General features: G+C 60.0%; 425 protein-coding genes and 9 pseudogenes (2 of these 434 cut by a window edge). 221 read left to right on the forward strand and 213 right to left on the reverse strand.

All coding sequences use genetic code 11. The annotated features are described in order from the left end of the window. The 6 genes in view from ACA046_RS15890 to ACA046_RS15915 are tightly spaced (at most 12 nt apart) and all read left to right on the forward strand, a layout consistent with a single transcriptional unit that may run on beyond the window. Positions 1-2,612, forward strand: the 3' portion of a protein-coding gene (locus ACA046_RS15890) for a non-ribosomal peptide synthetase (RefSeq protein ID WP_497676997.1). Its footprint begins 796 nt before the window's first position; only the last 2,612 of its 3,408 coding nucleotides appear in the window; its start codon lies off the left edge, out of view; the stop codon is at positions 2,610-2,612. After that, entirely contained in the window at positions 2,609-8,032 is a 5,424-nt protein-coding gene (locus tag ACA046_RS15895) for a non-ribosomal peptide synthetase (RefSeq protein WP_497676998.1), read from the forward strand. Before ACA046_RS15890 ends, ACA046_RS15895 begins: the two co-directional genes overlap by 4 nt. After that, positions 8,029-9,117 (forward strand): saccharopine dehydrogenase NADP-binding domain-containing protein, encoded by a 1,089-nt coding sequence (locus ACA046_RS15900; RefSeq protein ID WP_497676999.1) that lies wholly within the window; start codon positions 8,029-8,031, stop codon positions 9,115-9,117. Before ACA046_RS15895 ends, ACA046_RS15900 begins: the two co-directional genes overlap by 4 nt. After that, a complete protein-coding gene (locus ACA046_RS15905; protein ID WP_497677000.1) occupies positions 9,114-9,893 on the forward strand; it encodes a thioesterase II family protein in 780 nt (259 codons plus the stop codon). The genes ACA046_RS15900 and ACA046_RS15905 overlap by 4 nt, the downstream gene beginning before the upstream one ends. 12 nt (positions 9,894-9,905) lie before the next feature. Next, positions 9,906-10,220 carry an isochorismate lyase gene (locus ACA046_RS15910; RefSeq protein ID WP_003218417.1) on the forward strand — a complete coding sequence of 105 codons (315 nt, stop codon included), beginning with the start codon at positions 9,906-9,908 and terminating at the stop codon, positions 10,218-10,220. Further along, the gene (locus ACA046_RS15915) at positions 10,213-11,622 is read left to right on the forward strand and encodes an isochorismate synthase (protein ID WP_497677001.1); all 1,410 of its coding nucleotides are present in this window, start codon (positions 10,213-10,215) and stop codon (positions 11,620-11,622) included. Before ACA046_RS15910 ends, ACA046_RS15915 begins: the two co-directional genes overlap by 8 nt. Positions 11,623-11,669: 47 nt before the next feature. Here ACA046_RS15915 and ACA046_RS15920 read toward each other — a convergent pair. From ACA046_RS15920 to efeU, 6 genes and pseudogenes are all read right to left on the reverse strand, one after another. Further along, a pseudogene (locus ACA046_RS15920) lies at positions 11,670-11,924 on the reverse strand (imelysin family protein); the annotation flags it as partial. A gap of 26 nt (positions 11,925-11,950) precedes the next feature. Then, the gene (locus tag ACA046_RS15925) at positions 11,951-12,427 is read right to left on the reverse strand and encodes a hypothetical protein (RefSeq protein ID WP_459021055.1); all 477 of its coding nucleotides are present in this window, start codon (positions 12,425-12,427) and stop codon (positions 11,951-11,953) included. Between the two features lie 172 nt (positions 12,428-12,599). Next, the gene (gene efeO, locus ACA046_RS15930; protein WP_167664238.1) at positions 12,600-13,418 is read right to left on the reverse strand and encodes an iron uptake system protein EfeO; all 819 of its coding nucleotides are present in this window, start codon (positions 13,416-13,418) and stop codon (positions 12,600-12,602) included. Between the two features lie 27 nt (positions 13,419-13,445). Continuing rightward, entirely contained in the window at positions 13,446-14,753 is a 1,308-nt protein-coding gene (gene efeB, locus ACA046_RS15935) for an iron uptake transporter deferrochelatase/peroxidase subunit (protein ID WP_497677002.1), read from the reverse strand. A 14-nt stretch (positions 14,754-14,767) separates the two neighbouring features. Next, entirely contained in the window at positions 14,768-15,970 is a 1,203-nt protein-coding gene (gene efeO / locus ACA046_RS15940; RefSeq protein WP_497677003.1) for an iron uptake system protein EfeO, read from the reverse strand. Positions 15,971-15,980: 10 nt separating this feature from the next. Beyond that, positions 15,981-16,829 (reverse strand): iron uptake transporter permease EfeU, encoded by an 849-nt coding sequence (gene efeU, locus ACA046_RS15945; RefSeq protein ID WP_459021048.1) that lies wholly within the window; start codon positions 16,827-16,829, stop codon positions 15,981-15,983. A 168-nt stretch (positions 16,830-16,997) separates the two neighbouring features. Between efeU and ACA046_RS15950 the strand changes: the two genes are divergently transcribed. The 3 genes from ACA046_RS15950 to ACA046_RS15960 all read left to right on the forward strand — a co-directional run bounded on the left by ACA046_RS15950 (position 16,998) and on the right by ACA046_RS15960 (position 20,777). Further along, positions 16,998-18,020 carry an AraC family transcriptional regulator gene (locus ACA046_RS15950; RefSeq protein ID WP_459021046.1) on the forward strand — a complete coding sequence of 341 codons (1,023 nt, stop codon included), beginning with the start codon at positions 16,998-17,000 and terminating at the stop codon, positions 18,018-18,020. Positions 18,021-18,178: 158 nt separating this feature from the next. After that, the gene (locus tag ACA046_RS15955; RefSeq protein WP_497677004.1) at positions 18,179-19,318 is read left to right on the forward strand and encodes a hypothetical protein; all 1,140 of its coding nucleotides are present in this window, start codon (positions 18,179-18,181) and stop codon (positions 19,316-19,318) included. Then, positions 19,218-20,777 (forward strand): M35 family metalloendopeptidase, encoded by a 1,560-nt coding sequence (locus ACA046_RS15960; RefSeq protein ID WP_497677005.1) that lies wholly within the window; start codon positions 19,218-19,220, stop codon positions 20,775-20,777. The genes ACA046_RS15955 and ACA046_RS15960 overlap by 101 nt, the downstream gene beginning before the upstream one ends. Positions 20,778-21,425: 648 nt before the next feature. On the opposite strand, the gene ACA046_RS15965 is transcribed toward ACA046_RS15960, so the two are convergent. The 5 genes from ACA046_RS15965 to ACA046_RS15985 form a co-directional block, all read right to left on the reverse strand. Continuing rightward, a complete protein-coding gene (locus tag ACA046_RS15965) occupies positions 21,426-22,841 on the reverse strand; it encodes an efflux transporter outer membrane subunit (RefSeq protein ID WP_076013564.1) in 1,416 nt (471 codons plus the stop codon). Then, positions 22,838-26,017, reverse strand: a complete 3,180-nt coding sequence (locus ACA046_RS15970; RefSeq protein ID WP_497677006.1) for an efflux RND transporter permease subunit — start codon at positions 26,015-26,017, stop codon at positions 22,838-22,840. The genes ACA046_RS15965 and ACA046_RS15970 overlap by 4 nt, the downstream gene beginning before the upstream one ends. Positions 26,018-26,032: 15 nt before the next feature. Beyond that, positions 26,033-27,274, reverse strand: a complete 1,242-nt coding sequence (gene mexE, locus ACA046_RS15975; protein WP_445575117.1) for a multidrug efflux RND transporter periplasmic adaptor subunit MexE — start codon at positions 27,272-27,274, stop codon at positions 26,033-26,035. 225 nt (positions 27,275-27,499) lie between these two features. Continuing rightward, positions 27,500-27,910 (reverse strand): hypothetical protein, encoded by a 411-nt coding sequence (locus ACA046_RS15980; RefSeq protein WP_497677007.1) that lies wholly within the window; start codon positions 27,908-27,910, stop codon positions 27,500-27,502. 68 nt (positions 27,911-27,978) lie between these two features. Beyond that, entirely contained in the window at positions 27,979-28,365 is a 387-nt protein-coding gene (locus tag ACA046_RS15985; RefSeq protein ID WP_497677008.1) for a cupin domain-containing protein, read from the reverse strand. A gap of 265 nt (positions 28,366-28,630) precedes the next feature. On the opposite strand from ACA046_RS15985, the gene ACA046_RS15990 reads away from it, so the two are divergent. From ACA046_RS15990 to ACA046_RS16005, 4 genes are read left to right on the forward strand one after another with little or no spacing between them, the layout of a single operon-like run. Next, positions 28,631-29,617, forward strand: coding sequence for a sugar ABC transporter substrate-binding protein (locus tag ACA046_RS15990; protein ID WP_497677009.1), 987 nt, complete (start codon positions 28,631-28,633; stop codon positions 29,615-29,617). Beyond that, on the forward strand, positions 29,617-31,152 hold the full coding sequence (locus ACA046_RS15995; protein WP_497677010.1) for a sugar ABC transporter ATP-binding protein: 1,536 nt from the start codon (positions 29,617-29,619) through the stop codon (positions 31,150-31,152). Before ACA046_RS15990 ends, ACA046_RS15995 begins: the two co-directional genes overlap by 1 nt. Beyond that, complete coding sequence (locus ACA046_RS16000; protein ID WP_497677011.1) at positions 31,139-32,131, forward strand: ABC transporter permease; 993 nt, start codon at positions 31,139-31,141, stop codon at positions 32,129-32,131. Before ACA046_RS15995 ends, ACA046_RS16000 begins: the two co-directional genes overlap by 14 nt. Beyond that, positions 32,128-33,105, forward strand: a complete 978-nt coding sequence (locus tag ACA046_RS16005; RefSeq protein ID WP_497677012.1) for an ABC transporter permease — start codon at positions 32,128-32,130, stop codon at positions 33,103-33,105. The genes ACA046_RS16000 and ACA046_RS16005 overlap by 4 nt, the downstream gene beginning before the upstream one ends. A 30-nt stretch (positions 33,106-33,135) precedes the next feature. On the opposite strand, the gene ACA046_RS16010 is transcribed toward ACA046_RS16005, so the two are convergent. Both ACA046_RS16010 and ACA046_RS16015 read right to left on the reverse strand, forming a co-directional pair. Beyond that, a complete protein-coding gene (locus ACA046_RS16010; protein WP_177084923.1) occupies positions 33,136-33,987 on the reverse strand; it encodes an urea carboxylase-associated family protein in 852 nt (283 codons plus the stop codon). A gap of 14 nt (positions 33,988-34,001) precedes the next feature. Next, positions 34,002-34,667, reverse strand: a complete 666-nt coding sequence (locus tag ACA046_RS16015; RefSeq protein ID WP_497677013.1) for a GntR family transcriptional regulator — start codon at positions 34,665-34,667, stop codon at positions 34,002-34,004. Positions 34,668-34,946: 279 nt separating this feature from the next. Between ACA046_RS16015 and ACA046_RS16020 the strand changes: the two genes are divergently transcribed. The 8 genes from ACA046_RS16020 to ACA046_RS16055 all read left to right on the forward strand — a co-directional run bounded on the left by ACA046_RS16020 (position 34,947) and on the right by ACA046_RS16055 (position 43,845). Then, positions 34,947-36,347, forward strand: coding sequence for a DHA2 family efflux MFS transporter permease subunit (locus ACA046_RS16020; RefSeq protein ID WP_497677014.1), 1,401 nt, complete (start codon positions 34,947-34,949; stop codon positions 36,345-36,347). A 118-nt stretch (positions 36,348-36,465) separates the two neighbouring features. Further along, on the forward strand, positions 36,466-37,425 hold the full coding sequence (locus tag ACA046_RS16025) for an AraC family transcriptional regulator (protein WP_497677015.1): 960 nt from the start codon (positions 36,466-36,468) through the stop codon (positions 37,423-37,425). 85 nt (positions 37,426-37,510) lie between these two features. Continuing rightward, positions 37,511-38,887, forward strand: a complete 1,377-nt coding sequence (locus ACA046_RS16030; RefSeq protein ID WP_497677016.1) for a Rieske 2Fe-2S domain-containing protein — start codon at positions 37,511-37,513, stop codon at positions 38,885-38,887. Further along, entirely contained in the window at positions 38,884-39,372 is a 489-nt protein-coding gene (gene benB, locus ACA046_RS16035) for a benzoate 1,2-dioxygenase small subunit (RefSeq protein ID WP_322144997.1), read from the forward strand. Before ACA046_RS16030 ends, benB begins: the two co-directional genes overlap by 4 nt. A 10-nt stretch (positions 39,373-39,382) precedes the next feature. After that, entirely contained in the window at positions 39,383-40,405 is a 1,023-nt protein-coding gene (gene benC / locus ACA046_RS16040; RefSeq protein ID WP_497677017.1) for a benzoate 1,2-dioxygenase electron transfer component BenC, read from the forward strand. Positions 40,406-40,415: 10 nt separating this feature from the next. Continuing rightward, positions 40,416-41,177, forward strand: coding sequence for a 1,6-dihydroxycyclohexa-2,4-diene-1-carboxylate dehydrogenase (locus tag ACA046_RS16045; protein ID WP_497677018.1), 762 nt, complete (start codon positions 40,416-40,418; stop codon positions 41,175-41,177). A 55-nt stretch (positions 41,178-41,232) separates the two neighbouring features. Then, positions 41,233-42,567: an MFS transporter gene (locus tag ACA046_RS16050; protein WP_497677019.1), complete on the forward strand. Its 1,335-nt coding sequence runs from the start codon at positions 41,233-41,235 to the stop codon at positions 42,565-42,567. A gap of 30 nt (positions 42,568-42,597) precedes the next feature. After that, positions 42,598-43,845 (forward strand): OprD family porin, encoded by a 1,248-nt coding sequence (locus tag ACA046_RS16055; RefSeq protein ID WP_497677020.1) that lies wholly within the window; start codon positions 42,598-42,600, stop codon positions 43,843-43,845. Here the strand turns inward: ACA046_RS16055 and ACA046_RS16060 are convergent. After that, complete coding sequence (locus ACA046_RS16060) at positions 43,842-44,060, reverse strand: DUF2790 domain-containing protein (RefSeq protein WP_421552984.1); 219 nt, start codon at positions 44,058-44,060, stop codon at positions 43,842-43,844. The two genes, ACA046_RS16055 and ACA046_RS16060, sit on opposite strands and share 4 nt — an antisense overlap. A gap of 110 nt (positions 44,061-44,170) precedes the next feature. On the opposite strand from ACA046_RS16060, the gene ACA046_RS16065 reads away from it, so the two are divergent. Together ACA046_RS16065 and ACA046_RS16070 are read left to right on the forward strand one after the other, a co-directional pair. After that, on the forward strand, positions 44,171-45,094 hold the full coding sequence (locus ACA046_RS16065; RefSeq protein WP_497677021.1) for a LysR family transcriptional regulator: 924 nt from the start codon (positions 44,171-44,173) through the stop codon (positions 45,092-45,094). Between the two features lie 91 nt (positions 45,095-45,185). Beyond that, a complete protein-coding gene (locus ACA046_RS16070) occupies positions 45,186-46,019 on the forward strand; it encodes an oxidoreductase (RefSeq protein WP_497677022.1) in 834 nt (277 codons plus the stop codon). Positions 46,020-46,027: 8 nt separating this feature from the next. Here the strand turns inward: ACA046_RS16070 and ACA046_RS16075 are convergent, their stop codons facing one another. Further along, entirely contained in the window at positions 46,028-46,942 is a 915-nt protein-coding gene (locus ACA046_RS16075) for a LysR family transcriptional regulator (RefSeq protein ID WP_003217142.1), read from the reverse strand. A 248-nt stretch (positions 46,943-47,190) separates the two neighbouring features. Between ACA046_RS16075 and ACA046_RS16080 the strand changes: the two genes are divergently transcribed. The 4 genes from ACA046_RS16080 (at position 47,191) to pgm (ending at position 53,469) form a co-directional block, all read left to right on the forward strand. Beyond that, the gene (locus tag ACA046_RS16080) at positions 47,191-48,213 is read left to right on the forward strand and encodes a zinc-dependent alcohol dehydrogenase family protein (RefSeq protein WP_076013528.1); all 1,023 of its coding nucleotides are present in this window, start codon (positions 47,191-47,193) and stop codon (positions 48,211-48,213) included. A gap of 654 nt (positions 48,214-48,867) precedes the next feature. Next, a complete protein-coding gene (locus tag ACA046_RS16085) occupies positions 48,868-50,289 on the forward strand; it encodes a hypothetical protein (protein ID WP_497677023.1) in 1,422 nt (473 codons plus the stop codon). Between the two features lie 24 nt (positions 50,290-50,313). Beyond that, positions 50,314-51,723, forward strand: a complete 1,410-nt coding sequence (locus ACA046_RS16090) for an aminotransferase-like domain-containing protein (protein WP_497677024.1) — start codon at positions 50,314-50,316, stop codon at positions 51,721-51,723. Positions 51,724-51,822: 99 nt separating this feature from the next. After that, entirely contained in the window at positions 51,823-53,469 is a 1,647-nt protein-coding gene (gene pgm / locus ACA046_RS16095) for a phosphoglucomutase (alpha-D-glucose-1,6-bisphosphate-dependent) (RefSeq protein WP_459020992.1), read from the forward strand. A 125-nt stretch (positions 53,470-53,594) separates the two neighbouring features. On the opposite strand, the gene ACA046_RS16100 is transcribed toward pgm, so the two are convergent. Beyond that, the gene (locus ACA046_RS16100; RefSeq protein ID WP_497677025.1) at positions 53,595-54,290 is read right to left on the reverse strand and encodes a pirin family protein; all 696 of its coding nucleotides are present in this window, start codon (positions 54,288-54,290) and stop codon (positions 53,595-53,597) included. Between the two features lie 218 nt (positions 54,291-54,508). On the opposite strand from ACA046_RS16100, the gene ACA046_RS16105 reads away from it, so the two are divergent. Then, complete coding sequence (locus ACA046_RS16105) at positions 54,509-56,977, forward strand: UvrD-helicase domain-containing protein (RefSeq protein ID WP_497677026.1); 2,469 nt, start codon at positions 54,509-54,511, stop codon at positions 56,975-56,977. A gap of 116 nt (positions 56,978-57,093) precedes the next feature. On the opposite strand, the gene ACA046_RS16110 is transcribed toward ACA046_RS16105, so the two are convergent. Then, on the reverse strand, positions 57,094-57,366 hold the full coding sequence (locus ACA046_RS16110; RefSeq protein ID WP_497677027.1) for a DUF1652 domain-containing protein: 273 nt from the start codon (positions 57,364-57,366) through the stop codon (positions 57,094-57,096). Between the two features lie 260 nt (positions 57,367-57,626). Between ACA046_RS16110 and ACA046_RS16115 the strand changes: the two genes are divergently transcribed. The 6 genes from ACA046_RS16115 to ACA046_RS16140 all read left to right on the forward strand — a co-directional run bounded on the left by ACA046_RS16115 (position 57,627) and on the right by ACA046_RS16140 (position 62,593). After that, entirely contained in the window at positions 57,627-58,442 is an 816-nt protein-coding gene (locus tag ACA046_RS16115) for a helix-turn-helix transcriptional regulator (protein WP_497677028.1), read from the forward strand. A gap of 49 nt (positions 58,443-58,491) precedes the next feature. Further along, entirely contained in the window at positions 58,492-59,898 is a 1,407-nt protein-coding gene (locus tag ACA046_RS16120) for an NAD(P)/FAD-dependent oxidoreductase (RefSeq protein ID WP_497677029.1), read from the forward strand. Between the two features lie 27 nt (positions 59,899-59,925). Continuing rightward, entirely contained in the window at positions 59,926-60,267 is a 342-nt protein-coding gene (locus tag ACA046_RS16125; RefSeq protein WP_003217122.1) for a cupin domain-containing protein, read from the forward strand. A gap of 60 nt (positions 60,268-60,327) precedes the next feature. After that, complete coding sequence (locus ACA046_RS16130) at positions 60,328-61,407, forward strand: polyamine ABC transporter substrate-binding protein (protein WP_404605639.1); 1,080 nt, start codon at positions 60,328-60,330, stop codon at positions 61,405-61,407. Positions 61,408-61,523: 116 nt separating this feature from the next. Beyond that, entirely contained in the window at positions 61,524-61,967 is a 444-nt protein-coding gene (locus tag ACA046_RS16135) for a hypothetical protein (protein WP_497677030.1), read from the forward strand. 167 nt (positions 61,968-62,134) lie between these two features. Next, positions 62,135-62,593, forward strand: a complete 459-nt coding sequence (locus ACA046_RS16140) for an REP-associated tyrosine transposase (RefSeq protein WP_497674372.1) — start codon at positions 62,135-62,137, stop codon at positions 62,591-62,593. 149 nt (positions 62,594-62,742) lie between these two features. On the opposite strand, the gene ACA046_RS16145 is transcribed toward ACA046_RS16140, so the two are convergent. Beyond that, positions 62,743-63,537: a helix-turn-helix transcriptional regulator gene (locus tag ACA046_RS16145; RefSeq protein ID WP_497674373.1), complete on the reverse strand. Its 795-nt coding sequence runs from the start codon at positions 63,535-63,537 to the stop codon at positions 62,743-62,745. 197 nt (positions 63,538-63,734) lie between these two features. Here ACA046_RS16145 and ACA046_RS16150 point away from each other — a divergent pair, with 197 nt between their 5' ends. The 11 genes and pseudogenes from ACA046_RS16150 to ACA046_RS16200 all read left to right on the forward strand — a co-directional run bounded on the left by ACA046_RS16150 (position 63,735) and on the right by ACA046_RS16200 (position 81,091). Next, entirely contained in the window at positions 63,735-65,099 is a 1,365-nt protein-coding gene (locus tag ACA046_RS16150; protein ID WP_497674374.1) for an APC family permease, read from the forward strand. 9 nt (positions 65,100-65,108) lie between these two features. Next, positions 65,109-66,209, forward strand: a complete 1,101-nt coding sequence (locus tag ACA046_RS16155) for a DmpA family aminopeptidase (protein WP_497674375.1) — start codon at positions 65,109-65,111, stop codon at positions 66,207-66,209. Positions 66,210-66,573: 364 nt separating this feature from the next. After that, on the forward strand, positions 66,574-68,022 hold the full coding sequence (locus ACA046_RS16160; RefSeq protein ID WP_497674376.1) for a serralysin family metalloprotease: 1,449 nt from the start codon (positions 66,574-66,576) through the stop codon (positions 68,020-68,022). A 74-nt stretch (positions 68,023-68,096) separates the two neighbouring features. Beyond that, complete coding sequence (locus tag ACA046_RS16165) at positions 68,097-68,468, forward strand: AprI/Inh family metalloprotease inhibitor (protein ID WP_459020970.1); 372 nt, start codon at positions 68,097-68,099, stop codon at positions 68,466-68,468. Between the two features lie 101 nt (positions 68,469-68,569). Continuing rightward, entirely contained in the window at positions 68,570-70,294 is a 1,725-nt protein-coding gene (locus tag ACA046_RS16170) for a type I secretion system permease/ATPase (protein WP_459020968.1), read from the forward strand. Next, positions 70,275-70,364: pseudogene (locus ACA046_RS16175) on the forward strand (outer membrane lipoprotein carrier protein LolA); the annotation flags it as partial. The gene ACA046_RS16170 and the pseudogene ACA046_RS16175, both read left to right, overlap by 20 nt. Positions 70,365-70,391: 27 nt before the next feature. Next, positions 70,392-71,726, forward strand: a complete 1,335-nt coding sequence (locus ACA046_RS16180) for an HlyD family type I secretion periplasmic adaptor subunit (RefSeq protein WP_167664268.1) — start codon at positions 70,392-70,394, stop codon at positions 71,724-71,726. A 2-nt stretch (positions 71,727-71,728) separates the two neighbouring features. Then, positions 71,729-73,066, forward strand: coding sequence for a TolC family outer membrane protein (locus ACA046_RS16185; RefSeq protein ID WP_076013512.1), 1,338 nt, complete (start codon positions 71,729-71,731; stop codon positions 73,064-73,066). A 219-nt stretch (positions 73,067-73,285) separates the two neighbouring features. Further along, positions 73,286-76,243 carry an autotransporter serine peptidase EprS gene (gene eprS, locus ACA046_RS16190; protein ID WP_497674377.1) on the forward strand — a complete coding sequence of 986 codons (2,958 nt, stop codon included), beginning with the start codon at positions 73,286-73,288 and terminating at the stop codon, positions 76,241-76,243. Between the two features lie 127 nt (positions 76,244-76,370). After that, complete coding sequence (locus ACA046_RS16195) at positions 76,371-79,481, forward strand: autotransporter domain-containing protein (RefSeq protein WP_497674378.1); 3,111 nt, start codon at positions 76,371-76,373, stop codon at positions 79,479-79,481. 179 nt (positions 79,482-79,660) lie between these two features. Next, entirely contained in the window at positions 79,661-81,091 is a 1,431-nt protein-coding gene (locus ACA046_RS16200; RefSeq protein ID WP_497674379.1) for a polyurethane esterase, read from the forward strand. A 159-nt stretch (positions 81,092-81,250) separates the two neighbouring features. Here ACA046_RS16200 and ACA046_RS16205 read toward each other — a convergent pair whose 3' ends face one another. Further along, the gene (locus ACA046_RS16205; protein WP_076013508.1) at positions 81,251-81,475 is read right to left on the reverse strand and encodes a YgdI/YgdR family lipoprotein; all 225 of its coding nucleotides are present in this window, start codon (positions 81,473-81,475) and stop codon (positions 81,251-81,253) included. 188 nt (positions 81,476-81,663) lie between these two features. Between ACA046_RS16205 and ACA046_RS16210 the strand changes: the two genes are divergently transcribed. Together ACA046_RS16210 and ACA046_RS16215 are read left to right on the forward strand one after the other, a co-directional pair. Continuing rightward, positions 81,664-83,313, forward strand: coding sequence for a VRR-NUC domain-containing protein (locus ACA046_RS16210; protein ID WP_497674380.1), 1,650 nt, complete (start codon positions 81,664-81,666; stop codon positions 83,311-83,313). Then, positions 83,310-85,598 (forward strand): ATP-dependent DNA helicase, encoded by a 2,289-nt coding sequence (locus ACA046_RS16215; protein WP_497674381.1) that lies wholly within the window; start codon positions 83,310-83,312, stop codon positions 85,596-85,598. Before ACA046_RS16210 ends, ACA046_RS16215 begins: the two co-directional genes overlap by 4 nt. On the opposite strand, the gene ACA046_RS16220 is transcribed toward ACA046_RS16215, so the two are convergent. Next, entirely contained in the window at positions 85,558-86,766 is a 1,209-nt protein-coding gene (locus tag ACA046_RS16220) for a serine hydrolase domain-containing protein (RefSeq protein WP_459020954.1), read from the reverse strand. The genes ACA046_RS16215 and ACA046_RS16220 overlap by 41 nt on opposite strands. A 58-nt stretch (positions 86,767-86,824) precedes the next feature. Continuing rightward, the gene (locus tag ACA046_RS16225; RefSeq protein WP_497674382.1) at positions 86,825-87,784 is read right to left on the reverse strand and encodes an oxidoreductase; all 960 of its coding nucleotides are present in this window, start codon (positions 87,782-87,784) and stop codon (positions 86,825-86,827) included. 99 nt (positions 87,785-87,883) lie between these two features. Between ACA046_RS16225 and ACA046_RS16230 the strand changes: the two genes are divergently transcribed. Further along, a complete protein-coding gene (locus tag ACA046_RS16230; RefSeq protein WP_459020950.1) occupies positions 87,884-88,789 on the forward strand; it encodes an AraC family transcriptional regulator in 906 nt (301 codons plus the stop codon). 6 nt (positions 88,790-88,795) lie between these two features. Here the strand turns inward: ACA046_RS16230 and ACA046_RS16235 are convergent, their stop codons facing one another. From ACA046_RS16235 to ACA046_RS16250, 4 genes are all read right to left on the reverse strand, one after another. Next, a complete protein-coding gene (locus ACA046_RS16235; protein WP_497674383.1) occupies positions 88,796-89,584 on the reverse strand; it encodes a hypothetical protein in 789 nt (262 codons plus the stop codon). After that, positions 89,541-90,620 (reverse strand): hypothetical protein, encoded by a 1,080-nt coding sequence (locus tag ACA046_RS16240; protein WP_497674384.1) that lies wholly within the window; start codon positions 90,618-90,620, stop codon positions 89,541-89,543. Before ACA046_RS16240 ends, ACA046_RS16235 begins: the two co-directional genes overlap by 44 nt. Positions 90,621-90,799: 179 nt before the next feature. Further along, positions 90,800-91,690, reverse strand: coding sequence for a hypothetical protein (locus tag ACA046_RS16245; protein ID WP_497674385.1), 891 nt, complete (start codon positions 91,688-91,690; stop codon positions 90,800-90,802). Beyond that, positions 91,668-92,261: a hypothetical protein gene (locus tag ACA046_RS16250; protein WP_497674386.1), complete on the reverse strand. Its 594-nt coding sequence runs from the start codon at positions 92,259-92,261 to the stop codon at positions 91,668-91,670. Before ACA046_RS16250 ends, ACA046_RS16245 begins: the two co-directional genes overlap by 23 nt. A gap of 213 nt (positions 92,262-92,474) precedes the next feature. Here ACA046_RS16250 and ACA046_RS16255 point away from each other — a divergent pair, with 213 nt between their 5' ends. The 3 genes from ACA046_RS16255 to ACA046_RS16265 are packed head-to-tail and all read left to right on the forward strand — an operon-like array spanning position 92,475 to position 95,719. Beyond that, positions 92,475-95,372, forward strand: a complete 2,898-nt coding sequence (locus ACA046_RS16255; protein ID WP_497674387.1) for a hypothetical protein — start codon at positions 92,475-92,477, stop codon at positions 95,370-95,372. Positions 95,373-95,409: 37 nt separating this feature from the next. Then, positions 95,410-95,574, forward strand: a complete 165-nt coding sequence (locus tag ACA046_RS16260) for a hypothetical protein (protein WP_497674388.1) — start codon at positions 95,410-95,412, stop codon at positions 95,572-95,574. Then, positions 95,561-95,719 carry a hypothetical protein gene (locus tag ACA046_RS16265; RefSeq protein WP_497674389.1) on the forward strand — a complete coding sequence of 53 codons (159 nt, stop codon included), beginning with the start codon at positions 95,561-95,563 and terminating at the stop codon, positions 95,717-95,719. Before ACA046_RS16260 ends, ACA046_RS16265 begins: the two co-directional genes overlap by 14 nt. Before the next feature lie 42 nt (positions 95,720-95,761). Here the strand turns inward: ACA046_RS16265 and ACA046_RS16270 are convergent, their stop codons facing one another. After that, positions 95,762-97,219: a sensor histidine kinase gene (locus ACA046_RS16270; RefSeq protein WP_497674390.1), complete on the reverse strand. Its 1,458-nt coding sequence runs from the start codon at positions 97,217-97,219 to the stop codon at positions 95,762-95,764. Then, positions 97,216-97,926 carry a response regulator transcription factor gene (locus ACA046_RS16275; RefSeq protein ID WP_497674391.1) on the reverse strand — a complete coding sequence of 237 codons (711 nt, stop codon included), beginning with the start codon at positions 97,924-97,926 and terminating at the stop codon, positions 97,216-97,218. The genes ACA046_RS16270 and ACA046_RS16275 overlap by 4 nt, the downstream gene beginning before the upstream one ends. Before the next feature lie 301 nt (positions 97,927-98,227). On the opposite strand from ACA046_RS16275, the gene msrB reads away from it, so the two are divergent. The 3 genes from msrB to msrA all read left to right on the forward strand — a co-directional run bounded on the left by msrB (position 98,228) and on the right by msrA (position 101,368). Then, positions 98,228-98,740 (forward strand): peptide-methionine (R)-S-oxide reductase MsrB, encoded by a 513-nt coding sequence (gene msrB, locus ACA046_RS16280; RefSeq protein ID WP_497674392.1) that lies wholly within the window; start codon positions 98,228-98,230, stop codon positions 98,738-98,740. Positions 98,741-98,769: 29 nt separating this feature from the next. Continuing rightward, the gene (locus ACA046_RS16285; protein ID WP_497674393.1) at positions 98,770-100,527 is read left to right on the forward strand and encodes a cytochrome c biogenesis protein DipZ; all 1,758 of its coding nucleotides are present in this window, start codon (positions 98,770-98,772) and stop codon (positions 100,525-100,527) included. Between the two features lie 145 nt (positions 100,528-100,672). Continuing rightward, a complete protein-coding gene (gene msrA / locus ACA046_RS16290) occupies positions 100,673-101,368 on the forward strand; it encodes a peptide-methionine (S)-S-oxide reductase MsrA (protein ID WP_497674394.1) in 696 nt (231 codons plus the stop codon). A 90-nt stretch (positions 101,369-101,458) separates the two neighbouring features. Here msrA and ACA046_RS16295 read toward each other — a convergent pair whose 3' ends face one another. From ACA046_RS16295 to ACA046_RS16305, 3 genes are all read right to left on the reverse strand, one after another. Next, positions 101,459-101,884 (reverse strand): nuclear transport factor 2 family protein, encoded by a 426-nt coding sequence (locus ACA046_RS16295; protein ID WP_459020920.1) that lies wholly within the window; start codon positions 101,882-101,884, stop codon positions 101,459-101,461. A 110-nt stretch (positions 101,885-101,994) separates the two neighbouring features. Then, positions 101,995-102,945, reverse strand: coding sequence for an alpha-E domain-containing protein (locus tag ACA046_RS16300; RefSeq protein WP_078742360.1), 951 nt, complete (start codon positions 102,943-102,945; stop codon positions 101,995-101,997). 2 nt (positions 102,946-102,947) lie between these two features. Beyond that, positions 102,948-104,357 carry a circularly permuted type 2 ATP-grasp protein gene (locus ACA046_RS16305; RefSeq protein WP_063030304.1) on the reverse strand — a complete coding sequence of 470 codons (1,410 nt, stop codon included), beginning with the start codon at positions 104,355-104,357 and terminating at the stop codon, positions 102,948-102,950. A 400-nt stretch (positions 104,358-104,757) separates the two neighbouring features. On the opposite strand from ACA046_RS16305, the gene ACA046_RS16310 reads away from it, so the two are divergent. From ACA046_RS16310 to ACA046_RS16320, 3 genes are all read left to right on the forward strand, one after another. Beyond that, positions 104,758-105,303: a hypothetical protein gene (locus ACA046_RS16310; protein WP_459020918.1), complete on the forward strand. Its 546-nt coding sequence runs from the start codon at positions 104,758-104,760 to the stop codon at positions 105,301-105,303. A 72-nt stretch (positions 105,304-105,375) separates the two neighbouring features. Beyond that, complete coding sequence (locus ACA046_RS16315) at positions 105,376-105,588, forward strand: hypothetical protein (protein ID WP_076013493.1); 213 nt, start codon at positions 105,376-105,378, stop codon at positions 105,586-105,588. An 11-nt stretch (positions 105,589-105,599) separates the two neighbouring features. Continuing rightward, positions 105,600-105,740: a hypothetical protein gene (locus ACA046_RS16320; RefSeq protein ID WP_003217070.1), complete on the forward strand. Its 141-nt coding sequence runs from the start codon at positions 105,600-105,602 to the stop codon at positions 105,738-105,740. Positions 105,741-105,743: 3 nt separating this feature from the next. Here ACA046_RS16320 and ACA046_RS16325 read toward each other — a convergent pair whose 3' ends face one another. Together ACA046_RS16325 and ACA046_RS16330 are read right to left on the reverse strand one after the other, a co-directional pair. Then, a complete protein-coding gene (locus ACA046_RS16325; RefSeq protein WP_459020915.1) occupies positions 105,744-107,090 on the reverse strand; it encodes a cation:proton antiporter in 1,347 nt (448 codons plus the stop codon). A gap of 57 nt (positions 107,091-107,147) precedes the next feature. Then, the gene (locus ACA046_RS16330; protein ID WP_497674395.1) at positions 107,148-108,074 is read right to left on the reverse strand and encodes a LysR family transcriptional regulator; all 927 of its coding nucleotides are present in this window, start codon (positions 108,072-108,074) and stop codon (positions 107,148-107,150) included. 112 nt (positions 108,075-108,186) lie between these two features. Here ACA046_RS16330 and ACA046_RS16335 point away from each other — a divergent pair, with 112 nt between their 5' ends. The 7 genes from ACA046_RS16335 to ACA046_RS16365 all read left to right on the forward strand — a co-directional run bounded on the left by ACA046_RS16335 (position 108,187) and on the right by ACA046_RS16365 (position 115,544). Continuing rightward, positions 108,187-109,170 carry an aldo/keto reductase gene (locus ACA046_RS16335; protein ID WP_497674396.1) on the forward strand — a complete coding sequence of 328 codons (984 nt, stop codon included), beginning with the start codon at positions 108,187-108,189 and terminating at the stop codon, positions 109,168-109,170. A gap of 69 nt (positions 109,171-109,239) precedes the next feature. Beyond that, entirely contained in the window at positions 109,240-110,031 is a 792-nt protein-coding gene (locus ACA046_RS16340; RefSeq protein WP_459020909.1) for a CDP-diacylglycerol diphosphatase, read from the forward strand. A 103-nt stretch (positions 110,032-110,134) separates the two neighbouring features. Next, entirely contained in the window at positions 110,135-112,129 is a 1,995-nt protein-coding gene (locus ACA046_RS16345; RefSeq protein ID WP_497674397.1) for an aminotransferase class I/II-fold pyridoxal phosphate-dependent enzyme, read from the forward strand. Between the two features lie 24 nt (positions 112,130-112,153). After that, on the forward strand, positions 112,154-112,990 hold the full coding sequence (locus ACA046_RS16350; protein WP_076013487.1) for a transporter substrate-binding domain-containing protein: 837 nt from the start codon (positions 112,154-112,156) through the stop codon (positions 112,988-112,990). Positions 112,991-113,138: 148 nt separating this feature from the next. Continuing rightward, positions 113,139-113,843 (forward strand): ABC transporter permease, encoded by a 705-nt coding sequence (locus tag ACA046_RS16355; protein WP_063030286.1) that lies wholly within the window; start codon positions 113,139-113,141, stop codon positions 113,841-113,843. Positions 113,844-113,850: 7 nt separating this feature from the next. Further along, on the forward strand, positions 113,851-114,549 hold the full coding sequence (locus ACA046_RS16360; RefSeq protein ID WP_063030284.1) for an ABC transporter permease: 699 nt from the start codon (positions 113,851-113,853) through the stop codon (positions 114,547-114,549). After that, positions 114,546-115,544 carry a DMT family transporter gene (locus ACA046_RS16365; RefSeq protein ID WP_318302301.1) on the forward strand — a complete coding sequence of 333 codons (999 nt, stop codon included), beginning with the start codon at positions 114,546-114,548 and terminating at the stop codon, positions 115,542-115,544. Before ACA046_RS16360 ends, ACA046_RS16365 begins: the two co-directional genes overlap by 4 nt. On the opposite strand, the pseudogene ACA046_RS16370 reads toward ACA046_RS16365, so the two are convergent. Next, positions 115,500-116,012, reverse strand: a pseudogene (locus ACA046_RS16370) (TetR family transcriptional regulator C-terminal domain-containing protein); the annotation flags it as partial. The gene ACA046_RS16365 and the pseudogene ACA046_RS16370 sit on opposite strands and share 45 nt — an antisense overlap. Before the next feature lie 64 nt (positions 116,013-116,076). Between ACA046_RS16370 and ACA046_RS16375 the strand changes: the two are divergent. From ACA046_RS16375 to ACA046_RS16385, 3 genes are all read left to right on the forward strand, one after another. Then, positions 116,077-117,072, forward strand: a complete 996-nt coding sequence (locus tag ACA046_RS16375; RefSeq protein ID WP_459020900.1) for a M14 family metallopeptidase — start codon at positions 116,077-116,079, stop codon at positions 117,070-117,072. A gap of 118 nt (positions 117,073-117,190) precedes the next feature. After that, complete coding sequence (locus ACA046_RS16380; RefSeq protein WP_497674398.1) at positions 117,191-118,441, forward strand: IS256 family transposase; 1,251 nt, start codon at positions 117,191-117,193, stop codon at positions 118,439-118,441. Positions 118,442-120,952: 2,511 nt separating this feature from the next. Further along, complete coding sequence (locus ACA046_RS16385; RefSeq protein WP_497677092.1) at positions 120,953-121,588, forward strand: methyl-accepting chemotaxis protein; 636 nt, start codon at positions 120,953-120,955, stop codon at positions 121,586-121,588. Here the strand turns inward: ACA046_RS16385 and ACA046_RS16390 are convergent. The 3 genes from ACA046_RS16390 to ACA046_RS16400 are packed head-to-tail and all read right to left on the reverse strand — an operon-like array spanning position 121,569 to position 124,576. Next, positions 121,569-122,837, reverse strand: a complete 1,269-nt coding sequence (locus ACA046_RS16390) for an EAL domain-containing response regulator (protein WP_459020896.1) — start codon at positions 122,835-122,837, stop codon at positions 121,569-121,571. The genes ACA046_RS16385 and ACA046_RS16390 overlap by 20 nt on opposite strands. Positions 122,838-122,846: 9 nt before the next feature. Next, positions 122,847-123,230 carry a response regulator gene (locus ACA046_RS16395; RefSeq protein ID WP_167664300.1) on the reverse strand — a complete coding sequence of 128 codons (384 nt, stop codon included), beginning with the start codon at positions 123,228-123,230 and terminating at the stop codon, positions 122,847-122,849. After that, the gene (locus tag ACA046_RS16400; RefSeq protein ID WP_497674399.1) at positions 123,215-124,576 is read right to left on the reverse strand and encodes a sensor histidine kinase; all 1,362 of its coding nucleotides are present in this window, start codon (positions 124,574-124,576) and stop codon (positions 123,215-123,217) included. The genes ACA046_RS16395 and ACA046_RS16400 overlap by 16 nt, the downstream gene beginning before the upstream one ends. Positions 124,577-124,966: 390 nt before the next feature. Here ACA046_RS16400 and ACA046_RS16405 point away from each other — a divergent pair, with 390 nt between their 5' ends. The 5 genes from ACA046_RS16405 to xylB are packed head-to-tail and all read left to right on the forward strand — an operon-like array spanning position 124,967 to position 130,959. Continuing rightward, positions 124,967-126,499 carry a sugar ABC transporter ATP-binding protein gene (locus ACA046_RS16405; protein WP_459020891.1) on the forward strand — a complete coding sequence of 511 codons (1,533 nt, stop codon included), beginning with the start codon at positions 124,967-124,969 and terminating at the stop codon, positions 126,497-126,499. Between the two features lie 25 nt (positions 126,500-126,524). Further along, the gene (locus ACA046_RS16410) at positions 126,525-127,493 is read left to right on the forward strand and encodes an ABC transporter permease subunit (protein ID WP_497674400.1); all 969 of its coding nucleotides are present in this window, start codon (positions 126,525-126,527) and stop codon (positions 127,491-127,493) included. A 33-nt stretch (positions 127,494-127,526) separates the two neighbouring features. Further along, positions 127,527-128,468, forward strand: coding sequence for an ABC transporter substrate-binding protein (locus tag ACA046_RS16415; RefSeq protein WP_459020889.1), 942 nt, complete (start codon positions 127,527-127,529; stop codon positions 128,466-128,468). A 21-nt stretch (positions 128,469-128,489) separates the two neighbouring features. Beyond that, on the forward strand, positions 128,490-129,482 hold the full coding sequence (locus tag ACA046_RS16420; protein WP_063033971.1) for a LacI family DNA-binding transcriptional regulator: 993 nt from the start codon (positions 128,490-128,492) through the stop codon (positions 129,480-129,482). Between the two features lies 1 nt (position 129,483). Continuing rightward, positions 129,484-130,959, forward strand: coding sequence for a xylulokinase (xylB, locus tag ACA046_RS16425; protein ID WP_497674401.1), 1,476 nt, complete (start codon positions 129,484-129,486; stop codon positions 130,957-130,959). A 108-nt stretch (positions 130,960-131,067) separates the two neighbouring features. Here xylB and ACA046_RS16430 read toward each other — a convergent pair whose 3' ends face one another. The 3 genes from ACA046_RS16430 to ACA046_RS16440 all read right to left on the reverse strand — a co-directional run bounded on the left by ACA046_RS16430 (position 131,068) and on the right by ACA046_RS16440 (position 134,566). Next, on the reverse strand, positions 131,068-132,318 hold the full coding sequence (locus ACA046_RS16430; RefSeq protein ID WP_497674398.1) for an IS256 family transposase: 1,251 nt from the start codon (positions 132,316-132,318) through the stop codon (positions 131,068-131,070). 853 nt (positions 132,319-133,171) lie between these two features. Beyond that, positions 133,172-134,026: an NmrA family NAD(P)-binding protein gene (locus ACA046_RS16435; protein WP_497674402.1), complete on the reverse strand. Its 855-nt coding sequence runs from the start codon at positions 134,024-134,026 to the stop codon at positions 133,172-133,174. Positions 134,027-134,122: 96 nt separating this feature from the next. Further along, positions 134,123-134,566 (reverse strand): Lrp/AsnC family transcriptional regulator, encoded by a 444-nt coding sequence (locus ACA046_RS16440; RefSeq protein WP_003217805.1) that lies wholly within the window; start codon positions 134,564-134,566, stop codon positions 134,123-134,125. A 130-nt stretch (positions 134,567-134,696) separates the two neighbouring features. Between ACA046_RS16440 and ACA046_RS16445 the strand changes: the two genes are divergently transcribed. Next, entirely contained in the window at positions 134,697-135,596 is a 900-nt protein-coding gene (locus ACA046_RS16445; RefSeq protein WP_497674403.1) for a DMT family transporter, read from the forward strand. Positions 135,597-135,615: 19 nt separating this feature from the next. On the opposite strand, the gene ACA046_RS16450 is transcribed toward ACA046_RS16445, so the two are convergent. Both ACA046_RS16450 and ACA046_RS16455 read right to left on the reverse strand, forming a co-directional pair. Beyond that, the gene (locus tag ACA046_RS16450; protein WP_497674404.1) at positions 135,616-137,604 is read right to left on the reverse strand and encodes a peptidase U32 family protein; all 1,989 of its coding nucleotides are present in this window, start codon (positions 137,602-137,604) and stop codon (positions 135,616-135,618) included. A 238-nt stretch (positions 137,605-137,842) separates the two neighbouring features. Continuing rightward, entirely contained in the window at positions 137,843-138,223 is a 381-nt protein-coding gene (locus tag ACA046_RS16455) for a RidA family protein (protein WP_003217799.1), read from the reverse strand. A 116-nt stretch (positions 138,224-138,339) separates the two neighbouring features. Between ACA046_RS16455 and ACA046_RS16460 the strand changes: the two genes are divergently transcribed. Together ACA046_RS16460 and ACA046_RS16465 are read left to right on the forward strand one after the other, a co-directional pair. Beyond that, positions 138,340-138,924, forward strand: a complete 585-nt coding sequence (locus tag ACA046_RS16460) for a hypothetical protein (protein WP_497674405.1) — start codon at positions 138,340-138,342, stop codon at positions 138,922-138,924. Between the two features lie 431 nt (positions 138,925-139,355). Continuing rightward, complete coding sequence (locus tag ACA046_RS16465) at positions 139,356-140,297, forward strand: cupin (RefSeq protein WP_497674406.1); 942 nt, start codon at positions 139,356-139,358, stop codon at positions 140,295-140,297. Here ACA046_RS16465 and ACA046_RS16470 read toward each other — a convergent pair. The 3 genes from ACA046_RS16470 to ACA046_RS16480 are packed head-to-tail and all read right to left on the reverse strand — an operon-like array spanning position 140,290 to position 143,755. Beyond that, complete coding sequence (locus ACA046_RS16470) at positions 140,290-141,204, reverse strand: LysR family transcriptional regulator (RefSeq protein WP_497674407.1); 915 nt, start codon at positions 141,202-141,204, stop codon at positions 140,290-140,292. The two genes, ACA046_RS16465 and ACA046_RS16470, sit on opposite strands and share 8 nt — an antisense overlap. A 35-nt stretch (positions 141,205-141,239) precedes the next feature. Then, positions 141,240-141,962 carry a FadR/GntR family transcriptional regulator gene (locus tag ACA046_RS16475; protein ID WP_076013470.1) on the reverse strand — a complete coding sequence of 241 codons (723 nt, stop codon included), beginning with the start codon at positions 141,960-141,962 and terminating at the stop codon, positions 141,240-141,242. A gap of 56 nt (positions 141,963-142,018) precedes the next feature. Then, entirely contained in the window at positions 142,019-143,755 is a 1,737-nt protein-coding gene (locus ACA046_RS16480; RefSeq protein ID WP_497674408.1) for an IlvD/Edd family dehydratase, read from the reverse strand. A 192-nt stretch (positions 143,756-143,947) separates the two neighbouring features. Here ACA046_RS16480 and ACA046_RS16485 point away from each other — a divergent pair, with 192 nt between their 5' ends. From ACA046_RS16485 to araH, 7 genes are all read left to right on the forward strand, one after another. Beyond that, entirely contained in the window at positions 143,948-145,270 is a 1,323-nt protein-coding gene (locus tag ACA046_RS16485) for an MFS transporter (protein ID WP_076013469.1), read from the forward strand. A 21-nt stretch (positions 145,271-145,291) separates the two neighbouring features. Further along, positions 145,292-146,284, forward strand: coding sequence for an AraD1 family protein (gene araD1, locus ACA046_RS16490; protein WP_497674409.1), 993 nt, complete (start codon positions 145,292-145,294; stop codon positions 146,282-146,284). Positions 146,285-146,295: 11 nt separating this feature from the next. Continuing rightward, positions 146,296-147,876 carry an aldehyde dehydrogenase (NADP(+)) gene (locus ACA046_RS16495; RefSeq protein ID WP_497674410.1) on the forward strand — a complete coding sequence of 527 codons (1,581 nt, stop codon included), beginning with the start codon at positions 146,296-146,298 and terminating at the stop codon, positions 147,874-147,876. 39 nt (positions 147,877-147,915) lie between these two features. Further along, entirely contained in the window at positions 147,916-148,791 is an 876-nt protein-coding gene (locus tag ACA046_RS16500; RefSeq protein WP_497674411.1) for an SMP-30/gluconolactonase/LRE family protein, read from the forward strand. Between the two features lie 56 nt (positions 148,792-148,847). Further along, entirely contained in the window at positions 148,848-149,852 is a 1,005-nt protein-coding gene (locus ACA046_RS16505; protein WP_076013465.1) for a substrate-binding domain-containing protein, read from the forward strand. A gap of 64 nt (positions 149,853-149,916) precedes the next feature. Beyond that, positions 149,917-151,458, forward strand: coding sequence for an L-arabinose ABC transporter ATP-binding protein AraG (gene araG / locus ACA046_RS16510; protein WP_497674412.1), 1,542 nt, complete (start codon positions 149,917-149,919; stop codon positions 151,456-151,458). Positions 151,459-151,468: 10 nt separating this feature from the next. Further along, the gene (gene araH, locus ACA046_RS16515) at positions 151,469-152,437 is read left to right on the forward strand and encodes an L-arabinose ABC transporter permease AraH (RefSeq protein WP_459020847.1); all 969 of its coding nucleotides are present in this window, start codon (positions 151,469-151,471) and stop codon (positions 152,435-152,437) included. 53 nt (positions 152,438-152,490) lie between these two features. Here the strand turns inward: araH and ACA046_RS16520 are convergent, their stop codons facing one another. After that, positions 152,491-153,639, reverse strand: a complete 1,149-nt coding sequence (locus ACA046_RS16520; RefSeq protein WP_497674413.1) for an aldose epimerase family protein — start codon at positions 153,637-153,639, stop codon at positions 152,491-152,493. 139 nt (positions 153,640-153,778) lie between these two features. Here ACA046_RS16520 and ACA046_RS16525 point away from each other — a divergent pair, with 139 nt between their 5' ends. Then, positions 153,779-154,561 (forward strand): SDR family NAD(P)-dependent oxidoreductase, encoded by a 783-nt coding sequence (locus ACA046_RS16525; protein ID WP_497674414.1) that lies wholly within the window; start codon positions 153,779-153,781, stop codon positions 154,559-154,561. A 121-nt stretch (positions 154,562-154,682) separates the two neighbouring features. Next, a complete protein-coding gene (gene treS, locus ACA046_RS16530; protein ID WP_497674415.1) occupies positions 154,683-156,734 on the forward strand; it encodes a maltose alpha-D-glucosyltransferase in 2,052 nt (683 codons plus the stop codon). A 108-nt stretch (positions 156,735-156,842) separates the two neighbouring features. Here the strand turns inward: treS and ACA046_RS16535 are convergent, their stop codons facing one another. Genes ACA046_RS16535 through ACA046_RS16545 form a run of 3 tightly spaced genes read right to left on the reverse strand, consistent with a single transcriptional unit; the run spans position 156,843 to position 162,742 of the window. After that, positions 156,843-159,890 carry an efflux RND transporter permease subunit gene (locus tag ACA046_RS16535; RefSeq protein ID WP_497674416.1) on the reverse strand — a complete coding sequence of 1,016 codons (3,048 nt, stop codon included), beginning with the start codon at positions 159,888-159,890 and terminating at the stop codon, positions 156,843-156,845. Positions 159,891-159,899: 9 nt separating this feature from the next. After that, complete coding sequence (locus ACA046_RS16540) at positions 159,900-161,087, reverse strand: efflux RND transporter periplasmic adaptor subunit (RefSeq protein ID WP_459029147.1); 1,188 nt, start codon at positions 161,085-161,087, stop codon at positions 159,900-159,902. A gap of 29 nt (positions 161,088-161,116) precedes the next feature. Beyond that, on the reverse strand, positions 161,117-162,742 hold the full coding sequence (locus tag ACA046_RS16545; protein ID WP_459029145.1) for an efflux transporter outer membrane subunit: 1,626 nt from the start codon (positions 162,740-162,742) through the stop codon (positions 161,117-161,119). Positions 162,743-163,036: 294 nt separating this feature from the next. Between ACA046_RS16545 and ACA046_RS16550 the strand changes: the two genes are divergently transcribed. The 5 genes from ACA046_RS16550 to ACA046_RS16570 all read left to right on the forward strand — a co-directional run bounded on the left by ACA046_RS16550 (position 163,037) and on the right by ACA046_RS16570 (position 168,844). Further along, positions 163,037-163,672 (forward strand): hypothetical protein, encoded by a 636-nt coding sequence (locus tag ACA046_RS16550; RefSeq protein WP_318302551.1) that lies wholly within the window; start codon positions 163,037-163,039, stop codon positions 163,670-163,672. A 184-nt stretch (positions 163,673-163,856) separates the two neighbouring features. Next, positions 163,857-164,810: an ABC transporter substrate-binding protein gene (locus ACA046_RS16555; protein ID WP_497674417.1), complete on the forward strand. Its 954-nt coding sequence runs from the start codon at positions 163,857-163,859 to the stop codon at positions 164,808-164,810. Between the two features lie 23 nt (positions 164,811-164,833). After that, positions 164,834-166,165 carry an LLM class flavin-dependent oxidoreductase gene (locus ACA046_RS16560; protein WP_497674418.1) on the forward strand — a complete coding sequence of 444 codons (1,332 nt, stop codon included), beginning with the start codon at positions 164,834-164,836 and terminating at the stop codon, positions 166,163-166,165. A gap of 97 nt (positions 166,166-166,262) precedes the next feature. Beyond that, positions 166,263-168,209: a hybrid sensor histidine kinase/response regulator gene (locus ACA046_RS16565; protein WP_497674419.1), complete on the forward strand. Its 1,947-nt coding sequence runs from the start codon at positions 166,263-166,265 to the stop codon at positions 168,207-168,209. 32 nt (positions 168,210-168,241) lie between these two features. Beyond that, entirely contained in the window at positions 168,242-168,844 is a 603-nt protein-coding gene (locus ACA046_RS16570; protein ID WP_497677093.1) for a dTMP kinase, read from the forward strand. Here the strand turns inward: ACA046_RS16570 and ACA046_RS16575 are convergent. Together ACA046_RS16575 and ACA046_RS16580 are read right to left on the reverse strand one after the other, a co-directional pair. Continuing rightward, positions 168,827-174,283: a WGR domain-containing protein gene (locus tag ACA046_RS16575; protein WP_497674420.1), complete on the reverse strand. Its 5,457-nt coding sequence runs from the start codon at positions 174,281-174,283 to the stop codon at positions 168,827-168,829. The genes ACA046_RS16570 and ACA046_RS16575 overlap by 18 nt on opposite strands. Further along, the gene (locus ACA046_RS16580) at positions 174,271-175,473 is read right to left on the reverse strand and encodes a M48 family metalloprotease (RefSeq protein WP_497674421.1); all 1,203 of its coding nucleotides are present in this window, start codon (positions 175,471-175,473) and stop codon (positions 174,271-174,273) included. The genes ACA046_RS16575 and ACA046_RS16580 overlap by 13 nt, the downstream gene beginning before the upstream one ends. Positions 175,474-175,759: 286 nt before the next feature. Here ACA046_RS16580 and ACA046_RS16585 point away from each other — a divergent pair, with 286 nt between their 5' ends. Genes ACA046_RS16585 through ACA046_RS16600 form a run of 4 tightly spaced genes read left to right on the forward strand, consistent with a single transcriptional unit; the run spans position 175,760 to position 180,055 of the window. Then, entirely contained in the window at positions 175,760-176,158 is a 399-nt protein-coding gene (locus ACA046_RS16585; RefSeq protein ID WP_152416432.1) for a cytidine deaminase, read from the forward strand. Between the two features lie 54 nt (positions 176,159-176,212). Beyond that, entirely contained in the window at positions 176,213-177,478 is a 1,266-nt protein-coding gene (locus ACA046_RS16590; RefSeq protein WP_497674422.1) for a NupC/NupG family nucleoside CNT transporter, read from the forward strand. A gap of 10 nt (positions 177,479-177,488) precedes the next feature. Next, the gene (gene deoA, locus ACA046_RS16595; protein WP_497674423.1) at positions 177,489-178,796 is read left to right on the forward strand and encodes a thymidine phosphorylase; all 1,308 of its coding nucleotides are present in this window, start codon (positions 177,489-177,491) and stop codon (positions 178,794-178,796) included. Beyond that, positions 178,793-180,055 (forward strand): phosphopentomutase, encoded by a 1,263-nt coding sequence (locus ACA046_RS16600; protein WP_497674424.1) that lies wholly within the window; start codon positions 178,793-178,795, stop codon positions 180,053-180,055. The genes deoA and ACA046_RS16600 overlap by 4 nt, the downstream gene beginning before the upstream one ends. A 346-nt stretch (positions 180,056-180,401) precedes the next feature. On the opposite strand, the gene ACA046_RS16605 is transcribed toward ACA046_RS16600, so the two are convergent. Continuing rightward, positions 180,402-181,151 carry an SDR family NAD(P)-dependent oxidoreductase gene (locus ACA046_RS16605; protein WP_497674425.1) on the reverse strand — a complete coding sequence of 250 codons (750 nt, stop codon included), beginning with the start codon at positions 181,149-181,151 and terminating at the stop codon, positions 180,402-180,404. A gap of 98 nt (positions 181,152-181,249) precedes the next feature. Between ACA046_RS16605 and ACA046_RS16610 the strand changes: the two genes are divergently transcribed. The 4 genes from ACA046_RS16610 (at position 181,250) to ACA046_RS16625 (ending at position 184,367) form a co-directional block, all read left to right on the forward strand. Then, on the forward strand, positions 181,250-181,609 hold the full coding sequence (locus tag ACA046_RS16610; protein WP_497674426.1) for a winged helix-turn-helix transcriptional regulator: 360 nt from the start codon (positions 181,250-181,252) through the stop codon (positions 181,607-181,609). A 198-nt stretch (positions 181,610-181,807) separates the two neighbouring features. Further along, positions 181,808-183,007 carry a multidrug effflux MFS transporter gene (locus ACA046_RS16615; RefSeq protein WP_459028969.1) on the forward strand — a complete coding sequence of 400 codons (1,200 nt, stop codon included), beginning with the start codon at positions 181,808-181,810 and terminating at the stop codon, positions 183,005-183,007. 130 nt (positions 183,008-183,137) lie between these two features. Then, positions 183,138-183,410, forward strand: coding sequence for a DUF2790 domain-containing protein (locus ACA046_RS16620; RefSeq protein ID WP_459028968.1), 273 nt, complete (start codon positions 183,138-183,140; stop codon positions 183,408-183,410). A gap of 99 nt (positions 183,411-183,509) precedes the next feature. Continuing rightward, a complete protein-coding gene (locus ACA046_RS16625; RefSeq protein ID WP_459028966.1) occupies positions 183,510-184,367 on the forward strand; it encodes an SDR family oxidoreductase in 858 nt (285 codons plus the stop codon). Positions 184,368-184,486: 119 nt separating this feature from the next. Here ACA046_RS16625 and ACA046_RS16630 read toward each other — a convergent pair whose 3' ends face one another. Further along, on the reverse strand, positions 184,487-184,711 hold the full coding sequence (locus ACA046_RS16630) for a DUF2188 domain-containing protein (RefSeq protein ID WP_003217639.1): 225 nt from the start codon (positions 184,709-184,711) through the stop codon (positions 184,487-184,489). Positions 184,712-184,848: 137 nt separating this feature from the next. Continuing rightward, positions 184,849-185,532: a deoxyribose-phosphate aldolase gene (gene deoC, locus ACA046_RS16635; protein ID WP_459028963.1), complete on the reverse strand. Its 684-nt coding sequence runs from the start codon at positions 185,530-185,532 to the stop codon at positions 184,849-184,851. 129 nt (positions 185,533-185,661) lie between these two features. Between deoC and deoR the strand changes: the two genes are divergently transcribed. Continuing rightward, positions 185,662-186,420 (forward strand): DNA-binding transcriptional repressor DeoR, encoded by a 759-nt coding sequence (deoR, locus tag ACA046_RS16640; RefSeq protein WP_076013433.1) that lies wholly within the window; start codon positions 185,662-185,664, stop codon positions 186,418-186,420. Here deoR and ACA046_RS16645 read toward each other — a convergent pair. The 5 genes from ACA046_RS16645 to ACA046_RS16665 form a co-directional block, all read right to left on the reverse strand. Further along, a complete protein-coding gene (locus ACA046_RS16645) occupies positions 186,417-187,463 on the reverse strand; it encodes an aldose 1-epimerase family protein (protein WP_497674427.1) in 1,047 nt (348 codons plus the stop codon). The two genes, deoR and ACA046_RS16645, sit on opposite strands and share 4 nt — an antisense overlap. After that, the gene (gene fucP, locus ACA046_RS16650; RefSeq protein WP_076013431.1) at positions 187,460-188,791 is read right to left on the reverse strand and encodes an L-fucose:H+ symporter permease; all 1,332 of its coding nucleotides are present in this window, start codon (positions 188,789-188,791) and stop codon (positions 187,460-187,462) included. Before fucP ends, ACA046_RS16645 begins: the two co-directional genes overlap by 4 nt. 28 nt (positions 188,792-188,819) lie before the next feature. Then, positions 188,820-189,740: a ribokinase gene (gene rbsK, locus ACA046_RS16655; protein ID WP_497674428.1), complete on the reverse strand. Its 921-nt coding sequence runs from the start codon at positions 189,738-189,740 to the stop codon at positions 188,820-188,822. A gap of 105 nt (positions 189,741-189,845) precedes the next feature. Further along, a complete protein-coding gene (locus ACA046_RS16660; protein ID WP_459028955.1) occupies positions 189,846-190,760 on the reverse strand; it encodes a site-specific integrase in 915 nt (304 codons plus the stop codon). A gap of 103 nt (positions 190,761-190,863) precedes the next feature. Next, a complete protein-coding gene (locus ACA046_RS16665; RefSeq protein ID WP_497674429.1) occupies positions 190,864-191,652 on the reverse strand; it encodes a M949_RS01915 family surface polysaccharide biosynthesis protein in 789 nt (262 codons plus the stop codon). A gap of 470 nt (positions 191,653-192,122) precedes the next feature. On the opposite strand from ACA046_RS16665, the gene arnC reads away from it, so the two are divergent. The 12 genes from arnC (at position 192,123) to ACA046_RS16725 (ending at position 205,415) form a co-directional block, all read left to right on the forward strand. Further along, positions 192,123-193,157 carry an undecaprenyl-phosphate 4-deoxy-4-formamido-L-arabinose transferase gene (gene arnC, locus ACA046_RS16670; protein ID WP_318302518.1) on the forward strand — a complete coding sequence of 345 codons (1,035 nt, stop codon included), beginning with the start codon at positions 192,123-192,125 and terminating at the stop codon, positions 193,155-193,157. After that, complete coding sequence (gene arnA / locus ACA046_RS16675) at positions 193,154-195,145, forward strand: bifunctional UDP-4-amino-4-deoxy-L-arabinose formyltransferase/UDP-glucuronic acid oxidase ArnA (protein WP_459028951.1); 1,992 nt, start codon at positions 193,154-193,156, stop codon at positions 195,143-195,145. Before arnC ends, arnA begins: the two co-directional genes overlap by 4 nt. Continuing rightward, positions 195,145-196,029 carry a 4-deoxy-4-formamido-L-arabinose-phosphoundecaprenol deformylase gene (arnD, locus tag ACA046_RS16680; protein ID WP_497674430.1) on the forward strand — a complete coding sequence of 295 codons (885 nt, stop codon included), beginning with the start codon at positions 195,145-195,147 and terminating at the stop codon, positions 196,027-196,029. The genes arnA and arnD overlap by 1 nt, the downstream gene beginning before the upstream one ends. Further along, on the forward strand, positions 196,026-197,681 hold the full coding sequence (gene arnT / locus ACA046_RS16685) for a lipid IV(A) 4-amino-4-deoxy-L-arabinosyltransferase (RefSeq protein ID WP_459028947.1): 1,656 nt from the start codon (positions 196,026-196,028) through the stop codon (positions 197,679-197,681). Before arnD ends, arnT begins: the two co-directional genes overlap by 4 nt. Next, positions 197,678-198,025 (forward strand): 4-amino-4-deoxy-L-arabinose-phosphoundecaprenol flippase subunit ArnE, encoded by a 348-nt coding sequence (gene arnE, locus ACA046_RS16690; RefSeq protein WP_003217625.1) that lies wholly within the window; start codon positions 197,678-197,680, stop codon positions 198,023-198,025. The genes arnT and arnE overlap by 4 nt, the downstream gene beginning before the upstream one ends. Continuing rightward, positions 198,022-198,435: a 4-amino-4-deoxy-L-arabinose-phosphoundecaprenol flippase subunit ArnF gene (gene arnF, locus ACA046_RS16695; protein ID WP_497674431.1), complete on the forward strand. Its 414-nt coding sequence runs from the start codon at positions 198,022-198,024 to the stop codon at positions 198,433-198,435. Before arnE ends, arnF begins: the two co-directional genes overlap by 4 nt. Beyond that, positions 198,432-199,811: a UDP-glucose dehydrogenase family protein gene (locus ACA046_RS16700; protein ID WP_497674432.1), complete on the forward strand. Its 1,380-nt coding sequence runs from the start codon at positions 198,432-198,434 to the stop codon at positions 199,809-199,811. The genes arnF and ACA046_RS16700 overlap by 4 nt, the downstream gene beginning before the upstream one ends. A gap of 3 nt (positions 199,812-199,814) precedes the next feature. Next, positions 199,815-201,437: an ArnT family glycosyltransferase gene (locus tag ACA046_RS16705; RefSeq protein ID WP_459028941.1), complete on the forward strand. Its 1,623-nt coding sequence runs from the start codon at positions 199,815-199,817 to the stop codon at positions 201,435-201,437. Positions 201,438-201,957: 520 nt separating this feature from the next. Then, on the forward strand, positions 201,958-202,137 hold the full coding sequence (locus tag ACA046_RS16710; protein ID WP_256576841.1) for a type VI secretion system contractile sheath small subunit: 180 nt from the start codon (positions 201,958-201,960) through the stop codon (positions 202,135-202,137). A gap of 178 nt (positions 202,138-202,315) precedes the next feature. Beyond that, positions 202,316-203,014, forward strand: a complete 699-nt coding sequence (locus ACA046_RS16715) for an HPP family protein (protein ID WP_497674433.1) — start codon at positions 202,316-202,318, stop codon at positions 203,012-203,014. A gap of 142 nt (positions 203,015-203,156) precedes the next feature. Beyond that, positions 203,157-204,260, forward strand: coding sequence for an enoyl-CoA hydratase/isomerase family protein (locus ACA046_RS16720; protein ID WP_497674434.1), 1,104 nt, complete (start codon positions 203,157-203,159; stop codon positions 204,258-204,260). A gap of 3 nt (positions 204,261-204,263) precedes the next feature. After that, positions 204,264-205,415: an acyl-CoA dehydrogenase family protein gene (locus tag ACA046_RS16725; protein WP_497674435.1), complete on the forward strand. Its 1,152-nt coding sequence runs from the start codon at positions 204,264-204,266 to the stop codon at positions 205,413-205,415. 140 nt (positions 205,416-205,555) lie between these two features. On the opposite strand, the gene ACA046_RS16730 is transcribed toward ACA046_RS16725, so the two are convergent. From ACA046_RS16730 to ACA046_RS16750, 5 genes are read right to left on the reverse strand one after another with little or no spacing between them, the layout of a single operon-like run. Next, the gene (locus ACA046_RS16730; RefSeq protein WP_010171088.1) at positions 205,556-206,329 is read right to left on the reverse strand and encodes an enoyl-CoA hydratase; all 774 of its coding nucleotides are present in this window, start codon (positions 206,327-206,329) and stop codon (positions 205,556-205,558) included. Positions 206,330-206,338: 9 nt separating this feature from the next. After that, positions 206,339-207,466: an acyl-CoA dehydrogenase gene (locus tag ACA046_RS16735; protein ID WP_017480351.1), complete on the reverse strand. Its 1,128-nt coding sequence runs from the start codon at positions 207,464-207,466 to the stop codon at positions 206,339-206,341. A 9-nt stretch (positions 207,467-207,475) separates the two neighbouring features. Beyond that, positions 207,476-208,660: an acetyl-CoA C-acyltransferase gene (locus ACA046_RS16740; protein WP_063030094.1), complete on the reverse strand. Its 1,185-nt coding sequence runs from the start codon at positions 208,658-208,660 to the stop codon at positions 207,476-207,478. A gap of 10 nt (positions 208,661-208,670) precedes the next feature. Then, positions 208,671-209,438, reverse strand: a complete 768-nt coding sequence (locus tag ACA046_RS16745) for an SDR family NAD(P)-dependent oxidoreductase (RefSeq protein WP_076013416.1) — start codon at positions 209,436-209,438, stop codon at positions 208,671-208,673. 22 nt (positions 209,439-209,460) lie between these two features. After that, positions 209,461-211,110 carry an AMP-binding protein gene (locus ACA046_RS16750; RefSeq protein WP_459028931.1) on the reverse strand — a complete coding sequence of 550 codons (1,650 nt, stop codon included), beginning with the start codon at positions 211,108-211,110 and terminating at the stop codon, positions 209,461-209,463. Positions 211,111-212,095: 985 nt separating this feature from the next. Here ACA046_RS16750 and ACA046_RS16755 point away from each other — a divergent pair. From ACA046_RS16755 to ACA046_RS16770, 4 genes and pseudogenes are all read left to right on the forward strand, one after another. Beyond that, positions 212,096-212,987: pseudogene (locus ACA046_RS16755) on the forward strand (bestrophin family protein). A gap of 75 nt (positions 212,988-213,062) precedes the next feature. Next, positions 213,063-214,121, forward strand: coding sequence for a tetratricopeptide repeat protein (locus ACA046_RS16760; RefSeq protein ID WP_459028927.1), 1,059 nt, complete (start codon positions 213,063-213,065; stop codon positions 214,119-214,121). Between the two features lie 121 nt (positions 214,122-214,242). Then, positions 214,243-215,745: an ATPase domain-containing protein gene (locus ACA046_RS16765; protein ID WP_459028925.1), complete on the forward strand. Its 1,503-nt coding sequence runs from the start codon at positions 214,243-214,245 to the stop codon at positions 215,743-215,745. Further along, positions 215,742-217,412 carry a response regulator gene (locus tag ACA046_RS16770; RefSeq protein WP_497674436.1) on the forward strand — a complete coding sequence of 557 codons (1,671 nt, stop codon included), beginning with the start codon at positions 215,742-215,744 and terminating at the stop codon, positions 217,410-217,412. The genes ACA046_RS16765 and ACA046_RS16770 overlap by 4 nt, the downstream gene beginning before the upstream one ends. 30 nt (positions 217,413-217,442) lie before the next feature. Here ACA046_RS16770 and ACA046_RS16775 read toward each other — a convergent pair whose 3' ends face one another. The 5 genes from ACA046_RS16775 to ACA046_RS16795 all read right to left on the reverse strand — a co-directional run bounded on the left by ACA046_RS16775 (position 217,443) and on the right by ACA046_RS16795 (position 223,995). After that, on the reverse strand, positions 217,443-217,820 hold the full coding sequence (locus ACA046_RS16775; protein ID WP_010171103.1) for a response regulator: 378 nt from the start codon (positions 217,818-217,820) through the stop codon (positions 217,443-217,445). Positions 217,821-217,898: 78 nt separating this feature from the next. Continuing rightward, positions 217,899-219,092: a hybrid sensor histidine kinase/response regulator gene (locus ACA046_RS16780; RefSeq protein ID WP_459028921.1), complete on the reverse strand. Its 1,194-nt coding sequence runs from the start codon at positions 219,090-219,092 to the stop codon at positions 217,899-217,901. After that, the gene (locus ACA046_RS16785) at positions 219,086-219,685 is read right to left on the reverse strand and encodes a chemotaxis protein CheB (protein ID WP_459028919.1); all 600 of its coding nucleotides are present in this window, start codon (positions 219,683-219,685) and stop codon (positions 219,086-219,088) included. Before ACA046_RS16785 ends, ACA046_RS16780 begins: the two co-directional genes overlap by 7 nt. Continuing rightward, entirely contained in the window at positions 219,682-220,497 is an 816-nt protein-coding gene (locus ACA046_RS16790; RefSeq protein ID WP_063030076.1) for a CheR family methyltransferase, read from the reverse strand. Before ACA046_RS16790 ends, ACA046_RS16785 begins: the two co-directional genes overlap by 4 nt. Next, positions 220,498-223,995, reverse strand: a complete 3,498-nt coding sequence (locus tag ACA046_RS16795; protein WP_497674437.1) for a response regulator — start codon at positions 223,993-223,995, stop codon at positions 220,498-220,500. Between the two features lie 256 nt (positions 223,996-224,251). Between ACA046_RS16795 and ACA046_RS16800 the strand changes: the two genes are divergently transcribed. Together ACA046_RS16800 and ACA046_RS16805 are read left to right on the forward strand one after the other, a co-directional pair. Continuing rightward, positions 224,252-224,611, forward strand: a complete 360-nt coding sequence (locus ACA046_RS16800; RefSeq protein WP_459028914.1) for a response regulator — start codon at positions 224,252-224,254, stop codon at positions 224,609-224,611. A 233-nt stretch (positions 224,612-224,844) separates the two neighbouring features. Beyond that, complete coding sequence (locus tag ACA046_RS16805) at positions 224,845-226,245, forward strand: DUF1254 domain-containing protein (protein WP_497674438.1); 1,401 nt, start codon at positions 224,845-224,847, stop codon at positions 226,243-226,245. 30 nt (positions 226,246-226,275) lie between these two features. Here the strand turns inward: ACA046_RS16805 and ACA046_RS16810 are convergent, their stop codons facing one another. Continuing rightward, positions 226,276-226,947 (reverse strand): DUF3313 domain-containing protein, encoded by a 672-nt coding sequence (locus ACA046_RS16810; RefSeq protein ID WP_459028910.1) that lies wholly within the window; start codon positions 226,945-226,947, stop codon positions 226,276-226,278. A gap of 195 nt (positions 226,948-227,142) precedes the next feature. Here ACA046_RS16810 and ACA046_RS16815 point away from each other — a divergent pair, with 195 nt between their 5' ends. Both ACA046_RS16815 and ACA046_RS16820 read left to right on the forward strand, forming a co-directional pair. Beyond that, a complete protein-coding gene (locus ACA046_RS16815) occupies positions 227,143-228,966 on the forward strand; it encodes a serine hydrolase domain-containing protein (RefSeq protein WP_459028908.1) in 1,824 nt (607 codons plus the stop codon). Between the two features lie 6 nt (positions 228,967-228,972). Further along, positions 228,973-229,776 carry a MipA/OmpV family protein gene (locus ACA046_RS16820; RefSeq protein ID WP_459028906.1) on the forward strand — a complete coding sequence of 268 codons (804 nt, stop codon included), beginning with the start codon at positions 228,973-228,975 and terminating at the stop codon, positions 229,774-229,776. Between the two features lie 132 nt (positions 229,777-229,908). On the opposite strand, the gene ACA046_RS16825 is transcribed toward ACA046_RS16820, so the two are convergent. Both ACA046_RS16825 and ACA046_RS16830 read right to left on the reverse strand, forming a co-directional pair. Beyond that, positions 229,909-231,186 carry an ATP-binding protein gene (locus ACA046_RS16825; protein ID WP_459028904.1) on the reverse strand — a complete coding sequence of 426 codons (1,278 nt, stop codon included), beginning with the start codon at positions 231,184-231,186 and terminating at the stop codon, positions 229,909-229,911. After that, positions 231,187-231,894, reverse strand: coding sequence for a winged helix-turn-helix domain-containing protein (locus ACA046_RS16830; RefSeq protein ID WP_497674439.1), 708 nt, complete (start codon positions 231,892-231,894; stop codon positions 231,187-231,189). Between the two features lie 246 nt (positions 231,895-232,140). On the opposite strand from ACA046_RS16830, the gene ACA046_RS16835 reads away from it, so the two are divergent. Together ACA046_RS16835 and ACA046_RS16840 are read left to right on the forward strand one after the other, a co-directional pair. Then, on the forward strand, positions 232,141-232,527 hold the full coding sequence (locus tag ACA046_RS16835; protein WP_178904123.1) for an ectoine synthase: 387 nt from the start codon (positions 232,141-232,143) through the stop codon (positions 232,525-232,527). Between the two features lie 31 nt (positions 232,528-232,558). After that, the gene (locus ACA046_RS16840) at positions 232,559-233,758 is read left to right on the forward strand and encodes an MFS transporter (RefSeq protein WP_497674440.1); all 1,200 of its coding nucleotides are present in this window, start codon (positions 232,559-232,561) and stop codon (positions 233,756-233,758) included. Here ACA046_RS16840 and ACA046_RS16845 read toward each other — a convergent pair. Beyond that, entirely contained in the window at positions 233,714-234,316 is a 603-nt protein-coding gene (locus tag ACA046_RS16845; protein ID WP_459028899.1) for a MiaE family protein, read from the reverse strand. The two genes, ACA046_RS16840 and ACA046_RS16845, sit on opposite strands and share 45 nt — an antisense overlap. A 151-nt stretch (positions 234,317-234,467) precedes the next feature. Between ACA046_RS16845 and uspL the strand changes: the two genes are divergently transcribed. After that, a complete protein-coding gene (gene uspL / locus ACA046_RS16850) occupies positions 234,468-235,328 on the forward strand; it encodes a universal stress protein UspL (RefSeq protein ID WP_459028897.1) in 861 nt (286 codons plus the stop codon). 851 nt (positions 235,329-236,179) lie between these two features. Here the strand turns inward: uspL and ACA046_RS16855 are convergent. Beyond that, entirely contained in the window at positions 236,180-236,650 is a 471-nt protein-coding gene (locus ACA046_RS16855) for a DUF1289 domain-containing protein (protein ID WP_076013382.1), read from the reverse strand. 394 nt (positions 236,651-237,044) lie between these two features. Here ACA046_RS16855 and acnB point away from each other — a divergent pair, with 394 nt between their 5' ends. Beyond that, positions 237,045-239,645: a bifunctional aconitate hydratase 2/2-methylisocitrate dehydratase gene (gene acnB, locus ACA046_RS16860; RefSeq protein ID WP_459029295.1), complete on the forward strand. Its 2,601-nt coding sequence runs from the start codon at positions 237,045-237,047 to the stop codon at positions 239,643-239,645. A gap of 35 nt (positions 239,646-239,680) precedes the next feature. Here the strand turns inward: acnB and ACA046_RS16865 are convergent, their stop codons facing one another. Then, positions 239,681-240,103 carry a MerR family transcriptional regulator gene (locus ACA046_RS16865; protein WP_497674441.1) on the reverse strand — a complete coding sequence of 141 codons (423 nt, stop codon included), beginning with the start codon at positions 240,101-240,103 and terminating at the stop codon, positions 239,681-239,683. A 69-nt stretch (positions 240,104-240,172) separates the two neighbouring features. On the opposite strand from ACA046_RS16865, the gene ACA046_RS16870 reads away from it, so the two are divergent. Together ACA046_RS16870 and poxB are read left to right on the forward strand one after the other, a co-directional pair. Continuing rightward, the gene (locus ACA046_RS16870) at positions 240,173-241,405 is read left to right on the forward strand and encodes an NADH:flavin oxidoreductase/NADH oxidase family protein (protein WP_497674442.1); all 1,233 of its coding nucleotides are present in this window, start codon (positions 240,173-240,175) and stop codon (positions 241,403-241,405) included. A 78-nt stretch (positions 241,406-241,483) separates the two neighbouring features. After that, positions 241,484-243,208 carry a ubiquinone-dependent pyruvate dehydrogenase gene (gene poxB, locus ACA046_RS16875; RefSeq protein WP_497674443.1) on the forward strand — a complete coding sequence of 575 codons (1,725 nt, stop codon included), beginning with the start codon at positions 241,484-241,486 and terminating at the stop codon, positions 243,206-243,208. A 116-nt stretch (positions 243,209-243,324) separates the two neighbouring features. Here poxB and ACA046_RS16880 read toward each other — a convergent pair whose 3' ends face one another. Then, a complete protein-coding gene (locus ACA046_RS16880; protein ID WP_497674444.1) occupies positions 243,325-243,882 on the reverse strand; it encodes an NADPH-dependent FMN reductase in 558 nt (185 codons plus the stop codon). 228 nt (positions 243,883-244,110) lie between these two features. Between ACA046_RS16880 and ACA046_RS16885 the strand changes: the two genes are divergently transcribed. After that, a complete protein-coding gene (locus tag ACA046_RS16885) occupies positions 244,111-244,347 on the forward strand; it encodes a hypothetical protein (protein WP_076013376.1) in 237 nt (78 codons plus the stop codon). Between the two features lie 4 nt (positions 244,348-244,351). Here the strand turns inward: ACA046_RS16885 and gspG are convergent, their stop codons facing one another. Continuing rightward, a complete protein-coding gene (gene gspG, locus ACA046_RS16890; RefSeq protein ID WP_497674445.1) occupies positions 244,352-244,780 on the reverse strand; it encodes a type II secretion system major pseudopilin GspG in 429 nt (142 codons plus the stop codon). Between the two features lie 176 nt (positions 244,781-244,956). Here gspG and ACA046_RS16895 point away from each other — a divergent pair, with 176 nt between their 5' ends. After that, positions 244,957-245,859, forward strand: a complete 903-nt coding sequence (locus tag ACA046_RS16895) for a LysR substrate-binding domain-containing protein (protein ID WP_459028885.1) — start codon at positions 244,957-244,959, stop codon at positions 245,857-245,859. 226 nt (positions 245,860-246,085) lie between these two features. Here the strand turns inward: ACA046_RS16895 and ACA046_RS16900 are convergent, their stop codons facing one another. The 3 genes from ACA046_RS16900 to pdxR all read right to left on the reverse strand — a co-directional run bounded on the left by ACA046_RS16900 (position 246,086) and on the right by pdxR (position 250,386). Continuing rightward, positions 246,086-246,655: a GNAT family N-acetyltransferase gene (locus ACA046_RS16900; protein WP_497677094.1), complete on the reverse strand. Its 570-nt coding sequence runs from the start codon at positions 246,653-246,655 to the stop codon at positions 246,086-246,088. A gap of 20 nt (positions 246,656-246,675) precedes the next feature. Next, entirely contained in the window at positions 246,676-248,931 is a 2,256-nt protein-coding gene (locus ACA046_RS16905; RefSeq protein ID WP_497674446.1) for an Orn/Lys/Arg family decarboxylase, read from the reverse strand. An 81-nt stretch (positions 248,932-249,012) separates the two neighbouring features. Next, entirely contained in the window at positions 249,013-250,386 is a 1,374-nt protein-coding gene (pdxR, locus tag ACA046_RS16910) for a MocR-like pyridoxine biosynthesis transcription factor PdxR (RefSeq protein ID WP_497674447.1), read from the reverse strand. A gap of 134 nt (positions 250,387-250,520) precedes the next feature. On the opposite strand from pdxR, the gene ACA046_RS16915 reads away from it, so the two are divergent. From ACA046_RS16915 to ACA046_RS16935, 5 genes are all read left to right on the forward strand, one after another. After that, positions 250,521-250,997, forward strand: coding sequence for a carboxymuconolactone decarboxylase family protein (locus tag ACA046_RS16915; protein ID WP_497674448.1), 477 nt, complete (start codon positions 250,521-250,523; stop codon positions 250,995-250,997). Further along, complete coding sequence (locus tag ACA046_RS16920) at positions 250,990-251,430, forward strand: GNAT family N-acetyltransferase (RefSeq protein WP_459028877.1); 441 nt, start codon at positions 250,990-250,992, stop codon at positions 251,428-251,430. The genes ACA046_RS16915 and ACA046_RS16920 overlap by 8 nt, the downstream gene beginning before the upstream one ends. Then, the gene (locus tag ACA046_RS16925; RefSeq protein WP_497674449.1) at positions 251,427-252,050 is read left to right on the forward strand and encodes an FMN-dependent NADH-azoreductase; all 624 of its coding nucleotides are present in this window, start codon (positions 251,427-251,429) and stop codon (positions 252,048-252,050) included. Before ACA046_RS16920 ends, ACA046_RS16925 begins: the two co-directional genes overlap by 4 nt. A gap of 59 nt (positions 252,051-252,109) precedes the next feature. Further along, positions 252,110-253,258, forward strand: a complete 1,149-nt coding sequence (locus tag ACA046_RS16930; RefSeq protein ID WP_497674450.1) for a MalY/PatB family protein — start codon at positions 252,110-252,112, stop codon at positions 253,256-253,258. A 94-nt stretch (positions 253,259-253,352) separates the two neighbouring features. Then, the gene (locus ACA046_RS16935) at positions 253,353-256,700 is read left to right on the forward strand and encodes a hypothetical protein (RefSeq protein ID WP_497674451.1); all 3,348 of its coding nucleotides are present in this window, start codon (positions 253,353-253,355) and stop codon (positions 256,698-256,700) included. A gap of 138 nt (positions 256,701-256,838) precedes the next feature. Here ACA046_RS16935 and ACA046_RS16940 read toward each other — a convergent pair whose 3' ends face one another. Continuing rightward, positions 256,839-257,054 (reverse strand): TOBE domain-containing protein, encoded by a 216-nt coding sequence (locus tag ACA046_RS16940; RefSeq protein WP_003217010.1) that lies wholly within the window; start codon positions 257,052-257,054, stop codon positions 256,839-256,841. A gap of 413 nt (positions 257,055-257,467) precedes the next feature. Between ACA046_RS16940 and ACA046_RS16945 the strand changes: the two genes are divergently transcribed. Genes ACA046_RS16945 through ACA046_RS16955 form a run of 3 tightly spaced genes read left to right on the forward strand, consistent with a single transcriptional unit; the run spans position 257,468 to position 259,999 of the window. Further along, entirely contained in the window at positions 257,468-258,439 is a 972-nt protein-coding gene (locus ACA046_RS16945; protein WP_459028869.1) for an aliphatic sulfonate ABC transporter substrate-binding protein, read from the forward strand. 10 nt (positions 258,440-258,449) lie between these two features. Next, positions 258,450-259,283 (forward strand): ABC transporter permease, encoded by an 834-nt coding sequence (locus ACA046_RS16950; protein WP_076013365.1) that lies wholly within the window; start codon positions 258,450-258,452, stop codon positions 259,281-259,283. Between the two features lie 2 nt (positions 259,284-259,285). Next, on the forward strand, positions 259,286-259,999 hold the full coding sequence (locus ACA046_RS16955; RefSeq protein ID WP_459028867.1) for an ABC transporter ATP-binding protein: 714 nt from the start codon (positions 259,286-259,288) through the stop codon (positions 259,997-259,999). Between the two features lie 915 nt (positions 260,000-260,914). Here the strand turns inward: ACA046_RS16955 and ACA046_RS16960 are convergent. The 3 genes from ACA046_RS16960 to ACA046_RS16970 all read right to left on the reverse strand — a co-directional run bounded on the left by ACA046_RS16960 (position 260,915) and on the right by ACA046_RS16970 (position 263,399). After that, a complete protein-coding gene (locus ACA046_RS16960) occupies positions 260,915-261,850 on the reverse strand; it encodes a FecR domain-containing protein (protein ID WP_497674452.1) in 936 nt (311 codons plus the stop codon). Then, positions 261,847-262,365 (reverse strand): sigma-70 family RNA polymerase sigma factor, encoded by a 519-nt coding sequence (locus ACA046_RS16965; protein ID WP_459028863.1) that lies wholly within the window; start codon positions 262,363-262,365, stop codon positions 261,847-261,849. Before ACA046_RS16965 ends, ACA046_RS16960 begins: the two co-directional genes overlap by 4 nt. 92 nt (positions 262,366-262,457) lie before the next feature. After that, positions 262,458-263,399, reverse strand: coding sequence for a LysR family transcriptional regulator (locus ACA046_RS16970; RefSeq protein ID WP_497674453.1), 942 nt, complete (start codon positions 263,397-263,399; stop codon positions 262,458-262,460). A 116-nt stretch (positions 263,400-263,515) separates the two neighbouring features. Between ACA046_RS16970 and ACA046_RS16975 the strand changes: the two genes are divergently transcribed. The 8 genes from ACA046_RS16975 (at position 263,516) to lra1 (ending at position 271,436) form a co-directional block, all read left to right on the forward strand. Next, entirely contained in the window at positions 263,516-264,811 is a 1,296-nt protein-coding gene (locus ACA046_RS16975) for an MFS transporter (protein WP_497674454.1), read from the forward strand. A 15-nt stretch (positions 264,812-264,826) separates the two neighbouring features. After that, a complete protein-coding gene (gene rhmD / locus ACA046_RS16980; RefSeq protein WP_459028857.1) occupies positions 264,827-266,011 on the forward strand; it encodes an L-rhamnonate dehydratase in 1,185 nt (394 codons plus the stop codon). Between the two features lie 11 nt (positions 266,012-266,022). After that, positions 266,023-266,823 carry an aldolase/citrate lyase family protein gene (locus ACA046_RS16985; protein ID WP_093197188.1) on the forward strand — a complete coding sequence of 267 codons (801 nt, stop codon included), beginning with the start codon at positions 266,023-266,025 and terminating at the stop codon, positions 266,821-266,823. A gap of 10 nt (positions 266,824-266,833) precedes the next feature. Continuing rightward, positions 266,834-268,267 carry an aldehyde dehydrogenase gene (gene aldA, locus ACA046_RS16990; protein WP_459028853.1) on the forward strand — a complete coding sequence of 478 codons (1,434 nt, stop codon included), beginning with the start codon at positions 266,834-266,836 and terminating at the stop codon, positions 268,265-268,267. A gap of 70 nt (positions 268,268-268,337) precedes the next feature. Beyond that, positions 268,338-269,243, forward strand: a complete 906-nt coding sequence (locus tag ACA046_RS16995) for an amidohydrolase family protein (protein ID WP_459028851.1) — start codon at positions 268,338-268,340, stop codon at positions 269,241-269,243. After that, positions 269,219-269,539, forward strand: coding sequence for an L-rhamnose mutarotase (gene rhaM, locus ACA046_RS17000; protein ID WP_459028849.1), 321 nt, complete (start codon positions 269,219-269,221; stop codon positions 269,537-269,539). Before ACA046_RS16995 ends, rhaM begins: the two co-directional genes overlap by 25 nt. Before the next feature lie 40 nt (positions 269,540-269,579). Continuing rightward, complete coding sequence (gene rhaT, locus ACA046_RS17005) at positions 269,580-270,638, forward strand: L-rhamnose/proton symporter RhaT (RefSeq protein ID WP_167664405.1); 1,059 nt, start codon at positions 269,580-269,582, stop codon at positions 270,636-270,638. Between the two features lie 27 nt (positions 270,639-270,665). After that, entirely contained in the window at positions 270,666-271,436 is a 771-nt protein-coding gene (lra1, locus tag ACA046_RS17010) for an L-rhamnose 1-dehydrogenase Lra1 (RefSeq protein ID WP_497674455.1), read from the forward strand. Between the two features lie 872 nt (positions 271,437-272,308). On the opposite strand, the gene ACA046_RS17015 is transcribed toward lra1, so the two are convergent. Next, positions 272,309-272,920 carry an LbetaH domain-containing protein gene (locus ACA046_RS17015; protein ID WP_167664939.1) on the reverse strand — a complete coding sequence of 204 codons (612 nt, stop codon included), beginning with the start codon at positions 272,918-272,920 and terminating at the stop codon, positions 272,309-272,311. A 114-nt stretch (positions 272,921-273,034) separates the two neighbouring features. Here ACA046_RS17015 and ACA046_RS17020 point away from each other — a divergent pair, with 114 nt between their 5' ends. Both ACA046_RS17020 and ACA046_RS17025 read left to right on the forward strand, forming a co-directional pair. Further along, positions 273,035-274,000: a threo-3-hydroxy-L-aspartate ammonia-lyase gene (locus ACA046_RS17020; RefSeq protein ID WP_497674456.1), complete on the forward strand. Its 966-nt coding sequence runs from the start codon at positions 273,035-273,037 to the stop codon at positions 273,998-274,000. Then, on the forward strand, positions 273,997-274,374 hold the full coding sequence (locus ACA046_RS17025) for a RidA family protein (protein ID WP_497674457.1): 378 nt from the start codon (positions 273,997-273,999) through the stop codon (positions 274,372-274,374). The genes ACA046_RS17020 and ACA046_RS17025 overlap by 4 nt, the downstream gene beginning before the upstream one ends. 1 nt (position 274,375) lies before the next feature. Here ACA046_RS17025 and ACA046_RS17030 read toward each other — a convergent pair whose 3' ends face one another. Beyond that, positions 274,376-275,002 (reverse strand): helix-turn-helix transcriptional regulator, encoded by a 627-nt coding sequence (locus tag ACA046_RS17030; RefSeq protein WP_459028844.1) that lies wholly within the window; start codon positions 275,000-275,002, stop codon positions 274,376-274,378. 926 nt (positions 275,003-275,928) lie between these two features. Here ACA046_RS17030 and ACA046_RS17035 point away from each other — a divergent pair. Both ACA046_RS17035 and ACA046_RS17040 read left to right on the forward strand, forming a co-directional pair. Continuing rightward, the gene (locus tag ACA046_RS17035) at positions 275,929-277,332 is read left to right on the forward strand and encodes a sodium:solute symporter family protein (RefSeq protein WP_497674458.1); all 1,404 of its coding nucleotides are present in this window, start codon (positions 275,929-275,931) and stop codon (positions 277,330-277,332) included. 37 nt (positions 277,333-277,369) lie between these two features. After that, positions 277,370-278,296, forward strand: coding sequence for a pyridoxal-phosphate dependent enzyme (locus ACA046_RS17040; protein WP_497674459.1), 927 nt, complete (start codon positions 277,370-277,372; stop codon positions 278,294-278,296). Between the two features lie 111 nt (positions 278,297-278,407). Here ACA046_RS17040 and ACA046_RS17045 read toward each other — a convergent pair whose 3' ends face one another. The 4 genes from ACA046_RS17045 to aldA (ACA046_RS17060) all read right to left on the reverse strand — a co-directional run bounded on the left by ACA046_RS17045 (position 278,408) and on the right by aldA (ACA046_RS17060) (position 284,075). Then, a complete protein-coding gene (locus ACA046_RS17045) occupies positions 278,408-280,018 on the reverse strand; it encodes a GMC family oxidoreductase (protein ID WP_497674460.1) in 1,611 nt (536 codons plus the stop codon). Between the two features lie 26 nt (positions 280,019-280,044). Then, positions 280,045-281,262 carry a mandelate racemase/muconate lactonizing enzyme family protein gene (locus ACA046_RS17050; protein ID WP_459028836.1) on the reverse strand — a complete coding sequence of 406 codons (1,218 nt, stop codon included), beginning with the start codon at positions 281,260-281,262 and terminating at the stop codon, positions 280,045-280,047. Position 281,263: 1 nt separating this feature from the next. Beyond that, positions 281,264-282,574, reverse strand: coding sequence for an MFS transporter (locus tag ACA046_RS17055; RefSeq protein WP_459028834.1), 1,311 nt, complete (start codon positions 282,572-282,574; stop codon positions 281,264-281,266). A 76-nt stretch (positions 282,575-282,650) separates the two neighbouring features. Further along, the gene (gene aldA, locus ACA046_RS17060; RefSeq protein WP_459028832.1) at positions 282,651-284,075 is read right to left on the reverse strand and encodes an aldehyde dehydrogenase; all 1,425 of its coding nucleotides are present in this window, start codon (positions 284,073-284,075) and stop codon (positions 282,651-282,653) included. A gap of 208 nt (positions 284,076-284,283) precedes the next feature. Here aldA (ACA046_RS17060) and ccoN point away from each other — a divergent pair, with 208 nt between their 5' ends. Together ccoN and ACA046_RS17070 are read left to right on the forward strand one after the other, a co-directional pair. Beyond that, a complete protein-coding gene (gene ccoN / locus ACA046_RS17065; RefSeq protein ID WP_497674461.1) occupies positions 284,284-285,711 on the forward strand; it encodes a cytochrome-c oxidase, cbb3-type subunit I in 1,428 nt (475 codons plus the stop codon). Continuing rightward, positions 285,711-285,932 carry a cbb3-type cytochrome c oxidase subunit 3 gene (locus ACA046_RS17070; protein ID WP_459028828.1) on the forward strand — a complete coding sequence of 74 codons (222 nt, stop codon included), beginning with the start codon at positions 285,711-285,713 and terminating at the stop codon, positions 285,930-285,932. The genes ccoN and ACA046_RS17070 overlap by 1 nt, the downstream gene beginning before the upstream one ends. 112 nt (positions 285,933-286,044) lie before the next feature. Here ACA046_RS17070 and ACA046_RS17075 read toward each other — a convergent pair whose 3' ends face one another. Then, positions 286,045-286,539: a hypothetical protein gene (locus tag ACA046_RS17075; RefSeq protein ID WP_459028826.1), complete on the reverse strand. Its 495-nt coding sequence runs from the start codon at positions 286,537-286,539 to the stop codon at positions 286,045-286,047. Positions 286,540-286,665: 126 nt separating this feature from the next. Here ACA046_RS17075 and ACA046_RS17080 point away from each other — a divergent pair, with 126 nt between their 5' ends. Next, entirely contained in the window at positions 286,666-287,361 is a 696-nt protein-coding gene (locus tag ACA046_RS17080) for an aspartate/glutamate racemase family protein (protein ID WP_459028824.1), read from the forward strand. Here ACA046_RS17080 and ACA046_RS17085 read toward each other — a convergent pair. From ACA046_RS17085 to ACA046_RS17095, 3 genes are all read right to left on the reverse strand, one after another. Further along, positions 287,358-287,870, reverse strand: coding sequence for a GNAT family N-acetyltransferase (locus tag ACA046_RS17085; protein WP_459028822.1), 513 nt, complete (start codon positions 287,868-287,870; stop codon positions 287,358-287,360). The genes ACA046_RS17080 and ACA046_RS17085 overlap by 4 nt on opposite strands. An 80-nt stretch (positions 287,871-287,950) precedes the next feature. Further along, the gene (locus ACA046_RS17090; RefSeq protein ID WP_497674462.1) at positions 287,951-289,093 is read right to left on the reverse strand and encodes a glycerate kinase; all 1,143 of its coding nucleotides are present in this window, start codon (positions 289,091-289,093) and stop codon (positions 287,951-287,953) included. 91 nt (positions 289,094-289,184) lie between these two features. Beyond that, entirely contained in the window at positions 289,185-290,291 is a 1,107-nt protein-coding gene (locus tag ACA046_RS17095; RefSeq protein WP_497674463.1) for a sugar diacid recognition domain-containing protein, read from the reverse strand. Positions 290,292-290,450: 159 nt separating this feature from the next. Between ACA046_RS17095 and ACA046_RS17100 the strand changes: the two genes are divergently transcribed. After that, on the forward strand, positions 290,451-291,761 hold the full coding sequence (locus ACA046_RS17100) for an MFS transporter (protein WP_076016173.1): 1,311 nt from the start codon (positions 290,451-290,453) through the stop codon (positions 291,759-291,761). A gap of 50 nt (positions 291,762-291,811) precedes the next feature. Here ACA046_RS17100 and ACA046_RS17105 read toward each other — a convergent pair whose 3' ends face one another. Beyond that, a complete protein-coding gene (locus ACA046_RS17105) occupies positions 291,812-292,516 on the reverse strand; it encodes an SDR family oxidoreductase (RefSeq protein WP_497674464.1) in 705 nt (234 codons plus the stop codon). Between the two features lie 99 nt (positions 292,517-292,615). Between ACA046_RS17105 and ACA046_RS17110 the strand changes: the two genes are divergently transcribed. The 3 genes from ACA046_RS17110 (at position 292,616) to rarD (ending at position 295,691) form a co-directional block, all read left to right on the forward strand. Then, positions 292,616-293,518: a LysR family transcriptional regulator gene (locus ACA046_RS17110; RefSeq protein WP_497674465.1), complete on the forward strand. Its 903-nt coding sequence runs from the start codon at positions 292,616-292,618 to the stop codon at positions 293,516-293,518. 77 nt (positions 293,519-293,595) lie between these two features. Next, a complete protein-coding gene (locus ACA046_RS17115; RefSeq protein ID WP_459028812.1) occupies positions 293,596-294,603 on the forward strand; it encodes an aldo/keto reductase in 1,008 nt (335 codons plus the stop codon). 206 nt (positions 294,604-294,809) lie between these two features. Then, positions 294,810-295,691: an EamA family transporter RarD gene (gene rarD, locus ACA046_RS17120; protein ID WP_459028810.1), complete on the forward strand. Its 882-nt coding sequence runs from the start codon at positions 294,810-294,812 to the stop codon at positions 295,689-295,691. Positions 295,692-295,751: 60 nt separating this feature from the next. Here the strand turns inward: rarD and hppD are convergent, their stop codons facing one another. After that, positions 295,752-296,828, reverse strand: coding sequence for a 4-hydroxyphenylpyruvate dioxygenase (gene hppD, locus ACA046_RS17125; protein ID WP_258346195.1), 1,077 nt, complete (start codon positions 296,826-296,828; stop codon positions 295,752-295,754). A 245-nt stretch (positions 296,829-297,073) separates the two neighbouring features. Next, positions 297,074-297,997 (reverse strand): DMT family transporter, encoded by a 924-nt coding sequence (locus tag ACA046_RS17130; protein ID WP_497674466.1) that lies wholly within the window; start codon positions 297,995-297,997, stop codon positions 297,074-297,076. A 77-nt stretch (positions 297,998-298,074) separates the two neighbouring features. Here ACA046_RS17130 and ACA046_RS17135 point away from each other — a divergent pair, with 77 nt between their 5' ends. The 3 genes from ACA046_RS17135 (at position 298,075) to ACA046_RS17145 (ending at position 301,165) form a co-directional block, all read left to right on the forward strand. Continuing rightward, a complete protein-coding gene (locus tag ACA046_RS17135; RefSeq protein WP_459028806.1) occupies positions 298,075-298,947 on the forward strand; it encodes a LysR family transcriptional regulator in 873 nt (290 codons plus the stop codon). Between the two features lie 111 nt (positions 298,948-299,058). Further along, the gene (locus tag ACA046_RS17140) at positions 299,059-300,603 is read left to right on the forward strand and encodes an EAL domain-containing protein (protein ID WP_497674467.1); all 1,545 of its coding nucleotides are present in this window, start codon (positions 299,059-299,061) and stop codon (positions 300,601-300,603) included. 196 nt (positions 300,604-300,799) lie between these two features. Then, the gene (locus ACA046_RS17145) at positions 300,800-301,165 is read left to right on the forward strand and encodes a histone-like nucleoid-structuring protein, MvaT/MvaU family (protein WP_076016182.1); all 366 of its coding nucleotides are present in this window, start codon (positions 300,800-300,802) and stop codon (positions 301,163-301,165) included. Positions 301,166-301,334: 169 nt separating this feature from the next. Here the strand turns inward: ACA046_RS17145 and ACA046_RS17150 are convergent, their stop codons facing one another. After that, positions 301,335-301,871, reverse strand: coding sequence for a DUF4946 domain-containing protein (locus ACA046_RS17150; RefSeq protein ID WP_497677095.1), 537 nt, complete (start codon positions 301,869-301,871; stop codon positions 301,335-301,337). Between the two features lie 194 nt (positions 301,872-302,065). On the opposite strand from ACA046_RS17150, the gene gloA reads away from it, so the two are divergent. After that, positions 302,066-302,587 carry a lactoylglutathione lyase gene (gloA, locus tag ACA046_RS17155; RefSeq protein WP_076016184.1) on the forward strand — a complete coding sequence of 174 codons (522 nt, stop codon included), beginning with the start codon at positions 302,066-302,068 and terminating at the stop codon, positions 302,585-302,587. Between the two features lie 52 nt (positions 302,588-302,639). Here the strand turns inward: gloA and ahpF are convergent, their stop codons facing one another. The 3 genes from ahpF to ACA046_RS17170 form a co-directional block, all read right to left on the reverse strand. After that, complete coding sequence (gene ahpF / locus ACA046_RS17160; RefSeq protein ID WP_497674468.1) at positions 302,640-304,193, reverse strand: alkyl hydroperoxide reductase subunit F; 1,554 nt, start codon at positions 304,191-304,193, stop codon at positions 302,640-302,642. 127 nt (positions 304,194-304,320) lie between these two features. After that, positions 304,321-304,884 carry an alkyl hydroperoxide reductase subunit C gene (gene ahpC / locus ACA046_RS17165; protein WP_003173835.1) on the reverse strand — a complete coding sequence of 188 codons (564 nt, stop codon included), beginning with the start codon at positions 304,882-304,884 and terminating at the stop codon, positions 304,321-304,323. Between the two features lie 149 nt (positions 304,885-305,033). Beyond that, on the reverse strand, positions 305,034-305,960 hold the full coding sequence (locus tag ACA046_RS17170; RefSeq protein ID WP_497674469.1) for a site-specific integrase: 927 nt from the start codon (positions 305,958-305,960) through the stop codon (positions 305,034-305,036). Positions 305,961-306,121: 161 nt separating this feature from the next. Between ACA046_RS17170 and ACA046_RS17175 the strand changes: the two genes are divergently transcribed. Then, positions 306,122-307,129 carry a DNA-binding protein gene (locus tag ACA046_RS17175; RefSeq protein ID WP_497674470.1) on the forward strand — a complete coding sequence of 336 codons (1,008 nt, stop codon included), beginning with the start codon at positions 306,122-306,124 and terminating at the stop codon, positions 307,127-307,129. Here the strand turns inward: ACA046_RS17175 and gorA are convergent, their stop codons facing one another. Continuing rightward, entirely contained in the window at positions 307,130-308,488 is a 1,359-nt protein-coding gene (gene gorA / locus ACA046_RS17180; RefSeq protein WP_459028797.1) for a glutathione-disulfide reductase, read from the reverse strand. A gap of 103 nt (positions 308,489-308,591) precedes the next feature. Continuing rightward, entirely contained in the window at positions 308,592-309,431 is an 840-nt protein-coding gene (galU, locus tag ACA046_RS17185) for a UTP--glucose-1-phosphate uridylyltransferase GalU (RefSeq protein WP_003212579.1), read from the reverse strand. 307 nt (positions 309,432-309,738) lie between these two features. Here galU and ACA046_RS17190 point away from each other — a divergent pair, with 307 nt between their 5' ends. Beyond that, positions 309,739-309,924: a hypothetical protein gene (locus tag ACA046_RS17190; RefSeq protein WP_003212580.1), complete on the forward strand. Its 186-nt coding sequence runs from the start codon at positions 309,739-309,741 to the stop codon at positions 309,922-309,924. A 145-nt stretch (positions 309,925-310,069) separates the two neighbouring features. After that, positions 310,070-310,354 (forward strand): hypothetical protein, encoded by a 285-nt coding sequence (locus ACA046_RS17195; RefSeq protein WP_003212581.1) that lies wholly within the window; start codon positions 310,070-310,072, stop codon positions 310,352-310,354. On the opposite strand, the gene ACA046_RS17200 is transcribed toward ACA046_RS17195, so the two are convergent. The 4 genes from ACA046_RS17200 to ACA046_RS17215 all read right to left on the reverse strand — a co-directional run bounded on the left by ACA046_RS17200 (position 310,355) and on the right by ACA046_RS17215 (position 312,755). Further along, positions 310,355-310,585: a hypothetical protein gene (locus tag ACA046_RS17200; RefSeq protein WP_003212582.1), complete on the reverse strand. Its 231-nt coding sequence runs from the start codon at positions 310,583-310,585 to the stop codon at positions 310,355-310,357. Positions 310,586-310,648: 63 nt separating this feature from the next. Continuing rightward, entirely contained in the window at positions 310,649-311,560 is a 912-nt protein-coding gene (locus tag ACA046_RS17205; protein ID WP_497674471.1) for a c-type cytochrome, read from the reverse strand. Beyond that, positions 311,557-312,207, reverse strand: a complete 651-nt coding sequence (locus ACA046_RS17210; RefSeq protein ID WP_497674472.1) for a c-type cytochrome — start codon at positions 312,205-312,207, stop codon at positions 311,557-311,559. Before ACA046_RS17210 ends, ACA046_RS17205 begins: the two co-directional genes overlap by 4 nt. Before the next feature lie 197 nt (positions 312,208-312,404). Then, a complete protein-coding gene (locus ACA046_RS17215) occupies positions 312,405-312,755 on the reverse strand; it encodes a hypothetical protein (protein ID WP_010171399.1) in 351 nt (116 codons plus the stop codon). 213 nt (positions 312,756-312,968) lie between these two features. Here ACA046_RS17215 and ACA046_RS17220 point away from each other — a divergent pair, with 213 nt between their 5' ends. The 5 genes from ACA046_RS17220 (at position 312,969) to ada (ending at position 316,057) form a co-directional block, all read left to right on the forward strand. Continuing rightward, complete coding sequence (locus tag ACA046_RS17220; protein ID WP_003212586.1) at positions 312,969-313,271, forward strand: DUF1883 domain-containing protein; 303 nt, start codon at positions 312,969-312,971, stop codon at positions 313,269-313,271. Between the two features lie 11 nt (positions 313,272-313,282). After that, positions 313,283-313,447 carry a hypothetical protein gene (locus ACA046_RS17225; protein ID WP_167664902.1) on the forward strand — a complete coding sequence of 55 codons (165 nt, stop codon included), beginning with the start codon at positions 313,283-313,285 and terminating at the stop codon, positions 313,445-313,447. Between the two features lie 82 nt (positions 313,448-313,529). After that, positions 313,530-314,246 (forward strand): 2OG-Fe(II) oxygenase, encoded by a 717-nt coding sequence (locus tag ACA046_RS17230; protein ID WP_459028789.1) that lies wholly within the window; start codon positions 313,530-313,532, stop codon positions 314,244-314,246. After that, the gene (alkB, locus tag ACA046_RS17235) at positions 314,236-314,916 is read left to right on the forward strand and encodes a DNA oxidative demethylase AlkB (protein ID WP_459028787.1); all 681 of its coding nucleotides are present in this window, start codon (positions 314,236-314,238) and stop codon (positions 314,914-314,916) included. Before ACA046_RS17230 ends, alkB begins: the two co-directional genes overlap by 11 nt. Positions 314,917-314,992: 76 nt before the next feature. Next, positions 314,993-316,057: a bifunctional DNA-binding transcriptional regulator/O6-methylguanine-DNA methyltransferase Ada gene (ada, locus tag ACA046_RS17240; RefSeq protein WP_497674473.1), complete on the forward strand. Its 1,065-nt coding sequence runs from the start codon at positions 314,993-314,995 to the stop codon at positions 316,055-316,057. A 6-nt stretch (positions 316,058-316,063) separates the two neighbouring features. On the opposite strand, the gene ACA046_RS17245 is transcribed toward ada, so the two are convergent. Next, a complete protein-coding gene (locus ACA046_RS17245; RefSeq protein WP_459028783.1) occupies positions 316,064-316,648 on the reverse strand; it encodes a CGNR zinc finger domain-containing protein in 585 nt (194 codons plus the stop codon). Between the two features lie 176 nt (positions 316,649-316,824). On the opposite strand from ACA046_RS17245, the gene ACA046_RS17250 reads away from it, so the two are divergent. From ACA046_RS17250 to modC, 5 genes are all read left to right on the forward strand, one after another. Beyond that, the gene (locus ACA046_RS17250; RefSeq protein ID WP_497674474.1) at positions 316,825-317,703 is read left to right on the forward strand and encodes an alpha/beta fold hydrolase; all 879 of its coding nucleotides are present in this window, start codon (positions 316,825-316,827) and stop codon (positions 317,701-317,703) included. A gap of 110 nt (positions 317,704-317,813) precedes the next feature. Continuing rightward, positions 317,814-318,878, forward strand: coding sequence for an NAD(P)H-dependent flavin oxidoreductase (locus ACA046_RS17255; RefSeq protein ID WP_459028779.1), 1,065 nt, complete (start codon positions 317,814-317,816; stop codon positions 318,876-318,878). 127 nt (positions 318,879-319,005) lie between these two features. Beyond that, the gene (gene modA, locus ACA046_RS17260; protein ID WP_318302012.1) at positions 319,006-319,773 is read left to right on the forward strand and encodes a molybdate ABC transporter substrate-binding protein; all 768 of its coding nucleotides are present in this window, start codon (positions 319,006-319,008) and stop codon (positions 319,771-319,773) included. Then, on the forward strand, positions 319,774-320,454 hold the full coding sequence (gene modB, locus ACA046_RS17265; RefSeq protein WP_076016198.1) for a molybdate ABC transporter permease subunit: 681 nt from the start codon (positions 319,774-319,776) through the stop codon (positions 320,452-320,454). It abuts the gene before it with no gap. A 5-nt stretch (positions 320,455-320,459) separates the two neighbouring features. Beyond that, entirely contained in the window at positions 320,460-321,539 is a 1,080-nt protein-coding gene (gene modC / locus ACA046_RS17270; RefSeq protein WP_497677096.1) for a molybdenum ABC transporter ATP-binding protein, read from the forward strand. 51 nt (positions 321,540-321,590) lie between these two features. Here the strand turns inward: modC and ACA046_RS17275 are convergent, their stop codons facing one another. The 21 genes from ACA046_RS17275 to tssB form a co-directional block, all read right to left on the reverse strand. Further along, a complete protein-coding gene (locus tag ACA046_RS17275) occupies positions 321,591-322,718 on the reverse strand; it encodes an OmpA family protein (RefSeq protein WP_497674475.1) in 1,128 nt (375 codons plus the stop codon). A 23-nt stretch (positions 322,719-322,741) separates the two neighbouring features. Continuing rightward, positions 322,742-323,182: a type VI secretion system baseplate subunit TssE gene (gene tssE / locus ACA046_RS17280; protein ID WP_497674476.1), complete on the reverse strand. Its 441-nt coding sequence runs from the start codon at positions 323,180-323,182 to the stop codon at positions 322,742-322,744. Between the two features lie 3 nt (positions 323,183-323,185). Continuing rightward, a complete protein-coding gene (tssJ, locus tag ACA046_RS17285; RefSeq protein WP_459028769.1) occupies positions 323,186-323,722 on the reverse strand; it encodes a type VI secretion system lipoprotein TssJ in 537 nt (178 codons plus the stop codon). Next, entirely contained in the window at positions 323,703-324,800 is a 1,098-nt protein-coding gene (tssG, locus tag ACA046_RS17290; RefSeq protein WP_459028767.1) for a type VI secretion system baseplate subunit TssG, read from the reverse strand. Before tssG ends, tssJ begins: the two co-directional genes overlap by 20 nt. Beyond that, positions 324,764-326,533, reverse strand: a complete 1,770-nt coding sequence (gene tssF / locus ACA046_RS17295; RefSeq protein ID WP_497674477.1) for a type VI secretion system baseplate subunit TssF — start codon at positions 326,531-326,533, stop codon at positions 324,764-324,766. Before tssF ends, tssG begins: the two co-directional genes overlap by 37 nt. 24 nt (positions 326,534-326,557) lie before the next feature. Further along, on the reverse strand, positions 326,558-328,144 hold the full coding sequence (tssA, locus tag ACA046_RS17300) for a type VI secretion system protein TssA (protein WP_497674478.1): 1,587 nt from the start codon (positions 328,142-328,144) through the stop codon (positions 326,558-326,560). After that, positions 328,141-331,476, reverse strand: coding sequence for an ImcF-related family protein (locus ACA046_RS17305; RefSeq protein ID WP_497674479.1), 3,336 nt, complete (start codon positions 331,474-331,476; stop codon positions 328,141-328,143). Before ACA046_RS17305 ends, tssA begins: the two co-directional genes overlap by 4 nt. A 9-nt stretch (positions 331,477-331,485) precedes the next feature. Continuing rightward, positions 331,486-332,712 carry a KPHS_23130 family T6SS system protein gene (locus ACA046_RS17310; RefSeq protein ID WP_497674480.1) on the reverse strand — a complete coding sequence of 409 codons (1,227 nt, stop codon included), beginning with the start codon at positions 332,710-332,712 and terminating at the stop codon, positions 331,486-331,488. Positions 332,713-332,714: 2 nt separating this feature from the next. Then, on the reverse strand, positions 332,715-332,978 hold the full coding sequence (locus tag ACA046_RS17315; protein ID WP_497674481.1) for a PAAR domain-containing protein: 264 nt from the start codon (positions 332,976-332,978) through the stop codon (positions 332,715-332,717). A 65-nt stretch (positions 332,979-333,043) separates the two neighbouring features. Further along, a complete protein-coding gene (locus tag ACA046_RS17320; protein WP_497674482.1) occupies positions 333,044-333,499 on the reverse strand; it encodes a hypothetical protein in 456 nt (151 codons plus the stop codon). A 369-nt stretch (positions 333,500-333,868) separates the two neighbouring features. After that, positions 333,869-334,660: a hypothetical protein gene (locus tag ACA046_RS17325; protein WP_497674483.1), complete on the reverse strand. Its 792-nt coding sequence runs from the start codon at positions 334,658-334,660 to the stop codon at positions 333,869-333,871. Beyond that, positions 334,657-336,669, reverse strand: a complete 2,013-nt coding sequence (locus ACA046_RS17330; protein ID WP_497677097.1) for a glycoside hydrolase family 19 protein — start codon at positions 336,667-336,669, stop codon at positions 334,657-334,659. Before ACA046_RS17330 ends, ACA046_RS17325 begins: the two co-directional genes overlap by 4 nt. 2 nt (positions 336,670-336,671) lie before the next feature. Further along, positions 336,672-337,319, reverse strand: a complete 648-nt coding sequence (locus ACA046_RS17335) for a hypothetical protein (protein ID WP_497674484.1) — start codon at positions 337,317-337,319, stop codon at positions 336,672-336,674. Positions 337,320-337,349: 30 nt separating this feature from the next. Then, positions 337,350-339,725, reverse strand: coding sequence for a type VI secretion system Vgr family protein (locus tag ACA046_RS17340; protein WP_497674485.1), 2,376 nt, complete (start codon positions 339,723-339,725; stop codon positions 337,350-337,352). Beyond that, entirely contained in the window at positions 339,719-342,376 is a 2,658-nt protein-coding gene (gene tssH, locus ACA046_RS17345) for a type VI secretion system ATPase TssH (protein WP_497674486.1), read from the reverse strand. The genes ACA046_RS17340 and tssH overlap by 7 nt, the downstream gene beginning before the upstream one ends. Positions 342,377-342,519: 143 nt before the next feature. Further along, positions 342,520-343,011: an Hcp family type VI secretion system effector gene (locus ACA046_RS17350; protein ID WP_177048981.1), complete on the reverse strand. Its 492-nt coding sequence runs from the start codon at positions 343,009-343,011 to the stop codon at positions 342,520-342,522. Positions 343,012-343,026: 15 nt separating this feature from the next. Then, complete coding sequence (locus tag ACA046_RS17355) at positions 343,027-344,754, reverse strand: OmpA family protein (RefSeq protein ID WP_497677098.1); 1,728 nt, start codon at positions 344,752-344,754, stop codon at positions 343,027-343,029. Positions 344,755-344,760: 6 nt separating this feature from the next. Then, on the reverse strand, positions 344,761-345,441 hold the full coding sequence (tssL, locus tag ACA046_RS17360) for a type VI secretion system protein TssL, short form (RefSeq protein WP_497674487.1): 681 nt from the start codon (positions 345,439-345,441) through the stop codon (positions 344,761-344,763). Then, complete coding sequence (gene tssK, locus ACA046_RS17365; RefSeq protein ID WP_497674488.1) at positions 345,438-346,793, reverse strand: type VI secretion system baseplate subunit TssK; 1,356 nt, start codon at positions 346,791-346,793, stop codon at positions 345,438-345,440. Before tssK ends, tssL begins: the two co-directional genes overlap by 4 nt. A 24-nt stretch (positions 346,794-346,817) precedes the next feature. Further along, the gene (tssC, locus tag ACA046_RS17370; RefSeq protein WP_497674489.1) at positions 346,818-348,359 is read right to left on the reverse strand and encodes a type VI secretion system contractile sheath large subunit; all 1,542 of its coding nucleotides are present in this window, start codon (positions 348,357-348,359) and stop codon (positions 346,818-346,820) included. A 35-nt stretch (positions 348,360-348,394) separates the two neighbouring features. Then, positions 348,395-348,898 (reverse strand): type VI secretion system contractile sheath small subunit, encoded by a 504-nt coding sequence (tssB, locus tag ACA046_RS17375; protein ID WP_459028734.1) that lies wholly within the window; start codon positions 348,896-348,898, stop codon positions 348,395-348,397. Positions 348,899-349,358: 460 nt separating this feature from the next. On the opposite strand from tssB, the gene ACA046_RS17380 reads away from it, so the two are divergent. The 3 genes from ACA046_RS17380 (at position 349,359) to ACA046_RS17390 (ending at position 352,953) form a co-directional block, all read left to right on the forward strand. Further along, positions 349,359-350,387 (forward strand): DNA topoisomerase IB, encoded by a 1,029-nt coding sequence (locus ACA046_RS17380; RefSeq protein ID WP_459028732.1) that lies wholly within the window; start codon positions 349,359-349,361, stop codon positions 350,385-350,387. Positions 350,388-350,531: 144 nt separating this feature from the next. Continuing rightward, positions 350,532-352,166 carry an ABC-F family ATP-binding cassette domain-containing protein gene (locus ACA046_RS17385; protein ID WP_497674490.1) on the forward strand — a complete coding sequence of 545 codons (1,635 nt, stop codon included), beginning with the start codon at positions 350,532-350,534 and terminating at the stop codon, positions 352,164-352,166. Between the two features lie 82 nt (positions 352,167-352,248). Next, positions 352,249-352,953: a YoaK family protein gene (locus ACA046_RS17390; RefSeq protein WP_497674491.1), complete on the forward strand. Its 705-nt coding sequence runs from the start codon at positions 352,249-352,251 to the stop codon at positions 352,951-352,953. A 141-nt stretch (positions 352,954-353,094) separates the two neighbouring features. Here ACA046_RS17390 and ACA046_RS17395 read toward each other — a convergent pair whose 3' ends face one another. Then, the gene (locus ACA046_RS17395) at positions 353,095-353,448 is read right to left on the reverse strand and encodes a hypothetical protein (RefSeq protein ID WP_459028726.1); all 354 of its coding nucleotides are present in this window, start codon (positions 353,446-353,448) and stop codon (positions 353,095-353,097) included. Between the two features lie 109 nt (positions 353,449-353,557). On the opposite strand from ACA046_RS17395, the gene ACA046_RS17400 reads away from it, so the two are divergent. Both ACA046_RS17400 and ACA046_RS17405 read left to right on the forward strand, forming a co-directional pair. Then, the gene (locus tag ACA046_RS17400; RefSeq protein ID WP_076016201.1) at positions 353,558-353,827 is read left to right on the forward strand and encodes a hypothetical protein; all 270 of its coding nucleotides are present in this window, start codon (positions 353,558-353,560) and stop codon (positions 353,825-353,827) included. 79 nt (positions 353,828-353,906) lie between these two features. Then, complete coding sequence (locus ACA046_RS17405; RefSeq protein ID WP_497674492.1) at positions 353,907-354,122, forward strand: hypothetical protein; 216 nt, start codon at positions 353,907-353,909, stop codon at positions 354,120-354,122. Positions 354,123-354,478: 356 nt separating this feature from the next. Here ACA046_RS17405 and ACA046_RS17410 read toward each other — a convergent pair whose 3' ends face one another. The 3 genes from ACA046_RS17410 to ACA046_RS17420 form a co-directional block, all read right to left on the reverse strand. Then, complete coding sequence (locus ACA046_RS17410) at positions 354,479-354,790, reverse strand: AzlD domain-containing protein (protein WP_063030469.1); 312 nt, start codon at positions 354,788-354,790, stop codon at positions 354,479-354,481. Then, positions 354,787-355,482 (reverse strand): AzlC family ABC transporter permease, encoded by a 696-nt coding sequence (locus tag ACA046_RS17415; protein WP_076016203.1) that lies wholly within the window; start codon positions 355,480-355,482, stop codon positions 354,787-354,789. Before ACA046_RS17415 ends, ACA046_RS17410 begins: the two co-directional genes overlap by 4 nt. 72 nt (positions 355,483-355,554) lie before the next feature. Next, complete coding sequence (locus tag ACA046_RS17420) at positions 355,555-355,770, reverse strand: hypothetical protein (protein WP_003212603.1); 216 nt, start codon at positions 355,768-355,770, stop codon at positions 355,555-355,557. A gap of 177 nt (positions 355,771-355,947) precedes the next feature. On the opposite strand from ACA046_RS17420, the gene ACA046_RS17425 reads away from it, so the two are divergent. The 11 genes from ACA046_RS17425 (at position 355,948) to ACA046_RS17475 (ending at position 366,363) form a co-directional block, all read left to right on the forward strand. Next, positions 355,948-356,304 carry a metalloregulator ArsR/SmtB family transcription factor gene (locus ACA046_RS17425; RefSeq protein ID WP_063030473.1) on the forward strand — a complete coding sequence of 119 codons (357 nt, stop codon included), beginning with the start codon at positions 355,948-355,950 and terminating at the stop codon, positions 356,302-356,304. An 18-nt stretch (positions 356,305-356,322) separates the two neighbouring features. After that, positions 356,323-357,606, forward strand: a complete 1,284-nt coding sequence (locus ACA046_RS17430) for an arsenic transporter (protein ID WP_459028719.1) — start codon at positions 356,323-356,325, stop codon at positions 357,604-357,606. 13 nt (positions 357,607-357,619) lie between these two features. Beyond that, the gene (locus tag ACA046_RS17435) at positions 357,620-358,090 is read left to right on the forward strand and encodes an arsenate reductase ArsC (RefSeq protein WP_497674493.1); all 471 of its coding nucleotides are present in this window, start codon (positions 357,620-357,622) and stop codon (positions 358,088-358,090) included. A gap of 12 nt (positions 358,091-358,102) precedes the next feature. Continuing rightward, positions 358,103-358,783 (forward strand): arsenical resistance protein ArsH, encoded by a 681-nt coding sequence (gene arsH / locus ACA046_RS17440; RefSeq protein WP_497674494.1) that lies wholly within the window; start codon positions 358,103-358,105, stop codon positions 358,781-358,783. Positions 358,784-358,834: 51 nt separating this feature from the next. Then, positions 358,835-359,626: an AraC family ligand binding domain-containing protein gene (locus tag ACA046_RS17445; protein WP_497674495.1), complete on the forward strand. Its 792-nt coding sequence runs from the start codon at positions 358,835-358,837 to the stop codon at positions 359,624-359,626. 170 nt (positions 359,627-359,796) lie between these two features. Beyond that, positions 359,797-360,408, forward strand: coding sequence for a LysE family transporter (locus ACA046_RS17450; RefSeq protein WP_459028711.1), 612 nt, complete (start codon positions 359,797-359,799; stop codon positions 360,406-360,408). Between the two features lie 1,110 nt (positions 360,409-361,518). Then, positions 361,519-361,812, forward strand: coding sequence for a hypothetical protein (locus ACA046_RS17455; RefSeq protein WP_459028709.1), 294 nt, complete (start codon positions 361,519-361,521; stop codon positions 361,810-361,812). 246 nt (positions 361,813-362,058) lie between these two features. Next, positions 362,059-364,773, forward strand: coding sequence for a magnesium-translocating P-type ATPase (gene mgtA / locus ACA046_RS17460; RefSeq protein WP_497674496.1), 2,715 nt, complete (start codon positions 362,059-362,061; stop codon positions 364,771-364,773). 59 nt (positions 364,774-364,832) lie between these two features. Further along, positions 364,833-365,036 carry a hypothetical protein gene (locus tag ACA046_RS17465; protein WP_497674497.1) on the forward strand — a complete coding sequence of 68 codons (204 nt, stop codon included), beginning with the start codon at positions 364,833-364,835 and terminating at the stop codon, positions 365,034-365,036. Between the two features lie 31 nt (positions 365,037-365,067). Beyond that, positions 365,068-365,415 carry a DUF2493 domain-containing protein gene (locus ACA046_RS17470; protein ID WP_459028703.1) on the forward strand — a complete coding sequence of 116 codons (348 nt, stop codon included), beginning with the start codon at positions 365,068-365,070 and terminating at the stop codon, positions 365,413-365,415. A gap of 144 nt (positions 365,416-365,559) precedes the next feature. Then, positions 365,560-366,363 (forward strand): PA4824 family protein, encoded by an 804-nt coding sequence (locus tag ACA046_RS17475; RefSeq protein ID WP_459028701.1) that lies wholly within the window; start codon positions 365,560-365,562, stop codon positions 366,361-366,363. A 177-nt stretch (positions 366,364-366,540) separates the two neighbouring features. On the opposite strand, the gene ACA046_RS17480 is transcribed toward ACA046_RS17475, so the two are convergent. Continuing rightward, positions 366,541-367,260, reverse strand: coding sequence for a tellurite resistance TerB family protein (locus tag ACA046_RS17480; RefSeq protein WP_497674498.1), 720 nt, complete (start codon positions 367,258-367,260; stop codon positions 366,541-366,543). A gap of 124 nt (positions 367,261-367,384) precedes the next feature. On the opposite strand from ACA046_RS17480, the gene ACA046_RS17485 reads away from it, so the two are divergent. Next, positions 367,385-367,912, forward strand: a complete 528-nt coding sequence (locus tag ACA046_RS17485; RefSeq protein ID WP_497674499.1) for a DinB family protein — start codon at positions 367,385-367,387, stop codon at positions 367,910-367,912. A gap of 1 nt (position 367,913) precedes the next feature. Here the strand turns inward: ACA046_RS17485 and ACA046_RS17490 are convergent, their stop codons facing one another. Then, complete coding sequence (locus tag ACA046_RS17490; RefSeq protein WP_497674500.1) at positions 367,914-368,369, reverse strand: GFA family protein; 456 nt, start codon at positions 368,367-368,369, stop codon at positions 367,914-367,916. A gap of 232 nt (positions 368,370-368,601) precedes the next feature. Here ACA046_RS17490 and ACA046_RS17495 point away from each other — a divergent pair, with 232 nt between their 5' ends. Further along, positions 368,602-368,886: a hypothetical protein gene (locus ACA046_RS17495; RefSeq protein WP_167664945.1), complete on the forward strand. Its 285-nt coding sequence runs from the start codon at positions 368,602-368,604 to the stop codon at positions 368,884-368,886. 1 nt (position 368,887) lies between these two features. Here the strand turns inward: ACA046_RS17495 and ACA046_RS17500 are convergent, their stop codons facing one another. After that, entirely contained in the window at positions 368,888-369,523 is a 636-nt protein-coding gene (locus ACA046_RS17500; RefSeq protein ID WP_497674501.1) for a LysE family translocator, read from the reverse strand. An 88-nt stretch (positions 369,524-369,611) separates the two neighbouring features. After that, on the reverse strand, positions 369,612-369,803 hold the full coding sequence (locus ACA046_RS17505; RefSeq protein ID WP_023658809.1) for a hypothetical protein: 192 nt from the start codon (positions 369,801-369,803) through the stop codon (positions 369,612-369,614). 114 nt (positions 369,804-369,917) lie between these two features. On the opposite strand from ACA046_RS17505, the gene ACA046_RS17510 reads away from it, so the two are divergent. Next, positions 369,918-370,439: a GNAT family N-acetyltransferase gene (locus ACA046_RS17510; protein ID WP_497674502.1), complete on the forward strand. Its 522-nt coding sequence runs from the start codon at positions 369,918-369,920 to the stop codon at positions 370,437-370,439. 61 nt (positions 370,440-370,500) lie between these two features. On the opposite strand, the gene ACA046_RS17515 is transcribed toward ACA046_RS17510, so the two are convergent. Further along, complete coding sequence (locus ACA046_RS17515) at positions 370,501-371,043, reverse strand: hypothetical protein (RefSeq protein WP_318304652.1); 543 nt, start codon at positions 371,041-371,043, stop codon at positions 370,501-370,503. Between the two features lie 140 nt (positions 371,044-371,183). After that, on the reverse strand, positions 371,184-371,327 hold the full coding sequence (locus tag ACA046_RS17520) for a hypothetical protein (protein ID WP_177071663.1): 144 nt from the start codon (positions 371,325-371,327) through the stop codon (positions 371,184-371,186). Positions 371,328-371,501: 174 nt separating this feature from the next. Between ACA046_RS17520 and ACA046_RS17525 the strand changes: the two genes are divergently transcribed. Next, complete coding sequence (locus tag ACA046_RS17525) at positions 371,502-371,966, forward strand: GNAT family N-acetyltransferase (protein ID WP_459028689.1); 465 nt, start codon at positions 371,502-371,504, stop codon at positions 371,964-371,966. Positions 371,967-372,111: 145 nt separating this feature from the next. On the opposite strand, the gene ACA046_RS17530 is transcribed toward ACA046_RS17525, so the two are convergent. From ACA046_RS17530 to ACA046_RS17550, 5 genes are all read right to left on the reverse strand, one after another. Continuing rightward, positions 372,112-372,516, reverse strand: a complete 405-nt coding sequence (locus tag ACA046_RS17530) for a TonB family protein (RefSeq protein ID WP_497674503.1) — start codon at positions 372,514-372,516, stop codon at positions 372,112-372,114. Positions 372,517-372,691: 175 nt separating this feature from the next. Further along, a complete protein-coding gene (locus tag ACA046_RS17535) occupies positions 372,692-373,534 on the reverse strand; it encodes a sugar phosphate isomerase/epimerase family protein (protein ID WP_076013978.1) in 843 nt (280 codons plus the stop codon). Position 373,535: 1 nt separating this feature from the next. Beyond that, positions 373,536-374,777 carry an NAD(P)/FAD-dependent oxidoreductase gene (locus tag ACA046_RS17540; RefSeq protein WP_497674504.1) on the reverse strand — a complete coding sequence of 414 codons (1,242 nt, stop codon included), beginning with the start codon at positions 374,775-374,777 and terminating at the stop codon, positions 373,536-373,538. 18 nt (positions 374,778-374,795) lie between these two features. After that, entirely contained in the window at positions 374,796-375,116 is a 321-nt protein-coding gene (locus ACA046_RS17545) for a MocE family 2Fe-2S type ferredoxin (RefSeq protein ID WP_076013976.1), read from the reverse strand. Positions 375,117-375,154: 38 nt separating this feature from the next. Then, positions 375,155-376,255, reverse strand: coding sequence for a fatty acid desaturase family protein (locus ACA046_RS17550; RefSeq protein ID WP_459028681.1), 1,101 nt, complete (start codon positions 376,253-376,255; stop codon positions 375,155-375,157). A 183-nt stretch (positions 376,256-376,438) separates the two neighbouring features. On the opposite strand from ACA046_RS17550, the gene ACA046_RS17555 reads away from it, so the two are divergent. Then, the gene (locus ACA046_RS17555; RefSeq protein ID WP_076013973.1) at positions 376,439-377,488 is read left to right on the forward strand and encodes a LacI family DNA-binding transcriptional regulator; all 1,050 of its coding nucleotides are present in this window, start codon (positions 376,439-376,441) and stop codon (positions 377,486-377,488) included. On the opposite strand, the gene ACA046_RS17560 is transcribed toward ACA046_RS17555, so the two are convergent. Continuing rightward, a complete protein-coding gene (locus ACA046_RS17560; protein ID WP_497677099.1) occupies positions 377,468-379,459 on the reverse strand; it encodes a sigma-54 interaction domain-containing protein in 1,992 nt (663 codons plus the stop codon). The two genes, ACA046_RS17555 and ACA046_RS17560, sit on opposite strands and share 21 nt — an antisense overlap. A 198-nt stretch (positions 379,460-379,657) precedes the next feature. Between ACA046_RS17560 and ACA046_RS17565 the strand changes: the two genes are divergently transcribed. The 3 genes from ACA046_RS17565 to ACA046_RS17575 are packed head-to-tail and all read left to right on the forward strand — an operon-like array spanning position 379,658 to position 382,428. After that, entirely contained in the window at positions 379,658-380,680 is a 1,023-nt protein-coding gene (locus ACA046_RS17565; protein ID WP_497674505.1) for a Gfo/Idh/MocA family oxidoreductase, read from the forward strand. Next, positions 380,677-381,465 (forward strand): TIM barrel protein, encoded by a 789-nt coding sequence (locus tag ACA046_RS17570; protein ID WP_459028675.1) that lies wholly within the window; start codon positions 380,677-380,679, stop codon positions 381,463-381,465. The genes ACA046_RS17565 and ACA046_RS17570 overlap by 4 nt, the downstream gene beginning before the upstream one ends. Positions 381,466-381,501: 36 nt before the next feature. Further along, a complete protein-coding gene (locus tag ACA046_RS17575) occupies positions 381,502-382,428 on the forward strand; it encodes a sugar ABC transporter substrate-binding protein (protein WP_076013969.1) in 927 nt (308 codons plus the stop codon). Positions 382,429-382,467: 39 nt separating this feature from the next. On the opposite strand, the gene ACA046_RS17580 is transcribed toward ACA046_RS17575, so the two are convergent. From ACA046_RS17580 to ACA046_RS17605, 6 genes are all read right to left on the reverse strand, one after another. Beyond that, the gene (locus ACA046_RS17580) at positions 382,468-383,649 is read right to left on the reverse strand and encodes an MFS transporter (RefSeq protein ID WP_497674506.1); all 1,182 of its coding nucleotides are present in this window, start codon (positions 383,647-383,649) and stop codon (positions 382,468-382,470) included. A gap of 87 nt (positions 383,650-383,736) precedes the next feature. Continuing rightward, a complete protein-coding gene (locus ACA046_RS17585; RefSeq protein WP_459029287.1) occupies positions 383,737-384,054 on the reverse strand; it encodes a hypothetical protein in 318 nt (105 codons plus the stop codon). Positions 384,055-384,059: 5 nt separating this feature from the next. Continuing rightward, the gene (locus tag ACA046_RS17590) at positions 384,060-384,221 is read right to left on the reverse strand and encodes a hypothetical protein (protein ID WP_167664954.1); all 162 of its coding nucleotides are present in this window, start codon (positions 384,219-384,221) and stop codon (positions 384,060-384,062) included. A gap of 137 nt (positions 384,222-384,358) precedes the next feature. After that, positions 384,359-385,381: an alpha/beta hydrolase gene (locus tag ACA046_RS17595; protein ID WP_497674507.1), complete on the reverse strand. Its 1,023-nt coding sequence runs from the start codon at positions 385,379-385,381 to the stop codon at positions 384,359-384,361. Between the two features lie 268 nt (positions 385,382-385,649). Further along, positions 385,650-385,904, reverse strand: coding sequence for a helix-hairpin-helix domain-containing protein (locus ACA046_RS17600; RefSeq protein ID WP_459028667.1), 255 nt, complete (start codon positions 385,902-385,904; stop codon positions 385,650-385,652). Between the two features lie 72 nt (positions 385,905-385,976). Continuing rightward, the gene (locus ACA046_RS17605) at positions 385,977-386,174 is read right to left on the reverse strand and encodes a DUF4113 domain-containing protein (protein ID WP_497674508.1); all 198 of its coding nucleotides are present in this window, start codon (positions 386,172-386,174) and stop codon (positions 385,977-385,979) included. On the opposite strand from ACA046_RS17605, the gene ACA046_RS17610 reads away from it, so the two are divergent. Together ACA046_RS17610 and ACA046_RS17615 are read left to right on the forward strand one after the other, a co-directional pair. Further along, positions 386,165-386,668 carry a YkgB family protein gene (locus ACA046_RS17610; protein ID WP_459028665.1) on the forward strand — a complete coding sequence of 168 codons (504 nt, stop codon included), beginning with the start codon at positions 386,165-386,167 and terminating at the stop codon, positions 386,666-386,668. The two genes, ACA046_RS17605 and ACA046_RS17610, sit on opposite strands and share 10 nt — an antisense overlap. Before the next feature lie 246 nt (positions 386,669-386,914). Then, positions 386,915-387,346 (forward strand): hypothetical protein, encoded by a 432-nt coding sequence (locus ACA046_RS17615; RefSeq protein ID WP_497674509.1) that lies wholly within the window; start codon positions 386,915-386,917, stop codon positions 387,344-387,346. A gap of 296 nt (positions 387,347-387,642) precedes the next feature. Here the strand turns inward: ACA046_RS17615 and ACA046_RS17620 are convergent, their stop codons facing one another. Then, positions 387,643-388,290 carry a hypothetical protein gene (locus ACA046_RS17620; RefSeq protein ID WP_497674510.1) on the reverse strand — a complete coding sequence of 216 codons (648 nt, stop codon included), beginning with the start codon at positions 388,288-388,290 and terminating at the stop codon, positions 387,643-387,645. Between the two features lie 561 nt (positions 388,291-388,851). Here ACA046_RS17620 and ACA046_RS17625 point away from each other — a divergent pair. Next, positions 388,852-389,013 (forward strand): annotated as a pseudogene (locus tag ACA046_RS17625) (site-specific integrase); the annotation flags it as partial. 4 nt (positions 389,014-389,017) lie between these two features. On the opposite strand, the gene ACA046_RS17630 reads toward ACA046_RS17625, so the two are convergent. Continuing rightward, positions 389,018-389,251: a hypothetical protein gene (locus tag ACA046_RS17630; RefSeq protein WP_497674511.1), complete on the reverse strand. Its 234-nt coding sequence runs from the start codon at positions 389,249-389,251 to the stop codon at positions 389,018-389,020. Continuing rightward, entirely contained in the window at positions 389,248-389,700 is a 453-nt protein-coding gene (locus tag ACA046_RS17635; protein WP_497674512.1) for a hypothetical protein, read from the reverse strand. Before ACA046_RS17635 ends, ACA046_RS17630 begins: the two co-directional genes overlap by 4 nt. A gap of 624 nt (positions 389,701-390,324) precedes the next feature. Between ACA046_RS17635 and ACA046_RS17640 the strand changes: the two are divergent. Together ACA046_RS17640 and ACA046_RS17645 are read left to right on the forward strand one after the other, a co-directional pair. Next, positions 390,325-391,107: pseudogene (locus ACA046_RS17640) on the forward strand (MCP four helix bundle domain-containing protein); the annotation flags it as partial. Continuing rightward, positions 391,099-391,962, forward strand: a complete 864-nt coding sequence (locus ACA046_RS17645; protein WP_497677100.1) for a methyl-accepting chemotaxis protein — start codon at positions 391,099-391,101, stop codon at positions 391,960-391,962. The pseudogene ACA046_RS17640 and the gene ACA046_RS17645, both read left to right, overlap by 9 nt. A 427-nt stretch (positions 391,963-392,389) precedes the next feature. Here ACA046_RS17645 and ACA046_RS17650 read toward each other — a convergent pair whose 3' ends face one another. Continuing rightward, complete coding sequence (locus ACA046_RS17650; protein WP_497674513.1) at positions 392,390-393,163, reverse strand: SDR family oxidoreductase; 774 nt, start codon at positions 393,161-393,163, stop codon at positions 392,390-392,392. 205 nt (positions 393,164-393,368) lie between these two features. Between ACA046_RS17650 and ACA046_RS17655 the strand changes: the two genes are divergently transcribed. The 5 genes from ACA046_RS17655 to ACA046_RS17675 all read left to right on the forward strand — a co-directional run bounded on the left by ACA046_RS17655 (position 393,369) and on the right by ACA046_RS17675 (position 396,072). Further along, on the forward strand, positions 393,369-394,271 hold the full coding sequence (locus ACA046_RS17655) for a LysR family transcriptional regulator (protein WP_497674514.1): 903 nt from the start codon (positions 393,369-393,371) through the stop codon (positions 394,269-394,271). Further along, positions 394,253-394,474, forward strand: coding sequence for an ATP-binding protein (locus tag ACA046_RS17660; protein WP_497677101.1), 222 nt, complete (start codon positions 394,253-394,255; stop codon positions 394,472-394,474). Before ACA046_RS17655 ends, ACA046_RS17660 begins: the two co-directional genes overlap by 19 nt. A gap of 307 nt (positions 394,475-394,781) precedes the next feature. Continuing rightward, entirely contained in the window at positions 394,782-395,273 is a 492-nt protein-coding gene (locus ACA046_RS17665; RefSeq protein ID WP_497674515.1) for a GNAT family N-acetyltransferase, read from the forward strand. Positions 395,274-395,415: 142 nt separating this feature from the next. Then, positions 395,416-395,625 carry a hypothetical protein gene (locus ACA046_RS17670; RefSeq protein WP_046383000.1) on the forward strand — a complete coding sequence of 70 codons (210 nt, stop codon included), beginning with the start codon at positions 395,416-395,418 and terminating at the stop codon, positions 395,623-395,625. Between the two features lie 93 nt (positions 395,626-395,718). Next, positions 395,719-396,072, forward strand: coding sequence for a hypothetical protein (locus ACA046_RS17675; protein ID WP_497674516.1), 354 nt, complete (start codon positions 395,719-395,721; stop codon positions 396,070-396,072). Here the strand turns inward: ACA046_RS17675 and ACA046_RS17680 are convergent. After that, positions 396,064-396,273 carry a hypothetical protein gene (locus ACA046_RS17680; RefSeq protein ID WP_497674517.1) on the reverse strand — a complete coding sequence of 70 codons (210 nt, stop codon included), beginning with the start codon at positions 396,271-396,273 and terminating at the stop codon, positions 396,064-396,066. The genes ACA046_RS17675 and ACA046_RS17680 overlap by 9 nt on opposite strands. Positions 396,274-396,998: 725 nt before the next feature. Between ACA046_RS17680 and ACA046_RS17685 the strand changes: the two genes are divergently transcribed. Together ACA046_RS17685 and ACA046_RS17690 are read left to right on the forward strand one after the other, a co-directional pair. Then, positions 396,999-398,474 (forward strand): sensor domain-containing diguanylate cyclase, encoded by a 1,476-nt coding sequence (locus tag ACA046_RS17685; RefSeq protein WP_497674518.1) that lies wholly within the window; start codon positions 396,999-397,001, stop codon positions 398,472-398,474. A 194-nt stretch (positions 398,475-398,668) separates the two neighbouring features. Then, positions 398,669-399,352 carry an SOS response-associated peptidase family protein gene (locus ACA046_RS17690; RefSeq protein WP_497674519.1) on the forward strand — a complete coding sequence of 228 codons (684 nt, stop codon included), beginning with the start codon at positions 398,669-398,671 and terminating at the stop codon, positions 399,350-399,352. 118 nt (positions 399,353-399,470) lie between these two features. Here the strand turns inward: ACA046_RS17690 and ACA046_RS17695 are convergent, their stop codons facing one another. The 34 genes from ACA046_RS17695 to ACA046_RS17860 all read right to left on the reverse strand — a co-directional run bounded on the left by ACA046_RS17695 (position 399,471) and on the right by ACA046_RS17860 (position 426,705). Then, the gene (locus tag ACA046_RS17695) at positions 399,471-399,758 is read right to left on the reverse strand and encodes a helix-turn-helix domain-containing protein (protein WP_017479651.1); all 288 of its coding nucleotides are present in this window, start codon (positions 399,756-399,758) and stop codon (positions 399,471-399,473) included. Positions 399,759-399,987: 229 nt separating this feature from the next. Then, positions 399,988-400,494, reverse strand: coding sequence for a lysis system spanin subunit (locus ACA046_RS17700; protein ID WP_497674520.1), 507 nt, complete (start codon positions 400,492-400,494; stop codon positions 399,988-399,990). Then, a complete protein-coding gene (locus tag ACA046_RS17705; RefSeq protein ID WP_497674521.1) occupies positions 400,491-401,024 on the reverse strand; it encodes a glycoside hydrolase family 19 protein in 534 nt (177 codons plus the stop codon). The genes ACA046_RS17700 and ACA046_RS17705 overlap by 4 nt, the downstream gene beginning before the upstream one ends. Before the next feature lie 58 nt (positions 401,025-401,082). Continuing rightward, the gene (locus ACA046_RS17710) at positions 401,083-401,325 is read right to left on the reverse strand and encodes a hypothetical protein (RefSeq protein ID WP_497674522.1); all 243 of its coding nucleotides are present in this window, start codon (positions 401,323-401,325) and stop codon (positions 401,083-401,085) included. Further along, entirely contained in the window at positions 401,322-401,612 is a 291-nt protein-coding gene (locus ACA046_RS17715) for a hypothetical protein (RefSeq protein WP_497674523.1), read from the reverse strand. The genes ACA046_RS17710 and ACA046_RS17715 overlap by 4 nt, the downstream gene beginning before the upstream one ends. Further along, a complete protein-coding gene (locus ACA046_RS17720) occupies positions 401,612-402,385 on the reverse strand; it encodes a phage tail protein (protein ID WP_497674524.1) in 774 nt (257 codons plus the stop codon). Before ACA046_RS17720 ends, ACA046_RS17715 begins: the two co-directional genes overlap by 1 nt. A 63-nt stretch (positions 402,386-402,448) precedes the next feature. Further along, positions 402,449-403,138: a hypothetical protein gene (locus tag ACA046_RS17725; protein WP_497674525.1), complete on the reverse strand. Its 690-nt coding sequence runs from the start codon at positions 403,136-403,138 to the stop codon at positions 402,449-402,451. A 336-nt stretch (positions 403,139-403,474) separates the two neighbouring features. Then, positions 403,475-407,242, reverse strand: a complete 3,768-nt coding sequence (locus tag ACA046_RS17730) for a TipJ family phage tail tip protein (RefSeq protein ID WP_497674526.1) — start codon at positions 407,240-407,242, stop codon at positions 403,475-403,477. A gap of 59 nt (positions 407,243-407,301) precedes the next feature. Continuing rightward, on the reverse strand, positions 407,302-407,913 hold the full coding sequence (locus ACA046_RS17735) for a tail assembly protein (RefSeq protein WP_497674527.1): 612 nt from the start codon (positions 407,911-407,913) through the stop codon (positions 407,302-407,304). A 63-nt stretch (positions 407,914-407,976) separates the two neighbouring features. Continuing rightward, entirely contained in the window at positions 407,977-408,327 is a 351-nt protein-coding gene (locus tag ACA046_RS17740) for a hypothetical protein (RefSeq protein ID WP_497674528.1), read from the reverse strand. Between the two features lie 89 nt (positions 408,328-408,416). Next, positions 408,417-408,752 (reverse strand): hypothetical protein, encoded by a 336-nt coding sequence (locus ACA046_RS17745; protein WP_497674529.1) that lies wholly within the window; start codon positions 408,750-408,752, stop codon positions 408,417-408,419. A gap of 66 nt (positions 408,753-408,818) precedes the next feature. Continuing rightward, positions 408,819-409,196, reverse strand: a complete 378-nt coding sequence (locus ACA046_RS17750; protein WP_497674530.1) for a hypothetical protein — start codon at positions 409,194-409,196, stop codon at positions 408,819-408,821. 349 nt (positions 409,197-409,545) lie between these two features. Further along, positions 409,546-409,800, reverse strand: a complete 255-nt coding sequence (locus tag ACA046_RS17755) for a hypothetical protein (RefSeq protein WP_497674531.1) — start codon at positions 409,798-409,800, stop codon at positions 409,546-409,548. 25 nt (positions 409,801-409,825) lie between these two features. After that, the gene (locus ACA046_RS17760; protein ID WP_497674532.1) at positions 409,826-410,587 is read right to left on the reverse strand and encodes a C40 family peptidase; all 762 of its coding nucleotides are present in this window, start codon (positions 410,585-410,587) and stop codon (positions 409,826-409,828) included. A 2-nt stretch (positions 410,588-410,589) separates the two neighbouring features. Next, complete coding sequence (locus ACA046_RS17765) at positions 410,590-411,342, reverse strand: phage minor tail protein L (protein WP_497674533.1); 753 nt, start codon at positions 411,340-411,342, stop codon at positions 410,590-410,592. Positions 411,343-411,353: 11 nt separating this feature from the next. Then, positions 411,354-411,692: a phage tail protein gene (locus tag ACA046_RS17770; RefSeq protein ID WP_134326538.1), complete on the reverse strand. Its 339-nt coding sequence runs from the start codon at positions 411,690-411,692 to the stop codon at positions 411,354-411,356. A gap of 3 nt (positions 411,693-411,695) precedes the next feature. Further along, a complete protein-coding gene (locus ACA046_RS17775; protein ID WP_497674534.1) occupies positions 411,696-415,145 on the reverse strand; it encodes a phage tail tape measure protein in 3,450 nt (1,149 codons plus the stop codon). A 10-nt stretch (positions 415,146-415,155) separates the two neighbouring features. Beyond that, entirely contained in the window at positions 415,156-415,449 is a 294-nt protein-coding gene (locus ACA046_RS17780) for a DUF1799 domain-containing protein (RefSeq protein WP_092236086.1), read from the reverse strand. A gap of 17 nt (positions 415,450-415,466) precedes the next feature. After that, on the reverse strand, positions 415,467-415,856 hold the full coding sequence (locus ACA046_RS17785; RefSeq protein ID WP_497674535.1) for a phage tail assembly chaperone: 390 nt from the start codon (positions 415,854-415,856) through the stop codon (positions 415,467-415,469). A 2-nt stretch (positions 415,857-415,858) separates the two neighbouring features. After that, entirely contained in the window at positions 415,859-416,530 is a 672-nt protein-coding gene (locus ACA046_RS17790) for a phage tail protein (protein WP_198864794.1), read from the reverse strand. A gap of 68 nt (positions 416,531-416,598) precedes the next feature. Beyond that, on the reverse strand, positions 416,599-417,018 hold the full coding sequence (locus tag ACA046_RS17795) for a phage tail terminator-like protein (RefSeq protein ID WP_497674536.1): 420 nt from the start codon (positions 417,016-417,018) through the stop codon (positions 416,599-416,601). Continuing rightward, the gene (locus ACA046_RS17800; protein ID WP_497674537.1) at positions 417,015-417,611 is read right to left on the reverse strand and encodes a hypothetical protein; all 597 of its coding nucleotides are present in this window, start codon (positions 417,609-417,611) and stop codon (positions 417,015-417,017) included. The genes ACA046_RS17795 and ACA046_RS17800 overlap by 4 nt, the downstream gene beginning before the upstream one ends. Further along, positions 417,608-417,976 carry a hypothetical protein gene (locus tag ACA046_RS17805; RefSeq protein ID WP_497674538.1) on the reverse strand — a complete coding sequence of 123 codons (369 nt, stop codon included), beginning with the start codon at positions 417,974-417,976 and terminating at the stop codon, positions 417,608-417,610. Before ACA046_RS17805 ends, ACA046_RS17800 begins: the two co-directional genes overlap by 4 nt. Positions 417,977-418,022: 46 nt before the next feature. Beyond that, positions 418,023-418,217 carry a hypothetical protein gene (locus ACA046_RS17810; protein WP_069868588.1) on the reverse strand — a complete coding sequence of 65 codons (195 nt, stop codon included), beginning with the start codon at positions 418,215-418,217 and terminating at the stop codon, positions 418,023-418,025. A 38-nt stretch (positions 418,218-418,255) separates the two neighbouring features. After that, entirely contained in the window at positions 418,256-418,759 is a 504-nt protein-coding gene (locus ACA046_RS17815; protein WP_497674539.1) for a DnaT-like ssDNA-binding protein, read from the reverse strand. A 59-nt stretch (positions 418,760-418,818) separates the two neighbouring features. Beyond that, positions 418,819-419,403 carry a hypothetical protein gene (locus ACA046_RS17820; protein WP_497674540.1) on the reverse strand — a complete coding sequence of 195 codons (585 nt, stop codon included), beginning with the start codon at positions 419,401-419,403 and terminating at the stop codon, positions 418,819-418,821. 47 nt (positions 419,404-419,450) lie between these two features. After that, positions 419,451-420,416, reverse strand: a complete 966-nt coding sequence (locus ACA046_RS17825; protein WP_497674541.1) for a major capsid protein — start codon at positions 420,414-420,416, stop codon at positions 419,451-419,453. A gap of 12 nt (positions 420,417-420,428) precedes the next feature. After that, complete coding sequence (locus tag ACA046_RS17830) at positions 420,429-421,157, reverse strand: hypothetical protein (RefSeq protein WP_017479625.1); 729 nt, start codon at positions 421,155-421,157, stop codon at positions 420,429-420,431. Positions 421,158-421,242: 85 nt separating this feature from the next. Next, complete coding sequence (locus ACA046_RS17835) at positions 421,243-421,746, reverse strand: hypothetical protein (protein WP_497674542.1); 504 nt, start codon at positions 421,744-421,746, stop codon at positions 421,243-421,245. 43 nt (positions 421,747-421,789) lie between these two features. After that, positions 421,790-422,887: a minor capsid protein gene (locus ACA046_RS17840; RefSeq protein ID WP_497674543.1), complete on the reverse strand. Its 1,098-nt coding sequence runs from the start codon at positions 422,885-422,887 to the stop codon at positions 421,790-421,792. Next, positions 422,862-424,280 carry a DUF4055 domain-containing protein gene (locus ACA046_RS17845; protein WP_497674544.1) on the reverse strand — a complete coding sequence of 473 codons (1,419 nt, stop codon included), beginning with the start codon at positions 424,278-424,280 and terminating at the stop codon, positions 422,862-422,864. Before ACA046_RS17845 ends, ACA046_RS17840 begins: the two co-directional genes overlap by 26 nt. Further along, positions 424,277-425,599, reverse strand: a complete 1,323-nt coding sequence (locus ACA046_RS17850; RefSeq protein ID WP_177071698.1) for a phage terminase large subunit family protein — start codon at positions 425,597-425,599, stop codon at positions 424,277-424,279. The genes ACA046_RS17845 and ACA046_RS17850 overlap by 4 nt, the downstream gene beginning before the upstream one ends. Next, positions 425,574-426,050: a DUF2280 domain-containing protein gene (locus ACA046_RS17855; RefSeq protein WP_497674545.1), complete on the reverse strand. Its 477-nt coding sequence runs from the start codon at positions 426,048-426,050 to the stop codon at positions 425,574-425,576. The genes ACA046_RS17850 and ACA046_RS17855 overlap by 26 nt, the downstream gene beginning before the upstream one ends. 31 nt (positions 426,051-426,081) lie before the next feature. Further along, positions 426,082-426,705 carry a putative metallopeptidase gene (locus ACA046_RS17860; RefSeq protein WP_497677102.1) on the reverse strand — a complete coding sequence of 208 codons (624 nt, stop codon included), beginning with the start codon at positions 426,703-426,705 and terminating at the stop codon, positions 426,082-426,084. A gap of 118 nt (positions 426,706-426,823) precedes the next feature. On the opposite strand from ACA046_RS17860, the gene ACA046_RS17865 reads away from it, so the two are divergent. Then, positions 426,824-427,309, forward strand: a complete 486-nt coding sequence (locus ACA046_RS17865; RefSeq protein ID WP_497674546.1) for a hypothetical protein — start codon at positions 426,824-426,826, stop codon at positions 427,307-427,309. A 99-nt stretch (positions 427,310-427,408) separates the two neighbouring features. On the opposite strand, the gene ACA046_RS17870 is transcribed toward ACA046_RS17865, so the two are convergent. The 15 genes and pseudogenes from ACA046_RS17870 to ACA046_RS17940 all read right to left on the reverse strand — a co-directional run bounded on the left by ACA046_RS17870 (position 427,409) and on the right by ACA046_RS17940 (position 434,652). Continuing rightward, the gene (locus tag ACA046_RS17870) at positions 427,409-427,840 is read right to left on the reverse strand and encodes an Ntn hydrolase family protein (protein WP_497674547.1); all 432 of its coding nucleotides are present in this window, start codon (positions 427,838-427,840) and stop codon (positions 427,409-427,411) included. Positions 427,841-427,896: 56 nt separating this feature from the next. Further along, positions 427,897-428,241 (reverse strand): hypothetical protein, encoded by a 345-nt coding sequence (locus ACA046_RS17875; RefSeq protein WP_497674548.1) that lies wholly within the window; start codon positions 428,239-428,241, stop codon positions 427,897-427,899. Next, positions 428,238-428,576, reverse strand: a complete 339-nt coding sequence (locus tag ACA046_RS17880; RefSeq protein ID WP_497674549.1) for an MFS transporter — start codon at positions 428,574-428,576, stop codon at positions 428,238-428,240. The genes ACA046_RS17875 and ACA046_RS17880 overlap by 4 nt, the downstream gene beginning before the upstream one ends. Before the next feature lie 195 nt (positions 428,577-428,771). After that, positions 428,772-429,104: a 3-methyladenine DNA glycosylase gene (locus ACA046_RS17885; RefSeq protein ID WP_497674550.1), complete on the reverse strand. Its 333-nt coding sequence runs from the start codon at positions 429,102-429,104 to the stop codon at positions 428,772-428,774. Positions 429,105-429,113: 9 nt separating this feature from the next. Next, the gene (locus tag ACA046_RS17890; protein WP_497674551.1) at positions 429,114-429,299 is read right to left on the reverse strand and encodes a zinc finger domain-containing protein; all 186 of its coding nucleotides are present in this window, start codon (positions 429,297-429,299) and stop codon (positions 429,114-429,116) included. Between the two features lie 76 nt (positions 429,300-429,375). Continuing rightward, the gene (locus tag ACA046_RS17895; RefSeq protein WP_044288146.1) at positions 429,376-429,609 is read right to left on the reverse strand and encodes a hypothetical protein; all 234 of its coding nucleotides are present in this window, start codon (positions 429,607-429,609) and stop codon (positions 429,376-429,378) included. Between the two features lie 170 nt (positions 429,610-429,779). Continuing rightward, a complete protein-coding gene (locus tag ACA046_RS17900; RefSeq protein WP_497674552.1) occupies positions 429,780-430,325 on the reverse strand; it encodes a hypothetical protein in 546 nt (181 codons plus the stop codon). Next, a complete protein-coding gene (locus ACA046_RS17905) occupies positions 430,322-430,912 on the reverse strand; it encodes a recombination protein NinG (RefSeq protein WP_497674553.1) in 591 nt (196 codons plus the stop codon). Before ACA046_RS17905 ends, ACA046_RS17900 begins: the two co-directional genes overlap by 4 nt. Next, positions 430,909-431,379: a hypothetical protein gene (locus ACA046_RS17910; RefSeq protein ID WP_497674554.1), complete on the reverse strand. Its 471-nt coding sequence runs from the start codon at positions 431,377-431,379 to the stop codon at positions 430,909-430,911. The genes ACA046_RS17905 and ACA046_RS17910 overlap by 4 nt, the downstream gene beginning before the upstream one ends. Beyond that, entirely contained in the window at positions 431,376-432,173 is a 798-nt protein-coding gene (locus ACA046_RS17915) for a hypothetical protein (protein ID WP_497674555.1), read from the reverse strand. The genes ACA046_RS17910 and ACA046_RS17915 overlap by 4 nt, the downstream gene beginning before the upstream one ends. Next, a complete protein-coding gene (locus ACA046_RS17920; RefSeq protein WP_497674556.1) occupies positions 432,160-433,089 on the reverse strand; it encodes a helix-turn-helix domain-containing protein in 930 nt (309 codons plus the stop codon). Before ACA046_RS17920 ends, ACA046_RS17915 begins: the two co-directional genes overlap by 14 nt. Next, positions 433,086-433,295 carry an HNH endonuclease gene (locus ACA046_RS17925; RefSeq protein WP_497677103.1) on the reverse strand — a complete coding sequence of 70 codons (210 nt, stop codon included), beginning with the start codon at positions 433,293-433,295 and terminating at the stop codon, positions 433,086-433,088. Before ACA046_RS17925 ends, ACA046_RS17920 begins: the two co-directional genes overlap by 4 nt. Then, positions 433,287-433,673 (reverse strand): annotated as a pseudogene (locus ACA046_RS17930) (phage replication protein); the annotation flags it as partial. The gene ACA046_RS17925 and the pseudogene ACA046_RS17930, both read right to left, overlap by 9 nt. Positions 433,674-433,935: 262 nt before the next feature. Continuing rightward, positions 433,936-434,358 carry a phage regulatory CII family protein gene (locus ACA046_RS17935; RefSeq protein ID WP_497674557.1) on the reverse strand — a complete coding sequence of 141 codons (423 nt, stop codon included), beginning with the start codon at positions 434,356-434,358 and terminating at the stop codon, positions 433,936-433,938. A gap of 81 nt (positions 434,359-434,439) precedes the next feature. Continuing rightward, the gene (locus ACA046_RS17940; protein ID WP_178964894.1) at positions 434,440-434,652 is read right to left on the reverse strand and encodes a transcriptional regulator; all 213 of its coding nucleotides are present in this window, start codon (positions 434,650-434,652) and stop codon (positions 434,440-434,442) included. 88 nt (positions 434,653-434,740) lie between these two features. On the opposite strand from ACA046_RS17940, the gene ACA046_RS17945 reads away from it, so the two are divergent. The 11 genes from ACA046_RS17945 (at position 434,741) to ACA046_RS17995 (ending at position 442,941) form a co-directional block, all read left to right on the forward strand. After that, positions 434,741-435,400 carry a LexA family protein gene (locus ACA046_RS17945; RefSeq protein ID WP_184744050.1) on the forward strand — a complete coding sequence of 220 codons (660 nt, stop codon included), beginning with the start codon at positions 434,741-434,743 and terminating at the stop codon, positions 435,398-435,400. 54 nt (positions 435,401-435,454) lie between these two features. Beyond that, entirely contained in the window at positions 435,455-435,967 is a 513-nt protein-coding gene (locus tag ACA046_RS17950) for a DUF4823 domain-containing protein (RefSeq protein ID WP_497674558.1), read from the forward strand. Positions 435,968-436,006: 39 nt separating this feature from the next. After that, a complete protein-coding gene (locus ACA046_RS17955) occupies positions 436,007-436,246 on the forward strand; it encodes a hypothetical protein (RefSeq protein ID WP_497674559.1) in 240 nt (79 codons plus the stop codon). Positions 436,247-436,321: 75 nt separating this feature from the next. Beyond that, entirely contained in the window at positions 436,322-436,630 is a 309-nt protein-coding gene (locus ACA046_RS17960; protein ID WP_497674560.1) for a hypothetical protein, read from the forward strand. A 454-nt stretch (positions 436,631-437,084) separates the two neighbouring features. Further along, positions 437,085-437,303: a hypothetical protein gene (locus ACA046_RS17965; RefSeq protein ID WP_497674561.1), complete on the forward strand. Its 219-nt coding sequence runs from the start codon at positions 437,085-437,087 to the stop codon at positions 437,301-437,303. Between the two features lie 175 nt (positions 437,304-437,478). Beyond that, entirely contained in the window at positions 437,479-438,189 is a 711-nt protein-coding gene (locus ACA046_RS17970) for a hypothetical protein (protein ID WP_497674562.1), read from the forward strand. Position 438,190: 1 nt separating this feature from the next. Next, positions 438,191-438,712 (forward strand): type II toxin-antitoxin system VapC family toxin, encoded by a 522-nt coding sequence (locus ACA046_RS17975; RefSeq protein WP_497674563.1) that lies wholly within the window; start codon positions 438,191-438,193, stop codon positions 438,710-438,712. 86 nt (positions 438,713-438,798) lie between these two features. Beyond that, positions 438,799-439,272: a hypothetical protein gene (locus tag ACA046_RS17980; RefSeq protein ID WP_497674564.1), complete on the forward strand. Its 474-nt coding sequence runs from the start codon at positions 438,799-438,801 to the stop codon at positions 439,270-439,272. A gap of 2,018 nt (positions 439,273-441,290) precedes the next feature. Then, the gene (locus ACA046_RS17985) at positions 441,291-441,542 is read left to right on the forward strand and encodes a DUF1654 domain-containing protein (protein WP_169868912.1); all 252 of its coding nucleotides are present in this window, start codon (positions 441,291-441,293) and stop codon (positions 441,540-441,542) included. Positions 441,543-442,200: 658 nt separating this feature from the next. Further along, positions 442,201-442,494: a hypothetical protein gene (locus tag ACA046_RS17990; RefSeq protein ID WP_497674565.1), complete on the forward strand. Its 294-nt coding sequence runs from the start codon at positions 442,201-442,203 to the stop codon at positions 442,492-442,494. A 63-nt stretch (positions 442,495-442,557) separates the two neighbouring features. Next, a complete protein-coding gene (locus ACA046_RS17995; RefSeq protein ID WP_497674566.1) occupies positions 442,558-442,941 on the forward strand; it encodes a response regulator transcription factor in 384 nt (127 codons plus the stop codon). Between the two features lie 91 nt (positions 442,942-443,032). Here the strand turns inward: ACA046_RS17995 and ACA046_RS18000 are convergent, their stop codons facing one another. Beyond that, complete coding sequence (locus ACA046_RS18000) at positions 443,033-443,563, reverse strand: hypothetical protein (protein ID WP_497674567.1); 531 nt, start codon at positions 443,561-443,563, stop codon at positions 443,033-443,035. 139 nt (positions 443,564-443,702) lie between these two features. On the opposite strand from ACA046_RS18000, the gene ACA046_RS18005 reads away from it, so the two are divergent. From ACA046_RS18005 to ACA046_RS18015, 3 genes are all read left to right on the forward strand, one after another. Continuing rightward, a complete protein-coding gene (locus ACA046_RS18005; RefSeq protein ID WP_497674568.1) occupies positions 443,703-443,975 on the forward strand; it encodes a hypothetical protein in 273 nt (90 codons plus the stop codon). A gap of 40 nt (positions 443,976-444,015) precedes the next feature. Further along, positions 444,016-445,166, forward strand: a protein-coding gene (locus ACA046_RS18010) for an IS3 family transposase (protein WP_497674569.1) whose coding sequence is annotated in 2 segments (ribosomal slippage) — positions 444,016-444,250 and positions 444,250-445,166 — 1,152 coding nt in all. Because the reading frame shifts where the segments join, the coding sequence is not laid out codon by codon here. Positions 445,167-445,740: 574 nt separating this feature from the next. Beyond that, positions 445,741-448,365 (forward strand): autotransporter family protein, encoded by a 2,625-nt coding sequence (locus tag ACA046_RS18015; RefSeq protein ID WP_497674570.1) that lies wholly within the window; start codon positions 445,741-445,743, stop codon positions 448,363-448,365. Between the two features lie 159 nt (positions 448,366-448,524). Here the strand turns inward: ACA046_RS18015 and tssI are convergent. The 8 genes and pseudogenes from tssI to ACA046_RS18055 all read right to left on the reverse strand — a co-directional run. Next, positions 448,525-450,180 (reverse strand): annotated as a pseudogene (tssI, locus tag ACA046_RS18020) (type VI secretion system tip protein TssI/VgrG); the annotation flags it as partial. Between the two features lie 234 nt (positions 450,181-450,414). After that, positions 450,415-451,308 (reverse strand): annotated as a pseudogene (locus ACA046_RS18025) (T6SS effector phospholipase Tle3 domain-containing protein); the annotation flags it as partial. A gap of 629 nt (positions 451,309-451,937) precedes the next feature. Next, positions 451,938-452,300 carry a T6SS amidase immunity protein Tai4 family protein gene (locus tag ACA046_RS18030; protein ID WP_497674571.1) on the reverse strand — a complete coding sequence of 121 codons (363 nt, stop codon included), beginning with the start codon at positions 452,298-452,300 and terminating at the stop codon, positions 451,938-451,940. Next, the gene (locus ACA046_RS18035; RefSeq protein WP_497674572.1) at positions 452,300-452,830 is read right to left on the reverse strand and encodes a type VI secretion system amidase effector protein Tae4; all 531 of its coding nucleotides are present in this window, start codon (positions 452,828-452,830) and stop codon (positions 452,300-452,302) included. The genes ACA046_RS18030 and ACA046_RS18035 overlap by 1 nt, the downstream gene beginning before the upstream one ends. A 14-nt stretch (positions 452,831-452,844) precedes the next feature. Then, entirely contained in the window at positions 452,845-455,640 is a 2,796-nt protein-coding gene (locus tag ACA046_RS18040) for a type VI secretion system Vgr family protein (RefSeq protein ID WP_497674573.1), read from the reverse strand. A 220-nt stretch (positions 455,641-455,860) separates the two neighbouring features. Next, entirely contained in the window at positions 455,861-456,043 is a 183-nt protein-coding gene (locus ACA046_RS18045) for a hypothetical protein (RefSeq protein WP_497674574.1), read from the reverse strand. Beyond that, complete coding sequence (locus tag ACA046_RS18050; protein WP_497674575.1) at positions 456,022-456,192, reverse strand: autotransporter outer membrane beta-barrel domain-containing protein; 171 nt, start codon at positions 456,190-456,192, stop codon at positions 456,022-456,024. Before ACA046_RS18050 ends, ACA046_RS18045 begins: the two co-directional genes overlap by 22 nt. Next, positions 456,141-456,384, reverse strand: the 3' portion of a protein-coding gene (locus ACA046_RS18055) for an autotransporter outer membrane beta-barrel domain-containing protein (protein WP_497677104.1). The gene runs 11 nt beyond the window's last position; 244 of the gene's 255 nt are visible here — the last part of the coding sequence; the start codon falls outside the window, past its right edge — the gene reads right to left on this strand; it ends in the stop codon at positions 456,141-456,143. Before ACA046_RS18055 ends, ACA046_RS18050 begins: the two co-directional genes overlap by 52 nt.

A 456,384-nucleotide genomic window follows, 5' to 3' on the forward strand; every position in this document is an offset into this window, starting at 1 on the left:
TGGGCGCCACCCGAACCAGCGATGCCGGCGAGCGGGACTACTGGCTGCAACGCCTGGATGACCTGCCCGACGGCCCGCAACTACCCTTGGCACAAGAGCCGCAATCCCTCGGCCCGCCGCGTTTTCGTCGCCTGGCGATGCGCCTCGGCCGCGCCCAGTTGCGAGCCCTGGAAGACCAGGCCCGGCAACACGGCCTGACCCTGGCCAGCGTGCTGTGCTGCGCCTATACCCAAGTGCTGGGCCGCTGGAGCGCCAGCCAGCATTTCCTGTTGAACGTGCCGCTGTTCAACCGCCAGGAGCTGCACCCGTGCGTCCCGCATCTGCTGGCGGATTTTTCCAACCTGGTGCTGCTGGAGATCGACCAGCGCCAGGCGGGTTCTTTCGCGCAGCAGGCGCAAGCCCTGCAACGCCAACTGCACCGCGACATCGCCCACAGCGCCTGGCCCGGCGTGGAAGTGCTGCGTGAGTTGTCCCGCACCCGGCAAGGCGGCGCCCCCGTAGTGTTTGCCTGCAACCTTGGCGAAGCGTTTGTCGACGCCACTTGCCGGCAGCACCTGGGCGAACCGGGCTGGGCCTTGTCGCAAACGCCCCAAGTGTGGCTTGACCACCAGAGCTATCCGCTGCCCGATGGCCTGTTGCTCAACTGGGACGGGGTAGATGCGCTGTTCCCCGAAGGCCTGCTGGACGAAATGTTCACCGCCTATGGCGACATGCTGGCGTGGCTGTGCACCGGTGACTGGCGCCAACCCGCGCCGCTGCCGTTGCCCCAAGGCCAGCAAGAGGTCCGCGCAGCGGTCAACCACACGCCTTGGGCCCATGACAAAGGCTTGCTGCACGATGGCTTTTTCCAACAGGCGCAGGTGCACCCGCAGCGGGTGGCATTGATCACCGAGGACGCTGAGTTGAGTTACGCCGAGCTGGCGGCCCAGGCCCTGCAAGTGGCAGGTGCCCTGCGCCAGTGGGGGATTGAACCGGGTGATACGGTGTCGATCACCTTGCCCAAAGGCCAGGCGCAAATCGTCGCGGTGCTTGGCATATTGGCGGCGGGCGCGGTGTATGTGCCGGTGGGTATCGAACAGCCGGCAGCCCGTCGCGACATGATCTATCAACGCGCTGCGGCCAAGGTGGTGATCACCGATGCGGCCCACCGTGATCGCGGTGTATGGCTGGCGGACTTGCAAGTGGTGGACCTGGCCCAGGCGCGTTCGGCCACGGCCCTGAAGCAACCGATCGAGGTGGCGCCGGACGCACTGGCCTATGTGATTTTCACCTCCGGCACCACCGGCGAACCCAAGGGCGTCGAGGTTTCCCACCAGGCGGCGTTGAACACCGTCGCCGCGATCAACCGGCGTTACCAGGTGGGCGCGGATGACCGTGTGCTCGGGGTTTCCGCCCTCGATTTCGACCTGTCGGTGTACGACCTGTTTGGCCTGCTGAGTATCGGTGGCGCCGTGGTGCTGCCAGCGGATGCGCGGCGCAAGGAGCCGTCTGAATGGTTGCGGCTGATCCGCCAGCAGCGCGTGACCCTATGGAACTCGGTACCGGCGTTGCTCGACATGCTGACCCTCAAGGCCCGCGAGCCGAATGCCCTGAGCGGATTACGCCTGGCGATTGTCTCGGGTGACTGGGTCGGGCTGGACCTGCCACGCCGCCTGCGATTGGCAGCCGGCGAAAGCGCCCGGTTCGCCGCCCTCGGCGGCGCCACTGAAGCTGCCATCTGGTCCAACGTCCAGGACGTCGACGAAGTGCCGGCTCACTGGCGCTCGATTCCCTACGGCAAACCCCTGGATAACCAAAGCTTTCGAGTCGTCGACAGCCAGGGCCGCGATTGCCCGGACTGGGTGGCGGGGGAGTTGTGGATCGGCGGCGCCGGGGTTGCCCAGGGCTATCGGGGCCTGACGCATCTCAGTGCCCAACGCTTCGTCGAGCACGCCGGGCAACGCTGGTACCGCACCGGCGATCAGGGCCGTTATTGGCCCGACGGCAACCTCGAATTTCTCGGGCGCATGGACCAGCAGGTCAAGGTCCGTGGCTTCCGCATCGAACTCAGTGAGATCGACGTGGCCCTGGAACGCCATCCGGCCGTCAGTCGTGCCGTCACCCTGGTGTTGCCCGGGGCCAACCCGCAGTTGGCAGCAACCCTGATGGGCGACGCGCTGCCGGATGCCGAAGCCATGCGCCAGTGGCTCTGCCAATGGCTGCCGGAACACATGTTGCCGGACCACTGGCTGAACCTCACCGAACTGCCCCTGAACGCCAACGGCAAGGTCGACCGCGCCGCACTGCTGTGGCTGGTGCAGGAGCAACGCCAGGGCGCCAGACCCGAGCATGAAGACGCGCCCCAAGGCGAAGCCGAACAACTGTTGGCCGGGCTCTGGGGCGAATTGCTCGACATTCCCCTGGTGGGTCGCAACCAGGGCTTCTTCGCCCTCGGCGGCAACAGCCTGTTGGCCGCTCGCCTGATCGAACGTATTGCCCGGCAGTTCGACGTCGAACTGTCGCTGAAGGACTTTTTCAACGCGGCCACCGTCGCCCGCCAGGCCCAATGGCTTGTCGCCCGACGGGAACAGGACCACGTCAACCGGAACGCAATGGTGGAGGGTGCGCTATGACACTGCAGCAACTACGACAGGACCTCGAAGCACTGGGTGTGGAACTCTGGGAAGAGCAGGGCCGCCTGCGCTACCGGGCGCCCGCCGGAGTGATGGATGAAGGCCGCCTGCAACAATTGCGCGAACACAAGGACGCGTTGTTGCAGCAATTGATGGAACCGGTGATGCCCACCGTCTCGGCCGACCTGGCCGCCCGCAGCGAACCGTTTCCGCTGACCGACGTACAGGCCGCTTACCTGATGGGCCGCACCCAGGCATTCAGCTACGGCGGGGTGGCGTGCCACGGTTACCTGGAATTTGAACTCAAGGCGCTCGACCCGGCGCGCCTGGAGCAGGCGTGGAACCATCTGATTGCGCGTCATGACATGCTGCGGGCGGTGGTGCTGGAAGACGGCTACCAACAAATCCTGCCCCAGGTGCCGCATTACCTGATCGCCCGGCATGACCTGCGCGAAGACGACGGCCGTGCAATGGCCGCTCTGCGCGAACGCATGGAAATTCGCCAGGCCTCGTCCCAGCAGTGGCCGCTGATCGAGTTGTGCGTCAGCCAGGGCCGTGAACATGCGCGCCTGCATCTCTCAGTGGATCTGCTGGTGTGCGACTACCAGAGCGTGCGCATGCTGTTGGCCGAGTTGCAGCAGGTCTACCGTGGGGAAGCCTTGCCGTCGGCGGCGCCCATCAGTTTTCGCGACTATGTCTTGGGCGAGCGCCGGTTCCGGGAACAGCCGCGTTACCAGCGTGACCGCCAGTATTGGTGGGCGCGGGTCGACAGCCTGCCCGGTGCTCCGGAATTGCCCATGCAGGGTGCTCCCAGCGGACCGCGTTTCGAGCGCCGCGCCCTGAACCTGGAGGCCCGGGATTTCAATGCCCTGCGCCTGAATGCAGCGGCGGCCGGCGTGGGTGTGTCGGCGGCGATTCTTTCCTGCTATGCCGAAACCCTGGGGCGCTGGAGCCGCAAGGGGCATTTCTGCTTGAGCCTGACCTTGCTCAATCGCCTGTCGCTGCACCCGCAGGTCGATCGGCTGGTGGGGGATTTCAGCTCGGTGGAATTGCTGGAAGTCCAGACCCTGCAAGGCGGCAGCTTTGGTGAACGCAGCCAGCAATTGCAGGAGCGACTGTGGCAAGACATGGACCACCGCCTGTGTTCCGGCATTGAAGTACTGCGCGAACTGGCGCGGCGCAAAGGCCGTGATGCGGCCTTGATGCCCTATGCCTTCACCAGCACCCTGGGCGCCGGGGGCGAAAGTGGCGGCGGGGCATTTATGCCCGGCGCAGAACTGGTGCACGGCATCAGCCAGACCCCGCAAGTGTTGATCGATTGCCAGGTCAGCGAGCGCGACAACGGCCTGTTCATCAATTGGGACATTCGCCAGGGCGTGTTCAACGAGGCCATGCTGGAAGCGATGTTCGACACCTTCGAGCGCCTGCTCAAGCGCTTGGCGCGGGAGCCTTCGGCCTGGACCCTGGACGATTGCCTTGAACTGCCGGCACCCCAGCGACTGGTGCGGGAGTTGATCAACCAGACGGCGCAACCGATTCCCCCAGGCTTGCTGCATGAACCGTTCTTTCGCCAGGCCCGGGCGCAACCCCAACGTGTCGCCCTGATCCAGGGCGCGCGACAGCTCACTTACGCGCAACTCGCCGCCCGTGCCGAGGCGATTGCCGAGCAGTTACTGGATGGCGGTTGCCAGCCCGGCGAGCGGGTCGCGGTGTGCATGGAAAAAGGTATCGACCAGGTGGTCGGTGTACTCGGGATCTTGCGGGCCGGCGCAGCGTACCTGCCGCTGGACACTAATCAGCCAATGGCGCGGCGCGCGTTGATTCTTGAGAACGCCGAGGTCAGCCGGGTGCTCAGCCAGTCGTGGTTGAGCGAGGACCTGGCCTGGCCCGCCGAAGTCACTCAGTGCATACCGGTTGATCAGGCCGCAGCCACTGCCGGACGTGAACTGCCAACGCCGCAGGTGACACCGCAACAACTTGCCTACGTGATCTACACCTCCGGCTCCACCGGGATTCCGAAGGGTGTGATGATCAGTCACCAGGCGGCCCTCAACACTGTGGTCGATATCAATCAGCGCTTCGCCATCGGCGCCGAAGACCGGGTACTCGCCTTGGCCAGCCTGGGCTTCGACCTGTCGGTGTACGACATCTTCGGTTTGCTTGCGGTGGGTGGCGCCCTGGTTTTGCCCGACGCACGGCGCCGCGCCGACCCCTCCCACTGGGCCGAGTGCGCCCGCGAGCATGGTGTGACCCTGTGGAACTCGGTGCCCGCGCAGCTGCAGATGCTTGCCCATTACCTGCAAGCCGTGCCGGCGGCGGCACCTCAGAGCCTGCGCCTGGCCTTGCTGTCCGGCGACTGGATCCCGCTGAACCTGCCCGCCGAGATCGCTGCGTTGTTGCCTAAGCTGCAACTGATCAGCCTGGGCGGCGCGACAGAAGCGGCGATCTGGTCGATTGCCTATCCAATCACCGAGGTGGACGCACAATGGCGCAGCATTCCCTACGGCGCGCCGCTGGCCAATCAACGCTTCATGGTGCTCGACGAACAAGGCCGCGATCGCCCGCAAGGCGTTGCCGGTGAGCTGTTCATCGCCGGCACGGGGTTGGCCATGGGGTACCTGGGGGACGCGGAGAAAACCGCCGAGCGTTTTATCGAGCATGCCCACAGCGGCGAGCGGCTGTACCGCACCGGCGACCTGGGGCGCTACCTTGAAAGCGGGTTGATCGAGTTCCTTGGCCGTGAGGATTTCCAGGTCAAGGTTCGCGGGCATCGCATCGAGTTGGCGGAAGTCGAAAGTGCCTTGCTCAGTCATCCTCATGTCGAATCGGCCGTGGTGGTCGCTGCGGGCGAGGGCGCGTTCGAGCGGCGTTTGCAGGCCTGCGTGCGCGGGACTTTGCGTGATACCCCACTGCCTTGGCCGGCCCGGTTGGCACCCAACGCCTTGGCGGCGGCCAACGGCGTGAAAGGCCAACTGACGGAAGCGCTGATCACGCAGATGTCCGATTGCGTCGAGCGTGCTGCGTTGCTCTCCATGGGCCTGGCCCTGCAACGCCCGGGGCTGTTTGATCAACCGGGCGTCGAGCACGACCTGGCCCAGATCATGAGCCTGTGCGAGGTGGCGCCACGCAACGAACGGTTGATTCGCCGCTGGTTGCAAGCGCTGCATCGCGAGCAACTGGTAGACCGCAACCCAGGCACCGGCGCCTATTCGTCACTGCGGGTCTCGGGCGCTGAGTACCGTCAACTGTGGCAACGCATCGAGGCGCTGGAACCGAGTGTGGGCTGGGGCGGTGAAGTGCTGCGCTATCTGCGGGAAAGCCAGGAGCAATTGCCTGCTTTGATGAGCGACCGGCTCGACCCGTTGCACCTGCTGTTTCCCGAAGGCCGTACCGACACCGCCGAAGGCGCCTATCGCAAGAACCTGATCAGCCAGTACCTGAACCAGGCGGTGTGTGCGGCGGTGCAGGAAATCGCAGCACTGCAACCGGCGGGCCGGCGTCTGCAGTTGCTGGAAATCGGCGCAGGCGTAGGCGGCACCAGTGCCGACCTGATTCCGGCCCTGGACGGCTTGGCGGTGGACTACCAGTTCACCGACCTGTCGCAGTTTTTCCTCAACGAAGCGCGGGAGCATTTTGTCGAGTTTCCGTGGGTCAGCTACGGGCTGTTCGACCTGAACCTCGACCACTGGGCCCAAGGTATCGCCGCCAACTCCCTGGATGTGATTCTGTGTGCCAACGTGCTGCACAACTCGCGGCACGCCAGCCAGGTACTCGCCCGGCTGCGGGAAATGCTCGCCCCCGGCGGCTGGCTGATCTTTATCGAAGCGACCCGCGACACTTACCAGATCATGGCGTCCATGGAGTTCAAGGAAGGCCTGACCGCGTTCGAGGATTTCCGCGCCGAGCAAGACACCACGTTCATCCGCCGCGAGCAGTGGCAGCAACTGTTGCAGGAAGCCGGCGCGCAGACGCCGCTGTGCATGCCGGCAGCCGACGATGCCATGTCACAGATCGGCCAGCACCTGTTCATCACGCGCTTCAAGACCGAGCGCCAGACCCTTGAGCCGGAGGCGTTGCGCGCGCATCTGGGCCAGCGCCTGCCGGATTACATGGTGCCCACCGAGTGGCGGGTACTGGATGACATGCCGCTGACGGCCAACGGCAAAGTCGACCGCCAGGCGTTGGCCAACCTCGGCATGGCCCAGGCCACGCAACAGGCCAACAGCGGGGCTGCACCGCTGGATGCGCTGGAGCGCAGTATCGCCGAGGTCTGGCAAACCCTGTTGCGGGTGCCCAGTGTGGGCCGTGAACAGGGCTTCTTTGAGTTGGGCGGTGATTCATTGCTGGTGGCGCAGGTGGTTGGTCGCCTGCGGGAAAGCCTGCCCCAGGCCCGAAACGTGCCCTGGGGGGATTTGCTGCGCCAGTTGATCAACCAGCCGACCGTTGCGGCCCTGGCGGATTACCTGCGGGGGCAGGGCAGCGAGCGCCTGTCGCCGCTGGTGCGGATTCGTGAGGAGGCGCAAGGCCCGGCGCGGATCTTTGTCCATGACGGCAGCGGCACCCTGGCACCGTATCGCGCGCTGTTTGCTGCACTCGGGGAAGAAGCACCACTGGAGGGGCTGGTGCTCAATGATGTACCGGGTTACCTGGCCCTGGCACCGGCCACGGCGATTCGTGAACTGGCCGAGCGTTATGCCGACACCTTGCACGCCGAAGGCCGGCGCCAGGTGAGCATCGTCGGTTATTGCCTCGGCGGGTTGCTGGCGACGGAGCTGGCGTCATGCCTCGCGGCGAGGGACATCGAGGTGCTGCAACTGACAGTGATCAGCAGCTACCGCGTGCCGTTCATGATCGAGGATGACCTGCTGGCGGAGTACGTGTTCGCCCGCGTGATGCAGGCCGACCCGCACACCCTGGGTTACCCGGTGGATGAACAGGCGATGGAGCGGGCGATTGCCAAGGTGCTGCGCCAAACCCCGGGCCGCGTGCCCCAAGGTGCATTGCTGGCGCTGCAGGATGAGCCCGACTGCGCCACGGCCCTGGCCTGCCTGCGGGCCCTGGCATCCAAGTCGGCAGATGAGCGCTTGCAGGCAATTGCAGACGCGATGCGCCACGCCGGCTCGCAACTGAGCGACCTGGACTGGCTGCGCGAGCAATTGCAGGTGCTGCGCCACAGCCTGGCCGCCGTCGCCTTGCATCAAGCCACGCCTTACGACGGTGACATGGTGTTTATCCGCCAGTGCGGTGAAGTTCAGGTACTGCCCGGCATGCACCGCGACATGAGCCAATACTGGCAAGCCCTGTGCCTTGGCGAATTGCAGGTGGTGGACGTGCCGGGCGACCACTTCAGCTGCATGCAGAGCCCGCAGGTCGAGGCCGTGGCCCGCGCGTTCGAACGGCTGGCGCAGGTGGCGGCATGAGAGTCGGGATTGTAGGCGGCTATGGGCATGTCGGTCGGCAGGTTGCGCGGGTGCTGGTCGGTCATTGCCGCTTGCGCCTGGGCGGTCGCGACCCTGGGCAAGGGCAGCGTTTTAACGACGGCGAGTTGAACGGGCAGGCCGAGATCCGTGAAGTGGACCTGTGGGACGCCCAAAGCCTGGCGGCGTTTTGCGGCGGCTGCGACCTGCTGATCAATTGCGCGGGCCCCAGCTACCAGGTGCTCGACCGGGTGGCGCTGGCAGCATTGGCCAGCGGCGCCGATTACATCGATGTCGGCGGCGATGATCCGCTGCACCAGCTGTTGCCCGCTCAGTTGCCGCCGGGTCGTCGTGTGGTGTTATCAGCCGGCATGTTGCCGGGGCTGTCCGGGTTGTTTCCCAAGGTGCTTGCGGCGTCGTTCGAGCGCGTCGATGCCGTGCGTTGCTATGCCGTCGGACTTGGGCGGTTGTCGACAACGGCGGCCGAGGACTTTCTATTGAGCCTCGGCAACGGCTATGGCCAGGCCTCGATGGGCTGGTGCGATGGCCGAGCAATCAAGTCCACCGTACTCGTCGATGAACACTTCGAACGGCCCTGGCTGGTGGGCGGTCCTGTAACGGCCTACCCGTATCTCACCACTGAGCAGCAGCGCTTGTTTACTGACTTGCGGGTGCGCGAAGCCCAGGCCTACAACCTGTTCGACGGCGGCCACCTGCGGGCCGCACTCGGGCGCATTCAGGGCTCGCCACCGGCACTGCGGCACACGGCAGAGAATATTGCCGCGCTGGTACAGGCCAGTGCGCTGGACCTGGCAGGGCGCACGCCTTACCAGTTGCTCGCAGTGGAAATGGAAGGCCTGCAACACGGCGAACCGCAGCAGGCCACCGCCTGGTTGCGTGCCGCCGACGGCTCGGCGTTGACCGGCACAGTGGCGGCAATCTGCGCCCTGCAACTGGCCCAACTGCCCGTAGGCACGCACTACGCTGCACAGGTGATGGACGCCGATGACTGCCTGCGCCAGATGCTGCGCTGGTTGCCGCAGACCCGGATCCACGTCACCACTGAACTGGAGGAGGGCGTGTTATGAAGAAAATCCCCAGCCCATGGCTGCGACGTTACCCGCAGCATCAAACGCCGCGTTGCCGATTGGTCTGCCTGCCCCACGCCGGCGGCAGCGCGGGATTTTTCAGCGGTTGGCAGGCACTGTTGCCGGCCGACATCGAACTGGTCAGCGTGCAATACCCCGGCCGCGAAGAGCGCCTGAGTGAAACCTGGCCCGGCAGCCTGGAATGGATGGCGGGCACGATTACCCGGGCGCTGTGGGACCTGTCCGACCGGCCGCTGGTGCTGTTCGGCCACAGCATGGGTGCGGCGCTGGCCTATGAGGTGACGCGGCGCCTGAACCGCCAGGGCAAAGACCTGCAACGGCTGATCGTCTCCGCCCATCCGGCCCCTCACCGGCAACGTCACAGCCAATTGCACCAGGGCCCGGATGCCGGTTTGCTGGCGGATGTGCGGCGCCTGTCGGGTGGTGCGCCATCACCCCTGGACGAACCCGAGATGCAGGCACTTTACCTGCCCGCATTGCGCAATGATTACCGCCTGATCGAAAACTACCGCGGCGATATCAGCGAGCTGCTGGACGTGCCCGTGAGCGTGTGCCTGGGCAGCACCGACCGCGAAGTCGATCGGGAGGAAGCCCATGCCTGGTCGGAAGTGACGCGCCAGGTCGCCGACTTTCGAACCTTCAACGGCGGGCATTTTTACCTGCGCGACAGCCAGGCCGACCTGATCGAGCACCTGGAACTCTTGTTGGGCAGCCCCGCCGAACCGGCCTGGCAGTGCTGGCCGTCGACCCCATGACCGGAGAATCCTATGAAAACACCTGAGCAGTGCAGCGGCCTGGAAGACGTCCGCCTGGGTATCGACACCCTGGACGAGCAGATCATCCGCGCCCTCGGCCAGCGGTTGGCCTATGTGAAAGCTGCGGCGCAGTTCAAGCCTGACGAAGCCAGCATCGCCGCCCCCGAGCGGGTGGCCGCGATGCTGCCCCATCGCCGCCGCTGGGCCGAGCGCGAAGGGCTGGACCCGATGTTCGTGGTCCCGCTGTTTGCGCAGATCATCCAATGGAATATCGACCAGCAAGTGCGGCACTGGCGCCAGCAGCATCAAGGAGCCGAGCATGAGTGAGCGTCTGCCGGGATTGCTTCAGGCGCTGACCGAGGGCGAACGCCTGGCGCGCGAAAAGGGCGGCGCAGTGCTGGTGGTCTTCAGCCTGGCCTCGGAGCGCCTGGACCCGCTGCGGTTGTTTGCCGCCAACCGCCAGGTACTCGGGCAAAGCCTGTTCTGGTCCAGCGACCGGGGCGCATTGGCCATGGCCGGCTTTGGCTGTACCGAGGAAATCAGCCCCGGCGCCGACGACCGCTTCAACGCCAGTGCCCTGGCGTGGCAGGCATTGCTCAGCCAGGCCCATCAGGTGGGGCCGCGCCAGCCGTTGCTGTGTGGCGGCTTTGCGTTTGACCCGAACGGCCCGTGCTCGCTCAAATGGCAGTCGTTCGCCGCCACCTCCCTGGTGCTGCCGCGCATCCTGCTGCTGCGGGAAGCCGAGCAACACCATGTGATCTTCAGCCAGTGGCTGGAGCCCGGGGCGGACGTGGTGCGTTGCGCCCAGAGCCTGGAAACCCAGTGGACGTTGCTCCTGTCCCGCTACGCCAGTGCGCCACGCCAGGAGATTCCCCTCGGCACACCGAGCGACGAAAACATCATCAGCGCGCAGCAATGGCAAGACACCGTGGCGACGGCCGTGCAGCGCATCAACGCCGGCGACCTGCGCAAGGTGGTGCTGGCCCGCGAAGTGCGGTTGACCACCTCACGGACGATCCCCTGTGGCCCGCTGCTGGAAAACCTCAAGGCGGCCTATCCCCAGGCGTACCTGTTTGCGTTCAGCCGTGGCGAAAGCTGCTTTCTCGGCGCAACCCCCGAGCGGCTGGTGCAGGTGGCCCGTGGCACGCTGAACACGGTGGCGTTGGCCGGCACTTGCCCGCGTGGTCGTCACGAGCAGCAAGATGCCGAACTCGGCCAGGCCTTGATGGACAGCCCCAAGGACCGCCACGAACACGCCCTGGTGGTGCAAACCCTGCGCGAAGCATTGCAGCCCTATTGCGCGATGCTCGATATCGCCAGCCAGCCGCAGCTGCACCGACTGGCCAACGTGCAACACTTGTTGACGCCGGTGATGGGCCGTTTGCATCCCCAGGTGCAACTGCTGCAACTGGTGCAGGCGCTGCACCCGACGCCTGCCGTCGGCGGCCTGCCGCGACGTGAGGCAATGGCCTATATCCGCGAGCACGAGCAACTCGACCGTGGCTGGTACGCCGCGCCAGTGGGCTGGATGACTGCGCAGGGTGATGGTGAATTTGCCGTGGCGTTGCGCTCGGCGTTGATCAGGGGCTGTGAGGCGCACCTGTTCGCCGGCTGCGGCATTGTCGCCGAGTCGGATCCCGGGAGTGAGTACGAGGAAACGTGCTTGAAGCTGCGGACGATCCGCGATGCCTTGCGGCCTTCGGACGGAGTGCAGGTGGCGTCAGCCTGAGGAAGGCTCTCGCCCGGCAGGCCGGGCGAGAGTATGCAGCGTCTGGATCAGTTCAAGCCAAGCTTGCCACGCAGTGTGGACAGGTCTTCCGCCAGGGTATTGACCGGGCCAACCAGGGCTTTACGGTCCGCTTCCTTGACCTTGTCGTAGGTCTCAAAACCGCCATCCTTGGTTTTGTACTTGGCCAGGATCTTGTCCACGGTGGCGAAGTTCTTGTCGACTTTGGCGACGAAGGCCTTGTCTTGCTTCTCGATCTGCGGATGGAACAGGTCGACGATTTTCTTCGCGCCGTCGATGTTGCCCTACTAACAGGTAGTCAGCCTGGGTATTACTCGGTTCCCGTGCCGCCCGCCAGCACGTGATCAACGGCGCCACTGTCCGGTGGGATTCTGTAAATCTCCAGGTTGTCCACGCCGATTGGAGGGCCGTCAGTGGGTTCTGCCCATCGCAGAATGAACATCATTGAATGATCGGGCCGCTCCGTAGTATTGAAAGGCACGGTCATTTTCGCCCAGTAGGGTGCTGCATCAAGGGTGTCTGACATAAAGACCGGGCCATTCCAGAATGCAAGTGACGCTGCGACCCTCTGCGCACAGCGGAAATCAAAGCGAAACACATACTGTGTATGAGGTTCAAAAACGAAGCTCTTATCAATGAAGATGAACGCAGAATAGCCGGCACTCGATTCGAGGTAGTAGTTGCCGCCTCTGTGCACAATCTTCAAATCCTCGTCGGAGATGCGCTTTACCCAGCCATTCAGTTTGAAGTCGTCGAAAGTGGTCCGGTCGAAAGGCTGTTCAGTCATGATCGTTGCCCCTGCACTTGGTTGAGCCGTCACACTTCAGGCGGTTGGATGACTATCAAAGCCAATGGCGGCAGGGCTGTCTACTGTCAAAGTTGACAGGTATAGGCGAGTGTAACGAGGGTGCTGGAGCGGGGAGGACTCGCGGGCACAAACGGCCCGCGAGTGAGGTGCATCAGTTCAAGCCAAGCTTGCCACGCAGTGTGGACAGGTCTTCCGCCAGGGTATTGACCGGGCCAACCAGGGCTTTACGGTCCGCTTCCTTGACCTTATCGTAGGTCTCGAAACCACCATCCTTGGTTTTGTACTTGGCCAGGATCTTGTCCACGGCCGCGAAGTTCTTGTCGACTTTGGCAACGAACGCCTTGTCTTGCTTCTCGATCTGCGGACGGAACAGGTCGACGATTTTCTTCGCGCCGTCGATGTTGCCCTGGAAGTCATACAGGTCGGTGTGGCTGTAGCGGTCTTCTTCACCGGAGATCTTGGTCGCGGCCACTTCTTCAAGCAGGGCAGCAGCACCACCGACGACTTTTTCCGGCGGGAAGGTCAGGCCGTCAACCCGGGTTTTCAGGTCCAGCACGTCGCTGTTGAGCTTGTCCGCCAGGGCGTCCAGTCCTTTGGTGGTGTTCTCGGAGAACAGGCTGTACTCGATGCGGTGGAAGCCGGTGAAGTCTTCGGCTTTCACGCCTTTCTCGTGGTCGTCGACACGGGAGTCGATGGAGGCGTCGAGGTCGCTGAACAGCTCGGCGATCGGCTCGATCGACTCATAGTGAACACGGGTTGGCGCGTACAGCTTCTTGGCGGTGGCCAGGTCGCCTTTTTTCACGGCGTCGGTGAACGCCTGGGTCTGGGTGACCAGTTCGCCGATTTCTTCGGTGACGTAGATCTTGTAGTCCGACACCGGCCCTACCAGGTCCAGCGGCGCGGTGGCGGCGAAGGCGGCCAGCGGCGAAAGGCTCATTAACAACGACAATGCGAGAGACGACTTCTTCATGGGACGATTTCCGCTCTGGGGTTTGTTTTAGGTATTGGCAGTAGTTTGAGGATGTGTCGCATCCAGCAGCGTGCGCCCGATGAAATCCTGGGCCCCGGTGACGCCTGGCAAGGTGAAGAAATAACCGCCGCCGACCGGCTTCAGGTATTCCTCCAGGGGCTCGCCGTTGAGTCGGGTTTGTACGCTGATAAAGCCTTTCTCCAGGTCAGCCTGGTAGCAGATGAACAACAGCCCCATGTCCAGCTGACCGTTTTTGTTGACGCCGTTGGAGTAGTTGAACGGCCGGCGCAGGATCAGGTTGGCCTGGGTCTGCGGGGTACGTGGGTTGGCCAGGCGGATGTGGGCATCGAGCTTGGTCAACTTGCCTTCCGGGTCCTTGCTGTAGTCCGGCACCTGGGTTTCTTTCTGGCCATCCATGGGGGCGCCACTGGTCTTGATCCGGCCAATGATGCTTTCTTGCTCTTGCAGGGGCGTGCGGTCCCAGCGTTCAACGAAGTTGCGGATGATCCGCACCGCCTGGTAGCTGCCATTCGCGGCCCAGGCCGGCTCGTCACTGCCCGGTTGAACCCACACAATCTGGTCCATCGCCTTGTTGTCGTTGGAGTTCGGGTTGGCCGAACCGTCGCGAAAACCCAAGAAGTTACGCGCGCTTTGCGCCGGCTCGCCGGGGCGGGCAGGGGCCTGGGGCGGCACGCTGCCTTCCTGCTTCCAGCGCACCAGCAGCAGGTCCGGCAGGTTTTTCACGATGTCGCGCAGGGCGTGGATATTGGTGTCCGGGGTGTTGGAGCTGAACTGCAGGCTCAGGTCGCCGTGGCACTGCGCCGGTTCCAGCGCATCGTTGGGGAAACCGACCATGCGGATCAGGCGCTTGGGCTTGGCCGCGGCCAGGCCGAAGCGTTCGTCGAACAGCGACTCGCCGACCGACACGGTGATGGTCAGGTTGTCCGGCGTCACCACCGGGCCGAGGATGCCGGAGTCGGTGGGGGGCAGTTTCGGGTCGACTTGCACCACGGTGCCGCCGGTCATCAGGAACGCGATGCGCTCGTTCAAGGTGCGGAACAGCCGCTCCAGGTCTTCGCGGTCGCTGGCCAACACGTCGAACGCCACCAGCATGCCGCAGGCCGGGCGCGGGGTGACGATGCCGGTCTGGTGCTTGCCGTGGTAATCGTGATGGTCCTGGGTCTTTTCACTGCTCGGTGCGGTGGTGACTTGCGCGGCAGCGTTGGCAGCCATCGCCGGGCAGCTCAGGCTGCTGCCGGCAATCGCGGCGCCGGTAGCGGCCATGCCCAGCAATACACGACGACGCTGGGATGAAAATTGTTCTGAATCACTCATGTCTACGGTCGTCTTCACTTCAGGCCGGAAAGGCCAAGGGCGGGGTCGATTCCATCGAGTGCAACGGCCAGAGCCTTGGCCTTGTCGGCGATCTGCTTGCGCTGATCGGCGGTAACGCTGTCATACGAGGCGTAGCGGCCATCGACTTTCAAACCGTTGAGTTCGGCGTCGAGGGCGGTGATCGCGCTGTCGATCCCCGGCAGCAATTGCGCGGCAGATTTGGTCAACAGCGGGCGCATCAGGTCGACGACCTTGCGGGCGGCGTCCAGGTTGGCGGCGAAGCCGTTGAGGTCGGTATGGCTGTAGCGCTCTTCCTCGCCGCTGGCGGCGCGTACGTCAGCCAGGCTGTTGAGGTTGCGCACCACGATGCTCACCAGTTGCTCCGGCGGCAGCGACTGGGCCAGCAACTGTTGCTTGAGGCTGGTCACATCGGTGACCAGACGCTGGGCAATCGGCGCCAGGCCGTCGAGGTTACGTTGCTGGAACAGGCCGTATTCAAGGCGGTGGAAACCGCTGAAGGCTGGGTCCTGCTCGCGTTTTTCAAAGTAGTCGGCGCGGGCGTTGATTGCGTTGTCCAGTTCCGCCAGGCGTTGCGAGGCCGGGGCCAGACGCTGGTAAGCCTCGCGGGCCGGCACGTAAAGCGCCTGGGCCTGGTTCAGGTCGCCGGCTTCGATGGCCTGCTCAAGCGCCGTAACAGCCTTGACCAAGGCGCTGCCCTGGCTGCTCATGTACACGCGGAACTCCGACAGCGGGCCGATAAACGCCACCATCGACGGCTTGGCCTTGGCTTGCGCGTCAGACTCGGCAGTCGGCGTCACCTTCAAGGTGCCCCGTGGGTTGCTCAACAGGCCGCAGGTGATCTGGTAGTCGCCGGGCAGCAGGTTGGCGTTGATCACCTGGCTCAGGCCGGGAGCGATGTTTTCGCGCTCTTCGACCACCAGCACGCCGTCGAGGATTTCCCATTCCACGGCACGGTCCGAGCGGTTGATGATGCGGAAACTGGCGCGTCCTGCCGGCACCGTCAGCGCATTCGGCTCGCAGCTGTGGGCGTGGATGGTGACGGCAATTTCATTGTGGTTGGCCTGGCGCTTGGAGGCGGCCAGTTGCGAGGCGTAGTAGAACAGGCCACCGGCGGCGATCATCACGACCACCGAGCCGCCGACCGCCCAGCGCAAGGCGCGGGACGGCGGAGCCGGTTGAGGGGTTTGGTTGGACAAGAGGCGGTCCTTACTGGCTGGAAACGGAAGAAGTTGTGCGGGTAGCCGGCTTGCTCGGCGGCGCGGGCAGGAAGAACATCACCAGGGCCACCACCAGGTAAATCAGGTAGGCGCCGAGGGTGCTGATGGTCGGGGCGTCCTGATAGCCGAACATGCCGGCCAGCACCGAGCCCAGCGGGCCATCCATCGGCAGCGTCGCGCTGAAATCGAACAAGACGGTTTGCAGGTGGTTCCACACCCCGGCTTCGTGCAGGGCTTGTACCGAGTTGGCGAGGATGCCGGCGGCGACCACCAGGATGAACAGGCCGGTCCAGCGGAAGAACGCGCCGAGGTTCAGGCGCATGCTGCCGGTGTAGATCAGGAAGCCGACGATGATCGCCAGGATCAGGCCGAGCAGGGCGCCAATCGGCGCGCCCGGGCCTTCGCTTTGCTGGAACACGGCCAGCAGGAAGAACACGGTTTCGAGGCCTTCACGGGCCACGGCGAAAAACACCATGGCGATCAGCGCCGTGACCTGATGCTTGGAACCGGCCAAGGCTTGATCGAGGGATTCATGCAGGGAATGCTTGATGGAGCGCGCCACCTTGCGCATCCAGAACACCATGGAGCTGAGAATGCCCACGGCCACCAGGCCGACGATGCCTTCGAACAGTTCCTGTTGTTTCTGCGGGAATTCGGCACTCACCAGTTCCAGGCCACCGCCGACCAGTAGCGCCAGGGCGGCTGCCAGAAATACGCCGATCCACACTGCGGGCATGTACTGGCCACGGCCAGTCTGCTTGAGGTAGCTGGCAATAATGCCAACGATCAAGGCGGCTTCTATGCCTTCGCGCAGCATGATTAAAAAAGGAACAAGCATTCGGCACCGAATCATCACTAGATAGGAAGCTAAGTTGTAACATAATGATACTCATTACTAAACAGTGAATCTTGACCTTTACTGAACCTTGACTGAACGGTGGTGGCAAACCGCAACCCCCACTAGAATGCGCGGCATTGCCCAAGCCACCGGATCGCTCCATTCCCCATGTCGGAAAAAGACACCATTTCCATCCAACTGGTCCGCGAAGCCCTGTTGCAGAGCTGCGCGCCGGGTGCGGCGACCGATGAAGTATTGAATAAAGTCGGAATCGATCCCGCGCTGCTCGGCCAGCCAACCGCACGCGTTCCGGCAACGGCTTACGCGCGTTTATGGCGCCTGCTGGCACGACGCATGGACGACGAATTTTTCGGCATGGACACGCGCAAGCTCAAATCCGGCAGCCTGGAATTCCTGTGTCGCGCCTCGATGGCCCAACCGACCCTGGCCACCGCGCTGGAAACCGGCCTGGGCTTCCTGTCACTGATGCTCGAGCGCATGCCGGCGCAACTGGTGCACCAGCAGAGCCTGGCGGAAATCGTACTGTTGGAACCGGAGCCTGAACCCAAGCGAGCCTTCACCTACTTCGCCTACTGGATGATCGTCCACGGCGTCGCCTGCTGGCTGGCGGGGCGGCGCATCCCGATCCTGGCGATCGAACTGCGCTGCCCGCAGCCAGACTTCTGCGACGACTACCAAGTGATGTTCTCCGACAACCTGCGTTTCGACCGGCCGCGCACCCGAATGATTTTCTCCGCCGACTGCCTCGACCTGCCAATCAAACGCAGCCCGGAAGAACTCAAGCGCTTCCTGGCCCATGCCCCCGCCAACATCCTCGTCAAATACCGCGACCCCGACAGCCTCGCCACCCGCATCAAGACTGACCTTCGGCAAATGCCCGCCGACACCTGGCCCGAAACCGAAGGCCTGGCCGCGTCGCTGTGTATCTCGGCCTCAACGTTGCGCCGGCGCCTGGCGGAAGAAGGGCAGACCTACCAGGGGCTCAAGGACAGCGTGCGCAAAGAACTGGCGATCGTGTGGTTGGCGGACTCCGACATCAGCTTTACCGAAATCGCCACCCGCCTGGGGTTTGCCGATGCCAGCTCGTTCTACAAAGCCTTCCGCAAGTGGTCGGGCTCCAACCCCGGGCACTATCGCAGCCTGATACTGAACGAAGCGCTGAGCCAATAGGCCGCTGGCAAGGGACCGACAGCGGTCGTCGGACATAACGGCGGATCAGCCTGACGTGTGCTGACGAATACTCTGTGGAGCGCAAAGGATTGTCCCGATGCCCGTAGCGGCAATAACGCTTCAGGGTGACGGCTTTTGCGCGTTGAAGAGTGTGTGCCATGTCATCGATAACGCCAGCCGTCGTACCTGTCCACTACAACCACGACATACGCACCAGTGCTTCCGTCGACACGCCCAGCGACACACAGGCGGTGCCACAACCGGTCCCGCCGGGGCGGCTGTTCAGGCAGATGGTCAAGGAGGCCGTCAAGCAACGCCTTAAGCTGTACGCCCCGGTATTACAGCCCGGCGCGTTCATTGAAGAGAAGATCAAGCAAGGCATTATCGAGTTCGAAGCCCGTACCGGGAAAAAAACCGGGCTGTCCCCCGACAGTCGGATCCGGGTCGACTATGCGCCGAATGTCCCCGACAGCCCCAACTTGCACATCCGCCAGCCGGTTCGTCAAAGCCAGTCGTTCACCCTGAGGGAAATCGTGACCGGCACCTACCAGCATGTCATCAGGGCAATGGAGGGCCCACTGGGTGTTCGCTATAAGGTTGTTGGCTACGAACAACCGGCGCTGATTGAGCATCTGACCAGTACGCAGTTGCAAGGGCAAATGAGTGCTGCGTTGGCGGCCTATCAAGCCGACGCGGCCAACAAGGACGGCATGACGTCCCTGTATGAAAGTGAAATCATGCTGCGCTGCCTGGAGTACCTGTCCAAGGCGGCGCCCAACTCCCCGGAGTTCCATGCGGTGGCGGGTTTTCTCAGTGGCCGGCAGCAGGCAAGCGAGGTCAAGTTTCATGGCGTGACACTGAACGGCGTGTTTCTGATACCCATGGGCGAGGGCGGGATACTGTTCAGTGTCGACGATAACAAGCAGTTTCATATCGGCACCACCACCAACCATTACCTGCATTACGGTGTACAGAAACACGAGCGGGTACCGGTCTATCCACTCACACCCGAGTTTAAAAAGTGGGCGTTGTCCAAACTGCCCGTCTATGAGCAATTTCGATACAAGGATCAGACCGACGCCTTTTCCATCAGCAGAAAATCGCAGTTTGGTTTTCCTTCGATGGGTATTCCGCTCAGCGGCGGCCAGGTGACGCACAAACCGTTTTCGTTCCACTCCACGCTCCAGCGTCGGCAACTTGACCGCGACCCTGTACGACGGCTTCATGCAGCGCCTGAAGTCGGATATCGACACCTTGGTGTTCACGGACCTGGAGCGATACGGCCTGGAAGCCCTTGAGATCAGCAAGGCGATACTGACGCTGTACTCCACGGCGGCCATGTTTGCCTCATTCGGAACCGGTTCCCAATTGTTTGCCTTGGCTTCTGGACTCGGCCTGGGCGGCGCGTATGCGGCTGCCAGCCTGGGCCAGGCGGGCATCAGCGACCGCCCGCAGGAGTCCGCCGCCTATCTTCGGGAGGCTATTGTGGCGGCGGCAATGACGGGTGCCTTCCAGGCCTTTCCCTTGGCCAGGAAACTTGCAAAAGGCCTGAATTACCCGTTCAAAAGCATTGCACCCGCCTTGAGCTATTACCGCTTCATCAACGGTGAAGCCCAGGCCAAGGCGCCCCGTATCGTCGACCAGTTGCTGGGCAAGGTCATCAAACCGCGGCTCCGTCCCGGTGCCGGATACGGGAAACCAAACACCACGCCCATGCAAATGCGTAGAACCTCGCTGGGCGAGGTCATGGTAGACCCGCAAAAAACCAGTGCAGCAACCTCTTCCCAGAAGAGCCTCCCGGGCAAACAACCGGCGAGCGTTGCCGGGCCTGTGCTGCCGAAGTCGTTACCGCCCATATCGCCCGACGAGCAGGCACGCAAGGCCATCCAGCGCTCACTGCCGATTGCGCGCAAAAAACTCGACGAAGCCATTCGCGCGGTTACCGATCCTGGCCGCAGTGAGGATGCCAAGCGTGTGTGCAAGCTGTTTTATGGATCCGACACGCCTGAAAGTCTGCAGGCCCTGCAACGCAAGCAACAGCTGATGAAGGCTGACCTTGATCGATTGCACGTCGATAACATCGAATTCCTGAAGGACGAGGGGGCCGGTTGGTCGGCCCAACTGCAACCCTCTGTCTACCACGCCTACAAGGCAGGCGACCCCAAGGCCAAGTACATTGAAGTGAATATCGACGGGGCACTGGAATACTACCGGGACATGGGCAGCAGCGATGACACCCTTGCCAATACACTGATCCACGAGATGAGCCATGGCATGCCGGCGGATGAAGATTTTGTCTACGCCGGTAAGCTGCGAGGTGCCCGGGAAGACATTGTGGATTTGTTGAACCTGGGCAAGTCGACGCTCAAGGACGACTTCCGGTACCTCAGCCCGGATATTGTGGATGACACGGTGAGCCTGTTCGCCCGCCACCCGCAGACGCACAATGCCGACTCCACCTTGTTTGTTGCCGCGTTGATGGACCAGGCCCGAAACAACCGCCCGCTGTTTGAAGCCAATATCGCTGCGATCAATGAGGCCGTGGAGCGGGCCGGTGACGGGTTGATCAAGGAAACGGTTGCAGTGCGGATCATCGGCAAACGCTCGGCGCCTCGTCGCTCGGCTCCCAACTTCCTGTTAGCTCGCCATGATCAGGGCGGTGAGCCGCTGCGAGTATTTGAGAGGGTGTGCAAGCCTTCGCAGGCGGGGCCTCGGACGATAGTCGATGTGGCCTGGGAGGTCTTCAAGTGGCGCTGAGCCGCTTGTTGCCCAAAAAAAGCGCCGCGACCGAATGACAGAAGCACTCAAGCGCTTCCTGGCCCGTACTGAGCGAAACGCCGAACCTGTAGGAGCGAGCTTGCTCGCGAAAAAACTGAGACCGCCGCGTTCATTCAGGATGCCAACGTCATCGTTAACGACCTTCGCGAGCAAGCCCGCTCCCACATTTGGACCGTGCCCGCTTAAGCTTCTGATTTTGCTGTTGCTTCACCACACTCAAGCCGGCCTGTAGGCCGCTGTGCTGTTGATCTGCTTTTGATCTTGATCTTAGGCGCCCCGTTAAACCACGCTGGCCGAACGTAGGCTTTGGAGCGTGGGTAACCCGGCAGGACGCCGGGTTAGCCGCGCTGGGCCAAGGATGGCCCATCGCGGCGGCCCACGCTCCAAAGCCGGAGTGAGGGCACACCGAGCCCAAGCGAGGTGCCGAGTGGTGGGGCAAGAGCGTTTTGCTTACTTTTGCGCTCTTCAAAAGTGAGCCGCTGTAAGAGCGGAACCAATACAAGCCATCACCCAAATAACGGATATACACACAACCCAAACGAGCAAAAAAAAGCCCCGCGACCGAATGACGGCGCGAGGCTAAAAATTGGCTGGATGCGACCAACCAAAGGAGCTCTTTAAATCACATCACTTGGCACTGGCGATGGTGGTACTCGGCTGCCACCCACCCCCCAACGCCTTGTAAATCGCGACAATCCCCCGATACAGATCCACCTCGGCCTGGGCCTGCGAATCCTCGGCAGCCAAACGCTCACGCTGCGCGTCCAGCAACACCAGGAAATCCACCGTCCCTTCGCGGTAACGAATCTCTGCCAGGTCGGCAGCCGCCCGACTCGACTCACTCTGACGAATCAGCGAAACCAACCGCTGCTGGCGTTTGCCGTAATCACTGAAGGCATTCTCCGATTCTTCCAGCGCCAGCAACACCTGCTGCTCATAGCTCGCCAACGCGCCATCCGCCTCGGCATCCGCACCACGCAACCTTGCCCGCACACTGCCCAGGTCAAACGCCGCCCAGGTAATGCTCGGACCAAGGGACCAGGCATTCGCCGCCGCCGACCCAATCTGCGAACCCCGCCCAGCGGTAAACCCGAGGAACCCACTGAGGCTCACCCGTGGAAACAGATCAGCCTTGGCCACCCCAATCCGCGCCGTGGCCGCTGCCAACTTACGCTCGGCACTGAGAATGTCCGGACGACGCTGCAACAGTTGCCCCGGATCACCAATCGGCAACGCCTTGGCAATCGCCGGCAAATCTTTCGGGCTCAAATCCACGCTCAACTTGTCCGGACGCTCACCGAGCAGGGTAGCGATGCGATTACGCTCGCGAACTTCCTCGGCCTGCAGTTGCGGCACACTGGCCTCTACAGCCGCCAGCCGCGCATCGGCACGCACCACATCGAGCTGATCGCCCACGCCGGCATCCCGCAGGCTGACCGTGATGCCGCGCGAATCCTCCTGGTTCTTCAGGTTGGCCACCGCGATTTTCTCGCGCAGTTGCGCGCCTCGCAGTTGACCGTAAGCGTCCACCAGCTCGGCAATCATCGTGACTTGCAGTTGATACAGGTCGGCCTCGGCAACCTGTTGGTCAGCATCGCTGGCCTCGAGGTTGCGGCGGATCCGCCCGAACAAGTCCACTTCCCAGGCCATGTCCAGGCCCAGGTCATAACGCTCGCTGTTGACGCGCTTGGTGGTCTGGCCCGGAATCTGGCCTTTGCCCACGTCGCTGCTGGCGCGGCTGGTGATCACCGGCATCACGTCATTGGCAGCGTCGTCACGAATCGCCCGGGCTGCCCGCAGGCGGGCAAATGCCACCCGCAGGTCACGGTTACCGTTCAGGGATTGAGTCACCAACTGGTTAAGGGTCGGGTCCTCGAACTGCTGCCACCAGATGCCTTCGAACTTCGCGTGGTCGTACTGCTTGGCGTCGGCGGCGGCCGTTACGTTGGCCGCCTCCAGTGGCTGGGTTTTATAGTCAGGGCCCACGGCACAGGCGCTCAGCGCCAGTACCAGCAAGCTCGGCAAAAATACTTTCACGCTCATTGCTGTGTCTCCAGCTTCAAGGCCTTGGCCGCTTTGCGCGCCTCACCGCGTTCAACAAACCGGCGGATCAGTACATAGAACACTGGCGTCAGCAGCAGACCGAAGAAGGTCACGCCGATCATCCCGGAGAACACCGCCACACCCATCGCGTGACGCATCTCGGCACCGGCACCGCTGGACAACACCAGAGGCACCACACCCATGATGAAGGCGAACGAGGTCATCAGGATCGGCCGCAGACGCAGACGGCAGGCTTCCAGTACCGCAGCGAGCGGGTCGAGGCCTTCCTGCTGTTTATCCTTGGCGAACTCGACGATCAGAATCGCGTTCTTACAGGCCAGGCCCACCAGTACGATCAGGCCGATCTGGGTAAAGATGTTGTTGTCGCTGCCAGAGATAATCACCCCGGTGATGGCCGACAGCAGGGTCATCGGTACGATCAGGATCACCGCCAGTGGCAGGCTCCAGCTTTCGTATTGGGCGGCCAGTACCAGGAACGCCAGCAATACGCAGAGCGGGAACACGAACAGCGCGGTGTTGCCCGAGAGGATTTGCTGATAGGTCAGGTCGGTCCACTCGTAGGTCATGCCGTTGGGCAGTTCGTCTTTCAACAGTTTCTCGATCGCCGCCTGGGCCTGGCCGGAGCTGTAGCCCGGTGCGGCGTTGCCGTTGATCTCGGCCGTGATGAAGCCGTTGTAGTGCATCACGCGGTCCGGGCCCGAGGTGTCGCTGACCTTGATGAAGGTCGCCAGCGGGATCATCTCGCCTTTGTTGTTACGCACTTTCAGCTGGCCGATCTGGTCTTCATCCTGGCGGAACTGCTGCTCAGCCTGCACGTTGACCTGATAGGTGCGCCCGAAGCGGTTGAAGTCGTTGGCATACAACGAACCCAGGTAGATCTGCAGGGTGTCGAAGATGTCACTGATCGCCACGCCGTGGGTCTTGGCCTTTTCGCGGTCGATGGCAGCATCGACCTGGGGCACGTTGACCGTGTAACTGGTGAACAGGCCAAACAACTCAGGCACGCCACGGCTCTTGGTAATGATGTTCTGCACTTCTTTGTACAGCTCGTCGTAACCCAGGTTGCCACGGTCTTCGACCTGCAGACGGAACCCGCCAATCGTACCCAGGCCCTGTACCGGCGGCGGTGGGAAGATCGCCATGTAGGCTTCCTGGATGCTGCTGTACTTGCCGTTCAGTGCACCGGCAATCGCACCGGCAGACAGGCTCGGGTCTTTACGCTCATCGAACGGCTTCAAGGTCACGAACACGATGCCGTTGTTCGGGCTGTTGGTAAAACCGTTGATCGACAAGCCGGGGAAGGCGATCGCGCTTTCCACGCCGGGCTGTTTCATCGCAATGTCGGACATGCGTTTGATCACGTCTTCGGTGCGGTCCAGGCTCGCGGCGTCCGGCAACTGGGCGAAGGCCACCAGGTATTGCTTGTCCTGGGCCGGTACGAAACCGGTCGGCGTGTGGGCAAAGCCCAGCCAGGTCAGGACCATCAGGCCGGCGTACAGGAACAGCGCGATGCCACTGCCGCGAATCACCCGGCGTACCGTGCCAACGTAACCATGGCTGGCCTTCTCGAAGAAACGGTTGAACGGCTTGAACAACCAACCGCCCAGCAACTTGTCGAGGAACCTGGAGAAGCCGTCTTTCGGGGCGTTGTGGCCTTTGAGCAAGACCGCTGCCAGTGCGGGCGACAGGGTCAGCGAGTTGAACGCCGAAATCACCGTTGAGATCGCAATGGTCAAGGCAAACTGCTTATAGAACTGCCCGGTCAAGCCGCTGATAAAGGCCGCTGGAATGAACACCGCACACAGTACCAGCGCGGTCGCGATGATCGGGCCGGTCACTTCGCTCATGGCCTTTTCGGTGGCCGGGAACGGTTCCAATCCAAGCTCGATGTTCCGCTCGACGTTCTCCACCACCACGATGGCGTCGTCCACCACGATACCAATCGCCAACACCAGTCCGAACAGCGACAGCGCATTGAGCGAGAAGCCAAACAGGTGCATCACCGCAAAGGTACCGATCAACGAAACCGGCACAGCCACCAGCGGAATGATCGAAGCGCGCCAGGTCTGCAGGAACAGGATCACCACCAGCACCACCAGGATCAGTGCTTCGAACAAGGTGTGAACCACGGCTTCGATGGAACCGCGCACGAAGACGGTTGGGTCATAGGCGATTCGGTAATCCATGCCTTCCGGGAAGCTCTTTTTCAGCTCCGCCATTTCGGCGCGCACTTCATTGGAGATATCGATGGCGTTGGAGCCAGGGCGCTGGAAGATCGGGATCGCCACGGCCGGCTGGTTGTCGATCAACGAGCGCAGGGCGTATTGGCTGGAACCCAGCTCAACCCGCGCGATGTCCTTCAATCGCGTGATTTCGCCATTGTCACCGGCACGAATGACGATGTTTTCGAACTCTTCCTCAGTGACCAGACGGCCTTGGGTATTCACCGACAGCTGGAAACTGGTGTCAGTCGGCGCAGGCTGCGCCCCCAGTGCACCGGCCGCTACCTGGCGGTTCTGTTCGCGAATGGCCGTCACCACATCAGTGGCGGTCAGGTTGCGCGAGGCGGTCTTGTTCGGATCGAGCCACACTCGCAGGGAATAGTCGCCCATGCCGAACAGCTGCACATCACCCACGCCGCCCAGCCGTGCCAGCTCATCCTTGATATTCAGGATCGCGTAGTTGGACAGGTACAGCATGTTGTAGCGCTGATCGGGGGAGGTGATGTGCACCACCATGGTCAGGTCGGGAGACGCCTTGTCCACGGTAATACCGATGCGCGTCACTTCCTCAGGCAGTTTTGGCTGAGTCCGGGTTACCCGGTTCTGCACCTGCACCTGCGCGTTGTCCAGGTCGGTGCCCAGGGCGAAGGTGATGGTCAGGGTCAGCTTGCCGTCGGCGGTCGACTGCGAGGACATGTACAGCATGTTCTCGACGCCGGTGATGGCTTGCTCCAGAGGCGCGGCCACGGTTTCACCGATGACCTTGGGGTTGGCGCCCGGGAAGTTGGCACGGACCACGACGGTCGGCGGCACCACTTCCGGGTATTCACTGATGGGTAGCTGGAACAGTGAAATCGCGCCGGCGATCAGGATCAACAGCGACAGCACCGCTGCGAAGATCGGCCGCGAAATGAAGAACTTGGAAAAATTCATCTTGAGTCGTATCCCTTAACCGCGTGGAGTCGCGACACTGGCGAGCTTGGGCGCGGCTTTATCCGGCGCCACTTGCTCCAGGTTGCTGGCTTCAAGCGCTTGTCGTTGTTGTGCCAAGGCGGCGAGGGTTTCCTTGCTGGCCATCGGGATGGTTTCCGGAGCAACCGGCGATCCCGGGCGAACGCGCTGCAGGCCCTTGACGATGATCGTGTCGTCCTTGGTCAGGCCGCTGCGCACGATGCGCAAGCCTTCGATCTTCGGGCCCAGTTCCACGGCGCGATAGGCGGGTTTGTCGCCGTCCATCACCAGTACGAATTTCTTGCCCAGGTCGGTGCCCACGGCTTCGTCGCTGATCAGCACGGCGGAGTAGGTGCCGCTGCCCACCAGCTTCAGGCGGGCATACAGGCCAGGGGTGTATTCGCCCTTGCTGTTATCGAACACGGCGCGACCGCGAATGGTGCCGGTGGCCGGGTTGACCTGGTTGTCGACGAAGTTCATCTGGCCCAGGTGCGGGTTGCCGGTTTCATTGGACAGGCCCAGGTACACCGGGGTGGTAGCGCCACGGCGGCCCTGGCGCGCGAGTTCGGTGTACTTGAGGTACACGCGCTCATCGGCGTCAAAGTAGGCGTAGACCTTGTCGGTGGAGACCACGCTGGTCAGCGCGGTGACATCGGCGGTCACCAGGTTGCCGGCGGTGATCTCGGCACGGCTGACACGGCCGCTGATGGGCGAAGTCACGCGGGTGAAACTCAGGTTCAACTTGGCCAGGTCCAACTGCGCCTGGATCCCGGCGACGGCGGCGCGGGCTTCCTGGGCGGCGGTGGTGCGCGAGTCGGCCAGTTCGGCGGAGATCGCATTGCTCTGGCGCAGGCGTTCGCCGCGTTGGGCTTCGTTATCGCTGCGGGTGGCGGCGGCTTTGGTTTGTGCGAGTTGTGCTTCGAGGCGGCGCACTTCAGCCTGGAATGGGCGTGGGTCGATCTGGAACAGCAGGTCGCCTTTCTTGACCAGCGCACCTTCGGTGAAGGCTACCTGATCGATCTGGCCCGACACGCGCGGACGGATCTGTACGGTTTCCGGGGCTTCGAGGCGGCCGGTGAATTCGTCCCACTCGTTGACCGGTTGTTCCAGCACCTTGGCCACGCTGACATGGCTGGGTGGCATGGCGGCCGCTTGTTCCGGCGCTTTGCCGCAGGCGCTCATCACCATCACGGCCAAAATGGCCAAGGGATAGCGCAAATGTTTGAGAGACTGTTCCATGAGGTGCATCCGCCAATGTATTTAAGATGGGCGGATCATGCTCGGCAGGGTGCTATCTCACGAATCGAATGAAACAAAGGTAACTATCATTCGGAATGATATAAGCGTAAAGCCAGCCCTCTAGCATGCAGGTTTCGTTAGGGAGCTATCAATGCTATTGATGACAAAGGACTGTTGCGCAAGATGCAAGGAACAGCGCGCCCCATAAACTGTCGGGCATGCTGGCTATTCAAACGTACAGAGCGCCGGGTTGGTTACCGTGCATTCGTTGCCTGCCCATGCGCTGCCGACGGGCTTCGCATTGACCGGGTTTTTCAGGGTCATGCTCACCGGTTCGTGGTTCTGATCCAGGTAGTGGCATGCCACCGACGACTGACCCTGGCTGCTTTGGATCACCGCTTTTTCAAAGTGGACCTGGTGCAGGTCCTTCTGCTCTGCCATCGGGTTTTGCCCGGTCCATTGCTGACCGTCCGGGCCGGACGCGGTGTAGGCAACCACTTCGCCGGTCGGCGTCTTTTTGTACGTATCTTTAAGGGCATGGGTGGGCGGGCAGGCGGCAGTGCCAGCGTAGGCGTTGCCCACCAACGCCATCAGGGTCACCACGAGGGCTGAGGTTTTCTTCAGCTGCCTATTCATCACACGTGCTCCTGGTCTGGAGAAACAGTGCTGTAAAGACTAGCCCAAACAGGTAACGCCGGTCGGTGCTAAATCCACACGTCGTTGGTCGCCGTGCGCTCACCCCCTTCGGCGCCGGTGTTCAACACACCGCAGGGCTCGATCAACAGCAGCTTTACCTCACCCAATGCGTGCGGCTTGTGCTCCACGCCTTTGGGCACCACATACATTTCCCCTTGCCCGATGGTCACGGCGCCGTCGCGGAAGTCGATGCGCAGGGTGCCTTCCAGGACGATAAAGGTTTCATCGGTGTCGGCATGGTCGTGCCAGATAAAGTCACCTTCAATCTTTACCACCTTGAACTGGTAGTCGTTCATCTGCGCGACGACCTTGGGCGCCCATTGCTCGCTGAACAGGGCATATTTCTGGGCGAAGTTGATCGAAGTGTAATTCGTCGACGCTTGGGTAGCAGGCATTGTAGGTTCCAGGGTTTCAGGACATTGGAGCCTTAAGGTAGGCCCGACGGCCCGCCGGATATTGAATGATCGTGTAGCGTCCGACAGTCTTGGGTGCGTGCAACTGTTGGCTGTGCAACAGCAGTCGGACAGTTTTGGTTTGCTCGAGACAGTACAACATCGCCTATTGTTTTTATCCGATTGATTTTATTGAAAATAATTTATGGCATGGGCTCTGCAATGCACACAGGTGAACCCTTTCACTCGTCGCTCAGCGGAGCCCTGTATGCCTTGCACTTTTTTCTCGCGTTCACGTTCCATCTTGCTTGGCGCAGCGTTGTTGCTGGGCCACGCCACCCTGTCCCAGGCCGCCGAGGGCGATGACGCGGTGCCGTCCCTGGCCGGCAAGCGCATTGCCGTGAGCATGACCGGCACCAGTCACTATTTCGATATCAAGGCGTTCCAGGCCCAGGTCGACGAGATCAAGCGCCTCGGCGGCACGCCGATCACCCTCGACGCCGGGCGCAATGACAAGAACCTGGTGACCCAACTGCAAACCGTGGTCACCCAGAAACCCGATGCGGTGATCCAGACCCTCGGCACCCTCAGCGTGATCGACCCGTGGCTCAAGCGCATCAGCAAGGCCGGCATCCCGCTGTTCACCATCGATGCGCCTTCGCAGTACAGCCTCAACAACACCACCTCGGATAACGTCGCCACCGGCAAGGCCCTGGCCGATCAACTGATCAAGGACGCCGGCGGCAAGGGCAAGATCCTGGTGTTCAATGGCTTCTACGGCGTGCCGGTGTGCGCGATTCGCTATGACCAGTTGAAGCTGGCGCTCAAGGATCACCCACAACTGGAAATCATCGAGCCGGAGTTGCGGGATGTGATCCCCAACACCGTGCAGGATGCGTATTCCCAAGTGTCCGCGTTGCTCAACAAGTACCCGGCCGGCAGCGTCTCGGCGATCTGGGCGGCGTGGGACATTCCGCAACTGGGGGCGAGCAAGGCGTTGATCGATGCCAAGCGCACCGAGATCAAGACTTATGGTGTGGACGGCACGCCTGAAGTGCTGGAGCTGCTCGGCCAGGCCAATTCACCGGTGGGCGCAGTGGTCGCCCAGCAGCCGGCGCTGATCGGCAAGACCGCGGTGCAGAACGTGGCCCGCTACCTGGCCGGGCAGCGCGACCTGCCCAAGGAAACTCACGTCGCGACGCTGCTGACCACGGCTGCCAACCTGGCGCAGGTTCAGCAACTGCGGGGTGATTAATGGCTGCATTGCACTTGCAGCACCTGCACAAACGTTTCGGCGCCACCCTGGCGCTGGATGATGCGAGCCTGAAAGTCGAGCGCGGCACCATTCACGGCCTGGTGGGTGAGAACGGTGCCGGCAAGTCGACCTTGATCAAGGTCCTGGCGGGGATCCACAAGGCGGACTCGGGGCAGGTGAGCATTGACGGCCAGGCGTATGCCGCGCTGTCCCCGCGCCAGGTGGATGCGCTGGGCGTGCAGTTCATTCATCAGGAGCGGCTGTTGCCAGCGAGTTTTACCGTGGGCGAGGCGCTGTTTTTCGGGCACGAATTACGCCGTGGTCCGTTTGTGGACCGGCGTCGGCAGCAGCGTGAGTCTGAGCGCTTGCTGGCGGAATATTTTGAGCTGCAACTGCCGGCCGACGCGTTGGTAGGCGAGCTCAACAGCGCCGAGCGTCAGGTGCTGCAAATCACCCGGGCGCTGATTCGCCAGCCGAAAATCCTGGTGTTCGACGAGCCCAGCGTGGCGTTGGTCAAGCGCGAGGTCGATCAGTTGCTGCGGATCGTCAAGCGCCTGCGGGACCAGGGTTTATCAATCCTCTACATTTCCCATTACCTGCAAGAAATCGACAGCCTTTGCGATGAGGTGACGGTGTTGCGCAATGGTCGTGATGTGGCGGTGATGGAGCCACGGCATACCTCCAGCGCGCAGATTGCGCGGTTGATGGTCAACCGTGAGGTGCAGGACATGTATCCCAAGGCTCAGGTCGAACTGGGTGAACCGTTGCTGCAGGTGCGCTCGTTGAGCCTGGCCCGGCGCTACCGGGAGATCGACCTGGAGCTGCGCCGGGGCGAAATCGTCGGCCTGACCGGGCTGGTCGGGTCGGGCGCCAAAGACTTGCTCAGGACCCTGTTTGGTGTAGCGCGTGCCGACAGCGGCAGCATCCATCTGGAAGGCCGCTTGTTGCGCCTGCGTTCACCCGGCGACGCCATCGCTCAAGGGATTGCCCTGGTGCCGGAAGAGCGCCGCAGCCAAGGGATTTCACCGCTGCTCTCGGTGCTGGAAAACCTCACGCTGGCCGGGCTGGCGCGGTTCAGCCGTTGGGGCTTGCTGAACAAGCGCCAGGAACAGGCCGAAAGCCTGCGCCTGATCGACGAACTGGCAATCAAGGCGCCAGGTCCGCAGGCCGCGGTCAGCCAACTCAGCGGGGGCAACCAGCAAAAGGTTGCCTTGGGCAAATGGCTCAGTCGACGCTCGGCGGTGTACCTGTTGGATGAGCCGTGCGTGGGCGTGGATGTCGGCGCCAAAGTCGAGATCTATCGCCTGGTCGGGCGCCTGGTGGAAGAGGGGGCTGCGGTGCTGGTGCTGTCTTCGGACTTGCCCGAGCTGCTGGGAATTTGCGACCGCATCCTGGTGTTGCATCGAGGCGAGATTGCCGGTGAGTTCCTGGCCGGTGAGGCGGACAGCGATCAACTGCTGGCGTGTGCCACGGGAGCTGTGCCGCCCACGGTATCCGTGCCGGTGAATCGGGAGGTGGCGTATGTCCCTGCTTGAAACGGCTGCGCCGGGTTTGTCCCAACGGTTGTGGGTGCTGTTGTTACGGCGCGGTTCGGTGGGGGTGTTCCTGGCGATCCTGCTGGGGTTTGCCGTGGCCGCGCCAAACTTCCTGTCGGTGGGCAATATCGCCAATGTGTTCAGCCAGTCGGCAATCCTGGGGGTGCTTGCCTTCGGCCTGACCTGCGTGATCATCGGCGGCGGTTCCAATGTCGTCGCCGGCGGGCTGGACCTGTCGCTGGCGGCCAATCTGGGGTTGTGCGCTGCGGTGTTCAGCCGACTCAATAATGCCGGTCTCGACCTTTGGGCCAGCCTGCTGCTGACCTTGGGCTGTGGCCTGGCGGTCGGCCTGCTCAATGGCCTGGCCGTGGTGGTACTGCGTTTGCCACCGTTGCTCGCGACCCTGGCAAGCATGAATGTTCTGGCCGGCCTGGAGTTGGTCCTGACCGAAAACACCGTGGTCTCCACCGACTCACCGTTGCTCGACTTGCTCAGCGGCGGGACCTGGCTGGCAGTGCCGGCACTCGCCTGGGTGTTGCTGGCGACGGCCTTCGTACTGACGCTGTTGATCCAGCACACGGCGTATGGCCTGCGCCTGCATGCCGTCGGGGAATACCCGCACGCCGCTGAGGCTGCGGGCATTCGGGTGCCAGCGTATGTGCTTTCCAGCTATCTGTTGTCGGGGTTGTGTGCCGCCGTGGCGGCTTTGTGTTCAGCGGCATTTTTCAGCGGCAGCACCACCGGCTCCGGCGACATGCTGCTATCGGTAGTGGCGATTGCCTTTCTCGGCGTGGTGTTTTCCAGGCGGCTGGTGGCAAGCATCCCCGGCACCTTGCTGGCGACCTTGCTGATCGGCTTTTTGATCAATGGGTTTCAACTGCTCAACCTGTCGAGCTTCTGGGTCAATGGTGTGCAGGGCGTGCTGATTTTGCTGGTGGTCGCGGCTTCCAGCGCATTGAACCGGGGAGAGCCTTCATGATTCAGGTATCGACGCTACAAGCACGTGGTGGCAGGTGGCGTTCACTGTTGCCCCTGACGTTACCGCTGGTGTTTGTGGCCATCGTCGTGGTGTTTGCCTGGCAGGCACCCGGGTTCCTCAGTGGCGGTAATCTCAAAAGCCTGGTGCTGAACAACTTCGTGCTGCTGGCGATTGTCGCCATCGGCATGACCTACGCGGTGGCGGCCGGTGGCATCGACCTGTCGGTGGGCACCGCGCTGGATTTCGCCAGTTTCAGCTTTGTAGTGCTGCTGAATGCCGGGCACGGGTTGGGTGTTGCGATCGCTGGCGCGTTGGCCGCCGGGCTGCTGGTAGGACTGTTCAATGCCGGCTTGATCGCGGGTCTGCGGATCAGCCCGTTCCTGGCGACCCTCGGCACCTTGTTTATCGGCACCAGTGCCCAGCAGTTGCTCTCGGACGGCGGCCAGCCGATCTACATCGCCCAGGGTTTCAAGCCGGAACTGGCGAGTTTCAGCCCGTTGGGCGTGCCGTTGCCGTTGTTGATCGTGCTGGTATTGGCCGTGGTCTACGGCCTGTTGCTGGCCCGTGGACGCCTGGGGCGCGAACTGCTGGCCCAGGGCACTCAGCCGCTGCTGGCGTATTACTCAGGGTTATCGGTACGGCACATTGTCACCACCACAGTATTGGCTGCCGCGCTGGCGTGTGGGGTGGCGGGGATTCTGCTCAGTTCGACGGTGAGCGCTTATGTGCCGCTGTCGGGCAACGCGTTCCTGCTGAATGCGATTGGTGCGGTGTTTATCGGCACCACGTTGAATCCCCAGGGCCGGGCGAATATCCCGGGCACGCTGCTGGGTGTGCTGTTTATCAATGTGATCGCCAACGGCTTGTTGTTGATCGGCTGGAATTTTTACTGGCAACAGGTCGCAACCGGCGTGCTGATTTTTGTCGTGTTGGCTTTCAGTTTCATCAGTCGCAGGATCGCGCAGAACACCTGAGGCGCGGCGCCCCAGGTGTCAATCTGGCGGTTACTTTTCCCAGTCAGCCTTGGGGATCAACAGGCCATGGTTGCCGTTATAGGCGGCGCGTTCGGGCTGTTTCCAGCCTTCCAGCAGCGCGTCGTCGAGGCGGTAGATCTCAACGCCCAATGGGCGGCAGACCTTCAGCGGGTCTTCGGCGTCCGGGCCCCACATCGGCAGCGACAGGTCGCCACCCGGGCAGGTGGAGAGGGCGCACAGCAGGTCGATTTCGGCAAAAAACTCCAGATAGTCGCCCTGTTTGGCCGGGCAGGCTTTCATGAAGTACATGTCGTCGTGATTCAGGCCGGTGCACTGGAAGATATTCAGCACGTCATGCACGTCGAACTCGGTCAGGCCGTGGGGCAGCACGGCCCGAGTCAGGTTGGAGTGGCAGTGGTGGTGGAAGTCTTCGCCGGTGAGCATCTTGTTCACGTAAGGGTCGCAGCGCGTGCCGAGCAAATCGTGCAGGCGCCCGCCGTGTTCGTCGATGCCGTAGTCGGCCAGGCTGTCGTCGGTGATGGTGACCATCGGCCGCAAAAACGGCAGGTTCGACCACAGGCGGTCATAGGTAGTGACGTGAGCGCCTTGCAGTTGGCGAGTACGCGATGCCCACATGCGTTCGCGGGGGTCGTTGGCACTCCACACGTTGAAATCGCCGACCTGCGGGCCCACTGGCGTAGTCACGCGGAACACATGGCCGGCTGGCACCTTCCAGGCGCGGCCGGTGCGAATCGGCACTTCAAATTGTTCGATCAGGGTGCGGCCGTCCCGGGACTCGCGCACGCGGTCATAAAAGGCTTTGTCGACCTGCAAGGCAGCGCCTTTGCTGACTTGGTAGGCCGCTGGATAGTCCTTGTACATGGTAGGTCCTCGCTTCAGGGTTTTGGAATGCTGCTCAGGATCTCCAGCAGCAGCGATTCGGAGTCATTGAGGTAGCTGGCCAGGGCTTCCCCGGCGGCTTGTTTGTGGCCGTCAACCAGCAAGTCGTGAATCTGCCGGTCGCGCTCCAGCCAGGGTTTCTGGAAGGCTTCCTCGCTGGGGGCGTTGGAAAACACCAGGCGCATCTGGGCTGCAATATGGGTAAAGAATTCGTCCAGCAACGGGCTGCGCATCAGCCCGACGATGTGTTGGTGAAAGCGCAGGCTGTGGGTGCCGAAGGCTTGCCAATTCTCGCGGTCCTGGGCCAGTTGCGCGGCCTCGATGGCTGCCAGCATCAGGTCGGACTGGTACTCGCGCAGCGGCTTGCTGGCGGCGATGGCCTGCAGCTCCAGGGTGCGCCGCACCTTGAAGAGGTCGCGCACTTCATCCACCCCGAGCCGGCGCACGATCACGCCTTTGTTGCGCACGTAACTGGTCAGGCCTTCGCGGCCCAGGTGATGCAAGGCTTCACGCACGGTGTTGCGTGAGGCGTTATAGGCGTTCACCAGCTCGCTCTCCACCAGCGGCATGCCGGGCAGCAGGCGGCCGCCGATGATGTCTTCACGCAGTTCGATGGCAACCTGGTCGGCCAGCGACAGGCTGGGTTCCTTGGCTTGGCTCACGTTGGCGCTCCTTGGGCTCACGCGGTGCCCTTGGTCCCGGTTGTTGGGATTTGGATTGTTCAACAATCTGGTTTTGATAGTTAAGCGTTTATCGTGCCAAGTACGACTATTAAGGTTCTTTGCCGCGCTTTTACGGGGGGCGAGGGGGTTTTATGGAAGTGCACACACCAGATCGGTGCGAATCGTTACCGACGGCTACGTTGTTGGGCGGGAATATTGGGGGGCATCACGCACGCACTTATTGATAAAGTGCTGCGACGAAACCCTGAGTGAACAGCAATGACGTCGATCTCCCAACGCCGCTCAACCTTGATTGCCTTGTTGGTCGCCGTCACCTTTTTCATGGAGAACCTGGACGCCACGGTGATCGCTACTGCGTTGCCGGACATCGCCAAAACCTTCGGGGTGGGCGCGGTGGACGTGAACATCGGCATGAGCGCCTACATGCTCGCCGTTGCGGTGTGTATTCCCATCAGCGGCTGGCTGGCCGACCGCTTTGGGTCGCGGCGGGTATTCGGTTCGGCGATTGTGCTGTTCAGCGTCTCGTCATTGCTGTGCGGCTGGAGTGACAGCCTCGAAACCTTCGTCGCTGCGCGCGTGTTGCAGGGCATCAGCGGGGCGATGATGGTGCCGGTGGGGCGCCTGGCGGTGCTGCGTAGCACCGAGAAAAAAGACCTGGTGCGGGCAATTTCATTTATCACTTGGCCCGGGCTGGTGGCGCCGATACTCGGGCCGCCGGTGGGCGGGTTTATCGTCACCCACGCGTCCTGGCCGTGGATTTTCTACCTCAACCTGCCGCTGGGTCTGCTGGCGTTGATCGCCACGCTGGTATTGATCCCCAAGCACGACGAGGTCACTGCCCGCACTTTCGATTTCAGCGGTTTCCTGCTGGTGGGCGTCGCCAGCGCGGCGCTGTTGTACGGTGTCGAACTGCTCGGGCAAAGCCGTGGCAGCCTGTTGCAGGGCCTGTTGCTCAGTGGCGCAGGCGTGATGCTCGGTGCCTTTGCCTGGCGCCATATGCGCCGGCATGCCCAGCCGTTACTGGCGTTGGGTGTGGTGAGCGTGCGCACCTTCAGTGTGTGCCTGTGTGGCGGGTCGATTTTTCGGGTGGCCATCAGCACCTTGCCGTTCCTGCTGCCGTTGATGTTTCAACTGGCGTTCGGTCTCTCGGCCTTCGATGCGGGATTGCTGGTGCTCGCGGTATTTGCCGGCAATCTGGCGATGAAGCCGTTCACCACCTGGGTGATGCAGCGTTGGGGTTTTCGTCCGGTGTTGATGATCAACGGCATCCTTGGCGTACTGGCGATTGCCGCCTGTGCGTTGCTGGATGAGCGCATGAGCTGGGCGCTGATCCTGTTCATTCTGTTCGTGGGCGGCCTGTCACGCTCCATGCAGTTCACCTTGTTCAACACCCTCGGGTTTGCCGATATACCCAAGGCGCAGATGAGCGATGCTTCAACCTTGTTCAGTATGTTTTTCCAGCTGAGCATGGCCATGGGCGTGGCGATTGGCGCGCTGTTGTTACGTTTTGCCATGAATTTTCACGGCAATACCGGGCAGGCCGCCACCGCCGATTTCCAGCTGACGTTTCTGTTGGTAGCGGTGATTGCCGGCGTGGCGTTGCTGGATAACCTGCGCTTGCCGCCCCAGGCCGGGGAGTCGGTACTGCAACGCAAGTGAACCCACGATACCTTCGGGGTATGAAGCAACACCTATTGAATATTGGACGGTTTGCGTCCCCCGCAGCACTCTGCGGTGAAGTACACACGCAGGGCCCATAACAATAAAAGGCGCAACCATGACCGTGCTATTGAGTGAGCGCAGCCAGATTTTCGATCGTGCAGATGCCTATGCCGTGTCCGACTACGTCAACCAGCACGTAGGCAGCCACTGTATCCGCCTGCCGCCCAAGGGCCGCCCACAGGCGAGCATCAGCCATCGGACCTTTTCCAGCCTGGACCTGTGCCGTATCAGCTACGGTGCGCCGGTGCGGGTGACGTCGGTGGCGCTGCAAACCATCTACCACCTGCAAATCCTGCTGCACGGCCACTGCCGCTCGAACTCCCGTGGCGAAGAGCAGGTGCTCGGCCCGGGGGAAGTGCTGCTGATCAACCCGGATGACCCGGTGGACCTGACCTATTCCGCCGACTGCGAAAAATTCATCATCAAAGTGCCGGTGCGCCTGCTGGAAAACGCCTGCCTGGAGCAGCACTGGACGTTGCCGCAGCAGGGCATCCGTTTCGCGGCGCCGCGCCATGCGCTGACTGAAATGGGCGGGTTTCTGCAACTGCTGGGGCTGATCTGCCACGAGGCCGAAAACGCCGCCGAACCGGAAGTGCAGGGCCTGTACGAGCGCATCGTGGCCAATAAGTTATTGGCGCTGCTGGCCAGTAACGTCCTGCGGGTGATCCCGCGGCCTGATCAAGGCGGGGGCTTTGAAGCGGTGCGCCAGTTTATCGAGGAGCACCTGACGGATGACATCAGCGTCGAACAATTGATGGCCATCGCCAGGGTCAGCGAGCGGTCGCTGTATACCTTGTTTGAACGCCAGGTCGGCCTGTCGCCCCGGGACTACATGCGCCAACGCAAGCTGGAGCGGGTGCACACCATGCTGCAACTGGCCACGGCGCGCAGCGTCACCGAGGTGGCGCTGGATCACGGGTTTGTGCACCTCGGGCGTTTCTCCGAGGCCTATCGAAAACGCTTTGGCGAGTTGCCCTCGCAGACGTGGAAGCGCCGGCTTGCGCCAGGCGGATAGCGAATTGCAGTCAGCGGATATTGAGGGGTAGGGCAAGCACATAAGGTGGGGGGGCCTGATACAAGAACAACCGAGGGCCTACCCCATGATCAGCACATTCGACCGACTCGCCCGACAATTGCGCGACTCCGTCCAGGAAGATCCCGCCACCGGGGTGTTCCGCTGCCGCCGCGACATCTTTACCGACCCCGACCTGTTTGCCCTGGAGATGAAGCACATTTTCGAAGGCGGTTGGGTCTACCTGGCACACGAAAGCCAGGTGCCAGAAATCAACGACTACTTCACCACCTGGATCGGCCGCCAACCCGTGGTCATCACCCGTGACAAACAAGGCACGCTGCACGGCCTGGTCAACGCCTGCGCCCACCGTGGCGCCATGCTCTGCCGCCGTAAACAAGGCAACAAAGGCTCGTTTACCTGCCCGTTCCACGGCTGGACCTTCAGCAACGCCGGCAAGCTGCTCAAAGTGAAAGACGCCAAGACCGGCGCGTATCCCGACAGCTTCGACTGTGACGGCTCCCACGACCTCAAGCGCCTTGGCCGTTTCGAAAATTATCGCGGCTTTCTGTTCGGCAGCCTCAGCGAGACGGTGCCGGGACTCAGCGACTACCTGGGGGAAACCCGGGTGATCATCGACCAGATGGTCGACCAGGCACCGCTGGGCCTGGAAGTGCTGCGGGGCAGTTCGTCGTATGTGTATGACGGCAACTGGAAGCTGCAGATCGAAAACGGCGCCGATGGTTATCATGTCAGCTCCGTGCACTGGAACTACTCGGCGACCATGGGCCGCCGCAACTACGAAGCCGAAGGCACGCGCACCGTCGACGCCAATGGCTGGTCGAAAAGCCTGGGTGGCGTCTATGCCTTCGAGCACGGGCATATTCTGCTCTGGACGCGCCTGCTCAACCCCGAAGTGCGCCCGGTGCATGCTCACCGTGAAGCGCTGGCCGAGCGCCTGGGCCAGGAGCGTGCGGACTTTATCGTCGATCAAACCCGCAACCTGTGCCTCTACCCGAATGTGTACCTGATGGACCAGTTCTCCACGCAGATCCGCGTAGTGCGCCCGATCGCCGTCGACAAGACCGAAGTCACGATTTACTGCATGGCGCCCAAGGGCGAAAGTGCCCAGGAACGCACCACGCGCATTCGCCAGTACGAAGACTTCTTCAACGTCAGCGGCATGGGTACGCCGGACGACCTGGAGGAGTTCCGCGCCTGCCAGACCGGCTACCAGGGCGCGACCACCTTGTGGAATGACCTCAGCCGCGGCGCCAAACAGTGGGTGGAAGGCGCCGACGAAAATGCCAAGGCCATGGGCATGAACCCGCAGCTCAGCGGCGTCAAAACCGAGGACGAAGGGCTGTTCGTGCGCCAGCACGCCCATTGGGCCCAGAGCCTGCAACAGGCGATCGCGCGCGAGCAGCAAGGCTTGATCGCCACGGACAAGGAGGTGCTGTCATGAGTGCTTCCCGCGACCGCCTGCTGGACTTTCTGTACCGCGAAGCGCGCCTGCTGGATGACCGCCAATGGGACGAATGGCTCGAATGTTATTCACCCAAGGTCGAGTACTGGATGCCGGCCTGGGACGACCACGACACCCTGACCGAAGACCCCCAGAGCGAAATTTCGCTGATCTATTACCCCAGCCGCGACGGCCTGGAAGACCGCGTGTTCCGGATCAAGACCGAGCGCTCCAGCGCCAGCACCCCGGAGCCGCGTACAGCGCACCTGATCACCAACCTCGAAGTGCTGGCCGATGACGGTCAATACGTGGAACTGCGTTTCAACTGGCAAACCCTCAGCCATCGCTACAAGACCACGGATACGTACTTCGGCACCTCGTTCTATCGCCTGGACATCCGCGCCGAACAGCCGCTGATCACGCGCAAGAAGGTGGTGCTGAAAAACGACTACATCCATCAGGTCATCGATATCTACCACATCTGAGGACACGCCCATGACGTACTCCATTGCCCTGAACTTCGAGGACGGGGTAACCCGTTTCATCGACTGCAAGGTGGGTGAAAAGGTCCTCGACGCGGCCTTTCGCCAACGTATCAACCTGCCCATGGACTGCTCGGACGGCGTGTGCGGCACCTGCAAATGCCGCTGTGAAACCGGCGCCTATGACTTGGGCGACGACTATATCGAAGACGCCTTGAGCGAGGATGAAGCCGGCGAGCGCCAGGTGCTGACCTGCCAAATGGTGCCGCAATCTGATTGCGTGATTGCCGTGCCGGTGCCGTCCGGTGCGTGCAAGACCGGCACCGCGCAGTTTGCCGCGACGGTGGCGAGCATTACCCGGCATGCCGATGCCGCCCTGGAGGTGAGTTTCGAGCTGGACCAGGCGCCGGTGTTCCTGCCGGGCCAATACGTGAATATCGGCGTGCCCGACACCGGGCAGACCCGCTCGTATTCCTTCAGCAGCAAGCCCGGCGACAAACACGCCAGCTTCCTGATCAAGCATGTGCCCGGCGGGCTGATGAGTGGCTGGCTGGACCGCGCTCGGCCGGGCGACGCCGTACCGATGACCGGGCCACTGGGCAGTTTCTACCTGCGTGAAGTGGCGCGGCCATTGCTGTTGCTGGCGGGCGGCACCGGGTTGGCGCCGTTCCTGTCGATGCTAGAAGTGCTGGCCGAACGTGGGGAAACCCGGCCGGTCAGGCTGATCTACGGCGTGACGCGGGATCAGGACCTGGTGATGGTCGAGGTGCTGGAAGCCTTCGCCAAACGCCTGCCCAATTTCAGTTTTGTCACCTGCGTGGCCGACCCTCAGACCGCGCACCCGCAGCAGGGCTACGTCACCCAACACATGGCCGCTGACGTGCTGAACGACGGCGACGTGGATGTGTACCTGTGCGGGCCGCCGCCGATGGTCGACGCAGTACGCCAACACTTCAAGAACCAGGGCGTAACGCCCGCCAGCTTCCATTACGAGAAGTTCACGCCCAACGCCATCGTTACCGGCGACGCCGCTTGAGGAAAACACCATGAACCCACGTTTCAACACCAAGGTCGCGCTGGTGACCGGCGCCGCCCAGGGCATCGGCCGGCGTGTCGCCGAGCGTTTGCGGGAAGAGGGCGCCTGGCTGGTGGCGGTCGACCGCTCGGAGCTCGTGCATGAGTTGCAGCATGAGCGGGCGCTGGTCCTGACTGCCGACCTTGAACAGCACGCCGAATGCGCGCGTGTGATGGCCGCCGCCAAGGCGCGATTCGGGCGTATCGACATTCTGGTCAACAACGTCGGCGGGACCATCTGGGCCAAGCCGTTCGAACATTACGCCGAGAACGAAATCGAGGCTGAACTGCGTCGTTCGCTGTTTCCGACGCTGTGGTGCTGCCATTGCGTGCTGCCCTACATGCTGGAGCAGGGCAGCGGCGCCATCGTCAATGTCTCGTCCGTCGCCACCCGTGGGGTGAACCGCGTACCGTATGGCGCGGCCAAGGGCGGCGTGAACGCCCTGACCGCATGCCTGGCCCTGGAGACCGCCGGTAGCGGCATCCGCATCAACGCCACCGCGCCCGGCGGCACCGAAGCACCACCGCGCCGGATCCCGCGCAACAGCCAGCCCCAGAGCGATCAGGAGCGCGTCTGGTACCAACAGATCGTTGACCAGACCCTCGACAGCAGCCCGATGAAGCGCTACGGCAGCATCGACGAACAAGCCGGCGCGATTCTGTTTCTCGCCTCCGATGAGGCTTCTTACATCACGGGCGTCACCTTGCCGGTAGGAGGCGGCGACCTCGGCTGACCCATCGCTGTACCTGCAGACACTGACTCACAACAACAATAAAGAGAGCATTGCCATGCGTACCCATGACGTTAATTCGATTATCGACAACGCCCGTTTCAACCGTTTCCACTGGTTGGTAGTCAGCCTGTGTGCCTTGCTGTTGGTCTTTGACGGGTATGACTTGTTTATCTATGGCGTGGTCTTGCCATCGATCATGAAGGAATGGGGGCTGACGCCCTTACAGGCCGGCGCGCTGGGCAGTTACGCCCTGTTTGGCATGATGTTCGGAGCGCTGATCTTCGGTAGCCTGGCGGACAAGTTTGGTCGCCGCAAAGGCATCGCCATCTGCTTTGCGTTGTTCAGCGTCGCCACGGTGATTAACGGTTTTGCCAGCAGCCCGACTGAATTTGGTATCTGCCGGTTTATCGCCGGGCTTGGCTGCGGCGGGCTGATGCCCAACGCGGCCGCGCTGATTACTGAATCCGCGCCGAAGAAAATGCGCAGCATCCTGATGGCAGTGATTTTTGGCGGTTATTCGCTGGGCGGCATGCTCTCGGCCGGGGTCGGGATTTTCATGTTGCCGCGTTTCGGTTGGCCGTCCATGTTCTTCGCGGCGGCCATCCCGCTGCTGCTCATGCCATTGATTGTGTATTGGCTGCCCGAATCCATCGGGTTCCTTATCCGTCAGGGCCGACAGGAGCAGGCGCGCGCTCTGCTCAAGCGCCTGTCGCCGGAGACCCGGATCGACCCGGAAGACCAACTGCTCGTCAGCGCCGGTAAAGGCAAGGGCGCCTCAGTGTTGGAGTTGTTCCGCCATGGCCTGGGCTTGAGGACGGCGGCGATCTGGGTCGCGTTTTTCTGCTGCCTGTTGATGGTTTACGCCTTGAGTTCCTGGCTGCCCAAGCTGATGGCGGGCGCCGGTTACAGCCTGGGGTCGAGCCTGTCCTTCCTGCTGGCGCTGAACTTTGGTGGCATTGCCGGGGCGCTCGTCGGCGGTTGGCTGTGTGACCGGCTTAACCTGGTGAAGGTGGTGATCGGCTTCTTCATCGCCGCGCTGGTTTCCATCAGCCTGCTGGGGATCAATAGCCCGATGCCGGTCTTGTATCTGCTGATCTTTTTTGCGGGCGCCACCACCATCGGCACACAGATCCTGCTGTACGCCGGTGCCGCACAACTCTATGGCCTGAACATTCGAGCCACTGGCCTTGGCTGGGCATCCGGCATTGGCCGTACAGGCGCCATCGTAGGCCCGCTGTTGGGCGGCGCACTGATGGGCATTGAGTTGCCCCTGCACCTGAACTTCATGGCCTTTGCCATTCCTGGGGCTATCGCGGTGCTGGCGATGACGGGGTACGCCCTGAATGAACGTCGAGGCGGGCCAGAGGTGGTCGCCGCCCCGGCGCAATAACTGTCGATAACAATAACTAAGAGCAACGACATGAATACACAACGTATCTGGCTGTCCCTGTTGGGCATGCCCCTTGCGGCGACGGCGGCTGAGGGTGGTTTTTTCGCAGACTCCACAGCCACCTTGCAGGCCCGCAATTACTATTTCAGCCGCGACTTTTCGGACATCGTGGGCGCCAACAAGCAATCAAAGGCGCAGGAATGGGGCCAGGGTTTTATCCTGACCTACAAATCCGGCTATACCCCGGGGCCCGTGGGTTTTGGTTTGGATGCCCTGGGCACCCTGGGCCTCAAGCTCGACAGCAGCCCGGACCGGACCAATACCGGCTTGCTGCCGGTCAAGGGCGATGGCAGTGCCCCGGACGATTACAGCCGTTTGGGCCTGACCTTCAAGGCGAAACTCTCCAAAACCGAATTGAAGGTTGGCGAACTGCAACCCAACCTGCCGGTATTGGCCTTCAGCGACATTCGCCTGTTGCCGCCCAGCTACCAGGGCGTGAGTGTCAGCTCCGGCGAAATCGCGGGCCTGACGCTACAGGCCGGGCACTTGACCACCACCAGCCTGCGCAACGAAGCCGGCGACGAGAAGATGATCGCCATGCTCGGCCATGTGCCGCAACGCGGCGCAGAAAGTGACGCGTTCAACTATGTCGGCGGCGACTACGCCTTCAACACCAACCGCACCAGCGTCAGCTACTGGCATGGCCAACTCAAGGACATCTACCGCCAGGACTTTGTGGGCCTCAAGCACAGCCAGCCGATGGGCGACTGGATACTCGGCGCCAACCTCGGCTACTACGATGCCCGGGAAGATGGCGACAAACTGCTCGGCAAGATCGACAACCAGGCGCTTTTCTCGCTGCTGTCGGCCAAGCATGGCGGCCATATCTTCTACGTCGGCTATCAAGCCATGTACGGCGACAGTGCGTTCCCACGGGTGTTCGCCAACATCTCGCCACTGGGCAACGAGGTGCCCACCTACGAGTTCGCCTACACCGACGAACGCTCCTGGCAAGCGCGGTACGACTACGACTTCGCGGCGTTGGGCATTCCGGGGCTGACCACCACCGTGCGCTATATCACCGGTAATAACGTGACCACCGGCGCCGGTTACGAAGGCAAGGACCGCGAGCGCGACCTGGATATCGGCTATGTGGTGCAAAGCGGCACGCTGAGCGGCCTGGGCATTCGGGTGCGTAACGTCATGGCCCGTTCAAACTACCGCGGCGATATCGACGAGAACCGGCTGATCCTCAGTTACACCTGGAAGCTGCTTTAAACCCCGCCCTGGCACGTACCCATGACCTGGTAGTTGACGGTGTGGCTGACGCCCTGGCTGTCGAGATAAACCATCGTCGCCGGTTCTACCTGGCAACTGCCGGGCACGGGTGTGAGTGAAACAATGCGCTGGATATCCGGCGCTTCACTGCTGCCGGCCGCCATGGCGCCGGTAGCGCTGAAGAGCAGGATCAAGCTGAGCCATTTGATAGTCATGATGAGTCCCTCTGTGAGTAGGGTTCATTTTAGTGATTGCCACAGCGGGATAAAGACAGGAACAGGTGAATGACTCGTACGTATCAGGTAGCAATCGAGGGGCAACACTGATGGATCTGCTCAATGGCATGCAGGTGTTTGCCCGGGTTGTCGACACAGGCAGCTTTGCTGCGGCGGCCGAGGCTCTGGACATGTCCGGCGCACACGTGTCGCGGTTGATCGCCGAGCTGGAAAAACACCTTGAGACCCGCCTGTTGCAACGCACCACCCGACGCCTGAGCCTTACCGACTCAGGCGAGCGGTTCCTGCTGCGCTGTCGCGACATTCTTGAGGACGTGAGGGAAGCCACCGCGGAGGCCAGCGGCGCACACCTCAACCCGCGCGGGCGGTTGCGGCTGCATTGTATGAGCGGGCTTGGCGTGCTGATCACCCCGTTGATTGCCCGCTACAGCGAGCAATACCCGGACGTGTCCATCGAGCTGACCCTGTCACAGCACAACCCGGACCCGCTTGAAGAGGGCCACGACGTGGTGATCTCCATCGCCCATTCACTGCCGGATTCAGCGCTGGTGAGCCAGACGGTGGGGCAGTTGTTCAGCGTACTGTGTGCGGCGCCGGGGTATCTGGCCAGATACGGCGTGCCCGAGAGTCCGCTGCAACTGATGCAGCACCGACGTTTGCACCTTCAGGATTTCCAGGAGGATGCCTGGGTGTTCAAGGGTGAAGAGGGCGAGGTTGCGATTGCGCCGGGGGACACCTTCAGGACCAACGTGGCGGATGCGATGGTCAAGGCGACGCAGGAAGGAATGGGCGTCAGTTTGTTGCCGTTTTTCAGTGCAAGCACGGCACTGCGGGAAGGTTCGCTGGTGCGGCTGTTGCCCGACTATCGGCTAAGGGAGCGCAGCATTTTCGCGGTGTATCCGTCGAGGCGTTTTTTGGATGCCAAGGTGCGCACGTGGGTCGCGTTTTTGCTGGTGCAATTGCCGGTGTTGCTGGCGGAGCAGGTGAACGTGATTGAGGCTCCCCGAGGCTAATAGGAATAGGCAAACCTCATAGAGTTACCGGCATAGGTCGACAGTGCTTACCTGACTACCATGGGGGCACATCCACCGAGAGCCATTTCTCATGAGTACTCAAAAAACACTGTTCATCACCGGCATCAGCAGCGGCTTTGGCAAGGCACTGGCAGCAGAGGCATTGGCTGCCGGCCACCGTGTCATCGGGACCGTGCGCAATGAAACGGCCCTGCAGGCGTTCGAAGCGTTATCGGCGGAACGCGCCCATGGCGTAATTCTGGACGTCACGGACTTTGAGCGGATCGACAGCGTCGTCGCCGAGGTGGAGACCCGCTTCGGCCCGGTGGACGTCCTGGTGAACAATGCGGGTTACGGCCATGAGGGGATTTTTGAAGAGTCGCCGCTGGAGGACATGCGCCGTCAGTTCGACGTCAACGTGTTCGGCGCCGTTGCCGTGACCAAGGCCTTCGTGCCGTACTTCCGCCAGCGCCGTCGAGGGCACATCCTCAACATCACGTCCATGGGCGGCACCATCACCATGCCGGGTATCGCCTACTACTGCGGGAGCAAGTTCGCGCTGGAAGGCATCTCCGACACCCTGAGCAAAGAACTCAAGCCGTTCAACATCTTTGTCACTGCCGTGGCGCCGGGTTCGTTTCGTACCGATTGGGCCGGACGGTCCATGCAGCGCACGCCCCGCAGCATTGCCGACTACGATGCGAGCTTTGATCCGGTGCGCAAGGCGCGGGAAGAAAAAAGCGGCCATCAATTGGGTGACCCACAAAAAGCCGCGCAGGCGATGTTGACGCTGATTGCCAGCGACCACCCACCGGCGCATTTGCTGCTGGGCAGTGATGCGCTGGGTTATGTGCGGGAAAAACTGCTGCAATCCCTGCGGGATATCGATCAGTGGGAGGCTGTGACACGTTCTACGGATGGTTAAGTCATGGGTCAGAGGCTGTCCGGATCCCCAAAAAACATCTGAATCCGCGACCGCAACCACCGTTCCCCCGGATCATTGTCCTGAGACCCACGCCACGCCATGTGCAACTCAAACGTACGCACCGGCAACGGCGGCTCCTCCGCCCGCAACCCACCCGCTGAGGTCAACGCTTCAGCGGCATAGTCCGGCACGGTCGCGACAATATCGGTCCCCGCCAGCAACGTCCCCAATCCATTGAACTGCGGCACAGCCAGCACCACATGGCGCTTGCGGCCCAGTTTCTCCAGCTCTTCATCCAGAAACCCGCTCAAATCCCCGGCGAACGACACCAGGGCATGGGGCCGGGCGCAGAAGTCATCCAGGCTCATGGAACCCGGCATGCTGTCGGCCCGCAGCAGCATCGGCTTGCTGCGGCGCAGGACCTTGCGCTTGGCGTTGGCCGGCAAATCGGTGGTGTAGCTCACGCCAATCGAGATTTCCCCGGAGGCCAGCAGGCCGGGCATCAGGATGTAGTTGACGCGACGCACCACCAGCACGATGCCGGGGGCTTCGGCCCGCAGGCGCTTGAGCAGCAGTGGCAGCAGGGCGAATTCGACGTCGTCCGACAGGCCGATGCGGAATACGGCGGTGCTGGTGGCCGGGTCGAACTCCGATGCGCGGCTGACGGCCGTGGAAATCGAGTCCAGGGCAGGGGAGAGCAGGGCGAAGATTTCTACCGCACGGGCCGAAGGCTCCATGCTGCGCCCGGTACGCACGAACAGCGGGTCGTCGAACAGGCCGCGCAGGCGTGACAACGCCGCGCTGATGGCCGGCTGGCCCAGGAACAATTTCTCGGCAGCGCGGGTCACACTGCGCTCATGCATCAAGGTTTCGAATACGATCAACAGGTTGAGGTCGACACGACGCAGGTCGTTACGGTTCATCTTGTGTCCCAGGCGGCGTCAGTAAACTTGACGGGAGCGGTCATATAAGAACAATGACCGGCATGAATCTTACGGGGAAAGGCTGGTACTCTGCACCGGCTAATTCAGTTTTCCTACATGGCTTGGTGCGTTTTCCGTATGTGCGGAATCAATGACAGACATGTCGACTATTAATGGCGACCGGTGGCCTTGCTCCGAAAGCCCAGATAGAGTTCATGGCAATAGAGGTTACTTTGACGAGGTTTGCGATGTCCCGCACGATCCGTTTTCACAAGTTTGGTCCGGCCGAGGTGCTCAAATGCGAAGAGCATGCAGCCGCTAAGCCCGCATCGGGCGAAGTGCAGGTGCGCGTCGAAGCGATTGGCATCAGCTGGTACGACATTCTGTGGCGCCAGAACCTGGCGTCGTCCCATGCCCGCCTGCCATCAGGCCTGGGCCATGAAATGGCCGGTGTGGTGGTGGCCGTAGGCGAGGGCGTCGACGACCTGGCGGTGGGTGACAAGGTCGCCAGCTTCCCGGCCGAGAGCCCGAATGATTACCCGGTGTATGGCGAACAAATCGTCCTGCCCCGTTCGGCCTTGACCCGTTACCCGGACGTCTTGAGCCCGATTGAAGCCAGCGTGCACTACACGCCGCTGCTGATTGCGTACTTTGCGTACATGGACCTGGCGCGGGTCAAGCCCGGGCAATTTGCTCTGGTGACGGACGCCAGCCACTGTGCCGGCCCATCGTTTGTGCAACTGGGTAAAGCCCTGGGTGTGCGGGTGATTGCCGCGACCAAGACCAGCGATGAGCGCGAATACCTGCTGTCCCTCGGGGCAGAAAAGGTCATCGTCACCGAAGAGCAGGACCTGCTGATGCAAATCAACAAGTTCACCGACAACCGCGGCGTTGACGTGGTGTTCGATGGCTTGGGTGGCCCACAGATGTCGCTGCTGGGCGATGTGTTGGCGCCCCGTGGCAGCCTGGTGCTGTACGGCTTGCAAGGTGGCAACCAGACGCCATTTCCGGCCTGCGCGGCGTTCCAGAAGAACATCCAGTTCTTTGTGCACTGCATCGGCAACTTCACCGGCAAACCGGAACTGGGCATCATCCAGGATCAGGTGGCCTTGCAGCGAGCCTTGCGTGACATCAACCAATTGACCGCCGACAAGGTGCTGGTTCCGCTGAAGACCACGGTGTTTCCGTTCAGCCAGTTCGTCGAAGCACACCGTTATATGGACGAATGCCCGTGCCGTGAACGCGTAGCCTTGCAGGTAGAAGCTGTTTGATGTGTGGGAATATTCTTAAGCGAGTATTCCTTCCCCCGGGCGCATGGGGCAAATGCGCCATTTGACAGGATTAAACCTGCCCACCGTTTTAATCGGGACTTCAGCGTTTTAGCCCGATAAATCACTTTGCTGCCCCTCACGCCGCCCTGAATCCCAGTGCGGCGTTGTCGTGTCTGGGGGGGCGATACCCGATGCCCGCGCTCATCTGAACTGGTTTCAGTCCCGGTTCTGTATCTGTTAATCAGGATTCAAGCGCTGATAATTGCTCCCTCACTTTCATCTCAAGGATTGAGCAATGATTGAATATCTGAAGTCACCCCATGCGTTCATTAAATCCAATAAAGCGCTGTATGCCCGCTCTGGCGAAAAACCATTATCTAAGTTGGTTGCGTCAGATGCTTCTTTAGTTTGTAAGTTAAGACAGTGTAGGAAGTTGTCAGAACATTCCTAAGACAGCTGGCGTTAGCTCCGCCGCCCCGAAGCGTGGCGCGTTTCCGGGACTGGAAGCCCCGAAGCGCCCATTGGCAGGCACGGCGCGGTGCTAATCTCCATTGAATGTCACATGTTGCAACGCCCCTACAGAAACAACAGTCAGGCAGACACCGTTAGTTAACGGTTGCCCGACACTGATATTTCAACTCAGGTAGTAGAACTATGAGCGCTATTCACGAACAAGCCATGAACTATGTCTATCAACAAGTATTACAACGCTTGGTTGGACATTTTTCTCGAACAGAACGCACCTCGCTTCAATTATTGATTCAACGAATCGTGGTGGCGGCAGGCGGCATGGAGCGGATCGGTGAATACAAGGTGCTGGTCGCTCACGGCGCTGGCGCTGGCAGCAGCTACGCCTTGACCTTGCTGCGTGCGGCGCAACTGACACTCGCGGGCCGGGCGCCTCGCACCTTTCAACTGCGCGTCGCCACACTGCGCCACGCCGGCATGACGCAAACGGCGCTGGACACCTTGCATCGCGGCTACAGCGCGCTGTTTGTGCATGACGATCCGCGTGTGGAACTGCTGATGGTGGAAAACCAGGAAGTGTTGCCGTTCAACCACCTGCGACCGGCTTCCGCGATGGCGCGTGATACCAGTCGGCGCAACATGCTGATGGTGGGGCACCTGACTTCGGGAGACCTGCGCCAAACCCTGTGCAACGACGCCTACCTGGCCCTCGGCGACTTCTATCAGCGCGTGAGCACGTGGGACGGCGGCGTGCACGCGATGGTCAGCGGTGATTCCCCGCGCAAGCAACGCGAGTACCTGGCGTGGTTGAAGAAGGCCGCGCTGGCGGCAGGTGCAGCGATTCCGGCGCGGCAGCCTTTGGTGCTCAGCGGGTTATTCGCGCGCATGGACGAGTGGAGCAGCGCTTATTACGCCGATGTCTACGGCGAGCACTATGTCGCCGTCGATGCGTCCGACAAGGACACCGACCGTCCCCTGGCCTACATCGGTATTGCAGACCTGATGGAAGCCGTCGAATACCCGTCCGGCCCGTTGTTGCGCCAGTTCCTGGCTTATCAGCCGGACGAGTTTGGCTTTCATTTCAGCCATCCGACCTACGCGAACCCATTGCTGATGGCCCACCTGCGCGGCCTGCAGGCAGAGTGCCTGCGGGAACTGAGCTATGAAGAGGGCGCCTTGGGCTATGTGCAGCAGGCCACGCTGTTTATGCGGCGCAAGCAGATTCCCGAGCATCTGATCACCCAGGCCGGCACCCAGGATGGACGCGCCTTGTCGGCCGACTACGCCCAGACGCTGTTCGGGCTGGATGAAAACCAGCTGAACTGCCTGATGTTTTCGCCGTTTATCCGTCATGGCGAGCGTCTCGAAAGCTTTTTGCGCCAGTGCCACCCCGGCATGCTGGTGGCACTGCCCGAGCTGCACAAGGCGCTGCAAGGCAAGCCGGTGGCCGAGATGCTTATGCAATGGGCGATCGACATCAGCGGGCTGCCGATCAACCTGTTGCAACATCTGTATCGCAAGCGGCCTGCCACAGCGGCGCCATGTGGGGCTGCAGCGCCGCAGCAAGAAGCGCCTGCCCTGGCAACCCGCCAACTGGCAGGGCGTTGAGGGGGTGACGGCGGGTAAACAGCGATGAACCTCAAGGACGACAGCCAGACCGACTTCGCTTACCAGGCGGTGTATCGCTACATGATCAACCTCATCAGTGAGGTCGGCACCGACGCCCGGGTAAAATTGCCGTCATTGCGGCAATTGTCTCAGCGCCTGAATGTGTCGATCTCGACCATCCAATACGCTTACTCGTTGCTGGAGAAGGAAGGGCGGGTCTATTCGGTGGCCAAGTCGGGTTATTACGCCTGGCCGGTGTTGAATAAGCCGCCCAATAGCAGTGGTGACCTGCTGGAGCGCCTCTATGCCAGTGCACGACGCCCCGGCATGCTGGTGCTCAGCGCCGATGAACCGGCACTGGGGGCGTCTCTGGACGGTGCGTTGTTGTTGCTGGAGCGCGAACTGTTGCGTCACTACCCGCGCCATCTGCAGCCATGGTCGCAGCCGTGCGGCGTCTGGGAATTGCGCGCGGCACTCGCGGCACGCTACACCTCGTCTCCAACCCGCTGCTGGCAGGCGGATGAGGTGTACATCGGCGCCGACCTGCGCGGAGTGCTGGAGATCCTGATTGAGGTGCTGGGGCTCAAGGGTGCTGCCGTTATTGTGGAATCTCCCTGTGACTGGTTGATTCTGCGGTTGTTGCAGGGCGCGGGCGTGAAGGTCCTGGAACTGCCGTTCACGGCGGACGGCGGCCTGGATCAAGGGTTGCTCGAGCAATTGCTCAGCAATGAACCGGTTCAACTGGTGCTGCTCTCTTCGTGCGTCAGCCTGCCGTCAGGCATCGTCCTGTCCACTCATGACCGCCTGCATTTGGTACGGTTGCTGAACCAGCATGGCTGTTGGTTGTTAGAAAATGACAGCCATGGCGAACTGGGCTTCGAGCAGCCAGCCACTGCCTTGCGGGACCTGGCGAACCCCGAGCGGCTGATGGTGTTTTCCACCTTCGAGAAAGTGCTCGGGCCTGAAGCGCCGTTTGGTTATTTGCTGTCCCGCCACTTGAGCGGCGAGCTGCAACGCCTGTTCCTGCTGCGCGAGTTCCGGTTGTCCTCTATCCGCCAGCGGGCTATTGCGCGGCTCTACCTGAGCGGGCGGATCGACCAGCATCTGCGGGAGTTACGCCCGCAACTCAAAGAGCAGGCCCGGCTGATGAGCCTGCGCCTGGACGAGCATCTGGGGGATCAAGTGAGCTACCAAATGCCTGCCGCTGGCGCCACCTTCTGGTTGCGCTCAACGGCGGCGGTGGACATGCGCCAGGTGTTCCAGCGCCTGCTCGGCCGGCAGGTGGTGATCGCGCCGGGTGAGTTGTTCAGTGTCAGTGGCCTGCACCGCCAGCATTTGCGGCTGAGCCATACCTTCGACGGGGCGCATAACCTGGAGAACGCCCTGGGTGAGCTGGCTCAGGCGCTGAGGCAGACACAGACCGGCGCCGAATGAAATTTCCCTGATTGTTGTAGGATTTATAACGTCGCGGAGCAGTCCAACTCTCAGTAAACTGCACTTTTTTCCGAATCCTTCTCTTTCAGAGGTTTATGCATGACTCTCAGTCCTTTTGCGGGCAAGCCGGCACCAGCTCAACTACTGGTAGACATCCCGCGACTGGTAACGGCCTATTACACCGGCCAGCCTGATGCAGCGATCTCCACCCAGCGCGTCGCCTTTGGTACCTCCGGGCACCGCGGCAGCTCGTTCGACCTGAGCTTCAACGAGTGGCACGTGCTTGCCATCAGCCAGGCCATTTGCCTTTACCGTGAAGCCCAAGGCATCAACGGCCCGTTGTTTGTCGGCCTGGACACCCACGCACTGTCCACCCCAGCCGGCGCCAGCGCGCTGGAAGTGCTGGCCGCCAATGGCGTACACGTGATGTTGGCCGAGGGCGACGAGTACACCCCGACACCGGCGATTTCCCACGCCATTATTTGCTACAACCGTGGCCGCACCAGCGGCCTGGCCGACGGCATCGTGATCACGCCGTCCCACAACCCACCGCAAAGCGGCGGCTACAAGTACAACCCGCCGAATGGCGGCCCCGCCGATACCCACATCACCAAGTGGATCGAAGCCAAGGCCAACGAACTACTGGCCAACAAGCTGGCCGGGGTCAAGCGAATTCCCCACGCCCAGGCGCTGAAGGCCGACACCACTCATCGTCACGACTACCTGAATACCTATGTGGCCGACCTGGTCAACGTCATCGACTTTGATGCGATCCGCAGCGCTGGCCTGCGCCTGGGCGTCGATCCGCTGGGCGGAGCAGGGGTGCGCTACTGGTCGGCCATTGCCGAGCACCATCGCCTGAACCTGAATGTGGTGAACACCGAAGTCGATTCCACCTTCCGCTTCATGAGCGTCGACTGGGACGGCCAGATCCGCATGGACCCGTCCTCCAGCTACGCCATGCAAGGCTTGATCGGCCTCAAGGACCGTTACGACGTGGCCTTCGCCTGCGACCCGGACCACGACCGCCACGGCATCGTGACGCCATCCGGCGGCTTGCTCGCGCCGAACAACTACCTCGCGGTGTCTATTGATTATCTGTTCCAGAACCGCCCCGAATGGCGTGCTGATGCTGCCGTTGGCAAGACCGTGGTCAGCAGCGGCTTGATTGATCGCGTGGCCAAGCGCATTGGCCGCCGCCTGTACGAAGTGCCGGTGGGTTTCAAGTGGTTTGCCGACGGCCTGTTCGACGGCTCCCTCGGTTTTGGCGGTGAAGAAAGCGCCGGTGCGTCGTTCCTGCGCAAAGATGGCAGCGTGTGGAGCACCGACAAGGATGGCTTGATCCCGGCGCTGCTGGCCGCAGAGATGACGTCCCGCAAAGGCCAGGACCCGAGCCAGATCTACCGTGGGCTGACTGACGCGTTGGGTGAGCCGTTCGCCATTCGTGTGGATGCCAAGGCCACCCCGGCGCAGAAAGCCTTGCTGGGCAAGCTGTCGCCGGACCAGGTGACGTCCACGCAGTTGGCGGGGGAAAGCATCCAGCAGATCCTCAGCCACGCGCCGGGTAACGACCAGGCGATTGGCGGGCTGAAAGTGATGACTGAAAACGGCTGGTTTGCCGCACGGCCATCGGGTACTGAGGACATCTACAAGATCTATGCCGAGAGCTTTATCGGCGAGGATCACCTCAAGCAGCTGGTGGAAGAGGCGCAGGTGTTGGTGGACGGGGCGATCTCGGCTGGCTAGAGCCGTAACAACTGTAGGAGCGAGCTTGCTCGCGAAGGACTTTAACGATGACGCGGGCTTTCTGAAAACACGCGGCGCTCTTTAGTTTTTCGCGAGCAAGCTCGCTCCTACAGGGGTGTTTAGCGTCAGGCGAGGTCGACCAACACGATCTCGCTGTCTTCAATCGCCGTTACCCGCAATACCTGCTCATCCTCAACCGCCACACCGTCTCGAGCTTGTGCACGCAAGCCGTTGACTTCAATCACCCCGGTCGCCGGCACCAGGTACGCCCGGCGTCCGCTGTCCAGCCGATACTCGGCACTTTCACCAGCTTTCAAATTGGCCGCTACAAGCCGTGCATCCGCACGAATGCGCAGGCTTTCGCTGTCGCCAGCCTTGCCACTGGCCAGGGTCACAAAACCTTCGCGGTCACCCTTCGGAAACGGCTTGGCGCCCCACGACGGCGGCAAACCCGCCTCATTGGGAATAATCCATATCTGGAAAATCTTGGTCGGCGTGGCTTCCAGGTTGTATTCGCTGTGGGCGATCCCGGTGCCGGCACTCATTACTTGTACGTCGCCGGCCTCGGTACGGCCCTTATTGCCCAGGTTGTCGGCATGGCTGATGGCGCCTTCACGCACATAGGTGATGATTTCCATGTCCCGGTGCGCGTGTTGCGGGAAGCCGGTGCCCGGTGCAATGAGGTCGTCGTTCCATACCCGCAGGTTGCCCCAGTGCATGCGCTTGGGGTCGTGGTACTCGGCAAAGGAAAAGTGGTGGTGAGCGTCCAGCCAACCGTGATTGGCGCCGCCCAGGGTGTTGAAAGGTCGAAGTTCAAGCATGATCGTCTCCTGTGGATGGGAGCCATGATCCAGCAGCACCCATTCGATAAAAAGCGTAAAAAATGCAGGATTCCTATCGAATGCTTCGATGCCGATGCTCAAGACGTATCTTCACTTCATCGCCTAACTGCATGAGCCCAAAGCAATTGGCTGGAACTGAGGGGCATTTGCGGCGAACATAGCGCTCTAGTCCGAGTTAAAGCCTCGCAGGAGTCCGCGTGCCGCAACACACCCCCGATCTGCCTCCCGAACTGCGGCCACTGGCCGAAATGCCCCTGTTGAAACGGCTCGCCGCCCGATTATTCGGACATGGCCTGACGCGCTTGCGTGCCCAGCACCGGTTTTCCTGGTTGCATGGCCAGGCCGATGGCTTTCGAAGTGGCCACACGGCCGGCGTGGAGTATGGCTATAAGGAAGGCAAGGCAGAGGGTATCGAAGAAGGCCGCCAAGTCCTGCTGATCCGTGACTTCCGGCCGGATGGACACACCGCGCCGGGTGTCGACGACAGCTTGTTCGACGATTGGCGCCTGCCGCTGACCACCGAGCTGAAAAAACGTATCAAGGCCGATGTGGCGCGCCTGCTGCCAGCCCATGCCCAGCCGAGCACGGCCCAGTGGAAGATGATCTTCAGCGACACGCCGTCCACCTCGGTAATTGCCGGCGCCGGCGCCGGTAAATCCACCTCGCTGGTGCTGCGTATCCTGCTGCTGACCCATTACCTGGGCTTTGAGCTGAGCTCGATGACGGTGGTGACCTTCACCCGCGAATCCCGCAAGGACTTCATCAACAAGCTCATGGAAATTCTCGCCTTGTGGGGTCAACCCCTTGGTATGAAAGAAGCTCAAGCCGTGGTGCGCACCTTTCACTCGCGCATTCTGCCGATGGTCCGCAGCCTGCCGGGCCTGGAGCGACTGCAGGCGTTTGAGAACCTCAACGCGCGTACCGAAGCGGGTTTTGATGAGGCCGACAGCAACCCCTTTGAATTGCGGATCAACGACGTCCAGCGCCAGCAACTGAATGCCTGCTACCACCAGCTGCATGGCCGTCACGAACGCTTCCGCGAACTGATTGCCCCGTTGGCGCGCCACGCCCTGCAACTCAAGGAGCTTGAGCGGGATCATCCTGACGTGCAGAAACGCGTGGCCGTTACCGAGCTGGCCGCCAAGCGCGATGAAGAACTCTGTGATGTGATCGAAGACCTGTGGTTTCGCGCCGGCGCCTGGCCGATCAAGGGCATCGAGCCCAATCGCCAGACCTTCGATATCAACGGTGCGCAGTTTCATTGCCATGGCTACATTGCCGAGCTGGATGCCTGGGTAGTGCTGGGCTTCGACCCTCGGGAAAATGCCCAAACCAGTCGTCCCGGCGCCAAGCTGTCCGTGCGTGCAGAGTGGGCGGTAAAGCGCACCCTGTTTCAAGCTTTCTGCCGTAAGCCGCTGATATGGCTGGACAACTATCAGTCATCCAGGCGTCTTCTGAGCAGCTTGGCCGGCGATGCAACAGCGGGCCCGGGCTTCGATTACAAGGTCAAGGGCGAGCTGGCTTCGACGCCACTGCTGGACAGCTTTGTCGCCGCCGCCGGGTTTATCGAGAACCTGGGGCTGGATGTGCCCACCGCCGTGGGCAAGATGAGCTTTGCCAAGGACGATCCAGACCGTTTTTACTTCGAGGCGCTGAGCATTTTCTGGAAAGCCCTGGAAGACCACTTGCTGGATCAATCGCCACCGGTCATGACCTACAACCGGATGTTCTCGCTGTTTGGCGAAAACACCCCGGAAAACCTCAAGCTCCTGAGCGACAGCCTGCTTCGGCCGATGTCGCACCTGATGATCGACGAGTTCCAGGACGTGTCGCCGCAGATCGTCTCGTGGATCCGTGCCAGCCTGCGGGAAATTCGCAGCCGTGGCCCGGCCATGCACGTAGGCCGTGGCGCCCAGCGTTCTTCGCTGTTGTGCGTGGGGGATGACTGGCAGTCGATCTATGGCTGGCGGGGCAGCTCGCCAAAGTACTTCATGGAGTTCAACAAGGAATTCCCGTCACCCACCACCACGCGGGTGATGCTGGGCGAGAATTACCGTAGCCATCAGCACGTTATTGATGCTGCCGAGCACATCGTGCGTGCTGCTCCGGCCATCAGCGGCAAGAAAGCCAAGGCCAGTGGAACCGCGAAGGAACTGGTGCCGGTCAGCGTGCGTGATCGTGACGATGCGGCGCTGGGCCAGCAACTGCTGGCGCACTATCAAAAAGGTGATTCGGTATTAATGCTGTATCGAAAAAGTAGCGATAAGTCATTGATGCAAGAGCATATTCAGGCTGTAGTTAATCTGGATTCTAGCTTGCCGTATGGCGATCGCCGTCTGAAGCAACTGACCTATCACAGCGCCAAGGGTCTGCAAGCGGATGCGGTATTCCTGCTGGGCGACTGCCAGCACTTGACCAGTTCGCCGTACAAGAACCAGGTCTACCGCATGGCGGGCCTGGGCAAGGATGGCGATACCGACGCTTACGACAGCGCGCAAAAAGACGAAGTGCTACGCCTGGCCTACGTGGGCATCACCCGGGCAGTGAGTCATTGCTACTGGTATGTCGACGCGCAGGATGGCCAAGGGGTGAATGTGCCGAAGGCCTCGGATCGGGTTGCCGGGGACAAGCCGTTTTTTGATGATCAGCGCATCAGCAAATCATAAAGGGTGACGTTGAATCACGTGGCGAGGGAGCTTGCTCCCGCTGGAGTGCGCAGCGCTCCTAGAATTTTGGGGCTGCTACGCAGCCCAGCGGGAGCAAGCTCCCTCGCCACACCAGATCAAACCCGCAGCGACAGCGGCGGCACAAACGACTCCAGCTCATCCTCTACGGCCTCGATGATCCGCTCCACATCAGCGGCATTCATCACCGTGGCACAAGGAATGCCGGCGATCGCAATCAGGGTTTCTCCGCTGGCCCGGTCGAACAGTCGGGCGATCATGCTGCCGGGAGCATCCATGCTCGCCTCAAAGCCCAGTGGATGAAAATGCCAGCGCATCAGCTGGCAGGCGTTGGGGAATGTCACTTTGTTCATCTTGCCCACCTTGTTCATTGAGCGCTTCCTTTAGCTCGCTGCAGGGGCGCCATGACCGTCACTGGTCCTGGCCGTCGTGAGCTTTAAAAATAGCATTCGTTCGCATTCTGCATGGGAGTTTTTTCGTTCCGTTCGGCGGTTGTTTTCAGGAAGTTTGACGTAGGTCATGTACTACGTGGAAATGGGCGAAAGGCCATTAGGCGTAACTGTCAAATGGCCATTGAACCCACCCGGAAAGTTGGGCAAGCTCGCAGGCTGTCCCAGCCTTAGAGCGCTCCATGCCCGACTTCATCCCGGATGATTCCCAGCAGACCCAAGCCACTGGTGAGTTAGTGCTGCGTCACCATCTGTGCTGGAAACACCGGGACCTGGACGGCGTGATGTCGTATTACCACCCGGACATCCAGTACCACGATTTCTTCCAGAACCGCGTAGTGGGCGCAGACGATCTGCGCGAGTACCTGCAAGCCAGCATGCCCCGTGGCGCCGACGAGGCCATCGAGCACACCGACCGCATCCGCGCCGACGGCGACACCGCGTTCATCCAGTACCGCATCACCTTGCGGGGCGGCCAGGGCCTGGTGTCGTTTCGTACAAGCGAAGCCATCACCGTGCGTGACGGCCTGATCTGGCGGGTCAACGAATACGCCTCGCTGGTGCACGAACAATCTGCCAGCCGCAGCGAGACCACGCGCCCCACCGTCAGCCGCCTGGGCCTGTCGCCCCAGCAACTGAGTTACATGGCCAAGGACCTGCAGCAGTACTTCGAGCGCCAGCAACCCTATCTGGACCCCGAGCTGGATCTGCAACGGGTGGCGAAGGAGTGCGGGTACAGCCGCAACCAGATCTCCTACCTGCTGAACCAGGTGCTGGGCCAAAGCTTTTACCGCTACGTCAACCAGGCGCGACTCCAGCATTTGCTGGCCGCACTGGACAAGGCCACGCCGCCGATCCGCATCGACGATCTGGCGTTTGCCGCTGGCTTCAATTCGACGTCGGCCTTCTACAGCTGCTTTCGCCAGCACACCGGCCAGTCGCCCAAGGCCTACGTCAAACAAATTTCCCTGCGTGCACGCGCGCAAGACAGCCCCTGAGGCCAGGCTCTAGGATCACTGCCATCGAAGTGTGGTGGTGGAGCTTGGCATGCCTGCATGGCGCAATATCAGTTTATGGATGGACCAGCTGGACGAGCCGCTGGTGGCGCGCGCGTCCCTGGAGCACGACCTGGACGTCAACGTGGCCATTATCGGCGCCGGCTACACCGGGCTGTGGACTGCGTACTACCTGAAGCGCCAGGCGCCCGAGCTGAAAATCGCCATCATCGAGGCGCAAACCGCCGGGTTCGGCGCCTCGGGCCGTAACGGCGGCTGGCTGATGGGTAACCTGCTGGGGGAAGACCGGTTGCTGGCCGGCTTGTCCCCGGAGCAGCGCCGGGCCTCGTTCGACCTGCTGCACGCCATTCCCGATGAAGTGGCCCAGGTGATCGAGCGCGAAGGCATCGACTGTGACTACCGCAAGGGCGGCGTGCTGTACTGCGCCGCGCGTTATCCCGAGCAGGAAACCAGCCTGCGGGCCTACTTGGCCAAACTCCACGCTCAGGGCCTGACCGACGACGACTACCGTTGGCTCGGCCCGCAGCAGTTGGCCGAGCAAATCCGCATTGCCAAGCCTTATGGCGGCATCTATGCACCCCACGTTGCCACGATTCACCCGGCCAAGCTGGTGCGTGGCCTGGCGCGGGTGGTGGAGCAGATGGGCGTCACGATCTATGAAAACAGCCCCGTCACCCATTGGCAGTCCGGCAGCCTGCGCACGGCTAAAGCTTCAGTACGCGCGTCATGGGTGGTGCCGGCGGTGGAAGGGTATGCCACCACATTGGCGCCTTTGGGCCGCTATCAGTTGCCGGTACAAAGCCTGATTGTCGCCACCGAACCGTTGCCCGCCAGCACCTGGGACGAAATCGGCCTGAACCGTGGCCAGGCCTTCGGCGAAAGCAGCCGCCAGGTCACCTACGGCCAGCGCTCGGCGGACAATCGCCTGGTGTTCGGCGCCCGTGGTGGTTATCAGTTTGCCGGCAAGCTGCGGCACAACTTCGACCTCACCGACAGCGAAGTCGAACTGCGCCGCTACCTGTTCGGTGAACTGTTCCCGCAACTCAAGAAAGTCCGGATCACCCACGCCTGGGGCGGCAACCTCGGCATGTCCCGGCGCTTCAAGCCGCACATGCTGTGCGATCACGCGGCGGGCATCGCCCTGGCCGGTGGTTATGGCGGCGAGGGAGTAGGGGCCAGCAACCTGGGCGGGCGTACCTTGGCCGACTTGATCCTGGGGCTCGACACGCCGCTGGTCACGCAGCCATGGGTCATTCAGCCGGGCCGGCTGGACGGGCTCAAGGCCTGGGAACCGGAACCCTGTCGCTGGCTGGGCTACAACGCGATCATTCGCAGCTTTGTCCATGAGGACCAGGTGTTGGCCAACCCCAACACCGCGCCGTGGCGCCGCAAGCTGGCCAGCGGGGTTGCCGGGTTCATGGAAGGTTTCATGCACTAAGTCGTTTCAATCACCACAGGTATGAACATGAGCATTACCCAGTTCAAAGACACACTCAGCGCCCATTTACCGGACTCTTCCCCCGTTGCCGTGCCGCTGGGCACGCCGGTGGCGGTGGCCTCGACCTTGAGCGTGGAGCGTAGCGACGGCGTCGAAACCGGCATCTGGGAATGCACGCCCGGGCGCTGGCGCCGGCAGATCAAAGCCCAGGAGTTTTGCCACTTTATCCAGGGACGCTGCACCTTCACCCCCGACAACGGAGAAATGCTCCACATAGAAGCCGGCGATGCACTGATGTTGCCGGCCAACAGCACGGGTATCTGGGATATCCAGGAAACCGTGCGCAAGACCTATGTACTGATCCTCTGATTCTTTGATCTTTGATCGCCTGCCATAAAAACAGCCCTAAAACCGCCAGGAAATCGAACCATGAGACCCATTGCCCTGTTGCCGCTGGTATTTGTCGCCACCCTCAGCCAAGCCGCCGAGACGGTGAAGATCTACAACTGGTCGGACTATATCGCCCCCGACACCACCAAGAATTTCCAGAAAGAAACCGGGATCGGCTTCACCTACGACGTGTACGACAGCAACGAAACCCTCGACGGCAAGTTGATGACCGGCAAATCCGGCTACGACGTGGTGTTCCCCTCCAACCACTTCATGGCCCGGCAGATACAGGGCGGGGCGCTGAAGAAGCTCGACAAGAGCCAGTTGCCCAACTGGAAGAACCTCAACCCGGTGCTGCTCAAGGCCCTGGAAAACAACGACCCGGGCAACGCCCACGGTTTCCCGTACCTGTGGGGCAGCACCGGCATCGGCTACAACATCGACAAGGTCAAGGCGGTACTCGGCGACAACGCCCCGGTGGATTCCTGGGACCTGATCTTCAAGCCCGAGAACATGCAGAAACTGCAGAAATGCGGCGTGGCGATCCTCGACAACGGGCCGGAACTGCTGCCAGCGGCCCTCAACTACCTGGGCCTGCCGCACCACAGCAAGAAGGCTGAAGACTACAAAAAGGCCGAGGACCTGCTGATGAAAGTGCGGCCGTACGTGGCGTACTTCCACTCATCGAAATACACCGCCGACCTGGCCAACGGCGACATCTGCGTAGCCGTCGGCTTCTCCGGCGACATCCTCCAGGCCGAAAGCCGCGCCAAGGAAGCCAAGAACGGCGTGAACATCGGCTACAACATTCCCAAGGAAGGCGCCGCCATCTGGTTCGACATGGTCGCCATGCCCGCCGATGCCCCGGATGAAAAAGCCGGCTATGCGTTCATGAACTACCTGCTGCGCCCGGAAGTGATGGCCAGCATCACCAACTACGTGCACTACGCCAACGGCAACACTGCGGCAGACAGCCTGGTAGACCCGGCGATCAAGAGCGACACCAAGGTGTACCCAAGCCCGGAAATGATGGGCAAGTTGTTTGCCCTGGAAGCGATGCCGCTGAACATCGACCGGATTCGTACACGGGTGTGGAACACCATTCGTACCGGGCGTTGATTCTTCAGAGATGATTTCGCGACAAAGCATTGCTTTTTAGACTGTCATTTATGACAGGTTAAAGGTTGTCGAATTGATGCTATTGATATGGCTCTAACCCGATCAAGGAGAGAGCCATGTCAACCAATGAGCCAAAGGTATTTGAAAGAACGAACCCGCAGAACGAAGCCAGTGGAGAAGTCAAAGGTGAAATCACCAGCGGCGTTGACCCACATGATTTCAAGGCGAAGTTTCTTTATCTTGATCGCCAACCCGGCGCGGTGCGTTTTTTCGGCGTAGATAACGAATTTGCGGATCCAACCCCGGGAGATCCCTTCAACAGGGAGGGCATCGAAGTCAGATTGATAAAACCCAATGCCCAAAAGACCGAATACACAATTGGTGACGGAGATGTCTACGCCAGTTATGCCGGGCCTACTGGAGAAGAAATTCCGACCCAAAGCGGCACAGTCACGTATCACCAAAATGATAGGGATAACAGCGTTAACGGTCGTATTCAGTTAACACTGTCGGGGCGAACCACAGTCGACCTGATTTACTGGTTGAAAACTCAAGAGTGATTGAGAACCGGCGGGGCCGGCCCGCCGCGTCGCTCACATGCCCTTGCCTACGGACTCTCCAGCGTACCGGGCGTTGATTGGCAATATTTGGTCGCTCATCAATGACTGCCTTCAGGTGCTGCGCCTTCTAAATTCCACGCCTCCTAATGTTGATTTGGAGGCAAGGAATGCCTGTATCAAACAAGTCTGGACGATTGCGGATTGGCAGGGCGTCAGAGGTTGGCGGGGTGTACCTGTTGACCGCTGTGGTCGACCGGCGTTTGCCGATCTTCAGTGATTGGCGGCTTGGGCGGTTGCTCGTAAAGGAGTTTCGGCAGGCACATGAAGATCAATGGGCGAACTCACTCGCGTTTGTGGTGATGCCGGATCATTTTCACTGGCTGGTCCAGTTGCGTGACAAGTCGTTGGCCGAGTTGATGTGCCGGATAAAGTCCTGCAGCAGTTTGACGGTCAATCGTGCGCTTGGGCGCAGGGGCCGGCTTTGGCAAAAGGGGTATCACGATAGGGGTGTTCGGCGTGAGGAGGATTTGAAGGATTTCGCCCGTTACGTGGTGTGTAATCCGATTCGCGCGGGGTTGGTGAGGCGCGTGCATGATTATCCGCTTTGGGATGTTTGGTGGCTTTGAGGGCCTCACGCAGCCTCGCTGGGGCTCGACAGCTGCTACGCCGTGAGGTGGGGGGGTGATTCGCTTTGGGATGTTTGGTGGCTACGCCGCGATCTCACCTCCGTAGCAGCTGTCGAGCCCAAGCGAGGCTGCGTAGCCACACCGCGGAATTAAGGATTCTCCAAGTCATGCCCCAACGACTGGATAAACAACGAAAACAACTCCGGTTGCGACGAGATATCCAGCTTGGCATACAGGTGCCGACGATGAACCTTGACCGTATCCGGCGAGATATTCAGCCGTTCGGCCATGGCTTTTGACGAAAACCCACGCAACACCAACCGCGCAATTTCCAGCTCCCGCTCCGACAACACCCCACAGCCAAAATGACTCAGCGCATCCCGGATCTGGCTGGCCATCTCGGCAGGCGCGGCTACCCGCTGTGTGCTCTGCTGCCAATGCTGCTGCATCAACGGCAACACCCAGGCCGCCAGCGTGGTCATCAACCCGGTTTCCTCGCCGGTAAACAACCGCTGCATCCCCAACGACAGCGACAACGTGCCCGCACCCGGTAATTGCAGGATGAACTGCACCTCGTCTTCCAACACGTTGTCGTGGAAGTAATTGAGGAAGTACTCACTCTGGCGAAAATGATCCGGCGCCACTTCTTCAAGGCGGTACACGCCACTGGCATAGCCTTCGCGGCACGCCTGGAAAAACGGGTCCAGCAAGTACAAGCCATTGAGGTAAACCAGCATCGACGCCGGCTTGCTGCTCGGTTGCGCGTCGTACTCCTCCAGCGCCTGGGGCGGGCCGTCGACGGGGTAGAAGATCGCCAGGGCATTGTCGAAGGGCACGCATTGGTGCAACAACAGCACCAGTTGTTTCCAGAAACGCCGGGTGCCGATCTGTGCGACGGTGCGTCCCAGGCCTGCGTGCATGCCGACTTCACTGAACAGGCTCATGTGCAGCTCCACGCAAAGGATTCAGGCCGCAAGGGTTCGACTTTTGCCGGTTGCCGTCAAGGGGAGTACTCCAATAGGGGAATTGGCCGCCTTACCCGCAGCGTTTAAGTTTGCCGTCAGTCAGCGGGGAACATACCCCGCGCCGCTTCACCTTTTCGTTTCTGCCTCAAACCAAGAACAATCAAGAGGATAACGATATGAGTGCTCCTTCCACGCCCGACGGCGTGCTGAAACCCACCTTGAGTGTGTTCGACGTGGTAGCCATCACCGTCTCGGCGGTGACCCCGGCCAGTTCAGTATTCGTGATTGCGCCCTTTGCCATCCAGCAGGCCGGCAGCGGGGTGTTCCTGGCCTTTGTGATGGCCGCCTTGCTCGCGCTGATGTTCGCCTTTTGCTACGCCGAACTGGGCCGCGCCCACAACAGTGCTGGTGGTGAGTACGTGTACGCCAAGCGGGTGTTCGGCGGCATGGCCGGTTATGCGACGTTCCTCACGGTATTGGTGATGTTGCTGTTTATCCCGCCGGTGCTGGCCACCGGCGCGGCGACTTACCTGAATAACGCCCTCGGCACAAAATTCGACTCACAAACCGTGGCCCTGGTCATCGTGGTGTGCAGCTACGCCCTGGGCATTCTGAATATCAAGCTGAATGCCTGGATCACCGGCACCTGCCTGCTATTGGAAGTGGCGGCGTTGCTGGTGATCGTGTTTATCGGCTTCGGCAACCCGGTGCAGCCGGCCAGCGTGCTGCTGCAACCGCAAATCGTCGAGAACGGCGTGCTGCACCTGGCGCCCTGGGCGCTGGTGATCGGCGCGGTGGGCATTGGCCTGTTCTCCTTCAATGGCTATGGCCCGGCAGTGTTGCTGGCGGAAGACATGAAGTGCGGCGGCAAGGGCGTGCACAAGGCGGTGTTGTGGTCCCTGGGCCTGGTGGTGGTCATCGAACTGGTGCCGATCACCGCATTGTTGATCGGTGCGCCATCCCTCAGCGCGATGATCAGCAGTCCCGACCCGATCGGCTACCTGCTGACCAGCCACGGCAATGAAACCTTGTCGCGGTTGGTGAGTGCCGGGATTTTCCTGTCAGTGTTCAATGCGATTGTCGCCATCGTTATTCAGATTGGTCGGGTCGTGTTCAGCAGCGGTCGCGACGCGCTGTGGACGCCCACCATCAATAAACTGTTCACCCGGATCCACCCACGCTGGGATTCACCGTGGTTGGCTACGCTGTTCCTGGCAATCCCTTCGGCGTTGCTCAGCTTCAGCTCGAACCTGGCGGACCTGACGTCCTTCAGCGTGTTGCTGATCATGCTGGTGTACCTGATCGTGGCGTTGAGCGCGTTGATGAGCCGGGTGCTGCTGCGTGACCGCGAGCATCCGTATCGCATGCCGTTGTGGCCAGCGCCGGCATTGCTGGCGGTACTGGGGGCCGGCTACCTGTTGGTAACCCTGGCGATGGCCGCTTCGGTTCGGGACATCATGATTATCATCGGCCTGTTGGCACTGTCGGTGATCCTGTATTGCATCAGTGGCCGGTTGAGTCCGGCGTTTCAGAAATTGTAAGGAGTGGTTATGCGCGCACGTCAATTGGGCATCACGTTGGGGCTGGGCACGCCCGGTGAGTTGAATGCCATCACCGACGTTCCAGGGGTTCGGGTCGGCCACAGCACGATCAAGACCCGCATCAATGGCAAACAGGTACGGACCGGCGTCACGGCCATCCAGCCCCGGGCCGGTGCCGCGCGGTATCAGCCGTGTTTTGCCGGCTACCACGTGCTCAACGGCAATGGCGACGCCACGGGGCTTGAGTGGATCGCCGAGTCGGGCCTGCTGACCACGCCACTGGCGATCACCAACACCCACAGCATCGGCGTGGTACGCGACACCCTGATTGCCCTGGAGCGCGAAAGCCTGGCAGACCCGGCGGTGTACTGGTGCATGCCGGTGGTGATGGAGACCTACGACGGCTTGCTCAACGACATCTGGGGCCAGCACGTCGGCCCGGAGCATGTGCGCGAGGCGTTGGCCAACGCCGAATCCGGCCCCGTGGCGGAGGGCGCCGTGGGCGGCGGCACCGGAATGATCTGCCATGAGTTCAAGGGCGGGATTGGCACGGCCTCGCGGCGTTTGTCGGCGGAGCAGGGTGGCTGGACCGTCGGTGTGCTGGTGCAGGCCAACCATGGCAAGCGCCAGGAATTGCGGGTGGACGGCTACCCCGTAGGTCGGCAACTGATGGAAATCCCGTCACCGTTTGCCGATCGCGGTACGCCCGGCATGGGCTCCATCGTGGTGATCATCGCCACCGATGCGCCACTGTTGCCCCATCAGTGCCAGCGCCTGGCCCAACGGGCGTCCATCGGCATTGCGCGCACGGGCGGTGGTACCGAGGACTCCAGCGGGGACCTGTTCCTCGCGTTCGCCACCGGCAATCAGGATTTGCCGGTGGCCGACTACGGGCGCAAGGGCCTGCCCCTTAGCACGTCGCTGCAAATGGTCAATAACGACCATATTTCGCCCTTGTTCAGCGCGGCGGCGGAGGTGGTCGAGGAAGCGATCATTAATGCGATAGTGGCCGGGGAAGATATGCTCACCGACGACGGTGTGCGAGTGCCGGGGCTGGATTCGCAGATACTCCTGCAAGCATTGCGTCAAACAGGCTGGCGCGCGCAATAATTAAACTAAGTCTTGTCCCGGTAATACGGGACAAACACTTAAGTAGTGGCCATTCAATACTAGTAATGACACGGTGACACTTTCTTAGTGCACCTCAAGCAATACTTTGGATCCATTCCTCAGCAAATGTCTTTAGGAGTATTTAATATTTAAATAGCTGGAATTTTATAAAGCGCTATTTGCCAATGTTTGCAGGTTTTGTTCGTCAGCCCAACTTTTTCCTTGGATAAAAACCGCTGGACGAATGATTTCAGGTTGTGTCAGTTTTCTTTCGCCTTCAAAAGGGGCGAGTGATCGAACTTACTCGCCAGAGTGGGTCCGGTCGGACAAAAACTGTTCCACTTGCAAACAAGGAAGTACGTTTATGTCAAAAGTAAAAGACAAAGCTATTGTATCGGCGGCTCAAGCAAGTACCGCTTATACGCAAATCGATAGCTTTAGCCATCAATACGACCGCGGCGGCAACCTCACGGTCAATGGCAAACCTTCGTTCACCGTTGACCAGGCCGCTGACCACCTGCTGCGTGAGAACGCCGCGTACCGCGACGTGGACGGCAATGGCAAGATCGATCTTACCTACACCTTCCTGACGTCGGCTTCCAACTCGACCATGAACAAACATGGGATCACCGGGTTCAGCCAGTTCAACAGCCAGCAGAAAGCACAGGCCGTACTGGCCATGCAATCCTGGGCTGATGTGGCCAAAGTCACCTTCACCGAGAAAGCCTCGGGCGGTGACTTCCACATGACCTTCGGCAACTACAGCGGCGGCCAGGACGGCGCAGCGGCCTTTGCCTACCTGCCGGGCACCAACGCCAAGTACAACGAAAGCGGGCTTGACGGCACTTCCTGGTACCTGACCAACAACAGCTATACGCCGAACAAGACGCCGGACCTGAACAACTATGGCCGGCAGACCCTGACCCACGAAATCGGCCACACCTTGGGCCTGGACCACCCTGGCGACTACAACGCCGGGACCGGTAACCCTTCGTACAAAGACGCGGACTATGGACAGGACACGCGCGGCTACAGCGTCATGAGTTACTGGAGCGAGAGCAACACCAACCAGAACTTCAGCAAAGGCGGGGTAGAGGCTTACTCGTCCGGCCCGCTGATCGACGACATCGCCGCGATCCAGAAGCTCTACGGCGCCAACTACAGCACCCGCGCCGGCGACACCACCTACGGCTTCAACTCCAACACCGGGCGTGATTTCCTCAGCGCCACCTCATCGGCCGACAAGCTGGTGTTCTCGGTATGGGACGGTGGCGGCAACGACACCCTGGATTTCTCCGGTTTTACCCAAAACCAGAAGATCAACCTCAATGAGACCTCGTTCTCCGACGTGGGTGGCCTGGTAGGCAACGTTTCCATCGCCAAGGGCGTGACCGTAGAGAACGCCATCGGCGGTTCGGGTAACGACCTGTTGATCGGTAACGCAGCAGCGAACGGCCTCAAAGGCGGTGCCGGTAACGACATCATCTTCGGCGGCGCCGGTGCAGACCAGCTGTGGGGCGGTTCAGGCAACGACACTTTCGTGTTCGGCGCCAGCTCGGACTCCAAACCAGGTGCGGCCGACAAGATCTTCGACTTCACCTCGGGCTCGGACAAGATCGACCTCACCGGCATCACCAAAGGTGCAGGCCTGACCTTCGTCAATGCGTTCAGCGGTCATGGCAGCGAAGCCGTGCTGTCCTACGCCTCGGGTACCAACCTGGGCACACTGGCAGTGGACTTCTCCGGGCACGGCGTGGCGGACTTCCTCGTCACCACCGTTGGCCAGGCAGTAGCCAGCGACATCGTGGCTTGATTCAGGTGTAAAGGAGGGTGGCGCACACGTGCCGCCCTCTGCCCTTGCATCCACCCCTCGAACGGGCGAAGGTGATGACGCTATTTCGCACTACAGTTGCCTGGTGTATCCAGGCGTTGTTCATGTCGGCAGGAGCCACAGCAATGGCAAGCAGTCTGGTTTTACCTACGTCCGCGCAGTTGGCCGGGCATTGGGCACTGCATCAGCAGGAACACGTGTGCGCGCTGGATCTGATTGAGCAAGCCAATGCACTGGGCGGCGACGTAGAGTGCGCCCGACAATGGTTGGGTGAAGCGCCCGTTAGTTGGACGCCTACGCCTGATGGTATTTGGTTGATGAATGCCGAAGGCACTGGCATTACCCATTTGAATCGCCAGAAAGAAGGCGAATATGAAGGCCGCGCAAAATCCGGCGCGGTATTGATATTACAACGTGCACCCGAATAATTAGTTATAACGATATAACCCGATTTTAATGTTTGCCCGCCCCTTAATGGGGCGCTCGGTAAACTATTGCGCGTCATTCGGCTCAGGGAAGATCAGGCAACATGGCGAAGACCACTCCCGTTGCACCACTGTTCAAGGCACTCGGCGACTACAAAAGTATTCTGATCAGTATTGGCTGTTTCACGGCATTGATTAACGTATTGATGTTGGTGCCGTCGATTTATATGTTGCAAGTCTACGACCGCGTGCTGTCTTCACAGAACGAAACCACCTTGGTGATGTTGACGCTGATGGTGGTGGGGTTCTTCGCCTTTATCGGTGTGCTGGAGGTGATCCGCAGCTTTATCGTGATCCGCATCGGCAGCCAGTTGGAGCGCCGCTTCAACCTGCGGGTGTACAAGGCCGCGTTCGAGCGCAACCTGCAACGGGGCGAAGGCCATGGCGGGCAATCCCTGGGGGATTTGACCCACATCCGCCAATTCATCACTGGGCCGGCGTTGTTCGCATTTTTCGACGCGCCGTGGTTTCCGATCTACCTGTTTGTGATCTTCCTGTTCAACGTCTGGCTGGGTGTCTTGGCCAGCGCCGGTGCGGTGCTGCTGATTGCGCTGGCGTGCCTCAACGAGTACCTGACCAAAAAGCCCCTGGGTGAAGCCAGCGGGTTTTCCCAGCAATCCACACAGTTGGCCACCAGCCACCTGCACAACGCCGAAACCATCCAGGCCATGGGCATGCTCGGCGCATTGCGCAAGCGCTGGTTCAAGGTGCATTCGCAGTTTCTGGGCTTGCAGAACAAGGCCAGCGACACCGGCTCGATCATCAGTTCCCTGAGTAAATCCCTGCGCCTGTGCCTGCAATCGTTGGTGCTGGGCCTGGGGGCGTTACTGGTGATCAAGGGCGACATGACGGCGGGCATGATGATCGCCGGTTCGATCCTGATGGGCCGGGTGTTGAGCCCCATCGACCAGTTGATCGCCGTGTGGAAGCAATGGAGTTCGGCCAAGCTGGCCTATCAGCGCCTGGACGGCCTGATGCGTGAATTTCCGCCCCAGGGCGAGCAGATGGCCTTGCCGGCGCCCAAGGGCAATGTGAGTTTCGAGCAAGTCAGTGCGGGACCGCCGGGGCGGCGTGTGCCGACCTTGCATCAGGTCAGTTTCAACCTGACTGCGGGTGAAGTGCTCGGCGTGCTGGGTGCTTCCGGCTCCGGCAAATCGACCCTGGCCCGCGTATTGGTGGGCGTGTGGCCAACTCTCGCCGGCACCGTGCGTCTGGACGGTGCCGATATTCATCGCTGGGACCGCGACGACCTCGGCCCGCATATTGGCTACCTGCCCCAAGACATCGAACTGTTCAGCGGCAGCATTGCCGACAACATCGCACGCTTTCGCGAAGCCGATCCCCAACTCGTGGTGCAGGCCGCCCAACAAGCTGGCGTGCACGAATTGATCCTGCGTTTGCCCCACGGCTACGACACCGTGCTCGGTGACGAAGGCAGCGGCCTGTCCGGTGGCCAGAAACAACGGGTCGCCCTGGCCCGCGCGCTGTACGGCGGGCCTCGCCTGATCGTGCTCGACGAGCCCAACTCCAACCTCGACACCGTGGGTGAAGCCGCCCTGGCCAGCGCGATCATGCAGATGAAAGCCCTGGGCAGCACGGTGGTGCTGGTGACTCACCGTTCGTCCGCGCTGGCCCAGGCCGACAAGCTGCTGGTGCTGAACGAAGGCCGGTTGCAGGCATTTGGTCCGAGCCAGGACGTGCTGCGGGCACTGTCCGGCCAGCGAGAACAGCCCAACTGTAGGAGCGAGCTTGCTCGCGAAGGTCGTTAACGATGACGCGGGCATCCTGAATCAACGCGGCGCCCTCAGGTTTTTCGCGAGCAAGCTCGCTCCTACAGTTAATTAACAAGCCGCAAGGATCAGGCGCATGAGCAGCGACAGCAGCATTCAAATCAACCGCGATTACGAACAGACTCACCCCGAACACGATGCGCGCTTCTTTGCCCGCATGGGCTGGCTGCTGACAGTGGTCGGCGCCGGTGGGTTTTTCCTGTGGGCCAGCCTGGCACCGCTGGACCAGGGGATTCCGGTACAAGGCACGGTGGTGGTGTCGGGCAAGCGCAAGGCCGTGCAAACCTTGAGCCCCGGCGTGGTCAGCCGGATCCTGGTGCGTGAAGGCGAGGCGGTGAAGCAGGGCCAGCCGCTGTTCCGCCTCGACCAGACGCAAAACCAGGCCGACGTGCACTCCCTGCAAGCCCAATACCGCATGGCCTGGGCCAGCGTGGCGCGGTGGCAGAGCGAGCGCGACAACCAGTCAACCATCACCTTTCCGCCGGAGCTGAGCACCAACCCCGATCAAGCCCTGGCATTGGTCCTTGAAGGCCAGCGCCAACTGTTCAGCAGTCGCCGCGAAGCCTTTGCCCGGGAACAGGCCGGGATTCGCGCGAGTATCGAAGGCGCCACCGCACAACTGAACGGCATGCGCCGCGCCCGCAGCGACCTGACCGCCCAGGCGCAATCCCTGCGTGACCAACTGAACAACCTGCAACCCTTGGCCGACAACGGCTACATCCCGCGCAACCGGCTGATGGAGTACCAGCGCCAACTGTCCCAGGTGCAGCAGGACCTGGCGCAGAACACCGGTGAAAGCGGCCGGGTGGAGCAGGGCATCCTCGAGTCGCGCCTCAAGTTGCAGCAGCACAGCGAGGAGTATCAGAAGGAAGTCCGCAGCCAACTGGCCGATGCGCAACTGCGCAGCCTGACCTTGGAGCAGCAACTGACCTCCGCCGGTTTCGACCTGCAGCACAGCGAAATCAATGCGCCTGCCGATGGCATCGCCGTCAACCTGGGGGTGCACACCGAAGGCGCTGTGGTGCGTGCCGGTGAAACCCTGTTGGAAATCGTGCCCCAGGACACCCGCCTGGAAGTGGAAGGGCGCTTGCCAGTGCATCTGGTGGACAAGGTCGGCGCCCACTTGCCGGTAGATATCCTCTTCACCGCCTTCAACCAGAGCCGCACGCCGCGGGTGCCAGGGGAGGTGAGCCTGATCTCCGCCGACCAGATGCTCGACGAAAAAACCGGCATGCCGTACTACGTCTTGCGCACGGTCGTCAGCAGCAACGCCCTGGAAAAACTCCATGGCCTGGTGATCAAGCCGGGGATGCCCGCCGAGATGTTCATCCGTACCGGCGAGCGCTCCTTGCTCAATTACCTGTTCAAGCCGCTGCTGGACCGCGCCGGCTCGGCGTTGACCGAGGAATGAGCATGAAGCCGATGTTCATCGCCTTGTTACTCGCCTGCAGCAGCGCCCAGGCTGCCATGGGGCCGTTCGATGTTTACGAACAGGCCCTGCGCAACGACCCGGTATTCCTCGGCGCCATCAAGGAACGCGATGCCGGCCTGGAAAACCGCACCATTGGCCGCGCCGGCCTGCTGCCCAAGCTGTCGTACAACTACAACAAGGGCCGCAACAACTCCCAGGCCACCTTGCCCGACGGGCGCGGCGGTAATTATCACGATGACCGCAACTACAACAGCTACGGCTCCACCTTCACCCTGCAACAGCCTTTGTTCGACTATGAAGCCTATGCCAACTATCGCAAGGGCGTGGCTCAGGCGCTGTTTGCCGACGAGAGTTTTCGCGACAAGAGCCAGGCGCTGCTGGTGCGGGTGCTGACCTATTACACCCAGGCGTTGTTTGCCCAGGACCAGATCGACATTGCCCGCGCGAAGAAAAAGGCCTACGAGCAGCAGTTCCAGCAGAACCAGCATTTGTTCCAGCAGGGCGAAGGCACCCGCACCGACATTCTGGAAGCGGAATCGCGCTATGAGCTGGCCACTGCCGAGGAAATCCAGGCGCTGGATGAGCAAGACGCGTCGCTGCGGGAGCTTGGTGCGTTGATTGGTGTGCAGAGCGTCAATATCAATGACCTGGCGCCGCTGAATCCGGGATTTGCTGCCTTCACCCTGACCCCGGCCAACTACGACACCTGGCACGAACTCGCGCTGACGAACAATCCCAACCTGGCCTCGCAGCGCCAGTCCGTGGAAGTGGCGCGTTATGAAGTGGAGCGCAACCGCTCCGGGCACCTGCCACGGGTCACGGCCTATGCCAGCTCGCGCCAGCAGGAGTCCGACAGCGGCAACACCTACAACCAGCGCTACGACACCAACACCATCGGCATCGAAGTCAGCATGCCGTTGTATGCCGGTGGCGGCGTCTCGGCGTCCACCCGCCAGGCCAGCCGGGCCATGGAGCAGGCCGAGTACGAACTGGAAGGCAAGACCCGCGAAACCCTGATCGAACTGCGGCGCCAGTTCAGCGCTTGCCTGTCGGGGGTGAGCAAGCTGCGCGCCTACCAAAAGGCGCTGACCTCGGCCGAAGCGCTGGTGGTCTCCACCAAGCAAAGCATCCTCGGCGGCGAGCGGGTCAACCTCGATGCGCTGAACGCCGAGCAGCAGCTGTACAGCACTCGTCGCGACCTGGCCCAGGCGCGGTACGACTACCTGATGGCCTGGACCAAATTGCATTACTACGCGGGCAACTTGCGCGACACCGACCTGGCCAAGGTGGATGAGGCATTTGGCCCCATGAGCCGCTGATGATGGGGCTAAGGAGCTTGCTGTGGTGGGGGGAGCTTGCTGTGGCGAGGGAGCTTGCTCCCGCTGGAGTGCGCAGCGCTCCCAAGATCTTGGGGCCGCTACGCAGCCCAGCGGGAGCAAGCTCCCTCGCCACAGCAAGCTTTCAAGACACAGCTAGCTCCCAAGCCACAGCAATCGCCCTGACCACAGGTATTTCAACAATAAGAAAAAGGACTCCTCATGATCACTGATTCACCTCGCTTCAAACCCTTCACCGCAGGCTCCTTGCTGCTGCTGTCAGTGGCAGCCCACGGGCAGTACATCGAAACCGGCAAAGCGGGCGACCCCGCCAGTTGGCGCTCCGCCGAGTTCCAGAGTGACTGGGGCCTGGACCGGATGAAAGCCAACGAGGCCTACGCGAGCGGCATCACCGGAAGTGGAGTGAAGATCGGCGCCCTCGACTCGGGTTTCGACCCCAACCATCCCGAAGCCTCCAAGGACCGCTATCACGCGGTCACCGCCAGCGGCACCTACGTCGACGGCAGCCCGTTCAGCACCACCGGCGCGCTCAACCCCAACAACGACTCCCACGGTACCCACGTCACCGGCACCATGGGCGCGGCCCGTGATGGCGTGGGCATGCACGGCGTGGCGTACAACGCGCAGATCTACGTCGGCAACACCAACGCCAATGACAGCTTCCTGTTCGGCCCCACACCGGATCCCAAGTACTTCAAGGCGGTGTACACCGCCCTGGTGGATTCCGGCGTGCGGGCGATCAACAACAGCTGGGGCAGCCAGCCCAAGGATGTCAGCTACCAGACCCTGGGCGACCTGCATGCTGCCTATGCCCAGCACTACAACCGGAACACCTGGCTGGATGCAGCTGCGGAGGTGGCCAAGGCCGGGGTGATCAACGTGTTCAGTGCCGGTAACAGCGGCTACGCCAACGCCAGCGTGCGTTCGGCCTTGCCGTATTTCCAGCCGGAACTGGAGGGCCACTGGCTGGCGGTGTCGGGCCTGGACAAGGCGAATAACCAGAAATACAACCAGTGCGGCATCGCCAAGTACTGGTGCATTTCCACCCCCGGGGCGTTGATCAACAGCACCATTCCCGACGGTGGCTACGGCGTAAAGTCCGGCACGTCGATGTCGGCGCCCCATGCCACGGGCGCACTGGCGCTGGTGATGGAACGCTACCCATACCTGAACAACGAACAGGCCTTGCAGGTGCTGTTGACCACGGCCACTCAACTCAATGGCGCGGTCACCGATGCACCGACCACCCAGGTCGGTTGGGGCGTGCCGGACCTTGGCCGGGCGATGCACGGGCCCGGGCAATTGCTTGGGCCGATGAATGTCACGATGGCGGCCGGGCAGGGCGATGTGTGGAGCAATGCGATCTCCGACAAGGCGCTGATCCAGCGCCAGGCCGAAGACAGCGCCGAAACCCTGGCCTGGCAGCAAACCCTGCACGACAAGGGCTGGGAGAACGGCGTAAGCGCTGGCGCGAGCCAGCAGGACCAGACGGACTATGCCGTTGGCACCGCCCGGGCGGCAGCGGCGGCCCAGCGTATCTACGAAGGCAGCCTGATCAAATCCGGCGCGGGCAGCCTGATTCTCACGGGTGACAACACCTACCGTGGCCCGACCACCGTGAATGGCGGTCGGTTGGCGGTGAATGGCTCACTGACGTCGGCAGTGACGGTCAATGACAGCGGCACACTGGGCGGTTCCGGCGGTATCGCGGCGTTGCAGGTGAACAGCGGCGGCACCGTGGCGCCGGGCAACTCCGTGGGTACCTTGCAGGTGGCTGGGGACGTGAACCTCGCCGCCGGCTCCACCTATGCGGTCGAACTTACCCCCACCAGCAGCGACCAGATTGTCGCCACCGGCAAGGCAATCCTCGGCGGCGGTACCGTGACCCTGGCCCTGGAAAACAGCCCGACGTTGCTCAGCCAGCAACAGGCCGAGAGCCTGCTGGGGCGTCAGTACAACATCCTTCAGGCGGCAGGCGGGATCCAGGGTGAGTTCGGTGCGGTGTTGCCCAACTACCTGTTCCTCGGCGGCACCCTCGACTATGCCGCCAACGGCGTGCAGCTGGACATTGCCCGCAGCGATGCGAGTTTCGCCAGTGTCGGCGCTACCCGTAACCAGCGCTCGGTGGCGGCAGCGGCCGAGCAATTGGGCGCGGGCAACCCGGTGTACGAAAGCATCCTGCGTTCAGACTCGGCGGCCAGTGCGCAACAAGGCTTCCAGAAACTGTCGGGGGAAATCTATCCGGCCATCGACACGATGCTGATCAACGATAGTCGCCAACTACGTGATGCCGTCGGCGAGCGCCTGCGCCATACGCCGGTCGCGGGTGAAAGCAATGTGTGGGTCAAGGCGCTCGGCAGTTGGGGCGAAACCGACAGCCGCAGCGAATCGGCGGGCTACACCACCTCACTGGGCGGCATGCTGGCCGGTGTCGACGGTGCGCTGGATGAGCAGACCCGCGCCGGTCTGGTGGCCGGTTACAGCGACAGCTCGCTGAACATGGGCAGCGGCACTCACTCCTCGGCGTCTATCGACAGCTACCACCTCGGCGCCTATGCCGGGCACGAGCTGGGCAACTGGCGCTTGAGCGTCGGCGGCGCGTACAGCTGGCATCGCGGCGACGTGAAACGTGACTTGCAGTACGGCGAAGTCAGCGGCAAGCAGAAGACCAAACTGGATGCGCGCAGTGCCCAGGTATTTACCGAAGCGGCCTACCGTTTAAGCCTGCAATCGATGGCGTTGGAGCCGTTCGCCAACCTGGCTTACGTGCACCTGGACAACGAACGCTTTCACGAGAAAGGCGACGCCGCTGCACTTGAGCGTGGCAGTGACAGCCGCGATGCAGTGCTGAGCACCCTGGGCCTTCGGGCATCGAAAACCTTCCCTCTCAATGACCGCCAGCAATTGGACGTTTTCGGCTCGTTGGGCTGGCAGCACAGCCTGAGTGCCGTTGAATCCGAAGAGCACCTGGCGTTTGTCGCGGGTGGGCCGTCGTTCGCGGTGCAAAGCTCGCCGTTGATGCGCGATGCGGCACTGGTGGGTGTACAGGCCAGCCTGGCGTTGAGCAAAAACACACGGATCAACCTCGACTACACGGGCCAATTGGCTGGCCGGGAAAAAGTGCAGGGCGTGGGGTTGAGCCTGAACTGGCAGTTCTGAACGGTGCCCTCTTCATGTAGGAGCGAGCTTGCTCGCGAAAAACGTGAAGGCACCGCATTTATCCAGAAAGCCCGAGTCATCGTTAACGACCATCGCGAGCAAGCTCGCTCCTACAAGGAAGTCCACCGTGAAAAAAACAAAACGAGGGTTTCAATCCGCCATCCCAACAGGCCCGGGCTACCCGCTCAAGGCCTTGAGCTGCGTGCCATATGGCGCGTTGCTGTGTTGCCTGGCCAGCTTGGGTACCGCCCAGGCCGCACCCTACGTGGAAAGCGGAAAACTGGGGGATGCTGCCAGCTGGCGCAGCAATGAGTTCAAGGCCGATTGGGGCCTGGGCGCCGTGCATGCAGACGCCGCATACGCCGCCGGCTACACCGGCAAGGGCGTCAAGCTGGGGGTCTTCGATCAGCCGGTGTATGCCCAGCATCCGGAATTCGCCAGCCCCGGCAAAGTGGTCACGATCGTGACCGAAGGCATTCGCCAATACACCGACCCGTACATCCCGGTGAAGGCCGGGGACGCGTTTCGCTATGACGGCACGCCCTCCCTGGGCTCCAACGGCAAACTCGGCAATCACGGCACCCACGTGGGCGGGATTGCCGCCGGTAACCGCGACGGCGGGCCGATGCATGGCGTGGCGTTCGATGCGCAGATCATCAGCGCCGAAAACGGTGACCCGGGCCCCGAAGACGGGATCATCCTCGGCAACGACGGCGCGGTGTACAAAGCCGGTTGGGACGCGCTGGTCGCCAGCGGTGCACGCATCATCAACAACAGTTGGGGCATCGGTATCGGTGACCAGTACGCCAAGGGCGGGCGCGATCCGGCGTTCCCCAACTTCACGGTCAATGAAGCGCAGGCACAGTTCAATAACATCCGGCCGATCCTTGGCACCATCGCGGGCGGCGCTTACCAAGGCGCCATCGATGCGGCCCGCAGCGGCGTGCTGACGATCTTTGCCGCCGGCAACGACTACAACCGCAACAACCCGGATGCGATCTCGGGCTTGGCGTACTTCGTACCGGAGATTGCACCCAACTGGCTGTCGGTGGCGGCGTTGCAACAGAACCCCGACACCGCCAGTTCCGATCCGTACGTGATCAGCACCTTCTCTTCACGTTGCGGTTATGCCGCGAGCTTTTGCGTGGCGGCCCCCGGGACCAAGATCTACAGCTCGGTGATCAACGGCACCACCCTGGAAAACCTGACCACCGACTACGCCAACTTCAACGGCACCTCCATGGCCGCACCCCATGTGGCCGGCAGTGCGGCGGTGTTGATGGAGCGCTTTGCGTACATGAGTGGCGACCAGATTTCCACGCTGCTGAAAACCACCGCGACCGACCTCGGCGCACCGGGCATCGACTCGCTGTACGGCTGGGGCATGATCAACCTGGGCAAGGCGATCAACGGCCCGGGGATGTTTGTGACGGCTGAGGATATCCCGGCTGAGTTTCGTATCGACGGGGCCTACGGCTCCGGTCAATTCGTCGCGGACCTGCCAGGGATTGGCGCCGTGGTGGATGCCGGCAAACCGACCCAGCGCATTTGCATCGATGTGCATTGCGGCCTGGATGTGTGGAGCAACGACATCTCCGGGCACGGCGGCCTGACCAAGCAGGGCATCGGTGCATTGGTGCTGACCGGCACCAACACCTACAGTGGCCCGACCCTGGTCAACCAAGGGTTGCTGGCAATCAATGGCTCGATCACCTCCGACGTCACCGTCAGCAGCAGCGGCGTAGTGGGCGGTTCCGGGCGCATTGGTTCGCTGACGGCGAACAGCGGCGGTACCGTGGCGCCGGGTAACTCCATCGGCACGCTGAACGTGGCCGGCGATGTGAGCTTTGCGGCGGGCTCTACCTACGCGGTGGAGCTGTCGGAAACCAGCAGTGACCGCATCGTCGCCGGTGGCAAGGCCACCCTCAGCGGCGGCACGGTGACCCTGGCCCTGGAAAACAGCCCGACGCTGCTGACCCAGACCCAGGCCGAAAGCCTGATCGGTCGCCAATACAACATCCTGCAGGCCGCAGGCGGGATCACCGGCAGCTTCGGTTCGGTGCTGCCTGACTACCTGTTTATCGGCGGCACCTTGAACTACGCCGCCAATGGCGTGCAACTGGATGTGGGGCGCAACGCCAACACCTTTGCCAGTGTGGCCGCCACCCCGAACCAACGTTCGGTGGCAGCCGCCGCCGAGCAATTGGGTGCAGGCAACGCAGTCTATGAAAGCCTGTTGCTGGCGCCGAATGCGGCCTCGGCCCAAGGTGCGTTCCAGCAGTTGTCCGGGGAAATCTACCCGGCGCTGGAAACCGCATTGGTCAATGACAACCGCTACCTGCGCGAAGCCGTGGGCGAGCGTTTGCAGCAAGGGGAAATGGGCGCATCGAGCCAGACCGTCGACAGCCGTGGCAACGTCTGGGTCAAGGCGCTGGGCGCCTGGGGCAAGACCAACAGCGGCAGTGATACGGCGGGCTACACCACCTCCATCGGCGGCATGCTGGCGGGTGTGGACGGCGCGCTGGATGACGACACCCGTGTGGGCCTGGTAGCGGGGTACAGCGACACGTCGCTGAACATGGGCAGCGACACCCATTCCCGGGCGTCGGTAGACAGCTATCACTTGGGTGCCTATGCCGGGCACGAGATCGGTGCCTTGCGTTTGAGCGGCGGGGCGACCTACAGCTGGCACCGCGCCGATGTGAAACGCGAGCTGCAATACGGTGAAGTCGCTGGCAAACAGAAAGCCAAGGTGGATGCCCGCAGCACCCAGGTGTTTACCGAAGCGGCCTATCGCTTGAACCTGCAACCCCTGGCCCTGGAACCGTTCGCCAACCTGGCGTATGTGCATCTGGACGCCGATGGGTTTACCGAGAAGGGCGATGCGGCGGCCTTGAAGGGCCGGGATGACAGCCGCGATGTGGTGCTGAGTACCCTGGGTGCTCGAGCGCTGAAAACCTTGAATATCAACGACCATCAGCAACTGGAGCTTTCCGGCACTCTGGGCTGGCAGCACAACCTGAGCAGCGTCGATTCCGAGCGGCACCTGGCGTTTGCGTCGGGCGGCCCGTCGTTCTCGGTGGAGAGTTCGTCGATGGTGCGTGATGCGGCATTGGTGGGCGCGCGGGTCAGCCTGGCGCTGAGCAAGGATGCGAAGGTGAACCTGGATTACAACGGCCTGCTGGCCAGCAAAGAGAAAGTCCATGGGGTGGGTTTGAGCCTGGACTGGGCTTTCTAAACACTGCAGTTCGAAATGTGGGAGCGGGCTTGCTCGCGAAGGCGGTGTGCCAGTCGGTGGATGGGTTGACTGAACCACCGCTTTCGCGAGCAAGCCCGCTCCCACATTGATCCGGTTCCAATCGTCAATCTGTGCAGATTTGGCTTTCTCGACAATTCCAACAAAAGAGAGGCAATACCATGGGTGTTTTCGACTATAAAAACCTCGGGACCGAGGGCTCCAAAGCGTTGTTCGCCGATGCCATGGCGATCACCTTGTACTCTTATCACAACCTGGATAACGGCTTTGCCGTGGGCTATCAGCACAACGGTTTTGGCCTGGGGCTGCCGGCAACCCTGGTGGGGGCGCTGCTTGGCAGTACAGATTCCCAAGGGGTAATTCCGGGAATTCCCTGGAACCCGGACTCGGAAAAGGCGGCCCTCGAAGCGGTCAACAAGGCCGGCTGGACGCCCATCAGCGCCAGTACCCTGGGCTATGGCGGCAAGGTGGATGCCCGGGGCACGTTCTTCGGTGAAAAGGCCGGCTACACCACCGCGCAGGTGGAGGTGCTGGGCAAGTACGATGGCGACGGCAAACTGCTGGAAATCGGCATTGGTTTTCGCGGGACTTCGGGGCCTCGGGAAACCTTGATCACCGACTCCATTGGCGATTTGGTCAGTGATTTGCTGGCAGCGCTGGGGCCCAAGGATTATGCGAAAAACTACGCGGGCGAAGCCTTTGGCACCTTGCTCAAGGATGTCGCGGCGTATGCCGGCAGTCATGGGTTGACGGGCAAGGACGTGGTGGTCAGCGGCCATAGCCTGGGCGGCCTGGCGGTCAACAGCATGGCCGACTTGAGCAGCAATAAGTGGTCGGGGTTCTACAACGACTCCAACTATGTGGCCTATGCCTCGCCAACCCAGAGCAGCGGCGACAAGGTGTTGAACATCGGTTATGAGAATGACCCGGTGTTTCGCGCGCTGGACGGTTCGTCGTTCAACTTCTCGTCCCTGGGCGTGCATGACAAGCCTCATGAGTCGACCACCGACAATATCGTCAGCTTCAACGATCACTACGCGTCGACACTGTGGAATGTCCTGCCGTTTTCCATCGTCAACCTGCCCACCTGGCTTTCTCACTTGCCCACTGGCTATGGCGATGGCTTGACCCGAGTGCTGGACTCGAAGTTCTACGACCTGACCAGCCGGGACTCGACGATTATCGTGGCCAACCTGTCGGACCCGGCACGGGCCAATACCTGGGTGCAGGACCTCAACCGCAACGCCGAGCCCCACAAGGGCAACACGTTCATCATCGGCAGCGACGGTAATGACCTGATCCAGGGCGGCAAGGGTGTGGACTTCATTGAAGGCGGCAAGGGCAATGACACGATCCGCGACAACAGCGGGCACAACACCTTTCTGTTCGGCGGGCAGTTTGGGCAGGACCGGGTGATCGGTTACCAGTCCACCGACAAGCTGGTGTTCAGGGACGTGGAGGGCAGTGCGGACTGGCGTGACCATGCCAAGGTGGTGGGGGGCGATACGGTGCTGAGTTTTGGCGCGGATTCGGTGACGCTGGTCGGAGTTGGATTAGCCGGGGTTGGGGGCGATGGCATTTCCATCAGCTGAGTAGCGCTGCTTCTGTGGGAGCTGTCGAGCCTTGGCGAGGCTGCGATGGGATCGCTACGGTGTACCTGGCAGACCGAGTTGCCTGCATCGCGGGCAAGCCCGGCTCCCACAGGGCAGTGCATTGCAAAGAAAGGTGGGAGCCAATTGGCTCCCACTTTTTTATTTTTCCTTCATCACGGTTGCGACGTCATCGGCCTTGACGCGAATACGCTTGCCGGCGATGTCGGTGAATTCGTAGAAACCATCGGCCGTTTTCGCGTTGGGCACGTCCTTGGTCAAATATTGGGTGCCGTTCTGCAAGGTCACCACGGTCTGTGTGGAGCAACCGGCCAATGCCAGCAACGTGAACATACCCACCGCCAGACCCAAATTCTTCATGCTCATAACCCTTACCTTGATCCTTCGAAAACCCCGCGCCTGAGCGGTCGGGGGAAACATATTTTATGTGGCTGACAGCCATCTGATCATTATTACGCAAAAAGTTGCGTGTGCCTTTGATCTATTACTGATTGCAACAGCCGGCCAGGGACGGCACTCTGTATGCATAACCAGTGTTTGATCCCGTGCCTGACATGTCCAATCCCCTTGAAGACCCGCTCTATTACCTGCATAACTTCCGCCAAGTACTCGATTGGCTGGGGCAGCGGTATGCCGATTTACTGGCCCCGGACGAAGAGCATTTCATTCAGCAATTTGACAGCTTGCCGCAGCCGTCCCAGGCCTTGCTGGTGCGCATGGTGATGCGCAAGGGCGCGCATTTCCGTGCAGGCAAGCTCAATTATGTCGAAATCGGCGCGGTGCACGAGGCGGTGATGCCGTTGCTGGAGCAGGGTTGGGTGACCGATCAATGCCTGTTGTCGTTCGGCGAGCTGTTTGGCCTGTTGCAGAAAGCGGAAATCCTTGCGGCGTTCAAACCCTGGATCGAGCAACCCAGGGCCAAAAAGGCAGATTGGCTGGCGTCGCTGTCAACGCAGTTTTGTGAACCGCGTCACTTCCAGCACTGGTGCCCGGACCTAGCCGATCAGCTTTACAGCCTCACCGTGATGGACCTGTGCGACCGCCTGCGGCTGATGTTCTTCGGCAATCTCTATCAGGACTGGTCGGAGTTTGTGCTGGCGGACCTGGGGATTTTTACTTACGAAAAGGTCGAGTTCTGCGCCGAATCCCGTGGATTGCGCAGCCGTGACGACGTGCACGGCTTTCTGTTTCTGCACCAGTGCCAACAGGCTTTTGAAGCGGGCGAGGCACTGGATGACGTGCTGGAACAAATCGCTACTCTGCACACCGACAACCCGTGGCTGGAAAAACGTCGGGCCAAGCTGTTGTTCCAGGTGGGCCAGTACTGCGAGCGCAGTACCGAGCTGGCCCTGGCCGAGGCGATCTACCGGGGCTGCACCTATCCCGGCGCACGCGCACGCCTGATCCGGGTGCTGGAACGCCAGGAAAACTTCGCCCAGGCGATGCGCCTGGCCCGTGAAGCACAGCTGGCTCCGGAGAGCGCATCCGAGCAGCAGCACCTGTTGCGTGTGATACCCAGGCTGCGGCGCAAACTTGGCGAGCCGGCGATGCCCAAGGTAAAACCCCGGGCTATCGTGCGCCTGGACCTTGAGCTGCCGGCCCCGGACCCGGTGATGTCGGTGGAGTATTGCGTGCAGGCCCACTTGAGCGACCACGGTGCGCCGGTGCATTACGTCGAGAACACGCTGATCAATTCGTTGTTTGGACTGCTGTGCTGGCCGGCGATTTTCGCGCCGTTGCCGGGGTCGTTTTTCCACCCGTTCCAGCGCGGCCCCGTGGACCTGCACAGCGAAGACTTCCATCAGCGGCGCGCCGAGCTGTTTGCCGAGTGTCTGGACCAACTGGGTGATGAGCGCTACAAGCGCACCATCCGCCAGCGGTACGTGGACAAATGGGGTATTCAGTCGCCCTTCGTGTTCTGGAACGTGCTCAGCGAAGAACTGCTCGACCAGGCCCTCGATTGCCTGCCCGCCGCACACCTGCGCCATTGGTTCGAGCGCCTGCTGCTGGACATCCGCGCCAACCGCGCCGGCATGCCCGACCTGATCCAGTTCTGGCCTGAGGAAAAAACCTACCGCATGATCGAAGTCAAAGGCCCCGGCGATCGCCTGCAAGACAACCAGCTGCGCTGGCTGGAGTTCTGCGGCGAACACCAGATGCCCGTGACCGTCTGTTATGTGCGCTGGGCGGAGCAGGCGGCTTGAACTACAGCGTCGCGGTGCGTGCGCTGTGTGAATTCACCGCCAAGGTCGGCGACCTCGACCTGCGTTTTACCCCGTCTCCCAGCGCCCAGGAAGGGATTGCCGGCCACCGCACGGTGGCTTCGCGGCGCAGCGCCCACTACCAGAATGAAGTCGCGCTGGAAGGTGAATACCCGCAGTTGAAAGTCCGGGGCAGGGCGGATGGCTACGACCCGGACCGCAACCAGCTGGAAGAGGTGAAAACCTATCGTGGCGACCTCGACAAGCAGCCGGCCAACCATCGGCAACTGCACTGGGCCCAGGTCAAGGTCTACGGCTGGTTGATGTGCCAGAAGCTCGGGTTGTCGGAGATTGTCCTGGCGCTGGTGTATTTCGACATTGTTGGCGAGCACGAAACGCTGCTTAGCCACCGTTTTCAGGCTGCTGACCTGCAGGATTTCTTCAACCAGCAATGCACACTGTTCCTCGGCTGGGCCGAACAGGAAATGCACCAGCGCGAAGCCCGCAACGCCGCAGCAACGGCCCTGGGCTTTCCTCATGCAGCGTTTCGCCCCGGCCAGCGTTCCCTCGCGGAAACCGTCTACAAGGCCGTCAGCACCGGCCGCTGCCTGATGGCCCAGGCGCCCACCGGTATCGGCAAGACCGTCGGCACGATTTTCCCGATGCTCAAGGCCCTGGCGCCCCAGCAACTGGACAAGGTGTTCTTCCTCACGGCCAAGACCCCGGGCCGCAAATTGGCGCTGGACGCCGCGCAAGTGCTGTACGACAGCAGCCCGGATTTGCCGCTGCGGGTGCTGGAACTGGTGGCGCGGGACAAGGCCTGCGAGCATCTCGACAAAGCCTGTCACGGCGACTCGTGCCCACTGGCCAAGGGTTTTTATGACCGCTTGCCGGCTGCCCGTGAAGCCGCATCCAGGGTGCGCCTGCTGGACCAGCGCAACCTGCGGGAAGTCGCCCTGGCCCATGACGTCTGCCCCTATTACCTCAGCCAGGAAATGGCGCGCTGGACCGACGTGGTGGTCGCCGACTACAACTATTACTTTGATTTTGGCGCAATGCTGCTCGGCCTGGCGCAGCTCAACCAGTGGCGGGTCGCGGTGCTGGTGGACGAAGCCCATAACCTGGTGGAGCGCGGCCGTTCGATGTACAGCGCGGCCCTCGACCAGTACACGCTCAAAACCCTGCGGGAAATTGCGCCCGAGCCGCTGAAAAAGTCCCTGCAACGCCTGAATCGTGAGTGGAACGCCCTGCACAAGGAACAAGTCGCGCCGTATCAGGCGTACGCGCAAAAGCCCGACAAACTGCTGCACGCCCTGAGCCTGTGCACCAGCGCCATGGGTGAATATTTCAACGACCATCCCGAAGCGCTCAATGGCGAGCTGCAGGCGTTCTATTTCGAGGCCTTGCAGTTTGCCAAGGTCGCCGAGCTGTTCAACGAACACTTCATCTTCGACATCAGCAAACGCGAGCTCAGTGGCAAACGCAGCGCATCGAACCTGTGCCTGCGCAACGTGGTGCCTGCCGAATTCATTCGGCCCCGGCTGACGGCGGCCCGCAGCAGCGTGCTGTTTTCCGCGACCTTGAGCCCACGGCATTACTACGCGGACTTACTGGGAATGCCGCCCGACACCGCGTGGGTCGATGTGGAATCGCCGTTCAAGGCCGAGCAGCTGCAGGTGCATATCGTCGACCGGATCTCCACCCGGTTTGTCCATCGCCAAGCGTCCCTGGAACCTATCGTCGAGCTGATCGCTGCGCAGTTTGCGCAGCAGCCGGGCAACTACCTGGCGTTCTTCAGCAGCTTCGATTACTTGCAGCAAGTGGCGCAATTGCTCGCTGAGCGACACCCGCAGATCCCGCTGTGGCAACAGTCCAGGGGCATGGCCGAGGCCGAACGTCAGGCGTTTCTCGAGCAGTTCACCCAGCACAGCCGGGGCATCGGTTTTGCCGTGCTGGGCGGAGCGTTCGGCGAAGGCATCGACCTGCCGGGAAGCCGGCTGATCGGCGCGTTTATCGCCACCCTGGGCCTGGCGCAACTGAACCCGGTGAATGAGCAACTCAAACTGCGGATGGGCGCGATTTTCGGTGCCGGTTACGACTACACCTACTTGTACCCTGGCATCCAGAAGGTGGTGCAAGCCGCGGGGCGGGTGATTCGCAGCCAGCAGGACCGGGGCGTGGTGATGCTGATCGATGACCGTTTTGGCGAGGCACGGGTGCGGCAGCTGTTGCCGCGCTGGTGGTCGATCACTGCGGCGGATACACCGCATCCCGCAGTTGGTGGGTGAACAGACCGGACATGCCTTCATAAGCCGTATTGGTCAGTGCAACCACCGTGAGCTTTTGCAGCGGGTCGACGAACCAGCTGTGACCGTAGGCGCCGCCCCATTCGAAGGTGCCCCGGGATTGCGGTGTGCCGGTCAGCGCGGGGTCATTCAGCACGGCCCAGCCATAACCGAAGCCCCAACCCGGGTCCTGGGTTTGCACCTTGGCGCCGACGTGATCGGTGACCATCAACTGCACGCTTTGTGCAGACAGTATCGGTGCGCCGCCCTGGCGAATGGTTTCCAGGAACCGCGCAACATCACCTGCCGTCCCGGCCATGCCGGCGCCGCCGGAAGGGTAGGCATGGGGATCGAGAATTCGCCGCACATCAAACAGCGCAGTGCTGTTGCCCGAGGTGATGGTGGCCTTGTCGACCATGCGCAGCGGCTGCGGCGATCCGTCCTGATACGCTGCGGAGAGGCGATTTATATCCGTTACCGAAAACTCGGTATCGGTTAGCCCGAGCGGTCCGGTCACTGACTCGCGGACCAATACCGGCAGGCTCTGGCCTGACGCCTTTTCCAGTACCGCACCCAGCACATCGGTGGCCATCGAGTACTGCCAGCCCTTGCCCGGCGGGTAACTCAGGGGCACGCTGGCGATGCGCTTCAGATTCTCGGCAAAGCTGATCTCGGGCTCGCCCAGACCATCGGAAACCCCGGCGGTGCGGTAGGGGCCGCGGGTACTTTCCAGGAATCCATAGCTCAGGCCAGCGGTGTGGTTAAGCAACTGGCTGACGGTGATCACCGGGGTGGTGCCATCCGCCAGCTTGGGATTGAAGTCGGGAAGCCAGCGGCTGACCGGATCGTCCAGGCCCAAGCGACCTTGTTCCACCAGGTGCATCGCGGCGGCGGAGACCAGCGGTTTGGTCACCGATGCCAGGCGAAAGATCGTGTCCTCTGTCATCGGGCGCCCGGCTTCGCGGTCCGCCAGGCCGGCAGCACGGTGATAAACCAGCTGCCCGTCCCGCAGCACCAGCACCACGGTGCCCACCAGGCGATTGTCGGCAATGGCACTGTCGACCACCGCATCCACGCGCTTGGCGAGCAGCGGGTCGTGGCTGTCGGCGCAGGCGAGGGTGGCGCAAAGGGAGGCGGCAAGGGGCACGAGGTAACTGGCAGGAGGCTGCATGGTTCAGGTCGCTCATTGGCAGTGCATGACTGCCAAATATGAACGCTGGGGTCCCGGACTACAACGTGACATTGCACAACTGCTGACTCACTGCCCATAAGCGTTCGGCCTGCTCCGGGTCGACAGCCCAGGGCCATACGCCGTTACGGCTGGTGTCATCCTGCGACCAAGCGGCCACATCGCAATCTTCGCAGTAGAGTCCGCCCATGCCCTCCAGTTGCGGGCTGACAGCGCACCACACCGAGGTCGCGGCGCCTTGCTCGGGGCTCTTGTAGTGACTGGCGCGGCGGATATCGCCGTGCTCATCCAGTGCGCCGACGAATGCCAGGTCGTCCTTGTTCAGGTAACGGATCAAGTCGGTGAGGATTTCTCCCGGGTGCACGGAAAATGCGCGCACCCCCTCGGCTTTACCTCGTCGGTCCAGTGCTACCGCGAACAGTGCATTGGCGGTTTTTGATTGGCCGTAAGCGAGCCACTTGTCATAGGGGCGGTGTTCAAATTGCGGGTCATCGAAATGCACAGGGCTAAGACGATGGCCAAGGGACGATACCGAAACCACTCGTGCGCCATTAGCCTCACGCAGCGCCGGCCACAACCGGCCGGTTAGCTGGAAGTGGCCCAGGTGGTTGGTGGCGAACTGCGCTTCGAGACCTCGCGCATCCCGTTGCAGTGGTGTGGCCATGATTCCGGCGCTATTGATCAGAAGGTTCAATGCCCGGCCGCTGGCGAGGAAGTTTTCGGCAAAACGGTCGATGGAAATCGGGTCGAGTAAATCCAGGCTGGCGTGTTCAACACCGATGATGCCCGAGAGGTTGCGTTCGGCCTTTTCAGGATCCCGCGCGGGAACGATTACCTGCGCACCCGCGCCGACCAACACGCGCACTGTTTCCAGGCCAATGCCGGAGTAGCCACCGGTGACAATCACCGTCTTGCCTCGCAAATCGCTGCCCGCCAAGGCTTGCTGGGCGGTAGTGCCGGCATCGAAGCTGCTGCCAATTGGGGTTTGTTTGTCAGCCATGAAAGATCTCCTTATGGGAGGCCTAGAGTCTCTCGCTGGAGACCGGACGCGGAATGCCCTAGAGTCCGTGTTTCTGTCGCGATCGTCCGGAGCTTTTTTATGGATACCCTTTCCGATGTGCTGGCACTGTTAAAAAGCCATCGATCGACCTTCGCCGGCCTGAAGGCTGGAGGCACCTGGGCCATTAACTTTGCGGCGCCGGATGGCATCAAGTTCAACGCGGTGGTGGAGGGCAGTTGCTGGCTGGAAGTGGAAGGGCTGGCAGTACCGATACGCTTGTATGAGGGAGATTGTTTCCTGTTGACCCAGTCACGCCCGTGGAGGCTGTCCAGCAATCTGTCCCCTGAAGGGCTCGATGCACGTGAGGTGTATGCCGATGCGGTGGGAGGCATCGCCACGGTGGGTGCCACGGTGGATCTGTTCTTGATCGGCGGACGATTTATCTACGGGGACGACGCCCGACTGTTGCTGGATAGCCTGCCGCCGGTGCTGCGGGTAAGCGCCAACTCCGAACAGGCTGCCGTATTGCGCTGGTGCCTGGACCGCCTGGCCAGGGAATACGCGAGTCCGTTACAGGGCGCGGCGCTGATGACCGAGCATTTGGCGCAAATGATGTTGGTGCAGATCCTGCGGCTTTATCAATCTTCCATAGGCGCGCATACCACGGGCTGGTTGGGAGCGTTAAACGACCCAAGGTTGGCGCCGGTGCTGCGGGAAATTCACGCAGCACCAGCCCGGCGCTGGACGTTGAGTGAAATGGCCGGGCTTGCGAGCCAATCCCGCTCCACCTTTGCCTTGCACTTCAAACAACGGGTGGGGTTGGCGCCACAGGAATACCTGACTCGGTGGCGCATGCATCTGGCAGTGCAAGCCTTGAAGGCCAGCGACAACAGCGTGTCCACGATCGGCCAGTCCCTGGGTTATCAGTCAGACAGCGCCTTCAGCAATGCTTTCAAGCGTGTGATGGCGTGTTCTCCCCGGGAATATCGCGAGCGAACTGCATAAACCGTATTACCCCATTTCCCACACCTGCAGCTTCGAGTAACGGGGGAGCTGTCCGTTTCGATCGAGGCTGTAATACACCTTCACGATTTCGCCCAATTGAAGATCATCCACTGATATCGTGATGCGCATCGCCCGGCCGGCCGTGTCTGCGTTCAGGGTGGTGGTTACGGTGGTTCTCGACTGGCTGGCAATCCATTGCAAGGTCACAGTGTCACCGGGTGCGGTCTCGGTGAACGGCAAGATAACCGTCACCTGGTGCTGGGCCTGCGCATGCTCAACCTGCGCCTGGGGCAGACGAATCACGGGTTCACCCACCTGCAACTCCAGGCGAAGGGACTCATGAACGGGCAAGGGGTCAATGCGTTCGTAATACAGTTCGGTGAGCTGGTTAGCGAGCGTTTTGAGTTGCTCTCCACCCACCGTCAGCACGATGGTGCGATCTTCCGGAATCTCGTCCAGCGTGTGTTCCTGGGCGTAGATCGTTGTATCTGCCTCCCATACCAGGCGTACCTGCACCGGTGCATCCCAGCCAGCGGGCGCAGTGAACACCACGGTGGCCTTGGCGGTATTCGGGTCAAGACGACCCCCTTCCGCCTCCAGAACCTGAGGCGCCGACCATGGACTGCCTGCGCCGCGCACACCGATCCGGGTGGGTCTCGCTGCCAGTACCTGCTCGAGAGAGGGCGGCTCGATCAGTACGGCGTCGAGGTCGACATTAACCCACGTTATGGGTGACCAATTAGTGTCCGACTCAGGGTCCATATTCACTGCCGGGAAATTGCCAACGGCATCCATTACCTGCATTGCTACGGGGGTAGCTGACTTCCACTCTGCCGCCAGCACATGCGCGGACCTTTTCATTGGGTATGAAGAAGTCTTCCTCTCTGCCTTCATGCTCAATGGGAATGTACTTTTCCTCCAATACAATGCCGCCCAGCTTCGGATAGCCACGGTAAGTCACATAGTAGGTATGACCAGTGGGACCTTGAAAAGGAGGCAGGTAGAGTTGTACATGCAAAGGCTTGCCATCCAGCCGCTCAAGGTCGATAAAACCTGCAACATCCTGGGTATTGAAAATAGGTGCAGCCAGCGTGGCGCGATCAAGGTCTATCAGCACCGAAATGCTCCCTGACCGAGGGGTGGAAACATTGCCGACCAAGTCAGCCACACTAAAACTCACCAGTCGGCTGTTGCCGTTACCGGCCTCAACAACACCATCACGGGAGATTGTTATCTCTGTCTGTTTACCGACACCCGAGACCTGCTGACGCGGCGCATTGTAGTTGCCGAACTTCAACGCGATCAGATCTCCGCTATCCATATTTGGATAGGGATCGACGGTGACCTTTACCAGCCGGGATTGAAACTCGCGAATTTCGAGGTAGTTAGGCTTTAAGTGGAGTTCGGAGTGGCCCGGGATAATCTGATTTTTGTCGTTGCCTGCCGGGCTGGTTTTTTTGACCCGTACGTTCAAAGGGTTGGAGGTGTCGGAGCCTGGACCGCCTTCGTAATGCACCACGTACCCCAGCATCACGCTCCCCTCGGGCAGGCTACTGCTGGGAATCGCAAACGCGAAGCTGTCGTCCGCCTCTTCTCCCGGCATCAGCGTTTTTTCTGCCAGGACATTCAAGCCTGGCATCGAAACAACCTGGATTTTGTCCTTAGGCTTCGTCGCCCAGTTTTTGTACACGATCACGGTCAGGCCATGGGTCAGTAACCTTAGGGGGATCCCGCCGTCATAGTTTCCAAACCCCGGTGACATGCCAGGGATGAACAGTTGATCAAGGAACTTGGGTTTAGCCTCGGATGTCTTGGCTTTTTTCGTAGGCATGGCGTTCTCCGTTTCAGGCAGTGGGTACGCGTCACAGGAACCGTTCCTGGCTTTGGGCTTATCAAATACCTGCCGTGGACGGTTGGCTACTGTCAGAATTAACAGGTTCCGACGAATGGTATTAACCGGCGTTCAGACGAATAAAATCCGCACTTGGGCTTGGTGCGATGAGCGTACCTTCAACCGATTTGCACTCGCTGGCGCACAGACTCGTTCAAATCCAGGGACCGAGCCCTGACCTGCGCAGACTCATACACGTAATAAAGTTCCGGGCTGAAGCCGTCGAATCGTTCAAGGTCGTTGCGATAGATCAAGCGCCTGATTGGCGCGCCATCGGCCCATGACGTCCCCACGACACGCCGCTCGCTGAACACGATGGTTTCGTTGAGTGACTTCACATACCGCAGGATGACGGTGATGCTGTCTGTCGGCCTGCACCATGGGTACCAGGGGATACTCACGATCGCCGAGTCCGGTATGGGGGCCACGACGTGCCCTGGGTATCGTTCAAAAAATGCAGCCGCCAGGCGCACGACCGACCCCCTCACGCGGGCGAAGGTTTTTTGCGACACCAGGTCTGCTGGTTCCGTGCGTGTGCGCAGGAGGAAGCTGGTTTCGATCTTGCCCCCGGCAGCGGCGCGTACCACGCTGTAGGGCACCGGGTGATTGACGGGCACCCCGGCCCTGACGATTTCTTCAAACCCCCGGTACGCGACCACGCCCCCCAGTGGTGGGTAGGCGCGGAACGAGATGTCATACAGGTCCCCCGGTTTGCCGACCTGGGCAGAGGTGTACAACTCAAGTTTCAAGCTCTCGCCGTTGAGCCGATCCGGGTCTATGTAGCCCAGCGGGTCATCCGTGATGATGGCCGGGCCGTCGGGTTTTGCACCCGCCAGGTCGACAACCACCTCCAGGTACCTTGAGCTTTGTACGGATGGGTTGCCGACCAGGTCGACCGGATAAAAGTTAACCAGCAAGCTATAGCTGTCACCCGCCTCGACGATCTGCGCGTGGCTGATGGAGATGTGGGTCTGCTGCCCGGCGCCCTCAACCGGTTGCAGGATGGTCAAGCCCCCCCCACTGGAAGTGAATGACGTCTTGCGCATGCATGTTCGGATAAGGCTCGATCGTCGCGGTGACGCCCCGGGCGGCTTCGGGTGGGTAGATTTGCAGGGCTGACAGGCTGAATGAGAGCGCTGGGTGTCCCTCCGGCAGGTGACCGCTGTCCGGGCCACCGGGTAAGTCGGTTTTGATCAGCACGTGCAGGGGCAGGGAATGCTGGGCAGGACTGCCGTCGGCACGATGCAGCACGTAGCCCAGTTTGATCTCACCGTCGGGCAGTTCTGTTTGCGGCAGGCTAAAGAAAAAATGCTGTTGCAACTCATCCCCGGGACCCAGTTGTTTGAAGGCCATGGCCCGGATGTTGAAGGGGTCTATTTGTTCGCCAACGGTGATCATGTCCCCCGGCTGGGCATCCCACGTCTTGTTGACCTGTGCCGTCAGCCCGGAGGCAAACAGCCACTTGGGTAACCCGCCGTCATAGCCTGGAACGTTCTGGCTCATACCGGGAATAACCAACCTTTCAAGGGCCTGGGACGCAGGCGACAGGTTGGGCGATGCAATCGGGTTTTGACTTGGCATGGCCAGTCTCCTGTTCGGGCGATGGAGCGTCTTGGGTGTTATCAGACACCCCCGAACGGCGCCTGGCTACTGTCAGAATTCACAGGTAGCGCCAAACGTTTTTTTGGGCACCCTGTGAATTCTGACAGTAGCCAGGGCTTTTTTTTTGGCGCTGAATTGGCCGCAACGATTGCTCGACTGCGAGCAGATTTGAACCCGACCAGGAGCCTCGCCATGCCTAATTCACCGCTGCCCCGCGAGCAGTTACCCGCGGTGATAATTCCCCGCATGCATCCCCGGATTGAGGGTGATGTGGAGAGGGCCGATGGCGGCATTGGCCTGCGGCATATCGAGCACCCGCTGGTGGTGTTTATCCGACGGCCTGACAACAGCCCGATGGGGACGGTGTTTGAGCTGTATTGGGGGGACTCTTTTTGGCCCGTAGCGACTAACTTCATTCGTCCGGGGGACGACACGCTGACCCATATTCCGTTCACGGTACCTGCTCACCGCATCGGCGAGTCGTGGGCTGATCCGGTGTATGCCGTCGTCGTACGTCGGGGTCAGGAGAGCAAGACCGAGAGCTTGCGCCTGCGGGTCAGCCGGCATCGACCTGGCGGGCGCGATCCCAACTACGACTTGCCAGGGCACCAGAACCTGGTGTTTGAGCTGCCACCTGATGTGTTACTGGATGGGATCAGCGATGAGCGAGCCCTCAAGGGGGTCGAAGTCACCTTCCGCTATTGGGAGAACATGGCCGCTTACGACCTCATCATTTTCGCCTGGGGTACCCAAACAATCGAGCGGAGGGTCGAGCCTCACGAGGTAAAAACTGATATTCGCATCACCGTTAATTACCCAACCATCGTCGATGGCGGTAACGGTGAAGCGGTTATTGTGGCGTTCCAAGTGATGGGGCCTACCGGCAACTACCCGGATGAATGGGCGCCCTGGTCAGCACCGAACTGGGTAAACGTGCACCTGAATACCGAGCGTCTTGAGGCACCTTGGGTGATATTTCCCGACACAGAGCGGGATATCGACCTGGCGCAGCTGGACGGCAGGGATGTAAAAATCGGCGTACATATCAGTGCTTCAGACGCCAGCGCTTACTCGCTTGTAACCCTTGTCTGGTCCGGAACAAACAGCACAGGGGGCGCTGTTCCGGGGATCCTGAGCAAGGGGATATCCGGCGCGGGTTCCTATGAGTTTGTTATCGATCATGAGTTGGTCGCCGCCAATGCCCAAGGCCGCGCGGTGGTGTACTACTTGCTGCAAGCGGCAGGGAAGAATGACAAACCCTCCTATAACCGCCACTTGCGAATCACCGGCGAAGTCAGTCACTGGCACGCCCCGACGATTGATCAACAGACCGGCGACTACCTGGCGCCCGACCTGGTTAACGCCACCGTAAGATTTCCAACCCGCGCCAGCTGGGCAGGCGAGGGGCAGGTCGAAGTGATATGGATAACCTCCAACTCCGATGACACCATCGAGCATACGACCGATCCTCAAACACCGCCCCTCGAAGGGGGAATGACGTTTTCAGTACCCGGCGCTGACCTCATGCGTTTTGATGGATACCTCATCGAGGTGTATTACGTCTTCACCCGGCCGGGTGAAACACCTCAGGAATCTGCGCGGTTGACCGTGCAAGTGGGTGAGCCGGTGCGTGACATGCCCGCACCCCAGGTCCAAAACGCGTTCAATGGCCAGTTGAGTCCCGACGAAATTGCTGACTACATCAAGGTCACTGCGCCCTTCGCCGACACCCGACGTTCCGATTGGATTACGCTCTTTTGGATCGGGCCGTTCGCGAGCACGAGCGTTAAGGTTCAAGTCGGTCAGGACAGCCAGTCCACCGAACACGACATTCGGCGCGATTTCGCGATACCCAACCTGGACCAGCGGGTGAGGGCCTTCTACAGCCTGGAGCGCAACGGGCAAAAGACCCGCTATTCCCACGTCACCCCCGTGCAGATTTTCCGCGGGTTGGGCGAATTGCCTGCGCCGAGCTTGCTTGATGCCGCCATGGTCAGATCAGGCAGTGCGACCCTAGCGCCACTGGATGTACTGGAGGGCACTCAATTAGTGGTGCGCTACGTCGGTATGCGTGCAAGCGACACCATCCAAGTGACCATGAAAGGTACTCCGGGTGCCGGTTCGCCATTGATCCCGAGCCGACCAGGTAACAATGAAATCGGGACGGTTGGGTTCGATATTCACCGGGCAGCGATTGCGGCCAACATTGGCAACAGGGATAAAACAATCACGTTTGATTACACGGTGACTCGAGGCGGTGAAACCAAATCGTCGCAGACGTTGACGGTTACGCTTACCCCCATGCCAACCAACAGACTGCCAGCACCGATGATCAACAGGCTACCCGATGGGGCGGGCGTGGTGGTTGCAGATTTCAACCAAGCGACACGTTGGGGTATCGAGGCGTATCCATTCCAGACGGCCAACGGGCAACGTATCTGGTTGAGCTATGTAGGGACGAACTCCGGTAATCAGACGACTACTCACGAGCCGTTGGTGGGGGGACTTAATCGCCAGGCGGCGGGCTACGAGGACGATCCGCGCAATAGCTGGTTCAGCACACTCAAACAAGGTTCTTTACTGCGCATTGAAGTACGCATCGGCTTTGACATAGGCACTACCAATAAGGCGCAGGCGGTACTTCTTCCTGTTACGACGTACCTCGTAAGCTCAAAATTTATCGACGTGACCACGTTTAATGATTACGACATGAATGGCTGGCGGGAGGAGGGCGGGAGCCGTACGGGGGAAATTATTGCTGAAAACGGACTCGTCGTTTTTCGCACAAATCTAGATAACGTCTCTTCGGCGTCGACTCGATTGGTGAAGGAATACTTTGCTTTGGCGCCCGGTTATTACACGATATCGGGTGCCATTAAGGGTTCGGGTTCTGGCAAGTGGAGTGGCCGTTTTTCTGTTAACTGGGACGATAGCTTCGCAAACTTCCCCGTGCTTCATCCAGGGTGGTCCCTCTTTTCATTAAACAAGCGATACGTTCCTGGGCCTCCGATACGGTTTACTATTGAAATCACCGCAGTGGACCCACCCTTTACCCTGCTGATCGATAACATCACGTTCGAAAGGATTTGAGTTCGGCGCCCGATGGAACCCAACGAGGAGCCTCGCGATGACCACGCCCCGTCTACCCGCCGACCTGCTACCTCCCGTTGACATTCCACTGCTTCAGCCGCCCATTCCCGGTGACGTCGATGCTGCCGATGGCGACATCGGCCTGCGGCATGTCGACAACATCCTCGAGTCGTGGGCCGATCCGGTGTATGCCAAAGTCTAGCGACGAAACCGAGCGCCTGCGGCTACGGGTCAACCTGCAGCGACCTGGTGGGCGTGATCCCGATGACGAGAAGCCCGGGCATCAGTGGCTGGTCTACGAACTGCCCCCGGATGTGTTGATCGATATTTACCCGCGTGGTGTTTAACGCCTTTGTGAAATAAATGAAAGCGGCCCAATCCAGGCCGCTTTAATGTCGGCGTAAAAGAGAAAACCTAAACGTCGCCCCACATCCAGGCACATCCACCAACCCAATCTCACACCCATGCAACTGCAATATCCGATGCACAATCCGCAATCCCAACCCCCCATCCCGCCGTGCACCACCAATGGTGAACGCCCGCAGGAATAGTCCCTCACGCAGTTCAGCATCAATCCCCGGCCCACTGTCACTGACGGTTACTTCAACCCGATCCCCTCTGGGCGCAAGCGTGACCTGAATATCCCCGTTCACCGGCGTATGTCGCAACGCGTTATCCAACAGGTTGGTCAGCACCCGCTCAATCAACCCCAGGTCCGCAAACACCGTCGGTACCTGCGGTGGCAAGCTGGCACTCAAGGTGATGCCGCGTGCCTCGGCCGTCAGTTCGAACTTCTGAAAGATGTCCTGCACCAAATCCGGCAGGGAAAACCCTTCGATCACCGGCTGCACAAACCCGTGCTCCAGGCGCACCAGTTCCAGCAGCGATTGCGCCAGGCCGCCGACCTTGCGGCTTTGGTCCAGTGCAATGCCCAGGTAACGTCGGCGGTCTTCCGGGCTCAGGCTGGCGTCTTTCAGCGACAGGGTTTCCAGGTAGCCATGCAGCGAGGCCAGCGGCGTGCGCAGGTCGTGGGAGATGTTGGCGACCATCTCGCGACGTTCCTGGTCCTGGTGGGTGAGGGCACGCCATTGTTCGCCCAGGCGGTTTTCCATCTGGTTGAAGGCCTGGTCGAGCACGGCGATTTCGTCCTGGCTCGACGGGGCAGTGGCCACGGGCTGCTCGACTTTTGGCGCACCGTTGATATCGAACTGGCCGACTTTCTCGGTCAGCAGGCGCAGTGGCCGGGTGATCCAGGCGAAGGCGGTCAAGCCGGCCAGCAAACACAGGAGCGCTACCAGGGCAATGGACCACAGCGCGATATTCAGGGCCACGCTGGTGGCGTCCTGGGCGTCGAACAGGTCATGGGCCTCGCCCAGCAGCACCACGTACAGGTAGCCGGTTTGCTGGCCATTGACCTTGAGCGGTGCGGCGCTGAAGACCTTGAGCCCGTCGACGCTGCGTGGGTCATCGCCCACGATCGGCAACCGGGCACCGCTGAGGAATCGGCGGATCGGTTCCAGGTTCACCTGGTCACGGCGCAAGTGCCCGCTGGGCGCGGCATTGCCCACCACCCGGCCATTGATGTCCAGCAGGTACACCTCGACACTCGGGTTAACCAGCATCAACTGGCTGAACAGGTTGCGCACTGCATCGGGCTTCAGGCCGTCGGCGTCCATCAATTGAGTATCTCGGGCGATATGTGCCGCGAGGTCGCGGGACAGGCCTTGCACAACTTCCAGTTCATGCATGTGGTTGGAGCGCACTTGCAGCCAGGCCGACGTGCCGCTGCAAATCAGCAGCAACAGCGCGAACACCAGGGACAGGCGCTGGGTAAGGGTCAGCCTCATGCCGATTGCTCGGCAAATTTGTAGCCACGGCCCCACACCGTGAGGATGCGCGCCGGGTTGGCCGGGTCGGCCTCGACCTTGGCCCGCAGGCGATTGATATGGGTGTTGACCGTGTGTTCGTAGCCCTCGTGACTGTAGCCCCACACGGCATTGAGCAGGTCCATGCGCGAGAACACTTTGCCCGGCTGGCGCGCGAAGAAATACAGCAGGTCGAACTCCCGTGGCGTGAGGTCCAGGCGCTGGCTTTGCAGGGTGGCTTCGCGGGTCAGGGGGTTGATAAACAACTGGCCGAGGTCGAGGCTGCCGGCGTCCATCTTGAGGTTACGGGCCATGGCATCTACCCGGCGCAGCAAGGCTTTGACCCGTGCCACCAACTCGGGCATCGAGAATGGTTTGGACAGGTAGTCGTCGGCCCCCAGCTCCAGGCCAAGGATGCGGTGCAATTCACTGGAGCGGGCGCTGGTGATGATGATCGGCGTGTAGCGCGTCATGGCACGGGCGCGGCGGCAGATCTCCAGGCCGTCGACACCGGGCAGCATCAGGTCGAGGATCAACGCATCCCAACCGCCTTGTTCCAGCAGTTGCACGGCCTCGTTACCGTCCGCGCTGTGCACCACCTCGAACTGCTCGTCGCGCAGGTGCAGGCAGATCAAATCGGCAATGTGCGCATCGTCCTCGACCACCAGGACACGTTTGGGCTGATCCATTGGCAAAACCTTTTCTCGTGATTCGCGCATTGTGCGGGTTTTGCAACAGTGTAGTTATCACGAATTGTTTAACTCTGCGTGAGGATTCCGCGACCAGCCGGGGCCTAACCTTCACACATCGCAATGGCAAAAAAGCACGCAACCCCATTGTGGCGAGGGAGCTTGCTCCCGCTGGGTCGCGAAGCGGCCCTAAAAAACCGGGAGCGCTGCGCACTCCAGCGGGAGCAAGCTCCCTCGCCACAGACTGTTTGTCAGCCCTAGGGGGTTCGCCAGCCATCAGCACTTGTGTGAGGAGAAAGTCATGTATACGCGTCGACAAATGCTGCTGGCCGGCGGCGGCCTCGGGCTTGCGGTAATCGCCGGTGGCCTGCTGCAAAAAATCAACGCCGGGCCCGCCCTGATCGCCGAAGCCGAAGCCGCCGAACATTTCGACGTCAGCCACACCGACGCCGAATGGCGCACCCTGCTGACCGCCGAGCAATACGCGATCCTGCGGGAGCAGGGCACCGAACGCCCCTACAGCAGCGCCCTCAACAGTGAACACCGCAACGGCACTTTCGCCTGCGCCGGTTGCGCATTTCCGCTGTATGCCTCAACCACCAAATTTGAAAGCCACACCGGCTGGCCGAGTTTCTGGCAACCCCTGGAAAACGCCGTGGCCAGCCACGTCGACACTTCCTTCGGTGTGGAACGCAAGGAAATCCATTGCCGGCGCTGCGGCGGTCATCAGGGCCATGTGTTCGATGACGGCTCGGCACCCACCGGCCTGCGCTATTGCATGAACGGCGCAGCCATGACGTTCACCGCGGCTTAATTCGATGTCTTCTTATAAAGGAATACCCCATGTGGCTTTTGGTTCTCGCCTATCTGGGCGGCGTGCTGACGATTGTCAGCCCGTGCATCCTGCCGGTTCTGCCTTTTGTCTTCGCTCGCACCGGGCAGCCGTTTTTGCGCAGTGGCTTGCCGCTGCTGCTGGGGATGGCGATGACGTTCGCCCTGGTCGCCTCGCTCGCGGCAGTGGGCGGCGGTTGGGTGGTGCAAGTCAATCAGTACGGTCGCTGGCTCGCGTTGCTGTTTGTTGCGCTATTCGGGCTGACCTTGCTGCTGCCCAGTCTGTCCGAACGCCTGACCCGGCCACTGGTGGCGGCGGGCAGTCGCCTGTCGGAAGCCGCCGGGGCCGATTCGCGGCCTCGCCCGGGCGCTTCGTTCCTGATCGGCGTGGCCACCGGGTTGCTGTGGGCACCGTGCGCCGGGCCTATCCTGGGGCTGGTGCTGACGGGCGCCGCGCTGCAAGGCGCCAGTATCGGCACTACCTTGCTCTTGCTGGCCTACGCGGCAGGCGCTGCCACCTCCCTGGCCTTGGCGCTGCTGGTCGGCGGTAAAGTCTTCGGCTTCATGAAGCGTTCGCTGGGCGCCGGTGAATGGCTGCGCCGTGGCCTGGGTGCGTTGATGCTGGCGGGTGTGGCGGCGATTGCCCTGGGCCTGGACACTGGCATCCTTGCACGCTTGTCGACGGCGTCGACGGGTGGCCTGGAGCAAAGCCTGGTGGAAAAACTCAGCGCCAAGCCTGAACAAAAGAGCGGGGCGATGATGGCCGGCGGCGCGATGATGGCTGCCAATCACAGCGACACGCTGCCGGTGGAAGGCCAGTTGCCGGCGCTGGAGGGCGCCGTGCAATGGCTCAACTCCGAGCCACTGACCGCCGAGGCGTTGAAGGGCAAGGTGGTGCTGGTGGATTTCTGGACCTACTCCTGCATCAACTGCCTGCGCACCTTGCCGTACGTCAAGGCCTGGGCCGAGAAGTACCGCGACCAGGGCCTGGTGGTGATCGGTGTGCACGCCCCGGAATTCGCCTTCGAGCGCGATGTGAACAACGTCACCAAGGCCATGAAAGACCTGGGCATCACCTACCCGGTGGCCATCGACAACAACTACAAGATCTGGCGCGCCTTCAACAACCAGTACTGGCCGGCGCACTACTTTGCCGATGCCAAGGGCCAGATTCGCTACCACCATTTTGGCGAGGGTGATTACGCCGAGTCCGAGCGGGTTATCCAGCAACTGCTGCGTGAAGCCGGTGCCACCAAGGTCGCAGGCGGCTTGATCGAAGCTGATGCCAAGGGCATCCAGGCCGCACCGGACATGAACGAAGTGCAATCGCCGGAAACCTACCTGGGTTTCCAGCGTGCAGAGAATTTTGTCTCCACTGGCACGTTGGCTACCGACAAGGTCGCCCACTACCCGGTAGCCGGCAATCTCGCGCTGAATAACTGGACCCTGGAAGGCCAATGGAACGTCGGCGGCCAGCAAGCCACCCTCGCGGCGGCCAACGGCAAGATCGTCTACCGCTTCCATGCCCGTGACCTGCACCTGGTGCTGGGCCCTGGCGCCGACGGCAAGCCGGTGCGTTTCAAAGTGACTATTGACGGCCAGGCGCCAGCGGATGCCCACGGTACCGACGTCGCGCCGGATGGCAGTGGCACGGTGACCGAACAGCGCTTGTACCAGCTTGTGCGTCAGCCGGGCGCGGTCAAGGACCGGACCTTCACCATTGAGTTTCTTGATCCGCAAGTGGCGGCCTACGCCTTCACGTTCGGCTAACCGATAGCGAAATTTTGAATGGTTAACCCGATCAATGTGGGGGCTGGCTTGCCTGCGATAGCGATGTTGAATTCACCACCGCCATCGCAGGCAAGCCAGCTCCCACAATTGACCGTGTTTATTCTGATGTTTCGGAGTGACTGAGATGAAACTGATTAAGTACTTACCAGCCCTTGCGTTCGCCGCCTTTGTCGGTCACAGCTCGGCGTTCTCCTTCGGCCCGTCAGACGACGCGGTGGTGATTGCGCCACCGGCCATGGACCTGCCGGCTGACTCCAACAACCTGCAAACCGCGGTGTTTGCCGGCGGCTGCTTCTGGGGTGTGCAGGGCGTATTCCAGCATGTGCAAGGAGTGAAGAACGCCGTCTCCGGCTATGACGGCGGCGCGGCCAGCACCGCCCAATACGACAGCGTCAGCGGCGGCGATACCGGCCATGCCGAATCCGTCGCTGTGACCTACGACCCGAGCAAGGTCAGCTACGGCAAGCTGCTGCAGATCTACTTCTCGGTGGCCCACAACCCCACGGAACTCAACCGCCAGGGCCCGGACAGCGGCACGCAGTACCGCTCGGCGATCTTCGCCCAGAACGCCGAACAGCAAAAAGTCGCCCAGGCCTACATCGCCCAACTCGACGCCGTCAAAGCCTTCGACAAGCCGATCGTGACCCAGATCGAAACGGGCAAAGCCTTCTACCCGGCGGAGTCCTACCACCAGGACTTCCTGACGGAAAACCCGTCCTACCCCTACATCGTGATCAACGACCTGCCCAAGGTGGCACAGCTGAAAAAACTGTTCCCCGACCAATACCGCGCAGAACCGGTGCTGGTAAAAAACCAGTAGGAGCGAACTTGCTCGCGAAGGTCGTTAACGATAACGCTTGCTGTCTGGATAGGAGCGGCGCCTTCAGATTTTTCGCGAGCAAGCTCGCTCCTACACTTTGGCCAGGTAGGGCGCCAGGCGCCGGCCCATTTCCTCACCCAGGGCTTGCAGCCCGCTCAAGGGGCGGATCATCACTTCAAACTCGATGATCTGCCCTTGTTCGTTAAAGCGTATCAAGTCGATGCCCTTGAGCTGCTTGTCACCCACCCGCGCGCTGAATTCCAGCACCACGCTTTGGCCGTCGGCGGTCGCCAGCTCACGGTGGTAGGTGAAGTCTTCAAATACCTTGAACACGGTGTTAAGGATCATCGACACCACAGGCGCGCCGGGGTAGGGCGTGTGGGCCATGGGCGAGCGGAAGACTGCGTCGGGGGCCAGTAATTCGGGGAGGGCCTTGAGGTCACCGGCAACGAGCATGGCGTGCCAGCGCTTGAGGCTGTGGGCAGCTTGCGGAGATAACTTCAATTCGTCGGACATCATCGGCACCTGTTCTTATGATTGGCGGGGCGTTGCACCCCACCAACATAAGAGCGGCACCAAGGCCGGATCAATGATCCAAAATGACAGTTATATGATTGAGTCGCACATCAGACGACTTCCAGGTACGAGCTGTGAATCGCCCGCGCCAACTCCCGCACCGTATCGATAAAATCCGTCAGGCGGCTGTGCAACCCGTCCTCCAGAATCTCATCAATCCCGGTATACCTCAGCCGCGCCTCAAACTCGGCCGCCAAACGCTGGGCCGTGCGCCCATAACTTCCCGGCAAGTCCGCCAGGATATGGCTCAACTCTTCAATACACGCATGCAGCGAGCGCGGTACATCACTGCGTAACAGCAGCAACTCCGACACCGACCGCGCGTTCAACGCATTCGGGTACAGCTCGGTATACGCCTCGAACGACGACAATGCCCGCAGCAGCGCACTCCACTGGTAATAGCCGCGTGCCGAAAGGTCGCTGACCTCTTCGGACTCCTCGCCAAACATCTCGTACCGCGCATCCAGCAGGCGCAACGTGTTATCCGCCCGCTCGACAAACGTGCCCAGCCGGATAAACCGATACGCGTCATTGCGCATAATCGTCCCGGAGGTCGCCCCACGAAACAGGTGCGAACGCTGCTTCACCCAGTCGCAAAAGTGGCTGATGCCATGGCGCGCCAGGCCGCCGGCGGCAATGCTGCGCATCTCCAGCCAGGTGGCGTTGAGGTTTTCCCACATGTCGGCGGTGATCCGTCCGCGTACGGCATGGGCATTACCGCGAGCAGCCCGCAGGCAGTTGTAGATACTGGCCGGGTTTTCCTCGTCTAGGGCGAAAAAGTGCAACATGCGCTCGGCGTCCAACTGCTTATGGCGCTCGAGGTAGCTTTCCAGGGTGCCGCTGCTGAGCAGCGACATGGCCAACTCGTCGAGCCCGTCACTGCGCCCGGCCTGGGGCATCAAAGACAATGAATAACTGACTTCGAGCATGCGGGCCAGGTTCTCGGCGCGCTCCAGGTAACGGGACATCCAATACAGATCTGCGGCGGTTCTACTCAGCATACTCAGCCCTCCACCACCCAGGTGTCCTTGGTTCCGCCGCCTTGCGACGAGTTGACGATCAATGAGCCTTCGCGCAGTGCCACACGGGTCAAGCCACCGGGCACCAGCCGGGTTTCCTTGCCCGAGAGCACGAAGGGCCGCAGGTCGATATGTCGCGGCGCGATGCCGTTTTCGACAAAGGTCGGGCAGGTGGACAGGCTCAGGGTCGGTTGGGCGATGTAGGCGTGGGGACGGGCCTTGATGCGTTGGCGGAAGTCCTCGATCTCGGCCGCGGTGGAAGCGGGGCCCACCAGCATGCCGTAGCCGCCTGAGCCCTGGGTTTCCTTGACCACCAGTTCCGGCAGGTGCGCCAGTACGTGGGACAGTTCATCCGGCTTGCGGCACTGGAAGGTCGGCACGTTTTGCAGGATCGGCTCTTCGTCCAGGTAGAACCGGATCATTTCCGGCACATATGGGTAGATTGACTTGTCATCCGCTACGCCAGTGCCGATGGCATTCGCCAGCACCACATTGCCCGCGCAATAGGCCGCGACCAGGCCGGGCACGCCGAGCATCGAGTCGGGGTTGAAGGCTTGCGGGTCGAGGAAGGCGTCGTCGATACGACGGTAGATTACATCAACGGCCTTGGGCCCATCGGTGGTGCGCATGAATACCTTGAGGTCATGCACGAACAGGTCGGCGCCTTCCACCAGTTCCACGCCCATTTCCCGGGCCAGGAACGCATGTTCAAAAAACGCGCTGTTAAAGCGGCCCGGCGTCAGCACCACCACGTTGGGGTTGTCCAGGCGGCTGGAGCTTTTCAGGGTCTTGAGCAGCAGGTTGGGGTAGTGGTCCACCGGGGCGATGCGTTGCTTGGCGAACACCTCCGGGAACAGGCGCATCATCATCTTGCGGTCTTCGAGCATGTAGCTCACGCCGCTGGGAGTGCGCAGGTTGTCTTCAAGCACGTAGTAGGTGCCGTCGCCATCGCGCACCAGGTCGACCCCGGAGATATGCGAGTAGATATCGCGGTGCAGGTCGAGGCCAACCATGGCTTTCTGGTAACCCTCGTTGCCCAGGACTTGCTCGGCGGGAATGATCCCGGCCTTGATGATGCGCTGGTCGTGGTAGATGTCGGCGAGGAACATGTTCAGCGCATTCACCCGCTGGATGCAGCCGCGTTCGATGACGCTCCACTCACTGGCGGGGATGCTGCGGGGGATGATGTCGAAGGGGATCAGGCGCTCGGTGTCTTGCTCGTCGCCATACAGGGTGAAGGTGATCCCGGCACGGTGAAACAGCAGGTCGGCTTCACGGCGGCGCTGGGCCAGCAGTTCTGGCGGCGTATTGGCCAGCCAGCGGGAGAATTCCTGATAGTGCGCACGGCAAACGCCTTGTGCGTCATTCATTTCATCAAAGAAAGATCGAGCCATTCCAGTACCTTGTCAGTGCCCGGGGAAATGCTGATGGGTGGCACTGCCGCTTTAGAAAACGCATTTTTTTATGAGCCCGTGGCTGATGGTGCCAGCAGACCTGGTCCTTACTTTCTTTTTGGGTGGGCTCTGGGTCGAGGGGTAACGATTGCTCCTGTATTTGGGCAGATGAATGGATAAAGCAATGCCTGTGCCGAAACCCCTGCAGGAGCGAGCTTGCTCGCGAAAAACCTGAGAACAGCACGTTCAGTCAGGATGCCAGCGTTATCGTTGACGCCCTTCGCGAGCAAGCTTGCTCCTACAGGGGGCGGGGTGCGCCCCAAATTGGCGCATGAACAAACTTGAACTTCGCGCCGGCCTGATTCTTCTAAAGGGTCTCAGTCCAGCACGGAGCACGGATGTGCCCAGAATCATTTCACCCGACACCCCGGAATCGAACCTGACGGACCACAGCGAACACAACGCGAAGATTTTCGGTTCGCCCAAAGACCGTCTCGATTTCTACCGGCGCGAGATCCAGTACGAAACCAGCATCCTCGCCAACCGCACCGACGCCTACCTCACGGCCCAGTCGTTCCTGGTGATCGCCTTCGTTTCCGGCATGGGCAACCTCAATCCGGAATGGGGCAAGCTGTTTACCCTGGTGGTGCCGGTATTCCTCGCGCTGCTGGGCATCCTCAGCTCCCTCAACGCCTGGCCGGGGATTCGGGCGGCCTACGACATCATCGATCACTGGCACTACAAGCAGAGCGAATTGCTGCGCAGCGAGCCGGTGATGGGCATGGCCTATGATGAGTCGCCGCTGTTTTCCGAGATGGAGTCGTCCCACAAGGGCTATCGCAAGTCGCTGTTGTTCTCGATGCGCGCGCCGTGGCTGTTCATGGTGTTCTGGGTGATCCTGGGGGCCTATGCGTTCTATATCCAGGTGGACAATCCTGGCTCATAAGCAATTGGAACTTCACCCACCCGCAAAGGACCTTACCTTTACGCAGTCTGCGTTTTCCAACAGAGGTGAGCCATGAGCACAGACAACGACCCGCAAACCAGCAACCGTAACGATCCTGCCATCGACGGTGGCGAACCGGCGCCAGGCACTGCAGCCGACGCACCGAAAGACCCGAAGCCGGCCAGCGACCCAAAGGCCAAGGAAAACGACTACAGTCCAGACTTCAAGCCCGAGCGCGAGCCCAAGCCTGAAACCGATGCCGATATCGATACCCAAGGCGGTTAGAGGAGACGGTCATGTCAGTTGAAATAGACGAAGACGATGAACTCAATGACCCGGGCAATGAAGACCCGGGTTCATTGATGGATGATGCAGAAGTACCGCTTAACGACCTGGATGATGCCGCCGACGTCGGCAACACCGAAAACCAGGAGTAGACGTCATTGTTGTGCCTGGGCTCGCCGTTCATACCACACCAGCATCGGCTGCGTGCTGAGACCATGAACGACGATGCTCAGGGCAATGACTGACAGCGTCAGGTTCACCGCCACCGCGCTGCTGGTGCCCACCAGCCCATGGTTGATGGCATAGAACAGGTAGTAGATGCTGCCGATCCCGCGAATTCCGAACCAGCCTACCAGCCCGCGCTGATGGCGATTCAGCAGGGTGCCCCAGGGTATCGACAGCACGCTGAGGGGACGGATCACGCAAAACAGCAACGCGCCCACCGCCAGTGCCCGCCAGTCCCAATGGCTGACCAGCACCACGCCCAGCAGGGTCACCAGGAACACTTCCATCGAACGCTCCACCAGGCCGCCAAAGGCGAGCATGTCGCCCATCATTACCCCGGCGGCGATCTGCGTGTCTTGGAGTTGCCCGACGTCACCATGCAACGCATGCTCCGGCTCTACTTCCATGTGGCCAACCACCGGTTGGGCCAAATGTTCGGCCGGGGTTTGTGAGTTGCCGGTGGACTTGAACTCGGCCTGGCGCAGTCCGAGGCCGGCGGCAAACACCGACAGAAAACCGTAGCCGCCGATGGCTTCGGCCACCACGTAGGCCAGGGCGATCAGGGCCAGCGTCAGGTAGTCATTGGGAGACAGGGTGCTGTCGGCATTGGTGATCCGCATCTTCAGGGTGATGCGACCGATGCCCCGTCCCATCCAGTACCCCACAAGCAGCCCGGCAGGTACGGCCCAGAGCAGGTTTTTCAGGACCCAGCCGCCCAGCCAGTCACCGTCGAAGCCGCCGTGCTGCATGAAGATCAGCGCAAAGATCACGAACGGGAAGGCCGTACCGTCGTTCAGGCCTGCTTCGCCCGAGAGGCCGAAACGCAGCGAGTCATAGTCCTGAGCGTTATTCACCTGAACCAAGCCTGCGAGCACTGGGTCGGTGGGTGCCAGAATCGCCCCCACCAGCAGCGAAACGCCCCACGACAACCCCAGCAGCCAATGCAGCACCAGGCACGTGCCGAGGATGGTCAAGAGCATCACCGGCCCGGCCATGCCAAACGCAATGCGCCAGGTTCGGTGCTTGAGTGGCAGGCGCAGTTTGAGCCCGCTGACAAACAGCGAAAACAGCACAGCGACTTCCGTCAGGTGTTCCATCCAACGGGCTGAGGCCTTTATGTCCAGGTGCAGCAGGTCCATGCCCAACGGGCCAATGCAGATACCCAGCAGCAGGCAGACAGCCGAGGTGGTGACGGGCATCCAGCGCAGATAGGAGGAGGCGAGGGCGAGGATGAGCAATACCGCGCCGAGTACGGCCATCCATAAAATAAAAGTCATCGAGCGTGCACCAGGCCGTGGTCTATCCCGGTTTGAGGACCACGGCGAGCCACAGGTTCAATGTGATTCCAGCCACGGCGAGCCGGTGGTTTTCAGACGGATCATGTCGATCAGTTGCCGCAACCCCGGCTGCGACTGCCGGCGGCTGGGGTAGTACATGCACAGCGGCGCGCCGATGCAGACCCAGTCGGGCAACACCTGTACCAGGCGGCCGTCTGCCAGCTCCGACAGCACGCGATTCTCCAGGCAATAGGCGATGCCCACGCCTTGCAGCGCTGCGTCGACGATGGTCTGGGTGTCAGCCGCACTGAAGTGGCCGGGCACGTCGAGGCGTTGCTGGCGAGTGCCGTTGCCCAGCTCCCACTTGTAGGTAGTCTTGTCGCCCAGGTACATGCGCACGCAGGAGTGCGTGAGCAAGTCCTTGGGTACCGAAGGCGTTCCGGCCTGCTTGAGATACGCCGGGGAAGCGACCATGATCCAGCGCAGCTCGCCCGTCAGCGGCACAGCCACCATGTCCTGGGGCACCGTGGCGCCATAGCGGATACCCGCGTCGTAGCCTTCGGCGACGATGTCGAGCATGCGGTCATCAATCATCACGTCCAGGCGCAATTGTGGGTAAGCGCGGGTGAACTCACCCAGGATTGGCGAGACAAGCAACACCGCCGCATCCCGTGACACGTTCAGGCGTAGCCGGCCAATCGGCGCCTCGCGGTACAGTTCAAGGGTATCGAGGCCGTCCTGAATCGTCGCGAAGCCGGCACTGAGTTTTTCCGCGAGCACCACGCCCGCGTCGGTGGGCTCCACCGCACGGCTGGTGCGGTAGAGCAACTTGACCCCCAGGCGGGTTTCCAGGTTGCGCATGGTGTGGCTCAAGGCCGAAGTGGTGACGCCCAGTTCATGAGCGGCATGCCGGAAACTGCGGCGGCGGATGATCGCCATGAACACATTCAGGTCGGCCAATTCGGAACGGTTGAACGCAGCCATATCAAGCACCTTTTGTGGGGTTTGGGTTGCACGCGCCGTTGAGCCCGATTCAACCTCGGATGATCTAGAGTAATCGTTTTTTTACTGATTGTTTCTGGCGGAGGCTTTTTTCATGAGTATCGAAACCATCAAGATCCCGGGCATCGACAAGGCCGTCTCGCGGATTGCCCTGGGCACTTGGTCCATGGGCGGCTCGATGTGGGGCGGTGCCGATAATGAGGTCTCGATCAAGACCATTCGCCATGCGCTGGACAGCGGCATCAACTTTATCGACAGCGCGCCGGTCTACGGCCTCGGGCTGTCTGAAGAACTGATCGGCCGCGCCCTGCACGGTGTGCGCCATAACGCCGTGATCGCCACCAAGGCCGGGCTGCAATGGGACGACGGCACCGTGCGCCGCAACGCCACGGCCCAACGCATCCGCAAGGAAATCGAAGACTCGCTGCTGCGCCTGGAAACCGACTACATCGACCTCTACCAGATTCACTGGCCTGACCCGCTGGTGGCACAGGAAGAGACGGCTTGTGAGCTGGAAAAACTGCGCCGCGAAGGCAAGATCCTCGCCGTGGGCGTGAGCAATTATTCGCCTGCGCAAATGGACGATTTCCGTCAGTACACCCACCTGGACACGGTGCAGCCACCCTACAACCTGTTCGAGCGGGCGATCGACAGCGACATCCTGCCGTACGCCAAGCAAAACGCCTTGGTGGTATTGGCCTACGGTTCGCTGTGCCGGGGCCTGCTGACCGGCAGCATGCACGCCGCCACGCGCTTTACCGGGGACGATGTGCGCAAGCTCGACCCGAAATTCAAGGCGCCGCGCTTTGAGCAATACCTGGCAGCGGTGGCGGCACTGGACGTGTACGCCCGCGAATGCCACGGCAAGTCAGTGCTGGCCCTGGCGTTACGCTGGGTGCTGGATCAGGGCCCGACGATTGCGCTGTGGGGCGCCCGTCGCCCGGAGCAACTGAAAGGCATCGAGGACGCATTCGGCTGGCAGCTGAGCGCCGACGACCTGCAACATATCGACCGTATTCTCGCCAGCACGATAAAAGATCCGGTAGGGCCGGAATTCATGGCCCCTGGCAAGCGTTAACCTTTGCGACAGGGATGTCTGCGGTTGCAAAACAACAGAAGACATCCCTTTGGCGTTGAGGTTTTTGGCATGAAGCGCGGTACCGTATTCAAGACTGTCGGTGGTTTGTTGTGTGTGGTGGCATTGGCGGGCGCCTGGAAATGGCGGGGCAATCCTGATGTGCTGTGGCAGATTGTCAGCCGCCAATGCGTGCCTGATCAGAACCAGCACCACAACCCCAGTCCGTGCCTAAAGGTCGACCCGGAGAAAGGCTTTGCACTGCTCAAGGACCTCAACGGCCCGTATCAGGACTTGCTGATCCCCACCGATAAAGTCACCGGCATCGAAGACATCGCGCTGACCCGGAACCTGCTGCCCCATTACTTTGCCCAGGCCTGGAAAAACCACGATGTACTATCCGCCGGCCTGCAAACGCCGATTGCCGACCGCTTTGTGTCGCTGGCGATCAACTCGCGTTATGGCCGCTCGCAAAACCAGCTGCACATCCATATCGCCTGCCTGCGGCCCGACGTGTTCAACGCCCTCAACAAACGCGCCGCGACCCTCAACGAGCAATGGCAAACCCTGCCGGTAAAACTATTGGGACATACCTACAGTGCCCGCACCTTGTCGGCGGCGGACTTCGACCTGCGCGACCCGCTGGCGATCTTGAATGAGTACGCGCAGGCCCAGGGCGACGCCATGGCCAGCTACAGCTTGCTGCTGACACCGGGTGCGAATGGCAACTTCGTGCTGTTGACGACGCGGTTGACGCTCAAGGAATGGAACCTGGCGTCTGCCGAGGAGCTGCAAGACCACCAGTGCAACTTGATGGGTAAACCACCACAACGACCTGTTTTAGCTGTTAACGACATCCGGTGAAATTTGCCGTTGAACGAGTGTTCAGTTTCAATTATGTTGGCTGCACCCCCTGCCTGGTAACAGGCGGGCTTGCGCTTTTTCTGATTGAACGAGAGGCACTGGCATGCGGTTTTCACCCTTTGTTGAGCGAATTGCAGGGCAGGGCGTAGCCGCCTGGGACATTCACCACGCCGCCTTCCAGGCCAGCAGCAAAGGCGAAGACATCATTATCCTGAGTGTGGGCGATCCGGATTTCGCCACACCCTCGTTCATCACCGACGCCGCCGTCGAGGCGCTGCGCCAGGGCGACACCCACTACACCGAAATCCCCGGCCGCCCGGCACTGCGCGATGCCATCGCCGCCCGCTACAGCCAATCCCTGGATCGCCCGTTGAACGCTGAAAACGTGATCACTGTGGCCGGCGCGCAGAACGCCTTGTTCGTCACTTCGCTGTGCCTGTTGCAGGCCGGAGATGAAGTGCTTGTCCTCGACCCGATGTACGTCACCTACGAAGCCACGCTCAAGGCCAGCGGCGCGACGCTGGTGCGAGTGCCGTGTTCGGCGGACTCGGGTTTTCGCCTTGACCCGGCGCTACTCGCTGCCGCCATCACGCCGCGTACCCGGGCGATTTTCTTTTCCAACCCCAACAACCCCAATGGCGTGGTGCTCAATCCCCAGGAGCTGCAAGCGATTGCCGACCTGGCAATCGAGCATGAATTGTGGGTCGTGGTGGACGAGGTCTACGAGAGCCTGGTGTTCGATGGCGAATACCACAGCCTGGCGGCGCTGCCGGGCATGGCCGAGCGCTGCATCGTGATTGGCAGCCTGTCCAAATCCCACGCCATGACCGGCTGGCGAATCGGCTGGATCATGGCTGAACCTGCCATGGTGGCCCATGCTGAAACCCTGGTGTTGAGCATGCTCTACGGCTTGCCGGGGTTTGTGATGGAAGCCGCGACTGCCGCCGTGTTGGCCCACGATGCAGTCACCCACGGCATGCGTGAAACTTACCGTCGGCGCCGTGACCTGGTGGTGGCGGGTCTCAGCGGTTGCCCGGGCATCCACGTACGCGCTCCGCAAGCCGGCATGTTCGTGCTGGTGGATGTGCGGGACACCGGCCTCAGCTCCCTGGATTTCGCCTGGCGCCTGTTTCGCGAAGCGGGGGTTTCCGTACTGGATGCCGCTGCCTTCGGTGAGCCGGCCCAAGGCTTTGTGCGGCTGTCGTTCACCTTGGGTGAAGCGCGGCTGGCCGAAGCCTGTGAACGTATCAGCCGCTTCGTCGCCAAGCTCGCCGGTGAACCACGCATAGCGCCTGCGGCGAAAATCATCAGCGTGCAGCCGGTTGTGGCGAAGAAGATGATCGAGGTGCTCGACCTGCACAAACGCTTCGGCAATATCGAAGTGCTCAAGGGCATCTCCCTGACGGCCCACGAAGGCGAAGTGATCTCGCTGATCGGCGCCAGCGGCTCGGGCAAAAGTACCTTGCTGCGCTGCATCAACATGCTCGAAGTGCCGGACCAGGGCAGCATTCACGTCGACGGTGAAAGCATCAAGCTCAACTACGGTCGCCCCGGCGCACCACTGGTGGCCGACGCCAAACAGCTGGTGCGGATTCGCTCGACACTCGGCATGGTGTTCCAGAACTTCAACCTGTGGCCCCATCGCACGGTCCTGGAAAACCTCATCGAAGCGCCGATCCAGGTGCTGCGCGAAAGCCGCGCCGAAGCCATCGAGCGCGCCGAAGCCTTGCTCGACCGGGTTGGCCTGGCCGCCAAGCGCAACGAATACCCGGCGTTCCTCTCCGGCGGCCAGCAACAGCGGGTGGCCATCGCCCGCGCCCTGGCCATGCGCCCCAAAGTCATGCTGTTCGACGAACCTACCTCGGCCCTCGACCCGGAACTGGTGGGCGAAGTGCTGCGGGTGATCCGCTCCCTCGCGGAAGAGGGCCGCACCATGATCCTGGTAACCCATGAAATGGCGTTCGCCCGGGATGTGTCATCCAAAGTCGCGTTCTTGCATCAAGGCCTGATCGAGGAAACCGGCTCGCCAGACTCAGTGTTTATCGACCCACGCAGTGAGCGTTGCCGGCAGTTCGTCAACGCGCATCAAACTCGCTAACTCCAAAAAAGACGGGGCAAGATCATGAAATCCAAACGATTGGCAAAGTGGTTGAGCAGTGCAGTGTTGATGCTGGCGGCAGGTACGGCGTTGGCGGCGGAGAAACCAATCGTGTTCGCAGTGGCGGCGGAACCCTACCCACCGTTCACGGTGAAGGGCGGCAACGGTGAATGGACGGGCTTTGAAGTCGACTTGATCCACAAGCTCTGCGGCTTGATGAAGGCTGAGTGTCAGATCAAGGAAGTGGCGTGGGACGGGATTATTCCGTCGTTGCTGGCGAAGAAAATCGACGTGATCTTCTCCTCGATGTCGGTCACCGACGAGCGCGAAAAACAGATCGCCTTCAGCCGCGCCTACTACGACTCGCTGCTGGGCATTGCCGGCCCCAAGGGCACCACCGTCGAGGTCACGCCGGCGGGGTTGAAGGGCAAGATCATCGGCGTGCAGATCTCCACGGTCAGCGCCAACTACCTGAAGAAGTACTACGAGAACATTGCTGACCTGAAGTACTACGACACCCAGGAATCGGCCAACGCCGACCTGATTGCCGGGCGCACCGACCTGATGATGGCCGACGGTGTCGCCATCGCCATGATGGTGAAGACCCCTGAAGCCCAGGGCCTGGCGGAAATCGCCGAAGTGCCTTACGACCCGATCATCGGCCGCGGCGTGGGGGCCGGCCTGCGCAAGGAAGACACCGAACTCAAGGCCCGCCTGGACAAGGCCATTGGTGAGTTGCTGGTGAGCAAGGACTACGCTGACCTGTCCCAGAGCGTGTTTGGGGTATCGGTCAGCCCGTGCAAACGCGCCGACACACCGGCCTATGTGAGCAAAGTCTGCGACAGCCCCTACACAAATTAACCCCTTAGCGAGGGTGTTTTTTGTGGCGAGGGAGCTTGCTCCCGCTGGGGTGCGAAGCACCCCCAAAAAATGGGCCTGCTACGCAGTCCAGCGGGAGCAAGCTCCCTCGCCACAGGGTCACTGCGTGTCATCCAAATAGGGAGCAGCGATGTTCGATCTACTCAACTTCAGCGAGCAAGGCTGGGGCAATGCATTGCTCAAAGGGTTATGGATGACCCTGCAGATCTCCGCCGGTTCGTTTGCGGTGGGGCTGCTGATCGGCCTGGTGGTGGCCTGCGCCAAGCTCAGTGCACCGCGACCGATTGCGCTGCTGATGCGCGGCTACACTACGGTGTTTCGCGCAGTGCCCGAGTTGCTGCTGATCCTGCTGCTGTATTACGCAGGCTCCATGGGCCTCAACGCGCTGATGCTGTGGCTGGGGTTTGCGCAGTTCAACATCAGCGGCCCGCTGGTAGCCGTCCTGGTACTGGGGCTGGTGCAAGGCGCGTACGCCTCGGAGATTTTCCGCGCGGCGATCCTCGCGATTCCCCACGGCCAGATCGAAGCGGCGCGGGCGTTTGGCTTGAGCGGCTTTGGCCTGTTCCGTCGGGTAACCCTGCCGATCATGGCGCCGTATGCCCTGGCCGGTATGTCCAACCTGTGGATCAACCTGATCAAGGACAGCGCGCTGATCAGCGTGGTGGGCACCAACGAACTGCTGTACACCGCCAAACAGGCGGCGGGCTCGACCCGGCATTACCTGTTGTTCTACCTCACGGCCGCCGCCTTGTATTACCTGGTGACATTGGCCTCCAACTACCTGTCCGGGCGCCTGGAACGACGTATTCGTCGCTGGATGCCGGTTGTCGAGTGAGCCGCACATGCCTGAGTGGATAAGTTATTACGCAGGACTGATCGCCAAAGGCTTGCAGACGACCCTGTCGTTGCTGGTGATTTCGGCAGTGCTCGGCTTCGCGTTGGCGGTGCTGGTAGCCCTGGCGCGGCTGTCCCGGCGCAAGTGGCTGGCCCGCTGTGCGCTGGGGTACACCAGTGTGCTGCGGGGCACGCCGTTGCTGATCCAGATCTACATCTTCTACTACGGGCTGGGCAGTCTGTTTGCCCAGTTCCCGATGATTCGCGGGAGTTTCCTCTGGCCGTTCCTGCGGGACGGTTACTGGTACATCGTGTTCGCCCTGGTGTTGTCAGTGGGCGCGTACGTCGGCGAAGTGATTCGCGGCGGCCTGCTGGCGGTGCCCAAGGGTGAGATGGAAGCCGCCTCGGCGTTTGGCATGACGCCGCGCCAGGCACTGTTGCGAGTGCGCTTGCCACGGGCCATGCGCCTGCTGCTGCCGACCCTGGCGGGGGAGACGGTGATGTTGCTCAAATCCACGGCGCTGGCCTCGACCATTGCGGTGGTCGACCTGCTCGGCGCCGCCAACGTGGTACGCGCCCAGACCTTGCAGATCTACCAGCCGCTGCTGCTGGTGGCCGGGGTCTACCTGTGCCTGACCTTTTTGATTGAAGCCCTGTACGCGGTTGCCGAGCGACGCGGTACACCGTTGCGCAGGTCTGCCGGATGAAAACCGATCGCTCGTTGCAAGGGATTGCCCTGTGCTCGCTGGCCTATGCGTTCCTGGCGTTGCAGGACGCCGCGATCAAATGGCTGGTGGCCGACTATTCAGTATTCACCATCCTGTTCTGGCGCAGCCTGGTGGTGGTCGCCGCGTGTGTAATTGCCGGGCGCCTGGGCTTGCTCAAGCGTGCCTGGAACTCGGTCAGCCGCAAGCTGCTGATCATCCGCGGCCTGCTGTCGCTGCTGGCGTGGCTGCTGTACTACACCGCCGCCAAGGACCTGACCCTGGCGGAAATGACCACCTTGTATTTTTCTGCGCCGATCATGGTCACGCTGCTGGCGGCGCTGATCCTCAAGGAACGCGCCAGTCGCGGCCAGTGGATTTCGCTGATCATCGGCTTTGTCGGTGTGGTGATCGCCTGTCGCCCCAGCAGCATGGTCGACCCGTTGCCAATCGGCCTGACATTGGCCGCCGCGCTGTGCTGGGCATTTACCTATATCCAGTTGCGCCAGGTGGACGACAACACCTCGGTGCTGGAGCAGATGCTGATCACCAATGTGGTGTTTGTGATTTGCATGGCCGTGACATTGCCGTGGACGCACACACCGTCGCCGACCCCGGCGTGGCTGGGCATGCTCGGTGCCGGGCTGGTGGGCGGGATTGGCCAGTTCCTGCTGTTTGCGAGTTTCCGCCGGGCCACGGCGACGCTGCTGGCACCGTTTGAATACACCGGGTTGATCTGGGCCTTCCTGTTATCGAGCCTGATCTGGGGCACCTTGATGGACGTGTCGCTGATCTTCGGCGCCGCGCTGATCGCCGTCAGTGGCACCCTGGCCATGCTCAGCGCCCGGCACCCTGTTTCACAAGACGTGGTCGGCGCCGAATGCTCCGTGACGCAGCCCCTGTATCCAGCAGCGGCAGATGTGCAGCCCGTTGCCGGGGCTGAAGGTGCTGGGGTTGAGGCACCACTCAAGCCAGAGTCCGTCGAGCATCGCCGATAAGCCGATGGCGGCCAGGCGCGTGTCGTGGATCACGAAGCCTTCGCTCTGGGCCAGGTCATCAAGCAATTGACGGATCAGTTCGAGGTAGGCGCGATAGCTTTTTTCATGGGAGTCATTCACGTGCTGGGAGTGGCGGATCAGGCTCCAGAACACCACCCACACGCCCAACAGTTTCGGGTCCATGACCCGTGAGGAAAACGAACCGGCGAGAAATGCATCCAGCCGCGCGGCAGGGCCCTCGGCCTGGTCGACTTCCTGCCAGAGGGCGGTGGTCAATTCGCTGGCCAGCTTGTGATAGGTCTCGGCGATCAATGCATCGATGCTGCCGAAATGGTGATTGAGCAATCCCACCGAAACCCCGGCTTCAGCGGCGATGCGCCGCACGGAAATGCCGGCATGCCCGTCTCGGGCGAGGCTGGTGAGGGTGGCGGCAATCAACAGGTCGCGACGGTCTTCGGTCACAGGCACATCCTAGAGGGTTGAACGTGTGTTCAATATATACCTGCAGAACCAACAAGAGGAGGGCAGCGGCATGGCAAAAGACCTTTCGTGGCAAGTCCCCGGCGATTCCGGGAACACCCTGCACATCGGCGCCTGGCGCTTCGAGGGTGACGGCAGCGGGCCTCGGGTGCACCTGCAAGCGGGTGTGCATGCCGATGAAATCGCCGGGATGCTGGTGTTGCATCAACTGCTGCCGCGTTTGCAGGCGTGTCATGACCGGGGGCAGCTCAAGGGCTCGGTGACGGTGGTGCCCCAGGCGAATCCGTTTGGCATTGGGCAGTTTCGCCAGGGGCGGTTGTTGGGGCGGTTTCATGAGGCCACCGGGCAGAATTTTAACCGGGCGTTTGATCATTCGTTGGCTATGGAGCGGCCGGCGAGCAACTTGGCGCAATGGCAGAAAAGTCTGGTGCAGCTGGCGGCTGATGCGGAGCTGGTGCTGGATCTGCACACGGATGATGAGGCGCTGCCTTATTTGTATATCCATCGCAGCTTTTGGCCTGAGGGCCAGGTGTTGGCGGCGGCGTTGCAGGTGGATGTGGTGATTGTCTGGGATGAGGGGGGTGATGGGTCGTTTGAGGAGACCATCATTAATCATGCGAATCCGCGGTTGGCGGCGACGATTGAATTGCGTGGGCAGGCGGATGTGAGTGATGCCTTGGCCGGGCGGGATGGCGACGGGATCTGGGCTTGGCTTTGTGCCAGTGGGGTGATTGATGAGGCGCCGGTGATTGCCGACTGGCAGGGGCAGGTGGTGGACATGGGGTGTATGGAGACGATTCTGGCGCCGTGTGCCGGGGTGTTGGTGTTTGAAAAAGGTTTGGGTGAGCAGGTTGAAGAGGGTGAGCGGTTTGCGCGGATTATTCGGCGGCCTGGGGATTTGGCTTCTGAAGTTGTGCTGCATGCGGCGCAAACCGGGCGGATGGTGACGGGGCATCGGGAGCGGTTGGTGTCACAGGGTTCGGTGGTGGCCAAGTTTACTGGGACGCGGTTGTCTGAGGGTTACAGTGGGGGGGTGTTGGATCCTTAGGCGGGTGTACATATCCGTTGTTTTTGTGATGGCTGCTATTGGTTCCGCTCTTACAGCGGGTCACTTGGGGGTGTCAGAAATTTTGTGTTCGGGCATACCATGAGCAAGAGGTGCATGTATGCCAACCAAAAAGAAACCACCGCTGCGTGAACTACCAAAAATCCCGAAAGAGCTGCTCGAGCAGTTCGCTGACGGCATGATGACCGCCGAGGCCATCGAAGACGCCTCAGCGGCTTTCAAGAAGGCTCTGATCGAGCGAGCCTTGAATGCCGAGCTCGGCCATCACCTGGGCTATCCGCCGGGCGCGCAGCGCCCAGAGGATGAAACCAACCAGCGTAATGGCAAAAGCGGCAAGACGGTTCTCACGGGCGATGGGCCGCTCCGGCTGGATATTCCGCGTGACCGGGACGGCAGTTTTTCGCCCATTCTGATCCCCAAGCACGAACGCCGTTACACCGGTTTCGATGACAAGATCATCGCTATGTACGCCCGCGGCATGACGGTCAGAGAGATCCGCGCGTTTCTCTCCGAGCAGTACGGTACGGACGTTTCGCCTGATTTCATCAGCTCGGTGACCGACGAGGTCATGGCTGAGATCGGCGCATGGCAACAGAGGCCCTTGGAGCCGATGTATCCGGTTATTTTCTTCGATGCCCTGCGGGTCAAAATCCGCGAAGAAGGACTGGTGCGTAATAAGGCGATCTACTTGGCACTGGGTGTTCTGCCTGACGGCACACGGGATATTCTCGGCATTTGGATCGAAAATACCGAGGGCGCCAAGTTCTGGATGAAGGTGTTCAACGACCTCAAAACACGCGGTATTGAAGATGTACTGATCGCCGTGACAGATGGACTCAAAGGCATGCCAGAAGCCCTTGGCGCTGTCTTTCCAGCGACGACACTGCAAACCTGCATTGTTCATCTGATCCGTAACAGCCTTGATTACGCAGCGTGGGATAAGCGTCGCGAACTGGCCAAGGCGCTCAAGCCGATCTACCAGGCGGTCACCGCCGAAGCGGCTGAACAGGCGCTGGACGCGTTTGAAACCGGGCCCTGGGGCAAGCAATACCCGACGGTAGTGGCTGCTTGGCGAAGGGCCTGGGATCGAGTCATTCCATTTTTCGTCTTCCCGCCAGCAATCCGAAAAGTGATCTACACCACCAACGCCATCGAGAGCATCAACGCTCAGCTACGAAAGATCATCAAGACTCGCGGCCACTTCCCGACCGACGATGCGGCAACCAAACTGATCTGGCTCGGGCTGCGAAATATCACTGCAAACTGGGGCTCGGCGGCCCATGACTGGAAAAGTGCGATGAATCAATTTGCGATTCTGTACGGAGATCGATTTATCAGGCCAACCTGGTAAAAGCACGGCCTGCCTGACGGCAGGCCGTTACCGGCCCGCACACAAAAAAACTGACAGTCCCGGTCACTTTTGGAAAAGAGCCCCAAAAGTAACCAAAAGGGCTCTTGCCCCACCACTCGGCACCTCGCTTGGGCTCGGTGTGCCCTCACTCCGGCTTTGGAGCGTGGGCTGCCGCGATGGGCCATCCTTGGCCCAGCGCGGCTAACCCGGCGTCCTGCCGGGTTACCCACGCTCCAAAGCCTGCGTTCGGCCAGCGTGGTTTAACGGGGCGCCTAAGATCAAGATCAACAGCAGATCAAGGGCACAGCGGCCTACCGGCCGGCTTGAGTGTGGTGAAGCAACAGCCAAATCAAAAGCGGGCACGGTCCAAATGTGGGAGCGGGCTTGCTCGCGAAGGTCGTTAACGATGACGTTGGCATCCTGGATGAACGCGGCGGTCTCAGGTTTTTCGCGAGCAAGCTCGCTCCTACAGAGAAGGAAGCCGGCCGGGAGGCCGCTGTGCTTTTGCTTTTGATCTGCTTTTGATCTGACTGCCCCATTCAGCCCGAGGCCGAACGCAGGTATTGCGGAGCGGCTAAACCGGCAGGACGCCGGTTTAGCCGCGCCGGGCCATGGATGGCCCGTCGCGGCGGCCCGCTTCGCGGTGCCGGAGTGAGGGAACACCGAGCCCCAGCGAGGTGCCGACAGGCGGGGCAGAGCCCTAATTTGCTTACTTTGGGGCTTTTCCAAAGTGAGCCGCTGTAAGAGCGGAACCATACGTGGCCGTTACCTAAATAACGGATATGCCCCCAAAAGCCGCGTACTGGACAGGGGCAGCGCGATCTCACTGCCACACCCTGGTGCATGTTCTTGATTGCACGCAGCTTTTTGTGGCGAGGAAGCTCCCTCCCGTAGGACCGCACAGCAGCCCAAGCAACCTAATCAATAGCAAGCTAGCTAATTGGCGCATTAATTGCCTTGAAATATGGCAATTAGACATCACTCCCGGAGTGCGCCATGAGCAGCCTGTCGAGCAGCACGATGCAATTATCTTCCACCGAAAAAAGCTGGTTGCCCTGGTGGGGCAAGACCGGCAAGTTCGCCATGGGCTGGTCCTGTCGGCTCAACCGCGCGGTGTACCCGGTAATGGAGCAAACCTTCGAAGCCATCGCCGAAACCCGGGTCAAACTCCTGCAAACCTGGACCCGCGAACAGTGGGAACACCTGGGCGAACTCGCCAGCGTGCTGACCCGCGACACCGTGCTCACCGACAACAGCCTGCTGCTGGACAAACTGCAACAGGCCGGGGATTTCTCCGAGCTGTTTATCGTCGACCCCAAGGGCGAGCTGCTGGCAACCACCTGGAGCCAGGCCGGTCACCGCGCACTCAATCAACAAGCCCTGGCCGCCGGGCTCAAGGCGCCATTTCTCCACGGTCCCTACGCCGACCCGCTGACCCTGCAGATCGGCCCTTCGTCCTCGCGTTTCCATGACGAAGTGACCCTGATGTTCTACCAACCATTAACCCGCGAGGGTAGGGTGCTCGGCTGCCTGTGCGGGCGCGTGCCCAACGACATCCTCGGGGATTTGATCCAGCGTGAGGCCGGGCATATTTTCCCGGAGTCCGGCGATAACTACCTGTTCATGGTGCAATCACGCTTCGACCCGGCACTCCAACCCGGTATCGCGTTGTCGCGCTCACGCTTCGAGGACGGTGCCTTTACCCACGGCGAAAACCTCAAGAGCGGCGTGCACACTCCCTGGAAAACCGTGCAGATCCAACGCCACACTGAGCTGGAATTACGTTTTATCGACCCCGCCACCCAACAACTGCACCCCGGCGTGCGGGAAACCATCCGCAAGGGTTCGAACCTGTTTGTCACCTATCCCGGCTACTCCGATTACCGTCACATCCCTGTAGTGGGCAAGGGCGTGACCTTTGAACTGCCGGGCTCGCCGGACCGCTGGGGCATGATGTGCGAGGCCGACCTGGAAGAGGTTTACCGACGCCGCTCCCTGAGCCACGGCTTGATGAAGCCTTACCTGGCAACCATGGCCGGCTTGTTTGCCTGCAACTATCTGGTGCGTCACTACAGTGGTTTGCCCGTAGCTTGGACGGATGCATGCGAGGTACTGAGCATGGTCGTGGCGGCCATGCTGTTCAGCCGCCTGGGGCCCAAGCGCCTGGCTGCACGCCTGAATGAAATGACCGAAGTCATCCGCACCATTGCCGAAGGCGAAGGCAACCTGCGCCAACGCCTGGACAGCGGCCGCATGGTCAACGACGAGACTGGCGACATGAGCCGCTGGATCAACAGTTTCATCGACCGCCTGGATTCGGTGGTCGGCCAGGTGGTCAAGGCCAGCCACAGCGTCGGCAACACCAATCAGTTGATGCTCGGCCGCAGCGAGGCGGCCGGGCTGATGTCCCATGAAGTGGCAGACGCCACCCACCGAATGATGATCATCGTCGAAGAGCAACTGGGGGAAATCCAGCAGGCTTCGGTGAGTGCCGAGCAAATGAAGCAAGCCATGGACGAGGTGGTCAGCCGGGCCCGCGAGCAGTTCCTGGCGGTGCAGGTCGGCACTCAGTCGATTCGCGATGTGGTGCAGCGCTCCTCGGAAAGCGTGCAGTTGCTCGACAGCCGCATGGCACAGATCAGCAACATCACCGGGCTGATCAGCGACATCACCAACCAGACCAACCTGCTGGCTTTGAATGCCGCGATTGAAGCCGCACGCGCCGGCGAACATGGCCGCGGCTTTGCGGTGGTGGCCGATGAGGTCCGTACCCTGGCGTCACGAACGTCCAAGGCGGCTGAAGACATTCGCCAGATGGTCGAAGGCCTGCAAGGCGAAACCCGCAAGGCCGTGGGCTTCATGGAAAACGGCGTGACCAACGTCGACAGCAGCCTGCGCCTGGCCGAGGATGCTTCCTCGGAAAACGTGCACCTGCACCAGGCGGTGGAGAGCATGTTCAGCATCATCCAGCAGCTCAACGCCCGCAGCCTCGACTACGGCAAGACCATCAAGCAGGTCAGTCATTCCTCGGAGCAAATGCGCCTGACGGTGGGGGTGTTGCAGACCAGCGCGGAAACCGTACGGGTCAATGCCAACAAGTTGCAGAAGCTGGTGGGGTTGTTCGAAGTCAGTGGGGCTGCGGCCTGACCAGGCCGCGTTTTTCCAGCAACAGGCGCTCCAGTTCCATCATCGGCAGCGGCCGGCTGAACAGATACCCCTGGATCTGATCGCAGCCGGCTTCCCGCAGAAACTCCAGCTGTGCCTGGGTTTCCACGCCTTCGGCGACCACTCGCAGCTTGAGGCTGTGGGCCAGTTCGATGATGGTGCGGGTAATAGCTGCATCCTGCGGGTTGCTGGTGACTTCGCGGATAAACGCAATATCGATTTTCAACGTATCAATCGGGAACCGCCGCAGGTAAGCCAAGCTGGAATAGCCCGTGCCAAAGTCGTCGATGGAGATCTTCACGCCCATGGCCCGCAAGCGCTGCAAGCTGGCGATGGTGTGTTGGGTGTTTTCCATCAGCGAGCCTTCGGTCAATTCAACCTCCAGCCAATGCGGCTCCACCCCAGCCCTGGTGAGGGAATGGGAGATATCGGCAATCAAGTCACCCTCGATCAATTGGTGACCCGACACATTGACCGACACTTCGACGGCGCCCACCTCAGTGGATTGCCAGGCGGCCATCTGGCTGCACACGTTATCGATCACCCAACGACCGAGCGTCACGATCAACCCCAGGCTCTCCAGGATCGGGATAAACACCGCCGGAGACACCGCACCGTACTCGGGCCGGTCCCAACGCAACAAGGCTTCAAGCCCGCACACCTGACCGCTGTCCAGCTCGACCTTGGGCTGGTAATGCAGCACGAACTCTTCGCGTTCGACGGCCAGGCGCAGGTCTTTTTCCAGCTCCAGGCGCGCCATGTCATGCACATTCAACCGGGCAGTTTCATGCTGGTGATGTTGCAGTTGCTGCTCCAGCATCAGGCTATGGTTTTTCAACCGATCGCCATGGGCCTTGAGCCGCAGCAGGTTGCGCACCCGTAGCCACAACTCGACCCGTTCCACCGGTTTACTGATGAATTCTTCTGCACCGGTTTCCAGGCCACTGAGCCGCGCGCTGGATTCACTCAGGGCCGAAAGCATGATGATCGGAATGTTCGCCGTGGCCTGGTTGCCCTTGAGCTGGTTGGCCACTTCATAGCCGTCCATGCCCGGCATCATGATGTCCAGCAGGATCAAGTCCGGCGGCCGTTGCGCCACCATCTTCAGGGCTTCTTCACCACTGGCGGCACTCACGGTCTGGTAACCCTCGTGACGCAGCAGGGTTTCCAGCAGCTTGCGCACCTGGATTTCATCATCAACGATCAAGAGCGTTGCGGGTTGGCTGGCCATGGAGAGGACTCAAGTCGGAGGAGTAATGTTCTTTTGCAGCAGCGTGTCGATCACCTGGTACAGCTCTTTGTAGCGCAGGGGCTTGATGATGTAGGCGTCGCAGCCGGCCCGCAGGGTTTTGTCGCGGTCTTCCTTCATGGCCATGGCTGTCAGGGCGATCACCGGGATATGGGCGGTGTGTGGGTCCTGCTTGAGCAATGAAGTGGCCGCCAGGCCGTCCATGCCGGGCAACTGGATGTCCATCAGGATCAGCGCCGGTTGTTTTTCCCGGGCCAGGGTCAACCCGGACTCGGCATCGGCAGCCCACAACACACTGTGGCCGGCGTTCACCAGCAGCAAGCGGGCGAGGCGCATGTTGGCCTCGTTATCTTCGACGATCAGGATTTCGGCCATGCAGCCTCCGCATTCGCGGCGCGATGCAGCGGCAGCCACACCACAAAACGCGCACCTTCGCCTTCGCGGCTGGCCACGGCGACGCTGCCGCCGTGCAGGTCGGTCAGTTGCTTGACCATCGCCAGGCCCAGGCCCGTGCCTTCGAATTTGCGCGCCAGGCTGCTGTCGATCTGGCTGAAGGCCTTGAACAGCTTGCTCATGTCGTCCCGGGCGATACCGATACCGATGCCGGTGTCGCTGACACTCAATTCCAGGAACTGTTGGTGCTCGCTGGGTTGCAGGGCAAAACCGTAGGTGGGCCAGTCGCCAGGAACCTGTCCGACGTGTGCACGACTCACCTCGCGCACCGACAGGGTCACAGAGCCGCCGTGCTCGCTGAACTTCACCGCATTGGCCAGCAGGTTGTAGATGATCTGCTTGGTCTTGCGCAGGTCGAGTTCCAGAGTGCCGAAATCGTCCTGGCTCTCGAGCTTCAACTGGATGCGTTGCAGCGCGGCCTTTTCCCGCACGATCAGCAGGCTGTTGGCCAACAACCCCGCCAACTCCACGGCTTCCAGTTCCAGGTCCATCATCCCGGCCTCGACCTTGGACAGGTCGAGGATGTCGTTGATCAGCGACAGCAAGTGCTGGCCGCTGGTGAAGATGTCACCGATGTATTCGCGCTGGATATCGCTCATGTCGCCCACCAGGCCATCCTTTAGCGCCTCGGAAAAACCGATCACCGCGTTGAGCGGCGTGCGCAACTCGTGGGACATGGTGGCGAGAAATTCGGACTTCATGTGGCTGGCGTGTTCCAGCTCCAGGTTCTTCTCTTCCAGGGCACGCTCAAAGCCTTTGCGTTCCGCCTCTTCCTGCTTGCGCGCGGTGTTGTCGGTGCCGATCAGCAGGTAGCCGATGATCGCGTCGTTGCGGTTGCGCAGGGCGGTGACCGAGACCATCGCTGACAGGCGACTGTTGTCCTTGCGGATATAGGTCAGCTCGTAGATGTCTTCGATGCCCCGGGAGGCCTTGAACACCAGGGCTTCAAAGCCGGGCGTGATTGGCGTGTCGAGCTCCAGGCTCAAGGCGGCGGCGCGGGTGATCAGCTCGGCGGGGTCGGAAATGTCGGCCGGTGTAACGCGGTTCAGCACGTCGGCTGCGGCATACCCAAGCATGCGTTCGGCGCCGACATTGAAGATCTGGATCACGCCTTTTTCGTCGGTAGCAATGCTCGAAAAGTACGCGCTGTTGAAGATCGCGTCCTGCAGGGCGCCGGTCTTGAGCAGGGTTTTCTGGCGTTTGAATTCGACGATTTTCTCGGCCCGGGATTGCGGCTCGATGGGGCTGTCGACTGAAGATTTTTCCATCGTGAAAGTGTTCCGTGATCTTGAGGCCCGGCGCCGCCCGAAGGTAGCGCCGCAGAGCATGCTCGCAGTCGATCGCACGGGCGCGATGATGAGGAGATGGTGTCTTTGGACGATAGCAGATAAATAGCAAACGGCAGGCCTTGTGGTGGCCAAAGACGCGCCTGTTTTCTACAAAATCACCCAAATGGATAGATAAAAATGAAAAGGGCGCGTATTTGCTTGCGCTTAACCGCTCCACGTCACCGAATGAACATTTATTCATCAGGTGAAACGTTTAATCAAGCGATAAACGGCTGACGCAAGCGCTTGCGTAAACAAATGTATCTGATTAGAGTCGGCACCAATCGGCAAACGCCCGAACACAAAAATAATAAAACCAGGAGCTCAGTCATGAGCCTTGAACCCTTGCTCGAAATGCAGGGCATCAGCAAGACCTTCAACGGTCTGCGGGTGCTCAAGAACGTCAGCCTGAAGGTCTACCCCGGTGAAATCCACGCCTTGATGGGTGAGAACGGCGCCGGCAAATCGACCTTGATGAAAATCCTCTCCGGCGCTTACCAAGCCGATGACGGCGGTACCATCCGCATCGATGGCCAGCCCGTCGCCAGTTACAACCCAGCCTCCGCCAAAGCCCTTGGCATTGCCGTGATCTACCAGGAACTCAGCCTGTGTCCGAACCTCACGGTGGCCGAGAACATCTACCTGGGCCGTGAACTGCGCCGTGGCTGGACCATCGACCGCAAGGGCATGGAAGCCGGGGTTGCCGAGGTGCTGGCAAGGCTCGGCGCGGAGTTCCTGCCCACCACCCGCGTCGCCAGCCTGTCCATTGCAGAGCGCCAACTGGTGGAAATCGCCCGGGCGCTGCATGCCCACGCGAAAATCCTGGTGATGGACGAGCCCACCACGCCGCTGTCTTCCCGGGAGACCGACCGTCTGTTTGCGCTGATCAAGCAACTGCGCAGCCAAGGTCTCGCGATCATCTACATCAGCCACCGCATGGCGGAAATCTACGAACTGTCAGACCGGGTCTCGGTGCTGCGGGACGGCGAGTATGTCGGCGAACTGGCGCGGGACGTGCTGTCGGCCGAGGTGCTGGTGAAGATGATGGTGGGCCGCGACCTTTCCGGTTTCTACAAGAAGGAACATGCCGCCTACGACCCCGGCCAGGTGGTGATGCGCGTGCGTGACATGGCCGACGGCAAGCGCGTGCGCAATTGCAGTTTCGACCTGCACGCCGGTGAAGTGCTGGGCATTGCCGGCTTGGTAGGCGCAGGCCGTACCGAGCTGGCGCGGCTGATTTTTGCGGCCGACCCGCGTACCTCCGGCACTCTGGAGGTGGTCGGTAAAAGCGTGACCCAACTGCGCAACCCGGCGGACGCAATTCGCGCTGGTGTGGTGTACCTCACCGAAGACCGTAAGGCTCAGGGCCTGTTTCTCGACATGAGCGTGGCCGACAACATCAACGTCTGTGCCTGTGTGCCAGATGCGCATGCCGGTGGGGTGCTCGACCGTGGCCACGCGGCACAACGCTCACGCGATGCGATCAAGTCCCTGTCGATCCGCGTGGCGTCGGGCAAGGTCAATGTCGGCAGCTTGTCCGGCGGCAATCAGCAGAAAGTGCTGTTGGCACGGCTGCTGGAGGTCAAGCCTCATGTGCTGATCCTCGATGAACCGACTCGTGGCGTGGACATCGGCTCCAAATCCGAGATCTACCGCATCATCAACCAACTGGCCAAAGCCGGCGTGGGCATTGTGGTGATCTCCAGCGAGCTGCCGGAAATCATCGGCACCTGCGACCGCGTGCTGATCATGCGCGAAGGGCAATTGGTGGCCGAAGTCGGCGGGGCATCAGGGCTGGATATTTCCCAGGAGGCGATTATCGATCTCGCCACCGGCAGCGAGCAGGTGGCCGCCCATGGCTAATTCAAACACGAGCGGGAGCAACACCATGACTGTGGCAACGATCGGCAAGGCTGAGCGTATTGGCGAACTGATGCGCACGGTGGGCATGCTGCCGGTGCTGGTGCTGCTGTTGGTGGGCTTTGCCCTGGCCAGCGAAAACTTTATGACGGTGCAAAACCTGTCGATCATCACCCAACAGGCTTCGGTCAACGTGGTACTGGCGGCGGGCATGACCTTTGTGATTCTCACGGCGGGCATCGACTTGTCGGTGGGGGCGATTCTCGCGGCTTCGGCGGTGGTTGCGCTGCAAGCCTCGATGTCACCGCAATTCGGCATGTTCGGGATTGCTGCCGGGGTTGGCTTCGGTCTGTTGTTGGGCCTGGTCAACGGTGGCCTTATCGCCTTTATGCGCCTGCCGCCGTTTATCGTCACCCTCGGTGCGCTGACGGCCATGCGCGGTTTGGCTCGCCTGTTGGCCGACGACAAGACCGTGTTCAACCCTGACCTGCCATTTGCGTTTATCGGCAACGACTCAGTGCTTGGCGTGCCGTGGCTGGTGATCATCGCCGTGGCCGTCATCGCATTGTCGTGGTTCATCCTGCGGCGCACGGTGATGGGGGTGCAAATCTACTCCGTGGGCGGCAACCCGGAAGCGGCGCGGCTGTCGGGGATCAAGGTGTGGAAAGTGCTGCTGTTCGTCTATGCCATGTCCGGTGCTTTGGCGGGCCTCGGCGCGGTGATGAGCGCGTCACGCCTGTTCGCTGCCAATGGCCTGCAACTGGGGCAATCCTATGAACTGGATGCAATCGCGGCGGTGATTCTCGGCGGCACCAGTTTTACCGGCGGCGTCGGCACCATCGGCGGCACGCTGATTGGTGCGCTGATCATCGCGGTATTGACCAACGGCCTGGTGCTGCTGGGCGTGTCGGATATCTGGCAGTACATCATCAAGGGCATCGTGATCATTGGCGCAGTGGCCCTGGATCGTTATCGCCAGTCCGGTGCGCGGACCTGATTTCACTCAAACAACAATCACAAGAGAGTCATCATGAACTTCAAACGCATTTTTCCTGTTGTCGCCTCCCTGGGCGTTGCCGTGTTGATGTCCCACGCCGTGGAAGCCCGTGAACTGAAGGCCATTGGCATCAGCATGGGCTCCCTGGGCAACCCGTATTTCGTGACCCTGGCCGACGGTGCCACAGCCCGGGCCAAGGAGCTGAACCCGGCGGTCAAGGTCACCTCGGTGTCGGCCGACTATGACTTGAGCAAGCAGTTCTCGCAGATCGACAACTTCATCTCGTCCAAGGTCGACCTGATCCTGATTAACGCCGTCGACCCGTCGGCCATGGCCTCGGCGATCAAGAAAGCCCGTGACGCCGGGATCGTGGTAGTAGCCGTGGACGTCGACGCCAAGGGCGTGAATGCCACGGTGCAGACTGATAACGTCGAAGCCGGCAAACTGGCCTGCCAGTTCATCGTCGACAAGCTTTCGGGCAAGGGCAACGTGATCATCCAGAATGGCCCGCAGGTCACGGCGGTGACCGATCGCGTCAAAGGCTGTAAAGCCGCGCTGGCCGGCGCGCCGGATATCAAGGTGCTGTCTGACGACCAGGACGGCAAAGGCTCCCGCGAAGGCGGCTTGAACGTGATGCAGGGCTACCTCACGCGCTTCCAGAAAATCGACGGCCTGTTCGCGATCAACGACCCGCAAGCCATCGGCAGCGACTTGGCCGCCAAGCAACTGAAGCGTAGCGGCATCATCATCACTTCCGTGGACGGCGCGCCGGATATCGAGAATGCCCTGAAGACCGACACCCTGATCCAGGCTTCCGCCAGCCAGGACCCATGGGCCATGGCCCAGACGGCCGTCAACGTCGGCAATGACATTCTCAATGACAAACAACCTGCCGAAGCGGTTACCCTGCTGGCGCCAAAACTGATCACCCGCGACAACGTCGGTTCCTACAGCGGTTGGTCCAGCAAACATTAAAAGAGCGCAGGAGTGAGCACCGTGGCAACCATGGAGGATGTGGCAAGAATTGCAGGGGTGTCGACGTCGACGGTTTCCCACGTCTTGAACGGCACCCGCAAGGTCAGCCCGGACACGGTGCAAGCGGTGCAGAGCGCGATCCGGCAGTTGGGCTACATCCCCAATACGCTGGCGCGCTCCCTGGCCCGGTCCACCACCAATACCATTGGCGTGGCGATCTCGGCGCTGTCCAACCATTACTTCAGTGAAACGGTGCACGCGATTGAAACCGAGTGCGCCAAACACGGCTACATGATGCTGTTTGTCGACACCCATGACGATCCCGAGCAGGAGTTGCGGGTGGTCACGACGCTGCACCATCGGCGGGTGGACGGCATTCTGCTGGCACCGTCTACCGGTTCGCTGGCCCTGGAATACTTGCAGGCCAATGAAGTGCCGGCGGTACTGGTGGACCGGATGATGAGTGACCGCTTTGATCAGGTCGGGGTGGAAAACACCTTGTCGACCCAGGCTTTGGTGGCGCACTTGATCGAACATGGCCACCGGCGCATCGGCTTTATTTCCGGGCGGGCGGGGCTGGGCACTTCCAGTGAGCGCGTGGCCGGGTATCAAGCCGCGTTGCTTGCGGCGGGGTTACCGTTTGATCCGCAGTTGCTGGTCAATGGTGGGTCGAGCAGCGAGCCTGCACGGCAAGCGACGGCGCAGTTATTGGCCTTGGACACACCGCCCACGGCGATCATGGCGGGCAACAACCTGATGACCCTCGGCGCAATGCATGCCTTGCGCGATGCGCATATCGATGTGCCCGGGCAAATGGCTCTGGTGGGTTTCGATGATTTTGAATGGGCGGACTTCTTTGTGCCGCGCCTGACCCTGATCGCGCAGCCGGTCCAGGAACTGGGCGCCCGTGCGGTCAACCTGCTGCTTGAGCGCATGGCGTCGCCCAAGCGTAAAACACACAGTGTGCGGCTCGCGCCCACCCTGAAGATTCGTAATTCATGCGGCTGCCCCTGATATGAACAACCCGGTTTCCCTTGGCATTGATCTTGGCACCTCGGAACTCAAGGCGATCTTGATGGACGAGCAAGGCAACGTGCTTGCCCATGCCGGTGCGCGCTTGACGATATCGCGTTTGCACAGTGGCTGGTCGGAGCAGGATCCTGAGGATTGGTGGCAGGCGTGTCTCAGCGCGCTGGACCGGTTGCGCTCGGGTCAGCCGGAGGTTTATGGCCGGGTGAGTTGCATCGGTTTGTCTGGGCAGATGCACGGGGCCGTGCTGTTGGGAGAGGACGACCGGGTGTTGTATCCGGCGATTCTCTGGGACGATTCGCGTGCCATGGCCCAGGCCGAGGCGCTGGGCAGCGAGTTTGCCGAGGTCACTGGCAGTTTGCCGATGGCTGGGCTTACCGCGCCGAAGCTGTTGTGGTTGCAGGAGCATGAGCCGGCGGTGTTTGGGGCGATTGATTGTGTGTTGTCGCCCAAGGATTACCTGCGCTTGCGGCTCAGTGGCGAGCGGGTGAGTGATGTGTCTGATGGTGCCGGGACGTTGTGGCTGGATGTGGCTAATCGGGAGTGGTTTGAGCCGATGCTGCGGGCGACGGGTTTGCGGTTGGCGCAGATGCCACGGCTGGTGGAAGGCGGGGCAGTTGGTGCTCGTTTGAATGCTGTTGCGGCGGTGCGCCTCGGCTTGGCTGAGGGCCTGGTGATTGCCGGCGGTGGCGGGGACAACCCGGTGGCGGCGGTGGGCATTGGGGCGGTGAATGCGGGTGATGCGTTTATCACGTTGGGTACGAGTGCGGCCATCGTGGCGATTACTGATCACTCGGCGGGGAATCCGGCGAGTGCGGTGCATAGTTTTTGTCATGCGTTGCCTGGGCGTTGGTACACCATGGGGGCGATGTTGGCCGGGGCCAGTTGTCTGCGGTGGGTGACCCGGCTGACGGGGTCGGTTGATGAGCAGGCGTTGCTGGATCGGGTGCAGGCCGAGTTGCCTACGGGGCAGGTTGTGCCGGTTTCCAATCCGTTGTTTTTGCCGTATTTGGCGGGGGAGCGTACGCCCCATAACGACCCGTTGTTGCGGGGTGGGTTTATGAACCTTGGGCATGACTGCACGCCGGCTATGTTGGGTTATGCGGTGATGGAAGGGGTTGGGTTCGGGTTGTTGGATGCGCTGAATGCGGTGCAGTCGGCCGGGGCCTCGGTGGGGGCTTGTGCGTTGGTGGGTGGTGGGGCGCGCAGTGAGTATTGGGCGCAGTTGTTGGCCAATATTCTTGGGCGGGAGATCTATACGTTGCACGGCAGTGAGTTGGGGGCGTGTATTGGTGCGGCGAAGTTGGGGTTTTTGGCGAGTCGGCAGGGTGGGGAGTTGTTGCAGGTGGGGATGCCGGTGAAGGCCCGGTTTTTTCCGGACGGTGCTCAGGCAGGTGTGTTGCAGGTACGTTATCGCAAGTTCCAGGGGCTGTTGGGGGCGGCTAAGGCTTTGCACGATTAGGGGAGTTTTGGGTGTATATCCGTTATTTGGGTAACGGCCGCTTATGGGGGACTGTCAGTTTTTTTGTGTGCGGGCCGGTAACGGCCTGCCGTCAGGCAGGCCGTGCTTTTACCAGGTTGGCCTGATAAATCGATCTCCGTACAGAATCGCAAATTGATTCATCGCACTTTTCCAGTCATGGGCCGCCGAGCCCCAGTTTGCAGTGATATTTCGCAGCCCGAGCCAGATCAGTTTGGTTGCCGCATCGTCGGTCGGGAAGTGGCCGCGAGTCTTGATGATCTTTCGTAGCTGAGCGTTGATGCTCTCGATGGCGTTGGTGGTGTAGATCACTTTTCGGATTGCTGGCGGGAAGACGAAAAATGGAATGACTCGATCCCAGGCCCTTCGCCAAGCAGCCACTACCGTCGGGTATTGCTTGCCCCAGGGCCCGGTTTCAAACGCGTCCAGCGCCTGTTCAGCCGCTTCGGCGGTGACCGCCTGGTAGATCGGCTTGAGCGCCTTGGCCAGTTCGCGACGCTTATCCCACGCTGCGTAATCAAGGCTGTTACGGATCAGATGAACAATGCAGGTTTGCAGTGTCGTCGCTGGAAAGACAGCGCCAAGGGCTTCTGGCATGCCTTTGAGTCCATCTGTCACGGCGATCAGTACATCTTCAATACCGCGTGTTTTGAGGTCGTTGAACACCTTCATCCAGAACTTGGCGCCCTCGGTATTTTCGATCCAAATGCCGAGAATATCCCGTGTGCCGTCAGGCAGAACACCCAGTGCCAAGTAGATCGCCTTATTACGCACCAGTCCTTCTTCGCGGATTTTGACCCGCAGGGCATCGAAGAAAATAACCGGATACATCGGCTCCAAGGGCCTCTGTTGCCATGCGCCGATCTCAGCCATGACCTCGTCGGTCACCGAGCTGATGAAATCAGGCGAAACGTCCGTACCGTACTGCTCGGAGAGAAACGCGCGGATCTCTCTGACCGTCATGCCGCGGGCGTACATAGCGATGATCTTGTCATCGAAACCGGTGTAACGGCGTTCGTGCTTGGGGATCAGAATGGGCGAAAAACTGCCGTCCCGGTCACGCGGAATATCCAGCCGGAGCGGCCCATCGCCCGTGAGAACCGTCTTGCCGCTTTTGCCATTACGCTGGTTGGTTTCATCCTCTGGGCGCTGCGCGCCCGGCGGATAGCCCAGGTGATGGCCGAGCTCGGCATTCAAGGCTCGCTCGATCAGAGCCTTCTTGAAAGCCGCTGAGGCGTCTTCGATGGCCTCGGCGGTCATCATGCCGTCAGCGAACTGCTCGAGCAGCTCTTTCGGGATTTTTGGTAGTTCACGCAGCGGTGGTTTCTTTTTGGTTGGCATACATGCACCTCTTGCTCATGGTATGCCCGAACACAAAATTTCTGACACCCCCCTTATGGTTCCGCTCTTACAGCGGCTCACTTTTGAACAGCGCAAAAGTAAGCAAAACGCTCTTGCCCCACCACTCGGCACCTCGCTTAGGCTCGGTGTGCCCTCACTCCGGCTTTGGACCGTGGGCCGCCGTCATGGGCCATCCCTGGCCCAGGACGGCTAACCTGGCGTCCTGCCAGGTTACCCACGCTCCAAAGCCTGCGTTCGGCCAGCGTGGTTTAACGGGGCGCCTAAGATCAAGATCAAAAGCAGATCAAGGGCACAGCGGCCTACAGGCCGGCTTGAGTGTGGTGAAGCAACAGCAAAATCAGAAGCTAAAGCGGGCACGGTCCAAGTGTGGGAGCGGGCTTGCTCGCGAAGGTCGTTAACGATGACGTTGGCATCCTGAATGAACGCGGCGCTCTCAGGTTTTTCGCGAGCAAGCTCGCTCCTACAGAAAAGCAGCTTTGCTTTTGCTTTTCACACTCAAGCCGGCCGGTAGACCGCTGTGATCTTGCTTTTGATTTTGATCTGACTGCCCCATTCAGCCCGAGGCCGAGCGCAGGTATTGCGGAGCGGGTAAACCGGCAGGACGCCGGTTTAGCCGCGCCGGGCCATGGATGGCCCGTCGCGGCGGCCCGCGGAACAATGCCGGAGTGAGGGAACGCCGAGCCACAGCGAGGCGCCGACAGGCGGGGCAGAGCGTTTTGGTTACTTTGCCGCTTTTTGCAAAGTGACTCGCTGTAAGAGCGAAACCATACGCCGCCGTTACCCAAATAACGGATATGTACCCAATCACTGAGCTGGCTTGCAGGCCATGGCATCAGGCTTTTGCAGCCAACTCCCGCAGCACCTTCAACAACGTGGTCTCACCCTTGACCACGTCCGCTTGCTCAAAGCAGATCCAACCTTCGTTAAAACCATCAATCATGCGCATGCGTGGCATTGGATTCCGCGCGCCTTGCTCACGAAACATCGGCTCCCACGTATCCCGAGGCACCACCTGCGCAGTCACACCGCGACCAAGCACTTCGGTCAACGTGCGGGCGATGTCGTTCGGGCTGACCCTCTGACCTTCAAGCTCAACCACACGGCGGCCAGTCCAGTGCTGCTGCAACAGTTGCGCGGCGAGGCGGCCGACGTCGGCGGTGGCGATCATCGGCACGGTCTTATCCAGCGGTTGCAGGAAGCTGTGGATCACTCCGTGTTCGCGGGCGGTGGCTACGTCGTAGGCGGCGTTTTCCATGAACCAGCCCGGGCGCAGAAAGGTCACTGGCACGTTCAATGTGCTTAGCGCCTGCTCCATCAAGGTGCGTTGGGTCAGCAGGTTCAGGTGTTCGGCCTGGGCGCCAATGGTCGACAGGCACACCACTTTTTGCGGTGCCGCCGCCTCGATGGCTTGGGCTACGGCGGCAATCACCTTGCACGCCTCGGGGAAGCCGGGCGCCGGGTCGAAATCCGAAGGCGGCAGGATGAACACGCCGGTGGCGCCTTTGAACGCTTCGGTGAGGGCAGCGGCATCGTCCATGTTGGCGATGGCGACCTCGCAACCGAGGGCGGCCCACTCGGCGCCTTTGCTGGCATCGCGAATGACTGCGCGCACGGGTTGACGATCGTTGAGCAGAAACCGCGCCAGGGCGCCGCCGACTTTGCCTGTGATTCCGGTGATGACATACATGGTGTTTACGCCTGTTGTTCCAATGTGTGGATCAAGCATAAACACCGCTCTGCGTTGACAGAATAGCGATCCCGTCACTGCATCAGTGACTCAAAATCATGAATCACTCAGTGGTGGCAACCGCCGTTTTACCGGGGTTTTCTTGACGATGGCGGTGTTGGTTTCGGCGTAAGCGTTGAGCTTATCCAGCAGTGTGTCGAGTTGATCCATAGTGCGCACATGCAGGCGTGCGATGAAGCAGTCATCGCCGGTCACCTTGTCGCATTCGGTGAACTCGGGGATCGCCTGGATCTGGCGCTCCACCTCTTGCAATTTTCCGGGCAAGGGGCGAATGCGCACGATGGCCTGGAGCAAATAGCCGAAATGCTTGGGGTCGATGTCCACGGTGTAGTTTTTCAATACGCCACGCTCTTCCAGTCGTCGTAGCCGCTCGCCGACGCTGGGGGAGGACAGGCCTGTGATGCCCGCCAAGGCCTTGAGGGACAGGCGCGAATCGTCCATCAGCGCGGCGATCAGTTGCTGGTCAATGCTGTCAATCATGCTCGCTCCGAAAGTAATGTCTGGGGTTTGCCTAATAAGAATAGGCAAAATCCAACGTTCGCCTTATTTAGAATCTGGAGTCACTACAAGCCAGATTGCCATAATTGAGCCTCACTTGAGGAGCTCAATCATGGACAAATCCATACGTCGCGGTTCATGGGAAATGGTCGCCGCCATGCTCATATCCGGCACCATCGGCTGGTTCGTGCTGGTGTCGGGTGTGCCGGTGGTCGAAGTGGTGTTCTGGCGCTGCGTGATCGGCGCGCTGACGTTGCTGGTGGTGTGCGGGTTGCTGGGTTATCTGCGTCTGGACTTGCTGAACTACACCAAGCTCGGGCTGGCGATGCTCAGCGGCGTGGCGATTGTGGGCAATTGGTTGCTGCTGTTCGAGTCCTACGCCAGGGCTTCAATCTCCATCAGCACGGCGGTGTATAACGTCCAGCCGTTTATGTTGGTGATGCTGGCCGCGGTGTTCCTGGGGGAGAAAATCACCGTGCAAAAGCTTGCCTGGTTGAGCGTGGCTTTCGTGGGGATGCTGGCGATTGTCACCGCCCGTGGCGGTCAGCAAAACACCGGGGATGACTATTTGATGGGTGTGGCGTTGGCGCTGGGCGCGGCATTTCTCTATGCCATTGCGGCGCTGATCATCAAGCGTTTGAAAGAGGTGCCGCCGCATTTGATGGCGTTGATCCAGGTGACCACGGGCGCCTTGCTGCTGGCACCGCTGATGCAGTGGCACAGCCTGTCTGCCTCGATGGACGCTTGGGCGGCATTGCTGACCCTAGGCGTGGTGCATACCGGCTTGATGTACGTGTTGCTGTATGGCGCGATCCAGAAGTTACCGACGGCAATCACCGGCGCGCTGTCGTTTATCTACCCGATTGCGGCAATCTTTGTCGACTGGATTGCCTTTGGGCATCGCCTGGGCTGGATGCAATGGCTGGGCGTGGCGGCGATTTTGCTCGCGGCGGCGGGGTTGCAGCGGGGTTGGTGGTGGCGTTCGAAAACAGTGGTGAGCGTCACGCCGTAGCATGACGCTCACCGGAGGCTCAGTGTGCGCCGCGCGGGATGGTCTTGAGCAGGTCATCCGGGCTGATATAACCCACCACGCTGCCCGGTTGCGGCAGCCCGAGGATGTGGCCCTTGATCTTGCCGATCACGTGCATCTCGCAAGGCTTGCAGTCGAACTTCAGCGTCAGCACTTCGTCGCCGTGGATCAGCTGCATCGGCGCAACCTTGGTCTTCACCCCCGTCACACCCTTGGCCTGTTTAGGGCACAGGTTGAACGAGAAACGCAGGCAGTGCTTGGTGATCATCACCGGCACTTCGCCGGTTTCTTCGTGGGCTTCATACGCCGCGTCGATCAGCTGCACGCCATGGCGGTGATAGAAGTCGCGGGCCTTCTGGTTGTAGACGTTGGCCAGGAACGACAGGTGCGATTCCGGGTACACCGGCGGCGGCGTGGTTTCCGCCTTGCGGCCGCCCCGAGGATGAGCCTGGATACGCGCCTCGGTCAGCGCCTCGATCACTTCACGGCGCAAGGCCTTGAGCTGCGAGTTCGGGATGAAGAACGCCTGTGGTGCATCCAGCTCGATCGCGGTGGCGTGGTACTGGGTGGTGCCCAGCTGACCCAGCAGGTCGCGCAGGGTTTCCAGGGCCTGTTCCGGCTTGTTGGCCACGCCAAACGGGCCGGGCAGGGCAACGCTGGCGCTGATGCCTTCTTCGCTGGTGACGGTCAGTTCCAGGCGGTCTTCCTGCAAGCGAGCCACCCACGTCACGCCGATACGGCGCTCGGCGGAGGTCTTCAGTAGCGCCTGCTGCCAGTTATGGTCCAGGTTGCGGTTCAACGGATGATTCGGCCGCAGTTGATGCAGGCCGGCCGGCATCTCGTTGGGCTCGACGCGGTAGCGGTAGCGCTTCTCGCCGTCTTCTTCGAACTCACCTTTAGCTTCTGCGATGTTGGCGCGGAAACCCACCACTTCACGCTTGATCAGCACATTGAGGCCGTCGCCATTGGACAGCGGCTCATGGGTGACCACTTGTAAGTCACGCTTGCCGGCTTTCTCCACCACACCCACCGGCAGGCCGGTAAAGGTTGGGGTGTCGAAGGCGCCGATGTCGACCTTGCGGTCGGTGACGAAGTAGTCGGTGCTGCCACGGTGGAAGGTCTTTTCCGGGTCCGGCAGGAAGAAATGCGCGGTGCGGCCGCTGGAGGCGCGAGCCAGGTCCGGGCGGTCTTCGAGAATCTCGTCCAGGCGCTGACGGTAATAGGCGGTGATGTTCTTCACATAGCCCATGTCCTTGTAGCGGCCTTCGATCTTGAACGAACGCACGCCGGCATCCACCAGGGCGCGCAGGTTGGCGCTCTGGTTGTTGTCTTTCATCGACAACAGGTGCTTTTCAAAGGCAACCACACGGCCCTGGTCATCTTTCAAGGTGTAGGGCAGGCGGCAGGCCTGGGAGCAATCGCCGCGGTTGGCGCTGCGGCCATTCTGGGCGTGGGAGATGTTGCACTGGCCGGAGAAGGCCACGCACAAGGCACCGTGGATGAAGAACTCGATGGCGGCATCGGTTTCATCGGCAATCGCCCGGATCTCTTGCAGGTTCAGCTCACGGGCCAACACCAGTTGCGAGAACCCGGCCTGGTCGAGGAACTTGGCCCGGCCCAGGGTGCGGATGTCGGTCTGGGTGCTGGCGTGCAGCTCGATGGGCGGAATATCCAGCTCCATCACCCCCAGGTCCTGGACGATCAGCGCGTCGACACCGGCATCGTAAAGCTCGTGGATCAGCTTGCGCGCCGGCTCCAGCTCGTTGTCGTGCAGGATCGTGTTGATGGTGGTGAACACCCGCGCATGGTAGCGCCGGGCGAACTCCACCAACTGCGCGATATCACTCACGTCGTTGCAGGCGTTATGGCGCGCGCCGAAACTCGGGCCGCCGATATACACGGCATCGGCGCCATGCAGAATGGCCTCGCGGGCGATGGCGACATCGCGGGCAGGGCTGAGCAATTCCAGGTGATGCTTGGGCAAGGACATAGTTTTTTTAATCAGGCTTGTCACGGAGGCGGGCATTGTAGCTGCGAAATGCACTATCGACATCTATCAAGCCCTACGTGTGCTCCCACATTGGAATGCACTCAACGGTGGGAGCCGGGCTTGCCCGCGATGCAGACACCTCGGTGTATCAGTGACACCGAGGCGATCCCATCGCAGCCTCGCTGGGGCTCGACAGCTCCCACATTTGATCATCGTTGGTTGATATAGAGCGTTTGGCTCAGCCCTTGGCGGCCATCGCCGTGACTTCCACCCGCATGCCTTCCACGGCCAGGGCTGCCACGCCCACCGCTGCACGGACTGGCCAAGGCTTGGCGAAGTAGCGTTTGTAGACTTCGTTGAACGCGGCGCGGTCGGCCATGTCGGTGAGGTAGATGGTCAAGTGCATGACCCGGTCAATCGAACTGCCGGCGCGTTCCAGGGCAACCTTGAGGGCTTGCAGGGTGCATTCGCTTTGCAGGGTGATATCGCCCAGTTCAAGGCTGCCGTCGGCGCGGGTGGGGATTTGGGTGGAGACGAGGATGCCGTTGAAGCCGATAACGTCGGAGGAGATGGAATCCGGGTCGAGGTCGGGGGTGAAGGCGAGGTCGTGGTTGGCCATGGGGTTCTCTTGTTTGAGAGGATTGAAATGGCTGCCAGTCTATCGATTACGGGTGCGTTGGAAAAAGTTATTCTTGCCGGCTATCTCAAGACTATTGCAAGGACGTAACCCTTCAAATGCTTAAATATGTATCTGTAACCACGAGAGCCGACGCGGTCCGCCCTAAGAAAAGCATTGCCTGGTTAGTGTTCGGTTTGGTCGTTGCCATGGGCGGCCTTATCGTTGCGCCTACGCTTCAGCGTGACCCGGTTGGCTCTACAACAATGGTCACCGCCAGCTTGATAATGCTTGTGATGGTCGTTGAATGTTCGTTGAACCGATTCATCAAAGGTTTGGTATTGATCGGCTTCGGGGTCTTTTTGCAGGCTACGTACCTACCGACGTTTTTCCCTCCTATCGAGTTCCCGAACTTTTTGCAAGAAGCAGAAAATCAAAAAATAGTCTTGTTCAATTTGATGATTACCCTCGCTTGCGGAGGTGCCGGTGGCAGCTTGATTGCGGCGCACGCTGAAGTAAGCTCCAACGATCGTGCAAAGTCTGCGCAGTCGAATACGCAACAAACGAGCATCGACTACTCAAGCCAACTGGATGAACTCGTAAAAAACGCTAAAGCGATGAATACCAAAATCAATGGGTTGATGTGTATGTGCGGTGCTCTGTTTGTAATCATCGCGCTACTGCTGCTTTTTCGATCAAGCTGATAATGACAGACCAGGTGCAGGCCTTTGCGCGACGCGGAATTTTTAACCGGCTCGCGGTAAAGAACCAGTGAAGGGATGATTAAACTCGATTAATTAAAATTCACTACGCATGCACGCACGCTGCTGTAGTTTTGACAGTGTCTTAGCCGCTCTGCTTCGACAAAATCCTTTGGTTTGCCGCCGCAGTCTCTGCGGCGGATTTTTTATGGGCGATGATGTAGATATATTTAACTAATTTATAAAGTGGCACTTTGATAGTTGGTTTTATCAAACTATCAGTACACGGAGACGGACTCGTACCTGCCCCATTTCGCATAACTGCTGTGCAGCATAAGGGATTAATCCACCGCCGCTGAATGCCTATAGTTCTTTCACCGCCGCAACCTCCAACGGGCCGTTGCGAAATCCTGCCGTAGATTGAGGTGATCATAATGAACAGCGAATTCAAGCCTGATGTGACCGATACCCAACCCCTGCACCTGCTCGACGCCGAGTACTTCGAATACAGCAAGGCCGCCAACCCCATCAGCGCCAACCTGATCACTCGCATTCCCTACCACAGCTTTCCGGCCTCGCTGTATGACAGCGGCCCGTCCCGGGTGGTCCCGCTGGACCTCAGCGAGGCACTGGGCTGCGAAGGCCCGGCGACCGGGCCGGGGCTGTGTGCGAACTTCATTCGCCTGAACGCAGGCGACACGCTGGAGCTGCAACCCAATGCCACCTCACAGGTGTTTTATGTGATTGCGGGGCAGGGCAGTGTGGCCCAGGGCGAGCATCACATCGAATGGTCCAAAGGTTGCTTCATTGCGTTGCCGGGCCTGCAACAGGCGCAGTTCAGTGCATCTGAGGATGCGCGCCTGTACTACGTGCACGATGAACCGATGTTGCGCTACCTGGGCGTGACCCGCAGTGCCGATCGCTTCGTACCGACGCTGTATCCCGCAGAACTGGCCAATGCAAAGCTGCGTGAAGCCGCCGATGATCCCCGCGCCCAGGATCGCAGCCGTATCAGCATCCTGCTGGGCAATCGCAACTTCCCGCAGACCCGAACCGTGACCCATGTGCTGTGGGCGATGTACGGCATCCTGCCGGCCGGGTCGATTCAAAAGCCTCATCGGCACCAGTCGATTGCGCTGGATTTCATCATCGATTGCCCCAAGGGTTGCTACTCGCTGGTGGGCACCGAGCTGGAAGCCGATGGCCAAATCCGCAATCCGGTGCGGGTTGACTGGTCGCCGGGGTTGGCCTTCGTCACACCTCCAGGCTACTGGCATGCCCACTTCAACGAGTCCGACACCGAAGCCTTCCTGATTCCGATCCAGGACGCCGGGCTGCAAACCTATCTGCGGTCGCTGGATATCCGCTTCAGTTGAGACGTTTCCAGTGCGGTGTTTCGCCCAGTTGCTCGACGATAAAGTCGATGAAGCACCGCACTTTGGAAGACACGATGCGCTTGGGTGGATAGACGAACCACACCGCCGGTTCGCGGCCGGCGATCCGGACAGTCCACTCCGGCAACCACACCACCAGCTCGCCGGCTTCAACAGCTTTGGCCACCAGCCAGTCAGGCAGTAAGGCAAATCCCAGGCCTTGTTGCGCGGCGATCAGCTGTGCGTCGAGGTCGTTGATGCGGATAGCGTCTTTATGCACCAGTGGCGACACCTCATGCCCGTTGGCAAACGCGATATCCGCCGCGATATCTCTCCCCAGAATCACCGGCAGCGCCACCAGTTCCGAAGGAACGGACGGCGCCGGATGTTCCCGGCAAAACGCCGGGCTGGCCACCAGCCGGTAGCGCTCATCGCAGATCTTGCGCGCCTTCAAGGTGGAATCCGCCAGGGTTCCAATACGGATCGCCAAGTCCGCACCGGCATGAATCAGATTGACGTGGCTGTCGTCCAGCACCAGTTCCAGCTTGATCTGCGGGTAGCGGGCCAGGAAGGCATTCAACGTGGGGAGGATATGGTGACGGGCAAAGGCAGGCGGCAGGTTGAGCTTGAGCACGCCCCGTGGCTGTTCGTTCAGCGCGGAGGTGGCGGCCTTGGCTTGTTCGAGTTCATCCAGTACCCGGCGTGCGTGCATCAGAAACGTCTGGCCACCCTCAGTCAGGTGCAGCGTGCGCGTAGAGCGGTTGAACAAGGCGATGCCGAGGTCCTGTTCAAGGTCCTTCACGTAACGGGAAACCGTGGAGGCCTTGATGCCAAGCCGGTCGGCGGCGCGGGAAAAGTTATTGCCCTCGGCGGCTTCGACAAAGGCGGTTAACGCAGCGAAGTAATCCAAGGGCGGCCTCGATTTTGACGGTGGGTTGCCGTGCGCTACAGCGGCGTCAGTACATTCATCACGGTATCCAGCGCCACTCGGGTATCGTCCAGTTGCACCAGGGAAGCATGCCGCGCGCCAAGGGCGTCACGGTTCTTGATCGCCGTGAGAATCGCTTTGTGCCGGGGCAGGCTGAGGCCCTGGATGTCGGGGCGACGGTTGGTAATGTTGATGGACTCGCGAAGTGGCAACGACAGCATGTTGCACATGTAGGCCAGCAAGTCGTTGCGGGTCGCATCGGCAATCGCCCGGTGGAAGTCCAGGTCGGCCTGCAACAGCGCGTCGTGGGTCTGGGCGGTTTCCATGCCCAGGTAGGCCTTTTCGATGACGGCAATATCGGCATCGGTAGCGGTGGAAGCTGCCATGGCGGCGATTTCCGGCTCCAGGATGCGGCGTACACCGGCCAGGGTGTTGAAAAACTCGCTGTGGGGTGTGGACTGCATCAGCCAGGACAGTACGTCCGGGTCCAGCAGGTGCCATTGCACCCGCGGGCGTACCACGGCGCCGACCTTGGGCTTGGAAATTACCAGGCCCTTGGCGCTCAGTACCCGCGTCGCCTCACGCAACACCGACCGGCTGACCTTGTATTCCTCGCACAAGGTCGCCTCCATGGGCAGTCGTTCTTCCGGCTTGAAGCGTCCGGAAACGATGTGCATGCCCAAGTCCTGAACGATTTGGGCGTGCATGCTCTTGCGCGGCTTGGTCGGCTGCTGATCCATAACAGGGAGGCTACTCTGGCGAAATACGCGGCATCATAGCATTGCTCCCGTCCCAATTAGTGGGAATGACGCGGCACTTCCGCGCCACGGCAGCCCACCAGGAAGTCGAAATCGCAGCCCTGGTCTGCCTGCAGTACGTGGTCGATGTACAACTGGCGGTAGCCCCCGACAATCAGCTGTTGGGGCGGCGCAAGGTCGGCCATGCGGGCCGCCAGTTCGGCGTCCGGAATGTCCAGGTGCAGGCGGCCATTGACACAATCAAGTTCGATCCAGTCGCCTTCCTTGACCGTGGCCAATGGGCCGCCGGCCGCCGCTTCCGGTGCCACGTGCAGCACCACGGTGCCGTACGCCGTGCCGCTCATGCGCGCATCGGAAATCCGCACCATGTCGGTCACACCCTGGGCCAGCAGTTTGGCCGGCAAGCCCATGTTGCCGACTTCCGCCATGCCCGGGTAACCCTTGGGCCCGCAGTTTTTCATCACCAGGATCGAGTTGGCATCCACGTCCAGCTCCGGGTCGTTGATGCGTTCCTTGTACATATCGAAGTTCTCGAACACCACGGCACGCCCTCGGTGTTGCATCAGCTCGGGGCTGGCAGCCGATGGCTTGAGTACCGCACCCAGTGGCGCGAGGTTGCCCCGCAGCACACAAATGCCGCCGTCGGCGCGGATCGGGTTGTCGAGGGTACGGATCACTTCGTCCTGGCCGTAGATCGGCGCTTCCCGGGTGTTTTCGCCCAAGGACTTGCCGTTGACGGTCAAGGCGTTCGGATGCGGGATCAGGTTGGCTTCACCGAGGCGGCGCAGCACCGCCGGCAGGCCGCCGGCGTAGTAGAACTCTTCCATCAGGAAGCGCCCGGACGGTTGCAGGTCGACGATGGTCGGCATGCCACGGCCCATGCGGGTCCAGTCGTCCAGGTCGAGCTCGACGCCGATACGCCCGGCGATGGCTTTCAGGTGAATCACCGCGTTGGTCGAGCCACCAATGGCTGCGTTGACGCGGATCGCGTTTTCGAAGGCCTCCTTGGTCAGGATCTTCGACAGCTTCAAGTCTTCACGCACCATCTCTACTGCACGCATGCCCGACATGTGCGCCAGTACATAACGGCGCGCATCCACCGCCGGAATCGCCGCGTTGTGGGGCAGGGAGGTGCCGAGTGCTTCGGCCATGCAGGCCATGGTCGAAGCGGTGCCCATGGTGTTACAGGTGCCTGCCGAGCGCGACATGCCGCCTTCGGCCGCGAGGAAATCGTCGAGGGTGATGGTACCCGCCTTGACCTGTTCGCTGAGCTGCCACACCACGGTGCCCGAGCCGATGTCCTGGCCCTTGTGCTTGCCGTTGAGCATCGGCCCGCCGGTGACGACGATCGCTGGCACGTCGCAACTGGCAGCGCCCATCAGCAGCGCCGGGGTGGTTTTGTCACAACCGGTCAACAGCACCACGCCATCGATGGGGTTGCCGCGAATGGCTTCCTCCACGTCCATGCTCGCCAGATTGCGGGTGAGCATCGCGGTGGGGCGCAGGTTCGATTCGCCGTTGGAGAACACCGGAAACTCCACGGGAAAGCCGCCCGCTTCAATCACCCCACGTTTCACATGCTCGGCAATCTGGCGGAAGTGCGCGTTGCAGGGTGTCAGTTCCGACCAGGTGTTGCAGATCCCGATGATCGGTTTGCCATGGAACTGATGATCGGCAATCCCCTGATTTTTCATCCAGCTGCGGTACATGAAGCCGTTTTTATCGGCGGTACCAAACCAGCTGGCGGAGCGCAGGACGGGCTTTTTCTCGGACATGGTCGACTCTCTTATTGTAAGACTATATTGATCTAATCCTGGCCTAACATAGGCGTAAATTCGACGCTTTGGAAGTGTTGTTGATTAAATAGTAATACTATATAGTCCGATTCAACGAGGCCTGGCCCTGGCGGATTTTCGCGAGAGGCGACCCGCAACGCTCTATAAAAATAACAATCGGAGACTGCTCACATGAGCCAGGAACAGCGGCTGATACGTCGCATCACGCTGAAACTGATTCCCTTCTTGATCTTGCTGTACCTGATTGCCTACGTGGACCGCTCGGCCGTGGGCTTCGCCAAATTGCACATGGGCGCGGATGTCGGCATCGGTGATGCCGCGTATGGCCTGGGGGCAGGGCTGTTCTTTATTGGCTACTTCCTTCTGGAAATCCCCAGCAACCTGATGCTCGACCGTTTCGGCGCGCGGCGCTGGTTCGCGCGGATCATGGTCACCTGGGGCGCCATTACCATCGGCATGGCATTCGTCCAGGGCCCCCACAGTTTCTATGTGATGCGCTTTCTGCTGGGCGCCGCCGAAGCCGGGTTCTTCCCGGGTGTCCTCTACTACATCACCCAATGGTTCCCGGTGCGCCACCGCGGCAAGATCCTCGGGTTGTTCATCCTGTCCCAGCCCATCGCCATGATGATCACCGGCCCGGTGGCGGGCGGTTTGCTCGGCATGGACGGGATTCTCGGCCTGCACGGCTGGCAGTGGTTGTTCATCGTCATCGGCACCCCGGCGATCCTGCTGACCTGGCCGGTGCTGCGTTATCTGCCGGACGGGCCGCAACAGGTCAAATGGATGGACCAGGCCGAGAAGGACTGGCTCACCGGCGAGCTGGCCAAAGACCTGCAGGCCTACGGCCAGACCCGGCACGGCAACCCGCTGCATGCCCTGAAGGACAAACGCGTGTTGCTGCTGGCGCTGTTCTACCTGCCGGTGACCTTGAGCATTTATGGCCTGGGCCTGTGGCTGCCGACCTTGATCAAGCAGTTCGGCGGCAGCGACCTGACGACCGGGTTCGTGTCGGCGGTGCCCTACATCTTCGGGATCATCGGTTTGCTGATCGTCCCGCGCAGTTCCGATCGCCTGAATGATCGCTACGGCCACCTCGCGGTGCTTTACGTGCTGGGGGCCATCGGCCTGTTCTTCAGCGCGTGGCTGACGGTGCCGCTGTGGCAACTGGCAGCGCTGTGCCTGGTGGCGTTCGCGCTGTTCTCGTGCACGGCGGTGTTCTGGACCTTGCCGGGACGTTTTTTTGCCGGCGCAAGTGCGGCGGCGGGCATCGCCTTGATCAACTCGGTGGGCAACCTCGGCGGCTACATCGGGCCGTTCGTGATCGGCGCCCTCAAGGAGTACACCGGCAACCTCGCGTCGGGCTTGTACTTCCTGGCCTGCGTGATGCTGTTCGGGGTAGTGCTGACGGGCGTGGTCTACCGGCTGCTGGAGCGCAAACACGTGTTGCCGCCGGACCAGTTCGCCGCCAGCGCCCGTGGCGCCACGCGTACTTAATTGGCAATCAGGAGAAGACTCATGGGTTTAGTGCAGTTTGAATTGAGCAACGGCGAACGCCGGGTGGGCGTGGTCGAGGGCGGGCAGGTGCGTGAAGTGCAATCAGCACACACGGTGCGCGACCTGGCACTCGCCGCCATCGAGGCCGGTGTCACCTTGCAACAGCAAATAGAGCGTCTCGGCCTGGCCGCCAACCACGACTATGCCGACCTGCTGGCCGGGCAAAGGATCCTGCCCCCGCTGGATCACCCCGACCCGGCGCACACGCTGGTCAGCGGTACCGGCCTGACCCACCTGGGCAGCGCGTCGGCGCGGGACAAGATGCACCAGCAGGCCGGTGACGAGAGCACGATGACCGATACCATGCGCATCTTCAAATGGGGCGTGGAGGGCGGCAAACCCGCCTCTGGCCAAGCCGGTGTCCAGCCCGAGTGGTTCTACAAGGGCGACGGCACCATCGTGGTGCGCCCGGGCCAGCCGTTCCCGTGGCCGGCGTTTGCCGAAGACGCCGGCGAAGAGCCGGAAATCGCCGGGCTGTATGTAATTGGTCACGACGGCAAGCCGTATCGCCTGGGCTACGCGGTGGGCAATGAGTTTTCCGACCACGTGATGGAGCGCAAGAATTACCTGTACCTGGCCCACTCCAAACTGCGCAGTTGCAGCTATGGTCCCGAGTTGCGACTGGGTGAACTGCCCCAGCACCTGGCGGGCACCAGCCGCATCCTGCGCAACGGCGAGGTGCTGTGGCAGCACGAATTCCTCAGTGGCGAAGCCAACATGTGCCACAGCCTCGAGAACCTTGAATATCACCATTTCAAATACACCCAGTTCCTGCGCCCAGGTGACGTGCATATCCACTTTTTCGGCACCGCAACCTTGTCGTTTGCCGACGGCATTCGTACCCAGCCAGGCGATGTGTTCGAAATCAGCCAGGCCGAATTCGGCGCGCCCTTGATCAACGGCATTACCAAGGTCGAAGGGGTCGTTGCACCCGGCGGCGTAGGCACTCTTTAAAGGAGACAGGCATGACCCGGATTTACGGCCACAACTACATCGGCGGCCAGCGCAGCGCCACCGGCAGCGTCACGCTGCAAAGCGTCGACGCCACTACCGGCGAAGCGTTGCCCTATGATTTCTACCAGGCGACGGCGCAGGAAGTCGATGCGGCAGCCAACGCCGCGGCGGCGGCTTACCCGGCCTATCGAAGCCTGAGCGCGCAGCATCGCGCGTCGTTCCTGGAGGCGATAGCCGACGAACTGGACGTGCTTGGCGATGACTTCATCGCCTTGGTCTGCCGCGAAACGGCGTTGCCCGCCGGGCGTATCCAGGGCGAGCGCGGCCGTACCAGCGGCCAGATGCGGTTGTTCGCCAAGGTGCTGCGGCGCGGTGATTTCTACGGTGCGCGGATCGATCAGGCGCTGCCGGATCGCCAGCCTTTGCCACGCCCGGATGTGCGCCAGTACCGCATCGGTCTCGGGCCGGTTGCCGTGTTTGGGGCGAGTAATTTCCCCTTGGCCTTTTCCACTGCCGGTGGCGACACCGCCGCCGCGCTGGCGGCCGGCTGCCCGGTGGTGTTCAAGGCCCACAGCGGCCACATGGCCACTGCCGAGCGGGTCGCCGATGCGATCATGCGGGCGGCGCAGAGCACCGGGATGCCCGACGGCGTGTTCAATATGATCTTCGGTGGCGGTGTGGGTGAAGCACTGGTCAAGCACCCGGCAATCCGGGCCGTGGGTTTCACCGGCTCGCTCAAGGGTGGCCGGGCCCTGTGTGATATGGCGGCGGCACGTCCGCAACCGATCCCGGTGTTCGCCGAGATGTCCAGCATCAACCCGGTCATCCTGTTGCCCCAGGCGCTGCAAGCCCGGGCAGACAGCATCGCCCGCGACCTGGTCGCCTCGGTGGTGCAAGGGTGTGGCCAGTTCTGCACGAACCCGGGCCTGGTGATCGGGATTGCATCGCCACCGTTCAGCGCATTCATCCAACAGGTCGCCCAACTGATCGGCGACCAACCGGCGCAAACCATGCTCAATGCCGGCACCTTGAGCAGCTACGGCAAAGGCCTGCATACGCTGCTGGCCCATCCTGGCATCGAGCACCTGGCGGGCCAGGCGCAGACCGGCAATCAGGCGCAGCCACAACTGTTCAAAGCGGATGCCAGCCTGCTGATCAACGGCGATGAAGTGCTGCAGGAAGAAGTGTTCGGCCCCACCACCGTGTTCGTGGAAGTTGCCGACCAGGCGCAACTGACTGCCGCGTTGCACGGCCTGCACGGCCAACTGACGGCGACAATCATTGGCGAGCCGGCGGATTTCACCCAGTTCGGCGAGTTGACGCCGCTGCTGGAACAAAAGGTCGGCCGCATCCTGCTCAACGGCTATCCCACAGGCGTCGAGGTGTGTGACGCGATGGTCCACGGCGGGCCTTATCCGGCGACTTCCGATGCTCGCGGCACCTCGGTGGGCACCCTGGCGATCGAGCGCTTCCTGCGACCTGTGTGCTTTCAGAATTACCCTGATAGCCTGCTCCCCGACGCGCTGAAGAATGCCAACCCGTTGCGCATTCAGCGTCTGGTAGATGGGCAGCCGTCGCGCGACGCGCTGTAACCCGTACCACCTGAAAACAACAAGAAAGCAGGAGGTTTCATGTCGTGGAATGCCGTCACACCGCACCGCGCTCGGCTGGGCGAAGGCCCGTTCTGGGACGAGCAGGGCCAGGCGCTGTATTGGGTGGATATCATCGGCCAGCAGGCGTTACGCCTGAAAGACGGGCAACTGCACACCTGGCAACTGCCTGAGCCCGTCTCGGCATTTATCCCGTGTGCCAGCGGTGATGCGCTGATAACCCTGAGCAGTGGCGTGTATCGCCTCGACCTCGATTCGGCGCCGAGCGATCCCCGCCTGACCTTGCTTTGCGTCGCCGACCCGCAACCGGGCAACCGCGCCAACGAAGCCCGCTGTGATGCCCAGGGCCGGCTGTGGCTGGGCACCATGCAGAACAACATCGGCGAGAACGGTGAAGATCTGCCGGTGCTGCGGCGTTCCGGCGGCCTGTTCCGGGTCGATGCCGACGGGCAGGTCACGCCGCTGCTGCAAGGCCTGGGCATTCCCAACACCTTGCTCTGGAACGACGCCGCCACCCACGTGCATTTCGGCGACAGCCTGGACGGCACGTTGTATCGGCACGCGATCACCGACGATGGTCAGCTTGAACCCGCGCACGTCTGGTTCGGGCCTCACGCTCGTGGTGGCCCGGACGGCTCGGCCATGGACGCCGAAGGCTATATCTGGAATGCCCGCTGGGACGGCGGTTGCCTGCTGCGGCTGACGCCGGGCGGCGAAGTCGACCGGGTCATCGAGTTGCCGGTCAGCCGTCCCACCAGTTGCGTGTTCGCAGGCCCCGACCTCAAGACCTTGTACATCACCAGTGCCGCCAGCCCGCTGAATCACCCGCTGGACGGCGCGGTCCTGGCGATCGAGGTCGATGTGCCGGGGAAAACCTGTCACCGCTTTGCAGGATAACCAACAGGCTTTACCGCTGTTTAACGCATTCAAAAACAACAACAAGGAGTCACCCTATGAATCGTCGTCGTGGTATCCGTTCCCTGTGCTGCGCCGCTGTGGCGGTGTCGGCCGTCAGCCTGAGCAGCCTGTTACTGGCGGCAGAGCCAGTGAAAATCGGCTTTCTGGTCAAGCAGGCCGAAGAGCCCTGGTTCCAGACCGAATGGGCCTTCGCCGAAAAAGCCGGCAAGGACAAGGGCTTTGAAGTGATCAAGATCGCCGTGCCCGACGGCGAGAAAACCCTCTCGGCCATCGACAGCCTGGCCGCCAACGGCGCCAAGGGCTTTGTGATTTGCCCGCCGGATGTGTCCCTCGGCCCGGCCATCATGGCCAAGGCCAAAGCCAATGGCTTGAAAGTGATCGCCGTGGATGACCGCTTTGTGGATGCCAAGGGCAACTTCATGGAGGACGTGCCTTACCTGGGCATGGCCGCCTTCGAGGTGGGCGAGAAGCAGGGCAGCGCCATGGCCACTGAAGCGAAAAAACGCGGTTGGGACTGGAAAGACACCTACGCGGTGATCAACACCTACAACGAACTCGACACCGGCAAAAAACGCACCGACGGCTCGGTCAAATCCCTGAAGGCTGCGGGTATTCCGGACGACCACATTCTGTTCGCCGCCCTCAAGACCCTCGACGTACCCGGCAGCATGGACGCCACCAACTCGGCACTGGTGAAACTGCCCAGCGGCGCGAAAAACCTGATCATCGGTGGCATGAATGACAACACGGTGCTCGGCGGCGTGCGCGCCACCGAAAGCGCCGGCTTTGCCGCCGCCAACGTCATCGGTATCGGCATCAACGGCACCGACGCCATCGGCGAGCTGAAGAAAGCCAACAGCGGCTTCTTCGGCTCCATGCTGCCCAGCCCGCACATCGAGGGTTACAACACCGCCAGCATGATGTTCGAGTGGGTCACCACCGGCAAGGAACCACCGAAGTACACAGCGATGGACGAGGTGACGCTGATCACCCGCGAGAACTTCAAGCAGGAGCTGGAAAAGATCGGTCTGTGGAACTGAAGACCGCTGACGTTCCCCGGCGGCCCTGCTGACAGGGCCGCCTGACCTGTGTGACGAGGTGGTTATGCACGCGCAACAGAAACCCCCCCACAGCACCGGTGCCAGCCTGTGCTTCAACGATATCGGCAAGACGTTTCCTGGGGTCAAGGCGCTGGATGGCATCAGCTTCAGCGCCCACCCTGGGCAGGTTCACGCCTTGATGGGCGAGAACGGCGCCGGTAAATCCACGCTGCTGAAAATCCTCGGTGGCGCCTATGTGCCAAGCAGCGGCAGCGTGCAGATCGGCGCGCACACCATGGCCTTCAAATGCGCGGCCGACAGCATCGCCAGCGGCGTCGCGGTGATCCACCAGGAGCTGCACCTGGTGCCGGAAATGAGCGTGGCCGAAAACCTGTTCCTCGGGCACCTGCCGGCCAGCTTTGGTTTGATCAATCGCAGCGCGTTGCGCCAGCAGGCATTGGCGTGCCTCAAGGGCCTGGCGGATGAAATCGACCCTCAGGAGAAAGTCGGCCGCCTGTCCCTGGGCCAGCGCCAGTTGGTGGAAATAGCCAAGGCGCTGTCCCGTGGCGCCCATGTGATTGCGTTCGACGAACCCACCAGCAGCCTGTCAGCACGGGAGATCGACCGCCTGATGGCAATCATCGGTCGCCTGCGGGACGAGGGCAAAGTGGTGCTGTACGTGTCCCATCGCATGGAAGAGGTGTTCCGCATCTGCAACGCGGTGACGGTATTCAAGGACGGCCGCTATGTGCGCACGTTCGAGGACATGAGCACCTTGACCCACGATCAACTGGTGACTTGCATGGTCGGTCGCGACATTCAGGACATCTACGATTACCGGCCCCGCGAGCGGGGTGCGGTGGCGCTCAAGGTCAATGGCTTGCTGGGCCCCGGCTTGCGTGAACCGGTGAGTTTCGAGGCCCATCAGGGCGAGATTCTCGGCCTGTTCGGGTTGGTGGGCGCCGGGCGTACCGAGTTGCTGCGGCTGCTGGGAGGCCTTGAGCGCAGCAGTGCCGGCAGCCTCGATTTGTGCGGCGATGCGCTGCGCCTGCGTTCACCCCGTGACGCCATCGGCGCCGGTATTTTGCTGTGCCCCGAGGACCGCAAGAAGGAGGGCATCGTGCCGCTGTCCAGTGTCGCCGAGAACATCAACATCAGCGCGCGCAGTGCCCATTCGCGCTTTGGCTGGTTGTTGCGCAGTGGTTGGGAGAAAGACAACGCCGCCACGCAGATCAAGGCGCTGAAGGTCAAGACGCCCACAGCGGCGCAGAAGATCATGTACCTGTCCGGCGGCAATCAGCAAAAGGCGATTCTCGGGCGGTGGCTGTCGATGCCGATGAAAGTCCTGCTGCTGGACGAGCCCACCCGGGGCATCGATATCGGCGCCAAGGCCGAGATTTACCAGATCATCCATGACCTGGCGGCTCGCGGCATTGCGGTGATTGTGGTGTCCAGCGACCTGATGGAGGTGATGGGTATTTCCGATCGCATCCTGGTGCTGTGTGAAGGCGCGATGCGCGGCGAGATGAGCCGCGAACACGCCAATGAATCCAATCTGCTGCAAATGGCCCTGCCGCGCCAACGCGCCGCGAGCCAGGGGAACTGACGAGGTGACTATGACAAGCCAAAACACTGCTGTTCCTACGGCGCGCAAACCGCTGGACCTGCGCAACCTGCTCGACAACTGGGCGATGCTGATCGCGGCGGTGGGGATCTTCGTGCTCTGCACCTTGCTGATCGACAACTTCCTGTCGCCGCTCAATATGCGCGGCCTGGGGCTGGCGATCTCCACCACCGGGATTGCCGCGTGCACCATGTTGTATTGCCTGGCGTCAGGGCATTTCGACCTGTCGGTGGGCTCGGTGATTGCCTGCGCCGGGGTCGTGGCGGCGATCGTGATGCGCGACACCGACAGCGTGTTGCTCGGCATCGGTGCCGCACTGCTGATGGGCCTGGTGGTGGGGTTGATCAACGGGATTGTGATCGCCAAGCTGCGGGTGAATGCACTGATTACCACGCTGGCGACCATGCAGATCGTGCGCGGCCTGGCCTATATCTTTGCCAATGGCAAAGCGGTGGGCGTCTCCCAGGATGGGTTCTTCGTGTTCGGCAACGGCCAGTTGTTCGGCGTGCCGGTGCCGATCCTGATCACCATCGTGTGCTTCCTGTTTTTCGGCTGGCTGCTCAACTACACCACCTACGGGCGCAACACCATGGCCATCGGCGGCAACCCGGAAGCCGCGTTGCTGGCGGGGGTGAACGTTGATCGCACCAAGATCATCATCTTCGCCGTGCACGGGGTGATCGGCGCCTTGGCCGGGGTGATCCTTGCTTCACGCATGACCTCCGGGCAGCCGATGATTGGCCAGGGTTTCGAGTTGACGGTGATTTCTGCCTGCGTGTTGGGCGGGGTGTCGTTAAGCGGCGGGATTGGCATGATTCGCCACGTGATTGCCGGGGTGCTGATTCTGGCGATCATCGAGAACGCGATGAACCTGAAGAACATCGACACCTTCTACCAGTATGTGATCCGCGGTTCGATCCTGCTGTTGGCGGTGGTGATCGACCGCATGAAACAACGCTGATCCCTGCGCAAGCTTTGATCGTTCCCACGCAGCGTGGGAACGATCAAGCGGGTTCAGTCGGCGGAGAATTTCAGCACGGTGTTTTGGGTGTAGGTCTGCCCGGGATCAAGGCGGGTTGACGGGAAATTCGGTTGGTTAGGCCCGTCAGGAAAATGCTGGGTTTCCAGGGTAAACGCACTCCAGTGGGCATAAGGTTTGCCGCCTTTACCCTTGATCGAGCCGTCGAGGAAGTTGCTGGTATAGAACTGCACACCGGGTTCACTGGTATACAGCTGCAAGCGCCGACCGGACTGCGGGTCACGAACGTCAGCGGCCAGTTTGCCGATATCACCCTTGGCATCCAGCACCCAGTTGAAGTCAAAGCCGCCTTGTTTCGGTTCGGCGAATTTCAGCTGGGGATGATCGTCCTTGATGTGCTGGCCGATGGCGGTGGGTTTGAGGAAGTCCATCGGTGTACCGGCCACCGGGGCCAGTTCGCCGGTGGGAATCAAGGTGCTGTTGACCGGGGTGTAATGGCTGGCGTGCAAGGTGGCCAGCTGTTTGAGCACGTCACCGTTACCGGCGCCGGCGAGGTTGAAGTAACTGTGGTTGGTGAGGTTCAGCACGGTGGGTTTGTCGGTGGTGGCCTTGTAGTCGATGTGCAGCTCGTTTTTGTCGTTGAGGCTATAAGTGACGTCGACTTTCAGGTTGCCGGGAAAGCCCATCTCGCCGTCCTTCGACAGGTAGCTCAGGGTGACGCCCACCGAGTCCTTTTGCTTGACTGGCTGGGCTTTCCACACCTGTTTGTCGAAGCCCTGCGCACCGCCATGCAGGGAGTTCGGGCCGTCGTTGAGGGGCACTTGATAGCGTTTGCCGTCCAGCTCGAAAGCACCCTTGGCCAGGCGATTGCCAAAACGCCCGATGGTCGCGCCAAAGAACGCGGTGCCGGCCTGATAGCCCTGGACGTTGTCGAAGCCCAGCACCACATCGGCGAACTGGCCGTGTTTGTCCGGTACCTTAAGCGACTGCAACACAGCGCCGTAGGTGATCACCGTGGCTTGTACGCCATGGCTGTTGCGCAACACGTACTGCTCGACGGCGGTGCCGTCATTGGTTTTGCCGAAGGGTTTGTGTTCACTGGACAGGCCAGCCGCCTGAGCGCCGAGGCTGGCTATCGCCAACGAGAGGCCGAGGCCGGTAAGCAGGAATCGGGATTGCCGCATGACTGAGCTACCTTTTATTGTTGTTGATTAAATAGTTCGACTATTTATTGTATTTCGATCAGATGCAGTGCTGATATATAGACAAAATCGCAAAATTTGCAATATAAAATAAGACTAAATACAGCGGAGTGACCGTCACATGAACACTGAACAACAGGCTGGCGCACAGGCGATGTACCCGGACCTGCGAGATAAAACCGTGCTGATTTCCGGCGGTGCTTCCGGGATTGGCGAATCCATGGTGCGAGCCTTCGCACGCCAGGGTGCCAAGGTTGCGTTCGTGGACCGGGCGCAAGGGCAGGGCGACCGCTTGGCGGCAATCCTGTCGTCCGAGGGGCATGCCGTTGAGTTCGCCCATTGCGATATTACCGACGAGATCGCTTACAAGGCCGCCATCGGGCGCCTGGCGCAAACCCTGGGGCCGATCAATGTGCTGGTGAACAATGCCGCCAATGACGTTCGGCACACCCTGGAGGAAGTCGACTCCGAGACATTCGACCAACTGATCTCGGTCAACCTGAAGCACGCCTTTTTTGCCGCCCGGTCCGTGGTGCCCATGATGAAGGCCGCCGGCGGTGGGTCGATCATCAACCTGGGCTCCATCGGCTGGATGATGGCTTCCAGCGGCTACCCGGTATACGCCGCCAGCAAAGCCGCCGCCCACGGCATGACCCGAGCCCTGGCGCGGGAGCTGGGTCCGAGTCGGATCCGGGTCAATACGCTGGTGCCGGGCTGGGTGATGACCGAAAAACAACTGGCGATGTGGGTGGATGATGCGGCCCGGGAACTGATCGCCCGCAGCCAGTGCCTGCCGGGCAGTGTGCAGCCGGAACATATCGCCAATATGGCGCTGTTTCTCGCCTCTGATGTGTCGGCGATGTGCACCGCCCAGAACTTCATTGTGGACGGTGGCTGGGTCTAGACCGGGAAGGGTAGCCATCTCGGATGCAACGAATCGTCGCCCGGGGCCTCATACAGTAACGAACGGTGGTGCATATGCAGCCACCGCAACCGACTACTTCATGGGTGCAGGTGATTGATTTATGACGGACGCCGATAAGAAACATGTGGCCTGGCTGGTAGAACAATCGATGCTGCAGGCCGCAAAGCAGCGCGCCAAACTCTACTCGGGGCAAGGCAGATTGTGGCAACAGCCGTATGCCCACACCCGGCCCCGTGATGCTTCAGCCCTGTCGTCGGTGTGGTTCACTGCGTACCCGGCGTCCATCGTCACCCGTGAAAACGGCAGCGTACTCGAAGCCCTGGGCGATGAGACGTTATGGCATGCACTGTCAAAGATCGGCATCCAGGGTATTCACAACGGCCCATTGAAGCGCTCGGGTGGACTTTCCGGCACCGAGCACACCCCCACGATTGACGGCAATTTTGACCGCATCAGCTTCGACATCGACCCGCAACTGGGCACCGAGGCCCAACTGCAATCCCTGGCGCGCATGGCCGCCGCGCACAACGCGGTGATCATCGACGACGTGATCCCGTCCCACACCGGCAAAGGCGCGGACTTCCGCCTGGCCGAGATGGCTTACGAAGACTACCCCGGGCTCTACCACATGGTGGAAATCCGCGAGGAAGACTGGCCATTGCTGCCCGAGATTGCCGAGGGGCGTGATGCACAGAACCTCAGCCCGCAGCAGGTCGACGTGCTGAGGGACAAGCACTACATCGTCGGCCAGTTGCAACGGGTGATCTTCTTCGAGCCCGGAGTCAAGGAAACCGACTGGAGCGCGACCGATGTGGTGATCGGCGTGGATGGCAAACCCCGGCGCTGGGTATACCTGCATTACTTCAAGGAAGGCCAACCGTCACTGAACTGGCTGGACCCGACCTTCGCCGCGCAGCAGATGATCATCGGCGACGCCCTGCATGCCATCGACGTGATGGGCGCGAAGATCCTGCGCCTGGACGCCAACGGCTTCCTCGGCGTGGAGCGAAAACTCGAAGGCAACGCCTGGTCTGAAAGCCACCCGCTGTCCATCACCGGCAACCAGATACTCGGCGGCGCGATTCGCAAGGCGGGCGGTTTCAGCTTCCAGGAACTGAACCTGACGGTGGACGACATCGCCGCCATGTCCCACGGTGGCGCCGACCTGTCCTACGACTTCATCACCCGGCCGGCGTACCAGCACGCGTTATTGATGGGCGACACCGAATTCCTGCGCCTGATGCTACGGGAGATGCACACCCTGGGCATCGACCCCGGCTCGCTGATCCATGCCTTGCAGAACCATGACGAACTGACCCTGGAACTGGTGCACTTCTGGACCCTGCACGCCCATGACAACTATCTGTATCAGGGCCAGACCTTTCCCGGCGGCATCCTGCGCGAGCACATCCGCGAGCAGATGTACGAACGCCTCGCCGGCGAACACGCACCCTATAACCTGAAATTCGTGACCAACGGCGTGTCGTGCACCACCGCCAGCATCATCACGGCGGCGTTGGGCATTCGCGACCTTGAAGCGATTACCCCGGCGGATATCCAACAGATCCGCCAGATTCACCTGCTGCTGGTGATGTACAACGCGATGCAACCTGGGGTGTTTGCACTGTCCGGCTGGGACCTGGTGGGCGCACTGCCTTTGCCGGCGGAAGAGGTGGCCCACTTGATGCTCGATGGCGACACACGCTGGATCCATCGCGGTGCCTATGACTTGGTGGACCTGAACCCCGACGCGGAGCAATCCGCCGGGCAGATGCCGCGTCCGAAGACCTTGTATGGCAGCTTGATCAGCCAATTGGCCGACCCGGATTCGTTTGCCTCACAGTTGCAAAGAATCCTCGCCGTGCGCCGTGCCTACGACATCGCCGCCAGCCGCCAGATCCTGGTGCCGGATGTGCAACACCCAGGGCTGCTGATCATGGTTCACGAACTGCCGGCGGGCAAAGGTACTCAGATCACGGCGCTTAATTTCGGCTCCACGCCCATCACGGAAACCCTGCACCTGCCCAATATCGCGCCGGGACCGGTGGTGGACATCATCAATGAGCGGGTGGAGGGGGACCTGACGCCCGAGGGGGATTTCACCATCACCCTGGATGCCTATGAAGGGTTGGCGCTGCGGGTGGTGATCTGACCCACTGATCCACTGTAGGAGCGAGCTTGCTCGCGAAGAACCTGAGGGCGCCGCGTTCATTCTGAATGCCCGCGTCATCGTTAACGTCCTTCGCGAGCAAGCTCGCTCCTACACGGGAACCGGCTGCTGCGCCTCCTGATGGTGCGTAGAGCCTATAAACATATACATCGCCGGCACCATGAACAGTGTCAGCACGGTACCAATCGACAACCCGGCAAAGATCACCAGGCCCATGTCATGCCGTCCCGCAGCCCCGGCGCCGGAAGCCCACACCAGCGGCACCACGCCCAGCACCATCGCGGCGGTGGTCATCAGGATCGGCCGCAGACGCACGCCGGCCGCTTCTTCTATCGCCTCACGCTTGCTGTGACCGGCGCGCTGCAACTCGTTGGCAAACTGCACGATGAGGATCCCGTGCTTGGTGATCAACCCCAGCAACGTCACCAGCCCCACCTGGGTGTACACGTTGATCGACGCAAACCCCATGGTGATAAACGCCAGCGCGCCGAAGAGTGCAGGAGGCACCGAGAACAGGATCACCACCGGGTCGCGGAAGCTCTCGAACTGGAACGCCAGCGCCAGGTAGACGATCAGGATCGAGAACATCAGCAAGCCGAAGAACCCGCCGGACTCCTGCATGAACTGACGGGATTCACCGGAGAAGTCCGAGGTGTAGCCCGACGGCGCAATGTTGGTCAGGATGGTGTTCAGTTTCGCCAGCAGTTCGCCCTGGGCCACGCCGCTGACGCCCGACAGGGTCGCCGAGTTGAGTTGCTGGAAGTGGTTGATCGACTCCGGCTGGGTGGTGGTTTCGATGTGCGCCACGGTGCGCGCCTGGATCATCGCACCTGCGGGCGTACGGATGTAGTAATCGAGAATCTGGTCCGGGTTGAGGCGGTCAACCTGCAACACCTGGGGAATGACTTTGTACGAGCGCCCGGCGGTGGAGAAGTAGTTCACGTAGTTGCCGCCCAGAGCGGCGGACAACGCCGCACCGACGTCGGCCTGGGTCATGCCCAGTGCGGCAATTTTTTCCCGGTCCACCACCAGCTTGGCTTGTGGCTTGTCGAGTTTCAGGTCCATGTCGGAGAAATAGAACAGCTGTTGTTTCTGGGCCTCGGCCACCACGGCCTGGGCGACTTCATTGAGGTTTTCTACCGAGTCGGTGGTGGTGATCACAAACTGCACCGGCAAACCCTGGGCGCCCGGCAGTGACGGCAACGGGAAGGCTGCGATGGTCGCGCCTGGCACCTGGTTCCATTTTTGCTGGAGATCCAGGATCAGTTGGGCTTGGGAGCGCGTGCGGTCGCCCCAGTTTTTGAGCAGCACACCCCCCAGGCCCTGGTTGAGGATGGGCAGCCCGGTCAGCTGGAACATTTGCGCGTATTCAGGCTCTTTGTTGGCGATCTGGAAGGCCTGGTCGGCGATGCGCTCCATCTGCTGCGGCGAGGCGGTGGGCGGGCCTTTGATCTGCATGAACACCAGCCCCTGGTCTTCGGTGGGCGACAGTTCGCTTTTGGCGGTCATGCCACTGGCGGCCACCAGCAGGAACAGCATAAAGCCGAACGTCACCAGCACCGGCCACACGTTCAGGCCACCTGAGAGCACGCGGTGGTAACGGCCTCGCAACCAGTCAAAGTACTGATCGAGCTTGCGGGCGAAACGACCTTCTTCCTGCCCGGTCTTGAACAGCCGGGAAGTCATCATCGGCGAGAGCGTCAACGCCACCACGGCCGACACGGTCACGGCACCCGCCAGCGAGAAGCAGAACTCCTTGAACAGTGCGCCGGTAAGGCCGCTGCGTAGCCCGATGGGCACGTACGCAGCAATCAACACCACCGTCATCGCGAGGATCGGCCCACCCAGTTCCCGCGCTGCAACCAGCGAAGCCTCCAGCACCCCTTTGCCTTCTTCCTTGATGTGCCGGTCGACGTTTTCCACCACGATAATCGCGTCGTCCACCACCAGGCCGATGGCCAATACCAGGGCGAGCAGGGTCAGCAGGTTAATCGAGTACCCCAGCAGGTACATGATGAAGAAGGTCCCGACCAGCGACAGCGGGATCGCCACCAACGGCACGATTACCGCGCGGAACGAGCCGAGGAACAGGTAGATCACCACCGACACAATGATCATGGCCTCGACCAGGGTCTTCACCACCTCATAGATCGAGGTGTTGATGAACGCCGTGGAGTCATACACGATCTCGCCGCGCACCCCGGTGGGCAGCTGGGATTGCAGCTCGGGGAAGGCCTCGCGCACGCTGTCGGCGACCGTCAGGATGTTGGCATTGGGCGCCGTCTTGATACCGATGAACACCGAGCGTTTGCCGGAAAACGCCACGCTGCTGTCATAGCTTTCGGCGCCGAGGGTGACGGTGGCCACGTCCTCCAGGTACACCAGGGCATCGCCTTTCTGCTTGACCACCAGCCGCTTGAATTCATCCACCGTGTGCAAGTCGGTCCCGGCCGTCAGGTCGACCGTCACCGTTTGCCCGCGGGTGGAACCGACCGCCGACAGGTAGTTGTTGTTGGCCAGGGCGGTGGACACGTCTTGCGCTGTCACGTTATGCGCCGCCAGTTTGGTCGGGGCCATCCAGGCGCGCAGGGCGAACTGACGACCGCCGAGGATTTCGGCGGTTTGCACGCCCTGGATCGAATCGAGCTTGGGCTTGACCACCCGCACCAGGTAATCGGTGATGTTGTTGGTGGGCAGGGTGTCGCTGTAGAAACCCAGGTACATGGCGTCTGTGGTCTGCCCGACCGCCACTGTCAGCACCGGCTCCTGGGACTGCGCCGGCAGTTGGTTCTTGACCGAGTTGACCTGGGTATTGATCTCGGTAAGTGCCTTGCTGGCCTCGTAGTTCAGCCGCAGCGTGGCGGTAATCGTCGAGACGCCGGTGATGCTGGTTGACGACAAATAGTCGATGCCCTGGGCCTGGGCGATAGCCGATTCAAGCGGCTGGGTGATAAAGCCGGCCACCGTGGACGCGTCCGCGCCGTAGTAAGCGGTGGTGATGGTGACCACGGTATTTTCGGTGCGTGGCCATTGGTTTACCGGCAATTCGAAGATCGAGCGCAGCCCCAGGATCAGGATGAACAGCGAAACCACAATCGCCCAGACCGGCCGCTGAATAAAGGTATCGGTAAGCTTCATGGGACACCTTTAGTGTTCTTGGGGAGTCGGCGCAGGATCGTTCAGCGGCGCGGCGCTGTTATCGACCTTCACCGGCGAACCATTCTTGAGCTTCATCTGGCCACTGGTGATCAGCAGATCGCCTTCCTTCACGCCCGACAGAATTGCCACCTGGTCGCCCCGGGTTGGCCCGGTCTTGATGAAGGTCTGTTGCGCCGTGAGGGTTTCCTCACCCTTGTCGTTCTTGCTCGATGTGGCGATAAACACCGTGGTGCCATAAGGGTTGTAGGTGACGGATGTCTGCGGCACGGTGAGGTAGCGCTGTGTGGCACCGGAGGTGACAACGGCACGGGCAAACATCCCGGGCACCAGGTTTTTCTTGGGGTTGTCGACGGTGGCTTCCACCGTGACGTTACGTGTGGTGGAGTCGAACTGGGTGTCGATGGTGCTGATCTTGCCGGTAAAGGTTTGATTCGACAGGCCGTCGGCCGTCACGGAAACCCCTTGGCCGATGGCGATGGCCTCCATTTGAGTCTGGGGCACCGTGAAGTCGATGTAGATCGGATCAAAGGTTTGCAGCGTGGCGATCTTGTCGCCGGGGTTGAGGTATTGGCCGGGATTGACGCTAGTGATCCCGATGCGCCCGGCAAAGGGTGCACGAATGGTCTTCTTCGCCACCAGCGCGCGCTGTTGTTCGGCGGCGGCGAGTTTGGCTTTCAGGTCCGCAGTGTCTGTGTCGACTTGTGCCTGGGAGATGGCGTTAACCGCCAGTTGCGCCTTGTCACGTTTGAGCACGATCACGGCCAGGTCGGCCGTGGCTTCAAGGGAGTGCAGTTGCGCGATGTCCGAGTCGGCATTCAGCTGTACGAGCAGCGCCTGGGCCGCCACCTCTTGCCCCGGCGTGAAGCCGATGGTGCGTACGATGCCGCCCACTTCAGTGGTCACATCCACCCCTCGGACCGCTTTCATTGAGCCCACGGCGGTGACATTCGGTTGCCACTCACTGAACGGCACCTTCATGGCCGTGACCACGGAGGCGGGCAAAGGCGCTTTTGACTGGGCGATGAGCGCCGAAATCTGCACGAACTTCACCCCGGCAATGATCGCCACAATCACCAGCACCACCACGATCATGATGAGCATCGGCCGCCACAGTCGACGCTTGCGCGGTGCGCCGGGCTCGGGTGGTAGGGGAGAAGCGGTAATGACATCAGCCATGGGTGTTCTCGCTGTTTCAAGAGTTCAGTTCAGTTGAACCGTGCCGAATCGGCGGGCGCTGCCTTGTTCTTGGCGGGCATGATCTCGTTCCACGACGGCAGGCCGAAGCGATCAGGCCGGCCCTTGGTCGCAGGGTCCACATCGGTTCGGTTCCACCAGCCGCCACCCAATGCCTGGAAGAGCGCAGTGGTATCGCTGTAACGCGAAGCCTGCGCCTTGACGCGGGCCAGCACGGTGTTCTGGTAGGTTTGCTGGGCCGTGAGCAGGTTGATGTAGGCCACGGCGCCGAGCTTGAACTGCGCCTGCACCAGGTCCAGGTTGGCTTGGGCAGAGCGCTCGGCCACCACCTGCTGGTTGAGCGCATCGGCGTCGGCTTCCAGCGCCCGCAGCGCGTTGGCCACATCCTGGAATGCACCGATCACCGTGCCACGGTAGCGAGCTGCCGATTCGTCATAGGCCGCCACGGCGGCGCGTTTGCGATGTTCCAGTGCGCCGGCATCAAAGATCGGCTGAGTGATCGACCCGGCCAGGCTCCAGACGCCACTGCCCGCCGAAAACAGCTTGGTCCCGCTGGCCACCGTCGAGCCCACGGAGCCGGTAATGCTGAACTGGGGCAACTGATTGGCCACGGCCACACCAATGTTGGCACTGGCCTGATGCAGTTGCGCCTGGGCAGAACGCACATCCGGCCGCTGGCCGACGATCGCCGAAGGCAGGCTGAGGGGCAGTTCTTCCGGCAAGTGCAAGGAGGCCAGATTGAAGCGCTCGTCCCGGTCCTGATTGGGAAACCGCCCGAGGTAGGCCATCAACTGGTTGCGGGTTTGCGCCAACTGCTTTTGCAGCGGCGGCAAGCTGGCACGGGTTTGCGCCAGTGCGGTCTGCTGCGTGAGCACGTCGGTGTCGCCGATGGCCCCCAGCCGTCGCTGCGCCTGCAGGAGATCGAGCTGGCCGCTCTGGATCCGGATGATCTCCTCGGTGGCGGCGACTTGATCGCGTACAGAGGCCAGGCTAACCGCCGTATTGACCACGTTGGAGGTCAAGGTGAGGTACGTCGCTTCCAGCTGGAAGCGTTCGTACTCGGCCTGGGCCGAGGTGGACTCAATTTGCCGACGGGTGCCGCCGAACACGTCCGGCGCATAGGACACACTCAGCGACGCTGAACTTACCGTGAGAATCGGCGACTCCGGGATGCCCGAGGTGACGCCCGAGACTTTCTCGCGGGCTTTTTGCACATTGCCGCTGACGGAAGGGAACAGCGACGCCTGGTCGGCATAGACCAGCTCATTGGCCTGGCGCAACGCGGCCTGAGCGGCGGTGACATCCGGGTTGGCACGCAAGGCTTCTTCCACCAGGGCATTCAGGGCCGGTGAGCGGAACAGCGTCCACCATTGCCCGGGAATATCCATCCCCGCGATCAGCCGCTGCGCTGCGCCGCCGGTGTCGATGTCGGCCTTGGCCGTGGAGGTGAGCTTTTCCCGCGAGTAATCGGCGTTCGCCGGCACATCGGGCCGCGCAAAATCCGGCCCGACGGTGCAGCCGGCGAGGGCGATGCACAGCAGACTCAGCGGAGCCAGAAGGTGTGTTTGTCGAAAAAGGGCGTTGAGGTGCGCCCCTGGTTGCGGTGCCGATGCAAGCTGCCGAGGCTGCTCTTTCATATTCACTCTGATTAATCAGTTGGTTAACTGTTTGGTTGAGCAATGACTGGCGGTGCATCAGGCCGACCCATGAAGGGCGCGGGTTGGCTGGGGTGGTCAGGTGGGTTGAACGTTAATTCAAGATCGCGGTAACCGCCAATAGAGGGAATCTTTATCGGGTGGGGTTGCGTGAGGTTCGGGACTATCTCGCGCCAGTGGCATACAGAACGCAGGCATACCAAGAATGACCTGTATGAAGTTAAAGTGCCGGCTTGATAAAACGCGTTTTAACCTCGAAAGGGACGTCGATACACCATGAAGAAAGCTTCTCGCATACTGCTGACCCTTATTTTGTTGGGTGGTGGCGCCTCGACCCAGGCGGCTGAGGGTTTCATCGGCACCGGTACCAACGCCGGTAACGGTTACGAGGCCGATGGCCACGGCGGCTTAAGGGGCACCGGGGGCAATCTGGGCGGTGATTACGAACTGCAAAAAGACGGGTCGCTGAAGGGCACCGGCACCAATATTGGCAGGGGTTTTGTTCCGGCTGACGACGGTGGCCTCACCGGCACTGGCAACAACCTGGGCAAACGGTTCAGCCCGGATGGCTCGGGTGGCTACACGGGACACGGCGCCGCCTATGGCGAAGACTACAAGTCTGACGGCAAGGGCTACTTCCGTGGTGAAGACACCGCACTGGGTGGCAGTTGGAGATCCGATGGCAAGGGTGGCTATGAGGGGACGGGGGAAAACCGCAAGCGTGGCTATGAATCCGATGGCCGTGGCGGGTACATCGGCACGGGGAAAAACCGTGGCCGTGGGCTTGAATCGGATGGCAAGGGCGGTTTTATCGGCACTGGCGACAATGCCGGTGGCGGCTGGGTACCTGACGGGTACGGTGGCTACAAGGGAATCGGCAACGTAAAAGGCGAACACTGGCGGCCTGACTGATTTCCTGCCTACCGCCGATAAATGCATTATTTGCATTTTTATCGAATTAGGTTATGCGCAATCAGTATTTTACACGCCGCATCCATGGCTGCATCGTATAGGCAAGCTGGATTACCTATAAACACTGCCGAGACCGCACGCGCGGATCGACTTTAAATGCTTGAGAAGGCATCTGGAGACGAACGTGCGTTACCTGACAAAACTGGCGGCCGGGATGGCCGCTCTGCTGTGCCTGACCGCGAACGCGCAAACCCTGGTGGTGGGTGACCAAAGCTACAACGCCCAGGCGGTGATGGAAGCGGCGGGGGTGCTTGATGATCTGCCCTATACCCTCGAATGGAAGCAATTCACCGCCGGTTCACCGGTGGCAGAAGCCCTCAACACCAACAGCCTGGATATCGGCTTGCTCGGTGATGCGCCCGTGCTGTTCCTGGGCGCACTCGGCGCGCCGATCAAGGTGATTGCAGTCAGTCAGCAAAACCTCGACGGCGTGGCCATCCTGGTGAAAAAGGACTCTTCGATCCACAGCCTTGCCGACCTGAAAGGCAAGCGCGCCGCCCTCTGGAAAGGCTCCTGGAGCCAGCAACTGCTGCTGACCGCGCTGGATAAAGCCGGCGTACCAAAAGACTCCCTGGAGTTGCGCTACCTCAGCGCGCTGGATGCCTCCCATGCACTGGAAGGCGGTTCAGTTGACGTCATCGCCACGTGGGAACCCTACGTCACCCAACAGGAACGCCAAGGTGCGCGCGTGCTGGCGACCGCTGAAGGGCTGATCCCGGCCCAGAGCTTCATCGCCGCCAGCACCCAGGCCGTCGACGGCAAACGTGCGCAAATCAGCGATTTTCTGCAACGCCTGAAGAAAGCCCGTGACTGGACGCGCCAAAGCCCGGCCAATACCGACGCTTATGCCGACGCCTGGGCCAAACGCACCCGGGCTGATGCTGATATCGCCCGCGCCTGGTTTGCCCGGGCGCGCACGACGGTCGAACCACTGACGGCCCAATCGCCTGTAGAGGCGCAAAAGACCGTGGACTTTTTCGCAAGCCAAGGCCTGGTCAAGTCGTACCCGGCAGCCAGGCTGTTCGACGATTCCTTCGCGGCGTCGTTGCAGCCAGCCGTTGCCAAAACCCAGCCCTGAATGCTCCAAGGAACGCCTCAGACATGACCAAAAGACAGCTGAAACTTGGCGCCCTGACCATGGGCTGCGGCGGGCCCGGCCGCCACAATCTATGGCTCGATCCTCAACTGCCCGCCGATGCCAGCGTCAACGTCGACTGGTACATCGACATCGCGCGCCAGGCCGAGGCGGCCTTGTTCGACTTGATGTTTATCGTCGACAGCCAGTTCATCACCCCGGGCTCGCCATCCCACTACCTGAATCGGCTGGAGCCGCTGACACTGTTATCAGCACTGGCCGTAAGCACCCGGCACCTGGGCCTGGTCGGCACGCTGACCACCTCTTACAACTCGCCCTATAACGTCGCGCGGCGCCTGGCCTCACTCGACCTGATCAGCAAAGGCCGCGCCGGCTGGAACGTGGTCACCAGTGGCGACGCCGGTACCGCCGGCAACTACAGCCGCGACGAGCATTATGACTACGACACCCGCTATGGCCGGGCAGCCGAACACGTCCAGGTGGTGCAGGGACTGTGGAACTCCTATGAGGAAGAGGCCTTCGTGCGTGACCGGGCCACCGGCCAATTTCTCGACCCGAGCAAACTCCACAGCCTGAACCACAAAGGTGAGCACTTTTCGGTGGTCGGGCCGCTGAATATCCAGCGCTCACCCCAAGGCCAACCGGTGATCTTCCAGGCCGGCGATTCGGAGCAAGGCCGTGACCTGGGCGCCGCCACCGCCGATGTGATCTTCACCCACGCGGCCAGCATCGAGCAGGGCCAGGCGTTCTACCGGGATATCAAGGGCAGGGCAGTGCAACACGGCCGCGATCCGGAGCAATTGCTGGTGATGCCCGGCGCCGAGATTTATGTGGGCGACACTGATGAGCATGCCCGTGAAATCGAACAGCACTATCACCAGGCCGACCACAGTTTTGAGCTGGCGCTGAAGGAGTTCGGGCGCAATTTCGGCTGGCATGATTTCAGCCAGTACGACCTGGATGCTCCGTTTCCGCAGGAAAGCCTGGAGGCTGCACGCAGCAGCTTTTTTACGGCGGCCAAGCGCATTGCTGACCAGGCACGGGACAAAGGCTTTACGTTGCGCCAGGCGGTGGAGTTTGGGCGCCAGTTGCGCCCGGGGGCGTTTGTCGGATCGGCGCAAACCGTCGCGGGGAAAATGGCTGACTGGTTTGAAGCCCGTGCGGTGGATGGTTTTAACCTCTACATCGGCCATCCGGAGCAGTTCAACCGATTCACCCAGGAGGTCATTCCGTTATTGCAGGCGCGTGGCGTGTATCGCACGGCGTATGAAGGTACGACGTTGCGGGAAAGCCTGGGGTTGAAGATTCCGCGCTTTGCTCGCAACGGCGGTGTTTGACTCAAAAAAGGGCGTTCAGATGAATAAATTGGTTGGCAGCGGATTTTTTTAGACATACTGAGGGTTCAAGCCACTCATTTGTCCCGAGACTTTCCTGATGCCATCCCAACCCGCACAAGGGTCGTTCAATCAGGACGACCGGTATCGACTGCTTGTCGACGCAGTGGTCGACTACGCCATCTACATGCTGGATACGAACGGGTTGATTCGTAGTTGGAACTCGGGGGCGAAGAAGATCAAGCAGTACGAACAAAGTGAAGTGCTGGGCAGGCATTTTTCGCTGTTCTACACCCCGGAAGATCTGGCCTCGGACTTGCCCGGCCGAGCGCTCAAAAGTGCCGAGCAGTCAGGCCGCTTCGAGGGCGAAGGTTGGCGCATCAGGAAAGATGGCACGCGTCTCTGGGCGCTGGTGATTATCGACCCGATACGCGCCGACAATGGCACGCTGATTGGCTTCGCCAAAGTCACACGGGACCTGACCGAGCGTAAGGCAGCGGAGCAGGCCCTGCGCCAGAGCGAGCAGCAATTCAGCCTGCTGGTACAAGGCGTCACCGACTACGCGCTCTATATGCTCGATCCCAACGGCGTGATCACCACCTGGAACGCCGGCGCCCAGCGCATCAAGGGATATGAACCGGCAGAAGTCATAGGCAAACACTACTCCCTGTTTTTCCAGCGTGAGGACGTAGACAACAATGTCCCGCAGCGCGCCCTTGAAACGGTTATCCGGGAAGGTCGGTATGAAGGGCAGGGAAAGCGCCTGCGCAAAGACGGTACGGGGTTCCTGGCGCATGTCGTTATCGACCCGATAAAGAATGAGCAGGGCCAGCTCGTGGGTTTCGCGAAAATCACCCGGGACGTTACCGAGAGCGTTCAGGCTCAACAGGAGATCAAGGAAACCCGGGAGGCGTTATTCCAGGCCCAGAAAATGGAGTCTCTGGGGCAGCTCACCGGCGGTATCGCCCATGATTTCAACAACCTCCTCATGGTGATTCTTGGGAGCCTCGAACTCGCCAAGAAGCGTGTTCCACAGGACTCCAGAACCTACTCATTACTGAATAATGCCATCGCCGGCGCCCAGCGCGGTGCGACGCTGACTCAGCGGATGCTGGCGTTTGCCCGTCGCCAGGAGCTTGATCCGCAACCAGTGGATGTGGGTGACCTGATCAGAAACATGTCAGACCTGCTATCCCGCATGTTAGGCGCAGGCATCAGCGTCGACACACAGTTCCCACTGATCCTGCGGCCGGTACTGGTCGACATGAGCCAACTGGAAATGGCCGTCATGAACCTGGTGATCAACGCCCGGGACGCCATGGAAGGCCGTGGCGGGATTCTGATTTCGGCGAGGGAGGATTCGTTTCCCGGCAGGCCGAATGACTCGGAAAGGCTGATTTGCATCGCTGTCACCGACACCGGGCCCGGGATGGATGACGCGACCTTGCAACGGGCCATGGAGCCGTTCTTCACCACCAAGGGCGCGGGAAAAGGCACGGGGCTCGGCCTTTCGATGGTCCATGGCCTGGCAGCCCAGTCACAGGGCCACTTTGTGCTGAAAAGCAAGGAAGGAGAGGGCACAACCGCAGAACTCTGGTTACCGGTGGCGCTGATGGATACCACACAGTTTGCGGCGCAGGCATCAACTGCAAACACACCCGATGCCCCCCATCAGCAAAACCTCGAGATTCTGCTGGTAGACGACGACCCGCTGGTGCTGATCAGCACAGGAGCCATGCTTGAAGACCTGGGCCATCATGTTGTGGCGGCGGCAGACGGGCACGCTGCGTTGGCGTTCCTGGCGCAAGGCACGCGCTTTGATTTGGTCATTACGGACATGGCAATGCCGGATATGACGGGCATTGAGCTGGCCGGTAACATCGAGGCGCTGTACCCCAAGCTTCCCATTATTCTTTCGTCTGGATTTGCAGAGATATCCCTGGACCTCAAAACCACACTGACGCGCTTGCCCAAGCCGTTTGATCAATCGGCATTGGCGAAAGTGATCGCCGAAACCCTGCGCACCCGGATCGAAAAGCCGTGTTGAGCCAAGCGGCTGACCGTCCACTCTTTGTTTCCATGGACGGGCCCAAAGGCACCGGCAAAACCACGCTGCTGGAAGCCGTTACCAAAGCACTGAGGGCGGACAACAAAAAGGTGATCCGGCTGTGCGAGAGAAAAAGCGATCCCTACCGAAGTGAAACAATGGTCCTGGTTAACCAACTCGCCAGAACGCCCAGCCGCGAGTTGGAGTGGGAGGTGTGTAAGCGCTTCGCCGATAGCCGTGCCTGGATTTCCCGACACGTGCTGACTCAACAGCCGGCAGACAGCATTGTCTTGATTGACCGCTGGTACCCGTCGGATGCCGCGTTTCGCCGGGGCGTCCCGCTGGCAGACATCCTGCAGTTGAACATTGATCGAAACGTGCAAGTGCCGGACCTGCATGTCGGGGTGGTCACCGACCCTGATATTTCATGGGCAAGGGCCGCTGCACGTCGGCGCGGGCTGAGCAGTACCGTGATCCACAGGCTGGAAGAACATGTCGCCTGTACCCAGGCGTTCGAGCAAGCGGCTGCGGATCACGGCTGGGTGTTGTGCCGTAATGAAGGAACCATTGACGGCGCAACCTTGCAGGTCATTTCCGAGATTTATAACGTCCTTGAATCATCCCGGTGTGATTGACCCCGCCTGCTCTTGATAGCCCTTGCGCAGTTTCTCCGCGATCAGCTTTTGCGCTTCGCGCACTGCGTGTTCGGGGCTGTCGAGGGACTTGATCAAGGTCTGGCCCTTGGTGCCGATGCGACCGAAGTTCACCACCACGTCCGCCTCCGTGACGCCGATACGCCAGAACTTGTTGGAATTGCCTTCACCAAAGGTGAACTCACGCATCGGGGTCTGTGCTTCCGGGGTAGACGGAGCCTCGACCTCAACGGTTTCCGGTTCCACTGGCTGTTCAGGTTCTGGCAGCGCAGGCGCCTCTTCACCCCGTAGCAGCGCTTCAATCTGATTCAGCACCTCTTCCGGGGCCCGCAGCCAGTCATGGCTGAGCACGTCGATAATCTTCCAGCCGAAGCTGCGCAGCACGGTCGGGCGGAAGATATAACGCTCACGCACGTCAGCCGCGGCCGCCGTATCCCCGTCCAGCAACACGCCCAGGCTGAAGTGTTCACCGCTGGCGTCACTGATCGCCAGGTCGCAGCGGAACTGCGATCGCCCGACGTATTCCTGCACCGTATGCCCGCGTTTGCGCAACGCGGCGGCGAGGGCGCTGCGCAGGCTGTCCTTGGGCAGGCTGACCGCAAAGGATTGCTTGGCGCCCGGGTTGAGGTTGGCGAGGATGCCCTGGGAGCGCGGCGCGTCGCCGTTGGCGCTGGCCTGGGCGAATTGCAGGAACCCGCGCAGTGCCGCGGCACCGTCGTTGTGGGTGTTGGTGATGGCATCTGCTTCAATGCTGGAGACGATCGCCATGCGCTTACGCGCACGACTGAAGATCACATTCAGGCGTTTTTCCCCGCCGCGCTGGTTGATCGGGCCGAAGTTCATCAGCATCTTGCCGTTCGGTCCTGGCGCGTAGCAGATGCTCAGGATGATCACGTCGCGTTCATCACCCTGGACGTTCTCCAGGTTCTTGACGAACAGCCCATTGAACTGCCCGGCGTCTTCACGCACATATTCTTGCTCAAGGCGCGTGGCAAAGGCCGAGTCACTGGCGGCCAGGTCTTCCAGGGCCTGCTCGATGACGCCTTGCTGGGCTTCGGAGAAGGCCACGATGCCCAGGCTCAGGCCGGTCTCGCGTTGCAGCAACTCACGCACCAGGTTGGCGATATAACGTGCTTCGGCCAGGTTGCTGCGGCTGAGGTAGACGCCATCGCTCATCTTCAAAAAGCTGATCGGGCTGTCGAGCAGCGTATCGGCGCCCTGAATTACCGCCTGGGCATCCATGGAGTCCAGGGCCGCATGGGCGGGGGCAGGGCGCTCGATACGCCGGTCGGGAATGGTGATCAACCGGCCTTCATAGAACGCCGCGTTGGAGAAGCTGATCAACGCTTCATGTCGGCTGCGGTAGTGCCAGGCCAACAGGGTTGCCGGCAAATTACGCGCGGCCTGGCTCAGCAGGCTGTCGGCGTCGAGGTTGATTGCAATCTGCTCGCCGTCCTCCATGGCAATCAGTTCGTTATCGTCTTGTTCGCCTGCGCTGGAGAAGAAGTTGGTGGGTGGCAATTGCATCTCGTCACCCACCACGATCACCTGCTGCGCACGACTCAAGGCCGGCACGGCTTCTTCGCTGGGGATCTGGCTGGCTTCGTCAAAAATCACCACGTCGAACAGGTCCGGGGTCAGCGGCAGTGTGTCGGACACCGACAGCGGGCTCATCAGCCAGATAGGCTTGAGGTCGTTGATCACGCGGCCACTGTCACCACTCGCCATTTCGCGGATGGAGCGATAGCGCATGGTCTTGCCCAGCTCGTGTTCCAGTTCACGGCGGCCCTTGGCATAGGCTTTCTTGAACTCACGGGCCTGGGCGTCCAGCTGGGTCACCGACATCGCCGATTGCTTCACGTGTTCCAGGAAACGCTGGTGCAGCGTGGCGCTGAGCACATGGGCGTTGTGTTTGAGCAAGCTGCTTTCAGCCTGGCTGACCTGCCGGGCGGCGAGGCTCAAGGCCGGGCCATCGAAGCGCGCCAGTTGCGGGTTGGCGCGGTACAGGCGAGTCAGGTTTTCCTGGGCAATCAACCCATCCAGCGCCTTTTGCGCCAAGGCGTGCTGTTGCACGGCCAACAGGCAGACGGGATCGGCCTGGTGCAGCTCATTGAGCAGGGGCAGGGTGTCGGGCAGTTCGTCGAGTTCTTCACGCAGATCACGCAGGTATTCGGCCAACTCGCCCAGGCTCGGCGCCGGTTCGAACACGCAGTGCTGCGCAACCAGCTCGGCCAGGCGTGCTACCGGCTGGCGCAGGCTGGCTTCCTGGCGTACACCGGGCAGGGCGTTCGGGTTACCGCGCAGGCCTTCGACCCACTGGCGCAATAACGGTGACGTGCTCAGTTGCTGGAGCAGGGCTTGCAGGTTTTGCACGAACAGGTCGATGTCCTGGATGCCGTAGTGACTTTGCAGGCGCTGCTGCTCGGCCTGCAACTCGGCGGTGGCGCGGTGTTCGCCGGCCAGGTTATCGAGCACGCTGCGGTAGCTGGGGCGCACCGCGTGCTGGCTGAAGTCGTAGCGCCGTTGCAGCTCGCCGCGCAGCCGCCACCAAGCCGGTTGCAGCCAACGCAGCAAGGAGCCTTCCAGGCGCTGCACCAGATCCTGTGCGGCCTGGGTGTCCTGGGGCGCGAGTTTGTCGCGCCAATGGCGGGTGGTTTCAGCGGCGTTGTGTTGTTGCACGGTCAGCGTTTGCAGAGCGGCTTGTTCGGCCTGCAACGCCTGGGAACCGGGTGAGCCCGGTTCCAACAGGTCGAGGTGCGATGCCAGGTTGGCGCCGGTCAGTTGCTCGGCTGCCTGGGTCAGCACCCGCGCATCCGCCAGGCGGGTGTCACTGGACAGCAGGCTGGAGGATGACTCCAGAAACGCCTCGACGCTGTCCATCAGCCCACTGGCTTCATCCAGGAACGCCTTGAGCTGGCCATAGGCATGTTCGTGGGTAATGAGGCTTGAGGCCAGATGGCTGAAAGGGTGACGCGCAAAACTGTCGAGGCCGAAGCGCTCATTGATCGCCTGATACAGGCGGCCAGTCAGTTCACTTTGCGCCTGCCAGTGACGCCATTCGGGCAAGCGTTCCAGGACTTCGGGCGGCAGCTTGGCAGCCACGGCCGGCAGGTCGATCAGATGCCGCACCAGCTCGCGCACTGAGCAGGCCAGCGTTTCCGGTACCTCGGCCATGGCCTGTTCAAAGCGCTCGATCAGGCCCAACTGTTGGCCCAGGGTGGCCAGCGTGGCGTTGCGTCGGGCTTGCAACTGCGGCGACTGGGCATCGCCGGCAATCCAGCGCTCATAGCATTCGCGCAGGTTGCCCACGAAGGCCTTTTTGTCGGTCTGGGAATCGTGAATCAGGCAGCACAACTCACCCAGTTCACTCTGTTGCAGGCGATGGAACACCACATCCAGTGCCGCGCGCTTCTCGCACACAAACAGCACCCGAAGGCCGCGACCGGCGTAGTCGGCGATCAGGTTGGTGATGGTCTGGGACTTGCCGGTACCCGGCGGCCCCTGAATGATGAAATTGCGCCCGGTGCGGGCCAGGCTGACGGCGGCATTCTGCGTCGCATCGCCGGCCACCACGTTCCATTGTTCCGGCAGCGGGATCGGGTCCGGGGCCTGGACTTCCACCTCCCGCGGCTCAATGGAGAACATCCGGTCAAACGCTTCGTTCTGCGCCGGTTCGTCGATCAACTGCGCGTAATCGCGCACCAGCGACATCTTGCGATAGTTGAAGTTGGCCAGGGTGACTTGGGTCAGGTCGATGTCCCAGGCGTAGCGATGCCCCTGATTCTCGGGCAAAGAGTAGGTGCTGTTTTCAGTGCTGCGGGCGACCATTTGTGGATGCTGGTCGCGCAGCGAAGGTTTGCCACCGACCGCCATGCGCAGCGGCAATACGCTGGGCAGGACCTTTTGCTGGAACAGTTGCAGGCCCAGTGGGCGGTAATCTTCGCGGTCGTAGCTGAAATCCGGCTTCACCAATGGCATGGCCGAGCGCTGACGGGCGCGGCGCCGCTGGAAGTGCTGCAGGTGCTGCACTGCCTTCTGGTGGATCAGTTCGATTTGCGGCTTGCTTTGCAGGCGCAACTCCACGCCAGGCTCGGTCAGCTTGATCTGGCGCGCAATATCCGCGTGGATTTCTTCAAGCGAGGTTTTTTGCAGGTCGACGGTTTCCGGCAACTGGATATCGTAGAGCTGACGCAACTGATGGCGCAGTACCGGGTTGAATTCGGCCTCGGTCTCATCGCACTGCAACATGAACTGGTCGCGCACACCTTTTTTGCGGCTCAGCTCCACGGGCAGCCACAGCAGCGGGGTGACGATGCGTTCTTCCGGCGTGTCCTTGAGGTTGTGCCAGCGCATGAAGGCCACCACCAGGCGCAGGTTGCTGAAGCCGAACTCGGCACGGTCGCGACGGGTTTCCTGGATGATGCGTTCGAGGGACGCCTGCAGCCAGGTCTGGTCTTCAAACCGCAGCCATTGCTGCAGGCCAACCGGCTTGCCGCTCAACACCTGCTCGGAGAAACCACCGAAGGTAGGCTGCCAGGTGCACAGCGATTCAGGCCGGATGCTTTCAATCCGCATCACCAGCGGCACGCTGGCCACGGTCAGGTTGACGTTGGCCTGAGTCGGCCGGAAGTGCAGCAGGCGATTGCGCCGCGACAGGTCAAACAAGCGGTTGCGCAGGTGCTCCAGCACCACCGTGCGCCGCGACGCCGGGCCTTCGGCCTGGGCCAGCACACGCTCGACATCCAGGCTGGCCGGCTGCTCGCGCCAGGACTCCAGGCGCCGGGCCAGGGAACTGACATCGGTGGCGCGCTCGTGCCGGTTGAGTTCGGTCATCTCGACGATCAGGTTGGCCAGCACCGGGTTAAGCCGGCCGTTGAGCTGGAACAGGTTGCGCCGGTGCCGGGCAAACGTCTTTACGTCATTGATATCGGCAAAATCCAGCCCGCAGGCCAGGCACGCCAGCAACTGCCCGAGCTGGAAAATATCGGTGATTTCGTCGTGATGCCCGAGACGATGCTCCCAGCTGTGCAAGTCCGTGAGGAACACCGGGCGGTCGATGGCCTGGTGCGGGTCTTCCTGCACGTGCAGGTCGGTAATGGCCACGCCACTTTCCGAATCCCGGGTCAGGCGCACCGTGCCGACGATATTCAGCGCCGACTCCGGATTGGGCTGCACCTGCTTGATTGCCTCCAGCGCCAGGCGCGGCGGCACGCCCTCGAGGTTGCGCAGTTGCAGGGTGCGCTCTGGCCCCAGCATCACGTTGAGGTAACTGAGCTGGGCGACACGCCCCTGTTCATGCAATTGCGCCACCTGGCGCAGCAGCGGCAACGCCAGGAACACCACATCGTCGATGGGCACGGCAGCGCCATCGTGGCTTTGCAGCAATTGAGTGAAGGTGACGGGTTGGGTTATTGGGTCCATGTGTCGACCTCCGCTTTGAGCGCGCGAACGATCGGGTCGAGCTCACGTTTGGGTAATTTGATATCGCGCTTGAGCACGTTGATAAAGTCGTCGGCGCTGCCGAGTTTCTTCGCGGTGCGCGCGGCATGCAGCAAGGCGTCGTCGCGCAGGTCGCGGTCCACCAGGCTCAGGTCGAGCATGATGAAGTGCAGGTATTCGTGGATGCTCGCGTCGATACGTTCGGCATTCAGCGTGCCAAGGTCCAGAGGCGTTTCAGTGTCCTTCCAGTCGGGAAAGAACCCCCGCACCTGATTGAGCACAGCGTCCGACTGCAACACCGATGCACTGATAAAGCTGGCGATAAAGCCGCGGGTGAGGGCGGTCAGCTCCACCTGGTCGGTCACATCCAGGCGACTGAGCGACAACGGCCCACGCAACCTACGGTGCAGCCAGGCGTCCGTCTCTGGAAGCTGCTGCCACCAGCTGTCTACAGCCTGAGAGCGCAGAAACGCCTCCGGGTGCGATACGCCCTGGGACAGCTGCGCATCCTTGCCATCCAGTTCACGGGCCTGCTGCAAATAGCTGGCCGCATCGACACTGACAATCCCGGTATGAATCTTCACCAGCGAGGTGATGGACGCTTCGGGCCCACTGGCCACCAGCGCCGCACCGCGGTCGGCGTAGATCTCGGTGTGCAGGCTATATAACCGCGCGGTCTGTTCCAGGCTGGGTGGCGTGTACACGTCAGCCATCGCGTGATTCAGGATCCGGTCGGCGGTGAGAAAGTCACCGTCGTGCTCCGACCACAAACGGTAATGGGCCAGTTCATGCCCCAGCAACGCCAGCAACTCCTGGGCATCGAGCCGTTCAAGGATCGGCCCGTAGAACACCACATGCACTTCGCCGGCCAGGTAATACAGGCTCGCATTCATCGCGCCATCGCCGGCCTGGTAAAGCGTGGCAGGGGCCTGGATCTGCAAGCACTGCAACGCCGTCTCGCATGCCTGATAGGCGTGCGGATGAGTCTCGGGGCTCAGGCGGTAAGTGTCTCGCAGCAATTGCGCGCGCACATCCTGGGCATGTTCCTGCTGGACCCCGAGGGACGAGGCCCAGCTCCACACGGCAGGTTCACTGGCTTTCAGGTAATCGACTACCTGCTGGTGGTAAGGCAGTGGCGTCAGGCTGCTGATGTCCAGCGCGGGGGTACTCATCGTTCAAACGTCCTTGAGGATACGGCTCCATAAGCTGCGCCTGGGCTGGCATCCCGGTATCAGTGGTCGGCAATAAACGCGGAGCATACCTAGGGGAGGGGGAAATTACTTGTGAAAACTACACAACCCCGCGTGCGGCGGGAGTGTTCAAGCCGTTCCGCCAGACACCGCCGTACACGCGCGCAAAAAAAGATTGAATAATCACATCTATTGTTATTTAAATAACACCACAAGAGCGTCACGACCTCCCTGGCCGTGCTCGCAACAAGATGGGATGACCCTGTGAATGACAATTGAAGAACGTTTGATGGAACAGGCAAAGCGTGCCGCCGAGAGCACGTACTCGCCTTACTCCCATTTCCCGGTCGGCGCGGCGTTGCTGACCGCCGACGGTGAGGTGGTACAGGGTTGCAACGTGGAGAACATCTCTTACGGGCTGACCAACTGTGCCGAGCGTAGCGCCTTGTTCAGCGCCATCAGCCAGGGCCATGCGCCGGGCAGTTTCAAGGCTATGGCGGTTTATGCACCCAACGTTTCACTGATAAGCCCTTGCGGTGCCTGCCGCCAGGTGATGCTGGAGTTGATGGCCAAGGATGCGGTGGTGATTTGCCAGGGCAGTGACCCGGCCGCCACGCGCACCTGGACCCTGGCGCAATTGCTGCCGGGCGCCTTCGACGCTTTCTAATCCTGGGCAGGCCTTCGGGCCTGCGTCCGCTTGGTCCATTGTTGAGACGCCTGCATGATCAGTCTTGTCGGAATAGCGACCCTTATTCTCATTGCCATTGCTTTATCCCATCAACGACGCTCGATCAACTGGCGCACGGTTTCGGTAGCGTTTCTGATCCAGGTGTTGATCGGTGCTTTTGCACTGTACGTGCCTTGGGGCCAGACAGTGCTGGCCTCACTATCGGGGGCGGTGGCCTCGCTGCAGCTCTATGCGAACAAAGGCATCGAGTTTCTGTTTGGCGGCCTGAGTTCGCCGCACATGTTTGAAGTGTTCGGCAGCGGTGGGTTTGTATTCGCGATCCGGGTATTGCCGATGATCGTGTTCTTCGGCAGCTTTATCTCGGTGCTGTATTACATCGGCGTGATGGGCTGGATCATTCGGTTGGTGGGCGGCGGCCTACGCCTGTTGCTGGGCACCAGCCGCATCGAGTCGATGGTGGTGACGTCGGCGATTTTCATCGGCCAGTCGGAAGTACCGCTGGTGGTTCGGCCATTCATTGCCAAGCTGACGCGCTCTGAGTTATTCGCGGTGATGGTCGGCGGTTTCGCGGCGGTGGCCGGTTCGGTACTGTTGGGTTACGCCGGGCTGGGGGTGGAGCTCAAGTACCTGATCGCGGCGTGTTTCATGTCGGCGCCCGGTGCGCTGTTGATGGCGAAGCTGATGGAGCCGGAAACCGAATCAGCCCGCACCGAACAGGTGATCGAGGAGCTGGGGCAGGCAGAGAATCGCCCCACCAATATCATCGACGCCGCCGCCGAAGGGGCCCAGGTCGGCTTGCGCCTGGCACTGTCCGTCGGCGCCATGCTGCTGGCATTTATCGCGTTGATCGCCCTGTTCAACGGCCTACTGGGCTGGGCCGGCAACTGGTTTGGCTACCCGCAGTTGACCCTGCAACTGGTGCTCGGGCACGTGCTGGCGCCCATCGCTTTTCTGCTTGGGGTGCCGTGGCACGAGGCGGTCATGGCCGGCGGTTTTATCGGTGAAAAACTGATCCTCAACGAGTTCGTCGCCTATGCCGACCTGGCCAACTACCTGACCCCGGCCAAAGCCGCCGAAGCCGGTGTGCCGCTGTTGTCGGTCCACACCCAAGTGATCGTCACCTTCGCACTGTGCGGCTTTGCCAACCTGTCTTCAATTGCCATTCAACTGGGCGGCCTGACGGGTATCGCCCCGCAACGCCGCCAGGAACTGGCGCGGCTGGGCTTGCGGGCCATGATCGGCGGCACGCTTTCCAATCTGATGAGCGCGGCGATTGTCGGCTTTTTCATCTCACTGTAAGGAGCACAGTATGTGGTTGCCACAAGAAGTGATTCGCCGTAAACGCGACGGGCACCCCCTGGCCGCGATGGACATACAACGGTTTGTCACCGGGATTGCCGACGGAAGTCTCAGCGATGGGCAGGTGGCGGCGTTCGCCATGGCGGTGTTCATCAAGGGCATGGACGTGACCGAGCGTATTGCCTTGACCGAGGCGATGCGCGACTCCGGCCAAGTATTGAGCTGGAATCTGCCGGGGCCGGTCGTGGACAAGCATTCCACTGGTGGCGTCGGCGACATGATCAGCTTGCTGCTGGCGCCGTTGCTGGCGGCCTGCGGCTGTTACGTGCCGATGATTTCCGGGCGTGGCCTGGGGCATACCGGCGGCACCCTGGACAAGCTCGAGAGCATCCCCGGTTACGACTGCCAACCCAGCCCTGAACGTTTGCGCACGGTGGTAGCCGAGGTCGGTTGCGCCATCATCGGCCAGACCGCCAACCTTGCCCCTGCGGACAAGCGCTTGTACGTGATCCGCGATGTGACCGGGTCGGTTGAGTCGATTGATCTGATCACCGCATCGATCCTCGGCAAGAAACTCGCCGCCGGCCTCGACGTATTGATCATGGATGTGAAGACCGGCAACGGCGCATTCATGGCCGAGCCGGAGCAGGCACGAGACTTGGCCGCCAGTATCGTCGCCGTGGCCAACGGTGCCGGGGTCAACACCCGTGCCCTGATCACCGACATGAACCAGCCGTTGGCCCGCAGTGCCGGCAATGCCCTGGAGGTTGCCGAAGCGGTAGCACTGCTCAAGGGCGAGGTGCGCAGTGAACGCCTGTGGGCGGTGACCTTGGCCCTGGCTACCGAGGTACTGACGATGGCTGGCCTGGCGAGGGATGAGGCTCAGGCCCGTGATCAATTACTTCAGGCGTGGCAGAGCGGGGCAGCCTTGCAGCGCTTCGAGCAAATGGTCAGTGCCCTGGGTGGCCCGCAAGGCTTTGCCCACAACCCCGACCGGCATTTACCCAAGGCCGCCGTGTCGGTACCGGTATGGGCCGAGGAGGCGGGCTGCGTCAGCGAGATCGACACCCGGGCGGTGGGCTTGGCGGTAGTGGCATTGGGCGGCGGGCGCAGTCATCCAGACGACGTGCTGGACCTGTCAGTCGGTTTCAGCGAGTTGGCCTTTGTCGGTGAACAGGTGAACGCGCAAAGGCCCTTGGGCTGGGTACACGCGCGCAATACAGAGCAAGCCGAGCAGGGCGCATCCGCCTTGCGCGCAGCCTATGGATTAGGTGGTGAACGCCTGGCCGAACGCAACTTGATCCAGGAAATACTATGAGCAAGGCCATCGTGTTGGTGCTGGATTCGTTGGGCATCGGTGCCAGTGCCGACGCCGCCCTTTTTGGCGACTCAGGCGCCGATACCTTGCGCCACATCGCCGAGGCGTGCGCCCGTGGCGAAGCCGATGGACCGTTGCGCCGGGGGCCTTTGTCCCTGCCGAACCTGGGACGGTTGGGATTGGGGGCAGCAGCGGCGGCCAGTGGCGACGGCCCGTTGCCGGGCGACTGGGGCGACGCTGCATTGAGCGGTGCCTTCGGCCATGCACGGGAGCAATCGTCTGGCAAAGACACACCGTCCGGGCACTGGGAAATGATGGGCGTGCCGGTGTTGTTTGACTGGGGTTATTTCGAAGAGCCGGTCAACTCCTTTCCGCCACAGTTGCTGGCCGACCTGATTGAGCAGGCAGGCTTGCCGGGTATCCTGGGCAATTGCCATGCCTCGGGTACCACCGTGCTGGACGAGTTGGGTGAGGCACACATCCGCAGCAAGCAGCCGATTTGCTACACCTCGGCCGACAGCGTGATGCAGATCGCCGCCCATGAAAGCCATTTCGGGCTTGAAGAGTTGTACCGGGTGTGTGAAATCGCGCGCACCTTGTGCGATGAATACACCGTTGGCAGGGTCATTGCCCGACCGTTCACCGGAGAACACGCGGGTGAGTTTCGCCGCACCGGCAATCGCCGCGACTACACCGTGCCGCCGCCATCGGCGACATTGCTTGATCATCTCTGCGACGCCGGCGGCACCGTGCATGCGGTGGGCAAGATCGGCGACATTTTCGCGCACCGAGGCATCAGCCGGTTGTACAAGGCAGACGGCAACGACGCGCTGTTCGATGCCACGCTCAAGGCTTACAGGGAAGCGCCAGACAACAGCCTGGTGTTTGCCAACTTCGTCGACTTCGACATGCTCTACGGGCACCGCCGGGACCTGGCCGGGTATGCGACCGCGCTGGAAGCCTTCGACCACAGGTTGCCGGAGTTATTGGCATTGATGGACCCGCAAACGTTGCTGGTCATCAGCGCCGACCACGGTTGTGATCCTTCTCGTCCGGGCAGCGATCACACTCGCGAGCATGTGCCTGTATTGGCTTATGGTGCGGGGGTGGCGGCGGGCTGGTTAGGTGAGCGTGAAAGCTTTGCCGATATTGGCCAGACGCTGGCGGCGCATTTGGGGTTGGGGTCGTTGGAGTGGGGGACGTCTTTTCTATCGGAGGCTCGTCGTTCATCGAATACGGGCAACGGCAGCGGCGGATGACTCCGTTATATGCGAATCGACGTTGGTGAAAATCATGAGGAGATTATGTGGGTTGTCAAATCTACAGCATGGAGACCATCACGGACGCATTCATCTGACCATATCTTGGAATGCGTGGATCAGGAGCAGGGCAGGTGTGGGTTTTTCTTGAAATGAAATCTGACCTCATCTCAGTGTGTTACAAGCCTCATAGACATTTCTAACATAATACATCATTTAACATAATATACATTATGCGTAATAATATGATTCATTATCAGGGGCAGTGCCAACCAGATTTAAACCAGCGCATCACGCTCCTCATCGGCCAAACCCAACCCATCTCGATTTGGCCGATGCCCCTGAATCACACCTGAGCGAAACCACCATCCACAAACATCTCGCTGCCCGTCATGAAGCTGCTTTCATCCGACGCCAGAAACAATGCCGCATTCGCCACTTCATCTGGCAAACCCATACGACCCAACGGCACGCGCGTCACCATCGAATCGACAATCGCATTTTTCTGGCCGGTACCCGACAGCGCTCGATCCAAACCCGGTGTCGTCGTCGGCCCAGGTGAAAGCACGTTGACCCGAATACCCGTGCCTTGCAGATCCAGCGCCCAGCTTCTGGCGAAGTTTCGCAGTGCACCTTTCGAGGCGCTGTACACGCTGAACGCTGCGGTGCCCATCGAGGCTGTCGTCGAACCGGTCAGCACGATCGAGCCGCCGGCGCTCATCAAGGGCAACGCGTTTTGTACGGTGAACAGTGTGCCTTTCACGTTCACGCCAAATGTACGATCAAATGATTCCTCGGTGATTGATCCGATGGGTTCCAGATCCCCCAAGCCTGCATTGGCAAACAACACATCAATCTGGCCTTTGTCGGTTTTGATCTGGGCGAATACCCGCTCCAGATCCTGCAGATTTGAAATGTCGCCCTGGATTGCAATGGCGTCATGCCCGATCAGGACCAACGCTTTGTTCAGTTCCTCCTGCCGACGCCCGACGATAACGACCTGTGCACCTTCGGCAGCAAAACGTATGGCACTGGCCAAGCCAATCCCGCTGTTGCCACCGGTGACGACTGCGATTTTTCCGTTGAGCCTGTTCATGAGTGTTTCCTGGAAATGTTGAGGCTCAAGCGTAGATCTGCGCTATTGTTTTGAATAGTATGCACCTTTTGGTAAGTACCCAGCCTGAGGGCACAAACATGTCGATTAGCACCTTTAATTGCGGGCTCGACGCCGCCCTGGCGGTGATTGGCGGGAAATGGAAACCGTTGGTCCTGTACCACCTGGCCCACGAAGTTCACCGTTATGGCGAGCTGCGGCGTGCAGTTGGCGGCGTGACGGATAAGGTGCTGATCCAGCAGTTGAAGGAGCTGGAACGCGATGAAATCATCAATCGCATCGACTTCAAGGAAATCCCGCCGAAGGTCGAATACTCCCTGACCCCATTCGGGCGTTCGCTGGCCAAGGCCTTGGGGCCTCTTTGCCAATGGGGCACCGAGCATATGCTGGCGGTTGAACGCATCAGCGAACGCCGAACAGGCGCCCTCGCCCAGCCTTAGGTTCACGAAATACTTAACTCGACTAAATGGATATTTAGTTGAGTTAAATCAATACCTTACGAATATATTGCGTGATCAGGGACCGTTCGCGACACCCATCCCCTCATGACTATGTAGTGAGTCTGTAAGCACCGGCTTGTATGCACCGAGGGTGATCACTAAGCTGGCCGCTCTTTTTTACCGCCGTCCGGAATCACCATGTCTCGAAGTATCGCCCACCTCGCCCTGCTGCTGGGGTTGATCACCGCCGTCGGCCCGTTTGCCATCGACATCTACCTGCCGGCTTTGCCAACGCTGGGTGCCAGCCTGCATGCCTCGCCCGCTGCGGTGCAGATGAGCCTGACGGTGTTCTTCATGATCATCGGTGTATGCCAGCTGTTCTACGGCCCGATCAGCGATGTGTTCGGGCGCAAACCGCCGATCTACGCCGGCCTGGTGATCTTTATCGTGGGCAGCATTGGTTGCGCCCTCGCCCCCTCCATCGAAGCGCTGATCGGCTTCCGGGCGTTGCAGGCCTTTGGCGCCTGCGCCGGGATGGTGATTCCCCGGGCAATTGTCCGTGACTTGTACACCGGCCATGAAGCCGCACGCTTGATGGCCTTGTTGATGCTGGTGGTGAGTATTTCACCGATTCTCGCACCACTGGCGGGCAGCCTGATCATTGCGGTATGGAGCTGGCGCGAAGTGTTTCTGGTGCTGGGTGTGGCCGCAGTGCTGTGCCTGGTCATGACCGCCGTGCAACTGCCGGAAACCCACCCCGCCGAGCGCCGCCTGGGCAAGACCCTGGGCAATGCGTTCGGCAGCTACGGCGCGCTGCTGCGCGATCCGGTGTTTACCGGCTTGTCGGTGGTGGGCGGTTTTGGCCTGGCGACGTTCTTCGTGTTCATCGGCAGCGCGCCGTTCGTTTACATCGAGTATTACGGGCTCACGCCAACGCAATTCAGCCTGTGCTTTGCCCTCAACGCAGCGTCGTTTTTTGCCCTTAGCCAACTGACGGCGCGCTTGAGTGCCCGCTTCGGTTTGGCCCCTTTGATTCGTTGGTCGGTGGCCGGCGTGGCGACCGTCATGACCTTGCTCGCCCTTACCACACTGTGGGGCAACAGCCTGCCGTTGATGATGGCGCTGCTGTTTATCGGCTTTGGTTTCCTCGGCCTGCTATTGCCGGCGGCCGGGGTGTTGTCCCTGGAAGATCACGGCGCCGTCGCTGGTTCTGCATCGGCATTGTTGGGTGCGATCCAGATGATCACCGCGGCCGTGTGCATGGCGGTAGTGGGTGTGTTCGCCGACCACACACCGGCGCCGATGTTGATCGGTATCGCACTCAGCGCTGTGGCGGCGATGCTCACCGTGTGGTGGACGCTGCACCGCCTGCCGGCGCACCTGCAGCCTCAGCAATGAACATAAGCGCCTGCGCGCATCGATTTGGCTGATGTCTGCTATTGGCCCGCAGGCGTTCATCCCCCCGGCAGGCGCTTTGTAGAATGAGCCTCACAGTCAAGCCACCACCTTCGTGGTGTCGGAGGTTCTCATGCGTTATTTGCTTATTGCCGTGCTGGGCCTGTTCAGCACACTGGCCGTCGCCCAGGGCGAAACCCCGGCGCCCACCGTGACTGCCAGCGCACCCGCCAGCGAGTCGTACGACTACTCTCAGGACCTGGATATCGCCAAGGTGGTGCGGGTCAGTACCGAGTCATCCACCGAGTGCGGTCCGGTCAAGGGCCACATGGTCTACATCGACAGCCACGGCGTGCGGCATGAGCTGGACTACATGCGCCTGGGCGATGCCTGCCAGCACGGTTGATCGCAAACCATTCGTCGGGCCTCGCGGGAATCGATTACAACTATTGCCGCGCGCAAAATCACTAATCCATAGAACCCGTTGTGATCTATGGAGATTGAGATGACTGACTACCCACGCCCACCTTTCGCCAGCCAGGCCCAATCCGTTCCCGGTTCGCAGAAGAAGATGGACCCCTACCCCGACTGCGGCGAAAAGAGCTACACCGGCTCCGGCCGCCTGGCCAACAAGATCGCCCTGATCACCGGCGCCGACAGCGGCATCGGCCGCGCCGTGGCGATTGCCTTTGCCCGTGAAGGTGCCGACGTGGCCATCGCCTACCTGGATGAACACGAGGACGCGAAGGAAACCGCACGCTGGGTAGAAGAAGCCGGTCGCCAGTGCCTGCTGTTGCCCGGGGATCTTGCGCAAAAGGCCAATTGCCAGGCGATTGTCGACCAAACCGTCGAGCAGTTCGGGCGTATCGACGTGCTGGTGAATAACGCAGCGTTCCAGATGACCCACGAGACTCTGGGAGAGATTCCCGACGAGGAATGGGTCAAGACCTTCGATATCAACATCACCGCGATGTTTCGCATCTGCAAGGCCGCCCTGCCACATATGAAGGCCGGCGGGTCGATCATCAATACCAGTTCGGTGAACTCCGATATGCCCAAGCCGACGTTGCTGGCGTATGCCGCCACCAAGGGCGCGATTGCCAACTTTACCGGCGGCCTGGCGCAGCTCTTGGGCAGCAAGGGCATCCGTGTGAACAGCGTGGCCCCGGGGCCGATCTGGACGCCGTTGATTGTCTCGACCATGCCCGATGAGGACGTGAACAGCTTTGGCAGCGAGACGCCACTGGGCCGCCCGGGGCAGCCGGTGGAGGTGGCACCGATCTATGTGCTGCTGGCGTCGGATGAGGCGAGTTACATCTCCGGATCGCGCTATGCCGTGACCGGTGGTAAGCCAATTCTCTAAGGCAGGACGCCAATCCAATGTGGGAGCGGGCTTGCTCGCGAAAGCGAAGTGTCAGGCAATACATGAGTGACTGATCCACCGCCTTCGCGAGCAAGCCCGCTCCCACATTTGGTACTCGGTTAGCCTGGAGATCGTGTCGGATCAGCTTTGCGCGGGTACGTACGCTCCTCCTGAATCCGCCCGTCCATGCTGTGAATCCTCAACGACGCCGTCTTGTCGCTGAGAAACTCCTTCGCCAACTCGACGATCGCCTCTTTGGTTTCCGCCGTTTTCGACGGCCGCGCCGAGCCCTGCTTGGTCAGTGCCCAACCCGTGCCGGTCTTGTTGATGTTGTAGGTATCCATGGTCTGCTCCCTTGACTGAATGAACACGGCACGCGGCAAAACCCGCGCCCTACTTATTGCGAGCGCGGGTGCCGGGCAGAGTTCAAGGCAGTTGGCGGATCAGGTTACAGGCGGGCCTACGGTCAATCCGATCTGGATCAGTAACCGCTCGCAGCCGTCATCACGCCGCCCACAATCGCTATCCCCGAACTGCTGCCCAATCGTGTTGCCCCGGCATTGATCATCTTGATCGCCGTCTCATAATCGCGCACGCCACCGGAGGCCTTGACCCCAACCCCAGCACCCACGGTTTTGCGCATCAGTGCCACGTCTTCAACGGTTGCGCCGCTGCGGCTGAACCCCGTGGACGTCTTGACGAATGCCACGCCCAAATCCCGGCAGATCTCGCACGCCTGGACTTTCTGTTCGTCGTTGAGCAGGCAGGTTTCCAGGATCACTTTCAGCGGCACGGCGCCGCTGGCCTTGTGGACCAGGGCAATGTCATCGCGCACCGCGTCCAGCAGCCCTTCCTTCAACCAACCGATATTGAGCACCATATCGATCTCCCCTGCCCCGGCGGCAATTGCCCGTTGGGCTTCAAATGCCTTGGTGTCACTCAGGCCGGCACCCAGCGGGAAGCCCACCACCGCACAAATCACCACGCTATCGTCGGTCAGGCACGACGCCGCGTAAGGGACCTGGCCTGAATTCACGCAAACCGAATAAAAGCCATGTTCCTGGGCTTCTCCACACAAGGTGCGGATCTGCTCACGGGAGGCATCGGGAGCCAGCAAGGTGTGATCGATGTACTTCGCCAATGCCGCGGGTTGAAGAGTGTTCATTTAACGAGTCCTTGCCTGTATGTTGCCAATGTTCGTGTACCGCTTGTCACAGCGCTCACATAAAATACGTTACAATACTCACACTTAATGTTACTTATTTAACACAAACAATCAAGCCCTGGAATACTCGTGGACAGTAGAAAAGCCGAGCGACTCAAGCTTATCCAACAAGCCTTGCAGGACCAGAACGCCATTCACCTGAGGGAAATGGCCGCGCTGCTGGACGTGTCCGAGATGACCCTGCGCCGGGATCTGAGCCACTTCACCGATCACTTGCGCCTGCTCGGTGGCCATATCACCCGGGTCGGCAGTGAGGCCAGCGATTATCGGGTAGCCGATCAGGACACCCGCCACGTCGAGGAAAAGCGTCGCATCGGCAAGCTCGCCGCCCGGTTGATACAACCCGGTGACACGGTATTTTTCGACTGCGGCACCACCTCGCCCTTTGTCATTGATTTCATCCCTGATGAGCTGGAGTTCACCGCGGTGTGCAGCTCGTTGAACGTGCTGCTCAGGCTGCAGAACAAGCCCAACTGCCACATCGTGTTATGCGGCGGCACCTTTCACCGCAAGAACCAGGTGTTTGAAAGCAGTGCCGAGAGCAGCATTCTCGACAGCGTGCGCCTGACGTGGGCCTTCGTTACCGCTGCGGGCGTCAGTCAGGAGTTCGGCGTGACGTGCTTCAACTTCAATGAAGTCGAGGTCAAGCAAAAGGTCCTGCGCCAGGCCCAGCAGCGGGTGCTGCTCGCCGACTTCAGCAAATTCGACACAGTGCGCACCGCTCACTTCGCCACCCTGGGCGACTTTCAGTACGTGGTCAGCGACAAGAAAATCCCCCGCGCCTACAAGGACGCCATTCAGGCCAGCGGCGCGCAATTGCTGGTTTAACCCAGCAACCTCTGCCGCTCTTGCGCATTCAAGTAGCCGGTGGTCACGCTGAACGAAGCGCTGGCCCCGGCTGCCAGCTGACGCACGTGACCTTTGGCTTTCTCGGCGTTGTAGCCTTCGGGCTCGCAGGTTGACGGGAGCACGAAGGCCGCCACTTGTTGATCCGGCGTGTGCAAGATCCAGCGTGCGGCGTGCTCGAACTGTTCGGGACGGTAACGGGTGTAGAACGCCGCGCCATCGCTATGCTCCAGCAGAAAGTGCGCGTGGCCCGTGGCGTCGGTACCCACGCCGTCTAAGAAAAACACAATCTCAGGGTCATACAGCGCCGGCTGATCGAGGCAGGCCAACTGGGCTGGATGCTCGGCCAGCTGCGCCATGTAGGCGCTCCAGTCGGGTGTTGGCTTGACGTGGTCCGGCACGCTGGTACGCAGGCGCAGGCGCTGCATACCCAGCGGCTCGACGAACCGGCCTCCCGCAACATAGGCGTAGTTCATGTGGGCCATGTACATCAGGTCCATGGGCTTGCCGGCCAGGTTGGTCACGTCCATGTCGATGTCGAACACGGCCGAATCGGCGCGCAGTGTCACGCTCGGGCACGCCCGGTAACGATCGCCGAATCCCTTGGCGTATTGATACGAGCCGCCCAGGCGCACAAAGCCCTCGCCTATTTCCAGCCACGCCGTGTCCATGGGCGCGCAGGGCATTTCACCGTGCAGCGCATGCGTATCATCCGGCGCCGGGCAACCATTGCGCAGCAGGCCACTGTGGAACATGAAGCAGCCGTAGGTATCGATGATCGTCGGGCTGGGACGGGGCTGTTCAAACAGGTTGCTCATGGTCAGGTCGCAGCCGTCGAACACGGCCGACCAGATCATCTGCCCTTGATAAGGCAGCACGACAAGCCGCCCACGACTGTTCTCCAGGCTCACCGCCAGCACGCCGGACGGGTACGTCCAGGCGCTGACCTTGAAATCTCCAGACTGCAACAGGATCTTTTCCTGCTCGCCAAACACCGCACGATACAGCGGCATATGCGTGTTCATGAGGCCACCGCTGCTGCCGAGCCCAACGGGGCGGTGTCTGACTGGCGCAGGCATTTGACCGCATAGATCACGATCACGATAAAGCACAGCAACGGGACGCTATAGGCCAACTGCATGTTGCCCCCGCTGGCGTCGGACAACAGGCCCTGGAAGATCGGAATCACCCCGCCGCCGACAATGCTCATCACCAGCAATGAACCGCCGACGCCGGTGTCCTCGCCCAGGCCATCGATGGTCAAGCCGTAGATTGTCGGCCAGCATGGACCGAGGAAAATGCTCACGCCGACCGCTGCGTACACCGCCGAGATGTTCGGCACCAGAATGGTGTAGGCCAGCAGCACGATGCACAGCACGCCGTAAATCGCCAGGACCCTGGCCGGGTGCAGTCGGCGCATCAGCAAGTTGGCGATCATCTTGCCGACAAAGTAGGCGGCAAAGGTGGTGAGCAGAAACCATGAAGCACTGCGTTCATTCATGCCGCCCATTTGCATGGCCAAGCGGATGGTGAAGCTCCACACGCCCACCTGCGCGCCCACATACAGAAACTGCGCGAGTACGCCAAAGGTGAAGCGCGGGTTACGCCACAGCCGTCCCAGGCTTTGACGCAGGCTCCCGGGCTTGCTGTCGGCCGGCTTATTGCCCTTGCAGGCCGGGAACCTGGTGATGGCGATCAGGATAAACATCAGCACCAGCACAGCGATCATCCACTTGTAGGGCAACAACGTGGACTGAATCATTTGCAACTGCTGCACCGCCGCCTCGGAGACACTCATCTGCTGCAGTTGTTGGGTGGTGGCGTCGGTGTCCTTGAACATCACGAAGCTGCCTACGTACACCCCGGCCATGGCGCCGAAGGGGTGAAAGGTCTGGGAGATGTTCAAGCGCCGGGTTCCGGTTTCCCGTGGGCCCATCAGTGTCGAGTAGGTGTTGCACGCTGTCTCCAGGAACGACAGGCCGGCAGCAATCACGAACAGCGCCAGCAAAAACATCCCGTACTTGGCCGTGGACGCGGCCGGGAAAAACAACAGGCAGCCGAACATGTATAGCAGCAGGCCGATCAGGATCGTGGTCTTGTAGCTGAACCGACGAACCACCATCGCGGCCGGAATCGCAACAAAGAAGTAACCGAGGTAAAACGCCGACTGCACAAAGGCGGTCTGGAAATCACTGAGCAAAAACGCCTTCTTGAAGTGGGCGATCAGCACGTCATTCATGCTCGCCGCAGCCGCCCACAAGGCAAAGATGCTGCACAGCAGGATAAAGGCGAACCAGGGCGTGCGGTTCAGGTAGAAACCATCGGGTGTCTGTTGCAGCGCAGGTTTGTTCATTATTGTTCTCCGGGCTGGGTAGAGGGAGTTAGCGCTGTTGCTGGAAGCGGGCGAATGCTTCGCTGTCGGGATAAGAGGTCTGGGTACCCAGCGCCGTGACCGAGCACGCCGAATACGCCACCGCCTGCTCCATGGCATGACGGATTTGGCCGTCGCGGCTCCAGTGCTGCACAAAGCAACCGATAAAGGCGTCACCGGCGCCGGTGGTGTCACGGGCGTCGACCCGCTGACCCGGCACCTTGAATTCGCCCTCCTCGCCCACGTACAGCGCACCGTGTTCGCCGAGGGTGACGATCACGTGACGAATGCCGCTGGCGACAAGGGTGCGTGCAGACGTGCGGGCCGAGTCCGGCGAGTCCACGACTTGGCCAGTAATCAACGCCAGTTCGGATTCGTTGGGGATCAGGAAATCCAGCTGCGCCAAGTGCTCAGCGCTCAACCCTGCCAACGCCGGCGCCGGATTGAGCAGCACGGCGATGCCATGGCGGTGAGCGAATTCGATGGCGTAGTAGACCGTCGGCAGATTGATCTCCAGTTGCAGCACGATCAGCGTGCACCCACGCAGGTCGGCGGCCGCCGCGTCGATATCCGCCGGCAGCAAATGCGCATTGGCGCCCTTGACGATCAAAATGCTGTTGTGGGAGTCGGCCCGCACGAAAATCGGCGCCACGCCGCTGGACACGCCGGGCACCCGCTGTACATAACGGGTGTCGATACCAAAACGCTGGAAGTTGGCCAGCGTGTTGTCGGCAAACATGTCGTCGCCGACTTTGCTCAGCATCAACACATCCGCCCCAAGCTTGGCTGCCGCCACCGCCTGGTTGGCCCCTTTGCCGCCGCAACCCAGGGCAAAGCCCGGCGCTTCCAGGGTTTCGCCCTGGACCGGCATGCGGTCGATGTAGGTGATCAAATCCACCATATTGCTGCCGATGACTGCGATCTTGCCCATTGCTATTCCACCTTGTTGCGTCACGACCAGGCAGGTCGTGACGCTTTTGTTTTGTTATTTAAATAACATTAGGTGTGAATATTCAATCTTTTTTTTGCAAGGGCGCTACAAATCAAATCGATCCACCGCCCGCCGCCGCTCATTGTCGTCACGCACGTCATAGTTGGCGGTGGTCTGGATATTGGTGTGGTGCGCCAGCTTCTGGGCGATGGACAGGTCGTACTCTTCAATCACCCGGGTGATGAATGAGCGCCGGAAATCATGGGGCATGATCTTCACGCCGACTTGTTCGCCGCGCTGGCGGGCGATGTAGTAAATCGCGTGCTTGGTGATGCGCTCGCGGGTGATATGGCTGCCCCGGCGAATGCGGTTGAACAGGAACGTATCGTCCTGCTCACCGGGTTTCAACTGGCTACGACGGAACTCCAGCCACGCCTCCAGCTTGGCAAAAGCCCAGGCGGGCGCGTACTTGATCAGTTGTTTGTTGCCCTTGCCGGTGACCTGCAGGCTGCGCTCGTCAAAATTGACCTGGCCCAGCTCGATATTCACCGACTCCGACTTGCGCATGCCCGAGCCATACAGGATCCCGATCACCGCTGCATCCCGCAGGCCTTGGGGGCGCGGGTCGGCGGCGCAGACCTCCATCAACTCACGAATCAATGTGCGCCGCAGGTTGCGGCCCTGGCTCAGCCGGGTGCCGGCCATGGCCTTGACCGAGCGCATCTTCAACAGGTGATCCTGGCTGATCAGGCTCATGCGCCAGGCTTCGTTCATCACCCCGCGCACGGCGTTGACGTACAGCGAGGAGGTGTTCGGCGCATAACCGTCTTCCCGCAGCGCCGCCACCAGGGCCATGACGTGTTCGGGTTGCAGCAGGTGCCAGTCGATGTCTTCGAGGTTGATGTCTTCAAAGCCCAGGCGGTCGGCGGCGTCTTGCAGCACGTAGCGCATGGTCAGCTGGCTGGAAGGCGCCAGGCGGGTGAGGTAGAGGGTCAGCGGGTTGCGGGTAGACTCAGTCAAGGTAGATCAGCCTTTGGATTAAATATGTCGACTAACCATCTGTTTAATCGACATATTTAGTGAATTGGCGAGCGCCGAGTCTAGCGCAGGTCAATCCATGGGGCTATTCCTGATCGTCTTCCGTCGGGGCTGGCGTCTGCTGCTGGCTCCAGTTGGTGTCCTGCTTCTGCATCAAGGCAAACCAGTGCTGGCGCATGAACGCCAGGTACGGTTTGGGCGCCTTGGCAAAGTCCTCCTCGTCGCCATAACAGCCGGGCAGCGGCAGCTCGGTGCCCTGCTCCTTGTACTGGCTGACCAGCGCTTGCTGGGCGGCGATGCTGCAATCCTTGGGCAACGGCATGCCTTGCAGGGCGCCGGCGTCTTCATCCCACCAGCTGGCGCCATAGCGGTCGATGCCGCGCAGGCGGTACTTCTGCGACTTGCCGATGTGCATGATCAGCTTGAAATCATTGGGGCTGACATCGCTGGTGCAGGTACGGCTGTAACCCACCGTCACCTGGCTGATGCCGTCACCCAGCAGGTCGGTAACCCTGGTGGCGTCGGTGTTGTAGTGCGCCCCCGCGTCGAACTCGCAATGCTGTACATCGTCGTAGAGCATCCACAGCCGCTTGGGCCGGTCACCGTCGAGCAGGTACTGGGCCGCATAGACAAAGGCTGACTGTGCGCCATCGTCATCGCGTTCGCTGACTTGCTCTGCAAGCACCAACAGGTTCTTGCCCTGTTTATCGCTCCAGGTGAAGGCGCCGACCTGTTTACCCCGCACTTCTACGCCATCGGGCACCTGGTCGATGGCCGTCAGTGCCACGCCGTCATCGGCCCGCACGCTCGTGGCCCAGGCCACCGTCATCAACAACACCATCAACATTGGCCGTAAACGCTGCACGCTATTCATCCGACTGCCCTGGCAAGAGATGGCTTACTTTACCGGCACTTGCACGGCATTGCAGAGAAGATTGTTCAGGAATGAGCCCGCGCGCGGGAAAACACCACTGCCCCGCCACACCCCGCGAAGACAGGGTTGTGCGCATTGATGCTGTTTACCTGAACCCTAGCTGTCTACCTGCCAGAAAAACGACTTTTTCATCTGCGTTTCATATTCGTTGAACATTTTTGCGCTTAATCTTGGCGGCACGACTTGAGAACAAACCGTAACTTGCAGCTTAACTCGTTGATTACGCTTTACCTTTAGGCGTTTTGGTCTTTACTCACGTTAGCCATGGAAGACCCCACCGTCACCTGTCAGGACTCACGAATGAATGCCATGAATCCACGTTATTTTTAATCAGGCGCCTGCTTCTCCAAGCTGTTGATGACTGCTGTCTTTACGCTTCAAGTTGCTCTAACCCCCGAGGTAATGAATCTTTGAAACCCTACCCAATTCATTGCGTGTCGATCGTTATCCCGGTCTACAACGAACAAGAAAGCCTGCCTGAACTGCTGCGCCGCACCATGGCCGCCTGCAAGCAACTGGCCTACGAATACGAAATCGTCCTGGTGGACGACGGCAGCCGCGACAACTCCGCGCAATTGCTGGAAGACGCCGCCGCCCTCGAAGGCAGCAACGTGGTCGCGGTGATCCTCAACCGCAACTACGGCCAGCACGCCGCGATCATGGCCGGCTTTGAGCATTGCCGGGGCGACGTCGTGATCACCCTGGACGCCGACCTGCAAAACCCGCCGGAAGAAATCCCGCGTTTGGTCGAGCAGGCCGCCCTGGGTTACGACGTGGTTGCCACCGTGCGCAACAACCGCCAGGACTCAGCTTTCCGCCGCTGGCCGTCGCGCTTGATCAACCTCGCCGTGCAACGCTCCACGGGCGTCGCCATGAGCGACTACGGCTGCATGCTGCGCGCTTACCGCCGCACCATCGTCGACGCGATGCTCGCCTGCCGCGAGCGCAGCACCTTCATCCCGATCCTGGCCAACAGCTTTGCGCGCCACACCACGGAAATCCTGGTGCACCACGCCGAGCGTGAACACGGCGAGTCCAAGTACAGCCCGATGCGCCTGATCAGCCTGATGTTCGACCTGCTGACCTGCATGACCACCACACCATTGCGTCTGTTGAGCATCGTCGGTTTCAGCCTGGCGGCCCTCGGGATGCTGTTTGCGGTCGCATTGATCGTGCTGCGCCTGGCCTTCGGTGCCGGCTGGGCCGGTGACGGCATGTTCGTGCTGTTCGCCGTGCTGTTCGTGTTCACCGGTGGCCAGTTCATCGGCATGGGCCTCTTGGGTGAATACCTGGGCCGCATGTACAGCGATGTGCGGGCCCGCCCACGGTTCTTTATTGAAAAAGTGCTGCGCAACCAACCGGCAGCGCCGGCCGAGACCTTCACGGTCGACGGCCTGACCTCCTCCCACACTTCTACTTCTCCTTCCGATCAGGTTTCGTCATGAATTCAAAAGCTGTTGTCTTCGCTTACCACGATATTGGCTGTGCAGGCATCGAAGCCCTGCTCAATGCGGGTTACGAAATTGCTGCCGTGTTCACCCATGCCGATGACCCCAAGGAAAACAATTTCTACGGTTCCGTCGCGCAACTGTGCGCCCGCAACGGCATCCCGGTGCACGCCCCGGAAGACGCCAACCACCCGCTGTGGATTGAGCGCATCGCCAAGCTGAGCCCGGACTACATCTTCTCGTTCTACTACCGCAACCTGCTGAGCGAAGCCCTGCTGGCCACCGCCAAAAAAGGCGCGTTCAACCTGCACGGCTCCCTGCTGCCACAATACCGTGGCCGCGCACCGGCCAACTGGGTGCTGGTCAACGGCGAAACCGAAACCGGCGTGACCCTGCACCGTATGGTCAAGCGTGCCGATGCCGGCGCGATCCTGGCCCAGCAGAAAGTCGTGATCGACCGCACCGACACCGGTCTTACCTTGCACGCCAAACTGCGTGACGCCGCCACCAACCTGCTGCGCGACGCCCTGCCACAACTGGCCCAAGGCAAGCTGACCGAAACCGCCCAAGACGAAAGCAAAGCCACCTACTTCGGTCGTCGCACCGCAGCAGACGGCAAGCTGGACTGGAAAAAACCGGCTGAAGAACTGTTCAACCTGGTTCGCGCCGTTACCCAGCCTTACCCGGGTGCCTTCTGCGCCGTGGGCGAGCACAAGCTGATCGTCTGGAGCGCTGAAGTCGTCAAAGGCAACGAAGGCCTGGCACCAGGCCGCGTGATCAGCGTCAACCCGCTGCGCATCGCCTGCGGCGAAGACTCCCTGGTGGTCAAGTTCGGCCAGCGCAACGAAAACGGCCTGTACCTGGCCGGCCCGTCCCTGGCAGATGAACTGGGCTTGGTGGACGGTTCCGTCCTGCGCGGTGCCGAGTCCGGCCGCAAGCCACGCCGCACCCGCGTGCTGATCCTGGGTGTGAACGGCTTTATCGGTAACCACCTGTCCGAGCGCCTGCTGCGTGATGACCGTTACGAAATCTACGGCCTGGACATTGGTTCCGACGCGATCGAGCGCCTGCGCAGCCACCCGAACTTCCACTATGTGGAAGGCGACATCAGCATCCACTCCGAGTGGATCGAGTACCACATCAAGAAGTGCGACGTGGTCCTGCCGCTGGTAGCCATCGCCACCCCGATCGAGTACACCCGCAACCCACTGCGCGTCTTTGAACTGGACTTCGAAGAGAACCTGAAACTGGTTCGCTACTGCGTGAAGTACAACAAGCGCGTGATCTTCCCGTCGACGTCCGAAGTGTATGGCATGTGCCAGGACCAGTACTTCGACGAAGACACCTCCAACCTGGTGGTGGGCCCGGTCAACAAGCAGCGCTGGATCTACTCGGTTTCCAAGCAACTGCTGGACCGCGTGATCTGGGCCTACGGCGACAAAGGCCTGAAGTTCACCCTGTTCCGTCCATTCAACTGGATGGGCCCGCGCCTCGACCGCCTGGACTCGGCCCGTATCGGCAGCTCCCGCGCCATCACCCAGTTGATCCTGAACCTGGTGGAAGGCACGCCAATCCGTCTGTTCGACGGCGGCGAGCAGAAGCGCTGCTTCACTGACATCGCCGACGGCATCGAAGCCCTGGCCCGCATCATCGATAACGACAACGATAACTGCAACGGCCAGATCATCAACATCGGTAACCCGGAGAACGAAGCCAGCATCCGTCAGTTGGGCGAAGAACTGCTGCGTCAGTTCGAAGCTCACCCGCTGCGCAGCAACTTCCCTCCATTTGCCGGTTTCCGCGACGTAGAGAGCAAGGCGTTCTACGGCACCGGTTACCAGGACGTGGCTCACCGCAAGCCAAGCATCGACAACGCCAAGCGCCTGCTGAACTGGGAGCCTACCGTCGAGATGAGTGAAACCATCGGCAACACCCTGGATTTCTTCCTGCGTGAAGCCATGCTCGAAATCGCGGACAAGCGTTGATGCAAGCGGGTCTACGCATCGACGTCGACACCTACCGGGGCACCCGCGAAGGCGTGCCAAGGTTGTTGGAGTCGCTCGACGAAGCCGGGGTCAAGGCGACCTTCTTCTTCAGCGTCGGGCCGGACAACATGGGGCGCCACTTGTGGCGCCTGATCCGCCCGCAATTCCTGTGGAAGATGCTGCGCTCCAACGCTGCCGGCTTGTACGGCTGGGACATTTTACTGGCCGGCACTGCCTGGCCGGGCAAACCCATCGGTCGCGACCTGGGGCATTTGATGCGCCAGGCCAAGGCTGCCGGGCATGAAGTCGGCCTGCACGCCTGGGACCACCATGGCTGGCAAGCCAACACCGGAAGCTGGAGCGACGCACAACTGATCGAGCAGATCCGTCGTGGTGTCGACACCTTGAGCGACATCCTCGGTGAGCGCATCGACTGCTCAGCCGCCGCCGGCTGGCGTGCCGATGAGCGCGTGGTGCAAGCCAAGCAATCGTTCAACTTCCGTTACAACAGCGATTGCCGTGGTACCAGCCTGTTCCGGCCGACCCTGGCGGATGGCAGTGCCGGCACGCCACAAATTCCGGTGGACATGCCGACCTTCGACGAAGTCGTGGGCCCGGTGGTGGCCGCCAAGGATTTCAACGCGTACATCCTCGACCGCTTCAAGCCGTCGAAGCTCAACGTCTATACGATCCACGCAGAAGTAGAAGGGATTCTGATGGCCAATGATTTTCGCCAGTTGCTCGCCCAGGCAGGGCAGCGCGGCATTCAATTCAAACCGTTGGGCGACCTGTTGCCCGCCGACCTGAGCACCCTGCCCCAGCAACAGCTGGTGCGCGGTGCGCTGAGCGGCCGTGAAGGCTGGCTCGGAGTGCAAAAGGCATGATCCGGCGCTGGGCCCTGCCCCTGCTCCTGCTGGCTTTCGGGGTGTTCTACCTGATCCCGTTGGCCACCCATGGCCTATGGATTCCCGACGAAACCCGCTATGCGCAGATCAGCCAGGAAATGCTGCTGACCGGCAAATGGGCCTCGCCGCACTTCATGGGGATTCGCTACTTCGAGAAGCCTGCGGCCGGCTACTGGATGATCGCGCTGGGCCAGGCGATCTTCGGCCAGAACCTGTTCGGCGTGCGTTTCGCCTCGGCCTTGAGCACCGGCTTGAGCATCCTGCTGGTGTACTGCGTGGCCCGGCGTTTGTGGAACGACCCGCGCAAGAGCCTGGTCAGCGCCGTGCTGTACATGAGTTTCGTCAGCGTCGCGTTCCTGGCGGGCTATGCCAACCTCGATCCGCAGTTCACCTTCTGGGTCAACCTGACCGGCGCCGCGCTGTGGTTCTGTTTCGACAGCACCACGACCCGTGGCCGCTTGTGGTCGTGGGCCTTGCTCGGGTTCGCCTGCGGCATGGGCTTCATGACCAAGGGCTTCCTCGCCTGGTTGTTGCCGGTGTTGATTGCCCTGCCCTACATGCTCTGGCAAAAACGCTTCCGTGAACTGCTCACCTATGGCCTGGTGGCCGTGGCCGTGGCGATTCTCGTGAGCCTGCCCTGGGCCCTGATGGTGCATGCCCAGGAACCGGATTACTGGAACTTCTTCTTCTGGCACGAGCACATCCAGCGCTTTGCCGGGGACGACGCGCAACATGCCGAGCCGTTCTGGTACTACCTGCCGCTGCTGGTCGCGTTCAGCCTGCCGTGGATGGCGTTGCTGCCGTCCACCGTGAAACAGGCGTGGCTGGAAAAGCGCAGTGCCAACATCGGCTTCCTGCTGCTGTGGCTGCTGATGCCGCTGGCGTTCTTCAGCCTGGCCAAAGGCAAACTGCCGTCCTACATCATGCCGTGCCTGCTGCCTCTGGCGTTGTTGATGGGGCATACCCTGGCAAACAAACTGGGCCAGGCCCGTGGCCGCGTATTGCGCATCAACGGCTGGCTGAACCTGATCATCGGCGTGCTGGGCCTGCTCGCCCTGACCTGGTTCCAGTTGAAGAAGCCGGTGTATGAGCACGGTCAGGAAACCCTGAGCCTGGTGCTGGTGTTCGTGTTCCTGTTCGGCTGGATCCTCGCCAACCTGCTGCAAGCCGCCCGCCCGTTGCAGATGTGGGCCGCGCCGGTGGTTGGCAGTTGGTTGCTGGTGGCGCTGGTGCCGGCCGCGTTGCCGCACTCGGTGGTTTATAACAAGACCCCGGACCAGTTCATCATCGATCACCTCCAGGAACTGCAGCCGACCACTGCGTTGCTGAGCAACGACCTCGGCGCTGCATCGGCCTTGTCGTGGCGCCTGCAGCGGCCTGAAGTGATGCTCTACAACACCGTTGGCGAAGTGAAATACGGTATCGCCTTCCCGGACACCGCTTACCGCAAGATCGATGCCGCCAGCGTCCAGCAATGGATGAGCGATGCGCGCAAACAAGGTTCGGTGGGCGTGGTGATGCGGGTCAAAGGTGACGACGAACGCCAGGAAGTTGACCTGCTGCCTAAAGACGGCAAGCGTTACGAGCAGGGCAATATCGTGATTTTGATCTACCCGCAGAGCGCGCCATGACCACTCTGCTGCTGTTGTTAGGTGCGTGCCTGCTGACCTGCATGGGCCAGGTGTCCCAGAAGTTTGCCGTGGAAGGCTGGCGTGACCAGCCCGACGGCTGGGCCTTGAAGCTGCGCTCGCCGTGGCTGTGGTCGGCGCTGGTGTGCCTGGGCCTGGGTTTGCTGGTGTGGCTGCTGGTGCTGCAACGCCTGGAAGTCGGCATCGCCTACCCGATGCTCAGCCTCAACTTTGTACTGGTCACCCTGGTGGCGCGCTTTGTGTTCCATGAACACATCGATGGCCGCCACTGGTTCGGTGTGCTGCTGGTGATTGCCGGTGTGGTGCTGCTGGGGCGTCAGGTATGAGTCGCGCTCGCGGTTTTGCCCTGGCCCTGGGCAGCGTTGCATTGGTCAGCGGTGCCCAGTTGGGCATGCGCTGGAGCATGACGCGCCTGCCGCTGCCCACTGAATGGCTGACAGCACTCGACACCGGCGCCATAGACCTCGGCGCACTGAGCGTGGTGATCCTGGCGATCATCGCCTATGCCCTGTCGATGCTCTGCTGGCTCGGCGCCCTGAAAGATTTACCGCTGGGGCGCGCCTACTCGCTGCTCAGCATCAGCTACGCGTTGGTCTACCTGCTGGCCGCCAGCCTGCCGGTGTTCAACGAACATTTTTCGCTTTCAAAAACTGCGGGGGTGGCCTTGGTCATTCTCGGAGTCCTGACTATCAACTCTCGTCGTGCTAGCACTACAAGTCCCAGGAATGCCCCATGAAAATCAGTGTATTTGGTAGTGGTTACGTCGGTCTGGTGCAGGCCACTGTATTGGCCGAAGTCGGTCACGATGTCATCTGCATGGACGTAGACGAGAACAAGGTCAAGTTGCTGCAACAGGGCCACGTGAGCATTTTCGAGCCGGGCCTGGCGGCGATGGTCAAGGAAAACCTCGAAGGCGGACGCCTGACGTTTACCTATGACGAAAAACTCGCGGTCGAACACGGCGAAGTGCTGTTCATCGCCGTGGGCACGCCTTCGGACGAAGACGGCTCGGCCGACTTGAAATACGTGCTGTCGGTAGGCGATGCGGTGGCCCGTCACCGGATCGACCCAGTGATCCTGGTGGAAAAATCCACCGTGCCTGTCGGCACCGGCGACACCTTGCGCGCCCACATGGAAAAAGCCCTGCGCATTGCGGGCCGCCACCTGGACTTCGATATCGTCTCCAACCCGGAATTCCTCAAGGAAGGCTCGGCCGTCGCCGACTGCCGCCGCCCGGACCGTATCGTCATCGGTTGCGAACGCGAAGAAGTGCGCGAGGTGATGCGCGAGCTGTATGCACCGTTCAACCGCAACCACGACCGCATCATCTTCATGGACCTGCGCAGCGCCGAACTGACCAAGTACGCCGCCAACTGCATGCTGGCCACCAAGATCAGCTTCATCAACCAGATCGCTGAACTGGCCGAACACCTCGGCGCGGACATCGAAGCCGTGCGCCTGGGCATTGGTGCCGACTCGCGTATCGGCTACCACTTTATCTACCCGGGCTGCGGTTATGGCGGTTCGTGCTTCCCCAAGGACATGCGTGCCCTGATCCACAGCGCAAAAGCGGCCAACTGCTCCAGCGACCTGCTGGAAGCCGTGGAAGCCATCAACCAGCGCCAGAAGAGCAAGCTGTTCGAGCGTGCCAACGCGTTCTTCAAGGGCGACCTGCGGGGCAAGACCTTCGCCTTGTGGGGCCTGGCGTTCAAACCCAATACCGACGACATGCGCGACGCACCCAGCCGGGTGCTGATGGAAGCCCTGTGGGCTGCCGGCGCCAATGTGCGCGCGTTCGACCCGGAAGCGATGCAGGAAACCCAGCGTATCTACGGCGATGACCCGCGCCTGATGCTGATGGGTACCCCGGAATCGACCTTGAGCGGCTCCGACGCCTTGATCATTTGCACCGAATGGCAGCAGTTCAAGGCACCGGACTTCGACTTGATCCAGCAGCGTCTGAAAACCCCGGTGATCTTCGACGGTCGCAACCTGTACGACGGCGAGCGCCTGGCGCGCAAAGGCATCCAGTACTTCCCGATGGGCCGCGGCGAATCCTGCCAGTTGCCGATCCCCCAGCAAAACTGGGCGCCTCAGGCCGAGGAAGCCTAAGACGTGGACAAAGTTCATCCGCCCCTGCTCAACCCGACGATCCGCCGACACTCATGGGTACTGGGGCTCCTGGCACTGATCCTGTTTATCGCGGGCAACTGGAACCAGGCGATCATCGGCTTTGATTCGCGCTTCGTGCTGTTCGCCCAGGAGATGCTGCGCCATGGGCCGGGATTCTTCCCGACGACGTATGGCCAGCCTTACGCCGATTACCTGGCCACTTCGACGCTGCTGACCTGGCTGCTGTCCTTGCCCCTGGGGCAGGTCACCAGCCTGACGGCCTGGTTGCCGACGGCCATTGCTTCAGCGCTGATCGTGGTGCTGGTCTACCGACTGACAGCGCCCTACTCCCGGCGCTGGGCGCTGCTGAGCATCGCGGTGATGCTGCTCAGCAGTACCTTCATCAGCGAAACCCGGGCGGTGTCACTTGACCAGATGCTGGCCGCAGTGGCCCTGGCGGTGTTTTACCTGGGTTATGCCCATGACCATTTCGGCGCCTGCCGTCGTCTGCATTGGCTGTTTCTGCTGTTGATCCTGGGGTTTGCGATCCGTGGGCCGATCGGTCTGGTAATTCCCACGGGCATGTTGTGCAGCTATTACCTGATCAATCGTCAATGGCGGCAGTTGTTCAGTTTTGGCCTGTTGGCGTTGGCGTTGCTGGCGGCGTGCGTCGGCCTGTTGTTGTTGCTGGCCAAGCTCAGCGGTGGTGAAACCTTCATGCAGGACGTGATCCGCATGCAGTTCCTCGGCCGCATGGACGGCACCGAAGGCTCCGGCAGCGTGCTGTATTACTTCAGCAGTTCACTGGGCAACTACGCGCCGGCGTACCCGCTGGCCGTGCTGGCACTGCTTGCGGTGGCGGCTGGCGGTCGCGAGGACAAAGGCCCTGCGCTGAAACTGGTGCTGTACTGCCTTGCCGCCGGCTTGATCGTGATGATCGGCTTGTCCGTGCCCCAGGCGAAAAAAGCCCGCTATGTGCTGCCGATGCTGCCCATGGCGGCGATCATCGCGGCGTACCCATTCCAGGTAGCACGGGGAAAACTGTTCGCCGGGCTGCGCTGGCTGATGCTGGCGCTGTGGACGGTGATTCCGGGGCTACTGATCGCAGGTTTGTTCGTGGCGCGCCATCGCTTTCCTGAGCAGATCGGCAGCCTCAACCCGGTGTTCGGGATCCTCATCGCACTCCAGACGCTGACCTTGGGCTTTCTGTTCAACCGGCGCCTTCGCTACCTGGGCCCGGCCTTCGCAGCGGTATTGGCAGTGTGGTTGGCGTATATCGTGATGGTCGAGCCGCTCGAGCGCCGCCTGTATGACACGCGCACCTTTACCCTCCAGGCCCACGCACTGACCCAGCAACAACCGGCACCGCTGGTACTGCATGCGCTCGGAAAGGACGCCAAGGCCATCAAGTTCATGGTCAACCTCGATTGCGACCGGGTACCGTTGTTTACCCAGCTGCCCGCCGATCTGGCGCCGATCCAGGCACCGGCCTGGCTGATCATGAGCCAGTCGGACTATGAGGGGTTGAGCGACCCGCGCTTTCGCTCACTGCAACCGGTGCTGACTGGTGAGTTCGACAAGAACCCCTACGTGCTGCTGCATTTGATCAAAACCGCGCAACCTTGATACTGGGTGCGGGATAAGCGGCGTAGACCGCTTATCCCTCGCCAGTACTTTCCGTAGTTATAAGTCCAAGTGTACGTAAGAAACTTCTTTCTCCATTCAACTTTGAAACTTTCCATATATTAACTATCGAGAAAGATCCTACGCACCTATCCGCAACTACCGATGCAACATCCCTTCCCGCTCCATGTCCCCGACTGTAGACTCGCCTGCCAAGTGGGTTAATTAATTACCACCTGCCAGTTATTTTCAGAGTTTCAAAGGCTTGGTCTAGGGCCTTCCTGTGACGATCTCTAGAAATACGAAGAACATAGCAGTAAGCCATCAATCACGACTTATCCCGCTTTAAATAAACAGCCGCAATAACAATAAATAAGTTTTAAACAGCACTCAGCCCTGCCGTTTATTTCATTTAAAGGAATGTTCTGTGTCCGACCATCGATTGCAAGCCCCCTCAATCTCTGAAGCTGTTGCGTGTTTATCTCTGGACAACGTAAATGTGGGTTACCTCCCGCTACCCAAACTGGATCGGCTCATGGGATTGCGCGATGCACTGGTAGTACTCAAGGGGCCTCTGGCCAACGATCCCTCACTGCGGGAAAACGTACAGAACCTGCTGATCAACGAGGAAACCAATGATCGGGTGCTGGGCAAGATCAGCAGCCACCTGCCGCCGCCAACCCGGCTGATACCCTTTGGCTGAGTGGTTAACTGCAAAAATACTGCACTTGATCCGCATTAATATGCAATTGCAGCAACCTTGTCCGATGGGCACACTGCACAGGTTCCTCCCCCCAATGCAGGAACTGTTTTTTTGAAGGGCTTTTCCGGGAAACCAGGCAAGCCTTTTTTTTCGCCCGTTTTTTATGGATCGTCTGTCAATGCTCGCTCGCTGGTTACCTGCTGCCATCAATACCCGTCCTGCCGAATGGAGCCGTGCCGCCATTGGCATGTCCATGGGCACGCTGTTCAGTGTCTGGGTGTGCGCCCAAGTGTTTGGTATGGAGGTGGCCCTGCACCTCATAGGCCCGCTGGGAGCCTCGGCGGTTCTGCTGTTTGCCGTGTCATCCGGTGCATTGGCCCAGCCCTGGTCGATTATTGGCAGCTACCTGTGCGCCGGGGTCGTTGCCCTGCTGGTGGCGCGGGTGCTGGGACGTACGTTGGGCAGCGCGTGCCTGGCGGCCGGGATGACGGTCATCCTGATCTGCTGGCTGCGCTGCCTGCACCCTCCGGCAGGCGGGCTGGCGATGAGCCTGGTGTTGGCTGATCCCGCATCGATTTCCATCGGCTGGCACGAACTGGGCGCCGTGATGCTGGGCGCCGCTGCCTTGCTGGCCTGCGCCCTGGCCTATAACAACGCAACGCGCACGCGATACCCCAAGGGAGCCAGCGAACCCGCTGCACCGAACTTCCTGCCAACGGCCATCGAAAACCCCGGCATCAGCGCCGAAGACCTCAAGCAGGCACTGGCCGAGCGCGAGCAGTTCCTGGACGTGACGCCGCAGGAGCTGGAAGAACTGATCCAGGCCAGCGAGCGGTATGCACGGCGGCGGACGATCGGCGCGGTTTTCCAACGTTAGGGCCAGCATCGTCCCTAGGGCATAAATGCAAAAACGACCTGCATGATTCCGACTTGTACTGGGCAAATTTGCACTGTTACGATCGCGAGATGGTTCGCCCGCGAACATCTTGATAAAGAACAATAAAAGCAGGGAGTTAGAGATGACTGCTCAGGTTTCATCCGAAGCAAGCAGCGCCGAGGTCGTGCACGACGAGGTCCTGGCGCAGGTACGCAACCACATAGGCCACCTGACCCTCAATCGCCCCGCCGGCCTTAACGCCATTACCCTGGACATGGTCCGTAGCCTCAGCCGGCATTTGCAGGCCTGGGAGGACGACCCAGCGGTGCATGCCGTGGTGTTGCGCGGCGCCGGTGAAAAAGCCTTTTGCGCCGGCGGCGACATTCGCTCGCTGTACGACAGCTTCAAGAACGGCGACACACTCCACGAAGATTTCTTCGTCGAGGAATACGCCCTCGACCTGGCCATCCACAACTACCGCAAACCGGTCCTGGCGCTGATGGACGGCTTCGTCCTCGGCGGCGGCATGGGCCTGGTGCAAGGCGCCGACCTGCGGGTGGTCACTGAACGCAGCCGCCTGGCAATGCCTGAAGTGGCCATCGGTTACTTCCCTGACGTAGGCGGCAGCTATTTCCTGCCGCGTATTCCCGGCGAACTGGGAATCTACCTTGGCGTGACCGGCGTGCAGATTCGCGCTGCCGACGCCCTGTATTGCGGGCTTGCAGACTGGTACCTGGACAGCGCCAAGTTAACCGAGCTCGATCAGCGGCTCGACCGCCTGACATGGCACGACTCACCGCTCAAGGATCTACAGGGCGTGCTGGCCAGCCTGGCCGTGCAGCAACTGCCTGACGCCCCACTGGCGGCGCTGCGCCCGGCCATCGACCACTTCTTTGCCTTGCCGGATGTGCCGAGCATCGTCGAGCAATTGCAGCAAGTCACCGTCGCCGACAGCCATGACTGGGCACTGACCACCGCCAGCCTGATGCAAACCCGCTCGCCCCTGGCCATGGCCGTGACCCTGCAGATGCTGCGCCGCGGGCGCCACCTGCCACTGGAGCAGTGCTTTGCCCTGGAGTTGCACCTGGATCGCCAGTGGTTCAACCGTGGCGACCTGATCGAAGGCGTGCGCGCCCTGTTGATCGACAAGGACAAAACCCCTCGCTGGAACCCTCCAACCCTTCAGGCGTTGGAGGCTGATCATGTCGAAAGCTTCTTCCGCGACTTCGACAAGAACGGGAACTAAGCCATGCAAGACATTGAATTTACTGAAGAACAAGTGATGATCCGCGACATGGCCCGGGACTTTGCCCGTGGCGAAATCGCGCCCCACGCCCAGGCCTGGGAAAAAGCCGGCTGGATCGATGATGGGTTGGTCGCCAAGATGGGCGAGTTGGGTTTACTGGGCATGGTCGTGCCCGAAGAATGGGGCGGCACCTACGTCGACTACGTGGCCTACGCCCTGGCGGTGGAAGAGATTTCCGCCGGTGACGGCGCCACCGGCGCGCTGATGAGTATCCATAATTCAGTCGGTTGCGGGCCAATCCTCAACTACGGCTCACAAGCACAAAAGGAAACCTGGCTGGCGGAACTTGCCAGCGGCCAGGCCATCGGGTGCTTCTGCCTGACCGAACCCCAGGCCGGTTCCGAAGCACACAACCTGCGCACCCGCGCCGAACTGCGGGACGGCCAATGGGTGATCAACGGCGCCAAGCAATTTGTCAGCAACGGCAAACGCGCCAAGCTGGCGATCGTGTTTGCGGTGACCGACCCGGACCTGGGCAAGAAAGGCATCTCGGCGTTCCTGGTGCCCACCGACACCCCAGGCTTCGTGGTGGACCGCACCGAACACAAAATGGGCATTCGTGCCTCCGACACCTGCGCCGTCACCCTCAACCAATGCACCGTGCCCGAAGCCAACCTGCTCGGCGAACGCGGCAAAGGCCTGGCCATCGCCCTGTCCAATCTCGAAGGCGGACGCATCGGGATTGCCGCCCAGGCGCTGGGCATCGCCCGTGCCGCCTTTGAAGCCGCGCTGGCCTACGCCCGTGACCGCGTGCAGTTCGACAAGGCGATCATTGAGCATCAGAGCGTGGCGAATATGCTGGCCGACATGCAAACCCGCCTGAATGCAGCGCGCCTGCTGATCCTGCATGCCGCGCGGTTGCGCAGTGCGGGCAAGCCGTGCCTGTCGGAAGCGTCCCAGGCCAAACTGTTCGCGTCGGAAATGGCCGAGAAGGTCTGCTCGTCGGCGATGCAGATCCATGGGGGTTATGGGTATCTGGAGGATTACCCGGTGGAGCGTTACTACCGGGATGCGCGGATTACCCAGATTTACGAAGGCACCAGCGAGATTCAGCGGATGGTGATTGCCAGAGAGTTGAAAAACTACCAGCTGTAACAGCTATTTCGCAGAACCAATGTGGGAGCGGGCTTGCTCGCGAAGGGCGTGGATCAGTCGATACATCGGGTGACTGTAACACCGTCTTCGCGAGCAAGCCCGCTCCCACATTTTTGATCTTCAGCGTTTCAGGACAGTGTTTATTTGTCCTTGAACTCCGGCGCACGCTTGGCCACAAAGGCCGCCATGCCTTCCTTCTGATCCAGTGTGGCAAACGCCGCATGGAACACCCGGCGCTCAAAGCGCACGCCTTCCGACAGGCTCACTTCAAACGCGCGGTTGACGCTTTCCTTGACCATCATGCTGATGGGCACCGACTTGCTGGCGATCAGGGTTGCAACTTTCAGTGCTTCATCCAGCAGTTCATCTGCCGGCACGATCCGCGCAACAATCCCGCAGCGCTCCGCTTCCACGGCATCGATAAAGCGCCCGGTCAGGCACATTTCCATGGCCTTGGCCTTGCCCACGGCGCGGGTCAGGCGCTGGGTGCCGCCCATGCCCGGCAGCACACCGAGGTTGATTTCCGGCTGGCCAAACTTGGCGTTATCACCGGCCAGGATGAAGTCGCACATCAAGGCCAGTTCACAACCGCCGCCCAGGGCGAAACCGTTGACTGCGGCGATGATCGGCTTGCGGCGGTTGGCCACGCGATCGCTGTCGCTGAACAGGTCGTCGAGGTAAATCTGCGGGTAGGTCAGCTCGGCCATTTCCTTGATGTCGGCGCCGGCGGCAAAGGCCTTTTTCGAGCCAGTAAGTACGATGCAGCCGATTTCCGGGTTGGCTTCGAGGCTGTCCAGCGCCTGGTTCAGCTCGCTGACCAGCTGCGCGTTCAGGGCGTTCAGCGCTTGCGGGCGATTGAGGGTGATCAGCCCCACACGGCCCTGGACGTCCAGCAAAATGGTTTCGTAACTCATAGATACTCCTCAGAGATTGCGTGAAATGACCATGCGTTGAATATCGCTGGTGCCTTCGTAAATCTGGCAGACCCGCACATCGCGGTAGATCCGCTCCAGGGGAAAGTCGCTCAGGTAACCGTAACCGCCGAGGGTTTGCAAGGCTGCCGAACAGACCTTTTCGGCCATTTCCGAAGCAAACAGCTTGGCCATGGAGGCCTCCACCAGCGCCGGTTTGCCGCTGTCACGCAGGGCGGCAGCGTAATGCACCATCTGCCGGGCGACTGCAATTTGGGTCGCCATGTCTGCCAGGCGGAAGGCCACGGCCTGGTGCTCGATGATCGGCTTGCCGAAGCTTTCCCGCTCGCGGGCGTAATCCCGAGCGGCCTCGAACGCCGCCCGCGCCATGCCCACCGCTTGCGAAGCAATGCCGACGCGCCCGCCTTCGAGGTTGGCCAGGGCGATCCGGTAGCCTTCGCCCTCCTCACCCAAACGGTTGGCCACCGGCACCTTCAGGTCTTCAAACAGAATCTGGCAGGTGTCGGAGGCGTGCTGACCGAGTTTGTCCTCGACCCGCGCCACGCTGTAGCCCGGCGAGTCGGTGGGCACGATAAAGGCGCTGATACCGCGCTTGCCGGCAGCCGGATCGGTAACCGCAAACACAATCACGATCCCGGCGTTTTGCCCGGAGGTGATGAACTGCTTGCAGCCATTCAACACGTAGTGATCGCCCTCCAGACGGGCCCGGGTTTTCAGGCCGCTGGCGTCGGAACCGGCCTGGGGCTCGGTCAAGGCAAACGCCCCGAGCATCGCCCCGCTGGCCAAGGGCTTGAGGAACTGTTCTCGCTGTTGATCGTTGCCGAACTTGAGGATCGGCACGCAGCCCACCGAGTTGTGTACGCTCATGATGGTCGAGCAGGCACCGTCGCCGGCGGCGATCTCTTCCAGGGCCATGGCGTAGGCCAGGTAGCCGGTGTCGCAACCGCCCCACTGTTCCGGGACCAGCATGCCGAAAAAGCCCAGCTCGGCCATTTCGCCAATGGCTTCCTTGGGAAAGCGATGCTCGCGGTCCCACTCGGCGGCGAACGGCTTGAGCCGTTCCTGGGCAAATTGCCGGGCGGCTTCGCTGATTTGCAGTTGTTCGTCATTTGGGAGCATAGGTGTTCCTTAATACAGGCATTCAACGGCCATGGCCGTGGCTTCACCGCCGCCGATGCAGATCGCCGCAACGCCGCGCTTGAGGCCTTTCTGGCGCAGGGCCGAGAGCAGGGTCACCAGGATCCGCGCGCCGGACGCGCCGATCGGATGGCCCAGGGCACAGGCGCCGCCGTGGATGTTGACCTTGCTGTGGGGAATTTCCAGCTTGCTCATGGTCACCAGGCTGACCACGGCAAAGGCTTCGTTGATTTCAAACAGGTCGACTTCGTCGAGGTTCCAGCCCGTCTTGCTCATCAGCTTGCGGATCGCCCCCACCGGCGCGACCGGGAACAGGCCTGGCTCATCGGCAAATGCTGCGTGGCCATGGATCACCGCCAGCGGCTTGAGCCCGCGCTTCTGCGCTTCAGATTCGCGCATCAGCAACAACGCCGCCGCACCATCGGAAATCGAACTGGAGTTGGCCGCCGTCACCGTGCCGCCTTCGCGGAAGGCTGGCTTCAAGGTGGCGATCTTGTCCAGCTTGGCTTTTGGTGGTTGCTCGTCGTGAGTGATGGTTTTCTGTTCCTTGCCCACGGTGACCTGCACCGGAACGATTTCGGCGATGAAGTTACCGTCGGTGATCGCCTGTTGCGCACGGGTCAGGGACGCAATGGCAAACGCGTCCTGGGCTTCACGGGAAAAGCCGTTGTGCTCGGCGCAGTCTTCGGCAAAGGTGCCCATCAGGCGGCCCTTGTCGTAAGCGTCTTCAAGGCCGTCGAGGAACATGTGGTCGAGCACCCGGCCGTGGCCCATGCGGTAACCGCTGCGGGCGCGGTCCAGCAGGTACGGCGCGTTGGACATGCTCTCCATGCCGCCGGCGATAACCACCTCCACACTGCCCGCCAGCAACGAGTCATGGGCCAGGATCGTAGCTTCCATGCCCGAACCGCACATCTTGTTGAGGGTGGTGCAACGGGTCGATTTATCCAGGCCGGCGCCTAGAGCGGCCTGACGTGCAGGCGCCTGGCCGAGGCCGGCGGGCAGTACGCAACCGAACAGCACTTCATCCACCGCATCGGTGGCGATACCGGCACGCTCGACCGCTGCACGAATCGCCGCAGCCCCCAGTTGCGGGGCGGTCAGGCCCTTGAGGTCGCCCTGGAACCCGCCCATTGGGGTGCGTACTGCGCTGACAATAACGATGGGATCAGTCATGAAAATCTCCTTATTTGGCTGCCATGCGCAAGGCACCGTCGAGACGGATCACCTCGCCGTTGAGCATGCTGTTTTCAATGATATGCCGCACCAGCGCGGCGTACTCGCCTGGCTTGCCCAGGCGCGGCGGGAATGGCACGCCGGCGGCGAGGGACTCACGCACTTCCGGGGTCATGCCGGCCATCATCGGGGTTTCGAAAATACCGGGGGCAATGGTCATCACCCGAATCCCGTAGCGCGCCAGTTCACGGGCGGCAGGCAGGGTCAGGCTGGCGATCGCGCCCTTGGAGGCGGCATAGGCGGCCTGGCCAATCTGGCCGTCAAACGCTGCCACTGATGCGGTGTTGATGATCACACCGCGCTCGCCATCGGCATTGGCCTCGGTTTCAGCGATAGCCGCCGCAGCCAGGCGCAGCAGGTTGAAACTGCCGATCAGGTTGACGTTGATCACCTGGGCGAAGTTGGCCAGAACGTGAGGGCCATTTTTGCCAAGGATTTTCTCGCCGCGAACCACACCGGCGCAGTTGACCAGCCCATGCAAACCACCAAAGGCCGCAACCGTGGCCTGCACTGCCGCTTCCGCCGCGGCTTCCTGGCTGATATCCGCGACCACGCTTCGCGCTTGCTCACCGAGCTTTTCAGCCTGGGCGGCGACGGCGTCGGCGTTCAGGTCCACCAGCATCACCTTGGCACCGGCGGCTACGAGCATCTCGGCCGTTGCCGCGCCGAGGCCTGAAGCGCCGCCGCTGACCAGAAAAACCTTGTTCTCAATCTGCATCACTGTTTCCTTGAAGAATGGGTCACGCCGTGGCCGCCTGGGCCTTGGCAATTTCCTGATTACGCAAAATGAAGCGTTGCAACTTGCCGCTCGGGGTCTTGGGCAGCTCGCTGACAAATTCGATTTCCCGTGGGTACGAGTGAGCCGCCAGGCGCTTGCGCACGTGCTGGCGCAGCTCCTCGGCCAGGGCCGGCTCGGCGCGGTATTGCTCGCTGAGCACCACAAAGGCTTTGACGATCTCGGTGCGTTCCGGGCATGGCTTGCCCACCACTGCCGCCTCCACCACCGCCGGATGCTCGATCAACGCACTTTCCACATCGAATGGGCCGACGCGGTAACCGGAAGTGGTGATCACATCGTCACTGCGCCCGACAAAGCTGATGCTGCCATCGGGGTTCAGCTCCACGGTGTCGCCGCTGAGGTAGTACTTGCCGACGAAGGCTTTGGTCTTGACCCCGTCGTAGCCGGCGAACCAGCACATCGGCGATTGTTCGCGGTCGATGGCGAGGATGCCTGGTTGGCCGGCGGGCAGTTCCTGATGGTTGTCGTCCAGCACCACGATGCGGTGGCCTGGCGAGGCAAAGCCGGCAGAGCCGACGTGCACCGGGTGTTCCAGGCCGTGGTGATTGCACAGCACCATGCCCAACTCGGTCTGGCCGTAGTGGTCGTGGATGGTCACGCCGAGGTTGTCGGCAAACCAGCGGATCACTTCCGGGTTCAACGGCTCGCCGGCGCTGCTGACAATGCGCAGCTTGCCCTTGATCGACTTGGCGAACTGCTCGCCGCCGGCGATCAGCATGCGGTAGGCCGTGGGCGATCCGGTGAGGTTGGTGATCCCGTATTTGTTGATGACGCGGCAAGTGCTTTCGAGGGTGAACGGGCCGTCGTAGAAGGTGATCGGGTGGCCCATGGACAAGGGGCCGGTCACGCCGAAATAGATGCCATAGGCCCAGCCCGGATCGGCGACGTTCCAGAATGCGTCTTCGGGGCGCAGGTCGACGGCGTCGCGGGTGTAGCTCTGGAAGGCCACGATTGCCTTGAGCGGTACTGCCAGGGATTTCGACGGGCCGGTGGTGCCGGAGGTGAACATCAGCAGGAACGGGTCGTCGGCGCCCAGCAATACGGGTTCGCAGGTGTTGGAATAGTTGGGCAGTTCGGCCCAGAAGCTGAAATCGCCGCGCACGATGCCTTCGCCGTTGGGGCCGGCGACGGTGACGATGGTTGGGCAGTCGGCCACTTCATTGAGCTTGGGGCGGTTCACGGCGTCAGTGACCACCAATGCTGCGCCGGAGCTATTCAGGCGGTGTTCGATGGCCTTGGGGCCGAAGGCAGTGAACAGCGGCTGATAGACCGCGCCGATGCGCCAGGTGGCGAGTACCACTATCAGTAACTCGGCGGTGCGTGGCAGGAGGCCTGCCACCTTGTCGCCTCGATTGACGCCTTGGGCCAGGAGGAAGTTGGCGAAGCGGGCGGCCTGGTCCTGTAATTGGGTGAAGGTGGACGTGGCACTGCGGCCGTCCTTGCCCTCCCAGAACAGCGCGATGCGGCCGGGTAAGGCGTGGCGGTCGCAGCATTCGACGCAGGCGTTGAGGGCCTGCAGGTTGCCCGACAAGGCGGCGTCAACGGTGTGTTGGTAGTTGAACTGGGTGGTGGCAGCCGAGTAATCACGCATCGCTTCAAATCCCTGTGTGGTTTTTATTTTCAGGATGGGTACGTAGACCGGTGAAATAGTCGCTCTAGAGGGGGGGGTGGGCAATGGTCAAAGCTTTCAACTTGGTTGACTGGTTTGGCCAATGGGGTTTTGTTTTTTGGGTGAGGTTTGGGTGTATATCCGTTATTTGGGTAACGGCTTCGATTGGTTCCGCTCTTACAGCGGCTCACTTTTGAACAGCGCAAAAGTAAGCAAAACGCTCTTGCCCCACCACTCGGCTCCTCGCCTAGGCTCGGTGTGCCCTCAGCTCCGGCAGCACGAAGCGGGCCGCCGCGACGGGGCGTCCCTGCCCCGTCGCGGCTAAACCGGCGTCCTGCCGGTTTACCCGCTCCGTACTGCCTGCGTTCGGCCAGCGTGGTTTAACGGGGCGCCTAAGATCAAGATCAAAAGCAGATCAAGAGCACAGCGGCCTACAGGCCGGCTTGAGTGTGGTGAAGCAACAGCAAAATCAGAAGCTAAAGCGGGCACGGTCCAAATGTGGGAGCGGGCTTGCTCGCGAAGGTCGTTAACGATGACGCGGGCATTCTGGATGAACGCGGCGGTCTCAGGTTTTTCGCGAGCAAGCTCGCTCCTACAGAAAAGCAGCTTTGCTTTCGCTTTTACCACTCAAGCCGGCCTGTACGCCGCTGTGCTCTCGCTTTTGATTTTGATCTGCGGGCCCCGTCAACCACGATGGCCGGAGTGCGGGCATGCCGAGCCCAGGCGAGGCACCGAGTGGTGGGGCAAAGACCTTTTGGTTACTTTTGGCTGGGCCGGCATTCCGGGCGTTTGCCAAAAGTGACCCGCTGTAAGAGCGGAACCATAAGCGGCCGTTACCTAAATAACGGATATGTACACTCAAAGCCCCGACGATAGACCCCACCAATCACCCAGTCAGCACAAGCAATTGGACGCAACGCAAACAGGCTTCTAACCTGACAGCCTGCGCCACCCAAGAAGCCCGCCCATGATCGTCCGTCCCAAACCCAACCTGCTCGGCATCCTGTTCTCCCTGAAGGGCTCAATCGCCAAGCGCATCGCCCTGCGCAGCTTGCTGGTCACCCTCCTGGCCTCCGTCATCGTGCTGGTAGAAACCCTGCACCCAGCCTACTTCTCCAAGGTCAACGCCACACCCTTCACCCTCCTCGGCCTGTCACTGTCGATCTTCATGAGCTTTCGCAACAACGCCTGCTACGACCGCTGGTGGGAAGGCCGCAAACAACTGGGCCAGATGATCATCGAAATACGCTCACTGATCCGCGAAACCCAAATCCTCACCCCCACCGACCGAGAAGCCGTACTACGCGGCCTGTGCGGCTTCGCCCACGGCCTGATCGCCCGCCTGCGCCTGGAAGACGAAGCCCAGGCGATCAAACCGTGGGTCAACCCCAAGCCCAGCCACCCCAACCTCCCCCGACAGCATCCTGCAAGACCTCGGCGCCCGCTGCTCGAAACTCGCCGAACAAGGCCACATCAGCGACTGGCGCTACACCCAACTCGAAACCCGGCTATACGGCCTGAGCCAGGTCCAGGCCTCGTGCGAGCGAATCAAACACACGCCACTGCCGTTCCCCTACACCCTGCTGCTGCACCGCACCATCTACCTGTTCTGCATTCTGCTGCCCTTCGCCATGGCCGAGCCGCTGGGCTGGCTGACGCCGGTATTTACCGCCATCGTCAGCTACACCTTCTTCGGCCTGGATGAAATCGGCGACGACCTCGAAGACCCCTTCGGCTTCGACGAAAACGACCTGCCCTGCAACGCCATCGTCCGCACCCTGGAGCGCGAGATACTTGCGGCCCTCGGAGAAACCGAGCTGCCGCCGGCCCTTGAGCCGATTGAGTTCGTGCTGACATGATGCGGGTTTGACACTCGCGGTGACCTGACCGAAGCTGATGGCTTTGCACTAGCTGCCAAGCTTTCGGACGCCTGCATGTCAAAGTCACGCCGTTACTCCATCATCGGCCTGTGCGCCCTGTTGTTTATTGTGCTGATCACCTGGTATTTCACCCGTTCGACGCCAGTGGTGGTGCCGCCGGCCATCGCCCACGGTTACACCAAGGCCTTGAAACAGGCGCACAACGGCGAACCCGGCGCCGCCCGTGTGCTGTATCAACAGCTGGGCCGCCCGGACCTCTCCGATGTACGCCGCGCCGCCCTGCATGCCGAACTGCCCAATTACCCCAGCCCCCAGGCCCTGAAACTGGCAGACAAGGACCTCACCAATGACGCGCCCATGGTGCGCGAGGCGGCGATTCACAGCATCGTCGGCCTGGTGCCCAGTGGCCAGCGCACGTTGTTGCTCGGCCCATTGCTGGATGACCCGGAGCAAAGCGTCAGGTTTGCCGCCGCCAATGCCTTGCTGGGGCTTTCTCCCGATACCCTCGGCCTGTACTTCGGCCCGTTGCAGCAAGTGCTCGACGAATACGTGAAGTTGCTCAAGGGACAACCCGAGAGCCCCGAAGGCTGGATTCAGCTGGCACGCCTGTACATTCACAGTGCGTTGCTGCCCGACGCCCAAAATGCCCTGGAACAGGCGATGCGCCTGCAACCGGATAACCTGCAAGCGGTGGTCGCGCAAATCGAACTGCTGGACAAACAAGGCAAGGTCGACGAGTCCCGCCAGCTCCTGGCCAAGCAGTTGCAGGCCCACCCCGATTCGGCCTATCTGCAACATGCCCTTGGCATGTGGCTGCTGCACCACGGCGAGCGGGCTTTTGCGTTGCTCAGTCTGTCCCGTGCGGTGGAGCTGGAACCGAACAATCAGGATTACCGCTACGACCTCGCCACCACCCTGCACGCCCAGCAGGAGCTGGAAGCCGCCCAGCGCCAGTTGGAAGAGATCATTCAGCGCAACCCGGCCAATCGCAAGGCGCGGGTCTTGCTGGTGAATTACTGGAAGGAAACCGGCCAGTTGCAGAATGTGCAGGTGTTGCTGGCCCAGCTGGAACAGCAAAATCCGGACGATCCGGCGTTGCAACAAGGGCTGTAGGTACAGCAAGAAGCTGTAATTGATACAAAACGTTGAACCGCCACACGCCGCTACGGTCAAGTAAATATGGCGCGCCCCAGCCGGCGCTGCCGACTACTTATTTGTGACCCGAGGGCACTTCTTGTCTACATCCAAAGAGCTGTTCACAGCAAAGGCGGCCACCGGTATTGAAGGTCTGGACGACATTCTTGCCGGGGGGCTTTCCCGTAGCCATTTGTTCCTGCTGGAAGGTGAACCCGGCACCGGTAAAACCACCGTGGCCCTGCAATTCCTCCAGGCCGGCGCAAAAAGCGGCGAACGATCGCTGTACATCACCCTGTCGGAAACCGAGCGCGAGTTGCGCCAGGGTGCCAAGTCCCATGGCTGGGACCTGGATGAACACATCCACATCTTTGAACTGACCCCGCCGGAAAGCCTGCTCAATGCCGAACACCAGCAGAGCCTGCTGTACTCCTCGGACCTTGAGCTGGGTGAAGCCACCCGACAGATTTTTGAAGTGGTGGAGCGGATCAAACCGACCCGCGTCGTGATCGACAGCCTCTCGGAAATCCGCCTGCTGGCGCAAAGCTCCCTGCGCTACCGCCGGCAGATCCTGGCGATCAAGCACTACTTCGTGCGCTACGACGCCACCGTATTGCTGCTGGATGACCTGACTACCGAGTCCCTCGACAAAACCGTACACAGCGTGGCCCACGGCGTGATTCGCCTGGAAGAACTGACCCCCAACTACGGCGCCGAACGCCGCCGCGTGCGGGTTGTGAAGTACCGTGGTCAGAAGTACCGCGGTGGCTTCCACGACTTCACCATCATGGAAGGCGGCGTGCATGTGTTCCCGCGCCTGGTGGCAGCCGAGCACCGTGGCGGCTACAACCGCCAGACCTTGACCAGCGGCATCCGCGAGATGGATGCATTGCTGGGCGGCGGGATCGAGACCGGTTCCAGCACGTTGATCCTGGGCCCGGCCGGTACCGGCAAATCGCTGATCTCGATGATCTTCGCCGCGGCGGCCGTCGCCCGCGGCGAAAAAGCCGCGCTGTTCATTTTTGATGAAGAGCTGGGCCTGCTGTTCGAGCGCATGAAAAACATGGGTATCGACCTGCAGGCTCTGCAAGCCACCGGCAATCTGCTGATCGAACAAGTGGATGCCGCCGAGTTGTCTCCCGGCGAGTTTTCCCATCGGGTGCGCCGTTGCGTGGACGAGCGCGAAATCAAGACCGTGGTCATCGACAGCATCAACGGCTACCAGGCCGCGATGCCGGAAGAGAACGCGCTGATCCTGCACATGCACGAGCTGCTGCTTTACCTCAACCGCCGTGGCGCCGCGACCTTCATGACTGTCGCCCAGCACGGCCTGGTGGGTGACATGCAGGCACCGGTGGACATCACTTATCTGGCCGACACCGTGATCCTGCTGCGTTACTTCGAAGCCCTCGGCAAAGTTCGCCGGGCCATCTCGATCATCAAAAAACGCACCGGCAGCCATGAGTCGACGATTCGCGAATACCGCATCGGCAGCACGGGCATGACCATCGGCGAACCTCTGGATACGTTCCAAGGTGTGTTGCGCGGTGTGCCGACGTACATGGGTACCGATAACCCGCTGCTCAAGGATGAAAGTTCATGAGTGGCCTACCGGCCATCTCCGAACGGGCGATCATCCTGGCACCACTGGGGCGTGACAGCTCCCTGGCATTGATGATGCTCAATGAGGCCGGTTTCAACGGCATCATCGCCAACCATTTGCAGATGCTCTGCGAGGAGCTGGAGCACGGCGCCGGGCTGCTGATCGTTGCCGCTGAAGCCATGCGCGGTATTGATCTGGAGCCGCTGCTCACGCACCTGCATCAACAACCGGCGTGGTCAGACCTGCCGATTGTGCTGATGACGCACCATGGTGGCAGCGAACAGAACGGTTCCTCACACCTGAGCAAGTTACTGGGCAACGTGACGTTCCTCGAGCGGCCGTTCCATCCGGTCACTTTGATCAGCCTTGTGACCACGGCGCTGCGCGGGCGCCGCCGGCAGTACGAGGCCCGCGACCGGTTGATCGACCTGAGCCAGAGCGAGCAACGCCTGCAACGCACCCTGGAAACCCTTGAGCAACAGGTGGAGGAACGCACGGCTCAGCTGCGCAATAACGAAGAAGCGTTGCGCCAGTCGCAGAAAATGGAAGCCGTCGGCCAATTGACCGGCGGCATCGCCCATGACTTCAACAACATGCTGACGGGCATCATCGGCAGCTTGGAACTGTTGCGAAGGCGCGTCGCCCGGGGCCGCACTGAAGACCTCGACAGCCTGATCGACCTGGGTGTCACGTCGGCGAACCGCGCGGCCGCCCTGACCCACCGCCTGCTGGCCTTTTCCCGTCGCCAGTCATTGGATTCAAAACCGGTACAGATCAACCAATTGGTGAGTTCGATGGGTGAGCTGCTGAAACGCAGCCTGAATGAAAGCATCACCCTGGACATCCGGCTGACCGAGCAACTATGGACCGCCGAAGTCGACCCCAATCAACTGGAAAGCGCCCTGCTCAACCTGGCCATCAATGCTCGGGATGCAATGCCCAACGGCGGCAAACTGGTGGTGGAAACCACCAACCGCCACCTCGACAGCGTCTTTACCGCAGCCTACGGCACCCTCAACGCTGGCGACTACGTGGAACTGAGCGTCAGCGACACCGGCTGCGGCATGCCCGAGAGCGTGATCAGCCGCGCATTTGACCCGTTCTTTACCACCAAACCCATCGGCCAGGGCACCGGGCTGGGGCTGTCGATGATCTACGGGTTTGCGCGCCAGTCCCATGGGCATGTGTCGATCCACAGCGTTGTGGGCCAAGGCACCACCGTCAGCCTGTTCCTGCCGCGTTTTGTCGGCGAGGTGGTGGCTGATGAACAGGTCAACCCGGCAATGCTGCCGTTCGCGAATGCCGGTGAAACGGTACTGATTGTCGAGGATGACCCGGCCGTTCGGGTGCTGGTCAGCGCCGTGCTGAGTGAACTGGGGTATGCCTTTGTCGAAGCCGGTGATGCCGACGGCGCCATGCCGATCATCGAGTCCAGCCAGCGGATTGACCTGCTGATCAGCGACGTCGGCCTGCCCGGCATGAATGGCCGGCAACTGGCGGAAATCGGGCGACAGGTACGCCCGGACTTGAAGGTGCTGTTTATCACGGGCTATGCAGAGCATGCGGCGGTGAGGGGCGGTTTTCTGGACCCGGGCATGCAGATGATCACCAAGCCATTCACCTTTGATTTGTTGACGGCAAAGGTAAGGGAAATGATCAAGGCTTGAAGAGGGAGTGCGCTCCCTCTTCACAAGGCGTTAAGCCAACAAGCGCTGGATATGTTCCTGCAACGTATCCAGGTCAAACGGCTTGGCCAGGATCGGCGCATTGCGCGTGATCGGGCTGTTGCAGTCGAGAATCTCCTGCGGGTAACCGCTGATAAAGATCACCTTCAATTCCGGTCGCAGCTTGATCGCAGGCTCCGCGATCTGCACACCGGAAATGCCGCCCGGCAGGCGATAGTCAGTGACCATCAGGTCCAGGTGCGGCTTGGTGGCGAGGATTTCAAATGCCTGCTCGCCATCAATCGCCTTCAATACCCGGTAACCGAGGCCCGACAGGTACTCACCCAACACAAACATAATCGACTCGTCATCTTCGACGATCAGAACCACATCTTGCGCATCTTCACTCATGGGAAGCCTTTGTCCGGTCAATTGCTGCTGATACGACCATAGGGTCACGCAGAGGTTGCGTCGGATTCACGATTGATTTCACGCCTGCGGCCCCTGGGGCAGGCAGACGCGGAACAAGGCACCCTCGCCTATCCGGCTTTCGACTTCGATAGTACCGCCGTGGGCCGCGATAATCTGCTCGGAGATAAACAACCCCAGGCCCAGGCCCGCCACCGCGTGGTTGGCCGACACCCGCTCGAACTGCTGGAAGATCCGTTTCTGGTTGTCTTCGCTGATGCCGATCCCGTGGTCGCGCACTTCCACCCGTGCTTCGCCATGCTCGGCATACACTCGCACTTCCACCGGGCTCTTGGCGCCGTAGCGCAAGGCGTTGGTCAGCAGGTTGGACACCACCTGTTCGATACGGAACTCATCCCAGTTGCCCTCCACCGGCCCTTCCTGCACCCACTTCACCGAGGACTCGGCCGCCGCCACTTGCGGGGCGAAATTCTCCAGCAGGTTGTGCACCAGTTGCGTCAGGTCAAAGCGCCCAGGGCGGATCGACAGCTTGCCGGTGCGGATGCGCGACACGTCCAGCATGTCTTCGATCAAGCGAATCAGGCTCTGGATCTGCCGTTCATCGCGGTCGACCATGGCGTGCATCTTGTCCATGGTGAAGGCTGCGGCGTTGTCCCGGGCCAGGTGCATCTTGCGCAGCTGGGTTTCCAGGATCAGCCCGTTGAGGGGCGTACGCACCTCATGGGCAACGATCGACATGAAGTCATCGCGCATGCGCACGGCTTGTTCAAGTTCGGCCTGGGTGGCCTGCAAGCGCGTGAGCAAGGCTTCCTGCTCGCGGCGGCTTTGCTCCAGGGCTTCAACCTGCAGCTTCATCGCCTTGCTCTGGCGGTACAGGTCGACGAACACATTGACCTTGCTCTTGACCGCATGGATGTCCAGCGGCTTGTGCAGGAAGTCCACGGCGCCGCTTTCGTAGCCCTTGAACGCATAGTTGAGCTCACGCCCGGCGGCGCTGACAAACACGATCGGAATGTTCTTGGTCTTTTCGGTGCCGCGCATCAACTCGGCCAGCTCAAAGCCGTTCATGCCGGGCATCTGCACGTCGAGAATGGCCATGGCGAACTCGTGTTCCAGCAGCAGCGACAAGGCCTCGTCGGCGTTCAATGCCTTGTAGACCTGGCGGTCTTCGCGCTTGATCAGCGCTTCAAGGGCCAGCAGGTTTTCCGGCAGATCGTCGACGATCAGCAGTTTGGCCTGGACAGTACTTAACATGGGGAAGATTCCAGGGAAGCCAGCAAAGTGCCAATGCGGCTCAAGGGAAGAATATGGTCCGGTGTATGCAGCGCCAGGGCGGCCCGGGGCATAACGGCCACCCGCGCCTCATCGGGATCCTGAACTACCGTCGTACCACCGCACTGTTTGACATGGGCCAGGCCACGGGCGCCATCCTGGTTGGCGCCCGTCAGCAGGATCGCCATCAGACCAGAGCCGTACACATCGGCAGCCGACTCGAACAGGTAGTCAATGGCCGGCCGGGAATGGTGCACGCGGTCCTCCTGACTCAGTGAGAGGCTGCGGTCGTGCTCCACCGACAGGTGATAACCGGGCCCGGCAAAATACAGGGTGCCGGGCTGGATCACTTCTTTGTCGCGCGCTTCAACTACCTTCATCGATACGCGCCGGTCGAACACTTCCGCCAACTGGCTGCGGCGCTCGTCCGGCAGGTGCAGCACGGTGATGATCGGCAGGCCGAAGTTCGCCGGCAGTTCACTAAAAATGCTCAGCAACGCCTCGACGCCGCCTGCGGAAGCGCCGATCACAACAGCCTCGATCCCGGATACCGGGCTGGCAGCAGCTTCATTCATAATTTTCGGTAGATCCGTTCTTGCTTGACCAGGGGTTCGAACTGTTTGCTGTAGCCGGAAAAATCCAGGGTTTCCTTACTGCCCAACACCAGGAAGCCGCGATGACACAGCGACTCATGGAACAATCCAAACGCTCTATCCTGCAATTTTTTATTGAAATAAATCAATACGTTACGACATGAAATTAATTGAGTTTCTGAGAATACGCTATCCGTTGCCAGGCTGTGATCAGCGAACGTCACGTTCTCCCGCAGGGTCTTGTCGAAGATCGCATGATCGTAAGCCGCGGTGTAGTAATCGGCAAACGAACGCTGGCCCCCAGCCTGCTGGTAGTTATGGGTATAAGCGCGGATGTTCTCAAGTGAAAAAATCCCCTGCTTGGCTTTTTCCAGGGACCGGGGATTGATGTCGGTGGCGTAGATGATGGTGCGCTCCAGCAAGCCTTCCTCACGCAGCAGGATAGCCATGGAGTACACCTCTTCCCCGGTGCTGCAGCCGGCGATCCAGATCTTGATCGACGGGTAGGTCTTGAGCAGCGGCACCACTTCCTGGCGAATCGCCAGGAAGTGCGAGGGGTCACGAAACATCTCGCTGACCGGAATCGTCAGGAACTGCAGCAACTGCATGAACGCCGTCGGGTCATGCAGCACCCGTTCCTGCAACGCCGAAATGGTGGCGCAGTCAAACTGGCGCAGCGCATGGGCCACGCGGCGCTTGACCGAAGCCCCGGAGTAATCACGAAAGTCATAGCTGTACTTGAGGTAAATGGCCTCAATCAGCAAGCGCAGTTCGATGTCAGTGCTTCTTTCCAATTAAATCCGTTCCATCTTGGGTAGCCACACGCGAATCAATGAAAACAACCGGTCCAGGTCGATGGGCTTGGCCAGGTAATCGTTGGAGCCTGCCGCCAGGCAACGCTCCTGATCGTCCTTCATGGCCTTGGCCGTCACCGCGATGATCGGCAGCTTGCGCCAGCGCGGGTCCTGGCGGATCAAGGCAGTGGCCTCGTAACCGTCCATCTCCGGCATCATCACATCCATCAGCACCAGGTCGATGTCATCGACTTCATTGAGTTTCTCGATCGCCTCGCGGCCATTACGGCCGATCACGACAATCGCGCCCTTGTGCTCCAGGGCACTGGTCAGGGCGAAAATATTGCGTACATCGTCATCCACCAGCAGGATTTTGCGCCCTTCGAAGACCTTGTCGCGGCTGCGGGCGGTCCTGAGCATTGTCTGGCGTTCATGGGACAGCTGGGATTCGACTTTGTGCAGAAAGAGTGTGACCTCGTCCAGCAAACGCTCGGGGGAGCGTGCGCCCTTGATGATGATCGAGCGCGAATACTTGCGCAGTTCGGCCTCTTCGTCCCGGGTCAGGTTGCGCCCGGTGTAGACGATCACCGGCGGGAACGAGCAGATATCCTCGGTGGACATGCGCTTGAGCAGCTCGTTACCGAGCATGTCCGGCAGCTTGAGGTCGATGATCATGCAGTCATAGATGTGGGTGCGCAGCAGGTCCAAGGCCTCCTGGGCGAAGCCTACAGCGGTGATCTCGATGTCATCGTCGCCGATCAGGCGCGCGATGCTGTCACGCTGTAGGTCATCGTCTTCCACCAGCAGCACACGCTTGACCTTCTGTGTCAGCTTGGCTTCCAGGCGAGCAAACACATCCTTGAGCTCTTCGCGGGTGGTCGGCTTGACCGCGTACCCGACGGCGCCCATGTGCATGGCCGCTTCGACGCGGTCTTCCACGGAAATCACGTGCACCGGGATGTGGCGGGTACCGGCGTGTTCCTTGAGACGTTGCAGTACGGTCAGGCCGGAATGGTCCGGCAGGCGCATGTCCAGCAGGATCGCATCGGGAATGTATTGTTCTGCCAGGGCGTAACCTTCATCCGCGCCATGGGCCACCAGGCAGTGGTAACCCAGCTCATGAGCCAGGTCGAAGAGGATGCGCGCAAAGTTCGGCTCGTCCTCCACCACCAGGATGCAACGCGTGGCGAATGGAGCCTTGTCGCGGTCATCGATAAAGCGCGGGATCTGCGCTTCGTGGGCGATAGGCATCGGCGAGACCTTGATCGGCGCGGGTGCAGGCACCGGGACCACCGCGCGCGGCTGTTCCAGCGCGGGGGTGTCTTCGTCACGCTCTACATAGTGCTCGGGCACCACCAGGGTAAAGATGCTGCCCTGGCCAGGTTCACTGGTGACACTGATATAGCCGCCCAACAGGTTCGCCAGGTCCCGGGAGATCGACAGGCCCAGGCCGGTGCCGCCGTAACGGCGGTTGGTGGTGCCATCGGCCTGGCGGAAGGCTTCGAAGATGCTTTCCTGCTGGTCCGGAGCAATCCCTATCCCCGAGTCGCGCACGGTAAAGGCGACGCCCTCGCCCGGTGCCCGGGATACCGACAGGCTGACCTCGCCTTTCTCGGTGAACTTGACCGCGTTGGACAGCAGGTTCTTCAGAATCTGTTCCAGGCGCTGGCGGTCGGTGAACAGCAGGTGCGGCGTGCCTTCCTGCACCTCCACCTGGAACCCGAGCTTGCGGTCGGCTGCCAGCGGCTCGAACATGCCGCGCAAACCGTCCACCAGGCGTGCCACGCTGGTGTTCTCCGGGCGCATTTCCAGCTTGCCGGCCTCGACCTTGGAGATGTCGAGGATGTCATTGATCAGGTTGAGCAGGTCGTTGCCGGCCGAATAGATCGACTCGGCGAACTTGACCTGTTCGGCGCTGAGGTTTTCCTGCGGGTTTTCCGCCAGCAACTTGGCCAGGATCAACGAGCTGTTCAGCGGCGTGCGCAGCTCGTGGGACATGTTGGCGAGGAATTCGGATTTGTACTTGCTGGAGCGCTGCAACTCGTCGGCGCGCTCTTCCAGCTCGATCTGTACGCGGTTGAGCTGGACGTTTTTCTGGTCCATGGCATCGCGTTGCTCGGACAGGGTCTGGGTCTGTTCGGCCAGTTGTTCGTTGGTCTGCTCCAGCTCCGCCTGTTGGGTTTCCAGGTGGGCCTGGGATTCCTTGAGGATGCGGGACTGTTCCTCCAACTCTTCGTTGGCGGTCTTGAGCTCTTCCTGCTGCACTTGCAGCTCTTCATTAAGCTGCTGGGTTTCGGCCAGCACTTCCTGCAGGCGCTGGCGATAACGCGCGGCTTCGATGGAAGTGCCGATGTTGCCGGCAATCAACTCCAGCAGCTCGACATCACGGTCGTCCAGAGCACGCAAAAAGCCCAGTTCGATTACGCCGTTGACCCGGCCATCATCACTGGTCGGCACCACCATCACACTGCGGGTCGGGCCCTCGCCGAGGCCGGAACTGACCTTGAAGTAGTCCACCGGCACATCGTCCAGGCGAATCAGGCGATCCTGGCGCACCGACTGGCCGACGATGCCTTCATCGTTGTAAATCGACTGTTCCTGCTGCTCTTGCTCGCGAGAGAAGCCATAGGTGGCCACGCGCGTGAGGCCGCCGTGCTCTTCACGCACGTACAGCGCCGCCACTGCCGAGCCCATGTATTGGGCGAAGAACTGCAAAATGTTGCGGCCCAGCAGGTTCAACGTCAGTTGGCCCAGGACCTGCTCGGCCAGTTCGGTCTGGCCGTTGCGCAGCCAGGCTTGCTGCTCCAGGCGCTTTGCAATCTTCTGTTGTGACGCGAGGCTTTCACTGTAACTTGTTGAAAGCTCGATTAAATTCTTTCTTCCGACATACGCCAGGAAGCCACTCAGGCCGAGCACAAACACCAGATACACGCTGACGCTGATGATCGTGGTACGGGTGACGTCCTCATTGCGGGTGATGCGGAACTGTTGCTCCATCGCCACCGCCCGATCGTACTCCTTGCGAATCTCGTCCGTCAGGCTTTTGCCGCGCCCTGCTTTCACAGCGGTGCGAAAATCACCGCTCTGGCGCTGCATATCAATCATCGACTGGGCGTAGGTGTTCCACGCCATTTGCAACGATTCCAGGCGCTTGAGGCGATCCACCTGCTCCGGATTGTCCGCCACCAATGCCTGCAAGTTGCGCAAGTCGGAAATGATTCGCGGCTTGGCCACTTCGTACGGGTCGAGGAAGTGCTCGTCGCCAGTGATCAGGAAGCCGCGCATGCCGGTTTCCAGGTCCACGGTCAGCTTCGAGGTTTCGTTGAGATTGTTGATCACCCGGTCGGTGTGCTCCACCCACTGGATCACCGACAACAGATAGGTGATCAGGCAGACGAAAAACACCGCGCTGAGCACGCCCACGCCCAACGGCAGCGCTACGTTGCGGCCCAGCAATTTACGGAAGCTTTTCTCATCGACGGACGACGCGGGAGTCATGGGCATGCCTTGGCCAAATACGGAAAAACGAGGAGTTTGCCCCAAAGTCGCAGTTGAACGCTATTTTTCTGCTGGCCATGGTGGCATTGACTGCATAACGCCCCTGCACTTCTGTTCCTTGAACGGGACATTTCCAATCATTACCGGCACAATGCCGACCCTGTTTCGGGAACTTGCCGAGATTGACGCGACTCATTAGAGGATGGTCTTTCGACTGATCAAGACCTGCACCCTCCACTTCTCGGGAACCCTCACTATGTCCGCCTCTGCCTCCACCATCCTAGTAGTCGAAGACGACGCCATCGTGCGCATGCTGATCGTCGATGTCCTCGAAGAGCTGGAGTTCCAGGTACTTGAAGCGGCAGACGCTGAAAGCGCGCTGGACATCATCAAAGACGCCGGAAAAACCATCGACCTGATGATGACCGACCACGGCCTGCCGGGCATGAGTGGCGTGGAACTGGCCGCCAAGGCCCGTGAACTGAGACCCGCCCTGCCGATTCTGTTTGCCAGTGGTTATGCCGAGAATATCGATGTGCCGGTTGGCACCCAGGTAATTGCCAAACCGTTCTCGATTGATCAGTTGCGCGATAAAGTCAAATCAATGCTGCCTTGACTGCCCCTGATGCCGCCTTCCACAGGCGGCACTTTGATCTCGTTGATGTCGACTGATCAATAGATCTTTGCGTTGAACCTCACGTGCCAAAAGACTTCCTGAGCAACTGAGTGCAAACTCTGCCTGACACGCAAAAGTTCAGCTTGTTGCGACTGTACGCGCCCACCGATGCCTGCTTTGATAACAGCTGAAAACTCGACGACATCCGACTGATTCAGTAAGGACGCAACAACATGATTCGAATACCGACGCGCCTGCTGTTGGCGAGCCTCTCGATTCTCATGAGTACCGGTGCCTGGGCCGATTTCACCGCCACGCCGAGTGAAGCACGGGCCATCGCCAAAGAAGCCTACCTTTATGGCTTCCCGGTGGTGGAGATGTACAAAACTCTCTACACCCAGGCCGTCGACAAAACCGGGCCGAACTTCAAGGCACCGTTCAACCATATCGGCAACACTGCGCAAGCGATAACCCCTAAAGATACCGCCATCCCCACCCCCAACCCGGACACGCCCAACTCCTTTGTCTGGCTCGATCTGCGGGCCGAGCCAGTGGTATTGACCCTGCCCAGGATCGAAGACAACCGCTACTACGCCGTGCAGTTGATCGACCTCTATACGCAGAACTTCGGCTACCTGGGCACACGCAGCACCGGCAACAACGGTGGCCACTACATGGTCGTCGGCCCGGGCTGGAAAGGCCAGCAGCCAACCGATATCGACCGCGTCGTGTACAGCGAAAGCAACATCGCCTATGCCCTGTACCGCACGCAATTGTTCGATGAAAAGGACCTGGGTAAGGTAAGACAGATCCAGAGCGGCTATAAGGTCCAGACCCTGAGCAGCTACGTAAACCAGCCTAAACCCATCAAGCCGCCGAAAATTGCCTGGCCCAAGCCTACGCCGAACATGAGCGACAGCGTGCATCTGTTCCGCTATCTGAACTTCATGCTGGCCTACGCAGCACCACAAGACAGTGAGAAAGACGTGCTCGCGCGTTTTGCCAGGATCGGCGTCGAGGCGGGCAAACCGTTCGACCTCAAGGCCCTGACGGTTGAGCAACGCAAAGCGCTGGATGACGGCATCGCCGACGGCAAGGCCGAGTATGCCGCCTTCAAAAAAGACAAGATCGATACCCATCAAGTATCCAGTGCTGACCTGTTCGGCAACCGCGACCACCTCCAAAACAACTACCTGTACCGCTACGCCGGCGCCAACCTGCACCTGTTTGGCAACTCCGGCGATGAAACGGCCTACCTGCGCTACTCCGTGGACAGCGAAGGGAAACCCGCCAACGGCGCACGCCACAGCTACACCCTGCACTTTGCCAAGGACCAGTTGCCGCCCGCCGACGCATTCTGGTCACTGACCATGTACAACGCCAAGACCAACCTGCTGACCCCCAACCTGAAGAAGCGCTACCTGCTCACGTCGGGGATGTTGCCCAACTTCAAGCTCGACGCCGATGGCGGCCTGACGCTGTTGGTCGCGCACCACGAGCCACCGAAGGCGGAACAAAGCAACTGGCTGCCAGCACCACCCGGCCCGTTCTATGCCCTATTGCGCATTTACCTGCCCAAGCCTGAAGTGGGTAACGGGCAATGGAAGCAGCCACCGCTCACACCGATCAAATAGCACCCGCTCAAGTCACGCAGCGTTTGGGGTTTAGCCCTTTTTAAGCTTCAAAAACGATTGATGCAGGTCCGACGCCCAGCCGTCGATGACGCTTTTCACGTCATCGGCTTTCATCACCTGGGAGTCGTTTGACAATGGCTTGCCGGTGCCTTTGCGCACGACTTGGGCGATCACCTTGCCACTGGCACCGTCGAGAAATTGGGCTTCGGTGCCCAAGGTGGTTTCCTGGTCACGAATCCCGGTGCCGGTGCTGACTGCTGCGGCGACCAGGGCGACAGGTATGTACTCATACGGCTTGAGGCTTTCGGTCTTGCTGCTGACCGCCGTGATAGCCGCCCGCACCACGATCACACCCGGGCCTGGCCCATTCGCCAGTGGCAGGGATTTTTCCAGTTCGCGCTTGAGCGCCTGGCTGTAGTAGGTGCTGATGCCCTGCAAGGTGCTTTCAGGGATCTTGGTGCTGGCTTGCGGCTTGGGGTAGAACTGGGTGGGCTCGATGTACACCGCGTTATAACGGCTCAGGCTCAGGTTGGGGTCGACCCAGCGCATCACTTCCGCGCCCGATGGCGACTTGGCTTCCTTAAGGTTGCTGTAGTCGGAGAGAAACCCGGAGTATTCGTCCGGCTGCGTCACCTTGCTGGAACACCCCATCACCCCGATCGTGGCAATGCACACGGTGCTGATCATTATTCCCAGTTTCATCGTGATACTCCTTGGCTGACATTGAGGATGCGCTGAGCATTAGGTATAGCTGATGCTGGAGCTGCGGCAATGAAGTAAACCCGCCAGGGTGGCCCCATTAACAGTCTTTGACACTTTCCCGACAAAGCTCACAAAGACTCATGGACGGCCCGCCCCTAGCATTCGAGCATCCAAACCACCCCTCGGGTGCTCCTCATGTTTCGCACATTGCGCAGTATTCCGCTGCTGGGTTTCCTGCTGGGCAGTCTCGGCTGCCACGGCCAACCGCCGGCCCCGCCGCCCATCCCCAAGGGCGACTACAGCGCAATCATCCGCTACCTGCAAAAACGCATTCCGGTTGAAATGGCCAGGCAAAACATACCCGGCCTGTCCATCGCCCTGGTCAATGGCCAGGAACTGATCTGGGCCCACGGCTTCGGCGTTGCCGACAAAGCCCTGGGCAAACCGGTAACCCCCAATACGGCGTTCCGCGCCGGCGCCCTCTCCAAACTGCTCACTGCCACCGCGGCCCTGCAACTGGCGGAGCAACAGCGCCTGGCCCTCGATGCCCCGATCCAGGACACCCTGCGGGAGTTCTACGTACGCTCGCGCTTTCATTCCGACCAGGCCGCCGCCGACCGCGACATCACTCTGCGCCGCCTGCTCAGCCACCAGTCGGGCCTGCCCAGTGAACACCTGCGGGATGTGCGCAACACCTTCGCCATGGGCCAGATGCCGATGCGTGTTTCGGGCGTTTGGCTGAGCACTCCACCGGGCACCCAAGTGGCGTATTCCAACCTCGGCTACGCCCTGGTCGGTGCCGCCATTGAGCGCAGCAGCGGGCAAGACTTTGAAAACCGCCTGCAAAGCAGCCTGCTCAAGCCCCTGGAGATGAACCAGTCGAGCTTCGTCGGCACCGGCGCGCAACTGAGCTTCCGGGCCCTGGGTTATGAAGACGGCACCGTCAGCCCCGACGCCCAGGTGCGTGACCTCGCCGCCGGTGGCTTGTGGGCCAGCCCCAAAGACCTCAGCCACTACGTGCGAATGCTCTTTGCCCGAGGCCGCTACAAAGACAAACAGGTGGTGGGCAGCCAGTCGATTGACGAAATGTTCACCCAGCAAAATACCGGGAACGCCCTGGACTTCGACTGCCAGATGGGCCTGGGGTGGTTTCTCGCGCCCTGTGGTGATGAGCCGGTCGGCCCCGGGATACGCACCTTCCAGCACAGCGGTGGCGGGGATGATTTCGCCACTCAACTGACGATGCTGCCGGACCAGCAACTGGCCGTTATTGTGATGGCCAACGACAGCAGCGCCGAAGAGATGGTGGTGTCCCTGACCACCGACACCCTGCGCCTGATGCTTCAGGCCCAGACCGGCGACCCGGTGTGTTCCGACGACTGCCAACAGCCGGCCCACGGCCTGAAAATCCGCCAGGTGCCCGCCGCCATCGACCGCAAGCGCCTGGCCGGTTTCTACGCCACGGCGTGGGGCATTTTCCGTATCAAGGACGAAAACGGTCAGTTGTATGGTGAGTTGGCCGACACCCGTTTCGAACTGCTGCGTGACGGCCAGGGCTGGCTGCGGGCGCAGCAGAAATCCCTCGGTTTCTGGCTCAAGGACCTGGGCGAACTGGGCCGCGTGCAGCTGGATGTGGTGACGGTGCAAGGCCGCCAGATGCTCACCGCCCGCAGCCATGGCCAGCGTGTGCCCGTGGGCGAACGCATCGAACAGACCCCGCTGAGCACCGCCTGGGCCGACACCATCGGCACCTATCAAGTGCTTAACACCCACGAACCCGACGCGCCCTTGAGCGGCATCAGCGTACGCCTGGAAAACGGCTTCCTGGTGATCCGCGGCCAACTGCACAACGAGCCGCTGACCGACTACATCCTGCTGCCCGTGGACAACGCCCACGCGGTACTGGCCGGCAACGGCTATGGCCTGGGGGACACCGTGAGCCGCCAGATCAATGGCCTGAGCGCCTCCGGCTACCAGTTCAAACGTACGGATTTCCCCCACAACCCCTTGAGTCTCTGACCTCACATGAAGACCATCATGCGTTCAAAAAACCTTTGCCTGTCCCTGACGTCGCTGTGCCTGCTGGCCAGCGCCGACACCCTGCTGGCCGACGACTGGGAATACACCCTCAAGGCCGGCGTGGCCAACCTGCCCCGCTACAGCGGCAGCGACGAGCGGGTGACCGCGCCGGTGCTGGGGGCGGCCATCGTCAGCCCGTGGGGCGTTTTCCTCGACACCGACAAAGGCCTGGGCTGGGGTTATGAAGGCGGCGGCGCGAGCTTCAGCGCCTACGTCGGCGCCAGTGGCAATCGCAAGGATGAAAGCAAGAGCGGGCGCCCGGGCTCGAAGAAACTCAAAGGCATGGGCGAAATCAAGACCCGCGCCCAGGTGGGCGTCAGTGGCAGCTATAACCTGGGCGGTGTGATTGTCGGCGCCACCCTGGAACATGCGCTCGAAGAAGATGATCGCAAGGATTCCGGCAAGGCCTTCACCCATCTGGAACTGAGCCTGGGCACCAACCTGTATGACGGCGACTACGGTTCGCTGGACGCCAGCCTCAGCAGCCATTTTGGCGACAGCAACTACCTGCAGACCTGGTACGGCGTCACCACCGGCCAGGCCGCGCAGAGCCGCTTCAAGGCCTACAAGGCCAGCGGCGGCAATATCAGCAACGGAATGAACCTGGTGTGGAGTTTGCCGATCAGTGAGCACACCCAGTTTTCGACGCTGCTGGATGTGCAGTACCTGGCGGACAAGGCCGGGCAAAGCCCGATCGTGGAGCGGCGGTTGCAGACGTCGGTGATGGGGATGGTCGAGTACACGTTCTAATTTTGGTAACCCAATCAAAATGTGGGAGCTGGCTTGCCTGCGATACAGGCACCTCGGTCTTTCAGTTAGACACCGGTGATGCTATCGCAGGCAAGCCCGCTCCCACATTTGATCTCCATGGCTCCTGGAGGGTTACTCGGCATACGCCCAGGTCATCCGGAACGACGCCCCGCCCCACTCCGAATCCAGCACTTCAACCTGCCCGCCGTGCCACTGGCACACCCGCCGCACCAGCGCCAGGCCAAGGCCGAAACCACCGGTGCGGCGGTCGCGGCTGGCATCGAGGCGCAGGAACGGTTCGAAAATCTTCGCCCGCCCTTCCATCGGCACCCCAGGCCCATCGTCATTCACCCGCACTTCATAGCCGGCACCAAACTTCACCAGCGACACTTCCACACGCCGGTCGGCGTAGCGAATCGCATTGCGCAACAGATTGATCACCGCCCGGGCCATAAAGCGCGGCTCGATGCGGATGTAATCGACTTCACAGGTGCGCAGCAGCAACTGCACCCCGGCCGCCTCGGCCTCCAGGGCGACGCTGCCGATGACGCTGTCGAGCCAGCTGTGGGCCTCAATGCTTTCCCGAGTGATCTGCGTGGCACCGCGTTCCAGGCTGGCGTAGGTCAACAGTTCCGAGACCATTTCTTCCAGCTCGCCGAGGTCGGCGTACATGTCGGCGATCAGCGCGCGGCTCTCCCGTGGGTCGGCCTGTTGTTTTAGCTGGTCGAGTTCAAACGACAGCCGCGCAATCGGCGTGCGCAATTCGTGGGAGACCGCGTTGGTCAACTCGCGCTGATTGGCGATCAGGCTTTCGATGCGCTCGGCCATCTGGTTGAAGTGCCCCGCCAGCTCACGCACGGTGGAGCGGCGCGGCAACAGGATGCGCGAACCCAGGTCGTTGTCACCAAAGCGCTGGGCTGCCAGGCGAATGTGCTCCAGGTCGCGCCAATGCGGGCGTACCCAGAAATACAGCACGATCGCCAGGCACACGCCAAGGAAGCCATACGCCCACAGGTAGAGCCACTTGGGCTCTTCCGGCAGCTTGATTTCCAGCAGTTGCTTGCCGCCGTCGATGTTGGCGATGAATTCCATGAAATCGCCGCGCACCACCAACTCGCCGCCGGCCAGCAGTTGCTGTTCACGTTCGGTCAGTTTCAGCGTGTCCTGCTGCACCAGTGCCAGGAGCAGCCCATAGTGCGGTTGCAACTCCGCCAGGCGCGCGGCCCGCGCTTCACCGGTCACTGGCCGCAATTGTTCCAGCAGCCCATAGGCCGGGCCGCGCAGGGCTTCGCGGTTATAGGTTTCGTTGGCCTCCGGCAGCAACTCATCGAAGGTGTAGTTCACCAGCCAGATCGCCCCGGCCAAACCAATGGCCAGGATGATATACAGACGCAGAAACAGCCTTAACATCTAAATCTCCCAGGCGAACGGATTGAACAGGTAACCCTTGCCCCAGATAGTCTTGATGCATACCGGCTCCCGGGGGTTGTCATTGAGCTTGCCGCGCAGCTTGCTGATGTACACGTCGACACTGCGATTGAGCCCGTCAAAGGCAATCCCGCGCATGCGGTTGAGGATGTCATCGCGGGAGAGGATTTTCCCGGCGGCGCTGGCCAGCAACCACAGCAGTTCGAACTCCATGGTGGTCAGGTCGATCTTCTCGCCGCCCAGGTTTACCACCCGGCAACTGCGATCGATGGTCAGCCGGCCGAACTCAAGGGCGCCGCGCACCGTGGGTTCCGGCGTCTGGCGGCGTTGCAGGGCACGCAGGCGGGCCAGCAGCACGGGCGGTTTGATCGGCTTGATCACATAGTCGTCGGCGCCGGACTCCAGGCCGAGGATATGGTCCAGGTCGTCTTCCTTGGCGGTGAGGATCACGATCGGCGTGTCGGACACATTGCGAATTTCGCGACACACATGCAAGCCGCTCTGGCCGGGCAGCATCAGGTCGAGCACGACGATCTTGGGCTTGAACTCCAGGAAGGCCGCCAGCGCCAAGTCGCCACGGTGCACGGCCAGCACCTCGAAGCCATGCTGGGACAGGAAATGGGCGATCAGCCCTGCCAGCTTCTCATCGTCCTCCACGAGCAATACCTTGCCGAGACCCAAGTTATCCATAAAATTCCAGTGCACGCGCGGGTTGAAGTGTGGGCATTATAGGGGGCAAGCAGGCAGACTAAAGCAGCTGGCCATCACTGGCCGACGAAGCTTCATGCTTTTAAGAGTTTTTAACAGTTTCACCGCAGTCTTTAACTCGGCACCGTCCGACAGGCGCGCCCCACCCGCTTTTCGGAAGTGTCGCTGATGACAACGCCACACTCACAAGAGAATCATGGCCCTTCACCTACATAGCGGGAGAGGATCATGTTCGTTCGTCATAAATCAGACATAGAAAACACCGCGCACTTTGTCGAATGGGGCGCCGGCACCAGCCATCGGCTGCTGACGGAAAAGGACGGGATGGGTTATACCGTCTGCCACACCGTCGTGCGCGCCGGCACTGAGTCGCTGCTGCAATACCGTAATCATCTGGAGGCTTGCTACTGCATCGCCGGTGAGGGTGAGGTCGAAGATATGGACGGCAATGTCTACCCGATCCGCCCCGGCGATATCTATGCGCTGGACCAACACGACTGCCATTATCTAAGGGGCGGAAAGGATCAGGACCTGGTGCTGGTCAGCGTATTCAACCCGCCGCTCAAGGGCGATGAGCGCCACAACCTCACGGATACATCTGGCTCCGGCTACTGACGACGATTTGACTCAAGGACACGAGCACACGATGCGCAAGGATTACCTGGCTTTCTTCATTTCACTGTTTCTGTCACGCCTGGCCGACCAGATTCTGTTGTTCATCGTGCCGTTGATCGTGTTCCAGACCACTAACAGTGTGTCGTGGGCCGGGCTGGCGTTTTTTGTCGAGTCACTGCCGCGCTTTTTGTCATTCCCGGTGTGTGGCGCGTTGTGCGACAAGTTTTCTCCCGTTCGCATCCTGCATATCAGCCAGGTTTACCGGGCGGTTGCCTGCGTGCTGGCGGTGCTGCTGTATGGGGTGTTTGAAGGAATCTACTGGATTGTCATTCTTTCGGCGCTGTGTGGCGTGCTGACCACCCAGGGCATCATGGCCCGGGAAGTGGTGATGCCGCATATCTTCAAGCATTACACCTACGCCAAGACCTTGTCCTATTCGCAGATTGCCGACCAGACCGGGTTGGTGCTGGGGCCCTTGGTGGCAGCGCTGATGCTGGAAGTCTGGGCCTGGCATTGGGTTGTGCTGGGGATTGCCGGGCTGTTCCTGCTGGCAGACCTGGCGATGCTGATCTGGCAGCGCAACACCACGGTCAACCTGGAGACCTTCGAGCAGCACCATGACATCTGGCTGCAACCACTGCGCATTGCCTTCGGCCACATCCGCGACCTGCCGGAGCTGAAGAAGATCATCGCGCTGGCGGTGGGCGTGAACCTGATCATCGGCGTCACCCTGGCCACGTCGGCCGCCATGGTCATCGGTCAATACGCCGCCGGCAAGGACACCTACGCCGGGCTGCAGGCGGCGGGCGCCGTGGTGACCATCGCCATTCTGTTCAATCTGGCGCGCGCGTCCCTGCCGCTCAAGGTGCTGGGCGGTCTGTCGTATTCGATGATTGCCGTGGGTGCGCTGATCACCGCCCTCAGCCCGAATGTGTGGGCTTATGCCGTGGGTTTCCTGCTGCTGACCGGCTTCGACAAGATGTTCAACGTGTACATCCGCAGCACCCGCCAGCGGATAATCCCGGTTCAGGACTTTGGCAAGACGGTGGGTGTGTTGACCTTGCTTAACAACCTTTCGCAGCCACTGGCCGGGTTGTTGATTGCTTTGCTGGCGGCGCCGCTGGGGACGCAGACGGTGATCCTGATACTCGCCGGGATCACCGCGCTGATCGGTGCAGCGGTTGCGTCAGGCTGGCACGCCACTGTGAAAGCGGAACTCGACGTCCGGTGATTCGATCAGTTCCTGCTCGGCGGCGCGCACGCGGTCGATGACTTGGGCGATGTCCTTGACGTCACCGTACTGGTAAGCCAGTTTCAGGTAACCCTGGAAATGCCGGGCCTCGCTTTTCAGCAGGCCGAAGTAGAACTTGCCGAGTTCTTCGTCCAAATGCGGCACCAGTGCTTCGAAACGCTCGCAACTGCGGGCTTCAATAAACGCGCCGACCACCAGGGTATCCACCAGTTTGACCGGTTCATGGCTGCGCACCACTTTGCGCAGACCCGAAGCGTAGCGGCCGGCGGACAGCTGGCGCAGCTCGATCTTGCGCTTCTTCATCAAGCGCATGACTTGCTCGTGGTGCACCAGTTCTTCCCGGGCCAGGCGTGACATCAGGTTGATCAGGTCGACGTGGGAATGGTACTTGGCGATCAGGCTCAAGGCGGTGCTGGCGGCCTTGAATTCGCAGTTCTTGTGGTCGATCAGCAAGGTTTCCTGGTCGGCCAACGCGGCCTGGACCCAGCCGTCGGGGGTGCGGCAACCGAGGAATTCGTGGATTTCTGGCAGGTTCATCGGGCTCACGGGCAAAGATTCACAAAAGGCCGGCGATTATACCGACCGCGCCGCAGACCGCCAGCCACCGGGCTTGATGTGCATCAACATGACGTGTGCCGAGCAGCAACTATAGTTGTTCCACGCCCACCCTTTTTTGGAGAACCCGACCATGCAAGCCATCCGCAGCATCCTGGTGGTCATTGAGCCCGAGCATTCGGAAAGCCTGGCCCTTAAGCGCGCCAAGCTGATTGCCGGCGTTACCGGGGCCCATTTGCATTTGTTGGTGTGTGACAAGAGGCATGAGCATTCGGCGATGTTGAGCCTGCTGAAGGCCGGTTTGCAGGAGGATGGCTACAGCGTCACCACCGAACAGGCGTGGAATGACAGCCTGCATGAAACCATCATCGAGGTGCAGCAGGCAGAGGGGTGTGGGTTGGTGGTCAAGCAGCACTTTGCAGATAGCCCGCTGAAAAAAGCGCTGTTGACGCCTGCCGACTGGAAGCTGATGCGCTACTGCCCTACCCCGGTGCTGCTGGTGAAGACGTCCACGCCGTGGGCGGGCGGGGTGATTCTGGCGGCGATTGATGTGGGGAATGCCGATGCGGAGCATCAGGCGTTGCATAACTCGATCATTGATCATGGGTTTGATATCGCGAGCCTGGCCAAGGCGCAGTTGCATGTGATCAGTGCGCATCCATCGCCGATGCTGTCGGCGGCGGATCCGGTGTTTCAGCTCAAGGAGACGATCGAGGCGCGGTATCGTGAGCAGTGCAAGGCGTTTCAGGCGGAGTTTGATATTGACGACACGCATCTGCATATCGAGGAAGGGCCGGCGGATGTGTTGATTCCTCATGCGGTGCATAAGTGGCAGGCGGCGGTGACCATTATCGGTACCGTGGCGCGTACGGGGATTACCGGGGCGTTGATTGGGAATACGGCGGAGGTAGTGCTGGATGCGGTGGACAGTGATGTGTTGGTGCTTAAGCCGCAGGAGTTGATGGATCACCTGGAAGAGCTGGCTAATGGGTGATGCTTTTTGTTGGGGGCATATCCGTTTTTGGGTGATGGCTTGTATGGGTTCCGCTCTTACAGCGGGTCACTTTTGAAAAGAGCCCAAAAGTAACCAAAAGGCTCTTGCCCCACCACTCGGCACCTCGCTTGGGCTCGGTGTGCCCTCAGCTCCGGCAGCACGAAGCGGGCCGCCGCGACGGGGCGTCCCTGCCCCGTCGCGGCTAAACCGGCGTCCTGCCGGTTTACCCGCTCCGTACTGCCTACGTTCGGCCAGCGTGGTTTAACGGGGCGCCTAAGATCAAGATCAAAAGCAGATCAAGGGCACAGCGGCCTACAGGCCGGCTTGAGTGTGGTGAAGCAACAGCAACAGCAACAGCAAAATCAGAAGCTAAAACGGGCAAGGTCCAAATGTGGGAGCGGGCTTGCTCGCGAAGGTCGTTAACGATGACGTTGGCATTCTGGATGAACGCGGCGATCTCAGGTTTTTCGCGAGCAAGCTCGCTCCTACAGAAAACAGAAAAGCAGCTTTGCTTTTGCTTTTACCACTCAAGCCGGCCTGTAGGCCGCTGTGCTCTTGCTTTTGATCTTGATCTGACTGCCCCATTCAGCCCGAGGCCGAACGTAGGTATTGAGGAGCGGGTAAACCGGCAGGACGCCGGTTTAGCCGCGCCGGGCCATGGATGGCCCGTCGCGGCGGCCCGCGGAGCAATGCCGGAGTGAGGGAACGCCGAGCCTAGGCGAGGCGCCGACAGGCGGGGCAGAGCGTTTTGGTTACTTTTGACTGGGCCGGCATTCCGGCTTTTCAAAAGTGACCCGCTGTAAGAGCGGAACCATAAGCCGCCATGACCGAAAAAACGGATATGTACACAGTCAGCCCCCAAAAGCATCCCGCAAAAACCCCGGCGCGATATACCGCTGATAATGCGCCTCAGACAAAATGAAAAACTCCCGGTCAATCGCATCCCGCAAATCCGGCAACCCCCACTCCCGAAACTCCGGCATCAGCACCATGCCATACGCCTCCAGATGGGTAATCACCCTCGACCCCCGGGCAATCAACTGATACGCCCAGCAGTACTCCGACTGATGCGGCACAAACCGAATCTTGCGCTGCTCCAACTGCCCACGCAGCATTTTCGGGTCAAACACCTCAAGCTTCCCGGCCATCACCTGCACCAACAACTGCTCCAGCCGCAGCCAAACCGCTCGTTTTTCTTCCTCGTTATAACCGTTCCACTGAATCACCTCATGGTGAAACCGCTTACACCCCCGGCACACAAGATCGCCGTAAACCGTGGAGCACAGGCCTACGCAAGGGGTCTTGATGGTTTGATTAGACATGATCGACAACGCACAAATCAGCGAAACAGTTACACATGTTAGCCCTTTGTCTAAGGTTGATCACCCTGCAAACTTGGCAAGGCAACTTACGTTTAGAAATTTTTTGCCGTAGAATCATCCGGCCTTGTAAGGCGCCAATAATCCGTTGGAAGCTGTTTTCAAAGCGTCACGAGCACAGTCGTTCCTAAAGAACGGTGTTGGCGATGGTTATTTACCCGGTAAATAGCCAGCGCCAACCCTCATCAGCTCCGTTCTGCAGGCGTAAAACTTTGAAAGCAGCTTCTGTGAGGATTGCCGGCAGCGCTGGCTCTACGGCCCAAAAAGCCCCTGAGCGCATGCGTGCCGTGCATTTCTGGATGAGCGTCCCGTGGGACCACTGATGAGGGTAATAACTGTGCTTGAAGCCTACCGCAAACATATCGAAGAGCGTGCAGCCCTGGGTATTGTTCCCCAGCCGCTTAACGCCGAACAAACCGCAGGCCTGGTCGAGCTGCTGAAAAATCCTCCGGCTGGCGAAGAAGAATTCCTCGTTGACCTGATCACCAACCGCATTCCACCAGGCGTTGACGAAGCTGCCTACGTCAAGGCCGGTTTCCTGTCTGCCCTGGCCAAGGGCGAAGCCACTTCCCCTCTGATCGACAAGAAACGCGCTGTTGAACTGCTCGGCACCATGCAAGGCGGCTACAACATCGTGACTTTGGTCGAGCTGCTGGACGACGCCACCCTGGCTCCCGTCGCTGCCGCCCAACTCAAGCACACCCTGCTGATGTTCGATGCCTTCCACGATGTCGCGGAAAAAGCCAAGAACGGCAACCAGCACGCCAAAGACGTGATCCAGTCCTGGGCCGACGGCGAGTGGTTCAAGAACCGCCCGACCCTGGCCGACAAGATCAGCCTGCGCGTGTTCAAGGTGACGGGCGAAACCAACACCGACGACCTGTCCCCTGCCCCGGACGCCTGGTCCCGTCCTGACATCCCGCTGCACGCCCTGGCCATGCTGAAAATGGCCCGTGAAGGCATCGTGCCGGATGAGCAAGGCAAAACCGGCCCGATGAAGCAGATCGAAGAAATGCGTGGCCAAGGCTTCCCAATCGCCTACGTCGGTGACGTGGTCGGTACCGGTTCGTCGCGTAAATCGGCTACCAACTCGGTGCTGTGGTTCTTCGGCGACGACGTTCCTTTCGTGCCGAACAAGCGCGCTGGCGGCTTCTGCTTCGGCAGCAAGATCGCTCCCATCTTCTACAACACCATGGAAGATGCTGGCGCACTGCCAATCGAATTCGACGTCACCAACATGAACATGGGCGACGTGATCGACCTGTACCCGCATGCTGGCAAAGTCACCAAGCACAACAGCGATGAAGTCCTGACCACCTTCGAAATGAAGACCCCGGTCCTGTTGGACGAAGTCCGTGCTGGCGGTCGTATCCCGCTGATCATCGGCCGTGGCCTGACCGAGAAGGCTCGCGTTGAGTTGGGTCTGCCGCCTTCGACCCTGTTCAAACTGCCGGAAGCTCCGGCTGAAAGCGACAAGGGCTACACCCTGGCGCAGAAAATGGTCGGCAAGGCCTGCGGCGTGGCTGGCGTTCGTCCAGGCACCTACTGCGAACCGAAGATGACCACCGTCGGCTCCCAGGACACCACCGGTCCTATGACCCGTGACGAACTGAAAGACCTGGCGTGCCTGGGCTTCTCGACCGATCTGGTAATGCAGTCGTTCTGCCATACCGCGGCTTACCCTAAGCCGATCGACGTGACCACCCACCACACCCTGCCTGACTTCATCATGACCCGTGGCGGTGTATCGCTGCGTCCAGGCGACGGCATCATCCACAGCTGGCTGAACCGTATGCTGCTGCCGGACACCGTCGGTACCGGTGGTGACTCCCACACCCGTTTCCCAATGGGCATTTCGTTCCCGGCCGGTTCCGGCCTGGTAGCGTTCGCCGCAGCCACTGGCGTTATGCCACTGGACATGCCGGAATCGATCCTGGTGCGCTTCAAAGGCGAAATGCAGCCTGGTATCACCCTGCGTGACCTGGTTCACGCCATTCCTTACTACGCGATCCAGGCTGGCCTGCTGACCGTAGAGAAGAAAGGCAAGAAGAACGCCTTCTCCGGCCGCATCCTGGAAATCGAAGGCCTGGACAACCTGAGCATCGAACAGGCTTTCGAGCTGTCCGACGCCTCGGCTGAACGTTCGGCTGCCGGTTGCACCATCAAGCTGTCGAAAGAATCCATCACCGAGTACCTGAACTCCAACATCACCCTGCTGCGCTGGATGATCGGTGAAGGCTACGGCGATGCGCGTACCCTGGAACGTCGTGCCCAAGCGATGGAAGCCTGGGTTGCCAACCCTGAGCTGATGGTTGCCGATGCCGACGCCGAATACGCTGAAATCATCGAAATCGACCTGGCCGACATCAAGGAGCCTGTGCTCTGCGCGCCAAACGATCCGGACGACGCCCGTCTGCTGTCCAGCGTTGCTGGCGAGAAGATCGACGAAGTGTTCATCGGTTCGTGCATGACCAACATCGGTCACTTCCGCGCTGCCGGTAAACTGCTGGATCAGGTCAAGGGTCAGCTGCCAACCCGTCTGTGGCTGTCGCCGCCGACCAAGATGGACGCTCACCAACTGACCGAAGAAGGCTACTACGGCATCTACGGCAAGGCTGGCGCGCGCATGGAAATGCCGGGCTGCTCGCTGTGCATGGGTAACCAGGCACGTGTAGAGCCGAACTCGACCGTTGTGTCGACTTCGACCCGTAACTTCCCGAACCGTCTGGGTGATGGCGCAAACGTCTACCTGGCTTCGGCTGAGCTGGCGTCGGTGGCTTCCATCCTGGGTCGCCTGCCGACCGTCGAGGAGTACATGGAATACGCCGCGAAGATCAACACCATGGCCAGCGACGTGTATCGCTACCTGAGTTTTGACCAGATCGCCGAGTTCCGTGAAGCTGCTGCAAACGCCAACATCCCGGTCATTCAAGCCTAAGGCTTAATTTCCGGTCAGAAAAACGCCGCGTATCGTCAGATGCGCGGCGTTTTTTTATGCGCCTCGATTGAGGCCCAGACTTTCTCCTGCGCCTGGGTGCAAGGCGTGCCTTGCGGGTGCGCCTGGATCGTTGCGATCACTGCGCGTAACTCTGCCTTGCTTTGGTCCATACGCGCCTGAAGCTCTTCTATTTGCATAATCTTGTGCTCCAGCCTGAAGACCATCTGCGCCCGCTTGGCCTCACTCGGTGAGTCGTCCGGCATCAGCGCCTTCAATTCCTGCAAGCTGAAACCCGCCCGCTGTGCGCCCTGGATCAATTGCAGCGCCTGCAGTGTCTGCATCGAATAACGACGGTATCCGTTGCCTTGCCGCTCAACCTGGATCAGCCCCTGAGCCTCATAAAAACGAATCTTCGAGGCCGCCAGCCCACTGCGTTCCGCCAGTTCACCAATATTCATCGCCGACCCCATTGACCTTAAAGTGACCTTTAAGCTTAGCCTGAGCGCTCCCTTTGTGAGGAGTCAAGCATGTCGCCCTTTGAAGCGTTGCAATTGCCCAACGGCCAGGTCATCAGTAACCGCATCGCCAAGGCGGCGATGGAAGAGAACATGGCGCAGGTCAACCAGGCGCCTTCCGAGGCCTTGATGCGCCTGTATCAAGCCTGGGCCGAAGGCGAACCCGGGCTGATCCTGACCGGCAACGTGATGATCGACCGCCGCGCCATGACCGGCCCCGGCGGCGTGGTGCTGGAAGACGAACGCCACCTGGACGAGTTTCGCCGCTGGGCCGCGATTGGCCGGGCAAAGGGTGCGCAATTCTGGGTCCAGCTCAACCACCCGGGCCGGCAGACCATGGCCAATCTCGGCCAGCAAGCAATGGCGCCCTCGGCCGTTCCCCTCGACCTCGGCGGCTTCTCGAAGATGTTCGCCCAGCCCAAGGCGATGACCGAGGAAGATATACAGGACGTAATCTCGCGCTTCGCCACCAGCGCGCATCTTGCCGAAAAAGCCGGTTTCAGCGGTGCTCAGATTCATGCGGCCCACGGCTACCTGCTCAGCCAGTTTCTCTCGCCCTTGAGCAACCAGCGCATGGACCGCTGGGGCGGTACCGTTGAGAACCGCGCGCGTCTGCTGCTGGAAGTGATCACGGCCGTGCGCGCCGCCGTGAGCCCGGACTTCTGCGTGGCCGTCAAACTCAACTCCGCGGACTTCCAGCGCGGCGGGTTTGATGCCGCCGACGCCCGCGCCGTGGTCGAGTTACTCAACCCACTGGCCATCGACCTGCTGGAGTTGTCCGGCGGCAGCTACGAAGCCCCGGCCATGCAAGGCGAAGCCCGCGACGGACGGACCCTGGCCCGCGAAGCCTATTTCATCGAGATGGCCAGCGACCTGGCGAAAGTCGCCAGCATGCCGGTGATGGTCACCGGCGGCGTCCGGCGCTTGCCGATTGTCCAGCAAGTCCTGGACAGTGGCATCGCCATGGCCGGAATCGCCACCGCCCTGACCCTGGAGCCGCACCTGATCAAGCAATGGCGCGCAGGCCGCGATCTCAACCCGCAACTGCCGGCCATCCGCTGGAATCGCAAACCCCTGGCCAGCCTGGCGACCATGGCGGTGGTGCGTTATCAGCTACGCCGCCTGAGCCGTGGCCGCCAGCCGAAACCTGGGGTGGCGCCACTGCTGGCGTTGATCAAAGACCAACTGTTTATCGCCCGGCGCACCCGCCAATATCGCGCTGCGATGACCAATTCTTCATATTGAGCGGGGAGCATTCAGCGCCATGGAACTGTCCTCTACTGATCAGCAGCTTTTTACACTCACTGACGATTGGAGTTCTTCATGGCGAAAATCACCCTGGCCCAGCAATTGGCGACCACCCTTGAACAGGCGGGCATCAAGCGCATCTGGGGCCTGACCGGCGACAGCCTCAACGGCCTGACCGACTCCCTGCGCACCATGGACAGCATCGAGTGGATGCATGTGCGCCACGAAGAAGTGGCCGCGTTTGCCGCCGGTGCCGAAGCGGCGGCCACCGGTGAACTGACCGTATGCGCCGGCAGCTGCGGCCCAGGCAACCTGCACTTGATCAATGGCCTGTTCGACTGCCATCGCAACCATGTGCCGGTACTGGCCATCGCCGCACAGATCCCCTCCACCGAGATCGGCCTGAACTACTTTCAGGAAACCCATCCCCAGGAACTGTTCAAGGAGTGCAGTCACTTCATCGAGTTGGTGACCAACCCCGAACAGATGCCCCACGTGCTGCACCGCGCCATGCGCTCGGCGATCCTCAATCGCGGCGTGGCGGTGGTGGTGATTCCGGGCGATGTGTCGTTGCTGGAAGTGGAAGACAAGTTCAAACCGTGGCCGGCCCTGCTGGCGCCGCGCACCCTGCCAGCAGAACAGGACCTGCAACGCCTCACTGAGATCCTCGAAAACAGCGGCAAAGTCACCCTGCTGTGCGGCAGCGGCTGTGCCGGCGCCCACGATGAAGTGGTAGCCCTGGCCGACGCCCTCGGCGCACCGGTGGTTCACGCCCTGCGCGGCAAAGAGCATGTGGAGTGGGACAACCCGTTCGACGTCGGCATGACCGGCCTGATCGGCTTCAGCTCCGGTTACCACGCCATGCTCAACTGCGACACGCTGATCATGCTCGGCACTGACTTCCCGTACCGCCAGTTCTACCCGACTGACGCGAAGATCATCCAGGTCGACCGCAACCCGCAGGCGTTGGGCCGGCGTGCCACGCTGGACTTGGGGATTGCTGCCGACGTCAGCGAGACGATTCAAGCGCTGTTGCCGCGCCTGACCCGCAAGACGGATCGCAGCTTCCTCGAAACCTCGCTCAAGCATTATGAAAAAGCGCGCCAAGGCTTGGACGACCTGGCGGAACCGTCAAAGGCGGGTCGGCCGATTCATCCGCAATACGTCGCGCGCCTGCTCAGTGAGCTGGCGGACGACGATGCGATTTTCACCGCCGACGTTGGCTCGCCTACGGTGTGGGCAGCGCGCTACCTGAAAATGAACGGCAAGCGTCGGTTGATCGGCTCGTTCAACCACGGCTCGATGGCCAACGCCATGCCCCAGGCCATCGGCGCACAAGCGGCATTTCCCGGTCGCCAGGTGATTTCGATGTCCGGGGACGGAGGCTTTACCATGTTGATGGGTGACTTCATCAGCCTGGCGCAGTTGAACCTGCCGGTGAAACTGGTGGTGTTCAACAACTCGTCCCTAGGCTTTGTCGCCATGGAGATGAAAGCTGCGGGCTACCTGGACACCGGCACCGAGCTGAAGAATCCGGACTTTGCCGCCATGTCCAACGCCATGGGCATCCTCGGCATTCGTGTCGAGCAATCCGAAGACCTCGAACCGGCCCTGCGCCGCGCCCTGGGCCATGACGGCCCGGTGCTGGTAGACGTGGTCACCGCCACCCAAGAACTGGTGATGCCACCGAGCATCAAGCTTGAACAGGCCAAGGGGTTCAGCCTGTACATGCTCAAGGCGGTGATGAGCGGGCGTGGTGATGAAGTGATCGAGCTGGCGCGGACCAACTGGCTCAGATAAGTCCTGCCACTGTAGGAGCGAGCTTGCTCGCGAAGAACGTCCAGGCGACGCGAGCGTTCAAATAGCCCGCGTCATCGTTAACGATCTTCGCGAGCAAGCTCGCTCCTACAGGTTACTTATGCGCTCTGTTTTTCCACCCACTTGCCGTAGGCATCGATAAACGCCTGCAAAAACGGCTTGGTCTTTTCCGACACCTTCCCCGACTCGTCGAACACACTGCCCGCGCCGCCCAGGTAGGCTTCCGGCTGCTGCATGCACGGCACATCAAGGAACACCAGCGACTGGCGCAAATGATGATTGGCCCCAAAACCGCCGATGGCGCCAGGCGACACACTGATCACCGCGCCGGGCTTGCCGCTGAAGACACTTTGGCCATAAGGACGTGAACCGACGTCAATCGCATTCTTCAATACACCCGGCACGGAGCGGTTGTATTCGGGAGTCACAAACAGCACCGCGTCGGATGAACGCACGTGTTGACGGAAAGTACTGTAGGCTGCCGGCGGTGAAGCACCGTCGATGTCCTCGTTGTAGAGCGGCAAATCGCCAATTTCGACAATGTTCAACTTGAGGTTGGCAGGCGCCAACTCGGCCAATGCCAGGGCGACCTTGCGGTTGATCGACTCTTTTCTCAAGCTGCCGACCAGTACGGCAATCGTGTAGACCTTGCTCATTGAGGTTTCCCGGTTTCTGACTTAAGGAACTTGTAGTTATAGAGCCTGGCCGGCGCGATCACCAGCGCGTTTTTGCAATCCCCAGGGACGTTTACGCCGCAGATGGACTTGTAAGTAATGTCTGAAAAAGTCAACGAATAGTATTTTTTTTCAATAGGTAAACTACCCCGCTCTCCTACGGTCTACAGAACCGCAAATCGAGTGTTTATCTCCAGAGGTTCTAAACAGATGGCAGCAGTACTTGTCGGACAGTTCCATGCCAGAGACGCAGAAGGTCGCGTTTATTCGGTGCATGAGTTCCAGGAATCCAACCCGCCCCTCGACGGCCTGGCTGGATCGGCGCCCACCACCACCTACAAGCTGGCCATTGGCGACCGCGTAGAAAAACTGGATGGCGATGAATTCAGATTGATTCAGTCGGGCACCATCATCACCCGCGAATCCGCGACGACCCACGCTTCATAAGACCTTATTCCCCATAGGCGATATCAACATTATCGCCGACGCCTCCCAGTGTTCGGTCCTTGCCGAACGAGAACAGATCAAAGTTGGTTTTGGCCTGGCTGGGAGGACAGTGGTACTGATAGGCCACGCCCCAGGGGTCTGTCAGCATGGCCTCATCCTTGAGATAGGGCCCCCGCCACTTCCCTTCCCCCGCAGGCTGAACAGTCAACACCGCCAGACCCTCGTCGTCGGTAGGATAACGCCCCACATCCTGATGAAACTGCTCGACCGCCTTGCCCAGCTCTTTCAGTTGGACCTTGGCCGTGGCGATTTCCGACTGAGTCACGTCGCCGAAGATCCGCGGCCCCACCGCAATCGCCAGCACGCCGACAATCAGTACCACCACCAGCAGGTCCCACAACGAAAACCCGCGTGTGTCTGTTTTACCGAGCATCGATAAGGCTCCCCCGTGGATCCCCTGATTGATACGCCCTTTGTATGACCTGTTGGTTGCAGGCGCCAAGGGACTTGATCGTGCAAGTCTAGTTGGGCCGTTCCCGCGCAGGGTCTTTTTTCCACACCCTGGCCTAAGCCATTGAATCCACGTCGTACTGAACATAGACTCCGGCCATGCGTTTACGTCATATCGAAGTCATTCAAGCGATTTTGCAGACCGGACACCTCGGCACCGCCGCCGAATGGTTGCAACTCCCCGTGGCCGATGTGGACGCGACCCTCAAGGATGCCGAGTTGCAGCTGGGTTTCATGCTGTTCGCCAGTGTGCGCGGACGCTTGCAGGCCACCCGGGAAACCCTCGAGCTGCAGGGTGAAATCGCCCGCCTCTATGCCGCCCTTGAGCCGGTGCAACGCCTGGCCAGCAGCCTGAAACACCATCATGCCCCGCCCTTGCGCGCACTGTGTACCCCGCCGCTGGCCAATCAATTGTTGCCCCAGGCGATTGCGGTGCTACGCCGACGTTTTCAAGATACGCCGTGCAACCTCTCCAGCCACTCCACCCGGGACATCGTCAAAAGCCTGCTGCTGCACGAAGCCGATCTTGGCCTGAGCCTGCACGACCCGGAACATCCGCAGATCCACAGCACGCCACTGGCCCACGGCAAACTGCAATTGCTCGCGCCCCATGGCTGGCTGAAGCCTCGGCAGAAGTACATCGCGCTACAGGAGTTGGCCGGGCAGTCGATGATCGGCCTTGAAGGCCAGGACCCGCTGAGCCGCCTGCTGGACAGCAAGCTGCAAGCCTTGCGCCCGCTGCCGGTAGTGCAAACCCGGGTGCAGACGTACCAGATGATGCGCAGCATGGTGGAAGCCGGGGAAGGCCTGGCGATTGTCGACCCGTTCACCGCCACCGGTGCACGGGAAGCCGGGCTCGATGCGTGCCCGTTGTCACCACCGATTGGGGTGACCTTGTATGCGTTGACCCTGAAGGACAGCGAAGCGTCGCCCGCCTTGAATGCGCTGCTGGAGATTGTCACCGAGAAGGCGGAAAGCCTGCTGACCAGTACGCTTCCGTGAATGTGGGAGCTGTCGAGCCTTGGCGAGGCTGCGAAGGCGGTGGCATGGTCGATAAAGAGGTTGCCTGACACACCGCCATCGCGGCCTCGCTGGGGCTCGACGGCTCCCACAGGGTTCGGGGAAGTCTGGGGGTTGGGTGTTTGATCGCAAGCACTCGGCTTGCGCAAATCGAATGCAGGAGATGCCTCGCTATAGCTCGGCAGCTCCTACAGTTGATCGGTGAAGCTCAGACCGCTTCCAGTTCTGTCTTGAACAACCGATACCAGAAAATCGCCACTTCACGGGTCTGCGGATCAATCCCGCGATAACGCAGGTGGTCGATCCCGCCCATCACATATCCGCAGCGCTCATACAACCGGCACGCACCGAGGTTGTTGTTCTGGGTTTCCAGCATCATCCCCGGCAGGTTTTTCTTGCGGCTCCAGAATTGCGCTACGTCCAGCAACGCCTTGGCCACCCCGTAGCGCCGCGCCGGCAGGATCACCGCCAGCTCGTCCACATGGGCAAAGCCGTTCCAGTTGGTGCTGACCACGATGTGCCCAACGGGCCGGTCATCGAGGTACGCCATGAACACGGCACTGTCGGCCGCGTCACGGAAGCTGGCGAATTCCTCGGGGTCGATGCCGTAGCATTTGCGGTACGGCACGATACGCTCCACCGCCCACTGGTCGACGCGCTTGCCCATTTCCGGCACACCGTAGGCGTTGACCTCAAAGCTGAAGTCGTTACCCCACACGTAGGCGTCAAATCCCTCATCAGCCACACGGACACTGAGACCCGGGTACTTCGGGTTCATTACAGCTTGCATAAACATTCTTAACCCTTGATGCAATCGACGGTGTAACAGCGACCATTGCCGTCATCTTCGTGTTGCAGTCCATGAACATCGGCGACAAAGCCGGGGAAACTACTGTCGAACGTCCTGGCAAACGCCAGGTAATCAATGATCGAGCGAGTCGACTCGGTGAACCGCTCACCCGGCATGATCAACGGAATGCCCGGTGGGTAAGGCACCAGCATGACTGCTGCAACGCGTCCTGGCAAAGCGTCGATGGACACCGCCTCGACTTCGCCCTTGACCAGCAGGTCGTAGGCGTCGGACGGTTTCATGGCGATTTCCGGCAAGACCGTATACATCCGCTTCAAGTGCTTGGCCGTGGCATTACTGCGGTAACAGCTGTGCAACTGGTCACACAAGTCCTTCAACCCCAGCCCTTGATACCGCGCCGGGCCCTGCTGAAACACCGAGGGCAAACAACTGGCGAGGCTCACGTTGGCGTCATAACTGCGCTTGAATTCCAGCAATTCGGTGAGCAGGGTACTCCACTTGCCTTTGGTGATGCCCATGGAAAACAGCACGAGGAACGAATACAGCCCGGTCTTTTCCACCACCAGCCCACGCTCCCAGAGGAATTTACTGACCACTGCGGCGGGGATTCCGCACTCGCTCAAGGCGCCGCCGGCGTTCAGGCCGGGCATCACCAGGGTGACTTTTATCGGGTCCAGCAGCACATAGTCTTCGGCGATATCACCAAAGCCATGCCAGTCGGCCTGGGGTTGCAGCAGCCAGTCCGCCGTCACCACCCGGTCAATGCCCGCCACCAGCGGCGGCTGCCAGATGGAAAACCACCAGTCTTCGGCGGCAATGTGCTGGCGCAGGTTGGCCAGGGCGCGACGAAAGCTCAGGGCCTCGTCAAACATCTCTTGCAGCAACGACCGCCCCGCCGGCCCTTCCATCATTGCCGACGCCACATCCAGGGACGCGATGATGCTGTACTGCGGCGAGGTGGAAATGTGCATCATGAACGCTTCGTTGAAGCGGTCGCGGTCGAGCTTGCGCGCCCCACCATCCTGCACATGGATCATCGACGCCTGGCTGAACGCCGCCAGCAGCTTGTGGGTGGAGTGCGTGGTGAACACCAGCGGGCTGTCGACCGTGCGCGAGGTACCCATGCCGTAGCGCCCGGCGAAGAACTCATGAAACGCCGCGTAGGCGTACCACGCCTCGTCAAAGTGCAGCACCTCGACACTGTTGCCCAGTTGCTGCTTGATCAGCTCGGCGTTGTAGCACAGGCCGTCGTAGGTGGAATTGGTGACCACTGCCAGCTTGACCTTGGCCGGTCGCCCTCGGGTCAGTGGGCTGGCCTCGATCTTGGCGCGGATCGACTCGGGGCTGAACTCGCTCAGGGGAATCGGCCCGATGATCCCCAGTTCATTGCGCTCCGGGCACAGGTACAGCGGAATGGCGCCGGTCATGATGATCGAATGCAGCACCGACTTGTGGCAGTTGCGGTCCACCAGCACCAGGTCATCCCGGCCAACCATCGAGTGCCAGACAATCTTGTTGGCCGTGGACGTGCCATTGATCACGAAGTACGTGTGATCCGCCCCGAAGTTGCGCGCCGCCCGGGCCTCGGCCTCGGCCAGCGGGCCGGTGTGGTCCAGCAGCGAGCCCAATTCCGGCACCGACACCGACAAGTCCGAACGCAGGGTATTTTCCCCGAAGAACTGATGAAACGCTTGCCCCACCGGGCTTTTGCGATAGGCCACGCCACCGCCATGGCCGGGGGTGTGCCAGGAATAATTCGAATCCGCCGTGTGCTGCACCAGCGCCTTGAAGAATGGTGGCAGCAGGCCATCCAGGTAAGCCCGCGCGGCTCGTGCGACTTGCCGCGCAAGAAACGGCACGGTGTCTTCAAACAGGTAAAGAATGCCCCGCAATTGGTTGAGTTCGCTCATGGCGTCGGCCGGGGCGTTTTCCAGGGTGACTTGCTCACCAAGGGCAAAGATCGGCAGGTTCGGCGCCCGCACCCGCGCCAGGCGGATCAGCTCCACCATGTTTTGCATCAGATGGGTATTTTCCCCGGCGCCCTCGGCGGCAATCAGCATGCAGGCCAGGCCGTGATGGGTCGAAGCCACCAGGCGGCCCTCAGCGTAGTCCACCGCCGAAAAGATACTGAAGCCCTCCTGTTCCAGCTCCCGGGCGATGCCCCGGACGCGGTCGCCGGCAACGGTGTCGGCCTTGATGTCGCGGTGTACGATCAGAACCGGGAACTTCAGGTCTTTGTACATGAGCGCTTGGCGTCCTGAGGGCTATGCCTTCAGGGTAGAAGCTCGGAGCGGATGTGGCGAATGAAGATGTTCAACCCGCCTTCATAAAGCCCTCCTGATGACCTCCCGCAACAGCAACGCCGCCTCCACCGCCTGCTGGCGTGTCGCCAGGTTGGTGAAACCCATCAACAGCCCTTGCTGGCGACCCGTTTCGATGCTCCAGCCAGACAGTGCCTGAATCCCCAGCCCCGCGTCGGCGGCCTGGGACGCAACCACCTGATCAGAGACCTCCACCCGCAACCGCGCCAACAAATTGATCCCGCCAGACTGCTCATCGACCTGCAAAAATGCCCCGCAATGGCTGTTCAACGCATCCACCAGAAAGCCGCGCCGCTGGGTGTAGAGCTGGCGCATTTTTTTCAGGTGGCGGGTGAAATGGCCCTGGTCGAGAAAGTCGGCGGTGGTGGCTTGCAGCAACTCGGCACTGCGGTTTTGCAGGACGCGGGCGCTGGCCTCGAAGACCGGGAGCAACGCCTGCGGCACCACCAAATAGCCCAGCCGCAACCCCGGGAACAGCATCTTGCTGAAGCTGCCCGAGTAAATCACCCGGTCCGCCGTGTCCTGGCTTTTGAGCGCCGCCAAGGGCTGGCCCTTGTAACGAAACTCACTGTCGTAGTCGTCCTCCACCAACCAGCCGCCATGGGTCTGCGCCCAGTCGAGCAGGCTACGGCGCCTGGTGGCACTGAGGGCGACACCCAGCGGGCTTTGGTGAGCCGGCGTGACAATCGCCAGCCGCGCCTTTGGAGCACGTCGTACGCCCTCCTCGACATCGAGCCCGTCACGGTCGACCGGCACCGGCACCAACTTCACCCCCAGGTGGCGCAACAACTGCCGCGCATGCAAATAGCCCGGGTCTTCGAACCAGCACTGCTGGCCTGCCATCTGCAACGCATCACACACCAGCGCGAGGCACACCGAGTAACCGGCACACACGAACACCTGCTCCGGCGAGCACTCCACACCACGGTACAACGCCAGGTATTGAGCAATCGCCACACGCAGCGACCGGGCACCGCGCACGTCACCCATGGCCAGGCTGTTGACGTCGACACGCCGGACCTGCCGGGTGACCAGGCGCGCCCATAACTTGCGCGGAAAGCTATCGAGTGCCGGCAAGCCCAGTTGCAACAGGCGCGGCGCAGAGGTCGGCGCCAAGGGCTGCGATTCGACCGTCAGCGACTTGATCGACCGCTGCGGCAGCGCATCGGCCACCACCGTTCCCGCTTGCCCGCGTGCCAGGAAAAACCCCTCGCTGACCAGCAACTGGTAGGCCGTCTCCACGGTGTCCCGGGCCACCTTCAGTTCCTGGGCCAGGCTGCGCACCGACGGCACCCGTTCGCCAGGACGCAGTTGGCCCTGATCAATGGCCTGGCGAAAGCGCCGGTAAATCTCCTGGTATTTGGGCAGTGACGACATCGTTATCCGGCTCACGCTGAATCAGCGCTGGAGTCTGATCTTGTCCCAACCCGCTTGTCCATTCTTGGCCCTATTGAGCCGGCGACCAGGCCGCCAAACTGACGGCATCACTTCACCACAGCAAGGAACACAGCATGCAACACCGTCTCGACTACGCCCAGACAGCGCCCGCCGGCTACAAGGCCCTTGGTTCGGTGCACAGCTACATCCACGGCTGCGGCCTGGAGAAGGAGTTGATTGACCTGGTGTACCTGCGGGTTTCGCAACTCAACGGTTGCGCCTACTGCCTGGACTCTCATTCCCGCGACCTGCTCAAACAGGGCGTGAGCCTGGAAAAGCTGATGCTGCTGGCCGCATGGCGCGAAGCCTTGCCGTTGTTCACCCCGCGTGAATGTGCCGCGTTAGCGTGGGCCGAATCGGTCACCCAGGTCGCACACACCGAGGTGCCCGACGAACACTATGCCGAGGCCAAGGCCCTCTTCGACGACAAGGAAATTGCCGACCTGACCCTGGCTATCGCCCTGATGAACGCCCTGAACCGCGTCGCCATCAGCTTTCGCAAAGTCCCTGCCGCCGTAAAAGCGCACATGGAGCACGGCAACCATGAATGACTCTGTTGAGTTTGTGCACATCGAAAGCGACGTCGACTGCCTGGCCTGCTTTGCCGTCATGCAGCAACTGCGGCCAAAGCTCGAAGACCCGCACGCCTTCGTCCAGCAGATCCAGCGCCAGCGGGAAACCGGCTACCGCCTGCTGGCCGCCCGGGAAAACGGCCAGGTGCTGGGTCTGGCCGGTTACCGCCTGACGGAAAACCTGCTGTATGGCCGCTTTATCTACGTCGATGACCTGGTAGTGGACGCGTCCCTGCAACGCCGACGCCTGGGCGAACGGCTGCTGGATCAGGTACGCCAGCACACCCGCCGCCTGGGTTATCGCTACCTGGTGCTGGACACCGGCATGCACATGGCCCTGGCCCAGCGCTTCTATTTCCGCCAGGGCCTGCTGCCGCTGGGCATGCACTTTTCCCAGGATCTGAGCCAATGACCCGTGCCCTGTTGCTGAGTTTCAGCCCCCACGGCAAGGCGGCCCAGACCTTCCGCCTGGCCCGCGCCCTGCTCCGTGAACAGGCGCCCGAGGCCGAAGTGGTCGAGCGCGACTACGGCGGCCAGGCCCTGCCACCGCTGACCCGGGAATACGCCAACGCACTGACCACGCCTGGCGGGCTCAGTGGCGCGGCAACGGCGCTGTCCGAGCAACTGATCGTCGAGCTTGAGGCTTGTGACCTGCTGATTATCTGCACCCCGGTGCACAACTTCACGGTGCCGGCAGCGCTTAAGTGCTGGATCGATCATGTGGTACGTATCCACCGCAGTTTCACCGTCAACCCGCAGTTTGAAAAAGTCGCCTTGCTCCAGGACCGGCCAACCTTTGTGCTGGTCAGTTCCGGAAGTTCGCGAAAAAACCGTGAACCCGACTTCCTCACGCCCTACCTGCAGGCGATCCTCGGCACCGTGGGCATCCGCACGGTGGAGTTCGCTTATTTGGGCGCCATGGTCCGTGGCGAAGCCGCCGTGCAGCGCAGCCTGGAACAGGCCCAACAGCAGTTGTCCGGGGCTTTTTACCGGCAAGCGGGAGCCCAAGCGGCAATCAGCTCTGGCGCGTAAAATTAATGGCGCTAGAATCAGCGCCATTTCCACGCCCGCCTCCCTGACACGAGCCCCCCATGAGCTTTGATTTCGACACGATCCACTCCCGCCTCGGCACCGGCAGCACCAAGTGGAGTCGTTACCCGCAAGACGTTCTGCCGATGTGGATTGCCGACATGGACATCGCCGCGCCACCGGCCGTGCTTCAAGCGCTGCACGAGCGCCTGGGTCAGCAGATCCTCGGCTACAGCGTGGCCTGCGATGGCGTGCGTGAGGCGATCGTCGCCGATTTGTGGGCCAAGTACGCCTGGCGCGTAAAGCCGAATGAGCTGCTGTTTTTGCCGGGTGTCGAGCCTGGTTTCAACATGGCGTTGCACGCGTTTGTGCAGCCCGGGCAACCGGTGGTGTTGCAAACACCCAACTACCGCCCGATTCGCCTGGCCCCTGGCCACTGGAACCTGCCGAAGATCGAACTGCCGTTTGAGTTGAGCGCCGAGGGCGAGTACCTCACGCCGTTGCCAGCGATGCGTGACGCACTCAAAGGTGCCGGCGCGCTGCTGTTGAGCAACCCGCACAACCCGATGGGCAAGGTCTTCCCCCGCGAAGAACTGCTGGCTGTGGCCACCGCCTGCCTGGACCAGGGCGCGTTGATCGTCTCCGATGAAATCCACGCCGAGCTGTGTTTTGACGGCCGTCGGCATATCCCCACCGCCAGCCTCAGCCCGGAAATCGCCCAGCGCACCATCACCCTGATGTCGGCGAGCAAGGCGTACAACGTGGCCGGGCTGAAGACCTGCTTTGCGGTGATCCAGAACCCCGAGATCCGCGAGCGCTTCAATAACGCCCGCTGCGGCATGGTCGACAGTGTCAGCCCGCTGGGCCTGGAAGCCACTCGTGCGGCCTATAGCGACTGCGGCGATTGGCTGCAAGCGCTGGTGGCGTACCTGCAAGCCAACCGCGATTACCTGCTGAACGCCGTGCAAACCCGCCTGCCTGGCGTGGTGATGCATGCGCCCCAAGGCACTTATCTGGCTTGGCTGGATTGCAGTGCCCTGGGCCTGGACGACCCGCAACAGTTCTTCCTCGACCAGGCGAAAGTCGGCCTCAGCGCCGGCCTGGAATTCGGCGATGACAGCCAACAGTTCGTGCGCCTGAACTTCGGCTGCCCGCGGGCCATGCTGGAAGAAGGCATTGCCCGCATGGAACGCAGCCTGCGTCACCGTTAAGGCGCAATTCACAACTTTTCGCAACGACCGCAGAACCCCTGCTGTTACTGTTTTTGCCGATCCGCCCCACCGGTAACAGCAGGAGTTCCATGGCATGACGACCCAGCCGCTCAACCGCTCGCCCGACCCCAAAGCCCTCCCCCTTACACCGCCCAAGTCCGGCGCGGCGTTCCATGTGCTGCTCAAGAACAGCGCCAATAACAAGAAGGTGGAGGCCGGCGACAAAACCGCGCAAGGGCTCGCTGCCAGCAAGGAACAAGGCTATGAACTGGCCGCCAAGGACGCCGCACCGCCGGCCAGCCTGGGTGACTACAAGGCCATCGGCCCGGCGGATGAAGTCGGCCCCGGCCTGATTCGTTATGAAACCCAGGACGGCAAGAAAGTCGTCGTCAGCGAAAAAGACAGCCCCGAGCTGTTCAAGCAAGTCAGTGCCGACTTCAAGGCACTGTCCGGCGTCAACGCCAGCGAAGCCGCCGGCTACCAGCGCCTGGGTGGCGATGCTACGGCCCCGGAAAAACTCGGCGACTACAAATCCCTCGGCCCGCCCGACGAAACCGGCCCCGGCGTGATTCGCTACGAAACCCAGGACGGCAACAAGTTCGTCATCAGCCAGCGAGACAACCCCGAGGCCTTCCAGAAAGCCAAGGAAGCCTATGAAAGCTTCACCGGACTGGGCAGTAGCGAAGACGCCGGCTACAAGCGCGCCAGCGACAACGAAGTGTGGCCGCCCTACGCCGGCACCACCGTAGGCCCCAAGGATGAAGTCGGTCCTGGCCTGATCCGCTTTGAAAGCAATGGCCAGAAAATGGTCGTGGCCCGCGACGACAACCCCAAGCTGTTCGACTACCTGGCGGGCCTGCATGAGGTCTACACCAACCCCGACAAAAAGGCCGCCGTGGAGTCCGCGCTCAACGACGGCTCGAGCCTGGCAGACGCCAATACCAAGCCGCCGGAACTGAATGACTACAAGGGCTTTGGCTGGATCGAAGGCCAGCAAGGCAACGTGCTGACCTATGAAACCCACGACGGCACCAAGGTCGTCGTATCGGCCGACGTCAGCCCGGAACTGTTCAAGAGCGTGGCCACCGCCCAGGACACCTGGAGCAAGATCCACAGCAGTGAAGACGCCGGCTACAAGCTGGCCGGGCCGAATGACTTCCTGAAAAACACCGACATCACCTTCGGCTCTCCCGACGAACTGGGGGACGGCCTGATCCGCTATGAAACCAGCGAAGGCAAGGTCATCGTCTCCAAGGAACTCAGCCCGCAGCTCTACGACGAAGTGGTTGCCAAGTGGGAAGCCTGGAGCGCCGGCACCGTCGACGAGACCCGCGCCAAGTACAACCTGCCGAGCAACGACGAGCTCGACGTGCTCAACCTCGACACCGGCGTGCATGCCGACAAGGACGACGACAAATCGCCGACCCAGAGCGTCAGCGAACTGGCCACCACCGAACTGATCGACACCTACCGCGCCGGCGTCAAGGACGGCTCGATTCCCAAGGACGACCCACGGGCCAAACTGGTCCGCGCCCTGGAAGCCCAGGCCGCCTACCAGAACGGCCATGGCATCACCGGCTACGAAGAATCCAAGCGCCCGTTCAACACCACCTGGCGCGAGTTCGATGACAAGCAGACCGAACTCACCTCCGCCGACATGCACGACATCATCGACGGCAAGGCGGTGCAGGAGCAGATCGGCGAGCTGTTCAAAGACCCGACCGTGCAGGCCGACTACAAGGCCAAGATGGACGACGCCATCAGCCACCTGCCCAACAAGGACGAGATCAAACAGAAGCTCCTCGACCTGACCAGCAACCCCGACTACGTGCTCTACCTCAAGGACCTGCAAAAACAGGGCAAGAGCCACGAAGCCCAGCAAGACCTGAGCAACACCCTCACGTCCCTGTCGTTGTTCGACCCGGAAGCCGCCACCAAGGCCGCGCAGAATATCCAGGCCGACGGTCTCACCACCGACCTCAACGAGATCCTGTCGGACCCGAGCAAGATCTCCGACGAAAACAAGGAACTGGCCACCAAGGACCTGTTCGGTCTGCTCAAGGGCGTGCTCAAGGGCAACCTGCTGGACCTGCCGCGCCGCAGCCAGGAAGTGCTGGAGAAATTCCTCAACGAGGGCCTGGAGGGCAAGGAGAAATCCTCGGCCGTGACCAAGGCCCTGGAAGAGCTCGGCGACGTCTATAAGAACAGCGGCACCATCAGCGAAGCCGACGTGAAAACCGCCCTGAGCAAACCGTATATCCCGGTGGCCGATCGCGGCATGCTCGGCGAAGTGTTCAACACCCTCAACAGCAAAGGCATCCTCGGCTCGATGGGCGCCGGCGTCAGCCTGTTCTCGGGGATTTACCAACTGGTGGGCAAAGGCGGCAAGCTCGGCGAAACCCCGGCCCAACGCATGACCATCGCCAAGGACTTCCTGAGTTTTGCCGGCGGCGCGAGCCACTTCGTCAAGCTCGGCGACAAGATCGGCGAAGCCCTGGGCAAAGGCGGCTTGGTGGACTTTCTCGGCCTGGACAAGACCTTGCCGGAAATCTGGGGCAAGGAAGGTGCGGCCGGCAAGGTGATCGACTTCAGCAAGCCCACCGAGATCGACTCAAAGGTCAGCAAGGAAATCGCCGCTGCGCTGGACGCGGTTCCTGACAGCCAATACGACGGCGTCGCCAAGCTGTTTGGCGAGGGCGACAAGGCGGTGACGGAAGCCACCGAAGGCCTCGCCACCCACCTGGATGACGGCCTTAAGGCTGCCGGCGCGGCCAAGCTTGGCGCCTCCCAATCGGCGAAGATCGCCGGTTCCGTGATCAAGGTGCTGGGCCCGGCGACAGACATTGCCGGTGGGTTCGCCGACATTGTGCTCGGCGCCCTGGCGATCAAAAGCGGCGTGGACAGCAAAGACCCCTTGGCTCAGGCAGCCGGTGGTTTGCAAGTGGCGGGAGGTGCATTCGGCGCGTCGGCCGGGGTATTGGGTGCCGCGGCGTTGTTTGGCGCAGGCACGGCGGCGGCGCTGACTGGTCCGTTGTTTCTGGTGGGTGTGGTATTGGCGGTGGTGGGCGGGATCATCGGTTACTTCGTCGACCACAACAAAAAACAGAAGGCCACCGAGAAAGAAAACGACTGGTACCGCGACCTGGCCGGCGACGGCTTGTTGCAGGACAACTGGGCGGACAAGGTCGAATACGCCCACTACGAAATCCACCACTACCACGGCCGCGACACGCCGACCGATGACAGCCTGTTCCGCTTCCAGCAATCGGAGTGGGAGCATTTCGACTCGACACCGCAAAGTGGCGGCTCGTCAAGCAACCGGCTGGATGGGGATTTGCACAAGGACTACAAGGACCCGAGTGAAACGCCCAAGGCACTGCCGGATGCTTCGGATGAGAAGCCGGGGTCGCGTCCATCAGGAGGCGGGCCTCGGCTCAACTAACCTTCCAACGGCTGTATGCAAAACAAAATGTGGGAGCGGGCTTGCTCGCGAATGCGGTGGATCAGTCACTGTAGATGTCGACTGTCACACCGCCTTCGCGAGCAAGCCCGCTCCCACTTTTAGATTGGGTTCACAACTTTACAGCTTGGCGATGGAGACTTCGGTCGACTTCACAAAGGCAATCACTTCACTGCCCACTTTCAATTCCAGGTCGCGCACCGAGCGGGTGGTAATCACCGACGTCACGATCCCCGACGCGGTTTGCACGTCGATCTCGGACACCACTTCACCGATCAGGATTTCCTTGATCACGCCTTTGAACTGGTTGCGCACGTTGATCGCTTTAATGGTCATGTCGGCTTTCCTTTGGTCTGTTGGGTCAATCCGCACGAATGCGCAGGCACTCAAAGTGCCCTATTCGTGAAACCAACAAAAGGAATATATAACTCTTTATTTATTCCATAAAAACATATGCAAGCTGTTGCGCAGCCAACAGTGATTCAACAAAGTGCCCGCCTCCCCACTCCCAACCACTCCCCCACGTAGCAGCTTTCGAGCCCAAGCGAGGCTGCGTTCGCGGTGTATCAGACAGACCGCTGACGCAGCCTCGCTTGGGCTCGACAGCTGCTACGTGGGGTGTTGCCCGGCACCACGAAAGACGCTGGCACAGAGACTGCATATTCCTATAACGCATGATGGAACATGCCATATGAATTTTCTGAATATAAGAAAAGCCTTCTCTTTCCCGCCTTGTCCGGAGCTGTTCCATGAAACCCTTCGTCAACACTTTGCTGGGCGCTTGCGCCCTCGCCTTCAGCCTGCAACCCCTCGCTCATGCGGCGGAAACCGAGCCTGCGCAAGTCAATCTGGACTACGCCTATTACTCCCCGGTAAGCCTGGTGCTCAAGCACTTCGGCTGGCTCGAAGAAGCACTGCCAAACACCAAGGTCGGCTGGGTGTTGAGCCAGGGCAGCAACCGCTCGCTGGAATACCTCAACAGCGGCGGCGTCGATTTCGCCTCCTCCGCCAGCCTGTCGGCCGTGTTGAGCCGGGCCAACGGCAGCCCGATCAAGTCGGTGTATGTGTATAGCCGCGCCGAGTGGACCGCACTGGTGGTACGCAAGGATTCAACCTTCAAGAGCGTCAGCGACCTCAAGGGCAAGAAAATTGCCGCCACCAAGGGCACGGATCCGTACCTGTTCACCCTGCGCAGCCTGCAAAAAGCCGGCCTGAGCAAGGACGACGTGGAACTGGTGCACCTGCAACACCCGGACGGCCGTACCGCCCTGGAGAAAGGTGATGTGGATGCCTGGGCCGGTCTCGACCCGCACATGGCCGCCAGCGAAATCCAGGCCGGTTCGCGCCTGCTGTACCGCAACAAGGACTTCAACAGCTACGGCGTGGTCAGCGTGACCGACAAGTACGCCAAAGAGCATCCACAGACCATCGCCAAGGTGCTCGGCGCCTATGAAAAAGCCCGCAACTGGGCGGTCAAACACCCTGACGAATTCGCCAAGCTGCTGGCTGACGAGTCCGGCCTGCCGCTGGACGTGGCCAAGCTGCAACTGTCGCGCACCGACCTGAGCAGCCCGTTGCTGACCGCGCAGGACGTGGTGTCGTCCAAGGCCGCCGCGCCGATTTTGGTGTCGGAAGAACTGGTGCGCCGTGGGGTGAATGTGGATCAGGTGATCGACCAACTGATCGACCCAAGCTTCGGCCAGGCTTTGCCTCGTCCATAAGGGGAGCGTCATGAGCAGCAAAAGCGAAACCCTGCCCGTCGCACTGGCGCCCGGCATCACCGTGCAACGCAGCACCTGGCCACGGCGGCTCAAGGGCCTGGCGTTGCCGGTGCTGATCCTGGTGATCCTCGAGGTGGTGGTGCGCATTGGCTGGCTGCCGTCCTACCAGATGCCGGCCCCCAGCGAGATCGCCGTGACCCTCACCGACCTCGCCGAAGGCGCGCTGTGGAAACACATCAGCGCCAGCCTGTTGCGGGTGCTGCTGGGGTTCGCCATTGGTGCCAGCCTGGCGTTGGTGTTTGCCGCCTGGGTCGGCTTGAGCCGCGAGGCCGAGGCGTACCTGGAACCGACCTTCGCCGGCCTGCGCTCGATCCCGAGCCTGGCCTGGGTGCCGCTGTTGCTGCTGTGGCTGGGCATTGATGAGACCTCGAAGATAGTGTTGATTGCCATCGGCGCGTTCTTCCCGGTGTACCTCAATGGCGTTGCGGCGATACGCGACATCGACCGCAAGCTGGTGGAAGTCGGGCAGATGTATGGCTTCAGCCGTACGCGCCTGGTGCGTCGCATCCTCTTGCCCGCCGCCCTGCCCGGTTTGTTCACCGGCCTGCGCAGCGGCTTGAGCCTGGCGTGGATGTTCCTGGTGGCGGCCGAGTTGATCGCCGCGACCAAGGGCTTGGGTTACCTGCTCAGCGATGGTCGTGAAACTTCGCGGCCTGACATCGTGCTGGCAGCGATCATCGTGCTGGCCTTGCTGGGCAAGATCAGTGACGGCCTGTTGGCCGCCCTGGAAAAACGCTGCCTGGCCTGGCGCGACACCTTCAACGGCCAAGGCCCGGAGCATTGAACATGAGTGAAGCGCTATTGGATATTCGCGTCGAGCGTAAGAACTTCGGCGCGACCACCGTACTGACCAACGTCCACTTGGCCCTGCAACCCCGGGAAGCGGTGAGCTTGCTGGGCCCCAGCGGCTGTGGCAAAAGCACTTTGCTGCGGATCGTTGCCGGGCTGGAAAAGGACTATCAGGGAGAACTGCTGCAAGGCGGTGGTGAGGTTGCATTTGTCTTCCAGGAGCCGCGCTTGATGCCCTGGCTGACGGTGGAGCAAAACATCGGCTTCAGCGATGACGATGGCTATGACAGGGCCTGGGTCGCGCAGTTGATTGATGAGGTGGGGCTTACGGGGTTTGGCCGGGCGTTACCCAAGGCGCTGTCTGGCGGGATGGCGCAGCGGGTGGCGATCGCTCGCGGGCTGTATTCGCGACCGCAGGTGTTATTGCTGGACGAGCCGTTCAGTGCGGTGGATGCGTTTACCCGCATGAAGCTGCAGGATTTGCTGCTGCAATTGGCTGATCATCATGGGATCGCCTTGCTGCTGGTGACTCACGATGTGGACGAGGCGCTGTACCTGAGTGACCGGGTGTTGGTGATGGATAACCGGCCGAGCCGTATTCGCCAGGAACTGGCGGTGGAGCTGGTGCATCCTCGGGATCGGCGGGATCCGCTGTTGGCACGGCTCAAGGCACTGGCGCTGACTGAGTTGCAGCGGGCGCATGTGATCTGACCAATGCACTGATCCGCTGGATTTGTGTTGGGGCTAAGTCAGGCTGGGGGGCATATCCGTTATTTAGGTGATGGCTGATATCGGTTCCGCTCTTACAGCGGCTCACTTTTGAAAAGCGCAAAAGTAAGCAAAACGCTCTTGCCCCACCACTCGGCACCTCGCTTGGGCTCGGTGTGCCCTCAGCTCCGGCAGCACGAAGCGGGCCGCCGCGACGGGGCGTCCCTGCCCCGTCGCGGCTAAACCGGCGTCCTGCCGGTTTACCCGCTCCGTACTGCCTACGTTCGGCCAGCGTGGTTTAACGGGGCGCCTAAGATCAAGATCAAAAGCAGATCAACAGCACAGCGGCCTACAGGCCGGCTTGAGTGTGGTGAAGCAACAGCCAAATCAGAAGCTAAAGCGGGCACGGTCCAAATGTGGGAGCGGGCTTGCTCGCGAAGGTCGTTAACGATGACGCTGGCATTCTGGATGAACGCGGCGGTCTCAGGTTTTTCGCGAGCAAGCCCGCTCCCACAGAAAAGCAGCTTTGCTTTCGCTCTGGATCTGGCCTCTGCTTCTAACACTCAAGCCGGCCTGTAGGCCGCTGTGCTCTTGCTTTTGATCTGCTTGTGATCTTGATCTGAGGCGCCCCGTCAACCACGATGGCCGCAAGCAGGCACGGTGGAGCGGGTAAATCGGCAGGGAAGCCGATTTAGCCGCGCCGGGCCATGGATGGCCCGTCGCGGCGGCCCGCGGAATCGGGCCGGAGTGCGGGCATGCCGAGCCCAGGCGAGGCACCGAGTGGTGGGGCAAAGACCTTTTGGTTACTTTTGGCTGGGCCGGCATTCCGGGCGTTTGCCAAAAGTGACCCGCTGTAAGAGCGGAACCATAAGCCGCCGTTACCTAAATAACGGATATGTACCCAGCTCACAGATCGCATCAAACAACCGCTTCAGGCGGCACCAACGTCACCCAATACCGCGTACGAAACCGCACCTCCAGCGCCATCGTCGACGCCAGCAACGCAAGAATACGATCCGTATCCGCCAACTGAAAACTCCCAGTCACCCGCAACGTCTCCAGGCTCGAGTCCCAACGCATCACCCCTGGCCGATACCGCTCCAACTCCCGCAAAAAATCACCCAACAGCTGGTTCTGCGCAGTCAGCACACCGTCGCGCCAACCCAATTGCAACGCATCAAACCCCACCGCAGCGCCCATCCCCGACGCCTGCAACCGAGCCTGCTGCCCACCTTGCAATATCGCCATCTGCCCACGCAGGTCCTGCACCTGGACTACACCCTTGAGCACCGACACCAAACACCCGGATGACAACTGCCGCACACACACTTCAGCCTGGCTGACGATCACCTGGCCATAACGCGTCTGCACCGTCAGCGCACCGCTCCCCGGCACCGTCAACGCCATCTCCCCTTCCACCAGCGTCACACGGCGCCGGGTCGCATCCACATCCACCGCACTCGCGGTATTCAATTGCAGGCTACTGCCATCCGCCAGCATCACCCGCCTGCGTTCACCGGTGGCAGTGTGCAAGTCGGCACGCCATGCATCGATCGGCAATTGCCGGCTAAGCAACCACGCGGCCGGCACCAACGCCGCCACCCCCAACGCACGCTTGAGCACCGCACGCCGCCCCGGTTGCGGGCGATCGAGGCTGGCCATGGCCAATGCCGGAGGCAAGTCGGTAAAACGCTGGCGCAGTAACTGGGCTTTTTGCCAGATCTGTTCGTGGTGAGGATGGCTGTCACGCCACTGCTGCAGGCTGGCATGGTCACGCTCGGTGGCAGTACCGGATTCCAGCAACGCCAGCCACTGTGCCGCCGCACGGGCAAGATCCGGCGCGGTACGGCTCACAGTTCCACCAGCAGGCAATGCTCATAGGCCTGGGCCATGTAGCGCTTGACCGTACGCTCGGAAACCTTGAGCCGCTCGGCGATCTCGCGGTAGCCCAGGCCTTCCAGCTGGCTCCAGAGAAACGCGCGGCGTACCACCGGTGGCAAACCATCGAGCAGCTCATCCAGGGCTTGCAGGGTTTCCAGCAGCAACCAGCGCTGTTCCGGTGACGGCACGCAAGCTTCCGGCAAGTGCATCAACGCATTGAGGTACGCCTGTTCCAGGCTGCGCCGCTGATGAAAATTCACCAGCAGCCGTTTGCCCACGGTCACCAGGTAAGCCCGGGGCTCCTGCAATTGCGCAATCGGCTGGGCGCTGGCCAGCACCCGCAGGAACGTGTCCTGGCTCAGGTCGGCGGCATCCCAGGCGTTGCCCAGACGGCGCCGCAACCAGCTTTCCAGCCAGCTGCGGTGGTCGCGGTACAAGCTGTGAAGACTCGGTTCAGTGAGGTGCGTCGGCAATACAGCATCATTCATGGCAAGTAACCTGCGCGGCGCGAGTCAGTCTCAAATGAGATTCATTCTATTTAATATCCCGCCGCCATACCACGTTCTTTTGCACAGCATGTTTAAAGCATCGCGGCCTTTTGCCTGAGCATGTCGATAAACACCCCCAGTTCGCGACTTACCGGGTCGCCCCGGCGCAGCAACATGCCGAACGGCGCAAGCTGTACCTCCAGCGCCACCGGCAGTGCGACCACCAGGCCCATTTTCAGGTAATCCCGCAGGGCACTTTCCGAGAGCACCATGATCGCGTCGGTCAGTTGAATCAGTTGCTGCATGGAATACACCGAGCTGCATTCGATGATGTCTGCCGGCTGAGGTAACGCAAGGCGTTGCAGCGCTTCATCGAAGCCAATGCGCGCCGGGCTGGTTTCCGGTTGCAGGATCCACGGCCAGTCGCTGACCAGCTCGGTCAGCGCCAGGTCATCACGCTGGGCCAGGGGATGGCCGGCGTGCACCACCACCAACAAACGCTCGTTGCCCAAGGGCTCGAAGGTGTAATGCTCGCTGTCGTTGGCGGCATTGCGCCGGGCGATGGCCAGGTCGATGCGGCCTTGTTCCAGCAACTGGATCACCTGGTCGCTGGTGTCGCCCATGATGCGAATGCGCAGTTGGGGATTGAGTGTCTTGATCTGGGCGATGGAGTCCATCACCAGGTCCGGGGCCGCGCCCATGATGGTGCCAATCGACAAGTAGCCATAACCGCCCTGTTGACGCGCCATCAAGTCTTCGGCGCAGCGGTCGAGGCCGCTCAGCGCCGACTCGGCAAAGCGGATCAACTCCTTGCCCAGCGCCGTCGGGCGCATGCCCCGGGGCAGGCGCTCGAACAGGTCACAGGCAAACATGTCCTCGATCTCGCGCAACATGCGCGTCGCCGCCGGCTGCGACATGTTCAGGCTTTGGGACGCACGGTGCAGGTTCTGGCTGGAACTCAAGGCCACCAGCATGTGCAGATGCTTGTAGCGCAGGCGGTTGAACAGGCTGCGGGAGATCAACGGACTACTCATTTTTATCCTTGTTATCGATACCCTGAGGTTATCAGTTGTAAGCGAGATTCGATTTGTAGCGCATGGATTGAGCGCCGTACAGTCCTTCCCATAAGAACAAAACACCGGACTGAACAATGAAGACCCTGCCCGCACCTCTGCTCGCCAAAATTTCCTGGCGGCTGCTGCCCTTCCTGCTGTTGATGTACATCATGGCCTTCCTCGACCGCGCCAACGTCGGGTTCGCCAAACAAGCCTTCCAGGCCGACACCGGCCTCAGTGACGCCGCCTTCGCCTTTGGCGCCGGGGTGTTTTTTGTCGGCTATGCGCTGCTGGAAGTGCCGAGCAACCTGATCATGCATCGCGTCGGTGCCCGCCTGTGGATGTGCCGGATCATGGTCAGTTGGGGCCTGGTGTCCGCCGCCATGATGTTTGCCCACAACGAAACCAGCTTCTACGTGTTGCGCTTTCTGCTGGGCGTGGCCGAAGCCGGATTCTTCCCCGGCGTGATCCTCTACCTCACCTACTGGTTCCCCTCCGCCGTGCGCGGCAAGGCCATGGGTTTCTTCTACTTTGGCGCGCCCCTGGCCTTCATCTTCGGCAGCCCGTTGTCTGGCTTGCTGCTGGAGTTGGACGGGTTCTCCGGACTGCACGGGTGGCAATGGCTGTTCGTGGTGGAAGGCCTGATGGCCACCGCGGTTGGCATCTGGGCCTATTGGTACCTCGACAACCGCCCCGCCGATGCCAAATGGCTGAGCGTTGCAGAGCGCCGCCAGATCCAGGACCTGCTGGACCGCGAAGACCAGCAAAAAACCTCCCACGGCCGCAGCCTGCTCACGGTGCTGTGCCAGCCCAGCGTGCTGTACCTGTGCCTGGTTTACCTGCTGATCCAGGCCAGCGTGTACGGCGTGGTGTTCTATTTGCCCACCCAAGTCGGCGGATTGCTGGGGACCAAGGTCGGCTTGATGGTGGGCCTGGTCTCGGCGATTCCCTGGATCTGCGCGCTGTTCGCCGCGTGGTGGATTCCCGGCTACTCCGACCGCACCGGCGAGCGCCGCAAAACCGCTTCCCTGACCCTGTTGATAGCCGCCGCCGGGATCGCCTGCTCAGTGACCTTCGCCAACCCGCTGCTGGGCATGCTCGCCCTGTGCTTTGCCGCCTCGGGCTTTATCGCCGTGCAACCGGTGTTCTGGACCTTCCCTTCCAGCTACCTCGCCGGCAGCGCAGCGGCGGCCAGCATTGCCCTGATCAACTCCTTCGGCGCCCTCGGCGGGTTTATCGCCCCGGTGCTGAAGAACTGGGCAGAAACCGCCTTTCACTCCCCTGCGGCCGGCCTTTACCTGCTGTCCGCCACCACCGTACTCGCAGCGTTGCTGGTACTCGGTATCCATTCGCCAGGCCAAAAAGCGACGAACACGCCGGCCACTGTTTAATCAAGGAGTCACACCATGGGCAACCTCACTATCAAGCACGTCCGCGCCTTTGTGCTGCGCGGCGGCGGCGCGGACTACCACGACCAGGCAGACGGCCACTGGATCGACGATCACATCAGTACCCCCATGAGCAAATACCCCGAGTACCGCCAGAGCCGCCGCAGTTTCGGGATCAACGTACTCGGCACACTCGTGGTGGAAATCGAGGCCAGCGACGGCACCGTCGGGTTCGCCGTGACCACCGGTGGCGAGCCCGCCGCGTATATCGTCGAGAAGCACCTGGCGCGCTTCCTGGAAGGCGCCCGCGTGACCGATATCGAGAAAATCTGGGATCAGATGTACCAGTCCACCCTGTATTACGGTCGCAAGGGCCTGGTGATCAACACGATCTCCGGTGTCGACCTGGCGCTGTGGGACCTGCTCGGCAAGATCCGCCAGGAACCGGTGCACCAGTTGCTCGGCGGCGCGGTGCGTGACGAGTTGCAGTTCTACGCCACCGGCGCCCGCCCCGACCTCGCACAGAAGATGGGCTTTATCGGCGGCAAGATGCCCCTGCACTACAGCCCATCGGAAGGCGAAGAAGGCCTGCGCAAAAACCTCGAGGAACTGGCGACCATGCGCGAGCGGGTCGGCCCGGACTTCTGGCTGATGCTCGATTGCTGGATGAGCCTGGACCTGAACTACGCCACCAAACTGGCGATCGGCGCCCATGAATACGGCCTGAAATGGATCGAGGAAGCGCTGTCGCCCGACGACTACTGGGGCTATGCCGCCCTGCGCAACAACGTGCCCAAAGGCATGTTGGTCACCTCCGGCGAACACGAAGCCACCCGTTGGGGCTTTCGCATGCTGCTGGAGATGGGTTGCTGCGACATTATCCAGCCGGATGTGGGCTGGTGCGGCGGCCTCACCGAACTGGTGAAAATCTCGGCCCTGGCCGACGCCCATAATGCGCTGGTGGTGCCCCACGGCTCGTCGGTCTACAGCTACCACTTCGTCGCCACCCGCCATAACAGCCCGTTCGCCGAGTTCCTGATGATGGCGCCCAAGGCCGACGAAGTGGTGCCGATGTTCCACCCGCAACTGCTCGGTGAACCGGTGCCGGTGAATGGCCGCATGCGCCTGTCGGTGCTCGACAAGCCCGGGTTTGGCGTGGACCTCAACCCCGATTGCCAACTGCATCGTCCGTATAACCGCTGAGGACTCCTGCCATGAACATGCCCCACAACGCTTTCAAGGCCGCGCTGCGTAAAGACGCCGCGCAATACGGGATCTGGGCCGGCTTCGCCACCGCCTACGCCGCCGAGATCGTCGCCAGCACCGGTTACGACTGGATGCTGATTGACGGCGAACACGCTCCCAACACCGTGCCCAGCGTGCTCAACCAGCTCCAGGCCGTGGCGCCCTACGCCACTGCGCCGGTGGTGCGTGCGGTGAGCAGCGACGCCAACCTGATCAAGCAACTGCTGGACGTCGGTGCGCAAACGCTGATGATCCCGATGGTCGAAACCGCCGAGCAAGCCCAGGCCCTGGTGCGGGCCATGCGTTACCCGCCCCACGGTATTCGTGGCGTTGGCGGCGGCCTGACCCGCGCCACCCGCTGGGACGGCGTGGCCGACTACCTCAATACGGCCCATGAACAGCTGTGCCTGATCGTGCAGGTGGAGTCGCGCCTGGGGGTGGAAAACGTCGCGGCGATTGCGGCGGTGGAAGGCGTGGACGCGGTATTTATCGGCCCCGCCGACCTGTCCATCGGCCTCGGTCACGCTGGCAATCCCGGGCACCCCGAGGTGCAGGAACGCATCCAGCACGCGGTCAACGCCACGCTGGCGGCCGGCAAGGCCTGCGGCATTCTCGCCCCCAACGAAGACGACGCCCGCCGCTATCAAGCCTGGGGCTGCCAGTTCATTGCGGTGGCCATCGACATCAGCTTGCTGCGCCAGGGTGCCATGGCGACCCTGGCCCGCTATCGCCCTGCCGCCGACGCCAAAGCACCGTCACGTACTTACTGAGGAGCCAAGCATGTCATCCGTACCGGTATACCAGAACTTCATCAACGGCCGCTTTACCTCAAGCGATGCGCACCTGGATGTATTGAACCCGGCCACCGGCGCCCTGTTGTCGAAGGTCCCGGCGTCCACCTCCGAAGACGTCGACCAAGCCTTGGCTGCCGCACGTCATGCGCAAAAAGACTGGGCGCGCAAACCGGCGATCGAACGTGCCGGGCACTTGCGCCGCATCGCCGCCAAGCTGCGGGAAAACGTCGCCCACCTGGCGCGCACCATCACCCTGGAGCAAGGCAAAGTCAGCGGCCTGGCGGAAGTGGAAGTCAACTTCACCGCCGACTACCTCGACTACATGGCCGAGTGGGCGCGTCGCATTGAAGGCGAGATCATCACCAGCGACCGCCCCAATGAAAATATCTTCCTGTTCCGCAAACCCCTGGGTGTGGTGGCCGGCATCCTGCCGTGGAATTTCCCGTTCTTTTTGATCGCCCGCAAGATGGCCCCGGCGTTGCTGACCGGCAACACCATCGTGATCAAACCCAGCGAAGAAACGCCGAACAACTGCTTCGAGTTCGCCAAACTGGTGGCCGAAACCGACCTGCCGGCCGGGGTATTCAATGTGGTCTGCGGCGATGGCCGCGTCGGTGGCGCCCTCACCGCCCATAAGGGCGTGGACATGATCAGCTTCACCGGCAGCGTCGCCACCGGCTCGCGGATCATGGCTGCCGCCGCACCGAATATCACCAAGCTCAACCTGGAGTTGGGTGGCAAGGCACCGGCCATCGTCCTCGCCGATGCCGACCTGGACCTCGCGGTAAAAGCCATTCGCGACTCGCGGATCATCAACAGCGGCCAGGTGTGCAACTGCGCCGAACGGGTGTACGTGGAGCGCAAGGTGGCCGACCAGTTTATCGAGCGCATCAGCGCCGCGATGGCCGCCACCCGCTACGGTGACCCCATCGCCCAGGCCGAGGTGGAGATGGGCCCGCTGATCAACCGCCAAGGCCTGGACAGCGTCAATCGCAAGGTACGCACCGCCTTGAGCCAGGGTGCATCGCTGGTCACCGGTGGGCAGATCGCCGACCTTGGCCAGGGTTTTCACTTCCAGCCGACGGTATTGGCCGGTTGCCACGCCGACATGGAAATCATGCGCGAAGAAATTTTTGGCCCGGTGCTGCCGATCCAGATTGTCGACGACCTGGATGAAGCCATCGCCATGGCCAACGACTGCGACTACGGCCTGACCTCCTCGATCTACACCCGCGACCTGGGCAAGGCAATGCAGGCGGTGCGCGAATTGTCGTTCGGCGAAACCTACGTCAACCGCGAGAACTTCGAGGCGATGCAAGGCTTCCATGCCGGCGTGCGTAAATCCGGAATCGGCGGCGCCGATGGCAAGCACGGCCTGTATGAGTACACCCATACCCATGCGGTGTACCTGCAGGGCTGAGGTGGTGCAACGGGCCCTGGCGCGGTAGCGTGCGGGCCCTTCCCTATCCATTCTTCCGAAGGATTGCGCAATGCCTCTTACCCCTTACAGCGGCCCGATCATCGACAGCCATTTGCACCTGTTCGACCCGCGCCGCGCCCAGGGCATTCCCTGGCCCGAGCCGGGCAACGCGCTGTATGCCGCGCATTTGCCAGCGGATTATTGGGCGCTGGCAGGCGAACATAACGTGATTGGCGCCATTGCCGTGGAAGCCAGCCCGTGGCGCGACGACAACCGCTGGTTGCTGGAGACCCTGCGCAGCGATCCACGCATGCTCGGTTTCGTCGGCAACCTGGACCCGCTGCACGGCGACTTTGCGGCAGACCTTGAGGCCTTGGCCCAGGAACCGCTGTTCCTCGGCTTGCGCTATGGCAACCTGTGGGACCGCGATTTGCTTGAGGATCAGGCGCGCCCCGGATTCATCGACGGCCTGCGCCGGCTTGCTGAATGCGGCCGTGGCCTGGACAGCGCCAACCCCAATCCGCGCCTGATCAAAGGGCTGCTGCACCTGAGCGACGCCTTGCCCGAGCTGCGCATCATCGTCGATCACCTGCCTAATGCCAGCGTGCCCGCCGGTGAAGAATCGGCCTATCACGCTGACCTCATGCGCCTGGCAGAACGGCCCAATGTGTTCGCCAAACTCGCAGAAATCCCCCAGGTCGGTCCACGTGGATTGATCACCGACCCGGCGTTCTACAACGACCGCCTGGCCGTGCTGTGGGAAGCCTTTGGCGAAGACCGTTGCTGCTTCGGCAGCGACTGGCCCAACAGCGATCAACTGGCCAATTTCGCCACCACCCTGGGCCTGGTGAAGGCCTGCATGGCGAGTAAATCCGAGGACGTACAGGGCAAGTTCTTCCTGCACAACGCGGTGCGCATCTACAGCCCCACGCCACCCCATGGAGGCCAGTCATGCAGACCCGAGCCTTTCGCATGAACCTCAACCCCGGCCAGCACGCCGAGTACCGTCGACGCCATGACGAGATCTGGCCCGAACTGGCCCAGGCCCTGCGCGATGCCGGCGTGGTGGACTACCGGATCTTCCTCGACGAAGCCAGCAACGCCTTGTTCGCCGTGATGACCCACGACGACCAGCACAGCCTCGACGCGTTGCCGGGCACCGCGCTGATGCAACGGTGGTGGCAGTACATGCAAGACATCATGCCCAGCCATCCGGACGCCTCGCCCGTCAGCGTGGATTTAATCCCGATGTTCAGCCTCACCCCAGGCTGAAACAGCGTGCTACCACAACAATAAAAAAGGATTCGACTACGTGGAAATCATTCTCTTCGGTGTGATTCTGCACTTCATCGGCGGCTTCGCCTCCGGCAGTTTCTACATCCCTTACAAGAAGGTCCGCGGCTGGGCCTGGGAAAGCTACTGGATCACCGGTGGCCTGGTGTCATGGCTGATCGTGCCGCTGATTGCCGCGCAACTGACCGTGCCCGGTTGGGTCGACATCCTGCGCCAGGCCGACAGCAGCACCCTGCTCTGGACCTACCTGTTCGGCGTACTCTGGGGCATCGGCGGGCTGACCTTCGGCCTGACCATGCGCTACCTTGGACTGTCCCTGGGCATGTCACTGGTACTGGGCCTGACGTCGGCCCTCGGCGCCTTGATGCCGGCGCTGTACCGCGACCTGTTCACCGACGCCACCGAAGGCACCCTGACCTCGATGCTCGCGTCTCAGGGCGGGCATTGGGTGCTGTGGGGTGTAGCGGTTTCACTGGTGGGCATTGCGGTGTGTGGCAAGGCCGGGTTGATCAAGGAACGTGAAGTGCCGGAGGCGGTGAAGTTTGCCAGCATCAGCGAGTTCTCGGTGGCCAAGGGCATGCTGGTGGCGGTGATCTCCGGGGTCTTGAGCGCGTGCTTTAGCTACGGCATTTCCGCCGGTCGCCCCTTGGCCGCAGCGGCCGTGGAGCACGGTGCCAATAGCCTGTTCCAGAACAACGTGACCTTCATGGTGATCATGTGGGGTGGCCTGACCACCAACGGCATCTGGTGCCTGTGGCTGAACTGGCGCAACCGTACGTTCCACAACTACACCGACCGCAGTACGCCGCTGCTGGGCAACTACCTGCTGGTGGCGTGTGCCGGCACCCTGTGGTTCCTGCAGTTTTTCTTTTACGGCATGGGCGAAAGCCGCCTGCAGAACGACGCCAGTTCGTGGGTGTTGCACATGTCTTTCATCATCATCGTGTCCAACTGCTGGGGCCTGTATTTCCGCGAATGGCAGGGCACCAGCGCCACCAACAAAGGCGTATTGGTCGCGGGTATCGCGGTGATTCTCGGCGCTATCGCCATGGTTGGTTACGGCAACTATCTCGGCTGAGGCCGTTTGTTTTCCAGGAGTCCACTTATGTTACTTGCAGACAAAACCGTGATTATTACTGGCGCCTCCCGTGGTATTGGCCGCGCCGCCGCCCGGGAATGTGCACGCCAGGGTGCCCGCGTGGTGATCGGCCACAGCGGCAGTGGCCAGGGCACTGAGGCGGCGTTTTCGTTGATCGAGGAGATCAAGGCGTTCGGTGGCCAGGCGGTGGAAGTGGGCGGCGATGCGGCCGACCCGGACACCGGTCACAAACTGGTTGCCGGCGCGCTCAAGGCATTCGGCAGTGTGGATGTGTTCGTCAACAACGCCGGGATCTGTCCATTCCACTCGTTCCTCGACATGCCGCGCGAGGTGTACCTGAAGACGGTCAACACCAACCTCAACGGCGCCTACTTCGCCGTGCAGGCGGCGGCGAACCAGATGAAAAACCAGGACAAGGGGGGTGCGATCATCGCGGTCAGTTCCATCAGTGCGCTGGTGGGCGGCGGGATGCAGACGCACTACACGCCGACCAAGGCCGGGCTGCATTCGTTGATGCAGTCCTGTGCGATTGCGCTGGGGCCTTATGGGATTCGTTGTAATTCGGTGTTGCCGGGGACGATTGCTACCGACATCAACAAGGAGGATTTGGCGGATGAGGAGAAGCTGGCGTACATGACTTCGCGTACGCCGCTGGGGCGCCTGGGTGAACCCGACGATGTTGCGGGGCCCATTGTTTTTCTTGCTTCGGATATGGCGCGGTATGTGACCGGGGCTTCGTTGCTGGTGGACGGGGGGTTGTTCGTCAACTTGCAGTAGCTGGTGGGGGCGTATCCGTTATTTGGGGGTTTGGGTGTATATCCGTTATTTGGGTAACGGCCGCCTATGGTTCCGCTCTTACAGCGGCTCACTTTTGAAAAGCGCAAAAGTAAGCAAAACGCTCTTGCCCCACCACTCGGCGCCTCGCTTGGGCTCGGTGTGCCCGCACTCCGGCAGCACGAAGCGGGCCGCCGCGACGGGGCGTCCCTGCCCCGTCGCGGCTAAACCGGCGTCCTGCCGGTTTACCCGCTCCGTACTGCCTACGTTCGGCCAGCGTGGTTTAACGGGGCGCCTAAGATCAAGATCAACAGCAGATCAAGAGCACAGCGGCCTACCGGCCGGCTTGAGTGTGGTGAAGCAACAGCAACAGCCAAATCAAAAGCTAAAGCGGGCATGGTCCAAATGTGGGAGCGGGCTTGCTCGCGAAGGTCGTTAACGATGACGCGGGCATCCTGATTCAACGCGGCGGTCTCAGGTTTTTCGCGAGCAAGCTCGCTCCTACAGAAAAGCAGCTTTGCTTTTGCTTTTACCACTCAAGCCGGCCGGTAGGCCGCTGTGCTCTGGCTTTTGATCTGCTGTTGATCTTGATCTGACTGCCCCATTCAGCCCGAGGCCGAACGCAGGTATTGAGGAGCGGGTAAACCGGCAGGACGCCGGTTTAGCCGCGCCGGGCCATGGATGGCCCGTCGCGGCGGCCCGCGGAGCAATGCCGGAGTGAGGGAACACCGAGCCTAGGCGAGGTGCCGACAGGCGGGGCAGAGCGTTTTGGTTACTTTTGCGCTTTTCAAAAGTGACCCGCTGTAAGAGCGGAACCATAAGCCGCCGTGACCGAAAAAACGGATATGTACACAGTCGATATGTACACTCCCCCCCTACTCCTCACAATCAAAAACCTCCCCCCGCCTGACCACACTCCCCGCCGCAAGCACCGCCCCCGGTGCCAACACCCCATTGGCACCGACCCGGCACTGATCCCCCAGCAACGCGCCAAACTTGTCACACCCAGTACCCTGCAACTGCCCGTCAACGCGCACCTGCACCTGCTTGTCGTCACGCTCGTTCCGGTAATTGGCGACGATGCTCCCAGCCTCTAGATTAACCCCGCGCCCCAGCACCGAATCACCGACAAAATTGAAGTGCGCCAACTTGCTGCCGCTGAAAACAAAGGATGTCTTGAGCTCTGCGCCAGGCCCAAAAATGCAATATTCATCCACCCAGCAACCACCCCTAAGGTAAGCACCAGCAGCGATAAAACAGTGAGCACCAACAATCAGCGGCGCTTTTAAAACAGCACCTACTTCAACGATCGCCGTCCGGTGCACGGCAATCTCGTCATGAATTTCATAATCTTCGTCAGACAGCCCCGCCAGCAATTGGCGAACCACACCAGGCGCCTGGGTAACCAGTTCCCAAGGCGCCAGATCAGCCCAGGGCGCCAGCGGCGAACGAGAAAAATCAGCGATGTAATCGGTGAGTCGAATCAACGTCGAGCCCTCTACAGATCAGAGAAGTCCGAAACGCTAGCATGAAACATCACTTTACAGTTTGTACAGTTATGGATATTTTATCCAGATAACGACTTTCGAGAGACCCCTTCCATGCAATCGTCTTCGTACCATGACGTGATCAACGCCGCCGAACGCCTGGAGGGCTTCGCCAACCGCATCCCGGTGTACACCTCTCGCACCCTCGATGCCGAGACCGGCGCCCAGGTGTTTATCAAGTGCGAAAACCTGCAACGCACCGGTTCGTTCAAGTTTCGTGGGGCGTTCAATGCGCTTTCACGGTTTGACGAGGCACAGCGCAAGGCCGGCGTAGTGGCATTTTCCTCGGGTAATCATGCGCAAGGCATCGCGCTGGCCGCCCGTTTGTTGCAGATGCCGGCAACCATCGTGATGCCCACCGACGCCCCCGCCGCCAAGGTCGCCGCTACCCGGGAATATGGCGCAAGCGTGGTGTTCTACGACCGCATCACCGAAGACCGCGAGCAGATCGGTCGCACTCTGGCCGAGCAACACGGCATGACCCTGATCCCTTCCTACGACCACCCGGACGTGCTGGCCGGCCAGGGCACCGCCGCCAAGGAGCTGCTGGAATTCACAGGGCCGCTGGATGCCTTGTTTGTCGGCCTGGGCGGTGGCGGCATGCTCTCCGGCACTGCCTTGGCCACCCGTGCGCTGTCGCCCGATTGCCTGTTGTACGGGGTCGAGCCCGAAGCCGGGAATGACGGCCAGCGTTCGTTCCGGAGCGGCAGCATCGTGCACATCGACACGCCCGCTACCATCGCCGATGGCGCCCAGACCCAGCACTTGGGCCACCACACCTTTCCGATCATTCGCGAGAGCGTGACCGATATCCTCACCGTCTCGGATGCCGAGTTGGTGGCCTCGATGAAGTTCTTCATGCAGCGCATGAAGATGGTCGTAGAGCCCACCGGCTGCCTTGGCCTGGCGGCCCTGCGAAACCTCAAGCATCAGTTCCGGGGCCAACGCGTGGGCATTATCGTGACCGGCGGCAACGTCGACCTCCAAACCTATGCGACGCTGCTGAGCACTCCACAATGAATATCATCCACACCTGCGCAGCCTCGACGCCTGCCGGTCACTATTCCCAGGCCGTGAGTCATCAGGGCACGCTGTACATCTCCGGGCAATTGCCGGTGAGCCCCGATGGGCGTCATAACCTTGAGGCGTCGTTTGCCGAACAGGCCCAAGTGGCCCTGGACAATCTGTTGGCGATCTTGAAGGCGGCAGGCAGCTCGCCCGCAGACCTGGTGAAAGTCACCGTGTATGTGGTGGGCGTGAAGCACTGGCCTGAATTTGACGGCCTGTATGCCGCTGCGCTGGGGGATCACCGCCCGGCCCGCGCGGTGGTGCCGGTGCCGGAATTGCACCACGGCTACCTGATTGAAATCGAAGCCGTGGCACGTTCGGCGTAAATCATTTGGCGTAGGTGTAGACCGCCGCCCGTGAGACCCCAAGGTGCGAGGCAACGGTTTCCATGGCACGTCGAATGTCCATCACACCCGCCTCTTTCAGCTCTTGCATCAACAAGCGCCGGTCGGCGGCCTTGAGGGCGCGCGGGGTGGTCGCCAGGCGTGCGGCGAACTGGTCGATACGCGCGCGAATGGCATCCGCGCCGGACGGGTCGAGGGACTCGGTAGGCCGGTCGCCGCTGACTGAGCCGAATTGTTCCAGCATGCCCTGCAGGCCCCGGAACAGCGAGAGGTCAACGTTCATGCACAAGGCCGCCACGTACTTGCCGGTGGCGTCCTTGATGCCGATGGAGGTGCTCTTGACCTGGCGGCCGTCGGCGAACTGATTTTGGTAGTTGGCGATCACCTGCGGGTAATCGGGATCGGCGATCCTCGCCAGGCCCAGCTCGGTGGCCGGGTCACCCGGTTGGCGTCCGGAGAGGTTGTTGTGGATGGCCATGATTGCGTGCTGCGGGTCGCGCAGGTCGTGGAGTACGACCTCACAAAACGGGCTGAAGGTCTTGCTCAGGCCTTCGGCAATCTGTTCGAGTTGGCTGATCAAGGCCGCTTGTTCGGGAGTGTGCTTTTTCATTCAGACAACATATCCAGTAGTGGATAGACCGTCAATTTGGCTTTTTTGGAGTGTGCGGTGGATACATCGGAAGCCTTGCTGAGGTGTGAGGTTGGTCGGGGGTATATCCGTTATTTGGGTGATGGCTTCGATTGGTTCCGCTCTTACAGCGGCTCACTTTTGAACAGCGCAAAAGTAAGCAAAACGCTCTTGCCCCACCACTCGGCACCTCGCTTGGGCTCGGTGTGCCCTCAGCTCCGGCAGCACGAAGCGGGCCGCCGCGACGGGGCGTCCCTGCCCCGTCGCGGCTAAACCGGCGTCCTGCCGGTTTACCCGCTCCGTACTGCCTGCGTTCGGCCAGCGTGGTTTAACGGGGCGCCTAAGATCAAGATCAAAAGCAGATCAAGAGCACAGCGGCCTACAGGCCGGCTTGAGTGTGGTGAAGCAACAGCAAAATCAGAAGCTAAAGCGGGCACGGTCCAAATGTGGGAGCGGGCTTGCTCGCGAAGGTCGTTAACGATGACGCGGGCATTCTGGATGAACGCGGCGGTCTCAGGTTTTTCGCGAGCAAGCTCGCTCCTACAGAAAAGCAGCTTTGCTTTCGCTTTTACCACTCAAGCCGGCCTGTACGCCGCTGTGCTCTCGCTTTTGATTTTGATCTGCGGGCCCCGTCAACCACGATGGCCGGAGTGCGGGCATGCCGAGCCCAGGCGAGGCACCGAGTGGTGGGGCAAAGACCTTTTGGTTACTTTTGGCTGGGCCGGCATTCCGGGCGTTTGCCAAAAGTGACCCGCTGTAAGAGCGGAACCATAAGCGGCCGTTACCTAAATAACGGATATACACCCATACCAAAAGAGTATCAAACCATACCCCCTCGATATTAGACGAAAGCAAACACGCCAGAGGAAACTACCCACAATTACAAAAATACCTAAAGAGTATAAAAAATGCCCACCCACTCCTCCTGGATCGTGCTGTCCATCACCGGCATTTACATGCTGAGCCTGGCACTGATCAGCTACGGCGTTCGCCGTCATTCCCGCAGCGCCAACAACTACACCACCGGCGGTGGCCACTTCCCGGCGTTCCTGATCGGCTTCCTGATGCTCTCGGAATTTATCGGCACCGCGGTCAGCATCGGCACCGCCCAAACCGGTTTCAAGGTAGGCATCTCCGCCGCCTGGAACCTGTTCGCCCTGGCCCTGGGCTTCGTACTCTTCGCCTGGCTACTGGCCCGCAAGTACAAGGACCTGGGCGACAACACCATCTCCGGCGTACTCGCGCGCAACTACGGCCAACGCACCCGCTTCGCTACATCGATCATCACGATCTTTGCCCTGGAAATCGTCGCAGTCTCGATCTACGCCAGCGGCGGCGCGGTATTGGCCAGCGTGATGCAAGTGGACCGAACCCTGGCAATCGTGATCGTCGGCGTGGTCTCGGTGGCGTACGTCAGCATCGGCGGCATGCGCTCGGTGATCTACACCAACTTCGTCCACGCTGCCTTGAAATACCTGGGCGTTGGCCTTGCCCTGTGGTTCGGCTTGAAGCAAGTGGGCGGCATCGGCCAGTTGCAGGCGCAATTGCCGGCCAGCATGTTTGACTGGACCACCGTCGGCTGGGGCCAGATCATCGCCTGGATGATCGCCGGTATCGGCTCGATCTTCTCTACCCAATACGTGATCCAGGCGGTAAACACCGTCAGCCATGCGGGCAAGGCCCAGCGGGCGTGTTTCTACGTGGCGGTGCTGATGGTGCCGTTCGGCATCGGCGCGGCATTGATCGGGATGTGCAGCGCCGTGCTGTTCCCCAATGTCGACTCCCTGCAAGCCTTCCCTACCCTGATCGCCAGCATGGACCAACTGACTGCCGGGCTGGTAGTCGCGGGCCTGGCCGGCTCGCTGTTCGGCACCATCTCGGCAGTGAGCATGGGCTCGGCGACGTTGTTGCTGCGGGACTTCTACGAGCCGTGGTTCAACCCGGAAAAAAGCGACGCCAAGTCCCTGCGCTTCGTACGCCTGGCGACCATCGCCGTCGGCCTGTTGCCGATTGCCCTGGCGCTGACGTCGGACAAGGTGCTGATGATCGCCTTCCTCGGCAAGGCATTGCGCGCGTCCCTGGCGGTGCTGGTGTTGATGGTGTTCTACGCACCGAAATTCGGCACGGCGACGGGTGCGTTCCTGAGCATCATTGCCTCGTTGCTCGCGACCGTGGGCTGGTTTCTCGCCGGTAATCCGTGGGGCATCGACAACGCTTACATCGCCCTGTTTACGCCGCTGATCATCATGGGCATCAGCCATGTGACACGCCGCAAGACACCGGCCGAACCGCTGGTGCCGGCCACCAGCTGAGGTAGGATGGCAGCCCAACCAATAAGGAAGTTGTGAAATGCTGCCGATTCGCACCCCGTTGATCCTGCACCCCGGCCTGTCCACCGCTACCCGACGCATCTGGCTGAAGCTTGAGAACCTGCAACCCTGCGGCTCGTTCAAGTTGCGCGGGATGACCACGCTGTGTGCCTACGCGGCCAGCCAGGACAAGACCACAGTGGTGTGCCCCTCCGGCGGCAATGCCGGGCTGGCGACGGCCTTTGCGGCGCGGGGCCTGGGGTTGCAGGCGCGGATCGTGGTGCCAACCACCACCCCCGAAGCGACCCGCGCGCGCATCCGCCAGGCCGGAGCCGAAGTGGTGGTGCACGGTGATCTGTGGGATCAATCCAACGAGCTCGCGCTGCAACTTTCCGAAGCCCCGGACGCGTTGTATGTGCCGGCCTTTGATCATCCGCTGTTATGGGAAGGTCACAGCCGCATGATCGATGAGATTCTCGAGGACTGCCCGCAGGTAGGCGCCATCGTGGCCTCCGTGGGCGGCGGTGGATTGCTCGCAGGTGTATTGACAGGGCTGGAACGCCATGGGCGATTCGACTGCAAAGTGATTGCCTGTGAAACGGCAGGCGCAGCTTCGTTTGCGGCGGCGGTGGAGGCAGGAAAACCGGTGCGCCTGGCGAAGATCGATTCCGTGGCCAAGTCGTTGGCCGCGACCCAGGTGGCGGCGTGGCCGGTTGAGCATATCGGCAGGTTTGCCCATCAGTGCGTGGTGTTGAGCGATGCCGAAGCGATGATGGGCGTGGCGCGGTATGCCGATGATTTAAGGCAGTTGGTGGAACCGGCGTGTGGGGTTTCGTTGGCCGTGGCTTATCTGGAGCATGGGGCGATTGCCGGGGTTGAGGATGTGGTGGTGATTGTGTGCGGCGGGGTGAGTATCAGCGCGGAAACGGTTGCTCAGTGGCAGAACACGGTCTCCCTACCGAAGTAGATCCCCCTGTGTGGGGCTTGCTCGCGAAGGCGGCGTGTCAGTCACTACATCCGGCGACTGATCCACCACCTTCGCGAGAAAGCCCGCTCCCACATTTGATCGGTGGCGCTCTCAGGCATCCTGCAAGATAAGATCCGCGCCCTTCTCCGCCACCATCAACACCGCCGCATGGGTATTGCCCGAGGTCACGTTGGGGAAAATCGACGCATCGACAATCCGCAGTCCTTGCATTCCATGCACCTTCAAGCGCTTGTCCACCACCGACACCTGCGGGTCCGAACCCATGGCGCACGACCCGCACAGGTGGTAGATCGAGCCGCTGTTCTCGCGGAAGTACTGCAGCATCTGCTCATCGGTTTCCACCGCTGCACCTGGCAACACTTCAGCCACCGTAACGCCTTTGAGCGCCGGCGCCTGCATGATCTTGCGCATCAGCCGGCTGCCCTGGATCACCTCGTCGATGTCCTTCTGGGTGCTCAGGTAGTTGGGGTCGATCAATGCCGCATCCCGAGGGTTTTTCGAGGCGATGCGAATCGTCCCGCGGCTGGTGGGCCGGCACGGGTTGAAGCACAGCAGGAAGCCTGAATACGGCTCGGGCTTGAGGCTGGCCTTATTGTTTTTCGGGATCTGGTACGACAGCGGGTTGAAGTACAGCTGCAGGTTCGGATGCGCCTGCGCGTCGTTGCCGCGAAAGAACCCGCCAGCCTGGTTGACGCTCATGGCCAGCGCGCCCTTGCGGGTCAGCAGGTATTTGAGGCCAAGTTTGAACTGGCCGAACAGCGAACTGAGCTGGTCGTTCAAAGTCGGGATGTTGGCTTTATAGTAATAGCTGGCGCACAGGTGGTCTTGCAGGTTCTGCCCCACCGCCGGCAGGTGCTTGACCAGCGGGATGTTGTGTTCGGCGAGCAATTGCTTGTCCGCCACCCCCGACAGTTGCAGGATCTTCGGCGTATCCACCGCACCGGCACACAGGATCACTTCCTTGCGCGCGGTAAAGGTCCGCACCACGCCGTGCTGGGTCACGCTGATGCCGGTGGCGCGCTGATGGTCGTCAAACAGCACGCGGTCTACCAGCGCATGCAATTCCACGCTCAGGTTCGCTCGACCCAACGCTGGATGCAGGTGCGCAAAACTGCTGGAGCTGCGCTCGCCGTTGCGGGTGTTGACGTCGTAGAGGCCCGCGCCTTCGAAGTTCGGCCCGTTGAAGTCATCGCTCAGGCCATAGCCCAACTGCTCGCAACCCTTGAGGAACACGTCACAGATGGCGTGGGTCTGGCCCTTCATCGGGGTGATGCTGATGGGGCCGCTGCTGCCGTGGTATTCGGTATCGCCCAGCGGGTGGTTTTCCAGCTTCCGGAAATACGGCAGCACGTCCTTGAAGCCCCAGCCGTCGTTGCCATTGGCTGCCCAGTCATTGAAGTCATGGGCCTGGCCGCGCACGTAGATCATCGCGTTGATCGAACCGGAACCACCTTGCACCTTTCCGCGCGGGGCATAGATAGCACGGTCGGCCAGCTGTTTTTGTGGCTGGCTGTAGTACATCCAGTTGAAAGTCGGGTTGTAGTACATCTTGGCGAAACCGACCGGAATCTTGAACCACCAGGAGCTGTCCTTGCCGCCGGCTTCCAGCAACAACACCGAGTGTTCGCCCGAGGCGGACAGTCGGTTGGCCAGGACGCAACCTGCGGCGCCAGCGCCGGCGATGATGTAGTCGTATGTCATTCACGGTTACCGCATAAGTCGTTTTTTTAGCCCTTGGCGGGCGCAGTGTCTTTCACATCAGCCGGCGTGGGCGCCATTTGCAGGTGCAGGCGTTCGCCGGTGTACGGCGTGTGCTTGCGCACCACGTCCATGTTCAGCTCCACCCCAAGGCCGGGCTCGGTGGACGGGATGATGTAGCCGTCCTCCCATTGCAGCGGCTTGGTCAGCACTTCGGCATGAAAGCCGCCCCAGGTCATGATGCTTTCCTGGATCAGGAAGTTCGGCGTGCACGTCGCCAGCTGGAAACTCGCCGCCGCGCCAATCGGCCCGTTGTACAGATGCGGAGCGATTTGCGCGTAGTAGGCCTCGGCCATGCTCGCGATTTTCTTGGCTTCCAGCAGGCCGCCACAGCGGGCCACGTTCATCTGCAGGATCGATGCACCACCGGCCTGCAGCAGCTTGAAGAATTCGTACTTGGTGGTCAGGCGCTCGCCGGTGGCAATTGGGATAGTGGTCTTGGCCGCGACTTGGGCCATGGCGTCTTCCTGTCCCGGTGGCACCGGCTCTTCGAACCACAGCGGGTCGTATTTCTCCAGGCGCTTGGCCAGACGGATCGCCGACGAGGGCACCATCTGCCCGTGGGTGCCGAACAGCAGGTCGCACTTGTCCCCCACCGCTTCGCGAATCTTGCGGCAGAAGGTTTCGCAGCGCTCCAGCACCTCCAGGGAAATCTGGTGGCCGGAGTACGCGGTGTACGGGCCCGCCGGGTCGAACTTCACGGCGGTGAAACCTTTGTTCATGTTCTCGACGGCGCACTCGGCGGCCAGGTCCGGGTCGTCGTAGTCGTACTCGCCCTGGCTGTTGACCGGGTACAGGTAGGTGTAGGAACGCAGGCGCTCATTGACCTTGCCGCCCAGCAACTCGTAGACCGGTTTGTTGGCGGCCTTGCCGATGATGTCCCAGCAGGCCATTTCCAGGCCGCTGACCACGCCCATCATGGTCAGGTCGGGGCGCTGGGTGAAACCGCTGGAATACGCCTGGCGGAAGAAACGCTCGATATGGTGCGGGTCGTGGTTGAGCAGGTAGCGTTCGAACACGTCCTCGATGATCGGCAGCATGGCCTTGGGCCCGAAAGTGGCGGCGTAAATCTCGCCCACGCCTTCAATGCCGCAGTCGGTTTTCAGTTTGACGAACAGCCAGTACATCCCACCGATGTGCGGTGGCGGTACGGCAACAATATGGGTTTCAAGGGCGACGATTTTCATCTCAGGCACCTGTCTGGTTGAATTTTTTACGATTGATTCGAGCGCGCAAGGTCAGGGCCGCAAGGGTCCCGAGCACGCCGATGAAGGCGATGTAGCCGAAGTACAGGTTGTAGCCGACCTGCCCCGGGTAGGTGTCGGTGAGGTAGCCATTGATCAGCGGGATAAAGGTGTCCGGCAGGTAACCCACCACCGAGACAATGCCGATGGCCAGGCCAGTGATGCGCAGCGGGATGTTGCAACTGTCGAGGATCGCCCAGTACAGGCCACGAATCGCGTAGGTCATCAGGCCGATAAAGATCACCGTGCCGATCAGCAAGCCGAGGCTGCCAATGGCCGGGAACACGATCAGGCCGACCATCGCCAGGGTCACCAGCACCAGCGCGACGATCAGTACCGAGATGTTCGAAAACTTGTCCCCCAGCCAGCCGCCGCCGATCCCGCCGATGGGCCGCATCCACAGCTTGATGGTGGTAATGGTGCCGGCCATCACGGCAGTCATGCCGCTGCCTTGCAAGTAATCGGAGAAGCTGTAGGTGGCCCAGAACATGTGATAACCGCAGAACACAATGGCAGTCACCAGCCACAACTCGGGGATTTTCACCAGGATGGCAAGGTCAGTCAGCAGGTTGAACTTGCCCTTCTCCACCGCCGCAGTGTCGGCCATGGATTTGGGGTCCTTGAGCAGCACCAGCACACAACCGATGGCGATACACACGAACGAATACAGGTACACCACGTGCTTGAAACCTTCTGCGGCCGTCTGGCTGCGGGTCTCGGTGGCATAGGCGAACAGCCCCAGGGCTACGGTTGCCAGCAAGGCTTCCACCAGGCCACGGCCACCGTCGAGGATCCCGAAGAAACGGCCTTGCTCGCTGTGATGGGCAATCATTTTTACCCGCTTGAGCACCGAGGCCCAGAAGGTCAGGCCGGTAGTCAGGCCCCAGCAGCCGAAGATGATCATCAGGCCGGTCATCGACGGCACAGTGGAATACCAGATCCCCAGGGCGCCGGTGGCCACCAGTGAGAAAAAGATCAGGAAACGTGGAGGCAGGCGATCGGCCAACCAGCCACTGGGCAAGTAGCTCAGGAGGAAAATCGTACCGAGCATCGAATACAGATAACCCAGCTGGCTGTGGTTGATCTGGAACACCTCGAGCATGGTGGTCTGGTAGACCTGGCGCAGGTACAGGATCGGGTAGATCGCCCCGGCGGCCAGCACCAGCAACATCAATTGGAAGTAGCGACTGGCTTTGTCGCTTTTGGCCGCGGACACGGCATCGAAACCCTGGGCAACGGGTGCAGGCTTGGACATCTTGTAGACCTCGGGCACCCACTGTGCAGGTGCCCCGATAATTGTTTTTATTGAGGTGAAGCCGGTGGTCGGTGACTCAGTACTTCATGACCACCAAACGGGTCTGGGTGAACTCAAGCATTCCGTGCTTGCCGTCATCGCCGCCCAGCCCTGAGCGTTTCCAGCCGGCGTGGAAGCCCTGGTAAGGGTCGGCCGGGGTGCGATTGACGTACAACTCGCCGGCCTCAATGGCGTTGGCGACTTTCATGGCCGTGCGGTAGTTCTCGGTGTAGAGCACCGACGACAGGCCGAACTGGTGGTCGTTGGCCATGGCCAGCGCTTCGTCAATGTCGCGGTACTTGAGTACCGGCAGCACCGGGCCGAAGATTTCTTCCTGGATGATTTCCATGTCCTGGCGGCAGCCGCTGAGCAGCGTCGGCGGGTAGAAATGGCCCGGGCCTTCGGGCAGTACGCCGCCTGCTTCCAGTACAGCACCGTCGGCGATGGCGCGCTCGACCATGGCGTGAATATTCTGCTGCGAACTGGCGTTGACCAGCGGGCCCATCAGGCTTGCGTCCGTGGCACGGTCACCGAATTTGACGGCGCTGATCTTGGCCTTGAGCAGGGCCAGGAATTGGTCGTAGATGCTTTCCTGCACGTACACCCGCTCGACCGCCGTGCACAGCTGGCCGCAGTGGGTGGTCTTGGAGGCGATGATTGCGCTGGCGGCCTGTTCCAGGTCGGCGTCGGCCTCGATGATCGCCGGGGTCTTGCCGCCCAGTTCCAGGGATGGCTTGGCGATGTTGGCCTTGCAGTAGTCGAGCACGATGCGCCCGGCGTTGACGCTGCCCGTCAGGGTGATCAGGCCCACAGCCTTGTGGGTGCACAGCGTGGCGGCGGTGGCGTGGTCCATGGTCAGGATATTGATCACACCGGCAGGCATGCCCGACTGCTCGATAGCGCGGGCGATTTCGAAGGCGGACAACGGCGTGTTGTTGCTCGGGCGCACCACCACGGTGTTGCCGGCAATCAGCGCCGGGGCGATTTTGCGCAGCAGGGTGTAGACCGGGTAGTTGAACGGGATCAGGCAAGCCACGACGCCAATGGGCTCGCGTTGCAGGAACAGGTTTTCGTCCGGGGTATCGCTGGGGATGATTTCGCCTTCGATGCGGCGCGCCCATTCAGCGTGGTAGCGGGTGATCTGGGCGGCGTAGCGGGCTTCGTTGCTGGCGTCGTCGAGGCTTTTGCCGGATTCGCTGGCAAGCGCCTTGCCGATGCTTTCAGCGCAGGCTTCGAGGGCGTCGGCGAACGCCCGCAAATGATCGGCGCGCTGGATGCTGGTGAGCTTGCCCCAGGTTTTTTGGGCGATAGCGGCGGCCTCGACGGCAGCGGTGGCTTCAGCAGGGGTGGCGGCGGAGACCAGGCCGACCTGAGCCTCGGTCGCGGGGTTGTAGACCGCGATCCGGGCGTTGCTGGCAGGTTCGGCGAAATGGCCGTTGAAAAAGTTGCGCTCGATTTGCATGTGGTTTTTTGCCCAATCGTTGTTGTTTTGCGAGTGACTTGCAGTTTTGTCATTGGGCGGGGGTTGGACAAACGATTTATTGACGGGGGTAACGTGCGAAAAATGCAGGTTAGTGGCTGATCCGTATTAATGACCCGGGTCTGAGTCTGTATTGTTCTGCCCATACTTCCTACAGTGCCGCCCACTTGGAACCGTGGGAGGACTAAGCATGCAACCACCATCAACCGCACAGGCCTATAACTACAAGGTCGTGCGTCAATTCGTCATTGCAACCATCGTTTGGGGCGTGGTCGGCATGGCCATGGGCGTGTGGATCGCCTCGCAACTGGTCTGGCCGGAAATGAACCTCGACCTGCCCTGGACCACCTTCGGCCGCCTGCGCCCGCTGCACACCAGCCTGGTGATTTTCGGCTTTGCCGGCAGCGCGCAATTCGCCGCCAGCTACTACGCAGTACAGCGCACCTGCCAGGTACGGCTGTACTCGGACAAGCTTGCCGCCTTCACCTTCTGGGGCTGGCAGTCGGTGATCGTGATCATGTTGGTCAGCCTGCCGCTGGGCTACACCACCACCAAGGAATACGCCGAGATCGAGTTCACCGGCGCGGTGTGGATGACGGTGGTGTGGGTGGCTTATGCCATCGTGTTTTTCACCACCGTGGTACAGCGAAAGACCCAGCACATCTATGTCGGCAACTGGTTCTTCGGCGCGTTTATCGTGGTGATCGCGATGCTGCACGTGGTCAATCACCTGTCGATCCCGGTGGACTGGTTCAAGTCCTACCCGGTGTACTCCGGCGCCACCGACGCCATGGTGCAGTGGTGGTACGGGCACAACGCGGTCGGCTTCTTCCTGACCACCGGTTTCCTGGGGATGATGTATTACTTCGTGCCCAAGCAAGTCGGGCGGCCGGTGTATTCCTATCGCCTGTCCATCGTGCACTTCTGGGCGCTGATCACCCTGTACATCTGGGCCGGCCCGCACCACTTGCACTACACGGCGCTGCCGGACTGGGCGCAGTCCCTGGGCATGGCGATGTCGCTGATCCTGCTGGCGCCGAGCTGGGGCGGCATGATCAACGGCATGATGACGCTTTCCGGGGCCTGGCATAAATTGCGCACCGACCCGATCCTGCGCTTCCTGGTGCTGTCGCTGGCGTTCTACGGCATGTCGACGTTCGAAGGGCCGATGATGGCGATCAAGACCGTCAACGCCCTGTCCCACTACACCGACTGGACCATCGGCCACGTCCACGCCGGGGCCTTGGGCTGGGTGGCGATGATTACGTTTGGCTCGCTGTACCACATGATCCCGAAAATCTTCGGGCGCGCGCAGATGCACAGCGTGGGGCTGATCAATATGCACTTCTGGCTGGCGACCATCGGCACGGTGCTGTACATCGCGTCGATGTGGGTCAACGGCATCACGCAGGGCTTGATGTGGCGGGCGGTGAACGATGACGGCACCCTCACCTACTCCTTTGTGGAAGCCTTGCAGGCCAGCCATCCGGGGTTTGTGGTGCGCTTTGTCGGCGGGGTGTTCTTCCTCAGCGGCATGTTGCTGATGGCGTACAACACCTGGCGCACGGTGCGCGTGGCGGACCTGAAGGTGGCGCAGCTTGACGCGCAGATCACCTGATGTGGGAGATAGCGCTGAACCTGGCAGCGGTGATCGGCCTGTATGGCGCGGTGGAGTATTGCTTGCGGGGCCAATCGAAGGAGAGCCTGGATGAAGCCAGCCTGATGCCGTTTGCCGATGACCCGGAAGTGGCGCGGCGGGTGGAGTTGGCCACGGGCAAGCGGGTCAACGCGGTGGCGCCTGAGGAAGCGAAGCCGGGTTGGGGCAATGTAGATATCTGATAAAGGAATACGGTGAGTGTGGGAGCTGGCTTGCCTGCGATGGCATCACCGCGGCGTTTCTGAAGCACCGAGTTGCCTGCATCGCAGGCAAGCCAGCTCCCACATTGAAGTCTCAACCGCGTTCGCGGGGAATCAGGCTCTGCAACTGCAACGCCAGGAAGTTGGCATCGAAGCCAAAGGTGTCCGGGTCTTTCAAACCGTTGGTTTTCTTCCACAACCAGTCGTTTTTCCCCGGCAGCAACACCAGGGAAATGCTGCCGTAGCGGGCGGCGGTCAAGCCCATCACCGACAACGAAATCAAACCACCGGCTCCCATCACATCCGGCACGAACTCCACCGGTTTGCCGGCGATATGGATGGTCAGTTTCTCGGTCTTGAAGGTGGAAGTCTCCACCGGCACGCTGGGGCCGGACGCCACGTACGCCTCGCGCTGCACTTCCAGCAAGCCGACAGTCTTTACCGGCTCCAGCCACTGCTCGATCTGGCCGAACAACTCGCCGATCTTCTGCGCCCAATGGGCCGACTGCACTTCGAACTGCTGCTTCTTGTGGGCTTCGCTGTCGGCGTAATGACGAAGCATCTCGCCCAGTTGTTGTACATCGTCCATTGCCGTGTTCCTTGGGTGACCCATGTTGCGAGCCTTGATCATGGCAGATGCCGCACGCTGGCGTATGACTAAAGCGCAGCGCTTGGGTAATGTGGTGCCCTCGCCCGTCCAATTCAGGAGCATCGCATGCGCACCATCGGCCTTATCGGCGGCATGAGCTGGGAGTCCAGCGCCGAGTATTACCGCATCATCAACCAAACCGTGCGCGACCAGCTCGGGCCCCTGCGTTCGGCACAACTGTTGATGTACAGCGTCGACTTCGGCCCGGTGGAGCAGGCCCAGCACGCCGGGCGCTGGGATGACGCGGCGCTGATCCTCGAAGACGCCGCCCGCCGCCTGCAAGCCGGTGGCGCCGAATGCATCGTGCTGTGTACCAACACCATGCACCTGGTGGCGCCGCGCATTGAAGCGGCGGTGTCGATACCGTTTCTGCATATTGCAGACGCCGCCGGCGCGGCGGCCGTGGAAGCCGGCACCCTGACCGTGGGCCTGCTGGGCACCGCATTTACCATGGAGCAGGAATTTCTCAAGTCACGCCTGGCCGCCCAAGGGCTGACCGTGCTGGTACCGGACGCGGAAGAGCGCCAGGCCGTGCACCGGATCATCTATGAAGAGTTGTGTGTCGGGGTGATCAGCGACGCATCGCGTGAGGTGTACCAACGGGTGATCGAGTCCCTGGCGGCGCGTGGCGCCCAGGCCATCATCCTTGGCTGCACGGAAATCAGTCTGTTGATCAAGCCGCAGCACAGCAACCTGCCACTGCTGGACACCACCGAGCTGCATGCGCAGGCTGCGGTGGCGTTTGCCTTGCAGGACGACTAGGCAGCCTTGCGGATGCGCGCCATGGTCAGGGTGTCGACGAATGCGCCGTCACGCACGGCGTAATCCCGCAGCCGGCCTTCGGTCTCGAAGCCGAACTTGTGGTACAGCCGGTGGGCGGCTTCGTTGTCGGCATACACCGTCAGTTCCACCCGGTGCAGGTTCATCCAGTTATCCGCTACCTCCAGCGCCGCGCTCAGCAGCCGGGAGCCCACGCCCTTGCCCTGCCAGGCGGTGGCCACGCCCATGCCGAAGGAACCGACGTGGCTTTGGCGCACACGCAAATACTGTTCAAGCCCGAGCTGGCCGATCACCTCGCCAGCATGCAGAGCCACCAACTGTAGCCGCCGTTCGTTGTCCTGCACCAGGCGTTTGCGCCAGGCCTCGACCGACTGGAAAGGCATTTGCAGCACCTGACGGCAGACAGCCGGGTCGTTGTAGAGCGCAGCGACGCCGTCAAGGTGGGCCTCGGTGAAGCGCGTGATAACGATTTTGGGTTCAGGTGTGTGCATGGTGTTTCATCCTTTGAAAACACATGGCGGGTCAGTGTAGGCGGCAAAGCCTCAGGATGGCGAGCCCAGCACCGCAATTATCAAGGCCGCGCAGCCACCAATTTCCAAATCCGGGCAATGTCCGAGGCGCGCTCGCGCAACAGGCGAGGCGCCTCGCTGCAGGCCTGTTCCAGGGTCATTGGTCCCGACGGCAAGGCGAACGCGGCATCCACACCGTGGGCGTACATCTGCTCATAGCCCTCACCCAACGTGCCGGCGATCACGATCACCGGCACGTTGTGCTGTTTGGCGATCCGCGCGACGCCAAACGGGGTTTTGCCCCGCAGGGTCTGGGCGTCGAAGCGGCCTTCGCCGGTGATCACAAGGTCAGCGCCACGCACCGCTTTTTCGAGGCCTACCAACTCGGCGACCACTTCAACACCTGCACGAAACTGCGCGCCAAGGAACGCCTTGGCGGCGAACCCCAAGCCACCGGCGGCGCCGCTGCCGGGTTCGTCGCGCACATCGTTGGGCAATACCTTGGCGCAGTGATCTGCGAAATGGCCAAGAGCGGCATCCAGTTGTTCGACTTGCTGGGGATTGGCGCCTTTTTGCGGGCCGAAAATCGCCGAAGCACCGTGGGGACCGCACAGCGGGTTGTTCACGTCGGCGGCGATTTCGAAGCGCACTTCTTTCAGGCGTGGGTCCAGTTGCTCAAGGCTGATGCGCGCCAGCTTGGCCAGCGCCAGGCCGCCAAGGGGCAGCGCTGCACCTTCGGCATCAAACAATTGCACACCGAGAGCGAGCATCGCTCCGGAGCCGCCGTCGTTGGTGGCACTGCCGCCAATGGCCAGGATGATGCGTTGGGCGCCGGCATCCAGGGCGGCGCGGATCAGTTCGCCGGTACCGAAGGTGCTGCTGGAACACGCATCACGTTTTCCCGGCGGCACCCGTTGCAGGCCGCTGGCTTCCGCCATTTCGATGATTGCAGTGTGGCTCTCGGCCAACCAGCCCCAATGTGCGTCGACATTGCCGCCCAATGGCCCTTGCACACGGGTGGTGCGCAACTCGCCCTGGCAGGCGGCGAGTACCGACTCCACCGTGCCCTCACCACCGTCCGCCATCGGGCACTTGATCAGCTCGGCGTCGGGCCACACGGTGGCCAACCCCTCGGCAATGGCATTCGCCACGCCTTCAGCACTCAGGCTGTCCTTGAACGAGTCGGGGGCGATGATGATTTTCATGGGCTTTCTCCGGTTTTTATAACGCCCATGCTGCCAGTTGGCACCGGCAATAACGCCGGTCCATTGCACAAGAGTGGCTGGGGTTTGTTGTTCATTTGGACAAAGCCTGCGGCAGCAGCTGCACGCCCAGGTACAACGCGAGCATGCCGTCGAGGGTCAGCGGGTCGACGCCGCTCAGCTCGGCGATGCGCTCCATGCGATAGCGCAGGCTGTTGCGGTGAATGCCCAAGGCGTCGGCGCAGGCCTGGCTTTGGCCGTCGTGATCGCACCAACTGCGCAGGGTCGCCTGCAACTGGCCGTTACTGTCCTTGGCCAGCACCTTGCGCAACGGGTTGAGCAGTTCGTCGAGGGCGTCGTCGTTGCGGTGGCGCCAGAGCATCACCGGCAGGCGGTAGCGATTGAGGGTCAGCAGCCGCGATTCGGGCAGCACATCGCGGCCATAGGCAAGCAGATCACCGACTCGCCGATAGCAACGGCGCAGCCCGGCCAGGCCGTCTGCTTGCCCGCCGACGGCAACCCGCAGGATGTTCCAGCCCAGGCCCTCGAGTTTTTCCAGCAGGCGCGGGTTGTCGACTTGCACCGACGCCGGTCGGCACCACAGCAGGGAAAACTGTGCGGAGCTGACGCACCAACTGTCCGGGTAACGCGAGGTCAGCCAGGCACTCAAGGCCTCCGCCGACTGGCCGCTGCCCAGTTCAAACAGGTAGGGCGTGCGCGCCAGCTGTGGCTTGAGACCCAGTTGCTGCGCTTCATCCACCAGCCGCGGCGAATCGCCGGTCTCGGCCAGCAGCAGCGCCAGCAGGTCATCGCAACGCTGCCGGCGCCATTGCTGCTCGGCCTGCTGGTGACGCTGGCTGACCAGCATTTCGGCGGTCATGCGCACCAGTTGTGCATAGGTGCGCAGCAGCTCCGGCTCGCCGGTAATGCCCAGTACGCCGATCAGGCGCTGATCGTGGAGCAGCGGCAGGTTGATCCCGGGCTGCACGCCCTTGAGGTGCTTGGCGGTCTGGCTGTCGATCTCCACCACACGCACATTCGCCAGCACCAGTTGTGCGCCTTCATGGCGAGTGTTGATGCGCTCGGGTTCGCCGCTGCCCAGGATCAGGCCCTGGCTGTCCATGACGTTGACGTTATAGGGCAGGATCGCCATGGTGCGATTGACGATATCCTGCGCCAAGTCATGATCCAGCTCGAACATGGGGCTAAATTCCTGGAAAGTGGGTTGTTCATAGGCACAGCGCAAATGGTGCCTGACTGTGCGCGAGCACAAAGACATCACCCCTTGAGGTGGCCGAGACTCATTGGGCGATCAACGTTACCCTCGCATCGCGAAAAATCATAATAAAGAGAGACTGCCATGTCACAGAGCGCCGCTGTTACCCAGGCCACCGATGACGATAAAAACGCCGTATACAAGCGCATTACCCTGCGCCTGATCCCCTTCATTTTCATCTGCTACCTGTTCAACTACCTCGACCGCGTCAACGTCGGCTTTGCCAAGTTGCAGATGCTCGACGCCCTGAAGTTCAGCGAGACCGTGTACGGCCTCGGTGCCGGGATTTTCTTTATCGGCTACGTGCTATGCGGCGTGCCAAGCAACCTGGCGTTGACCAAATTTGGTCCACGGCGCTGGATTGCGCTGATGATGATCGTCTGGGGCACCTTGTCCACCTGCCTGCTGTTCGTGACCACACCGACCCATTTCTACGGCTTGCGCCTGCTGACCGGCGCCGCTGAAGCCGGGTTTTTCCCGGGCGTGGTGCTGTACCTCTCGCAGTGGTTCCCGACCTTCCGCCGTGGGCGGATCATGGCGCTGTTCATGTCGGCGATCCCGGTGTCCGGCCTGCTCGGCAGCCCGTTCTCCGGCTGGATCCTCAACCACTTTGCCGCCGGGCAAGGCGGGCTTGCGGGCTGGCAGTGGATGTTCCTGCTGCAAGGCGTACCGACGGTGATCCTCGGCGCCCTCGCCTACTTCCTGCTCAGCGACAGCTTCGCCAACGCCAAGTGGCTCACGCCCCATGAGCGTGCTGTGCTGGAAGCCGACCAGGCGACCGACCTGGCCAACAAGCCGAAAACCACCAGCGACTCGCTGCTGGAAGTGTTCAAGAACCCAGCCATCTGGGCATTCGGCCTGATCTATTTCTGTATCCAGAGCGGTGTGTACGCCATCAACTTCTGGCTGCCGTCGATCATCAAGAACATGGGCTTCAGCGATAACCTGGTAATTGGCTGGCTCAGTGCGATTCCGTACCTGCTGGCGGCGGTGTTCATGTTGCTGGTGGGCCGCTCTGCGGACTTGCGCAAAGAGCGGCGCTGGCACTTGGTGGTGCCGATGTTGATGGGCGCCATCGGGCTGGTGATTGCGGTGAACTTTGCGACCACGCCGGCGATTGCGATACTCGGCCTGACCATCGCCACCATGGGCGCCCTCACCGGCCTGCCGATGTTCTGGCCGGTGCCCACCGCCATGCTCAGCGCAGGTGCTGCGGCGGGTGGCCTGGCGTTGATCAACTCCATGGGCCAGATGGCGGGTTTCCTCAGCCCGTATATCGTCGGGTTTGTGAAGGATGCCACCGGGTCTACGGACCTGGCGTTGTACCTGCTGGCGGCGGTGATCGTCGCGGGCAGCGTGCTGGCGTTGCGGATGACGCGCACCTTGAAGGTGTAACACCGTCAGTGTGGGGGCGAGCTGGCTCGCTCCCACAGTCTGATGTCTGTTTACAACAAACCACCGCCGTCGACATCAATCACGCTTGCGGTGATAAACCCGTTCTCCATCGCCAGCACATACCCGGCAGCCACTTCTTCGGCCTGCCCCACTCGCCCCACTGGCAACGCCGCGCCCGCCTTGGCAAACATCGCCAGCCGCTGTTCCTCGGATAACCCGGCATACGCCTCGGTGTCGATCACGCCCGGGCTGACCACATTCACCCGACGTGGCGCCAGCTCCTTGGCCAACTGTTTGCCCAGCGCTTCAGTGGCCGCGTTGATCCCGGTCTTGATGAATTGCCCTGCCACGGTTTTGCGCCCCAGTTGACCCGAGGTCAGCGTGATGCTGCCGCGCTCGTCGAGAAAAGGCAGAGCCGACTGGATCGCCCGCAGCGAACCCCAGAGCTTCACGTTGAAGTTGTCTTGCGCCAGGTTCAGGTCCGTCTCGATCAAGGTCTTGGCCTGTACCGCAGGGCCTGCGGTGTAGACGAGATGATCAAACGGCCCCACGGTTTCGAACAACCGCTGCAACGAGGCCGCGTCGGTCACGTCTACCTGCTCGCTGCGCACACCGTTCTCCACGTTAGAAGACAAGCGCCGCCCCGCCAGCACCACGTGGGCTCCGCGTGCCACAGCCTGCTTGGCCACGGCCGCACCAATGCCGCTGCTACCGCCGATGACAATGATGGTTTTGCCGCTGAGGGGAGAAGTCATGAAGAACTACCTGGTTGAGAAATGAGGTTTCATCTTCCCAGCTTGGCAATCGCTGAAAAATCCCGGTAAAACGACAAGATCTTTAAAGGATTTTTACAGATGAGCTCAATCCTCGACCTTGAAGTGTTCGTGCGCACCGCCGACACCGGCAGCCTGTCGGCGGCCGCCCGCAGCTTGAGCCTGACCCCAGCCGCAGCCAGCATTGCCCTCAAGCGCCTGGAAACCCGCCTGGGCATTCGGCTGCTGGCGCGTTCCACTCGCAGCATGCGCCTGACCGAGGAAGGCCGGCGGTACCTGGACAGCGTGCGCGTCGCCCTCGAAGCATTATCCGAAGGCGAGCAGGCGATCAAGCAGCAAGGCCAGAGCCTCAGTGGTTTGCTGCAATTGGCCGCGCCCTCGGATTTCGGGCGCAATGTGCTGCTGGGCTGGCTGGATGAGTTCAAGCTCGAACACCCGAACCTTCGCCTCCTATTGCTGCTCAACGACAGCAATGCCGACCTGTTCCGCGAAACCGTCGACATCGCCCTGCGCTTCGGCGTGCCAAGGGACTCCAGCCTGGTGGCGCTGCCGGTGGTGCCCGATCACCAGCGCGTGGCCTGCGCCAGCCCCGACTACCTCGCGCGCCACGGTACGCCACGCATCCCCCAGGACCTGGCGCAACACAGCACGCTGCGCTGCATGCGCCAGGGTCGCGCGAACAACACCTGGTACTTTCGCCAAGGCGAGCTGCTGCAGGAAGTCGAGGTCAGCGGCGACTACCTGAGCGATGACGGCGAGATTGTCCGGCGCTGGGCGTTGGCCGGCCATGGCATTGCTTATAAAGCGCAGCTGGATGTGGCCCGCGACATCAAGGCCGGGCGCCTGGTGCCGCTGCTCACCGATTGGCAAGGCGAGCCGACGCCGTTCAACCTGATGTGTCCGCATCGGCTCCAAGTGTCGGAACGGGTCAAGGTACTGCACCGTTTCCTGCAGCTGCGTTGCGCCGAACTATTACCGCAATAACCGTCCCAGGGCTTGTTCCAGAGCCTTGCTGTCTGGTATTGGATAGGGACTGTCTCCCCCCTTATGAGGTGTTCACGATGATTTACCGCACACTGGGCCAGTCCGGGTTGAAGGTCAGCGCACTGACCCTGGGCAGCATGATGTTTGGCGAGCAGACCAACACCGAGGACTCGCTGCGCATCATCGACAAGGCCTGGGATCAAGGCATCAACTTTATCGACACCGCCGACGTCTACACCGGCGGGCGCTCCGAAGAAATCGTCGGTGAAGCCATCGCCCACCAACGTCAGGATTGGGTGTTGGCCTCGAAGGTCGGCATCGGCCCGGTGGATGGCCTGCCGAACCGCAGCGGCCTGAGCCGCAAGCGGATTTTCAATGCCCTGGAAGCCAGCCTGACGCGCCTCGACACCGATTACCTGGACATCTACTACCTGCACCGTGAAGACCACGATACGCCGCTGGAAGTCACGGTTTCGGCGATTGGCGATTTGATCCGCGAGGGCAAGATCCGCCATTGGGGACTGTCCAACTACCGCGGCTGGCGTATCGCTGAAGTGATCCGCGTGGCCGAGCGCCTGGGTGTGGACAAGCCGATCATCAGCCAGCCGCTGTACAACATCGTCAACCGCCAGGCCGAGGCGGAGCAGATCACCGCGGCCGCCGCCTATGGCCTGGGCGTGGTGCCCTACAGCCCGCTGGCCCGTGGCGTGCTCAGTGGCAAATACGCGCCGGACGTGACGCCTGAAGCCGGCAGCCGTGCCGGGCGCCAGGACAAGCGCATCCTGGAAACCGAATGGCGCGTTGAATCCCTGCGCATCGCCCAGCAGATCCAGCAGTACACCCAGGGCCGTGGCGTGGGGATTGTCGAGTTTGCGATTGCCTGGGTACTGAACAACTCGGCGGTCAGTTCGGCGATTGTCGGGCCGCGCACCGAGGCGCAGTGGGATGCCTACACCGGCGCGCTGGAGGTGAAGATCACGGCGGAAGATGAGGCCTTCATTGATTCGCTGGTTACCCCGGGCCATGCCTCGACGCCAGGGTTCAATGACGTAAGCCACTTTGTCTCGGGACGCATTGCCCGATAGCCGAGCGGCATACACCTGACTTGTGGTGAGGGGGCTTGCCCCCCGTTGGAGTGCGCAGCGCTCCCGCTTTTCTGGGGCCGCTTCGCAGCCCAACGGGGGACAAGCCCCCTCGCCACGAAACAGAGCAAACATCTCACCTCAAAAGCACTATATTCCCTCCCTGAAATCTCCCTTCTTTTGTATGAATCGGTTTTCGCGAGGACAGTGTGTCTAAAGGTGTTGTGTTATCGGTCTTGGCCTCGGTGTTGTTTGCCGTGATGTATTACTTCACGTCGCTGCTGACGCCCTTGAGCGGCTTGGAGATCTTCGGCTGGCGGATGTTGCTGACCGTGCCCTGCATGACCGTGTTCATGATCGTCAGCGGCGAGTGGCGCCGGGTGTGGGAATTGGTTCGGCTGGTGGCGGCCAAACCCGGGTTGATCGGCGGGATGCTGGTGTCTTCAGCGTTGCTGGGGGTGCAACTCTGGCTGTTCATGTGGGCACCGCTCAACGGCCGTAGCCTGGATGTCTCCCTGGGGTATTTCCTGCTGCCGTTGACCATGGTGTTGACCGGGCGCCTGGCGTACGGCGAACAATTGTCGCGCCTGCAAAAAGTCGCGGTGTTTTTTGCCGGCCTCGGCGTACTGAACGAGTTGTATCAGGTAGGTGGTTTCTCCTGGGCCACGTTAGTGGTGATCATCGGTTACCCGATCTACTTCATCGTGCGCAAACGCCTGAAGACCGACCACCTGGGCGGGCTGTGGCTCGACATGGCGCTGATGTTGCCGGTGGCGTTGTGGTTCGTGCAAAGCGGCGAACAGGGGTTTGCCGTGCTCGATGCGCACAAGGGCTTGTATGCCTTGATCCCGATGCTGGGCGTGATCAGTGCCTCGGCGCTGGTGTGCTACATCATTGCCAGCCGCTTGTTGGCGTTCAGCCTGTTCGGGCTGCTCAGCTATGTGGAGCCGGTGCTGTTGCTCGGGGTCGCCTTGTTGCTGGGGGAAAGCATCAAGGCGGGGGAATGGCTGACCTATCTGCCGATCTGGCTGGCGGTGATGGTGCTGGTATACGAAGGTTTCAAGCACCTGGTTCGCCAGCGCAAGGCCTGATTCCAGGCGAAAAAAAGCCCGGTCGCGGATACCTACGACCGGGCTTTTCTACATCAACGATCAGTCAGCGGTGAGCACACCACGACGCACCTGGTCGCGCTCGATGGATTCGAACAAGGCCTTGAAGTTACCTTCGCCGAAACCGTCATCACCCTTGCGCTGGATGAACTCGAAGAACACCGGGCCCATCAGGGTTTCCGAGAAGATCTGCAGCAGCAGACGCTTGTCGCCTGCCACCGACGAACCGTCCAGCAGGATGCCTCGTGCTTGCAGTTGGTCCACCGGCTCGCCGTGGTTTGGCAGGCGGCCTTCGAGCATTTCGTAGTAGGTGTCTGGCGGCGCGGTCATGAAGCGCATACCGATCTTCTTCAACGCGTCCCAGGTCTTGACCAGGTCATCGGTGAGGAAGGCTACGTGCTGGATGCCCTCGCCGTTGAACTGCATCAGGAACTCTTCAATCTGGCCGGCGCCCTTGGACGACTCTTCGTTCAGCGGGATGCGGATCATGCCGTCCGGGGCGCTCATGGCCTTGGAGGTCAGGCCGGTGTACTCGCCCTTGATGTCGAAGTAGCGCGCTTCACGGAAGTTGAACAGCTTCTCGTAGAAGTTCGCCCAGTAGGCCATGCGACCGCGATACACGTTGTGGGTCAGGTGGTCGATGACTTTGAGGCCGGCGCCCACCGGGTTGCGCTCAACGCCTTCGAGGTACACAAAGTCGATGTCATAGATCGAACTGCCTTCGCCGAAGCGGTCGATCAGGTACAGCGGCGCGCCGCCAATGCCCTTGATCGCCGGCAGGTTCAGCTCCATCGGGCCGGTTTCGATATGGATCGGCTGGGCGCCCAGTTCCAGTGCCCGGTTGTAGGCCTGTTGCGAGTCTTTCACGCGAAACGCCATGCCGCACACCGACGGGCCGTGCTCGGCCGCAAAGTAGGAGGCGATGCTGTTGGGTTCGTTGTTAAGGATCAGGTTGATCTCGCCCTGACGAAACAGGTGCACATTCTTGGAACGGTGGGTCGCGACTTTGGTGAAGCCCATGATCTCGAAGATCGGCTCCAGTGTGCCCGGGGTTGGCGATGCGAATTCGATGAATTCAAAGCCCATCAGGCCCATTGGGTTTTCGTATAGGTCTGCCATTTTCGGTGCCTCATCATTCTTGTAATTACAAATGTTTATTTGCGAGCAAGGATGAGGTCAGCGGGTGGCGCACAGGAGATACCCCGCACGCTGCGGGCGAGGAAGTCACCAAAGATGAGGGGGGACCCGAGTAGCTTCATGGTTGCATCAGTCTCTTACGGGCGAGGCTTGCGTTAGCGCAAGTCCTTATTCTTGTATGCGTAAATCGATTCTACACAGCGTAACCGCGTTTGTCCGTACTCTTATCAAATCCCCATTGCCCTGGCCCGCGCAAGGGGTTTGTTGCACAGGTAGATGCCCAGCAGGATCACTGCCCCGCCCAGCAGCATCGGCGCAGTCAGTTGCTCGCCGAGCAGCAATGCACCACAGATCACCGCGGTCAGCGGATTGAGCGCGATGAACACGCCCGCGCGGGTGGCGCCGATGCGGCGCAGGCCATCGTAGTAGCCGATGTAGGCCAGTGCCGAACCCAGCACGCCGAGGTACAACAAGCTCAGCAGTTGCGGCAGATCGATGCTGCTCACTGCGGCGACCGTCAATTGTCCGGTCAACAGCGTGGTGATCGTCAGCATCAGCGTGCCCAACAGGATCGACCAGGTCACGGTTTGCAAAGGCCCCAGGCTTTGGTTGAGGCCGCGGGAAAACAACGAGTACACGCCCCACCCCACCACACAGCCAAAGATCAGCAAGTCACCGACCCACGCATCTGCCGTACCCTGTAGCAACTGCGGGTTGCGACTGACGATCACCAGCCCGGCGCCGCTCAGGCACAAGGCGATTCCCAGCAGCTTCAGCGACCCCAGCCGCTCCTTGAACAGCAGCCACGATGCCAGGCCAATCACTGCCGGATTCAGTGCGACGATCAACGACGCCCGGGACGCATTGATGTAATGCAGGCCGTAGAAAAAGCACAGATTGTAGAAAAAAATCCCGAAGAACCCGAGCACGGTCAATTGCCCCAGTTGCGCGGAGGTCGGGCGCACCAGGCGAAGGCGCGCCACAGCCATGAACACCAGCAGCGCCAGGCTTGCCAGCACAAAGCGCAGAGTCGCCGCCAACAACGGGTCCAGGCCTGCAGCCAGATAGCGGCCGGCCACGAAGGTGCCGCCCCAAATCATGGTCACGGCCGCCAATTTCAAATACGTGAGACGGTCAGAGGTTGGGGTCATCAGATTTCTACTCAAAAAACACAGGATTGGCTTATTGTTTGGCTAATCCCTTGTCATCGTAAAATGAGTAAATACTCATGACCCTTACCCAATTGGAAATCTTCTCCCTGGTGGCCGAGTTGCAAGGTTTCACCAGCGCCGCCAATCGCCTGGGCATCAGCCAGTCGGCGGTGTCCCATGCGATCAAATCCCTGGAGCAGGAATTGGGGGTGGAGTTGATTCGCCGCCATCAGTCCCAGGTGGAACTCAGTGATATCGGCCAACAGTTGTTGCTGCGCGCCCGGGCCATGCTCGGCCTGGCCAACACCCTGCAACAGGAAGCCGCCGATGCCCGCGGGATGAAACGCGGCACGCTGCGCATTGGTTCGTTTGGGCCGACTTCATCGATTCGTCTGTTGCCGAAGATTTTGCAACGCTTTCGCGAGTTGCATCCGGGCATTGAGGTGCACGTCGACGAAGGCCCCGATCGGCAGGTGATGCAGTGGCTGGAAGAACGGCGCGTCGACGTCGGGTTTGTGGTGCTGCCTGAAGAGCGCTTCGATACGTTCCCGTTGATCGAGGATCAGTTGGTCGCACTGTTGCCAGCGGGACATCACCTGGGCGCGCAATCGAGCGTCAGCCTCAAGGCGCTGTGCGGCGAGCCCTTTATCCTGACCCAGGCGGGTTCGTCCGAACTGGTCTCAAGGCTGTTCGTCGGCGCCGGGCTGCAGCCGGATGTGCGTTACCGCTGTTCACAACTGCTCAGTACGCTGGACACCGTGCGCCGGGGTGACGGCGTGACCATTGTCGCCGAGTCGTCGCTGCCTGAATCCACCGAGCCGGATTACCTGATCAAACCACTCAAGCCTGCCGTGAAACGCCAGGTGGGGCTGGCGGTCCTGGATCGACGGCAGTCCTCGCCGGCGACCCTGGCGTTTATTGAACTGGCCAAACGCTTGCAGCTTGATTGAGCATGCAGGGTCGCGTACCGCCATCTATCATGGCCAATACCAATACGCTTTGTTGGACGTCCCGACCGCCTTTGAGCGTCTTATTGCCCCTTCCCGCTACAGGCCGCGCAAATGCCACTGACCGTCAAAGGCCTACGAAAAGCCACCACTCGCCACCTGATCACCCTGTTGAGTGGCGCGCTGCCGATTCTGCTGGGTGTGCTGATCCTGTACTGGCAAGCCGGGCGCACGCTGGAGCACAGCACCGCGCAAACCGCCCAGGAAGCCGTGCGCCAGTTTGACCTGATGCTCGACAACACCGCCCTCGCCGCCCAGGCCCTGCTGCCCCTGGCCGGGCATGAATGTGATAACCCGACACAATTGGCGCTACGGGAACAAGTCACCCGCCGGCCTTTTGTGCGCGCCACGACCTTGTCCTGGCAGAGAAACATTTATTGCAGCTCGTTGTTCGGCGGCAATTATCTGTCGCCGGTCAACCCGGAGGACTACGTCGACGGCCGCCTCTGGTTGATGAAAGGCAACCCGGTAACACCCGACACGGCCTTGCTGGTGTATCGCCTCACCGAGGGCGACCGGGGTGCCTTTGCCTCCGTTGATGGCTATCACTTGACCAACGCCTTGCGCCTGATCAGCCGATATACCGACCTGGTGTTGCAGGTGGGGCCCAACTGGCTGGCGTCGGATGGCAAGGTCCACAGCACAGCATTGCCGACATTTGCCCTCGCGCACCATCATCTCGACTCCAAGCGGTATACCTACAGCGTGGAAGCCGGGATGCCGGAGGGCGAGACCTGGCGCTACATGCAGGCGCGGTATCCTGCACTGTTCGTTCTTGTGGTGTTTTTCGGCGTATTGGCAGGCATCCTCGCCCACTGGCTGCAAAAGCGCTCGTCGGCACCGACCCTTGAGCTGCAACGCGCCCTGGGTGCCAATGAATTCGTGCCCTATTACCAGCCGGTGGTGCGCGGCGGCGACATTCGCCAGTGGGCCGGCTGTGAAGTGCTGATGCGCTGGAATCACCCCAAGGAAGGCCTGGTGCGCCCGGACCTGTTCATTCCCCTGGCCGAGCATTCGGGCCTGATCGTGCCAATGACTCGCGCCTTGATGCGCCAGACGGCTACGCAGCTGGCGCCCCACGCAGAGCAACTCGCTGAGGGGTTTCACGTCGGGATCAACATCACCGCCCGCCATTGTCACGACCTGGAACTGGTGGAGGACTGCCGGGAATTCCTCGCGGCCTTCCCACCGGGCAAGGTGATTCTGGTACTGGAATTGACCGAGCGCGAGTTGATCGAACCCACGGACATCACCCACCAGTTGTTCCAGGCGCTGCACGAAATGGGGGTAATGATTGCGATCGACGACTTCGGCACCGGCCACTCGAGCCTGGGTTATTTGCGCAACTTCAATGTCGATTACTTGAAAATAGATCAGAGCTTCGTCGCGATGATCGGTGTTGATGCACTCTCGCGGCATATACTCGACAGCATCATTGAATTGTCCGCCAAGCTCGACCTGGGCATCGTTGCCGAAGGCGTCGAAACACCAGAACAATGTGAATATCTTGCCGCCCAAGGTGTTGATTTCTTGCAGGGCTACCTCTTTGGCAAGCCTGTACCTTGTGCTGAATTCATTAGATTCCTGAACAGCCATTGAATAGCCATCCAGTTCAACGGAAATATTGTTATTTATACAAAAGACATGATTTACTCAAGGCTGATTAACTACTACAATTTTTCCTGCCTGTGCAGAATTGGCAGGAAGGCCACTTTCGTTGAGTTGCCTTAAGGCTCTTGGCTTATCGCTTTGTTTGCAGTAGATATCAGCCAAATACACTATTGGAGTATAGATTTTGTCCAGACTCGCCGAATTTCGCGCAGCAGAAAAAGCCCTTCAAGAACAGCTTGCCCAGCTGGAATCCCTGAAGAACGACGCTGGCTTGAAGAAAGAAATCGAATTCGAAGAAAAGCTGCAAGGGCTGATGAAAACCTACGGCAAAAGCCTGCGCGACATCATCTCCATCCTGGATCCTAACGCGGGCAAGTCCGGCGCTTCCGTCGCCACCGCACCAAAACAGCGCCGTGCACGTGTGGTCAAGGTTTACCACAACCCGCACACTGGCGAACTGATCGAAACCAAGGGCGGCAACCACCGCGGCCTGAAGGCATGGAAAGAACAATACGGCGCGGCCACTGTAGATTCCTGGCTTCGTGGCTAATGCTTTGCAGCTAGTACAAACGCACTAAGACAAGCCCTGCACATGCAGGGCTTCTTCGTTTACAACCATCGATATTGAAACAAAATCAGACGCTGGCACTTTCAAAAACGAACTTTAAAAAACATTTCACTTTGTTCAATTCGAATAATCCCGGCCTTGCCTAGAGCACTCAAAGTTTAAGGCGGTCGCGCACCGAACTGACTTCATCCTTGCTTGACTCGTAAGCTGCGGCCTGGCCTGCGAATGAAAAAACATAGGCCTTATCGGTATCGACCGCCCCCACCAACGTTTGCGACAGCACATGCCGACCGTTCTCGGTGATTACACAGGTAGTTTCCAACGCCTCAAGCCGGCTCAATGTTGTGGGGTGCATCTTGGTGCACACACTTTGATAACCGCCTTGGGCAAAGTCTTTCTGGATGGATTTACGCATTTCCAGCAACACACCTTGCAGATTGACCGTATGCCCCGCTTCAATCGGAGTGCCCGTCAACTCCATGACCATCAAGGTCGCGCCATTTTCATCATTCTTGATCGCACGCTGGCGGGACACTGCCGATGGCTGCGCCGCCGCCTGATCGTCGGGCACCACCTCCTCCACTTGCCAGCCGCTGGGCCAATGAATTTCCGGGTCAGCCGCCCATACGGCGTTGCTGCCCAACACTAGACCCACGGTCATTAACAGCGGTGCGCGAAATCCGATCATTGCAAAAAACACTCAAGGTTCAAGCGACAAAGTTTGGGCCTCTGCACCCGCTGCTCGCAAGGGCTGCGTGACCTTTTTCATTTGGCGCAACCGGCAGGGCTGCGTATCATGGGCCGGCTGCACGGATGCCAGCCGCAAGCCAAGGGATCGCTCGAACTAGAGCTACGTTTGCCCCATTCTTCTCTGGAGGGCCCATGAGCCTGCACGAACTGAACACATTCCCGGGCGTAACCGCCCAACCTGACACCGCCACCACGAACTTCGTGTTCAACCACACCATGTTGCGGGTCAAGGACATCACCAAGTCGCTGGATTTCTACACCCGCGTACTGGGTTTTTCCCTGGTTGAAAAACGTGACTTCCCGGAAGCCGAATTCAGCCTGTACTTCCTGGCCCTGGTGGACAAGGCCCAGATCCCGGCCGACGCTGCCGCACGCACCCAGTGGATGAAGTCGATTCCGGGCATCCTCGAACTGACCCACAACCACGGCACCGAAAACGACCCGGACTTTGCCTACCACAATGGCAACACCGACCCGCGTGGCTTTGGCCATATCTGCATCTCGGTACCGGACATTGTGGCTGCCTGCGCGCGCTTTGAAGAGCTGGGCTGCGACTTCCAGAAGCGGTTGAGTGATGGCCGCATGAAAAGCCTGGCCTTCGTGAAAGACCCGGATGCGTACTGGGTTGAAATCATTCAGCCAACGCCGCTGTAACAAAAAAAACCCCATGATCACTCATGGGGTTTTTCGTTTCAGAGCCGACAGCTTAGCTGCGGATCAGGTGATCGAAAGCACTCAGGGAAGCCTTGGCGCCCTCGCCCACGGCGATCACGATCTGCTTGTACGGCACGGTAGTGACGTCACCAGCTGCGAAGATACCTGGCAGTGAAGTCTCGCCACGGGCATCGACAATGATCTCGCCACGGGGCGACAACTCGACGGTGCCTTTGAGCCAGTCAGTGTTAGGTAGCAAGCCGATCTGGACAAAGATACCTTCCAGGTCAACGGTCTTGAACTCGCCACTGTCACGGTCCTTGTAAGCCAGCCCGGTAACCTTCTGACCGTCACCTTTGACTTCGCTGGTGAGCGCACTGGTGATCACGTCAACGTTCGGCAGGCTGTACAGCTTGCGCTGCAATACCGCATCGGCGCGCAGTTTGCTGTCGAATTCCAGCAAGGTCACGTGGCTGACAATACCAGCCAGGTCGATGGCCGCTTCAACGCCGGAGTTACCGCCGCCGATCACCGCCACGCGCTTGCCCTTGAACAGCGGACCGTCGCAGTGCGGGCAGAAGCACACGCCTTTGGCCTTGTATTCCTGCTCGCCCGGCACACCCATTTCACGCCAGCGGGCGCCAGTCGCCAGGATCACCGTCTTGGACTTGAGGGTCGCACCGCTTTCGAACCGAATTTCGTGCAGCTCACCTGCGTTCTTCGCCGGGATCAGCGCGTTGGCACGCTGCAGGTTCATGATGTCCACGTCGTACTGCTTGACGTGTTCTTCAAGGGCACTGGCCAGTTTCGGCCCTTCGGTTTCCTGCACCGAGATAAAGTTCTCGATCGCCATGGTGTCCAGTACCTGGCCACCAAAACGCTCAGCAGCAACGCCGGTACGAATGCCTTTACGGGCAGCGTAGATCGCTGCAGCTGCGCCGGCTGGGCCACCGCCGACGACCAGCACGTCAAAGGCTTCTTTGGCGCTGATCCTCTCGGCTTGTTTCTCGATACCGCTGGTGTCGAGCTTGGCGAGGATCTCTTCCAGACCCATGCGGCCCTGGCCGAAGTTCACACCGTTCAGGTAAACACTCGGCACGGCCATGATCTGACGATCATCGACTTCGGCCTGGAACAACGCACCGTCGATGGCGACGTGGCGGATGTTCGGGTTCAGTACCGCCATCAGGTTCAGCGCCTGGACCACGTCCGGGCAGTTCTGGCACGACAGCGAGAAGTAAGTCTCGAAGCTGAACTCGCCTTTAAGGGCGCGAATCTGTTCAATCACTTCGACACTGGCCTTCGATGGGTGGCCGCCGACTTGCAGCAGCGCCAGCACCAGCGAAGTGAATTCATGGCCCATTGGAATGCCGGCGAAACGCAGGCTGATATCGGCACCCGGGCGGTTGATGGAGAACGAAGGCTTGCGCGCATCGTTGCCATCGCTTTGCAGGGTAATCAGCGCTGAGAGGCTGGCTACGTCCTGCAACAAGGCGAGCATTTCCTGGGATTTCGCACCGTCGTCGAGGGAGGCGACGATCTCGATCGGCTGGGTGACCCGTTCCAGGTATGACTTCAACTGAGCTTTAAGATTGGCGTCCAACATACGGGCGATTTCCTATTAATTCGGTTTATTGCAGACAAAAAAACGCCCGAGCGAATCTCGCCCGGGCGTTTTGAGGGCGGATGCAGCTTACTTAAGTGCGGTAACCCGCCCTTGGTACTTCACAGGCTTAGATCTTGCCGACCAGGTCCAGGGACGGAGCCAGGGTGGCCTCGCCTTCTTTCCACTTGGCTGGGCACACTTCGCCCGGGTGAGCAGCAACGTACTGAGCAGCCTTGATTTTGCGCAGCAGCTCGGAAGCGTCACGGCCAACGCCGCCATCGTTCAGTTCAACGATTTTGATCTGGCCTTCCGGGTTGATCACGAAGGTGCCGCGGTCTGCCAGACCAGCTTCTTCGATCAGTACGTCGAAGTTGCGGGAAATGGTCAGGGTCGGGTCGCCGATCATGGTGTACTGGATTTTGCCGATGGCTGGCGAAGTGTTGTGCCAGGCAGCGTGGGCAAAGTGGGTGTCGGTAGAAACGCTGTAGATTTCGACGCCCAGTTTCTGGAATTCGGCGTAGTTGTCAGCCAGGTCTTCCAGTTCGGTTGGGCAGACGAAGGTGAAGTCGGCTGGGTAGAAGAAGACGACAGACCATTTGCCTTTCAGGTCAGCATCAGTCACGTCTACGAAGTTGCCGTTTTTGTAGGCGGTAGCTTTGAACGGTTTTACTTGGCTGTTGATGATAGGCATCGTTGACTCTCCGTCAGGTTTGTAGAAGGGCTTAGTAAGTTGATGGGGTGAATCCTACCCACTCTCCCGGCCGATGGCTCATTGGCAAACCTGATGCTGACGATTGGTTTTCACTATCAAGGGACGGTATTAATAGAAGAAACCTTCAATCACTCGAGGGATGCGCGGGTCATGCCTAGAAAGGGCGTCGCTTCAACATAGCGCATGGCAGATTTCATGTCTTTCCAGCCGACGTAAGTCATCAACGACTTCAAGTCCCAGCCACTGCGATGGGCCCAGGTGGCAAAGCCCCGGCGCAGTGAGTGGCTGGTGTATTGATCCGCTGCAATGCCAGCGCGCTCCAGGGCCTGGCGCAATAGCGGGATCACGCTGTTGGGGTGCAAGCCCTCCTCGCCCAGGTTGCCCCAGCGGTCTATGCCGCGAAATACCGGGCCGCGCACCAGCGCCGAAGCACTGAGCCACTCGCTGTAGGCCTGCACCGGGCACAGGCGCAATAACGCCGGCGTCTGGTAAGTGCGACCAAGGTTTTCTCGGTCGCTTTTACTGCGCGGCAAATACAGGGTAATGCCCGAGCCGGGCACTGCTTGCACGTGCTCGATGTTCAACCGACACAGCTCATCGCTACGAAACCCGCGCCAGAAACCCAGCAGAATCAATGCCGCGTCACGTTTGGCACGCAGCCAGCGGGGATGATCTTCTGCGCTTCGGGCGTCGCGGCCTTCCTGTTCGAGAAACTGAATCACCTGCTCAAGACGCTGGAGCTGCAATGGCTCGGCCTGCTTTTCCTGAGCCGGGTGCACGGCGCGAATCCCTTTCAGCACTTTGCGCACCACCGGCGCCTTGGTTGGGTCGGGAAAACCCTGACTGGTATGCCACTGGGCCAATGCCGACAAGCGCAGCTTCAACGTATTGACCGACAACACGCCCGCATGCGCCACCAGGTAGCGCGCCACGCTGTCGCTGGTCGCCGGCAGGAAACCACCCCAACTCACCTCGAAATGCTCGATCGCCGCGCGATAACTGCGGCGGGTGTTATCGCGGGTGGCCGCATTCAGATAACGGTCCAGTTCACTCATATCTGTACTGCCATGGGGCGTTGTCCACTTCAAAACCTTGATCACACGGGATAATACGCCAATATCCCATCTGTTAAATCATCAATTTCAGGCTAAATATAATCGTGATATAGTACGTATATACATACTACGTACCACAGTACTAAATCTACGGAGACTCCATGGCTCGCGGCGGCATCAATAAAGCAGTAGTTCAAACGGCACGCCTGGCGATCCTCGCCCGCGGCGAAAACCCGAGCATCGATGCAGTACGCATCGAGATGGGCAATACCGGCTCGAAAACCACGATTCACCGCTATCTGAAGGAGCTGGACGAAAGCGAAACCCGCCAGACCATCACCGAAGCACCCATCGACGACGAGCTCGGCGAGCTGGTAGCGCGGCTGGCCCAGAGCCTCAAGGAGAAGGCCCAGGAGCCTATCGACCTGGCCCTGGCGCAGTTCCAGCAACAGAAAACCGCCCTGCTCGCACAAGTCGAGGAACTGGAAACCGCCCACAGCCAGCTCAAGCAGCAGTTCGATATCCAGGCAGCCGCCCTGGCCGAAGAAAGCGCGACCCTGCAAAGCACCCGCTCCAGCCTGCAAACCGAGCAAACCCGCAACGCCGGGCTGAGCCAGGCGTGCAGCGACTACGAGCTGCGGATCAACGACAAGGACGAGCAGATACGCTCGCTGGAAGAGAAGCACCTGCACGCCCGGGATGCCCTGGAGCATTACCGCAACGCAATCAAGGATCAGCGCGAGCAGGAACAGCGTCGGCATGAAGGCCAACTGCAGCAGGTACAGGCCGAGCTGCGTCAGGCTCAGCAGAGCGCGATGGTGCGCCAGGACGAGATCACCCAGCTGCATCGCGATAACGAGCGCCTGCTGATTGAGCATCGGGTAACGGTGAAGGAATTGAGCGCACTGCAGGAACAGGCCCGCCAGGACCGCGACCAGCAGCGCCAGCTAAGCGAACAGGTGAACGTGATCGACAGCGAGCGCACCCTGTTGCAGGAACGCTTGCGGGTTGCACTGCTGGAGAGTCAGTCGCGCCAGGAAGCGCTGGCCGAACATCAGCGGACCAACAAAACCCTGGAGCTGGACCTGGTCAAAGCCCAGGCCAGCATCGAGGCGCTGCGCCTGGCAGCCATCGTTGCGACGGCGCCAGAGGCAACTACCGAGGGCTGATTACTGCGCCACCGGCGTGCGCATGGTGACGAACTCTTCCGCCGCCGTAGGGTGCACGCCGATGGTTTCGTCGAAATGCTGCTTGGTCGCGCCCGCCTTGAGCGCGATCGCCAGGCCCTGCACGATCTCCCCGGCGTCGGGGCCGACCATGTGGCAACCCAGGACCTTGTCGGTCTCGGCGTCGACCACCAGCTTCATCAAGGTCTTTTCCTGGCACTCGGTCAGGGTCAGTTTCATCGGCCGGAAGCGGCTTTCGAAAACCTGCACCTTGTGGCCGTCTGCACGGGCTTGCTCTTCGCTCAGGCCCACGGTGCCGATGTTTGGCAGGCTGAACACCGCTGTCGGGATCATCGCGTAATCCACCGGGCGATATTGCTCAGGCTTGAACAGGCGACGTGCCACAGCCATGCCTTCAGCCAACGCTACCGGGGTCAGTTGCACACGACCGATCACATCGCCAATCGCCAGGATCGACGGTTCGGCAGTCTGGTACAGATCATCCACTTCGACAAAGCCGCGCTTGTCCAATTTGACGCCGGTGTTTTCCAGCCCCAGGTTATCGAGCATCGGTCGTCGGCCAGTGGCGTAGAACACGCAATCGGTTTCCAGCACGCGGCCGTCTTTCAAGGTGGCCTTCAGGCTGCCGTCGGCCTGCTTGTCGATGCGCTCGATGTCGGCATTGAATTGCAGATCCAGGCCACGCTTGGTCAGCTCTTCCTTCAAGTGCGTGCGCACCGAACCGTCAAAACCGCGCAGGAACAGGTCGCCGCGATACAGCAGAGAGGTCTTTGCGCCCAGGCCATGGAAAATCCCGGCAAACTCGACAGCAATGTAACCACCGCCGACCACCAGCACACGCTTGGGCAACTCTTTGAGGAAGAATGCCTCATTGGAGCCAATGGCGTGCTCGCGCCCCGGGATTTCCGGGATCTGCGGCCAGCCACCAGTAGCGACCAGGATATGTTTGGCGGTGAAGCGCTCGCCGTTGATTTCCACCTGATGCGGGTCCACCAACCGCGCATGCCCTTCGTGCAAGGTCACGCCGCTGCTGACCAGCAGGTTGCGGTAGATGCCATTGAGGCGGTTGATCTCGCGATCCTTGTTGGCGATCAGGGTCGCCCAATCGAAGTTCGCTTCACCCAGCGACCAGCCAAAACCGCTGGCCTGCTCGAAGTCTTCGGCGAAATGCGCGCCGTACACCAGCAGCTTCTTCGGCACACAGCCCACGTTCACGCAGGTCCCACCCAGGTAGCGGCTTTCAGCCACTGCCACCTTGGCGCCAAAACCTGCGGCGAATCGTGCAGCGCGCACACCGCCGGAACCGGCGCCAATTACATAAAGGTCAAAATCGTAGGCCATTTCACTCTCCTCGGCAGGACAACAGCATACCTGCTTACATGGGACCGAAAAACGAAAAAGCCACCCGAAGGTGGCTTTCCCAGATCAAGCAGGCAACCGTGAATCAGTAAGCCTTGCCAGTCTTGTAGAAGTGCTCGTAGCAGAAGTTGGTTGCTTCGATGTAGCCTTCAGCGCCACCGCAGTCAAAACGACGACCTTTGAACTTGTAGGCAATCACGCAACCATCTTTTGCCTGTTTCAGCAGGGCGTCGGTGATCTGGATCTCGCCACCCTTGCCCGGCTCGGTTTCTTCGATCAGCTTGAAGATGTCCGGAGTCAGGATGTAGCGACCGATGATCGCCAGGTTCGACGGAGCATCTTCCGGCGCCGGTTTTTCAACCATGTCACGTACGCGGATCAGGCCATCACCGATATCGTCGCCGGCAATCACGCCGTACTTGTTGGTTTCCTGAGGATCAACCTCTTGAACCGCGACGATGGTGCAACGGTACTTCTGGTACAGCTTGACCATCTGGGTCAGGACGCCGTCGCCTTCCAGGTTTACACACAGGTCATCCGCCAGTACCACGGCGAAGGGTTCGTCACCGATCAGCGGGCGGCCGGTCAGGATCGCGTGGCCCAGGCCTTTCATTTGGGTCTGACGGGTGTAGGAGAACGAGCACTCGTCGAGCAGTTTACGAATGCCGACCAGGTATTTTTCCTTGTCGGTGCCCTTGATCTGGTTTTCCAGCTCGTAGCTGATGTCGAAGTGGTCTTCCAGGGCGCGTTTGCCACGGCCGGTCACGATCGAGATTTCGTTCAGGCCGGCATCCAGTGCTTCTTCCACGCCGTACTGGATCAGTGGCTTGTTCACCACCGGCAGCATTTCTTTGGGCATGGCCTTGGTCGCTGGCAGGAAGCGAGTGCCGTAACCGGCTGCTGGGAACAAGCATTTCTTGATCATATGAGTCCTTACAAAGGGCTGTGCGTACGAAATTCGGCGCAGTCTAATCAGGCCGCAGTCACCTTACAATGGGTCCTGCTGGCGCCGCGATGTCAACATAGAGAAAAAAAGTCGGCGTAAGTTCCGCCGGCATTCAATCCAGTGCCTTCGCCGCTGTTAGAAATCGTCGGCTTGCGCCCGTCATTCAAAGGGCTTAAACCTTTTTAGCACGCTTTATGCCGATCGGCACTGAACTGCAACAACTTGCGCCGCCCCAGGCCGTTTGGCGCTATCATTACCGCCTTGAACCAGACAACGAGATTGATAGATGTCAGAACCAAAAGGCGTGAACGGCTACCTGATCACCAAGCGAGCGGATGGCTGGCACCTGATCAACTTCCACGGCGACAGCGTTGCCGGGGCATTCGCGACCGAAGCTCAAGCCTGCGCCGTGGCCGAAGTGTTCGTAGATGAAGCCGGCCACGCGTCGAGCAAACGTCCCAAGACCAAGTAATACCCGCAGTAGTGCCAATCAAGCCTCGTTTAACGGGGCTTTTTTGTGTTTGTCTGTACCTTGATGGCGGTTCGCTATAATCTCGCCTGAAACGCCCCACGACAGTGTCAGCGCTTCCCTCCAACACCCTAATGACGACTCCTACATGAACAAGATCCTGGCACTGATTGCGGTACTGGCGCTTACCGGTGGCTGCACCACCACTTCCGACACCGTGCTGAAAAATGGCGAACAAGGCCTGGCCATCGATTGCTCCGGCGAAGCCAACTCCTGGGCCAGTTGCTATGAAAAGGCTGATGCGTCCTGCGCGGGCACCGGCTACCGGATTGTCGGCACCGAAGGCACACCGGCCCTGAAAGAAAGCGACAAGACCCTGGGCAAGGATGTCGGCAACTACAAGACCCGCAGCGTGACGGTAGTTTGCAAATAATTACATGTGAATTTCGGCGAACTTGATGCCCAGGCCGCGAATGGTCTCGATCAAGTCGTCCAGGCGAGAAAAGGATTCGACTTCATCCTGGTCATCCACCAGGAAATAGCTGCGACCGCCGCTCTTTTTGAAGAACACGATCCACTCGCCGGTATCCGCGGGATTTTGAATCACATGGGTCGCAGAAATATGCCCCCCTGCATGTTGTTCTCTGACTTGCTCACGCTTCATGAATAAGTTTCCGAAAAGACAATGCCGCTGATTCAGCGGCATTTTTTGTGGGTTACCGACAGTTTAACGGATGCCTTGGCCAATCAGCACGCCATCCACCGTTTGCCCGTAAAGATTGACGCCGTCATTGGCGTGGAACTTCACCCGGGTTTTCTCCACGGAGCCTTCCACCAGGCGCGGGTCCTGAGGTCGCTCGTGGCGGTTGACGTAGGCCGCCACGTCCCAGGCTTGCTGGTCGCTCAGGCTGCCGCCCTGGCCCAGGGGCATGTTGTGCTTGATGAAGGACGCTGCCGTATTGATACGGTGCATCCCAGCGCCCCAGTTGTAGGAGTCTTTACCCCACAGCGGCGGCATCACGTAGCTGTCACCGACTTTCTGGCCCTGGCCTTCGGCGCCATGGCACACCGCGCATTGGCCTTTATAGACCTCTGCGCCCTGGGCCAGGTCGTAACCCTTGGCGGGTGCCGGCACCTCCGGATAACCCCGCCCCGGCAGCTCGACGCCCAACGGGGCCTTGCTCGCCAGCCAGTAGGCATACACCGACAGCGCGGTGATCTCCGGGCTGTCTGCGGTCGGTGGCGTGCCGCCATTCATGCTGAACTGGAAGCAGCCCTGCAAGCGCTCGGCGAAGGTGTTGACCTTGTCGTTCTTTTTTCGATACGCCGGGTACATCGGGTAGGCGCCCCACAGCGGAGCGGAATTGGCCAGGCGGCCCTGGTCCAGGTGGCAGTTGCTGCAATTGAGGCCATTGCCGACAAATTGCGGCGCCAGGCGCTTGGTGTCGACAAACAGGGCGTAGCCCTGCTTCACCAGCTTGCCGTAGGCGTTGTCCGGCAGCTCGCTCTCTTGCGGCGGCTGGAACTGCGCGGCAGCCGTCGGACTGGCGGTTGGCTGCAACTGTGACTGATCTTCCATGGTGATGGTGGCGGCATGGACAGGCACACTGGCGAGGGTTGCCAATAAGAAAAGCTTCATGGCTTGGCCTCCTGGCCACTCAACGACGCAAAATAGGTGGCCACGGCCTGCACTTCTTCAGCGCTGAGGGATTTGGCGATATGGCCCATCAAATCATTCGGATCGTTATGGCGCGTGCCACTGCGCCAGGCGTTCAGTTGCGCCGCCAAATAGGCGGCGGATTGCCCGGCCAAGGGCGGAAATGCGTCGCCGACGCCCACACCGGCCGGTCCATGACAACTGACGCAGGCCGGAATCTGGCGCTCCCACGCGCCTTGCAGGGCGATCTTTTGTGCCGCCTCGGTTGGCATCTCGCTGCGGTGCATCAGGACAGGCGCAGGCGCAGGCATCGCCGCCAGCTGCTGGGTCACAGCGCTGATTTCCTCTTCCGTCAGGGCGTTTGCCAGCGGTTGCATCACCGGGCTGTTACGGGCGCCGCTTTTAAAATCCTGCAGTTGCTTGCGCAAATAGCCTGCTGGCAACCCGGCCACGCGCGGAAAGCCCGCCGCTGCCAGCCCGAGGCCATCCGCCCCATGGCAAGCCACACACGGCGCGGCCCCGGGCTGCGAGCCACCCTGTGTAAATACGTTTTTTCCCTCTAGCGCATGAGCATTGCCCAGTATCAGCAGCAGCGCGCTACCCATCAGTACTCGTTCCAGAGACATCATCACGACTCCATTTTTATAGTTATATGCTTAGGCGAATTAGGCATAAGCCTACAAATGGTAGGGTAATGATCCGACAGCTACAACACCCTTAGCCGAAGGAAAAGGACTACAAACCGAAAATCCCACACAAAAAAACCCGACACTGCAACGGCAGGTCGGGTTTTTTGATCGGATTCGAAAGTGGCGGGCCTACAGACTCAGCCGGAAATGCAAGCTTCCCCGGCAGCCTTCACGTCACCCGGACGAATAGGCACATTGGACATGCTCTCGTAGAGCTTGATACTGCTACCGCTGGAACGTTCTTCAATCTCGAAGATAGCCGACGGATCGGCAGAAAACTTCTGCGGTACGATAACTTGAACACCCTCCTTGTGAGGCTCAATCTGCGACGGCCTGCGGGTTTTAGACAGTTTCTGGACCACACACGCCGCGTATTCCTGCGGTTTTTTCCCGGAGATCACTGCCAACGTCGGTGGGGTCTGCTTGATATCCGCCACCGAAGCACATCCACCCAACGCCAAGGCCAGAACCAACACACTCCACTTCATACTCAAAACCTCCGATAAAGACCCTACGACAGCGAAGAAGGTATTTTTCTCCCGCCCACGTAGGATTTATCCCTGATAACTCGGTAAATAACTGTTTTAAATTGTCGAAGTCGTCGACGACGGTCCGATAATAAACGTGCTGGGGCTGATAAACTCCATCTTATCCTACGTATCGTTCTGATTTTTCAGAAAAAGCCCTTCTGGAGACACCTCATGAAATTCATCCACCAACGCGAACACCTTAATGAAGGAGACATTGTCGTCATTGAATGCTCGCAAACCTGCAACATCCGCCTGATGAGCGACGCGAACTTTCGCAGCTTCAAGAACGGTGGCCGCCACACTTACCACGGCGGCGCATTCGACAAGTTCCCGGCAAAAATCACCGCGCCGAGCACCGGGTTCTGGAACATCACCCTGGACGTGGTGACCCGCCGCGCCATCAGCGTGACCAAGAAGCCGACCTTGTCCCACAAGATCCGCATTGTGCGCCGCACCAATTCGAAACTGAGCTGACAGGAATGCCCGTGACTACCACCAAATATGTGATCAAGTACAAACTCAACGGTGAACGCCGCTTCGAGTTCGCCCAACTGCAAGCAGGCAGCGTTGAGGAAGCCAAGGAAGCCCTGGCGAAAATGCACGATGCCAGCGACGAAATCACCGATATCAATGTGAGCAAAGCCCTGTAATTCGAGCGCAAGCATCGGAGTGTCGTAACGCTGGCGACTTCCTAGACTGGCAGCCTTTATCCGCTGCCACAGGAACTCGTCAATGCCATCTACCTCACTGCAAGAGCGCCTGGCCAAGCTGGACTGGCGCGCGATCGAGCGCGACCTCGATCGACAGGGCAACGCACTGATTCCGGCCTTGCTGGGTCAGCAGGAATGTGCGGAGCTCAGTGGCCACTACCCGCAGTACGAACGGTTTCGCTCCCATGTGCTGATGGCCAGGCACGGCTTCGGTCGGGGCGAGTACAAGTATTTCCGCTATCCGCTGCCCACCCGGGTCAGCGAGTTGCGTGAGCAGCTGTATCAGTACCTGGCGCCCCAGGCCAATCGCTGGAACGAACAGATGAACCTGCCGATCACCTACCCGGCACACCATGCTGACTTCATTGCCCGTTGCCACGCTGCGGGACAACAGCGCCCTACCCCGTTATTGCTGCAATACGGCCCCGGCGACTACAACTGCCTGCACCAGGATCTGTACGGCGAACATGTATTTCCCTTACAAGTTGCCATCCTGCTGTCGCAGCCGGGAGAAGACTTCCGTGGCGGTGAACTGGTGCTGACCGAACAGCGGCCACGCATGCAATCCCGGGCCCAGGTCGTACCGCTGAACAGGGGCGACGCCGTGATCTTCGCGGTCAATCAGCGACCCATGCCCAGCGTGAGAGGGTTTCATCGAGTGACCTTGCGCCATGGGGTCAGTGTTCTGCACAGTGGTACGCGGCATACCTTGGGAGTGATTTTTCACGATGCGCAGTAAGACCGATCCCGGAGCAACCGCCGATTTGTTTGCCGACGAGGCCTTGCAACAGCCCCCGGGACGCGAACAAATCGGTGAACAATCCTACGTTCTCAGAGGCTACGCCCTGCCCTGGGTCGAACGTTTGCTGCCGGAACTGCGGCGTGTACTGGCTCAATCGCCGTTCCGGCAAATGGTCACGCCGGGCGGCTTTACCATGTCCGCTGCCTTGAGCAGTTGCGGTGAACTGGGTTGGACGACCGATCCCACCGGCTATCGCTACTCTGCGATTGACCCCAACAACCAGCAACCCTGGCCAGCCATGCCCGAGGCGCTACGCCAATTGGCGCTCATGGCGGCGGCAGACGCGGGTTTCGAGGATTTCGAACCGGATGCCTGCCTGATCAACCGCTATGTGCCAGGCGCGAAAATGTCCCTGCATCAGGACAAGAACGAGCGCCGCTATGCCGCTCCCGTGGTCTCCGTGTCACTGGGCTTGCCGGCGATTTTTCTGTTCGGCGGCCATGAGCGCAGCGACAAGCCACAAAAAGTCTCGCTGTTCCATGGTGATGTGGTGGTATGGGGCGGCGTCGATCGCCTGCGCTTTCACGGCGTGATACCGATCAAGCCAGGCACACATCCGGTCATGGGCCCGCAGCGCATCAACCTGACGTTTCGCACGGCCGGATGAATTTGACCGCAAGCATCGGAGTGTTGCGAATGCCTCAGGGGACTAACCTGGCATTCTTCAACCAGGAGCCACCATCATGACCGCGCGCCACGCCATCGAACAAGACCCACGCTGGGCCGCCATCGTCGCCCGCGACGCCAAGGCCGACTTGACCTTCGTCTATGGCGTGAAAACCACCGGTATTTACTGCCGCCCCAGCAGCTCCGCGCGCCGGCCGCTCCCGCAGAACGTCGAGTTCTTCGACACCCCGCAACAGGCCGAAGCCGCGGGCTACCGGCCCAACAAGCGCTATTCGGGAGACCAGACCCAGGTGGCCGCACGACACGCGCAATTGGTGGCAGCCGCCTGCCGGCACATCGAACAGGCCGAAACCCTGCCCGCCCTCGAAGCCCTGGCGGCCCTCGCCGGCTTGAGCCCGTTTCATTTCCATCGGGTGTTCAAGGCGGTGACCGGCCTCACACCCAAGCGCTACGCCAGCGCCCATCGCTCGCGCAAGGTACGCGACGGGCTCAAGGACCAGCATTCGGTGACCGATGCGCTGTACGACGCCGGCTTCAATTCCAACAGCCGTTTTTATGAGGCCGCCGACCAGTTGCTCGGCATGAAGCCTGGCGACTACAAAGCCGGCGGCACCAACACGGATATTCGGTTTGCCGTCGGCCAATGCTCGTTGGGCGCAATTCTGGTGGCGCAGAGCAATCGCGGTGTGTGCGCGATCCTGCTGGGGGATGACCCGGACAAACTGGTGCGTGACCTGCAGGACCAGTTTCCCCGCGCCAATCTGCTGGGCGCCGACCACGACTTCGAACAACTGATCGCCCAAGTGGTGGGCTTCATCGAGGCGCCGGCCCTGGGCCTGGACTTGCCCCTGGACCTGCGTGGCACTGCGTTTCAGGAGCGGGTGTGGCAGGCCTTGCGGGAAATCCCGGTGGGTTGCACTGCAAGCTACGCCGAGATTGCCCAGCGCATCGGTGCACCGACAGCCTATCGCGCCGTGGCCCAGGCGTGTGGTGCCAACAACCTGGCCGTGGCGATTCCTTGTCATCGGGTGGTGCGCAGCAATGGCGACCTTTCGGGCTACCGCTGGGGCGTTGAGCGCAAACGGCAGCTGCTCGAGCGCGAAAGCCCGGCAGAATCCTGAAGAAGGCTACAAGAGCTTGCGCTTGCGAAACTCGGCCACCTTATGCCGATTGCCACACAGCGCCATGCTGCACCAGCGGCGCTTGTGGCCCTTGGTCCGGTCGTAGAACCACAGCACGCACTCGGGATGCTCGCAGGTGCGGATCAGCCCGAAATCCCCTTCCACCAGCAACATCGCCGCCGCTTCGGCAATCGGCGCCAGGAATTGCTCAGCGGTTTGCTGTTTGCGCTGGCGCTCCAGGCGCAACTCGCCCGGCGCCGGCCAAGCCAGTTGCGGATGGCTGACCGCCTTGCGCAAAAATGCATTCAGCGCAGCGGGATCACCCTGCTGCCCAGCCTTGCGCTGCTCCAGCAATAGCCGGATCACTTCCCGCAGCCCCTGCGCCGCGCCCAGCAAAGCGCCCTCCTCGAATACCGGCACCGCGCCCTCGTCGCACCAGCCCAGTCGCACCAGCCAGCGCTCGACATCGGTATCGCCTTGCCAGAATTCAAACGGCACACCGTCGACATTCGCCCGGGTATTGAGCATGTCCAACACCGGATGGTCGGCTAGAACGTAGGGTTCCATCGGGGATGGTGTGATGGCGGTCATGGCGAATCCTCTTCAAGTCCGCGACATCGTAACCGCTGATATTGCTTTTGGATAGTTACTAAACACACCTAAAAGTAACCTATTAAATTAATTTGACAGGTTACTTTTTCGGGCGCAGCCTGCGAAACCAGTAACCCAAAAAACTATTTTATCCAGTTACAAAGAGGATTCCGATCATGTCGATTTCAGCCCCGGTTGTTCGCTACCAGCACCTCGATGCCGATGGCGTGCGCGTGTTCTACCGCGAAGCCGGCGACCCGTCTGCGCCTGTGCTGTTGCTGCTGCACGGGTTTCCCAGCTCGTCCCATATGTACCGCGACCTGATCCCGCTGCTCGCCACCCGCTACCGGGTCATCGCCCCCGACCTGCCGGGCTTCGGTTTCACCGAAGTGCCTGCCGAACGTCATTACCACTACAGCTTCGACAACCTGGCGATTACCGTCGGCCATTTCGTCGACGCCCTGCAGCTCAGCCGTTATGCCCTCTATGTGTTCGACTACGGCGCACCGGTGGGCCTGCGCCTGGCGGTGGCACACCCGGAACGGGTCAGCGCGCTGATATCGCAAAACGGCAATGCCTACCTGGAAGGTTTGGGTGACGCCTGGGATCCGATCCGGGCCTATTGGGCCGAGCCGAGCCAAGCCAATCGCGAGGTGATTCGCAACGCGGTCATCAGCCTGGAAGGCACGCGCTATCAGTACCTGCACGGCGTCCCGCAGCCCGAGCTGGTTGCGCCTGAGTCCTACATGCTCGACGTGCTCCTGATGCAACGTCCCGGCAACGACGAAATCCAGTTGGACCTGTTCCTCGACTACCGCAACAACCTGACGCTGTACCCGGCGTTCCAGGCGTTTTTCAAGGCCACGCAAGTGCCGGCGCTGGTGATCTGGGGCCAGAACGATCCGTTCTTCATCCCGCCGGGCGCCCATGCCTACAAAGGCGATAACGCCAACGCCGTGGTGGAATTGCTCGACACCGGCCACTTCGCCCTGGAAACCCACGCCGCGCATATTGCCCAGCGGATTCATGCAGTACTGGGCCACGCCATCGACTGATGCCCGCCCATGAAACACTGGATTCGTCCAGTGAATAAAACAGACTGGCCTGGTGCTGCATGGCCCTGCTAAAACGACGGCACAGCATCCCACCGTTGGAGAAGCGTCCCATGAGCACCTGGCCAGACACCCGAATTCTTGACCTGCTGGGCATTGAGTTGCCGATCATCCAGGCGCCCATGGCGAATGCCACGAGTACCGCCATGGTGATTGCCGCCAACCAGGCCGGCGCCCTCGGTTCGATGCCGGCGGCAACCCTGAGCATCGAGCAGTTACGCGAAGCACTCACCACCATTCGCCAGGCCAGCTCGCGGCCGCTGAACGTGAATTTCTTCTGCCATCAGCCGCCGACGCCAGACGCTGATCGCGACCTTCAGTGGAAGAAACTGCTGGAAAGCTACTACCGCGAGCTCGGCGCCGACTTTGATGCACCGACGCCCGTCTCCAACCGGGCACCGTTCAACGACGCCGCCTGCCAAGTGGTGGAAGAATTCCGTCCGGAAGTCGTGAGTTTTCACTTCGGCCTGCCGGAAAAATCCCTGCTGGACCGGGTCAAGGCCACCGGGGCGAAAATACTGTCGTCGGCCACCACGGTGGAAGAAGCCATCTGGCTGGAACAGCACGGCTGCGACGCAATCATCGCCATGGGTTCGGAAGCCGGCGGCCATCGCGGGATGTTCCTCAGCGACGATCTGAATAGCCAGATTGGCACCATGGCGCTGGTGCCGCAGATCGTCGACGCCGTAAAGGTGCCGGTGATCGCAGCCGGCGGCATCGGGGATGCGCGGGGCATCGTCGCCGCCTTCGCCCTCGGCGCGTCGGCGGTGCAGATCGGCACGGCGTACCTGTTTACCCCCGAGGCCACCGTGTCGAAGTCACACCACCACGCCTTGCACAACGCCCAGGCCAGTGAAACCGCGTTGACCAACCTGTTCACCGGGCGCCCGGCGCGCGGCATCATCAACCGGGTGATGCGTGAATTGGGCGCGATCAACCCGACAGCGCCTGCGTTTCCGTTGTCTGGCGGTGCATTGATGCCACTGAAAGCCAAGGATGAAGCCGGCTTCAGTAACTTGTGGTCGGGCCAGGCGCTGCGCCTTGGCAAGGACATCTCCACCTATGACCTGACGCTGGAGCTGGCCGCGCAGACCCTGGAAAAACTCGGCCGACGCTGAACCTGAACTCCCGGGACAACTTTGCTCTGTACCGGCAGTGGCCAACCGCTATATATTCCCCTACATAGCGATACGCCCTTCTGCCTGTAAAAAGCCGCAAAGTCGGTAATCCCCAAGGAGCTTCTTGATGATGATTCGCGCCTCACGCCTGGCCCCCACGGCCCTCGCTACCCTGATCGCCGCGTTTGCCTTCTCCTCGGCGAACGCCGATGAAGTCCAGGTGGCGGTGGCGGCCAACTTCACCGCCCCCATCCAGGCGATTGCCGCTGACTTTGAAAAAGACACCGGCCACAAGCTGGTCGCCGCCTACGGTGCCACCGGCCAGTTCTACACCCAGATCAAGAACGGCGCGCCGTTTGAAGTGTTCCTCAGCGCCGACGACACCACCCCGCAAAAACTCGAAGCCGAAGGCGACACCGTCAAGGGCTCGCGCTTCACCTACGCGGTAGGCACCCTGGCGCTGTGGTCCGCCAAGGAAGGCTACGTGGATGCCAAGGGCGAAGTGTTGAAGAAAAATGAATTCAAGCACCTGTCCATCGCCAACCCGAAAGCCGCGCCTTATGGCCTGGCTGCCACCCAAGTGCTGGCGAAGGAAGGCCTGGCCGAGAAGGTCAAGGACAAGATCGTAGAAGGCCAGAACATCACCCAGGCCTATCAGTTCGTGTCCACCGGCAACGCTGAGCTGGGCTTTGTAGCGCTGTCGCAGATCTACAAGGACGGCAAGGTCACCAGCGGTTCGGCCTGGATCGTACCGTCTTCGATGCATGACCCGATCAAGCAAGACGCGGTAATCCTCAACAAGGGCAAGGACAGCGCCGCCGCCAAGGCCCTGGTTGAATACCTGAAAGGTCCGAAAGCCGCCGCGGTGATCAAGTCCTACGGGTACGAACTGTAAATGCCGCTGTCGAGTGCCGATTTTTCCGCGATCTGGTTGACCGTGAAGCTGGCGTCTCTGACCACGGTGATCCTGCTGATCATCGGCACTCCAATCGCCCTGTGGCTGTCGCGCACCCGTTCGTGGTGGCGCGGCCCCATCGGTGCGGTGGTGGCCTTGCCGTTGGTGTTACCACCCACGGTGATCGGCTTCTACCTGCTGTTGACCATGGGCCCCAATGGCTACTTCGGCCAGTTCACCCAATGGCTGGGCCTGGGCACCTTGACCTTCAGCTTCGCCGGGCTGGTGATTGGTTCGGTGATCTATTCCATGCCGTTTGTGGTGCAGCCGTTGCAAAACGCCTTCTCCGCCATCGGCACTCGACCGCTGGAAGTGGCCGCTACCTTGCGGGCCAATCCCTGGGATACATTTTTCACGGTGATCCTGCCCCTGGCGCGCCCGGGGTTTATCACGGCATCGATTCTCGGCTTTGCCCACACCGTCGGCGAGTTCGGCGTGGTGCTGATGATCGGCGGCAATATTCCAGACAAGACCCGGGTGGTCTCGGTGCAGATCTACGATCACGTCGAAGCCATGGAATACGCCCAGGCCCACTGGCTGGCCGGCTCGATGGTGGTGTTTTCTTTCCTGGTATTGCTGGCGCTCTACTCCAGCCGTAAAACCAAAGCGGGCTGGAGCTGATGTCGATGATCGAGGTGCGCCTGCAACTGAAGTATTCCGGGTTTGCCCTGGACGTTGACCTGCAACTGCCCGGTCGCGGGGTGACGGCGCTGTACGGTCATTCCGGCTCCGGCAAGACCACCTGCCTGCGCTGCATCGCCGGGCTGGAACGGGCCGAAGAGGGCTTCGTGCAGATCAACGACGAAGTCTGGCAAGACAGCCGCAAAGGGCTGTTCGTGCCACCCCACAAGCGTGCCCTGGGCTATGTGTTTCAAGAAGCCAGTCTGTTCCCGCATTTGTCGGTACTGGCCAACCTGGAATTCGGCCTCAAGCGCATCCCGCGCCAGCAGCGCCGGGTTGAGCTGGACCAGGCCACCGAGCTGCTGGGCATCGGCCACCTGCTGGACCGCCATCCGCAGCACCTTTCCGGCGGTGAACGCCAGCGCATCGGCATCGCCCGCGCCCTGCTCACCAGCCCGAGCCTGTTGCTGATGGACGAACCGCTGGCGGCGCTGGATAGCAAACGCAAAAGCGAAATCCTGCCGTACCTCGAACGCCTGCACGACGAGCTGGAGATTCCCGTGCTGTACGTCAGCCATGCCCAGGACGAAGTGGCGCGTCTGGCTGATCACATCGTGTTGCTCAGCGACGGCAAGGCCCTGGCCAGCGGCTCCATCGGCGAAACCCTGGCCCGGCTGGACCTGCCCATGGCCTTGGGCGACGACGCCGGCGTGGTGATCAACGGAACGGTCTGCGCCTACGACGCCCACTACCAGTTGCTGACCCTGCAACTGCCCGCGAGCCAATTGCAGATGCGCGTGGCCCATGCACCGCTGGCGTTGGGCAAACCGTTGCGCTTCAAGATCCAGGCGCGAGACGTCAGCCTCAGCCTGCAGGCCGAGGAACACAGCAGCATCCTCAATCGCCTGCCGGTGACGGTGACCCAGGAGATTCCCGCGGACAACGCAGCCCATGTGCTGGTGAGCCTGGATGCGGCCGGCACGCCGCTGCTGGCCCGTATCACCCGTTACTCACGGGACCAGTTGCAACTGCATCCCGGCCAGGCGTTGTGGGCGCAAATCAAGGCGGTGGCGGTACTGGCCTGAGGCACACTTTGCCTGGCCCATAGCGACTGACTCTGCCGCTATCCAACGGATCTATTGATCAGTAGAGGCCAGAGCACACGCCTGCGCCTGTGGCATCAGACGTATATCCACCCGACGGTTGGCTGCGCGTCCAGATGCTGTGTCATTGCTGGCAATCGGCTGCTTGCCTGCCGCGGCCTGGACGGCAAAACAGTTATCCGCAAGATTGCCCATACGCTGCATCCAGTCGCGTACCGCCGAGGCGCGGGCGTAGGACAGTTGAAGGTTTTGCTCAGCATCGCCGGTTGTTTCGGCATGCCCCACAATCACGATCAACCAGCCTGGCTGCGCCTTGATGTTGACCAGCGCATTGATCAGCACCTTGGTCGACTCGGGCTTGAGCTCGGAGCTGCCGGCGTCGAACAGTGACAGGCTGTCCAGGTGCACGGTATCTGGCACCGGCTGCGGCGGCGAGGCGGCTTGGTTCCACCACCAAAACCCGACTCCCAGGGCGATTGAGGCGACCAGTGCAAACAGCCAAAACGCAATACTGCGCTTGCGGGTTTTGTTGGCGACCGGTGGAAGTTCCGGCATCGGGTGGGCGGGCAGGACGACCACCGGCATCACGAAAGCCGGTTCGGGCATCCTCGTCAACATTGGCAGCATTTCACCCGAAGCAACGTTAGCTTGAAGGCGTTGCATCAGGCTGCCTATCTGATGACGCAGCGCCTGCAAGCTGACGAGAGACACTTGCCCTTGACGATCCAACTGCGCGGCTAGCCGATCCAGTTCAGCGCCCAGCCGCGCCAATTGGGGCAGCGTCTGCCGGGTAATTTCAAGGCTGCGCAACAATGGCTGCCATTGGGCAAACAGCCAGGCGAGAATCCCCATGCGCATTGGGTGCATCACCGGCCAGACCGTTGTCCATTCACTGCACAGCACCTCAATCAACGTTACCCCTTGCGCCATACCTTCCAAGCCGTAGCAATGGCTGCGCGCCAACGCAAAAGAGGCCGCAGTTTGCAGGTCTGCGCCGTTGTTCTGGAATAACGTCAAGCACAACTGCTCGACCTTGACCCAGTCGACGACCGGGCATGCCGGATGGCTCAGCTTGCCTAACTCGTCACTAAGCACCGTAAATTCAACGAGGCCGCGCGGGTCACCGCCGACTCGAATACGCATTTCAAATAACGCTGTCATCCAGCTTCCCTTCCGTTACAGGTTTACGGTTTCGACAGGTAGTTCTGCTGCCTTAAATGACGCACCAGGACTTTGCCCTCAGCCGCCAGGGTCGTGCCGAAGCTCACCCGCTCACCGTTCTTCAGTTGCGCATCGAGGGCATATTCCAAATGACCCGGTCGGGTCTGCGGCAGCAGTTCGATGTTGACGGCGGCCAGGCGCGGCTCGTACTTCAACAAGGTGTTGACCAGCGTGCCCATCAGGTCATGCGCCGAAGCGGGCAGCCCTTGCAGGGTCTGTCCCATGTCCGGCAGGCCATAGTCCGGCAGGTGACTGAGCGATCCCGCCCGGCTGTTGAGAATACGTTGCAGGTTGTCGAGTACCGACAAGGTGTGCTGGTCTTCTTCCGGGACGCGGTGCAGGTCCAGTTCGCCGTCGAAATTCTGCAGGAGCATTTCGTAGAGCGATGGGTTCAACTCGCTCACGGCCTACTCCTTGGCCAACGGTTGCAAGGCCAGCCGACTGTTGTAGAGCTCGACTACCCTCGCCCGATCCGGGTCCAGATCATCACGGGCCAGGGTCAGGCGCCAGGTGTTCAGTTGGGTATCGGGGGTGCGCAACAACGCCACCACAGTAACGAACTGAGCATCCTTATCCAGCGGCACATCAAGCTGTGCGCCCTCGCCAGGCTTGATCACCAGTGCCTGCTGGTCCAACAGGTCGCTACGCAACAGATTGTCAGCATCGCTCAGCACACTGTCATAGGTCGCCTTCTCCATGACTTTGCTGTCGCGCAGTTGATACACCCGCACCACCGTGGGCACCGTTAAACCACGCATGTCGATGAGGTCGGCGTTCGTCGCGGCGCGCCCGGTAATGTCCAGGTGCAATGTCTTCACTTGTTTGTAGAAGATCGCCTTAACAGTGGACGTAGTGGCGTCGGTCACGGTCTGAGTCAACCCACAACCACCCACAAGTACACCGAGCACCGCCACCTTCACTAGATTAAAAACGGTACGTGACATGCTGCGCCTCTCTGAATTTCGGGTTGCTGTGCAGGCCCTGGTACCGGCCCAGATTGATGGTGATGGTTTGGTGTTCCGCGACCTGCCAGGCGTCGCTGCCCAGCCCCAGTACGCCGGTCATCCCCAGCAGTACCGGCGCGCCGCCCAGGATCGGCTTTGGCAGGCTGTGGATCGGCAGTGACAGCTGCAATTTCGCGGTGCAACGCCAGCCCAGATAGACCCGCAGCAATACCAGCAAGTCGTTGTGCAGCTGGTTGCCCGGCAACCAGCCACGCGCCTCAACCACGTCCTCGGTGAACAGCCCGAGGTGCAACTGACTGTTGACGTCGCGGCCGACGCTGCCTAACGGTGTGCCCTGGGACAGACCCACCGGGCAACTCATCGACAGGCTGGCCGGCTGCGCCATGGGCACTTTTTGTGGCCAGTGCCGCGTTACTCGCGCATGAGTGTTGGGGGCCAGCAGCTTGACGAGTGCGGTGATGCCCTCGGCGTTGCGGGTAGGCAGACGCATTACGCTGAGCAACGCCAGAAAACGCGATATCGGCGTTGCAATCTGCCTGGCCGTGCCGGGAATCCCCAGACCGATCAGCCCCAACAGGCATTGTGAAGTTGCGTCACGGCCACCCGCCTCGAACGTCGCCGGGTAGGAGTACTTGCGCCAAATGCGGTAGAACTGCGTGAAGATCCGGTGGTTGAAAATATCCAGGAACACCGCCAGGGCTTCATGCCCTTCGCGACGCTGAGCGATGTCGTCCAGGAAGGTGGTGGGCATCGGCGAATTGACGCCGTAAAGCCCCAGCAAACGCGTGCGTACCGTCGCAGGACGATCAGGATGGGCTTCGCATATTTCGATGGCCTTCAGCTCCCCCGCGGGAAAACCCATGCCGGGATCGGGCCGAAAGCGCACCGGGTCGTCCGCCGGGTGCGCGGTACTCCCCAGCGGCGGGTGACCGGGCAGTGCCTGCTCCAGCAACTGGCAGAATCGGTAAAGGTTGGCCTCGGCGACCCGCCCCTCCAGCGCTTCGAGTAATCCAGCGGCTTTCAGCCGGGAATACGCTGACTGTGGTTCTCGTTCCATCGCAGGCACTTTCCAGTAGGTTGCAGGATCAGCGTGAGCTGGTTGAACAAATGAATATCGGCGTACAGGCCAAAGAAACGATGGAGCATTTCGCCGAACAGGCTGATGTCGCCCTCCCCTGAAAAACCATTCGCGTCCAGGGTGATTTCGATATCCACCCCACGCAGCAAAAAGCCTTTTTCAAAGCGCTGTACCAGGTGATGTCGAACCTCGACAATCGCCTCCAGACGGCGACGGTTCAGCTCGCTGGCCGTCCAGTCGTACAGCGCCAGGGTGCCGCGCAGCACCTCGGCGCTGTCGAGCATCGGCAGGAAGTTCGAACCCAAATGGCTGAGCACGCGCCAATGAAAACGATCACGGTTGGGTGGGTAGCACGGCAAGCTTGGGGCGCACAGGTTGCGCACCCGCAGGCCGGTCTTGGTGGATTGCACCACGGTGTCGAGCAGGGTGCTTTGCAGGGCTTTGCGGGGTAACAGACCGTTGGTGCCGGTCAACCGCAATGACAGGCTTTCGCCGGCGTACAACTGGTCTTTTTCGAAGCCGTCACCGCCCAGGATCAGCCAGGTGTCATGCAATCCCTTGGGTGAGCGCTTCAAGCGCGTATGGAAATACCGCTCAGGGGCATCGTCACGCAGCATGCCGCCCTTGTGGCGAAAGCTGCTGAAAGGCACATAGTCGTGGCGCACAGCGTTCTTTGACGAAGTCACCTGGTCGACCGAATAAATCTCGGTGTGACCGTCCTGCAACCGCATGGGCCGCAACAGATAATCCGTTTGCAACTGCGTCAGGGTCAGGGGGTCGGACTCCAGCGCAAACAGATTGATCACCGGTACAGCATGCAGGCGAATGTGTTCATTGCTCACATTGAAATCCCGTGGCCATGCCTCACGCAGCACCACGTCCAATTCGAACCAGGACGTTTGCGCGGTCAGGCTGAGTTGCTCCAGGCCACAGAGGGTCACGAACATGAACTTTTCGCGGAAGGTGAAATACTCCAGCAGCAACTGATAACCGCTGAACGCGCTGTCACCCTTGGGCCACAGGCGATCCTCATCAGCGAATCCCCTGGGCGCAAAATGGCCGTCCAATGGATGACGCTCCAGTTGCCCCGACAGACGCACATACAGCGCCTGGGTATTGAGCGTCAGCGCCTGGTGCAAGGCACTGGCCAGCGGTGCGTCGGCATTCAGGTACAGCGGCAGGCGGCTCAGGTCAAGCTCGCTCCAGTCTGTCAACGCGCCGCAGGCAAAGCGCAGGCGTAGTACAGAGCGACCGTCCGGTTCGTAAGCCAGTCGCACCGACTCCAGGGCCAGCGGTTGGAGCGTCACGTCCTGAGTGGTGGTGTAACGACAACGGGTACGTTGCGGGCCGATAGGCTGGGACAGCACCTCAAAACCCTTGCCGATGGCTTCGCTGCGTTTCATCTGTGCCAGCTCCGGCACCAGTTCGATAACCGAAAGCGATGGAATGGTGCGTAAATAATGCGGCCATAGCAGGCTGACCAGCCCTTCGGTCAGCTCGGGCAAATCATCGTCCAGCTTCTCCCGCAGGCGCCCCATCAAGAACGCAAAGCCCTCGAACAGACGCTCCACATACGGGTCTTGCGCACCCGGTTTGTCCAGGTTGAGTTGGGCGGCACGATCCGGGAAGGCTTCGGCGAATTCCTTGCCGGCTTCGCGCAAGTAACGCATTTCGGCGTCGAAGTAGCGCAGTGTCAAATTGTCCATGCTCACACATAAATTCCTGATGAAAGAGGGTTAGTCGCAGAGCACCGCCGCGCGCACAGGGTCAATCGCTACCAGTGCGGCCAGCAACGCCTCGGCACGCCGGGCCAGGGTGGGTTTGTCGGCATCGTTGCGCTGTGCTTTCAGACGTAACAACTTGAACAGGCGCGCCTTGACCTCAAAATTCAGTTCCGGCTCCCACACCGCCAATGCATGGTGCTGCGCGGTAGCGTCCAGCTGTCCCAGAAGATGAACAGCCAGGTCGCTTTTGCCGTATTGTTCGGCCACGCGCGCCATCAACAAGCGCAGCAGCCAGCGCTGGCGGCCGGTCTGCACGTCGGGTCGGGTCGACAGCCAGGCGAGCGCTGTTTCCACGCCATCGCTGTCAGCCTGGGCCAGGGCTTCACTTTCCAGCGACAAGATTTCTGCGTCTGCGGTGGTGAGCGCCGCCTTCGGCGCGGGCAACCAATGCTGCGCACGATTGCCGCTGACGTGCTGGGTAATCCAGTCACGGGTGGTCTCGTCAGCGAACGGTGCGCCATCGTTCCAGTGCAACAGCTCCAGGCCCGGCAAGCGCTCAAGGAACATGCCCAAGTCACGCTTGACGATGTCCGCCCAACTGTCCTGAGGCGCGGGTTGTTTACACAACGCCTGATACAGGTACCACTGCAAATCCAGCCAGAAGTGGTTCACGCCTTCGGCGTACACCCGCTCGACCTGGTCGAGCAATTCGCTCCAGCTTTGTTGCAGGTACAGGCGTTTGAGTTGTGCCCGATAATCAGCACGGGGCGCCGCAAGCCGTGTATTGCCGCAGGCTTCCTCAGGCGGTGCCTGATGCACCGTGTCCCAACGCAAGCTCTTCATCAGCCGATGTGCCGCCAGCCAGCCTTGAGGCTGCTCGCGCAAATAACCCGCCAGCGCCCTGCCGCTGTCCAACAGATCGCGCCCGGACTTGACGGCCGTGGCGGTCGGCGCCGTGGTATGGGTGCTTGAGTCATGACTGGCACTGTGTTGCGGCACCAGCGCATCCACCCCGCCGGACTGCGTCAACCGCGCGGACAGCGCGCCATACAGCGCCCCCAAAGCCGGGCGCTGATCTTGCGGCCAGGCGTCCAGTCCACGCTCCAGCCAGGCCAGCGCCGCCACCGTGCGTTCGGCTTCACTGCGCACCACTTCGGGGTACAGCGACAGGCTGTCCAGCACCTTGCCACTGGCCAGCCATTCCAGCGCCATCTTGCGACTATTGGGGCGTGCCGGCAGCACATGGGCGGCGTAACGCTCCACCAATGCGGCAAGCAAGGTGAGGCCATCAGCCAGCCCGGCTTCCCCGTCCTTTTGCAAACGGGCCCACAGGTAATAAGTCGCCACACGCAGGTCTTTGCAGGTGTGGATCAGCAGCTTCTCTGCCAGGTGGACGACCCGCTCGGCATCCGCCCCGGACAGCTTGTTGACCTCTTCGCGCATGCGCTGGAAGTCGTCGTCATAGCCTGGGTCTTCGCCTGCAGGCAAGGCTGTGCTGATGGGCTGCAGCCACGGTTGCCAGCGGCCAGCCTGACTATGTGCCAAAGCCAGAGCGTCGCGGTCGCCGAGGCATTGGGTGATCAAGGTATGCAGGCTCATTCAAAGCCCCCGTTCTGCGCATAGGGCGCGCTCGCTACGCCCTCATTGAGGAAGATCTGCGACGGCAACGTGAAGCCCCGCAGCTTAAGCAACGCCAACGGTCCCGCGCCCAGTTCGGTGCGCAGGTTCCAGGTCAGGCCCAGGCCATCGGGAGCCTTGAGCTCCATGCGGTAGCGGCTGTCGCCGTCGTCCAGCACGGTGATGCGGGCTTTTTCCAGCAAGCGGATCAGGCCCCAGGTGCCCTGGTAGTCACCAAACAGGCGCTCGCCGGTGTGGACACTGGTCCAACTCAGGCTGACGCCCGGATGGTCACCGCGACCCGGCCAACTGAAGCGCTGCCAGAACTCTTTCTGGTTGAAGTATTGATGCCGTGCGCCATTGAGGATGAAGGTGGTTTGCACCACATCACGCACCGGTTTGCCTTGCAGTTCGAAGCTCAAGCCCATGCCGCCGTCGGTATAGATCACGTCGGCCAGATGGCTGAGCTGATTGATCGCCACCAGAAACTGCGGGTTGATCCGTAAGCCCTGGCTATGGCGTGGGTCCGCAACCCAGCGGCTGCCTTCCTTGCGCAGCACGCCGCTCAGTTGGCTGCGCAGGAACTGCTCGATGCGCCCGGAATCTGCGCGGATCATCTGCCCCAGCATCGGCAGCGAGGAATCGCTGGCGGTTGCGGCGAACGGGTAGCGCGCAGCGAAAGCACTCTGCCAGTCGTGGACGATTGAGCGCTGCCACTGGCTATTGAGGCCCGCAGCCGAGGGTTGCAAGACGCGGTGCCAGGCTTCGTCCAGCGGCTGCACAAACAGGGTATGGCCCACCCCGCTCCACTCTGCTCCCAGGCTGGCGGCCACCAGGCTGCCGTAGGATTGGGTGTCCGTCAGGTCCACGCTTTTGCCCTGAAATACGGTCTGCGCCAAAGCCTGAGTCATTTCCTGCGGATCGGGCGCATTGCTCACTTGCTGCAATTTCAGGCGCAGTCGGGTGACACGGGTCAGGAATGCTTGCAGGCTCAACCGCTCGTTGCCCTCAGGGTCTTGGCCCATCAGGCTCAATAATGGACCGAAGGTGGCGTCCAGAGGACCTCGCGGTGCTTGTGCCAGTTGATCAATCACCGGCACTTTGTCCTTCGCCACAAGCTTTTGCGCAGACTTTATCAGCGAGTCGGCCAAAGCCTGGCTACGAGTCCCGGCTTGCCCTTGATAGGCCAGGGTATTCATCAGGGCGATTAAGGGTGACTGACGCACATCGGCCATCAGCGTCAGTTGGTCGATCACATCGGGCAGGCTGCCGGCGTGTTGCCAGCGCAGGCTATTGAGAAAGTCCAGCCAGGCGTTGGCGTAATCCTGGAAGTAGCGCTCGGTCAGGCGCTCTCTGAGCACGTCCGGGGTCAGCTCGGCGGCAATATCGGCCTGATTGTCGCTGAGCACCCAGTCGATTTCTTCGCGGCGCGCTTCGGCGATATCGTCAATGGCCTGGCGCACCTGCCCTTCCCAGGCCTGGCGGGTGAACACGCCAGGCACGCTGGCTTCGGTGTAGAACAGCGCCATGGCGTCAGTCTCGCCGACCATGTTTTGCACGCCAACCTCAGGGTATTGATTGGCGGCTGCGTCGAGGACCTGCTGGTACAGATGGGTTTCGGCGTTACGCTGGCCCAACTGGCCGAGTAGAACCCGCCTGGCCTGGGCAACCAGCCTTGAGTCGGCCTTGATCGCCCAGGCCGGGTGCGCTGCCAGATGTTCACCGTAGAACCGCCACAGGTTAGGCGACAGGCCATCGCGCACTGGCTCGGCGTTGGCCAGAGCATTGGTCAGGAAGGTCGCATCGGCTTTTTGCGGACGCGCCATCATCAGGTACGCCTTCAATTGCTCGTAGGCATTCTGGGCGCGCGCTGCCCGTTGTTCGCTGCCCGGAGGCAGGCTGATCAATGCGTTGAGTTGATGTTGCAAATGGGCTGCCGCCGGGTCACGGATCAAGCGATTGTTGGCTTCGACGTAGCGCGGCCACAACACCGCGAGCAGGTTTTGGTTCTGGTTGAGGCCGAAGCGCTGGTACCAGGGCACGCCGTGCTCATCCCGATAATCCAGGCGGTCGAGTTCACGTACCAACTCGTTCAGCGCGCTTAGTTGCTCGTCGCGACTTCCCGCCTGCTGCAACGCCGCCAATGAAGTGTGCACCTGGGCGATTTGCACGTGGTTGCTGGCGAACGACAGCAGCAATCCCGCGCCCCATAATGTCGCCAAACCCAGCACCAGCGCATAACCGACACGCGGCGCGCTCCAGCCCAGCCGACGGTGGTTGGCGTTATCGCCGAGTACACCGTTCCACACCGGGGCCACCGACCAGTCATGTTGCCGATCATGTGGAGAGCGCTGTATCGGCAGGCTGAACCACAGGCCACGCAACGGCACACCCTGCGCAAAATCGCCAGCCAGCGGCGCCAGCGTGTGACGCCAGCGGGCAATGCCCTCGTCCCGCAACTCCTGAGACAGGCGCAGCAGGAAATCCTGCTTCATCACCGTACTAATCTGCGCCAGACCCTCGCGACGCAGAGGCTCCAGCAAACCGGCCAAGGAGGTTTCCAAAGCCGCCGCCGTGAAGCGTTCGGGCAATACACAGCCCACTGGGCGGGTCTTGTGGGAGTTTTGAGGCCACTCACTTTCGCAGACTTGCCAGAGGTATAACGGCAGCTGCCACTTCAGACCACTGGCGAGGCGCTGCACCTCGCGCACGCCCGCGCCCATTGCAGCGTCATCGGCGGCCTGGGTTTTGTTCAGTGCCCAGACCACTCCGTCCAGTGCACGCCAGCGGCTGAGGCCGCTACATCGGTTTGCGAATGATTGATCCAGCCTGGACTGGGCGTTACCACCCCACAGCAGGACGGTACCTTGGCCTTCCAGCCAAAAATGCTCGGCCAAGGCTGGGCAGATGGCTTGGATTTCGGGGGGCTCGCCGATGACGAGCAAAAGGCGGACTTTGCGGCGCCAGAGCAGACCGTAGCGCTTACGCAGATACCTTCTAATTGAACTCACTACATCCTGAACATCAGGGGGTTCAAGGCGGCCAGCCTGCGTAGGTTGGGGCACATCATCCGCCTCCAGCGACCTATAAGCCCTATGCCCCAATTGATACCCCAGCAACTGGTAACCAACGACGCACATAAGCAGACCCAAGGTCGTAGCAGCGATCACCCAAAGTCCCGTAGTTTGGCGATCACTGCCGGACCTAAACCCAAACAACTCAGGATACTGCCAGACCACCCCCCCCAGGATCCCGCCGACCAGCAACAGCACGACGACCAGAACCATCAACCACACAACACGTCGAAACTGCATTCTAAATTCCTACTTCGAGAGCGATGGCACAGGTGCCAAGACCGTGCTCCAGAGCCCTGCATCAACACAGGCGCCCCCGCTGATAATGAACTGCGGCCCAGCGCCGCCCTGAATGGTTTGCGTTGCGGCGGCAATCGCCAGCCACGGCGAAGCTTTCCCGGGGTGTCCGAGCAAAGTATCCAGGTTGAAAAGCCCTTGGTTGTGCTTCGCCGGAAGCCACACTTCGGCCAAGACTTGACTCAGTACTTCGTCCCGCTGCGCATCAATTCCGACACGCCATGTATGCTCGACTGATTGTGCGTCGAGTGGCGCCCAATCCAATGCCTGACGAACGGCGTAGAGCAAGGCTTCGGTGGTTGGCTCACGCTCCTGCTCCGGGCGATGCAGATAGGCTATAGATGGCAAGGCGGTTTGCGTCAGGCGATTACCAAACAGCAGCCCAACTGCAACTTCAGCGGTTCCTTCATGCTGCTGTGGCGCAAACTGAACCGCCACCACCACCAATGACGCCTGATCGCCAATTCGCTGATCGAGCCACTGGTCCAGGGCGGCCAGCCCGCTACCTTCGAACGCCACACTAGGCTGACGGATGCCGGACCCATCCCATACCTGCTGCCATATCTGCTGCCATACGACCTGCGGCAAAGCGCTGTCAACTTCCAGCAGTAATGCCAACGGCCTATCGTCGGGCGCTTGCTTCAGTCTTGGTACCAGATCAACAAGCACCTGCGTGAATACCCGTCGTAGCGCCTGTTCGGAGTTTTCATCCGCATCACCCGCCATACAGCTGTGACGCGAAACAGTTTGGCCTGAGCTGGAGGGTTGAGCCTTGAGCACGCTGCCTGCGCCGAGCAGGGTACTTAGTTGCCTTGTCGTGTCCCGCTCTCGCAAGGCCGTATGGAGGCTGAAACCCAACACCTGCTGCACGCGCCGACCACGCCGGACGTTGTGAATCAACGCCTCTTCACGCGCCTGATTCCACCCATCAGCAACCTGCTGTTGACCTAAATACAGCAAAACATGCCCGAAGCTCAGCAAGCACCAACCCAAGAGCGGCACACCCAAAGCCTGCCCCCAGAAACTCAAGGGGTGTTCGCGTAACGATTGAGTGCCGAACAGGAATGTCCCACACGCTCCCAGAAGCAGAAGCAATAGCAGCACACCTAGCCAAAGCCCCCCCCTCGGCCGCGCAGGTCTTGGAGACGGCGCCGGGATTTGATCCAACCTGACCGGCATGACTAACTCGCGCTCACTTGAGGCAACGACGAAACCAAGGTGCAGCCACAAGCGCAACGATGTCCGTGAAACGCAATCGGAACACCGTGGTCATTAAAAGTGGGGTGCCCCTCGGCAATCTCTGTTCGACCATGGCCCGGGATTGGGCAATCCACTGGATCGCCCTTGCGAGCAGCACCAATGCCTCTGAAAATCATGACAGTGGAGCCCGATCGAACAGTGCCACCGCTAGTTGTTTTGTCGCCGATACGAATAATGTTTTTCATAAGCTACCGTTACTTTAAATCGACTTAGTTACTTACATACCAGCAAGTCTTTACTGATTAGATCTTTAAAAAACTATCGACTTGCATTGCACCCACTTCGTTATCAGTTTTGCTTTTTCCAAATAAGAAACCTTGCACCAACCTGCCATTGAGTTCTCCACAATTACCTGATCGCCTTTGATTAGGTACATCTTTCTTAGGCCCTGCAAATCCGGTTCCAATTCGCCACCATAAATGAAGGAGCTTTCCTGAATCGTGCCCTCGATTGGAATGGAAGAATGAATGGCGTAAAACAGGGGAGACCGGACGACATCCTCCACTGCTTTTTGGATTTTATACGGATATATGTACATAGGGTGTCCTTGCGTGTCGACCAAATCCCCTCCAAGATCAAAAAAACGGGAAAGCTTACGATCATGAATTAAAGCACCATCCTGAAGCCTTATTACACTCACAACGTAAACATCACTTACCGAACCCCACAACCTTGATGTTTCAATACTGTGAATAACGAAGAGCATCTCTTCATTTGCGCCATAAACTAAAAAAGGAAAGTATCATTAATTTTTCCTTCCATTCCAGCATACGAAAACTCATAAAGTAGCGCTGGCTCTCCAGATTTCTAAATTAAATAGATAAATATATCGTCGGGATCGCGCGGCAACTGCCCGACATATTGCTCGGCTGTTTCCATATAGACAAAACACGTCAGTACTCCATGCGCATCTATTCATGGATAAGCTCGACTGGAGGCGATTTCGTTATACAGACGATCATTCGGAGCAGCGTTCGTGATCGAAACCACAAGACATAAGATGATCGAAAGTATTTTAATCATTTTTCTAGCATTCGCTATGTGACGTAGCAAAGCATAACCATTAAACCATGCGCTAAAACTTACTACATCCAGAAAGATCCCTACATCTCAACCATCCCACAGTCGTAGTTTTTTCTCCCAAAAATCTAAATTCAGCCCAATCTTCACCGAGAACATTTTCGAACCCTAAGAAAGTAATCCTATCACCACGTATCAAATATTTTTTTGTTGAATGAGCCGCTCCTGGAGTAGAAAAAATCTTAGCCTGAGATGAGATCACCTTACTTACTAACGGCGCACGTTTCTCAAAACCAACATTATCAGACACTAAATACCCTATAGACGAGCCGTCCCAGCGATACTCGACCCGACGAACCTCACCACAACCAACGCACCGGTCCGAAATGTGTATATCAGCCCTCCCATCGTTAACAATATATATATCCTCAACCCAAATCGCACCATCTCTATAAGAGCTGATAACATAACCATTCTGAACTTTAAAATTACAAAGTCCGCCTCGTTTAAAAACCAACTCCTTCAAGGAGCGATCCGAGCTATTGTAATACAATATCTTCGAACAAGAATTTACTCCCTCACCCACTAGGCGAAAAATCACCTCCCCAATCCCATCACCAGTCAGATCCTCAATATGCACTTCATCGTATACACCCTCAACTTCAGTCACGAAAGCTGTAGGTAGCGACAAACCATATGACACGCCTTGATCCAAAACAGACAGCACAGGAGGGTGTGAACTCTCTACTTTTAGCGCAGGTGGTAAGCCGCCAGCATAAGCCATGCTCGAAAAAATACAGATGAACGACAAGAACTTTGTCACCGCGATAAGATTTTTTATTTTCACAGCGCGAGTCTCCACTCTTTTCGTATTGACTCGAATATTTCTATACGGTCATGAAGGCCATTATCCCCTCCGTTTACGGCTAAAGTCACAAGCTTAACGTTACTGGGCTCAGCATTTATCAAAATATTAATATCTCCCTGTGCATTATGCTTCCTACTGATCGCTCCTTTACGCCGCCAATACCAGCATGAAACATCTATTGCATTAAACATATCCTCAGCAATTAAATTCGGAAAGCTCACAAAGTCGACCCCTCTGTAATCAGAATACGAAATGTAGTTATTTTTCCACGTAAGCTGAATTAGTCCTTTCCCTTTGTACTTTGGACCATCACCTACTTTTGTATTCCCATTCTTAATAGCACTCGCATGTTTACCGGGGTCGTACTGTATACCAGTTGCAAACTCCACTGTCGTCTCAAAAGCAGCGGACTCATGAAAGCACTGAGAAATAAAGTGCGCTTGTTGGTGGGCAGTTATTATCCCATATCGTTCAAGAGCATCATTCAGCTGATTAACAAATTTATATTTATCATACTTATATACCCCTGGGCATTTCTCTTCAAACTCTCTAACAAACGTACGCCCTCCCCCCCTCCCAGTAAACCAGTTACCCGATTTACCCGTTACCTTTTCCAATAGTTCTACCGTAATTCTCCTATCATTAGTTCTAAACCGCCCGGCCAACCCAACCGGATGCAAGTGATAAACCTGCCCATGCGCCGGCAACCCAACCCCCGGTGCCACTTCATTCCACCAACTGATCTCTTTGATCCGCTCTTTCTCCGCCAACCAGTTCAACAGTGGTGTCGAGCCACTATGACCAATCACTTCATCCAGCGCGTCCCACTTATGGGGCTCATGCCGCCACTCGCTTTCATAGTGGATGATCAGTTGCGACAGCGACTGCGCGTGCGCTGGAAGCTTCATCGCATCGTTCAACTCTTCGGCGGTTATGTGTCCATTACGGTCGCGGTCGATGATGTCGTACAAGCGACTCTTCATCGGCCCTGTATCCGATAAGTCGGCCAAGCGGCCATGACGTTCGAGTTGTTCCTCACTAAAACGACCAACTGCGCGAAAAAACGAAGCCAGGGTTTGCCGAGGAGAATCGAAGTTGAAGATGACGTCGTAACCCTCCCACGACCAGGGATTAACCCAGGGAGTAACCCCCACCTCTTCGCGTACCCAACCCTCAAGCAACGTGCCGTTAGCGTCATGCAACAGTCCATCAAGCCGGTACCAGCTGCAGGCTTTTCGTTCGACCGTCGCCGCGATCACGATTTTGTTCTCGGCAGACAGGCCATCGATCAAACTCTTAGGCACCAATAGATCGGCGTCGCTGGGTGTGCTGACCGCGCTCGCTGACGGCGGGTGCTGGGTGCTGAATCGCTCCTGATGCGCGACTACTGCGGTGCCCTTGGCAAGTTTCAGCCAGGTGTTACCAGTGGCGGGCAGTCGCTGTGCCCAGGCGCGGCTGGCTTCGATAAATGGCGAAAAACGGTCGGCGCTGAACACTTCCAGGTGCAGCTTCTTTTCCGGGTGCTCGGCGCCATTGTCTTGATACTCACCTACGTGACCGATTAAATCGCCAGCCTTGATCGCTATGGGTTGGTCGAGAACCACGACCCGGTCAGCCATCGGTTCGCGCTCGCCCTCCAGTGAGTCGAAATGAACGTACTGACTTACTCGCTCAAGTTTTCGAAATTTGCCCTCACCGCTTACAGTGATTTCCGTGCCATCGGGCAGTTGCATAAGGCGTTGGCTGTTGGCGTTCGCCTCGGCGCGGACGTTGAGGGTGAAATTTACGTTGACCCGATACTCATCCCCGGCAATGAGTTCTAAATGCTCAGAGGAAACATAGCCACTTAACGAACCATCGGCATTTTTCAGAATGTCGGGCCCGTTGGTGTTCTTTAACTTGCGGTATTCACCTTCCCCACTGACCGTTACGTGCGCACCTTGGGGCAAGAGAACGAGTGCATCGGCTGAGCGTGGTCGGCCGTACACTCTCAAACCCCGCTCTCCTGGAAATCTGACATGTACTTCTCTTGCGGTTGCCTTGACCCGCCGGGTCTCTGAGTCGGGCCAAAACGCCGGACGAGGGACGGACGCATCATCCCGATAAATCGCCCAATCCTGCAGGTGCATGTACACAGGCTATAAAAGATCAGGCTGGGTGGTACGTCTGTGCTGCCCTCAATCTTCGGTGCTTCAAGGCGATGGCGTACCAATACAAAATTGCGTGAAAAGGGCTTTGGTATGCACAGTTCATCGACAAAGTAGGTCGTGGTCGGTGAGTGCTCGTCAATGCGATACGCCACCACTTCGCCATCCGCCAGGCAATGCACGCTGGATTGTTGTTCCAGGGTGCCAGCGGTGCCACTGTCGAAATGCACCCCGCCGTGCCAAAGACCATTACGGCCCAATGGGTAGTAACCCGCCGCAGCTTTGGCCAGTTGGGTTAATTGCAGCAATGGGTTGCTCTTGTCCTTGAAGGGGTGGCTCCAGTTTTTCATTGGCGGCAGCGTTTGTGCAGGTGCCGCAGACTCGACAGGCGGTGACAGTGGAGTCCGAGGCGGCGATGGCTCCGGTACATAAATCGGTGCCTTTCGGCCAGGACCGAAGAGGTTAAATAGCTGAGAGAACATGTTGGCCATGGGGTGACTCACTCGTGGATTACAAAGGGATCAGCCAGAGAAATCCGTAAGCCCTTGGGACTTGGATTTGTGCTCGGCTAATTGAGGAGGCTTTGGCATACCCATGATTTGTTGGGCGGGGCCTAGGAAGTCGAAGTGCGCCGCCTTAATGTTGTGGTCCCCCAAGGTTCCGGATTCGATGCTGCTCTGATCGAGCGTGATGTAGCTGCCACCGGCATTGAGGGTGATTTTCTTCTTCGCGACGATGCGAATTTCGTCTTCGGTGCTGATGATCGATAAGCCATGACGGGCCATCAGTTCCAGCGTGTCGTTTTGTGCCTGGACCTTTACCGGCCCCTGATTGGCGATCAGCTTGATGCCCAGCTTGCGCACAAACAGACTTACCCCCTGCCCCACGCCAATGAACAAGCGCTTGATCACGCTGATATCCGCCTCGGCTCCGGCGTTGATCATCAGGTTATTTTGCGCGGCCAATTGCAGGTGTTTACCGCTGGTGGCGCAGATGCCGTCGGGAGCGCTGAGCAGTAATACTGATGACTGGAGTTGCTCAAGACCTTGCTTGAGCAGATTGATTTGCGCCTGCACATCCGCTGGGTCGGCGTTGGCGGCCTGAGCATCCACCGACAACCAGTCCAATTGATCACCAGCCTGCTGCAACCGAGCCAGCGCCGCGCTCATTTCAAGCATTTGTCCCTGAGCTTTAGGCTGTACGTCAGCACTGATGAAGATGCCGCTGCCAGCGCGGATGGCGGCATGACCATCGGTGCGCAACTCCGCGCCCTGACCTCGTGGCTGGCGCTGGGCATCCACCAAATGCCCAAGATTTAACTGGCTCTTACCACTGTGCTCAGTACTGAGCTTTACGTGCTCCTGCCCCCGCGTGTCGTCCATGCGCAACTTGTTGTTCGACGGTGTGCGCAGCACGTTGCGTTTGTAGTTGCGCAAGGTCACGTGATCCACGTGTTGGCTGTCGTGCAAGGCGTGAGCGATGTAGGGACGGTCCGGGTCGCCTTGTTCAAACGCGATGGCCACTTCGGTACCGGCAATCAGCGGCAGGTGCAGGCCATGGGTGTCGCCAGCGTACGGGCGGGCCAGGCGCAGCCACATACTTTCCTGGCCGGGTTTCCAGGTGTCGCGGTCGAACAGGAAGTTCACGCAGTAGCGCCCTTCCAGGTCGATTTCGGCGTAAGGGTCGTTGGCCTGCGGGCTGGTGACCCGGGCCGGGACGGTGCCGGCGATTTGCGGTTTGTCTTTCAGCTGTGGGCGAAAGCACACGGTTTCCGAGTAGGGAATGGCCTTGAAGGTGACGTCGAAACTGCGGTCGCGGGCGGCGCGGGTGGTCAGTTGCGTGATCACCGCGCCGGGGGCAAAGGCCTGCGGGGCGCCGCCGGAGATTTTGAGTACCTGGCCGGGAGCCAAGGTGGCACTGCTGCTGACGCCGCTGAGTTGGGTCTGGCCGTTGAGGTAACGCTCGTGGCGCAAGCGGGCGTAAAAATAGCCGCTTTCACTTAGCAGGTCTTCGTCATGGGCGTAGCGGTCGCCCATTTCTGTGTAGGGCTCAGCGTAGTGATACGCCTCGCCATAGGTGCCGCGGGCGCCATGGGTTTGGTCGATCTCGCCGTTCAAGTGGGCGTTGGCCACGCGGTGATGGTAGGTGCGGATATTGACGCGCTGCTCCACCACCTGATGGCTGGATTGCAAATTCCACGCGCCGTCTTGGCCAGTGCTGCTGAGGCCGGATTGTGGCCGGTAGGCGAGCTCGACATTAAATTGGTAGTGGCGTTGGTCGTCGTGGAACTCCACGACGTCGATGTTCAGGCGTTCGTCGCGGGTGAAGCGGTACCAGATGCCTACATCGGCCAGCAGGCGGCAGATGAATGCCAAGTCGCTTTCGCCGTATTGCATGACCTGTTCGCGTTTGGGGTATTCGCGTACCAGGTTGAAGAAGAAGTCCTGGCCTTCAAAGTCGTGGCGGCTGCGCAGGATGCTTTCGACGATTTGAGGGACTGATTGGTGTTGGTAGATACGAAATTGTTGGCCTCGACCCAGCAGGGCAAAGTGCGGTTCCAGGGTGATTTCATAGCGGGCTTCATCAGCAGAGCCAGACAGGCGTTTGAAGCCGGTGACCACGCCATGCAGCGTGCGCAATGGGCTGGCAACAGTTGGGTTGAAGCCGCGCATCGGTGATTTTTGCGGTGCGCCGTACAAGCTGAACGTGCCGTTTTGACCGAGCATTGTTTCAGCAGCGATGTCACCGTCGATGCAGGTGAACTCGACCCGGTAGTTGAACAGTTCGCTCAGGCCTTCGGTGCCCTCGAAGGCAAGAACGTCGAGCACGGCATCAACATCACGAACGGTGAGTTTGTGGCGGCTGTGGTCGAAGAAAGTGCGCATTTCATTCAGCATGTTTGAGCCTCCATCGCAACGGCGGAGACCGTGCCTTGGGCATCGATAAACTGCAGGACGACGCCCTCCTCATCGCTATAGCCGAGCGTCACGCTGCGAGTTTTTTGCCGGGCGGCCTGACGTTGCAGCAGCTGTTGGCTGAGTATCGGCAAGATCTGCTGGCTAAGCAGGCTGTCAATGTTGCGCGCGCCGGTGTCGGGCAGCAGGCAGGCGGCAACCAGCGCTTCGCTGAGGGCGGCGTCGATCTGGCAATCCAGCCCGTAGTGGCGCTGCAAGCGCGTGGCCACCTGGGCAAGCTTGATCGTGACAATGCGCTGCAGAGCGTCGGCTTGCAGCGGGCGATAGATCAACGTCTGGAAGCGAGCCAGCAGGGCCGGCTGAAAGTGCTCCCGCAGGATCGGGCGCAGCAACTCCTGCAAGGTGCTGTCCGGCGCGCCGGGGAACTCTTGCAGGCACGCTTGCAGTTCATCACTGCCAAGATTGGAGGTCATGAGAATCACGGTATTGCGAAAATCGATTTCCCGTCCTTCGCCGTCGCGCATACAGCCTCGGTCGAAGACTTGGTAGAACAGGTTGAGCACGTCGCGGTGCGCCTTCTCCACTTCGTCGAGCAACACCACGCTGTAGGGGCGCTGGCGCACCGCTTCAGTGAGCACGCCGCCCTGACCGTACCCGACATAGCCGGGAGGCGAGCCTTTAAGCTGGCTGACGGTGTGGGCTTCCTGGTACTCCGAGAGGTTGATGGTGATCAGCGATTTTTCACCACCGAACAGCTTATCGGCCAGGGCCAGGGCGGTTTCGGTCTTACCGACGCCGCTGGTGCCCACCAGCAGGAACACGCCGAGCGGCGCTTTTTCATCCGTAAGGCCGGTCTTGGCGGCGCGCAGGCGCTGGGCCAAGGCGCTGAGCGCAGCGTCCTGGCCGATCACTTGCTCACCCAGTTGGTATTCCAGCTCCAACAGGTTGGCTTGCTCGTCCTTGAGCAGACTGCCCAAAGGCACACCCGTCCAGTCAGCGATGACTTCGGCTACGCTGCGGGCGTCGACGTCAAGGGACAGCAAGGGCTGGCTGCTTTGGGCAGTGCTCAGTTGCTGCTGCAGTTGCAGGCAAACGGATGCTTGCGCAGGTTCTGCCTGGCGGGCATCGCGCAATTGTCGGGTGAGGTCGAGTTCGTCGCGGTATTGCGCCTCAAGCTCGACTTGCTGGCGGTTCAGGTCGGCACGTTGCGTTGCGATGATTGCCAGACGCTCGTTTACCGGGGCGCCGCTCAGTTGCTGGTCTTCTTCCAGCGCCTGGCGCTCCAGCTCCAGGGCGGTTTTGCGCGCTTTGAGATGCACCAACACCTGTGGCTCGCAGTCGAGGCTCATGCGGACCCGGGCACTGGCGGTGTCGAGCAGGTCGATGGCTTTGTCCGGCAGTTGTCGCCCTGTAATGTAGCGCCGTGAGAGCGTGACCGCTGCCAGTACCGCCGCATCCTGAATGTGCACACCGTGGTGACTGGCATAGCGGCCTTTGAGGCCGCGCAGCATCAGGCTGGCGTTGGCGTCGTCGGGCTCGTCGACCTTGACCATCTGGAAGCGTCGTTCCAAAGCGGCATCACGTTCGAAGTACTGTTTGTATTCGCTCCAGGTGGTGGCGGCAATCGTGCGTAGTTCTCCACGCGCCAAGGCCGGTTTGAGTAGATTGGCGGCGTCTGCACCACCGGCCTGGTTACCGGCGCCGATCAGCGTATGCGCTTCATCGATAAACAGCAGCACCGGGTCGGGTGATTGCTGCACGGCGTCGATGACGTTTTTCAGGCGTTGCTCGAATTCGCCTTTTACCCCCGCTCCGGCTTGCAACAAGCCCAGGTCCAGAATGCGCACACTGACCCGCTTGAGGCTGTCGGGGACGTTGCCCTCGACGATACGCAATGCGAGACCTTCAACCAGAGCGGTTTTACCTACTCCGGGTTCACCCACAAGGATCGGGTTGTTCTTGCGCCGCCGACTGAGAATGTCGATAACCTGACGAATTTCATCGTCACGGCCGAACACCGGGTCGATCTGGCCTGCCAAGGCCTTGGCGGTAACGTCGTGAGTAAATTTATCCAGGATGACTTTCAAGGCGTCCGACGTGTCGGTGCCGGATATGGCGGGCACGTCGATGCGGTCCCGTTCGGCGTCTTGCTGCATTTGCGGGCGCTCTTCCGAGTGCTGATCAAGCAGCACAAACAAGTGCTGTAATTGGGTATCGCTGATGCTGAGCAGCGGCCATGCAGCGTCACAGGCCAGCAGACTGGGCGTCTCCAGTAATGCGCCGAGCAGGTGGGCCGAGCGCAGGGCGTCGTTGTTGCCATTCAGGGAGGCCTGCAACCAGGCATTCTTGATCAGTTGCTGCAGCTTGCCGCACAGCTGAGGTTTGCCTTGCACGCTGCGCGGCAGGGTGTCGAGGTGGTCGAGCAAGCCGCGCCAGAGCGCGTCCATATCCCATTCGTAACGGCGGGCTATGAGGGTCAGGTCGCCCTCGCCCTGCTCCAGCAATTTGAGCAGCCAATGTTCGATGCTGATCAGCCCATGGGCTCGGCTCTGGCACAAGGTTGCCGCTGCACTCAGTGCCTGGGCGCAATAGGGATTGAGGCGGCGAAGCAAACGAGTAGAGTTGTGGGCCATCGGGTACATCCCTGTTCTGGGTAATCGGCGTATTGTCGATAGAAGATGCTGCGCGATGTATTTGGCTGAGCGCCCGCGAACGGACGCTCAACCCTGCACACCGCCGACCAGCAGGCACACAGGTGCCTGCCGGTTCTTTTGCATCAGGCGCTTTGGCGTTCGTTCCAGGAATCGGAGTGGATGATGTTGCCGTCTTTGTAGGTCCAGGTGACCTTCTCGTAGCGCAACTCGATCTGCTCCAGATGGTTGTGCTTTTCCTTACTCGGGTCTTTGACGTCGTGCATTTTCGGCGCGACTTTCACGACCTTGACGTTCTCCAGTTTGGTGATGAAGTACTCGACTTCCTGGCCCGCATCATCGATGCGAAACCATTTGAATTCGGCACTCTTGAGCGTTTGCCCGGTGGTCACCGCCTTGTACAGGTAAGGGCTGGAGGCATCGATTTCCTTGGAGAACAGGAACGGGGTGTGAACCCGAGTGCCGGTCAGCTTGCCGGTATTGTTGTCGGTGGGGATGTAAAGGCTGTGGTCTTGCGCGATGACCTCAATGCTGCCTTCGCGCTTTTGTACGTCCACGGAGCCTTTGATTTCAGCGCCGCCATCATCTTGCAGCCAGAGGTAAACGGGAATTGCCATGTGAAGCTCCTTTTCTCAGGGTTGTATGTCGCTGGATGCGACAGAGGCTGTCCTGCCTGGCTCCGCAGCAGGCGCCTGACAGGCCCCCACTTCCGGCACCAGACGGATATCGACGCGACGATTGGCAGTACGCCCATCTTCGGAGTCATTACTGGCTACTGGCTGGTTGGCGCCAAAGCCTTGAACGGCGAAGCAGCTGTGCGGGATGTCGCCCATGCGTTGCATCCAGTCGCGTACCGACGCCGCACGGGCGCGGGACAGTTCAAGGTTCTGCGCAGGGCTGCCCGTCACGTCGGTGTGCCCGGCGATAACAATCAGCCACCCCGGCTGGGCCTTGATGTGGACGAGCGCGTTGATCAGTACCTTGGTCGAACCCGGCTTGAGTTCGGCACTCCCGGTGCCGAACAGCGAGAGGCTGTTCAGGCGCACTTGAGTGGCTAGCGCAGCGGGTCTCGGGGCGTCTTGCGGTTGCCGGTGACCTGCGATGGTCGCCAGCAACGGCTGGCGTAGCCGCTCGCCGCGATACAAACCCAGGCCCAACGCCAGAGGTTCGCCCTGCCGGTAGTAGCCGTCCAGGCGCGCGGCAACCTGGCGCAGCACTGTCACGGCGTCTTCTCGCAGGACGAATTGTGGTAGGTCGCGACGTTCGGTGAAGGGAACAGAGGTGTAACGCCGCAGGTCATCACTGACTTGACGCAGCAGCAGGTTGTTCTGCCAAGCCGAGCTGGCCAAGGCTACGAGACCGGCTATCGCGAACATCCACACCGCCGCGACGCTCGCCTTAAGGCGCGGGGAGCGGCGGGTTCGCAACGGCAGTACATTCAGCAACGGATCAGGAAACGGCAAAGACGGACTGGAACCCACCAGCGGTTGCACGGCATCACTCAACCCCGTTTTTGCATGCAACCATTGTTGCCACAGGTTGCCCACGATGCCTTGAGGCAACGCCGGTACAAGGGTGATAGCGCAAGCCACTGGATGCCCGGTGTTACGGGCCTCCAGATGCGGGAGCAGTGTTGCCTCAAGCCACACCGCCGCGCTGCTTAGCTGTACGCCGCTGCACAGGCGTGCGGCGTAGGTTGCGCTGTCACTGGCCTGTCGCTGCCAGTCTGACAGGCTGGTGCAGGCACCGTTCTCACGTACGCAAGGGCCAGCTTGACCAGATTCCCAACTGAACCAGGCACCCTCGCCTTCGGCGGCTTGCAGGTAGCTCACCAGCATCAGCGGCAACACAACACCACGCTTGCGCACCAGGGCGACCTGATGACGGAAAGCACGCACCTGCCCGGCCAGTTCGACTGGGTCTGTGTGCTCCGAGGGGTTGGCGACAAACATCACGCTCAGTTGCCCGGACCAGTCCGGACGCAGGGCCTGGATGCTGGCGGTCACCGCCACGAGCTGATCAAGGGCTGGCACACCGACATAACAGCCCTGCGGGGTGGTGCGCAGGGTCAACTGCTGCGAGGGCACTACGCCAAACAGCCCCGCCAAACCATCGCCGCAAATCAGCACTACGGGCTTGCGGTAGCCAGCAGGTGGCAAGTCAGTATCGCCATCCAGCATCAGTTGCCGACCGCGCTGTGCAAAACGCTCCCCCGTGCGGTTCCAGGCCCAGTAGACCAGCACCACGACGGCAAAAGCGAGCACTGCACGTACCCAGCCAGCAAACGGTACGACCAGCAACAGCGCCAGGGCCAGCGCTCCTGCCCACAGCCACAGACCTCGTGTCAGCTTGAGTGTCATCACGCTTCACACCTGTACTGGAACAAGCGTGGCGATCAAACCGCCCAGCCAGTAGTCCAGCCCCCACCAGGCACCGACCAGCAACGAGCCGGCCGCCAGAACATGGACCAGCGCCGAACGCAGCCAGCACAGGTGATTTACGCGGTGTGCGACGATGTGCGTGGTCAATGCATGATTGAGTTGCAAAGGGCCGACCTGTGCATTCAGGGCCGCGAGCAGTTGCACGCGCTCAGGGTCATTTACATCACGGTACCGCCCCTGAAAACCTAGCATCAGCACCCGTTGAAATGCCGTCAGCACCAGCAGATCAGGCGCTGGCTGACGCAGGGCTTCGCCTATGTCTTCATACAGAAACTCACCAGCCTGATGGCGATTGAAGAACTTTGTCTGCAAGGGTTCACTGGCCCATTTGTCATGGGCGTGGTCCTTGGCAAAGGCGAGTGCAGTCTCATCCAGCAAGGCACACTGGGCGTAGCTGATCAGCTCGATGCTGCGCGCACCAACGCCGGCGTCCTTGAGGCTCTGTCGAACCTGTTCGACCTGCTTTACGCTACGTTCAGGCAATTCGGGGCTGTTTTGCAGCGAAGCACCTTGGCGCAACTCTACGACCAACAGGTAAGTGTCTTGCAACAACGCGTCGAGGTCATGCGCAGTGAAGGTGTGTTTTTTCAAGGCGTTCAGGTTCATGCGCGCAGTACCGCAAACAGTTCAAGGTTGATGTCCAGAAAGGTGCTGGGTACGTACAGGGCACACTTTCCGTCAGCCAGCATCGATTGGCCCTTGGCGCTGCCAAGATCAAGGGCGAAGTACTGGTTTTCCAGGCGTAGCGGAATGGCTGCCGGTACGTGACTGAGGGGCTGCAACGCAACACCATCAAGAGCAGCATTGACCAGGCGATCAACGTCATCTGGCGCCCCCACTTTGCACAGCCGTGGAAACTGGCTTTGCAGTTGCGCCGCAGGCATACGGCAACGCACCGAGAGATAAAAGTCTGCGCCGTCCCGCTCACGCAGGCGTGCATCGTTGAGCGCGACTTGCCAGCGGTTCGGGCCCACCGCCTCCAGTACGAGGGCAATAACCCGTGACGGTAGGCTGGCTTCGAGCAAGGTTGAGATGGTGCGCATCAACGGAGGGAATATGCTTTCCAGTGCTTCATGCCGGTAGGCGGGAATCTTGTCGATGTCGTGTTCAAGGGAAAACGTCAGCAGACTGCCGGCCAACTTGACCAGCTCCAGGTACACCTGCTCAGGGTGCCGTGCAGGGTTTGCCTTGAGATCGGCCAATACCGGCTGGTAGGTGTTCAATGCGTTGAGCAGCCAGAACAGCGATACATCGGCCACGGCAAAATCTGCCATACGCTGGTTGCTCTCTCGACGCATGCCCATCAGCCGTTGACGTTTGGCTGCCAACTGGGTCAACAGGTTATCCAGCTGGGTCAGCAGCCCTGGATGGGCTGCAAAACTCAGCAATGGCGGTACGTAATCAGGATCGATACTCCAGGCGCCCTGTCCGTCACGCACCAGACGTGAGACCGGACACGTCAGGTAATCGGCGTTTTCATCGTCAGCCAGACGCAGGGTCAGCACGTTCTCCAGCACACCGATGGACTGAACCTCGTCTGCGTAGACGTCCTGCACTTGCCGCCAATCCTGCCGATAACGCGTCGGTCGATCAGCCTTCGTACCTTCGAACAAACAGTTGTTGCCGTTCCCTTGCTCCAACGGCAAGGCCAACAACAGCGTAGCGCTCCGAGCATCGTCGCGAAGCAGGTCGGCCAACTCCAGGGCCGGAGGCAGCCGATCCACCTGGCTGCTGTCAACCAACGTGCCATCCGGCATACGCACACGCAGCAGGGTCGCCTTCAGCTTACCCAGGCGCAACGCTGCCACGTCGAACGCAACTCCAAGGACACCCCAGGGGTTCACCAGCGACAAATGGGCCAGTTGCTCATTGGTCCAAGCTTCCCAGCGTGCTTGCTGCTGGAATTGTTGCGGAGACAGCAACGCCCCCGCAGCCCAAAGGGGGCGGTCGATCTTCATCACATCATTTCCCTGTGAGGTGGCTTAGGCTTTTGCCTTGGGCATCTGCGAAACCAGCGACAAATTGACGTCCATGCCCTCGACCTGGAAGTGCGGTATGGCGTACAGCTTGACGCGGAAGAAACCAGGGTTGTCGTCGATGTCTTCTACCGTCACCTTGGCGTCGCGCAACGGGTGGGAGGCTTGCAGGTCATCCCCCGGATCAGTCATTTCGGTGACGAGCCCGCCCACCCACTTGTTCAGTTCCAGCTCCAGCAAACGGCGGTCCTTGGTCGTCCCGATGTTTTCGCGCTGGATCAGCTTGAGGTAGTGGGCGATGCGCGACAGCAGGAAGATATAAGGCAAGCGGGCATTGATTCGGCTATTGGCCGTTGCATCAGCGGTGTCATAAAGCGCCGGTTTTTGCGCCGAGTTCGCCGAGAAGAAACACGCGTAGTCGCGGTTTTTGTAGTACGACAGCGGGATGAAACCGAGATTGGCGAATTCGAATTCGCGGGTTTCAGGGATCATCACTTCAGAGGGGATTTTCACCTGGTTGCCAGTGCCAAGGTCATATAGGTGAATCGGCAGTTCAGTCACCGCGCCACCCGATTGCGGGCCGCGAATCTGCACGCACCAACCATTGGTGATAAAGCTTTTCACCATGTTTGCGGCGAAAGCGAACGAGGCGTTGGTCCACAGGTATTTTTCGTGGTCCGGGCCCTTCACGCTTTCAATGTAGTTGAAGCTTCGGACCGGGACGGTGTCCGGACCATAAGGCAGGCGCCCCAGTACCCGGGGCATCAGCAAGCCGATATAACGGGAGTCGTCACTCTCGCGGAACGCCTTCCACTTGATGTACTCGGCACGATCAAAGTAGTTGCCGATATCCTTGATGGCGGCGACGTCTTCCATCGAGTTCTTGCCGAAAAAAGCCGGCCCGACCGAGCCAATGAACGGCATGTGGGCTGCTGCGGCCACTTTGGAAATATTGCGTAAAAGGGCAATATCCTGCGGGCTGCGGCTGAACTCATAGTTCGAAATGGCCGCTGCGATCGGCTCTCCCCCAGGGGTGTCGTATTCCTGGGTGTAGGTGTGCAAATACAGGCCGCTTTGAGCGATCTCAGGTGAGTCTTCGAAGTCTTGTACCAAGTGATCCTTGCTGATATCCAGCAACTCGATACGCACATTCTGGCGAAAATCAGTTTGATCTATCAACGATTTCACGCCACGCCAAGTTGACTCTACGCGCTGAAAGTCAGGGTGATGCATTACTGCGTCCAGTTGGCGGCTTATCTGCGCATCCAGGGAGGCAATATGTTCGTCCAGCAGCACTTTATCCAGTCGTTCTACTTTATGCGATGACTGTTTCAGCAGTCCCAGGAACACGCTGACGGCCGCAGTGACTCGCTCATCAGTAGAGACCTCGGACAACGCTTCAGAGTTTTGAAAATCCTCAATTCCACCTAACTCCGACACTGGATTAAGATTGATCTTGGCGAATAAATTTCCATAAACACTATGATTACTGCTGGCATGATAGGTACTGGCCAGCTGCGGATCTTGAGATGATTGCTCTAGAGACATGATGTTTAATTTCCTTATTGACGAGACGAGAACAGTTAACGGACTTCTTGCGGCCCCAGGGCAGCCAATTCGGCTCGCAGCTCTTCGCTCAGTGCGTCATCCTTAAGAATGCGTTCCAGCTCATGGCGAAACGTGGCGTTATCCAGGAGGTTGGACTTGAGGTCGCGCAGCAGATTGCGCATGGCAAGCAAGGCCCGTAGTTGCGGTATCTGGCGTGCGACCTGCTCAGGTTCAAAGTCCTTCATGCTCTGGAAGCTCAGCTCGACGCAAGTGTCGGACGCATCGTCGGACAAGGTGTCATTGACGGCGAACTTCAGGCTAGGCGAAAACTCACCCAACACGCTGTCAAAGTTGTTTTTATTAATGTCGACCTTGCCGCGCTCAGAAAGCGAGCGTTGCTCTTTTCCATTGCTGTAGTCGCCCATAACCATCAGTTTGAGCGGCAACTCGACTTTCTTTTGAGCGCCACCGGTATGCAGGTCGAGCTTGATATTAACTCGCGCCTTGGGCACCTCACTCTGAAAACTATTTGTAGCCATAACCTCTCCCTTTCCAGACAACTTTAGCGACAGCAAATGCTGGCGCAAAATCAAGACTGGAATTTATACATCCTGTTGATTCGACAAACAGCCCACCAACCGGAGCACATAAATTCCTTTTTTGAACTCATGAGCGTTTACATGAATTGCATTCAGTTCCACCACTACTAGAATGAATTATTTCAAATGTTGTTTACTAGCCCCAACATGATGCAAGGGAACTTTCGACAACGCACTTGGGAGCTTTCCTACATTCAACCCTTATGCAGAAAGATACGGCGCTTTGTTGATCACCGAGTTCGTTTGCGGCGAGGCGGTGGGGTTCGGCTGCAATGTTCATTGCCTGGCTGAGTGCTGGTTCTGTGGGTCGGTCCGTCAATTGAAATAACGGAGATGAATCCATTCGCACGACCGCAAAACCCTGCGGTCAATCAGAAATACCTGCCAAGGAATTTGCGCCATGCCCGATCCTGCGTTGCTTGCCGACCTGCCCCGCGACCTGCATTACGTCGACGATACCCAGCCCGGGATCTCCCGGAAAAAGCTGCGGGGCAAATTCCAGTACTTCAAGGCCGACGGCACACGCATAACCGATGCCGACGAAATCAAGCGCATCAACGCCCTCGCAGTGCCGCCGGCGTATACCGATGTGTGGATCTGCGCCGACCCGCGCGGCCACCTGCAAGCGACCGGCCGTGATGCCCGTGGGCGCAAGCAGTACCGTTATCACCAACGCTGGCGTGAGGTGCGTGACACCGACAAGTATTCCCGGCTGCAACAGTTCGGCAGCGCGTTGCCCAAGCTGCGCAAGCAGTTGGAAGCGCAGATCGCCGCGCCCGGGTTCAATCGGGAGAAGGTCCTGGCCACGGTGGTGATGCTGCTCGACGCCACGCTGATCCGCGTCGGCAACACTCAGTACGCTCGGGACAATCGTTCCTACGGCCTGACCACCCTGCGCACCCGCCATGTAGACATCAAGGGCAGCGAGATCCTGTTCCAGTTTCGCGGCAAAAGCGGCATCGAGCACCAGATCACCGTCAAGGACCGGCGCCTGGCCACGGTGATCAAGCGTTGCCTGGAGTTGCCGGGGCAGAACCTGTTCCAGTACCTGGACGAGAACGGCGAGCGCCATACCGTCAGCTCCACCGATGTGAATGCCTACCTGCACAGCCTCACCGGCGCGGATTTTACCGCCAAGGATTACCGCACCTGGGCCGGCAGTGCCCTGGCGTTGGCGGTGTTGCGCGAACTTGAATGGCAGCCGGAGTCTGACGCCAAGAAGCATGTGGTGGAGATGGTCAAGAACGTCGCCAAGCAACTGGGCAACACCCCGGCGGTGTGCCGCAAGTGTTATATCCACCCGGCCGTGCTGGAGCATTTCAGCCTGGGCGAACTGGCGAAACTGCCCAAGCCACGGGTGCGCAAAGGCTTGAAAGCCGAGGAAGTGGGGCTGGCGATGTTTCTGGAGCAACTGGCCGAGCGCTTGTAGGGAAAATCCAAAGTGCGTTACCCTGCCCGTCCTTTCTGATCTCGGGATGACCGCTGACGTGAACAACTAAGCCTTCCAACATGTAAACGCAACGAGCCGCCTGGCGCGCTTGTTGGCTTGTGCCATATTGTTTTGGAGGTGCTGATGACTGACGTCAAACGGCTGCCTGTACTCGTTTCCCTGCAACACGTGTGTTTCCAGTTCGCCAATGGCGAAACCCTGCTGGACGACCTGAACCTGTCTTTCGATCGCACCCCCACCGGCATTGTGGGGCGTAATGGCGCGGGCAAAAGTGTGCTCGCCAAGCTGATCGCCGGACGGCTGGCGCCCTCTTCCGGCACGCTTGAGACCTGCGCCAGGCTGGCCTATGTCCCACAGACGTTGAGCCTTTTTTCCGGCCAAACGGTCGCACAAACCACCGGGACCGCCGAGGTACTCGCCGCCCTGGATCGCCTGGCCCGTGGTGAAGCCCGCGTCGACGACCTGGAACTGATCGATGACCGCTGGGACCTGGCCGAGCGCCTGCGCAAGGCGTTGGACGCGGCGGGTTTGCAGTCGCTCGGTTTCGAGGATCGCGCCGACCAGTTGAGTGGCGGCCAACTGGCCCGCCTGGCGGTGATCGGCGCACTGCTGGCCGACCCGCAACTGTTGATTCTCGACGAACCCACCAATCACCTGGACAGCCAAGGCCGCGACTGGCTGCTGGGCATTCTGGCGGACTGGCGTGGCGGGTTGATCGTGGTCAGCCATGACCGGCAACTGCTCAACTGCATGCAGCGAATCGTCGAGCTGTCGCCGTTGGGCACCCACGTCTACGGCGGTAACTACGCCGCTTTTCACGCCCAACGCGAGACCGAACAACATGCAGCCCAAGCGAGCCTCGAACACGCCCGGCTGGAGCGCAGCCGTGAGCGCAAGCGCCTGAAACAAAGCAACGATGACATCCAGCGCCATGCCGCCCGCTCGCGCAAGCACGCCGAAACGGCGAACGTCGACCGCTTCACCAAGGCCCGCTGGAAAGGTGCCGCCACCGAAATCGTCAGCACCGTGCGCAGTGCTCACCAGCAACACAAGGAAGCGTTGGATGAGCGCGTGCGCAAAGCCTACGAACAGGTGGTGGATGAAACACCCACCCTGCTGGCGTTGCCCGGCACCGCAGTGCCCTGCGGCCGCCAGGTGTTGACCCTGGAGCACACGCAGTTGCCTTGGCTCGATCCGCAGCAACCCAGCACGTTCCTCAGCGCCAACCTGATGGGGCCCATGCGGGTGGCGGTCCACGGGCCGAACGGTTGCGGCAAATCCACCTTGCTCAAGCTGCTGGCGGGTCAGTTGCAGCCGGTCAGCGGCGAGTGCACGGTGCATGTGCCGGCGGCCTATATCGATCAACATCTGGCGCTGCTGGACGACCAGCGCTCGATCGTCCAACAGCTCAACCTGCTCGATACCCCGCTGGCCGAGGGCGAACTGCGTACGCGCCTGGCCTTGCTGCAACTGGATGCCTTGCGCGTCACGCAACCCGTGGCGCGGCTCAGCGGCGGCGAGCGCCTGAAGGCGGCCATGGCGATTGCCTTGTGGCGCAAAACGCCGGCGCAGTTACTGCTATTGGATGAGCCGACCAACCATCTGGACATGCAATCGGTGATCGCCTTTGAGGAGGCATTGCAAGGGTTTACCGGGGCGATGATTGCGGTGTCCCACGATGCGGCTTTTCTCGCCGCACTCAAACCCAGCCACACCCTGACATGGCACGCCGAGGGCTGGCGCCTGGAACCGGTGTGAAACGCCTGCGCCAAGTCATTGCAGCCGAACGCAAAGCGTCCTACGGTAGTGGCCGGATAATCTCACCGAGGAACACGGCCCCATGCTGCCTTCATCCTTGAAGCCCTACACCAACGCCGCCTTGTTGCATCGCCACAAGTGGCGCGGGCGTGTGGGGCTGATGCTGGTGGCCAGCCTTTCCGTGCTGGCGGGCATGACCGACGCCATCGGCTTCATGGCCAGCGGCGATTTTGTCTCGTTCATGAGCGGTAACACCACGCGCCTCGCCGTGGCGATCAGCGAAGGCGACCTGGGCCTCACCGCGCGCCTGACGTTGCTGGTGGCAACGTTCATCGCCGGTAATGCGTTGGGCGTGATGGTCAGCCGTATCAGCCGGCGCCATGCGCTGCCTTTGTTGCTGTGCATCGCCACGCTGCTGTGCGGTTCCGCGGCCTGGCCGTTCGACGATCAACTGCCGTCATTGCTGGCGGCGATCATCGCCATGGGCATGCTGAATGCTGCCGTCGAAGAGGTGAACGGATTACCGGTGGGGCTTACTTATGTCACGGGGGCGCTGTCGCGATTTGGTCGCGGGCTGGGCCGCTGGATGCTGGGTGAACGCCGCAATGGCTGGCGCGTGCAACTGATCCCCTGGGCCGGGATGTTTGCCGGTGCGGTGATCGGTGCATTGCTGGAACACCAGATGGGGATTCGTGCGCTGTTGGTCAGCGGGTTGCTGTCGGCGCTGTTGGGGCTGGTGTCGCTGAAGATTCCCCGGCGCTGGCACCTGGGGTATATGCCACGCTAGAAAAGAGTTGCCCGCCCGACGTTCCGGCCTCGACGTCCCTGTACCGGTAAAGAGCCGTCACGCCGGGCGAGCAGGAAAATACTAAAACAATGCCCGCGAGGCTGTCCGCAGGGCATTTCTGAACTTTTCTAACGCAACGGATTACAGACAAGTCGCCAGTGCGGCGAGGCGGCGCTTGGCCGGATAGTCATCCTGGGCCGCGTAATAGTTCACGCTGGCACCCGCGCCCGCGCTGCGCACGTCGACAAAGTAATCGCCTGCCGTGGTGTAGATGGTGAAGCCACCGGCCTGCGCAGGTTCCATGAAGCCACCGGCATCCACGCCGAACACCGCTTCGTCCTGCCAACCGAACTGGATACATTGGGCAACCACCAGCGGGGCCTTGTCCGAGGCCAGGGTTTTATAGGGCGTACCGGTACGCGCCTCTTTCATCTTCGAGCCCGCGCAACCGGCCAGCGATACCAGTACCAAAGCGCCAATTACCACCATCCGCATACCGAAGCTTCCTTGGAAAAAACACGACTGTACCATTAGCAGGCGACACCGAATGATAATTGCGTCACCCTGCCGCCTACTTACGAACCCGCTTTTACCCGGAACCCCCATGACACCGAACGCCGAGCGCTACAACCCCTCCACCGACTACGCCGACAAGCTGATCAGCCGCATCGGCCAAACGCCTTCGTGGATCGCCAAACGCATCGGCGTGACCGACAAGCGCATCCGCTACATCCTGGACGGCGAGCGCACCGTCAAAGGCGAAAGCACCCCGATCCAGATGACCTACACCGAGCAATTTGCCCTGGAATGCCTGGCGGCGGAGGCGAAGGCCAACAAGCAGAAACCTGCAGGACCTGCACCCGAGGTGGCGTGAAAGGCAGTCATGGCATTATGATTGCACCGTTGGGCCTCACTGATGAGGCCCACGGGACACTACCTAGAAAGGAAGCCTCATGAAAGATTTCGTCATCGGCGTCAACAACACCGTTCTCTACATCGCGCTGGCTTTCCTGTGGCTTACAGGTCTGGTCGTGATGTTCAGCCAGAGCTTTCTGGCAGGCCTTGGCGCCCTGATTGGCGGCACATTGATTTGGTGCATCATTTCCGGCTTCTGGTTTGTGCAATCGGCGACTTACGACGAACTGCGCAAACTCAACGCAAAAGGCTGATGCAAAATCGCAGCCCGCTCGGGCTGCGCTCCTGAACACACGACGAACCGCCCCCTGTTTCCCCATCCGGGGAGGGAAAGCTGTCGCCAAACTGTCCGGAGAGTGAACTTTTTTTCACTGTGAAGGGAGACCTCGCCGCCTATAGTCGGCAGGCTCATTTTTAAGAAGTCTCCCTTCTAGCCCGCCCTCCCGCGGGCTTTTTTTTGCCCTGGTTTTGCGCCCCACCCCGTAGCAGCTGTCGAGCCCCGGCGAGGCTGCGTTGGCAGCACCTCAATTAACCAGCCAGGCGCTGAACCGAGGCGCGCCTGACGCAGCCTCGCTGGGGCTCGACAGCTGCTACGGCAGGAGTGTGCTGTTCAGAGCAGCCAGCGGAACAGATAGAACAGCGCCATGCTCAGCAACACGGTGATCAGCACGCTGCGGGTCCAGAACATCAACGCCACAGCGCACACCCCGGCCAGCAGGTAAGGATTGCTCACGCTCAGGTTGAGCTTGTGGTCGGCCAGGAAAATGATCGGGCCGCAGATGGCGGTGAGCATCCCCGGTACGGCAAACCCGAGAAACTCCCGCGCCCCGCGATTGAGGCGCACCGGCAGGCGCGGCTCGATGAACAGGTAGCGGTTGAGAAACACGATCAACCCCATGCCAAAAATCATCACGAAGATCATCGCTGCCCTACTCCCAGGCGCTTGCAGGCAAACCCTGCGCTCATCCCCAATACGCCGGAGACCACCACCGCCGATTCCCAATGCAGGTAGCTCAGCCACACCGAGCACAGCAACGACACGGCGACGCAGACGATGGTTGGCACGTCGCGCACTACGGGGGTGATCAGGGCAATAAAGGTCGCGGCTATCGAGAACTCCAGGCCCAGCTGGTCCAGCCCGGGAATGCTTTTGCCGAGCACGATGCCGGCGAAGGTGAACAGGTTCCAGATGATATAGAACGTCAGGCCGACACCCAGGGCGTACCAGCGGTTGAAGGTCTGGCGGTCATATTGACTGACCAGGGCGAAGAACTCGTCGGTCAGCAAAAAGCCCAGGCTCATGCGCCACCGTGGTTTGAGCGGCGACAGCGTGGGACGCATGTGCATGCCGTAGAGCAAGTGCTGGGAGGTCAGCAGCAAGGTGGTCAGCAGGATCGAAATCAGACTGGCGCCGCTCTTGACCATGCCGATGGCCACCAGCTGTGCAGCACCGGCAAACACGATAGTCGATAGCCCTTGGGCTTCCAGCGGCGTGAATTGGGCATCGATTGCAGTGGAACCGGCCAGCAGCCCCCAGGGCGCGCAGGCCAGGGACAATGGAATGATCGCAATCGCGCCACGGGAAAAGGCGTTCAGAGGCAGAGCGTTAGGCATACACAACAGGCTCATCGACAGTCAGTCGACAAGCATGCCAGCGGTATCAGGGATTGTCTTGAACGATCGTGCTCAAGCCAGTTTGACCGACACCCGCTCCACCGCGTCCCGGGCTTCGCGCAGTTCGTGGGCGTCCTGGTTGAGCCGGTGGATGGTATTGAGCAGGCGCTGGCGCAGCACTTCATCGCTGAGCTTTTCGACGGCGCGCATCAGGTCAAAGGCCGCGGTTTCGTTATTGTCCGCGACGGAATCGAGGGTCTTGCGCAGGTTGCGAGTGGCACGGGTCACACGTTTTCTTCCTTCATCACCAATGGGCAGGCACTTTAGGACATTTGTGTTTCAGTTTAATTTCAACCACTTGTCATCGATTGCCAGGCCGTTGACGCAGGTCAATCGAAACAGGATTTGACCGATACATATGGAGATACGTATATTCGTATTTCCATATGTATAAGGCGGCTGACCATGTCAGATCTTTTCTCCCCACCCAACGTCTTCAAATGCCTGGCCGACGCCACTCGCGCACGGCTGACGTTATTGATCCTGCGTGAAGGCGAACTTTGCGTGTGCGAGTTGATCCATGCTCTGGACGACAGCCAGCCGAAAATCTCCCGCCACCTGGCGCAACTGCGCAGTTGCGGGTTGCTGCTGGACCGTCGCCAGGGCCAGTGGATTTATTACCGCCTCAACCCGGCCTTGCCGGCATGGGTGACGGCGGTGCTCGACACCACCCTGCAAGCCAACCAAGCCTGGTTAAACACAGACGCCCAGCGTCTGGACACCATGGGCGACCGACCACAACGGGCCAGCGCCTGCTGCTGATCCTGCGGAGAGCTTTTCATGCTTGTAGCCGTTGCTATCTTCCTGTTCACCATCATCCTGGTCATCTGGCAGCCCAAGGGCCTGGGCGTAGGCTGGAGCGCCACAATGGGCGCGATCCTGGCCCTGGCGCTTGGGGTTATCAGCCTGGCGGACATCCCGGTGGTGTGGCACATCATCTGGAACGCCACCGGGACGTTCGTCGCGCTGATCGTCATCAGCCTGTTGCTGGATGAAGCGGGCTTTTTTGCCTGGGCCGCCTTGCACGTGGCCCGCTGGGGCCGTGGACGCGGTCGGCGGTTGTTCGCGTATATGGTGCTGCTGGGTGCGCTGGTGTCGGCCTTGTTCGCCAACGACGGCGCGGCGTTGATCCTCACGCCCATCGTGATGTCGATGCTGTTGGCGCTGCGCTTCTCTCCGGCGGCGACCCTGGCGTTCGTCATGGGCGCCGGGTTTATCGCCGACACCGCAAGCCTGCCGCTGGTGGTCTCCAACCTGGTGAACATCGTTTCGGCCGACTACTTCAAGATCGGCTTCAACGAATACGCTGCCGTGATGGTGCCGGTGAACCTGGTGAGCGTCGCCGCGACCCTCGCCGTATTGCTGTGGTTTTTCCGCCGCGACATTCCGCAAACCTACGACCCGGCCGACCTCGACGACCCCGCCAGCGCGATCCACGACCGCGCCACCTTCCGCGCCGGTTGGTGGGTGCTGGGCATCCTGCTGGTGGGCTGTTTTGCCCTGGAGCCGCTGGGCATTCCCATCAGCGCGATTTCTGCCGCCTGCGCCATATTACTGCTGGTGATCGCCGCCAAGGGCCACAAAATCTCCACCCGTAAGGTGCTGAAGGAAGCGCCCTGGCAGATCGTGATTTTCTCCCTGGGCATGTACCTGGTGGTCTACGGCCTGCGTAACGCCGGGCTGACCGACTACCTCGCGACCTGGCTCGACACCTTCGCACGCTATGGCGTATGGGGCGCGGCATTGGGCACCGGCGTGCTCACCGCCCTGCTGTCTTCGGCGATGAACAATCTGCCGACCGTGCTGATCGGTGCGCTTTCCATCGAGGCCAGCCACGCGGTAGGCGTGGTCAAGGACGCGATGATCTACGCCAACGTGATCGGCAGCGACCTCGGCCCGAAAATCACCCCCATCGGTAGCCTGGCCACCCTGCTGTGGCTACATATCCTGGCGCGCAAAGGCATCACCGTCACCTGGGGTTACTACTTCAAGGTCGGCATTGTGCTGACCTTGCCGGTGCTGTTGATCACCCTTGCCGCCCTCGCCCTGCGCCTGAGTTTCTGACGGAGTCCGTTTGATGAAAGTCCTGTTCATGTGCACCGCCAACAGCTGCCGAAGCATTCTCTCGGAAGCCTTGTTCAACCATATGGCGCCGGACGGTTTCCAGGCCATCAGCTCCGGGAGTTTCCCCAAGGGCCAGGTGCTGCCCCGCAGCCTGACCACGCTGAAGGCCGCCGGCATCAGCACCGAAGGTTTGTACAGCAAGGGCAACGACGCCTTTGAAGGCAGCCCGCCGGACTTCGTCATCACCGTGTGCGACAAGGCCGCCGGGGAAGCCTGCCCGGTGTATTTCGGCCCGGCCATCAAGGCACATTGGGGATTGGAGGACCCGTCTGATGTTCAAGGCGATGAGGCCCAGGTCGACGCCGCATTCCGCGCCACCCTGGAAATCATTGAACGGCGCTGCCGGGCTTTTTTCGCGATCCCGTTCGCCAGCCTGAACCCCGTCGAACTCAAGGCTGAGCTTAATCGCATCGCCGCGCTGTAACCGGAGAGCCTGATGAGCACCCTGCCCAACCTGCACCAAAACCTGTCCACGCCTCAACATTTTGAACGACCGCCACGCATCCTGCTGCTCTATGGCTCCACTCGGCCGCGCTCGTTCAGCCGCCTGCTGGTGGAAGAAGCGGCGCGACTGTTGCAGCACTTTGGCGCCGAGACGCGCATCTTCAATCCATCGGGTTTGCCGCTGCCGGACGATGCTCCCAACGACCACCCCAAGGTCCAGGAACTGCTGGAACTGATGCAGTGGTCCGAAGGCCAGGTCTGGTGTTCGCCGGAGCGTCATGGCTCGATGTCGGCGGTGTTCAAGTCGCAACTCGACTGGGTGCCACTGGCACTCGGCGCGGTGCGCCCGACCCAGGGCAAAACCCTGGCAGTGATGCAGGTCTCGGGCGGCTCGCAGTCCTTCAACACCGTGAACCAAATGCGGGTGCTGGGGCGCTGGATGCGCATGTTCACCATCCCCAATCAATCGTCGGTGCCCAAGGCCTTTTCGGAGTTCGACGATCAGGACCGCATGAAGCCGTCGGCACTCTACGACCGGGTGGTGGATGTGATGGAAGAGCTGGTGAAGTTCACCCTGCTGCTGCGTGATCGCCCGGACCTGGTGGACCGTTATTCGGAGCGCAAGGAGAGTAGCGAGGCGCTGTCGAAACGGGTCAATCAGCGGTCGATCTGAAGGCCTTTTCCGGCGTATGCTCGCGGGCAACCGTCCCTGCGAGCCACCTCAATGAGTTCCATGCAGCACGCCTGGCTGGGCAACTACGAAGTCAGCAGCACCTCGTGCACCGGCCTGACGTTTGCCCGCCACAGCCATGATGAATGCGTGATCGGCGTCAACCTGCTCGGCGAGGAACAAGTGTGGCTGGACCGTCGCACCTTCGACGCCGGCCCAGGCAGCATCACCTTGTACAACCCAGGGCAGATTCAGGGCGGCGGCGCGGCCGAGGGGCAGCCGTGGCGGTTTGTCAGCCTGTATGCGACTGCTGACCAATTGGCGGCTGACCTGGGCCTGGCGCATCTGGAGTTTGACCGTTCGCTGTGCTTCCAGCCGGAACTGGCGATGAAACTCGCCGGTGCGATTGAGGGTTCGTTGAGTGCCGATCCGCTGACCAGAGCGCTAAGTGAGGACGCCCTGGTGGTGCTGCTTGGCGAGGTGGTCAGTTGCAGCGGCGTGCGTTTGCCTGGCAGCACGTCAGTGGGTCGCGGGGTGGTGATCAAGGCCCAGGAATTGCTGGCTGAACACCTGCATCAGGCCGTGGCACTCGATACCCTTGGTGACGAGTTGGGCCTGTCGAAATTCCATCTGCTGCGGGCCTTTCAGAAAGAAACCGGATTGAGTCCGCGCCAGTGGGCGATGCAACTGCGCACCCGGCGCGCCAAGGGGCTGTTGCGCTCAGGCATTGCTGCATCGCAGGTGGCTCACGCCCTGGGATTTGCTGACCAGAGCCATCTGAACCGGCATTTTCGTGCGGCCTACGGCATTACGCCGGGGCGCTATCAACGCGTGCTCAAGGGCTGAAAAGCGCAATCTGGTTCAAGACGACTTACGCACCCTTCTCTAAAATGCCGGCATTCACTGTAGGAGCTGGCTTGCTTGCGAAAGTCGTTAACGATGACGTGGGAAGCCTGGTGCTCTGCGGTGTCTGTGATTTCTTCGCGAGCAAGCTCGCTCCTACATGGGTATTGCGCATGTTGACGATCTTTTTTTCGGCGCTGGTGTTTGGGTTTGTGTTTTGCCTGTCTCCGGGGGCGGTGCTGGCGGAGACCCTGCGCCGTGGGTTGTTGCACGGGTTTACGCCTGCATTGTTGGTGCAGATTGGCTCGCTGGTGGGTGATGCCGTGTGGGCGGTGATTGGGCTGACGGGCATGGCGTTGTTGATCCAGCATGAGTCGGTGCGGGTGCCGCTGACGGCGGTGTGCGGGTTGTATCTGGCGTGGCTCGGGGTGCGCAGCCTGATGGATGCCTGGCGCCTGCCGGCAGCCGAAAGTGCGCCGGCCGGGTCCGGGCAGAATGCGCTGATGGTGGGTGCGGCGATTTCTCTGGCCAACCCGAAGAACATTGTCTATTGGGGGGCCTTGGGCAGCGCGCTGTCGGGGATAGTTGGGGCGGCGCCGAGCCATGGGCAGACGTTGATGTTTTTTGCGGGGTTTATGTTGGCTTCGGTGCTTTCGTGCTTTTTGATTGCGGCGTTGGTCAACCTGCTGCGACGGAATGCTTCGCCTACGTGGCAAAGGGTTAGCTATGGTGCTTGCGGTGTGGTGCTGCTGTATCTGGCGATTTTGGCGTTGCGGGCGGTTTGAGGGGTGATTGGGTACATATCCGTTATTTAGGTAACGGCCGCCTATGGTTCCGCTCTTACAGCGGGTCACTTTTGGCAAACGCCCGGAATGCCGGCCTAGCCAAAAGTAACCAAAAGGTCTTTGCCCCACCACTCGGTGCCTCGCCTGGGCTCGGCATGCCCGCACTCCGGCCATCGTGGTTGACGGGGCCCGCAGATCAAAATCAAAAGCGAGAGCACAGCGGCCTACAGGCCGGCTTGAGTGGTAAAAGCGAAAGCAAAGCTGCTTTTCTGTAGGAGCGAGCTTGCTCGCGAAAAACCTGAGACCGCCGCGTTCATCCAGAATGCCAGCGTCATCGTTAACGACCTTCGCGAGCAAGCCCGCTCCCACATTTGGACCGTGCCCGCTTTAGCTTCTGATTTTGCTGTTGCTTCACCACACTCAAGCCGGCCTGTAGGCCGCTGTGCTCTTGATCTGCTTTTGATCTTGATCTTAGGCGCCCCGTTAAACCACGCTGGCCGAACGTAGGCAGTACGGAGCGGGTAAACCGGCAGGACGCCGGTTTAGCCGCGACGGGGCAGGGACGCCCCGTCGCGGCGGCCCGCTTCGTGCTGCCGGAGCTGAGGGCACACCGAGCCCAAGCGAGGTGCCGAGTGGTGGGGCAAGAGCCTTTTGGTTACTTTTGGCTGGGCCGGCATTCCGGCTCCTTTCAAAAGTGACCCGCTGTAAGAGCGGAATCAATATCAAAAATCACCTAAATAACGGATATGCCCCCCACCTATCCATCACACACAGATCATTTATCAATAACCACACTTAGCACTGCAACTTCCCCACAATCTATCTGAACAAACTCTGAACCAGTAACAAATTAAGTCATTAACCGTTGACATCCGGCAACTGCCTGAGTAAATTCCCCGTGCCTGCAACTCAGGGCCATTTTTCAACCTCACAAAAGAAGCCAATGGACACAGTATCTAGTCGCTGTCCGATCACCGTGAATGCGGCAAATCGGGCGCCAAACCCAGAAAAAATGACGGGACTCGCCTTTCCGGCCGAGTAAGCTGCGCTAGAGCCTGACGCTCCAACGTAACTGCCTCACCGGATGCCAGTCCGGTCCCGAGGTGTGTTATGACCTTTCAACTGATTGTTTTGCCTGATCTGCGCACGCTGGCCGCGGCCCTGCGTGCCAAATTGTGCCGCGAGCCCGTAGGCTTTTCCCCTACCCGCAGCGCCCTTGCTACCTCCTCCCCCCGCGCGTGCCCCGCTCCCCGGGCGCACTGGCATATCTGCCCTACCACCGGCCACCTGGTCCAGCAATGGGACCACGCCGACCCTCAAGACCCACAGAGACGGGACGTTTCCAGCCTGGTCGCGCAAGCGAGCCTGATGCTGAGCCTCTACGTGGACGCTCGCGCGGCGTAAGCCGGCTGGAAACAGCAACTTCCTGATTATCCGTTAATTGTTTAGCTGGAGTTCTCTATGGACGAAGCCAGTAGTAGCCCGCTGCGCGCTAGTTAAATAACGCGCTGTTAGCGGGCCTGTAGAAAGTTACCCAACACTTTATTTAAACCGATCGCGCAGTCAGCGACTCGGCATGCTTTCGCTCGCCTGTCATCAGGTAAGTACCGGGTATGTTTTGTCGAAAAATTGGCGACAGGAGTACACACAATGAGCGCAGTAAAAAACCCGAAACTGCACAAGAAAAACGGCACGGACACCGACACCAAACTGTCGATGCGTGCTGCCCGCGAAGCCCAGAACGGCCTCTCGGCAACCCTCGCCAATGTCCGGGCAACCAAGGATGGCCTCACCGAACTGGACGCCTCTGCCCGCCTGCAACGTGAAGGCTACAACGAGGTGGCCCACGACAAGCCGCCTCACGCCATCGTGCAATTCCTCCAGGCACTGAACAACCCGTTCATCTATGTGCTGCTGACCCTGGGTGCCATCAGCTTCGTCACTGACTATTGGCTGCCGCTGCAGGACGGTGAAGAAGCCGACCTGACCAAAGTCATCATTATCATGACCATGGTCATGCTCAGCAGCCTGCTGCGGTTTTGGCAGGAACACCGCTCGGCCAAGTCCGCCGAGGCCTTGAAGGCCATGGTGCGCACCACCGCCACCGTGTTGCGCCGAGAGCAAGTAGGCTCCAAGCCGACCCTGCGGGAAGTGCCGATGCGCGACCTCGTGGCTGGCGATATCGTGCAGCTGTCTGCCGGCGACATGATCCCGGCCGACATCCGCCTGATCGAGTCCCGCGACCTGTTCATCAGCCAGGCCGTGCTGACCGGCGAAGCTTTGCCGGTGGAGAAGTACGACACTCTCGGGGACGTCACGCAAAAATCCGCCACTTCCACGGCAGCCGACCAAGGCAACTTGCTGGACTTGCCGAACATCTGCTTCATGGGCACCAACGTGGTCAGTGGCCGGGCGCAAGCCGTGGTGGTTGCCACCGGCCCGCGCACCTACTTTGGCTCCCTGGCCAAGGCGATTGTCGGTTCCCGGGTGCAAACCGCGTTTGACCGTGGGGTGAACAGCGTCAGCTGGCTGTTGATCCGCTTCATGCTGGTGATGACGCCGATCGTGTTCTTCCTCAACGGTTTCTCCAAGGGCGACTGGAGCGATGCCTTGCTGTTCGCCCTGGCGGTCGCAGTAGGCCTGACCCCAGAAATGCTGCCGATGATCGTCAGCGCCAACCTGGCCAAGGGCGCTACCGCCATGGCCAAGCGCAAGGTGGTGGTCAAGCGCCTCAACGCGATCCAGAACTTCGGTTCGATGGACGTGCTGTGCACCGACAAGACCGGCACCCTGACCCAGGACAAGATCATCCTCGAGCACCACGTCAACGCCTTCGGCACACGTGATGACTCGGTGCTGACCCTGGCCTGGCTCAACAGCCATCACCAGAGCGGCATGAAGAACCTGATGGATCAGGCGGTCGTCCAGTTCTCGGAGCAGAATCCGAAGTTCCAGATACCGTTCGCCTACAGCAAGGTGGATGAATTGCCATTCGACTTTATCCGCCGTCGCCTGTCGATTGTGGTCAAGGATGCGCAAAACGATCACCTGTTGGTGTGCAAGGGCGCAGTCGAGGAGATGCTGAGCATTTCCACGCACGTGATGGAAGGCGACGTTGCCGTCGAGCTGGATGATCGTCGTCGCAACGAGTTGCTGGCGATTGCCCAGGACTACAACGAAGACGGCTTCCGGGTGCTGGTGCTGGCCACCCGCAACATTCCCAAGGCCGTCGCACGCAAGCAGTACACCACAACCGATGAACGCAACCTGGTGATCCGTGGCTTCCTGACCTTCCTCGATCCGCCAAAGGAAACCGCAGGTCCGGCGATTGCTGCCCTGCGCGAAATTGGCGTGGCGGTCAAAGTGCTCACCGGCGACAACGCCATCGTCACCAGCAAGATCTGCCGTCAGGTCGGCCTGGAGCCTGGCGTACCGTTGCTCGGGACGGAAATCGAAGCGATGGACGACGCCACCCTCAAGCTGCGCGTTGAGGAACGCACAGTCTTCGCCAAGCTGACGCCGCTGCAGAAATCGCGAGTACTGAAGACCTTGCAGTCCAACGGCCACACCGTGGGTTTCCTCGGCGATGGCATCAACGATGCACCGGCCCTGCGGGATGCCGACGTGGGTATCTCGGTGGACAGCGCGACGGACATTGCCAAGGAGTCCGCCGACATCATCCTCCTGGAAAAGAGCCTGATGGTGCTGGAAGAAGGCGTGCTGAAAGGCCGCGAGACCTTCGGCAATATCATGAAGTACCTGAACATGACCGCCAGCTCCAACTTCGGCAACGTGTTCTCGGTGCTGGTGGCCAGTGCGTTCATTCCGTTCCTGCCGATGCTGTCGATCCACCTGCTGCTGCAAAACCTGATGTACGACATCTCCCAGCTGGCCTTGCCGTGGGACAAGATGGACAAGGAATACCTGGCCAAGCCACGCAAGTGGGATGCGAAAAACATTGGCCGCTTCATGCTCTGGATCGGGCCTACCTCGTCGATCTTCGACATGACCACCTTTGCCCTGATGTGGTACGTGTTCTCGGCCAACAGCGTGGAAATGCAGACCCTGTTCCAGTCCGGCTGGTTCATCGAGGGGCTGCTTTCGCAAACCTTGGTGGTGCATATGCTGCGCACCCGCAAGATCCCGTTCTTCCAGAGCAACGCCGCATGGCCGGTGATGATGATGACCTGCATCGTGATCGCGCTGGGCATCTACGTACCGTTCTCGCCGCTGGGTGCGATGGTCGGCCTGGAGCCGCTGCCACTGGCGTATTTCCCATGGCTGGTGGGCACCCTGGTCGCCTACTGCTGCGTGGCACAACTGATGAAAACCATCTATATCCGCCGCTTCAAGCAGTGGTACTGATCAACCGCCCCTGAAAACGCTGGCTATCGATGGATAGCCAGCGTCCGCGGAGACAGACAATGACCCGACTCATCAGCTACCTCGACAACGCCGCACGCGCCGTATTGGTGTTCGCCCTCGCCCAGGCCGCCAAGGCGGTGATGGTGCTGGGCGTGCGGCTCTACGCGCGCAACGTGCTCAGCGCCGTGGAAATGCGCTTCATGCTGGGTTTCTCCAGCAGCTTGAACAGCACGTGCATCCGCTTGCTGCGCCCGCGTCGATAAATGGCAATACGCAATACAAGGAAACATCACCATGCGCGTCTTGATCTGTGCAGGTCGTCATTACGCCGATACAAAAATGTCCCGCCAGGTGCTGGACGCCTATCACCGCCTGCGCCCGGTGCAGGTGTTGATCCACGGCGGCAGTCAGTTCCTGGGCAGCGACGTGGAGGACTGGGCACGGGAAACGGGAGTGGATGTGGTGCGTTACCCACCCAACTGGCAACGCCATGGCAAGCAAGCCGAGCGTCACCGTAACCAGTTCATGCTCATCGACAGCCGCCCCGACGTGATCATCGCGCTGCCCGGCGGCGATGACACCTCGGAACTGGTGAGCCAGGCCAAGGCCTGTGGCATCCATGTGCTGACTGTAGACAGCTGAATCAACCCTTATTGGAGCATCCAGGCATGAAAGAAGAACCCAGTTGTAGCCGCACCCCGTTGCACACCTTTTTCTATTTGAATCACGGCGCGTCCCTGCCAAGTCCGGTCGGGACGCGCCTCCGGCTGTTGATCGAGGTTCACCATGTACAAGAAACACACCCCAGACGGTTTCGCTAAATACCGCAACCGCACCACCCACCTTACCTTCCACCCCTTGCCCGCCTCCAAGCGACGCGCGGTGCGGCGCAACCTGATCTTCGTCGGCGTGACGGCGAGCATCGTGCTGGTGCTCAGCCTGATGTCGAATGCCAACGCGGCCGGCGGCTCCTACGTGGTCGACGATGGCGCGATCAATGCCCCGGGCGAATGCAATGTCGACGCCTGGTTCACCGCCAATCGGCACGACGGCTCCACCCACAACGAAACCCTGGCGCCGGCTTGCACCTCTAGCGCCATTCCCTGGTTGCAGTGGACCGCCGCCGTGTCGCGCGCCAACCATGATGGCGACGGGGAAACCCAGGTCAATCCGCAGCTCAAGGCGCAGTTGTGGGCCCGGGAAGACCTGGGCCTGGAACTGGCCGCGTCTGCCGGTGTGCATTACGCGCTGAACCGTCAGCATTCGTTTGATGGCGCGGACTTGAATGTACCGTTTACCTGGCAACCGCTGGAGGCCCTGCGGCTGAACTTCAACGCGGGTTGGAGCCACGCCTATAACGACGGCGACCAGACTCATCGGCCGACCTGGGGCACCGGGTTTGAATACAGCGTGATGGACTCGCTGACGCTGATCGCCGAACGTTACGGCCAGCAAGGTGGCGACCAGGCGTGGCAGGCGGGGCCGAGGGTACACATCGGCAAGAATGTGGATGTGGACGTGGTGGTGGGGCGCAGTTTGATCGGGGATCAACATCAGTGGCTCACGACGGGGGCCACGCTGCGGTTCTAACCCAGACGATGATCAACCTGTGGCGAGGGAGCTTGCTCCCGCTGGGGCGCGAAGCGGCCCTAAAACCTACGACCGATTTCTATCTGAAAGCACACGGTCGATTGTTTTGGGGCTGCTGCGCAGCCCAACGGGAGCAAGCTCCCTCGCCACATATTTGGTATGACAGTAAATAGCGATTTAAACCTGTCCCTTGGCCTGCTGCTCCAGATGCACCTGCAACGCAGGATCAATCTTCAACTGCCCCGCCAGTTCATCCAGGTAACTGCGCTCCGCATCCTGCTGGTCATCCACCAGCAGCACACTGACCAGGTACACCTCGGCCGCCACCGCCGGGTCCCCGGCAAACTCGGCAAAATCCGCCGCATTCAGCGGCTTGGCCACCTCGGCATCCAGCCACGCCTGCAATTGTGGATCATCGGTGTGCTTGCCGATTTCGGCCGAGATCATCTGCTGCTCGCGCTCATCAATCTCGCCATCCGCCTTGGCCGCCGCGATCAATGCGCGCAGCACGGCGTGGCTGTGTTCTTCGACCTGCGCGCCAGACAGCTGGTCAACCGTCTGCAACGCCTCCTGCGGTGCCGACGCCTGTTGCCGCTGCCAGGCCTGATACGCCTGGAACGCCATCATGCCCAAGGACGCCAGCGCGGCGTAGTTGGTGCCGCCCGTGCGCCCTTGCGGCGCGGTGCGGGTGCCGCCGAGCATGCCGCCCAGTCCACCGAGCAAACCACCGAGGCCGCCACCGCCTGAAGCCGAAGCACCGCCGCCGCCCAGCAAACCGCCAAGCAGCCCGCCCAAGCCACCCAGCCCGCCCTGAGACGCGGGTGCAGAGCCGCCCTGTTGGCTCGTCGAGCCTTGGCCCGCGCGCAGCAATTGTTCCAGTAGATCGCCGGTATTCATGGTGTCACCCTCCCAGGGCGCAGAGTTCCAGATCAACAACAATAGACCGGCTGTGCCAGAACACCATGACCGCCCGACAGGCGCGCTTTATGATGGTGCCACCCGCCTATCGAGGAAGCCCAACGTGACCCGTACCGAGCAGATTGCCTTGATGGCGACCTACAACCAGTGGATGAACCGCAAGGTGTACGAGGCGGCCGGTGGCCTGAGCGACGCGGAGCTGATTGCCGACCGTGGTGCGTTCTTCGGCTCGATCCTTGGCACGCTGAACCACCTCGCCCTGGGTGACCGCGTCTGGCTCAAGCGTTTCGCCGAGCATCCGGCAGGCTTTGCCGCGCTGGCACCGCTAAGCGCTTTGGAGTTGCCGCCACGCCTGGATCAACTGGCCTTCGCCAATGTCCGTGAACTGTCGGCCCATCGCGCCTGGCTCGACCAGATCATCATCGACTGGACGCAATCCATCAGCGAGCCGGAGCTGGATCAGCCACTGGCCTACCGCAACATGGCAGGCACGGCCATGCGCAAGAATTTTCATGCGTTGCTCGTGCACTTCTTCAATCACCAGACCCACCACCGGGGCCAGGTGACCACGTTGCTGACCCAGGCCGGGCGCGACGTGGGCGACACCGACCTGCTGGCGCTGATGGACTAGTTCAACCGGCGCTGTACTCGGCGTACGCCTGAATCAGCGCGGGAAAATCTTCCCGCTCCGGGAGCTGCGCAAAGCTGTGCTGCGCCGGCGTGGACGCCCACGGCAGCTTTTCGCTGGTCCAGGTTTCAATGAACGGCACATAACCGCTGACATCATCAAACATGGTGGGCCGCAGGTTGATCAGGTCCTCGACGCCATTCGGGCGGGAGAACATCCAACTCATGCAGTGCGGGCAGCAATAATGGCGGTCTACGCCATGCAACCCGCCGATCACCGGGTTGCCCTGGGTGATGGTAAATCCGCTGGCGGGGATCAGCGCGCTCAGGGAGAACGCACTGGACGACATCTTCTGGCAACCGGTGCAATGACACGCCATGGTGATCAGCGGTTTTTCGGTCACGATAAACCGCACCCGATCACAACGGCAGCAGCCTTCCTGGGACTCTTGATGACTCATCTTCCACTCCATTCACATTGTGTGTGTGCCTGGAGAGTAAACGAGCGGGTGCCTTACGAATAGCAGCAGGCGCTATGGGTGTGGACGGTCGCGAAATACCCACAAACGAACGCATGGGGCAGCGAACTGTCATAAAAGACAGAGCGGTGAAATCAGCCAACGGCTGGCCGCCCTGCCCGCGCGCATCAACAGCTTGCCGATGCGACGCATCCCCCCAGAAGGAGACGCTTACATGGTCATTCACTTCAAAGTCGCCGGCCACCTCGCCTGCGGTCATCACGGCAATAACCTCCCTTCCAGCACCGAGCTGAAGCGGGTCAAATGCCGTACCTGCCGTAACACCGAAGCCTTCAAGGAAGCCCGCCGCACCCAACGCAACGCCGCCCGACGTGCTGCACGCAGATCAAAAGCGGAACATGTCGCCGGTGACTGGCGCAGCGCCTGGACACAGCGCCTGACTGACCTGCCAGGCCGTCAGCGCCTGCCACGCGGTTTCAGCGGCCAGCCATTCGTCTAGCTCAAGCAGCCGGGGCCCGACGATAGGCGGCCAACAGCACGCCCATTGTCACCAACAAACCACCCGCCCCACGGTTGAAGTGCTGCAAGTGTGCGGGCCGCAGGCGACTGAGCAGGCGTGCCCCACACACCGCATAGAACATCATGATGCTGACGTTCAGCACACACAGCGCCAGCAACAGGCACGCGTACTGCGGCAGTTGCGCCTGGGTGCTGTCGACGAATTGCGGCAGGAACGCCGACATGAATAACAACGCCTTGGGATTGGAAATCGCCACGAGGAAACTGCGGGTGAAAATACTCGCAGTGCGAGTGCCAGTGTCCTCACCTTCGCCCACGGTCGGCAGCGCGGCCTGTGGTGCGCGCAGCATCTGCCAACCGATCCAGATGAGATACGCCGAGCCCATCCATTTCAGCGCCTGAAACAACCCTTCACTGGCCGCCAGCAACAGCCCCAGGCCGCAAGCCACCGCCGTTACCAGCAACGCGTCCGCCAACACGGCTCCGGCCATGCCCCAGAACGCCGCCTGCAAACCGTGGCGCGAACCGTTTTGCAGGGCCAGCAGAACCGTCGGACCGGGAATCGCGATAATCGCGGCGCTCATCATGACGAACAGAAATAAAGTTGCCAGGGACATGACCGGTTCCTAGGGGCGGTTGGGAGGCGAATGATCCGCCAAATGCCAGGCCAAAAAAAGCCCCGGACTGACCGAGGCTGTTGAGGGTTCAAGCATCATTGGCTACCGGTCTCGACCGCGCCTTGTATCCCGGCAGTGCAGCGGCATAGGCCAGTGCCTGCTCCCGGGAGCCGAAGGATGCCAAGCGGTCAGCCTTGGTACAGACCCGCCACGGGCCACTGTTGACCTGCACGATGTCATAGCCGTTGAGATGCAGTTTGTTCAGCATGGGCGTGCTCATAGTCACCTCTCTCTCCAGAGATAATCCAGGTGTTTGCCCGGTCTACCATACACCCGGGTAAAGCGGTGTAACCTACCGGGCGTCGCACAGGCGTGCACTCATGGAGCAGGGAAGATGATCAGCATCAAACAGGCGACGGTCAGCGATTGTGCAGTGCTGCGTGACATTGGCATCGAGACCTACACAGAGCATTTCTCGGCCATCTGGAGCCCGGCGGGGATGCAGGATTTCCTGGATAAGGACTTCTCTCCCGAAGCGCTGCAAGACACCCTTGAGCGTCCTGCAGCGCATTGCTGGTTACTCGCTCGGGATGAGCAGGCACGCGCCGTCGGGTTCGCCAAAGTCAACTGGAACCGGGCGATTCCAAGCAGCGATGAAACCGGCGCAGAGCTGCAAAAAATCTACTTCCTGAAGTCCGAGGCCGGCAAAGGCCACGGGCAGCAGTTGTTGGACCATGTGCTTCAGGTTGCACACACCCACCAACAACCGCTGCTGTGGCTAGAAGTACTCAAAACCAATGAAAGCGCCCAACGGTTTTATCAGCGCTGCGGGTTTGAACGCCTGGCAGAAATCCCTTTCAGCACCGACATCACAGCGATCCCGATGGTGGTCATGTCCCACCGTTTGGCCCGGTAAAAGGCGCAGTAACGGTAGACCTCTTGGCCAGGCTTTCAATGGCAACACGGCTGATGCCCTTTTACTTCACCTTGCTGCTGAGGTTGTCGACACTGCGCTTGAGGTCTTCAAGGCTGCGCTTCTGATCACTGACGGTGCTTTTGAGGCTGGACAGTTCGCTGGAGCTGGAGTTTGAGCTGGAACTTGAATTGCGCTTCAGGTCTTCAATCTCGCTCTTGAGTTTGTCGATGGTGTTTTTCTGATCGGATACGGTGCGCTTGAGCTCGGACAGCTGGCCGTCACTGGAGCTGGAACTTGAGCCAGTGTTTTTCTTCAGGTCTTCAAGGGCGCGAGCCTGGCCGTCCAGCTTGCTTTCCAGGCTTTGAATTTCGCTGTCATTGCGCTTGAGCAAGTCGCGCATGTCCTGAATGTCACCTACCGAAATGTCCGACGGGTGCAGGAAATATTCACCACCTGCGCCCGAACTGCTCGCGGTGAGTTTGTTACCGACCGACGCACCGAATTCCCCCCATCGCGCCGGACTCGCCGCCTGAACTGACGGGGCCATTGCACCGATCAACAACGACGCGACAACAGCGAACGAAGCTTTACCCATGATAGACATCAATTGATTCCTTTCTGGCCTGCCGGGATGGCACATCGCTATGACTGCATTTTTGAACACTTGTTCCCGTGAGAAGTTGCGACGCCGTATACGAAAAAGCCCCGGCAAACGCCGGGGCTCGAAATATCCAACAGGCCGACCTATCGGCGGTGGGTAGAAGCTTCCTGGGAACTCATGCCGGCGCAACTGGGCTGGTCGGGGTTATCCCGGCAACTGTCCTGGTAGCTGAAATACTGGCAGCCGGTACACAGCACGGCTACTGCGATCACGATGATTAATTTCATGGTTGCTACCCCCTTTCAAATAAGCCGCCGACCTTGGCCCGCGTATAGGCAGCGTAGTTCATTTTCACTTAGGCTTACGGCTTTACATCAGCTTGCTTACGCTGTGCTACGCCGGCCAAAAAGACAAAGCAGAATCGTCGTCCAAAGGATCTTGCCCAAGAAGGGATCACTCTTATGAACAAATTTCCGCTTATTTTGCTTGAGTCTCCCAACCAGCCGGAGGTCCTTTCACTCATTCAAGCGCTGGATGCGTACCAGATGCCGCTTTATCCGCAAGGAACCCACCATGGCATCAATCTGGATGCCCTTTGCGCGCCAAACGTCCTGTTTGCCGTTGGCCGAACTGAAGGCGCAGAAGCCATCGTGTGTGGGGCGCTGGCGCTGTATTCGGGTTATGGAGAGTTGAAACGGATGTTTACCAAGCCGGCCTTTCGGGGCCGGGGATTGGCACGGGTGCTGCTGACTTTTTTGGAAGCAGAAGCACAGAAGCGGGGATGCTCTCACTTCATGCTCGAAACCGGATACCGCCAACTTGAAGCCATTGCGCTTTACGAGCGCTGCGGGTACTCGCGCCGTGGACCATTTGGCGGGTACGAGGCTGATCCCAATAGTGTATTTCTGGAAAAGCTTCTCGACTGAAAGGGTTTGCCCGTCTGTGTGAAGCCCTTTCACACACCTTTCACAGTCAGGCGCCTATGGTCATCTCAGCTCCTGGTGAAAACCTTTAAGCCCGCGCTCCCCATCGCGGGCTTTTCTTTGCCTGTCATTTGCCCACCGGTTTTCGCTAAATTCGCTGCGGCGGTGAGCCGGTGCAAGCGCCCTGCTCGATGCAGAATACAAAGGGCGCCACCACTTCAATTTCGCCTTTACGCAGCATGGAGGGCGGGGGTGCAGGCACTGGCGATGCCGCCGGAATCAATGCCTCCACAGCCTCGACAAACAGATCCGAGCCCGTGTGGCTGACAATTTTGTGGCGTATCAGGTTGCCTTTGGCGTCGACGACAAAGGCCACCCTGACCATGCCGGTCAGCCTTTGCAGGCGAGCTTCTTCGGGATAGGACTTGAAGTGGTTGAGGTGAGTGAGCAACTGATATTCCCATAAGCGCTTCTCTACCATTTGCTCCTGGTGGTTGGGGCTGCTCGTGCAGGCGCAAAGCAGTAAGACAAGTGCGATCCAGCTGTATTTCATAAACGCAGTTCCGTTGACGTTTTGGTGTGCGAAGTGAGGCTAATCATCCGACGCTGTTTAGCTGATTAGTTTAACGCGTTAACCAAGGTAGCGTCCCGGGTTGCGCCATTCGAAGTCGAGCTTTGTACTGCGCCAATTCAAGGCTGCCCGTGTGCCGCTGTGAGCCTGAGCACGCTCACAGCAACGACTTTGCCAGGCAGTCTTTCCAGACATCGCGCATCAGTTCCTTGAGCATCAATGCTTCAGCCCAGCGATCAGTGATATCGCGCCCGTCCGCGCCGGTAATGGCATACGGTGGCGGGCCGAGCTCGCAGGTGAACGATAGGCTGGCAGGCGTATGCGCACGGGCCAGCCAATCTTCGATCCCGTAACGCCACCAGCCCAGGAATCGCTCTAGCCAAGGGCGGTGTTGATCGAAGCTCAAGGGCACCTGAACCTGCTCGCCGTTGGCCACCCGGCCGTGAAACCCCCAACTGTGGCGCAAGATGGTGTGAATGTGCTCATCGTCTTCCTCCATGGCCGGCGCCGGCAGTTCGCGCCCTACGACATAGTGAGACAGGTCGGCCAGTAGTTTGAGGTCGGGCATTGCAGCCAGCAGGTCGAGGGTGAACAGCAGGTCACTGGTGAGGCGATAACGATGGGTTTCCAACAGGATTGGAAAGTCCACCTGTTCGGCCAGACGCTGCCAGCCTTCGATCAGTGTCATCGCTTGGGACAGCGTACGCGGCCGCACGTCTGCCTGAAGCGTAAGGTGATGACAGCCATAGCGGGCGACAGCGTCGAGCGCCTCTGCCAGATCGTCCACAGTTTGCGGAAACACCTGCCCCTCGATATGTAAGCCCTGGGCGTTGGCGGCGGCATGCAACCGCTTGGCCTGTGGGGCAAGCCAGAAATGGTCGGTGACCCCGTCGAAGCCTGCGCCGGCAATTTTCTCAAGCTGCGCTTCAATTGGGAGATCGCACTGGCCGCGGTGATCTTGCATCGACCACAGCGACTGAAATACCAGGAAGTCACGCATGTCAGCTCCTCAACAGGTGTTTGAGCGGCACCCCGGCATCTCCCAAGTCGCGCACCGACAGCGGGCTGCGGTTGGCGATCAGGCGTTCGCACAGCTTGATGTCCTTGGCGATGCTATTGCCCTGCCCCCAACCAAAAGCCCCTTGCAGATGTTGATCGGTATTGAGGTAGAACAGCAGGAACCCGCCCCCCGGCATTGCCCGGCTCGCCGAGGGTTCTGTGTGGCTGATCACTCCCACGGTTTGCAGCCCCCAGTCGTACTGATCGGACCAGAACCCCGAAATCCCCTCGAAGGGTAATTCACCACCCAGCAGGTTCAAGGCGGCGTGACGGCCCTGGGTTTCCGCGTTGCGCCAGGTTTCCTGCCGCTGGAAAGCGCCTTGAGGGTGCAGCCGGAACTCACAGACATCGCCTGCGGCAAAGATGTCCGGCTCACTGGTGCGCAACTGCGCATCGACACGAATGCCATGCCCTACATCAAGCCCGGCAGCCGTTGCCAGCTCGATATTGGGTTGCATGCCGATACCGACGACGAGCAGGTCGCACGCCAACACCTCACCGCCGACCAACCGCACCGACGCCGCACACAGGTCGCCCTGCACCGCTTCGATGGCTACGTTCAAGCGAACGTCCACGCCCTGCTTGCGATGCAGCTCCAACAGGGCACCGGACGCGCGTTCCGGCAGGACTCGACCCGCCAGCCGTGACCCGGCTTCCAGCACCGTCACCGCACAACCCAAGGCATGGGCGGAGGCGGCGACTTCAAGCCCGATAAAGCCACCGCCGATGATCACCAGACGCGTACCCGGCTGCAGCGACGCACGCAATGCCAACGCCTCATCATGGGTTCGCAGATAAAACACATTGGCCAGATGCGCCGGCACATCGGGTAAGCGTCGTGCCCTGCCCCCGGTCGCCAGCAACAGGCGGGCGTACTGCAACCCGCTGCCATCGGCAAATCGCAGGCGGTGCTGCTGTGGGTCGAGGCCTGTCACTGGCTTGCCGGTCAGGTGTTCGATGCCCAACTCGGCGAGCTGCGCATGGTCGCACACGTTGCAATTCGCCAGTTCAACAGTGCCCTGCAGCAAGCCCTTGGACAGGGGCGGACGTTCGTAGGGCGCATGGGGCTCGTCACCGATCAGGACCAGGCGACCGCGATAGCCTTCGGCGCGCAAGGTCAGCGCCGCGCGGCCGCCGGCGTGTCCGGCCCCCACGATAACCAGTGGAGCATCAGCAAGGTTCATGGCACAGCCTCCAGGCAGTTAAACGGCAATCGCGAGCAGGACCCGCCCCGCCTCGACACGGACCGGATAGGTCTTGAGGTTGACGCATACCGGCGCCCCTAATGCTTTACCTGAGCGGTAGTCGAACCGCCCATTATGCTTGGGGCACTCGATCACATGGTCCATCACCAGGCCATCGGCAAGGTGGATGGATTCGTGGGTGCACAGGCCCGCCGTCGCGAAAAACTGGTCCTCGGCAGAACGATAGACAGCGTAAGTGTGCTGGCCATGGTCAAAACGAATGACGTCTTCTTCGTCTATATCGCCCACGGCACAGACATCGATCCATTGATCGGTCATGGCGGTTTCTCTCTTGTCAGGGGTAAAACACAAAGCAGTCAGGCCAGCTCTGCCTGAGTGGTGGCGGCCGGCTCTGCGCGCTGGGGCAGAGGGCGGCGGATGAAATACGTCGGGTCCTTACGCTGCTTCCAGATGACCGGAAAGATTTCCTTCAGGGCCTCGAACAAGCCGTTGTAGGGCGGCGGGCAGTCATCACGAATTTCTTCATGCAACTGCGCCAGGGCGTGGAACGGCACCATCGGGTACATGTGGTGCTCGAGGTGATAGTTCATGTTGAGGTAAAGAAAACGCAGCAGCGGATTCATGTAGAGGGTGCGGCAGTTGCTGCGGTGATCCAGTACGTCCTCGGCCAGGCCGACGTGCTGCGTCAGGCCGAACAGGTACGACAGCCAGCCGCCATAAAGGGTTGGCAGGCCGATGAACATCAGCGGCAACCAGCTCTGCCAGTAGAGTGCGGCAGCCACCGTCAGCCCGTAGATCACCAGCCAGATACGCGCCGCCGTGAAAATTTTCGGCCACTCTGATTCCGGGATAAACGTACTCTCCTCTTCAGCAATCCGCCCTGTTGCGTGCCGGCAGACCGACCACATCGTCGTGAACACATAGGGCATCCTGAACAGGCTCAGCACCATGTTCACCAGGCTCGGCGGACGCGGCTCGACGATCTCCGGATCACGCCCGACGATGATGGTGTCGGTGTGGTGCCGGGCGTGACTCCAGCGCCATACATGGGGTTCGAACATGAACATGAAGCTCGACACCTGGTAGATCGCATCATTCAGCCAACGGGTCTTGAACGCTGTGCCATGACCCGTCTCATGCCACCGGGCATTGGAGGCGGTGCCATACAGCAAACCGTAGGCGAAGAAGAACGGTACACAGGCCCAGGAGCCCCAGAACCAATAGCCACCGAACCCGGTGACCACCAATGCCAGCAACCAGAGAGCGGTATCCACCAACGCAGGGCCATCACGGCGTTGCATCAGTTCTTTCAGGCGCTTACGCGGGATAGGCGATTGATACCAGTTGGCCGAGGCCAGGCCTTTTTGCAGCGCGCGGGCGGCTTCAGGGCCGGTCAGACGATAATCCCGAGGCGCGGCATTACCGGTTTTTTCATAGGCTGCGTGGTGTTCAGACATTTTATTGTTCTCCGCAAGCTGGGTGGTTTCAGGCACTTGCTTCGATGCGAGGTCACATCGTTGAGAGAAAAGATAGAGAGCCCATTGATTGGCCTCAACCCCTTGAATACATTCCCTATCAAGCTATCATCCAGCCCCATTGAAGCTTGATAGTTTTCTATCAAGACGCTCACGGGGCCCGCCATGAACGATAATAAACGCCCAACCATTGCCACCGTTGCCGCGCATGCCGGCTTGAGTGTCGCCACCGTAGACCGGGTGCTTAACGCAAGGGCGCCGGTCAACCCGGCCACCGCCGAGCAGGTATTCCAGGCCGCCGAAGCCGTCGGTTATTTTGCCGCCCGGCTGATCGGCCAGCGGATCCGTGAACGACGTCCCAGCTACCGCTTCGGCATTCTTTTGCTCGGTACCGCGCAGGCGTTCTATGGCAACGTCGCCGCCGCCATCTCCGAGGCGGCGCAGCGCCAGTCGGGCACCAACCTGAGCGTTCAATTCGACTACGTTTTTGACCGCTCCCCCACCGCCATCATTGCCCAGATAGAACAACTGGCGGTGCAGTGCGACGGCCTTGCGGTGGTCAGTTTTGCGCACCCACTGATCAATGCCGCCATTGCCCAGATCAGGGATGCGGGGGTGCCGGTGATCGCCTTGCTCTCGGACATTCATGAAGAGGCCCAAGAACCTTACGTCGGCCAGGACAATCATGAGGTCGGGCGCACGATGGGCTGGCTGGTGGCACACACCGCCAGCGCTCGCAAGGGCAGCATCGGTGTGCTGCTCGGTGGGCACCGTTTCCTGGGGCATCAGGCGCGGGTCGAGGGGTTGCGCAGTTACCTGGCGGAGCACGCCCCAGGGCTGCGATTGCTGGAAGCGGTGATCAACCTGGACAATTGCGACATCACCGAAGAAGCGACCCTGGAACTGTTGGCCCGCCATGAAGACTTACGCGCTTTGTGCGTGGTCGGCGGTGGCGGCGACGGCGTCATCAGCGCCCTGTCACAGCTGCCGAAACGGCCCTCACTGTGTTGCATTCTCCAAGAGTCAACCGAGCTGTCGCGCCAGGCCCTGGCCGAGGGGCTGATCAGCCTGATCATCGATTCCCAGCCGCGACTGCTGGGCACCGCCATCGTCGACTTGCTGATCGAGTTGCAGACATCGCCAGACTTCGATCCGGCCCGGCATCGCCACTACATTCCCTTGCAGATCATGACCTCAGAGAACGCCCGACCCTGAGCGAAACGTATCGGCACTCAGTCCGAACCGATTCATCTTGTTGTACAGCCCGCCACGGGACACGTTGAGTTGCTGCGCGGCCAGCCGTATGTTGCCGCGAGTGCCTTTGAGGGCGGCGATGATCGCGTTCATTTCATGGGCACCGAGATCCAGCGACGTACGAGGCTCGGGCACAGGTCCCGAAGTAAACGTCTGCTGTCGCGTCTTGATTTCCAACGGCAGATCACCCGGCAAAAGCTGTTCGCTCATCGCCAGGTTGGTCGCCCGCTCAATGGCGTTTTCCAGTTCGCGAACGTTGCCTGGCCAGTGATACGCCGACAGAATATCCAACGCCTCAGGCGAGATACCCTGCACCGATTTACGTAGCGAGCGGGCGCAACGGCTGAGGAAGTGGCGCGCCAGCAGCGGTATATCCTCGCGTCGCATCCGCAGCGGCGGCACTGTCAGATTCAATACGTTGAGCCGGTAGTAGAGGTCCTCGCGAAACGCGCCATCGGCCACCGCCTGGCTCAGGTTTCGATGGGTCGCGGCAATGATGCGCACATTCACCTGCCGGGACTGCTTCGCGCCGACTCGCGTCACCTCGCCTTCTTGCAAGACCCGCAACAGACTGACCTGAGCGTCGAATGACATGTCGCCGATTTCATCAAGGAAGATCGTGCCGCCATCGGCCAGTTCGAACTTGCCGGCCGACCCGCCGCGGGCCGATCCGGTGAAAGCGCCTTCAACGTGCCCGAACAACTCACTCTGCACCAGGTCGCGCGGAATGGCTCCGCAATTGACCGCCACAAACGGCCCATTGCACCGGTCACTGGCGTTGTGGATCGCCTGGGCAAACAGCTCCTTGCCGGTGCCGCTTTCTCCCAGGACCAACGTAGTCGAATCACTGCGACTGGCGATCCTCCCCAGGTGCAACGCATCCTGAATCGCTCGGGAGCTGCCCTGAATGGTGTCGAAGGTGTAGCTGGCCTGGGTGCCGATGATCCGCCGGGTAATTTCCCGGATGCGCCGGTTCTCGCGCAACGAAACAACCCGCCCCCCCTGCTCCAGCGGGCACACCGACACCAGGCAGGCCAGGTGACTGCGATCGTGCAGCTCGAAGGTGCAATCCAGGTCCCGCAGCCCCTCCCCGCCACGCAGCAGAATCTCATCGGTCAGTTCACTCTGCCCCAGACGCTGGAACGGACTGCCCAGCAGGTCCCGGCCTACTCGAAACAGTTGCCGGGCATAGCGGTTGAGCGCCTTGATGCAGCCGCGTTCATCCAGCACCACAAGGCCTTCGTTGAGCACTTCCAGCACGGTTTGCTGTTCTTCCAGCAACGCCTGGAGCGCCATCTGCCGCGAGACCGCTTCAGCCGCTGCCTGAACGGTGCCCAGGGTATGAAAGTGAAACCAGCCTGGCTCTGCGGTCAGCGTCAGCATCGCCAGGGTGCGGCCCAGGCCATCCCTGATGGGTGCGGCGGCGCAATGCATGCGCCGTTGGCGCAGGCCAAGCCCGAAATTCTCTTCGGCCAGCACGTACACCAACCGGTCTTCGGCCAACGCCAGCCCCGTGCAGTTGGTGCCCTGCACCGATTCCAGCAACCGGCTGCCCACGGGCGTGAGGTCCAGGCCGCAAAAATACAGGGTCGTGCCGTGAGCGTCCGTGAGGTTGATATGACCCCTGGGATTGTAGGCCAGCAATCCACGCATGACCTGCGCCGCCGCCGCGATCAACACACGATTGGCGGCCAGCGTCGCGGTGAGCTCATCAGGGGCGACAAACCGGTAGTCGCCGTCGGCAGGGTCGATGCCTGCGCTGACGCTGCGCTGCCATGAATCCCAGATCACCTGTCTCACCCCGGCAGGTCGATCAACAAGCCCCTTCAGGCACGCATCCCACGCCTGTTCCAGTTGAGCAATCGGTCCCTCGCTCAATTGCGCCGGGCCAAGTGCAGTGATGTAGTCGAGGTCTTGCTCGCTGAAGGCCATAGGCTGTGGGATCACGGGCCGCTCCTGTGTTCATATTTTTGACATGTCAGTATAGACATGTCATCAGAATGAACACTAATTTGAACAAACTCTCATTAATCTCTTACATATCAATGGTTTAAGTATTGGCACAACCCTTGCTCCTTGTCTGTACCAGCAGAAGATCCCTGCGGTACAACAATAAAAAGGAGTCATTTCATGAGTACATCCAAGACCATCCGCCTCGGTCTCATCGGCGCCGGCCGCATGGGTAGCTTCCATGGCCTGACAGCCGCCCGGCATATCCCCGGTGCCTGCCTGGCCGCCATTGCCGACCCGACACCCGGCCAAGCTGCGCGCCTGGCGTCAGAGCTGGGCGTACAACGGGTCTACACCGATCCCCAGCAACTGCTCGATGACCCGGACATCGACGGCGTACTGATCGCCGCTCCGGCCCGCAGCCATGCCGAATTGGTGATCAGCGCCGCCCGCGCCGGCAAAGGGGTATTTTGCGAAAAGCCCATGGCCATTACCCTCGAGGAAGCCGACCGCGCCATCGCCGCCGCTGCCGATGCCCAGGTGACGCTTCAAGTGGGCTTCAACCGCCGCTTCGCCAAAAGTTTTCGCACGGCTCACCTGGATGTAGTCGCAGGCCGTATCGGAACGCCTCAGTTGCTGCGCTCGCTGACACGGGATCCGGCACTGAACAATCCCGCCGCCTCACCGCAATGGGTGATTTTCCTCGAAACCCTGATCCATGACTTCGACACCCTGCGCTACCTGAACCCCGGCGCCGAAGCCGTCGATGTGTTTGTCATGGCCGATGCGTTGATTGCACCGGACTACAAAAGCAAAGGTTTCCTGGACACCGCTGTGGTCACGATCCGCTTCGACAACGGAGCCATCGCTACAGCTGAAGCGAACTTCCAGGCGGTGTACGGCTACGATGTTCGCGGGGAAGTGTTCGGCAGCGCGGGCATGCTGACCATGGGCGGCGTCCATGACTCTGACCTGGTTCGCTACGTTGCCGGCGGCATCCAGGCTGACACCCAGCGCCTGGACACCGACCTGCTGCGTGACGCCTACGTGGCCGAGCTCAACCACTTTGTGGGTTGCCTGCGCAGCGGCGAGAAGCCTCTCGCCAGCGGCGAAGATGCCCGCGCCGCACTGGACATCGCCCGCGCGTGCATCGAGTCTTTCCAGCAAGGCAAAATCGTAAGTGTGCAAGGCGGTCGCTCATGAGCTTCGTACCCTTCAAGCTGGCGGTCAGTGCCGAAATGGTCTTCCTCGACCTGCCCTTCACCGAGCGTGTCAAACGCATACATGCGCTGGGGTTCAGCGCCGAAATCTGGGGCTGGACGACCAAGGACATCCCGGCACTGGCCGCCACCGGCGCAGACTTCACCTCAATGACGGGCTACATCTCGGGCAACCTGACCGACCCCGAGGAGATTGCGCAACTGCTCGACAGCGCCCGGGAATCCTTGGCCATCGCCGCCCAGCTCAATTGCCCAAGCCTCAACCTGCATGGCACCGGCCTGGGTGACCGGGGTTTGCCGGTCAAGCCGGTGGCTCGCACCACCGGGCGCATGTGGTTGAGCGCCTGCAAGACCCTGGAAAAAATCGCGCGCCTGGGCGAAGACGCCGGGCGGGTTTTCCTGCTGGAAAACCTCAACACCGAGGTGGACCATCCCGGCACCCCCTTCGCTCGCGCCGACGACACCCTGGCCCTGATCGAAGCGGTAGGCAGCACCCATCTGAAGATGAACCTCGACCTCTATCACGCGCAGATCGGCGAAGGAAACCTGATCGAACTGATCCAGCGCGCCGGCAGCGCCATCGGTGAAATCCAGGTGGCTGACGTGCCTGGCCGCAAGGAGCCCGGCACGGGTGAGATCCACTATCCCGCCATTGCCAGCGCTTTGTACAACCTGGGATACACCGGTGTCGTGGGCCTTGAGGGCTGGGCCAGTGGCGACAGCGAGGCGGCACTGGCACGCTTCCGGCAAGCCTTCACCTTGTCTTGATGCCTTTCAACTCATAACAATAAAAGGAACACCATCATGCGTCGCAGCACATTGCTTTTCGCCACGCTGTTACTCCTCTTCAGCCAATGGGCCGCCGCCAGCTATCGCGTAGGCGTCAGCATTGCCAGGGTTGACGACAATTTCATGACCTACGTGCGCAGCGGCCTGGAAGATGCGGCCAAACAGGAGAATGTCCAGATCCAGTTCGAAGACGCCCAGGGCGACGTGGTGCGCCAGCTCAATCAGGTCCAGGGGTTTATCAATCAGAAAGTCGATGCGGTTATCGTCTTGCCGGTGGACACCGCCGCCACTGCCAACATGACCCGCGCCGCTGTCGAGGCGAATACACCGCTGGTCTACGTCAACCGCCACCCGGACGAGCGCGTATTGCCCAAAGGCGTGGTGACGGTGGCGTCCAATGATATTGAGGCCGGCCAATTGCAGATGCGCTACCTCGCCGAGAAGCTCCAGGGCAAAGGGACGCTCGCAATTATCATGGGTGACCTGGCGCAAAACGCCACCCATGACCGTACCGAAGGGGTTAAACAGGTGCTCAAGGATTATCCCGATATCAAGATCGTGGAACAGCAATCGGCTGAATGGCAGCGCAGCAAAAGCATGGACCTGACCAGCAACTGGTTGCTGGCGGGGACTCACTTCGATGCCATCGTGGCCAACAACGACGAGATGGCCATTGGAGCTGCGATGGCGTTGCAGCAAGCGGGAAAAGCCAAAGGCGATATCGCCATCGTCGGCATCGACGGCTTGCCCGACGGGCTGGCCGCGATCAAGCGCGGGATGCTGGTTGCCTCAGTCTTTCAAGACCCCAAGGCCCAAGCCACTGCTGCCGTACAAGCAGCCATCAAAATGATCAAGGGCGAAGCGGTCGAGACGGATGTGTGGGTGCCGTTTCAGTTGATCAAACCGGAGCAGGTTGCCATGTTTGAACAGCACTACAAGTAGCCCCGACCGCCGCTGATCCCGGCTGGGGATCAGCGGCGCTCACGAAAAAACCGGCTCTGCGCGGGCACGCAACCCCACGGTAATCATCAGGACAATAGCCGGAACAATCACCACGCTGGCCGACAGCATGGCCCCCTTGAACCCGGCCACGTCCAGCACGCTCCCTCCGACAATCACACCCAGCCCGATCGCACTGTTCAGCACGGCAGTATGGAGGGCGGTCGCCGGTACGATGTGATCTCCGGCGATCCTCAAGACCCACGTCTGCAGGCCGGTAAACAAAGCGGAAATGGCCACGCCCCAGATCACCAGTAACGTCACCACGGGCGCGAGCCCCAGTAGCGGACCGTAGATGCCCAAGGTCACCAACGCCAATGCCATCGCAACCAGCGCCAGCAAAATGAACGCCTTCAAGTAGCGATCAATAAACAGCGCACTCAGCAGGTTGCCCAGAAAACCTGCGGCGCCGAAAGCAAACAGCAATACAGCAATCAAATACGAAGTAATGCCGGGTACCTGGCCTATAAACGGTTCGACAAAGGTGTAGGCGCCAAAATGTGCGGCGGCGGTCAGCCCGGTGATGACGTAGGTGATCATCAGGTCCTTGCGCCGCAGCACCACCGCAAACCCAAGACCTTTGGCCAGCGAGGGAATATGCATTGAAGGCAGCACCAGGGCGATCGCACCGGCGCTGGCGACACACATCACGGCCAGGCACATAAAGGCCGTGCGCCAACCATCGTATTGGCCCACCAGATTAATCAGCGGTACGCCCATGACCGTGGCGATCGTGATGCCGCCCAGCACAATCGAGGTGGCCAGTCCCACGCGGTGCGACGGCACAATATGCGCGGCGGTGGCTGCCACGATGGCCCAGAACACGCCATGGGCCAACGCGCCGACGGCGCGGGCACCGAGCAGAGAGGAAAATTCAGGGGACAACGCTGCCAGGCCGTTTGATAAGGCCAGTATCAACATCAACGCAATCAGCAGCGCCTTGCGGGGAACCCGGCGGTTCAACCAGTTGGATAACAAGCCGCTGGCCGCCCCGACCCAGGCGTATAGGGTTACGGTCAGCCCGACGGTAGACGGGGCTTGATTCAGGTCGGCAGATAGTTGCGACAGCAAACCAATGGGGGCGAACTCGGAAGTCACCATGGTAAACGAGGCGATGCACAGCACACTGACTGCGCACCATACCCGCAAGGCTGAGTTGATCACCGGCAATGTCCTTCCCTGTTCATGATCAAATCAAATCCAACCGCGATGAACTGGCCCGGCGTTTGATCACCGGGCCAGAGGGCTGAGTTAAAGTAATACAGTGGAAAGCATACCCAAGGCGCCGAGGACGAACCCGATGAATGCGCCACGTCCTGGTGCTTCATGAAACAGCGACCAGACCACCACGGGCTCCAGCAGCAACAAAGAGGTGACTGAGACCACAGTGACGATCCAGATATCACCGACAGCCATGTACCCCAGCCAATACGCACCCAGCAAGCAAAGACCGGCAAAACACATGATCACAACGGGAAGGACGAACCCTTCCCATGAACCATTCCCTGTTTGGGCAAGCTTGGCGGTTACCACCTCACTGTAGATTGCACAAAACTCACCGAGCACCATCAACCCTAGAGCAGAAACTCCGAGTAGTTCTTTGGACATATCAAAAACTCCTTCGTATTCAACGCAATATTTTTCAGCTCCCAGCGAGCGATGCCGCTGCTCAGGAGCGTGTTGCAGTGATACGAAGCAGCCTTGAACAGGCCTGAATTACCGAAGTGCTTTTCCATGCTCATGTCCTTCAAAGGGTGTGAGTCTCAGCGCCCAAATAAGGGCGCTCGTTCCGATCATACGTTCCGTTAGCCATTGCGAACAACCCGGGCAGCATTAGCAGGGGTATAGCGATCTCAAAGACGCTAAAGAAAGATCAACTACGGAGCTCCCGACTTTGTAGCCAGGCACTGATGGCCTCTACGAGTTCTGTCTTGCACTCCACCGGCAGCCAGTGCCCGCCAGACACGCTCGTCACGCTGAGATCTGCGCAGGCCGCACGCATTGGATCGCCCAGTTGATTGCCCTTGATGGTATTCATCTGGTCGTAATCGCCGTTCACAAACAGTACGGGCAATGACAGGCGTCCATCATTAGGCGCTCGGTGGGCGTACTCGATATTGGCATCGTCGTTCAGGTACCAAGCGCAGGGTGCGCGGAAGCCCCGCTCCTCGAACGTCCGCACCAGTGCAGCAAAGTCCGCCTCGGGCCAGAGCGCGGGGTCTGGCTGGGTGGGTGGAGCCCGGTGCGCTTCGCCAAACCGCCCGCCTTTCCTGGTCACTTCGGCATTGGATGCAACCTTGCCGATGCCCACAGGGTCGCCTCGCCGATAAATCGACGCCAGCGACGCGGCTTTGTCCGCATCAAGATCAGCGACGGCGGACGCAAAGTGCGTGTTGTAGTAGCGGTAATAGTCCCATTGACCGTCTGGATACTGGTCCGCCGGATAAATCCCTCGGTCCACCAGCGGGACCAGCGTCCACAGCGCGTTCGTGGAGGGGAAGTAGGGGACCGAAATCAGCACCACGCCGCGGCTCCGCTGAGGTTCATGAGCGACCAATTCACCCGCCACAACGCTGCCCCAATCGTGGCCTACCCAGATTGCGGGTATTGCGCCGAGATGGTCATGAAGTTCTGCCATGTCTGCCACGATGTTTTCAATCGTGTACGCATCGATGGTGGCTGGAGCAGAGGAGCCACCATAACCGCGCATGTCGGGTGCGACGCAGTGCCAGCCTTTAGCTGCGAACGCTTGCATCTGCGCACGCCAGATCAAACTGAGCTCAGGCCAACCGTGCAGGAACATCATCAATGGTCCATCGGCAGGCCCCTGCTCTACATAATGCGTCGTATGACGGGGCGTGCTGAAAACGCGTGAAGTGAGCTTGGAAGTGGACATAGGATCTCCTCATGTTAGGCCGGCTGACATAAGCGTCATATCGGCAGAATCATCGCTGGATCTGCACCCTAGAGTATTGGGTAGGCGACGAACTGCATTTTCAAAGCTATGCCTATTCCGACCGCTGAGGCTGAGGCGGTGGGCTACGGGCCGCGATCACCGCGCATGAAACGCCCTACTCACGCGAACGGCATGGGGCCAGGAAAACGCCCTATAGGCACCCAGTGCGTATCGCAAAATCCACTATGGCCGAAACAGCTAGACGCGCCTACCGAGCCGGGCTCTGCTCTGTGGAGTGCTTCGCAAGCTCGACTGCAACAGTGATGGCCGCGCGGGCTTGAGGGCTATTCTTCCAGCACGTCGAACCTAATGCTGCGGATGCTTGAGCCAGGATGTCACCAACATCTGATTTTCGGAGTTCGGCGAGCGATTCGATGCCCATCTGCTCAAGCCGAGCAATGACGGTTGGACCTACGCCCTTGAGGGCGAGCAAAGCGGTTCTTTCATCCTGTGAAAACGGCATCGTAAATTCCTTTTTTTGGCGATGAATCCGCCCGAGTGTGCCCGACGCTAAAAGGCGGCTCAATAGAGCTGATCAAGCTCTCATCGTATAGCGCTGACTCATCATCTCACGACGCATGCCCAATTCAGGTTGGGTGGGCACGCTGGCAGGGCGCAACGCCCCTTTTCTTAAGTTTATTTCAAAACCTTTTACAAAAACTGTAACGCGGCGCTTTGAGCTGACTCTACGGCTATAACTCTCATCGTCGTCAAGGAAGTCCCATGCCGTCATCAATATATTCCCGTTTTCTTCGCCAGTCGTTTGAGATCGAATTCATGCGCTGGGTCCTGGTCTTGATATTCCTTTTGTTTGGCTACACCAAATGGTTTGATTACGAAGCCCAGGCATTGATTCCACTGATCAGTAACAGCCCTCTCCTTTCCTGGATGTACGGGGTGTTTGGCACTCAGGGCGCAAGTTATGCTCTGGGCGCAGCTGAATGGGCGATCGGCCTGGGCCTCGCCATCGGTGCATGGTCACCGAGGATCGCGCTGATTGCCGCCGCTGCCTCCTCTCTGACCTACCTGACAACCGCCAGCCTGCTCCTAACCACTCCGGGTGGTTGGGAGGCCTCGGCAGGCGGCTTCCCAGCCATGGGCGGGGCCACCTCTTTCCTGATTAAGGATCTGGTATTGATGGCCGGCTCGTTGGTGCTGCTCAAGAACGCAGCGCAACAACTGACGACCCGGTCCAAACAGTGTGATACGGAGCATGCATCGCTCTAGCCCAAAACGGTCACTGGTCCACTACAACTGCAAGTGGATCAGTGCCTGGAACTGTACCTGCCAGTCCGCGCCGAAGCTCACCGCCATAAGCCTGCCCGCCGCAACCGAACCCATCACGGCATATCTTGTTACAACCATTCGCCCGGGGGCACTGCCCTTAGAGAACTTCAAACTTTCACTCTAGTCCTAATGCCAGGCGTGCTTTAAACCGTGAGCGCCTGCTGACAACCCATAGAGGTTCAAAAAATGAAAATGACACTACCCGCTCTGGTTCTGGGTGCCCTCATTTCGCAAGGCGCGATGGCAGCCGGAGATGGCACAGCCGCTCTTGGAGGCGGCGTTGGTGGTGCACTTGGCAATATCGTAGGTCAACAGCTCGGCGGCTCGACGGGCGCGGCGGTAGGCGCAGGCGTAGGGGGTGCTGCCGGCAGTGCTGTCGGCGCTCAAAGAGGCAACAGAGCGGAAGCCGCGATAGGTGGCGGTGTCGGATCGGCTGGCGGGTCACTTATTGGTAATCGCCTCGGCGGCGCCACTGGCTCGACGATCGGTGCAGGTCTCGGCGGCGCCGCGGGTGGCGCGCTAGGAAACAACCTGGCAGACGATGAGAGCAATCATCGATCTGATGGCAAGAAGCACAATGGCAAAAACAAGCATAAACACAAGAACAAGCATCGTTAGTTTCTGACGCTATTACATCGAAGCCCGGCCCAGCGCCGGGCTTCTTATTTCTGGCGAGCGCCCTACTCTGCTATCCCCTCGTTCAGCTATCTGACACGGTTCAGGTGGTTGAGCATGAAACACCTGAGCAGACAAAGAATCGGGTTGCCTCAGGCTCTTGAGAGCGTGTTTCCAAGCAATAGAGCCAAGATTTTCAATGCCCGCTCTTGCCGAGTTGGATAGCCAAAAACGGAAAAGCCCAGCAATCGCGCTGGGCTCAGATATGGAAACCAAGTAAAAAATATGAGCCTTGCTACTTAACCCTTGCAAAGCTTCTGTGGCGACTCAGTGCCCGTGAGTTTTTTCGGCCATGCAATCGGTAGGTTAGGAATAGACATAAGCTCGACTACGCCAAACACGCACATAATCACCGCTTTTCCATCCGCGTTGGGTGCGCTGCTGAGTCCCACCAGAACCTCGTAGTCTTTTCCGGGCTCCAGTTTGAATACTTTCGCCTGGCTTGGGCACACAGCGTAAGTGCTGCCGTAGCTGCCGGCCGACGCACCTAATGTCGCAACCTGAAAGGGTGCATCTGTTTTAACGCGGTACTCAGCCACAATCTCCGTGTACAAGCCTTCGGCCATCCGAACGGCTCCGATGTACTGCTGAAGCTTGGGTGAAACCCTTCCCGGCATGCCAAGACTGGCCGGCTTAAGTGGGTACTGAGGGTAGTTAATGCTCGGCTGCCCGTCCTCTGAGAAGCGACCAGCTTCAGCCATTTTGTGGCGAGTATCCGGGGCACAGCTGCCAGTTACACTGTCGCCAAACACATTAGAATTGGTGATCACACGAACTCGGGCCGTATTGTCGGACTGAGGCGGATCGACATAGGGAACAGAGGGGATCCCGCCACAACCAGCAAGGGCGATGGACGAAACAAACAGCAGCAACCAGGTATTACGCATCTACTACATCCTTGAGTTTACCTAAGATCCATCGTGTTCGAATCAGACTAAGACCCCTCAGTAAAAAGCCTGACTGGGCATCCGCCAACTAAGTGAGTTGCGGAGCAACATTTGAAATTGCAGAGCGGAAACAAAAAAGGACCTGCCTGATAAATCACGCAAGTCCTTGAATATTGTGGTGCCCGAAGCCGGAATCGAACCGGCACGCCCTTACGAGCGGGGGATTTTAAGTCCCGGGCCAAAATCAAGCGGGCTGCGGCTTGCGTTCTATTTTCCGGTCCGCAATCCATTCATTTTACGCCTAATTTACCTCAATGTATTCAGATAGTTATAATTCGTTGCGGCCCAGATCATAGGCAGAAAATTGCTTTGTCGTTCTCGCGAACAGAACAATCAAATTTGGCGCTTCTCGCAACGTTATGCCGATAGTGCATACCCTCCCCGGCGTCCTGCCGACCGAACAAAAACCACCAAACAGCCAACGCCTCATGAGGCATGTCGTACGGCCGCGTTCGGCCAAAAGCGGACCTTCGCGAGGACTTCTCCAATGCTGGCACCTAAGCCAGTCAGTTGCTGACCACAGGCATTGCCTCAATCGATTGGATCGCAGAACAAATGGGGCATGGGTATACCAACGGAAATATGATTCGCCAGCACTTTGTCACGTGGCTCAACGAGGATGGGCGCGACGTGGTGGGGTTGCAGTTGGCACTGAAGCTTTAGCAGGTCACAGCTCAACACTGAACCCAGTAGGGTCAACAGACTCGGCAAAGCTGCCAACAGGCGTCAAACTCGCACAGGTGCGCCACGGCTCACGCCGGGAGTGCACCGGAATCAAACGCGCAGTGGGCCCGCCCAGGCGCATGGAAAGGATCCACCTGCTTTTCAGCACCGCCTCCACGAAGGCATGCTGGCGAACCAAGGCTATCAGGGTGTCCGACTGGATGGCATCGCCAATCATAATTTCAACTCCTGGCGGCGTTTCGCGGCCGCTACCTCTATCGCGATAGAGAGCGCTTTGAGTGTGTCTGAAGTCAGCACACGTGCCGCCTCAACGCCTTCCAAAAAGCCTTCCGCACGTTCTTGTAGCGACGCCAGGGCGTCTATATCCCCACAACAAACCAGACCTGCCAGATGGTTGGCCAACCTTGTGCGGATCAGACTAGGAAGGCTGAACCCGTTCGCCGAAAACACGACACTCCCGCTGACTGGCCCGCTAAGGCCCCGCAGGATCGTGCCCAAATCGCCCAGCGGGAAATGTTCATGGGTAAGTTCACAGCCTTCACAATGAATCAGCGGAGCATCCGCATTGCTGGGCAGCTGTGCTACCAGGCAGTAGCTGCAACGTACCTCTTCGTCGGACATCAGCCAGCTGTCATTCCAGAGTCCCAGAGCAAAATCGGCAGTCATCCTCTGATCCATGGCTGACATTACATCTCGATAAACGCTCATCCTCCCTCCTCACGCGGCGCTGGGCTGCGCATCCATACTTATTACCCTATCAGGTACTCCGGATGAACGTACGCAGCGCCACCTCCTCAACGAGTCAATGGCGGTGCGTGCGTCAAACCAATATGGGCGGTTCTGGCGTACCACGCTAATGAGTTCTGGTTTCCGCCAGCGCACAAAAAGGCCCCCACATAGGGCGAAGGTGTGGGGATCTCTTGAACATAAGAGTTTTTATTCACGTTCAACGTTCAATCTATCTTTAGCCAAATGTTTTAATCGAACCAGAGCGGGTACCGAAGCATGCTATCTACTGGCAGATCTTCGCTTAAAAAAGAACCCTATTTTTTATCTATTTAAGGCGATGTATCTTTACGAGGGAACTATCGAATTTAACGCATCCATTTGGGTGCCATTGGTAAATTTAATTTAATTATAAATAGGAGTCATGCGCTTGAATTACAAAGCAATAACTCAGAAGCCCAACCATTTCGGTTAAATAAAAATTAAAGTAATGGGCATCCTTCCAGATATAGAGAATATCCCAAGCCTGCTTGGTCTGCCAATTGAGAGTTCGTCGGAAACACTATGGACGCATTACGTAGCATCAAGCTTTCCACACGATTAATCTCTGCATTTTTAGTGTGCGCAATAATAACGTTGGGAGTGGGTCTCTTAGGCTATTCAGGTATCACAAAACTAGACTCAACAATAAAGGCAATCGTTAGCAATAACCTTGTGTCTGTTTACAATACTGCTAATGCCAGCTCGAATGTTTTTGCGTATTCCAGGAGTCTGCACGCTGCCCTACTCTACAAGTACGCCAATATACCGGTTAAATTTGATGCCGCAGTACAGTCCATGGCGGAAAATCAGAAGGAGGCTGAGCTACTTTTCAAGGAGTACCGCCAGACCGCTCTCGCCGATGACGAGCGCGTGGCAGGTGATAACTTTGAAAAAGACTGGCCAGTCTATGTGCAAGAGGCGAATAAAGTAATCGAATTGGCGAATGCGGGCGACCTTGATGGTGCTACGCAGCTGTTTCAGCAGCAAGTTTCGCCGGCATTCAAGGGTATCATTGATAGTCTTAAAGTCATTGTTGCATCCAACTATCGCCAAAGCGGTGAGGCCGCAAATGCCGGAGAAGCGTCCACTACGAGTGCTTACTGGATATTGGGCATAGGGGTAATGATAGCTTTCCTGGCAGCCATCGCTTTGGGAATGCTCATCACTCGCTCAATCACGAGGCCGCTATCCATCGCTGTACGCAGCGCCGAAGAAGTAGCGGAGGGTGACCTTTCTAAACATATCGAAATAAGTGGGCAAGATGAGGTCGGTTTACTGCTGAACGCGCTGAACAAAATGCAGAACAACCTCCGAACTACGGTAAAGGAAATTGGCAGCGCTGCTGACCAACTGGCCTCTGCATCTGAAGAACTAAACGCCGTCACGGAAGAAAGCTCACGAGGCCTAACGCGTCAGAATGATGAGATTCAGCAGGCGGCAACGGCGGTGAACGAAATGACCGCGGCCGTGGATGAAGTTGCCCGAAATGCGGCAGGTGCCGCTGACGCCTCTGAGCAAACCAGTCGTAGTGCTGTGCAAGGGCGTGATCAAGTACGCAGGGCGGTTAATTCTGTGGGGTTGATGGCGGATGAGATTTCAAACTCAACTGGCAAAGTTGAGGTGCTTGCAACCCGCGTCAATGAGATCACGAAAGTACTTGAGGTGATTAGGGCCATTGCGGAGCAGACCAACCTTCTAGCCCTGAACGCAGCGATCGAAGCAGCCAGGGCTGGTGAGCAGGGTCGTGGGTTCGCTGTCGTGGCAGATGAGGTGCGCGCACTTGCCCATCGGACCCAGGCGTCGACGGCGGACATCGAGTCGATGATGAAACAGGTTCGTTCGGGAGCTGATGAAGCCGTCGTCGCGATGAATAAAAGTAAAGAACTGGCAGCCGATACGCGGGCGCAGTCCATTGAGGCTGGCGAGGCCCTTGACCGCATTACCGACGGTGTTTCAATTATCAATGAAAAGAACCTCGTGATCGCAAGTGCCGCTGAAGAGCAGGCTCAGGTTGCACGTGAGGTTGATCGTAATCTGGTCAACATTCAGGATCTTTCCACGCAAACAGCGACCGGTGCACATCAAACCAATGCTTCGAGTTCCGAACTATCACGACTGGCGGCGTCGTTTGGCGTGCTGATCAGCCGATTTAAAGTTTGAGCGATAAGGTTGCTGGACGTCCGTGATATCAGCGGCGATCCGCAATTGGGTTTCATTACATCGCCATAGTCCAGTCCTAGCTGAAGGCAGTTGAAACTCAATTAAGCAAATGGCCGCTGCTGGCCGACAGTAGCCGCTCATGACAGACCGCTTCCGGCCGAGGCTGTGTAAAAACGTTTTTTGCGCGATAGGCACTTAAAGCTGGACTGAAAATCGCGCTTCTATGCGAAATTCACATCTGCTGATGTGCCGAAAAATTTCAGATTTAACGTAGATACGCGCACTTCAATTTTGGCTAAGCGTTTTTACACACTCTGGGGCCAGAAGCGGTCATCCGTCGTCTACAAAACCAGGAGTGATTCAGAAAGTGGCGTCGGCTTGGTTCTCGTCGTATTAGCTCTTCGACGGGAACCAGGCCCATGGTTCTTTACATCACACTTGGCACCAGGTTCTCTCCACCAGTCACTTCAATCACGGTGCCGGTAACATAAGGATTGGTCATCAAGAACAGCGCAGCATGCGCAATATCGGCAGCCGTACCCGCACGACGTGCCGGAAAGCTCTCGATAACTTTAGCCCGCAAGCCGTCACGCACGTCCGCAGGCAAAATGCTCCACATATCTGTGTCCACAAATCCAGGACGGATCGTGTTGACCCGCACTGGCGCAAGTTCCAACGCAAGAGAGGCGGACAATGCCTCTACAGCTATAAAAGCAGCCGAAGGTGCAGTGAACCCGAGTTTTGGCCGAACCGCGGCGCCCCCGGTGAAGAAGGTGATCGTGCCGCCGGTCTTAAGATGTGGCGTGGCATAGCGAGCGCAGGCCCAACTGCCCAAGAATTTTCCGTCGAAGTAACTTCGTACTCCCGCCATGTCTGAATCCATAAAGGCTCCCCACGTCCCAAAGTCGGGCGCAGCCGTAACTGCGAGGTGATCAAATGCACCAATGCTATCGAATGCCTTGCGCACAGCGTCTTCGTCTCGTATGTCCAGGGTAATCTGTTCGAAATTTGCAAGATCTGGCCGTTCTGAAAGGGATGCAATACGCCGGCTGGCAACCACTACCGATGCGCCTGCAGCATATGCCGCTTGAGCAATACCGAGGCCCATACCGGTTTTTCCGCCTACCACTACGACCTTTTTACCTCGAAGGCTTAGGGAAGGTGCGATGCTTTGATTCTGAGCGCTCACTACATTGCTCATGACACTGTTCCTCATTAGTGATGAATTTCTTGGATGCCTCAGTTGCCGCCGTCTGGCGGCCGTTTGCTTGGCCATCCGTCAGCAGTGAATGGATGGTAATTGGGTAGTTATCTCGTGATAATCAGGAAAACCGATATAGGGTCTATTCTTTATGTGAATAAATAGACGTATGTCGTTTACACGTCCCTGACAGCCTGGAAAGACTATGGATCGCTTTCGTGAACTGACGGCCTTCGTAACTGTTGTCGAAACGGGTGGCTTTTCCGCTGCTGCCCGTCGGCTCGGAGATTCGCAATCTGCTATAAGTAAGTCCGTCAACGCGCTGGAGAAACGTCTCGGCGCAAGGCTTCTCAATAGAAGCACGCGCAGCGTCATGCTCACCGATCAAGGACGCAGGTACTATGACCGGACCAGACCTCTGCTTGAGGAGATGGAAGAAGCGGACGGGGAACTCGCGAGTAGTACCTGGAATATCAGCGGCTTAGTCCGAATAGCCGCGCCATCTACGTTCGGCCGGCTTCATATTGTTCCGCTTATACCGAAACTGCTGGAGCTACACCCGAATATAAAGCTGGATGTACGCCTTTCCGACGGTGTCCGTGATTTGGTAGATGATGGTGTCGACCTTGCGATCAGGATCAGCCCAGTACGCGATCCTGATTCGGTGATAAAACGCGTCGCAGTGACAAAGTTGGTATGTGTCGCCGCACGCCATTATCTTGCTCAGCATGGCACACCTGCCGTGCCAGTAGATCTGGCGGATCACAACTGCCTCATCTACGGTGACATGACGGAATGGCCATTCCAAGGTCCTGATGGAATGTTCACTGTCCGCGTGCAGGGCAATCTTTCTTCAAACAGCGTGGAGACCATTCTGGCGGGGGTGCGGGCTGGTGTGGGTATTGGAATGTTCAACAGTGCCTCAATGGTTGGAGAGCTGCGACATCCTGATATCGTGACTGTACTAGACGAGTTTGTGAGCTCGTCGAGGGACATAAACCTGATTTGGCCCCGACGTCGGTTCATTCCCGCAAGAGTCAGAACAGTTACGGACTTCTTTGCTGCAGAGCTCGCTTTTCGAATGTGTGAATCGGTACTTCTTCCGTAGGCGCTTTCAAAGGACCACTTACAGTGAAGTTGTCGGTTGTAGAGCATGAGGCAGTATTCAGCGTCCACAACAGCGGCGCTCCCATACCGCACGATGTTTTGCCGCTTATTTTTAACCCAATGGGTCGTTTTTCTCAGCGCGTTGCCATTGATCACGGACCTACTGAAGGATTGGGTCTAGGTCTATTTATTGCGTCAGAGTGAACCGCCCCGGGTTTCGTAGACTCCCTTGGTGTCCGTTTTTGGCCGATTTCTGCCTGTCGTAGCGGACAGCAATCGGCCAGAAGCGGTAAAAAACAATCATCCAACAATGGCATCCCTGTCATCAGCTTCGGAGTGCTTAGCTGCACTCTAGGGCGTATATGCCATGACCCGCGTTGAAGTCGTAGCGTATTCGTTAAAAAGCGACCGCGTGCGCGGCGGTCGCTGTATGGCGCGTTTTTTTTCAATCTGTGTCTAACCTTCTGCCCTTGATCACCCTAGCATTGGCCGCTCCGCCCAGGTGCATACGATGAAAGAGATCCCCGGCAATTTCGATTTTTCAGGCTTGACGGTCCGTCGGCTAGGGCCAGATGACCGTGAGATCATTTGTGTGCACCGTGAAACGATGTTCCTTGAGGCAGGAGGAGCCCCATCTAAGTTGCGGGTGATGACTGAGCACTTCCGGCCCTGGTTGCACCAGCGTCTATTCGATGGCCGCTACTACGGTTTTGCGCTGATGGACACAGGTCAGCCTGTGGCGGCGATAGGTATGATGAATATCGACTGGCCACCTCATCCGTCCCATCCGACCTTAGACCAGCGCGGCTATGTGCTAAACGTATTCGTCGAACCCGCATACCGGCGCCGGGGCTTGGCTTCAACCCTGATGAAGTTGGCTGAAGCCGAGTTTGCCGAGCGCGGAATGAGTTTTGCCGTATTACACGCGACCAAGGCCGGCAAACCGGTATATGAAGGACTGGGCTGGGCGGCTACCTCTGAGATGGCGAAAACTATTTCGTGATTTGACTGCCTATTTCAGGAGCTTGGTCGACGCTTTCAGCCGTTGATGAAAGGCTGCTTCGGGTCGAGAGCGGACACTAATAACCTTGAGCGGGCTCCCAAGCGCCAAATGCTAAGCTGTTCACTCCTCCAGAGGAACACCGATGCCAAACTCAGACCTGCTCCCTTCCCTACTCTCCAAGCTCTACGAAAACCAGCTGGCCCTTGAGGCGTCCATCATGGAGATCTCGAACTGGGTCGAGCAGCGTGGCTCCGCTGATGTGGCAGAAAACGTGCGCGGCGCCCTGCACACCATCGACGAGAACGAAGAGTTCATCAAGCTGACCCTGGCCGTCCTCATGGCGCCTGACTGATCGTCGGGTAAACGTGCAGTTCGTCGGCGGACGACTAGCGCATTACCGTACCTCGATTACTGTATGCACATACAGTTTTCGAAACCACACTCCATGAACATCGACGAAGACACCTGCGGGTGGCTTGGATGCCCTACGCCCCTGGAAATGTACAAACACCACTGCTCGATGATCGAGGACGAGATCGCAGACCTGCAGGTGCAACTACGAAAGGCGCGTGCAAACATATCCGGCCTGGTGCAGATGAATGATGTGCTGGCCGTAAGCAAGGCCAAGGCAGAGAGCGAACTGAACGCAGCACTGGTCGAACTCGACGAGGTGAGGCGAGCGTCCACAGAGCCTGGCATTCTCAGCATTAAGCTTGTTGCCGAGCAGCGCGACTACCTGCTCAGGGAAAATCAACGGCTGCTGGCCGAGCTCAAGAGCCTGAAAGAACCCTCAGACTAACTCGTCGGCATAAGCTGCGACTGCCTCTTCTGTCAGTTCCCGCCACTCACCGCTGTCGATTACGTCACGCTCTTTCATGTCGTCAGCCAGCGCCGGTCGCCTCTCGTAACGTTCCTCCGGTGTGGCTGAAATGAAGTCCGGATCGTTGCCGAGGGAAAACCACGCCTCCATTGCGTTGATCTGTTCGATATTGATTGCCATGACGAATACCCGGGGCCAGCGTCTACAGTGTAGAGAGTGGTAAGCGACCGGCGAATACAATAGCTGAGCCTGCTCCCCAAATGCTAACCGACAGCTACTGTTGAATTGGCGTGATAGGGTAACCGCTCATTCATTGATCTGGATCAAAAAAGTAAACATCATGGATAGGTAAAATACCTAAGAACCATATGTGAATATTTTTTAAGGGGCTTTGATAAGTGATGCGTCTGGCGGCGGACATGCTTCACAGGGAAGAAGCGTCTTTTATCGTGCGTCTGAAACGCATGTCAGGTCTGGCGCCGTCCTAGTTGTGCAAACAACATCTGGAATTCACCAGTTATTCTGCCCTCACCTGCGATACTCCAAACGCCACCTGCGACTGCTCCAGACATTTCGCATTCCGTCATTTGACCACCATAACGTGAGCCAGCACGCATGCCGGCCTATTGAGATCAAGCTCGGTAGGCTGGCTGAATAAACGCCTAATGCGCTTGCTCCCATTCGACGATGTTCGAGGCATAACTGGAGACTTCTTGAGGATGCATGGAAGCGAATGAGCATTAGCCAACTGGCGGGTGCTCTATCGAAATCGTTTGCAATCCCCTTGCCCATCCGGACTCCGTAAAATGCCTACTCGGTCGAAGCCTAAACTCAACCTTCGCATCCTGATTCTAATCTTTGTACTGCTCTCTGCAATCGCAGCCCTAGCCAATAGTTTCTGGGTCATGTTCAAGATTCAGAAGCAGGAATTGATTGAGAACGCACTAGAAGTCAACAAAGCCTATGCCTCCCGGATCGCGACGAGTGTAGAGCAGGTACTGAACTCCGACCTCGACAAATTGAAGTATGGTTCAGCCATGATTGGTAAGGCCTTTAACGACCAGCAAAATCTGGCAGAAGAAGCCCAGCGATTGCTTGGGCAGGACACTAGTTTCAACTCCGTGCTTATCACCAACTCTGCCGGAACCATCATTGCGTCAGCCCCCGAAAGCCTCTACCTCAATGGCCAGACTCTACAAGACAAGGAACCACTCAAGCTCCGCACGCCGGTAATCAGCAACGCTTTCAAGTCCATCGCCGGCAATCTGGTGATCTTCATATCCCAGCCCGTGTTCAACGCGAAAGGAGAGTACCTGGGCCTTGTAGGGGGCAGTATTCAACTTGAACAAAGGAATACACTTCAAGCGCTAATGGACATAAATATCCGCCATGATGGGGCTCACGTCTATCTCATCGACAGCACCCGCCGGGTACTCTATCACCCCGATCTCGAGCGAATTGGGAACATCGCAGGACAGGATCTGATCGCCGATGCAGCTTTGAGCAAAGACGCCGGCACCTTGCAGGCGATGGATGCCAATGGCGTGGAAATGCTCGCGGGCTTCGCCAAAGTTCCCAGCAGCCGGTGGGGAGTCATCTCGCAGCAGCCGCTCGTAAACATAAAAGCCATGTTGCAAGAGACGATGTCCAAAGTTGCTAAGGGCATAATCCCACTTGCGCTGTTCGGACTCGTTTTGATTTGGTGGTTGGGAGCGAAGATCTCCACTCCGCTGTCCAGGCTCGCAGATAGCGCCAAACGACTGGACACCCCTGAAAGCTACGAGCGCATTAGCGCGATCCCGGCGCAATATTTCGAAAGCTGGCAGATTCGCAGAGCACTGTTGCAAGGTACCACCCTGCTAGAGGAAAAGATCGGCAGGCTAAACCAGCAAGCGCAAAGTGATGCGCTGACAGGACTGGCCAACCGTCGAGCAATGCAGGACACCCTGTCGCTCTGGCAGGATGCTGACAAGACATTCGCCGTCATTTCCATGGACATTGACCACTTCAAACGAGTGAACGATACCTTCGGCCATGGCGTGGGTGATGAAACGCTGAGGGCCATCGCGAACCTGATGAAGCAGAACTCGCGGTCCAACGACCTGCCATGCAGGGTCGGTGGAGAGGAGTTCGTATTACTATTGCCGGATAGTTCGCTTCGGACTGCAACTGATGTCGCCGAACGACTGCGGGCTTCGATCGAGGCTGCGAACATCGATACCGTCGGACACATCACCGTTTCGCTTGGAGTAGCCCTATGGAGTCCGGGTGGCGATTCGGTATCAGCTGTGCTCGAGAAGGCTGACCAGCTGATGTATCAGGCCAAGCAGAGCGGACGTAATCGTGTCATGACGGAAGAGTCCTCATTGCTAACTAGCTAAATCCGACCATGCTCAGCAATCGACTTCAAAATCGTTGAGCGAGCTTCGCCCATTTACAAAACTCATATACCGACTGTCCCTTTTTGTCCAGGCTGTGTGAAACACATGCACCATTTTGAAGTCCGCGTTGCTACATACAATCAGAGAATAGCCCGGGCGCGGCTGTTCACCGGTTCCGACGAGCGGAGAGGATTATGTGCGGAAGAGTTTCACAGTACAGCGGCATTCATGACTTCGTTGCGGCGCTGAGCATGCCCAATGCACTGGCGAACTCCGTCGGTGAATTGCCGCTCGAGCGTTACAACGTCGCCCCGACAACCCAAGTCGCCCTGCTCCACCTGCAGGGCGACCTGCTGCACGCCGATCTGGTGCGCTGGGGATGGCGACCGCACTGGGCCAAGGATCGCGCCGCGCCGATCAATGCCCGCGTCGAGAAGGTGGCCCACGGCCCGTTCTTCCGGGCGATCTGGCCGCACCGGGCAATCACGCCCATCGACAACTGGTTTGAGTGGGTAGACGAAGGCGGACCGAAGAAGCAGCCGTACCTGATCCGCCGGCGGGATGGCGCGCCGGTACTGTGCGCCGCCATAGGCCACCTGCCCGATGCCGACGAAGGCCCGGGCGAGCATGACGGCTTCGTGATCATCACCGCCGACAGCGCCGGCGGCATGGTGGACATCCACGACCGGCGCCCTGTGGTGCTGACGCCGGACCTGGCCCGGGAATGGTTGGACCCAGCCACGCCCAAGGAGCGCGCCGAGCAGATGGTGCTGCACCAAGGCGAGCCGGCCGAGGCCTTCGAATGGTTCAAGGTCGACACGGCCTTGGGCAATGTGCGGAACAAAGGGCCTGCTTTAATACAGCCCATGGGCGACTGAATTTACGAAAACGCGTAGATGCACGATCCGGCTGCTACGACCCACGTGAGAGTCATCAGGAGCGGCAGCGCAGTTGTGTACTTGATCACCGTGCCACTCTTCAAAGATTAGAAATAAATCAGTGCATCAGCTGTTTTGCCTTTTCGAGGCACTCTGTCGCACTGTCCAATGCCTCAGCAGCTTTAACCGAATCCGCGTTACCGTTTTCGGTGCGTTTGCCAGTGATCACGAACAGGATATCGACGCCGGATTTCGCGACCGATGCGAGGTAATCCGCCCGCGGAAGCCGAATCCCGCTCTCATACCGTCCCTGAGCATTCACTTCCACTCCACCAATCGTACCAATCGCAGATTGGGACAATCCAAGTCTCAGACGTTCAGATTTCAATCTTGCACCGATGCTCATGACTGCATATCCAAATGGGTGTACTCATGGGAGCCATTGAATGCGGAGCAAGTTCCCTCCTACAGTTTTTTCATCTACCGAAAAACCACATGACGCCCACTACAGCAATTACCCATCCAAGCGTCAAAAGAAATGAAAGACCTGCCAGCTGCTTGTCCATAATAGCCTGTCAGTTTTGATAGAAAATTGCCGTCCTTAGCATTCAAGCGGAAAGCGTAGCTCATCACCCTCAGCGCGCAATAGCTCTGACATACGCCTGGCACGCCCGCAGCGCGATCACGGCGTTATCCCCATCGTCGGTGATGGCGATAATTCGTTGAGCATGCGCTTGGTCAAGTTGGGCTCGATGGGCTGCATGAACCACGCCGACGGCGCCGGCGGCGGTAGGCACGTCGCAGCCACTGGCTGAATCCGTGGCGTCGAGAAGGACTGACAGCCGCACATCAGCAGTAGTAAGGCGGTCACGCAGCAGAGCCTGGTTGCGCTGGGCATCGGATAATTCCTTGATGTGTTGTTGGTCGGAGGCGGCCAGTTGCTGCTCGGTGGCCAGGCGCTTGTCTTGCTCGGCGCGCGCCTGGGCGGTAGCGGCATTGCCGATCGCGTCGAGGTCTGTCTGGAACTGCCCAGCCTGCTTTGCCAGCTTCCCGTCATACCGCCAGTCCTGCACCTGCCAGGCAGCGCCGAAGCTCACGGTCATGGCCAGCAGGATCAGCGCCAGCTTCTGCACCGGCGTCACGCCAGCACCTTCAGCGCCTTGTCGTACAGAGCCTGGCGTTCGGCCAGCCCGTTGGTGCCACCGTTGATGCGCTTGGTGATCTTCAGGAAATCGCTCTGGTCCGCCAGCGTGTTCAGCCCGCGGGAGGACCAGAACCAGGCCGCCGACATTGCGGCGTACTGCGGCTGCTCGAGCAGTTCAGGCTTATTGACCAGGTCCAGGCCCAGCGCTTCCCCGCACGCCACATAGTTGGCGCGGCCGGTGACCTGGATCAGGCCACGGCCACGGTATTTGAAGCCATCGCCATTCAACTTGTTGCCCAGATCGGCGCGCCCTTCGTACCCAGCTTGCTGCGCCGTGGGCCCCCACAACTCTTTTAACCAGCGGAACTGCCCAGACTCATGCCCGATCTGGGCGATGAAGGCGGCCATGCGCAGCCGAGTAACGATTCCGTACTTGGACATGGCCACATTCAGTACAGGAACAAAAACGCCGGCATTGCGGCCGGCGTTCGGGAGTATTTGCAGCAGCTGCTGCTCGGTGATCGGCATGCTTTTCTCCAGACAATAAAAAACCCGCTCGGGGCGGGTAGAGGTGTTCGGCTACCAGTCAGGCGGCAGTCACATCCGGCAACGGGTAGCGCGCCTTAATTGCAGCTACGGACGCCAGCCAGGCGGTGTAATCAGGGTCCGTGCCTTTGCTAAGCGCGTCGTAGTCAGCCTCCAAGCGCAACGGATCTGACTGAGACAGGTAGGCCGCACGGCGGGCGGCCACAGCTGAATCAAGAGCGGCTTTCCTGTCATCGGCCTGGAGCTGCTCGGCGGTGATCGCCATGCTGTAGTCGATATTCATACTGGAAGCCTCACATGGCCGTCAGGGGGATTGATGATGTCGGCCGGGTAGAGAGCCGCCGTACTTGCATCCTCTGCATAGGCCATTTGTAGCGTGACAATCAGGTCACCGTTGACGCGCTCGACTGGGCGGAAGATCAGCGGGCAATCGATCGCCTCGGGCGGCAGCCTGGCGCCTTCTGGCAGCGGGCCGAAGTCGAAAACCTGGCCGTTGATCGTGAGTACGTCGCCTTTCTTGGCGACGGTGAGCACATCGTCCGATCGAATCGGGATCAGCTTGATAATCATCAGAACCACCTTCCTTGCGCCATCATGACGAACTCCGCTGTTATGGATCGGGAGGTCATCGACATAATCAGACCTTGATATGTGGTTGCGGTAACTGCGTTAGGCTGGGATACGACAGTCATAGCCCGGGCATTGAGCGTGAACTCAGGCGGAGAGATGAAGGCCACGGGGAACCCGAATACGGGAGTCGCGCCGATGAAAAAACCATCCTGGGCGAAGGTCATCGGTTGCGTGAATGTGAGCGTTGCCCGACAAATCATCGTGCCGTCGGCAAACTTCGTGTAGCTGCCAGAGGCGTTAGATCCTCGCTCGACCACTGCGCCTGTCGGAACGCCGCCAGACTGTGAAACGGTACCGACCAGCGCAGCTACAGCAGCGCTGCCAAGGCCAAGACCTGTGCGCGCAGCGGCCTGAGTCGAGCCGCCTGTGCCGCCCTTAGCCACAGGCACAATGTTTTCCGTGGATACCGAACCGAGACCAGCAAGTGTTGAACCCCACTGCTGGATCATGGTTCTGGCCTGGTCCGCCAGATCCTTCGTGTAGCCCTGCACTGGCGTCAGCGCGTATACGCCGGTGGCATTGGTGGCGCCTCGATAGTTTGGCGTGATGGAAAGCGCAGTATTGCTGGCGATGTTGGTGATCTCGTACCACCCACCATCGGGACCAAGAAATGCATCCCCTACGCGGCTGTTCGCGAGGAAGGCTGTTCCCGACCCAATAACCGCGTTTGAGTTCGATGTTACAGACACAGTGCCGGTTTTATACCAAGGCATATTTAATCTCCAGGCAAAAAAAAGCCCGCACATAGCGGGTATATATATCGACGCCGTAGGGCTCTATGCCGAACTCTTCCCTATCAGCACCGGTATACCTAAGTAGGTGGGGCCGGTGTTTCCAACAGTAATGGCAATCAATTGCCTGTTTGGGTAGTCCCAAGTCAGATATAGAGACCTTGGCGAAATAACCGTGGATTGAATGAGCGGCATATACATATTATTTACCAGAACATACTCCCCCTCACCCAAATAAAACGGCGCAACAAAGTAACATCTTGTAAGTCCTTGTGAATCGTAGTCGAACCCTGCATAGGCCCATGTGTTGGTAGACCGGACAAATTGGGCGCTTGGCATACCGGAGTCGAATATGGTGCTTTCAACTGGCACCAACAGCCTGAGCCCATACTCGCTGATTGGCTTCGCCCCAAACCCAGCAACAAACCAACTCCCGGCCGGCAAGATGCTGTATCGGTTGTACCGGCCGATCCCGAAACCCGTCCAATTACCTGGGCTGCCATAGATGGCCGGCATCATCCCGATAATACCGGCGGCCGCATCCGGGCGGATGAACACGAAGGGTTGTTCCTGAGTCGTGATCGGCGCAGGAAAATTCACCTGAGCAATGTTATTCGGCCCATTTGGCGCGTAGGTGCCGGAATAAATAGTATTCAGCCGTGAAAACTCCGAATCTAAGATCACCCGGCTATCTGCCCCGGCATTTTGGTAAAGCAATCCGAAAGACTCTGGCATATCACTTAAACCTCACGACAACTAAGCGCATATTTGTATTTGTAGACGATGACGTTCCATAGGGATCTCCTCGAATAGTCCTCCATACACGCACCGCGCCGACAATAATTTCAGGCTCAAGTTGTCTATCACCTGAGACCACCGCCCCAATTGGTATGCAGAACGCGGCAGAGTTGTCCGGAGTTATACCGACAATAGGTATGTCCCAGTATTTTTCAGCTGGAGCCGAAGCCAATGGATTCGCAATCCCGGTATACACAACTCGCATCGTGAAAGACGCCGGTGTGATCTGGGAAACGTTGCTAGGCGCCCACGTCCAAAGACCAAAATCAGGCATTAGGCAAGCCTCCCCACCAAGACCCTGCGATCATCGTTTGCATCAAGTACTGTCAGGCCGTCGTTGTTAAGCATCGAAGACCCACCAGTCCCTGCACTGCGCAGCGTGAGCGTTCCGGCCTTTACGTTGATTTCCAGAAGCGGCCGACCTTTCGCGTCAACCGCCTCAGAGCGCAGAGTCATTCCCAGCACGATCTCCTGAATGAACGCCCGGCTAATCAGCGCGGTATCGATAACAACTTGTCCATTTTGAACTACAAACGGGGTGACGAATCCTCCGCCCGCCAGAGTGTTAACCACTGCGAACCTGTCAGCGCTCACTAGGAACTGGCTTTGCAGAAGGCCGTCGGCGTTCTGCTCAATGCCCAAGCCGATGCCGGCAGCCACGTACTGCCCGTTTTGATTTACCTGCATCTTCACCGCCCACATCGTGGACAGTTTGCCGTTGGTGTCAGCCTGGGCCTTAGCCGTTATCTGGACGGATGCCGTGTTCTTCCACTCACTGAGCGCACTGGCAAGATCACCCTCATCCGTACCGTCCCGCCCGCCACCAGCAATAGCTTCCAGTGTGGTGGACTGCGAAGCGATCGCCTTGTTGGTATCAGCCAAAGACTGGGTGACGGTTTGGACCGCCGACGAGTTGTCGTCAACGTTGCTTTTAAGCTGATCAATACGCTCCGCGGTTGCCAGTTTGTCGGTGGCCATCACCTTTTCCAGCGTGGACAAACCGGCCTTGTTTTCCCCGACCGCTGCGTCCAGCAGCGTGGTGCGTTCCACCATGGCCAAGTTGTCGGAGGCCTGCACTTTCACCTGCTGCGCGAACTTCGCCGCTGCATCCCAGTTTTGAAGCGCATCGGAAAGTGAGCCCTCCCCGTCATCCTCGCGCCAACTTGCCTGAAGCGATTGCAGTGCCGATGCCTGAGCCGTTACCTTGCCGTCCACGGTGTCGATTGAGGCCTTGTTCTGCTGGATCTGGAGCGCCATGGCCTGAGTTGTTTCGGCGATGGTGCCCATGTTGAACCAAAACTCGGCATTGGGCGGCGGCGTATCCACCGGCACGTCCTTGACTGCCTGGTACAGGTACTGGCCCTGGCGAACGATTTGGCTGGCGGTGTAGGTATTTTCCGGAACGTACACCAGGGCGTCCGTGACCTGGTCGATCAGGTCTTCCAGTTCCTGCTTAGCTTTCTCCAGGCGGTCATTTACCGATCCGGGGCCAGAACCCGAAATCAGCTCAATCTCATCCAGAATCTCCTTGGCCAACTCCGTTTCGCCAACCTGACCGGCGATCAGCTCCAAGATCGGACTGGCGTTCGAGCTTGCCCGCCCCATGACTCCATTCACCAACGGGTAGAACGGGCCGATATTGCCGGTGCGGTCCACCAGGCGTGCCCAGAAGAAGAACTGCGCGCCGCCCAACAGCGACTGCATGCGGTAGTCAGCCTGCGGATACGCCAGGTCGGCCAACTTGGTAGAAGCTCCCAGATCGTTTGCAGGGCCATACCACAGTTCGGTCCGCTGGGTGTCCTCAGCGCCAGGTGGGAAAGCCCACTTGATGCCGATGCCGAACAGCTCGCTGGTGGTGGTCAGGGACGACACCGCCGGCGGCAGGCCGACCTTCCCTTCCAGGTTGGTCAGGTTTGAGCTTTTCCAGATCGACGAGATTTCGAACGCACTCACCGAGCGTACCCGGGCCACGTAGGCGCCCGAGTAGATGCCGGTGACGTCGACGCTGGTCGAGCCGGTGCGCTGCACCTTGATCCAGTTGCCGCTGTCCTTGCGCCACTCCACGTCATAGGCGATCGCACCGCTCACAGCGGGCCACGAGATGTTCATGGTGCTGATGGCGATGCCCTGGTTCACGGCGTAGCTGGATGTCAGCGTGACGCTCGCCGGCGCCGGAACCACGGTGATCGGAATAACGCTGATCGGCCGCTCTTCCAGCCGAGCGCCGGTGTCGATGTGCGCGAACTTGCTCGGGTCGTACTGCACGGCCGAGATTTCGAACACGCCAGGCTCTGGCCGGGAAACGCTGGTCACCCGGTACAGCGGGATGGCCAGGTCGTCGGCGTCGAGCGCCCACACCAGCTCCCGCTCAGGCGCCACGGAATACGCCGTGGTAACAGTGACCTGCCGGCCGCTGACCAATTGCACGGTGCGCCCCTCGCACTTGCCGTCGGGCAGGTTGAGGATCAGCCGGTCACCTGGCTTGGCCTGAGTGTCGCGATCGAGGGTGATGACCTTGCCATTAACCGACGAGATACGTCCGCCCACGGGCCGGCCCGCCAGCAGTTCGTCAGCGATCGGAATTACATAGCCAGGCTGCGGGATACGCCCGTCGAGGCCCACCTTGAAGGTAACAGCCCGGTCCTTGGAGTTGGTAAGCAGCGCCCACTTTCCGCGGCGCTGTGCCTCCGACTCACGCGTGCAGCCGATGGCGCTGATCTCCAGCGGGTTATCGCCGTAGCGCCGCTGCAGCTTCTGGTCGGTCACGGCCGTGACGTCAGTGTCGTAGTTGTTCAGCGGGTTGTCGTAACTGACCAGCGCCCGGCTGTAGCGGGTGCGCTCCGATGCGCTCGAGTAGGTGAACTTGCCATCAATGACGTTCGCCCGGGTGTAAGCAAAGTCGAAGTCTGTAGCGCGCGGCATATCCGACAGCGTGAAGACCTGTCCCTGGGCCCAGTAGGTCATCCCCCGGTAGATCGCCGAGATGTCACGCAGCAAGGACCAGGCATCAGCCTTGCTCTGCAGGTTCAGGTTGCAGATGAAGCGCGGCTCCATGCCGCCCTTCCCATCCGGCACCAGTTGGTCGCAATACTGCGAGATGCGGTACAGCTCCCACTTGTCGACCATCCACGGCTTGATGCGGCGGCCGAGACCGAAGCGGTCGTTCGTGGTGATGCCGAGCGTCGCCCAGGTCGGATTGTTGGTGTAGGACTCCTTGAAGGTACCGTCCCACACGCCGCTGTATGTCCGAGATGCCGGATCATAGTTGCTCGGTACCGACCATTTTCGAGCCTTGCAGCCCACCGTCACAGCCGGGATGCTGCGAAATTGCTCAGCAGAGAACTCGATATAGAGCAGCGCGGTGTTCGGGTAGCGGATCTTCGCGTCAATCACCTCAGTGAAGCCGGCGATTTGCATCGTGTCGGAGATTTTGTTGTTGTTCTGGTTGATCGTCAGGCGCGTGATGCGCATCAGCCAGCCAGAAGTAGCCTTCGGCAAATCGATGCGGCGAGTGCGCTCGTACACGCTGGTGGTCTTGCCGTCGACAGCTTCGCTCAGCACCTGCTGGTAAGCGCCGCCGTCGGTTGCCAGTTCAACCTTGTACTCGATCCGGTACCCGTTGATGTTGCCGCCAGCGTCTACGGACTGAAGCGCTGGCCAGGCGAAGCGCACGCGCACGGCGGAAAGCTGGGTGTTGCTGATGGACTTAACCCATGGCGTGCCGCTACGCAGCTCGGTGCCAATCGTGGTTTCGTTCCCTACCGAAGGGATACCCTGGATATAGGTCTGGTCCACCGCACCGGTGCGCCACTCCCACTTCACGTTCGGGAAGTTCATATTGCCCTGAGGATCTTGCAGCGGGGTGTTGTCGAGATAAATGTCCTGGGCAGTTGGCGTACCCTCGAACTCGCCCTCCCCTATGGCGATCAACATTTTGGCGATGGCAACGGAGCGCAGGCTGTCCGGGGCCTCAGTTGGCGTTTTTGGTTTCTCTTCGCCGCCCTTGGCGCCGTGGATATCAATCTTGCGTGCTGCGCCCATGCTTTTCTCCAGGCAATAAAAAACCGCCTCATGGGCGGCTGCTGTGTTTCAGGTATTGGCTACATCTGGTCTTCTGCGTAGATGGCGGCACTGATGATTGCTCCACCCCAGCGGCGCTCGCCAATGCAGAGCGGTACCGGGTTACCGGATGCCGTGGTGTTCTTGGCGCTACCGAAGGCATAGCCCGGGGTGTTCTCTGGCGAAGCGCTGGTCTTAAGTCCGCCGGCCTGGGGGCTGAGCATTTGAATTACGCCACCCAACACCATTGATCCCCCCATCATGATCAAGGCCGAACCAAACGGAGCGCCTGCGCCGAAGGTGCCACCGGTAATCACCGCGCCGACAACGATCAGCACAGCCCCGATGATGGTTTGGAGTGCCCCTGCGCGTTTGCTGCCAGTGATGACAGGTGCAATTCGGATATCCCCTTCGCCGACAAACCCCAGTTCCTTTTCTGCCAGGTTCGTAGCCCCGCGAAATACGGCGAACTCGATACCCCGGGATTTGGCATTGGACAGGAAGCGCTCGAAACCCGGTATTTGCACACACAAGGCCTTGACGGCCTCGGCCGGTGTCCTCACTGCCATCCGGAAGGACCGACCAAACTGCCGGAGCTGGCCATAGAGCAGGATCGTGGTCATAGGCTGATAATTGATGGCAAGTGCCGCCATGTGCTTTTTCTCCAGGCAATAAAAAAGCCCGCCGAAGCGAGCCTTGAACAATTTGATGCGCCGCTACAGACAGCCTTGCAGCGCGGTAAGCCTTTTATTGGCGATCCAGTTACCGACCACCACATAGTATTTCGCCTCGGAACCCGACCCCTTGGGCTGAATATCAACGAAGTACTGGGAGCCCTCAGTGAATACCGTATATCCGGTGTCGCGCCCTGGCTGAAGTGTGGCCCCCGGCGCGCCGCCGAAGATTGGCTGGTTCTGCCATTCGTACTGAACGCATTTGGCCAGCGCGGCGTCGGACTTCTGCGAGGTCAGCACCTTGTAAGGACCTTCCTGGCGAGCCTCGTTCATCGTCGGAGCCATGCACCCCGCCAGCATCGCCACCGCTACTGCCGCTATCAAAATCCGCATGTCGTTCCCTCTTTGGTTTGGCGGGACTGTAGCACTGAGAGAAGATGCAAAAAACCCGCCGGAGCGGGTTTAGATGAATTCGATACCAATCAGATGCAAGCTTTAGAAAGGGCTTTCAGGTCGGTATTCATGGTCCCTCTCATCCCGAAGTATTTGATCTGGGTCTTGCCAGCTTTCTGAACTACACCAGTGAAGAAATCCCCGCTGGAAATGGTACTTCCGCCGTATTGATTTGGCTGTATCAGTACGCTCATTGGCTGACCATACCAAGTGTAGTTCTGCCGACCAAAGAAAACGCATCGCGATACAGTATCAACATCCTTGGTGGTCGTGTACGTTTCCTGGGGCCCCTTCGCCCGACGTTCTTCCAGCGTTGCACACCCCGCAAGCATCGCCACCGCTACCGCCGCTATCAAAATTCGCATGTCGTTCCCTCTTTGGTTTGGCGGGACTGTAGCACTAGGGGATTGATGCAAAAAGGCAGCACAAACCTAATACTTCCCAGGCGGGTCGGTTTCGTAGAAAAAACGAAAGCACTTGCCAAGGAAACGTTTGGTGAACTTTTCGCCGACCGCCATTCTCTTCTCAGGGCTGCTCTCAACGGGAATGGCGTTCGCCTCAAAAATCATGTCATGACGCATACGCATTTGTATCACAGAGGGAGGAAAACGATCTTCGAAATCAAGCGCGTAACCCTCCTGCCGGTTGAGAATAACTACAGCTGCGTCATGCTCAAACAACCGGCAGATACTCAACTCTGCCTCAGAAAACTTCACTTTATCCCCGACCCTCGTCCAGGACCAAGCGCTCGAACTGGAGATTAGCCAAGCCCCCGCGAAAACAATTGATGCGATCCTGCCCTTCATCATGATCCCTCATGTAAATGGGCAGAGATTATCCTGATCCTGTCCAGGCATCCAGCGTGGATGGAATGCCAGTAACTCGCTTGACGATAGCCGTAGTAGCGTTGCGCTTTCAATTACCAAGGAATGGTCATGTCAGTCAGAAGTCTCGTGAAAAATCTTCCAGCAGACCCGGATATGCCTGGATGGGTACTGGGATGGGCCGTGGGTCGCAATGATCCATGGAGCTTCGTTGATATCTACGCCGACAAGAAGGTCGCAGAGATTGAGGCTGATCGCCTAGGTGATGGTCACACTGTGAAGTATGGATCGCACAGACTAGGAACCGATGAGTTTATGGGCGGTGGCGAGGAACCTAGATAGCAACCGCCTGCGCCAAACCAAACTCAATTCTGCCAGGACCAAATACAAGCGCCGCCTGAAGCCCTGACTTGCCATGGTAGCTGCGACTGTAGCCGCCTTTGCTCTGGCACTTTCCGGAGAATTTCATGCGGTCAATCTCAACACCGCCATCCAGAATGGCCACTTCCGCATCTGCTCCACAGATACCGCCATCGGTAATGGCGAAAAGGTCGTGAATGGTCAGTATGTAGCGTTGCGTGGCTTGCATACCCTGCTCCGGCGGCCCTGCCGCGTCATGGTTGTTTTGCGTCTTTGTGCCTGAGGATCAGGCGCGTTCTATCATGCCAAGGCCCGCCATAGACGATGATCTCGGACGGTCTGCCGTACAAATGGTGGAGCAGGAACGGACCAGGCCCAAAAACGCCCGACTCTTCACCTGGTAGCGCCGGATCGGTGCCAAGGTAGATTCCTGCATGGTTCGGGTGAACCGTCCGTCCGACGTAGATGACGATCAGATCACCGCGCTGCGGCCGGTCGACGCGAACAAAGCCCGCTGCCTCGTAGTGCTTCTCGTACAGGCTGGCGTTCTCTGCACTCTCCCACCAGCCATCGGTGCGCTGGAAGGCCTCAAATTCAATCCCCCATTCACGCTGGTACCAGTCAGCGCAGACCTGCCAGCAGTCCCATGCGCCGTGGACAAACGGACGCTTGAGCAGCGGCGTGCTGCCCGTTGGCGTGATCGTGCGCAGGTCGCCCTCGGGCCAGCTGAGAATGTGCCAGGGCAAAGCCGTGGCTTCGCACATGGCAAGGTCATGAGGTGAGGGCCGGCTGGTTGCGTCCGGGTGCGAGTGGACAATGCCGATCACCTCGCCCAGGTCTTCCGCCGCAGCGTAGTCCTCAGGATCAAGCCGAAACTCTTCGCTCGGCTCCGTGGCGGTGTTCCGGCACGGGAAGTACTTCTGCGCCCGCCCTACGGCCAGCAGCAGTCCACAGCACTCGCGCGGATACTCCGCTGCCGCATGCGCCTGGATCGCCGCAATGATGTGCTTGCGCATGGTCAGCTCCTGGCTATCAAGGACACGGCAGGGAATCCGCCGAAGGAAAGTTCGTTGTTCTCGCCGAAGCGCAACTTGCAGGACGACAGGCAACCCTTGCACTGATCCTTGGCCGGGTCGTCCGTGGGGTTGTCCTCGTCGTCGAACATGGCCGCACCGGTATAGCCGCAGTCCGGCCCCCGGTAACCATTGGTCATGGCCCAGTGGCAGAAGGTCGTCATCTGGCGCCCGGGTAGACCGTGGTTATCGATCTCGCCCGGGGACGACAGCTCCCAGACCACTGCCTCGCCGTCCTCGCTGGTTTTCTGGTCGATGTACCAGATCTCCAGCCCTTCCTGTGTCGGATCGGCCGCTGGGTTGCCTTCGGGAAAGTTGGCCGCGTCCAAGTACTGGGCCAGGGTCTCGCGAACAGTCAGCTTGAACTTCAGCATGTCCTCGAAGGCCAGGCACAACGCAGTGACGCGCCCGTTGATGTTGCCGGCGGCGAACGTCGGCCTGGTGGCCGTGCCGTCGCTATTGGACCCGATACCCTCAATCTGCACCGGCCAGGCCGCGTACTCTGCGCCCTGCCACCAAATCGACTTGGCCGGCAGGTCCTCCTCCGAATGCTCGTAGGCCAGCAGCTCCTCGGGCGTGTGCGGGATGGCGTGACCGTGAAAGCGCAAGTAACCCGCGCCGTATTCGGTACCGTCAATTTCGAACAGGCGAATTTCGGCGCCGGGCTCCAGTTTCTGGATGTCCGTGATCAGTGCCATGGGTGGTTATCTCAGGGGTGAAAGGTTTGTTCGAAGGTCGCGGTGATGGCGTATACCTGGCCGCCGCGGTGCACTGGCTTGTAGCCGTTGCACTTGTAGAGACCAAGGTCGCCCAGGGGCGGCTCCCAGAGGAAGCCCTTTGCGCCCTTGTGCCGGTCGATGAAGTCCATGATGTCCTTGATGCGGCTCTTCATGCCGGTGAAGGTTACCGGCCAAGACTGGGATTTGTTGTTGATCCCGTCCTCGGTCGACTGCGCGTAGCCGTCGGCAAACTGCTTGGTGCGTACGCGCTGCTTGATATCACCCTCGACGCCCTTTTCAGTGGCCCAGGTGAATCGCTCGATTGCCATAAATCATCCTTTTACGTTTCGGCTGCTCACGCCGCCTTGGCGCCAAGACTTGGCGATCTCTTCTATTGCGATTTGCCGGGTGCGCGACTCCATGTTGCGCTGGAACATTTCGGCGTCGAACTCGGCGCCGTCCGGGCGGCCGGCCTCCTGGTCCGTCAGGATGATCGGCATGCTGAGGCTAAGGTTTACCCCGCCACCGCCGCCTCCGACCGCAGAAACACCCAGCTTGCCGTTGGCTGTGCGGGTGAGCGGCATGATTGCCTCGTCGCCCGCCTCGCCCATGACCCCGGTTTTGCCGTTGGCCATGCCGAACGCCGTGGGCTTGCTGACGATTGAGTTGGTGAAGGCGCCGCCGTCGGCGAACATCTGCACACCGCCCGACCAGGCGCCACCCTTGGCCTGAATGCTGCCCGGGGTGAAGTTTGAAAGGTCGGTACCGGTGTACCCGGCCTGGCTTGCGCCGCCAGAACCACCGCCGCCACCGAAGTAGCTGGCCGTTGCGCCCACCAAGCTGCTCAGCAATGCCGAACTCGCCTGGCGGGTAGCAATGCGCGCCATGTCCGCAAGGATCGACTTGGCGAAGTCCGAGAACGATGCCTTACCGGTCATTGCGAAGTTGACGACTGCGTCCTCCATGCTGCTGAAGGCGTTGCCGAACAGGCTTTTAGTCTGACCGGCAATGTTCTTCGCCGAATCCAGATAATTGTCCCAGGCCGACGTCGCGCCCCTCGTCCAGTCGCCTTGGGCAGCCTCCACATCTGCGTAGTTCTGCCGGATCTGGTCGGTCGCCGCTTTGTTCGCGTCTGCGAGCGCCTGCGACTTACGATTGAACTCCTCCTCCGACATGTTGCGCGACGGGTCAGATTTCTGATTGGCCAACTCCAGCGACTGCTGAGCGAACCGGTCTTGCTGGCTGTTCAGTTCGCTGTTGAGCGCGCTCTGGCGGTCACCCTGGCCCACGCCGAGCACTGCACGTTGGCCGGCAAGTTCCAGGGCTCGTTGCTGCTGAGCCAGAGCCTGCACGTAGGCGGTGATCGCCCGCTCCTGCTTCGCCAGGCGCCCGGTTTCGCTTGTCGCCAACACTTCAAGCTGGCTGTCAGCGTCCTTCTGCGTCTTGACCATCCCTGCGCGCGCGTCAGCGATCTTCTGGTCCAGCTGGATGCTTTGCGCGGCTGTAGTGGTTTTCTTGCCCTGTGCAGCTTCAAGGGCCGCAATCTCGGCTTCGTAGCCGGCGGTAACTTTATCCTTTTCGGCGCGGATCAAAACTCCACGCTGTGTCGCGTAATCAGCTTGCGAGATCAGCCCGGCCTTCTGCGCGGCGTCCAACTGCTTCTGGGTGTTAGCGTATTCGTCCTGAATGCCCCTGAGTGCGTTCTGCGCATCGTTGTATGCCGTGAGGTCTACAGCGCCGGCCGACGCAGTTTTGGGGTCTTTGTTCTTGTCCTTGATGTTCTGGAGGGTCTTGGCGACATAGTCGGCCTGGACCTTAGGATCATCAGGGTTCGCCTTTTTCAGCACCTCGACGTCGCGCAAATACGCCTTGGTCAGCTTGTCTCGCTTCTCGGCATTGCTGAGCGTTGAGTCGCTGATTTGTTTGAGGCGCTGCTCAGCAGCAATGCCCTCCTTCTGGATTCGCGCCTGCTCCCCCAGGTAACCCGTTTTCGATTTCTCGGCTTCAATCTGAAGCTCAAGAAGATTCAGGGCAGCCTGGTCCTTGGCGGTATCTCTGGTTTCCAGGCCAAGAGCAGCAGCCCGGCCGCCCTTTCCTCGATTATTTGCAAGACGATCCCTGATCGCCTGGGCCTGCTCCTCCATGGTGAGTGCTCGACCAACATTCAATGTCGCGTCCAGCGCTCCGGCTGCGGCGTCCTTGATGCCTTTCCAGGCTCGCTCTATCAGGCCGAGATTCTGGGTAATTTCACCACTTCGGGTTTGAATAGTTTCTGCGTAGGTCTTTGTCAGCAGGTCGGCTGCGCCTACCGTATCGCCCTGTTCCTTTAGCGCGACAATCTGCGAGTAGACGGAGGCTGTGAGGAAGTTGTACTGGTCGTTCAGTTCCTTTGCAGCCGCAACCGGGTCCTTGGCGATCTTGACGAACTCGGCAATGGTTGCGTCGACGGACTTCCCGGTTGCATCCTCCATAGCCGCAGCAGCCTCGGCGATAATGCCGAAACTTTCGCCCGCAACCACGCCGCTACCCGCCAACTTGGCGAGTGAGGCAGCGGCCTCTCCCGTAGTGCCATTCGTTGCACTGACTTGGCGAGCCAGGTTTGCCAGCTGATCAGCAGAGGTGCCGGCGTAGTTGCCGGTGAGGATCAGTGCCTTGTTGTACTCGTCAGCCTCCTGGCTGCCCTTGTTGTAGCCGTAGATCAGAACGCCTACGACTGCCGCCGCAGCGGCTACTGCCGCAACCATCCCCATGATGCTCAGGGATGCGCCGGTTACCGCTGGTGGGAGTGCGCCATATGCCTTCTTGGCGTTTTCCGCAGCTTCTGCCGCAGTGTTCGAACTTTCAGCCAGGTCCGACAGGCTCTCGCTTGCCTCGCCCGCGTTCTCGGCGGTGTCCTTCGCCCCTGAGGCGATACCTGCGAGGGATTCCCCCAGCACAGCAGCGCCGGCGCCACCAGAAAACAACGACCGGAACTTGTCTTTCAGGGCGTCCATCGTCGGGCCAATGCCGCCGAAAGAGTCCTTGATCTGGCCGCCCTGCTGAATCAGTACCATCAGCGGGTTCTGCCCGCCCGCCAGGCTGGTGAAGATGTCCGTGAACTGCGCAGGCAATTGCCGAAGCGCCGCCTGCGTCTGCCCCGAACTGATACCGGTCTTCCGAAGCCCCTCATCGAATTCGCCCAGCTTCTGCCGGGACGCGTCGATGCGTGTCGAGTACTCGCGGAAGGTGTCGGCATCAATGACGCCGGCGGCCTTGTACTTCTGCAACTGCGCCTGCTGCTGATCGAGCTTGTCGAGCGCGGCCATTGTTGGGTTGAGCTTGCCGAGCAGCTCTTGCAGACCCTCGGCCTGAACGCCGGTAGCCGCGGCGGCCTTCTTGGTTGCTTCGGCCTGACGATCAGTCGAGCCTACAAGCGCATCCGATTCAGCCTGCAAGCGCCGCTGAAGCGAAGCCAGACTGCTTACCGACGATCCCGACGACTCCATGGCGGATGCGTTGGTGTTCACGCTGGTGGTCAGGCGCTGGTAATACTCGCTCGACTCCAGGGAGACCTTCGCCGTTGCCAGAAGCCGGGCCTTGGCTTCGTCGAGCGTCTCGGAAAGCTTGCGCTCAGACGCCGACAAATCCGCCGTTGCAGTCGCCGCCTTGTCGAAGCCGGCCGATACACCATCGGCCGCTTTCTCAGCCTTGGCGCCGGCCTGTGCGAGATTCTCCAGGTCGGAGGTGGCCTTGACCGCTTCGCCTGAATTTACCGCAATGCCAAGCTCAGCGATCGTAGACATGAGTGCTCCATTATTTCGATTGCTCAGACATAACGAGCAACGCCTCGGCCTCCATTACTTGAAGGTCGGGGAAGATCTCTCTGAGTTGTTTTTTCTTCATGCCGATGAGCTCGGCAACGCTGGTGATTGCGGTGTAATCAATGCCGGTCGCGCCGCACGCGCCGGTGCGCCACTGAGTAGAGAGGCCGTCGAATAGGCGGAATGAAGGCCAAACACACGGCCACACCTCGAACGCCTCTTCCATGTCCGAGGCGTCAAGACCGAATGCCGCCAACTGCTCGGCACTCGGAGGTGGCTCATACAGGGCGCGTGCGACGCGGATCAGTTTCCCGTGCGTGCCGGCGCGTAAGCCGCCTGGTAGGCCGCGACAATGGCCTCACCGGCGCCGGCAGATGTTTCCACCAGCGCACGGATCGACTCAGGGCTCAGTTTGTCGTCAAACCCCCAGCCTTCAACCAATGCCTGGACCTGGTCGACCTGGCGTTCAATGTCCGCATCAGTGATATCCACCAGGGTCAGATCGTCAGCTTTGGCCTTGAAAGCCTCCTGATCGTCCTTCGCCCGCTGCTGCCACCCCGCAAACAAGGCCGCCAGCTCATTGCGGTTCCGATACTTGAACTCAAACGGCACCTTGATGAATGCACCGCCAACGCGCGGAATCTCCACATCAGCCTTGAAGGTAGCGCCTTGCGCGATCTTGAACTTCGCCATGATCAGCTACCCCCGCCAGCAGCCACTGGCGCGCGGTACGCCGTAATCTCGGCGTTGATGGTGAAGCCGAACGTCACAGCAGCACCCTCGTTGCGCACCAGCGTTGGTGTTTTGTTGAACGACGGGTAACCGGCGTAGTAGATCGTTTTACCGTTCGGCAGAGACATCCGCAAAATCCGCACTTCCTTCTCACGATCAGCCTTGTCCAGTTCGTCGTACCAAGCCAGGCTGTCGTCATCGGCCAGCTGGAACGCAAACGCCTGGGCATTCTTGGTGGTCGGAATCTGCTTGTCTCGGCGAGCCTCCAGCGGTGCATACGTCCAGTATTGCTGCTCACCGCCAGACATCGAGTTACCGATCACCTGGTTCACCGCAACCCAGCCGGTGACCTTTTTGGCGGTGCCCGCACTGATGCCGTCCGGAAAGAATGCAACGTTCGAGGTATCGATGCCTTCCAGCGTGAAGGCGCCGGCCGCGGCGTTGGACACGCGCACGGCTCGCTCATTGATGTCCTCCCAGCCCGAAGTAACCAGCAGGATGTCACCGTTGGCGAACCCATTGGCCAGGGCCGTGGCCACACCCGGATTAGCGTTGCTGATGGCGGAGATCAACTTAGCGGCAGCAAAGCCGGTTGAGATCGCCAGTGTTGCCCCGTTGGGGAAGTAGATCGACATGGGTTTTCCTCTTTGCAGAAATGACAAAACCCGCACATGGCGGGTTCAGGATTTGCCCAACGGGCGGGTTATGGTGTGGTGTCGGCCCGGTATGAGAACGACAGCGGGACGGTGTAGGTGGAGTCGCCGGTGATACCTGGACCCTGATCTACCGGCGTCATGGGCGTGACAACGAAGCCGTTCTTCGTGTCGCGCACATACAGCGGGAACAGGCCTGTCAACTCAGCCACAATCGGATTCGTCTTGGTCTTGCCCGTGCCCGCCGGCGCGATGATGCTCACCTGGAACACGCCGGTGAACAGCCGATGATCACCGCCGAGCGTGTTGCTGGCGGTGTCGCCCGGGATCGTGAAAGCCCGCAGGTAGGTCTCGCCCGCTGCTGGCGTGTAGGCCGTGTTCTCGAAGACGATCTTCAACTTCTCCGACCTGGCAGCGTTCCAGGCGATGAGCTTTGCCTCGTAGATCGAAGCGATGATTGCGTGACTCATACCTGGTTGTTCCTGATGGCCTCCAGCACGATCTGCTGGAAGCGAGCCACGGTTACCCGGACCATGCCGCCGGGCGCCTGGGTCGAATGGCCGAACTCCAGCGGGATCGCGTAGCCGAGACTGTTGGTGATGTAGCAGGTGTCGCCTGCCTTGAATTCGATAGCTCCAGCAGTGATGCGCGCCGTTGACTTGGCGTCCGTAGGGTCAACCTCTTCGGTCGTGGCGTTGTTCGGGGTGCCGATGCTAAACATCCAGTTACCGCGAAACCTGCCGCCGACGTAGCCTGCTGGTGCGACGATGTCCATGCCGTCGTGCACCTTGCGCCCTGGCCTTAGCCTGCCCGCCTTCGTGAGGTTGGCCGGATCGCTACGCAGCGCGCTGTTGTGGTCATCGACAGCCTTGTTGTACTGGGTTGCCACAGCGTTCTGGGCCCAGATCTCCGGGTTACCCACCGGGGACATGCGGATCAGGCTGCTACCGACCTCGATGATGATCTCGCGCAGGCTTGCGTCGAGGGCTTCGGTAGCCTGGGCGGCGAATGCGGCCAGGCTCAGAGCGAAGCTGCCGGACTGTCCGGCGCCTGCCCGGCTCACGAGCGCACCTGTAATTCGTAGAGGATCGGCGTACCAGCGGGGTTTACCTCTTTCAGCGGCGGAACGATGGCCCAAGTGCGGCCCTGAGTGACCACCTTGTCCAGCAAGCCCGGTTCCCAGGCCAAGCCCTGCGCGGCGATCTTCAGCTTCTTGTCGCCCTGCCTGATAAGGCTGTTGTTCTGGAATTCGATACCGGTGAAGTCTAGCAGGATGCCCTGGGCGGTTTGCTCAACAGTGGCGCCTGGCGCTTCGCCGCCGATATCCGGGTCGTACTCGCCCGGCTCCGTCTTGCTGATGGTCACGGGCTGGCCGAACTCTGTGATCATCTCCAGAGCCATCACGGCCATTTCGTCGTAAAAGGCCATGGTGGCTCCTGATGTAAAAAGCCCGGCGCGATGGCCGGGCTTTACTTTAGGACTTTCCGGACACGTAATCGCCGTGAGCTTTGCGTCGCTTGATACGCTGCTCAAGCAGTGCATCAGCAGCATCGGCAGCCAAAGGCACCGCATCTTTGTAAGCCATGTTCAAACGAATGTAGCCATTAAGTGCCGCTGCAGCGAACTCATCCCAAGCTTCAGCATCCGTACTAGTCAATCGAAGTGTCATTGCAGCCTCCTTTTGTGAATGAAGGCTAAATGCTATCACTACGCACGCACTGCGAACAGCCCGCGCTTTTGTAAGTAGTCGGCAAACTGGGTTGCACTCGGCCGATCCGGCGCTGCCGGCAATAGTCGGCCGCTAGTGTTCGGAATAGTCGCGTATTCGCGAGTTACCGCGCCTTCGACACGCTCCAGCGTCACAGCGCCCTTTCGCTTATCGATTGGGTCGATGTCGTCCTGATGAATCTCAGCGGCCAAGGCCATCTGCCCGTACTGGATCCGCGCCGGCAGGTAGTTGTTCGGCTTGATCTCGTGATCCAACAGCACTTCCCGGCGCGGCCAGGACAAGGCCTGCTCGCTGTTCATCTTGCGCCCCTTCCAGGTCATGCCATCCATCGCCAAGGCGGCCCGGCGTAGCAGCGCTTCCTGCTCGGGAACGCCAGCGGGGATGACCGTACCGAATTTTACGGCGTACATGGCCAGGTCCTCAGCACTCGCGTAGCTTTCGGCATCAGGCTTGCCGGTGCCGTCCTCGATGATGAGTCTCATGCGTCAACTCGCTGGAATGATTTTAAGATTGGCCGCCGGATCACCGATAGCCATCAGTATTACTCCTTGGGCAGTTCAGCGACGAGCTTTTCCAGGGATTCTTTGGAGGCGTTGGCCCGATACTGAATCTTGGCTTCGTCGAGCTTTGCTTTCAGCGCCGCGATTTCACCGGTCTCATCAGCCGGCGGCGTGAGGGCAGACTTCTTCAGCGCTTCAACCTCTCCGCGAAGTGCGTCGACAGTCAAGACCAGGCCGTCACGTTCAGTGGTCAACTCATCAACCGAAGCATGGATGGTGCCCAGCACGTCAAACAAGCGCAACGCCAGTTCGCCGGACTCTGGACGATGGATTTCGCCAGCTTCCAGGCCGTCAACAAGGATCTGGATCGATCCATGCTCAGCACGCAAAGCCGCGATCACCTTTTCCAGCTCGGCTTGGTTGCCCGCACCAACAATCTGCGCCCGCTTGGCTTCCTTCACCGACACATCGATGCCGGCTGCTTCGTACGCATTAACCACGCTCGGCCAATCGCCAATCACCAGCACGCTGGTCACACCCGCTTCGGGCTTATCGAAGTGTTCCGGATTGCGGTAACGCTTCTCCGGGTCGAAGCCGCTCAGCTGGTTGCTGTAAGTCAGTTCCATGTGTTTCTCCAAGGCGGCCATTTCTGACCGCACGTTGAGTTTGAGGCTTAACCGCCAGTAACAGGAGGCGTTGCGGTCAGCGTGATCATCACGCCGGCGGTGACTTTGTTGCTGCCCGCATGCTTGACCCAGTTGGCAGCGGAGCCGACGGCAGCCAGGGTTGGGTTGGAACCGCCAGTGGTGGCTTTCCAGCTATAACCCAGCACATCGATGTTTACGGTGCCTTCCGCGCGGTAGCCGATGCTCAGGTTTTCTTCGTCGTTCACTTCGTAGGAACGGAAGCCCGGCGCCTGCGACTCGGTGATGGTTACGGCGTTCGGCAGCAGGCCGAAGATCACATCCGCCGGCGCGGTGTCGGTCACCAGTACAGGCTTGCCCAGAGTGCCTGGCAGGCCACCGTAGATCACGACGCCAGCTTCTTCGTAGATCTTGTTGGTGATGGCTTCGTCGACGATGTCGAAGTAGGCGCTGGAGTGCATGACCCACAGAGCAATACGGCCGAACTTATCGCCGAACTTGCGCATACCGCGAGTCAGCGTCTTCTTACCATCGGTTTCGATGTTGGCCGAAACCACCATATCGGCGTTGGAGCCGATGGCGGCACGCAGGCCAGCAGTCGCGTACCGGATGAAGCCTTCCAGGGTCGCATCAGCGACGTCGGCGCCGACGATCTGGGAGAACTCCTCGACCGGACGACCGCGGCGCTTGAACGCCTCTTCGGTGGTCTGGTACGGACCATATTTCCAGGGTGCCTTGACGCCGACAGCTTCGCCGGCGCTGATCTTCTTGGCTGTTACCTTGCCGTCAGAGTTAACGTCGCGGTGTTCCAGGGAGCCGTTCAGCTTGTAGAGAGCGCGCTTGCGGAAGTCACCCTCGATCAGCTCGTTGTCCAGCACCATCGCGCCGTTGGACGATGCGTTAAATACATCCAGGTTGTCCTGGACACGCTCAAGGTATGCAGTTTGCGCCTCATCATTGTAGATGATCAGGTCGCTGTTAACGGTTGTAGCCATGGGTCAATCCCCTTACTTGGGCAATGCGAGATATGCGGTTTGGCCGTGCTTGCGCTGAAAGTCGCGCTTCTGCTCGGAGGTCATTTCGGAGCGCTTGAATGCAGCCTTGCCGCCACCCCCGCCCGGGGCAAATGTCCCTGAAGCCCTTGGCCACAGATGAGGTGCGCTTTCGCGCAGAGATTCCGCCCATTCGAGCGGAGTCAGAGGGGTCTTGCCGTCTTTACCGAGGATGACCTGGCCGGATTCATCAACGGCGACTGCATCGCCATCTTCGTTAAGGGTGAACACGCCTTTGGCGCGCAGGATGATGTCGTCTGTTGCTTCCGGCAGAGCGCCGGCCTTCAGTGCCGCACCGCGCACCGAGTCACCCAGAACTTTGCCCTGGAACTTGGCGGCGAAGGATTCAGCCTTCTCGGCGCGCTCGCTGATGGTCTTCAGTTGCTTGTCGTAGTCGCCACGCAAGCGCTCGGTGCGGCGGTTAAAGACCTCGTCCACCTTGCCCTCGGTCAGCAGCTTGGTCTCTTCATCCTGGCCCGCACGACTGAGCAGGCCTTTTACGGCGTCGATATCGATGCCTTCAAACTGGGTTTCGAACTGGGTCAGCTTGCCGGAGGTTTCCTTCAGCTTGCCCAGCAGTTCCGAGTTCTTGGTTTTCAAACCGGAAACGGATGCTTCAACGGCAGTCGCGATGGCGGCCTTGATTGCCGGGTTTTCCAGGTCGATTTCGTTTTCTTCTGCCACGTTGATGCACCCCTTGGGTATGTTTTGCCCGCTTTGCAGGCATAAAAAAACCCGCCGAAGCGGGTTGATTGTTTTTTAGTACGGATTAACTTAAGTCAATATCGTAACCCATATTTACAACATCTAAATGGTCACTGATTTCCCGAAGAAATCCGGTATACACCGACACCGCACCTGAATCATATAAACTTTGCAAAATTTGAAAAGCACTTTCAGAAGACGCAACACTTCTAATTCTATAATGTGCCGCCATAATAGTACAAAGCTTATGCAGATCCATTCTCGATCGGCTCGCCATGCTGGCAACCACTTTCAGAGCGTACTCCATATTACCCTTGGAAATATTCGACCTTAAAATATCATTCCGCCGAATCTGGATTAGAGCCACAAATAACGAAGTTGCGTCATCTTTATCAAGCAACCCCCTATTGAAAAAATCCGTCAATAAATCTCTAAAGCCCTTCAGCTTTTTATTATAATTTTTAAAAACAACAGAATTCCTCGGAAAGATAGAGTCTAAGTCACTAAGAAAATCATAGGAGAAATCCAAAAGACTTTTTTTATCTGCATCATTAAGTTTTCTTAACATTTTATAGACCCGTCCATAGATGCTAATAAACTGGCATCAAAGGCTACAGTGGGTCAAGCAGTCCTGCTCGCTCAAACGCCAGAGGCTCCAGCCCCTTCATCTGCACCAGCGTCAATGGAGCAAAATTCCGATCAAGCTGCAGTTCGGCGAAGCGCTCGACGGTCAAACCGCCCTCCCTGAACAGCTTGGCCCGGACAGGACCGATGGCGACGTCCTGAAACGAAGCAGGCTGCTGCTGGAGCCAGTGGTAGTAATCGAGGTCAGCACTGACCTGCTTTCCGCCATCGGCCCCAACAGAGGCCCGCGTAGCGCCCTTCGCGAACATCGCGCTGAGCTTGGTCAGCAAGATGAACGTGGTTCGGCAGTTCGGGTGGAATGGCGGCCTTGGGCCGGAATCCACCGGAAACTTGCGTTTGTCCATAGAGCGGCATTGCTGGCTGGTCTTGCTGTCCAGCGTCGCCACCATCTGGATCTCTTCGACGATATCCGTATTGGCCTTGGCCACCTCCATCCGTGCCTGGGACGACACATGCTGAATAGCTGTGTGCACGACCGTGCTGGCATTGCGGTTGGTGGTGGCCAGGATGCCGTCTTTGTACCCTGCCGCCTTGGTACCGCGAATGTTGCGGACGATCTGGAAGTTCGTCTGACCTTCGAAGAAGCCCTGCCGGATCGCTCCTGTGACGCGCTCACGCTCTGCACCGGTCCAACCCTTGATGAAGGCCTTCAGCAGCTTCCCGCCGCCGGTGCCTCGTACACTGAGCGGATTCGTCAGCACTGCGGTGCGAATTGCAGCGGCCGTCGGCGCGACCACATCCAGCGACACACCAACCGGCGCCGACCTGGCAATGCTGGTCGCCTCGAACTCAGCCTCGTAGTTAGCGATATCCACCAGGTCTAGGTTCAGTTGCGCGCTGTAGCGGTCGAAAATGCCCAGCAGCAGGCTATCCACCTCCTTCAGCAGCGCTTCCAGGCGCTTGACGTTGTACTCGGTCAGGTCCGACTGGGTAAGCCGGTCACGGATCGAACGGTCAATCTCCTTGAGAAAGGGAGCAAACTTGCCGACCTCCCCTGCCTTCAGCTTTTCGAGGAAGACCGCGTGCCGGATCGTGGCGTCAAGGATTGCTTGGTTTGCCGCCATTTGGTTTGTCCTCGTCGTCCAGGCCCAGTCCGTCACCCTGCTCTTCCAACTCGCCATCGATCTGCAGGTCTGTACGCTCTGGCGCAATCAGGCCCAGCTTGCGCAGGTAGGCCCGAAGGTCTGCCTTCGCGAAGCCGCCTTGCTGCCACAAGCCAACCAAGGCCGTGATCATCTGCGGATCAGCCGTCAGCTCAACGAACTCCTGATTAACCTGGTAGGCGACCTTCTTGTCTGCGATGCCCATATAGGCGCAGCACCACATGATTGCTCGGGTGTAAGCCTCGCTGACGTTAGCCACGCAGCCGGCAAGTACCGATGTGGATGCCGACTGATCGCCGCGCGACTCGGTAGCGGTCTTCGCGGCAAGTGAAGCCACCACCATTCGCGCGCCCAGTTCGATCATCATCTGGTTCTTATCGGCCATGGCCTCCTTGACCAGCGTATTCGGTGCCGGCTGCGCGTAACCGAAGGCGCCGCCCGCTGGGAGGAGCATTGGTGCGCGCGACCCGACATAGACCCCTTTTGTCTCCAGCAGATTTACCCACTGCTCGTCCAATCCAGAAATCCACGGCTGGGCCTGGCCACACCAGAAGACGCTGTCTTCATAATCGGCACTGTTCCGGTAATGGCCCAGGTTGATCATGGCGATGTCGTACAGCGGCGACTCGTCGATGCTTGGGTCGTTGTTCTGCGCGCCGACGAAGGTGAACGGGATCTCCTTGAGACGCCCGGTGACACCTTCCGGCCTGAACTCTTCGATGACCGCCAGCGGCCCGCCACCTTTCGGCCCGGACCGGCGCCAAACACGACAAACGAAACCGTCATCCTCAAGCGCCAGCTCCCGGTACTGCTCAGCCGTCTTGTAGCCGAACCCTTCCGGGATCTCCGGCGACTCGCGCAGCACCACCAGGGTCAGCACGCTATGCCCGTTTACCATGCCTGTACGCCAGTTGATGATGTCTTCAGCACAGTAGGACAAGATCACCGAGTGACCGCCGATGCCGTCGTCCTGATGATAATCGACGTACAGGCCGTGGCGACCAGCTTCGAGCACCTTTTCAAGCGTGCCCTGGGAGTGCTGGTAGATACTCACACCGGAGCCGTTGGCATTGTCTTGCAGGTATTCCAGCTTCTTCGGTACCGCGAGCGTCGGATCTTTGTGGAAGGCCAGGCCCAGCAGCCCGTTTCGGGTGTGCCCGGTTGCGTTCTTGAACACCGCCCGCTCGCGGTAAGCCCGATTCCGGTCTTCGTTCTCCGGCGACTTGTCGTGTGCGTTGATGTACGGCAGCCGATCGACTACCCGGTGCTGGCCCGCGCAGACGTCGCGAACGGTTGCCCAGCGGTCCAGCACTGCCGTGTATTCCGCCCGCTTGAAGGAGACGTCGTTGCTCATCGGGCGTATCCCATTTTGATAGAAGTGACGATCGCTTTGATCGGATAGCGCTTGGCGATGAAGTAGCCGGCGGCGTCGTTCATATGGTCGTGACCCTTTTTCGGATCTTTGTCCGGCTCGCCCTTGTCGGTGTAGGTCTGTCGCTCAAGACACAGGGTTAGCTGAGGGCATTGATCGATGTTCACCTTCAGGCGACGCTCGCCGTAGGCGTTCAGGAACATGGCGTTCACCGAGTTCACACGGTCTTTCACGCCCGGGTTTGTGGAGTCGACGATCACTGTGAACTTCGCTTTCTTCAGTAGCGAAAGGTCGGACTCGCTCGCGTTTTTGCTGCTGGTGTTCTGCCCGCTGGCGTCGGGATATACCGCCACCGAGTGACCAGGGAACCGGACTTGGATCTTCTCGATCATTTCAGGCGTGTCCCGCACGCCGTGAAACTCATCCAGGGCCATCGGCAGGTCGTCACGCACTACATAAACGACGGCCGCCATCTTCATGACGTTGAAGTCCATGCCGATGTGAAGCGCTTCGCCCGGCTTGATTCGTTCGCTGGTTCGGCACTCGTCACGATTGAACGTGTAGTAGACGACACCGGCGTAGTTCTCGAAGCCAGCCTCGTACTCTTGCCGGAAGGTGCGTGGGTCCATCTTCCTGCGAGCCGCCTCCAGCTCTTCAGGGGGAACGTTGCCGCCCTGCAAAGATGTGTACTGCCAGCTCTTATGATCAGGCTCGCCGCCTGGCTTTCCGTCCAGATAAGTGTCGTAGCAGTGGTTGAAGCCTTTCGGCGTGCCAATTCGCAGAGCATGGCCGCCCTTGCGCATACCAACGCCTGGAATCTGGTACTGACAAGTCGATAGCATCGGACGCAGCACTTCTTCCCACGCCGCCCACGGGCAGTCCGCCCATTCATCCACTAGGACAAAGAACAGGCCGGAGCCCCGCAGGTTGTCGTAGTTGTCGAGCCCCACCACGCGCATGACGTGGCCTGATTTGAGCGTGATCGAGCATTCCGTCTCGTTTGGACGGTGCGCACGCCACGCCTCGGGGATCGCCTGCTTCAGTCGCCGCCAGAACACGCGCTTGGCCTGCTTGAAGGTAGGCGCGCCGTACCAGATCTCGTCCTCGACGCTTACGCCCCACTCCGCAGCCAAGCGGGCAGCACGACGCATTTCGGCCTTGCCCAGGAACGTCTTGCCGAACCGTCGACCACACACCGCATCACGGAAACGCGCCTGAGGCTGGAATCCCCAGCAGTAAATGTTTGCCTGTTTGGGCGTCAGCTTTACCGGCGGGTCAAAGGTACGGGGTAGCGGGGACATTCTCATCAGGCTCCAAGGTGTACTCAGCAACGGCGTGCTGCTGGTCCGCTTGGGAGCCCAGAGGTTTTTCAAGTTCAAGGCGACGATTCACGTAAACATCGCCCACCTCTTTGGCGGCCTGCTCGTACAACTGAGCGGTCAGCGCCAGGTTGCGCATGTTCTCGGCCTTCTCAGCCATTCGCCCCAGGCCGCGAAGCCGGAAGGCGCGGTTGGCAATCGGGATCTCTGCGGTCTCTTCTCGGAACCGCTTCCTGGTGTCGTGGAAAAGGGTCACCCACTTCACCGCCAGCCCCTTACCCGCGGACTTGGTGGGGTCGTGCGTCTCCACCTGCTGGCGGCTCACCACAACCCCGTATTCGTTCTTGACGGCTTCCACCACCTGGGATGGAGTGTCAAAGCACGCCAGCGCCTGAACGATGAAGCTCTTCACCTCATTTTTCAGGGCTGCCATAAATTCTCATCCGTCTAGAGCCTGTCAAGAATCAGGCCGATCTCAGCAGACAGGTTCCGCAGGCCCTCGATATGTTCAATTTCCCCACCTCAGCAGGACTGTTTGCAGCATCCACCAACACTTGAACGTCAGGGCTCGCACCATAGCGGCGGACGACACCGATGAACTCTTCGACGTCGTGGCCCTGCAGCTTGATCTTCGGTGCACCGTCTTGGGTGAATGCTGGGTGACCGTACTTGTCGGTCGCGTGAGCCAGGTGATACAGCTCGTGTTCGATCAGCGCGCAGAACTCAAGGTCGCTGCACTGGGCGCAGTAGTCGGCTGCCAGGGTGATGATGAAGGCCGGCACATCGCCAAACCAATCACGCATCTGTTGCTCCATCCGGGCTTTCTGCCAACCGCCGGCGCGGAACGCTACCTGTTCGGCCTGTCCCAGTACTGTCCTGCCGTGCTTCTCGAAGCTCGACGATGCCCACATGACACGGATGTCTGCATCCAGTAAGTGGGCATGGTCTTCGTTGTGGACGCTACCGGTGTCAGCAAGGATCTCGGCTTGGAGCCATTCCCATACTTCGGGCGCAGGCGTCAGGCGGATACCGAAATCGGAAAGGTCGGACAGGTCAAGTAGTGACGAGGGAGGGAATGGCCTGTTTATGGTTCTCACTCCCTTCGAATTCCGACATCATTTTGATATCATTCCATTTCGATCAGCCAGGGGAGCCGCGCCAATCAGGCAAGCCCCGGGTGAAAAAACCAAAAATTAAGGGATGAAAATGAAGTGGATCGTAGCCGCATCACTGTTGATAATTGCGCCAGCGTTGAGCGCCGCAGAAACCGAAATATCCAAAGCCGCAAAAAAAATAGGTTTGACTACGTGCGGCGATCGAATAAGCGGCCTATCAGTATTTCTAATTAAGGATTCTACCCACGGATCGCATAGCAGCTGGAATCAAAAGGCAGCCAACAAGCATCTATTTTATTCCATGACAATTAAGGTCTACAGCGACACCCAATCTCAGATTTCTACTATCGCGGCACCCACTTCAGCGGGGGGGTGCGATATGGTGTATGTCGAAACGATGGTTATTCCGGGGTCGTGCGCATCAGCGCGAGAAAAGACATTTAAATCCTGGAAGTTTGAAGCCGAAACAAATGGCACAGTAGTGCTCGGAGCATCTGAAGTTACCGCAAATATCTATTTGACCCCAGTGCTAAACAATACCGCTTGCATGGTCGCAAAAAAAGAAATCATGTTTTAATGATCTGAAAAATTAGATATTCGTTTAGCCACACAACCCGGTCCGGTAGGCACGTTCGATTGCCTCCCAGTCGGGTTGCTTGGTTGTCATTTGGAATCCTTAGTCTTGCTTGATAGTTACGGTGCGGACAGTGCCGCCGGTGTAGATGTCTCGCTTCATCGCGGCGCGCACCGCATCTTCTGCACACGCGCCCATATCCATTGCAGCTAGCGCATAGGCGGAGCCACAGCCAATCGCATCAGGGTTGGACAGATCAAGCTCCTGCTTCCAGATACCGGTCTTATCGTCGTGACCTACCAGAATCAGCTTCCCGCTATCCAAGACATAGCCTGAGCACTCCACAGGTACTGGCGATGAAGTTCCGAAGTACGCGGCTATCAATACGGGCATATCGCATACGGCGCCCGCCAAGAAGAAGCGAACGCCATTCACGAACTCGGACTTCTCCGCACCGTCAGTAACGATTACACCGCCTCGTGTTTGACGGGAGTCATAGGCGATCACGCCGTTTTTGTAGGCAATGGTCGTCATCTGCATCCCTCATGATTGCGCGCCACGATTTGGCGCATTCGAAAACGTGGCGCGGATTACTTTGTCCGGCGCTCGACACCACCAGGTGCCTTGTCACAGTGCAGGCAGTGCTCGCAGTTCAGTGTCCGGCACAGCCAGACCTTTACCCGCTGCCAGTAAGTGACCATGAAGATGTGGCGGGCGCCGGCCAGGGCCAGGGCGACATGCAATGTCAGGCCGGCAGTGGTCGGGCCGAAGAAGATGTTCTGGCTGCGCGCCATAACGACAAAACCGCTGATGGCGATGGCCGAATAAATCAGCTTCCCGAGGATGCCGTCCCTCACCTTCCCGCTCAGTACGCACCAGGCTGCCCACAGCGCGATAAGGCCGCAGGCGATGGAGTTGATCATTTCAAGATTCATGGTGGGTTGCCTCCCCCGAACCGCTGGCGAATGAGCGCCCAGAGGTCAGCGGATTTGATGGCTCGATTGATCGCCGCCAGAAGCGAGCCGCCGGAGGCACCCAGCAGGAAGCCGATGCCGGCGACGATCTTCGGCTCGGTCACGCCCAGATAGGTGCTGACCATGCTCGTCAGGTAGATCGAACAAGCCATGCCGGTGATGAGGAAGATCATCCAGGCACGCCAGTCGCTCAAATCGTCCTTGTGCCACCAGCTTGCGATGACGGCGCCAACGAGGCCCGCGATCAGTAATTCGAACCTGTCGATCTTGTCGAGCAGGCGCTGTAGATACTCCATGCGCTCGACTCCGTGGGGCACGTTTGGATTTGAATCAGCTCCAGCAGCACTCCCAGCTCGGAGCGATGGGTGTGGTGGAGCCAAAAACGAAAAGGCCCCAGCGAATGCTGAGGCAATGAATAGGTGTGCGGCCTAAGCCGCACGGAATTGCTTGAAAGCCCCGTATTTATGCAGGGCTCCATCCTTCAGCGCGTCTTATGCAACAGTACCGTCGGAATTAAGTACGTCCCACGACATCGCGATGTTGATGACATAGTCAGCCGATGTATTCATGAACAACCCATTGCCCGCCGGAATTAAAACATCGTTGTAGACGAGCATCGCGCTTGGGATCTGGATCAGGCTGGTATCGAAGCGGTTACCTTGTGGCGGAGCCTTCTTGCCGTAGGTGGGGTCAAGACCACCTATCTTGGATCGCAGGATGATACCGTGCAGGTTATCTTCAGGAGCAATCAAAGTAGCAATGGTAATCGCATTGCCATTGATCGTAGTGTTTTTGAAGTATTTACCCAGCGTGCGTACAGCCATTTAATTCACCTATTGAGTCGAATGATTTGTCGCGGAGGATTCCGCTTTCATGTCGCTCAAAGGCGATTGCTCGAGGCTCGTGGCCTTCACATGATTCAACGTCCCGCATCGGGAACATTTGATCTGGAGCTCTGTAAACCCGCCCGTTCGGGCGAGAAGTCGGTTGCAGTTACCGCATCTGATTTCTTTCAACATCTGCAAATTCCTTTTGCTGAATCGCCCTTCCGTGGGCAATAAAAAACCCCGCTCTAGGCGGGGCGTCATAAAAATTTTAGTCGCTTGAAGTTTGAGGGACTGGGGCCTCGTCGATGCTGATGCAGTGCTCAATGTCCGTTATTTTCTTCAGTGCAAGCTCGGCCGTTGAATAAGCTCCGAACATTCGGCCCTGATAAAAAACAACCCACGCAAACTGAATATCCGCATTGCCAGCCTGCCCTACAACCAACTTCTTGAACCGTTCCGCCAAGTCGTCGACATGCATCTGTGCCATGCCACGCAAAACCATGACGCTCTCCCAGTTTATAGTCGGAAGCTCTATTTTCGACCTTGCACAAACTGAGCGCAATAAAAAGCCCGACATATAAGCCGGGCTTTGCAGTGTGAACCCCTAACGCGCAAGATCGATAGGATGGGTAAATACTCTCTCACTTTCTCACTCATTGCAACGGCTTTTTACTACGCCACACAACTTTCGATTAATCCCTCTGCATCAAGCAGTTCCTGAGCGGCAGTGAGCGCCTCGTTCACCTGGTCATCCAGTGTCTTACGGATCGTCGAGCGCCACCGGTACCGAGTAGATTCAGGCTTACCGTCGTTATCCCAATTTGTGATGTCGTACCAGGCAGCCGGCAGCACTGCGGCGGAGCGCTTGCCCTCGGCACCGGCAACTTGTGGAATGGCCCAGGTCAGCACCGCGCATTCCCGGAAGCGCTTCGGCGCCGGCGTCTTCACCGAATTGAGCAATTCCAAAATAGCGCCGTGTTTGCGCTCCTGGTGCGTCGAGTACTTCGCCACGAGCGCCCGCCAGTGTGCCGGAGTCAGCGCCTTATGCAGCCGACCGAACACCCAGCAGTCCTGGAGAAACGCAGCCTCCTTGCCGACGATCTCCCCCTTCTGCTTGGCGCATTGCACCTTCGGCTCAAAGTCGCAGCCGCCGGCGGAACTGATGGTCTCGGCCGCAAGGGCTCGAACTACTGCTGAAACGACGTTGCGATAGGTCATGCTGCAGCCCTCTTCAGCTCTCTTATCTTTGCCCGGTAGTAGGCTTTAATGCCCTTGATCTGCTCGACGGAGTACTTGCGTACGCTCTGGTCAGCTTCCAGGGCATCAACGGCCTCCTGGCCGATGCGCGCGATCAGGCCGATCCGGTAGTCCACGGCGTTGCCGGAAAGGAACCGGTTGTCCTGCTTGCTCTGGGCGTGACAGTTACGTTCATCGAAGCGCAGGTGCGGCGCGGAGCCAACACTGCGGTAGTGGCCGGCATCGACCGCGTTGCCGCTCCAGTCCAACGGCTTGCCGCTGGAGATGCAGAGGTGGCCGGCGGCCTGGTCCCGGGCGCGAATGTATTCGTTGAACGCCTGCTGAGCCTCGCGCATGTGTTCGCCGCGACTCTTGAGCTTCTCCTTGCGGATCTTGATCTCGCGGCGCTCAACCTGGGCCAGCGACTTGCGCGCCTTCGCCTGATTCACGTCCTTGATGGCCAGGCCGCACTTCGGGCTACATACGGCCTGGCCCAGGCGCTGCGGCGGAAAGCTGATGCCGCATGCCGGGTTCTTGCACTTCTTCGGTTTGGGTTGCTTGGCGATCATGCAGCCTCCTTGCTGAGTAGATCAGTGAAAACCACACCTTGGCCTGTGAAATAGGCGGCAATGCGGTCGGTGTAATTGATGCCCTGGGCGCGATTGAACAGGCTGGTCACCGGGAAACCGTCGGGGCCGAACAAGTGGCACTCCCCCATCATGGCCAGCTTCGTTTCATAGGGGAGATGGCGCATGACCCGGTACCACTCGGCCTGAAAGCCGGCATCCTCGTTCAACAGGATCTGCACGCCGAAGTGCAGCTTGCAGTAGCGCCGGGCGTCAGCCGCGTCACCGATCTGGGTCATTTCGGCGATGCGCTTGTACATCCCGAACCACAACCGGTTCTGGTCAAGCGTGCGGTCCTTGCCCGGGCGCATTGTCACCACCACAAACTTCTTGTCTTTGTACATGGCGCTGATTTTGGTGATGACTTCGGAGAGCTTGGCCTGGCAGTTGACGCTGATCTTGTCCGTCATTGCGCCGCCCTCTTCGCTTCCAGATCCTGGGCCTGCTTAATCAGCAGCGCGCGGCGATCCGCCAACTCATTGGCAGCGTCAATCCGCATTTCGAGCTTCTGCTCTTCGCTGGCCTTCCGCATTTCCAGCATCGAGCTCTTCACAATCTCGAGCTTTGCGCGCAGCAGCGGCTTTGGCTGGGTGACGGTGCCTGTGAGCAAACCAGCAATGGCGCGGCCATCCTCGGTAACGGGAACAATGCTCAGGTCAGCCAAGTACTTCTGGCCGTGCTCTTGGGGAATGCGTTTCAGCTCCACAGCCTTAGTGACGGCCTGGACGCGGCGGTTAGAGTCGAAGCCCACGGACACGTGCCAGTTGACCGGTTTCGCATCCTCGCGGGCCTGACCCACGAACCTTTGGTAGGCGTCGATGAACGCCATGCGGGCACCGATTTTGTCACCGCCATCCAAGATGGGTTTCGCAGCAGCCAGTGCCAGTTGTATCTCGTCGGTCAGCACCACCGTTTCAAACTCATCGTTGGTGGTCATCGCAATGGCCCAGGCCTCGTCCTTTCCCGGGCGCCCGTCGGAGGACTGGACGCGTTGCAAGATGTCGGCCATCGCCAGCTTGCCCTTCACCTCGAAGCGGCAGGCCTTCAGCGCCGCTTTGACGACCGGCACCGGGTACGCGCAAAGATCTTCGGCCATCATTGCGGCAGTGCCCGGGTTCATTTCCTGGCCCATGGCCTCGGCTGTGGCGCAGATGGCGGCAGCCAGCCCGGCAACCTGCTGGTCATTCATTTCAAAGGTATTCATTGCGGTCACCTGCTTGCCGTTTGGCCAAAACCATCTGGGCGGCCTGTTCCGCTGCGGAGTGGTTCGCTTCTGTCCGTTCCATCTGGCGGGCGGTTGTGCCGTTGACGCGCTGTCCTGTCACCCACTGGGTGTGATAGCTCTCGGCGTTGGCCAGCAGCTCGTTGAGGCTGTGGCACTTGCGCAGCACAGCGGCGTCGCTGGTTTTCAGGAAGTGGGCAGCGACGTGGTGGGCGACATCGGCGCCGAGGCGGTCGACCAGTTGTCCAAGCTGGCCGCCGACCTTGGCGTTCCATACCGGCCAGGCGCTGTAGCGCTTGCGGTAAGCCATCGCGTAGTTCGCCCAGACCTTGAAGGTTTTGCAGGTCTGGTCTTTGGGGCCCGGCATGTCGGCGGGAATCTCGACCCGGGGAGTATCGGTGCGATCAACCACCAGCACCAAGTTGGGGGACTGAGCCGGGACAACCTCGGCGGAAGCCGGGGGTGCAATTGGTTCAATGACCGGTTCCATGACTGGTTCAAGAGAGTTACTGATTCTGGGTGCAACTGCTGCACTACCCCCTGGTGCAGGAGATTCACTAGGGGGTGAACCTGCTGCACTACCCGAGTGAATCTTCTGCACTACCCCTGGTGCAGGAGGTGCACCACCACCGTCGAGGGTTAGGAAGTAAACGTTCGACGAATTCCCCTTTGGTCCACCCTTCCGGATCTCCTTGCGCAACAGTCCAGCCTCACACAGAGCGGTGATGTGGTTCATGACAGAACGCTTGCTGATCTCGCACTGGTCGGCAATGTGCTGATAGGAGGGCCAGCACTCGCCTACGTCGCTGGCGTTGTCGGCCAGCTTGATTAGCACCAGCTTGCGCAGGGGATTACCAACGCGAAGCTTCATTGCGGCAACCATAAGGCCCATGCTCATGCTGCACCTCCGGCGAACGCGCGGAAATCAATCGTCCGCACGCCCTTCCAGCTATTGCAGGACATGCAAAGGGTCTGGAGGTTGCCCAAAGAAGCCTCTCCACCTTGGCTCTCAGGTACGACGTGATCAGCCCTCAAGCGCATCAGCACCGAACAGCCACAGCGCAAGCACGCGTGACCGTCGCGGGCGAATACCCGAGCACGCAAGCCAGAAGGGATTGGTTTCTTTTTCGTCCTGCGCCGGGGCGGGAGGACCGGCGGTTGGTGCGCGGTGACTTGGCCCATACGGTCCGGGTTCCACTCACAGCCTTTTTCGGTGAGTCGGAATGCTTCAGGGCGAAGCTCAATCAAACCGGCCTCTTCTAGGGCCTTCAACATGCGATAAGCAGTGTCCGGCTTATCAGTGAGCAGCGGCAGCTCCTCGATGATCTTGGCCTTACTCAGCGCGAAGAAGATCCCGTCATCAGTCTTGATTGGCTTGGTCCAGCTCGGGCAGCCATAGACGAAGGCGAACAGCAGGGCCTGCTGAGAATTCAGCCCCCACTCCAGCGTCTTCACCTGGTTAATCGTGACGGTGTATTGCATGTCAGGCCGCCAGGTAAACTGAATGTGAGCTAATGCGCGCCACGTTTTCAGATTCCGGAAAACGTGGCGCGTGATACGTGGCGCTATTGATAAGTGGCAGGGTTTGCATATAATCGGCCTCACAAAGTGTTATCGAATCAGCCGACCTCGACCGTCGGCTTTTTTGTGCCTGGGTTTTTGTTCAGCTCTTTCTCCAATAGTGGAGATGGACTGCCCCAAACCTGGCGTGTCGGTAAAAGAAACATTCCGCATGCGAAAACGTTTAGGCGGCCTTAACCGACGCATCCATCACGTCGAGGCTCTGCCGTACGTGATTGATCTCCTGGCGGATCAGGCTCTTTTCGAAAGTGCTGACGTGGTTGTCGTCCAACGCTTCGTGCACCGCGATCGTCAGGTCTGCAACTTCCTTCCCTACGTTGATCAGCGACTTGGTGAGCGCTTGCGGCTCTGGTGCCGACTTCGATACCAGGTCAAAGCCGAACTCATTGGCCAGGGACTGCAATGGGCGCATGTCGCCGGTGTGCAGCAAGATCCCGAACAGATGCTCCACGGTCAGGTGATGAGCCTCGTTGTCCGGGTTCGCGCGCTGAAGCAGGCCGACATGCGCAACACCCATCTTTGCCGCCAGTACCTTTGCCTCGTTGTCCAGAACAGCGCTCTGGCAGGCCCGCAGAAAATCTTCCATTCGTAAAACCTCAACTTTGTTTCCGTGGCGCCCTGCCAGTGGGTAGGCGAAACTTTGTTCCTGGATCGACAGACAGGGATGTCACGCCGCGGATTGAGCCACCTTCTGGCGCATGCATAGCTCGCGGGCAGTGATTTTTCCACCGGTCAACTCTTCTGCCTTGAAAGCCTTTTCGGCGCGCATCGGGTGAATCCCGGCAACCCAGTACGAAACTGCGGCTTGAGAAACGTCGAGCGCTAAAGCGGTTTTGGTTTGCCCGCCGAAGAAGTCGACGAGCCTTTCGATAGGGGTCATAAGAGCGCCCTCCTGATAAGCCTGCTTATATCCTAAGTAGAAGGACACTTATTTGCAAGCCGATAAGGGAACTTATAAATTTCAGCTGATGAGCACACTCGCCGAACGAATCAAAACCGCACGCAACCACGCCAAGCTGACGCAGAAGGCGCTCGCCTTAAAAGTGGGTGTTGAGCAACCGGTAATCTCCCAGCTGGAGACCGGAAAAAACCTTCAAAGCGCACACCTGCCGAAGATCGCCCATGTGTGTGGTGTGAATGCTATTTGGCTCTCCGAAAATACCGGGCCAATGACAGGTGTGAGCGCTGCCGAGTCAAATATCTCTATCGCCGCGCAGCCCACCAAATCATTCCGCTACCCCGTAATCAGCTGGGTTGCCGCCGGCGCCTGGGCGGAGGCCGTTGAGCCCTACCCGGCCGGATTCTCGGACAGCTACGAGTTCTCCGAGTACGACTCCAAGGGCACAGCGTTCTGGCTGAAGGTGAAAGGTGACTCGATGACGGCGCCCGCCGGCCAGAGCATCACCGAAGGCACGCTGATCCTGGTGGACACAGAGGCTGAAGTTGCGCCAGGTAAGCTGGTGGTCGCAAAGCTGCCGGACAGCAACGAAGCTACATTCAAGAAGCTGGTTAGCGATGGCGGTAGGCTGTTCCTAAAGCCGCTGAACCCGAGCTACCCAATTGAAGCCGTCGACGAGAACTGCCGGATCGTAGGCGTGGTTGTGCAGGCGCTGCAAAAGTTTTACTGATCAAGGGATTTGATTCAATTTTGCAGGACATCTGAAAAGGAAATTGAGATGCGAATGCCCGCAGTTCTGATCTTGGTCGCAGCACTTGCTGGCTGCGCCGACTCCCATCAATGGCTACCAAATCAGTCGGGCTCTACTCAGCAGCTCAATCGAACGGACAAGATATACATCGCTACTCCGGTAGATGGTGAATACGGCGATCACGTTTATAAGGGCTCCGGTCGTAATACAGCGCAAATCCTCTACGCTGCGTTTGCGCGGCGATCGGCAGCAGTATCGGTGGATTCAGATGCCTCGAGCTATGATCTGGCCTTAGAAAAAGCGAAGCGCAGCGGGCAAGACATCCTGGTTCTTCCGACCATCCTGCATTGGGAAGATCGCGCAACTGAATGGTCGATGATCCCTGACCAGGTAGAGGTCAAAATAAGCGTAATTCAGGTTTCTTCAGGGGCTGTAATTAGCTCCGGAATCGCGTCAGGTGAAAGCGGTATTGCAACATTTGGCGGGGATCACCCGCAGGATCTGCTGCCAGAGCCCATCGAGGCCTTCGTCTCATCTTTATACTGAGCCGGCGCCAGTAGCGCCTATCGATTCGGAGAGAGTCCCGTGCCCCTCACCAAGCCAAACCAAGACCTTAAGCGCGACCTGCAAGGCGTCGCCTCCGACCTCAAGTGGTCAGCGGTAGAGCTGATGAGGATTGCGGAGCGGCTGAGCCTTGCCGGCAATGAGGCGGACGCCCAGGCCGTTCTGAAGGTGTGCACGGTGCTTCAAGCGGACGAGGATCGACTGACCGGCTATGCGGATGAGGTGAAGACTGGGCAAATAATCCGGAGCATGCCCGAGTAGGCGCATCGTCTTACGCGACAACCAAATCGAACTACAGCGAGCTGAGTAGCGCTCGTATACACAAGGGAATGTGGAATGAATGCCTTACGGGTCGCGGCACTGATAGTTGCGCCACTACTTGTCACAGGCTGCTACAGCACGCCAAAAGAAAAAACAGAGTACGAGAAACAGATCGACGCCGTACCGATGCCTGTTACGGAAGCTCAGCGGGTCGAGCAGTGTCGTAACTTCAAGCAAAGCGCAGATTACCAGCAGATTGTGGATCTTTTGCAGTACTCACAGCGATCCAAGCTCGGCGCCTCGGATTATGAATTTACAGAGTCGCTAGCGCTTTTGCGTCGCCTCAGAGCCATGAAGTGCCCTGGGTATGGCTGGTTTTCCTGATTCTGTTCCCTGCTTGAAGTGAGGGCGGGAAGGATTGTGCGGGGCAAGTGACATCCAGGTGTCTGCCCCGCAACTCAGAAACATACGGATCGAATGATCGAAGGAATTGAAATGCGAGTAGCCCCAATTATTTTTGCGGTTGCCCTAGCGGGTTGCGCTGGCACATCACCTCAGCTTTCCGTGGGCGCAAAGGCAAGATTGGACGCGCCTTTGCCAACATCGGAAAGTCAGCGAATTGCGGAGTGCAACGGGACCACCAACAACATCGGCGGCCTGAAGTACCTCAATAAATTACAAGGCTCGTCTGGGGATCCTGGAGGCGACATCTGGGCAACCCTTGAGCGAGCTAAAAGAATGGGCTGCACGCAGGTGGAGATGGACACGCTGAGGGCGAAAGCGCCTTCAGGCACACTGTAGTCGGTACGCAAGGCATGAAAGATAAAAGGTCGAACAAATGACAGCGTGGCGAGAGCAGAGCTTCTGGAGCAAGGTAGGGGTAATTGCTTGCCTAGCGTTTCTTATGATGCTCCCCGGCTATTCCGACGCTGCTGGTGTTAGCTGGGGCTCATCCGGTCGCAAGCGGGTGTTCAGCCCTGGATTCCTAGTGCTCTGCGTTTTCGTGGCTGTGATTGAGCTAATAGCACTGAACCACTTCTATGGCTCGCGCGGATGAGGTAAAGGCGGGAAGGACTCTGCGGGGAAAGGCTGGGTAAGTGTGGCACGGGCTTTATGACGAACAAAAAGCTTGTTTGCCATGCTTAGCCTTAATCTGTAGTTTCGAGTTCAGCGCGCAAAGATTCGACGAGCGCACATCGCCATACACACGGACGTAGACCTATAATCAAGCCATGAAAGATCTAACCCTTCACCTCGACGGTACATCCCCGGACAGGCTCTCAATGAGACGCTTGGCGGAGTACCTGCGTGAACTATCTGCGTTTTATGGATCTGAGGAAGCAGTCCATTTTGACTCGGTGAAAAAAGGATCAGCGATGCTCGCCTCTCGAGTCGAAGATGGTTGCTATCCAATAGTTCTTAATCAAGTCCGCGAGGTCGCAAGCGGTATCGGCGGAAAGAAAGCTACCCGCGCATATCAGAAACTGTCCGATTTGATGCTTGAAGACCGTGTTGACGGATACTTAAAGGCCGAAGGCGCACAAATCATACAATTCCCTAAGGGCAAGCTTTCAGAGCCGGCCCTGAGAGTGATTAAGACTTCTAGCGTCCAGGGTCGTCTGTATAGCGTTGGAGGGAAAGACGCAACGGTTCCGGTCAGGCTGGAGGGCGCCGACGGGGAAACGCTTTTATGCGAAGCTGATGTTCAGATTGCCGAGCGCCTTGCCCAGTTGCTTTTCAAGCCGGTTCGACTTCACGGAGAAGGCGAATGGGAGCGACGTCCCGACGGTAGCTGGCGACTGATTAAGCTTGTTATTTCTTCCTATAAAAAGCTGGAAGATGTTGGCTTTAAGGCAGCTATAGAAAAATTAAAAGCTGCCGGGGGCGTCAAATGGGACGACATGCCTAGCCCCCACTCTGAAATATTGGAATCTAGGGGCTAGGGTGAAAATAGTAATCGATACCAATGTGCTTGTTCAGATTATGCAGAATGAGGGATCAACTGATCTCCGTCATCCTGAAACAGGCGAAGTGGTAGACCGACTCTTCGAGCGAGCTGCGGCGCTCGTTGATCATGTAGACACATTAGGCGGGCTCGTCATTCTCCCCGCCCCAGTTCTATCCGAGTACCTTTTCGGCATAGACAAAGCCTCCTTTCAGGCTCATCTGGACGTGATCAACTCCGTTAAGTCAATTGAGGTTGCACCATTCGATCAGGTAGCGGCAATCGAGTGTGCGATGCTTGTTACTGATGCCGAACAAAAAGCTCTAGACCCCAATGCCACCAAAGCCAAGCTTCGAGTAGATCGGCAAATACTTGCGATTGCCGTAGCTGCTGGTGTATCAGAGATCTGGACGCACGACATCGGCTTAACCAGAAAAGCTGCGTCAATGGGTATCTCAGTGAAATCGCTTGCTGATATTGGCCCCCCTCCGATGCAATACGGTTTTGAACCGCAAATGTAGTTGTGCCATCACAGCAAAGCCCGGCCCAGCGCCGGGCTTCTTGTTTCTGGCATCCCCACAAGACTCATCATCTGGACCTTCCCACAATGCCTTCCATCGTCTACGCCAATGAGTTCGACATCTGCATATCAATGGCCGATTTAGTTTCATGGGTAGAGGACGAGCACTCACCCAATTCTGATTTAGAAGCCGCTTTGAGCGCCGCCGGGATCGACCTCGACATTGCAAAACTCTACGACGACTACTTCGAATGCACGCCAATTGGTGCTGGTGACGTCCATGTCTACTCGTCCTTTGAGAATGAGAGCCTTATGGTCATAGACCTGTATCGAGACCTGACCGACCAACTTGATTTGATTACGGTTTCATTGAAAATTGACAAGCCACTTACCCATTTGGTCCTTCCATTACTCAGACGATTTTTTGATGCCGCTGAGTGCCAGGTACTTTTCAGTCAATCTACACACTCACAGCGATTGCGCTCACTGACAAATGAGAGCAGGTATCCTTTACCGATGGGGGAGAACGGATACCGACAACAGATAATTTTCCATAAATGATGCGCACGGCTAAAGGGGCCACTGCCATTCACACACCCCTTTCACAGTCAGGCGCCTATGGTTACCCCAGCTCCTCGTGAACACCCTTTAAGCCCGCCCTCCCCATCGCGGGCTTTTCTTTGCCTGAAATTTGATCGTGTGAAGCGTGACCGCTGCCGGGTTTCTTGTCTCGGCCATTCGCTACCCGCCACAAGATGCTGGCTACCCTGGCCCGCTCAGCATGATTAGATCAGCCCGCGCGGAGAAGGCGATCTTCATGATCGCCTCTACTCCTCTCGACTGCCTTCAGATCCTGATCCGTTATCGCGGACCGCTACCGGGACCACCGCCAGGACCCCCACCAGGCCCGCCACCTTGACCGTGGCCACCGTGGCCACCGTGACCACCATCGCCACCACCTCCTGGCGGCATAAAAATCCAGCATCCCGACAGAGAAGACAGCAGAGCAACAACTGCTGCAACCTTGACCAATCGATTTAAAGTCATAACTACGCTCTCTATTCAGGAACAGTTGATTCGCGTGATTTATGACAGCTGGAGAATGGGTTACGTCATATTTTTCGTGTAGCGACTTGGTAAGCTTTGTGTTGCAAACGACAAGGACCGATCGCAGAAGCCAGCCGAGCGTGGACATTCTGCTTTTGCGACATCCTTTTCACCTGGCATTGACAGGATAGGGGCCAAACTCCCCCTACTCCTTTGAAGAATTCCCTTTAGGCCCGCCCATAAGCGGGCTTTTTTTTGCCCGCGGCAACGTGTTCCACTCTCCGAAAGGGAGACATGTCCAGGCCTGCCAGGAGGCTTAACTCACCCCCGACATAAACAGGCGGTCGGACTGAACTTCTAGACACCGCGTAGAATCGAACTGCCATCACGCCACCTTTCGTAGTGCTATGTACATAGACGACAACGCCCATTTGATCCAGGCCCTGCTAGAGCAAATTCATGCTGTGATCAAAATTGACTCCGTGAATCTGGTCGGCGATCAGGAGCTGGTTTTATTTGGTCTGCGAGAGATGATCGCGCTAGGGATGGTCTCAGGGGCTCATCACTACAGCGCGGATTGCGACCCTATTGGTCCGCTCCTCTCATCTGTCTCGGGAGTTTCCCTGACAAAGCGCGGGCTCATGTTCACGGAGCGATAGGCCACCATTTACATGCTTCCCCTGACAGCTACGCTTAGGCGTTAACGCCTATATTTACGGAGTCTTAATGGACGCGCTGAGCAAGCTAGACCTCGAAGCACTACTTTCGAGCCGCCTACCGCAATGCGCTATCGACTGTTCGATTAACGGGGACGGAAGCTTATCTGTTGATGTGGCTGGTCCAGGTACAAGCCAATTCACTATCTCTCAAATAGACCGATCCCATTACCTGGGAGTGGCTGGAATCAATAAGCTCGCCCGCGAGATACTCCAGGAAATGGTGATGTCGCGACAGGCAAGCCAACTGCTCGAATGATTGGCTATCCACAGAGCCGGGCTTCTTGTCTCTGCCCTTCGTCTTGCCACCATTGAGCTGGCAATCCGCGAGATTGCACACTGACTGCGCTGAAGGATCGGCGCCCCAAGTGTTGCAGAAAGCCCGCCATCGTCCGGGCTTTTCTTCACCTGCTAAAACCTCAGCTCTTGGAAGGACCCGTTTTCGTTGTAAACCTTAACCGACGCCTCTTTCCCTGCAATCAGTGGCGCGATCACCTTAACAAGCCCATCCTTCGTTGGCTCTTCTACTAGCGGCTTAACTGAGCCAGCCTTGAACAAGCCCCAGCCAATCTTGGTTTTCAATATCCTGTACGAGTTCATGCGCAGATCCATCAAATCAAATACCTAAGCGTAGTCGATACGTGAAGCCCGGTTCATCGCACGCAAACAAACCCGGCAAGCGCGGACTTTTTAATGCCCGTCAGGAGGCTCGCGCCAAAAAATATGCATTTATGCATGAAACTTCGTGCGCTCCTCTTGCCAATATCTGGCAGTGACAATACTGCATATACATACAGTCTTCGCAAGGAGCGACACATGATCCAAGCACCCTACCCCACACCGAAACCGAGAAATTCCTACGAGCTTGTGGGTCATCGCCTGCAACGCATAATTGCCTCCCCCAGAGTGCAGAGGATTCAGTTGGTTGAGGTGTCAAGGCGCGACGACGAAAGCCCTGAAGCATGGCGCCAGGTCATCCAAGACATTGGTGATACCGCCGGCATCCGGATTGAGCATTTGGATGACGGCGCCGTCAGGATCGGCTGGCGTGAGTACTGTGATTCCTAAATGAGCCCGTCCGTGAGCGGGGTTTTTATCGTCCACAGGAAAATATATAAGCATGCTTATTGACGCAACAAATAAGCTGGCTTATATTTTGTCTCAAGCCAGCAACGAACACCGCCGGCCAGCAGCGAGAGCTGCGCCGCTCTTTAACAGTCAGCGCAATACAGAAATACCAACAGACCGCATTGCCTCTACCGGCGACCGGCGATCAGACGGGTCAGATAGCCCGCCCACGACAGGAGAACCCTGTGCGGCTGATCGAGAGCGAAACGCTCGAACCGTGCGAATGACCTGGCAAGCAATGCGCCCCGCAAATCCCAGCGGCAGAAGGGAGACTCAACTGAACAGAATTAGCGGTCCCGATAGCCTCGGCTGGGAACGCCGGACCTCATGCACCCTGCCCCACTCAGCCAGGGCATTCAGAGCTGCAGCGTGCATGTTGTAAGGACCTGTGATCCACGGCGAACAGATGCTGTTTGAAGCTGTGAGTAGGAAGCTCGACGCCCACACCGAAGACGACCGGCCAGCCCTGCAATCAGCAGCGGGCAACGGGCCACACCGCTGACGCAACAACCCCGGCCTGACGCCAGTAGCGAGGTCGGGGGTTTCACCGATAGACCTTGGCAACAGGGCCTAACGGGAAACCAACCGGGAGAAATGTATGGCCAAGAAAGTTGGCAGAACCACCAAGACAGAGCCAACAGGGGTCCGAGTCAGCCCAAGAACGCGACATCTCATGGAGTTGATGGGGCGAAATCAACGACGGTCTTTGACAGCGGTCATCGAAGCGGCTGTAGAGAGCTACGCCACAGAGGCGGAAAGCACGCTAGCCGCGTGCACCTGGTCAACTGACGAAGGCGAGCGCCTGCTTAACTTGTACTCGAAGGCCCCGCACCTTTGCTCATTTGATGAGGAGATTGATGCCAAAGCTGCCCTGGCTGCGCGCAGCGAGTAATCGGACATTTTCACTTCTATCACCGCATCGGTGGCAGCGGGAAACTAACCGAGGGTCACCACGATGGAAGCAACAATCATCAACGGTTCATGGAAGGGTCACCTCGGACGTGGCCTGGCGCCGCGAGAGCTTCAGTTCCTGCTTTGGATTGCCCAGGGCCTCACCTCGAAAGAGATCGCCCGGGAGGCTGGCATTGAGGCTGGCACCGTCAAAAAGCGCCTGACCAATGCGATGTTCAAGCTGGGCGTGACGAAGCGCACTGCTTTGGTAGCTGAGGCCATGAAGCGCCAGATCATCACGCCGGTGTGCTTTGTGTTGGCGGCGCTGATCGCCATGCACTCGATGATCAGTGACGACTCGCTGCGGCGCGATCGCCGGGCGCCGGAAAGGCGAATGGCTCAGGTGCGGATGGTGCGCCGGACGGAATGTCCTGAGCTGGCGGCTTGACTGAAATAGTCGCGACAGCCCGTCCAAAACTGCCCGGCCACCTCGTACTCACGAGCACCAAATCCATAATCAATCTGGACACGAACCCAGCTTAAAAACCGGGATTCGAGAACTGGATATAAGTACTAAAGATTGCAAGAACTACCCAAAAAATCACAAAAAGCCATGGCGTTCTCATAGAAAACTGAAGGGATTTTATATACCCCTTTTGACTGGATTCCGCTTCGCAGAACAGGGGCGAATCATCATAGTTAAGCCCCATTGCAGGCTCGCTGCGCAAGAGATTGCTTTGCTTGAAATGCCAGTGATCAATGATTGCGTAAGCAGCTCGAATCCCTGGCCATGCATTCAGCGAACTCACAACCCCGAGTAACGCCAATAGCAATGGCACAACCAACGTGAAGATCTTGCCCCATTCCGGGTTGAGGTTGGCCATTGAGGATGCAAACGCAATCACCAAAAACGATTGCGCCGTCAGATTCGCATTCGTTCGATTCGATAGCAGAGTGGTTTCGTACTGAATTTCCCGGCGATAGAAGTCGAGACGGTCTTTCGGAGCGCCGAATATCAATTCCTCAGCTGGAACAGACTCATGCGTACTGGTCTTATCGGTAATGATCATAGACACAGTCGCTCACCAAATATGGCTGAATTACTTTAGAAGCCCATAGACGTCAGTAGTTCATTGCATCCAACACCCTTCCCCGCCTTTACCCGTCAGCACTCACCCCGCGCCCATCGGCAACCATCGGGAGGCATGAGTGTTGACGAATACAGGTGAACAACCCGCCACCTTGGAGGTGACCATGGAACACGAAGTGATTGTTGAGGGCTTTGTCCTCCAGGTGGAGGTGTCTCACTGCATCAACGAGGCGCCGAGCCCGGGCAGCTCGAGCAGCGACTGGGACGCCCAGGGTGATCGGGAAATCGAGTTCAAGATTCACTCGGCGATTTGCTACGACGAAAGCGGCGACCGGATGGATGTTGAGCGGCACTTGCTGTACCTGCTGGCTGAATCGCCCCGGGTTTCGTAGACACCTCCATGCCTTAAACTGAGGCCAATCAGGAGGTGCCATGAGCAACCCACGTTATCCCGAAGAATTCAAAATCCAAGCGGTCAATCAAGTGACCGAAAAGAAGCTGCCTGTCGCTGATGTGGCGGCGCGTCTTGGCGTGTCGACGCATAGCCTCTATGCCTGGATAAAGCGCTACAGCAAACCTCAGGCAGAACGGCAGCAAGACGACGATCAGCACGCTGAACTGCGTCGTCTGCGAGCGGAACTCAAGCGGGTCACTGAAGAGCGAGACATCTTAAAAAAGGCCGCCGCGTACTTTGCCAAGGAGTGCGGCTGAAGTACGCCTTTATCAAGCAGCGCGCGGGCGACTATTCCATTCGACGGCTTTGCCTGACGCTGAAAGTCCATCCCAGTGGTTATTACGCTTGGTTGTCTGAGCCGCAATCTGCACGCGCTAAAGACGACCAGCGATTGCTGGGTTTGATCAAGCACTCGTGGCTGGAGAGCGGCGGAGTTTATGGCTATCGCAAAATCCATGACGACCTGCGCGAGGTCGGTGAAGCTTGTGGTCGGCATCGTGTGGCGAGGCTGATGCGTCTTGAAGGTCTGCGCTCTCAGACAGGGTATCGACGCCGTCCTGGCAAATACGGCGGTAAGCCAGCGGTCGCCTCACCCAATTTACTGAAGCGCCAGTTCGATGTCGTAGAACCTAACAAAATTTGGGTCACCGACATCACCTACATTCGTACGTATGAAGGTTGGTTGTATTTGGCGGTGGTGCTGGATCTGTTTTCTCGTCAGGTCATTGGCTGGTCAATGAAGGCGCAGATGACCAGTGATTTGGCCATTGATGCGTTATTGATGGCGGTTTGGAGGCGAAAACCGAAACAAGAGGTGATGGTTCATTCCGACCAGGGCAGCCAGTACAGCAGCTCCGATTGGCGCAGTTTTTTGAAGGCAAACAATTTGGTTGCCAGCATGAGCCGCCGAGGCAATTGTCATGACAACGCCGTGGCCGAGAGCTTTTTCCAGCTTCTGAAACGGGAACGGATCAAGCGAAAAATCTACACCACGCGGGAAGATGCTCGCAGTGATGTGTTTGATTACATCGAAATGTTCTACAACGCAAAACGCCGCCATGGTTTCAACAATCAGCTGTCACCGGTAGAGTTTGAAAAACGTTACGCAATGAGCTTGCAAGGTGTCTAGAGAATCCGGGGCGATTCACTGCCCCGGCTCGGTTTGCTCCGCATATACCCCCGCCGGAAAACCTCTCTATTTCGATTCGAACCACCTTAGTGGCCATGGCAACTGTGACGCGAAGCAATCCCTCAGGGTAAGGATGTGCATTTAGAGGTCTTGGTATGTAGAGGTCTGCAAGGCGTCCGTAACGTGCCCATTGAAGCCGATTACGCTGGGGCTTGCCGCCATACTCGGCAGACCTCCAATCGGAAACTGCGAAGACGTATCAGGTTTCCCGGCACCGAGTGGTAATTGAAGTAACCGCTCCCAGGTATGAGTTGGCCAACAAGACACTGCTCGCTACAGATGGGCAAGCATCCCATGCGCTCTTATTTCGGAGCGTTGGACAAAAGAAACATTTTGCACTAGAAATATTCATATGCGCGGACGAATGATGCACTGCTGAAACCTTGTAAGACATTGACCTATAGGGTGTCCATCGATAGCAACCTACCCTTGCGAAGACGAGGTTTTCACTCAACATTACAAGAAGAATCTTATGCGCCGACTACTATGTGCTGGAAAAAACAGACTCCTCCACATGGGAGCTCTGTCGCTTATAAGCTTGGCGGTACAACAAGCGCATGCAGCTTGTGTTCTGACCCCTAGTACTGGTGACTCCACCTACATATGCGACAGTGGCGGCAGTCCTACTGGTCTTACGGACCTTACGGGCAATAACGCCCTGACCCTACCAGCGAGCGGCACTGGCGCCATCAACGGCGATATCACCTTCGGAGGTGGTACTGACTTTATCGATATGAATTCCGGACGCATTGTGGGGAGTATCACCCAGGGTGACGGTGCCGATCGCTTCCGAATCAGCGCGGGCACCGTGACCGGCGCGGTCTCCCAGGGTAACGGAATAGATGATTTTGTGATGACCGGCGGGCAGATTCAATCCCTCGCGCAGGGCGATGGCCGTGACACCTTCTTCATGAGCGGCGGCACCATCGTCGGCGCGTTCGAGGACGGCGACGTAGCGCAACAAACCAGTGGCACCATCGGCCGGGTCGACATGAAGCTCGATAACAACATCTATGACATGTCCGGCGGGGCGATCCTCGGCAACTTGGTGACCGGCTTTGGGCTTGACAGAATTACCGTCTCAGGCGGCACCATCGGCGGCAATATCAGCACCAGCGGCGGCGATGACAGCATTAGCGTGAGTGGCGGCGTAATCAATGGAGAGATTCGCGCCAGTGTCGGCAATGACACGTTCAACTGGACCAATGGCGGCCAGATAAAGTCTGCGGTGCTGATGGGAGACGGTGACGACACCGTGCTGCTCAGTGGCCTGAACGAAAGCCTGTTGAGTGCGACCCCGTCGATCGATGGTGGACTGGGCACGGATCAATTGACCTTCAATAACACCACCTCCAGCACCGCCGCCCGCTATATCGGCTGGGAGACGGTCAACCTCAATAACAATTCGCGCTTCGACTTGGCCGGGGATTTTTTCCTCGGCGACAGTGCGAGCAATACCGGCACCTTCAACATCGACGGCAGCAGTACGCTGGGCGTGACCCAGGGCAGCATCCGCCCCTACACCGCAGGCCAGTTGGCGACCCTCAACAACGCCGGCACCATCGATATGACCACCCGCAGCAACAGCGCCACGGATACGTTGACCGTGTATGGCAATTACGTCGGCAACAATGGCCAACTCTGGCTGCAATCGGTGCTCGGTGACGACAACTCGGCCAGCGACAAGCTGGTGGTGTCCGATGGCTCCATCAGCGGGCATACCCAACTGGCGGTGAGCAACCTCGGCGGCGCGGGTGGGTTTACGCAGAATAACGGGATTGAGGTGGTACAGGCCCTCAACGGTGCCGTCAGCAGCTCCGATGCGTTCGCATTGAGGGGCTCGGTGTCTGCCGGGGCCTATGAGTACCTGCTGTTCAAGGGTGGTGTCACCGCTGGCACTGAAAACAACTGGTACCTGCGGTCGTCAGTGGTCGCAGTGGCGCCGCCGGCGGTTCCACCCGTACCGCCAACGCCGCCTGTGGTTGTGCCGATTCCACCTATCCCTCCCGTTCCACCGGTGGTTGACCCGGATGAACCGCCCGTGGAGCCACCGACCTCCCAACCCGTCGCGCCGGTCGAGCCCCCTGCTCCACCGCCCAGCCAGGTAGCGGCCGCAAACTCGCCGGAGTCGGCAGCGAGCAACCCAGTGTTGCCAACCGCCATTGCCGGGGCCGAGCCGATCCCTTTGTACCGCCTGGAAGTGCCGGTGTACTCGGTTGTCGTTCCGGCCGCGCAGTTGATGACATTGCAAGCGTTGGGCACCTTCCATGACCGCCAGGACGAACAAAGCCTGCTGAGTGAAACCGGTTCCGTGCAGGCCGGTTGGGGCCGTGCCTATGGCAGCGACTTCAACAAGAGCTGGTCGGGCACGGTATCGCCGAGTTTCGACGGTTCCATCAAAGGCTATCAGGTGGGTCACGACCTCTACGCCGCCGAGACCAGCGGCGGGCAGACCCAGCGCTTAGGCCTGTTTATCGGCCAAAGCCGCCTGCAAGGTGACATCAAAGGCTTTGCAATGGGATTTGAGGACACACGTTCCGGGCAAGTAAAACTCGACGGCGACAACTTCGGAGCCTACTGGACCCTCATTGACGCCAAAGGCTGGTACGTGGACCTGGTGGCCATGGGCACGCGCTTCGACGGTGAAAGCAAATCCGATCGTGACGTAAAAATCGACAACAAGGGCCACGCACTGGCGTTGTCGGCGGAGGCTGGCTATCCCATTGCCGTGTCCGATAATTGGGTGGTGGAGCCTCAGGTCCAAGTGATCAACCAGCACATCGATATGGACAGCCAGAACGACGGCATCTCTAAGGTCTCATTCGACTCCCAGGACTACTGGACTGGCCGCCTGGGCGCACGTCTCAAGGGCCGTTACCTGTTGCAGAACACGCCCATCGAACCCTATGTGCGGGCCAATGCATGGCGCACGTTCGGCGGCAGCGACACGGTGACCTACGCGGATGTCGACCGGATTAAAACCGATCACAAGTCATCCACTGCCGACCTGGGCATAGGGGTTGTGGCCAAGCTGTCGTCCACCGTCAGCGTGTACCTGGCAGCGGACTACAACACTCAACTGGACAGCAAAACCTTTGAAGGTTTCAGCGGTAATGCCGGTCTACGGATGAGTTGGTAAGTCACTGCCTATCGCCAGAGGAATAGTCACGCAAAGTTTTGCGCAGACAAATAAGGGGAGCCTACAGAGTTCGGAAAATCTTAGCGTACGATTTTTTCCGAATTATGTAGGCATCCCATCAGCTTCACCACACGTTACCTGCCGACTCGTGCGGTGATTAACAAACTGCGCCGTGTCGACCGGAGGCGGTGTCACCCTCTTCACGGGATGAACATCCGACCGCGTTTCGATCTTGTAGCACAGAGGGGTGACATAATGCTCTTCTACCTTGAACCCACTGAAACATTGGCCTCGAGTATGCTATGCCGTCATTGCCGACGCGAAACTTCTAGCTTTGTTCGATGCTTTCATCTCCATCGTGCTGGACGCTCAGGTAAACCTGAGCCCCCCTTCCTGCCTTCGAACGGGAACTCATTGTAACCTTGCTGCCCAGGGAACTGAGGATCTCAAAGGGCTACGGGCGCTATTTGCCGGCAAGTCATAAGGCACGGCATTGGCCTAATGAAGTAAACAGCCAATGATTAAAGGTTGATCCGGGTCTCCGTCCATAAACGACACCAGAACTTCCATGCCGAGGAGCGGAAGGGCAAGGCCGCCGTAGGCATTGCCCGCCCAGCCCGCGGCGACGGGCAGCCAGCAACTGCTGGTTTTGCAATGTTCACCTTCGCGGCCCCAGAAAAACTGCACTTTGACGCGGCCGATTTGGTCACCTTGACTCTCGTCATTCGTGAGGCCAGTGACGATGGCGATCTGGCTACCCATCGCCATGCTTTTTTTGTGCTCCACGGCTGGACGGTAGTGCGCCCCCCAGGGTATGGCGAGAAAGTGATTTCGGTAGCCCTGGTGGAAATCTTCCTTGCTATCAGCTACCTCACGCATAGTGTGCTCACCCAACACTTGCGGCTGCTTACCTTCGTGAATGACATCCAGTAGCAGCCACGCCTCATTCCATTCGCTGCACGGATGGTCCGCCATGGTCAGGCAGTGGCCCGTGAGCATGGTCGGTTCGTTGCCGCTACCTTCCACTAATGCGTAGTCGCCGCGATAACGTTCCCGGGTGCAAGTAGCCAGTTGCTTGCCACGAGCCTGGGCGAGCCGGCGGGGATAACCGCAGTCTTCGAAGTCCGGAGCAGAGGCGATTTGGGTAGCGCAGGTAGTGCTGGTTTCCGAGCACAGATTAAAGTAATTGATGAGCGGTTGTTCGGCAGCCACTTCGGAGTCTTGCTGGTAATTGATGGGGGCCAGCTTTCGGAACACCGACTGGTCATCGCCGAACACCAATGTGTGGCCGCTGGTACTGTGCTGGAAGTGGAAGTGAATACCTTCTTCTTCGCACAAGCGCTGAATAAAGTGCAAATCCGACTCGTCATACTGCACGCAGTATTCACGCTCCGTATAGGTCTTGCTGAGCTGAAAACTGTAAGCGTCGACCAGAATGCCTCGGGCCTCCAATATCTGAGCAATGATCTTCGGAACCGTCTGATGCTGGAAGATATTCAGATCATAGTTGTGGCGTAGGTAGGCCAGCCGCGGGACCAGGCTGATACTGTAGCGGGTAAGATTCTTGCCAGAATCGCCTTGCTCGATACGGTACACCAAGCCGCGTATCTGGCTCTTCCCGGTGACGCCGAAGGACAAACTGCCAGGTTCGTGCAGCAGTTCTTCAAGTTTTAGGTCAGACCGGCAACTGACCAATTCAATGTCGAAACAAAACGGCTGGTTGAGGGCTTCATGCCCGACAAAGCTAAGCACTTGCAGGTCGATGAGAGAGCCTTTAAGCGCGAGGGATATATGGATTGTGTTTGCGTCCAGCATGCCTTGAATTCCGTCCGTCGAATAAGCAGGAGGGAGATGGTGCGGGAATATATTTATTACCTCAATGCAAAGTTTTCCGAGTGGCACTGCTCGAACCACATTTCAGAAACCCCCTACAAAATATTACCAACTTGCTGATCGCCGGAGTTACGTCGCGCGTTGTTAGGGCCCGCAAAAAATGTGCACTGGGAAAACAATTTCCCACTCAAGCCATTCTGGCCATCACAATGCCACCCCACAAAAAAATGGGATGATAATGGTTGGATAGATACGCGCTCCTGTCGTCTGTTGCCCTGACCATTTCGGGGTCTTTTCATTGTGCCGCGGATACAGGCTATAAGGTGAGTTGAGCATGACCCCCCGTCAGCCTAACGCTCACCGTCATCCTTGAGGAAAGCGTGAGCCCGCAGGGTGAGCAACGCCCCCTGACCGTGATCGACCACGTTGACCGTATCATTCGGATAACGCTTTCGTATGATCTTGATCAACATGGCCAAACGCATGCCCGCCAACACCATATAACGACGGCCCGCGGCTGCAAGCAAGACACGGGCAGGATGCCATCATTCAGATTGAGAGGCATTATGCCGAACGGATCGCCGTTGGAACCCTCGCCCCTGATGTCAGACAAATTAGTGGTGGCATTAGCGAACTGACCGTCTTCCTTGGTGCCGGCCTTGTCCAAACGGTTGTTGCTGCGGTCCAGCTATTCACCATGAGGCTCAGTCTTGTTGACGCTCTCTTCGTCCTCGTGAAAGCCCCAATAACGGGATAACGACACTGCGCACGGAGCTTCTATCGCTTGATGCACTGAACTTGCGTCGGTAGCACTTGGTGTCAGGTGTCAGGGTTGGTCACCTTGTCTTTGTCATCAGAGGGCAGGCTTGTATCCCGCCGACATCAAGTAACCAGGGTTACTCGCGCCGTTGGACAAGGTGAGCGATATATCCAAGCGTTCGTTCAACCCTTGGCAGAGGCCCCGCTCGATTCACTCATAGCTACCGGCAGGACCTTTGGCGCCATGCACGAGGATGGTCACGCAGGGTTGTGGCGGAGGGACTACTAACCACCCGGCATGGTGATAGACTTTGCCGAGATGATTGTGCGTGCGGAAACGGCTTCGGTCATTGCCGGACTCCTTGTTTCGCAATGTTCCTTCGAGAAAAACAAGCTCTTTTATCTTGAATGCTCCAAACACCAGATTTCTCTAGCAAGCAAAATTTCCACAACAGACACGAGACAGTTTGCTTGTGCAGTCGACTGGGCTCGTTGAACGTATAAGAATCGCTGGGTTGCAAAGCGTCTAATTTTAGCGTTTTTGCGATGGCGCCAGGATCGTCGCCCAGCAGCTTCAGCTTTGGCAGGTGCCAGCCCGCGGGGAGATCAACATCGCAAACAGTTGCATAAGTGTGTTGGGCCGTGCGGCAACAAAGCAACACACGGGTGATTGCCCGATCGTTAGAGCCCGCAAAAAATGGTGATACATCGGTCCTAGGTTTGCCGAATTCAATTCATGGAAATGTAGGGAGACTGCTTGAAAACAGCAAAGTCGCAGGCCTGAATTAGCTGTGATAGACACACAGCAAGCGACAGGCGCGAGGACTGAGCCCCGGTAGACTGGGTGCCCAGTCTGGCCCTGCAGCTTGCTCAAACCCTGACGCGGAATGCGAGTATTGGTAACATCAGTCATGGGGTATCCCCTCCTTTGTAGCGTCGCGTACGGTTTGAATGTAGAAGAGAGAATCAGGAGGTATCTATCAGTCGATCCATTTATCCTGAGCATGTATAACGCCTAGGTAGGCTGGTGATTCGTAGGCGTCAAGGCAACGTACAATGTTATTCGGTTTCGATGTTTCTTTAATGATGCCGGTGTTTTTCGCGACTGCTTTGTTAAAATAAGTACCCACCGCGGAGTATGCCTCTTCATGGTTATGTTTTCCTTCCTGGAAGTACACGCCTTCGGCGACATCAGCCTCTTCTTTAATAGATCCCCCCGCAAACTTTCCAAGGCAATAGGCAAGCCCCCACTTTTTCAAGGTTTGGCGCTCATCGGTGATTGTATCGTTCGCGAATAAAAGAGGGGGGCAGGTGGCAATCAAAAAAATCAAAAGGGTTTTCATTATTTTAGTTCCCAAAATTTTACCTCTGTTGTGACTACGCCTGGCTGATGATGAATAAAATAGCAGCTATCGCTGCAATTTTTTCCATTCCACAAAGTTACATGCCCTGTTGCGCCCCTCCATCCTGAAACGACGAATATAATTACCCCTTGCTTTCCTTTGAGTTTTTCCGGGGTTAATAGCCCAAACTTTCTGAATGGTAAATCTGACTCACCGAACCGTTGTTCAACGAAGGTAATCATGTCATTCACGCGCATGATGTAGGCTTTCCCATCATCTCCCTTGAGTTTGTAAGCACCAGGGCCCTTTTTTATGGAGAAGCCGCCATAATTAAATGCTCGACTCAGGCGAACCCCGCATGCATTGGCGTAACCACTAGGTTTAGCCACATAGTGTTCATACACGTTGCCACCGACCACTTTGTAAACCTCCTCAGGAGTCATATCGAAGGGGTAAGCCGCCCATAGGGTTTTGAATTTTGGTCGTTTAACCAAAATAGTCGATTGAGCGCCACCAGCATTTACCGTCACACATCCCATGCTCTTTAGGCCTTCTCTACGATTTCTACATCCATAGTCGACAGTACATTCATGATCTTTGCTAAGCCATTAACACCTACAGTTGCCTCAACAGTTAGTAACTCATGAAGTACTTCGTTTTCGCCGAACGGGCCATTATTGATCTGCACCTTGAACGTTTCTCCGAACTCATAGTTACGAGTAGAAAAGTGGAGGTTCAGGTCAGTAAAATGTCGAGATACGCCCTCTACTGGCGTTTCATTCGGGCCGTAAGTCCAGTAGATACGCTCAATCGTCTTTTCTGAGGCGTGTGCAGCATTGTTACTTGCTGATAAGATCGCATCGCTAGCGGTCGATGTGCCCGTCCTATGCATAACAACATGTGCCATATTCATCGCATCCGTGCCCCCCCTGACCACCTCACCACGAGCCATGGTGATGGAGTAGGGCACGCTGGGCATCGCCGTTTGGCCATCAATTTGCTGGAGCACAAACCGCCGTTGCGTCTCCCCTACCTTGAACTTCGGCGGCTCCGCCGTAAGGTTGGCCCCCCCTACAAGACTGTGGTTCGCCGCCTTTACCGTGAAGTTTCCCGGCATGCCTAACTCGATATTGCCGCCCTTGAGCGTCAGATAAGCGCCGCCGCAGATCAAGGTGATGTGCTCGCTGGCTGAGATCAGCACATGCTGGTTAGTCGCGCTAATCTCAACGCTTTGGTCTGCATCCAGGCGAATGTTGTTGTTCTGCGCTTGTAACAGCATCAGCCCTTGGTGCGCGATATGGCGCATCTCACCACTTTGTGCAAACAGCCCGAGGTCGGTCCCAGCGTTGACCACGAACTTCTGTCCTGAGGTCAGTTGCTGGTTCTGTTGGGCCACGCTGTCGATATGCTCGCCGGCCGCTAGCGTAATACTGTTGGGAGATGCCAGCGCCACACCGGATTGCCCACTCACGGCAATGGCCGGCTTGCCGCCGTTGGTCTTGTCTGGCTCATTATTGGCGCTGTGGCCCAAGTCGCGGATGGCTTCACTGAGGTCTTTTTGCGGCAGAGCATCATTACTGACGCCCTGATTGTCCGCCGCGTAGTCACCCAGCCCCTTGGCCAATTGCAGCGCCGCTTCCAGTACCTGAACAACGGTGGCGCGGTTCAGGTGCCCTCCACTGGCGTTCAGTTGCTCTTCGGTGCTGAGCAGCAACCCCTTGGCGGCCCGCACGGCACCGTATTCGTCAGTGCGCAGCTCAAAACCTTCACCACGCGGCGCACCGCCATCGGGGCGAGGATGGGTCAAATAGCCAAGGTGCAAAGCGGTGCTGCCGTGATCGCTCATCAACGCAGCACTGATCTGCATGGTGGTGTCGTCAATACGCAGCTCGTTGGCCCGAGCGCCCTTGTACTCTTTGCTTTTGATGGTGCTAAGCGTTTTGTGATTCGGTAGTTGGTATGGCGGCATATTGATCGCACGGTAAGTGCGACCGGTGATAATCGGTTGATCACAATCTCCATCGAGGTAATCGACGATTACTTCCTGGCCAATGCGCGGGATCGCCATGTGACCCCAATCAGCACCAGCCCAATTCTGCGACACTCGAATCCAGCAAGAACTGAAATCGCTGTTTTTGCCCTCCCGATCCCATGGAAATTGAACCTTTACTCGGCCAAACTCATCAGTATGGATCTCCTCTCCTTCCGGCCCCACTACACTCGCAATCTGCGGCCCGTCAATACGGGGTTTAGGCAAGGGCGCAGGACGCCACTCCTTTTGCTCTGGAATTATCTCGGCAGTGAAGTCGTAACTCACACCCATTTCAGCGTCGGCGGACTCTTCTTGCTGGCTGGCGTGTTGGATGCCTTTGTGGGTGATACGGACCGACCGCCACCAGCGGTTGAAATCTTCCCGAGGGTGACCCGTGAGTTGAAAGGATAGACCCGGAAACAGACGCGGATCATCACCTTCCACAATGGCAACTTGAGCATCTCGACGATGACCTCGCAGGCGATCTTGTGTGAAGGGTTTACCAGTCGAACTGACCTTGTAGCGGCCCGGATAATCGTAATATTGATAATGTGAAGCCTGCCGTTCCATGTCTTCGGCAAGAGCGCGCTGTTGCTGGTTGAAAGTAGGACGCTTGAAGGTATAGTCACGCTGGGTCTGCTCGGCGGTTCGGACGTTTTCCGTGTAGCTGAACGCATAGAGCGTCGGCTGTGTGGCGCCTGCGGCAGGCTGCGTGGTGTACAACACCGGATCGCCCTGAATACGCTCTTGGACATAGAGCTTGTCGCTCTGTATGAGCGTATGAGAGGTCGCATCAGATTTGAAGTAGTAAAACAGGCCCTCCTCTGTAGAGAGTCTTTCGAACAAATAAAGGTCGGTATCCCCGGCCTGAGCGCAATACTCTCGAGGCAGATGCTCGGCATAAATGTTCTGTTGGTAGTCGAGTATGCCGTGCTCGGCCAGAACCGACTTGAGTATCTCCGGTACGCTTTTCTGCTGAAAGATGCGCCAATCGGAACTCAGGGAAAGTCGGGCTAACTGCGGTTCAACCACGACACGGTAACGTGTACGCCGAAACCCTGTTTTGCCTTGAGTGACACTGGAGACCACCCCATGAACATGGCGGGCAGCCATGGTGCCTTGCCAGATCGTGAGCAATGCTGGTTGATCGAGTATTTGATCAAAGTCGATGCTGGCATCGTAGCTCGTCAGTTCGAGGATCAGCCGATAAGGCTCGGAAATAGCTTCATCCAGCCTGAACTCAACGACCTCAAACGCAGTCCGGCCGGAAAGCACAGAAAAGGTGAACCTCAAATCCCTTTGACGCATATAACAGCTCCCTAGTCAAAATAACGAGCGTTGAGCAAGGACAAGAAAACCTCCCATATCAGGCGCTTTTCTTAATGCTGAAGCCAAAGCAAAAGGCAGCGCCCAAACGATAGCCTGACCAAACTCAATTTGTCAGAGCACACTAACAAGGCGGCAAAAACAATAATGTAGGAAGCGTCCTAAGGCTCATGCGGATTTGTCGCCGAGTCAGAATATTGCTTCACTGCGTCATTGCGCTGCGACCAAACAGCGAACCTACACGACTTTGCAGGGAGCCAATATCGTCGGACTTGGCATTCAGCCCATTGGTCGCGGCGTGCCTTGGCCATTGCGTACGATTGGCCGCGATCTCCAGTTGCAGCTCTACAAAACTGCCATTGCTCAGCCTGATGTGTTTACCCACTTCAATGTCACTCCCACACCATTGGTTTTATAGGTCCCTTTTACCGATTGCCCCAGGCTGGTTGGTATTTTGATGTCATTGTCGAAACGGCTGTACCTCAACACGCTATCGACGTAAATGCCGTTGTCATTGAGATACGTGGCGTACACCCCGAAGATTTTTTGATGTCGCCGGACGAACCCTCGCCGAAGCCCACGTCGAAACGCGCAGTGCCGACCACCCCACCGACATAGGCCTTGCCACTGTTCAGGGCGATGGCTTTATCGGCGCCGATCTCGATACCCGAGATGTCCTGAGTGCATGCACAACTGGAGTGCTCACTGACATCAAAGCATTTACTG

This window comes from Pseudomonas sp. LBUM1641 (assembly GCF_059716235.1).

Excerpts from the sequence above, each read along its gene's own strand:
- ACA046_RS15895 (WP_497676998.1), top strand. The coding sequence starts at position 2,609 with ATGACACTGCAGCAACTACGACAGGACCTCGAAGCACTGGGTGTGGAA.
- ACA046_RS15900 (WP_497676999.1), top strand. The coding sequence starts at position 8,029 with ATGAGAGTCGGGATTGTAGGCGGCTATGGGCATGTCGGTCGGCAGGTT.
- ACA046_RS15905 (WP_497677000.1), top strand. The coding sequence starts at position 9,114 with ATGAAGAAAATCCCCAGCCCATGGCTGCGACGTTACCCGCAGCATCAA.
- ACA046_RS15910 (WP_003218417.1), top strand. The coding sequence starts at position 9,906 with ATGAAAACACCTGAGCAGTGCAGCGGCCTGGAAGACGTCCGCCTGGGT.
- ACA046_RS15915 (WP_497677001.1), top strand. The coding sequence starts at position 10,213 with ATGAGTGAGCGTCTGCCGGGATTGCTTCAGGCGCTGACCGAGGGCGAA.
- ACA046_RS15925 (WP_459021055.1), bottom strand. The coding sequence starts at position 12,427 with ATGACTGAACAGCCTTTCGACCGGACCACTTTCGACGACTTCAAACTG.
- efeO (WP_167664238.1), bottom strand. The coding sequence starts at position 13,418 with ATGAAGAAGTCGTCTCTCGCATTGTCGTTGTTAATGAGCCTTTCGCCG.
- efeB (WP_497677002.1), bottom strand. The coding sequence starts at position 14,753 with ATGAGTGATTCAGAACAATTTTCATCCCAGCGTCGTCGTGTATTGCTG.
- efeU (WP_459021048.1), bottom strand. The coding sequence starts at position 16,829 with ATGCTTGTTCCTTTTTTAATCATGCTGCGCGAAGGCATAGAAGCCGCC.
- ACA046_RS15950 (WP_459021046.1), top strand. The coding sequence starts at position 16,998 with ATGTCGGAAAAAGACACCATTTCCATCCAACTGGTCCGCGAAGCCCTG.
- ACA046_RS15955 (WP_497677004.1), top strand. The coding sequence starts at position 18,179 with ATGTCATCGATAACGCCAGCCGTCGTACCTGTCCACTACAACCACGAC.
- ACA046_RS15965 (WP_076013564.1), bottom strand. The coding sequence starts at position 22,841 with ATGAGCGTGAAAGTATTTTTGCCGAGCTTGCTGGTACTGGCGCTGAGC.
- ACA046_RS15970 (WP_497677006.1), bottom strand. The coding sequence starts at position 26,017 with ATGAATTTTTCCAAGTTCTTCATTTCGCGGCCGATCTTCGCAGCGGTG.
- mexE (WP_445575117.1), bottom strand. The coding sequence starts at position 27,274 with ATGGAACAGTCTCTCAAACATTTGCGCTATCCCTTGGCCATTTTGGCC.
- ACA046_RS15980 (WP_497677007.1), bottom strand. The coding sequence starts at position 27,910 with ATGAATAGGCAGCTGAAGAAAACCTCAGCCCTCGTGGTGACCCTGATG.
- ACA046_RS15985 (WP_497677008.1), bottom strand. The coding sequence starts at position 28,365 with ATGCCTGCTACCCAAGCGTCGACGAATTACACTTCGATCAACTTCGCC.
- ACA046_RS15990 (WP_497677009.1), top strand. The coding sequence starts at position 28,631 with ATGCCTTGCACTTTTTTCTCGCGTTCACGTTCCATCTTGCTTGGCGCA.
- ACA046_RS15995 (WP_497677010.1), top strand. The coding sequence starts at position 29,617 with ATGGCTGCATTGCACTTGCAGCACCTGCACAAACGTTTCGGCGCCACC.
- ACA046_RS16000 (WP_497677011.1), top strand. The coding sequence starts at position 31,139 with ATGTCCCTGCTTGAAACGGCTGCGCCGGGTTTGTCCCAACGGTTGTGG.
- ACA046_RS16005 (WP_497677012.1), top strand. The coding sequence starts at position 32,128 with ATGATTCAGGTATCGACGCTACAAGCACGTGGTGGCAGGTGGCGTTCA.
- ACA046_RS16010 (WP_177084923.1), bottom strand. The coding sequence starts at position 33,987 with ATGTACAAGGACTATCCAGCGGCCTACCAAGTCAGCAAAGGCGCTGCC.
- ACA046_RS16020 (WP_497677014.1), top strand. The coding sequence starts at position 34,947 with ATGACGTCGATCTCCCAACGCCGCTCAACCTTGATTGCCTTGTTGGTC.
- ACA046_RS16025 (WP_497677015.1), top strand. The coding sequence starts at position 36,466 with ATGACCGTGCTATTGAGTGAGCGCAGCCAGATTTTCGATCGTGCAGAT.
- ACA046_RS16030 (WP_497677016.1), top strand. The coding sequence starts at position 37,511 with ATGATCAGCACATTCGACCGACTCGCCCGACAATTGCGCGACTCCGTC.
- benB (WP_322144997.1), top strand. The coding sequence starts at position 38,884 with ATGAGTGCTTCCCGCGACCGCCTGCTGGACTTTCTGTACCGCGAAGCG.
- benC (WP_497677017.1), top strand. The coding sequence starts at position 39,383 with ATGACGTACTCCATTGCCCTGAACTTCGAGGACGGGGTAACCCGTTTC.
- ACA046_RS16045 (WP_497677018.1), top strand. The coding sequence starts at position 40,416 with ATGAACCCACGTTTCAACACCAAGGTCGCGCTGGTGACCGGCGCCGCC.
- ACA046_RS16050 (WP_497677019.1), top strand. The coding sequence starts at position 41,233 with ATGCGTACCCATGACGTTAATTCGATTATCGACAACGCCCGTTTCAAC.
- ACA046_RS16055 (WP_497677020.1), top strand. The coding sequence starts at position 42,598 with ATGAATACACAACGTATCTGGCTGTCCCTGTTGGGCATGCCCCTTGCG.
- ACA046_RS16060 (WP_421552984.1), bottom strand. The coding sequence starts at position 44,060 with ATGACTATCAAATGGCTCAGCTTGATCCTGCTCTTCAGCGCTACCGGC.
- ACA046_RS16065 (WP_497677021.1), top strand. The coding sequence starts at position 44,171 with ATGGATCTGCTCAATGGCATGCAGGTGTTTGCCCGGGTTGTCGACACA.
- ACA046_RS16070 (WP_497677022.1), top strand. The coding sequence starts at position 45,186 with ATGAGTACTCAAAAAACACTGTTCATCACCGGCATCAGCAGCGGCTTT.
- ACA046_RS16075 (WP_003217142.1), bottom strand. The coding sequence starts at position 46,942 with ATGAACCGTAACGACCTGCGTCGTGTCGACCTCAACCTGTTGATCGTA.
- ACA046_RS16080 (WP_076013528.1), top strand. The coding sequence starts at position 47,191 with ATGTCCCGCACGATCCGTTTTCACAAGTTTGGTCCGGCCGAGGTGCTC.
- ACA046_RS16085 (WP_497677023.1), top strand. The coding sequence starts at position 48,868 with ATGAGCGCTATTCACGAACAAGCCATGAACTATGTCTATCAACAAGTA.
- ACA046_RS16090 (WP_497677024.1), top strand. The coding sequence starts at position 50,314 with ATGAACCTCAAGGACGACAGCCAGACCGACTTCGCTTACCAGGCGGTG.
- pgm (WP_459020992.1), top strand. The coding sequence starts at position 51,823 with ATGACTCTCAGTCCTTTTGCGGGCAAGCCGGCACCAGCTCAACTACTG.
- ACA046_RS16100 (WP_497677025.1), bottom strand. The coding sequence starts at position 54,290 with ATGCTTGAACTTCGACCTTTCAACACCCTGGGCGGCGCCAATCACGGT.
- ACA046_RS16110 (WP_497677027.1), bottom strand. The coding sequence starts at position 57,366 with ATGAACAAGGTGGGCAAGATGAACAAAGTGACATTCCCCAACGCCTGC.
- ACA046_RS16115 (WP_497677028.1), top strand. The coding sequence starts at position 57,627 with ATGCCCGACTTCATCCCGGATGATTCCCAGCAGACCCAAGCCACTGGT.
- ACA046_RS16120 (WP_497677029.1), top strand. The coding sequence starts at position 58,492 with ATGCCTGCATGGCGCAATATCAGTTTATGGATGGACCAGCTGGACGAG.
- ACA046_RS16125 (WP_003217122.1), top strand. The coding sequence starts at position 59,926 with ATGAGCATTACCCAGTTCAAAGACACACTCAGCGCCCATTTACCGGAC.
- ACA046_RS16130 (WP_404605639.1), top strand. The coding sequence starts at position 60,328 with ATGAGACCCATTGCCCTGTTGCCGCTGGTATTTGTCGCCACCCTCAGC.
- ACA046_RS16135 (WP_497677030.1), top strand. The coding sequence starts at position 61,524 with ATGTCAACCAATGAGCCAAAGGTATTTGAAAGAACGAACCCGCAGAAC.
- ACA046_RS16140 (WP_497674372.1), top strand. The coding sequence starts at position 62,135 with ATGCCTGTATCAAACAAGTCTGGACGATTGCGGATTGGCAGGGCGTCA.
- ACA046_RS16145 (WP_497674373.1), bottom strand. The coding sequence starts at position 63,537 with ATGAGCCTGTTCAGTGAAGTCGGCATGCACGCAGGCCTGGGACGCACC.
- ACA046_RS16150 (WP_497674374.1), top strand. The coding sequence starts at position 63,735 with ATGAGTGCTCCTTCCACGCCCGACGGCGTGCTGAAACCCACCTTGAGT.
- ACA046_RS16155 (WP_497674375.1), top strand. The coding sequence starts at position 65,109 with ATGCGCGCACGTCAATTGGGCATCACGTTGGGGCTGGGCACGCCCGGT.
- ACA046_RS16160 (WP_497674376.1), top strand. The coding sequence starts at position 66,574 with ATGTCAAAAGTAAAAGACAAAGCTATTGTATCGGCGGCTCAAGCAAGT.
- ACA046_RS16165 (WP_459020970.1), top strand. The coding sequence starts at position 68,097 with ATGACGCTATTTCGCACTACAGTTGCCTGGTGTATCCAGGCGTTGTTC.
- ACA046_RS16170 (WP_459020968.1), top strand. The coding sequence starts at position 68,570 with ATGGCGAAGACCACTCCCGTTGCACCACTGTTCAAGGCACTCGGCGAC.
- ACA046_RS16180 (WP_167664268.1), top strand. The coding sequence starts at position 70,392 with ATGAGCAGCGACAGCAGCATTCAAATCAACCGCGATTACGAACAGACT.
- ACA046_RS16185 (WP_076013512.1), top strand. The coding sequence starts at position 71,729 with ATGAAGCCGATGTTCATCGCCTTGTTACTCGCCTGCAGCAGCGCCCAG.
- eprS (WP_497674377.1), top strand. The coding sequence starts at position 73,286 with ATGATCACTGATTCACCTCGCTTCAAACCCTTCACCGCAGGCTCCTTG.
- ACA046_RS16200 (WP_497674379.1), top strand. The coding sequence starts at position 79,661 with ATGGGTGTTTTCGACTATAAAAACCTCGGGACCGAGGGCTCCAAAGCG.
- ACA046_RS16205 (WP_076013508.1), bottom strand. The coding sequence starts at position 81,475 with ATGAGCATGAAGAATTTGGGTCTGGCGGTGGGTATGTTCACGTTGCTG.
- ACA046_RS16210 (WP_497674380.1), top strand. The coding sequence starts at position 81,664 with ATGTCCAATCCCCTTGAAGACCCGCTCTATTACCTGCATAACTTCCGC.
- ACA046_RS16220 (WP_459020954.1), bottom strand. The coding sequence starts at position 86,766 with ATGCAGCCTCCTGCCAGTTACCTCGTGCCCCTTGCCGCCTCCCTTTGC.
- ACA046_RS16225 (WP_497674382.1), bottom strand. The coding sequence starts at position 87,784 with ATGGCTGACAAACAAACCCCAATTGGCAGCAGCTTCGATGCCGGCACT.
- ACA046_RS16230 (WP_459020950.1), top strand. The coding sequence starts at position 87,884 with ATGGATACCCTTTCCGATGTGCTGGCACTGTTAAAAAGCCATCGATCG.
- ACA046_RS16235 (WP_497674383.1), bottom strand. The coding sequence starts at position 89,584 with ATGGATGCCGTTGGCAATTTCCCGGCAGTGAATATGGACCCTGAGTCG.
- ACA046_RS16240 (WP_497674384.1), bottom strand. The coding sequence starts at position 90,620 with ATGCCTACGAAAAAAGCCAAGACATCCGAGGCTAAACCCAAGTTCCTT.
- ACA046_RS16250 (WP_497674386.1), bottom strand. The coding sequence starts at position 92,261 with ATGCCAAGTCAAAACCCGATTGCATCGCCCAACCTGTCGCCTGCGTCC.
- ACA046_RS16255 (WP_497674387.1), top strand. The coding sequence starts at position 92,475 with ATGCCTAATTCACCGCTGCCCCGCGAGCAGTTACCCGCGGTGATAATT.
- ACA046_RS16260 (WP_497674388.1), top strand. The coding sequence starts at position 95,410 with ATGACCACGCCCCGTCTACCCGCCGACCTGCTACCTCCCGTTGACATT.
- ACA046_RS16265 (WP_497674389.1), top strand. The coding sequence starts at position 95,561 with ATGCCAAAGTCTAGCGACGAAACCGAGCGCCTGCGGCTACGGGTCAAC.
- ACA046_RS16270 (WP_497674390.1), bottom strand. The coding sequence starts at position 97,219 with ATGAGGCTGACCCTTACCCAGCGCCTGTCCCTGGTGTTCGCGCTGTTG.
- ACA046_RS16275 (WP_497674391.1), bottom strand. The coding sequence starts at position 97,926 with ATGGATCAGCCCAAACGTGTCCTGGTGGTCGAGGACGATGCGCACATT.
- msrB (WP_497674392.1), top strand. The coding sequence starts at position 98,228 with ATGTATACGCGTCGACAAATGCTGCTGGCCGGCGGCGGCCTCGGGCTT.
- ACA046_RS16285 (WP_497674393.1), top strand. The coding sequence starts at position 98,770 with ATGTGGCTTTTGGTTCTCGCCTATCTGGGCGGCGTGCTGACGATTGTC.
- msrA (WP_497674394.1), top strand. The coding sequence starts at position 100,673 with ATGAAACTGATTAAGTACTTACCAGCCCTTGCGTTCGCCGCCTTTGTC.
- ACA046_RS16295 (WP_459020920.1), bottom strand. The coding sequence starts at position 101,884 with ATGTCCGACGAATTGAAGTTATCTCCGCAAGCTGCCCACAGCCTCAAG.
- ACA046_RS16300 (WP_078742360.1), bottom strand. The coding sequence starts at position 102,945 with ATGCTGAGTAGAACCGCCGCAGATCTGTATTGGATGTCCCGTTACCTG.
- ACA046_RS16305 (WP_063030304.1), bottom strand. The coding sequence starts at position 104,357 with ATGGCTCGATCTTTCTTTGATGAAATGAATGACGCACAAGGCGTTTGC.
- ACA046_RS16315 (WP_076013493.1), top strand. The coding sequence starts at position 105,376 with ATGAGCACAGACAACGACCCGCAAACCAGCAACCGTAACGATCCTGCC.
- ACA046_RS16320 (WP_003217070.1), top strand. The coding sequence starts at position 105,600 with ATGTCAGTTGAAATAGACGAAGACGATGAACTCAATGACCCGGGCAAT.
- ACA046_RS16325 (WP_459020915.1), bottom strand. The coding sequence starts at position 107,090 with ATGACTTTTATTTTATGGATGGCCGTACTCGGCGCGGTATTGCTCATC.
- ACA046_RS16330 (WP_497674395.1), bottom strand. The coding sequence starts at position 108,074 with ATGGCTGCGTTCAACCGTTCCGAATTGGCCGACCTGAATGTGTTCATG.
- ACA046_RS16335 (WP_497674396.1), top strand. The coding sequence starts at position 108,187 with ATGAGTATCGAAACCATCAAGATCCCGGGCATCGACAAGGCCGTCTCG.
- ACA046_RS16340 (WP_459020909.1), top strand. The coding sequence starts at position 109,240 with ATGAAGCGCGGTACCGTATTCAAGACTGTCGGTGGTTTGTTGTGTGTG.
- ACA046_RS16345 (WP_497674397.1), top strand. The coding sequence starts at position 110,135 with ATGCGGTTTTCACCCTTTGTTGAGCGAATTGCAGGGCAGGGCGTAGCC.
- ACA046_RS16350 (WP_076013487.1), top strand. The coding sequence starts at position 112,154 with ATGAAATCCAAACGATTGGCAAAGTGGTTGAGCAGTGCAGTGTTGATG.
- ACA046_RS16355 (WP_063030286.1), top strand. The coding sequence starts at position 113,139 with ATGTTCGATCTACTCAACTTCAGCGAGCAAGGCTGGGGCAATGCATTG.
- ACA046_RS16360 (WP_063030284.1), top strand. The coding sequence starts at position 113,851 with ATGCCTGAGTGGATAAGTTATTACGCAGGACTGATCGCCAAAGGCTTG.
- ACA046_RS16365 (WP_318302301.1), top strand. The coding sequence starts at position 114,546 with ATGAAAACCGATCGCTCGTTGCAAGGGATTGCCCTGTGCTCGCTGGCC.
- ACA046_RS16375 (WP_459020900.1), top strand. The coding sequence starts at position 116,077 with ATGGCAAAAGACCTTTCGTGGCAAGTCCCCGGCGATTCCGGGAACACC.
- ACA046_RS16380 (WP_497674398.1), top strand. The coding sequence starts at position 117,191 with ATGCCAACCAAAAAGAAACCACCGCTGCGTGAACTACCAAAAATCCCG.
- ACA046_RS16385 (WP_497677092.1), top strand. The coding sequence starts at position 120,953 with ATGGACGAGGTGGTCAGCCGGGCCCGCGAGCAGTTCCTGGCGGTGCAG.
- ACA046_RS16390 (WP_459020896.1), bottom strand. The coding sequence starts at position 122,837 with ATGGCCAGCCAACCCGCAACGCTCTTGATCGTTGATGATGAAATCCAG.
- ACA046_RS16395 (WP_167664300.1), bottom strand. The coding sequence starts at position 123,230 with ATGGCCGAAATCCTGATCGTCGAAGATAACGAGGCCAACATGCGCCTC.
- ACA046_RS16400 (WP_497674399.1), bottom strand. The coding sequence starts at position 124,576 with ATGGAAAAATCTTCAGTCGACAGCCCCATCGAGCCGCAATCCCGGGCC.
- ACA046_RS16405 (WP_459020891.1), top strand. The coding sequence starts at position 124,967 with ATGAGCCTTGAACCCTTGCTCGAAATGCAGGGCATCAGCAAGACCTTC.
- ACA046_RS16410 (WP_497674400.1), top strand. The coding sequence starts at position 126,525 with ATGACTGTGGCAACGATCGGCAAGGCTGAGCGTATTGGCGAACTGATG.
- ACA046_RS16415 (WP_459020889.1), top strand. The coding sequence starts at position 127,527 with ATGAACTTCAAACGCATTTTTCCTGTTGTCGCCTCCCTGGGCGTTGCC.
- xylB (WP_497674401.1), top strand. The coding sequence starts at position 129,484 with ATGAACAACCCGGTTTCCCTTGGCATTGATCTTGGCACCTCGGAACTC.
- ACA046_RS16430 (WP_497674398.1), bottom strand. The coding sequence starts at position 132,318 with ATGCCAACCAAAAAGAAACCACCGCTGCGTGAACTACCAAAAATCCCG.
- ACA046_RS16435 (WP_497674402.1), bottom strand. The coding sequence starts at position 134,026 with ATGTATGTCATCACCGGAATCACAGGCAAAGTCGGCGGCGCCCTGGCG.
- ACA046_RS16440 (WP_003217805.1), bottom strand. The coding sequence starts at position 134,566 with ATGATTGACAGCATTGACCAGCAACTGATCGCCGCGCTGATGGACGAT.
- ACA046_RS16445 (WP_497674403.1), top strand. The coding sequence starts at position 134,697 with ATGGACAAATCCATACGTCGCGGTTCATGGGAAATGGTCGCCGCCATG.
- ACA046_RS16450 (WP_497674404.1), bottom strand. The coding sequence starts at position 137,604 with ATGTCCTTGCCCAAGCATCACCTGGAATTGCTCAGCCCTGCCCGCGAT.
- ACA046_RS16455 (WP_003217799.1), bottom strand. The coding sequence starts at position 138,223 with ATGGCCAACCACGACCTCGCCTTCACCCCCGACCTCGACCCGGATTCC.
- ACA046_RS16460 (WP_497674405.1), top strand. The coding sequence starts at position 138,340 with ATGCTTAAATATGTATCTGTAACCACGAGAGCCGACGCGGTCCGCCCT.
- ACA046_RS16465 (WP_497674406.1), top strand. The coding sequence starts at position 139,356 with ATGAACAGCGAATTCAAGCCTGATGTGACCGATACCCAACCCCTGCAC.
- ACA046_RS16475 (WP_076013470.1), bottom strand. The coding sequence starts at position 141,962 with ATGGATCAGCAGCCGACCAAGCCGCGCAAGAGCATGCACGCCCAAATC.
- ACA046_RS16480 (WP_497674408.1), bottom strand. The coding sequence starts at position 143,755 with ATGTCCGAGAAAAAGCCCGTCCTGCGCTCCGCCAGCTGGTTTGGTACC.
- ACA046_RS16485 (WP_076013469.1), top strand. The coding sequence starts at position 143,948 with ATGAGCCAGGAACAGCGGCTGATACGTCGCATCACGCTGAAACTGATT.
- araD1 (WP_497674409.1), top strand. The coding sequence starts at position 145,292 with ATGGGTTTAGTGCAGTTTGAATTGAGCAACGGCGAACGCCGGGTGGGC.
- ACA046_RS16495 (WP_497674410.1), top strand. The coding sequence starts at position 146,296 with ATGACCCGGATTTACGGCCACAACTACATCGGCGGCCAGCGCAGCGCC.
- ACA046_RS16500 (WP_497674411.1), top strand. The coding sequence starts at position 147,916 with ATGTCGTGGAATGCCGTCACACCGCACCGCGCTCGGCTGGGCGAAGGC.
- ACA046_RS16505 (WP_076013465.1), top strand. The coding sequence starts at position 148,848 with ATGAATCGTCGTCGTGGTATCCGTTCCCTGTGCTGCGCCGCTGTGGCG.
- araG (WP_497674412.1), top strand. The coding sequence starts at position 149,917 with ATGCACGCGCAACAGAAACCCCCCCACAGCACCGGTGCCAGCCTGTGC.
- araH (WP_459020847.1), top strand. The coding sequence starts at position 151,469 with ATGACAAGCCAAAACACTGCTGTTCCTACGGCGCGCAAACCGCTGGAC.
- ACA046_RS16520 (WP_497674413.1), bottom strand. The coding sequence starts at position 153,639 with ATGCGGCAATCCCGATTCCTGCTTACCGGCCTCGGCCTCTCGTTGGCG.
- ACA046_RS16525 (WP_497674414.1), top strand. The coding sequence starts at position 153,779 with ATGAACACTGAACAACAGGCTGGCGCACAGGCGATGTACCCGGACCTG.
- treS (WP_497674415.1), top strand. The coding sequence starts at position 154,683 with ATGACGGACGCCGATAAGAAACATGTGGCCTGGCTGGTAGAACAATCG.
- ACA046_RS16535 (WP_497674416.1), bottom strand. The coding sequence starts at position 159,890 with ATGAAGCTTACCGATACCTTTATTCAGCGGCCGGTCTGGGCGATTGTG.
- ACA046_RS16540 (WP_459029147.1), bottom strand. The coding sequence starts at position 161,087 with ATGGCTGATGTCATTACCGCTTCTCCCCTACCACCCGAGCCCGGCGCA.
- ACA046_RS16545 (WP_459029145.1), bottom strand. The coding sequence starts at position 162,742 with ATGAAAGAGCAGCCTCGGCAGCTTGCATCGGCACCGCAACCAGGGGCG.
- ACA046_RS16550 (WP_318302551.1), top strand. The coding sequence starts at position 163,037 with ATGAAGAAAGCTTCTCGCATACTGCTGACCCTTATTTTGTTGGGTGGT.
- ACA046_RS16560 (WP_497674418.1), top strand. The coding sequence starts at position 164,834 with ATGACCAAAAGACAGCTGAAACTTGGCGCCCTGACCATGGGCTGCGGC.
- ACA046_RS16565 (WP_497674419.1), top strand. The coding sequence starts at position 166,263 with ATGCCATCCCAACCCGCACAAGGGTCGTTCAATCAGGACGACCGGTAT.
- ACA046_RS16570 (WP_497677093.1), top strand. The coding sequence starts at position 168,242 with ATGGACGGGCCCAAAGGCACCGGCAAAACCACGCTGCTGGAAGCCGTT.
- ACA046_RS16575 (WP_497674420.1), bottom strand. The coding sequence starts at position 174,283 with ATGGACCCAATAACCCAACCCGTCACCTTCACTCAATTGCTGCAAAGC.
- ACA046_RS16580 (WP_497674421.1), bottom strand. The coding sequence starts at position 175,473 with ATGAGTACCCCCGCGCTGGACATCAGCAGCCTGACGCCACTGCCTTAC.
- ACA046_RS16585 (WP_152416432.1), top strand. The coding sequence starts at position 175,760 with ATGACAATTGAAGAACGTTTGATGGAACAGGCAAAGCGTGCCGCCGAG.
- ACA046_RS16590 (WP_497674422.1), top strand. The coding sequence starts at position 176,213 with ATGATCAGTCTTGTCGGAATAGCGACCCTTATTCTCATTGCCATTGCT.
- deoA (WP_497674423.1), top strand. The coding sequence starts at position 177,489 with ATGTGGTTGCCACAAGAAGTGATTCGCCGTAAACGCGACGGGCACCCC.
- ACA046_RS16600 (WP_497674424.1), top strand. The coding sequence starts at position 178,793 with ATGAGCAAGGCCATCGTGTTGGTGCTGGATTCGTTGGGCATCGGTGCC.
- ACA046_RS16605 (WP_497674425.1), bottom strand. The coding sequence starts at position 181,151 with ATGAACAGGCTCAACGGAAAAATCGCAGTCGTCACCGGTGGCAACAGC.
- ACA046_RS16610 (WP_497674426.1), top strand. The coding sequence starts at position 181,250 with ATGTCGATTAGCACCTTTAATTGCGGGCTCGACGCCGCCCTGGCGGTG.
- ACA046_RS16615 (WP_459028969.1), top strand. The coding sequence starts at position 181,808 with ATGTCTCGAAGTATCGCCCACCTCGCCCTGCTGCTGGGGTTGATCACC.
- ACA046_RS16620 (WP_459028968.1), top strand. The coding sequence starts at position 183,138 with ATGCGTTATTTGCTTATTGCCGTGCTGGGCCTGTTCAGCACACTGGCC.
- ACA046_RS16625 (WP_459028966.1), top strand. The coding sequence starts at position 183,510 with ATGACTGACTACCCACGCCCACCTTTCGCCAGCCAGGCCCAATCCGTT.
- ACA046_RS16630 (WP_003217639.1), bottom strand. The coding sequence starts at position 184,711 with ATGGATACCTACAACATCAACAAGACCGGCACGGGTTGGGCACTGACC.
- deoC (WP_459028963.1), bottom strand. The coding sequence starts at position 185,532 with ATGAACACTCTTCAACCCGCGGCATTGGCGAAGTACATCGATCACACC.
- ACA046_RS16645 (WP_497674427.1), bottom strand. The coding sequence starts at position 187,463 with ATGAACACGCATATGCCGCTGTATCGTGCGGTGTTTGGCGAGCAGGAA.
- fucP (WP_076013431.1), bottom strand. The coding sequence starts at position 188,791 with ATGAACAAACCTGCGCTGCAACAGACACCCGATGGTTTCTACCTGAAC.
- rbsK (WP_497674428.1), bottom strand. The coding sequence starts at position 189,740 with ATGGGCAAGATCGCAGTCATCGGCAGCAATATGGTGGATTTGATCACC.
- ACA046_RS16665 (WP_497674429.1), bottom strand. The coding sequence starts at position 191,652 with ATGAATAGCGTGCAGCGTTTACGGCCAATGTTGATGGTGTTGTTGATG.
- arnA (WP_459028951.1), top strand. The coding sequence starts at position 193,154 with ATGAATTCAAAAGCTGTTGTCTTCGCTTACCACGATATTGGCTGTGCA.
- arnD (WP_497674430.1), top strand. The coding sequence starts at position 195,145 with ATGCAAGCGGGTCTACGCATCGACGTCGACACCTACCGGGGCACCCGC.
- arnT (WP_459028947.1), top strand. The coding sequence starts at position 196,026 with ATGATCCGGCGCTGGGCCCTGCCCCTGCTCCTGCTGGCTTTCGGGGTG.
- arnE (WP_003217625.1), top strand. The coding sequence starts at position 197,678 with ATGACCACTCTGCTGCTGTTGTTAGGTGCGTGCCTGCTGACCTGCATG.
- arnF (WP_497674431.1), top strand. The coding sequence starts at position 198,022 with ATGAGTCGCGCTCGCGGTTTTGCCCTGGCCCTGGGCAGCGTTGCATTG.
- ACA046_RS16700 (WP_497674432.1), top strand. The coding sequence starts at position 198,432 with ATGAAAATCAGTGTATTTGGTAGTGGTTACGTCGGTCTGGTGCAGGCC.
- ACA046_RS16715 (WP_497674433.1), top strand. The coding sequence starts at position 202,316 with ATGCTCGCTCGCTGGTTACCTGCTGCCATCAATACCCGTCCTGCCGAA.
- ACA046_RS16720 (WP_497674434.1), top strand. The coding sequence starts at position 203,157 with ATGACTGCTCAGGTTTCATCCGAAGCAAGCAGCGCCGAGGTCGTGCAC.
- ACA046_RS16725 (WP_497674435.1), top strand. The coding sequence starts at position 204,264 with ATGCAAGACATTGAATTTACTGAAGAACAAGTGATGATCCGCGACATG.
- ACA046_RS16730 (WP_010171088.1), bottom strand. The coding sequence starts at position 206,329 with ATGAGTTACGAAACCATTTTGCTGGACGTCCAGGGCCGTGTGGGGCTG.
- ACA046_RS16735 (WP_017480351.1), bottom strand. The coding sequence starts at position 207,466 with ATGCTCCCAAATGACGAACAACTGCAAATCAGCGAAGCCGCCCGGCAA.
- ACA046_RS16740 (WP_063030094.1), bottom strand. The coding sequence starts at position 208,660 with ATGACTGATCCCATCGTTATTGTCAGCGCAGTACGCACCCCAATGGGC.
- ACA046_RS16745 (WP_076013416.1), bottom strand. The coding sequence starts at position 209,438 with ATGCAGATTGAGAACAAGGTTTTTCTGGTCAGCGGCGGCGCTTCAGGC.
- ACA046_RS16750 (WP_459028931.1), bottom strand. The coding sequence starts at position 211,110 with ATGCGTGATTACTCGGCTGCCACCACCCAGTTCAACTACCAACACACC.
- ACA046_RS16760 (WP_459028927.1), top strand. The coding sequence starts at position 213,063 with ATGTCAAAGTCACGCCGTTACTCCATCATCGGCCTGTGCGCCCTGTTG.
- ACA046_RS16770 (WP_497674436.1), top strand. The coding sequence starts at position 215,742 with ATGAGTGGCCTACCGGCCATCTCCGAACGGGCGATCATCCTGGCACCA.
- ACA046_RS16775 (WP_010171103.1), bottom strand. The coding sequence starts at position 217,820 with ATGAGTGAAGATGCGCAAGATGTGGTTCTGATCGTCGAAGATGACGAG.
- ACA046_RS16780 (WP_459028921.1), bottom strand. The coding sequence starts at position 219,092 with ATGTTAAGTACTGTCCAGGCCAAACTGCTGATCGTCGACGATCTGCCG.
- ACA046_RS16785 (WP_459028919.1), bottom strand. The coding sequence starts at position 219,685 with ATGAATGAAGCTGCTGCCAGCCCGGTATCCGGGATCGAGGCTGTTGTG.
- ACA046_RS16795 (WP_497674437.1), bottom strand. The coding sequence starts at position 223,995 with ATGACTCCCGCGTCGTCCGTCGATGAGAAAAGCTTCCGTAAATTGCTG.
- ACA046_RS16800 (WP_459028914.1), top strand. The coding sequence starts at position 224,252 with ATGTCCGCCTCTGCCTCCACCATCCTAGTAGTCGAAGACGACGCCATC.
- ACA046_RS16805 (WP_497674438.1), top strand. The coding sequence starts at position 224,845 with ATGATTCGAATACCGACGCGCCTGCTGTTGGCGAGCCTCTCGATTCTC.
- ACA046_RS16810 (WP_459028910.1), bottom strand. The coding sequence starts at position 226,947 with ATGAAACTGGGAATAATGATCAGCACCGTGTGCATTGCCACGATCGGG.
- ACA046_RS16815 (WP_459028908.1), top strand. The coding sequence starts at position 227,143 with ATGTTTCGCACATTGCGCAGTATTCCGCTGCTGGGTTTCCTGCTGGGC.
- ACA046_RS16820 (WP_459028906.1), top strand. The coding sequence starts at position 228,973 with ATGAAGACCATCATGCGTTCAAAAAACCTTTGCCTGTCCCTGACGTCG.
- ACA046_RS16825 (WP_459028904.1), bottom strand. The coding sequence starts at position 231,186 with ATGTTAAGGCTGTTTCTGCGTCTGTATATCATCCTGGCCATTGGTTTG.
- ACA046_RS16830 (WP_497674439.1), bottom strand. The coding sequence starts at position 231,894 with ATGGATAACTTGGGTCTCGGCAAGGTATTGCTCGTGGAGGACGATGAG.
- ACA046_RS16835 (WP_178904123.1), top strand. The coding sequence starts at position 232,141 with ATGTTCGTTCGTCATAAATCAGACATAGAAAACACCGCGCACTTTGTC.
- ACA046_RS16840 (WP_497674440.1), top strand. The coding sequence starts at position 232,559 with ATGCGCAAGGATTACCTGGCTTTCTTCATTTCACTGTTTCTGTCACGC.
- ACA046_RS16845 (WP_459028899.1), bottom strand. The coding sequence starts at position 234,316 with ATGAACCTGCCAGAAATCCACGAATTCCTCGGTTGCCGCACCCCCGAC.
- uspL (WP_459028897.1), top strand. The coding sequence starts at position 234,468 with ATGCAAGCCATCCGCAGCATCCTGGTGGTCATTGAGCCCGAGCATTCG.
- ACA046_RS16855 (WP_076013382.1), bottom strand. The coding sequence starts at position 236,650 with ATGTCTAATCAAACCATCAAGACCCCTTGCGTAGGCCTGTGCTCCACG.
- ACA046_RS16865 (WP_497674441.1), bottom strand. The coding sequence starts at position 240,103 with ATGAATATTGGTGAACTGGCGGAACGCAGTGGGCTGGCGGCCTCGAAG.
- ACA046_RS16870 (WP_497674442.1), top strand. The coding sequence starts at position 240,173 with ATGTCGCCCTTTGAAGCGTTGCAATTGCCCAACGGCCAGGTCATCAGT.
- poxB (WP_497674443.1), top strand. The coding sequence starts at position 241,484 with ATGGCGAAAATCACCCTGGCCCAGCAATTGGCGACCACCCTTGAACAG.
- ACA046_RS16880 (WP_497674444.1), bottom strand. The coding sequence starts at position 243,882 with ATGAGCAAGGTCTACACGATTGCCGTACTGGTCGGCAGCTTGAGAAAA.
- ACA046_RS16885 (WP_076013376.1), top strand. The coding sequence starts at position 244,111 with ATGGCAGCAGTACTTGTCGGACAGTTCCATGCCAGAGACGCAGAAGGT.
- gspG (WP_497674445.1), bottom strand. The coding sequence starts at position 244,780 with ATGCTCGGTAAAACAGACACACGCGGGTTTTCGTTGTGGGACCTGCTG.
- ACA046_RS16895 (WP_459028885.1), top strand. The coding sequence starts at position 244,957 with ATGCGTTTACGTCATATCGAAGTCATTCAAGCGATTTTGCAGACCGGA.
- ACA046_RS16900 (WP_497677094.1), bottom strand. The coding sequence starts at position 246,655 with ATGAACCCGAAGTACCCGGGTCTCAGTGTCCGTGTGGCTGATGAGGGA.
- ACA046_RS16905 (WP_497674446.1), bottom strand. The coding sequence starts at position 248,931 with ATGTACAAAGACCTGAAGTTCCCGGTTCTGATCGTACACCGCGACATC.
- pdxR (WP_497674447.1), bottom strand. The coding sequence starts at position 250,386 with ATGTCGTCACTGCCCAAATACCAGGAGATTTACCGGCGCTTTCGCCAG.
- ACA046_RS16915 (WP_497674448.1), top strand. The coding sequence starts at position 250,521 with ATGCAACACCGTCTCGACTACGCCCAGACAGCGCCCGCCGGCTACAAG.
- ACA046_RS16920 (WP_459028877.1), top strand. The coding sequence starts at position 250,990 with ATGAATGACTCTGTTGAGTTTGTGCACATCGAAAGCGACGTCGACTGC.
- ACA046_RS16925 (WP_497674449.1), top strand. The coding sequence starts at position 251,427 with ATGACCCGTGCCCTGTTGCTGAGTTTCAGCCCCCACGGCAAGGCGGCC.
- ACA046_RS16930 (WP_497674450.1), top strand. The coding sequence starts at position 252,110 with ATGAGCTTTGATTTCGACACGATCCACTCCCGCCTCGGCACCGGCAGC.
- ACA046_RS16935 (WP_497674451.1), top strand. The coding sequence starts at position 253,353 with ATGACGACCCAGCCGCTCAACCGCTCGCCCGACCCCAAAGCCCTCCCC.
- ACA046_RS16940 (WP_003217010.1), bottom strand. The coding sequence starts at position 257,054 with ATGACCATTAAAGCGATCAACGTGCGCAACCAGTTCAAAGGCGTGATC.
- ACA046_RS16945 (WP_459028869.1), top strand. The coding sequence starts at position 257,468 with ATGAAACCCTTCGTCAACACTTTGCTGGGCGCTTGCGCCCTCGCCTTC.
- ACA046_RS16950 (WP_076013365.1), top strand. The coding sequence starts at position 258,450 with ATGAGCAGCAAAAGCGAAACCCTGCCCGTCGCACTGGCGCCCGGCATC.
- ACA046_RS16955 (WP_459028867.1), top strand. The coding sequence starts at position 259,286 with ATGAGTGAAGCGCTATTGGATATTCGCGTCGAGCGTAAGAACTTCGGC.
- ACA046_RS16965 (WP_459028863.1), bottom strand. The coding sequence starts at position 262,365 with ATGAATGATGCTGTATTGCCGACGCACCTCACTGAACCGAGTCTTCAC.
- ACA046_RS16970 (WP_497674453.1), bottom strand. The coding sequence starts at position 263,399 with ATGAGTAGTCCGTTGATCTCCCGCAGCCTGTTCAACCGCCTGCGCTAC.
- ACA046_RS16975 (WP_497674454.1), top strand. The coding sequence starts at position 263,516 with ATGAAGACCCTGCCCGCACCTCTGCTCGCCAAAATTTCCTGGCGGCTG.
- rhmD (WP_459028857.1), top strand. The coding sequence starts at position 264,827 with ATGGGCAACCTCACTATCAAGCACGTCCGCGCCTTTGTGCTGCGCGGC.
- ACA046_RS16985 (WP_093197188.1), top strand. The coding sequence starts at position 266,023 with ATGAACATGCCCCACAACGCTTTCAAGGCCGCGCTGCGTAAAGACGCC.
- aldA (WP_459028853.1), top strand. The coding sequence starts at position 266,834 with ATGTCATCCGTACCGGTATACCAGAACTTCATCAACGGCCGCTTTACC.
- ACA046_RS16995 (WP_459028851.1), top strand. The coding sequence starts at position 268,338 with ATGCCTCTTACCCCTTACAGCGGCCCGATCATCGACAGCCATTTGCAC.
- rhaM (WP_459028849.1), top strand. The coding sequence starts at position 269,219 with ATGCAGACCCGAGCCTTTCGCATGAACCTCAACCCCGGCCAGCACGCC.
- lra1 (WP_497674455.1), top strand. The coding sequence starts at position 270,666 with ATGTTACTTGCAGACAAAACCGTGATTATTACTGGCGCCTCCCGTGGT.
- ACA046_RS17020 (WP_497674456.1), top strand. The coding sequence starts at position 273,035 with ATGCAATCGTCTTCGTACCATGACGTGATCAACGCCGCCGAACGCCTG.
- ACA046_RS17025 (WP_497674457.1), top strand. The coding sequence starts at position 273,997 with ATGAATATCATCCACACCTGCGCAGCCTCGACGCCTGCCGGTCACTAT.
- ACA046_RS17030 (WP_459028844.1), bottom strand. The coding sequence starts at position 275,002 with ATGAAAAAGCACACTCCCGAACAAGCGGCCTTGATCAGCCAACTCGAA.
- ACA046_RS17035 (WP_497674458.1), top strand. The coding sequence starts at position 275,929 with ATGCCCACCCACTCCTCCTGGATCGTGCTGTCCATCACCGGCATTTAC.
- ACA046_RS17040 (WP_497674459.1), top strand. The coding sequence starts at position 277,370 with ATGCTGCCGATTCGCACCCCGTTGATCCTGCACCCCGGCCTGTCCACC.
- ACA046_RS17045 (WP_497674460.1), bottom strand. The coding sequence starts at position 280,018 with ATGACATACGACTACATCATCGCCGGCGCTGGCGCCGCAGGTTGCGTC.
- ACA046_RS17050 (WP_459028836.1), bottom strand. The coding sequence starts at position 281,262 with ATGAAAATCGTCGCCCTTGAAACCCATATTGTTGCCGTACCGCCACCG.
- ACA046_RS17055 (WP_459028834.1), bottom strand. The coding sequence starts at position 282,574 with ATGTCCAAGCCTGCACCCGTTGCCCAGGGTTTCGATGCCGTGTCCGCG.
- aldA (WP_459028832.1), bottom strand. The coding sequence starts at position 284,075 with ATGCAAATCGAGCGCAACTTTTTCAACGGCCATTTCGCCGAACCTGCC.
- ccoN (WP_497674461.1), top strand. The coding sequence starts at position 284,284 with ATGCAACCACCATCAACCGCACAGGCCTATAACTACAAGGTCGTGCGT.
- ACA046_RS17070 (WP_459028828.1), top strand. The coding sequence starts at position 285,711 with ATGTGGGAGATAGCGCTGAACCTGGCAGCGGTGATCGGCCTGTATGGC.
- ACA046_RS17075 (WP_459028826.1), bottom strand. The coding sequence starts at position 286,539 with ATGGACGATGTACAACAACTGGGCGAGATGCTTCGTCATTACGCCGAC.
- ACA046_RS17080 (WP_459028824.1), top strand. The coding sequence starts at position 286,666 with ATGCGCACCATCGGCCTTATCGGCGGCATGAGCTGGGAGTCCAGCGCC.
- ACA046_RS17085 (WP_459028822.1), bottom strand. The coding sequence starts at position 287,870 with ATGCACACACCTGAACCCAAAATCGTTATCACGCGCTTCACCGAGGCC.
- ACA046_RS17090 (WP_497674462.1), bottom strand. The coding sequence starts at position 289,093 with ATGAAAATCATCATCGCCCCCGACTCGTTCAAGGACAGCCTGAGTGCT.
- ACA046_RS17095 (WP_497674463.1), bottom strand. The coding sequence starts at position 290,291 with ATGTTCGAGCTGGATCATGACTTGGCGCAGGATATCGTCAATCGCACC.
- ACA046_RS17100 (WP_076016173.1), top strand. The coding sequence starts at position 290,451 with ATGTCACAGAGCGCCGCTGTTACCCAGGCCACCGATGACGATAAAAAC.
- ACA046_RS17105 (WP_497674464.1), bottom strand. The coding sequence starts at position 292,516 with ATGACTTCTCCCCTCAGCGGCAAAACCATCATTGTCATCGGCGGTAGC.
- ACA046_RS17110 (WP_497674465.1), top strand. The coding sequence starts at position 292,616 with ATGAGCTCAATCCTCGACCTTGAAGTGTTCGTGCGCACCGCCGACACC.
- ACA046_RS17115 (WP_459028812.1), top strand. The coding sequence starts at position 293,596 with ATGATTTACCGCACACTGGGCCAGTCCGGGTTGAAGGTCAGCGCACTG.
- hppD (WP_258346195.1), bottom strand. The coding sequence starts at position 296,828 with ATGGCAGACCTATACGAAAACCCAATGGGCCTGATGGGCTTTGAATTC.
- ACA046_RS17130 (WP_497674466.1), bottom strand. The coding sequence starts at position 297,997 with ATGACCCCAACCTCTGACCGTCTCACGTATTTGAAATTGGCGGCCGTG.
- ACA046_RS17135 (WP_459028806.1), top strand. The coding sequence starts at position 298,075 with ATGACCCTTACCCAATTGGAAATCTTCTCCCTGGTGGCCGAGTTGCAA.
- ACA046_RS17140 (WP_497674467.1), top strand. The coding sequence starts at position 299,059 with ATGCCACTGACCGTCAAAGGCCTACGAAAAGCCACCACTCGCCACCTG.
- ACA046_RS17150 (WP_497677095.1), bottom strand. The coding sequence starts at position 301,871 with ATGATCGGATTTCGCGCACCGCTGTTAATGACCGTGGGTCTAGTGTTG.
- gloA (WP_076016184.1), top strand. The coding sequence starts at position 302,066 with ATGAGCCTGCACGAACTGAACACATTCCCGGGCGTAACCGCCCAACCT.
- ahpF (WP_497674468.1), bottom strand. The coding sequence starts at position 304,193 with ATGTTGGACGCCAATCTTAAAGCTCAGTTGAAGTCATACCTGGAACGG.
- ahpC (WP_003173835.1), bottom strand. The coding sequence starts at position 304,884 with ATGCCTATCATCAACAGCCAAGTAAAACCGTTCAAAGCTACCGCCTAC.
- ACA046_RS17170 (WP_497674469.1), bottom strand. The coding sequence starts at position 305,960 with ATGAGTGAACTGGACCGTTATCTGAATGCGGCCACCCGCGATAACACC.
- ACA046_RS17175 (WP_497674470.1), top strand. The coding sequence starts at position 306,122 with ATGGCTCGCGGCGGCATCAATAAAGCAGTAGTTCAAACGGCACGCCTG.
- gorA (WP_459028797.1), bottom strand. The coding sequence starts at position 308,488 with ATGGCCTACGATTTTGACCTTTATGTAATTGGCGCCGGTTCCGGCGGT.
- galU (WP_003212579.1), bottom strand. The coding sequence starts at position 309,431 with ATGATCAAGAAATGCTTGTTCCCAGCAGCCGGTTACGGCACTCGCTTC.
- ACA046_RS17190 (WP_003212580.1), top strand. The coding sequence starts at position 309,739 with ATGTCAGAACCAAAAGGCGTGAACGGCTACCTGATCACCAAGCGAGCG.
- ACA046_RS17195 (WP_003212581.1), top strand. The coding sequence starts at position 310,070 with ATGAACAAGATCCTGGCACTGATTGCGGTACTGGCGCTTACCGGTGGC.
- ACA046_RS17200 (WP_003212582.1), bottom strand. The coding sequence starts at position 310,585 with ATGAAGCGTGAGCAAGTCAGAGAACAACATGCAGGGGGGCATATTTCT.
- ACA046_RS17205 (WP_497674471.1), bottom strand. The coding sequence starts at position 311,560 with ATGAAGCTTTTCTTATTGGCAACCCTCGCCAGTGTGCCTGTCCATGCC.
- ACA046_RS17210 (WP_497674472.1), bottom strand. The coding sequence starts at position 312,207 with ATGATGTCTCTGGAACGAGTACTGATGGGTAGCGCGCTGCTGCTGATA.
- ACA046_RS17215 (WP_010171399.1), bottom strand. The coding sequence starts at position 312,755 with ATGAAGTGGAGTGTGTTGGTTCTGGCCTTGGCGTTGGGTGGATGTGCT.
- ACA046_RS17220 (WP_003212586.1), top strand. The coding sequence starts at position 312,969 with ATGAAATTCATCCACCAACGCGAACACCTTAATGAAGGAGACATTGTC.
- ACA046_RS17230 (WP_459028789.1), top strand. The coding sequence starts at position 313,530 with ATGCCATCTACCTCACTGCAAGAGCGCCTGGCCAAGCTGGACTGGCGC.
- alkB (WP_459028787.1), top strand. The coding sequence starts at position 314,236 with ATGCGCAGTAAGACCGATCCCGGAGCAACCGCCGATTTGTTTGCCGAC.
- ada (WP_497674473.1), top strand. The coding sequence starts at position 314,993 with ATGACCGCGCGCCACGCCATCGAACAAGACCCACGCTGGGCCGCCATC.
- ACA046_RS17245 (WP_459028783.1), bottom strand. The coding sequence starts at position 316,648 with ATGACCGCCATCACACCATCCCCGATGGAACCCTACGTTCTAGCCGAC.
- ACA046_RS17250 (WP_497674474.1), top strand. The coding sequence starts at position 316,825 with ATGTCGATTTCAGCCCCGGTTGTTCGCTACCAGCACCTCGATGCCGAT.
- ACA046_RS17255 (WP_459028779.1), top strand. The coding sequence starts at position 317,814 with ATGAGCACCTGGCCAGACACCCGAATTCTTGACCTGCTGGGCATTGAG.
- modA (WP_318302012.1), top strand. The coding sequence starts at position 319,006 with ATGATGATTCGCGCCTCACGCCTGGCCCCCACGGCCCTCGCTACCCTG.
- modB (WP_076016198.1), top strand. The coding sequence starts at position 319,774 with ATGCCGCTGTCGAGTGCCGATTTTTCCGCGATCTGGTTGACCGTGAAG.
- modC (WP_497677096.1), top strand. The coding sequence starts at position 320,460 with ATGATCGAGGTGCGCCTGCAACTGAAGTATTCCGGGTTTGCCCTGGAC.
- ACA046_RS17275 (WP_497674475.1), bottom strand. The coding sequence starts at position 322,718 with ATGACAGCGTTATTTGAAATGCGTATTCGAGTCGGCGGTGACCCGCGC.
- tssJ (WP_459028769.1), bottom strand. The coding sequence starts at position 323,722 with ATGTCACGTACCGTTTTTAATCTAGTGAAGGTGGCGGTGCTCGGTGTA.
- tssG (WP_459028767.1), bottom strand. The coding sequence starts at position 324,800 with ATGGAACGAGAACCACAGTCAGCGTATTCCCGGCTGAAAGCCGCTGGA.
- tssA (WP_497674478.1), bottom strand. The coding sequence starts at position 328,144 with ATGAGCCTGCATACCTTGATCACCCAATGCCTCGGCGACCGCGACGCT.
- ACA046_RS17305 (WP_497674479.1), bottom strand. The coding sequence starts at position 331,476 with ATGCAGTTTCGACGTGTTGTGTGGTTGATGGTTCTGGTCGTCGTGCTG.
- ACA046_RS17310 (WP_497674480.1), bottom strand. The coding sequence starts at position 332,712 with ATGCCGGTCAGGTTGGATCAAATCCCGGCGCCGTCTCCAAGACCTGCG.
- ACA046_RS17315 (WP_497674481.1), bottom strand. The coding sequence starts at position 332,978 with ATGAAAAACATTATTCGTATCGGCGACAAAACAACTAGCGGTGGCACT.
- ACA046_RS17320 (WP_497674482.1), bottom strand. The coding sequence starts at position 333,499 with ATGCTCTTCGTTATTCACAGTATTGAAACATCAAGGTTGTGGGGTTCG.
- ACA046_RS17335 (WP_497674484.1), bottom strand. The coding sequence starts at position 337,319 with ATGGCCAACATGTTCTCTCAGCTATTTAACCTCTTCGGTCCTGGCCGA.
- ACA046_RS17340 (WP_497674485.1), bottom strand. The coding sequence starts at position 339,725 with ATGCTGAATGAAATGCGCACTTTCTTCGACCACAGCCGCCACAAACTC.
- tssH (WP_497674486.1), bottom strand. The coding sequence starts at position 342,376 with ATGGCCCACAACTCTACTCGTTTGCTTCGCCGCCTCAATCCCTATTGC.
- ACA046_RS17350 (WP_177048981.1), bottom strand. The coding sequence starts at position 343,011 with ATGGCAATTCCCGTTTACCTCTGGCTGCAAGATGATGGCGGCGCTGAA.
- ACA046_RS17355 (WP_497677098.1), bottom strand. The coding sequence starts at position 344,754 with ATGACACTCAAGCTGACACGAGGTCTGTGGCTGTGGGCAGGAGCGCTG.
- tssL (WP_497674487.1), bottom strand. The coding sequence starts at position 345,441 with ATGAACCTGAACGCCTTGAAAAAACACACCTTCACTGCGCATGACCTC.
- tssK (WP_497674488.1), bottom strand. The coding sequence starts at position 346,793 with ATGAAGATCGACCGCCCCCTTTGGGCTGCGGGGGCGTTGCTGTCTCCG.
- tssC (WP_497674489.1), bottom strand. The coding sequence starts at position 348,359 with ATGTCTCTAGAGCAATCATCTCAAGATCCGCAGCTGGCCAGTACCTAT.
- tssB (WP_459028734.1), bottom strand. The coding sequence starts at position 348,898 with ATGGCTACAAATAGTTTTCAGAGTGAGGTGCCCAAGGCGCGAGTTAAT.
- ACA046_RS17380 (WP_459028732.1), top strand. The coding sequence starts at position 349,359 with ATGCCCGATCCTGCGTTGCTTGCCGACCTGCCCCGCGACCTGCATTAC.
- ACA046_RS17385 (WP_497674490.1), top strand. The coding sequence starts at position 350,532 with ATGACTGACGTCAAACGGCTGCCTGTACTCGTTTCCCTGCAACACGTG.
- ACA046_RS17390 (WP_497674491.1), top strand. The coding sequence starts at position 352,249 with ATGCTGCCTTCATCCTTGAAGCCCTACACCAACGCCGCCTTGTTGCAT.
- ACA046_RS17395 (WP_459028726.1), bottom strand. The coding sequence starts at position 353,448 with ATGCGGATGGTGGTAATTGGCGCTTTGGTACTGGTATCGCTGGCCGGT.
- ACA046_RS17400 (WP_076016201.1), top strand. The coding sequence starts at position 353,558 with ATGACACCGAACGCCGAGCGCTACAACCCCTCCACCGACTACGCCGAC.
- ACA046_RS17405 (WP_497674492.1), top strand. The coding sequence starts at position 353,907 with ATGAAAGATTTCGTCATCGGCGTCAACAACACCGTTCTCTACATCGCG.
- ACA046_RS17410 (WP_063030469.1), bottom strand. The coding sequence starts at position 354,790 with ATGATCTTCGTGATGATTTTTGGCATGGGGTTGATCGTGTTTCTCAAC.
- ACA046_RS17415 (WP_076016203.1), bottom strand. The coding sequence starts at position 355,482 with ATGCCTAACGCTCTGCCTCTGAACGCCTTTTCCCGTGGCGCGATTGCG.
- ACA046_RS17425 (WP_063030473.1), top strand. The coding sequence starts at position 355,948 with ATGTCAGATCTTTTCTCCCCACCCAACGTCTTCAAATGCCTGGCCGAC.
- ACA046_RS17430 (WP_459028719.1), top strand. The coding sequence starts at position 356,323 with ATGCTTGTAGCCGTTGCTATCTTCCTGTTCACCATCATCCTGGTCATC.
- ACA046_RS17435 (WP_497674493.1), top strand. The coding sequence starts at position 357,620 with ATGAAAGTCCTGTTCATGTGCACCGCCAACAGCTGCCGAAGCATTCTC.
- arsH (WP_497674494.1), top strand. The coding sequence starts at position 358,103 with ATGAGCACCCTGCCCAACCTGCACCAAAACCTGTCCACGCCTCAACAT.
- ACA046_RS17445 (WP_497674495.1), top strand. The coding sequence starts at position 358,835 with ATGAGTTCCATGCAGCACGCCTGGCTGGGCAACTACGAAGTCAGCAGC.
- ACA046_RS17450 (WP_459028711.1), top strand. The coding sequence starts at position 359,797 with ATGTTGACGATCTTTTTTTCGGCGCTGGTGTTTGGGTTTGTGTTTTGC.
- ACA046_RS17455 (WP_459028709.1), top strand. The coding sequence starts at position 361,519 with ATGACCTTTCAACTGATTGTTTTGCCTGATCTGCGCACGCTGGCCGCG.
- mgtA (WP_497674496.1), top strand. The coding sequence starts at position 362,059 with ATGAGCGCAGTAAAAAACCCGAAACTGCACAAGAAAAACGGCACGGAC.
- ACA046_RS17465 (WP_497674497.1), top strand. The coding sequence starts at position 364,833 with ATGACCCGACTCATCAGCTACCTCGACAACGCCGCACGCGCCGTATTG.
- ACA046_RS17470 (WP_459028703.1), top strand. The coding sequence starts at position 365,068 with ATGCGCGTCTTGATCTGTGCAGGTCGTCATTACGCCGATACAAAAATG.
- ACA046_RS17475 (WP_459028701.1), top strand. The coding sequence starts at position 365,560 with ATGTACAAGAAACACACCCCAGACGGTTTCGCTAAATACCGCAACCGC.
- ACA046_RS17480 (WP_497674498.1), bottom strand. The coding sequence starts at position 367,260 with ATGAATACCGGCGATCTACTGGAACAATTGCTGCGCGCGGGCCAAGGC.
- ACA046_RS17490 (WP_497674500.1), bottom strand. The coding sequence starts at position 368,369 with ATGAGTCATCAAGAGTCCCAGGAAGGCTGCTGCCGTTGTGATCGGGTG.
- ACA046_RS17495 (WP_167664945.1), top strand. The coding sequence starts at position 368,602 with ATGGTCATTCACTTCAAAGTCGCCGGCCACCTCGCCTGCGGTCATCAC.
- ACA046_RS17500 (WP_497674501.1), bottom strand. The coding sequence starts at position 369,523 with ATGTCCCTGGCAACTTTATTTCTGTTCGTCATGATGAGCGCCGCGATT.
- ACA046_RS17505 (WP_023658809.1), bottom strand. The coding sequence starts at position 369,803 with ATGAGCACGCCCATGCTGAACAAACTGCATCTCAACGGCTATGACATC.
- ACA046_RS17510 (WP_497674502.1), top strand. The coding sequence starts at position 369,918 with ATGATCAGCATCAAACAGGCGACGGTCAGCGATTGTGCAGTGCTGCGT.
- ACA046_RS17515 (WP_318304652.1), bottom strand. The coding sequence starts at position 371,043 with ATGTCTATCATGGGTAAAGCTTCGTTCGCTGTTGTCGCGTCGTTGTTG.
- ACA046_RS17520 (WP_177071663.1), bottom strand. The coding sequence starts at position 371,327 with ATGAAATTAATCATCGTGATCGCAGTAGCCGTGCTGTGTACCGGCTGC.
- ACA046_RS17525 (WP_459028689.1), top strand. The coding sequence starts at position 371,502 with ATGAACAAATTTCCGCTTATTTTGCTTGAGTCTCCCAACCAGCCGGAG.
- ACA046_RS17530 (WP_497674503.1), bottom strand. The coding sequence starts at position 372,516 with ATGAAATACAGCTGGATCGCACTTGTCTTACTGCTTTGCGCCTGCACG.
- ACA046_RS17535 (WP_076013978.1), bottom strand. The coding sequence starts at position 373,534 with ATGCGTGACTTCCTGGTATTTCAGTCGCTGTGGTCGATGCAAGATCAC.
- ACA046_RS17540 (WP_497674504.1), bottom strand. The coding sequence starts at position 374,777 with ATGAACCTTGCTGATGCTCCACTGGTTATCGTGGGGGCCGGACACGCC.
- ACA046_RS17545 (WP_076013976.1), bottom strand. The coding sequence starts at position 375,116 with ATGACCGATCAATGGATCGATGTCTGTGCCGTGGGCGATATAGACGAA.
- ACA046_RS17550 (WP_459028681.1), bottom strand. The coding sequence starts at position 376,255 with ATGTCTGAACACCACGCAGCCTATGAAAAAACCGGTAATGCCGCGCCT.
- ACA046_RS17555 (WP_076013973.1), top strand. The coding sequence starts at position 376,439 with ATGAACGATAATAAACGCCCAACCATTGCCACCGTTGCCGCGCATGCC.
- ACA046_RS17560 (WP_497677099.1), bottom strand. The coding sequence starts at position 379,459 with ATGGCCTTCAGCGAGCAAGACCTCGACTACATCACTGCACTTGGCCCG.
- ACA046_RS17565 (WP_497674505.1), top strand. The coding sequence starts at position 379,658 with ATGAGTACATCCAAGACCATCCGCCTCGGTCTCATCGGCGCCGGCCGC.
- ACA046_RS17570 (WP_459028675.1), top strand. The coding sequence starts at position 380,677 with ATGAGCTTCGTACCCTTCAAGCTGGCGGTCAGTGCCGAAATGGTCTTC.
- ACA046_RS17575 (WP_076013969.1), top strand. The coding sequence starts at position 381,502 with ATGCGTCGCAGCACATTGCTTTTCGCCACGCTGTTACTCCTCTTCAGC.
- ACA046_RS17585 (WP_459029287.1), bottom strand. The coding sequence starts at position 384,054 with ATGGTGCTCGGTGAGTTTTGTGCAATCTACAGTGAGGTGGTAACCGCC.
- ACA046_RS17590 (WP_167664954.1), bottom strand. The coding sequence starts at position 384,221 with ATGGAAAAGCACTTCGGTAATTCAGGCCTGTTCAAGGCTGCTTCGTAT.
- ACA046_RS17595 (WP_497674507.1), bottom strand. The coding sequence starts at position 385,381 with ATGTCCACTTCCAAGCTCACTTCACGCGTTTTCAGCACGCCCCGTCAT.
- ACA046_RS17600 (WP_459028667.1), bottom strand. The coding sequence starts at position 385,904 with ATGCCGTTTTCACAGGATGAAAGAACCGCTTTGCTCGCCCTCAAGGGC.
- ACA046_RS17610 (WP_459028665.1), top strand. The coding sequence starts at position 386,165 with ATGCCGTCATCAATATATTCCCGTTTTCTTCGCCAGTCGTTTGAGATC.
- ACA046_RS17605 (WP_497674508.1), bottom strand. The coding sequence starts at position 386,174 with ATGACGGCATGGGACTTCCTTGACGACGATGAGAGTTATAGCCGTAGA.
- ACA046_RS17615 (WP_497674509.1), top strand. The coding sequence starts at position 386,915 with ATGAAAATGACACTACCCGCTCTGGTTCTGGGTGCCCTCATTTCGCAA.
- ACA046_RS17620 (WP_497674510.1), bottom strand. The coding sequence starts at position 388,290 with ATGCGTAATACCTGGTTGCTGCTGTTTGTTTCGTCCATCGCCCTTGCT.
- ACA046_RS17630 (WP_497674511.1), bottom strand. The coding sequence starts at position 389,251 with ATGATTGGCGATGCCATCCAGTCGGACACCCTGATAGCCTTGGTTCGC.
- ACA046_RS17635 (WP_497674512.1), bottom strand. The coding sequence starts at position 389,700 with ATGACTGCCGATTTTGCTCTGGGACTCTGGAATGACAGCTGGCTGATG.
- ACA046_RS17645 (WP_497677100.1), top strand. The coding sequence starts at position 391,099 with ATGCAGAACAACCTCCGAACTACGGTAAAGGAAATTGGCAGCGCTGCT.
- ACA046_RS17650 (WP_497674513.1), bottom strand. The coding sequence starts at position 393,163 with ATGAGCAATGTAGTGAGCGCTCAGAATCAAAGCATCGCACCTTCCCTA.
- ACA046_RS17655 (WP_497674514.1), top strand. The coding sequence starts at position 393,369 with ATGGATCGCTTTCGTGAACTGACGGCCTTCGTAACTGTTGTCGAAACG.
- ACA046_RS17665 (WP_497674515.1), top strand. The coding sequence starts at position 394,782 with ATGAAAGAGATCCCCGGCAATTTCGATTTTTCAGGCTTGACGGTCCGT.
- ACA046_RS17670 (WP_046383000.1), top strand. The coding sequence starts at position 395,416 with ATGCCAAACTCAGACCTGCTCCCTTCCCTACTCTCCAAGCTCTACGAA.
- ACA046_RS17675 (WP_497674516.1), top strand. The coding sequence starts at position 395,719 with ATGAACATCGACGAAGACACCTGCGGGTGGCTTGGATGCCCTACGCCC.
- ACA046_RS17680 (WP_497674517.1), bottom strand. The coding sequence starts at position 396,273 with ATGGCAATCAATATCGAACAGATCAACGCAATGGAGGCGTGGTTTTCC.
- ACA046_RS17685 (WP_497674518.1), top strand. The coding sequence starts at position 396,999 with ATGTTCAAGATTCAGAAGCAGGAATTGATTGAGAACGCACTAGAAGTC.
- ACA046_RS17690 (WP_497674519.1), top strand. The coding sequence starts at position 398,669 with ATGTGCGGAAGAGTTTCACAGTACAGCGGCATTCATGACTTCGTTGCG.
- ACA046_RS17695 (WP_017479651.1), bottom strand. The coding sequence starts at position 399,758 with ATGAGCATCGGTGCAAGATTGAAATCTGAACGTCTGAGACTTGGATTG.
- ACA046_RS17705 (WP_497674521.1), bottom strand. The coding sequence starts at position 401,024 with ATGCCGATCACCGAGCAGCAGCTGCTGCAAATACTCCCGAACGCCGGC.
- ACA046_RS17710 (WP_497674522.1), bottom strand. The coding sequence starts at position 401,325 with ATGAATATCGACTACAGCATGGCGATCACCGCCGAGCAGCTCCAGGCC.
- ACA046_RS17715 (WP_497674523.1), bottom strand. The coding sequence starts at position 401,612 with ATGATTATCAAGCTGATCCCGATTCGATCGGACGATGTGCTCACCGTC.
- ACA046_RS17720 (WP_497674524.1), bottom strand. The coding sequence starts at position 402,385 with ATGCCTTGGTATAAAACCGGCACTGTGTCTGTAACATCGAACTCAAAC.
- ACA046_RS17725 (WP_497674525.1), bottom strand. The coding sequence starts at position 403,138 with ATGCCAGAGTCTTTCGGATTGCTTTACCAAAATGCCGGGGCAGATAGC.
- ACA046_RS17730 (WP_497674526.1), bottom strand. The coding sequence starts at position 407,242 with ATGGGCGCAGCACGCAAGATTGATATCCACGGCGCCAAGGGCGGCGAA.
- ACA046_RS17735 (WP_497674527.1), bottom strand. The coding sequence starts at position 407,913 with ATGGCGGCACTTGCCATCAATTATCAGCCTATGACCACGATCCTGCTC.
- ACA046_RS17740 (WP_497674528.1), bottom strand. The coding sequence starts at position 408,327 with ATGCGGATTTTGATAGCGGCAGTAGCGGTGGCGATGCTGGCGGGGTGC.
- ACA046_RS17745 (WP_497674529.1), bottom strand. The coding sequence starts at position 408,752 with ATGCGAATTTTGATAGCGGCGGTAGCGGTGGCGATGCTTGCGGGGTGT.
- ACA046_RS17750 (WP_497674530.1), bottom strand. The coding sequence starts at position 409,196 with ATGATGAAGGGCAGGATCGCATCAATTGTTTTCGCGGGGGCTTGGCTA.
- ACA046_RS17755 (WP_497674531.1), bottom strand. The coding sequence starts at position 409,800 with ATGCAAGCCACGCAACGCTACATACTGACCATTCACGACCTTTTCGCC.
- ACA046_RS17760 (WP_497674532.1), bottom strand. The coding sequence starts at position 410,587 with ATGCGCAAGCACATCATTGCGGCGATCCAGGCGCATGCGGCAGCGGAG.
- ACA046_RS17765 (WP_497674533.1), bottom strand. The coding sequence starts at position 411,342 with ATGGCACTGATCACGGACATCCAGAAACTGGAGCCCGGCGCCGAAATT.
- ACA046_RS17770 (WP_134326538.1), bottom strand. The coding sequence starts at position 411,692 with ATGGCAATCGAGCGATTCACCTGGGCCACTGAAAAGGGCGTCGAGGGT.
- ACA046_RS17775 (WP_497674534.1), bottom strand. The coding sequence starts at position 415,145 with ATGTCTACGATCGCTGAGCTTGGCATTGCGGTAAATTCAGGCGAAGCG.
- ACA046_RS17785 (WP_497674535.1), bottom strand. The coding sequence starts at position 415,856 with ATGGCGAAGTTCAAGATCGCGCAAGGCGCTACCTTCAAGGCTGATGTG.
- ACA046_RS17790 (WP_198864794.1), bottom strand. The coding sequence starts at position 416,530 with ATGTCGATCTACTTCCCCAACGGGGCAACACTGGCGATCTCAACCGGC.
- ACA046_RS17795 (WP_497674536.1), bottom strand. The coding sequence starts at position 417,018 with ATGAGTCACGCAATCATCGCTTCGATCTACGAGGCAAAGCTCATCGCC.
- ACA046_RS17805 (WP_497674538.1), bottom strand. The coding sequence starts at position 417,976 with ATGGCCTTTTACGACGAAATGGCCGTGATGGCTCTGGAGATGATCACA.
- ACA046_RS17810 (WP_069868588.1), bottom strand. The coding sequence starts at position 418,217 with ATGACACTTCGATTGACTAGTACGGATGCTGAAGCTTGGGATGAGTTC.
- ACA046_RS17815 (WP_497674539.1), bottom strand. The coding sequence starts at position 418,759 with ATGAGACTCATCATCGAGGACGGCACCGGCAAGCCTGATGCCGAAAGC.
- ACA046_RS17820 (WP_497674540.1), bottom strand. The coding sequence starts at position 419,403 with ATGGAACTGACTTACAGCAACCAGCTGAGCGGCTTCGACCCGGAGAAG.
- ACA046_RS17825 (WP_497674541.1), bottom strand. The coding sequence starts at position 420,416 with ATGGCTACAACCGTTAACAGCGACCTGATCATCTACAATGATGAGGCG.
- ACA046_RS17835 (WP_497674542.1), bottom strand. The coding sequence starts at position 421,746 with ATGTTAAGAAAACTTAATGATGCAGATAAAAAAAGTCTTTTGGATTTC.
- ACA046_RS17840 (WP_497674543.1), bottom strand. The coding sequence starts at position 422,887 with ATGGCGGCAAACCAAGCAATCCTTGACGCCACGATCCGGCACGCGGTC.
- ACA046_RS17845 (WP_497674544.1), bottom strand. The coding sequence starts at position 424,280 with ATGAGCAACGACGTCTCCTTCAAGCGGGCGGAATACACGGCAGTGCTG.
- ACA046_RS17850 (WP_177071698.1), bottom strand. The coding sequence starts at position 425,599 with ATGTCCCCGCTACCCCGTACCTTTGACCCGCCGGTAAAGCTGACGCCC.
- ACA046_RS17855 (WP_497674545.1), bottom strand. The coding sequence starts at position 426,050 with ATGGCAGCCCTGAAAAATGAGGTGAAGAGCTTCATCGTTCAGGCGCTG.
- ACA046_RS17865 (WP_497674546.1), top strand. The coding sequence starts at position 426,824 with ATGAAGTGGATCGTAGCCGCATCACTGTTGATAATTGCGCCAGCGTTG.
- ACA046_RS17870 (WP_497674547.1), bottom strand. The coding sequence starts at position 427,840 with ATGACGACCATTGCCTACAAAAACGGCGTGATCGCCTATGACTCCCGT.
- ACA046_RS17875 (WP_497674548.1), bottom strand. The coding sequence starts at position 428,241 with ATGAATCTTGAAATGATCAACTCCATCGCCTGCGGCCTTATCGCGCTG.
- ACA046_RS17880 (WP_497674549.1), bottom strand. The coding sequence starts at position 428,576 with ATGGAGTATCTACAGCGCCTGCTCGACAAGATCGACAGGTTCGAATTA.
- ACA046_RS17885 (WP_497674550.1), bottom strand. The coding sequence starts at position 429,104 with ATGGCTGTACGCACGCTGGGTAAATACTTCAAAAACACTACGATCAAT.
- ACA046_RS17890 (WP_497674551.1), bottom strand. The coding sequence starts at position 429,299 with ATGTTGAAAGAAATCAGATGCGGTAACTGCAACCGACTTCTCGCCCGA.
- ACA046_RS17895 (WP_044288146.1), bottom strand. The coding sequence starts at position 429,609 with ATGGTTTTGCGTGGCATGGCACAGATGCATGTCGACGACTTGGCGGAA.
- ACA046_RS17900 (WP_497674552.1), bottom strand. The coding sequence starts at position 430,325 with ATGACCTATCGCAACGTCGTTTCAGCAGTAGTTCGAGCCCTTGCGGCC.
- ACA046_RS17905 (WP_497674553.1), bottom strand. The coding sequence starts at position 430,912 with ATGATCGCCAAGCAACCCAAACCGAAGAAGTGCAAGAACCCGGCATGC.
- ACA046_RS17910 (WP_497674554.1), bottom strand. The coding sequence starts at position 431,379 with ATGACGGACAAGATCAGCGTCAACTGCCAGGCCAAGCTCTCCGAAGTC.
- ACA046_RS17915 (WP_497674555.1), bottom strand. The coding sequence starts at position 432,173 with ATGAATACCTTTGAAATGAATGACCAGCAGGTTGCCGGGCTGGCTGCC.
- ACA046_RS17920 (WP_497674556.1), bottom strand. The coding sequence starts at position 433,089 with ATGAGCATGGGCCTTATGGTTGCCGCAATGAAGCTTCGCGTTGGTAAT.
- ACA046_RS17935 (WP_497674557.1), bottom strand. The coding sequence starts at position 434,358 with ATGGAAGATTTTCTGCGGGCCTGCCAGAGCGCTGTTCTGGACAACGAG.
- ACA046_RS17940 (WP_178964894.1), bottom strand. The coding sequence starts at position 434,652 with ATGACCCCTATCGAAAGGCTCGTCGACTTCTTCGGCGGGCAAACCAAA.
- ACA046_RS17945 (WP_184744050.1), top strand. The coding sequence starts at position 434,741 with ATGAGCACACTCGCCGAACGAATCAAAACCGCACGCAACCACGCCAAG.
- ACA046_RS17950 (WP_497674558.1), top strand. The coding sequence starts at position 435,455 with ATGCCCGCAGTTCTGATCTTGGTCGCAGCACTTGCTGGCTGCGCCGAC.
- ACA046_RS17960 (WP_497674560.1), top strand. The coding sequence starts at position 436,322 with ATGAATGCCTTACGGGTCGCGGCACTGATAGTTGCGCCACTACTTGTC.
- ACA046_RS17965 (WP_497674561.1), top strand. The coding sequence starts at position 437,085 with ATGACAGCGTGGCGAGAGCAGAGCTTCTGGAGCAAGGTAGGGGTAATT.
- ACA046_RS17970 (WP_497674562.1), top strand. The coding sequence starts at position 437,479 with ATGAAAGATCTAACCCTTCACCTCGACGGTACATCCCCGGACAGGCTC.
- ACA046_RS17980 (WP_497674564.1), top strand. The coding sequence starts at position 438,799 with ATGCCTTCCATCGTCTACGCCAATGAGTTCGACATCTGCATATCAATG.
- ACA046_RS17985 (WP_169868912.1), top strand. The coding sequence starts at position 441,291 with ATGATCCAAGCACCCTACCCCACACCGAAACCGAGAAATTCCTACGAG.
- ACA046_RS17990 (WP_497674565.1), top strand. The coding sequence starts at position 442,201 with ATGGCCAAGAAAGTTGGCAGAACCACCAAGACAGAGCCAACAGGGGTC.
- ACA046_RS17995 (WP_497674566.1), top strand. The coding sequence starts at position 442,558 with ATGGAAGCAACAATCATCAACGGTTCATGGAAGGGTCACCTCGGACGT.
- ACA046_RS18000 (WP_497674567.1), bottom strand. The coding sequence starts at position 443,563 with ATGATCATTACCGATAAGACCAGTACGCATGAGTCTGTTCCAGCTGAG.
- ACA046_RS18015 (WP_497674570.1), top strand. The coding sequence starts at position 445,741 with ATGGGAGCTCTGTCGCTTATAAGCTTGGCGGTACAACAAGCGCATGCA.
- ACA046_RS18030 (WP_497674571.1), bottom strand. The coding sequence starts at position 452,300 with ATGAAAACCCTTTTGATTTTTTTGATTGCCACCTGCCCCCCTCTTTTA.
- ACA046_RS18040 (WP_497674573.1), bottom strand. The coding sequence starts at position 455,640 with ATGCGTCAAAGGGATTTGAGGTTCACCTTTTCTGTGCTTTCCGGCCGG.